Source organism: Streptomyces avidinii, from assembly GCF_045161815.1.
Classification (GTDB): domain Bacteria; phylum Actinomycetota; class Actinomycetes; order Streptomycetales; family Streptomycetaceae; genus Streptomyces; species Streptomyces avidinii.
Genome location: NZ_CP108863.1, coordinates 7,789,727 through 8,240,238, shown reverse-complemented (window position 1 = coordinate 8,240,238; position 450,512 = coordinate 7,789,727). Strand labels below are relative to the sequence as shown.

The window sequence follows — 450,512 nt, the reverse complement described above, 5'->3', positions numbered from 1 at the left end:
CGGATGTTGTCGTAGACCCGTCGGCCCTCCTCGACGGCCGCGACCACGGTCGACAGGTCGTCGTCGGTCAGCACGAGGTCGGCAGCCTGGCGGGCGACCTCGGTGCCCCGCTGTCCCATGGCCACCCCGATGTCGGCGCGGCGCAGGGCGGGGCCGTCGTTGACGCCGTCGCCGGTCATGGCGGTGACGGCTCCCCGGGCTCGCCAGGCATCGACGATGTCCAGCTTCTGCTGCGGATCGGTCCGGGCGAAGACGCGTGCGGCGGTGAGGTCGGCAACCCGGCCTGCCGCCAGATCGGGGCCGTTGACCACGGTCTCGTCATCGGTGTCCGCTTCGGCCAGGCCCACGCGGACGGCGATCGCGCGTGCCGTGGCCGGGTGGTCTCCGGTGATCAGGACCGGGGTGATGCCGGCCGCGTGGCAGGCGGCGAGAGTGGCCGCCGCAGCGGGCTTGGGCGGATCGCTGACGGCGACCAGGCCCAACAGCCTCAGTCCTGCCTCGGCCGTCTCCGCGCTGTCCGGTTGCTCGGCGTGTTCGGCGGACGCCACGGCGAGCACCCGGTATCCGCGGGAGGCCAGGATCGCCGCCTGCTGCCGGGCGCCGGCCACCAGGTCGGTGCGGTCGGCGAGAACGGCTGCGTCCAGCACCACCTCCGGGGCACCCTTCAGACACACCAGGGCACGGCCGGACGGCAGGCGGTGGACTGTCGTCATGCGCTTGCGTCCGCTGTCGAACGGTATCTCCCACGTCCTGGGGTGGGTGCGCCTGAGAAGCTCCGGCTCGCCGCACCCGGCCTTGACCGCGGCCGACAGAAGGGCGGCTTCCATGGGGTCGCCGACCGCCGTCCACCGGTCCTCGTCCGGGGGCGCTCCCCGGGGCGGCCTCAGGGAGGCGTCGTTGCAGAGTGACCCGGCCGTCAGCAGCTCCTGTACGGGTCCGAGCTCGGCCGCCCTGGGCTGCCTGCCCTCGACCAGGATGTCTCCCTGCGGTTCGTACCCCACTCCGAAGAAGTCGACCGCGGCCCGTGGCGTCCACACGTGCTGGACGACCATGCGGCCTTCGGTGAGGGTGCCGGTCTTGTCGGTGGCGAGGACCGTGACGGAGCCGAGGGTCTCAACGGCGGGGAGTCGGCGGATGAGAGCGTGCCGGGCCGCCATGCGCCGGGCGCCAAGTGCGAGGGCCAGGGTCACGACGGCCGGCAGTGATTCCGGGACCGCGGCGACGGCCAGGCTGATCGCCGTCACCGCCATGATCCCGAGCGGCAGGCCTTGCACGAGCCCGAGGGCGAAGACCACCAGGCAGAGGGCCAGGGTGACGACGGCCAGGATGCGCCCCAGCGAGGCCAGACGGTGTTGCAGGGGTGTCGGCTCCCGCTTGGTGTCGAGGAGGGCGGCGATCCGGCCGAGCGCGCTGTCGGGTCCGGTGGCCCTCACCGTCGCCACACCCCGGCCTCGCACGACCACGGTTCCCGCGCCCACCGTCGAATCGTCCTCCTTGTCCACGGGGACGGATTCCCCGGTGAGCATGGATTCGTCGATCATGAGGGCGGACGCCTCGGTGACATCGGCGTCGGCCGCCACGATGTCGCCCTCGGCGAGGAGCAGGACATCGCCGGGCACCACGGCGGCGGCGGGGACCTCGCGCGGAGCACCGTCCCGCAGGACCCGTGCCTTCGGTGCCGACATCGCGGAGAGAGCGGCCACGGCATGGTCGGCACGGGTCTCCTGCACGACGCCCACGGCCGTGTTGACGACGATCACCACGGCGATGACCACCGCGTCGGCGTGGTCGCCGATCGCGATCGTCAGTACCACCGCGCCCAGGAGCACCATGATCAGCGGATCGCGCAGCTGGGCCAGCACCCTGGCGTACCAGGGTGTCGCCGGGGCGGGCGGGATCTCGTTGCGGCCGTGCTCGGCCAGTCGGCGTTCTGCCTCGGCGTCGGTGAGCCCGTCGCGCGTGCGGACGGGTACCTCCGCGGTGGCCGGGTTCATAGCCATGGCGGCCCTACTCGGCCGGAACCGTGATCACCGGACAGAACGCCCGGTGCAGCAGTCCGTGAACTACGGAACCCAGGCGCATGCCGGAGTAGCCTCCGCGTCCGCGGCGGCCCACCACCACGGCCAGGGCGTGCTCGGCGGCCTCCGCGAGCTCCTCCACCGGGTGCCCGATCGGGATCTCGTGGGAGAGCACCACGTCCGGGTACTTCTGCGACCAGCCGGCCGTGGCCTCGGACAGCATTCGCCGCTGGGCCTGCAGTGCGACCTCCTCGTCGTGGAGGAGGAAGACCGGGGGCTGCCATACCGCGATGGCGCGCAGTGCGGCGCCGCGCAGGTCGGCTTCCTCGAACGCGAGCGCGAGCGCCGCCTTCGAGGACTCGCTGCCGTCGATGCCCACGACCAGGTAGGGCCGCTGCTGGGTGATGTGCTCGGGGTTTCCGACCACGACGACCGGACAGTGAGCCTGGGCCATGATCGGGACCACCGTGGAGCCGGCGCTGAAGTACTCCGCGGTCCTGCTCAGGTGGCGGGATCCGAGCACGAGCATGCGGGCCCGGTCGGACAGGCGGCCGATGGCGGGGACGGGAAGTCCTTCGATCAGATCGGTGGCCACGTCGGCCCCCGGGTGCCGTTCCCGCGCCCACCCGGTACCGGCTGCCAGGGCTTCCGAGCCCGCCTGGTGCAGGGCCGTGGTGCGAGGGGTGCCATTGACCTGCCGCTTCTGGTGCGGCGGAGGCACTGTCACGACGAGTCGGAGCCCGAGCCCACGGCGGTGGGCCTCGTCCGACGCCCAGGCCAGGGGCAGATGCCAGTCCCTGGCCGGGTCGATGCCGACGACGATCTCGCGGCGTGCGGCGGCGGCCATCACGATTCGTCTCCGTGCTTGTCCGTGTGGCGCGGGATGAGCAGCACGGGGCAGTGGGAGTGGTGCACGAGGCTGTGGGTGTGCCGCCCGAGGGTGGGTCCCAGGTACGCCGACGCCCGCCGCCCGCCCATGACCAGCAGGTCGGCGTGTCGGGAGGCCTCGACCAGGACACCGGCGACGGACACGCTCTTCTCGGCGTCCGCCCGCACGGTGAGGTCCGGGAACTCCTGGCGGATCTGCTCCGTCACCGCGGTCAGGTGCCGGACGTACTCGTCGGCGATCTCCGTGACGTCGTCCATCATGGTCACCACGCTGCCGACGGACTCGAGCACGTTCCACACGTGGAGCAGCCGCAGCTCGGCCTTGCGGAGCTCGGCCTCGCGCGCCGCGCTGCGCACACAGGCCAGGTCGTGCTCGTCACGGACCCCGGCGAGCACCGTCCCGCTCTCGGCGCGATGGTCCGTTCCCCTGACGACGATGACGGGCGTCCTCGCGCCGGCCGCGACCTTCAGGCCCACGGATCCGAGCATGAGCGAGTTGAATCCGCCCAGACCCCGGTTGCCGACCACGATGGTGCCACGAAGGCCGGCCGCGCGGTGCAGGCTGGCCACGGGATCGCCACGGCTGAACTCTGTGGTGGCGACCAGGCCGGGGTGCTGTTCCTTGACCGCGGCGGCGGTTTCGTCGAGCAGTTCACGGCCGGCGCTGCGGACGCGCTCGATGGTCTCGACGGATACGTAGAGGGCCCGGCCGTCCGTGTCGGCGCCATACACGATGTGCAGCGGACGCCGGCGGCGTTCGGCTTCTCCCGCTGCCCAGAGCGCGGCCTGACGGGCGGGCTCGGAGCCGTCTACGCCGACGATGACGGAGCCGAGTTCCGAGCCGCTGTCGGTGTTGTTCATGATGTCTCCTCGCCCGGGGCCAGTGGGGGTCTGCTCTCACGCTGACACCGCGGCCCCCGTCAGGAAGAGGGCCGCTCAGGACCTTCATGGGGGCCAAAGGTCCCTGCCGAGGACAGTGTGCAAGATCCCCTGATCCCCTTTGAACGCACTGGTCGGACCGGCCGTGGTCCTTCCTGTTCATGCTTCGGTGTCCAGCCACCCGGTGTACGGCTTCAGGGACTCCTGGAGGGACGGAGCGCCGGCGGCCTGCATGTCGCCGTAGGCGGCTCGCTTCATCTGGAGGGCGAGATCCTCCATGGCGCGAGCCACCGCGAGTTCGTCGCCGATCTCCGGGACGTCGGTGTCCTGGGGTGCGCAGCGGGCGGCGCCGTGGCCCGTGAGCCTGTTCGTGCCCGTGTCGAGCTCCAGGCGGGCCTTCGTCGTGTGGTCCTCCTCGAAAAGGTAGAGACGGACCTTCCATTCAGCGGTGTGTGACATGGCGTGCCTCCGGTAAGGGTGTCAGGGCGTCGTGTGCCGGTGAGTGCGCCGGACCCAGCGCCGCAGTTCATCGGTGCCCCAGACGAGGACGGGGAAGGTCGCGATGAGGGCGACGACGTCCAGCGGCAGGGCGGCGGTACCGAACAGGCCTTGCAGGGGCGGCGCGTATACGAGGGCTGCCGTGAAGGCGAGCTCGAAGGCGATGCCCGCCAGGAGCAGGGGGTTGGTGAACAGACCGATGTCGCGCAGGGCAGCATGGTCGGTGCGGGCGGCGAAGGCGGTGCCGACCTGACAGGTGACGATGCCGGCGAACGTGGCCGTGGTCGCGGTGATGTACGCGTGGTGCAAAGGGCTGCCCGTGCCGGTGGGGTCGCCCGGGTGCCAGCCCGCGCGCCACAGTACGTAGAAGAACGCGCCCATGACCAGGACTGCGGAGACGGTACCGAGGTAGCCCCAGCTGCGGATGAGCATGTCTCGGGAGATGACTCCTTGCGAGCTCGGGCGGGGCGGGCGGCTCATGGTGCCCGGCTCGGCTCGTTCGCGGCCGAGGGCGAGGGCGGGGAGGGTCTCGGTGCCGAGGTCGATGGCGAGGATCTGCAGGACGGTCAGCGGAAGCGGGACCGTGCCGGCCGACAGCGCGAAAACCAGGAAGGGAACGACCTCTGGGGTGAGGTGGGCGAAGATGTAGACGATGAACTTGCGGACGTTGTCGTAGACGCGGCGGCCGGATTCGATCGCGGTGACGATGGTGGCGAAGTTGTCGTCGGTCAGCACCATCGTGGACGCCTCACGGGCCACGTCCGTGCCGGAGAGTCCCATCGCCACTCCGATGTGGGCCCGGTGCAGGGCGGGGGCGTCATTGACCCCGTCACCGGTCATGGCGACGATCTGCCCGTGTGCGCGCAGGGCGTCGGCCACCTTCAGCTTGGTCTCGGGTGAGGAGCGGGCGAAGACTACTTCGGCGTCCGACGGTGCGAGGAGCGCGTCGAGTTCGTGGTCGCCGATCGACTCGGACTGTGCCACCACCTGCAGACGAGGCAGGCCGATGCCGACTTCGCGGGCGACGGCCGCGGCGGTGGCGCCGTTGTCGCCGGTGACGATGTGCACGCGGAGTCCTGCCTCGTGGCAGCGCCGGACGGCGGCGGCGACTTCGGGACGCGGTGGGTCGTACAGGCCGACGAGCCCGAGCAGGCGGAGCCCGGTCTCCGCGTCCTGGCGACGGCTCGGCACCTCGGCACCGGACGGCAGGGTTCGGACGGCGACCGCCAGGACGCGCATGCCCTCGTGGGCGAGTTCCTCCGCCGCGGCGGCCGCGGACCCCGAACTGCCTTCCAGGGTTTGCAACACCGTCTCCGGCGCGCCCTTGACGATGACGCGCAGACCGTGCACGCCATCGGTATGGACGACGGACATCAGACGCAGCCTGGGGTCGAATCGGAAGAGTGCCCGGCGCCCGGTGTCACGGCCGTCGAGGTCGACGGGAGCAGCGTGGGCGGCGGCACCTTCCACCAGAGCCGCCTCCGTCGGGTCGCCGCGAAGTTCGCCTTCCTCGTCCCGGGTGACGGTCGTACACAGCGCGCTGGTCCTCATCAACTCTGCGTCCCAGGGGCCGGGCTCCCTTCCGTGCTCCGGCGTCCACACGGCCTGGAGTCGCATGCGGTTCTGGGTGAGGGTTCCGGTCTTGTCGGTGCAGATGACGTTGGTGGAACCGAGTGTTTCGACGGCGCTCAGGCGTTTGATCACCGCTCCTTGGCGGGCAAGGACGCGTACGCCGACGGCAAGGGCGAGGGTGATGGTCGGCAGCAGCCCCTCGGGGACGTTGGCGACGAGGAGGCCGATCGCGAACATCAGGGTGTCGGTCAGCGGCAGGCCCACCGCGACACCGGCGGCCAGGAACACGCCGCCCATGGCGACCGCTACGGCGGCGATGAGCCAGGCGACCTTCTTGACCTGCTGTTCCAGGGGGCTGGGGTCGCGTCGGGTGCGCTGACTCAGTGCGGCGATGCGGCCGAGTTCCGTGTGGTCTCCGGTGGCGAACACGATCGCCCGGGCCTGGCCCCCGGTGCAGACGGTGCCGCTGAACACGAGGTTGGGTTCCTGCAGCAGCGGTGCTCCGACGAGTCCGGGGCCGGCGATGCGTTCGGCGGGGGTGGACTCCCCCGTCAGCATCGAAAGGTCGACCTCGATGCCACCGTCGGTCAGCCGTGCGTCGGCGGGAACCTTGGCGCCCTCTTCGAGAACGGCCAGATCGCCCGGCACCAGTTCTCTTGCCTCCACCGCCGAGGGCCGGCCGTCCCGGATCACCAGGGCGTGCTCGGGCAGGTATTTCGCGAGAGTCTCCACCGCCTGTTCGGCCTGCCGTTCCTGGAGGAGCGCGAACCCCGCATTGACGAGAACCACGGCGATGATGGCCCACCCGAGCACGGGGATGCCTGCGACGAACGCCAGCGCGGCGGCCGCCCAGAGCAGCAGGGCCAGCGGGTGGACGAGCTGGCGGACCAGTTCGCGTCCCAGAGAGGTACGGGCCTTGCGGCGGACCTCGTTGGGGCCGTAGACGGCAAGGCGGCGGGCCGCCTCGCGTGCGGAGAGTCCACTCGGCCCGGTGCCGAGCTCGCGCCTCAGAAGCGGCAACGGTTCAAGAGGGTCGGGGCTCGGGGGCAGCCCGCCCGCCGGGGACGGGGGCCGGGTGGCTGCCTCAGTCATCGCCGGGTCCCTGTTCGCGCCCCAGCCGGCCGGACCAGCGCGGCTCCACGGCTTCCCACTCGTGGTCCCACTGGGCCAGGGTGCGGGTCTCGACGAGGAGCAGACGAAGGCGGACCACTGCCCCCGAGGCCAGGACGAGCAGGCCGAGGGCTCCGACTCCCGCCGCTGCGGCCGTGAACGCGCGTTGAGCTTCGGACGAAGGTGCCTGCGCTTCCGTGCCCGCGTCATCGACCCAGATCGTGACCGGCCGGCCTGCCGGTGTGCCGAGCGGGACGGAGACCGTGCCGGAGTGCTGGTGAGCGGCCGGGTACTCCCAGACGGCTGGAGCAGCCACCCGCGAGTTGCCGCTGGAGCGGCTGGAGAGCGCGCGCTCCGCGGAGCCGACCGTCGTTGCCCCGATCTGGTGCCGGTGGCGGGCCGTTTCCCCCGCAGTCCGGCTTTCGGAGTTCCAGACGGCCGTCGTGACGACGGCGCCGCAGAGCAAGGCGCTCAGGAAGGACAGTACGAAGACGACGTTCCAGCGGCGCCGGGTCCGGTCGACCGGCCGACGCAGCTCGTTCGGGCGCCCGTCGAACAGCCGACGCACCAGGCCGGCTCTCGCCGGGCGCGATCGCGTGGGCCCGTCTCCGGGCGTGCCGGCCTCGGACATCGTGCACCTCCGCGCTCTGATCCTGCCCGGCCGCTCAGCGGGGAGCGGCGAGTTCGGCGCTGATGTGGTGGGCCCACGTCCGGATCCGCTCGGGATTGCGGAAGTCCCCGCCCTTGCCCGCACGGACCATGGTCCGGGCGATGAGGCCGGGCGTACTGGAGGTGAGGCTGCCGCCGAACGTGACGTGCTCGCGTGCGCCGAGGCGCTCCATCTCCCGGGCCACCGCCGGCACCGGCGCGATGTCGTGCTGCTCGGCGGAACTGTCGACGGGGCCGCTGCTGAACAGGTAGACCGGGCGGTGCTTGAGGAGGTGCTCGTTGCGTTCGGCGCAGCGCTTGGCCTTGCCGCTCCAGTGCCCGGCGTACAGGGCGCCGCCGAGCACCACGGCGTCGTACCCGCGTACGTCGTCCACGTCGTCGGCGGGGACCACGACGGCGTCGAGGCCGTCCTCACGCAGGGTCCTGCCGATCTCGGAAGCGATTCCGGCGGTCGCACCGTGCTTGGTTCCGTAGGCGACCAGGACGCGCTTGGAAGTCATGGCGACTCTCCGTTGCTCTCTGTTTTGGTGCGCTTGAGCGCCTTCACGTGGTGTCTTCCTTCACTGTCGTGAGGGGGACGGCTGCTCCGCTTGGGGCCATCGGGTCCCGGATGGGGCCGTTCGGCCCTCCCCGTACCGGGCCGGTTCGGCCGTGGCCACGTGCTGCTTGACCGCGGCGAAGCTGTCCGGGGCGACGGAGATGGAGTCGATGCCGGTCCTGACCAGGAACTCGGTGAAGGCGGGGTCGTCGCTGGGACGCTGGCCGCACAGCCCTACCGGGCGGCCGGCGGACTGGGCGCGCGGGACGAGGCTCTGGATGCTCCGGGTAACGGCCGGGTCGGTCTCGTCGAAGACGTGGGCGAGGGCTTCGGAGTCGCGGTCGACGCCCAGGGTGAGCTGGGTGAGGTCGTTGCTGCCGATGGAGAAGCCGTCGAAGCGTTCGGCGAAGTCCTCGGCCAGGATGACGTTGGCGGGGATCTCCGCCATGACGTACACCTTCAGCCCGTTCTCCCCTCGCCCGAGGCCTTCCTCGGCCATGACCTCCAGGACCCGGTCGGCCTCTTCCAGGGTCCGGCAGAAGGGGATCATGACGATCACGTTCGTCAGGCCCATCTCGTCGCGGACCCGGCGCAGCGCCCGGCATTCGAGGGTGAATCCTTCCCGGTATCCGTCGCTGTAGTAGCGGCTCGCGCCCCGCCAGCCGATCATCGGGTTGGCCTCGACCGGCTCGAACGGCCGGCCTCCGAGGAGGCGTGCGTACTCGTTGGTCTTGAAGTCGCTGGTCCGTACGACGACGGGGGCGGGCCAGCGGGAGGCGGCGATCCGGGCGATGCCGTACGCCAGGCGGTCCGTGAAGTAGCGTGTGCGGTCGAGGTAGCCCTCGGTGAGTTGATCGACGGCGCAGCGGTCGGCGTGGTCCAGGCGTTCGGGGTGCAGCAGGGCCATGGGGTGGACCTTGACCTGGTGCGCCACGATGAACTCCAGCCGGGCCAGGCCGACGCCATCGGCCGGCAGGCGCCACCATCGGAAGGCGGCGGACGGGTCGGCGAGGTTGAGCATGACGTGCGTCCGGGTGACGGGAATGTCGGCGAGGTCCGTCTCGGTCTCCTCGTAGGCGAGCAGCCCGTCGTAGACCTTGCCGCGTCCGCCTTCGGCGCAGGAGACGGTCACCTTCTGTCCGTCGTGCAGGACGTGGGTCGCCCGACCGGTGCCGACGACGGCGGGGACGCCGAGTTCGCGGCTGACGATCGCCGCGTGCGAGGTGCGGCCGCCGTGGTCGGTGACGATGGCGGAGGCACGCTTCATGATCGGTTCCCAGTCCGGGTCGGTGATGCCGGTGACGAGCACCCCGCCGGACGGGAAGCGGTCCAGGTCGACGGGCGAGTCCAGAACGACGACCGGTCCGCTGCCGATGGCTTCGCCCACGGCGGTGCCGTCCACGAGAGCCGTACCGGGCGGGGCCGTCAGGCGGCAGCGGCGCAGGGTGGAGGCGGCGCGGCGGGACTGTACGGTCTCGGGCCGGGCCTGCACGATCCACAGGTCTCCGGTGAGGCCGTCCTTGGCCCATTCCAGGTCCATGGGGCAGCCGTAGTGCCCTTCGACGGTCAGTGCCCAGTCGGCGAGGAGGCGGACCTCGGTGTCGGTCAGGACCCGCTGCGAGCGCTCCTCGGGGGTGGTGTCGACCGTCCGGGTCAGTCCGTGCTCCGCGTAGACCGCCTTCCGTCGCTTCGCTCCGACGCGTACGTCGATCAGCGGGTCCAGCTCCGCGGCCTTCAGGCTGGGCTTGAAGACGGTGTACTCGTCGGGGTCGACCTGCCCGCTGACGACTGTCTCACCCAGCCCGAACGCCGCGCTGATGACGATGACCTCGGGGAATCCGCTCTCGGGGTCGAGGGTGAAAATCACGCCGGCGCCGGCCAGGTCCGAGCGGACCATGGTCTGGACGCCGACGGAGAGGGCGACCTGGAGGTGGTCGAAGCCCATCCGCTCCCGGTAGTCGATGGCGCGGTCGGTGTAGAGGGACGCGTAGCAGCGGTGCACCGACTCCAGCAGCCGGGCGGTCCCGCGCACGTTCAGGTACGTCTCCTGCTGGCCTGCGAAGCTCGCCTCCGGCAGGTCCTCGGCGGTGGCGCTGCTGCGTACGGCGACCTCCGGGTCCGCGTGTCCTTCGTCGCGCCCCAGCTGCTCGTACGCGGAGACGATCTCGGCCCGCAGCCCGGGGGGCAGCGGCTCGGCGAGGGTCATCGACCGGATCGCGGCCCCGACCTCGTCGAGCGCGGCGCCTTCGCGCAGGCGCGCGATCTGTTCCTCGATCCGCCCGCGCAGTCCGTGTCCGTCGAGCAGCTCTCCGTATGCGTCGGCCGTCGTGGCGAACCCCGGGGGGACGCGCACACCGGCACCGGCCAGGTGGACGGTCATCTCCCCCAGGGAGGCGTTCTTGCCCCCGACACCGCCGACGTCCTGTCGGCCGAGTTCCGCGAACGGAATGACGTGCCGTGTGCTTGCCATGACGACCTCCGGACTCAGTACGGGAGCGGGCGGCCGGACGGCGTGCGGAGGTCCAGCGGCGCGGGCTTGTGGGGCTGCTTCTGGTGGGGCTGGATACGGATGCGCTGCATCGCGGCCACCTCTTCGGGAAACGGAGCCCGGATCGGCATCCGGCTTCCACGATCACGCCGGGAGGTGACTGTGCCGCAGTGCCGAGTGGGACAGCGGCAAGGGGCCGACCGGTCCGCACCTCGGAGGGGCCGACCTGCCCATGGCGGGCCGGGCAGGGGACCACAGGGCTCATGCCCGACAGGCGCAGGACTGTACAGACGGCGGCATGTCCGAAACGACCACCGCCGACGTCTACGAGGCGACGATGGCGGTGTCGTGCCTGCGAGAGGGTGTGGCGCTCCTGAACGGTGTTCACTGGTCAGCCGGCTTCCATGCGGAACCACCTCTGCCGACCTGCGGGCAGGTCCGCGGTCACGCCGTCGGGCAGGCACAGGGGAAGGGGAGGCGCTGTTCGGGATGAGGGGACCTCGATGCCCAGCTTTCCTGGGACGAACCGGATATGAATGCCGCGGTGACCCAGGCAGTCGACGGTGAAGGTGCAGCGCGGCACCTCCCGGAGCGGGACGGGGTCGGTGCGCAGTCCGTCCGGGCCGACCTCGAGCCCCACGATGCCCCGTTCGATCAGGTCGAGGGTGCCGGCCATGGCTCCGAGGTGGATGCCTTCGCCGGTGGTGCCGCCCTGGATGTCCATCACGTCGCCGAGCAGGGCTTCCTCGCAGTACCGCCAGGCGTCGGGGCCCTTGTGGCGGGCCAGGACCCAGCCGTGGACGAGACTGCTGAGCGTCGAACCGTGGCTCGTGCGCTGCAAGTAGTACGCGACGGTAGCCCGCCAGAGGTCATCGTCGAGCCGGTGGCCGAGCCGGGCGAAGATGTCGTGCAGCTCGTCGGGGCGGAAGAGGTAGCCGAGCATGAGGGTGTCGGCCTGCTTCGACGCCTGGTAACGGTTGACCGTGTCGTCCTCGGACTCCAGGATCCGGTCGAGGCGGCGGATGTCCGTGTACCGGGCGCGATAGGCGTCCCAATCCAGCTCGGCCAGATCGCCGTAGCCCTCGAACTGGCTGATGACGTCGCCGTGCAAGGGGACGTGAAGACGGCGTGAGACGTCCTCCCAGCGGTTCAGCACCTCTGTGTCGAGGCCCAGTTGCTGCTCAAGTTGCCGCATGCGCGTCCTCGGCAGCTCTGCGGCCAGCTCGAGTCCGCGGGCCAGCACCCATGCGGCGGTCACGTTCGTGTAGGCGTTGTCGTCGATCCCGGGAGTTGCGGCCCCGGGGTAGGCGTCGTGGTATTCGTCCGGGCCCACGATCCCGCGGATCCGGTAGCGCTCCCGGTCGGTGTCGTAGTCGGCGACCGCTCCCCAGTAGCGGGCGACGCTCATGATCAGTTCGGCGCCGGGGCCGTGCAGGAAGCCGGTATCACCGGTGGTCTGCGCATATCGCCAGACGTTCCAGGCGATCGCGGAGCCCACATGGCGCTGGAGGCGGGAGTGGTCCGGCAGCCAGCGGCCGGAGCGCGGATTGAGGTGCAGCTTCTGCGTTTCCTCGTGCCCCGAACTTGCGCTCTGCCAGGGGAACATCGCGCCCGGTCGCCCGGCCCGCCGCGCTGCGGCACGGGCTGCGGGCAGGCGCCGGTGGCGGTACATGAGCACGGCGCGTGCCACCTCGGGGAGGTGCAGGGTGAGGTAGGGGGTGACGAACAGCTCGTCCCAGAAGACATGGCCCCGGTATGCCTCTCCGTGCAGCCCTCTGGCGGGTACGCCGACGTCGAGCTCCGCCGTGTGCGGGGAAAGGGTCTGCAGGACGTGGAAGGCGTGGAGGCGCAGGATCCGGCCGGCCTCGCCGGGCACCTTTACCTCGCCTCGGCACCACAGGTCTTCCCAGGCGGCCTTGTGGCCGGCGAGCGCGGTCGCGAAGTCCGGTGCGCGTGTGACGTGTTCGACCGCAGACGTGAGCGGATCGCCCACGGGTCGGTCCAGCGAGCTGTATAGGGCGGCCGACTTGAGGACGACGACGGGATGTCCGCGGGAGATCGGCAATCGGAAGGTCTGCGCGGTCGCCGCCTCCGTGCAGCTCAGGGTCACGGCGGCCAGGGGGCGGGAGGATGTGCGTACCGCGATGCCGATCCGGGTGCGGAGCGATGTGGTCTCGCAGGAGAGCCAGGCGATGCCGTCCGCGCCGACGCCGGCACGGTGGCCGGTGAGGTGGCGCCCGTTGAGGGCCCGGTACCGCGCGACGCCGGCATTGGTGACGTCACCGTCGAGTACGGACTGGATCTCGATGGTTCCGCGCCATCCGGACGCGCGGAAGGTGGTCTGCTGGGCGGCGAGGTAGGGGTCCGCCATGTGAACGAGTCGGGTGTGGGTGACGCCGAGTCGACGGCCGTCGCCGTCCTGGAACAGCATGCGGCGGGTCAGGGTCCCCGCGTGCAGGTCCAGAACGGCGCGGTGGTGGCGCAGGCTCGGGTCGTCGGGAGTGAGCCACTCCCCCGCCGGCCCGCCCTCCGGCAGGCACCGGTAACGCACCCGGGTCCAGTCGGGGAGGTTGACCATGTCCTCGTTGCCGACCTGCTTGCCGGCAACCTGCGAAGGGAGCCAGTTGTAGCAGCCGGCCGCGTAGGTGCCGGGATAGTGCACGGCGTCGGCGGGTGATTCGGGGGCTGCCCCGCGCGTGGCGAACCGGCCGTTTCCCAGCGTGCACAGGGCCTCGACCACCCGCTCCGTCTTCGGGTCGTAGCGGTCGAAAGTCCAGGTCCACGCGGTATTCACGGACACGCTCCGGCAACGGATTCGACGACGGCGGTGCGGTCAGGGAGCACGACATCTGCGCCGCGATCCCTCAGGTTCGCTGCGGCAGACGTGCCGCCGGACCGGTCGAGGCCGATCACCGGGCAGAGGAGGACCCCGTCGGTGTCCTGGACGACGGCGCGCACCCGGCTCACTGCCGGATCACCCGGCGCCCGGTGATCCGGATCGCAGTGACCTTCATCCAGTGGGTCCGCGGACCGCCGGCCCAGGGCAGCGAGTACGAGACGGCCTCGAGCCGGCCGAGTTCCTCCGCATCGGTGACGCCTTCTGCCTCGCCCACGGCCATGACGCTCCAACCCAGGCGCGTGACGTCGTCGATACGGTCGACCTCGAAGGCCACTTCCGTCCCGGCGGCTCGCGCGAGCACGGCGTCACCCGAGGTCCTGAAGGCGATGTCGCGGCCCGCCACTACGTAATTGACCGGGAAGATCGCCGGACCATCCGGGGTGAAGACGGCGATCCTGCCGACGCCGTGCGTGGAAAGCAGCCGCCGGCACTCACCGTCGGACAAGTCGACCAGCTCAGCGTCCCGCACGGCCGTTCCTCTGCCGGGCGGGTACTCCGTCGTCGCGCCGGAGAGTTCCGCGGCCGTCGTCCCCAGCGCGTCGGCAAGTCGCAGCAGGGAGCCGATCTCCGGCGCTGCCGCGTGTTCCTCCAGGTAGGTGATGTACCCGCCGTCAGCCCCGCAGCGCTCACCCAATTGGTCCCGGGTGAGGCCGAGTTCCTCACGGCGCATGGCGATCCGCCGTCCGAGGTCCGTGCGGCCGGCCGGCGCCTCCGCGGCGCCCGGCCTGTGTTGGGTTCTGCTCATCGTCTTCACGTCCTCTCGGTGTCACGGCCGGGTGGCCGGGACGGTGACGGCGTCGTGCCGGGCCCCAGCGAGCGCGACCTCGAGCGCGCCGGTGTCGCCGACACGGTCTGTGCCGGCGATCGTGTGGCCCAGCACCCGGCCGCCGCTCCCGCAGCACTGGCCCGTAGTGGCCCTCACGGCAGAAGCGGGAGCAGCCGCAGGCCGGTGTCACCGCCAGGCTGAACCGGACTCGACCGGCCGCGCATGGGCCGATCGGTCCCCTGCCGGGGCCTGTCGGCCCCCTGCCGGCACTTTCACGCGGTGCAATGGTGAGAACCGGATCCCCTTACCGAAGGGAGGGCGGGTCATGTCCGAGACAGCCCCACACCCCGCTGCCACCTCACCCAGACCCGCACTCCTGCGGTTGCTCGGTGCGGTACGCACGGTCACCGGCAGCAAGTTCCTCGTCGAGAGCGACCACGCCCGCATCCTGGTCGACTGCGGGCTCTTCCAGGGTTTCGCGGACCTGCGCCGTCGCAACTGGGAAAAGCCCGGATTCGATGCCTCCGACCTCCGCGCCGTGGTCGTCACCCATGCTCACCTGGACCACTGCGGCTATCTGCCGCGCCTGGTCCGGCACGGCTTCCGTGGTCCGATCCTGAGCACCGCCCCGACCGCCCGGCTCGCCGAGATCGTGCTCCGTGACAGCGCCCGCCTCCAGATGGAGGCCGCCGAGCACGCCAACAGCCACGGCTGGTCCAAGCACCGCCCCGCCAAGCCGCTCTACGATGACACGGACGTCGAGAACACGCTGAAGTTCTTCGACCCGGTCGAGATCGGCAGCGAGATCGAGATCATGGCCGGAACGAAGCTGAGGCTGCACCACGGTGGGCACATCCTCGGCTCCGCCTGGGCCCACCTGACGCTGGAGGACGGCCACACCCTGGCCGTCAGCGGCGACCTGGGCCGTCCCGGGCACCCCCTGCTGCTGCCCCCGGAGCCGTTCTCCGGCGCCGACGTGCTGCTGATGGAGTCCACCTACGGCGACCGCCGCCACGACCACGCGACGGCGCGGCGCGAGTTCGCTGCCGTGATCGCCAGAACGCTGTCGCGCGGCGGAACCGTCGTCATCCCGGCGTTCGCGATCGATCGGACCGAGGTCGTCCTGCACGAGCTGGCCGAGCTGCGCCGCGACGGCACCCTGCCCCGGGGCGTACCCGTCTACGTGGACAGCCCCATGGCCCTGGCCGCCCTGAACGTCTACCGGGACGCCCTGCGCTCCCACTCTCCCGAGCTGCGGCCCGACGTCCTGGCCCGGGGCGAGGCGGCGTTCAGCCCGGAGCCGTTCCTGGCCGCCCGTACCGTCCAGGAGTCGATCGACATCAACAACACCACCGGGCCGGCAGTCATCGTCTCCTCCGCCGGCATGGCCACCGGTGGTCGCGTCCTGCACCACCTCCACCGACTCCTGCCCGACCCCCGCAACGCCGTCGTCATCGTCGGCTTCGCCGCCGCAGGCACCCGGGCCCGCGACCTCGTCGACGGCGCCCGCACCCTCAAGATGTTCGGCGAGTACATCCCCGTACGCGCCAAGGTGGCCGACGTACCCCACTTCTCGGCGCACGCGGACGCCGACCAGATCATCGACTGGCTGCGCGCCGCTCCGCCCCCGCACACCACCTACCTCGTCCACGGCGAGGAGACCGCGGCCGGGACCCTCCGGGACCGCATCGACCGCGAGCTGGGCTGGACGGCCGTCGTACCCAAGCCCGGGGAGGCCGTCCTGGTCCGCTGACCCGGGCCGTACGGGCCCTGCGGTATGCACCGCGAGGCCCTTCCGCACCCCGAGGACCGGCGCGAGCCTGAAGGGGAAGGGCTGGAGGCACACCATGACCCACATGAACACTCTCCTGGACGAGATGGAACCCGAACCGCGTGAGGCCCTGCTCGCCCACGCGCACCGCGTGGACATCCCCGCCGGAACCCGCATCTTCAAGGAACGACAACGGGCCGACATCGAGAACGGCACCGTCGACCTCGACCTGCACGTTCCCGGGCACAAGGCCGCCGTCATCGACACCCTCGGTTCGGGAGATCTCCTCGGCTGGTCCTGGATGGTCCCGCCCTACGCCCGGCGCCTGGGAGCCGTCACCACCCATGCCGTCCGCGCACTGGAATTCGACGCAGAGGCCGTACGGAAGCTCTGCGACGAGAACCCCGCCATGGGCCGTTGCATATCCACCGCTGTTGCCGCGGTCATCCCCCGTCGGCTCGACTCGTCCCGCACCCGGATCCTCGACCTGTTCGCACCCCACCACAGCAACATGCCCCTCGCCTACGCCCGCTGAGGACCAGCCATGCCCTCCACCCCGTACACCGTCAACGACGTCATGACGAAGACCGTCGTCAGCGTCACGCCCGCCGCCGAATTCAAGGAGATCGCCACCGCGATGGAGCGCTGGAAGGTCACCGCGGTCCCGGTCATCGAAGGCGAAGGCCATGTCGTCGGCGTCGTCTCCGAGGCCGACCTCCTCACCAAGGAGGAGTTCCACGAACACGGACCGAGCCTCATCGAGCAGATGCGCCGCCTCGGCGACACCGCGAAGGCCGGATCGGTCCGTGCCGAGCAGCTGATGACGAGCCCGGCCGTCACCATCCGCCCCGACGCCACGCTCCCCCAGGCCGCCCGCCTGATGGCCGACCGCCGCATCAAGCGTCTCCCGGTCGTGGATGCCGACGGCACTCTCCTCGGCGTCGTCAGCCGCGCCGACCTCCTGAAGGTCTTCCTTCGCGCCGACGACGACCTGGCCGCCGAAGTCCGCCGCGAGGTCGTCGAGCGCCTCTTCCCGCTCTCTCGCCGTGACATCACGGTAGACGTGACGCACGGCGTCGTCACCCTGAGGGGAACGACCCGCGACCCCCACCTCATCCCCGTGGCCACTCGCCTCGCCCGGGCTGTCGAAGGCGTGGTCGGTGTGCACTCCCGCCTCGAAGGCCCCGCATCCCCCTGACCGCTGTCCCGGCCTACGGGGCCAGGTCCCGCCTCATCAGCAACGCGTGGCCCAGGATGAGCCCCACCACTCCGACCCCGACCAGAACGCCCAACTGCGGCCACAGCACGTGGCCCTGCGCCAGTGCGTCACCCGGTGTGTAGTAGTGGAAGGGGCTGATGAACCGCAGGGGCGCCGCCTTGGACCAGGCCAGCGCGATGAAGTTCAGCGCGAAGCCGACCGCCCCGATCGCGATCGTCGCACCGATCACCTGGGCGCGCCGGCTCCCCCATGCGGACACGGCCAGAGCCGGTCCGGCCAGGCACAGGGCGAAGCCGCACCCCATCAGCCCGGCGGCGAAGACACCGCTGAGCGGCACGGCCCGGTGGATGTCCGGCGACAGCCAGACGCCTGCCGCCACCGTGAGCGTCGCCGCGGCGTTGAGGGCGAGGGCGGCGATCACCACGGCAGCCGTCCGCTCGGCGAGCAGCCGGTTGCGGCTCACGGGGCGCACCATGATCAGCTCGATCGTCCCGGATTCCACGTCGGCCGCGACCGCAGCCGCGGCCAGGGCGCCGATCGCGGTCAGCTGCATGGCGATCCAGAACGGATGCACCAGTCCGGCCCCGAGCAGCCCCGGATAGCTCGCGATCGAGACGTCCCCGCCCGACCCGCTGAACGCCCGGTACGCCGACGGGGGTCCCTTCCCGCCCGCCGAGAACAGCTGCCCCGGCGCGATCGTGTTCGCCACCACCACGATCAGCGCCTCGAAGACGACCATCCCCACCACCAGGGCCATCAGCATCCGCCGGCGCCGGTGCAGTGCCAGCCACAGCAGGGGCCACCGCGTCTTCACGGCGCCGCCCCCTCCGCCTTGCCGTTGCGGTACAGGTCCAGGAACGCCTCGTCCAGACCCGCCTCCTCCACGATGACGTCGGCCACCCCCAGGGCCAGCAGCTCACGCAGTGCCCCCACCACCTCGCTCGGGGGTACGAGCAGCTCCACCCAATCGCCTTCCCAGCGGGGCGCCCACTGCTCCGCGCGCCCCAGAGGGCGCGCCCCCTTCCCGTCACCGAAGGTCAGGCGGATCCTTCGCGCACGCGCCTCCCGCAGGGCGGCCACGCTCTCCACCGTCACCAGGCGCCCGTCCCGGACGATCGCCACGCGTCCGCAGGCCCGCTGCACCTCCGGGAGCACATGGCTGGACAACAGCACGGTGCGGCCGTCGGCCGCGGCCTGCTCCATCAGCTCGAAGAACGTCTCCTGCACCAGAGGGTCCAGCCCCTCGGTCGGCTCGTCCAGCACCACCAGCCGGGGATCGTGCTGCAGCGCCTGCACCAGGCCCAGCTTCTGCTTCATGCCGCGCGAGTACCCGCCCACCGTGCGGCGCAGGACCGTCGGCGTCAGTCCCAGCCGCTCGCACAGCTCGGCCCGCCGTGTGCAGGGCCGACCCTGGAGGGAACACAGCAGGTCGAGGGTCTGCGCCCCGGTGAGTTCGGGGTACAGCCGCAGCTCACCCGGGAGATAGCCGAGTTCCCGAGCCACCCGGCGGTGATCGGCGAGCGGGTCCATCCCCAGCACCCGCACATGCCCGGCCGTCGGGCGCAGCAAGCCGGTCAGGCACCTGAGGGTGGTGGTCTTGCCCGCCCCGTTCGGCCCGAGGAAGCCGAACACCTCGCCCGGACCGATGCCGAGTGTGAGTTGCTCCACCCCGACCACTGCCCCGTACCGCTTGGTCAGTCCTATGAGCTCGATCGCGTCCATGGCGCCCACCCCACCAGTCTGTGCCCTGGCTCGGACCGACGCGCAGTGAGCCGAGAACGGGCCCCACGGCACCACCGAGAATACCCCCGGGGGTACTAGTGCTACGCTCGAGATATACCCCCGGGGGTAATTCTCACGAGAAGGAGCGACAGCGTGTTCTTCATCGACGCCCTTGAACTGGAAGGGCTCGGCAACCGCAGCTACCTGGCGGGCGGTGCCCACACGGCCGTGGCAGTGGATCCGCCGCGCGACGTCGACCAGGTGCTCGCCGTGGCGGCACGGCGCGGGGTGCGGATCTCCCACGTCGTGGAGACGCACGTCCACAACGACTACGTCTCCGGCGGCCTGGACCTGGCCCGCCTCACCGGCGCGGCCTACCTGGTGCCCGCCGCGGCCCGGGTGTCCTTCGACCGCACCCCTGTCCACGACGGGGACACCGTCACCGTGGACGTCGGAATCGCGCTGCGGGCCCTGGCCACCCCCGGCCACACCCCGCACCACACCTCCTACGTCCTGGAGGAGCGGGGTGCGGCCGTCGCCGTGTTCACCGGAGGTTCCCTGCTGATCGGAACGGTCGGACGGCCCGACCTGGTCGAGCCGCGACTGACCGAGGAGCTCGCCCGCGCCCAGCACGCCTCCGCGCACCGGCTGGCCGCCGAGCTTCCGGACGAGACCGAGGTCCTGCCCACCCACGGGTTCGGAAGCTTCTGCTCCTCCGCCCAGGCCGACGGGGACGCCACCACCATCGGCAAGGAGAAGGTGGGCAACGACGCCCTCGTCCAAGACGTCGACGCCTTCGTCGCCGGCCTGCTGGCCGGGCTCGACGACGTGCCCGCCTACTACGCCCACATGGGCCCGGCCAACGCCGCAGGTCCGGCTCCGGTCGACCTCACCGCACCTCCCGTGGCGGACGCCGCCGACATCGCCGCCCGCCTGGCCGCCGGGGAGTGGGTGGTCGATCTGCGCAACCGCATCGCGTTCGCCCGGGGACACGTAGCCGGATCGTTCAACTTCGAGGCCGACGGGAAGATCGCGACCTACCTCGCGTGGTTGATCCCCTGGGGCAAGCCCGTCACGCTCCTCGCGGAATCCCCCGAGCAGCTGGCGCAGGCGCAGCGGGAACTGGCCCGGGTCGGGATCGACCGCCCGGCCGCCGCTGCCACCGGAACGCCTGCCGAGTGGATCTCCGCGAACGAAGAGCTGCGGAGCTTCCCGCGGGCCACGTTCGCCGACCTCGCCGACCTCGCCGCCCTGGACCCCTACGAGCACCGGATCGTGCTGGACGTGCGGCGGGACTCCGAACGCGCGGACGGCTGGATCAAGGACTCGATACACATCCCGATCCACCAGCTCCACCGACGCCGGCGCGAGCTGCCGGCCGGAGTGGTGTGGGTCCATTGCGCGGGCGGAATGCGCGCGGGGATCGCCGCCTCCCTGCTCGACGCCGCCGGACGCGATGTCGTGGCCGTCGACGATTCCTTCGACGCCGCCCGAAGCGCAGGCCTCCCGATGGTCACCGGGCCCCGCTCCGACAGCTGACTGCTCACCCTCCCCGTTCCCCACAAGAGAAGGACCCGATGATGTTCCTCTTCCGGCGCGGCCCTGCCCGCGTGACTCCGGCCGATGCCCATCAGCGCACCCGCGGCGAGGGCGCCGTCCTGCTCGACGTACGCGAGTGGGCGGAATGGACGGCCGGGCACGCTCCCGGCGCCGTGCACGCCCCGCTCTCCGCCCTGCTGGCCGGCTCCGGTCTGCCTCCGGCTGCCCAGGGACGGCCGCTGGTGGTGATCTGCCGCTCCGGGCACCGGTCCCAGCGGGCCGCGAGAATCCTGACCGAACGCGGAGCCGAGGCCGTCGACGTCAAGGGCGGCATGAACGCCTGGTCCGCGGCGGGGCTGCCGGTCGTCGACGGCCATGGAAGCAGCGGCTCGATAACGTGAGCACGCTCGTCCTCGCCCTGGTCGCAGGAGCCGTCGTCGGCATGGCACTCGGCGCCCTGGGGGGCGGCGGCAGCGTGCTCGCGGTCCCCGCACTGATCTACCTGCTCGGCTTCACCCCGGCCGCCGCCACCACCGCGTCGCTGATCATCGTCACCGCCACTTCCGCCACCGCCCTCTACACCCACGCCACCTCCGGCAACGTCCGCTGGAGAACCGGCGCGCTCTTCGCGGCCGCCGGCATCCCTCCCGCCATGGCGGCAGCCGCCCTCGCCGCACAACTGCCCGGACAGCTGCTCACGGCCGCGTTCGCAGCCGTCGCCGGTCTCGCGGCCCTGCGCATGCTCAAGTCCCCCGTACCCGAGGACGAGGTCCGCCCGGTCCGCCCGGTCCGGGCCGCCGGAGCCGGCGCGGGCCTGGGGGCGGTCACCGGTTTCCTGGGCGTCGGTGGCGGATTCCTCGCCGTCCCCGCCCTGGTGGGAGTGCTGGGCCTGAGGATGCGGGCGGCCATCGGGACCAGCCTGCTCGTCATCACCGTCAACTCGTTCGCCGCGCTCACCGTCCGTACCGGCGGGGCCGGGCCTTTGGACTGGGCAGTCGTCGCGCCCTTCACCGGGGCGGCGATCCTCGCCGCCCGGGACGGAAAGCGCCTGTCCGCCGCGGTCAAGGGCCCGACCCTGCAACGGATCTTCGCTGTCGTGCTGCTGTCCGTCGCGGCCTTCATGCTCACCGACGCGATCCGCTGACAGCGGGCCCGCCCCCACGGCCACCCCCGCAGCTCGCCCGGTGTCCGCACCCGGACACCGCCCACACCCAGCAGGAGAGACAGTCCGCCATGAGCACCCCCCACGCCCTCAGCTCCGAACAGGCCCTCACCCGCCTGCACGAGCTCACCGTCCTCGACGTCCGCACTCCGGGCGAATACGCCACAGGTCACCTGCCCGGCGCCCTGAACATCCCCCTCGATCAGATCTCACGCGCCCTTCCCGCCATCCGCCACGCCGCCGACCGCGGCAACATCCTGGTGGTCTGCGCCTCCGGAGCCCGCTCCGACAGCGCATGCAAGACGCTCGCCGAGCACGGCATCGGCACCGCCACCCTCGCCGGGGGCACCGGCGCCTGGGCCTCCGCGGGCCATGACCTCCACCGCCCCGAGCAAGGCTCGCGCACCCCATGGGGCATGGAACGCCAGGTCCGCCTGGCGGCCGGCGCTCTCGTCCTGGCAGGCCTCGGGCTCGGCCTGCTCCACCCCGCCTTCCAGCTCATCTCCGCCGCCATCGCCGGCGGACTGGCCTTCTCCGCGCTCACCAACAGCTGCGGCATGGCTGCCGTCCTCGCCGGACTCCCCCACAACCGGCCGCGGCGTGGCGACCTCGATGCCACACTGGCAGCCCTCCTCGATCACTGACCCCGGAGCCCAAATACCCCCTGGGGTACCATGGGCATGGACAGCCCTAGCAATCAGGAGGTACCCGGTGAAGGTCGACGACGAGGCAGTCAGCTCAGTCCTCAACCGACTGCGCCGCGCCCAGGGGCAGCTCGCCGGTGTCATCGCCATGATCGAAGCAGGGCGAGACTGCAAGGACGTCGTCACCCAGCTCGCCGCAGTCTCCAAGGCACTCGACCGCGCCGGATTCAAAATCGTCGCCAGCGGCATGCGCCAGTGCATGAACAACGCCGATGAGAGCCAGGCGCCCATGACCGAGGCAGAACTCGAAAAGCTCTTCCTCACCCTGGCCTGACAACCATCCGCAAGCCGCGCGAGGCCGATACTCCGCCATGGCCCCCGGCCTCGCGCCGTCCATGGGCGCCGCACCGGAAGGTGGCATCCGTGCCCGCCCCATGGACACGGAAGCGGAGGTCGCGCTGGGTCGTACTCCGCGAGCCCACGCAACGGTTCGGCCACGCGCCTCCATCCGATGGTCGCTAACCGGATGGTTGGTCGCGTACCAGCGGGCACATCATCCGGCCATCCGCGGGCAGCGCGGTGAACGGATCTACAACCGATCCGACGCGGCAGGTACGCAAGCACACCGCAATCGTCCCTGGCTTCCCTCTCGGCGGCATCCCCATGAGGAACCCGCCTCACCCGGACCGCAGCCGGTGAATCCGTGTGCCGAACACGCGCCAGCGCCGCTCGTTGTCGCGCACGAGTGTTGCCGATTCCGCGAGGAGGTCCGCCGCTCGGTCGAGCAGCTCGGACGCCGAGTAGAGGTAGGCGGGGGCGTTCCGCTCGGACCGGAGGTCGGACCGCAGCGCCGCAGGAGAGAACGCGACCCGGTCCAACAGGTCAAGGGAGCGGCGCAGCAGCCTGGCCACTAGCGCCAGCAACCCCGCCGACTGCCAGTCGTTGGCGATGATGCGATGGCGCTCCCCGAGCAGATCGGCAAGCGCCGGATAGGCTGCCAGCAGGCCTACGGCCTCCCACGCCTGCTCCATGGCGTGCGCGAGCCAGATTCCGGTCTGGTTGCTGTCCTCCGCAAGCTCCCTGACATCCCGCTTCAGCCGCTGGAGCTCGACGGGCTCGTCCTCCCCTTCCATGAAGAGGATCCCCGACTCCGCGACGAGCCCGGGGGCATTCAGATCCTCCGCACCGGCGAACGGATTCCCTGCCGACTCACCGACGTCGGTCACGCTCCACCGGCCTGCCAGCGACTTCAGTGCCCGGGACCTCGACTGAAGCTCGTCCGCCTGCCGCAACGGAGCCTGCGAGTAGAACTGCTCGTGTTCTCGATGGAACCGCGCGAGGTTGGCGATCACTTGCAACAGCGGTTCGGGAGGGATGGTCAGCGCCTCGTCCTCGGGCATGCGAGAAGTGTGCGCCCAGGACCCCGCCCACCCGAATGACAACACGCCGCCCGGTCAGGAGCAGGACCAGCGTCTCCCCGCTGCTGGTGCAGAGCAGGTCACGGCAGCGCCACCGGCTCCTGGCGCGGCAGCAGCCGTTGCGGCGCTCTCACCAGGAGCGCAGGCTTCTGTACAGGCGGAGCCGAACCCAGCCGGGAGGCGAACGAGAGTATGGCGCACCCCGCAGACCACCGCACTACGGGCAAGGAGCGCAGCACGGCGGTGCTGGATGTGCGGGGCATGGTGCGCGCGAGCCAGCAGAGCACCGTCGCGGCCGTACTGGGCCGTCGGCCCGGCGTGCTCGACGTCGAGGTCAACCCGGTGGCGCAGTCGGCCACGGTCGTCTTCGACCCTCGGCGGACCTCGCTCGCCGAGCTGCGCGCATGGGTGACCGAATGCGGATACCACTGCGCCGGCCAGTCGGTGCCCTCCCACATCTGCGATCCGATGCAGGAACCGGACCCGCCCGGCTTCACGGCTGCGCCGCAGCGCCCGCAGACGACGCCCGTGACGGCAACAGGCACGCGCTCGCCCGACGAGGTGAAGGGGCACGGCGGCCACGGCGGCCACGGCGAGATGTCGATGGCCGCGATGGTCGCCGACATGCGCCACCGCTTCCTGGTCGCGGTGGCGTTCTCCGTCCCGATCGTTGTCTGGTCGCCGATCGGCCAGGAGGTCTTCGGCTGGCACGCGCCCGTTCCGTTCGGCTTGCGCCAGGACGTGTGGGCACTGTTGCTGAGCCTGCCGGTGATCTTCTACTCGTGCTCGATCTTCTTCGTCGGCGCGGTCCGGGCCCTGCGTGCCCGTACGTTGGACATGATGGTGCTCGTGGCGGTCGCCGTCGGTGCCGGCTGGCTGTACTCGCTGATCGTCACCCTGGCCGGGGGCGGGGACGTCTTCTACGAGGCAGCCACCGTGCTTGCCTCCTTCGTCCTGCTGGGCCACTGGTTCGAGATGCGTGCCCGCGGCGGTGCCAACGATGCGATTCGCACCCTCTTGGACCTTGCCCCGTCGAAGGCCGTGGTTCTGCGGGACGGCGTGCCCGTGGAGGTCGCCACCGCCGAGGTGGTCGTCGGGGATCTGCTGCTCGTACGCCCCGGGACGAAAGTCGCCGCGGACGGGATCGTGGAGGAGGGTGAGAGCGAGGTCGACGAGTCGACCGTGACCGGGGAGAGCATGCCCGTGCACAAGGGCCCCGGCTCCCCGGTGGTCGGCGCCACCCTCAACGCCAACGGCACACTGCGGGTGCGGGCGACCAAGGTCGGTGCGGACACGGCGCTGGCCCAGATCGTCAAGCTCGTCCAGGAGGCCCAGAACTCCAAGGCTCCCGGTCAGCGGCTCGCCGACCGGGCCGCCTTCTGGCTCGTGCTCGTCGCCCTTGTCGGCGGCGCGCTCACCCTGGCTGTGTGGCTGCTCGCCACCGACCGGCCCTTCAGCGAGGCCATGCTCTTCGCCATCACCGTGGTCGTCATCACCTGCCCGGACGCACTGGGCCTGGCCACCCCCACCGCGATCATGGTCGGGACCGGGCTGGGCGCCCAGCGGGGCGTGCTGTTCAAGAACGCCATGGCCCTGGAGGCGTCCGCAGTCATCCGCACCGTGGTCATGGACAAGACCGGCACACTCACCAAAGGCGAACCCGAAGTCACCGACGTGATCAGCGTTCGCGGCGGCGACGAGGACGAGGTGCTGCGGCTGGTCGCGGCCGTCGAGCAGGAATCGGAGCATCCACTGGCCGCTGCGGTCGTACGGTACGCCGCCACGCGCGGCGTCGCCGCCGCGAAGGCCCGCCGGTTCGAGAACGTACCGGGCCACGGCGCGACGGCCGTGGTCGACGGCCACCGGGTCGCGGTCGGAAACCGCCGCCTGATCGAACGTGAAGGCGTCGACCTCGGGCCCCTGAGCGGCCGGCGCGAGGAACTGGTCGCCACCGGCCGCACCGTCGTCATCGCCGCTGTCGACGGCCGGGCGGCGGCCCTCATCGGGATCGCCGACGCCCTGCGGGAGACTTCCCCGGCAGCGGTGGCCGACCTCCACAGCCTCGGCGTCGAGGTCGTCATGCTCACGGGCGACAACCGGGCGACCGCCGAACGGATCGCGCAGCGCCTGGGCATCAACACCGTCATCGCCGACGTCCTCCCCGGCGACAAGGCCGCCAAGATCGGCGAACTACAACAGGGCGGCCGCACGGTCGCCATGGTCGGTGACGGTGTCAACGACGCGCCTGCCCTCGCCCAGGCCGACCTGGGCATCGCGATCGGCGCCGGCACCGACGTGGCCATCGAGACCGCCGACCTCGTTCTGATGCGCTCCGACCCCCTGGACGTCCCTACCGCCCTGCGTATCGGCCGGGGCACCCTGCGCAAGATGCGCCAGAACCTCGGCTGGGCCATCGGCTACAACGCCATCGCCCTGCCCATCGCCGCCGGGGTCTTCGAACCCGCTACGGGCCTGATCCTCCGCCCCGAGATCGCCGCCCTGTCCATGTCCGGGTCCAGCATCATCGTCGCCGTCAACGCCCTCGCACTCAAGCGCCTCCACCTGCCCCGCCCTCAGCGAACGGATCCGGCAGGCGGAGGCGGCGAGCGGGGCTGACGGCTGTCCCGGGGCGCCCTTCGCGGGCGCGCCCTACGCTGGGAGATATGACCGGCCGCGAGCCCCGCACTGCACCACGGGTGCTGATGCGGCTCACCATGATGCTCGTCCTGGCCCTCACCGTCGGGCTGCTCGGTATGCACGCCCTGGGCCCTGCGGCCGCTCTGCCGTCGCCGGTCACCGTCGAGCACACGTCCCACCACGTGGCGACTGCACATGCCGGTCCGCACTACCCGTGCCCCGACGACGCCCACAACACGGGCCGCCACATCAGCCACGCGGACACGATGTGCGCCTCCGCGTCCCTGCCCAGTGCCCCCGACATCACCACACCGGACAACGTACCCATCACCGGCACAGAGCACGCCGACGCCGATGCCGTTGCCCCCGTGCCGAACCTGCTCTCAGCGGCCTACGAAGCCGCCGGAAAGCGGGCGCCACCCTCGCTCGCCGAACTCCAGCTCCTGCGGATATAGGGACTACTCCTGCGGCACGCCTTCCGCGTCCGCGCAGTCCCCGTTCCCTCCGTACTCGATCACTGGAGTCAGCGAAATGAACACGAACCGATCCGTACCGCGTCGTGCGGCCCTGGCAGCCACCGCGGCCGCCGTCGGCCTGGTCCTCACGGCCTGCGGCACCGACGACAGTACGAACAGTGCCGGCACCGCTGCCGGTACTTCCACGACCGCCCCGGCTCCGTCCGAGGCCGAACAGCACAACAAGGCGGACGTCGCCTTCGCACAAGGGATGATCCCCCACCACCGCCAAGCCATCGTCATGTCCGACATGGCCCAATCCCACGGCGCCTCCAATGCGGTCAAGGCCCTCGCCGAGAGGATCAAGAAGGCGCAGCAGCCGGAAATCGACGCCATGGCCGGCTGGCTGAGGGCATGGGGCGAGAGAGTGCCCGCCGGCATCGGAGGCATGGACGGCATGGAACACGGAGATGACGACTCCGCCCTCCCCGGCATGATGGATGAAGAGGACCTCGACCGCATCGGGAACGCCCAGGGCAACGCCTTCGACACCATGTTCCTGATCCATATGATCGAGCACCACGAAGGCGCGATCGACATGGCGGAAACCGAGAAGCGGCAAGGCCTCTACGGCCCGGCCAAGACCCTTGCCGACGACATCACCACCTCCCAGACCGCCGAGATCACCCAGATGCGCGAGATGCTCAAGAACGGCTGACCATGCGGTGTGGATGGCCTGAGTGCGCCTTGCCGGCCGACACCGTCACGGGCAATACGCACGGCGTGTGAGTGACCCGGGCACCGGCCCGAAGGTCCCCCGTCTCTTCTGGTGGTGCGGAGACACCAGACCGCCTTCGGCGTCCGGTGTCTCCGCACGGTCCGGTTAGAGCTTTGCGATGTCCTTGTGGATCACTTCGATCCCTCCGTCGTGGTAGGCAACCAGGCGGATCTTGAGCTGATATCCCTTGGGCGCCTTGATGATCTGGTTGATCGTCTCCCCGAGGCTGCCGCCGTGACATGGAGGCTCTGAATTGAGGGCGGTCCAGCCGTCCCCCACGTCCTTCGGGTCGTTCCACTCCACCCAGACACAGTCGGGCTCGCCGGAGAAGGCCTGCAGCGAGATGATCTTGACCGAGTTCACCGCGCCGTCGACGCGCTCATAGGTCACAGTCGCGGAATTGCGGTGGAGGCCGGCACCGGCCTCCAGGTTGACCGTGCTGACCAACGTGTCAGCAGCGGCCGGGACTGCTCCTCCCGCTATCGTCGCGGCCATTGCCGCAGCGGTGACAGACAGGGCTGGTATGCGCATGTTCCCTCTCCAAGAAGCTAGTTGAGGGAAATTCACCCTAGCCGTGCATGCGGGCTCACGGTCCGACAACATCCGCCAATCGGCCGGAATCGAACCTCACCTCGCGTACACGGCGGGTCCGGTCCCCGACATCGCAAGGCGGAGGTGCTCCTGCGCACTGTACGGACTCGGGAACCTCCGACAAGGCAATCAGGTGCGGTGCCGGGCGGCCATGGACCACGAATTCCGGCTGCTCGACGACGTGACGTCAGGAAGTGACTGCGACCGCCACCTCTGACCGGCGGGCACCGCGTGACCACAAGCGGCACGGACAGCCCACAGTACGAAGCTGGCCCCCTGCCGAGCGTCAGCTCTCACTTCGCCGGCGTCAGCCGGTCCCTGGTGGTCACGCTTGCAGCAGCGAGACTTGAGCGAAGGCGAAGAGCGAGTCGACGGCAATGCCCTCGCCGTCCTTCAGCAGGATGCCGAAGACCACGCGGAGCGTGCCGAAGTCTTGGATGAGACGGTGGTTTGGGATTTGGGCAGCCACCTGCTTGAGGAGCTTGGCCCGTACCTCCGAATCGCTCAGCAAGGTCTCCACTGCGACCACGCCTTGGGCGAAGAGGTGGTTGAGGGGGCGGTACTGGAGGTGGCCTTCTTGACGCAGATCAGCTGACCGTCAGGGCCCAAGACATCGCAGATCTCCAGCCCTCCACCCTTGAATCTGCTGGTGTGGCCGACGGCCGGGGCCGGTCGCGGCGGAAGCTGGCTCAGGTGTGGACGCGGCTGTTGGGGCCGTCCTGGTCCCGGGCGCTCTCGTCGTTGAACCAGTAGTCCCCGGCGGCCAGGTACCGGAAGGAATGGGTGCCCTCGCTGGGCAGCTCGACCGTGACGGCGCGCTTGCCGTCCTTGCGGGCCTTGAGCGTGTGCACGCCGGGCTGCCAGCCGTTGAAGTCGCCCACCACGCTGACCGGCCCCGACGGGTTGTCGGCGGGAAGGATGAAGGTGACCTCGGTGCGGGCCTTGCGCAGCGTGCGCTCCAGCATGGGTGTCCTGACGGGCGGTAGCGGATGGGTGCGTCGCCCATCGTGGGTGGTGCGCGCACGGCCCGCACGCCGACCCGGCCACCCGCGTCCCGGTGTCACTCGCCCACCACGCCAGGTGACACCAATGGCGCGAAACATCACGCAAAGTGTCATCCTGGCGGGTAGGAGTCCTGTTCCACGGTAGCGCCAGGAGCCGATAATCGATGCCCAGCAGGCTGTGCCGGGAGGGGTGCGTTGTCGCGCAACGACGCAGGCTCTGATTCAGGAGTCGCGGATTGTGCTGGAGTGCGCGGACAAGCACTCGATCATGGAGGTGCCGCGTCGGCGCATGGCCGGCAAGACCGTCATCGACTGCGCCCACGGCGGAATGCGGCAACTGGTCACAACCGGTTGCTCGTGCGGTAGCAGCTCGCGCACTTGTGGCCAGAAACGCCCAGGGCTCTGAGAATGTCGACGTGCGCTGGCCAAGACCGCGACCGCGTACCGCGTACCGCCTTCGTTGACCGGGAGAGAAGATGACCATCAAGGACATCGGGCCGGAACCTCAAAGCTTCGACCTTGAGAAGGCGACGCTTGAAAACACGGACTATCGCGCCGTCGCCTGGTCTGGGAAGTATCTTCAGTTGACCCTCATGTCGATCCCGGTGGGTGAGGACATCGGCTTGGAAGCACACCCGGAGACTGACCAATTCCTACGACTCGACGCAGGCCGGGGCCGCGTCCAGATGGGCCGCGCGAAGGATCGACTCGACTTCGACCAGGAGGTCGAGGATGGTTGGGCAATCTTCGTACCCGCCGGAACTTGGCACAACGTCACCAACATCGGTGACGAGACCCTGCGGCTCTACGCCGTATACGCACCGGTCCACCACGCGTCGGGCAAGATCCACGCGACAGCCGCCGACGCGGAGCGCGACGAGGACTCAGGCGACGACGAGCCGGCAAGCTGGTCGGCCCAGCCTGACCAACAGCCATCGGACGAGCACGCCTGACCACCGAGGGCTTATCGCGACAGTAGTTCCTCGCCCAGAGGCGAGCCGGGAGAATCACGCTCCTCCCCTCCGCCCGTACACCCATCTGGCCCCACGGCACGCGACGTCCCGCTCGACCTCTGAAGGCATGGACGTACCTCTGCGGCAGTCAGCGACCGGCTCGGTGCTCGATCTGTCCGCAAAGTGCGGAGCCCGCGTTCCTCCGCAACGGGCGTCGGCCTGCTTACAGCCTCGACCGTTCGTTCCCCAGTGCAAAAGCGTTCCAAGAAGGCCGATGCAACGCTGTCCCCGTCCGAGCTGGACGACGAGATGGCCAAGGCCGCACGTTCTTGCCCCGGGTGCCGCAGCTGTCACCGCCTACCCGATGCTCCTGTAGATCCAGATGCCGAGGAACAGCCCCAGCCGTGGGCCGGCATGCAGGTGACGTCAGGCTGTTTCAGTATGGAAGTCGGGTCGGACGTGTCGCTGTCCACGGAGGTGAGTGCGATGACGCTTCCCGCGTGGCGCCGGACCGGTGGCCCGGTGGAGCCGGACCCGTTCTTCGGCCGCACGCACCAGTTCTTCGGCGCGCCACGGGCGCGGCACACGCCGCTCCAGCCGATGCGGGTACCAGGCCACGCTCCCCTCGGCGGTGAAGAGCGAGGACGTCGGTACGGCTCCGGCCGACGATGCGCTCACGGTCACCGCTCCCAAGGCGCAAGCAGCCACGGCACGGGGCGGGAAACGGCCTCTGTGCATCTGTCCGATAGGACAGCGGGCATTGCCAGGCCCCACGCGTCCAACGGTCGGCACCGTGGTCAGGAGCCGAAACTGTTCCTGGCAGCGGCCGGGATCGGGATCGACCGCAGCGCGTGGGAACAGGCCCCGATTTCCTCAGTCTGCAGTGAGCGGGGCCGTGCCCAGCGGACGGTGCGCCGGGAAAGGGTCAGCGCGGCCACCTGGGTACCGCGATGAGGACGGCCGCGACGCCGGAACCCACCACAGCCAGGAGTACCGACGGCGCAGGGGGATCGGAGAGGGCGGCCAAGCCGTCGATCCTCACCTTGACGATGAATCCTGCGGTCGATCTCTGCTGGGAGGTCGGGCACCTGGAGGACATCGGCAAGAACCGCGCCCGGGTCAGGTCGGTGGCCGCCGGGGGCGGAGGCATCAACGTCGCCCGTCATGTCGTGCGGCTCGGAGGACGAGCCACCGCCGTCCACACCGCCGGAGGCGAGGTCGGCCTGCGCCTGAACCGGCTGCTGGACGAAGAGGGCGTCGACCACGTCGCCGTCGACATCGACGACGACACCCGCGAAGCACTCGTGCTGTTCGAGGCCGAATCGAGCCGCGGCTACCACATCGTGCCACCCGGGCCGCACCTGCACGACCACGAGGGGCGGCGATCCCTGGATGCGCTGGTGCAGGCCGTCGGCAACTGCCCGTACGTCGTGGCCAGCGGCAGCCTGCCCGGCAGCTTGCCCGACGACTTCTACGCGGTCGCCGCCCGCCGCATCAGGGAAGCCGGATCCCGACTGGTCCTGGACACCTCCGGGCCGGCGCTGCGCAGCGCACTCGCGGAGGGCGTGTTCCTGCTCAGGTGCAACCGGACCGAGGCCGAGAGCCTGACCGGCCGGCCGGTCCGCGGCTTCGACGACGCCCGGGCCCTCAACGAGCACCTGCTCACGACAGGGGCCGCCGAGATCGCCGTCACCACCCTCGGAGAGCTGGGCGCACTGTGCTCGACCGGCCACGGCCACACCGAGCTCTACGCGCCGCCGCTGCCCGGCGAGCCCCTGAGCGACGCCGGGGCGGGAGACAGCATGGTCGCCGCCCTCATCACACAGCTGGCCGCCGGTGAGGATCCCGTCAGCGCCTGCGCGCTGGGGGTGGCCGCAGCCGCCGCAGCGATGCTCACCCCCAGCACCGAGCCCTTCGACCTGGACGTGGCCCGATCCCTCCGCTCCCAGGTGAGGACCAGGTCCCAGACCGATGCTCGGCGCCGGGGCGTTTGACCCTGCCCACCCCCTGCCGTTCGGTCGGCCCCCCACCACATTGCGTACCCCGTGCCCACAAGCCGACCCTGCCCCGTCACCGCGTCGGGGCGGGGCGCTGCCGGTGGTGCTGAGCCACGCCAGTGCCGACCTCGTGATGCGAGCGGGCCCGCGGTTGGGAAGACTGGAAGCATGGCGACCAAGGCAGTGCTTGAGGGCGGCCCGGACGATCTGCCCGAGCGGATCGTTCCGATCTCCGACCCCGGACAAGACCTGAAGATTCCACACCGCGGCGGGTACGAGCATTTCAAGAACACGTCGCGGCACCAGGACAGCCCGGAGGGACAACTGGCGGTCTACGAGTGGTGGGAACGGACAGAGATCGCCGAATGAAACGGACGGTCGAAGACGCTCGGCCTGTACCTCACCACGGCGGCCGGGATGCGCGGGCCGATACCGCTTGGTGGACTGGATCGCCGGCCTCGATCCAGTCCACCCGTTCCCCAACGGCTTCCGTCCTCCTGGTACTTCGCGACCGGCTTCCAGCCGCTACCGCTCAAACGAATGGCGCGAAGGCAACGCCGCCGCTCTTGCTCTTGCGGAGCGAAGAGCGCAGGCGAGGGCGGGTACGGTTGCCGGGAGGGCGCCGTCCCGCTGGAGATCACGGGCAGCGGACGCCAGTAGGGTCAGCCGGTATAACCGTCGCTCGTTCCGTTGCCCTGTTCGCCGTGGCCGCCCTCTTCGAGATCGGCGGAGCCTGGCTGCTGTGGCAGGGCATCCGCGAGCACAAGGGCTGGGTCTGGATCGGTGCCGGCGTCATCGCACTGGGCCTGTACGGGGTGGTGGCCACCTTCCAGTCCGACGACAACTTCGGCCGGATCCTCGCCGCCTACGGCGGGATCTTCGTCGCCGGGTCCATCGCCTGGGGCGTAGTCGCCGACGGGTATCGCCCCGATCGCTACGACGTCATCGGCGCCCTGGTCTGCCTCGCCGGCATGGCTGTGATCATGTACGCACCCCGCGGGAACTGATCTGCCGGAACCACGTTGCAGTTGCGTCGGTGCGCCGCGTCGAGCTCGTTCTGCAGGGGCGAGGGCGGCACGACGAGTACGGGGCAGGCCGTGCGCGCCAGGCAGTAGCGGGCCACCGACGGCCGCAGGGGGCGGCGCAACGGGGTACGTGAGCCGGTGCCTACGACCAAGAGGTCGTCCACGCCACGGGCGGTGTCCACCAAGACGGCGCCGGGAGTGCCCCGTACGGTGAGGCCCGCGAGGGCGACTCCGGGATTCGCCGCACGGAACGCCGTGTCGAGTACCTCGCGGAGTCTTTCGACGGCAGCGGTACGGCATTCCGCCAGGGCGGAGGGGCTGAGGCCGTTCCGGCTGCCGAGTTCACCGCCCGGTGATTGCCACGCCAGGACGACCCGCAGCTCCGCATCCCGTACACGGGCCTCTGCGGCTGCCCTGTGCAGGGCGGCCGGACTCCCCAGGGTGCCGGTCACGCCGACCACGACTCTTCGCACGACCTGTTCCCTCTCCTCGCCGTCCAGTCACCGGTCCCGAGGGAAAGGCCATGAGGCACGGCGGAGCCATGTCCTTCACGGACTTCTGGCGGAGAGGTCCACAACCCTGACGCCCTGCTGATGGACTCCAGGTCCTGCCGTCAGTGATGCGTATGGAGTGGGCCGGTGGCCGTATGGGTCCCGTTACGGGGTGGCCGCCGGGGCGCTGGGGCGGGGATAGCTTCGGTTGCACGTCCCGGACCGCCTCCCCACGCCGGGGCGTGACCTGTCACTCGTGGTTCCCCGAGGAGGGCCCCATGTGCTTGTTCCAGTACGACGAATCCGACTCCGAGCCCGAGGAACAGAGCCCGGCCGGGCCTCTGTACGTGCCCGCCCGGCCGGGAGGAGCGCACGTCGTCGTGCGGCTGTTCCGCCCCCCACTGGGAGCCCGTACCGCCGTCGGTTTCACCAGCCCGGAACGGCTGGCCGCCACGCTCGGTACGGCCCAGCCCTGGATCCGGCTCTCCGAGGCCGCACTCCGTGCGATGGCCCGGCCGCTCGGCGCGTCCCTGCTGACCGTGGACCCGGCCCTCACCGCGCCCCCGGTCACTGCGGCGGGCGCCGGACCCGCCGGAGCCCCGCTCACGCGGGCATCCGAGACGACGGCCCGCACAACCTGAAGGGGAGCAGATCATGACCGTCGCCGTTCTCCCTGAGATGCCCGCCGCTGCCGGTGAGCTGTCCGTATGGCCCGCGTCCACGAGGCCGCTCCCGCACGGTGGCCTGGCCGTCGGCGGAGTTCCCCTCACCGAGATCGCCGAGCGGTTCGCCACCCCCGTCTACGTGCTGGACGAGGGCGAGGTGCGCGGGCGCTGCCGGACGTATCGCGACGCCTTCCCCGACGCGGACGTGCTGTACGCGGCCAAGGCGTTCCTGTCCCGCGCAATGGTCCGATGGGTCCAGGAGGAGGGGCTGGGCCTGGGCATGTGCTCGGCCGGGGAGTTGGAGCTCGCTGTCACCACCGGTTTCCCGCCCGAGCGCATCGTGCTGCACGGAAACGCCAAGTCCCCGCACGACCTGGAGGCCGCCCTGCGCCTCGGTGTGGGACGGATCGTCATCGAGCCCGTCCGAGATCGCCAGGATCGCAGCTGCCGTCGGCCCAGGCGGCCGCCAGAAGGTGATGGTGCGGGTGGTCCCGGGCGTCTCGGCCGGCGGCCACGACAAGATCCGAACCGGAAGGGAGGACCAGAAGATCGGGCTCTCCCTCACCGACGGCGGCGCACAGCACGCCGTCACCCGGATCCTGGGCCAGCCGCGGCTCGAACTGACCGGCTTGCACTGCCACATCGGATCCCAGATATCCGAGGTGAAGCCCTACCTGGTCGCCCTGCGCCGCATGATCGGGCTCATGGCCCGCATCCGTGACACCCACGGCCTGGTCCTGCCCGAGCTGGACATGGGCGGCGGCCACGGCATCGCCTACCGGCCCGGCGAACCCGCCCTCGACCTCACCGCGCTCGCCCGGCGGATGCGTACCGAACTCGTCGACGGCTGCGCCGCCGCCGGACTGCCCGTGCCCCGGCTCGCCGTCGAACCCGGACGGGACGTCGTGGGCCCCGCCGGAGTCGCCCTCTACCGGGTGCTCACCGTCAAGCACACCGGCGAGAACGTGTTCGTCGCCGTCGACGGCGGATGAGCGACAACCCGCGCCCCGCCCTGTACGGGGTTCGGTACGCACCCCGGCTCGTCGGCCGCCACTCGACGGCCGGGCCCCGTACGGCCACCGTCGTCGGGCGGCACTGCGAGGCGGGCGACATCCTCGCCTCCGACGTCCAACTGCCGGGCGACATCCACCCCGGCGACCTGCTCGCCGTACCAGTGGCCGGTGCCTACCAGCTGTCCATGGCCTCCGGCTACAACCTGGTCGGCCGCCCCGCCGTCGTAGCCGTCCACGAGGACACGGCCCGGCTCCTCGTACGGCGCGAAACCCTGGAGGACCACCGGCGCCGGGACATCGGCGCCTAAGGCCACGTCAGGGCACGTTCGCCGCCGCTTGGGATTCTCCATATCGTCACGGTGAGATACAGGATGGCGGCAGGTACGGCAGCCGGGCGGATCGTCAGTCCTGACGACCGCCCGGTGCCCGCAGCAGCCTCTCCAGCTCCGTTCCGGCCTCTTCATATCCGGCGTCGGATATCCGTTGCAGCTCGCGCAGGTCACCGGCCGCGGCCGCGCGTCGCGTGAGCAGCATTCCGGCGTGCCGGGATCCCTCGTCCAACAGGTCGCTCAGCTCCGCGACGTCGCCTGCCGCGTCCGCGAGATCGGCCAGCCGGTCCAGCGCGGTCTCGTTGCCCTCGTCGGCCAGGTCGCGAAGGGTCTCCCGATCGGGGTTCGTGTTCTCCATGACGCCATGCTGCAACCCTGCCCCTGGGGCAAGGTCAAGTGGGACGATGACGAGGTGATCACCATCGGACAGCTGGCCGGCTACATCGGAGTGTCGATCAAGACCGTCCGCGTCTACCACGACAAGGGGTTGCTCCCCGAGCCCGACCGCGACGCGTCCGGCTACCGGCGGTACGGCGCGAACGACGCTGTCGACCTGATCAAGATCCGGACACTGGCAGAAGCCGGTGTCCCCCTCGCTCGTATCCGGTATCTGAGAGCGGCGGGCGAGGAGGAATTCCGGCAGGCGCTGGGCGAGATCGACGTCGAACTCGACGCCCGCATCCGCAGCCTGCAGGACACTCAGGAGCGCCTGCGCCGGCTCGCCGCCGGGCGTCTGGTGCCACTGCCCGGCGAGGCCTTCGCCCATCTGGAGGATCTGGCCCGATGGGGATTCACGCCTCGATGGGTGGACCTGCAACGCGACTTGTGGATCCTCGTGTTCGCCACCCACCCGGACCGTGCGACCACCCTGTTTCACGAGCAGGCCGAGATCTTGGCCGACCCGACTCTACGGCGGCTCTTCCTGGGCTACGACCACGCACACGACCTCGACGCCGACGACCCGCGGCTCGTGGACCTCGCCCGCAGGATCGCCGAGGCGAATCGGGAGCGCTACGGGCCCGACGAACGGCCCGGGCTGGATACGGGCTCTGAGATCCCCGCCCTCATCCAGAGCCGGGTCAACGCTTCGTCCCCGGCATGGGAGCGGCTCGACTCCCTCATTCGCGCCCGACTGGACGCATGACGTGAGCGCCCCCGGAGCGGCCTGCGAGGTGTGTCCCTCCTCGGACCCGTCGCGATTCCCGACGCGCACGTGAGCCCCTGCCAGATCGAGCGCGGCCAAGGACCCTGCTCACTGTCCAGCCGGCGCCGCGGACGCGATCCGCGCAGGCCGGCAACCACAGCTCGGCCGCGGCGGCCGTACGCGACCTCTCCCGTCACCGGCCGGTGGTCACACCTCCCAGGTGACCGGGAGGCTCTTCACCCCGTAGATGTCCGCGGTCTCCGGGCGCAGGGCGACGTCTTCGGCCGGTACGGCCAGGCGCAGCGTGGGAAAGCGCTTGAGCAGCGCGGAGAACGCGACCCGCATCTCGACACGGGCCAGCTGCGCGCCCAGGCACAGGTGGATGCCGTGGCCGAAGGCCAGGTGCCCGCCGGCGTCCCTCCCGAGGTCGAGCGTGTGGGGATCCGGGTACCGCTCGGGGTCGCGGTTGGCGGTGTTGTACGACAGGATGACCGTCGTGCCGGCCTCGATGGTCTGGCCGCCCACCTCGACGTCCTCCAGCGCCGTCCGCATGAACGACTTGGCGACGCTCAGATACCGGAGCAGCTCCTCGACGGCCTGGTCGATGAGCGCGGGATCGGCGCGCAGCGCCGCCAGTTGCTCCGGGTTCTGCAGCAGCGCGAAGGTCCCGAGGGACAGCATGTTGGCAGTGGTGTCGAATCCGGCCGCCAGCAGGATCAGGCTGATCCCCTGCAGCTCCTCATCGGTCAGGTCGCCGTCGGTGAGTTCGCTGAGCACGTCGTCGGTGGGGTTCGCGCGCTTGGCGGCCACCAGGTCCGCGAGGTAGTTCTGGGTCGCGGTGTAGGCCGCCATCAGCTCCTCGTCGCCCGTCTCCCCGTTCATGAATTTGTCGATCTGTTCCTGGAAGGAGGCCCGGTCCTCGTACGGCACCCCCAGCAGCTCACAGATGATGATGGTGGGGATGGGCTTGGCGAACACGGTCACCAGGTCCGCCGACGGCCCCGCCTTCTCCATGGCGTCCAGGCAGTCGGTGGTGATCTGCTCGATGCGCTCGGTGAGCAGTCGCATCCGCCGCGCGGTGAACTTGCCCACCAGCGGCTTCCGGTAGCGGCTGTGCTGGGGGTCATCCATGAGGAGGAACTCGCCGGGCGGCGCCGGAGGGATCTCGAAGTCGACCACGTTCAGGAGGTCCTTGCGCGAGCTGAACCGCGGGTCGGCCAGGACCGACCGGACCAGGTCGTATCCGGTGATCATCCAGCCGGGCTTCCCGCCGGGGTGGGTGTAGCGGCTGATGGGACCGTGCCGGCGGGCGTCGATCAGCTCTGCCGGCGGGTCGAAGGGACAGCCGGACTGACGCTCCGTCGGCAGCGCCGTAACCGTGTGGACCGATTCATCCATGACCATTCCTCACCTCGCGATAGTGCGTGTTTGATACAACTCGAAAGCTACGTTGCATTCAGGATTGCTGCAATCCACTGGAACGCATAAGTGCAGGTGAAGAGTGCCAAATTGATGCAATGACGCTGCGCTCGAATGCAATGGTGCGTTGCACTGAGTGGCGGCGAAGGCAATACTGGCGGCATGCCTGGAGGACGGTTGACCCAACAGGAACGCCAGCGCATCGCGGCCGGACTCACCGGCAAGCTCTCCTACGCCGAGATCGCCAGGCGACTCGACCGGCCGACCTCGACGATCAGCCGGGAGATCGCACGCAACGGCGGTCCCGGCGGCTACCGGCCCCAGCAAGCGCAGCTGGCTACGGTCCAGCGGGCGCAGCGCGGCACACCAGCACCCCCACGCGCGGCCGAAGCGCCCGGCGGAACGATGGAAGAGGAGATCATCGAGCTGGCGGTCAGATCGGGACTGCCGAGGATGACAGCACGCGTGCACGTCGACCTGTTGCTGTCCGAGGACGGCAGGCGCACAGCAGCCGAGCTGACCCGCAGACTGAAGGTCAGCCCGGCCTCCGTCTCCGTAGCCGTGAACTTCCTGGTCGAGCATGGGTATGTCCGGCGCGAGCGCGATCCGCAGAGGCGTCGCGACATCTACGTGGTCGACGACGACGCCTGGTACCACTCGATCGTGATCAGCTCGCGGCAGACGCTCGAGGCAGCGCAGGCCTCGACGGCCGCGGCGCAGACGTACGGGCCCGAGAGCCCCGTGGGTCAGCGGCTGGCCAAGGTGGGCGCGTTCCTGGAACAGGTCAGCCTGGACATGCTGGAGTCGGCCGACCGATGCCGCCGCCTCCTGGCGTGACGGGTCCCAGCGGGACCGTCTGGTCCGCCGGCGGACCAGTTCCTGCCGAACGTCACCGAACCATGCCATCTGGCCGGCCGGCACCGCAGCGGCACGGCGGGTACCTCTGGTTCCCCGCTGGCGTCGACAACATGACCCCTGAGACGCTCGTCCGCCCTCCCGCGGTTGGCAACGGTCCACTAGGCACTGTTTCTCGGATCTCCTGACCTGAGAGGGGTGTTGGGGTCAGGCTGTCCGTATGGGGCGTGGGGATCTGACGAACGCAGAGTGGGACCGGCTGGAGTCGTTCCTGCCTCCTGGCGGTGCCCGTGGGGGCCGGTGGAGTGATCACCACCGGGTGATCAACGGGGTGCTCTACCGGGTTCGGACGGGCGTGCAGTGGAGGGATCTGCCGGAGCGGTTCGGGCCGTGGGAGACCGTCTACAAACGTCATCGCCGCTGGTCAGCCGATGGAACGTGGACGATGTTGTTGTCTCGGATCCAGGCGGCCGAGGACGCCGCGGGCCGGATCGACTGGGACGTGTCGGTGGACTCGACAGCAGTGCGGGCCCACCAGCACGCCGCCGGCGCGAGGAGGACACCGGCGGCCGCCGTTCCTCAAAAGGGGCACGTTCGGGGGACGAACCAGGTCGATCCGGTGTTGCGGAAACTGGTGATCCGACTCGAGGAAGTGGTCAGATCGGCGAGTGTCTGGGACGCTCCCGCGGCGGCCTCCGTGCCGCAGCGACCCTGCCGACAAGATCAGGCCCTGGCCCCTGACACGTGCGGTGAACTGGGAAGACGCCGGACAAGTTCGAGCCCGTTCGATGCCCGGACGTTAAACGGCAAGCTTACGGGTAGGGGCCGAGCCGGGCGCAGGCCTGCTCGATCAACGCACGGTCCACGCGTACGTACCGGCCTCGCCCGGCCAGGGCGTAGACGTGGGAGGTGATCTTCGCCCAGATACGGAAGTTGCCCCGCGCCACCGTGGCATCCGCCCACGCCACATCCGCCGGATCGGCGCCTTCCCACACGTCATGGAACATCGCCAGCGTCTCCTGGAGCCGCTCCTGATCGAGCCCGGGGACCTGGTGCCAGGTCAGCACCCGCGACCGCAGCGCGGGCGCCCTGGCGATGACCCGCTCCGCGCCCGCCCCGCACAGCAGCAACGCCGCTGCCGTACCCGGCTCGTCCCACAGCAGCCGCAGATAGTCCAGCAGCGGCGGAGACAAGCGTTGCGCGTCATCGAGGAACAGCACCCCAGGCGGGCGCAGTGCCTCCCCCAGCGCGCGGTCCGCCGGCTGCGCGCGGTCCGCCGGCTGCGCGCGGTGCAACAAAGACCCTGTCGCAAGCCCCAACGCGTCCAGCAGGGAAGCGCGCATCTGCGGCAGGCCCCGGCTTCACCCCCACCACCGCCCGCCACACCGGCACCCGGGCGGGCAGCAGATGTAACGCCTGCTGCACCGCCACCGTCTTCCCCACCCCCGGCTCCCCGAACACACACCCAATCCCCCGCGCCGCCACCGTGTGCACGACCACCTCCACCACACCAGACACGGCGACCGTCGACACCACACGCGCACCCGGCACGAACAAACGCACCCCACCCCGCGAGGACGCCACGTCCTCCTCGCCGTCCTTGTCTGCCCCGGGCCCTGGCGGGGCCGCCGGGTCCGCATCGACCACCGGCCGGGCCGCGCCAGCGTCCAGTGCAGCTGTGGCTCCCCTCCGACCCCAAGGAAGCAGCCGACCGTGTCATCCGAGGAGTGATCATGCAGAACCACGGCCACCTGGCGTCCGACAGACCGGGCGTACTCCTCGCTGTGTCGCTCCCGGTAGTAGCTGGCTCCGGAGTACTCGAACGGGGCGCTCGCCTGGGGGATGAGGAACGCTCCCGCGCGGGCCACAGTCGACGCCACGTCGATGGCGTGGAACTCCAACCGGCTGCCTCGATAACGGGGGCCCGATCCCGCGCGCTGCACCTGGGGGCTCCGCGCCTGGGGCGGGGCTGCCACTAACGTCTAGACTGCCTGGTCCCGGCACTGAGCTGACGCCGCCCGAAACCCCCGTCCTCGGGCGGCGTCAGCTCAGTGCCGGGAACGCGAGAGGCCCCCAGTCGTCGGCGGGGGCTCCGCTTTCCCGTCCCCTGACCGACCCTCCGGCGCCCACTCTGCCAAGCCCCGGAACACCGCGCATTGGCCCGGCGTGCACAGTGTCTTGACGGAGAGTCGCCCCGCCGCCCGCGCCCCGGGCCCCGGCTCTTGTTGCGCGAGCCGCCACGGCCGGTGTAAACCCGTGATCATGCTGCCCGAGAGAACGTTCCGCAGCGCGGAACTAGCGCCCGCCGACCGTTTCGAGAGCTGGCGGGCCCTGATGTCGGAGACGCATGCGCCCATGGAGATGCGCAGTGAGCACGCCGCAGACTTCTGGGTGAACCAGCGCGTCATCTCGCTCGGCGGGATCACGGTCTATCCGATGGAATGCCGTCCCCTGACCTTCCAGCGCACACCGAAGCTGATAGCGAGGTCGGACCCCGAGGCATTCCACCTCTCGCTGATCAAACGCGGGGCGGGAGCGGTAACTCTGGGCAAGGACACCGTGGTGCACGGTGCGTTCGACATCCACACCAGTGACACGTCACGGCCGTTCGAGATCAGTTCCGGCCCGCATTCCGTCGAGATCATCGGGGTCGAGGTACCCAAGGCGCTGCTGCCGCTGCCCCCGCACACCGCTGGCCGGGTCATCGGCAAGCGCATCTCGGCCCGGGAGGGAATGGGGGCCCTGGTGGCCACCTTCCTCGACCAGGTGACCAAGGACAGCCGGTCCTACCGGCCGGCCGAGGGCCCGCGCCTGAGCGGCGTACTGGCCGATCTCGTCGCCTCGCTCTTCGCCGGCGTCCTCGAAGCGGACCGGTCCTTGACCCCGGAGACGCACCGGCGCGCCCTGGCGCTCCGCGTGATGGCCTTCATCCGGGACAACGCCGACGATCCGCTGCTGGACGTCCCCGCGATCGCCGCCGCCCACCACATCTCCGTCAGCTATCTCCACCGGGTGTTCCAGCAGGAGGGGGACGGGGCGACGGCCGCGGCCTTCCTTCAGGGCCAGCGGCTCTCGCGGGCACGCCACGACCTGGCGGACCCGCTGCACCAGGAGGTGCCCGTGCACGTCATCGGCGCCCGGCGGGGCTTCCGGCACGCGTCCGCGTTCAGCCGGGCGTTCCGCGAGGCCTACGGCCTGCCGCCCGCGGCCTTTCGCGGGCAGGCCCGGGCGGAAGACCTGGCCGGGACGCACGCCTCCTAGTGGGGCGGGGGTGCCCCGGCCCGCTCCCAGCCGCTGGGCTGGCCGCCACCGTGTGCAGGGCGGTCTCTCATCGTCCGTCGACGTGGCAGTTCTGCCTGACCGCGGTGTAAGGCCACCGTAGAAGCTGCTCGCCTCGAGCTGCAAAAGGTCGAAGGAGATGAAGTAGGTCGGCCACCGGGCGGCCAGGGCCGGGGCGCTGCGGGCGCGGGCAGCTGCGCTGCAACGCCTGGAAAGACAGCCGGCCGACCGCGGGGTCCCAGACGACGAGCTCGCCGTCGAGGGCCAGGCCGCCGGGGCGCTGCCCGGCGGCCGCCACCAGGTCCGACCACCGCGGTCCTGGACCAGCGCCCCTCGCGGGCCTTCTGTCGTTGACCATTCCCGCCGACCACACCACGTCCTAGACTGCGACCGCTCCAAAACCTGGCGATCATCAGGAGGGCGCGCAAGATGAACCGAGCACTGATCAGCACATTTGCGGCCGTGACGTTAGTTGTGTCCGGGGGAAATGCCGCCACCGCTTCCGACGGCGCTCCGCCACGCACCACGCACGGCCCTTGCCAGTACACACAGACCCCGGACGAGCCGCCCGCGCGTCATGTTCCGCTGCCGCCTGACCCGCGGCGCACCCCTAGCCGTGGCACGGTTGACATGGCTGTTCCGACCAGCCAGGGTCCGCTCCCGCTGCGTTTGGACCAGGCCAAGGCGCCGTGCACGGTCCAGAGTTTCCTGCACCTGGCACGGCATGGGTTCTACGACCGGACGGTATGCCACCGTCTGACGGCGTATCCGACGCTGAAGGTCCTGCAGTGCGGCGACCCGACCGGTACAGGTGAGGGAGGGCCCGGGTACAAGTACAAGGACGAGCTGCCGGTGGATTTGCCACCCGCACCGACCGATCCGACCGGCGGGCGCCGCCTGTACGGGCGCGGCCTGCTGGCGATGGCCAACGCCGGTCCGGACACGAACGGCTCACAGTTCTTCGTCGTCTACGGCGACTCCGCACTACGTCCGAACTACACGGTGTTCGGCACGGTCGGCCCCGACGGCCTGGCAACACTCGACAAAACCGCCGTCGGAGGAATCCAGCCGACCGCGGAGGACCCGGCACCGGTCGACGGCACACCCGTGCTGCGGACCGAGCTGCTCCGCGTCCGGCCGGCCTGCTGGCATTGACTCCCCGCGGCCCGCGCCGAAGCCGCGGCCGCTGCGGTGGCGTCTGTCCGGGGGCAGGTGGGGGTGGAGCGGGAGCGGGCCGCCATCGGGGAGACCCACGGCGGGGACGCGGGCGCGGGCTACGCGGTCAGCGGCGTGGTCAGGGCGTGGAGGGTCGCGTCCACGAGGCGGCCCACCAGGGCCGTGCCCGTGGCCTGCTTCCAAGAGGTGTCGGCCGTCAGGCGGTTCAGGTGCTGGGCGACGGTGTGTGTGCTGTCGCTCTCGCGGATGTTCTGCATGCGGGCGGCCGGCAGGGGCCACTGGCGTGAGCCGACCAGGAGGCCCGCTTCCTGCTCCGGCAGGATGTCCTGGACCAGCGACACCATCTGGGAGTTCGTGGCCGGGTGCACCTTCAGCTGGTGCAGGGCGCGAGCCCGGTCGCCGAGGTCGAGGTCGCGGGGGACGTCCAGCCCTTCGGTCAGGGGGCCCCAGGAGCGCTTCACGTCCGTGCTCGCGGGCGCAGCCCACGGATCGGCGGCCTCCCCGCACCCGCGGCGCAGCAGGAGCGGCGGGTGCGGGCGTGGCGGCCGGAACGGGCGCGGGAGCGGGGACCCGGCGGGCAGGCGCGGCCCACGGGGGCCCGAAACGGCTCCGGCAGCAGCGCTCTTCGCCCGCGTGCCCTGGCATCGTGGTTCGGTGCGGCCGGTCCGGACGGCCGCCGCGGCGGATGAGCCGGTGGCGCTCCTACGCGGGCATGTCAGGGGCGTGTGCTCTTGGCCGCAGGGCGGCGGCGGCCGCGGCGGGTCTTGCCCCAGGGTTTGTGGATCGACAGTGCCGTCGCCGTGACCAGCAGCCCCAGGGAGATGCTCATGGTGATCACCAGCTGCAGGCTGAGGGATTCAGGGGCCGTGCCAACCTCTGCCTGTTCGCGCAGCCAGTGCTGGAGAAAGAAGTGGCCGTTCAGCATCAGGGCAATGGTGATGACGAGCTTGGCCACGATCCAGTAGTGCTTCAGCAGGCTCCACTGCGTCGCCATCGCGAGGAGCAGGCCGGTCAGCAGAGTCATCCAGGCATGCCGACGATCAGTTCGATCCCGAGGATCTCCATGACGACACGGGTCGCGCGGATGAGCCCGGCGTCGTCGGTGGCGAGGCCGACCACGCCGAGGAGGAGCTGGGCGATCTCGACTCCCACCCAGCCGACTGCCGCCGTCACGTGGAGGGTGAGGATCGCCTTGCGCCATCGCTGGGGCAGGCGGCGAACCCTTCCCGCGGCGGGTGCCGGGCGGGCTGCCGGATCGGGGGCTGCGCCCTGTGCCGCCGCACTGCCCGCGTTCGCGACGGTCCCGGGGTGCTTCCTGCTCGCGGTCTGCGTCATGTGTCATGCCTCCGGTCGTCGTCCGGGCCGCCGGCGAGGACGACGCGGTGCGAGCCATGGGTGGGTAATTGGTTGCCGGGCCCGGTGAAACTGCGGTTCTCACGTACGGCTGGCGATACGCCGAGCGCCAGGAACGCCAGTGCGGGGGCTGTCGTGAGGCCCGCGCTCACCGCGGCCGCGGTGGCCGGGGTGGCGAAGGTGAGGCCGGCCGCGGCCGCGGCGGTGACCAGCGCGGTGACGGCGCCGTACGCGGCAACGGTGACGCGGATCAGGCGTAGCCGCTCCGCCTCCGGCCGTCGGGTACGGCTCAGAACCCAGGCCAGGGAGGGCAGCAGCAGGACGGCGTGCATGGTGACGGCATGGGCGGGGCGCAGGAAGCCCGCCGACCGGTAGGCCTCGGCCGCGCGGCCCGCGCCCTCCAGCGTGAGCCCGTAGGCGATCATCACCGCTCCGGCCGCCATGGAGCCGGTGAGCGCCACCAGTCCGGCGCGCAGCGCGAGCCGCATGCTGGGGGAGAGGGCGGGGCTGGGGCGCAGCGCGGCGACGGTGAGTGCGACGACGACCGCGATGAGGGTGACGCCGCCGGCCGCGAGGGCGCGAGTGACCAAGGTGTCGAACGTGGTCTCGGTATTGAAGTGCGAGGGGACACCGCGCCACGCCTGCAGGGTGATCAGACCGGTCTCCAGCAGGGACGCCGAGATGAACGCGCCCAGGAGGAGGGTGCGGGTACGCGCGGCCAGCGGGAGCAGCCGGCAGATCCAGGTGACGGTCAGCACGCTGATGCCGAAGGACAGCCCGAAGGTGATCGGCTTCCGCCAGGAGACGGGACCGTCCCATGGGCCGCCGGAGAGTACGAGGACGACCGTGTGGAAGGCGGCGGACGCGAGCAGCAGAAGCCCCGCGCCGACAGGAATCTGCCAGGCCGAGCGCGATCGTCCGGGCCAGGTGGCGGTGTGGCGTTCGTCCGCGGTCATGCGTTCGTCCGCGGTGCGGTGGGGCGCGAGCGGAACAGTGCGAACGCGGCCCACACCAGCCATGCCGTGCCGCCGAAGCGGACGACGGGCAGCAGGTAGCCGAAGTCGAGGGCGAGGAGCGTGAGGGTGGCGGCCAGTCCGGCGGCGGCGATGACCAGACCGGTGGTGGCGCAGGCCCGCGGCAGGAGCCCGCTCTCGCGGGCTGCCAGGCAGGTGCCCGCCGCCAGGAGAGCGAAGGACACGGCGTATCCGACACCGCCGGCGAGGAAGGACAGGTCTGCCACGGCGCGGGCCAGGGCTGCAGGTGCGTCTTCCGGAAGTCGGCCGAGGGTCCAGGTGAGCGCGGCGCTGGAGGCCAGCGCGCCACTGGCCAGCAGCCCGCCGGCGAGGGCGGTCGCCGCCGCGGCGCCCTGGTCCCCTCCCCGCTGCACCAGCCGGGCCAGGGTGGCGGCGACGGACACCAGCAGCACGGCGGTGACGAGCAGCAGAGAGGCGCCCAGGTCGATCGCCATGCCGTGGTCGCGTACGTGGCGCAGGATGTCGTGGCCGGAGGCGTCGGGCTGCGGGGTGGCGCGGTTGATGACGACGTACGCGGCGGTGAGTGCGGCGTAGGAGAGCGAAACGGTGAGCAGCGCAACGGTGCCGCGCGGGCGCAGGGCCGAGCCCCGGAGCGAGGCCGCGTGGGACCCATGTGCTGTTGCGAGCATGGCATCTCCTGGATCATCGGTGAAGGGATTCGGTGTGGGACCCGGCGGGCGGTGCTGGGTGTGCGGCCCCGGTGCGTGACAGTCAGAATGCGGCTGCGGTCGCGCCACGGTCGTCCCGCAGCGGGAGGCGGTTCGGCTACTCCCTGGGGAGTAGCCGAACCGCGGTGTCTCACAACGGGGCGGGTACGGTGCCGGGGGGCGCGGGTCAGGCAGGATCCGGATGAGACTGCCTGGCGGCCGACGCACCGGCGGGCCGCCGATCCCGGGACGCCCGCTCGTCGGCATCCGCCAGCCAGAACCAGACCGGCGGGAAGACCAGCTCGATCACGGTCAGTGCCGCCTGGAACCAGTGCGGCCACCCGTGCACCGCCAGGGACAGCAGCCGCCCCACGCCGCCCAGCAGGAACACCGCCGCGAGCCACCGCACCGCCTTCGCCGGGACGGGGTCCTGCCGGGCCGCCCACAGCCAGGCCAGCCCGTACCCGACGAAGATCGCGCCGAAGAACCGGCCCAGGCTGTCCAGAGTGGGGCCGGCGTCAGCCTCGCCCGGAACCGCGGCATTGCCGCCGATCACGTGGAACAGCCCGATCGCCGTGCAGGCGAGGCCCATCACCCATGCGAATACCCGGAGTGCCTTGGCCATGACTCAACCCCCCTTAGTTGACGCATGTCTACTTAGCTCCAGGGTAGCCCTCTTTAATAGACGCGTGTCAAGTAGTAGTCTGAATGCGTGCCGCCCCGCCGACGCCTGACCCCCGCCGACCGCCGTGCCCAGCTGCTCGCCGTCGGCACCCGGCTCTTCTCCGCCGCGCCGTACGACGACGTGCTGATGGAGGACGTCGCCCGGGAGGCCGGCGTGTCCCGCGCCCTGCTGTACCAGCACTTCCCGAGCAAGCACGCCCTCTTCGCGGCGGTCTACCAGCAGGCGAGCGACCGGCTGCTGGAGGCGACCAAGTTCGACCCCGGCGCCACGCTCGTCGAGCAGCTCACCCAGGGCCTGGACGCCCACCTCGACTACTTCATCCCCAACCGCCACGCCGTCCTGGCCGCGAACCGGGTACTGGCGGGCGACCCTGTCATCCAGACGATCATGACGGACGAACTCGACGCCCTGCGCTCACGCCTGCTCGGTGTGCTTCCGCTCGCCGACGCACGCACGCACGCCGCGGTCTCCGCGGTACTGAAGGCCTGGCTCGTGTTCGTCCAGGTGCTGTGCGTGGACTGGCTCACGCTCGAGACCTGCACCCGCACCGAGCTGCGGGACACCTGCATCGGCGCGGCGGTCGGCGCCCTGCGCCCCCTGCTCTCCGAGGACCCCGCCCCGGACTGGCCATCCGCCCTGCCCGCCTGAACCGGCCCGAGCGGGCCTGGTGCCCACAGAAAGCGCCTTCCACTTGGACCGACTGAGCCCCTCGGCAAGGTTCATCGTCCCAGCCCAGGAGGCACTTTCGCGTTCCCGGCCAGCAACCCCCAGCCGCACCTCGACGTCTTTCCCGTCGTAGGGCACCTCCAGCAGTACAAGGCGCGGGAAGGGACAGCGGCGAGGATATCGCGGCGAGCGCCGCTTCCCGCTCGGGGTGGCGGGGTACGTTCGTGGAGTGGCGAGGCGCCGGCCCCGAATCATGGGATTCCTCCCGCTGACCCCACACCCCTCCCCGGCCGGACAGCCATCGGGAGGCCCGCATCCTGGTGAGTGAGTGAGTGAGCATCGGTGCCCGGCCCGGTGAGTGAGGAATCCCGTAGTCACCGCTAACCTCGCCGTTTCACTGGGCGTGACATCGGACGCTGGCCCGCCACCCAACGCCGGAACTGGGACCGGCTCAACGACGAACAGCAGCGCCGACTCGACGAACTCAGCGTGAAGAAAGCCCCACGCACCCGCAAGACGACCGCGAAGCCGGCCACGGCGCATGGGCCGCGCGCGAGCGGCGAAGCTGGGGTGGACGGTGGCTGGCAGCCGCACTAGGCCTACCTCACCCAGCTCCTCGCCGAAGGCGCACGCCTGACGGCCGTCGTGCCGGGGGTGACCCGGCACGACGAGGAACATGCGCAGCCGGCAAGCGGCACTCCCGCTCGAGCAGCGGAAACAGCTGACAGACCTCGGCCTCCTCGACTGAGACTCGATCGTCCAGGAGATCGAGCCATCCCCGCGGACGCGGAGTCGACTTCCACAGGTCCTGGTGCCGGGTGAACAGGTTCGAGCCATCCCCGCGGGCACGGGGTCGACGCGAAGAAGACCGGGGAGACGGTCGCCTGGTCGCCCTCGACGGGGGCGGCCGGGTCCTGGGGTGGGCCGCCGTCGCGCCGGTGATGTCCAGGAAATCGGAGGCGCCACTACCCGCGCGTCTCATACCCTCGGCCCGCACCGACCCGTCGAATATCACCAAGGACTTTGTGAATCACTCCGATCTCCTCGCCAAGGCCCCTTCGCTCGCGGCCGGCATGGCCGCCGCCGATCACAGCCCGGACATCCAGCTGTCCCAGACTCGTCACCGCGCCGCGCTCGTGGCGAGCTGGCACATTGAGCCAGGCTCAACCGTCCTCGAGCTGGGCTGCGGCCAGGGTGACATGACCGCCGTCCTTGCAGAGGCGGTTGGGCCCCAAGGGTGCGTGGTGGCCGTTGACGTGGCCGCACCCTCCTACGGGGCGCCGGTCACGCTCGGAGAATCGGCAGCCCGGCTAGCGGCGGGCCCTCTCGGGCCACGCATCGACTTCCGCTTCGGCACCGACGTCCTCGACCCATCAGTCGACTTCCCCGAAAGCACCTTCGACCATGTGGTGCTCGCACATTGCTCCTGGTACTTCACATCACTCGGACAACTGCGAGACACGCTGGCCCGGGTACGGCCGTGGGCGCGGCGACTGTGGTTCACCGAGTGGGACTTGACGCCTGCCTCCGACGACCAGTTGGCGCACCTGCTCGCCGTGCTGATCCAGGGGCAGACCGAGGCCGCAGGATCGCATGGCCAGGGCAACGTCCGCACACCTTTCTCCCGTGAGGGCCTGCTGCGGCTCCTGCCTGAGGCCGGCTGGACGGCCGACGGCAGCAATCCGGTCAATACCGAAGAACTTCAGGACGGCGACTGGGAAATCGCTGCTTGCCTCGACCTGGTGGGAAGGGATGAGCGTCTGGCCGCGCTGCCCGAGCCGGTGCGACAGCTCGTCCTGAGCCAGGCCGACGTTCTCCGGGCCATTGCCCAGCCGCACGGCAACCGCGCGCTCGCCGCGTATTCAGTCACCGCGCGCTGACATACGACCCCAGCGGCTGGCCCGGTCAGAGTTCCCTACGTTGTTCTGCGGGACCGGGCGAGCCCTTCGTATGGTTGGCCCACCCAGGGGCGTCGGGTGTGGCTTTCAAAGTTCTGCCGTCTGTGGCTCTCACTGATTGGCCGCCCGACGCCCCACGACGACTCGACTGCCAATTAGGAATTGCGAATGATCGCTCCGTAGGGAATCGACAGCGAGGTCGTCCGTCGGGAAGCACCAGCACACCCCCACCGCACGGAGGCACCATGGCCGCGATCTGGGCCGGCATCGACGAAGGCAAGACCCATCACCACTGCGTCGCGATCGACGAGAGCGGCCACCGGCTGCTGTCACGACGCGTCGCCAACGACGAGCCCGAACTCCTCGAACTCCTCACCGACGTCCTGGCCCTGGGCGACAAGGTGACCTGGGGCATCGACCTGGCCGACGGCGGAGCCGCCCTGGTCATCACGATCCTCCTCAACCACGACCAGCCGGTGAACTACATCTCCGGCCGGACCATCCACCGCGCCTCCGAGAGCTACCGCGGCGAGGGCAAGACCGATGCCAAGGACGCCGCAGTCATCGCCGACCAGGTCCGCATCCGGCGTGACCTGAACCCCTTACGCGCCGGCGACGACACCGCCATCGACCTCAAGATCCTCGCCGGTCGCCGTATGGACCTGGTCACCGACCGCACCCGCACCGTCAACCGGCTCCGGGCCCAGTTCTCCGGAATCTTCCCCGGCCTGGAACGGGCCTTGGATCTCCCTAACACGGGCCCGCTGACGCTGCTGACCGGCTACCAGACCCCGGCTGGCATCCGCCGGCTCGGCACCAAGCGCCTGGAGACCTGGCTCCGGAACCGCAAGGTTCTCCGCGCCGACCAGCTCGCCGAAACGGCAGTCCAGGCCGCCGAACGCCAGCACACCAGCCTGCCCGGCGAGCCCTCGGGCGCGATACCGGCGCTCATCTCCCCATGGTCGCCACCACCGACACCCCACTTCGGTGCCGCAGCTCGCCCAGCAGTGCGGGCCGTCGCCCGGAGGGGGCGACGGCCCGTGCAGTCCCGTCACGCAGGACCCCGGCATCGCGCGGAGCCTGCGGGTAGTGGGTGTTAGCGGCGGCGGACCCAGGTTTCGGTGTCGACGGTGCGGCCGCGGTCGTCGCGCAGGGCGGCGGTGTCGGCACGGTTGTCCCAGACGTAGTCGCGGCGGTCCTGGAAGAGGTCGGTGCGGGTGTCGCGGCCGTTGCCGGTGTCTCAGGGAGCTCGGCGAGCGTCTTCGCGGCCTGCGGGGACAGACGCACCGCCCACGGCTGACCGGTCACCGGCGGCGACCGAGGACGTCGCCCAGATCCACGAAGCCGGACTCGTCACGGCCGGAGTCCATGAAGGCGTCGACGGCCGGGGCCGCGCCCACGCGCAACTGCCAGGTGCGCACCACCTCGTGCAAAGAGCTGAGGCTGAACGCGTGGCGGGCGTCCTCCAGGGCCTTGGCCCGGTCCCGCTCGAAGGCCGACACCCACGTGTCCGCACGGCGGTCGGCGCGCAGCAGGGCACGGAGTTCGGCCGGTGCACCGGGCGCAGGAGCGTACGGCGGGACGGGTACGTGGTCGGCGGTTGAGCGCTCACGGGCTCCTCCAGGCAGGTTGTACCGCCACGGTAGCCGCCGCAACGGTGGTGGGAGGAGGGGTTCAGCCCTCACGGCCGGTGGAGACGCCGCCCTTACCTGTCCTGCGAGGTGAGTAGGGCCTGGGAGCCGAGGGCGTCGGAGCCGACCACTGGAAGCCGCCAGCGGTGGCGCGTAGGCAGAGTGTGCGAGAACGGCTGACCACCCAAGGGCAGAGAACAGTTGCCCGTCGCTACACCACACCGGAGGACATGGCCGGGGATGGTCCACGACCTGGATCTCGTGCTCAGCTCCCCCGCCCGCCGCGGGGATACGCGAAGCCCCTCATCGAGGGGACTTCTCTTGCCGAGGACCCTGCCGCCGGACAGGACCGGCGCATCCGGGCAAATTCAGGCGAGGGACTCGTCGTCCCGAGGGACGAGGAGCACTCTCACCCCTCCCACCTCGGCCAACCAGCGCTCTCCCTGCTCAACGGCCGCCCGCCCCTCACCGAGCATCCGCGTGCGAATGTCGCGCGCCGACGCACGCAGCGCCGTCGCCGGCCTGCCCGCGAGCGGTCTCACGCATCCTGGGACCGATTCACCGTTCGGCCACGATGGTCGCGGGAGTGCCAGCCCACACCGCGGTGCCACCGGTTGTCATGGTGAGGCCGTACCTGTCGACGCTCGGCCGGCCGAACGCCTCCCACCGGCGGTATGCGGCGGTGATCTCGTCCCACAGCTGTCGGGACCCGGCCTGCGTGACGGCGAAGTCGGATGCGCTGCGGCCGTCGTAGTCGACGGCCGCCCACGAGCCGGTGGTCGGGGAGTCGACCCGAAGGCGGGTGTGGGCGTGTTCGCCACTGGTGTGCGAGCCGAACGACGCGTCGGGGACGGTGAGGCCGATGTGGAACTCGGCGTCGAGGTCGCCGCCCGCGACCGCCCACGGAGACAACCCCGTCAACGAGTAGGCGGCCGCGCTCACGGCGCCCTCCGACGCGGTCGGTGGCGGGTCGGGCTCGGCGTCGGGGCGTGCCATCTGCATGAAGGAGGCGAAAGCATGGAAGCGTCCCTGGGCCCGGCCGTCTCCGGTGGCGGTGAGTGCGAGGGTGCCGTAGCTGCACCAGGCCGAGGTCCAGGGGGCCACGATGCGGCCGCCCGGCCGAAGCTGGGTCAGCCACGCGGACGGAAGATGGTCGACGGAGAAGGTGGCCAGGACCACGTCGTAGGGGGCGTTCGGCGGCCAGCCGGCGGCGCCGTCCGCGGCCACGACCGTCGGCGCGCAGTCGGCCGACTTCAGGTTCTCCTGGGCGCCGGTGGCGAGGGTGGGGTCGAGGTCGACGGTGGTGACCTGCTCGTCCCCGACCAGCGCGCACAGCAGGCCCGCGTTGAAGCCGGTCCCCGCGCCCAGCACCCGCACTCGGGCTCGGGCGTCGTCCCGGGCGTGGGGTTCGACGAGGCCGGCCAGGAGGAGCATGCGGCCGACCATGGAGGGCATGGAGGCTGACGAGGACGGCAGGCCGTCGGTGAACCGGGTGACCAACGGCTGGTCCGAGTACGCCGCAGCCCACCAGCCGTCGGGCTCCGTCGCCCGGTCCACGGGCCGGTAGCCGCCGGAGCCGTCGCGCAGCCAGATCCGATCGGGCAAGAACCGGTGCCGCAGTACGCGGTGGAAGGCCTCCTGCAGGCGGGCGGGCAGCGGCCCGCCGAGCTGCTCGGCGACCGCCGCGAGGAGACCGTCGACGAGCGCGCCTTCGGCGGGGGCGTCCGGTGCGGTGGGCACGGCTACTGCTCCGAACCGGGGTTGGTGGGCGGGGGCGGGCGGAGGCGGAGGAGGTGGGACGGGCCGGTTCGGCTGATGCCCGTCATCACCGATAGGTGACCGATGCTTGCCCTCCACAAATCCCTGCCACAGCAGCCCTCCCACAGCTCGAGAACCCCTAACGGTAGAACCGGAAGAGCAGACACGGCAGGCGCATGCCAGACACGAGGAGAACCGCGTGGCCGCTTCCGGTCGCCTCTGACAGCCCGAAGGCATCCTGCCGGGGTTCAACCGGGTTGTGGTCGTGGGTGGCGGGCAGAGGCGGAGCCGGCCTTGTCGGCGGCCAGTTGGAAATCCCCAGTGGCGGCCACTTGGTGGGGAGGTATCTGGCCGCCGAAGGTCACTCTGCGTTGCCGGATGTTTCGTCGCTCTTGATCGGATCCAGCGGCAGCCAGGGCCTGGCTCTGCTGGAACCTGGATGGTGTTGTTGCACCTGCCGTAGCGGCATGTGGTGTGGTCGAGGCACCACCGCACGAAAGGCTCCGTCTTATGTACCCCTCCATCACGCCTCCCCGCCAGGTCAAGATCGGTGATGCGGCCGCGTTCGCCGGGACCACCCCACGCGCCATCCGCCACTACCACGAAATCGGCCTGCTGCCGGAGCCGGAGCGAGGTGGAGACGGTCGCCGCCGCTACGGCTACGACGACATGATCCGCCTGCTGTGGATCCGCAAAACGGCAGCGGTCGGCATCAGCCTGGACGATATGCGGGCCGCCTTCGACGAAGCCCGGGACATCGAGGAGATCCTGAGCAGGCTGGAGGAAACCTTGGCGGCACGGGAGGCCGAAATCGAACGTCAGCGCACGGCTGTCCGCCATCTGCAGGCGGTGGGCAACCCGCTGGGGCTGCTCTCCGAACTGGTCACGGACCGGCTCAGTCACCTGCCCCCGGGCGCACTGCGCCCCTCCGACCTCGACGCCCTGCTGGTCACGGAACGGGTCTTCGGCCCGCTGGGCGCCGCCATCCAGGCCAGCGTGTTCATCGTGCTGGCCACCCACCCCGATCTGAGGGCCGAGAACGACCGTCTCGATGCCGCCGAGGCCGCCCTCGACGACGGCGTCGATACCCGCGACCCACGCGTCGAAGAAGTCGCCGTACAGCGATGCGTCCAACAAAGGGCCCTGGAGCAGGCCATCGAGGCAGCTGGGCTGGATGCGGCAGAGGAGAGGCTCTTCGAGATCTACGACGCCGACCTGAAAGGGGAGGAGGACACACAGATGAGCGCCTTCGAAGCGATCACCAAAATGCCCTACGACTTCTCTCCCGCCCGGATGCGCTGTATGGAACTCACGGCACAACTCCTCGCCGACGCCCACTCCGCAGACCACTGATCGCCTGTGCCCGGCACCGATGCGGCCCGACAGCCGGTCGCGTCCATCCGCATACGGCTGGTCGCATCAGACATCGAGCCCGGGCCGTAGCAAAGAGTGACATCACAACTGGTCGTACGTGGGGATTCCGCACTGGCCGCTGACACGGCCTGGATGCTGTCGACCGGGGCGGTGACCGGCGACGTGTGACGGCTGCCGGACCTGCCCGCGGTCGACAGCGCCACGGGGGCTGGGAGCAGCCCGTCCGAAGGGGGCTCCCCGCAGTGGCTATTGCACCCCTCTGCCGGGTGGGGTGGGCCGTTGACGCGCTCGAGCAAGAAGGGTTCCACCCGGACAGCGTGCTCGCGCCCGGGTTGTACGGCTGCCCGGTGCGTCCCGGCGCCGGGGTTCAGAAGGAGAGGTCGAAGTAGTCGATGTCGGTGAACTCGACCCGGAGCTGGTCGGCTCGGGTTCCGCCGTCCTTGAAGTAGATCTCCTGCAGTCCCTCGGCGACGATCGCGCGCAGGTCGCGGTCGTCGGCGCCTTGGGCGCGGGCGTCAAAGAGGCGCTGGGCGTAGACGGCGGGGAGGTGGACGGTGAGGAGGCGGACGCGGCCGTCGTCGGTGGTGCCGACGGGTGCGGTGTAGCCGAACCGGGCCCGCGTCTCGAGGTCCCCTAGGTCGTCTCTTTCGGATCTTGTCGGTCAGGTCCGCGTCGTCCGGTGCCGTGCCTCGGCGTGCTGCCGGGGCTGCCGTGTACTGGACGTACTCGGTTGCCCCGGCAGTGCGGCGAGGTGCGGTGCCGGGCGTCGCGGGCCCGGCAAGATCCGGAAGAGACGGCCTACCACTCTGGCCTGGGTGTCGGAGAGCAGGTGCGCGAAGTCCTGGACGCGGTCACTCGCCTCCGTGCGCACCGCTTGCGCCCGGCACGTTCACGAAGTCGCTCAGACCGTTTGTTGCCAGCCGCCACCCTCCACGGCCCAGCCTGTGATCTGAGGCTTGACCGGAGGGAGCGCCCACGGCTCCAGGGCTCCGGCGCAGAGCTCCGCCAGGAACTGGACCATTCCGCCCTCGTAGTGCCACCAGGGGCCGTTGCGGGAGCAGATCGAGACCAGCCAGTGCTCCGGATCGTCCCCGAGCACGCTCCAGAAGAACTGGTCGCCCTCCGCCGAGTCCCCCCAGGGCATCAGGGTCGTCGAGATGAGCTCTGCAGGACGCAGATCGGCGGGGTAGTCGGAGTCCCACCTCTTCGATCGCGTGCCCTCCGCCTCGACCCTGACGGCTTCCTCCCCGGGCCACGGAAGCGCGAGGCCCAGGAAGTCGTCCAGGCCGAAGGCCGGATACCACTCGGCAAGCGACTTGAAGTCGGAGGGCAGAGTCCTTCCGGCTTCCTCCTCGACCGCCCGCCAGTCGATAACGGCCGGCTTCTCCCGGCGCAGTGCCACCAGCCCGGGTACAACGCGTTCCAGCACGGCTATTGCCTCGTCCGGGTCGAGGATCCGGTGCGCTGGCTTCTGCGTTCCTATGAGCTCTTCCACGGGCGCAGCCTCACACACAGCTCCGACAAACCACATCCCTGCCGACAGACCGGCCGGACCCGTCTGCGACCCTGCCCCGCCCCCGCACGCGCCCACACCCGGAAGGTGCCCGGTCGTCGACCGGTACCCAGCCGAACAGCAGGCGCATGTCCACGATGCTGCGCGTGGATGGGACCTGTCCCGCGCCTCGGCGGCGCCGGAACTTTTCCGGTTCCTGGCCCTCTCGCCGCCGACCTCCACCGGTGGCACCATGAGCCCAGACGGTGCCGACGCTCGGTACCGATTTCCTGGGGTCAACATGAACATTCGGCTCCCACTCGCCCGACTCACCCACTTCTTCGTGACAGCCGCGTTGGGTGCGCTGACCGCCTGCGGCGGCTCCGGCGGGCAATCGCCCCCGCAGGAATCCCCGTCCGTCGTACCGGGCACGTCCTCGGCGCTCTCCCCGGCTCCGACCGCACCCAGCACGCCCGGTGCCACCCCCGGTACGCCCGCACCGACTACCCCCGGGCCCGACGGCGGCACGCCGCCCCTCGGCTCGGCGCTCCTGCAGCCCGTGTGGCCGTTCCCCACGCTCGCCCAAGCCCAGGCGTGGCAACGGGAGTTCCGCTCCGGGGGCCACCAGCCCTGGCATCTCGACCCGGAGCAGACCGCGCTCTCCTTCACCCAGGGCTACCTCGGCTTCAAGGATGTCGGCCGAGTCTCCTCGCGCACCGTCACTGGCCGCGATGCCCGGATCGGCGTGGGCCTGAGCCTGCCCCCGGGCGCCGAGGGCTACAGGAGCACGGTCGCGGTCATCCACCTCGTACGGTACGGGGCCGGCGCGGACGCCCCGTGGGAGGTCGTGGGCACCGACGACACGACGTTCTCGCTGACCACGCCCGCTTACGGATCGGTCGTGCGCTCCCCTGTGCGGACCGGCGGCCGGATCAGCGGTGTGGACGAGAGCATCCGCGTGGACGTGCGCCAGCCCTCGTCCACGGCCCCGATCGGCACTTCCTGCTGCATTCCGGCCGGCGGAAGCGCGCAACCCTGGAATGCGACCGTGTCGTTCACCGGCGCCCGTGACCCGGTGCTGACCATCGTCGCGTCCACCGGCGGGCACATCTCCGATGTAGAGCGCTTCACGGTCACGGCGGTACGAACCGGCTGACGCGGGACGCGAAAGAGACCCGGGCCGGCTTCCCAGTTGGGGGCCGGGCCGGGCCGCTCGCAGAGCGGATGGTCGCCAAGGGCCGGAGAGCGTGAAGGCAGGCGTGGGGCCGGCGAACCGAGTCGCCTGGCTCGGACTCCTTGGAGCGATCACCGTTGAGCGGTGGTGCTGGCTCCGTCGAGCGATTCCCGGATGATGTCCACGTGCCCTGCATGCCGGGCGGTCTCCCTGATCAGGTGGAGCAGGATCCGGCGGGCCGACCGGTAGACCGTCTCCGACGGAGACCACGGAGTGCTCGGTAGGGGCTCCCACCGACAACCTGCCGGCGGAGCATCTTCCACAACCTCGACGCCCAAGACGAAAGCGACAAGCACTCCTGAAGTCGGACGGGGCCGCGGGCGCGGTAACGCCGCTCGCCCTCTGGGCAAGCGCGTGATCAGCATCTGAGATGGAGGCCGAGGATTCCCAGCACATGAAGGTCGTCCACCTGCTGTGGCCCGGCGGCCTGGCAACGACCATTCTGATCGGCGGTCCGGGTCAGGAGCCGACAGGGGCAGGCGGCTTCAGGAGCGAGGTCGGAAGGTAGGCGGACCTGGTCTGCAGGTCCCAGCCATGAACCTGTACGGCGAGAGCGGCCAAGGCGATCGCGCCCAGGGGGAGCAGAGTTCCGGGCGCGGGATTCTCACCGACACCGGCACGGTGCTGCGCCAGTCGTTCGTCCAAGGCCCGCTCGAAGGCGCACTGATCGTCGGCGAGCAGGACGCGCAGCAGGCGCTGGTCGGGACTCACCGCGTGGGCGGCGTCCAGGGCGAGGGCAGCGTCCAGTCGCTCATCCGTCGATGGCTTGGTCAGCGTCACCTGTGGCCAGTCTCGGGGCAGGTGGCCGCGGGCCGGGGTCAGGTAGGCGCACAGGGCGTCCATGTGTGCGAGGTCGTCCGGTTCGGAGACGGAGTCCCGGCCGGCGTGGGGCAGGTTGTTGTGGAGTGCGGGTGCGAAGTTTCTGCGCAGGAGCAGACCGATCACCCGCTCCCAGTCCTGCACCAGACCGCTGACGACGCAGATGTCGAAGGCGTCGATCCATGTGCGGGCGGTAACCGTGTCGGTCGCATCGTGCGTCTCGTCGTAGTCCAGCTCTTCACTGGTCAGACGCGTCCCGGTCAGAGGCAGGGGGATCTCCCAGTCGCCTCCGGGAAAGCAGCCCAGGTCCAGCACGCCCAGGCAGCATTCAGCAGCGGTGACCAGGGCAAGGCGAGTGCGCTCGTCGTCGAGGTCGGGGTCCTGGATAGTGCGCGCTGCGACGTGGTCGAGCAGCTCGTGGCCGAGTTCCTCAAGCATCACGCGCATCGGGTAGCCCCGCTGGTAGACGTCCTCGAAACGCTCCTGGACACGGTCCGCCTTGTCACCGAGGGCCTGGTCCAGGCGCTGCTGGTTCACGGGATGGCGTAGCGCGTGGTTGATCTCCATCCGTGCATCCTGTCAGGCGCCACCGACAGCGCCGCTCCACGCTTTCCGTCCGGTATCCGCATCCGGCAACGCGGGCCCCGAAGGCATTGTGGGGGTGGGGGTGATCACCCCGTGGCGCTCCAGGGCTGCTCGTCGTCGGACCGGATTACGCGCTGATGTTCTGATCGGGCCCGCTTCAAGCAGGCGGCGCCAAGAGCCGACCAGCGGCCGGCGCCGCCGGAGAGACCGCCGTTCACGCTCGGTCATACCGCCCCAGACGCCGACGAGGACGAGGACGGCGTACCTGCCTGTGACAACTACCGTGCTTCGGCTCATTTTCACGGTCGATGGGCTGAGCTGGGCGTCGCGCGGCTCGTCAGTGACGTAGCCGGGCGGCTGCGGCCAGAATCGGGGTGCTCACGACGGTGGCTGCGGCGCCGAGTGTGGTGTCGGTGGCCAGGATCGGCGTCCCCACAGCGCTGGGCGCGATCGCGGGGGCGGCGCCCGACGCCATTCCCTGCGCAGCGCGCGCGGACCTGCGCAACGCGGACCTGCGCAACGCGAACCCGTTGGGGGTGACATGGTCGGAACAGACACGTTGGCCTGATGACGTTGCAGCGGTGATGCGGGGCAGGTCCGTGCCGATCGGAGGTGGCCGGTATCGCGTACAGGGTTTCGGGAACAGCGGGGCAGATCTGTCAGTGCCCCCGGTACCGGTGTCCTGACTAAGCGTCGCAGTCTTCCGCGTTTCCTCCAGATCCCGCGGGGTCGGCGCCTTCGACCCATCCCGTACCGGGCCAGCCCCGACATCCGCGCCTCCGGCACCACCGAGATGGCCACCAGGCGCGCACCCAGCCCGCGTACGTCCTTCGCCCGCTCCAAAGCGGCCGTACGCCCGGCAGGATCGTCACCAGCCGCAAACGAGGGGTTTCACGTCTGGCGGGGTCGCGGGCGGCGATGTATCGGGCGACCGGGCATCGTGCCGACCGGGCCTCCACGGAGCGTGGCCCGCGGTTGTCGGAGCTCCGTGGAGGCCCGGTCGGCGTGTGATGGAGGCTGCCCTCGGCCTCAGGACCGTCCTCGCGGGCTCAGACGGCTGCCCCCGTCCCCCTTTCCTTCTTCCTCCGCGCCTCCAACGGGCTGCACCCGTCAGGGACTTCCTTCGCGGAGCGAGGGTCCCGTGCCGGTGGGGGTGTCGGGTTGAGGTGTTCCAGGGCGATCGCGATCGGGACCGCGGTGAAGATGGTCGAGGCGATGCCGACCAGGACGCCTGCGATCAGCGCAACGGAGAAGTCCGCCAGCGAGTCGCCGCCCAGTACCGCCAGTGAGGCCAGGATGAACAGGGCTCCCATACCGGTGTTCACCGTGCGCGGGAGTGTCTGGACCACCGCGTGGTTGGCCGTTTTCTCCAGGTCGCCTCGGGGGTCTCGGCGGCGCGCTTCGCGGACGCGGTCGAAGACGACCACCGTGTCGTTCACGGAGTAGCCGATCACCGTGAGCAGCGCCGCCAGGAAGACGCTGTCCACCGGCCTGCCCAGCCAGGCGAACAGGCCCACCACGAGGAGGACGTCGTGGACCATCGCAGAGACTGCCGCTGCCGCCAGGGTCCAGCGGAACCGCACGCTGAGGTAGATCAGCTGGGCGGCCACCGCGATGCCCAGGGCCAGGAGCGCCTTGTGGCGCAGTTCGCTGCCGAGGCTCGGGCCGATCTGTTCGTCACGCTCCACCGTGACGGTTCCGCCGGGCTCCTCCAAGGCCGCCTTGACGCGCTGCTGTTCGTCGTCGGTGAGCTTCTCCGTGCGTACGGTGATGTCGCCGTCGCCGGACTCCTGCACCACCGCGCGCGGGAACCCCGCGTCGGACACGGCGTTCCGGGCCGTGTCCGCGTCGACGGACCTGCTGGTGCTGTACTCGACGAGGCGGCCGCCGGTGAACTCCACGCCGAAGTCCAGGCCGCGGATGAGGATTCCTGCGACGGCCACCGCCACCAGGAGTGCGCTCGCGCCGAGCCGGCGGCGACGGTGGCGGACCAGGTTCGGGTTGCGGTGGGACAGCCATGTGCGGACCCGGCCCGTCGAGGCGATGCCCGTCAGACCGGGGCGCTTGCGTACGAAGCTGCGGGCGACGGCGAAGTCCGCGAGCGCGCGGGTGATCACGAGCGCCGTGAGCATCGATGCCAGGACGCCGATGCACAGGGTGACCCCGAAGCCCTTGACCGGGCCCGTGGCGAAGAAGAACAGCAATCCCGCGGCGAGCAGCGTCGTCACGTTCGAGTCGATCACCGCGCTCCACGCCTTCGCGAAGCCGGTCTTCACCGGCTTCGCCAAGTCCTTGGAACGGACGCCCAGGTACTCCTCCCTGGCCCGTTCGAAGACCAGGACGTTCGCGTCCACCGCCATGCCGATCGCCAGGACGAACCCGGCGAGCCCCGGCAGCGTGAGCGTCGCGCCGAGCGCCACCAGAGCGGCGTACGAGATGAGGCCGTACAGCGCGAGGGCCAAGGCGGCGAGCGCGCCAAGGAGCCGGTAGACGACGGTGATGAACAGTGCGGTCAGGGCGATGCCGATGAGCGCGGCCTTGGTGCTCGCCTCGATTGCGTCGGCGCCGAGCGTCGGGCCGACCGTGCGCTGCTCCACGACGTCGAGGGGCACCGGCAGCGCGCCGCCCTTCACGAGCGCCGCCAGCTCGCGCGCCTCGGCCCGGCCGAAGCCGCCGCTGATCTGCGTGGAGCCGCCGGTGATACCGGTCCCGCACACCACGTCCGCGGTGACGCCGGGCGCCGAGATGATCTTGTTGTCGAGGGTGATGACGACGCGGCGTTCCGGAGCGCCCTGAGGCGCGCAGGCCGCGTCCGAGGTGATCTTCGCCCAGGTGTCGCCCGCGCTTTTGCGGAAGTCGAGGGAGACCATCCAGCCGCTGAGCGACTGCTGGTCCAGGACCGCCTCGGCGTCCTCGACCCCCTCGCCGGTGAGGGCGGTGGGGCCCAGCTTCAGGTGGTTGCCCGGCCGGTCCGGGTCGGGCAGGGTGCGCAATCCGTCGGCCTCGGGCTTCGCGGAGCCCTTGTCGGCCGTCGCCCCCGTCACCGGGTGGACCGTGAGCTGTGCGGTGCGGCCGATGACCTCGGCGGCCTTGCGTGGGTCCTGCACTCCGGGCAGTTCGACGATGATCCGTTTCTCGCCGGAGCGGGCGATGCCGGGTTCGGAGACGCCGAGGGCGTCGACGCGCTGCCTGAGGACCTCCAGAGCGCGGTCGGTGGATGCGGCGTCGGCCTTGACGGTGGGTGAGTCCCGGGTCTCCAGGACGATCTGGGTGCCGCCGCGCAGATCGAGGCCGAGGCGGGCGGATTGGGTGAGGGCGATGTAGAGGGACAGCGCGACGGCTGCCAGCGCGACGATCGCCCTCCACAAGGGTGGGCGGGACAAGGGTGCGCGAGACATGCGTACTCCACGATGAGGGCAGGACGGAGGGACGCGTGACCGGCCCCGCGCGGTGTGCGCCGGGTCAGAAGGGTCAGGCGTCGATGACGGTCTGCGTGCTCATCGGTGGGGCGGGCCGCGCGGGGCGGCGGACTCGGCCGGCCTGCGCGGCGGCGCGAGTGCGGTGGCGGGGCCCGTGTCGGGCCCGCCCAGGGCGCGGCGCGGGGCCGTGTCGACGGCCGTACGCGCGGGGCCCGCAGGCTGCGGGCCCGGGATGTGGGCGTCAGGTCGGTGCGTGACCGCGACATGCCGCGCCGGGACGTCGTCCGGTCCTGCCCCTTGTCCGGCGTGCCCCGCCACCGTGTGGTGGGCGAGCGGCCTGTCGGCGGGCATGGGCATGCCCTGCGTCCCGGCCACCGGGACGAACAGCGCGAGGACGGTGACGACGAGGGTCAGCGCGGACGCGGCCAGGCGCGCGGAGCGGCTCTGTTGCGGCACGCGTCCCCCAACCCTTCGGTGCTCGTCGGGTGCGCACTGCGTGGCCCCGCCCTGCTCAACGTATGGGGCACCCCGGTCCGTTCCGTGTTCCTCGGCAGTTCTTCGGAAGCCGAAGAACTTCAGCAACAGCGCGAAACCCAGCCGGTTCGCCGCCCCCGACTTGCTCCGAAGTCGCTCCTGGTCCTCCTCCAAACAGCGTCCAGACCTCGATCAAGTCCTCCGGCTCCCACTCCTGCCGCACTTCGCACTCCCGCCGGTCTTCGTGACCGGACCAACGTCGCCGAGCGGCTCCTCAAGAATCCGGAAAGATCGAAGACCCGGACAAGCCCACCCCGGATTTGCTACAGAGAGCTACTTGTCACTTCGTGGCAGCTTCGGGAGGACAGGGCCCTGGAGCACGTCTTCTCCGTCGTCGCGCTCAACCTCATTCGCCTCGATGCCTGGTGGAACGGCCACCCACTCGACCGCACCGCGTCACCCACCTTGCCCGCCTCGACCTCTCCCTCGCCGCGTAACCGAATAAGCCAGCAGGATCGGTGACAGCATTCCTACTGGCACCCCATGTCCCGCTGTGTGCCCCAGGTTGTTCCTCCGTCACGGGGTACGGGAACGCTTGGTGGCATCATCGCGGGACGGCTACTCGGCCCCGAAGTCCCAGCCGAGACACCAGACTCAAGTAGCGGGTGATCATCTACACCGTTGTTGGGTGCCAGGCCGAGGTCAACGTCCCTGGTAGAGCAGCTCCAAGCGGGGCGCAGCAGCTTGTCGGTACCAGCTGCCACGCTCACCCGGTGACCGAGACCCCCACAGCCGTGTACCGGCTCTACGACGCGGCCGGCTACCTGCTCTATGTCGGCTCGTCCGGTGATCCCACGCGCCGTTGGCGCGAGCACCGCAAAGAGATGTTCTGGTGGCGAGAGGTCGCCCGTCACGAGCGCCAGTGGTACGCCTCGGACCGGCTGGCCCGCGCGGCTGAGGGCGAGGCGATCTTCTGGGAGCAGCCCCGCTACAACAAGGGCGAGTCCGGCCCCGTGCTGCCGTCCGGAGTGCCCCGGCAGCCGCACGGTACGCGGATCGCCTACCAGTGTCGGGAGCTCCGGCCGGCCTTCCGCCGAGAGTGGTTCTTGTGGAGACTCCACCTGCAGGACGGCACCGAGACGGAACGCGAGACGCTCCACCGGATCGTCCTACTCCTGCTGAGGGCTCGCCTGGCGAACCTACGCCGCGGGGAGCCGCTTCCCGATCAGGGCCCGTAGCTCCAGCCCCGCGCGCTGCACCCGCTCGTCCGCTCCGTCGAGCCGGCCCTGGAGGAGGGCCAGGGTCTCGACCTCGCCGCGGGTGAGGAGCAGCCGTGTGCCGGGCGCGTCCATGGCCCTTGGGGAGGATCGGAACGAGCGGTAGCGACTCGGTTGTGAGAAGCCCGGCTCCTGCTTGCTGCACGGCCCGGCTTCGCCAGATGCCCGCATGCGTGGGCAGGGACGAGCCAGGTCGGTGCGGACGTACCGGTGGGTGGCCGACAGCGACCGTACGCCCGGCCGACAGGCCAGGTGGGCCCCGAGCTGCCGGGCGTGCGCGAGGAGGGAAGCGGGGTTCGGCGCGCCCCGAAGATCTTTTAAGAATTTTCCGACTGGCTTTTTCACTCAACGGCATTAACGCAATGTTGGACATTGAAGCCCTTACAGGGGCATTTGGATGCTCCAAGCGCCCTCTGTGCACACGGCGTTCGGAGATTCATTCCTGCGGGGCCTCGTAAGCTGAACGTGTTCCACCCCCTCCGACGGACAGGTCGAGCAGGTGCTCGGAAAGCACGCCTACGAGCCCCTGCCAGGTCTGTCCGGCGTGCCGCAAGACCCCTGAGGGGTGCAGATGGAACCGCAGCCGATCGAGCAGGCCGGCAGCGGCCCTGACCCGGGTTATTCCGGAGAGGGCGCAGGTAGTACCGGAGGTGGAGGCGGCGGGATCTGGAAGAAGATCCGCGACAAGTTCGCCACCGGGGCCGCCGAAGGTGGCGGCCAGACCCTCGGCGAGAAGGCGGCCGAGTGGATCGTGGGGCTCCTGTTCCACACAGCAGAACGGCCCACCCCTGAACCGGGGCGGACCGTTGGTGTCACTGCGTAGGTGACTGAAAGGACCGTCCGGATACGGGGCTGCAACCCCCCGGGCGGTTCTTTCGCGTTCGGCACCGTTCAGCTGAACATGCACGAACGCTGGCTAGGGTACCAAGGCGGTTCTGTCATGCTCGGACCGCAACAGCCCCGTAGCGCCCCAGCGGCCTTATCTCCAGGGCGCTGACGTCGGTGCGCGGACCGGTCACACGGTGGCGGCCGCCTTCGAGGGGCGACCCCAGACCTGGCCCCGGTCGATCGCGTCGAGCAGCACCGGCTCCCAGCCGGCGGCCGCGAGCGAGGCGGTGTCGGGCAGACCCGCGTCGGCGAGAACCTGCAGCTGCACCGCTCGCCCCGAAGGGGGCCGACGTTCAGCGTCAGCCCCCTGCGCGCATCCCACGCACAAGGCCCCCGCTGGCGTCAGGCGGGTTCAGCGCCCGAGCGAGGGGCCTGAGCGGGCCTGGGGCGGCGGCTGGTACCGGTACTCGCTCTGCGCCGCGCCGGGCGTTCTCGCAGGCCCGTTCGGCGGCCTGCTGCCGAGCCTGCTTGATGTACGCGGCGCGCTGCTGCGCCTCGGTGGCGTGCTGGGTGGGGGCCTCGGTCGCCATGCGCGAGCGCAGCGTCTTCTCCTCCTGCAGCTTGCCCGCCGTAGTGGTGTGCTACCGCGCGAGGCCACGTTGCTCCGAGGCCTGGCGCTCGGCGAGGTCGGCTCTCCGGGCGACGACACTGTTGGCGATCCCTTCGATCTCCGGGAGCTGTTCGCGCATCGCGGCGAGGCGGGTCTGCAGCTCGTCGACGTCGCGCGGGCCCTCCCGGCGGGAGCCCTGTTCCTCGAAGAGGTGGATCGTCTCGGGGCTGCGGATCGCGGACCATGCCTCGCGCCCGGCGTCCTCGGCGGCCCGCCCGGCCCGCAGGATCTCCCGGTAGGCCTCGCTCTCCTTCTTGTCGTACTCGGCGGCGATCTGCAGCGTCTCCTTGCGGCTGGTGCCGGCCAGCCGCAGCGCCAGACGCGACTTGGTCTTCGCCTCGGCCACCCGCCGGAGGACTTCCTGCGCGTGGCGCACGGCCACGCCCGCCTGCTGTTCGTTGCGCCGCTCCGTCGCGGCGACAGCGCCAAGCTCGTCGGCGCGGTCCAGCACCATCGTGACCTCGCGGACCCGCTCCTGGCCGGGGATGACGGGCGCGGCGAGCTGCGCCGCTATGTGACGCCAGTACCGGCTGTGCACCCGTGCGGCAGGATGCTCGCACTGGGGGCATCCACCAGGCGGCCCGCACCCCGCCGCGTCGACCATCAAGCTGTCATCGGCGACTACGACCTGCCGCACCACGAGGTTCAGACCCGGGAAGAGAACATCTTCGAGCGTCTCCACCTTCACAACATTGTTTGATCTGCGCGCGCAGCTTGGCCCTGTCGAAGATCGTCGGGTCGTCCACGGGGCAGAAGCTGGCCCCGTCCCAGCGCGCCTCGGCGTACGCGTACACGGTGCCCCCGGACCACCGTCGGCTGGGCGGAGCTACGGCCCCGGGGACGCACCCGGCCTGTGGGCATCCATCGCCGCGCCGACCCTCGTTCCGCCTCCCACGACAAGTCATCTGTTGCCCGACGGCTGGCGTCTTGTCAGGTGCGTGCGGGCGCTGCTTCCTCTCTGGCAGCGCCGGCATTGAAGTAAGCCGCAATCCGCAACAGGGCGCAGACGTCGTCGTCCGGAGTACGGAGCGACTCGCGCGTGCGGGCATCGGCGTATTCGGCCGGGACGAGTGCGGGATCCCCTCGGACATAGACGGCCACTGCTGCGCGGAGCTGGTCGGCCGTCACGGCCGCAGCCAGCTCGGCCGCCACGAGTCCGGCGGCGTGATGGCGGTCCTCGGCCGTACGGCGCACCGACTTCTCCAGGTAGTGCCGCAGGGCCCACTGGCCGTCCCGGATCTCCACGGCACGGCGATACAGACGCCACGCCGTGCCCCAGCCCGGCGCACGGGTCGCCGTGACCGACCCGTGCGGTTCGAGCACGATGCCTGGTACGACGTCGTGCATGACGCTCCACAGGGGCGCCAGGGCGCGGTAGTCGCGGTGCGTGCGCAACCAGGTCTTCGTGCGCAGGACGGTGTGAACGGCCAGCGTCGGGATGAAGAATCCGGTGAGGACGAGCAGGTTGCCGACGTCGGCGAAGACCCACGCCAGGCTCTCGGTGGCCGCCGACGGTCCGCCGGATCCGCTTGCTGCGGCTGCGACTGCGACGAGTCGGATGGCGCTGTAGCCGAGCGTGATCAGGGCCCCGGCGCCGACGACACGTAGTCCGCGGGCGATCCACACCTCTTCCGTGCGGCCAGCGGCACGCCAGCAGCCGACGCCGAGGACGCCCTGCCCGATGCCGTACGCGACCACGTAGAGGACCAGGTACGTCTGGTAGACGCCGTAGTGGATGTACGTGGCTGTGAATCCTTGAGGCGTCGTCGGACCGCTGGCGGGAAGCAAGAAGAAGAGGGTGGCCAGTGCCAGGACGACCGCTCCGCCGGCCGTGAGGAACAGGCGGGCCCGTGCCCGCGCCCGGTCCGGGGATAGCGCCCAGTAGGCGAAGACCACGGGTTGCAACGCCACCTGCGCCGTCACGAAGCCGAACGCCATGAGGATGCCGATCGAGGGGCGGCCCGTGACGCCGCCCACGAACCGCCATACCGGTTCCAGGGAAACCAGGAAGGAGCATGCGCAAAAGCCGTAGACGCCTGCGAGGGCGGCACGCGCCCGATCCTGCGTCAGACGTTGCGGGGAGGCGAGGAGCAGGAGGAATCCGGCTGCGGCCAGCGCCAGGCACACCGGATGGAGCAGCTGCTGCACAATCCTTGTTCACTTCCTCATATCGTGGCCGCCCAACAACGTCTCCGCGACTCGGTCGTGCTCTTTGACGCGGACTCGGGGTCGGTGGACGTGGCGCTGCAGGTACGTGCCGACCAGCTCCGCCTCCGTCTCGTCGCCGTGGGCGTAGTCCGTGCGGCCCAGCATCATCCTCACCACCGACGGGTCGAGCGTGGGGACGGGGCGCTCGGAGTCCGGGCCCGCCTGCGGCAAGGCCGCGAAGCCCTGGTGGTTGCAGAGTATGTGCGCCAATTCGTGGGCGATGATGTGGTCTTGATGGGCACGACTGGTCTTCTCGTCGACGAAGACGTAGTCGACGCCGTCCGCCATCCGGATCCACAGGCCGCACACGCCCCCTACGTTGTCCGCGGGCGATGGAACGATCCGTATGGGATGCCCGGAGCGTTCCTCCACAGCGGGCAGCAGGTCCCGCACGTTGTCGACCGGCGGCAGCCGGAGACTGCGGACGAAGCGGCGGCTTTGGCGCCGCACGGCATCCGAGTACTTCACGAACCCTCCCCCTCGTCCTCGTCGGCCGCGCCGCCCCCGCTCTTCTCCTCCCCGGCTGGATCGGATGCAAGGCCCTCCTGCATCCGAAGGTGCTCGATGGCCGCGAGGATCTGCTCCATGCTCGCCGGCGACAGCCCGGCAGCCCGTGTCGCAACCCTCTGCACTCCGCTGTCGCGCAGCCGCCGTACGAGGTCCAGTTCGGCGTCGACCCTGCCTGCGGTGTCATCGTCGAAGAAGTACGCCACGGGCACGCCGAAGAACTCCGCGAGCGCCTCGAGGTGCCGCCGGGTCGGGTTGTCCCGCCGTCCGGTGCGCAGTTGCCACAGGTAGACGTGGGAGAGCCCCGGGCCCCCGCGTTCCTGCAGCAGCTGCGCGACCTCCTTGTTCGAGTAGGGGCCCCGACCCGGCGGGTGAACCGTCCCGAAGAGCCTGTCCAGTCTCTCTCTAAACGCTTCCTCTGACAGAACAGCCCCCTGAGCAGCAGGATTAATGTTGGTTGACGACCTGAAAAGATCATGCCAGACTCAAGGTCGTTAGCTGAGATTAATCGAACTGGCCAATCATCATCCGGGGAAAACCAGCCACACCCATCACTATGGGACACCGGGGCGACCGGGGCGGGGTTCCCTCCGACTGCAACAGCGGGGATCGTGTGTCCCCCGTTGTTCGTGGAGGTGCGGGGCCCTCACGGGACCGTTGCCGCATGCGCACGTCCGCGCGGACCTGCGCGCGAACCCTCCCTCAAAACTTGACCGATTACCGTCCCCCACCTGCCCGGCCGTCTGGGGCGCCCAGCGGGCTGCCAGGAACCGGAGGGGTTGTCAGGCGCGCCGAGTGCGTCCGGCGCGCCTTTTCGTCCGGACGGAAACCGCCAGACAGGAGTCAACGTGTTACAGGCCGAGCTATTACGCCACAAGAGGATTGCCGTGGTGTATGGCCCCGTTTCCGAAGAGGACAGCCTCTACATTCGCAACGTACCGCGCGAGAAGTGGTCACTCGCAGGCATTCTGGGCACCCTTGAGCGCCTCGGCCTGCACGCCGAACATGTGGATCCCACAGACACGGACTTCATCGAGCGCATCCGGCGCTTCGACGTGGCCTTCCTGAACGTGCACGGCCCGTACGGCGAGGACGGCAGGCTCCAGGGGCTGCTCGACTACCTCTCGATCCCCTACACCTCTTCCGGTGTGCTGGCCGGCAGCATCGGCATGGACAAGCTCGCCAGCAAGGCCGTGTTCAGCTACCTCGGGATACCCGTCCCGCGGGCTGTCCCCGTCCCCCGGGCCGCCGAGTTGCCGACCGACTTCTCGTTCCCCGCCATGCTCAAGGCCGTGGACGGCGGCAGCAGCGTCGGCATGGCACTGGTCGGCGCCTCGGCCGACCTGCCCCGCGAGGTCGAAGTCCTGAACAGCCGAGGGTTCAACCGGCTCTTCCTCGAGGAATACATCCACGGCCGGGCCGTCACCGTGAGCGTCATCGCAACGGAGTCGGGCCCGACGGCACTGCCGCCGCTCGAGTTCGTCACCGAGTCCGAGTACTACGACGAGTCGACGAAACTCGGGGGCTCCGGGGCGCCGCGCGTCGAATACCGCGTACCGGACCTGCCGCCCCACGAGCTCAAGGACCTGACCGAGAAGTCGAAGGCAGTCTACGAGTTCCTCGCCTGCCGCGGAGCCGTCCGGATCGACTACATGATCGACAATCAGGGCGTCGCCTACGCCCTAGAGGTGAACACCATTCCGGGCCTGCAGGACCAGAGCAACCTGCCCGTTTCCTGCCGCCTCGAGGGCATCACCTACCCCGAACTCATCACTTCCCTCCTGGTGAACGCCGTCGAGAGTGCCGCACCCGCTCCGTGGACAGTCGAGTGATCGCCAAGCTGCAACTGCTCCCACCTCCCGGCGGATTGCGCCGGTTCGCCGTTGCCAACCTCATCAACACGGTCGGCAGCGGGCTGTACATCACCGGCGGCACCCTGTTCTTCACCAGGACCGTCGGGCTGAGCGTCGAGCAGACGGCATTCGGGCTGACCGTGGGCACCGGAGTGGGGCTCGCCCTGATGATGGTGTTCGGCCGGCTGGCCGACCGGTTCGGGCCCAAGCTCGTCTACGTGTCGCTGCTGGTGGTCCAGGCCATGATGATGGCCGTGTTCACCCAGGTGCGCAGCTTCTCCTGGTTTCTCGTGGTTGCCACCATCAGCGGCATCGCGGATCGCGGGATCTCCGGCACCGTCGGCTCCCTGATCCACGCGATGAGCGACGGCGGCAACCGGATCACCGCCAGGGCGCAACTCAGGACCGCCACCAACGTCGGGCTGGGGCTGGGCACGCTGATCGCCGGCGCCGCACTGCTGGTGGACACGCCGCAGGCCTACACGTTCGTGGTGGCGGGCAACGCCGTCCTCTTCGCTGCCGCCGCATCCATGCTGGCCGGAGTGCACGTCGCGCACCACCGGGTGTCCCGCGCCGCAGCGGTCGGCGCGGTCCGTGCACCGGGCCCGCTGCGCGACACCCGCTATCTCGCCGTGACCGCGGCCAACGGACTGCTGGCGCTGCACGCCAGCGTGCTGAGCTTCGCCCTGCCGCTCTGGGTCGCCGACCACACCGGCGCACCCAAGTGGTCCATCGCCATGGTGATGATCGTCAACACGGTCATCGTGGTCCTCCTCCAGGTACGGGTCAGCCAGCGAGCGAGTGCCGTACCCCAGGCGGCCCGGATGGCGCGGCTGACCGGTATCGCGCTCGCTGCGGCCTGCCTGACGCTGGCGGCCACGGAGTCTCTGGGGCCCGTCCTCTGCATCGCCGTTCTCCTCCTGTGGACCGTGATCTACACGGCCGGCGAGTTGTGGCAGACGTCCGCGGAGTTCTGCTTCGGGTTCGAGCTGGCCTCCGACGACGCACAGGGCGCCTACCAAAGCGTCTTCGCACTGGGGCCGGGCGTGATGCGCGCCCTCGCCCCGACCCTGCTGGCCACGTTGGTCTTGGGGAACGGAACCAGGGGATGGATCGTGCTCGCGGGGTTCTTCGTCGTGTCCGGCTTCCTGGCATCGACGGCGGCACTGGCCGCGAACCGCAACCGGCCCGCGTTCCGACGTCCGGCGGCGACCACCCCCTCGACGCTGCCCGCGGATCGGAGCGTCGCGTCCTCGTGAAGTCCCCAGCACGGAGCACCAAGGTGACCACACCCCTCCCCGTCCAGCGCTATCCCCAGCACTTCACCGCGGCGGAGCAGTCCGACGCCGCCTTCCCCTGGCCCTCCGGCGGTCCGGAGGTCTGGGGGGAGAAGTGCTGCGGACTGGCCTGTCTGCGCATGATCCTCGACCACCACGGCCTGCCGGTCCCGTCCCAGCGGCACCTGTTGAGGGAGGGACTGGAACAGGGCGCCTACACGCCCAAGGGGTGGATCCACCGGGGCCTGGTCGATATCGCCGGCCTGCACGGGCTGTCCGGTGCGGCAGCACCCTTCAGCTCCCCCGCACAGCTGCAGAGCATCGCCGAGGCGGGACTGCCGAGCATCGTGTCGGCCAGCTTCCGGTTTCCCGAGGACGGCCGCAAGGGCGGACATCTCGTGGTGTTCCGCGGCGAGGCCGTCAAGGACGGCGAACGGTACACGGCGTTCGCCGACCCGTCCCGCTGGGGTGCCCACCATACGGAGCTGCCCGCCGAACGGTTCTGGGCGAGCTGGACGGGCCGGGCCGTGGTCCTGTGGCCACAGGGCCGGCCGGCCGCGCGGATCGCCGACGCCGTCGGTCCGGACGTGGCGGACCTGCTCGGGATCTCTCCCGGGTCCGAGGCGCTGGTCGGGGAGGCCCGGTGACCATCGATGTGGTGAAGAGTCTCGACGGTGTCGACAGCGACGCCTGGGATGCCCTGTCCGGCGGCTCGTTCTATGCGGGGCATGCCTGGACGAGATACCAGGAGGCGGATCCCGGATCGTCCGTGCGCTACGTGCTGGTCCGTGAGGGCGAGGGTCAGCTCGTCGCGGGAGTCCCGGTGTACCTTGTGGACTCCGAAGCGAGCGCCATGTACGACCCCGCACGGCTGTTTCCCGACCTGCCGCAGCAGAGTCGGACCATGGGACGCACCGTGCTGGCGGGAAACCGGCGCGGTTACGCCAACCGCATCCTCACGGATGCCGGAGCGGACGCGGACCCGGAGCGGAAGCGGCACCTCACCGGTCAGCTCGTCGACGCCGTCAATCGGATCGCGGCGGAAGAGGCCGACGGGCACGCGTGGTGGCTGTACCTGGGCGAGGCCGATGCCGAGGCCCTGCTGCCGTTCGGTGCGGGATCTCCGCCCAGACTGCTCGCCGCGGACTGCGCCATCGCGCTACCCGGGACGTCCTTCGAGGACTACCTGCAGTCCGGATCGAGCAACATGAGACGGCAGATCCGCAAGGACCGCGACGCGTTCCGTGCGGCTGGCTACACCTGCTCGGAGATTCCGTTCTCCGCCTGCTGGGACGAGATCAGCCCCCTCATCGCCTCCCACCAGCAGCACCACGGCGAGCGGTCCGGCACCGACTTCATCCGTGCCCTGATGCGCGGCCAGGCGGAGGCCGCCGCGGACGCCGGTGTCGTGCACGCCTGCCACAAGGACGGCGGGATGGTCGGCTGCACCCTCACCTATGTGACGCCCCACGAAGTCTCTTCCAGGGCCTACGGGTTCGACTACCGGCACCCCGCGGTCGCGGCCGAGTACTTCGAACTCCTCTACTACCGGCCGATGGAAGCGGCCTACCGGGTCGGCGCATCCCGCCTGCACCTGGGAATCGGCACCCTGCAGCCGAAGATCCGCCGCGGCGCGGAGGTCTCCCTTCTGTGGGGTGTACGGACCGGTGTGACCGACGGCGGCGACTCCGGAACGGCACGCACCCGCAACGCCGTCCGGTGGCAGCAGCTCGTCGGCGACATGGGCGGCGCCGCCGAGCGGACCGCATCCGCATCCCGTTTCCTCGCCAATGCGCTGTGACGTCTGATCCACATTCCAGAGAAAGGCAGATCATGCCCGCGCACAACGCCTGGGTCGTGTTCGTGGAGTTGCACACGCTGCCCGGCAGCGGCAGCGGTCGACTGTCGGCCGGCGGGTCCATCACGGCTCCCGCACGGGCCCAACTCGAGGCAGCCCGGCGACTCGGTTTCCGCACGGCGGTCGCTGCATCCGACACGACCAGCTACGGACACCAGTTCGATGATGTGGTCGACGCATGGCTGGTGACGAACACCTCGGACGCCGCCACCGTCGTACACGTGCTCAAGGTACTGACCGGCGAAATCGCAGCCGTGTTCAGTTCCGTGGACAGCTTCGTCCGGACGGCGGCCGCGGTCGCCGCGAAGCTCGGCCTCACCGGACCCCAGCCGCTGGGCGCCGGCATCGCCCGGGACAAGGCGGTGGCCCGGGCAGCCCTGGCCACGGCCGGGCTCCCGGACATCCGGTGGGGGGTCAAGTCCGCGTACGACGAGGACCTGGAATCGCCGATCGGCTACCCGTGCATCGTCAAGCCTGTGGACGGTGCCTCGAGTTGGGACGTCATCCTGGCCGAGGACGTGCACGCGGTGCGCGACGTGGCGGCCCGGCACCTGGAGCGGGCGTACGGCAGGCGCGTGCGCCCGCAGCGCAGGCTGCTGTTCGAGGAGGTCCTCGTCGGGCCGCTGTTCAGCGCCGAGGGATTCGTCGACTCGGGCGACCTACGCATCATCGGGTACTCGGACCGCGTGATGTCCCCTCCGCCCCGGTTCGTGGAACTCGCAGTCCGCTTCTCCGCCGAGCGCCCCTTCCCCGGTGCGGACGACTACGTGGCGCAGACGTTGGCAGCGCTGGAGTACGACTTCGGCGCCTTCCACCTCGAGTTCATCCTGACGGAGGACGGGCCGAGGCTGGTCGAACTCAATCCGCGCTTCGTCGGCGCCGGCGTTCAGCACGCCATCGGCGAGCTGACGGGTGTCCTGCCCGCCGAGCTGCTGCTGGCGAAGCTGACGGGCAGCCCGGTACCCGAGTTCGCCTTCGAGGGAGCGGTGACGGAGCTGTACCTGACGGCGCCGTCCTCCGGCCGGTTGGCGGACGTGCAAGGGCTGGACGAAGCGGTGGCCGTGGAGGGCTGCCGGGCAGCCGGCCTCTACGTCGCCCTCGGCGACGAGGTCAGCAGTGAGATCGAGTCCAACAGCCAGTACATCGGCTACGTGCACGCCGTCGGACGCTCCCGCGAGGAGTCGTACGCGATCGCCGTGGAGTCGGCGTCGCGCATCTTCTACGGGATCCGAGAGCGATGAACGCCCGAACGCCGACACACCGGGAGCGCTGACATGGCGGAACGTCGCCCCGAGACCCCCACGCGCCTGCTCCACTCCATCACGTTGTCCGACTTCCTCACGGACGCGCTGCAGTCCACGGCACGTCGGCTGGAGGTCGGCTGGTCCCCGCTGACCCTGGCGGCAGCGGCCCTCTACACCCATCACCTGACGGGAGCGGACGAGGTCACCCTGGGGCTGCCGCTGCGCCTGACGGTACGACCCGGTGAGAGCCTGACCGCGTTGGTCCGGCAGACCGACAGCGCCGTGCGCGAGGCGCTGCGGCGGGAACCGGACTTGCTCGGTGGCGCCCTCCGGCTGACCGGAGCGGACCTGACCGTCGTCGTCCGCGAGGGACGGGGCGGACGGCCTGCGCTCCTGCGCGTCGACGCCGACCCGGCACTGCACGACGCCGGGCAGGTCGCCGCGCACGCGGACCGCATCCTCCGGGTGCTGACGGCTCTGGCGGAGGATCCGGACCGGCAGGTCGGGCGGGTGGAGATCCTGCACGGCGCGGAACGCCGTCGGATGCTCGCCGAGTGGAACGACACCGCGGTGGGCTTCCCCGCGAATGCCGCCGTCCACGCTCTGTTCGAGGCCCAGGCGGCACGTACGCCCGACGCCGTCGCCGTCTCCGGGCGGACCGAACTGTCCTACCGCGAACTCGACGCTCGGGCCAACCGGCTGGCCCATCGGCTGCTGAAGCTGGGCGTGCGCAGCGACGACCGGGTCGCGGTCCTCCTGGAGCGCTCGTCCGAGGTCGTGGTCTCCTCACTCGCCGTACTCAAGGCGGGTGCGGCGTACGTGCCGATCGACCCGGACCAGCCCGCCTCGCGCTCGGAGTTCATTCTCCGCGACACTGCGGCGGTGGCCCTGGTGACCGACCGTGACTCGGACCGGATCGGCTTCAGGGTCGGGGCGCCGGTGCTGCGCGTGGGCGGCGGGCACGACACGGCGGACGGCCCCGAGGCCGCTCCGGGCAGGATCGTGCACCCGCAGCAGGTCGCCTACGTGATGTTCACCTCAGGCTCGACCGGCACGCCCAAGGGTGTGGCCAACACGCATCGCAACGTCGTGCACCTCGCGGCCGACCGGTACTGGCGGGGCGGCAACCACGAGCGGGTCCTGATGCACTCGGCCTACGCCTTCGACGCCTCGACCTTCGAGATATGGACCCCGCTGCTGACGGGGGGCCGGGTCGTCGTCGCCCCGCCCGGCCGGCTGGACGCCGCCGCGTTCGCCGCCGCTGTCGCCGAACAGGCGGTGACCGGCCTCTTCGTCAGCGCCGGCCTGTTCCGCGTGCTGGCCGAGGAGCACCCTGAATGCTTCGCCGGCGTACGGGAGATCTGGGCGGGCGGCGACGTGGTCTCCCCCACGGCGGTGCGTCGGGTGCTCGATGCCTGCCCCGGCACCGTCGTAGCAAACGAGTACGGTCCCACGGAGACCACGGTGTTCTCCACCGTGAACCCCCTGCGCGCCGGGGACCCCGTACCGCAGTCGCTCGTCCCGATCGGCCGTCCGCTCTGGAACACCGAGGTCTACGTGCTGGATCCGGCGCTGCGGCCGGTTCCCGCGGGCGTCGCCGGGGAGCTCTACATCGGCGGGGCCGGCCTGGCCCGCGGCTACCTCGGACGGCCCGGCCTCACCGCCGGGCGCTTCGTCGCCAACCCCTTCGCCGCCGCGGGCGAGCGGATGTACCGCACGGGGGACGTGGTGCGCTGGCGCACCGACGGCCGGCTGGAGTACCTCGGCCGGGTCGACGAGCAGGTCAAGATCCGCGGCTTCCGCATCGAACCCGGTGAAGTCGAGGCGGTGCTGGCCACGCACCCGTCGGTGGCCCAGGCGGCCGTGGTCGCCCGCGAGGACCGCCCCGGGGACAAGCGCCTCGTCGCGTACGTCGTCCCGGTCGCGCGGGCCGGGTCTGCGGCCGGTGCCACGACCGGTGCCGGCGGGCAGCCGGACGCCGCTGTCCTGCGCGCCCACGTCGCGGCCGCGCTGCCCACGTACATGGTCCCGGCGGCCTTCGTGCTTCTGGACGGTCTGCCGCTGACCGGGAACGGCAAGCTCGACCGACGGGCCCTGCCCGCCCCGGCGGTCGCTTCCGCGGGCTCAGGACGCGAACCCTCCACCGAGCAGGAGAAGGTGCTCTGCGGCCTGTTCGCCGACGTCCTGGGCCTGAAGGGCGTCGGGGTCGACGACGGCTTCTTCGACCTCGGCGGTCACTCGCTGCTGGCGACCCGGCTGGTCTCGCGAATCCGCGCCACCCTGGGCCTGGAGGTGGGCATCCGCGCCCTCTTCGAGAACCCGAGCGTCGCCGGACTGGCCTCCCGGCTCGGTCAGGCGGACGCGGCGCGGCCAGCGTTGACGCCCCGGGAGTCCCCGGACGTGCTGCCCATGTCGTTCGCACAGCACCGCCAGTGGTTCCTGCAGGAGCTGGAGGGGCCGAACGCGACCTACAACCTGCCCGTGGCGGTGCATCTGACGGGCTGCCTCGACGAGGAGGCGCTGCGGTCCGCCCTGGTGGACGTGCTCGCGCGGCACGAGAGCTTGCGCACCGTCTTCCCCGCCGTGAACGGGCGGCCGTACCAGAAGGTCCTAGCCGTGGACGAGCTGGACCCGATGGCGGTCCTCGCCCCCGTCGGCCCGGGTGAGGGTGCTGCCGGTCTCCAGGAGCTGATGGAGGCCGCGGCCACTGCGCCCTTCGACCTGTCCCGCGACATCCCCTTCCGGGCCACGCTGTTCACCTCGGCCCCGGACGATCACGTGCTGGTGCTGGTCGTCCACCACATCGCGGCGGACGGGTGGTCCATGGGCCCCTTGAACCGGGACCTGTCCACTGCGTACGCGGCCCGCTGCCTGGGGAAGGCCCCTCAGTGGACGCCCCTGCCGGTGCAGTACGCGGACTACACGCAGTGGCAGCGGGAACTCCTCGGTGACGAGAGCGATGCGAACAGCCTCCTCTCCCGGCAGTCGGCCTATTGGCGTACGGCCTTGGCCGGCCTGCCGGAGGAGCTCCGGCTGCCGGCCGACCGGCCCCGTCCGGCGATCACCAGCCACCGGGGCGGGGAGGTTCCCTTCCGCATCCCGGCCGCCGCGCACCGCGGGCTGGTGGCTCTGGCCCGGTCTCGGGGGGTGACGCCGTTCATGGTGCTGGCGTCGGCGCTGGCCGTCCTGCTCCACCGGCTCGGCGCCGGCTCCGACATCCCCATCGGCACCCCCGTCGCAGGCCGTACGGACGAGGCGCTGGACGATCTCGTCGGATTCTTCGTCAACACCCTGATCCTGCGCACCGATCTGACCGGGAACCCCACCTTCGCCCAGTTGCTGGAGCGGGTGAGGGAAGAGAGCCTGACGACGTTCGCCCATCAGGACGTGCCCTTCGAGCGGCTCGTGGAGGATCTGGCACCGGTCCGCTCCATGGCCCGCCATCCGCTGTTCCAGGTCATGCTCGTACTGCAGAACCATGCCGAGGACCACCTGGAGCTGCGGGGCCTGCGGTGCGACCCGCTGCAGCCCGTCACGCTGCCGGCGAAGTTCGACCTGGACTTCGCCCTGGTCGAGTGCTTCGACGGCACCGGGGACCCCGATGGCATCGCGGGCACCGTCAACTTCTCCGCCGACCTGTTCGACCGGGAGACCGCCGAGTCCGTAGCCGCCCGCTTCGTACGTGTCCTGACGGCCGCGATCGCCGATCCCGAGCAGCGGGTCGGCGAGGTGGACGTTCTGGAGGAGTCTGAACGGCACCGGCTGCTGGTGGAGTGGAACGGGACGGCGGCGGAGTTCCCGGCCGTGACGCTCACCCGGCTGTTCGAGGCACAGGCGGCCCGGACCCCCAACGCCCTCGCGGTGGTGAGCGGCCGCCAGCGCCTGACCTACGCGGAGCTCAACGCCCGCGCCAACCGCCTCGCCCACCGCCTCGCCGCCCAGGGCGTCGGCCCGGAGCAGCGCGTGGCCGTCAAGCTGCACCGCTCAGCCGACCTAGTGACTGCCGTTCTGGCCGTGCTCAAGGCAGGCGGCGCGTACGTGCCGCTCGACCCGGCCCACCCCGCCGACCGCATCGCCTACGTCCTCGCCGACGCGCGGCCCGCCCTGACCGTCGACGAGGCCTGGCTGGCGGCCGCGGACCTCGTACAAGGCCTAGGCCCTGCCGACGACCTGCCGCCGGTCGATCCCGCCCACCCCGCCTACGTGATCTACACCTCGGGCTCCACCGGACGGCCCAAGGGGACCGTTGTCGCGCACCGCGGCGTCGTCAACTGGCTGACGTGGATGCAGTCCGCGTACCACCTCCGGCCGGACGACCGGGTCCTGCTCAAGACGCCCGTCGGGTTCGACGTCTCCGTCAGAGAGCTCTTCTGGCCCCTCAGCACGGGCGCCGCCATCGTCGTGGCCGCCCCCGACGCGCACAAGGACCCCGTCCAGCTCGCGGAGACGATCCGCACCCAGCAGGTCACCACCGTGCATTTCGTCCCGTCGATGCTGCACGCCTTCCTGGCCGAGCCCACCGCCGCCGGCTGCACCACCCTGCGCCGCGTTCTCGCCTCGGGCGAAGCCCTGCCCTCGACCCTCGCCGCCCGGTTTCACGACCGCTTCGGCATCCCCCTGCACAACCTCTACGGCCCCACCGAGGCCTCGGTGGAGGTCACCCACTGGACCTACATCCCCCACACTGCCACCATCCCCATCGGCCGGCCCATCAGCAACACCCGTACCTACGTCCTCGACGCCGCTCTGCAGCCCGTCCCCCCGGGCGTGCCCGGCGAGCTGTATCTCGCCGGACCCGGACTGGCCCGCGGCTATCTCGGGCGGCCCGGCCTCACCGCCGAGCGCTTCGTGGCCAACCCCTTCGCCGCCGCGGGCGAGCGGATGTATCGCACCGGCGACCTTGTCCGCCAGGACACCGGTGGCAACCTCGAGTACCTCGGCCGCACCGACAACCAGATCAAGATCCGCGGCTTCCGCGTCGAACCCGCCGAGATCGAAGCCGCACTCGCCAGACACCCCTCGACGGCGCAGGCCGCTGTCATCGCCCGCGAAGATCGCCCGGGCCACAAGACCCTCGTCGCCTACCTCGTCCCCACCCCGCCGGCCGGCACCGGAACCGGTTCGCCAGGTGCACCGGACACCGCCGCCCTGCGTGCGCACCTCTCGGCCACGCTGCCGGACCACATGGTCCCCACCGCCTTCGTCCTCCTGGACCATCTGCCCCTGACACCCAACGGAAAGCTCGACCGGCAGGCCCTCCCCGCCCCCCGCCCAATCCCCGCCTCGACGAACCACCACCCCGCGACCCCGCACCAGCAGCTCCTGTGCACCCTCTTCGCCGAAGCCCTCGGCCTCCCCGAGGTCGGGATCCACGACAACTTCTTCGAACTCGGCGGACACTCGCTCCTCGCCGCCTCACTGGTCGGACGGCTGCGCGAGCACGGTCTGTCCATCACCGTACGGACGCTGTTCGCTTCCCCGACCGTGGCCGGGATCGCCGCGCAGGCGGTCCGGGAGGAGAGCGCGACGCCCGTGGCCGGGGTTCCGGAGGGCGTCGAGGCCTTCACCGCCAACATGGTGCCCCTGTCGGGACTGACCGCCGGGGAGATCGCGCGGATCAGCGACCGGATTCCGGGCGGTCCCGCCAATGTCGCCGACATCCACCCCCTGACTCCACTCCAGGAGGGCATCCTCTTCCACCACCTGATGGAGGAGGGCCACGGCAGCGATGTGTACGTCCTGCCGACAGCGATGCGCTTCGACTCCCGCGGGCGCCTCGACGCCTTTCTGTCCGCCCTCGGCGAGGTGGTCGCCCGTCACGACGCCCTGCGCACGGCGGTGCTCTGGGAGGGGTTGCGCGAGCCCGTCCAGGTGGTGCTCCGCCGGGCGGAACTCCCTTTGCAAACCGTCACGTTGGGCGGCGACTCACCTGACATCGTGGCCGCGCTGCTGGACCTCGCCGACCGTCCGGTGGACCCCCGGCGCGCGCCCGTCCTGGGAGCGTACGTCGCGGCCGAACCGGGGACCACGCGCTGGCTCCTGGTCCTGCAGTTCCATCAGCTGATCCTGGACCACACCAGCCTGGAGCTGATCATGGACGAGATCGGCTCCTTCCTGAAGGGCACGGGTGACCGGCTGCCTGCCCCTCTGTCGCCCCGCGAGGCCATGGCCGGGGCACGCCAGCAGGTCTCCGCCGGGGAGCACGAGCGGTACTTCGCCGGGCTGCTGGGCGACATCACGGAGCCGACGACCCCGTTCGGGCTGACGGACGTCCACGGCGACGGCCGGGACACTGCCGAGGCCATCGCGACGCTCGACCCGGGCCTCTCACGGCGCCTGCGGGAACAGGCACGCCAGCTGGGTGCGAGCCCCGCCATGGTGTTCCACGTCATCTGGGCGCGGGTCGTCGCGGAGGCGTCTGCGCGTGACGACGTCACCTTCGGCACGGTGCTCTTCGGCCGGATGAACGCCGGTCCGGGTGCGGACCGCGTCCCGGGCCTGTTCATGAACACCCTGCCGGTCCGGGTGCGGACCACCTCAGCAGGCCTCTCGGACACGGTCCGCGCCATGCAGGTGCAGATGGCGGAACTGCTCTCTCACGAGCACGCCCCGCTCGTTCTGGCCCAGCGGTCCGCCGGCCTTGCCGCCCGGACCCCGCTGTTCTCGGCCCTCCTCAACTACCGCTACACCAAGGATCCCGGCGTGGAAGCACCTTCCGGCGTCTACGGGATCGACGGGATCGAAACGCTGTACACCGGTGAGCGCACCAACTACCCGCTCACCCTGTCCGTCGACGACCTCGGCACAGGCTTCCGCCTCACGGCCCAGGTGACGGCGCCGGTCTCCCCGGATACGGTGTGCGAGCTGGTACGCGACGCCGCCGAAGCCGTTGTCGACGCCCTCGAAACGGCACCCGACTCCCCCGTCCGGCCCGTCCCCCCGGGCCTCCGTACCCACGACGACCTGCCACCCGCCACCCCCGGTGGACCACCCGGCCGACAGTCCCTCCCCGCCTCCACGACCCACCACGACCCTACGACCCCACGACAGCGGATCCTCTGCGCCCTCTTCGCCGAAGTCCTCGGCCTGCCCCGCATCGGAGTCCACGACAACTTCTTCGATCTCGGCGGGCACTCCCTGCTGGCGATCCGTCTGGCCTCCCTGATCCGCACCGAACTGGATCCGGACTTCAGCCTGCGGAGCCTGTTCGAGAAGCCCACCGTCGCGGAGCTGACGGCGTGAGCCGGAACGACGGGCGGACAGGCCGCGCCTCCGCCCCCGTACATCACGGGGAGATACTCCAGGGTGTCTTCTCGCACAAGGGGATCCTGCACAGGGGCCTGGTCACGCTCCCGTGTGCCCTGTATTCCGTCCGGGCGTCCTTCACGCCGGGCAACGACTCCAGCCTGACCGTGTTCCCCCGGTGGAAGAGTAAGGCGAAACGGGCCGCGGAACTCGCACTCGCAGAACTCGGGCTGCCGGCACACGGGCATTTGGGGGTCTCCGACGACGTGCCGCTGCGCCGTGGCTTCGGCTCGTCCACGGGGGACGTCCTGGCCTCGATCGGCGCGGTCCAGGAAGCGTTCTCCTCGCCGCTACCCACGGAGACGGTCGCGCGGCTGGCCGTGAAGGCGGAGAGAGCCTCGGACTCGGTGATGTTCACGTCCACCACGGTGCTCTTCGCGCACCGTGACGGTGAGGTCATCGAGGACTTCGGCTACCCCCTGCCGCCCCTGCGTGTCCTGGGGTTCGGCTCCGCTCCGGGCGCCGCGGGGGACGGGGTGGACACGCTGGCACTGCCGTCCGCCCGGTACAGCCCCGAGGAGATCCGGCGCTTCGCCGAACTCCGGACGGTGCTCCGCCGGGCCGTCCTCACCAAGGACGTCGGACTCCTCGGGGAGGTGGCGACCGCCAGCGCCCGAATCAATCAGCGCCGTCTCCCGATCCCCTGGTTCGAACGCATCCTGTCCATCGCCGAGGAAGCCGGAGCGGTCGGTGTGCAGGCGGCCCACAGCGGCGACATCGCTGGCCTCCTCTTCGACCGGGACGACCTCGCCGTCGACAGCAGAACGACGCATGCGCAGGCACTCCTGCGCGACGCCGGCATGACCGAGCACTGGGAGTTCTCCACCGATGGCTGAGACGACGTCACCTCATGCCCCGAAGGCATACGCATCGATCATCGAGGCCACCGAGCTGCCTCGCATCATCCACGTCACCGGCAACCTCTACGCGGCCGCCTTCAGCCTGATGAAACTGCTGCCGGCCCGCTTCATCGTCGACCGGGCCGAGGGCGCCGGACTCCTCACCCCGGGAACGCCGGTCATCGAGACGTCGTCCGGCACCTTCGCCCTGGGACTGGCGATGGTCTGCAGACAGCGCGGCTATCCGCTCACCATCGTCGGCGACCCTGCGATCGACCGTGACCTGCGGAACCGGCTGGAGATGCTCGGCACGAAGGTCGTGATCGTCCACGACGAGGGGCAGGCCGGCGGCATCCAGGGCGCGCGCCTGACCCGCGTGTCGGAGCTGCGGCGGGAGCACCCCGACAGCTTCGTGCCGGGCCAGTACGACAACCCCGACAACCCGGCGGCGTACGCGGCCGTGGGCGACCTGGTCGCCCAGTCCCTCGGTACCGTCGACTGCCTGGTCGGCCCGGTGGGCTCGGGCGGCTCGACGTCCGGGATCGCCGCCGCCCTGCGCCGCGGCAACCACGATCCGCGCCTTATAGGCGTGGACACCCACGGTTCCGTCATCTTCGGCGCCCCCGAGGGGCACCGGGTCCTGCGGGGCCTCGGCAGCAGCATCGTCCCCGGCAACGTCGAGCACGCGGCGTACGACGAGGTCCACTGGGTCGCGCCCGGCGAGGCGTTCCACGCCACCCGCGAGCTGTACCGCCGGCACGGTCTGTTCATGGGTCCGACCAGCGGTGCCTCCTTCCAGGTCGCATCGTGGTGGGCGCGGCACCACCCGGCCGCGAGGGTGCTGATGGTGCTGCCCGACGAGGGGTACCGCTACCAGTCGACCGTCTACGACGACGCCTGGCTCCGCGCACAGGGCATCATCGCCGCTCCCGGCGACCGGGGTCCGCGTCTGGTCGACGAGCCCGCGGACGCCGGCCGGACGTGGTCGAGGCTGTTGTGGGACCGGCGCGGCCGCGCCGCCGTCGTCGCACCGGCGGTGGCCTCGTGACCCGGCCCGTCCTGCTCCTCGTCGAGAGCAACACGACAGGCAGCGGCAGGCAGTTCGCGCGCTGCGCGGCGGACCTGGGGCTCCGGCCGGTCCTCCTCGGCGCGGACCCGGGCCGCTACCCGTACGCCGCCGAGGACGGTTTGCGCGTCGAGGTCGCGGACACCTCGGACGAGCGCGAGGTGCTCGCCGTCGCCCGCTCTCTCGACCGGGAGGCGGGGCTCGCGGGCGTCACGTCGAGCTCCGAGTACTTCGTGGCAACCGCCGCGGCCGTCGCGCGGGCCTTCGGGCTGCCGGGTCCGGACTCGGCAGCCGTGCGCGCCTGCCGCGACAAGGCGCACCAACGGGCCCTTCTGCAGGCGGGCGGCGTGCCGGTGCCGCGGTTCGCCCTCGTACGCAACCAGCGCGAGGCGGTCCTCGCTGCCGAGGAGATCGGTTACCCGGTGGTACTCAAGCCGGTGCTGGGCTCGGGAAGCCTCGGCGTACGGCTCTGCGCGGACACGGACGCGGCTGCGGCACACGCAGCGGCGCTGGCTTCGGCGGCCGTCGACGGGCGCGTGGCGGCGGGTGCCCGCGATGTGCTCGTCGAGGAGTACCTGCGGGGCGCCGAGTACTCGGTGGAGGTGTTCGGCCGTACGGCCCTGGTCGTGGTCGCCAAGCAGCTGGGACCGCTGCCGGACTTCGTCGAGTACGGGCACGTACTGCCGGCCGCACTGCCGGCCGGGGACTCACGCCGCCTGGGAGAGGTGGCGGTGCGGGCCGTGCAAGCGCTCGGCCTGGGCTGGGGCGCGGCGCACGTGGAACTGCGCCAGGACGGTGACGACGTCCGCGTGATCGAGGTCAATCCCCGGCTTGCTGGCGGCATGATCCCCGATCTGGCCAGCCGGGCCCTCGGGGTCGACCTGGTGGCCTGCCAGGTGCGCTCGGCGGTCGGGCTCGCCCCTGCGCTCCGGCCGACAGGTACGCCCCGCGCCGCCGCCATCCGCTTCCTCACCGCCGACGCTCCGGGGACGCTCGCGAGGGCGGACGCGCGGGCCGCCGCCCTGGACGCGGCCCTCGCCACCGCGGGCGTCGAAGCGGCCGCCCTCTACCGCGGGTCCGGGGAAGCCGTCGCCCCCGCACACGACTTCCGCGGCCGCATCGGCCACGTCATCGCGGTCGCGGGTGACACCTCCGCCGCCGCCCGTGCCGCCGCCCAGGGCCTCGGCGAACTGTCCGCGGCCTTGGACCACTCGAACCGAGGCGGGACGGACGCCGTCCGAACGAAGGGGAAGACACGTCCATGACATCGGACCTGACACGCTCGGGCGTCGACACCGGGCGCCTCGGCACCGTACTGCATCCCGAGGCACACGCCATCGTCTACGACCAGTACCTGCCGGCCGGCGACTCCGTGGACGCCGCGGGCGAGGAACTCCGGCTGATCAGCGAGGTCGACCAGGCTCATCTGGTCATGCTCGTCGAGTGCGGCATCGTGGACGCCCCGCGCGCCGCCGCGCTGCTCGATGCCGTCGACGGGCTGCGCCGGGACGACTTCGCACCGGTACGCTCCAGGCCCATGCCTCGCGGGGTCTACCTCGCCTACGAGTCCTGGCTGTCGGAGCGGCTGGGCGACGACGTCGGCGGGGTGCTGCACACTGGCCGCTCGCGCAACGACCTCAACGCCACGACGGCCCGGCTGCGCGGCCGCGATGTCTACCGGCGGCTGCTCGAGTCCGTCGAGGGCCTCGCCGCGGTCCTGCTGGCGAAGGCCGAGGAGTTCGGCGAGGTCACCATGCCCGCGTACACCCACGGCCAGCCGGCCGTGCCCATCACCTACGGCCACTACCTGGCCGGGCTCGGCTGCGCAGTCCTGCGCGCGTTCGCCGACCTCCTGCAGGCGGGCGTGGAGCTGGACACCAACCCGTTGGGGGCAGGCGCGGTCGGCGGCACCTCCGTCGCCATCGACACCGGGCGTACCAGCGAGCTGCTGGGGTTCACCGCTCCCGCCGCCAACTCCGTGGACGCGGTCGCCTCGCGCGACTTCGGGCTGCGGCTGCTGTCGGCCTCCGGTGTGCTGGGGGTCGCCGTCTCCCGCGCGGCGCGCGATCTCGCGGCCTGGACCTCCGAGGAGGTCGCGCTGCTACGGCTCGCCGACGACCTGGTCGGATCGAGCTCGATGATGCCGCAGAAGCGCAACCCGTTCCTGCTCGAACACATTCAGGGCCGGGCGACCGCGAGCCTCGGCGCGTTCACGGCGGCCGCCTCGGCCATGGCCATGGCGCCCTACACCAACTCCATCGCCGTCACCAACGAGGCGCTGCGACAGGTCTGGCCCGGGCTGCGGAACACGACCGATGCGGTCACCCTGCTGCGGCTGGTGCTGGCCGGCGCCGAACCCGACGCCGGGCTGATGCTGCGGCGCGCCGTCGACGGCCACACCTCGGCGACGTATCTGGCCGAGCAGCTCGTCGCATCCGGGATGCCGTTCCGGAGCTCCCACCATCTGGTGGGCCGTGTCGTTCTGCGTGCCCTCGATGCCTCCCGGCCCCTCGCCGACGCCGTACGGGACACCCCCGAGATCGCCCGGGTCGCGCCGCACGACGACATCGAGCACTGGCTGGATCCGGCAACGGTCGCGCGGGCCGGTGCGTACGGAGGAGGTCCGGGCCCGGATTCCCGCGCCGGGGCGCTTGCCGGGCTGACCGCCGAATTCCTTGAATTGCGCCAGGAGTTCACTGCCAGGCGGGACCGTTGGGCGCACGGTGCGGTGCTGCTCGACGAGGCGGTCGGGCGGGTGACGTCCCGATGACCCGCGGTACGTGGCTGCGGAGGCTGAGCGGCGGCGCCAGCCCCCGCGCGCGACTCGTCTGCTTCCCCCATGCCGGCGGCACGGCGAGCTTCTTCCGGTCGTGGGCCCCATCCGTGCCGAGCGACGTGGAACTCCGCGCCGTTCGCTATCCGGGGCGGGAGGACAAGCTCTTGGAGGAGCCCGCGACGACCATGCGGGAGCTCGTCGAGCCGATCGCACGGGACTGTCTCCCCCTCCTGGACCGGCCCCTGGTCCTCTTCGGCCACAGCATGGGCGCCTCGGTCGCCCACGAGGTCGCCGTGCGCCTGGAGACGCGGTACGGCGTCCCGCCGGCATCGCTCGTCGTCTCCAGTCAGCCCGGTCCCGGGCACGTGCCCACGGGGGGCACGCGCGCGCAGCAGGGCGATGCCGAGCTGATCGAGAGCATCGGCCTGCTGGGCGGCACGGAGGCCGCGGCCATGCAGGACCCAGAGCTGCGGGAGCTCGTGCTGCCGGCGATACGCGCCGACTACAGGCTGATCGAGCAGTACTGGGCGTCGCCGCCCACGCTCACCGGCGTGAGCGCACCTGTCGTCGTCTACCACGGCAGCGCGGATCCGGGCGTGGGCCGCGATGCCGTCGAGGCCTGGTCCACGGTGGCGCGCTCCACGTTCGACACCCGTTGCTTCAAGGGAGGCCACTTCTACCTCGTGGATCACACGCAGGAGGTGCTCGACGACCTCTTCGCCCGTCTGGACATCACCCCGCGCATCGTCCAACCCGCTCCGACCGAGGACAGGCCATGACTACCAACCCGTTCGAAGACGACAACGCCGTCTACGTGACCCTCGCCTGAGCGCGATGTCAGTTGCCGGACGGGCCGTGCGCGAGACGTTCTCCGGACTTCCCGCCGCCTACTGGTGGTTGTGGACGAGCACGCTGGTCAACCGGCTGGGCGGCTTCGTCGTCACCTTCCTCGCCATGTACCTGACGGTCGAGCGGAGCTTCTCCGCCTCGTACGCCGGTCTGGTCGCGGCGCTCTACGGTCTGGGCGGGTCGGTGGCCGCGGTGATCGGCGGTGTGCTGAGCGACCGGATCGGCCGACGCGCGACCCTGCTGGCCGCGTCGCTGGCCACGGCGGCGAGCACGGCGGTGCTGGGTCTGGTCACCCAGCCGACCGCGATCGCCGTGACGGCGTGCGGGGTGGGTCTGGCCAGCAACGCGTCCCGTCCTGCGGTCTCCGCGATGATGGCCGACCTGGTCGCCCCGGAGGACCAGATACGGGCCCACTCGTTGAACTACTGGGCCGTCAACGTGGGTTTCGGCGTCTCGGCGGCCGCAGCCGGTCTGATCTCCGCCCACGGGTGGGTGTGGCTGTTCCTCGGCGATGCGCTGACGACCCTGCTGTGCGCGATGGTCGTCTTCGTACGCGTACCCGAGACACGCCCGTCCGAGGCGGGGACCGGCGGCACAGCGCCAGTGATCGGGCTGTCACAGGTGTGCCGGGACAGGCCCTTCATGGCCCTGGTCGCACTGACCTTCCTGCTGGGAACGATCATCCAGCAGGCGTTCACCACGCTGCCGGTGGACATGGGCAGATCCGGTTTCGGCGCCTCCGACTACGGGCGCGTGGTGGCCCTGAACGGCCTGTTGATCGTATTGCTCCAAATACCTCTGGCCCGCTGGGCGGGCAAGCGGGGAACGGACGCGGTGCTGCCGTTGGGCGCCCTGCTGCTCGGGTGGGGGTTCGGCCTGACGGCCTTCGCCGGGACCTCGGGTCCGGCCGGGCCGTCCGGGTCCGTTTGGCTCTACGCCCTCAGCGTCACCGTGTGGACGCTGGGTGAGATCGTCTACACGCCGGCGTCCGCGGCGGCCGTGGCCGGCCTGTCGCCGCTGCCGGCGCGCGGCCGCTACCAGGGCGTCCACGCACTGGCGTGGGCGGCGGCGTCGTTGGTGGGCCCGGCGGCCGGCGGGGCGGCGATGGACCGCTTCGGGGCGGGGGTGGTGTGGGGTGCCTGCGCGGTGGTGGGCACGGCGGCGGCCGGCGGCTTCTGGGCGCTCACGCGACGTCCCGTGTGACGCCCCTCGCGCCGAAAGGTGGGTTTGCGGGCGTCGACGCGGGCAGTGATGCGTCCATGAACGAGATCATCTTGATGTCGGACCCGAGGGTCGCAGCCCTACCGGTCCTGGAGTGCGGGGAGGCCCTCACCGATGTCCGCTCCGAGCGCCGCCTGCTGCTCGACCTCCGCAAGGCGGACGACGTAGGAGCGTTCTGTCACGTCCGCACAGGTGTCCTGGAGCGGCTGCTCCACGCTCAGACCCTGCTGCCCGACGGGCTGCGGCTGCTATTCGTCGAGGGCTACCGGCCCCCGGCGCTGCAGAAGCGGTACTTCGAGGAGTACGCGGACGCCTTGCGTGCTGCCCACACCGACTGGCTTCCCGGCGAAGTGCATGGGGCGGCGAGCCGCTACGTCTCGCCTCCTGACATCGCGCCGCACAGTGCCGGAGCGGCCGTGGACGTGACCCTGGCAGACGCCGACGGCCGCGAGCTCGACCTCGGTACGCGCATGAACGCCTCCCCGGAGGAGAGCGACGGCGGCTGCTACACCCACGCTCGCAACATCACCGGGTCCGCGCGCGCCCACCGGACGGTCCTGTCCGCGGCACTGATCGAGGCAGGTCTCGTCAACTACCCGACGGAATGGTGGCACTGGTCCTACGGCGACCGCTACTGGGCCCTCGCCACAGGCGCGGCACACGCGATGTACGGTCCGCACGAACTGGTGTGAAGCGGAGGGGCCGCCGGGACGGCCCGCCTGGCGGTCGGCGCTCAGCCACTGCGGTCCGGCAGGCGCGGTGCCAGCAACTCGACCGCATCCTCACAGTGGATCAGCCTGGCCGATGGCCAGGGCAATCCAGCGATCGGAAGCAGGAGTCCGCCACACCTGCATACTGCCGGCCAGACCACACAGGAAGCCCATCGGCTCGGGCGCCTGAAAGTCCGGATCCGTCTCGCAGACGCCGCCCCAGTAGCCGGACTCGGCGTGCCAGTCGCCGCCGAGGAGCTTCACCGCCCGGCGTGCAATGTCCGAGATGGAGAACGGGTCTCGCTGCCTGAACCGGCCGTTTAACCTGGGCAGCCGGCCTCGGTCCAGGTCGCGACCAGGTCACGGCAGACGATGGAGAGTGAGCCGGTCCAGAACGCGATCTCGTGGCTGCAGCCGTTCTGGTGGGGCAGGACCTCGTCGAGGATTACGGTCCCTAGGCTTGCCCAGTCGTTGTCCTTGATGCCTTCGGCATTAAAGCTGGAGACGCCTGCGTAGCGGATGACCAGGTCTTCGTCGTGCTTCCAGCAGTTGTGCCGGAACTGGATCTCCATCTGCTGGTCGTCAGATCCGACGCCCTGGACGTGCTGGAGCTCCAGGTCCTTCACACACCGCTTGCTGGAGAAGTCGTAGTGCTCTGGGGCAGTCGCGAAACCCCGGGCCCCGAGCGGCAGATCGTGAGCCAGCGAAGGCAGAACCTCCAGGTATCGAGCAGGAGAAAGGATGCCTGACAGGTTGCCGACCTGCGCGTCCAGGTTGATGTACTCCATCGTCCTTCATCCCGGCTCGTGACTCTGTTGGCCAACGAATCGTCGCACGACCTCCACGCTGTCGGCCCGGAGATTCACGCTGCCGTACTCGGCTCTGAGCTGCGTCTGGGTTTGGGTTTGGTGCCGACTTGTGGTGTGCGGGTCGGGTGTAGGACTCGCCGGTGGCGAGGACTCGTCCGACGTCGTAGCGGGTGGCAGGCTGTCGGTTCTTCGAGCCGAGCGGGCGGGGCGGCCGGGGCCGGGCCTGGTCGTTTTCGGTGCACCGGCTGGCGTGCCCGTCTTCGCTCGCAGGTTCCTGAACCCCCGCCGGACCCGAGCCGGGGTGAGTCTGTTCGATTCCGCCGGCCGCTTCCATGGCCGCCGCAGATCCTGAGCGAGTGGGCGGGCGAGACGGCGCTGAGCGTGTGCGGCCAGGACGAGCCAGGCCAAGCGGTCTGCCGCCGCCGAGTCCCGCAGCTTGGGCCTGGTCCAGCCGAGAGTCTGCTTGAGCAGCCTGAACGTGTGCTCCACCTCGAACCTTCGCAGGAATGCCTGCCAGCACCGGTCGACGTCCCGAGTGGCAGCGCTGTTGCCCGACCACCACAGCCAGACGGGCTTGTTCACCCCTCCGCTGGGCAGTCTCTCGACCGTCAGGCGGATCACGCTGCCTTCGGTGATCGACAGTGGGCCCTGAGAGCCGGAGGCCGTAGATCGCAATCAGTCAAGCTGTGTGAAGGTCCCGTGAATCCCACTGGGCTACTGCCAAGTACAGATCAGAGTCCTCACCGTGATCAAGACACGGAAGCACGCCATACGTGCACTCGGAGTCACTGCCGCAGCAGTCAGCATCCTCACCCTGGCTTCGTCACCCGCCAGCGCCGCTACCAGGACCGCCTACTACGGCAGCGACTATGTCACCGGCCGGCCCAACGGATACAACAACGCAATCTTCGTCAAGGACAACACCGCTGACGGGCATGGGGTTTACGCCAACGTCCATTTCAACAACGGCGAAAAGGCGTTCGGCTACCAGTCCTCGAAGTACGCACCGAACGGGCTTTGGGCTGGAGGGAGCAGCTCGGGTGGAGCGACCTATGTATGGGACCCCAGCACCTACGGCGTGAAGGTGGACTGGGTTCAGGTCTGCCGTGACACCGTCGGGTGCAGCTCCTGGGTGCCCGTCTACGACGGATCGTAATTCTCTACCCGACCAACGCACCCAGTCCCCCGCGCCGCCGGCGCGGGGGACTTTGCAGTTCAGCCTTCAGAGGCAGGTTGCAAAAATTCTTCTGGCAGGGTGTTCGGTGGTGTTACAGGAGCCGTACCCGAGTGCTCTGTCCGCTGGCCGGTGGGAGTTGATCGATCCCATCCTGTCGGCCTGGCGGGCCGACCAGAGAGGGAAAGGCCTGGACACGGGTCGGCCGTGGTGCCTGTCGCGGCCGGCGAGGCCGGAGGCGACTACATGCAGACCGGCGGGTCCGGGTAGGAGCACCCGGCATAGGTGTCGCCTTCGTACGTGATGCCGCCTTCCATCGGCTGGTCGCAGGTGGCGCAGTTGACGGCGAAGTACGGGTTGACGCGGAGGAAGGCCGCGTGCTTCATCTCGAAGATCGCCTTCACCCCATCCAGCCCATGCTCCCGGATTCCGTGCTGCAGGAAGTCGAACGCGCCGAACTCGTGGCCCTCCTTGCACGCAAAGCGGCCGAAGCGGAAGGCGCCGATGTCCGCGATCCCCAGCTCGGACTCGATCCGCGCCTTCTCCTCGGCCGACACCGGTTCCAGCCGGGAACTCTTGACGAGCTCGGATGTCCAGTGCAGGTCCCGGAGGATGCGGGCCTGCTCACGGGACAGGTAGAAGGAAGCGGTTCTGCCACTCTTGACGGTTTCCAGCACGAGAGCCACGACTGCGTCATCGTCTGCCGAGACGACAACCTTCCCCCTGCCGACGGCTGCTTCGATCTGGGCCAGCAAAGATTTGTCCACGACGCATCCTTCCGGGTCTGCACCCTGAATCCGGTCCTGCGTTCGCGGAGAACTCTTCTGTTCGGCTGCCCTGTTCGGCGTCTGCCACACCGGCGGCCTCACCCACACGGCAGCCCCGGCCCCCTGCACGGCCCCACCGGCCGGCCCAAACGTCCGAGCTGCCACATCTCCCGGGACGACGACGTACTGGGCGGAGCCGATGCAAGGAGCGTCGGGTGCGGCTGTCGGCGGCGACGAGCACCACCTGGTGGTCGGTGCGGTCGCACACTGCCGGGAGGCGTTCGCGATACCCAGGAAGCGAGGTCGCGGGCGCCTCACAGATAAGGAAGAGGAGCGCAGGACGCACTGGAGGGTGTCCGGGTGCCGGCGTGCGGAGACCGCAGGCGCCGTTCACGCTCCGCCGCGCAGCCGGTGCAGGTGAGTCCGTCGGCCGGCGGGACGGTCTACCAGCCGCGCTCGTGACCGGCCAGGGCGGCCCGGCCGGCGCGGCGAAGGCATGATGTGCGGTTGCTGGCGGCACGGTCGTGCCAGTGCAGAGGCTAGTGGGACTGCACCGGTCTTGGTCATTTTTGGCGTGATTGTCGAAGTCTCCGGGTTGACCTGGCCGAGGAGGCAGGAGCGCCCGGCGTTCTTCATTGGCCAGCTGGGGCGGGACCAAGCAGTCGGTGCAGCGCCACCTGTGGGCCTCGCGCCTGCACTCATTCGCTGACGGACGACTCCCACCCGCCCCTTAGGCTCACCCCATGCCGACCGACAACGACCCGCAGAGCACCGTCAAGCACTGGCAGGAATGCACGGACGCGTACGACTTCCTCGAGCAGATTCGTCTCCGCCCCGGCATGTGGCTGCCCGACGGATCACTCCTGCACCTGCAATCCATCCTGAACGGCTACCAAGCCGCGCTCGGCGTGCATTCCATTGGCGAACCCTTCGACTTCTGGCCCGACGGGCACTTCAGCCAGTGGCTGCGTCAGCATCACGGCATTTCCAGCTCCCTCGGTTGGGCCGCGGAGATTGAACGCAACACCCCGGACGGCTCCACTCCGGTCGAGGAGTTCTTCCGACTGCTGGGCGAATACCGTCGTCACGCCGCCTTGAAGCCGGCGCCGAACACCCCAATGAGCCGCTTCCCTGGCATCGAGTACATGGGCAACACGTTCGTCACCCTCTTCTGGCGCCAGCGGCTCCTCAACCAGGCTGTGCAGCATCTCGAAGACCGTGACTTCCGGGTCGTTCGGCTGGCAGCGGGCCAATGGAGCACGGAACAGAACAGGACATGCACCGTGCCATCGCTGCCGCCCTGCAGTTCCCCGACTACTACGGCCACAACCTTGACGCACTCAACGACTGCCTCGGCGATGTGGCCTGCTACGGCGGTTACGGCGATTCAGCGGAAGGCGCGGGACTGGTCCTCACCTTCACCGACTACGACCGATTCGCAGCTGCCTGCCCCAGGGCGGCGCAAGTCGTACTCGACATCATCGCCGATCGAGCCCGTCGCGCGGCCGTACTTCAGCGCCGGCTGATCTGCCTGCTCCACAGCAATGACCCCGACATTCGATTCGACCCGGTCGGCGCCATGCCCGTCATGTGGAACAGCGACGAATGGCTGGACGCCAACCGCCGAGGCTAAGCAGGCGATCTTCATCACTCTGCTGCAGCGTCCCAGGCGGCCATGACACGCCCCTCCTCCCAGTGCCACCATCTCATTGCCTCACCGTCTTCCAAGAGCTTGCGGATCCGCGGCAGGTCCGCCTCAGGCCGGACATCCAAGGCCACCATCCGATACCGCTGCAGAGTGATGTCGCCGAGTCTCGCAAACGCCCGGGTGCCTGCTTCGGGAGCTCGGACGTGCTTCGCCCTCGAGGGGCATCGGTGCCGCGGGTATCAGTGAGATCGATCTTGGTCGCCTAGGCCGTCTCTTTCGGATCTTGTCGGCCGAGCCCGCGGCGTCCGGTGCCGTGCCCGGCAAGGCGGAGGTGCGCCCGAGTACTGGACGTACTCGGGCGCACCGACAACGCAGCCGGGTGCGGTGCCGGGCGTCGCGGGCCCGGCAAGATCCGAAAGAGACGGCCTAGCGGAGTGATCAGGCGTTGTGCCGGAATGAAGGCTCGCCCGATGTGATGATCTGCCCCATGCGCCCCGGCCTGTCGTGCGATCTTGTCGACCGTGCGGGCGCACACTCCCGACGTCTCCTGGTCCCACGCCCTCGGGAGTGACCTCAGAAGCCGTATCTCAACCGACCGTGATCCGTTGATTTCTGCTGGTCAGGCATGGTGTATCTCGGAATGAGAGAGACATCCGGCGTCTTGTTTCCGCTCCGTGAGCGAGGGTGCGCGATGGCGTCGGTGCTGGGAATGCTGGAGGAGCGGGAGACAGCGGCCCGTTTGCGGGTGGAAGGGCTACGGGAGGAAGTCGCCCGGTTGGCTGAGCTGTTGGAGGCCGCCGAGATCGAGCTGGACCGGCGGGTGATCGCGCGGTAAGAGCTGGTCGAGGCCCTGGCAGCCTCGGCTGCCGAGACCACCGCCGGGACCGAGGCCGAGGAGAAAGCGGTGCTGTCGCTCGCGCCGGTGCCGGGCTCGACGGTGCCGCCCTGGCGGGAAGGGCTGCCGGTGACGGCTTTGGCGCCGGACCATCAGCGCATTCTGGGCGTGCTGGAACAGCAGCGATCCACGGGTCACGGACCGCTTCGGGCCAAGGAGATCGCGGTGGAGCTGGGCCTTGACGCGACGCCGGCGAAGGTCGAGGGGCTGCGGTCGAAAGCCCGGCGCCTGGCGGAGCGCGGGTGGCTCCTCCTGAAGGCGTCGGGGGCGTTCAGCGCCGGCCGGCGGACCGTGGCCGTCCCAGACGCCGGCTCATCCGCGTGACCATCGACCACCGGATCATCGCCTCGCTGGTGGCGGGCAGGGTCTCGTAGTCCCGGGCCAGACGGCGGGAGTTCATCAACCATGCGAACGTGCGCTCTGCCACCCACCGCCTCGGCAGCACTACGAACCCTGCCATGTCGTCGGTGCGTTTGACGATCTCCAAGGTCAGGGCGAGTTTGTCCCGGCACCAGCCGACGAGGGAGCCGGTGTAGCCGCCGTCGGCCCACACGAGGGTGATGTCGCGGTGCCGACGGCGCAGCCGCATCAGCAGGCCCGCCGCAGCGTCCCGGTCGCCGATGTTCGCAGCCGTGACCGCGACGGCCAGGAGCAGGCCGAGGGTGTCGGTCACGATGTGCCGCTTGCGGCCCGGCACCTTCTCCCCGCCGTCGTAGCCGCGTGAGGCGGCCGGCACCGTCGCGGCGGCCCGCACCGACTGCGCGTCGATGATCCCCGCAGTGGGCTCGGCCTCGCGGCCCTCGTGCTAACGGACCGTCCCGCGCAGCCGGTCGTGGAACTCGGCGATCAGCCCGTGCTCGCGCCAGCGGCGGAAGAAGGCGTAGACCCGGGCCCATGCGGGGAAGTCCGCGGGCATCACGCCACGAGGTCCCGCCCGCGACCAGGTAGCGGATCGCGTCCAACAGCTGCCGGTGGCAGTAGCCCTCGGGCCGTCCACCCCGCCCCTGGAACCAGGCCGGCACCGGCAGCAACGGCCGGACGGCCGCCCACCCGCGTCCGTCATGTCCGACGGATACCGACGCACCCGGTCCGGATGGTCGGCCGCGTTGCCGTACACGTGCGCGAGGCAATCGCACGACACGGCGGGCGGGTTGAAGTCAACATGCTCGGGCACGTTCAACAAAGACAACAGGGCCTCCGGGAACCACTCGGAATGGGATCGCACCCCCGAGCTACCAGGAGGCCCTGCTTTCACGCGCGGAAACCGCCGCAGTCACCCGACCAAGACTCCCGTTCGATCGACAGCCTTCGAGATCGGTACGGGCAACAACCACTTACGTGCCCGGATGCTCCGGCAGGGCGAGCCAGTCCGACCAGGAGATCTCGCGGCCGAGGAAGCGCGGCTGCTCGAACGGCCAGTCGGCGGCGATCCACTGCGGCACCAGCGCGTCGAGGGCCTGCTCGACCTTGCCGCCCACCAGCTCGTCCACCACCCACCAGGAGATCTCGCCGTCCGCGCCGGCCCTCTCCGGTGGGTCGATGTAGACACAGCCGAGCAGAGCTGTCTCCGCCGCGTCGAACAGCGCGTAGTTGAAGGACTGGTGTGCGGCGATCTCCTTCTCGTGCCGCAACAGGTCGGCCTGGTCGGCCTCGTAGGTCATCGTGGCCGCGGGCCAGCCCCAGGCCGGGCCGAAGATGGTCCACAGCCGCTCGCGCGAACCCATCACAGCCGGATAGTCGAGCGGGGTGTCCGCCTCCCGGATCGGCCGCAGGTGATGGCCACCGCCCGGCAGCGGTACCAGGACGGGGTGGACGAAGTCATCGGGAAGCCAGCTCATGGCGCCCGACCGTAGCAGCGCGCGGCCGTCCGCTCCCCTGGATTTTCCCCGTATACCGCCAGGCCCTGCTCTCATGCCGGGCAGGGCCCGCGATCACCCGATCGAGACTCCCGTTCGATCGACAGACTCGATGATCGGTATGGCAACGGCTTCTGAGCCCGCGGCACGGGCATGTTCCTGCAGGTCGATCTGGCCTGGCTGCTCGACATCGCGCACCAGGAGATCCCCGGCGACCCTGAGGTCGTGGACTGGGGAGCCCTCGAAGCCGCCCGGGCACGGCACGGCTTCCGTGTGATGGAGCCGGCGCTGGCGCAAGCGCCCGGTCCGCCTGGTGCGCGGTGCCGGCCACCGCCACGTAATTCCCCAGGCGGAGGCCCCTGTGGCGGAGCCTCCGCTTGGGGGGCGTTGGAGGTGCCCCCTCCCGAAGGTCCTACTGCTGCGTGGGTGTCACTCAACGCAGCCGGAGCACACCGCTGATACCGGCGTGGTCGGAGGGCCACAATCCTGACGGAGTTCGGTCGGCCTGCGCCTCGCCCACCCGGTTGGTCGAAAGTGCGGTGACCTTGCCGCGGAAGAGCACGTAGTCGATGCGCTGAGTGAGGTTGGAGGTGGGATTGCGCAGGTCGGGGGCCTGGCAGCAGGTGAAGCCGGGGTTGCGGTGTCGGGTGGCGATCCAGGCGTCGGTGAATCCGGCGGCCAGGAGGCGGCTGTAGCTCTGGGTGTTCGTCCCCGGTGTCGCGCCGACTCCGTCGGCCGCCGAGTTGAGGTCGCCGAGCAGCACGGTGGGGAGCGTGGTGTTCAGCGGGCCCGCGAGCAGCTCATCGGTCTGTGCTTCCTGGACGGCGGGGGCGGCGGGCTCGAGATGCGTGGTCACCACCCGGATGGTGCGGCCTCGTAGCGTGGCGTCGGCCGCGACCCAGCCGCGCTCGATCCGCAGGGGCGGGTTGGGCGGGCAGCCCAGCACGGGACGGCAGATGGGCACGTGGTTCTGGAACCGGGCGGCCTGCGCGTTCGCCACGGAGAATTTGTGTGCGGGCAGGTCGGTGCGGGCCAGTAGTACGTCGCGGTCGGTAAGGCGGATGTCCTGCAGGCCGCTGGGCGTGGAGCGCGGGGCCTCGAAGTCGCTGCCGACGGTGACGCTGGCCACGGCCTTGTAGTGCTTGCCCCGGGCGGAGAGTTCGTCGAGAAGGATCTGCAGGAAGTCGTACTCCACGTGGGTGGCGCTGCCCGGCCCGGCGGGCGTCTGGCTTCGCCACAGAACGGCTTCCTGGACACCCACGAGGTGAGGGTCGGCTTCGGCGATCTCGTCGGCCAGCGCTTCGGCGCGCTCGGGGAAGTTCGTCGCCTGGACATTCGCCCACACCGCGGTTACCGCCGCGACGAGCCCCTGTGGGCTGGTCGCGGCGAGGACGGGCGCAAGGTCGGCGCCCAGGTAGAGGTTGCGGGTCATGACCCGCAAAGGGGTGGTCCCCCCGCCCTCGGCGGCCGAAGCCGCGCCGAGTGACCCTGGTGCCAGGAGTGCGAGCGCGCACAGGGTGGATGTGAACCAGCGACGAGTCATACGGGCAGCCCTTTCGGTTCAAATCGGACAACTGCCCGCATTCTCGCCGGAACCTATGGCGTTCTGGGGGAGGCGGCGATCCAGCTGTAGGCCGGACAGCCGAAGCGCGTCACAAGGCGCCTCCCTCGTCCTGGACACGGTCGACAAGCTTCACCCCGGCGTCCAAGCCCTGGCCGAGGCGCTGGAGAGGCACTTCCGCACCGACGTCCAGGCCAACATGTACGCGGCCTGGCACCCCACCCAAGCCTTCGGCGTCCACTGGGACGACTATGACGGCGTGGTCGTGCAGCTTGAAGAAACAAAGCGGTGGAACCTGGACGGGGCGACGTGCACGGACCCTCTCCGCCTGAACGTCGAAGCCCCCGCCAAGCCCGAAGGGCCGCCGCTCGCCGAAGTGGTCCTGCAGGCCGGGGCCACGCTGTACCTGCCGCGGGGCCAGGCCGTGTCTTTCGGATCAGACCGGGCCCGCGACACCTGGCACCGCTCCCTGACACTGCCTGATCCGAAAGACACGGCCTGAGCGGCTCCGGCACCTGCGAACCGGTCCCGGACACCGGGCTGTCAGTGCACTTTGGCAGCATGAACCCATGAGCAAGGTAGTGAACTGCAGCATGGCGAACCACGGCGAGATCGTGCGCTTCGTGCCCGCCCTGGACCTGAGCGCCGACGAATCACGACGCCTGGACAACATGCGCGTCAGGGCGAAGGCACGGCTGTGTCAGCGGGCAATGAGCCCCTGTGGAGCTCAGGAACGACAACCTCGGTTCCCGTAGTCCGCAGTCGTTCCGCCGGCACGGCGAAGTGCTCGGGACGGTGATACAGACCATGAACGAGCACCACAGCGGCCAACTGGCCCGCCTCCTCGGATCGACACCAGGCAGGTGAACCTGGCTCCACACCATGGCTGGCCCCATCCTCCACCGCATTGATCCATGTTCGCTACATGGCCTGGTCGTTCAGGTGGGCCAGGACGAGGTTGGGGTCCTTCGCCGTGACGTACGCGGCGCTCAGGACGTAAGCGGTATCGCCGCGCAGGGCGATGGAGGTGGGGTTCTGCAGGCCGTCGGCAGCGGTCAGGACGGTGGAGTGGGTGCCGTCGGGCTGGACGAGGGCGACCTCGCCGGGGCCGTTGAGGGCGGCCAGGATCTGGTCGCCGTGGCCGGTGAAGGCGAAGTCGTCGATCCCGGCCAGGCCTGTGGCCCGGGTCTGGACCGGGCCGGCGCGACCGTCCCGCAGCACGGGTATGCGCAGGACGGTGCCCCGGTCGAGGTTGGTGACCCACAGCGCCCCCTCGCGGATCTTCAGCCCGTTGGCTCCGAGGAATCCGGTGGAGGCCAGTTCGGGGTCGGTGGACCAGGTGTGGGGGGTGCCTCCTGTGGTGGGCACGCTCGAGATGGTGCCGAGGACGGAGTCGGTGACGTAGAGGGTCCGGGTGCGCGGGTCCAGGGCCAGGCCGTTGGGCAGGCCGGCCGCGGGCAGCGCGGCGATGCGCTGCGCCACGCCGCCGGGGCGCAGGCGCCACAGGCCGGTCAGGTCGGCGGTGCCGGTGGCGTACAGGAAGTACAGGGTGCCGTCGTGAGCGCGGACGATGCCGGTGGTCAGGGCGAAGCCCAGGACCGGGGTGTGGATGCCGCCGTCGGCGGGTGCGGGGAGGGTGGCCAGGATCCGGGTGGATCCCCCGGGGGTGATGCGGGCGACCTGGCGGGCGGCGGCGAAGGTGACGTACGCGCTGCCGTCGGGAGCCAGCGCGATGTTCTCGGGTGTCTGCTGCCGGGCCAGGTCGAAGTGCGCGGCGATGCGCACGCAGCTCAGCGGGGCGGTGACGGCCGACGCGATGCCGGGGGTGGCCGCGACGACCGCGGCGGTCAGTACGGCGGCTGCCGCGGCGGTCTTGGACAACGTGTTCCTGAACATGGTTCCTTCACTGTTTTCGGACATGCGGCAGCGGTACAGGTGGCGGAGGCCGGTGGCGGAGGCCGGTGGCGGAGGCCGCCCGTACCCGGGTGAGTGGAGTGGCGGACGGGCGCTCGCGGATGTCTGCCCGGCGTCGGGTGGTGTGTGCCGGAAGATCAGCCGGAGAAGCCGGCCCGGACTCCCGGTCGTTGCGGGTCGTGCTGCGGGCCGAGTTGGGCGAGCAGGGCCAGAGTGGTCCGCGCGGGCGAGTCGGCCTCGGTGGTGGCGACCACGATGTTCTGCGCCTGGTCCGGGCCCTGGCTCAGGGTCTGCTGGGTGACGGTCAGCGGGCCGACCAGCGGATGCCGCATCTCGTAGGTCGCGACGGCGCACGCCGTGACGCGGTGGTCGGCCCACATCGAGGCGAAGTCGGAGCTCTTCGAGCTCAGTTCACCCACCAGGGCGTGGAGCGCGGTGTCGTCCGGGTGTCGGCCCGCCACCAGGCGCAGATTCCCCACCACGGCCCTGGCCTTGGCCGACCAGTCGGCGTACAGGTCACGGGTGTGCGCGTCGAGGAACACCAGCCGGGCCATGTTGGGCCGCTCCGCCGGCCGGTCCGGGGCGCCCGGGTCCAGGTGTCCGGCGAACAGTGCATGGCCCAGCCGGTTCCATGCCAGGACGTCACTGCGGCGGCCGCTCACGATCGCCGGGACGTGGACCAGCGCCTCCAGCAGCTGGCCGGTCGCCGCCGTCACCCGCTCCGGAGGGGGCCGACGGCCCCGGCCTGAGCCCGTGGCCGACGACCGGGCCAGGTCGTGCAAGTGCAGGCGCTCGGCCTCCTCCAGCCGCAGGGCGCGGGCGATCGCGTCCAGTACCTGTGGTGAGGCGTTCAGGGACTGCCCCTGTTCCAGCCGGGTGTAGTAGGAGACGCTGACACCCGCAAGCGAGGCCAGCTCCTCGCGTCGAAGACCCGGCACGCGGCGCCGCTCCCCGTAGCCGGGTATCCCGAGATCCTCCGGTTGCAGCTGGGAGCGCCGTGTCTGCAGGAACTCCCCGAGCCGCACTTTTCCGTTCATGGATCCGAGTATGGGCCGACCCCGACGGCACAGCCTGACCCTGGCGTGGATAGGCACCGGCGGGTCTGGCTCCCCGGCAGAACCGGTGATGACGTGGGCATCACCGACATGGCACCACCCACCCACCCACCCGTCCAGGAGGACGCCTTGAACACCGCCGCCAGCGAACACGACCTCTTCGAGGTCCTGGACCCATCGGATTTCGCCTTCACCCGGCGCGCCTGGGTCGATGCCGCACCCGCCCGCGTCTACGACCTGGTCAGTGACGTGTCCGCGATCGGGCGCTGGAGCCCCAACGCGAGCGACGTCACGTTCGACCAGGGGGCCGGGCCCCGGGTCGGAGCTTGGTTCAGCGGCCGCAACCACAAGGACGGCAGACAGTGGACCACCCGCTCCCAGGTCGTACGGGCCGAACCCGGCGCCGCCTTCGCTTTCGTCGTCGGCGGCGCCGAGGACGGCATCGTGCAGTGGAGCTGGACCTGCCACCCCCGGGGACGTGGAACCGTCGTCGAGCAGTCCTGGCACCTCCTGCGCCTCGACCGCGTGCTGGGCGCCACCCGCGGCGACCTCGACGCCCTGCGCGACTACATGACGAACAGCGTCGAAACCACCTTGCTCTCCCTCGCCCGATGGATCGCCGAAACCCCGGCCGGGGGAACGACCCCGCGGATCGGTACATCCGAACCGTCGTAGCGGCGGCCGCAGCCGACGGGCTCCCCTGTCGGGTCTTGACGCACGCCCCGCGCCGCCAGCAGACTCGGCATCCTTGTTGATCTTAGCCAGGGGGAGCTATGAGCGGCTTGATCGTCTTTTATGCATGTCTGGGACTGCCTGTCGCCGCACTGGTCACGTATCTCCTCTGGAGCGACAGGGCCACACGGACGAGGAACCTCGACGGGCTGCAGATGGAGGAGCGGGCCCGGCGGGAGGCCCGCTTCGACAAGCTGTCCCCCGCGCGACGGCTGTACACACCGCCCGGCGAAATCAAACGCCGCCGCTGACCGCGACCCGTTCCGGTTCCGGCTCCGGAACCGGAACCGGCGGTAGGGCACCGACACTGTCCCCATGGGTGTGATCAAGCCATTCATTCGTCACCTGATCGGCTCAACAGGACCTAGAGTGTGCGCGTGACCGAGCAGAACCCCGAACTCATCGCCGGCCGGTACCAGCTGGTCGAACGCATCGGCCAGGGCGGTATGGGCCGGGTTTGGCGTGGCCTCGACCAGCACCTCTTCGGACGCGAAGTCGCCGTCAAGGAGATCCTCTTTCCGCCAGGCATGGAGGACGGCGACCGCGCCGCGCTGCTCCAGCGCTTCATCGGCGAGGCCCGCGCGGCGGTCACGCTCAGCCACCCCGGGATCATCACCATCCATGACGTCGTGGAGCACGACGGCGTCCCCGTCATCGTGATGGAGTTGATCCGCGGGCAGTCCTTGGCAGCCACCATCCGCAGCGGGGGCCGGCTGCCGCTGCAGCGGGTGGCCGAGATCGGCGCCGCCGTGCTCGATGCACTGGCCGAGGCGCACAGAGCGAGGATCGTCCACCGTGACATCAAGCCGGACAACGTGCTCCTCACCAAGGACCGCGTCGTCCTCACGGACTTCGGCATCGCCCACCTCGCGGACGCGACGACCAAGCTGAGCCACAGCGGGATGGTCATCGGCACACCGCAGTACATGCCGCCGGAGCAGCTGGAGGGCAAGCGCCCGACCCCTGCCAACGACCTGTGGGCGCTCGGCGCAACCCTGTACCACGCCGTCGAGGGGCACCCGCCGTTCGATGCGGAGGGGATCCACGCCCTCGCCGTGGCCGTCTTCACGCGCCCGTACCGGCCGGCGGTCCACGCCGGCCCGCTGGCGCCCGTGCTGGACGCGCTCCTCACCAAGGACCCGGCGCAGCGCGTGGGGGCCGAAGCAGCGGCCGAGATGCTGGCAGCGGTGCTGCGCTCCATCACGTCCGGGCCCGACTCATCCGCCGGCCAGGGGCACGAACCCGGGCCCGGTTCCTCCCCGGTGCCCGATCCGAGGGCGAGCCCCGTACCGGCACCCGTACCGGCGCCCGTACCGGCACCCGACGCGGTGACGAGCGCTGCCGCTCCCGATGCGCCGGAGCAGGCACCGTCGACGACGCCGTCGCCGCAGACCCCGACGGTCCTGGACTCCGGTTCCGGCGGTACGGACACCCCGCGGCGCCCCGTGCCGCCGGAACCCCCGGCCGAGGATGCGGTCGAGGTCGCGGGCGGGCCGGTGTCGACCCGGCGGCGGCCCCTCACCCGGCGCGCCGTGGTACTGAGCGCGGTGCTGGCCACGCTCGCCACGGGATCCGTCCTGACCTGGACCCTCACCGGTGACGACGACGCACCCCGCGGTGGCGGGACGGCCGGCAGTGGCTCGGCAGGATCGTCCTCCGTGACCGTGGTGATCGGGGTGGACGCACCGCTCAGCGGCGGCGGCGCGCTGTCCTCGATGGGCGTCGGTATCAAGAACTCCGCCGACCTCGCGGTCAGGGCCGCCAACGAATCCGGGCATGTCCCCGGCGTTCACTTCGAGATCAAGGCCCTGGACGACGGGGCCGACCCCGCCCAGGGCGAACCGAACGCCGCCCGGTTCGTGTCCGACGAGAAGGTGCTGGGCGTCGTCGGCCCCCTCAACTCCGGAGTCGCCAAGACCCTGGTGGCACCGCTCGCGCAGGCGAACATGGCCGTCGTGTCCCCGGGCAACACCGACCCCGTGCTGACGCTGGGCCCCGACTGGGCCGCGGGTACCAGGTCCCGCCCCTACCCCACCTACTTCCGCACCGTCGCCACCGACGTCGACCAGGGGCCGTTCGCCGCCCGCTACCTGCACGACAAGGCCAAGAAGACCAAGCTCTACGTGGTGGACGACGCGAGCGCCCACGGCACCGCCCTCACCGCCGGTTTCACGGCCGAGTTCACGAAGCTCGGCGGGACCGTCGTGGGCACCGAGCAGGTCGATCCCGCGGAACGCGCCTTCGCGGGCCTCGCCACGAGGGTGCGGTCCTCCGGCGCCGACGCCGTCTACTTCGGGGGCTACTACGACACCGCGGCACCGCTCTCCCAACAGCTCGAACAAGCCGGGGTGAACGTCCCCCTGATGGGCGGCGACGGCATCTTCGACCAGCAGTACCTCACCACGAACCCGAAGCCCGACGGCGACCTCGCCACCAACATCGGCGTGGCCGCCGAGGAGTCGGCGGCGGGACAGGACTTCCTCTCCCGTTACGGGAAGGCGGGGTACCCGGAGGCGGCCGGCTGGTACGGCCCCTACGCGTACGACGCGACCTGGACCCTCATCGAAGCGGTGAAGGCCGTCGTGACGGCCAACAACGGCACCCTCCCCGGCGATGCCCGCGCGAAGCTGCCACAGGCCGTGGCGGGGCTGGCCTTCGACGGCGTCACGGGCCGCGTCGCCTTCGACGGAGCCGGTGACACGCTCAACCGCCGGCTGACGGTGTACGCGGTCAACGGCGGCAGGTGGGCGAGCGTGACGAGCGGACCGGTCGTGCGCTGACGCCCGCCGGGGGCGTAGCAGCCCCTATGAGTCGGCCCGGCGGCGGCCGCGGGCGTGCTCCACGGCGGCCGCGGCGAATCCGGCGATCAGCGGGTGGGCACAGGTCCCGTCGCCGTCGAGTTCGGGCTGGAAGAGGGTGGCCAGGAAGAAGGGGTGGCCGGCCAGTTCGGCGATGCGGATGTCGCCGGAGTCGTCGGCGCCCGTGAAGGTCATGCCATGGGCACGCAGGAGGTCCAGGTGGTGCGGATTGGGCCCGTAACTGCAGTGGTACCGCGCCTCCGTACGGTCGGCCCCGAGCAGTCGGGCGGCACGCGATCCGGGAGTGACCCGGACAGTGCCCTCGTGGCCGACCAATGAGCAGGCCAGCGGGACGACCACGGCATCCGCCTCCGCGGTGGCCGGGTCGTTCTCGGCGTGTGCGGCGCGGTCCAGGCCGCAGACGTTGCGGGCGAACTCCAGCAGGGCGTGCTGGAAACCGCCGCAGGTGCCCAGGAAGGGGATGCCGCCCTCGCGCGCGGCCCGGATCGCCGACAGGACTGCGGCCTCGCTGCGGTAGGGGCTGCCGGGCAGCACCCAGACGGCATCGAAGCCGTCCATGCCCTGACCGGCGTCCTCGGTGGGGATCCAATAGGCGTCGAGGTCCAGCCCCTCGCGCAGCCGGAGCGCCTGGAGCAGTGCGGGGATCCGGGCGTGGGCGCGGACGGCCTCGGAGCGGTCGCCGACAAGGGCGATGCGGGCGATGGGGGCGATGCGGTCGGTGGGGGCGGTGGGGGCGGCGGATCGCGCGGGCCCGTCAACAGTCCGGTACGTCGGGGTGCTGTTCATGGAATCCATCCTGCGGACCACAGGACATCAGGTCCAACGATGATTCCCGGTCCACGCATTAGCGATACTGATGTGCATGGACCCGCATCTCCTCCGCACGTTCGTCGCGGTCCTCGACCACCGCTCCTTCTCCATCGCGGCCTCGGCCCTCGGCTACACCCAGTCCGCGGTCTCGCAGCACATCGCCGCGCTCGAGGCGGATCTGGGCACCCGGCTGGTCGAGCGACGTCCCGTGGCCGCCACACCGGCCGGCGCCCGGCTGATGGAACACGCTCCCGCGGCTCTGCTCCGCCTGGACGCCGCCCGTGCCGACCTCGCCCGGCTGCACCGTGCCCCCTCCGACCGGCTGACCCTGGTCTGCTCCCCCGCCGCGCTCGGCGCACCCGTGGCCCGGGCCCTCGCCCGGCTGCGGGACTCCACCCGCGTGGACGTCGAAGTACGGGTGGTGGGCCGGAAAGCGGTGATCGAGGAAGTGCTCACGGCCCGCGCCGACCTCGGCCTCGTCGACGGAGTGGCCGCGCCCAGCGACCCGCTGCCACTGCCGGACCTCGGTCCGACCGTCACCCTCGCCGCATCCGAGGCGCCCCTGGCGGTGGTCTTCCCGGACGGCCATCCCCTGGCGGGGCGGGACGCGGTGCGGCTGACCGACCTGGCGCAGGCCCAGTGGATCGACTCCCCGGACACGGCCGTCCCCCTCGACCGACTGCGCGCCGTCTGCGGCGCGGACGGATTCCGTCCCCGGTTCCGCCATCTCGGCACCGATATCCACGGCTTGGCCGCACTCGCCGCGGCGGATCACGGCCTCGCCGCGCTCCCCCTGCCGCTGGCCGCCACCCTCCCCGGCGTGACGGCGGTCCCGGTCCGGCACCCCCGTCTGGTCCACCGCACCGAACTGCTCCACCCGGCCGACCCCTGTGCCCCGGCCCGCCGCCTGGCACACCTCCTCACGGACCGCAGCGGCAGCCCCGGCCACGAGGACCCGCGCTGAACCCCGCCCCGCCCGCCGGGACTTGTGCGGGTGGGGGGATGGACGATCCGCTGCCGCCGACGGTCGGGGTCCTGGATCAGGACCGGCGGCCGGCCGCATTATGCTCACCGCATGAACCCCGACGGCCGCACGGCCTGAGCGGCCCGTGGTGTCCGGCGCCCGGCTCGCCCGGCTGAGAGAAGAACGCGAAGGGCTGCTCAAGGACCGCGACGAGAAGTTACAGGCCGTCAAACGTGCCAGCATGGCCGTCGGCCGGGCACTCGACTCGACGGGCCTGTCCTCGGCGCAGCTCGGAGTGCGGATCGGCTACAACGGCACCCAGATCAGGCAGCTCGTCTCCGACGGGGACGCACGCGGTTGGAAGCCCCGCTCCCTGAAGTGCTGCGAGGCGATCGACGAGTACGTGCGCAAGCACGGTCTGGGCGCACCGGAACTGGCTCCGCTCCGCGTCGCGTACGACCGCGCGAACACGGCGCTCAAAGCCGCGGAGATGTCGTTGCGGGCCGCCGGCACGGACGAGGACGGGGCCGAAGCGCGCAGGGCGAGCCACACCGCAGAACTGACGGCCTACCTCCGGACGCTCAAGGAGGTGCTGGGCGAGACCCAGGCGTGGATCCCGCACAACGACCTGGACGCGGCGTTCCAGAAGCGCGCGGTCAAGATTTCCGTCAGCCCCCCGCGCAGCCCGGAGGACGAAGCGCTCTACGTGTCGAGGGCGGCGCTGCCACGCGGTGACGTCTCCTGGACCGGCGCGATGCGCGGCGTCCCGGTCGCCGTCGTGGTGGCCGACGCAGGTTACGGCAAGACCTGGCTGCTCCGGCGGCACGGTCGTGAGTTGTGCGACGGCGCGCTCGCGGCCCTCGCCGCGGGCGAGGACCCCTCCGACGTCGAGATCCCGCTCTGGATGCACGCGGGCGACCTCGCCCGGGGCTGGTCGTCCGACGATCCCCCCGCCGAGGCCGTCGTACGGACGGGCATGCGGACCGCGCGCGACCGTGGCTTCGTCGCCTCCGCCCGGCTCACGGAGCTCCTGGCCCAGCGGCTGTCGGCGGACGCCGCCCCCGTCCATGTGCTCGTCGACGCCTACGACGAGGTCTTCGACGACGCGTCCCGGGCGTCCGTCCGTCGGGCACTCGTATGGCTGCGGGCGCTCAGCCGCAGAGGCAGCGGGCCCCGCCTGGTGTTCACCTCCCGCGGGGCCGGCTACGCCGACCCGTTCACGGACGGGGACCAGGAAGCGCAGGCCCCCCACTACCTCGAACCGGGTGTCCTGGACGAGGAACAGGTCCGCGCCCTGTGGGAGCAATGGTTCGGTGCCCGGGGCGAACAGGTCCCGGCGGACAGGCTCGAACCCGTACTGGCGCCGACCTCGCCGCTGCGCGGCTTCGCGCGCATCCCGCTGATCGCCGCCTTCTGTGCCTGGGTCGCCGAGGTCGACACGGTGGCCACCAGCCGCAGCGGTCTGTACGAGCAGGTGCTGCGCAGGTTCCTCGCCCAGTCGTGGAAGGAACACGGCGCGACCCGCCAGGACGGAGGGCTGCGCGCCACCCTGGACAAGGCGCTCACCGAGCTGGCCTGGACGATGGCCACGGCCGGGCCGGTCTGGCGGGACGCGATCGCCGTGGCCGGGTGCGAGGCCGAGCTCGAACGGGCCGGCCTCCAGCCGTCCCGCGACCACAGCCGCACCTGGCTGGCCGTTCGGGAGGTCGGCATCCTGGTCCAGGCAGCGGCGCACGGGCCCGACCCGCTCGGGGACGGCCCCGTCCTGTGGATCCATCGCAGCGTCCAGGAGTTCCTGGTCGCCCGCAAGCTGGTCACGCTGTCCGAGGACAGCCTCTCCGACGTACTCGGCGGGCGTGCCTGGATGCAGCCGGAATGGGGCGAGGTCATCCACTTCGCCATCGGGCTGGAGACGGTCGCCGGGGGCGCCCGCCCCGTCACCGAGGGGCTGAGGTCGCTCGCGCTCGACGGCCGGGACGGTCTCGGCTGGTTCGCCACCACGTTCGCCGGCGCCGGTGCGGGAATGCCTCCCGACCCGAGTGCCCGGCGGGCCATCGTGGAACGGGTCTGGGCCCTGCAGGGCGCCGGCTTCATCACGCCCGTCCGGCTGGCGAACGTGCTCGCGCTCGTGCCCGAGGCCCGGCCCGAGGAGATCGCCGCGATCTTCCTCGACAAGGAACCCGGCCGCGAGACCTGGGAGGCGCTCGCCTGGTGCGGCGAACCGGGCAGGAGGGCCCTCACCGAGGTCATCGTCTCGGCCCCCCGGATGAGCGGTGCCGCGGCCGCGCTCTACCGGGTGGATCCCCGGGCCGGTATCTCGGCGTTGCGACGGCGCCTGGACGCGCCGCTGCCGGTGCGTTCGGACGACTCGGTCGTCCTGCGCGCTCTGGAGACCCCGGATGTCGTCCGGCTCGCGAAGCTGTACGCGGACCACCGGAACTCGGCGGAATGGGCCGAGAACCTGGGCTGGACAAGGCATGTGGTGGCCCGTCGGACACTCCTGGAGCCACAACTCCTCCATGACCCCGATCCGGCCGTCCGGCGGGCTGCCCTGGCCGGGATCTCGGCCTACGCGGGCACCGACCTGGACGACGACGTCTACGCAACCCTCTCCGCGGTCGCCCGCACGCACGAGGACGGGATGCTGCGGCTCACGGCGCGTGAACACCTGCGCGTGATCGCTCTGAGCGTGCCCTGGGTGGAACAGGCGATGGGAGACGAGTTCGCGGTCCTCCACGAGGAGCCGGCCGGACCGGCCGTCACCCTGGATGCCCTCGCCGCCCGCCTGCGGACGGTCGGGCCCGCCACCCTGAAGACCGTCGTCATGCTCGCCGAGGAACCCCGGCTGATCCGGGGCCCCGTGCCCGAGGCGCTGGCGGGACTGTCCGCCAGGGCCCTCCGTGGCGAGCTGGACGTGGAGACCAGCCAGTTCCTGGCCGTCATCGGCGGGGACGAGTTCATCGAGACGGGCTGCGCGCGTCTGCGCGACCCGTCTCCCGGCAGTGAGGTCGAGCTGTCACGGCTCGCGCTCGGGCTGCTCTTCGCCCGCCAGGGCGATCCCGGCGTCTACGCGGCGGTGGTCGACTACGCGGGCCGCCGTCCACAGCTTCTGCTCGAAGCCGGACTGCGGATGCGCTGGCGGAATCCGCTGCCCCAGGCCGAGACGCTCCTCAGGGCGCTGACCGGGCTGGAGCGGGCGAACCAGCCCGCGGTGCAGATCTGGAGCGACGTGCTGCGCGGGTTGCTGCTCGAAATTCCGGCGGCGGCCCGGAGCGAGCTGCAGGCGCGCTGCGCCGCGATGACGGAGCACGTACTGGCGCTCTCCTGAAAGCCGTTCCGCGCCCGCGGAACGGCCCGGAACACCCGATGAGCTGGGATCTCCCGACGACGAGGCCTTCGGGCCCCTTTCCGATCACGGAGTTCCCATGCCCGCCCTGCCCGCTCCGCCGCTCCGCGTCCTCGCGGTGTGCGACGAATGGCTGCCCGCCCGCGGCGGCCTCAGCACCCTCAACCGTTCCCTCTGCGTCGCGTTGGCCGCCGCCGGCTGCGAGGTGTTCTGCGTGGTGCCCGGCGCGTCACCGCAGGAGCGGGATGATGCCGCCGCGGTCGGTGTCTCGCTCGTCGTCTCGGCGGCACTGCCCGGGATGTCGGAGCGTCAGGCGCTGATGCGCAGGCCACCGCTCGCGGGCGGGATCGTGCCCGACGTGGTGATCGGGCACGGCCGCATCACCGGACAGATCGCCAAGTCCCTGGCCGACGACCACTTTCCGGGCGCGCGGCGGATCCACTGCGTGCACATGGTCCCCGACGAGATCGAGTGGCACAGACTCGGACAGCAGGACGACGCGGGCATGCGTGCGGACGAACGCAGCCGGACCGAACTCGACCTGGCCTCCGACGCGGCGCTGGCCGTCCCGGTCGGGCCGAGGATCGACGCCTGGCTACGACGCGACCTGCGCGGCCTGGACGTCACGCCGCCGCTGGTGCGCCTGGACCCCGGCTTCGACGGTGTCGATGCGGTGACCCGCCGAGTCCCCGAAGGGCGTGAGCAGATCATGCTCATGGGCCGGGTCAACGACGCCCGGATCAAGGGCGTCGACCTGGCCGCGCGGGCCGTCGGCCACGCTCTGGGGCTGAACCACCCCTTCACCGAGTGGGACCTCCTCGTACGCGGCGCGGCCGCCGGTACCAGCGAGGAGCTCCATGCGCGGCTGCTGCGCTGGATCGGGCACCGCGCGGCCAACGTCATCGTGCGCCCCTACACGACCGATCGCGCGGCGCTCCGCCGCGACCTGCTCAGCACGAGCCTGCTGCTCATGCCGTGCAGGGTGGAGGGCTACGGGCTGGTCGGCCAGGAGGCGATCATGGCCGGCACTCCCGTGCTGATCAGCGACCGCAGCGGGCTGGGCGCCCTGTTGCGCGAGGTCCTGCCCGCGGAACTCGCGCACCGGGTCGTCGTGCCGGTGGACCGGGACGACAAGGTCGACGTGCCGGTCTGGGGGCACCGGATCGCGGCCGTTCTGCTCGACCGGGAGGCCGCCTTCGCCACGGCCGCGGCCGTGCGCGACATCATGGCGTCCGAGCGCACCTGGGCGAGGGCCACCGGCCGGCTGCTCGACGGGCTCGGCCCGTTCAGCGGGTGAGCCGCAGTTGCCAGAGGTCGAGGTAGCCGGATCGGAAGCCTGCCTCCGAATACGCCAGGTAGAACTCCCACAGGCGCGGGAATTCGGGGGCGAACCCGAAGGCGGCGACTTCGTCGCACGAGAGGAAGCGCGAGCGCCACAGCGCGAGCGTCCGCGCGTAGTGGTCGCCCATCCGGTGGCGGTCGCCGACGCGCAGCGAGGTCGTTCCGAGCGCTTCCTCCACGGCGCGCAGCGAGGGTATCTGCCCTCCGGGGAAGACGTACTTCTGGATCCAGGTGCGGACGTCCTTCGTCGCGAGCATCCGGTCGTGGGGCATGGTGATCGTCTGGAGGGCGACGCGGCCGCCGGGCGCCAGGAGGCGGTCGAGGACGGCGAAGTAGGCCGGCCAGTACTCATCTCCCACCGCCTCCAGCATCTCGACGGAGACGATCGCGTCGTACTCGCCCTCGGCCTCCCGGTAGTCACGGAGGAGAACGGTCGCGCGGTCGGCCACGCCCGCCTCGGCGATCCGTGCGCGGGCGAGGTCGCGCTGGCGTGGGGAGATCGTCAGCGTGGTCACCTCGGCGCCCCGCAGTCCCGCCCGGACTGCCAGCGCGCCCCAACCGGTCCCGATCTCCAGCATCCGTGTCCCCGGACCCACCCCGGCCAGGTCGAGGATGCGATCGATCTTGCGGATCTGCGCGGCGTGCAGGTCGTCGCCGGGACCGAACAGTGCGCACGAATAGGTCATGGACGGGTCGAGGAAGAGCGCGAAGAACTCGTTGGACAGGTCGTAATGGCGCCGGATGTTGGAGCGGGCGCCCTCCAGGGTGTTGCGCTCCTCCTCCGGACGGCTCTGGTCGGCCCACCGCCGGAACGCCGACGCGGGTCGGCGGGCCGGACGCGTCAGCCGGGCCGCGACCGGCGTCAGCAGGCCCGCCGGATCGGTACTCGTCCAGTCACCCGCCATGTAGGCCTCCCCGAACCCGACCGGGCCGACGACGGCCAGCCGGGAGAAGAACGCCGCCGGGCGGACGATCCTCATCACCGGCGAGTCCGGGCCACCGCGCCCGATGCGCTCTCCGCCGGGAAAGGCCACCCTCACGGGCAGGGAACTCATCGCCCGGCGGAACAGTCGCTCCACCATCCACGCCCGCACGGGCGCATTCGGGGCGTCGGTGAGCAGGGACGGGGGCTCTGTCACGGTCGTGGTCATCAGGATGTCCTTCGGGCGGGTCGGCGAGGGAAGACCGGCAGGCGGCGCAGCCGGAGCACGATTCCGTGGAGGCGGATCGCGAGGCTGATCCTCTGCGGCAGCAACGGGTGGGTGAGGACGGCTCGCAGGACGTCCATCGGCCCGGCCTCGCGGCGGCGGCCGGTGAGGGAGGCGGAGAAGACCGTACGGTCGTCCTGGACGAGTGCGACGGTCAGCGCGAGCCGTTCCCGGGGGACGGGCAGGCGCATCCGGTACTCCCCGGCCACCTCCAGGAAGGGCGAGACGTAGAAGCGCTTGGGCGTGCGGACGTGGCCGGACGGTGAGGCGCGCAGAAGGTAGCGGTGGCGCTCCCCGTAGGTGTTGTGGACCTCGGCGATCACGCAGGCGGGGTCGCCCGCCGCGGTGAAGCACCAGTAGACGGTCAGCGGATTGAAGACATGCCCGAACACCCGCGCCGAGGTCAGCATGAGGACGCGTCCCCCGGTGAGGTCGATCCCCTGCTCGCGCAGCCAGCCGTCGACATGGGCGCGCAGCGGACGGTCCGGCTCTGCGAGGTGATCGGACGGCAGGATCCGGGTGAACGGCCCCAGCCACCACGGGTAGGCGGGCAGCTCGTCGAGGTCGACCAGCCACAGGTAGAGGCGGCGCCGGAAGACGCGCCGCAGCGGGGTGCGGCGCGTGTGGGTGAGCCGACCGACATACAGGGCGGCGCTCACCGTCGTGCCCCCAGCGCCGCCGCCGCGCGTACGCCCGCCAGGCAGCCGTCCTCGTGGAAGCCCCAGCCGTGGTAGGCGCCCGCGTACACCACGACCGGGCTGTTCAGCCGGGAGAGCCTGCGCTGGGCGGCGAGGGTGTCGAGCGTGAGGATCGGGTGATCGTAGACCCGCCGGACGAGGACCGCGGCCTCGTCGACCTCGGTGGAGCCGTTGAGCGTCACGAGGTAGTCCAGCGGTTCGCTGAGCCGCATCAGCCGATTGAGGTGGTAGCTCACCAGAACGGGGCCGCCCCCACGGCAGCCCTGTTTGAGGAGGTTCCAGGAGGCGTCGGTCCTCGGCCTCGACGGCAGGACGGAGGCGTCCGTGTGCAGCCAGGTCTCGTTGCGCGAATAGCCGAACGCGCCGAGGACCTGCTTCTCGAGGGCCGTGGCGTCGGTGAGCAGCGCCAGCGCCTGGTCGGCGTGGGTGGCGACGACGATCCGGCCGAACTCATGTGTCGTTCCGGCGGCGTCGATGACTTCCGCGCCGTCGGAATGCCGGGTGATCCCCCGGACCGGTGCGCCGGTCCGCACCTCGGGCAGTCGCGCCGCGATCCGCTCGACGTAGGTGCGGGATCCTCCGGTGACGGTGCGCCACCGGGGCATGGCCCGCACGCTGAGCAGGCCGTGGTGATGCAGGAAGGTGAAGAGCGGCACGGCCGGAAAGGCGGTGCTGGTCCCCGCCGACGCGGACCAGACCGCCGAGACCAGCGGCAGGGCGAAGTGGTCGGCGAAGTAGCGGGTGAACCGGTGCCGCTCCAGGAATCGGCCCAGGGTCAGATCGGTTTCCCCGGACGTCAGCAGACGGCGCGCCTCGCGGTGGAACCTGGGTATCTCGGACAGCAGGTGGAGGTAGGCACGGCCGGCGGTACCCGGCCCGGGGACCAGGCCCAGCCCGCGTCTGCCGCCCGCGTACTCCAGACCGCAGCCACGGCAGCGGATGCTCATCGACATCTCGCTGTCCTGCGTCGGTACCTCCAGCTCGGCGAACAGTCTCAGCAGCTGCGGATAGTTGCGGAGGTTGTGCACCAGGAAGCCGGTGTCGAGCGACACCACCGCGCCGTCCGGTGCGGTCACATCGTGCGTGTCGGCGTGCCCCCCGAGCCGGGGCGCGGCCTCGAACAGCACCACGTCGTAGCGGTGGCGCAGCAGGTACGCGGCGGTCAGACCGGCGATGCCACCGCCGATCACTGCGATCCTCTCAGGCCCCATCGCTGGTCCTCCCGTGTCCGGTCCGCAGGCCGAGGTCCCGGCGGATCAGCGCCGCGGCCGTCAGGGCCGTCCGGGCCGCCCCTTCCGCCGAGTCGATCGGATAGCTGTTGTGGATCGCCGATCCCGCGAAGTACACGCCCGGGGCCGGCCGGCGCAGGATCCGGTCGTGCCGCAGGTAGTCGCCCGCGAGGATGGCCTCGCCGGGGCGCTGGTTCGGCCGCGTGCGGATGCGCCGGACGGGATGCCGCAGGTCCAGGTGCCGGCGGAGCCTGTCCATCACGTACTCCTCGTCGGTGCGGGGGCTGAGCGTGCACAGCACGACGCATCGGCCGGCCTCGGGCTGTACCAGGATGTTGAGCCCGTCGCGCGAGTAGAGGGCGGGGCCGGGCTCCCGCAGGACCGCCTCGCGGGTGTCGAGGTCGACGGTGAAGGCGACGCAGTGGGTGTGGTCGGCCTCTCTGACGACATGGTCGATCCGGGACGCGTCGAGGAGCGCCACCATGTCGGGGACGAAGGCCGTGACAACGACCGCGTCGAACTCCTCGGCTCCCGCACCGGTGTGGACCCGGACCGTCCCGGCGGACGGCTCGATGCGGGACACCCGGCGGTCCGCGGTCAGCGTGACCCCCCGTTCCCGCAGATGGGCCACCCAGGGGTCGACAAGATACTCGTCGGTGGCGCCGGGGAGCACGAAGGCGGTCTTCGCGCGGAACAGGTTCGCCGCCATGCGGGTCAGCGGAATCACCGAGTAGTTGCGCGCCGATCCGTACCGGTTGTCCCCGCGGCCGGTGAAGTGCTTCTCCGCGAGCAGGGGAGACGGACGCCACGCCCACAGGATCCGCAGCTTCTCGCGGAGCGGTACTTCCTTCGCCAGCATGCGGTACAGGTGGGAGATCTCCACCCAGCCGGTGGTCTCGGTGTGCGCGAACCGGCGGACGCGGCGGAGGGACTCGTGGACGGTTCTGCCGTCGGGTCCCTTGATCATGCCGAGGATGCGGAGGAGGTGACGGTAGTCGTCCATGAAGAAGCGGGGGCAGTGCTCGCCGCCGGGGCCCACGTCGGCACGGCCACCGAAGTGGACGTCCTGCTCGTAGACGGTGAGTTCGGTGCCGGGGTGGTCGCAGAGGGCGAACGCCGTGGTCAGGCCCGCGATGCCGGAGCCGATGATGCAGATTCTCAACGCTCCGCCTCCGGTCCGAGTGCTCCGGACGGTGCCCAGTTCACCCCGGACCGGTCCGCGACGGACGGGAATCCGCTGCCGCCGTCCGGCCGGGTCCGTACCGCGAGGATCTGGTGGACGCTCATCCGGTTGCCCTCGAATGCGAGGGACGCACCGGCGAGGTACAGCCGCCAGATCCTCGCCCGGCGGGCGCCGAACCGGTAGACGACCTCCTCCCAGGAGGTCTCCAGCCGCTCCGACCAGGCGTCGATCGTCCTGACGTAGTGCTCGCGCAGCGACTGGACGTCCCGGATCTCGAACCCTGCCTTCTCCAGGTGCGCGAGGGTCGCGGGCAGTGGACGCATGGTCATGTCGGGCGCGATGTAGGACTCGACGAACGCGCCGCCGCCCGGCTTCGCGCCGCCGCGCGACATCTGCTGGAGCAGCAGCCGGCCGCCCGGCCGCAGCGAGCGGTGGAGCATCGCGCAGTAGGCGGGGTAGTTGTCCTCACCGACGTGCTCGCCCATCTCGACGGACGACACCGCGTCGTAGGAATCTCCCGTGCTCTGCCGATAGTCCTGCAGTCGGACCTCGACCTCGTTCGCAAGGCCCCGTTCGGCGAGCCGGGCGGTGATGTACTCGTACTGGCGGGCCGAGTTGGTGATTCCGGTCGTGCGGGCCGCGTGCCGTTCGGCGGCGTGGACGACCAGCGAGCCCCAGCCGCAGCCGATGTCCAGCAGGCGTGATCCCGGACGCAGGTCGAGCTTGCGGCAGATGAGGTCGAGCTTGTCGCGCTGGGCGTCCGCGGGTCGGTACTCGGGGGCGTCGGAGGTCCACAGGCCGCAGGAGTACGCCATGGTCTCGTCGAGGATGGTCCGGTAGAACTCGTTGCCCAGGTCGTAGTGGTGGGCGATGGCTGCCCGGTCGCGCATCCGGGTGTGGGCGCGTCCGGTGAGCCCGGCCTCCTCGGCCGGTGGCTTCGGCGGGAGGCCGAGGGCGCCCAGCCGCACACCGAGCGACAGCAGCGAGGAGAGCGCCGGCAGGGCGCCGGGGCGGCGGGCGCCCGTCCGCCGGACCGTCCGGACGTAGTCGAGACACTCTCGCAGCGCCTGCCGGAAGTCGCCCTCGACGTCGATCTCGCCGGTGACATAGGCACGGGACAGTCCCCTCTCGCCCGGACTGCGCAGCAGATGGCGGACGGCCCCGGGGCTGCGCAGCACCAGTACGGGGCCGTCCTGCGGACCCGCGCTGCTGCCGTCCCATACGCGCAGGCCCACCGGCAGGTCGGCACCGAACAGGGTGCGGGACAGCGCGGCGACACGCCCCGCTATGCCTTTGGTCATGGTCTCCCGCAGGGCGGGGGTGGATGCTGCTTCCGTCATGGTTCTCCTCGGACGACGGACCGGACACCGCTCCGTACAGGGGGTGTTGGGGATCTGTCCGTAACGGGACCACGAGTTGTGTCGTTGCTCCCCCGGGGCTGGAGAACGCTGGACTACTCTGGACGCCGCGCCCGCCCGAACGAACCGCGCGCATGGAGACGACCGGTGTCCGAAGAACCGCCTCGAGCGAACGGCTCACGGGGCTCCCCCTCACGCCAGGACCTGGCGGTCGCCCTGTGGAGCGCGATCCGCCGTTCCGAACAACGACAGGGCCGCGACCTCGACCGCGTGGTGCTGGCGCGGCGGGTCAACATCTCGCCGAGCAGCCTCTACGCCTACCTCCAGGGCCGGACCCTGCTGCGCAGCACCACGCTCGACAGGCTGCTGGACGAGCTGAAGGCCACTCCCGCCGAGAAACGTGAACTCGGCTCGCTGCGGGAGGCCGTCGAGCTGGGCGATCAGCGCAGCCGCACGGTCGAGAGCCGCGCGGTCGAGAGCCGCCCGTCCGGGCTCCCCAGGCCCCGTCAACTCCCACCCGTGACACGTGACTTCGTGGGACGGGCCGCCGAACTCCGCACGCTTGACGCATTGCTCACGGATGGGGAATGCGGCACGCCGTTCATCGTCGTGATCCACGGAACGCCCGGCGTCGGGAAGACCACACTGGCGCTGCACTGGGCCCATCGGCTCAAGGACCGCTGTCCGGACGGTCAGCTCCATGTGAATCTGCGGGGGTTCGACGACGACCGGCCGCCCGATCCGGGCCAGGCCCTCGACGGCCTCCTTCAGGCGCTGGGCGCGGCACCCAAGTCCGTCCCGTGCGACGTGGACGCCAAGACGGCGCTGTTCCGCAGTTTCATGGTCGACCGGCGGATGCTCCTCATCCTCGACAACGCCCGGTCGGCGGAGTCCGTCCGGCCGCTGCTGCCCTCGACCGACGGCGCCCTGGTGATCGTCACCAGCAGGAACCAGCTGGACGGGCTGGTGGTACGGGAGGGCGCCCACCGGCTCGGACTCGACGTTCTCCCCTACCGGGACGCGCTGGCCCTGCTGGAACGGCGGCTCGGTGCGCCCCGGCTGGCCGCGGAGGCTTCGGCGGCCGACGAACTGGTGGAGCTGTGTGCCCGGCTGCCGCTCGCGCTGAGCGTCTCGGCGGCCAAGGTGGGGGCGTCGCTGGAGACGTTCGTCCGCCGCACACGCGATTTCCATGACCGGCTGGAGGCTCTCGGCTCGCACGAGAGTGATCTGGACCTGCGCACTGTGTTCCGGACGTCCTACGCCCTGCTGCCCCGGCCCGCGGCCCGGCTGTTCCGTCTGCTCGGTCTGCACGCGGGTCCCGACATCGACGAGTACGCCTGCGCCGCCCTGCTGGACGAGGACGCCCCGGCCGCACGCGCGGCGTTGAGCGTGCTGGCCTCGGGGAACCTCGTGGGCGAACAGCCCGACGGCCGGTTCGGCTCGCACGATCTGCTCCGGGCCTTCGCGCGGAGCCTCGCCGACGACAGCCCGCCGGACGACCGGGGGGCGGCGGTCTCACGCGTACTGGACCACTACCTCAGCACGGTCGTCCACGCGGGCCGGCACATCCAGGAGTGCCGCACCGATGATCTGCCCTGGGCGCCGCCGCCACGGCAGCTGCCCCCCGTCACGGACTACGGCGAGGCGATGACCTGGTTCACGGCCGCTCTGCCCACGCTGAGGGCGATGATCGCCCAAGCGGTGGCCGAGGGGTTCGACTCGCACGCCTGGCGCCTGGCCTGCGCCTCTTCCGTGTTCCTCCGCCGGACCGGACGGCGCGCGGATCGCGTTCTCATCCAGCACGCCGGTCTGACCGCGGCCCTCCGGTCGGGCTCCCCCGCGGTCGTGGCCACCTCGCAGCGTCTCCTGGCCGACGCCCTGACCCGCATGGGGCAGTTCCCCCAGGCCCTCTCCCTGCTGAGCTCCTCCCTCACGACGTACACGGAACTCAGTGACACGCGTGGAGTGTTCCAGGCTCGTCTCTCGCTGGTCCGCACCCATGAGGCGGCGGGGAACCCGGCCGCGGCGCTGCGGCACGCCGAAGCGGCCTACGGTCTGACGACCGCCCTGGGCGACCGGCTCGCCCGCGCGGACGCCCTGACCCACCTGGCGAAGCAGAAGCAGCACCTGAACAGGTACGACGAAAGCCTCCCGCACGCGCTGCGCGCCCTGCGCCTGTACGTCCGGATCGGCTACGCCGAGGGCGAGGCCGACATCCTGCGGACCATCGGCCGGGCGGAGCAGCATCTGGGCCGTCCCGTGGAAGCGGTGGCCCACTACGAACGCTCGCTGGAACTCGACCGCCTCCTCGGCGACCGGTTCTGGGAGGCCCACAAACTCCAGGACCTCGCAGGGGGTCTCGAAGCCGCGGGTGACCCCGGCGCCGCCCGGCGGCGCCGCGAGGAGGCGTGGGCGGCTTTCGTCGCCCTCCGCCACCCCACCGCCGACCTCATCCGGGCCGAACTCGACGGCGCCGCCCCGGGCGTGCCGGGGACCGCCGGTCAGGACCCGCCCTGATGCAGCAGGCCCAGGATCCGTTCGGCCACGGTCGCCCAGGTCCGCTCGGCCTCCGCGGTACGGCGCATCCGGTCCGCCGTGGCGAACGCCGCGGCCGGGTCGCGCAGCACCGCCGCGATCTGGTGGCCCCACCGCATCACATCGTCGGTGTCGTGCAGGGTCACGGGGACCACGGCGCGTGCGGCCTCGGCCGGGGGAAGGATCTCCCTCAGCAGCGTGCCGAGCCCGCTCCTGCCGCTGACCAGGACCGGAGTACCGGCCACGACCGCTTCCAGGCCCACCAGCCCGAAGCCCTCCGCACGGGACGGCATGAGCGCGAGCGTGGCCCGCGCCAGGTCCTGGTCCAGCCGTTCGGACTCGGCGGAGAAGGGCCGTACGGTGACGCCGAGCGCGGGATCGGCCACCCAGCCGACGACGGCCTCGCGCAGCGCGTCGCAGCCCTCGGGCGAGGCACCGCGCACGAGCAGTTCGACCTCGGGTTCGGCATCGCCCCGAAGGCGCAGCGCATGTGCCAGAGCGCGCGCACCGAGGTCGACGCCCTTGATCTGCCAGGCCTCCATCCTGCCCATGAGCAGCACCTGGAGCGGGCCGCCCGGGGTGGGCCGCCGCCCGGGACGACCGGCGCGGTCGAACCCGGGATCGAGACGCAGCGGCTCTGCGCTCCCGGGAAACACCGACAGGTCCCGCTGGAGCCTCTGGTGCAGTCGGGGCCCGACGGCGGCGGTCCAGGTGGCGCCCCGCGCCAGGTCCAGTTCCAGCCGGGTGCGCGTGTCGGCACGAAGCCCCGCGTCGTCCTCCCGGCCGGGACGCCAGTGCTCCAGCTCGTCCGGTGCCACGTGCACCACCTGAAGGAGCCTGGCGGACGGGTAGTGGTCCTCGACGCAGCAGCGCGCCGCGGGCCCGGTGATCCGGCCGTGGCCGATCACCAGATCCGGCACGGTGCCGTGCGGCAGCGGGGGCCTGCGGAACAGCCCGGCCTCCGGGGCGTGGCCCGGGACTACGGCAGCGATGACCAGCCGCACCCCCGCGGCGGCGGCCTCCCGCATCTCGGCGTCGGTCGCCGCGGTGACGACGCAGCACACATCGGCCCCGGCGCGGGCGAGGGCGAGGCACAGATCGCGGCTGAGGGTGCTCAGTCCTCCCGCGCCGGAGTGCCATTCGGTGGCGAGGACGAGGACTGTCGGTGACTTCTTCTCGGTCGGCATGGGGGTATCCGAGCAAGCCGCCGGCCGTCCGGCATCCGTCGTCCGGGGGTGCTGCCACCCGGATGACCAAGCGCACAACGCGCCACCTGCGGACGTGCTTTGCTTGCCTTCCGGAAAAGCTTCCGGGCCGGAAGCCCGAAGACGCCGTGAGGAGGTGGCCGACCGGATGGCGGACCACAAGCAGCAGCTCTTCCGGCGGAAGATCGCCGAAGCTGTCGCAGAGTTCGGCAGTTATCCGCTGATCGCGAGCAAGGGCGATGTCTCCAAGAGCACCTGGCACGACGTGGCCCACGGCAAGTCCCTGCCGAACGCCGAAACCACCTGGCAGAACATGCTCGTCGTCCTCAGGACACTGCCCGCGGACCGGTTCCACGAGGTCGACTGGAACAGGCTCTACCGGGAGGCCTGCCGGGAGGCGGGCAAGGAGCTCCCGGACGAGAAGCCGCCGCAGGTCCCGGCCGGCCCGGCGGTCACGTCCGGCCCGGCGGTGCCTGGAACGACGCCCGCACGGCTGTACCTCGACCGGGGGCTTGCCTCCGTCCAGGTGTTCGCACTCCCCCCGGTCTCACGGCTGGAGATCGTCTCCCGGGAGCTGGAGGAGAGCGACGGCCGTCCCCTGCTGCTGATCGGGGAGGGCGGACTCGGCAAGAGTGTCCTCCTCGCGGAGCTGGCCAGGCACCTGAGCGGCGACGTCTCCGGTGCCGTCGTCCTCGTCCCCTGCGTCCGGATCCCGTCCCATGCCGACCTGACGACGGCCCAGGCCGCCGACACCGCGCTGGCGGCGGCCGCCGGACTGCCCGAGACGGGCCTGGGCACCTTGGCGAGACAACTGCGTGAGACCTACGGCCAGGTCCACGTTCTCGTCGACACCCTCGACTCGGTACTGACCGAGGACACGGCCGCCGCGCTCACGGACGCGCTCGAAGAGGTCGCCGAGCACGCCCGTCTGGTCGTCACCTGCCGGACCCGCGAGTACGACGACCTGATCGACGACCCGCTGCGTGGCGCCCGGTTCGGCGACCGGCGGTGCGAGGCGGTCCGGCTGCCCGTCCTGAAACGGGAGGAGATCCTCCAGTGGGCCGGCCACTACGTGCGGAGCCTGGACCGCAGCGACCATGAGCGGGAGCGCTTTATCGACCGTCTCTCCGATGTCGTGTCGGCGGCGACCGTCCAGCAGGTCTGCGCGGTACCCCTGCGCCTGGCCCTGGCGTGCGACCTCTACAGCGCGGAGGGCATCGTCCCCTCCGACCTCACCATCACCGGCCTGTACTTCGCCTACTGGGAACGGCGCATCGCCCGCGACCGGGACGGCCGCCGCACCACCGTCGCGGCATCGCGCGAGGCCGCCGCGCTCGCCCTGGCACGCGCCCTGCTCAGGGAGAGCGCCGACCGGCTGGCGCTCGAAGAGCCCGCCGCCCGCCTGCCGTCCGGAGTGGACGCCCTCCTCAGCGAAGGCGTCCTGCAGATCCAGGGCGGACGGGTCGGGTTCTTCCACCAGACCTACGCCGAGTTCGCGATCGCCCTCCTGCTCGCCCGGGAGAGCGTCACCGCGGAACTGGAAGATCTCGGCGGCCGTCTGGCCGACCACCACTCACCGTTCTGGCCCGTCGCGCGGCACCTGCTCCAGATGCCGCGTACGACCGACGAGCGCTTCGCCGAGCTGCGTGCCGTCGTGCCGCTGCTCACCTCGGAAGGCGCTCATGTCCAGGTCCTCGCGTCGCTGGCCCGCGAGGACCCCTGCACACTCCTCGATCTCGCCGCCCGGATCGGCGCACACGACCTGACCCTGCGGAAATCCCTGCTGCCGCTGCTGGGCGACGCCCGGGAGACCTGCGCGGAGGCCGCGCTCCAGATCAGTGTTCCCCTGCTCGAGGAGATCGAGGGCAAGCTGGTCAAACTCGCGGCGCAGACTGTGGGTTCGCTCCTCGCCCGGACGAACTCGCCCCTGCGGCGCAGTCTGTTGATGACGGCGCTCGAGACCGTTCTGCGGCGTCGTGACGACGGCGAACACCACTTGCCGCACATCACCTGGGTACCCCTGCCGCAGGTCCTCATCAGCGGCACTCTGTCCAAAGGACCCGACCCGCTCGTCGAGCAGGGACTGCTGGACCGCTACGCCAGACTCGGTGTCCTCGGCCAGGAGGAGATCCTGCGGACGTTCCTGCGCCGCGCCCGGACCGGGACCTGCGTACCGCCGGAGCAGTGGCGCGCACTCGCGACCGTGGCCCTGGCGACGGAGCTGCCGCCAGGACTGTCCGAGGAGGAAGAGACCGAGCTGATGGGCCGGTTCTGGGAGTCGGCGGAGGTCCGGCACGACCGGGCGTGGGCGCGATGGCAGGACGTGCTGGGTGCCGAGCTGCCCGAACGGTGGCCGCGCGCCCAGGTCCGATTCGTGGTCGAACTGGCCGGCGACCCACTCGTACGGACCGAACTGCTGGACGACCTGCTCCACGACGTCTCGACGGTCCGGCGCGAACGGCTGCTCGCCGTCGCCCGTTTCGTCGCCGACCGCGATCCCGTGGCACTCGTGGCGAGCCTGCCCGCACTGCCCCGCGAACCGTCGCGCGCGATGGTCGGTTTCATCGCCAAGCTCGCCACACAGTGCGCGAAGGAGCTCGGGAGGTCGGCACGCGAAGGACTCATCACGACCCTCGTCGCCGCCGAGCCGGTGGAGCCGCGCAAGGTCTGGCCCGCCATCATCCAGCTCGCCGCCGCGGACCTCGACACCCATGAGGCTCTCCTCGATCGTTTCACCCGGCTCGACCGGGTCCGCGCCGACACGTGGGAGCCCGCCAGGAACAGCGCGCTCAAGACCTGGTTCGACACGGCGCCGTTGCAGTTCCTCCAGCAGCACGCCGCGACCCTGCACACGCTGCTGCCGGCCACGCAGAAGAACGCACGGGTCCGCGCCACGCTGGACGGAAGACTCGCACTGTTCGACGACGAGGCCCGCGAGTCGCTCGGCCGGACCGTGGTGCGCGGTTCCGCCCCGCTGACGGCCAGCGAGGCGATGCGGTCGCTGTGCCGGTCCGCGGCGGAGCTGGACGTCGTCCTGGACGAATCCGGGACCCGCTGGTTCCTCGACCTGCTCGGCACCCCCCATGCCGGGGCCGCCACGGAGATCGCTCGGGCTCTCTCCGACGAGACCCGCCTGCCCGATTCCACGCTCGCGCTCGTGACGCCCTCGGGCGGCGCCCTCCTCGTGCGGCAACGGCTCGAACAGGCCGTCTCCTCGGGCCGCAGCACGGATCTGCCGACCACCCTGGTCGAACTGCTGGCGCGGATGAACCGGGTGGCGCCGCTCCCGCAGGACGAAAGCCGCCGCGTCCTCGACGTGGTCATGGGCCCTGCCCTGCGGATCTCCGAGAGTTCCGCCGTGCCGCTGGGAACGACCGCTCAGAACGAACTCGCCACGGACTTCAGCTGCTGGGTCACCGCGGCCACCCGGCTCGCCCTGTACAGCCTTCCGGCCTCCGAGGTGGCGGCCTCGGCCCGGCTCGTCCTGTCCGGCTGGGATCCCCGCCAGATCGGCAACCGGGTGGAACGCGACGTGGTCATCCTCCTGATCGCCGTGCTCCACCACCACCCGCAGTTCGCCGACTGGCTGGTCACCGATCTGTGGCCCGCCACGGGACCCGGCACGAAGAGGGCGATCGCCGAGGCCTTCGCAGTCCGTGAACGCCGCAGCCCCGGCCACCGCGCCCTCACCCTGGCCCAGTCCCCCGACTGCCCACCCGACCTGGCGCACCGCATCCGCACGTGGCTGCGCCACTGACCCTCCGCGCGGATCGCCGCCGCCGCATCTCGATCTGCCAACTCACCCTTCGTCGGCTCACCGTTGTATGTAGCTTGATCGCCGTTCTAAGCGTTCTCGCGACTCAGGAGCCCCTCCATGGCGATGCAGCGGACCAGCAGCACCGAAAACGTCAGGCAGAGATTCGGGGGCGTGCTCGCCGCCGTATCCGCCGTCCTCCTGCTCGCCGCATGCGACCCGAGCGCCACCGGCACCGTCACCGGCACTCCCGGCGCGAGCGTCACGGCCGGCGCCACCCCTTCGGCGACGGCCGCCTCCCCGACCCCCAGCCTCAGCAGCACCCCGAGCACCGTCCCCACCTCGGCCACGCCGACTCCCGCGGCCACGGCCGGGGCTCCCGCCGTCAAGGCCACCGTGCCGGCCCCGGCCGCCACCAAGCCCGCACCCGCACCTCCCGCTCCGACGCGTACGCGCACCCGGGCCCCCGCTCCCGAGCCCACCGGGGCGAGCACCGACTGCTACCCGCGCTCCAACGCCGGGAACTGCTACAAGGCAGGCCAGATATGCAGGAACTCCGATGTCGGAACCTCCGGCCGGGACGCCAACGGCCGCACGATCCACTGCCGCCAGGACAGCAGCGTCGGACAGCGCTGGGGCTACTGATCCGTTCCCGCGCGATGACCCCCGGCCCCGTGACGGTCAGGTGAAGTTGAAGGTCCGTTCGACGAACGAGAACGTCAAACGGGCCACCGGCGGCTCCTCCTGGACCTCCGGCCGCACGACGACCTGCCCCTGCGCCTGCGTCGGCACGTAGGCGAACAGGCTCTCCGCGCCGACCGGCTCGTGGAGCAGCACGTCCTTCAACGCCTGCTCGACCGGGGCCTGCTGCCCGCCCTGGTGCCGCTCGCAGGGGCCGCCCCCGGAGGCAATGACACAGGGGCGGCCCTTGGCGTTGATCACCCGGCACCGGACTTCCGGATCATGGGTGTGACACAGCCCCGAAGGCCGGGCCTCGATCTGACACCGACTGCCCTTCTTCGTCGCCGCGCGGCACTGAAGCAAGCTCATGCCACCCGAGGCTACCGCCTGTCTCGCGCCGGCCCGCAGGGTGGTGGCATGCGGTGTGTCGTTCAACTGGCGAGCCGATCAGGCCTGTTGGTGGTGGTTCCGGGCACCCGGGCATGCCCGGGTGCCCGGAACCACCGGAGTTCACTCGTCCTGGACATCGCAGTCGGTGTAGACGGTCGGCCTCGTCATCAGGGCCGACAGCTGCTCGGCCAGCGCGCTGGTTTCGGGCGCGCTGCTGTTGGCCATGGCCGCCTCGTGCGACTCGAACTCGACGACGGCGAGATAGCGGCCGGGGTTCGCCCGGTCCCGGAGCAGGGTGCGGGCGGTCGGGGCACCTGTGCGGCCCTGCGAGCGGGCCTGCTCCTCGTAGGTGCGCATCAGGTCGCGCACCTCGTCGATACGCTGCGTCTCGAAGTCGATGATCTGGGCGAACTTCATTCTTCGGTTCCTCCTGGCGTACGGCGGTCCCCGCGGACGCGGATCTTCCCTCCCCCCAGCAAACACCGTGGGAGCACTCCGGCCCTGCTCACACGCCCGTCGCCCGTCGCTCTCCGGTCGGCGGCGGAGCCGGCCGGCCACATACGCGGACGGGTGAGGCCGGCGCCCCCGACGGCCCCGACGGCCGTACCGGCCGGGCCACCCGGGTGACCTTCCGCACCGGTTGGCCCATGCCGGACCGGCGTGGCGACGGCACCGTGGTGCGCGCCGGTCGAGTGTGGACGGATCGTCCGCGACCCGCTGCAGGACGCCTCGCCGGGAGTATCAGTCATGCGTCGTTTCATCCCCGCACTGCCAGTCGCCGTCGCCCTGACCGGGGCCCTCGCCGTCCCCGCGACCGCCGCCGCGGCGGCCGACCCGAGGCCGATCACCTCCCCCTACGTCCAGGCCGCCGCGGATGTGACCGCCTCCGGCGCGCTGAGGCGGGCGAAGAACATCGACTGGGTGCGTCACGTCAACACCGGTCGGTACTGCGTGAATGTCAGCGAGGAGGTCAACCTGGCGTTCAGCGTCGTCTCCGTCGAGCTGCCCAATTCCAACCGCCGCAGCTTCAGCACCGCCCCCAACGGCGTCTGCGGTCCGGACGCCGTCACGGTCTACACCTACGACCTCAGGGGCAACTACGCGGACAACCCGTTCACGGTCGTCGTGTTCTGACCCCGGGTCGGACGCTCCTGAGCGCCGGCGGGGGCGGACCGGTCGGCCGGTCCGCCCCCGCGCCGCGATCGTCCGATCAGATGACGCCCTGCGCCAGCATCGCGTCCGCGACCCGCTCGAAACCGGCGATGTTCGCGCCGGTGACGTAGTCCACGCAGTCCCCCGGGGCGCCGTACCGCTTCGCGGTCTCGTACGCGACGTCGTGGATCGAGCGCATGATGCCGGCGAGCTCGTCCTCCACCCGCTGTGCGCTCCAGGCCACCCGCCCGGCGTTCTGGCTCATCTCCAGGGCACTGACCGCGACACCGCCCGCGTTGGCGGCCTTTCCGGGCCCGAACGCGACCCCGGCCTCCTGCAGGATCCGTACGGCCTCGGGAGTGGTCGGCATGTTGGCGCCCTCGGAGACCGCCTTGACCCCGCCGGCGACGAGCGTACGGGCGTCCTGTGCGTCCAGTTCGTTCTGCGTGGCGGAAGGGAAGGCGATGTCCGCCGGCACCTCCCAGACCCGGCCGCCGGGTACGAACCGCGCCGAGGAGCCGCGCCGGGCGGCGTACTCGCTCACGCGCCCGCGCTCGACCTCCTTGATCTGCTGGAGCAGTGCGAGGTCGATGCCCTTGTCGTCGACGACGTAGCCCTGGGAGTCCGAGCAGGTCAGCGGGTTCGCACCGAGCTGCTGGAGCTTCTCGATCGTGTACTGCGCGACGTTCCCGGAGCCGGAGACCACCGCGGTCAGCCCGTCCAGCGCCTGGCCCCGGACCTTCAGCATCTCGGCGGCGAACAGCACGCTGCCGTAGCCGGTCGCCTGCGGCCGGATCGCGGAACCGCCCCAGCCCTGGCCCTTGCCGGTCAGGACGCCTGCCTCCCAGCGGTTGGTGATGCGCCGGTACTGGCCGAAGAGGTAGCCGATCTCGCGGCCGCCGACGCCGATGTCCCCGGCGGGCACGTCGGTGTGTTCACCGATGTGCCGGTGCAGCTCGGTCATGAAGGACTGGCAGAACCGCATGACCTCGGCGTCCGACCGGCCGTGCGGGTCGAAGTCGCCGCCGCCTTTGCCGCCGCCGATCCCGAGGCCGGTCAGGGCGTTCTTGAAGATCTGCTCGAAGCCGAGGAACTTCACCACGCCGATGTCCACCGACGGGTGGAAACGCAGACCGCCCTTGTACGGGCCGAGCGCGCTGTTGAACTCGACGCGGTAGCCGCGGTTGACGTGCACCCGGCCCCGGTCGTCCTGCCACGGGACACGGAAGAGGATCTGCCGCTCGGGCTCGGTGAGCCGCTCCACCAGGGCCACGGCCGGGTCGGCGTACTCGGGCCGGGCGGCGAAGACGGGGGCCAGGGTCTCGAGGACCTCCCGTACCGCCTGGTGGAACTCGGGCTGCGCGGGATTGCGGCGCTCGATCTCGGCCCGCAGTGCTTCCAGCCTGTCCTTCGAGTCCTTCACGTGTGTCCCTCCAGGGAGTGCGCGGTGCGCAGACGACGGCAGGTCCATGGTGTCCGCGGGGCCGCGAGTACCGGTCGATTCCGAGTGCAGCGCGCTCCAAACGCACGTTTTCGGAAAAGTTTTTCCGGAGTCCGGCCCCTTTCTGGAGGCTACCCCGCACGTCACCGCTCTGGGCAAGGCTTCTGCCCTGCGGACAAAAACGCCTGCCGGCCATGCCCGCCCCACCCCTTGCCGTAGCTATCGATATTCGATAGATTCCGACCGTAAATCGATGGATGGAGGGGTGGGTGGCCATGGGAAAAATGACAGTGTTTGCACTGCGCGCCGTGCTCGTGGTGGTGCTCGCCGGCACGGTGTGTGTACAGGCCTTGATGGTGTGGGCGCTGGTCACCGGCGAGAAGGAGGGGTCGCTCCCACTGACCCCGCTGCGCCTGCTCACGATCCTGGGCATGGTGTCGGCCGAGGTCGCCCTGGTCTGCGTGTGGCGCCTGGTGACGATGGTGCGACGCGGAACCGTGTTCTCCCACACGGCCTTCCGGTACGTGGACGGCGTGATCGGGGCGATCGCGGCGGCTGCCCTCGTGTGGTTCGCGGTCACGGCCGTCAATGCGCCGGGCCAGCGGGAGGACCCCGGCGTCACCGTCATCATGGGCGGGGTCGGCGTGGCCATCCTGGGGGTCGCGCTCATCGTGCTCGTGCTGCGGATGCTGCTCGCCCAGGCTGTCGCGCGCGACGTCGAGGCCGCGCAGATGCAGGCCGAGCTGGACGAGGTCATCTGATGCCGATCGCCGTCGACATCGATGTGATGCTGGCCCGGCGGAAGATGTCCGTGGGCGAGCTCGCGGACCGCGTGGGGATCACGCCCGCCAACCTGGCGGTGCTCAAGAACGGCCGCGCCAAGGCGGTGCGCTTCGCGACGCTGGCCGCGCTCTGCGAGGTACTCGAGTGCCAGCCGGGCGACCTGCTGCGCTGGGAGGCCGAGGATCCGGGTCGACCCGCACCGCACGATCCCGGACCGGCTGACGGCTGACGGCCGACGACAGGCATGCCGCCGCGGGGAACAGCCGGCCGGAAGCACCCCGTAGGCAGGAGGTCGCAGCACAGGCCCAGGGCATTGCCCGCGGCCGAAGCAGAGAGGACCCCGACCGGCCCAGGGGGGAAGGGCCTGGTCGGGGCCGCGCCCCGACCGGCGGGGGGAGCCGGGCAGGGCGGTCCAGGTGCGGGGCGGGAAGGGTGGTCGCCTCGCGGCGGAGGGCTCCGAGGGGCTTCAGCCGAACGATCTTCCCCTCGGGCTTGGGTCGGGCCCGGGGACACAGTCCCTTCCCGCGCCCCGCACATGGATGAACGGTCAACCAATCCGGAATGTTCCCGGCCGTCCCGGAGCCCGGTCCGACCTACTCGTCCTTGGTGGTGAACCGCTGGTGAACCTGCGGTGGTGTCATGGCACCGACCCCGCCACGGCCGGCTCACCCTCACCCTCACCCTCACCCGAGCAGGTCACCCCCTGGCCGGCGGACTCACCGGGAACGACCGGAGGAAGCCCGGGCAGGGGCGTGCTCGGGTCCGACGTACGCAGTCGCGTGACTGCTCAGGGATGCTGTGGGGCGTGGGGGCTCAGCGAAAGACGCAGACGCGTCGGGTCCTCTGCCTGTACGTGCACCCGCTGCCCCCAGTGGGCGGTGAGGCGGTCCGCGACGGCGACCAGCCGGCGGCGGTCCTGCGGCGTGTACGCCGGGTAGCGCGCCCAGCCGCGGTCGGCGATCGCGTTGCCGAGTTCGGTGAACAGCAGGGCCCTGAAACGCTGCTCCTCCTCGTCGGTGAGCGGCGCGGGACCGTCGTCCGCCGGGCGCAGCCGGACGTTGTGGAGGTCACGTAGGGGTCGGGGGTCCATGCGCGCGAGCCTATCGGGCCGACCCCGCCGCCCGGCACAGCACAGCACCGACCGGTCCGCGCCCGTGCGCTGCACACTCATGGTGGGGTTCAAGGGATCACAGGTGTTCTCTCCGCAGGGCTTTCGGCCCGTCGAGATGGCGACGGAGGAATGCGACGGCCTGGTCCGCCTCGCCTTGCCGCACGAGGTGCTCGGCGCGTGTGACGGCACCCGTCAGGGTCCCGTCAGGGGCTTCGTCTCCGGCAGAGTCGGAGACCCCGTTCCCGTAGTCGTAGTCGTAGTCGTAGGTCGAGAAGAGCTCCGACAGTCGCTGCACGATGTATCGGGAGACGGGTCCGGCCGTGCGGATTTCGGCGACTGCCTGGTCGGGGCACCCGCGGTAGGCGTGGACCTCGGCGCGCTCCAGGAGCCGCTCGTCGGGCGTGCCGCCGTGGCGGGCGTAGAAGTCGTCGATGTACGCGAAGGCTTGGTCGGACCGCCCTTCATCCACGAGCAGGCGGCACAGCGGGCGGATGATCCACTCCGGATCACCCCCCATGGTGTGCGGGATCGGGCGCAGAGCCTCGATGGCCTCGCTGCGTCGGCCGTGACGGGCCAGGAGCTCGGAGAGGTGCAGCGCCACGTGGGGATTGCCCTGGGCGTCAGCCGCGCGAAGGGTGTCGACCGCCTCGTCGATCCTCTGCCGCTCCTCCAGGTGGTCGGCCAGGGCCGCCAGGGCGTACTCCTCGCCTCCGTCTGCGGCGAACCTCCGCAGTTCGGCCTCGCGGCTGTGGCGGGCGAGGAGCCGGGCGAGCTGCTGTGCGTGGTCGGCGTACATCACGCCGTCGACGTAGACGTGGCGGTGGAGGAGGCTGACGGCCTCGTCGACGCGGCCCTGGCGTTCCAGCAGAGTGGCGTGCAGGGGGACGGTGTCCCAGTCGTCCGCCCGCCACGGCTCGAAGGGATCCGTCGGCCCGACGCTCACGGCCGGGAGCAGGGCAGCGATCTCCTCGTCGCGGCCGTGGCCGGCGGTCAGCTCCACCAGGGTCTCGGCCAGCGACTGGTCGGCGGCGCGCGGTCCGAGGAGGGCGATGACCTCGTCGATACCGCCTTGTCGGGCGAGCAGTGGCGCCATCTGGCGGAGAGCCTTGCGGTCTCCGGAGTCGGCGGCCCGGCGGAGCAGGGTGATGGCTTCGTCGAGGCGGTCCCAGTCGGCGAGCATCCCGGCGACCGTACTGACCGCCTTCATCCAGCCCGTGGCAACGAACGGTTCGAGCAGCGCCAGCGCCGTTTCCCGGCCTGTGGGCCCAGGGTCGTCCACGAGCGCGGCCTGAGCAAGGCCATGCGCGCAGAACCAGTCCCCAGCCGCGGCCTGCCTGCGCAGGATCCCGAAGTGGCCCTGCTCCCTGAGCAACGAGGCCACGGTCGGCGGTATCCAGCCGTCGTAGGTCCGGTAGCGGCGGTCAAGGTCGACGGCTTCCATGACCGCGAACCCTATCGGAACGCAACGGGCGTCCTGGGGCGGCGACGGGCTCGGACCCGGTCCGTCTACGGGTGGCCGAAGAAGTGGACGGACGCATCCGGCTCCGCCGTGAACACGTCCCGTCCGCCCTTCTCCCGGTGCTCGGCCATCCGCTCCCGGCGCACCGCCGACGGACGCGGTCGCCGGGGGCAACGGCGCTGCTCATAGGCCGACTTCGGGTCGGTGCGCTTGACGGGCGGGCTGCTGAGCGACAGCCTTGGCCGGAGTTACCGGCAGGTAAGCGGTGAGGGTGAGGGGACACGTGGTGGCCATCGACAGGAACGACGCGGCGGGCAGGGCGCAGGACCGGGACGACACCGAGTTGATGTTCCTCGGGGTCGAGCGGCAGGCCGAACAGGTGCGCGCCGGCAAGATCACCTCCCGCGCCCTCGTCGAAGCCTCGCTGCGCCGCATCGCCCGTACCGACCCGGATCTCGGGGCCTTCCGTAGCGTCATGGCCGAACAGGCCCTCGCCGAGGCCGACGCCCGCGACGCGCAGGAGTCCACCGGCCCGCTCCACGGCGTGCCCGTCGCCGTCAAGGACGAGCTGGACGTCGCCGGGCAGGTCACCACCTTCGGCGGGGCCGCCAACCGCACCCCCGTCGCCGCCGATTCCGAGGCCGTACGCCGCCTGCGCGCCGCCGGAGCCGTCGTCATCGGCAAGACGGCGATGCCCGAGTTCGGCCAGTGGCCCTTCACCGAATCCGCCGCGTACGGCCGCACGCTCAACCCGTGGGACACCACCCGTACGCCCGGCGGATCCAGCGGCGGCAGCGCCGCCGCCGTCGCGGCCGGTCTGGTCCCGGCGGCGCTCGGCGGGGACGGCGGTGGTTCCATCCGCATCCCGGCCGCCTGCTGCGGTCTGTTCGGCCTCAAACCCCAGCGCGGCCGCGTCTCCACCGCTCCCAACCCCCACCTCTGGTACGCCCTCGGCACCGTCGGCCCGCTGACCCGGACCGTGCGCGACTCGGCCCTCCTGTACGACGTCCTCGCCGGCACCACCCCCACCGACCGCTGGAGCGCCGGCCCCGGCGCCGCGGGCACCGGCTGGGTACGGGCCCTGGAGACCCCGCCCGGCAGGCTGCGCATCGGCTACTCGGCCAAGCCGGCCGTGCCCGGGGTGCGCCCGCATCCGGCGCACGTCGAGGCCCTGCTGGAGACCGTACGGGCGCTGCGCGAACTGGGCCACGACGTACGGGAGGTCGACCCCCGCTACCCCGACGCGACGGCCCCGTTCGTCGCCCAGTTCTGCGGCGGCGTCCGGGCGGAGGCCGCCGCGGTGCAGCGCCCCGACCTGCTGGAGCGGCGGACCCGCACGGCCCTCGCGCTGGCCCGACTGGTCCCCGAATCCGCAGTGGAACGCGGGATCAGGGCGGGCGAACGGCTGGCGGAGCGCGCCGACCGGATGTTCACCACCATGGACCTGCTGCTGACCCCGGTCATCGCCGAGCGGCCCCGCCCGGCGGGCGCGCTGGACGGTGCCGGACTGCTGACGGCGATGGTGCGCTCGCGCCCGATGGTCGCCTACACCGCCCTGTGGAACGTCACCGGGCACCCGGCCGCGTCCGTCCCGGCAGGTGTCGGCGCGGACGGGCTGCCGCTGGCCGTGCAGCTGGTCGGCCGCCGCGACGACGAGGTGGGCGTCCTGCGGGTGGCGGCGCAGCTGGAGGCCGTCCGGCCGTGGGCGCAGCACCGGCCGCCCCTCCCGACCGCGTGAGCTGCCGCCGCCCCGGACGCGACTGACGCCACCGGCCCGGCAGGATCACCGTGCGTCGTGCGGCCGGACCGTACCGGGTCCGCCGCCGACGGTGAGCCGGACCGGCGCCGTCGCCGGCGGTCGCGGCAGGCGCAGGCCCGGACCGCCGGGCGTGATCGAGCCGAGGACGCTCGCGTGCCGGGCGCCGGTGCACGAGGGGACGGTGCCCGGCAGACCGTGCGCGGTGAGCCAGCCCAGCACGGCGAAGGCGTACGCCTCCTTCGCCCCCGCGGGCAGCCCGAGTTCGTCCGAGGACCGCACCACGCATCCGCCGGCCCCGCCCAGTTCCTCCCGCAGCCAGTCCATCAGCACCGGGTTGCGCGTCCCGCCGCCCGACGCGATCACCTCGGTCGCCGCGAAGGGCCGGATCGCGTCGGCGACCGTCCGGGCCGTGAGCCGCGTCAGTGTGGCGACGACGTCCTCGGCGGGCAGCGGCCCGCACGAGTCCAGCGCCGAGCGCAGGTAGGGCAGGTGGAAGAGTTCCTTTCCCGTCGTCTTCGGCGCGGGACGGGCGTAGTAGGGGTCGTCCAGCAGCCTTCGCAGCAGGGGCGGGTGGACCGCGCCCCGCGCGGCGAGAGCTCCGCCCGCGTCCATCGCGTACGGCTCGCCCGAGGCGTCGCGCCCCGCCAGCGCGCGCACCGCCGCGTCGATCAGCGCGTTGGCGGGGCCGGTGTCGAAAGCCAGCGGTTCACCTCCGGTCCCCTCCGCCCTGCCTGCCCCGCCCACCCGGCCTGCCCCGCCCGGCACGACGGTCACGTTCCCGATCCCGCCCAGGTTGAGTGCGACCGGTACTCCGGGCCGTCCCCGCAGCCACATCACGTCGACGATGCTGACGAGCGGCGCCCCCTGTCCCCCGGCTGCCACGTCGCGGGTACGGAAGCCGGAGACGACGGGCCGGCCGGTCGCCTCGGCGATCCAGGCCGCCTCGCCGATCTGGAGCGTGCCGTGCACCCGGCCGTCCTCGGCCCAGTGGAAGACCGTCTGTCCGTGCGACGCCACCATGTCGGCCCGCCCGCCGCACAGCTCCTCGTCCGCCCGCACCGCCGCCGCGGCGAAGGCCCGTCCGATACGGGTGTCGAGCCGGCACACCGTGGCCAGGTCCGCCCCGGCGGGCGGCAGGGCCCCGGCCAGGTCCGCCCGCAGATCGTCGTCGTAGGCCGCGCTGATCATCCCCAGGGGCGTGAGCACCAGCGTGTCGCCGTCGAGGCAGAGGTCGGCCGCGGCCGCGTCGATCGCGTCGTACGACGTGCCGGACATCAGCCCGACCACGCGCAGGCCGCTCACCGCAGCGCCCGCCGGTGGTCGTCGCCGCGCAGCGTCAGCAGCGCGGCGACGCTCACCGCGCAGGTCGCCGCTGCGTAGTACCCGGGGACGTCGACGTTCCCGGTCCGCTCGACCACCTCGGTGATGATCAGTCCGGCACAGCCCGCGAACACGGCGTTGGACAGCGCGTACGCAAGCCCGAGCCCGGTACAGCGCACCCTGGCCGGGAACATCTCGGCCAGCATCGCCGGCCCCGGACCCGCCATCAGCCCGACGCAGGCCCCCGCGGCGAACAGCGCCGCCCCCTTCACGTACGCCGGCCCGTCGGAGTCCTGCACCAGGTGCAGCAGCGGGAGGGCGAGTACGGCCACCAGCAGGGCGCCGGCGACCATCACCGTCCGCCGCCCGATCCGGTCGCTCAGCCTCCCGGCGGGCAGGATCGACGCGGCGAAGCCGAGGTTCGCCAGGACGGTGCCGAGCAGTGCCCGCTGGAAGGTGGTACCGAGGGTGCTCTGCAAGTACGAGGGCAGAACCACCAGGAAGGTGTAGCCGGCCGCCGACCAGCCCATCATCCGCCCGACGCCCAGCACCACGGCCCGGACCGTCTCCCCGGAACGCGGGCGGGGGCGGGGCCGGCCTTCGGGCGCGAGGGCGGGCGGCGCGTCCGGGGGCAGCCGGAGCCGCAGCCGCAGCGCGACGAGCCCCAGCGGCAGGGTCAGCAGGAACGGCACCCGCCAGCCCCACCCGTGCAGCTGCGACGGGGTCAGTACGCTCGCCAGGACCACGGCCACGGCGGCTCCCGCAAGCAGGCCGAGCGCGACGGTGAACGATTGCCAGGCCCCGTACAGGCCCCGGCGGCCCGGTGGCGCGGATTCCGTCATGACCGAAACGGCGCCGCCGAATTCCCCGCCCGCCGACAGCCCTTGCAGGATCCGCAGCAGGGTCAGGAGCCAGGGCGCGGCCGCGCCGATCGAGGCGTACGTCGGCAGCAGGCCGATCATTGCCGTGGCACCGGTCATGAGGCAGACGACCAGGACGAGCGCGGGACGCCGGCCCACCCGGTCACCGAACCGCCCGAACACCGCGGCCCCGACCGGCCGGAAGAAGAACGCCAGGGCGAACGACGCGTAGGCCCTGACGAGCCCCTCGACCTCGCTGCCGCCCTCCGGAGTGAAGAACTGCGCCGCGATGACGGTGGCGAAGTAGCCGTAGATCCCGAACTCGTACCACTCGATGAAGTTGCCGACGGATCCCGCCACCAGCGACCGGCGCGCGTCCTGCGGCCGGGCCGTCGCAGCAGGCCGCACCGGACCGGGGACGGGTGTGGTCATGGATCAAGCGTGCTGACCCCCGGGCGGCTCCACAAGTGCCGTCCGCCATCTGCCGTACACCGGTGCGCCGGGGACTCAGGCGCGCCGGGCGCCCACCAGCCGGAAGGCGGCGAACAGGGCGACACCGGCCAGGACCAGGACCAGCGAGCTCTCGAGGAGCTGCGTCGGCCAGAAGTGCGCGACCGGGTGGAACTCCGCGTACCGGCCGATGACGTCCATGTCCGCCGGGCAGACGCTCAGGTCCTGGCTCCGCTCCAGGCAGGCGTACCCGGGCAGGCGCTCACCCGTGGAGGTGACCAGCCCCGTGTCCATCAGCAGGGCGGAGGCCGACATCAGGTCCAAGAGGCTCCCCTCCAGCGGTATCGTGCCGGTCTGCACGGGAAGCAACGACCATCGCAGCGCCCCGAGGCCCAGCAGCACCAAGCCGGTGAGCATGCCGGTGAGCGCCATGGCGACCAGCGTCCGCCGGACCAGCTGGCCCACGAGCACGCCGAGGGCCACGCCGAGCAGGCAGTAGGCGGCGAGCACCGGGCCGGAGACCTCGTACGTCGCGCGATCCGCCCAGTGGAGCTGGTACGTGCCGGGCACCTGCACCCAGCCGAGGCGGTAGACCCCGGCGAGTGCGGCCGAGCCGAGCACCGACACCGCTGCCGCCACCAGGACCTTCGAGCCGAGCCAGGCCCTCGGGGTGGTCGACTGGGTGAGGGCGAGCCGCCAGGTGCCGCTCTCCAGCTCGCGGGCCGTCATCGGGCCGGCCACGAACGCCCCCATCAGCAACGGCAGGACCAGCAGGCCTGTACCGGCGTACTCCATGAACCAATACAAAAGCTCGTAACCGTGGTTCGGCGGCGGTGCGTCCGGCCGGCCCGAGTGCGGGCCAACGGCCCAGGAGCGCAGGGCGATCACGACGACGAGACCGACGGCCACGACGGCGGGCACCACCCACAGCGCGCGCCGGTGCTGGCGGGCGGCGACCCAGTACGGGCCCTTCAGTGTCAGGCTGCTCATACCCGCACCCCCGTCGCGGTGAGGGAGTCCTCGGTGAGGGAGTCCTCGACGGTGAGGGACGGGGTATCGGGAGAACGCAGATGGGCGAGCAGGAGTTCCTCCAGGGTCGGGTGCGCCGTCTGCCAGACCCGGCCGTCGACGGGTCCCCGCAGTCGCACGAGGGCCGTGAGCTGTCTGCCGGTCGTACGGGACTCGACGACGGTGTGGTCGGCCAGTCCGGCGGAGGCGGCGGCGGGGCCGGTGAGCAGCCGGTGGGCCGCGACGACCTCGTCGATGGGGCCGCACAGGCGGATCCGGCCGCGGTCGGCGAGCAGGAGGTGGTCGCAGGCACCCTCCAGCTCGGTGAGGATGTGCGAGGACATCACCACGGACGTGCCGTTGTCGGCGGCATCGGCCATCAGGGTGCCCATGAGCTCGCGCCGGGCGAGCGGGTCGAGGTCGGCCATCGGCTCGTCGAGGAGCAGCAGGCCGGGGCGCTTGCCGAGGGCCAGGGCCAGGGCGACGCGGGTGCGCTGCCCGCCGGAGAGCGTACGGACCCTGGTGTGCGGGTCGAGTTCCCCGGCCCGGACGATCCGCGCCGCCGTTGTCGCGTCCCAGCGCCCCGGGTTGAGCTCACGGCCCATCCGCAGGGTCTCGTCGACGGTGAGCTGCGGGTAGAGGGGCTTGTCCTGCCCGACGTACGCGAGGGTCTCGCGCGGCGACGTGCGCAGGGTGCCTTCCGTGGGGAGGACGAGACCGGCTGCGAGGCTCAACAGGGATGACTTGCCGGCGCCGTTGGGTCCGACGAGCGCGCACACCCTGCCTTCGGGGAGGCGGAAGGAGCAGTCGCGCAGCGCCCAGCCTCCCCGTCGTCCGTAGCGCAGCCCGAGGCCCTCCGCCTCGATCACGGTTTCCGTCATGCTTCGCCGTCCCCCTCGAAGTGTCTTTCCAGTACGGATGTGAAGAGCGCGGCCACGTCGTCGCGTTCCAGTCCGGCGTCCCGGGCCCGCCGGGCCCAGTCGGCGAGTTCGTCGTGCAGCGGAGAATCGGCCGGGGCGCTGCCGCTGCCCAGGGACTTGCGGATGAAGGTGCCCAGTCCGCGCTTCGCCTCGACGAGGCCTTCGCGTTCCAGTTCGCGGTAGGCCTTGAGGACGGTGTTCGGGTTGATGGCGGTGGCTTCCACGACTTCCCGCGCCGTCGGCAGTTTGTCGCCCGGCACCAGCAGGCCCAGGCGCAGGGCCTGTTTGGTCTGCTGGACGATCTGCACGTACGTGGCGATGCCGCTGCGCCGGTCGATGCGGTACTCCAGCACGCCAACACCACCCTTTCACTAAGCAAGTAGTGGAAGGGTGCGTCACGACGGACCTTCTGTCAACTCGCCTCGAAGGCGCAGGAGATGAGGGGCACATATCTGCGGCGCCCGCTCACAGGTGCTACCGGGGTGCGCCGCTCGGCAGGCGACCTACCGGGCCGGGCGGGTATCGGGCAGGATGACCCGGCGCGCCGGAGGGCGCCCGCGGCGGTGGCCCCCCGCCCGGTCCCGACCGTGATCCGGAGGTCCCCGTGACATGGCACGACGCCCGGGCGCGGCGTGACGAGCTGTACCGCGACCCCTATCCGCTCTACGACCGGGCCCGCCGGGCCGAGGGGCTCACGTACGTACCCGAGTTCGACGCGTGGCTGGTGGCGCGCGACCAGGACGTACGGGAGGTACTGCTGCGCGCGGAGGACTTCTCCTCGGCCAACTCCCTGCTGCCGGACATCCCCCTCTCGGAAGCGGCGCTCGGCGTCCTGCCGCGGGGGTTCGGGCCCCGGCCCACCGTCGTGTCCTCGGACGGCGCCGCCCACCGCCGGCACCGGGCCCCGCTGAACCGGGGGCTGTCCGCCGCCCGGGTGGCAGCGCTGCTGCCGTACGCCCGCGCGTGCGCGGAGGAGTTGGTGGACGGGTTCGCGGCGGACGGGTCCGCCGAGTTGGTGGAGGCGTACGCCCGGCAGTTGCCCGGGATGGTGGTCGGACGGCTGATAGGGCTGGACCCCGCCGACGTGCCCGCGGCCGTGCACGGCGGCTACCGGGCCGAGGAACTGCTGTTCCGGCCGCTGTCGCCGGAGGGGCAGGCGGCTGCCGCCGAGGACGTGGTCGCGCTCCAGCACCTGCTGGACGGGTACGTCCGCGACCGGCGCGCCCGGCCCCGGGACGACATGTGCTCGACCATGGTGGCGGCCCTGGCCCCCGGTGACGCCGAGCTCACCCTCGAACAGCGCCACGAACTGGTGACGAGCCTGCAGAACCTGCTGATCGCGGGATTCCTCACCACGAGCGCCCTCATCGCCACCATGCTGCTGCACCTGCTCGGCGACGACGACGGGCGGCAGTGGCGGATGCTCCGCGCCGATCCGTCCCTGGTCCCGGCGGCGGTGGAGGAGGCCGTCCGGCACGACACCGCCATCCAGGCCTTCCGACGGATCACCACCCGGCCGGTGACGCTCGCCGGAACCGAACTGCCCTCGGGGGCCGCCGTGCTGGTGGCGTACGGCTCGGCCAACCGCGACGAGGAACGGTACGAGCGAGCAGCGGATTTCGACATCACCCGGCCCGGCAACCGGCAGCACCTCGCCTTCGGGCACGGGCCGCACGGCTGCCCCGGTTCCCAACTGGCCCGTGAACAACTCCGTCTGACTCTCGAGTTGTTCATCCGCCGGATGCCGGATCTGCGACTGGACCGGGACCGTCCACCGCCGCGGATGCGGCCCACACTGATCCACCGCTCACCGCAGGCCCTGCACGCCACCTGGTGATGCGTACCCGGGTGACCCGGCGCCGCCCCGTCCCGTCGAATCCGGGGACGCGGCGGGGCAACCCGACACGGCCCCACGGCGTCCTCCCGTACAGGACGCGCCGCCCGGGAGGCGGTGCGTGTACCGCTGAGAGGAACACGTGATGAGCGAGAAGGCCCGGCGCCTGTTCGACGCCCTCGACCTCGATCAGGACGGCACGCTGACCCGCGCCGAGGTCATCGGCGCCCTGCGCTCCAAGGGTCCGACCCTCGCGGCCCAGGGGGCGATCCCCTTCTGGGGCGTCGGGGACATCCACGACTCCTCGGCGCTCTTCGACGCGGCCGACCAGAACGGCGACCGCGTACTGACCTTCGAGGAGTTCGCGGCGGTGGTCAACCGCCGCTTCGGCTGGTAGCGGCCGATCCGCCCGAGACCGGTCCGCCCGGACGCCGGTCCGCCACGACCCGGTGCTGCCCGCGACGCAGCGGACCGGTGCACCAACTACCGGAACCGGTCCGGCGGTCCGGGGCGGGGGCGGTCCGGGCATTGGGTACGCTCTCGGTTGACTTCGGGGCGCCGGCAGGTGCTGAACCGCCGCAATCAGAGATGGATCCCATGGGCAGCGCATCTTCCGCCGACTTCTTCGAGCCGCTCAAGGCGGACGACCCGGCCGTCGTGGGCGGCTACCGCCTGGCGGCCGTGCTGGGCGCGGGCGGCATGGGCAAGGTCTATCTCTCCTACACGCCGGGCGGCCGGCCCATCGCCATCAAGGTGATCCGGCCCGAGTTCAGCGAGGACCCCGAGTTCCGGCGGCGCTTCCAGCAGGAGGTGCGGGCCGCGGAGCGGGTCCAGGGGCTCTACACCGCACCGGTCATCGACTCCGACACCGAGGGCCCCCGGCCCTGGCTGGCCACGGCCTACGTACCCGGCCCCTCGCTCGCCCACGCCGTGGCCCGGCACGGCGCGCTGCCGGTGCGCAGCGTGCTGCTGCTGACCGTCGGGGTCGCCGAGGCGCTGCACGTCATCCACGGCGCGGGCATCGTCCACCGGGACCTGAAGCCCGCCAATGTGCTGCTCGCCTCCGACGGCCCGCGCGTCATCGACTTCGGCATCGCCCGGGCCGCCGACACCACCGCCCTGACCAGTACCGGCGTCAGCGTCGGCACCCCGGCGTTCATGGCGCCCGAACAGGCCTCGGCCGGCACGGTCACCCCGGCCACCGACGTCTTCGCCCTCGGGCAGATCGCGGCCTTCACGGCGATCGGGGCCTCCGTCTTCGGCGACGGGCCCTCGCACGCGGTGCTCTACCGGATCGTGCACGAGGACCCCGACCTCAGCGCCCTGCCCGAGGAGTTGCGGCCGGTGGTGACCCGCTGCCTCAGCCGCGACCCGGCCGACCGCCCGACCCTGAGCGAGGTCATCGACCTGTGCAACGCGGCCTCGGAGGCCCCGCTGCGCCAGGGCGAGGACTGGCTGCCGCAGGCCGTCGCCGGTTCCATCACCGAGCGGCTGCAGCTGCCCGCGCCGGCGCCCACCCCGCCGCCGACGGCCGCGCCCACTTCGGCTCCGACTCCGACCGAGGTCTCGCCGCAGCCCCCGGCCCCGGGTGCGCCTCCGGTACCCGTCGCCGCGCCCGGGTACACGCCGACCGGGGTGGCCGCCGCGCCGACACAGGCAGCCCCGGCGCCGCGGGCTCCGGGGGCCGTGCCGCCGGGTCACCCGACGCCGCCCCCGTATGCGCAGCCCTCGTACCCGCAGCCCTCGTACCCGCAGCCCCAGTATCCGCAACCCCCCTATCCGCAGCCGCAGTACAACCAGCCCCCGTACACGCAGCCCACGTACGCCCCGGGTCACAACACGCCGCCGCCGTTCCACACCCAGGGCTTCGTTCCCGGTCCGCCCACTCCGCCGCGCCCCAAGCGGACCGGGCTGATCGTCGTCGGCGCGATCGCGGCGGCGGTCATCGGGCTCGCGGTCATCGGGTCCCTGCTGCCGGACGGCTCCAAGAAGGGCGGGGACGACAGTGCGTCGAGCGGCGGCAGCGCCTCGCAGAAGCGGCCCGACCCGCAGCCGGTCTCGTACCAGGGCATCGAAGTGCCCCAGAACCACCAGCTGATGTTCGCCGACAACCCGCCGCGCCCGGCCGAGGAGCCGACCGGCGCCGGTGTGCTCTACGGGCACGCCGACCTCTTCTACTACCGGGACACTCTGTTCGGGGACGAGAAGTTCGGTACCACGAACGGCAAGCTCGTCCTGCTGAACAACTCCGAGAAGGGCTCCCTGGAGACCTGCCGCGCAGTGACCCGCTTCACCGAGAAGGTCGGCCTCGACCAGCTCACGGACGGATCGCAGGTCTGCGTGCTGAGCAAGGCCGGCCACATCACGCTGGCGACCTTCCGCGGCAAGTCGGGTGCGAAGAAGGAGACCAACTTCATCACCGTCGACCTGACGGTCTGGCGCAACGCCGAGGCCGCGGCGAAGGACTAGGCCGTCTCTTTCCCATCTTGTCGGTCAAGCCCCTGCGTGTGTCATGACGGCAATGGGCTTCCCTGCGGCTGGCGGGCGTACGTCGCCGACCCGGGCCGCCGCCCCCGACAGCCGGAGCCCCCCTCCACCCGCGCCCAGCCCTGCCCGACGCACCGGGGACGGTGAGCCGACCCCGCTCCCACTCCACGAGTGAAGGGCAAGGCGCCTGCACCCGTACGTGCCCCTCCGGACGTGCCGTCGAGGAAGGCAGAGCAGTGACACTGGACGTCCCCAGTCCATGTCGCAGAGGGAGACGCCGCATGCGGGCGCAGCAGACCGGTGACGAGCAGCGGAAAGGACCGCAGCGCCCGGGAGCCGCGCAGGCCGCGCGACAGTCCCGGTCCGGCGGGGCAACGACCGCGGAGTCGATGCTGCAACTCCAGCGTCTCGCCGGGAACGCGGTGGTGTCCCGCATCATCGAGGCGCAGCGGCACGCGCACGCCGCGGAGCCGCCGTCGGGTCCCGTTCCCGTGGTCCAGCGCATGGAGCAGGACGAACTGCACCAGCACCCGCCGGGCCCGGCGATGCGCCTACGGGGTCCCCGCAACTCCCGCGCGAGGGACCGCACACCGAACGCGCTGACGGCGGACGAATGGCAGAGTCTGCCGCAGGCCGTCCGGGATGCCGCCAACAAGCAGCGCGTAGCCATCGACGCGGACCCGCAGACACTCCAGGAGACCGACCAGCTGCTCCACTACAACCTGGGCAACATCCGCAGGCTCGCGCCGGACGTCCCCCCGACGGCCGGACGCAATGACGTACTGGAGGGCATCGGCCGCGCCGACCCGCGCACCGTCGGCCACTGGAACAGTCAGGACGCACGCGACACACAACTCGGCCACGACGCCCGAGCCACGCGCAACACGTACACGGAGACTCCCGAGGACCGGCAACAGCGCCACCAGACGGTGGAGGACACCCTGGCCGGCTCCGGCTCCCAGGACGCGATGGGCGACCTGCGCGCGCTGCTGGAGCGGTTCGACGGCGTGGCCATCGGCGGCACCCACTCCGGGGCACGCATCTGGCAGTTCCTGTGCACGCACATGGAAGAGATCCAGGCCGCCGGCGTGAGCACCCTGTACCTGGAGAGCATCCGCGACGACGGGTACCAGTCACTCGTCGACGCGTACCTCGCCGACGGGACGATGAGCCCCGAGCTGCAGACGTTCGTCGCCCGTTACGACAGCAACATGAACCTGGGCGCGACCGGACTGAGAGCGGTGCTGGAGGCCGCCCGGACGCACCACATCCGGGTCAAGGGCCTCGACGGCCGACCGGCCCGCCGCCCCCAGATGTCGGCGACCGCCCTCTACGAGCGCGTCGCCGCCATGAACACCTACGCCGCCCAGGCCGTCGACACCGACCGGCGCCGCCCGGCGGCGGCGGGCGGCTACCTCATGGAACTGGGCAGCGCCCACACCGGCATGTACGCGGGCCCGCCGCAGAACGCGTCGGTGCACGGGGCGGAGTTCCAGGCGGGCGAGGGCTTCCCCGGCGTGGACGACCTGCTGGGCATACCGGCGGTCGGCTACGAGGACGACGACCGCTTCCGCCGCCTGCCCAACTCCTGACGGCAGCCCCGGGCCGCGGCCACAGCCGCCCCGGTACTAGTACTGGTACTGGTACCAACCGAGCCTCATCCGGGCCCGGTTCACGCACTCGCGGCCGGCCGGCTGCGGGGCACCGCCGAACCCGCGCCAGACGACGACGGCCTCGGGGAACATCGGTACAGCCGTTGGCGCTGAGATTGATCATGAGGTCTAGCTGCGGATCTCCGTGTTCGGGTGAGGCTGGGCCTGGAGGCATTCGCGGAGGTCGATCTCCTCGGGAGTGAGCGGGTCCCCGGGCCGACGGATGCGGACGGGCTTGGGTCGCACCAGCAGGCTGTCGTCCACGGCGACTTCCTCAGCTTCGGCGAACGCTCGGTAGAGCGAGGCGACCGAGGGGTTCTTGCCCGCGTTCTTCCCGGTCTTGATGACCAGCTTCTTGGCGATCTCCGGGACGGGGACGCCCTTGTCCTTGAGTGCGACGGCGAAGGTAAGCATGTCGTCGTCGATGACCTTCGGCCTTCCGCCGTGGTTGCCCTTGGCCGCAGCGGTGACCTGACCTTCGAGGGTCTTCTCCCGGATGTAGTTGCGCTCGATCTGCCCGGCCACGGCGAGCACGGCGAAGAACATGGCGCCCATGCCGTTGGGGTCGTAGATGCCGGTGAGCGGGCCGGTGAGGAGTTCGAGCTGGATGCCGCCGGCTTGAAGCTCGGCGGACAGCGTCATCAGCTCGGCGGCGTTGCGCGCGAGGCGCTTGAGTTCGTGGACGGTGAAGATGACCGGCGTCTCGGGTGCGGCCTCTTTGAACTGGCGGGCCAGGGCAAGCGCCTTCTCCAGCTCGGGCCGCACCTTGATGCGGGTGCTGATCTGCTCCTTGAAGACTTTGTGGCACTCCGCCCGGTGGAGAGCTTCGAGCTGGCTCGCCAGCTCCTGCCGGGCGGTCGATGTCCTTGCGTACCCGATCCGGACCGGCCGCTCGGTACGGGGCGCGGGCACGATGGCGAGCGCGGGGCCCTGCTTCCACGCGCGGCCCGGGTGCCGGTCGGCGGGGACGGGGATCTCCAGTTCTTCGCGGAGCGCGGGGACGAGGACGAAGCGCGGGGTGTGGTACTTCGCGGCGGTCTTCCCGCCCCGGGTGCGGCAGGGGCTACCGGCAGGCGCGTCACAGTTCGGGCAGTCGTGACGTTCCACCGCCAATGCGGCCTGATCGGGCGTGAGATCCATGGCGGCAGTCTCTCAGAAGTACCTCGCACAACATGCGGGTTTCGAGAGGACTTTTGCGAGTGGCGACCTGCGGAAACGTGATCACTTCCGGCGCTCTCGCAGAGCTCTCACAGATGTTCGTTTATGAGAACGGCCGCGCGCGACAGCCGCAGCCCGAAGCTGCCCGGTGCGACTGAGCTCATGCAGAGTCGGCGCCGCGGCGCAGCGTGAACCAGAAAGTCGGGACCGGGTTCGTGCCGGGCGTCACGTCGTCCAGCTGCCACCCAGCGAACCTGGCGCTGAGTTCGTCCGCAGTGACGCCGGACCACGAGTCGTCAAACGCCCCGGGCCCGTACCCGAACATCAGCAATCGCGCACCGGGGGCGGCACGCTTGGTGAGGCCGGCTGCGTAGGCGTCGCGGCGGTGGGGTGGAATCCCGCAGTAGCAGCTCAGGTCGAAGAACAGGTCGTACGGACCGGGCACGCCCACCTCGTCGAGACGGGTGGCGTCCCCGCACAGCACCGTGACGTCCGCTCCTGCAGCGTCGGCCTTCTCCCGAGCCTGCCGTACCGCGCGGTCGACGAGGTCGACGGCCGCCACTCGCCAGCCGTGCCGGGCCAGGTACACCGCGTTGGTCCCGGTGCCGCAGCCGAGTTCGAGGACCTGGCCCGGCATCAGCGCACCGGGCCCCTCTATCAGCGCCACCAGCTCGGGCGGCGTGATGCCGCTGTCCCACGGCGGCTTGCCGTCCCGGTAGAAGTCCTCCAACACGCGGCGCACAAAACCCTCTTGCTCGAGCTCCGCAGCCGTCCGAGTCTCACTCATCGCTACCCCTCCAAGAAATTAGAGTTCATCTCTAGTGACTGACTCTAGAGATAGACTCCCGGCATGGATGCGGTCAAGGGATCCGACGGACAGAACGTCAAGCGCCCCGACAAGAGGGCCGAGCGCTCGCGGCGTACCCGCGAGAAGATCGTTGCGGCGGCGCGGGAGCTGTTCGTCGCGCAGGGGTACGGTGCGACAAGCCTTCAGGAGGTTGCGGATCGCGCGGGTGTGGCCGTCCAGACCGTGTACTTCGTGTTCCGAAACAAGCGCGCGCTGTTCAAGGACGTCGTCGACACGTCCATCGCGGGCGACGTCGAACCGGTCGCCACGATGGACCGCGACTGGTTCCGCGCCGCGTGCGCCGAGCCCACCGCGGCCGGGCAACTGCGCGCCCACGTACGGGGTGTACGCGACATCCTCGGCCGGGTCGCCCCGATCATGCCGTTGATCGCGGCTGCCGCAGCCACGGACCCGGAGATCGCCGCGCAGTGGCCCGCCGGCCCCGACCCGCGCTATACCGTCCAGCACGCCGCAGCGAAGGCACTGACCTCCAAGCCCGACGCCCGCCCCGACGTCGATACCGCCCGCGCCGCCGACCTGCTGTACGGGCTTCTCAGTCCGGAGCTATACCTGATCTTCGTCCGCGACCGGGGCTGGTCCCCCGACGCCTGGGAGGAGTGGGCATGTGTGGCCCTGACTACCCACCTCTGCACAGACCACGAGTAGGCCACCGACTCTTCGGCGACAGCCGCCGAAGCAGAGTCCGCGACCGGCTACGGCTGCGGAAGCTGACCGGGACGCTCACGCCGCTGCACCGTCGTCATCATCGTCAAGCCCGGCAGCGTCCGGGTCGCGCAGCGGCCGCAAGGCCCCGCCGGCCGGGGCGGAGGCGGTGAAGCTGTAGCGGCCCAAGACGTTGAGGTTGCGGTGCTTCAGCGGGGAGAGTCGGGCGATGTCCTCGTCCCGGACCTCGTGGCCCTCGGCGCGGAGCTGGGCGACAGCGGCGTCGATGTACCGGGTGGTCCAGAGCACCACGGCGTTGAGGACCAGACCGAGCGATCCGAGCTGGTCCTCCATGCCGTCCCGGTACACCTGGTGGATGGTGCCGCGCTTGCCGTGGCACACGTCGCGGGCCAGCTTGTGGCGGGACTCCTGCACGGTGAGCTGGCGGTTCATCTGGCGGCGGTAGGTGTCGTCGACCGGGTCGACGACGCGGAGCAGGTGCTCGGTCTTGGCGATCCGCCCGTACTCGGCGAACGCCTGTCCCAGCAGGGTCGGGTGGCCCTCGCGTCCGAACACCCGCAGCAGGTCGTAGGCGCGGACCTGGTTGGTGACCAGGGAACCGGCGACCCGGAGCATGTCCGGCCAGTGAGTGATCACCTTGTTCAGGTTGACCCGGTTGCGGGCCAGCGGCTCCAGCGGCCCGTACGTGCCGGTCTCTACGCCGGTAAGGGACGCGCGCCAGAATCGTTGGTCGTCCAGGTCCTTGAACCGGGGGCTGAAGTTGTAGCCCAGGATGCGGAAGATGCCGAACACGATGTCGCTGTACGAGGCGTTGTCGGTGGCGACCATCTCCGGCTTCACCCCGCCGTCGAGGTTCAGCAGTGCGTCCAGGATGTGCAGGGAGTCGCGAGGGGTGCCCGGCACCACCATCTGCCCGATCCCGGCGACCTGGTCGTTGACGGCGTTGAGCCAGGTGATGCCGCGCTTGAACCCGAAGTACTTCGGTGACGGGGCGGCGTTGATGGTGCGGACGGGGACGACGAACCGCAGTCCGTCGACCGAGGCCAGCAGGCCGTCTCCCCAGTACCGCACGATCGGCACCTGGCCCTGGGCCTCGATCAGTGCGGCGTTCGCCGCGGCGATGGTGTCGGCCCGCAGGTAGAACTGGTCGACGTGCACCAGCCGGGAACGGTGAAGCGCCTCATGTGCGGGGTTGATGACCGGGGTCATGCCGATGTTGCACGCCTCCGAGACCAGGAGGGCCACCAGTGAGGTGGTCCAGGTCCTTCATGCGGGTTGTGCCATCGCCCAGGTGTACGAAGGCGTCCAGGAACCCGGTCCAGCCGTGCACCTCGAACAGCAGCTCCGGCAGGTCGATCTTCGGGAGCATCTTCTCCACCCGCCCCCGCAGCCACGTCAGGGACTTCGGTTCACCCAGCGCGCCGAGTTTGGACACGTTCAGCTTCGCCCGGCCGCCCGGCGGGACCTCGATGGTGACCTTCGTGTCCTGCCCGGCTGTCTCCAGCCGCTCCGCCATCTGCTTCCACGCCGCATCCAGCGCCGTCACCAGCGCGGCCAGGTGCTCCTCGACCGGCATATCCAGGCTCAGGCCCGCCAGGACGTCCTCCCGCACGGCCTCCCACTCGGTGCCGTCCAGTAGCCGGGCGCGCGGGTCGGACCAGCGGTGCGAGGGAGAGGCGAACACGTCCCGGCGCTGAAGCGCGCGGTGCAGCTGCTCCAGCACGCACACCACGTACGCGTCCCGGTCAACAGCGCCCGGCGGCAGGTCGGCGTTGGCGTACACCGCCTTGCGCCACGCGGCCGGCACCAGCTTGTCATCGACCTCGCGCGGCAGCAGCGGCTTGTCCTTCACCCGCCGCCGCGCAAGAGCGGGCAGCCGCTTCACCCCGGCCAGCACCCGCTGCCCACCGGTCGCCGCGTCCAGCGCCTTCGACTCGCCCAGCAGCGACAGGAACGGCCGCACCGTGTTGTACCGGGTTGCCAACGCCGCCCGCATCGCGACGGCCGCCGAGTCCTCGTCCTCCGGCACGAGCGAAACCACCAGCGCGGCCGCACTCATCACCACGGCCCGGGGCGCGACCTCCTCCACCGCCCGCCACAGTGCCGCCGCGTCCAGATCCGTGCCGTGTGCCTCGACCCGCTCCAGTTCCTCGACCAGCACCTTCGCCGCCCGCGCCAGGGTCCGCGACGCCTTCTCCAGCTGCGGCAGCGTCGAGAGCCGTTCTTTGTCGGTGGCCCTCTTCGCCCTGCTGATCAGCCTCGTCGCGATCAGCACCGAGAACAGGTCCAGCGCCTCATCAATCGCCTTGGCCTCAAGGTGGCGCATCACCGCAGTGAGCATCGCCGTGCGCTTGGGCTCCGCGGCCCGCTCCAGGCTCGCGGCCTTTGACGCCAGCCCGTACCGGGCCAGCGACGCAAGCCGGTTCGGCGGGATCTGCGACAGCTTCAACCACCCCAGCTGGAACGCACCGATCTCATCGACCCGCTCCAGCGACCGCGCGAACGCCGTGCCCGTCGTCCGCGTCGGAGGCCGGCGCAACCGCTCCAGCTCCGAGTACCGGCCGCCCTCCGGCGTCACCAGCGTGGCCACCAGGTCCACCGGCAGCGCCGGGTCCGCGCGCTGAGCCGCCCTGGCCACGGTGGCATGCAGCCGCTTCTCCGCGATCGTGCGGACCTCTGACACCTGCCGGGCCAGCACCGAGACACCCGGCAGCAGCACCCGGTTCCGCCGCAGCCAGCCCACCGCCTGGTTGAACAACGCGACAGGCCCCTCCGCGTGCGTCCACGCCCGACCGTGCAGGAACGTACGGAACTTCCGACCCCACTCCGGATCGTCGTACGGGTGGTAGCCGTAGGCGTCCCGGATCTCCCACGCGTGCTCGTACGCCGTCTTCAGCCTCTCGGTGTACCGCTTCACGCACGACGGGTCCTCGACACCGAGTTGCGCGGCCAGGTGCACGACCACCGGCCACGGCACCGCCAGGGGGTCCTCCAGGAACAGCCCCACGTAGCGGACCGTGCACATCTGGAGGGCGAAGCCCAACTGGTGATACTTCGTACGCCGCAGCGCGATCAGATCCCGGTCGACATCGTCCAGGAAGAAGAACCGCTCCAGCTCAGGTCTCGTCGGCTCCTCGGCGAACTTCCCGTACGCCTCGGCCTGATCATCAGTTAAGAACTCCACAGGCATGAAGCGGACCGTAGCCAGGCCCCACCCGTGATCGACGATCTTTCGGCGAACCTCCGTTCTGGGGATGATCGCTGTGCTAGCCGACCATGATCGTTCTCAGCGCCAACGGCTGTACCGATGTTCCCCAAGGCCGGACGACGACCGCTTCGCGTACTCCGGCCGGGAGTACACCGAGCCCGCCCGCCGAGCGGACGTCGTCGCCCACTACCGGGCGGCCGCCGCCCGCAACGGCTGGCTGCCGGCACCGCCCGAGCCGGACGAGCCCGCCTGGCACCACGACCCGGCCGGCGAACGGATCGGCTTCTGCTTCACCAAGCAGATCGACGGCGTCACCTCCCATCTCGGCGTGTCCTGGGCATTCGACGGGGAGCAGGGCTACACGGTGGAGGCCCGGGCGAGCCGGAGCGGCAGCTCCTGGTGTCCGTGAGGGCGGGCCCTGCGGCCGATGGCGGATGGCGTGTTCCCGACCGCCACTCGCAGGCCCGGCGCCACCGCACCCGCTCCGAGCGCCAGGACCGGGCCCGCAGTGCCGTGGCCCGGCTGGGGCGAGACCGATGGAGCCGCCGTCCACGGCAAGGGGCCCCTCGCGCGGCTGAGTTGTGTCGTCGGCCAGGCACCGCTCGCGGACTCGACGACGTTGCGCAGTCCATGTCCTTGCCCGGGCGGTCGAACTCGTCGACGATGCTTTCAAGCCTCGGCCTTCCGGATCCCACCGGGCCCGGCCGGGGCAGGGGAGAACAGGGGAGACAGTGACAACGAACAGCAATCCGAAGAAGCGCCCGATGGTGGCGGCGGCAATCGTCCCGTTCTTCGTGCTCGCCGGGCTGCTTCTGGGGTCTGCGGCAACCGCCTCGGCGGCCGCTCCGGCCGTCCGGCAGGCTCCGGCCGCCGCGGCGCTCCCGCAGAGCGGGCTCCACGCCGGCGCCGGCGTGGCCGCCGGACTCCACGCACCGACGTCGTCCCAGGTCCAGGCCACCACCGGGGTCAAGAAGGGCAAGAAGAAGAGCAAGAAGAAGGGCGGCCTGTTCAAGACGCTCTTGATCGTCGTGGTCGTCGTCATCGTGCTGCTCGTCGTCCTGTACGGGGTCCGCCGGGCTCTGCGCCGCAGGTCCTCCTAGGTTCCGGCTCCGGCTCCGGCCCCCGACGGCCCTGGCCGGCCCGGAGCTCTACGGAAGTGCGAGTGCCCTGTCGATCCGTGCGCGGATCTCCTCGTCCTGGAGGAACGCCGGGTAGCCGCCGTGCTCCGAGAGCCGGCGGTCCGCGGCCGCGAGTGCCGTGAGCGCCTCCCGGGCGGCCGGGGTGAGGGGTCCGTGGCGGGCGAGCGTGTCGAGGGCGGTGGTCAGCATCCAGTGCCACTGCCCGTCGGCGGCGTACGCCACCACCCTCGCCTCCGCCTGCGCCGGTTCCATCTGCGGTGGTTCCCACGGCTGCGGGTACGGCCCCGGCTCACCGGGCAGCAGTGGGTTCTCGCCCCACGCGTGGAGGACCTCTCTGAGGTCCCCGACCAGCCACCCCGCGCGGGAGACCTCGTCGCGAAGGGCTTCTCGTACCGCGGGCAGGAGCTCTGCGGCGTGTGCGCGCAGGGGCCGGAGCACGTCGGCGACGTCCGGCCGGCGCGGGTCGCCCAGGCCGTAGCCGCGGCCCTGCATGTCCCGATAGGGCGCGACGAGTTGTTCGATGAGGTCGGGCAGAGCGCGAGGGTCGCCGATCCGGGTCAGGGCCCACCGCGCATGATCACCGACGGTGCCGTCGAAGAACTCCGATTCGCCGCGGTCGTCGAGGAGGGCGGCGAGCCGGTCGGCGTACCGGGCCGCCCCGGGACCGAGCACCGCCATCAGATGCGCGGCCTTGTACCGCACGTCGTCGTCCGGGTCCGCCAGCAGCCCGGCCGCCAGTGGCAGTACGGCCGCTGCCGCGGAAGGCCGGGCCGACAGCAGGTGCCATGCCTCGTCCACCGCGCACCGGCGCAGCTCCGCATCGCCGATCCGGCTCCCCATCTCGGCCAGCGCGGTCACGAACGCCGTCGCCACCGCCGGTTCGCACTCCAGCAGTTCCACGACCCGGGCCACGATATCGCTGCGCAGGCAAGGGATTTCGCAGTGGACGGTGTACCAGACCTGCTCGAACTCCGGGGCGAGTACGGGATCGGTGAGGAGCTCCAACAGCATGGGGCGGGCACGGAGCACTGACCGCGGGTCCAGAGATGCAGCTGCGATCACGGCCGCCACCCGCAGCACCGGATTCTCGCCGTGGAGGGCAGCGTCGAGCACAGCCCGTACCTCGGCGGCCGTGGACCGCCCGGGGTGCTCGGCAGCCGCGGCCGGGCCCAACGCCAGCAACAGGGCCACCCGAGCCGAGAGGTCCGTCTCCACGTGCCATCGCTCGAGCAGGGGGCCGGTGCGGTCGGCGATCAGCTGGAGCGCGGTCCGCCGCACCACGGGATCCCCGTCGTCGAACAGCCGCCGTATACGGGGCCACTGCCGCCGCCAGGCCGCCTCCCGTGCGGAGTCGGCCTCCCCGGAATCCCCGGAATTCCCGGCCTCGCCGGTCCCCCCGGCCTCCCCGCCCACCTCGTCGCAGGCCAGGCACACCAGCACGTCGACCAGGTCCGGCCGTGCGACCGTGCGCGGGTCGAGGGCCAGATCCACCAGGAACGGCAGCGCGACCGCGCCGACGTCGGTGCCCTGCCCCTGCGCCCGCCACGAGGCCATGAGCAGGTCGTGCAGGTCCGCGTACGCCCGCGCCACCGCCTCCGGACGGGTGGTGGCATCCGCCCGGGCGATCCGGCGCAGCACCTTCGGCACGTCGGTGGCCGAATGGTCCGACCCCACCGCCTCCAGCGCACGCCAGTCGACCGCGTCCAGCGCTTCCCACATGTCCCCCGCCTCGCTCCCCCGTGGCCGACCCCCGTCCGGGGCATCCTGTCACCGCGGGGAAAGGGGCGGCGCGGCAATAACTCAGCCCGACGGCTCGTCGACCCGGTCGGGCAGTCGGCGGAGTTCGAGCAGGGCCACCGCGATCTTCACTCCGGTGGAGATCGTCAGGGCCTGGAGGAACGGCATTCCCATCAGCCACAGGGCCACCGTCATCCCCGTGAGCACCAAGAACGCCGGCAGCAGATTCGTCCGCCTGAGCACAGTCCCCAGGTGTCCAGCTCGACTCCGTCGCTGATCGACCGTACCGATCGGGCGTGCGGCGACGCCCTCCTCATTGGCCTGCGGCATTGCCTGCTGCCCTTTCCTCGTGCTCGTCCCCCGAACCGAGCCTCGGGGGCGCCGCGGCCCCCTGCCACTGCTGCCGGCCGCCCCGCCGCCGTCCGACGTACAGGTTCACCTCACCGGCCCAGAAGTGCGAAGCCTCGCCCGCCCGAGATCTTTCGGGTTCTTCTCCCCCGACTCCGTCCAAAGACGGTTGCGTTTGCCTCACCTGTTGCGACCGGCCCAGTGGGGGCTGTCGTGAGGAGCAGTGAGATGACGGATTTCTCGACCCTGTCCACCCCGTGCCTCGGTTGTGCGACTCCTGTCGATCTCCTCGACGGGGTGGCGCCCACGGACGAGAGCCCGGCGGCGTATCGGGATGCCTCCCGGTGGTGTGGTCGGTGCATGCGGTACATGGACGACCGCGAGCGCTTCGTACTGCTCTACCTGCCGCGGGTGCGCCGTTTCTGCCTGGAGCGGCTGCGGGGAGTCATGCCCGACAACGAGGACCACCGGCAGTTGGCCGAGGACCTCGCTCAGGAGACGCTGATGACGGCGCTGCGGCGGTTCGACGTCTGGGAGGCGCCCGAGCGGGCCCTCTGGACGACGGCTCGCCGCAAGATCTACAAGAGGTGCGACGCCTACCGCATCGTCACGAGGGACGGATTCCCCGTGACGGTGCGGTACGTCGCGGCCGTCTGGCCGGACTCCGTGGGGGACGAGGTCGTGGCCGATCCCGCCGAGGCGGTCGTCGCCAAGGTCATGCTGCACTCGGGGCTGTCCCGGCTTCCCCTGGCGAACCGGCAGGCCGTGGTCGCCCACACCGCACTCGGCATTCCGGCCTCGGAGGCGGGTCGGATGCTGGGCCGTCCGGCCTCCACTGTCAAGACGCAGAACCGGCGCGGACTTGTCCTGCTGAAGCGGGCGGCCGTGGAGGGGACCGTCGCGCTCGTCATGCTCGGGGTCCTCCTGGTGCTCGCCCGCATCCTGGAGCACCTGCCTCCGTACCTGGTCGCACCCCTGCCGGCCGGCCTGGTCCTGCAGGACGGTGTGAGTCGCCTCCGGGACCTCCTCCTGCGCCTGTGGGGCGTCGACCGGGCAGCCGCCGACGAGGTCCGCCCGAGCAGCGATCACCGTCACAAGGACCGCTGAGAGCCGTACCGCGCCCGTAGGTGGTCGAGGTAGTCGTCCGGGTGCGGGTGGAGCCGGTCCTGGGCAGCCTCTCTCGCGACCCGGCGGCCGGCTTCGAACTCCTCCCCTCACACCGCGGAGAAGCCTGCGGCGAACACCACGTGCCGGGCGCCGTCCAGGCCGAAGATCCGGCCCGTCGCGCGCGCGAGCTCCACCCGGAACCCGGGCGTCATCAGCGTCTTCGCCTGCGCGCCGTCGCGGGCCGATTCCTCCCACAGCACCACGCGCCCCGCGGCGGCCGACTCCCGCACCACGTCCACGTACACCACACCCCTCTCCGCACCCGGGCGCCGGCCCGCCGGTACCGGCCGTACGCCATCAACAGGCGAACGAGCCGTCACCGCCATGCGCACGCTCGAACAGTTGCGGCTCCGCCGCCCACCCCTGTCTCGGGCATTGCGCCGCCGACCCCGGGGCCGCCGGTTGCGTACGCTGGCGGCATGCGTATGCGCCCGACTCTGAGCTGGACGCCTCCCGGGGACCTCCGGCCCGGTACCGTCGATCCGGAGCCGGTCGCCGATGCGCTGCGCGGTGGCGGTGTGCTGGTGCTCAGCGGGGCGGGCCTGTCCACGGAGTCGGGCATCCCCGACTACCGGGGCAAGGGCGGGAGCCTGAGCCGGCACACGCCGATGACCTACCAGGAATTCACCGCCGCCGACGGGGCCCGGCGCCGGTACTGGGCGCGCAGTCACCTCGGCTGGCGTACGTTCGGCCGGGCGCGGCCCAATGCCGGGCACCGGGCCGTGGCGGCGTTCGGGCGGCACGGGATGCTCGCGGGTGTGATCACCCAGAACGTCGACGGCCTGCACCAGGCCGCCGGGAGCGAGGGCGTGGTGGAACTCCACGGCAGCCTGGACCGGGTCGTCTGCCTCTCCTGCGGCGCCGTCGGCCCGCGCCGGGAGCTCGCCCGGCGGCTGGAGGAGGCCAACGCCGGATTCGAGCCGGTCGCCGCCCGGCTGAACCCGGACGGTGATGCCGACCTCACCGACGGGCAGGTCGGGGACTTCCGTGTGGTGCCCTGCGCGCAGTGCGGCGGCGTCCTCAAACCGGACGTGGTGTTCTTCGGCGAATCCGTCCCGGCGCGGCGGGTCGAGCACTGCCGTGCCCTGGTCGACGGAGCGTCCTCGCTCCTGGTCCTGGGTTCCTCACTGACGGTGATGTCCGGGCTTCGGTTCGTCCGGCAGGCGGCCCGGGCGGGAAAACCCGTACTGATCGTCAACCACGATCCGACCCGCGGCGACCAGCACGCCCTCGCCCGGGTCGCGCTCCCCCTGGGGCCGACCCTCACCGAGGTGGCCGGCCGGCTCGACATCCCGGTCGACGGACCGGTCGACGGACCGGCGGACAGCTGATCCGGCCGGAGCCCGCCCGCGGCTCAGGCTGCCGTCGGGTCCCCGGGGATCGGGTGCACTTCGACCGGGTCGCTGCCGGGCTTCCCGCCCGGTCCGGGGCAGGCGGACGCCCGTGCGGCGATCTCCAGGGCCCGGTCCTCGCTCTTGACGTCGACGACCCAGTACCCGGCCAGAATGTCTCCCGCCCGGGCCGGCCCGTCGGTCACCTCGGGTCGTCCGTCGCTCCCGGCCCGCACCGTCTTGACCAGCGCGGGGCCGCCGAGGCCCTGCCCGTCCACCCACTCCCCGGCGGAGGTGAGTTCGTCGTTGAGGGCGTTCATGTGGGCGAACATGGCCTGCATGTCCTCCTCGGAGTGCGACGACATGATGGCGTCCCACTCGGCTGCCGGTACGTTCATCTGGATCATGTACTTCATGTTCCTCACCCTTCCGGGGGGGGCTGCTCCGCTCTGCGTGCTGTCGAAGGGGTAGACCGCGGGCGGCCGCGAAACTCATCGGTGGCGGCCGATCCGGTCCGGGAATCTCAGGTCAGGCTCCACGACCAGGTCCCGTCGGCAGTGACGAGGCAGACGAGGAGCACCACGTCGGCCAGGCCCAGGCACACGACCAGGCCCGGCCGGGCCTGGTCGTGTGCCGCCGCAGCGCGAGGGCGCCGAGGACGACGGCGGTCGGGCCGAGGATCACGTTCATCACGAGGAGCCCCACCAGGCCGAGGACGAAGCCGGTGACGGCCATCGCGTCGGCGTCACGGGTGCGGGCCGCCGGGGTCGCGGCTTCGGTACGGGAATCCGCCCGCGGGCTCATCGGACACCTCCGCGTTCGTGGTCGAGCCGTCCGGCGCGGCGGTGGCCGAAGAGGCGCTCGCGTGCGGCGAAGAGGGCCAGCCAGAGAGCGATGGCGAGACCGGCGACCAGGCTGACGGGCGCGGGGACATGGGCCACGACGCCGAGGACGACGCCGAGCACCAGCAACGCGCCTACGAGGAAGAGCATGAGACGTCCTCCGTTCAGGTAACAGTTGTTCACTGACTACCCAGTTCAGTTCGCCTCATGCTGGCGGCGGACAACTGTGACGCGGTTGACTTCACGTCATGAGTGCAGAGACCGGCCTTCGTGAGACCCAGCGGCGCCGCACCCGACGAGCCCTCCTCGACGCGGCCCTGTCGGAGTTGGCGGAGCGCAGCCTCGGGAGCCTCGGCCTCCGGGAGGTCACCCGGGCCGCCGGCGTCGCCCCCACCGCCTTCTACCGGCACTTCCGGGGCATGGACGAGCTGGGGACCGTACTGGTCGAGGAGGCACTGGCCAGCCTGCACAAGACCGTGCGGGAGATCCTCGCCGCGACCGGCGACGCCGAGCGCCGCGGCGACGCCGCGGTGCGGCTCATCGCCGAACTGGTGCGCGGCCGGCCCGCGCACGTCCGCTTCCTGGTCCGTGAGCGGCACGGCGGGGTACCGGCGGTGCGCGAGGCCATCGCCGCGCAACTCGACGTCTTCGCCGACGAGATCGGTGTCGCGCTCGGGTCCGATCCCGTGAGCGCGGGCTGGGCCGGCAAGGATGTGACGATGCTGTCCCGGCTGCTGGTGGATCACATGTTCATGACCGCCTCGGCGTTCCTGACCGCATCGCTCCGGGACCAGGACTGGTCGGCCGCCACCGGCACGGCCCTCGCCCAGCTGCGCCTGATCCATCTCGGGCGCATGCACTGGGCGGGTTGACCGGGCGGACACCGGGCGGGTTGACCGGGCGGGCAGGACGAGCGGGCGCGGTGACCCGGCGGGGCGCGGCTACGCGGCGTTTCGCGTCGCGTCCGCGTCGGGGGCCACGACGAGGAAGGCGTCCCTGTCCAGGTCCATCACGACGGTCGCCCGCTGGCCCCGCTCCCGGCACCGGGCCGCGTACTCCTCGGCGGGCCAACTCCCGTACGGATCACCGGCGGGAAAGGAGTCCAGCACCTTCGTACCGCGCACCGCCACCACCTCCTGAGCGACGAACTCCGTCCCTAGGCCGTGTGCCCCCGGTTCCGGGTCCCATGCCCCCCGGCACCGAGCGCGGCGACGGCGGCGACCATCCGGTCCCAGAACGGGCCGGTCTCCAGGACCGTCGCCACGCGTGCGTTGACCGGGCGGCCGGTGGAGCGGTGCAGGTCCACCACGGTGGCGCCGCGTGTGTACCGGCCGTGCAGTTCCACGGCGACGTGGGCGTCCACGCAGTGCACCAGGCCGGGATCGATGACCCGGGCCACCGCGACGGGGTCGTGCAACGGCGGGCTGGCGAACCCCCACAGCGCGCGGTACGTGGACCCGAAAAAGGTCAGCAGTTCCGCGCAGGTCTGCCCCAGCGGCGTGCCCAGGGCCACAAAGCGGGCCACCACCTCGGGTGTGGCCAGTGCCTGGTGCGTGACGTTGAGCCCGCACATGGTGAGCTGCACCCCCGAGCGGAAGACGATGTCGGCGGCCTCCGGATCGGTGAGGACGTTGAACTCGGCGGCCGGGGTCCGGTTGCCCCGTTCCGTCGAGCCGCCCATCAGGACGATCTCGCGGATGCGGGAGGCGTCCTGCGGGTACCGGGTCAGCAGCAGGGCGATGTTGGTCAGCGGCGCGGTCGGGACGAGGGTGACCGGCTCGGGGTGCTCGGCCAGCAGCCGGTGGATGAGGTCCACGGCGTGCTCCGGGACCACGTCCACCGTGGGAGCGGGGAACATCGGCCCGTCCAGTCCGCTCACCCCGTGGACGTCGGCCGCCACGTCGAGCGGCTGGACGAGCGGCCGGTCGCAACCGGCCGCGACGGGGACGTCCGTGATCCCGGCGACCGTGCAGACCCGGCGGGCGTTGAGCGTGGTCTTGTCGAGGGTCTGGTTGCCCGCGACCGTGGTGATGGCCAGCAGGTCCACCGCCGGGTCGCCGGCGGCCAGCATGATCGCGAGGGCGTCGTCGTGGCCGGGGTCGCAGTCGATGATGATCGGGACGGGCACGTCACTCCTGGCGCTGCGGGGCGTGGAGCTCCAGTGTGCCGCCACGGCGATGCCCGGACCAGAACGCCTGGCCCGGCCGGCCGGACTCTCAGCTCGGGCGGCGGCTCAGCCGGCCCGGCCACCAGGCCGCGGGTCCGATGTCCAGGACCAGGGCGGGGACCAGCAGCGAGCGCACGACCAGGGTGTCCAGGAGGACGCCGAAGGCCACGATGAAGGCGATCTGCACGAGGAACGCCAGCGGGATGACACCCAGCGCGGCGAACGTGGCGGCGAGGACCACCCCCGCGGAGGTGATCACCCCACCGGTGGCGGTCAGCCCCCGGATCACCCCCTCGTGGACGCCGCGGCGCAGCGACTCCTCGCGCACCCGCGACATGAGGAAGATGTTGTAGTCCACGCCCAGCGCGACGAGGAAGACGAAGCCGTACAGGGGGACGGACGCATCGGTGCCGCTGAACCCGAACACGTGGCGGAACACGAGGGCGGACACGCCCAGGGTGGCGAAGAAGTTGAGGGCCACCGTCACCACCAGCAGCAGTGGCATCACCAGCGAGCGCAGCAGGACCACCAGGATGACCAGGATGATGGCCAGCACCACCGGGACGATGACTTCGCGGTCCCGCTCGGCCGTCTTCTGTGTGTCGTAGGCCTGTGCGGTGTACCCGCCGACGAGGGCCTGCGCGCCCGGTACCGGATGGACCGCCTCGCGGAGCCTGACCACGGTCTCCTTCGCCGCCGCGCTGTCCGCCGGGTCCTTCAGGACCACGTCGATCCGGACCAGGCCGTCCTTCTCGCCCCGCACGGCGGCCGAGTCCACGCCCTGCGTGCCTTCGGCGCGTTCGCGTACCTGCGTCTGCCGGTCGGCGGCGGCGATCACCACGGCGGGATTGCCCGCCCCTCCCGGGAAATGCCGGCCGAGTTCCTTCTGCCCGGTCACCGAAGGGGCCTCGTTCACGAAGATCTCGTCCAGCGGAACTCCGCCCGAGTGCAGCGCGGGCGCGAAGGCGGCGCACGCGAGCAGGCCCGCCAGGGCCATGGCCCATACCCGCCGGGGAGCGCCGCTGACCAGGGCGGCGATCCGGCTCCAGACCCCGGCCGCGCCGCTCCCGGCGGTCACGTGCGCCGGCCAGTAGGCCCTGCGTCCCAGCAGCACCAGCGCCGCCGGCAGGAAGGTGAGGGCGCTCGCCACCGCGCAGACGATCCCGATCGCCCCGACGGGCCCCAGCGCCCGGTTGTTGGTCAGGTCGCTGAGGAACAGGGCGAGCAGGCCCAGGGCCACGGTGCCGGCGCTGGCCACGACCGGGCCCCAGGACTGCCGCAGGGCCGCGCGCATGGCCGCGTACCGGTCCTCGGTGTGCCCCAGTTCCTCGCGGAAGCGGGCGGTCAGCAGCAGGGCGTAGTCGGTGGCCGCTCCGATGACGAGGATCGAGAGGATCCCCTGGACCTGCCCGTCGACCCGGACCAGCCCCGCGCTCGCCAGGGCGTAGACGATCGCGCAGGCCAGGGAGAGGGCGAACACCGCCGCGATGATGATCAGCAGCGGCAGGAGGACGCTGCGGTAGACGAGCAGCAGGATCACGAGGACGGCCGCCAGTGCCACGCCCAGCAGCAGCCCGTCGATTCCGGCGAAGGCCTCCGACAGGTCGGCCCGGGTGGCCGCCGGTCCCGTCACGTGGAAGGTGGTGGCCGCGACCCGGGTGCCGGCTTCGCGGATCTCGGCGACCGCCGCGGGCAGTTCGTCACCCAGTGCGGGGTCCAGGGGCACCACCGCCTGCATGGCCCTGCCGTCGCGCGACGCGACGACCGGGGAGGGCGGGCCCGCGATCCAGGGGCGGTCCTTCAGTGCGGCCAGTGCGGCCTGCGCGGAGGCGGTCGCTGCCGGTGTCACTCCCGCGGCGCCGTCCGCCGTCCAGACCACCACGGCCGGCAGGGACTCCTCCTGCCGGAAGGCGCCCTGGGCCCGGGCGACCCGGGTGGATTCGGCGCTGCGGGGGAGGAAGGCGGCCTGGTCGTTGGTGGAGACCTCGCCGAGCTTTCCCGCGTAGGGGCCGAGGCTCCCTCCCACGCCCAGCCAGACCACGAGGAGGAGGACGGGCGGCAGCCACCGGGCCGCTCGGGGCGAGGTGCTCATGATGCTCCTGGAACGGGTGCGGGTGGACCGGGAAGGCACCGGGAAGGCAGTCGGACACTCCCCCGGCCGGGGGCCCACCTTCCGGGTGCGGGCGCCCCAGGGGCAACATGCAGCGTTTCTGCATCACTTCCCGGCCGGACACGCCCCGGTGCGCCCGAAATCCGCTCGGACCCGCTTCGAACGCGTCGGGCCGCACCCGCCTGATCCGCGGAATCCGGGGCAGACGGCGAGGTGAGGGAGGTTCCGGATGCCTGGGATTCATGAGTGGCTCGGTCGCGTGAAGGACGGCGCCGCCGCGCTCGGTGAACGTCGTACGCAGGTGCAGGCACGGCACGAGGCCGAGCTGCTGGCCGAGCGGCAGCGCGTCGTGGAAGCCCGCCGGGGCCGTCCGCGCAACCCGGACCCGGCCCGGGCGGTGCCCTGGGGGGTACGGGTCGCGGCCGAGGCCGGCTGGCGGTTCCTGGTGCTCGCGGCCACCCTGTGGGTCATCATGCGGGTGATCGGTTCGGTCCGGCTCGTCGTGCTCGCCTTCGCGGCCGCGCTGCTGATCACCGCCCTGCTGGAACCGACGGTCGCCCGGCTGCACCGCGCGGGGCTCTCCCGGGGGCTGTCCACCGCCCTCACCGCGCTCTTCGGATTCGTCGTCCTGGGCCTGATCGGCTGGTTCGTCGTCTGGCAGGTGCTCGACAACCTCGACAACCTGTCCGGGCGGCTCCAGGAGGGCATCGAGGAGCTGAAACGATGGCTCCTCGACAGCCCCTTCCACGTGACCGAGCAGCAGATCAACGACGTCGCCGGCAGCCTCAGCGATGCCATCGGCACCAGCACCAGCGAGATCACCTCGACCGGGCTCCGGGGCGTGACCGTCCTGGTGGAGATCATCACCGGCATGCTGCTGGCGATGTTCTCGACGCTGTTCCTGCTGTACGACGGCAGGCGCATCTGGCAGTGGACGCTCAAGCTGGTCCCCGCCGCCGCCCGGCCGGACGTCGCCGACGCGGGCCCGGCCGCCTGGGGCACCCTGACCGCCTACGTCCGCGGAACCCTGATCGTCGCCTTCATCGACGCACTCTTCATCGGCCTCGGCATCTACTTCCTGGGCGTGCCGCTCGCCGTCCCCATCGCCGTGGTGATCTTCCTGGCCTCGTTCGTGCCCCTCGTGGGCGCCGTCGCGTCCGGGGCCCTCGCGGTGGTCGTCGCACTGGTCACCCAGGGGGTGTTCACCGCGCTGATGACCCTGCTGGTGGTGCTCGTCGTCCAGCAGATCGAGGGCCACGTGCTGCAGCCGTTCATCCTCGGGAAGGCCGTACGGGTCCACCCGCTGGCCGTGGTCCTGGCCGTCGCCACCGGCGGAGTGGTCGCCGGCATCGGCGGAGCGGTCGTCGCCGTCCCGCTGGTCGCCGTGGCCAACACGGTCATCGGGCACCTGCGCGCCCACGGCGGGGACGACGGTCCGGCGGACCGGTCCCCCGTGGCGGTCGAGGAGGAGCGGTCCGATCCGCCGGCGGCGCCGGACGGGGAACCCGCCTGACACCGGCTGCCCGGTGGCCGGCCGGACCGATGAGGCCCTGTCAGTTCGCGCTCTCCGTGGTGGAGGGTGCGGGGGTGTGCCGGTGCGAGCGGACCACGGCGAGGTAGTCCGCCGCCAGGCGGTGGCAGTCCCCCGGCCAGCGGGCGGAGACGTAGTTGCCGTCCCGCACGGTGAAACCGCGGCCGGGGTGCGCCGCGGTGTCCCGGACCGGCAGCGGCGGGCCGGCCAGGAAGTGGCCCGGATCGGCGAGGGCCGCGGTGACCTCCGCCTGGACCGTCGCCGGGTAGGTCCGGTAGTAGCGGCCCAGCCACAGCCGGGTCAGGTTCCAGGCGGTCAGTTCCAGCAGCGAGGTCAGGGCCGTGGTCCGCCGCCCGTGGAGCACCGACCGCCCGGTCGTGGGGTCCTTCGCCCGCGCGGCCAGCAGCACACCGTGACACACCGCCCCCACCGGCAGCCCCAGCAGGAAGACCCTCGCGAACAACCGCTGCGCGGCCGGGTCCTCCAGCAACGTACGCATCCCCTGAGCGTGCCCGCCGGGTACGAACAGCCCCGTCAGGACGGCCGGATCGACCTCGGCGTAGGACAGCGGGGCACGGAACCGGGGGTCCTCGGTCAGCTCCCGGTAGGCCGCCAGCTCGGCGCGCCGGGTCATCAGCCACGGGGAGAGCCACGAGAAGCCGGTGTCCGTCAGCCGGCGGTCGGCCAGTGCGACCCGCCCGTCGGGCGTCGCGAACCGCACGTCGTACCCGGCGTCGCGCAACGCGGCCCAGGGCACGGCCGCCTCGGTCGGGTCGTAGCCGGACGAGGGCAGCAGAAAGACGATCACAGGGTGCTCCTTCGGGGTGCGCATGCGGCGAACCGGCCGCGGACCGGCGTGTCTGCGGGCGGGCCTGCCGCAACGGGCAGCCCGACCCTAGGGGCCCCGCCGGGCCCGGTCATTGACCCTGGCGGCCACCTCGTTGACTCCCCGGCCCCGCGGCCGGTTGACGACGGGTCGCGCCCGGCATTGACTGGCCGCCATGCCCAGCACCGAGCCGTCCACCGTCGCCGCGTCGTACGCGCGCGCCGTCCTGAGCGCCACGCCGGACGGCACGGCCGGCACGGCCGGGCCCGATGCCTGGGCCTCGCCCGCGGACCGGCTCCCGTTCAGCGAGGTGCGCGCCCTCTGGGACACGGTGATCGGCACCCGAGGTGGCGACCCGCACGCCGGTCTCCGCGTCGGGGACGGGATCAGGCCGGGCAGCCTGCACGTCCTCGGCCATGTGGTGCTCACCTGCGCGAGCCTCGCGGAAGCCGCCGAGGCGGCGGTCCGCTACCACCCCCTGGTCAGCCAGGCCGGCACGGTCTCCCTGGAACGCGGCGGCGAGGCCACCCGTATCCGGTACCGGCCGACCGTCGACCCCGCCAGCATGCACCCCCAGCAGGTGGAGGCGATCGTCGCCGGCATGGTGCGGGCCGCCCGCTGGATCGCCGGGGACGGCTGGGCGCCGCGGTCGGTGTCGTTCACCCACGCCCGGACCGGCTCCGCCGAACCGTACGCCCGGGTCCTCGGCTGCCCCGTCGCCTTCGACGCCGCCGAGAACGCGCTCACCGTCGCCAACGGCGACCTCGACCGGCCCCGCGCCCCGCGCCCCGCACGATCCCGCACTCGGCGCGCTGCACCGCGCCTACGCCGACCGGCTGCTGCGGGAGCTGTCGGCCTCCGTGACCCGCGCGGAGCAGGTCCGGCAGTGGCTGGAGCAGGCCCCGCTCGACGGCACCGGCCTCGCCGACGCGGGCCGGGGCGTCCACCTCAGCCCCCGCACCCTGCGCCGGTCCCTCCAGGAGGAGGGCACCTCCTGGAGGGCCCTCCTCGACGCCGCCCGGCACCGCCGGGCCCGTCGGCTGCTGGAGACCACGGACCTGCCGCTCGACCGGGTCGCCCCGCTCGTCGGCCTGAGCGGAGCCACGGCCCTGGTCCGCGCGTTCACCCGGTGGGAGGGCATCACGCCCGGCGCGTACCGGGCCCGGGGCGCAGGCTCCGGGTGAACACGGTCACGGTCGCGCTCATGCCGTCCCGGAGGCGCAGGAAGGACACAGTCCGCGGTAGGTGACCTCGACCGCGGACACGATGAAGCCGAACCGCTCCTGCGGCGGCAGTTCGGCCGGCGTACCGGTCGCACGGACGTCTCGGATGGTGCCGCAGCCCGTGCACACCAAGTGCTGGTGCGGGTGGTGCGCGTTGGGGTCGAAGCGCTTCACCCGGCCCTGTACGGAGACCTCCACCACCTCACCGATCGAGACCAGCTCGCCCAGGGTGTTGTAGACGGTCGCCCGGGCGATCTCGGGCAGCCGCTGCGCCGCGCGGGCGTGCACCTCGTCGGCCGTGAGGTGCACATGATCGCCGTCGAGGACCTCCACGACGACACGCCGCTGGGACGTCATCCGCCAGCCGCGCCCCCGAAGTCGCTCCAGCAGGTCACTCATATCGGCTCACCTTTTCGAATCGGCGGGACAACAGAACGTTAGCGGCGAATTCCGAGTGTTTTCTACGCGCCCACGCTCTGCGTGTTCTCGCGGCGGCGGGCCCTTCGGTGCGCGACCATACGGACGCGCCGACGCAAGCAGCCAGCAGATGGAAACATCGACACAGGAAGAAGGACGGACGTGTCCGGCAGCGACAGCGAGAACCCAGTAATCCCTGCCCCGACCCCCGCGCCGACTCGCCCCAGGTCGAATCGGGACTGGTGGCCGAACCAGCTGGATCTTCAGGTTCTGCACCAGAATTCGCCCTTGTCCAATCCGATGGGCGACGGTTTCGACTACGCGCAAGAGCTCGCGACCCTGGACCTCGACGCCCTGAAGCGGGACGTCTTCGAGGTGATGACGGCGTCGCAGGACTGGTGGCCCGCGGACTACGGCCACTACGGGCCGCTCTTCATCCGGATGAGTTGGCATGCCGCGGGAACGTACCGCATCGCCGACGGACGGGGCGGCGGCGGAGCCGGCGCCCAGCGGTTCGCCCCTCTCAACAGCTGGCCGGACAATGCGAGCCTCGACAAGGCGCGCCGTCTGCTCTGGCCGGTCAAGCAGAAATACGGTCGGAAGATCTCATGGGCCGACCTTTTGGTGTTCGCCGGCAACTGCGCCATGGAATCGATGGGTTTCAAGACGTTCGGTTTCGCTTTCGGGCGGGAGGACGTCTGGGAACCCGAGGAGATTTTCTGGGGGCCCGAGGACGCGTGGCTCGGGGATGAGCGCTACAGCGGCGACAGGGAACTCTCCGGCCCTCTCGGCGCCGTTCAGATGGGGCTGATCTACGTCAATCCGGAAGGGCCCAACGGCAACCCGGACCCGGTCGCCGCCGCCCGGGACATTCGCGAAACGTTCGCGCGCATGGCCATGAACGACGAGGAGACGGCCGCGCTCATCATCGGCGGCCACACCTTCGGCAAGTGCCACGGTGCGGTCGGTGCCGATTACATCGGGCCCGAGCCCGAGGCCTGCCCGATCGAACAGCAGGCCCTCGGCTGGAGGAACACCTACGGCAGCGGCAGCGGCTCCGACGCGGTCACCAGCGGGCTGGAGGGCGCGTGGACCACCGATCCGACGAAGTGGGACAACGGGTACCTGGACAACCTGTTCCGGTACGAGTGGGAGCTGACCACGAGCCCGGCCGGTGCCCAGCAGTGGACTCCCAAGGATCCCTCGGCCCGGGGCACGGTGCCGGACGCCCATGATCCGTCGAAGCGGCACGCGCCGATGATGCTGACGACGGACCTCGCGCTGCGGATGGACCCGGTCTACGCACCGATCGCGAAGAGCTTCCACGAGAACCCGGACAAGCTCGCCGAGGCGTTCGCCAAGGCCTGGTACAAGCTGCTGCACCGCGACATGGGTCCGATCTCGCGCTACCTCGGCCCGTGGGTCCCCGAACCGCAGCTGTGGCAGGACCCCGTACCCGAGGTCGATCACGAGCTGGTCGCGGACGAGGACGTCGCCGCCCTCAAGCGCACGATCCTCGCCGCGGGGCCGGCGCTCCCCCAGCTGGTCGCCGCCGCCTGGGCAGCGGCGTCGAGCTTCCGCGGCACCGACAAGCGGGGCGGGGCCAACGGGGCCCGGATCCGGCTCGCGCCGCAGAAGGACTGGGAGGTCAACGACCTGCCCGAGGTGGCCGAGGTGGTGCGGACCCTGGAGGGGGTCCAGCGGGACTTCAACCAGGCGCAGTCCGGCGGGAAGAAGGTTTCACTCGCCGACCTGATCGTGCTGGGCGGCTGCGCGGCCGTCGAACAGGCCGCGAAGAACGCCGGGTACGACATCGTGGTGCCGTTCGCACCGGGGCGCACGGATGCCTCGCAGGAGCAGACCGACGTGGATTCCTTCGCCGTCCTCGAACCCAAGGCGGACGGTTTCCGCAACTACCTGCGGGCGGGCGAGAAGCTGTCGCCGGAGGCGCTTCTGCTGGACCGCGCCAACATGCTGAACCTGACCGCCCCCGAGATGACGGTGCTCGTCGGCGGCATGCGGGCCATGAACACCGGGTTCCGGCAGGCCCCGCACGGCGTGTTCACGGACCGCCCGGGGTCGTTGACCAACGACTTCTTCGTCAACCTGCTCGACATGGGGACGCAGTGGAAGGCGTCGGAGTCGGCGGAGAACGTGTTCGAGGGCCGGGACCACGCCACGGGCAAGGTCCGGTGGACGGCGACCGCGGTGGACCTCGTCTTCGGTTCGCACGCCCAGCTCCGGGCGCTCGCGGAGGTTTACGCGTCGAAGGACGCGGGAGAGAAGTTCGTCCGTGACTTCGTCTCCGCCTGGGACAAGGTGATGAACCTCGACCGGTTCGACCTCGCCTAACCGGGCCCGACGGGCGGGCGGGCCGGCCGACGGCCGGGCCCGCCCGTGCGGTTCCGTCGGGCGCGGTTCGTCCACAGGGGCCGGTGGAAGGGTAGGGACCCGGCGTACGGTCTGCCGACCGGCCGGGCCCCGTCCGAGGGGCCCGTACCTCCTCGACGTCCTGACTCGAACGGGAGCCCGCCGATGCGCCTCTACGCACAGACCCCCGCACGTCGCAACCGCCAGGTACTCGCGGACCTGATCGCCGTGGGCCTGATCGCCGCCGCGGTGTGGTTCGCGCTGGCCGTCCACGACGCGATCATGATGCTGGCCGAGCCGGGGCGGAGGGTCGAGAGCTCGGGCGACAGCCTCGCAGGCGGACTCGCCGACGCCGGTGACGCGGCTTCGAACGTGCCGTTCGTCGGCGACCTCCTGAAGAAGCCGCTCCAGTCCGCGGCCGATGCCAGTACCGGGATCGCCGATGCCGGACAGTCGATGCAGGACGCCGTCGGCCAGCTGGCCACGCTGACCACACTGGCTCTGATCGTCCTCCCGGTGGCCGTCGTCCTGCTGCTGTGGCTTCCCGCGCGCCTGCGCTGGATCCGGCGCGGCGCCACCCTGCGGCGCCTGTTCGACGCGCCCGGCGGCGCCGACCTGCTCGCCCTGCGCGCCCTGACCGGACCGCTGGGCGACCTCGCCGCGCTCCCCACCCCTGCGGGCGGTCTCGCCGACGCCTGGCGGCGCGGGGACGAGCACGTCATCGGCGAGCTGGCCGAGGTCGCCCTCCGGCGGGCCGGCCTGCGGCCCTGACGGCTGTCAGCGGGCGCGGAGGCGGCGGTGTTCGAGGGCCGCGGCGAGGGCGTAGGCGCCGCCGCCCCCGATGGCGAGGACCCAGTAGAACGCGGGGGCGGCGAGCGCGAGTGCCGCGGTGGAGGTGATGGCGAGCCAGACGCCGAGGCTGTAGTGCAGCACGTTGCGGCGTACGGCGCCTTCGGCGAGGTAGAGCAGGCCGACGACGAGTCCGGAGCCGGCGGGCCACAGGACCGACTGGAGTTCCGGGTGGTCGAGCACGGACGTCAGGCCGGTGATGGCGAGGAACAGCGCGGTGAAGGCGGTGATCCAGGCGGCGCCGAGCAGCTTGCCGGAGAGGACCTCCGGTGCGGTGGCCCCGTGCTGGGCCCGCAGGGCGGCGAGGGTGGCCAGGGCGATGCCGGTCACGAGCCCGAGGCCGAGGAGGGCCAGGGGAAACCAGCCGGGCAGTTCGAGCAGGGGTGCGGCGCCGTGGGTGGCCGCGGCCGCGCCGTGGCCGAGTAGGTAGGCCAGCCCGAAGCTGACGTAGGCCGCGCGGTTGTCGACCTCGCGCGGGCGGCGGGCGGGGTGGTCCGAGGCGACGGGCGGCGAGAGGGTGGTGTGGCTGGACACGGTGGAAACCTCCATCGGGGGCGGCGTGGTGGGGGGCGGGGCGGGGCTTGCGGTCAGGCGGTCTGTTCGGCGCGTGCCTTCAGGCTGTCGAGCCAGCTCTGCAGGGAGGTCCGCAGGGCCGTGGTGAGTTCGTCGACCGCGGCGTCGACGGGGTCACCGCTCCACGACTCCTCGGTGTGGACGGTGACACCGGCACCGGCACCGGACGCTTCGAAGGTCCACACGTGGATGCCGACGATGCCGTCGACGGTCCCGCCCCAGACGATCCGCTGTCCGGGGACGAGTTCGAGGAGGGTGGAGGTGATCCTCAGCCCGTGGGTGAGCCAGGTGAAACGGCTGCCGACCTCCAGCGGGCCGTCCAGCCGGGCTTGGTCGACGCCGCCGTTCCAGGCCGCCCAGTTGTCGATGTCGGTGTGCAGCTCCCAGACGGTGGCGGGAGGGGCGTCGATCGCCGTCGAGAGGCGGACGACGACGGGGGCCGTGGTGTCGATGGTGGTGTGCATGGATGTGTCCTTGTCGGTCGTCGGGTGGTCGGATCGGGTACGGGATCAGGTGGCGGGCGCGTGTTCGGCCGGCCGGTCCTGCGGGGAGGGCGTGGCGGGCGCGGGGACGCGGCGGGAGCAGCGGAGCGGGCGGGTGAGCGGCACCGCGAGGAGTGCGGTGGCGGCCAGGACCGCGGCGGAGACCCCGAAGGCGGCCCGGTAGCCCGCGGTGAGGGCTTCCAGGTGGGGCTGGTGCGTGGCGGCGTGGGCGGTGACGGAGCCGGCCAGGGTGGCGAGGGCGGCGAGACCGATCGCGCCGCCGACCTGGCGGGTGGTGTTCACCAGTCCGCCGGCCAGGCCGGTGTCCTGCCGCGGTACGCCGTCCACGGCGAGCGCGGTGAGCTGGACGAAGGCGAGGCTCAGGCCGAGGCCGACCAGGACGCTCGGGCCGAGGGCGTCGACGAGATAGCTCCCGTCCGCTCTCATTCGTGACAGCCACAGCAGCCCGGCGGCCTCGGCGAGCAGGCCCGTGGTCAGGGTCGCCGTGGTGCCGATGCGGGCGGCGATGCGGGGCGCGAGGATCGCGCCGAGCATGTTGGCGACGGCGAGCGGGAGTTGGCCGGCGCCGGTGGCCAGCGGGCTCATGCCGAGGACCTGTTGCTGGTAGAGCGGGAGGAAGAAGAACAGGGCGATCCATACGGACCCCAGCAGCGCCATCAGCAGATTGCCCGCGGCGACGCGGCCGGCCGTGAACAGCCTGGCCGGGATCAGGGCGTCCGGTCGGCGGCGTTCGACGAGGACGAAGACCGTGAGCAGCACGGCGGCGCCCAGGAGGGCGGCCAGCACCCCGGCGTCGGTCCAGCCCTGGGCGCGGGCGCTGGTCAGTGCCCACACCAGGCAGGTCAGGGCGAGGGTGACGGTCGCGGTACCCAGCAGGTCGAAGCGCCCGGAGCCACGGGTGTCGGCGCGGGGTACGAGCGCCGCGACGGCGACGAGGACCAGCGCCGTACCGAGCGCGACGGCGTGGAAGAGCCAGGTCCAGCCCCATGCCTGGGTGAGTACGCCGCCCAGCAGGACGCCGCCCGCTCCGCCCGCGCCGGAGACGGCGCCCCACACCCCGAGGACCCGGCCCCGACCGGGGCCGGGCGGGAACAGGTCCATCGCCAGGGCGAGTGCGGCGGGTGCGATGGCGGCGGCGCCGATGCCCTGCACGGCGCGGGCGGCGATCAGCAGGCCCGGCGAGTCGGCCAGTCCCGCCGCCAGCGAGGCTCCCGCGAACACCGCGAGGCCGGCGATCAGTACCCGGCGGCGGCCGAGCAGGTCGCCCGCCCGGCCCCCGGCCAGGAGCAGCGCGCCGAAGGCCAGACCGTAGGCGTTGACCACCCAGGTGGTGCCGCCGTCCGACAGGCCCACTCCGGAGCGGATCTGCGGCAGCGCCACGTTCACGATGGAGGTGGCGAGCATCACGGTGAACTGCGCTGCGGCCAGTGCCGCGAGGGCGGCTCCCTGGCGGGGTGGGGCTCCGGGTTCGTTCTTCGTGCGTCCGAGGTTCATGGCGCACAGCCTCGGGGCGGGCGGCGTCCATATTCCATGCCCGACAGGGGCGGTCACTGTCCAGTCGTGTCCGCCCCTGTCCACTCGGCCTTGCCGCGCGCGTCCGTCAGCGCAGCGGGGTGAACTCCCGCGAGGCGATGAAGGACGGGCGCCGGACCGGGGCCGCGAAGGGCTCCGCGGGCAGGTTCTCCACGCTGTTGAACACCAGGAAGACGTTGCTGCGGGGGTAGGGCGTGATGTTGTCCCCGGAACCGTGCATCGCGTTGCAGTCGAACCAGGTGGCCGATCCGGCGGCCCCGGTGAACTGCCGGATGCCGCAGGCGGAGGCGAACCGCGTCAGGGCCTCGGGGGTGGGCGTTCCGGCGTCCTGCATCTGCAGCGACTTCTTGTAGTTGTCCTTCGGCGTCGCGCCCGCACAGCCGAGGAACGTCCGGTGCGAACCCGGCATGATCATCAGGCTGCCGTTGGTCGTGTGGTTCGGCGTGAGGGCGATGGACACCGAGACGGTGCGCATGCGGGGCAGGCCGTCCTCGGCGTGCCAGGTCTCGAAGTCGGAGTGCCAGTAGAAGCCGCTCGCGCCGAAGCCGGGCTTGGCGTTGATGCGGGACTGGTGGACGTACACGTCGGAACCGAGGACCTGCCGGGCCCGGTCGGCGAGCCGCGGGTCGGCGGCGAGCCGTGCGAAGACCTCGCTGATGCGGTGGACCTCGAAGACCGAGCGGACCTCGCCCGATCCGGGCTCCACGATGGCCCGTTCGTCGGCCCGGACGGCGGGGTCGCTCACCAGCCGGTCCATCTCGGCCCGGTACTCCTCGACCTCATCCGGGCCGATCAGCTGCTCGGCGGTGAGGAAGCCGTCGCGTTCGAAGTCCTCGAGCTCGCGCGCCCAGAAGGGTCCCGGGGTGCCGGGTTCGGACCACACGACGGGGTCCTTGCGGCCGATGAGGACTTCTTCGGAGCCCCGGGTGGGGTACAGGTCGGCGAGGGTGCGTTCGGAGACAGTGGTCATGGTGGTGCTTGCCTCTCCTCTCGGTGTCGGTGGGTTCCTGCGGGGTCGGTCAGACCGGGTCCGGTTCGGTGAGCAGCGGGTACACGCCGTTCGCGTCGTGGTCCTCGCGGCCGGTGACCGGCGGGTTGAAGACGCACAGGCAGCGGAACTCGCGGACGACGCGCAAGGTGTGGCGCTCGTGGCCGTCGAGCACGTAGACGGTGCCGGGCGTGATGGTGTGCTTCTCGCCGGTCTCCTCGTCGGTGAGTTCGGCCTCGCCCTCGACGCACACGACCGCCTCGACGTGGTTCGCGTACCACATGGACGTCTCGGTGCCGGCGTACAGGACGGTCTCGTGGAGGGAGAAGCCGACGCGTTCCTTCGCCAGGACGACGCGCTTGCTCTCCCAGGTGCCCGACGCCGACCTGACGTGGCGGTCGGTGCCCTCGATGTCCTGGAAGGATCGGACGATCACGGTGGTGCTGCCTTTCGTGGTGCCGGGTCGTTACGGTCGGGGCCCGGTGGTAGCAGGTGGGGTGGGACGGCGGGTCAGCCCGTCTCGCGGACGGAGCGCGCGAGGATGTCGAGGCCCTCGTCGAGCTCGTCCGCCGACACGGTGAGCGGCGGCAGCAGCTTGACCACCTCGCTCTCGGGCCCGGAGGTCTCGACGAGCAGACCGTGCTCGAAGGCTCGGTGGCACACCTCGGCGGCGCGCTCCTTGCGGGTGAACTCGATGCCCCACACCATGCCGCGGCCGCGGTACGAGGCGCCGTCCCGCTCGTGGTCGGCGCACAGGTCCACGAGCGCCCGCTCGATGCGGTTGCCCTGGACACGGGTGCGTTCGCGCAGGACACCGTCGCGCCAGTACGTCCGGAGTGCGGCCGTCGCCGTGACGAAGGCGGGGTTGTTACCGCGGAACGTGCCGTTGTGCTCGCCCGGCTCCCAGATGTCGAGCTCCGGCTTGAACAGGCAGAGCGACATGGGCAGTCCGTAGCCGCTGATGGACTTCGAGACGGTGACGATGTCCGGTGTGATGCCCGCCTCCTCGAAGGAGAAGAAGTCACCCGTGCGGCCGCAGCCCATCTGCACGTCGTCGACGATCAGCAGCATGTCCCGGCGGCGGCACAGGTCGGCGAGGGCGCGCAGCCACTCCGCGCGCGCCACGTTGACCCCGCCCTCGCCCTGTACGGTCTCGACGATCACGGCGGCCGGGTCGTTCAGGCCGGATCCGCTGTCCTCCAGGAGCCGCTCGAACCAGAGGAAGTCCGGGACCCGGCCACCGAGGTAGTTGTCGAAGGGCATGGGCGTGCTGTGGACCAGCGGTATGCCGGCACCCGCGCGCTTGAAGGCGTTGCCGGTGACGGCGAGCGAGCCCAGCGACATCCCGTGGAAGGCGTTGGTGAAGGAGACGACCGCCTCGCGCCCCTTGACCTTGCGCGCCAGCTTCAGCGCCGCCTCGACGGCGTTGGTGCCGGTGGGGCCCGGGAACATCACCTTGTACGGCAGTCCGCGGGGGGCGAGGACGGTGGAGTGGAAGGTCTCCAGGAAGGCCCGCTTGGCGGTCGTCGACATGTCCAGGGCGTGCGTGATGCCGTCGCGCGCGATGTAGTCGAGCAGCGCCTGTTTGAGCACGGGGTTGTTGTGCCCGTAGTTGAGGGAGCCGGCGCCTGCGAAGAAGTCCAGGTAGGAGCGGCCGTTCTCGTCGTAGAGGCGGCTTCCTTCGGCGCGGTCGAAGACGACGGGCCAGGCTCGGCAGTAGCTGCGCACCTCCGATTCGACGGTGTCGAAGACGGTCGGCACGGGTGCTGTCGTGGTCAAGGGGGGATGCCTCTCCTGCGGTGTCCGGAGACGGACGGTGGTGGACGTGGTGGTCGGTGTTCGGTGGCGCTCGCGGTGGTCAGCGGGCCAGGGGCGCGATGCGGTGGAGCACCTCGGCGTCGTGGTGTCCGGCGCCGCCGGGGAAGTGCTCCTCACCGAAGAGGACTTCCCGGGCGAGGTGGGCGCCGTGGCGTTCGGCGTAGGACGCGAACAGCCGCTCCGAGGCGGTGTTCCCGGGGCTGATGGTGGTCTCCAGCGCGTCGAGCACGTGCTCGGCGGCGACCCGTGCGGTGAGGTGGTCGAGGAGGTACCCGGCGATGCCCTGCCCGCGGGCGTCGGCGTCGACGGCGACCTGCCAGATCAGCAGGGTGGCCGGGGTGTCGGGCCGCAGGTACCCGGTGACGAAGGCGACGGGCCGGCCGTCGCCGTCGCGGGCGACGGCGGAGGTGGCGGCGAAGTCGCGGCACCAGAGCAGGTAGCTGTAGGGGGAGTTGACGTCCAGCGTCTTCGCATCGCGGGCGATGCGCCAGAGGTCGGGGCCGTCGCACAGGTCGGGGCGGTCGGCCCGGATTCCGGGTGGGTTCGTCGCGGGGGCGGAGGTTCGGGGGCGGGTGGCCAGGTCTGCATGAGCACCGGTCATGCGGGCCGAAGCTACCGAGCATCGGCCGAAAAGACATGCGCGAACGGGGTTCCGTCCGCAGTGCCTTCGTGTTATCCGACAGTGGCCCCGAGGTGGGCCGGACCCACCCTCCACCACGGAGAAAACCAGCATTTATCAGGGCAAGCTATCCCAAATTTTGAGAAAGTAACGGAACTATAACGTCTTCGCCCTGTGCCATATGCGCGGTGTGAAAGCCACGACATTCGGCTGTTCCCCCGTTTCGGCTCGGGAGAACGGGAAAGGCGAGTCGCCCGTCCCGGCCCGGCGCCGGGCCGGGACGGGCGCCGCCCTCGGCCGCGGCCCGCCTCCGTTGCGCCTGCGGCTGTGACCGGGGCTACGGCCGGCTGTCGAGCCAGCTCAGGTCGTGGGCGTAGAGCACCCGCTGACAGAAGTCCGCGCCGTCCGGATCGCCGGGGCCCGGGTTCGCCCGGCAGTCGTCCGCCGAGCCCGGACGGTGTTCGGAGAGGGACCACAGGCGTCCCGTGCCGCGCTCGACGTACAGGTCCTCGGCGCCCCGGGCGGTCTTGACGGCCTGCCCGTTCTGGACGAGCCGCCCGTCACTCCATTGATAGCGCCACAGATTGCCCGGCTCGTCCGTGCCCTTGGACTCGTTCACGTACAGCGTGCCCTTGTACGCCGCCGCGCCCTGGGCACCGCCGTTGGCCAGGGGCAGGTAGTTGGCCCAGCCCTGGGCGGTCACATCCGCGGAGCGTCCCTCCAGAGCCGCGACCGGGTACGAGGCGATGCGGCCCGTGGAGGGGTAGCCGCTCTCCGGACGGCAGTACTCACCCATGATGAGCCGGTCCGGGACCGTACTGCGGTCCAGGGAGATGTAGGACGCCTTCGGTGCGCCGGTGGAGACACAGGCGTAGGAGCCCTTGGGGTTGCTCTGCGCCGCCTTGAACTTCCACGCCGCCACCTGCGGCATGACGTAGCGGTAGCCGAAGCTGTACCAGACGTTGTCGTGCCGGCCGACCTTCGTCTTGTCCTCGACGTCGGCGGTGGTCCTCACCCCGTCGGAGTCGGTGCCCATCGGGTCGTGCGTGGCGGGATCGTTGTCCGGGTCCAGGTCCATGATGAGGCGCATGTCGAAGACGCGCAGGCCGCCCCGCGTGTCGGCGACGTAGAGGTAGTTGCCGTACCAGACGATCCCGCCGGCGTGGACGCCCTTCTGGATCGGGTACTCGCCGGCGTGCAGGCCGTCGAAGGAGACGTGGTCGGCGGAGTTCACGTAGGTCCAGCCCAGCAGGACGTGCCGGTACTTGATCTCGGGACTGCCGGTGGCCGGGTTGTTCCGGCTCTGCACGAAGGTGATCCGGACGCCCTTCTGGTTGCAGGCGTCGTTGTCCTCCAGCTCGGCCGCGGTGCAGTCGCCGGCCGCCGGGTTCGGGTCGCTCTCCCGGCCCGGGTCCCAGCCGTCGTAGGAGGCGAACAGCTGGATCTTCCCGGCCGCGCCCCAGAGTTCGTTGACCTTGGCGTCGGAGACGCCGGTGAAGCCCTGAGGGATCCACTCCCGCGAGACGGAGTCGTCGTCCTTCAGGCAGTACTTGACGGCGGGGTCCGGGGCGGCGGCGAACGGGTCGCGGGAACACCCCGGCTCGATGGGGCGGTTCGCCGCGGCCAGCAGGTCCTGCACGCCCGACTCGGGCAGGACCGAGGCCAGGCGGGAGACCCGCTCGGCCGTCTCGGCGTTCATCTCGCCGGGCGACAGCGTGAAGTCGCCCGGCGAGGCGGCGCCACCGGGTACGGCAGCGGCGCGGGTACCGAGGGCCGAGAGGGCGCCCTCGGTGGCGCGGGGCTCCTGGATCCAGGAGCCCGGCTCATCGGGCGGCAGGTCCTTCGCCGTCGCCGGTCCTGCGAGACCGGTGAACGCGAGCGCCGCCGCGGCGGCGGCCGAGAGCCACGCGCGACGTATTCGACTTGAGGGCATGCGGGGGTTGCTCCGTTGCTCGTGCGACAGGTGAGTCAAGCGGAGGTTTCCAGAACACTTGCGCGGAACGCAAGGGCGATCGATTCATCAATGAACCTGCTGAGCAGGCCAGTTGACGAGAACCCTCAACCGCGGGGGTCGCGCCACATGGGCCAGAGGGTCGGTCCGCCCCCGGGGATCCGGATCTCGCCGGTGACGCGGAAGCCCAGCCCTTCGTAGAAGGGGACGTTGGTGTCCTTGCTGGACTCCAGGTAGACGGGTTGTCCGAACCGGTCGCAGTCGGCCAGTTGCTGACGCAACAGCGCCGAACCGACACCCATGCCCTGGAGTCCCCGGTCCGTCCCCACGGAGGGCAGGTACCAGTGCGGTGTCCGCGGATGGACCTCGTGCATCGCGTTCTGGATCTCCCCGGCCCGCGGCATCCTGCGGAGGCCGAAGACACCCGCGTACCGAGGGAGCGCCGCCAGGTCCTGGAGCGGGGAGGGCTTCCAGCGCTCCGGTCCCGACCACAGCGCGGCCGCCAGCAGCCGTCCCTCGCCCGTCGCGGCGACCCGGACGGCCCCGGCGCGCGGCCGCTGCCGGCGCTGGGCCAGCCGGAAGTACCGGGCGATCCTGCGTTCCCGGTCTGCGGCGGGGACCATCCAGGCCATGACCGGGTCGTCGGCGAAGGCGCGGGCCAGGAGCGCGGCGACCGGCCCGGCCTCGGCGGGCCGGGCGAGGCGGATCCCGTATCCGGCCAACGACGGTGCTGGACGTGAGCTCATGGGGCCACGGTAGGCAGCGGGGCCGGGCTGCCCCGGCCCCGCTGGACGGACACGCCGTACGGGCCCACCCGCCTGGACGCCGCCGTACGGGCGCTGCGTGTCCTGCGCGACGGTGCCGCCCCGCTGCGCCCGGCCGTGGGGACGGCGAGGAGCGGCAAGGGGGATCGGCAGAGGGAGCAGGTCAGGAAGTGCGCTGCAGGGTCCAGGTGTTGGGGTTGAAGCTGGGGACGGCGGAGTAGCGACAGCCACTGGAGTAGTAGGTGTTGGTGATGGTCCATCCCGCGGGCGGCCAGGTGGACGCGCAGGCGGCGACCTGGGTGCCGACCGGGTAGCCTCTGAGGTCCTTGATCTGCTTGGTGTTGGGCGTGAAGCCGGAGCCGCAGCCGCCGCTGTTCCACCACTGGGCATCCACCCAGCCGTCCGGGGTGAGCGTGCTGGAGCACATGGTGAGGGTGTCACCGGGTGCGGCCGATGCGGGGCTCGCGGAGATGGCGAGGGCGGTGACGGCCATGGTGGCCAGAGCGGCGGCGTATCGGGTGCGGATCACGGGGCGTTCCTCCTGGGCGCGCCGGTGTCGCCGCCGACCGTCGGCGGGCCGTGCGGCGCCGTGTCCATTGCTATCCGACCGGACAAGACTCCGGAAAGTCACCTTCTGGGCAGAACTCTGCGACGGTTTAACGCCGCCGCGGCCCTCACCGGTCAGTAAGATCGAGGAATGTCTGACACGACCGAAACTACGCCCGGCTGGCTTACCAGGGACGAGCTGGACATGGCCCGGGCCCAGATGCCGATCCTGTACGTCGAGGCCGTCCCCGTACGCGTGGACGAGACCGGCGAAGTCACCTCCATCGGACTGCTGCTGCGGATCGGCACGGACGGGACGATCAGCCGGGCGCTGGTGTCCGGCCGTGTCATGCACCACGAGCGGATCCGTGACGCGCTGCTCCGCCACCTGGAGAAGGACCTGGGCCCCGTGGCCCTGCCCCACATTCCCGCATCCCTCCAGCCCTTCACCGTTGCCGAGTACTTCCCCACGGCGGGCATCACCCCCTACCACGACCCCCGCCAGCACGCGGTGTCACTCGCCTACATCGTGCCGGTGACCGGTGACTGCCGTCCTCGGCAGGACGCCCTGGACCTGGTCTGGTTCAGCCCGGAGGAAGCGCTTTCGGCCGCTGTGCAGGGCGAGATGCCGGGCGGCCACGCGGCACTGCTGAAGCAGGCCCTCGCGCACGTCGGGCGGACGTACTGAGCTCCCGGCGCTCCGCATGACACGCCCCGTGCCCGGCGAGCCCACGCCGGGCACGGGGCCTTCCGCGTCCAACGGACCCGACGCGCCCACGGGGCCTACGGGGTCTGGGTGGGGGTGAACCTCGTGAGGATCAGCAGGGTGTCGACGAGGTCCTCGGCGGGCGCGCCCGTCGCCAGGCGGCGCAGCTGCTGCCCGAAGACCAGGGCGACGGCCACGCCCGCCAGGCGTTCGGGGTCCGCCACACCGAGGTGGGTCAGGATCCGGGTGGCCAGCAGGTCGTAGGCCGCGAAGCACTCGGCCGCGGCGGCGCGCAGCCGTTCGTCGCGCCCGGCCTGGACGTACAGCTCGAACGGCGCGATGTGGCGGCTGTCGAAGGCGTTGCCGCCCGCGACCTGCGCCACCACCTCCGCCGCCTGCCCGATGTCGAACTGCTCGTCGGAGCACTCGTCGGCGAGCGTCGTGAAGTGCCGGGTCTCCTCGGCCACGAAGTGCAGCAGGCTCTCGCGCAGCAGCTCGTGCTGGGTCGCGAAGTGGTAGGTGACGGAACCGAGGGAGACGCCGGCCTCCTTGGCGATCCGCCGGTTGGTGACGGCGGCGATGCCGTCCTGCCCGATGATCCGCAGTACGGCGTCGATGATGCTCTGGCGGGTGTCGGAAGCATGGGGCATGGCGTAATTCTGCCCCATCGCCCGACTCCGCCGCCCTGGCGGGACCGGGGAGCCGGTGCCGGCCGGGGTGTGGACAACGCACCATGCCATCCCTACTGTTCGTTCGAACGAACAACTGACGTACGCCGCACGGGAGTAGTCGTGGACATATCCGGATCGAACGTTCTGCTCACCGGTGCCACCGGAGGCATCGGCGCGGCCCTGGCCGCACGCCTGACCGCGCAGGGCGCCCGGCTCACCGTCACCGGGCGGCGGGAGGAAGCCCTCAAGGCCACCGCCGACGCGTGCGGAGCCCGCACCGTGGTCGCCGATCTGGCCGTCCGGTCCGACGTCGTACAGCTCGCCGAGAGCTGTACGGACGCGGACATCCTCGTCGCCAACGCCGCCCTGCCCGCCAGCGGCGACCTGCTGGACTACACCGAGGACCAGCTCGACCGCGCCCTCGACGTCAACCTCCGCTCGCCCCTGCTGCTGTCCCGGCTGCTCGCCGAGCCCATGGTGGCCCGCGGCCGCGGGCACATCGTGCTGGTCGGTTCCATTTCCGGCAAGGCGGCGACCAAGTCGACCTCCCTGTACAACGCGACGAAGTTCGGGCTGCGCGGCTTCGCGCTCGCGCTGCGCCAGGAGCTCAGGGGTACGGGGGTCGGCGTGTCCCTGGTCCAGCCCGGCTTCGTCCGCGACGCCGGGATGTTCGCCGCCACCGGTGCCAGCACACCGAACGGCATCCGGACCGTCACGCCCGGGCAGGTGGCCGACGGCGTCGTACGAGCGGTGCGCCGCGACCTGTGCGAGGTCAACGTCGCGCCGCTGGAGCTGCGCCTGCTGAGCGCTGTCGCCGGGCAGTTCCCCGGGTTCGCCGAGCGCGTCCAGGCCCGGTCCGACGCCGACGGGACGGTGCGCCAGATCGTCGATGCCCAGCGCTCACGCCGCTGAGGGCCGTCTCTTCCGGATCCTGCCGGGCCCGCATACCCCCCGCACCGCAGTTCCGCACGCCTTCCCTTCCACTCCACGTGAACGGAGAGCACGGCTGTGCCGAGTGAACACCTCCCGAGTGATGCGCCCGACCCCGGCCCGCAGTTCGAGCGCAGGTCCCTGCTCCGATTAGGGGCCCTGCTGGCCGCGGGCGGAGCCGCCGCGCTCGTTCCCGCGCCGGTCGCGCACGCCACGACGCGCGGCCAGGGGACCGACACGGTGACCACCAGCTACCAGGGCCACTCCCCCCAGGGCAGCGACCAGTGGGCGTACGTCGCCTTCGACGTCCCCGCCGGGGTCCAGCGGATCTCCGTCGCCACCACCCACGACGCCGCCGCCGGGATCCTGGACCTCGGCATCTTCGGCCCGTCCGGCTTCCGCGGCTGGTCGGGCGGCGCACGGTCCGGCTTCACCCTGTCCGCGGCGGACGCCACCCCCGGGTACGCGCCCGGTCCCGTCGAGCCCGGCAGCTGGTCCGTCATCCTGGGGCCCATGGTCGGCGCCGCAGGCGGGATGGCCTGGCAGGTCGACGTCACCCTGCACCACGGGGACCCGCTGCCCCGGGCTCCGTACGACATCCTGCCGACGGCGGTGGCCGGGCGGGGGCCCGGCTGGTACCGGGGCGACCTGCACCTGCACAGCGTGCACTCCGACGGGCAGCGCACGGTGGACGAGATCGTCGCGGCCGCCCGCCAGGAGGGCATGCACTTCATCGCCACGTCCGACCACAACACCAGCTCCACCGGCGTGACCTGGCGCGGCAACATCCCGGCCGACCTGCTGGTCATCAACGCCGAGGAGGTCACCACCCGCCACGGCCACTGGCTGGCGGTCGGTCTGCCGCAGGGCGAATGGGTGGACTGGCGCTACGGCCCCGCGAACCCGGGGGTGTTCGAGAGCCATGCCCGGCGCGTGCACAGCCTGGGCGGACTGACCATTGCCGCCCATCCCCTCACCCCCGCGGCCGGATCCTTCTGGGAGTTCGGCCTCGACCGCGTGGACGCGCTGGAGGTGTGGAACGGGCCCTGGACCCTGGACGACGCGGCCAACATCGCCGCCTGGCACGTCATGCTCTGCCTCGGCAAGCGGGTCGCCGCCGTCGGCAACAGCGACGCGCACAGCCCCGCGGACGCCGTCGGCCGCCCCCACAACGTGGTGCACGCCGCCGGTCTGTCGACGGCCGCCGTACTGGACGCACTGCGCCTGGGCCGGTCCTACGCCGTCGAATCCGCGGCGGTGACCCTGGACTTCACCGCCCGGGCCGGCGGGGCGGTAGCGGGACCCGGCGAGGAGCTGCCCCTGTCGTTCTTCGACGCCGTCGACGTGACCCTGAACGTGACGGGCGCCCCGGACAGCATCGCCACGCTGTACACCGAGTGGGGGATCATGGCCGCCACCTGGATCGACGGCAGCGGCCGGGGGCAACTGCGCTGGCGCGGCTGGGGCAAGGCCTCCATGTTCGTCCGCGCCGAGGTGCGCCGGCCCAAGCCCGCGTCCACCACGTTGGACCAACTGGTGGCCATCACGAACCCGGTGTGGTTCTACTCGGCGCAACTGCCCCCGTACGACGTCGAACAGCGGGTGCTCTTCCACGCCGAGCGCCGCCCCGACGGCGCGTGGAGCAGCATGCGTCCGCTGCCGGGCGCCGAGGGCGCCGGATCGTTCGCGGGGGTGCAGAGCGCCGCGGCCGGCCTGGCGGACGGCTCGGTCGTGGTGCTGGGCATCGCGCCCGACAACGGTCTGTGGCTGACCACCGTACGGGGTTCGGCCACACTCCAGCCCTGGCGGCGCGTCGCGGGTCCGGACGGCTCGACCGGATTCACCGTGCGCGAGGCCGACATCGCGGCCTTCCCCGACGGGACCTGCCAGATCGTGGTGACGGCCATGGACGGCACCACCTACCACCAGCTCCGGCGCGCCGACGGCGGGTTGCCCGGGTTCCGGCCCCTGCCCGGACTCACCGCGAAGAGCCGCTGGGGCGCGACGAAGGTGTCGATCACGGCCATGCCCGACGGGTCCGCCCAGCTGCTGAGTTACGGCACGGACGGTGCCATGTACCACTGCGTGCGCGGGCGGGACGGTACGTGGACCCCCTGGGGCCGGCCGGCCGGCTACAACGGGGCCCCGACGTTCGCCGGACCGGCCCTGGCGATCACCGGGATGCCCGACGGGTCCGCGCAGGTCCTCGCGATCGGGCTCGACGGGATCGTGTACCACCAGCTGCGGCGGGCGGACGGCTCCTGGACCGGGTTCCGGCCCCCGCGGGGCGTCACCACGCCCACCATGGGGGCGAGCGCCGTCGGCATCGCGGGGACGCCCGACGGCTCCGCCCAGGTGGTGGCGGTGGGGCTCGACGGACGGATCTGGCACAACGTCAGGAGGGCGGACGGCTCCTGGACTCCCTTCGCGCAGATACCCGGCCCGAACGGCAGGGACGCCTTCCCGGCAGGGCAGGTCCGCATCACCGCCCTGCGGGACGGCTCCACGCACGTGACGGCCGTCAGCGCGGGCTGATGCCCCGCACCGGTCCCCGCACCTGTCCCCGGCCGTCCGGTGCGGGGTTCCGGGGCGGGGGCCGGGACCGGGGCGCGCCCGGGTCGGCGCGGGCGCCGCATCCTCACTCCTGCCGCAGGTTCGTGACCAGCTCGCGCGGCAGCCCGTGGGTGTCGTGGAGGTAGTGGAAGTCCTCCCGGGTCAGCGGGCCCCGGAACCGGGGGCGGGCGAGCACCTGCCGTCCGCGTTCCAGGAGCCGGCGGAACCGGTGCTCCTCCTCCAGCAGGAGCCGGACCACATCGTCCGGCTCCATGTCCTGCCGGAAGCGGTCCAGGGTGTGCCGCACCAGCTCGTCCGGCAGATCCCCGATGCCGCGCGAGGGGTCGTCCCGCCACAGCAGGGTGAGCACCCGTCGCACCAGGCGCCGCAGGACGTACCCCCGGCCGGTGTTGGCCGGGCGCACGCCGTCCCCGAGAACCACGACGGCCGAGCGCAGGTGGTCGCAGACCACGCGCAACGACGTCTCGTCCAGGGGCCACACGGACGGCACGAGGCTGCGCCAGGGGTCGAAGACGTCGCAGCCGAACACGGACGGCTTGCCCTGGAGCAGTGAGGCGAGCCGCTCCAGGCCGAGGCCGGTGTCCACGTTGCGCCGGGGAAGGGGCACGAGGGAACCGTCGCCGAGCCGGCGGTGACTCATCGTCACGTGGTTCCACACCTCGACCCAGCGGTCGTCGCGGGTGGGTGTCGACCGGGGCGGGCCGTCACCGCTCCACAGGAAGATCTCCGAGTCGGGGCCGCACGGTCCGACGGGGCCGTTGGACCACCAGTTGTCCTCCACGGTGAGCTCGACGGGCACGCCGCGGTCCTGCCACAGCCGCAGGGAAGCGGTGTCGGGCCCGGTTCCGGTCCGTTCGTCGCCGGCGTGGACGGTGGCGTACAGCCTGCCGGGATCGATGCCCAGTCCCTCGGTGAGGAGCCCGTACCCCCAGTCGAGACTGACCGGGCCGTCGTAGTCGCCCAGCGACCAGGTGCCGAGCATCTCGAAGACCGTGAGGTGGGTGGGGTCGCCGACCTCCTCCAGGTCCGTGGTGCGCAGACAGCGCTGGAGGTTGACGAGCCGCCTGCCCAGCGGGTGGGGCCGGCCCTCCAGGTACGGAGTGAGCGGGTGCATGCCGGAGGTGGTGAAGAGGACGGGGTCGCCGGGCGGTGGCAGCAGCGTCGAGCCGACGATGCGGCGGTGGCCGCGTTCCTCGAAGTACTCGACGAACGTCTCGGCCAGCCGGTCGGTATCCATGGGGTGACTCCTTCGCATGAGAGCGGGAGAGGCACCGGAGAACGGGACCGTCCGGTCTCCGGCCGGGGCGGCGGGGCCACGGCACGACCGACGGACCGTTGTCCGGTCGCCGGGGAGAGGGGAGGGGTGCGTCAGGCGGCGGCAACCGGCGAGCTGGTCGCTCGCGCGGTCGCGGTGTTGCGGGGGCCGTTGACGTTCATGCGGGTCACCATAACGCGGGACCGCCACCGGGGCGCAGGCATTTCCCACCGGCGCCCGGGGCGTCCCGGCTACCGGGTCCCGGTCTCCTTCACCACCCACGCCAGATATTCCTCCGAGGCCGCGGTGGTCGGCAGCACGATCCACTGCGGCACCTCGTTCGGATGGCGCTCGTGCACCCACGTCTGCAGCTCGGCGACCTTCTCCGCGGTCGTCTGGAAGGAGATCCGGTACCCCCGCTCGTGCTGCACGGCGTCCTTCCACCAGGAGAAGGTGGTCATCCGCGCGTCGACGTGCGCACCGGCCGCCAGCCGGGCCTCCACCGCGGCCCGTCCGATCTCGTACGCCTTGTCCTCGTCGCCCACGGTCGTCTGCACGATCACGATGCTCGCCATGCCGGTCCTCCTCGATAGGTTCCGGCCACCCTACGGCCGGTGTCCCCGCCGCCCGGGCGGAGGTCTCCTGGTGAGGATCGGCTCGCGTCGTCAGGTGCGTTCGAGCATCCGGCGGCGCAGGGTGTCGTAGATGGGTTCGCTCCCCAGCCGGTTCGCGGTCACCGTCGCGGCGAAGCACGCGATCAGCAAGGGCAGCAGGAGCACGCCGGCACCCGTCATCTCCACGACCAGGACGGCGCCGGTGAGGGGGGCCGTACGACGCCCGTGAACACGGCGGCCATCCCCACCACCGCGAACGCGGCCGGACCGGCCGAGCAGGCGGGCAGCAGCGGGGAGACCAACGCGTGGGTGAGCATGCCCCACAGGACCCCGAGGGCCAGCAGCGGAGCGAACAGTCCGCCGGGAGTCGCGGCCGCATAGCTCAGCGGGCCCGCCACGAAACGGACGGCGAGGCAGACCACCAGCGCCGCCACCGTCATGGTCCCGCCCGTCAGCAGGTGCTCGCTCAGCTGGTCACCGCCGCCCGTGAGCAGGGGGTCGAGGGCCATCAGCGCGCCGACCCCGGCGCCGATGGCCGCCGCGCGGGCGACGAGCGGCACCCGGGTGAGCCGGTCGCACACTTCCAGGGTCCTTACGACCAGGGCGCTGTACGCGGCGCCCAGCGCCCCGGCCGTCACCCCCGACAGCATGAAGACCGGCAGCATCCACAGCGGTGGGGCGGGGACGGCCGAGAGCGGGAAGACGAGCCCGTCACCGACGACGAGCTGCGAGACGGCCACCGCCGTGACGGTGCCGACGAGCGTCAGGAGCACCAGACGGGGGCGGACGGTGCCGGTCACCTCCTCGCAGACGAACACCAGTCCGCCGAGCGGTGCGGTGAACGCCACCGCCAGGCCCGCCCCGCCGAGCGCGGCGTGCAGCATGCGGGCGTCCTCGGGCTCCAGCCGGCCGCGCCGGCCCGCCGCGGTCCCGATCGCGGCGCCCATGTGGACGATCGGCCCCTCCCGGCCCAGGACCAGTCCCGAGCCGATCGCGATGAGGCCGCCGAGGAACTTCGCCGGCACCAGCCGGGCCGTACTGGCCTCGGCCTCCTGCCGCCACTCGGCTTCCACGTGCTGGATCCCGCTGCCCGCGGCGTGCGGGACCCGCTGCGCGATCAGGCAGGCCAGCGCGGCGCCCGCGGCCGTGAGGATTACGGGAATCAGCCACCCGGCCGCTCCCGGGCCGGCCGCCACGTCCAGCACCGCAATGCGCAGTCTGTCGGCGCGCTCCAGGCACCACCGGAATCCGCCGCCTACCAGCCCCACCAGAGCGCCCGCCAGGCCCGCGGTCACGAAGGCGGGGCGGCCTCCTGCCCGACCGGGCCGAACACCGGGCATGCGGTGCACCCGTCAGTGCTGGGGCAGGTGGGTCTTGGCTTCCTCGTACGTGCCCTCGCCGGGTGCGGCGGCCACGGCGTAGAAGAGGTTCAGCACACCGGTCCGGAAGGTCTCGGCGGACACCAGCTCCAGCGGGACGGGCGGCGCACCCTCATCGAACAGGCGCTGGCCGCTCCGCACGGCGATGGGGTGCAGCAGGAGGTTCAGCTCGTCCAGGAGCCCGGCGGCCAGCAACCGGCGTACGACGGAGACCGAGCCGCTGATCCAGACGGGTGTTCCCGTGTCCGGCTCGTTCTTCAGCGCGGTGACGGCCTCGGTGAGCCCGCCGGCGGGCTGTTCGGAGTTCCGCCAGGTGAGGTCGAGCCGGCTGTTCGACACCACGATCTTGCGGGCGTCACCCAGCACTTCGGCGAAGGGCGCGTCCTCCCCGCCCGCCGCTTCCCGGTCCGGCCAGGCACCCGCGAAGCTGTCGTAGGTCCTGCGCCCGAGCAGCAGGGTGTCGGCCCTGCCGAGGGTCGCGTCGACGGCCGCCCCCATCTCCTCGTCGAAGTAGGGGAAGTGCCACTGGTCGGGCGCCTCGACGACCCCGTCGAGCGAGATGAACAGCTGCGCCTTGATCTTCCTCATACCGGTCTCCGGGAGCTGCTGGTCGGTCCGTTCGCGTACGGCCCCCCGGAGCAAATACGGTGTCGTCCGGCGGAGCTGCCGGCCCCGGGGACCACGGCCTCGCGCTCGGCCGGTACACGGCACGTGCCCGCAGGCGCGGGCCCGCCACACCCTCGGTGTGGCGGGCCCGCGTCCCGTTCACCCACGAGTCCGGTGGACTCGCCGGAGCGGGATCAGATCCGGTCGTCCTTGTCGCGCAGGGAATCCTGGACGCCGCGGGCTCGCTTCTCGGCTTCGGTCATGGCTTCCTTCGCCTTGCCCTTCGCCTGGTCCGTCTTGCCCTCGGCCTTCATCCGGTCATTGCCGGTGACCTTGCCGACGGCCTCCTTGGCCTTGCCCTTGGCCTGGTCCATCTTTCCCTTGTCAGCCATGTGAACTCCTTGTTGAGAAAACCCTGACGACGACAAATTAGGCGAAGTCGGACAATCTCGCACGGCGAGGCCGGCGTCCGCCGCGCGGAAGCATGAGCCCGCGAGGCCCGGGAGCCCGCGAGCCCCGGAGCCCTGCGAGCCGCGCGTCCGGCCGGATCCAAGAGGCGCGCCTCAGGCCGTATCGCCCCTGCTGACCGAGGCGTACACGGACCTGGCCTCCCTGCCCAGGCGTGGCCCGGCGAGCCAGGTGGACCCGAGTGGGCCGATGGAGGTGTTGCTGACCAGGGCGGAGCTGCCGTCAGGACGCCGGGCGAACCAGCCGCCGCCCGAGGAGCCGCCCGTCATCGTGCACCCGATGCGGTACAGCGAGGGCCGGTCGGGGCGCAGGGACAGCCGTCCGGGGCGGTCCTGGCAGGTGAACATCCGCTCCCCGTCGAAGGGGTCGGCAGCCGGGTAGCCCCAGGCCTTCATCGCCGGGATCGCGGCCGTGGGCGGGGCGTCGAACCAGACCGGCACGGCCACCCCGGCCGTCTCCTGGAGGGAGGCCCGGGTGTCCTTCCGGGCCACGCGCAGCACCGCGAAGTCGCCGGACGAACCGCCGCCGCCGGTGGTGGTGCCCTCGGCGATCCACTCCTCGGAGGTCGCGGCGCGGTCCGCCCACCAGGTGCCCAGCGGCGCGACCTCGGTCGTGCGGCGCGCCGCGCCGGCCAGGCCCCGGTCGTTGTAGGAGGGCACGAAGACGATATTGCGGTGCCAGGTGCCCCCCTTGCCGCCGTGGACACAGTGGGCCGCCGTCCACACGAGACTGGAGCGGCCCGGCCGGGCCGGGTCCTCGACGGCGGTCCCGGAGCAGACGCTCGGACCGTCGGGCCCGTCGAAGAAGACCTTGCCCACCGCGGGAGCACTCGCCCGGTACGGGGCGCGCTCGGGCCGGGCCGGCAAGGGCGCCGGCTCGGGATCGGTCTCCCCCAGGTCGGCGCCCAGCCCGTCCGCGACGGAACGGCCGGACGCGTCGGCGTCGGCCATGCGCTCCGGGGTCCAGAGGCCGGGGATGACCGGGTTGGTGAAGGCCGGTACGGCCCGGCCGAGCGGGGAACCGGCCTGCACGGAGCAGGCGGTGGCGCCACCGAGGACGGCCAGGACGGTGAGCAGGACGGTCAGGACGTCGGTGCGTACGGCGCCCCAGGGGCGCCCGGAGTCCGCGCTCATGACGGCGATCAGCCGCCGCAGCGGGCGGACTTCGGGACCGGGAACCCGACGGCGGTTCTCGGGAGCACGCCGGCGGTCGCGCGAGCGGCGAGGGACGCGGCTCGGGTACGGGTACGGGTACGCGTACGGAACATCGGAATCCCCTTGGTGCTTCGATACGTTCGGCCGCCCGCAGAGCTGCGGAACGAGGACACCCCCGGACACGTCTCCCGGCCCGGCCGGGTTCGGTCGCACGGCCGTTTTGGCACTTCGGTGATGAATCCGGGGTGTGGCAGGGCCACAACGGCTGGACGCCGACGGGCGACGGCAGGGGTGCGGTGCCAGGGTGAGGCCGTACCGGACCCCAGAAAGGCAGCGCCATGATCACCACGAATTTCGCCCCCGGCTCCCCCTGCTGGCTCGACCTCGGCACGCCCGACGTCCACGCCGCCGCGGCCTTCTACGGCACCGTGCTCGGTTGGGAGTACAAGGCCATGGAGGGGGCGGAGGACATGGAAGGAGGCATGTTCCGCAAGGACGGCAAGGTCGTCGCCGGGCTCGGCAAGCTCACCGAGGAAGGCGCGCGCCCGGCCTGGATGATCTACTACAGCGTCGCCGACGCGGACGCCACGACCCGGGCGGTGGAGCGCGCGGGGGGCACGGTTCGGGTGGCTCCCAGGGACCTCGGCGAGTGGGGCCGGATGGCGCAGTACACCGACTCGCTGGGGGGACAGTTCGCCGCCTGGCAGCCGGGCAAGGACACGGGCGTCGAGCTGGTGGACGAGCCCGGCTCACTGTCGTGGACCGAGCTGTACACGACCGACGCGGCGGCCGCCAAGGAGTTCTACGGCGGCGTGTTCGGCTGGCAGTACAGCGACATGGGAATGCCCGGCGGCGAGGGCACGTACACCCTCATCACTCCTGCCGGGCTCCCCGAGGAGCGCATGCACGGGGGCCTCATGGAGCTGCCCGCGGAGCACCTGACCCTCACGAACGGACGGCCGTACTGGCACCCCGTCTTCGCCGTCACCGACTGCGACGCCGCGGTCGCCAGGGTCACCGCGAACGGCGGCAGCGTGCAGATGGGCCCGGTGGACGCGGAGGGCGTGGGCCGGCTCGCCGTCTGCCTCGACCCGGCCGACGCCGACTTCGTGCTCCTCGCACCGGCCCGGGGCTGAGCGGACGGGACGAACGGGTCACGACCCGGGCCGGGGCCGTGACCCGCTCGCGCGGGAGCGTTCGCGGCGCGAAGGGGCCGCCGACCGCGTGGACTCAGGAGTTGCGGCTCTCGGCCTCGGCGTTGGCCATGGCCTCGGCCTCGCTTTCGAGCATGGCTATGGCGACGCCGAACGCCTGGGCGATGTGCCCCGCGGCCGACATGACGCGCGCCGTGCCCACGACGGGCGCGATCGCGACGAGTACGTCCTGGAGCTGCTCGACGGTGAAGTCGGCCTTGACCGCGGGGCTGATGTGGGCCAGGTAGGAAATGGCCGGGGCGTCCATGGCGACGAGCGCGGCGATGCGGGTGGTGATGAGTGTCTTCTCGTCCATGTTGCAGTGCTCGACGGAGTCGATGGTCATCGCGGCGAGCGTGTCGAGAACGGGAGCGTCGGACCTGGTGGCCATGGCTGAACCGCCTTTCGGTGCTGAACTGGGCCGGGACTCGCCCCCGGCCGCGGGACCAGGGGCGCGTGGGTGGGTGGGTTTGCCGTTTCAGCGTAGGCGTCACCCCGAGGCCGCGCCCGTTGGGCTGCCCGGGTGCGGGGCGGCGGTCGGAGCAGCGCCGACGGCCGGCGCCGCCCGGCCGGAAAGCTCGCGTTCTGCGACCGCCCGGAAGCCTTGCGGCGGGCGGCCGGTGAGGCGCCGGACCGTGTCGGTGGTGCGGTCCTCGGCCCCTTCGGCGATGGCCCGGCCCATCCCGGCCAGCATCGTCGCGAACTCCGGCGGGACGACCGCGGCCAGGCGCTCGCGCATGGCCTCGTAGGTCAGCCGGTGGTGGACCACCGGGCGGCCGGTGAGGTCCGTGAGGACCGCGGCGATGTCGTCGTGGCTGAGCGCTTCCGGCCCGGTGAGGACCAGGTCGGCGTCGGGGGCCCGGTCGTCGGTCAGAGCCCGTACGGCGACGGCGGCGATGTCGTCGGCGTCGACGAATCCGACCCGGCCCGCCCCGGCCGCGGTCAGGATGGCGCCGTCGGTGCGGATGCTGTCGGCGTGGGCGTGCGCACCGGTGAAGTTCTGCATGAACCAGGAGGGGCGCCGACTGGCGGACTTCACCGCCGCGGTCCTCGGCGCGCGCGCCCGGCGAGGGGCGGCCGACCGGGGCTGACCGCCTGCGTCAGATCGCCCGGGGCGCCGGTGGGGTGGGATCGGCGGCGGCGGCATCGGCGCAGCGGCGGGCGAGGTGCGCGAAGGCCTCCCTGAGCTCGGCGGGCCGGACGCCGTGGACATCGGCGTCGAAGCGGCCGATGGCCGAGGCCAGGCCGATCCACGACCAGGAGCCGAGAACCACCCGGCAGCGCCCGGGTCCCAGCTCCTCGACGAGTCCGTCGCGGGCGTAGGGAGCGACGGAGGCCGCGGGCAGGTCGAGGATCGCCTCGCCGCGGCAGGGCCAGTCGGCCGGTCCGCCGGATCCCCGGAACCGGCCGGTGACGAAGGTGGCCACGTCGCCCCCGGGCAGTTCCCGAGGGGTGAAGCGGGGGCCGGTGGGACGGCAGGGCGAGATGCGGTCCACGCGGAAGGTGCGCCAGTCGTGGCGGTCGAGGTCCCAGGCGAGGAGGTACCAGCGGCCTCCCCGGGTGATCAGGTGATGGGGCTGCACCCGGCGCCGGTTGACGCAGCCGTCGTCCTGGGCCGGGGCGGACGGTACGGACGCGGCGGCGGGGATGTGGTCGAAACGCAGTTCCTCGCGGGCGTGGATGGCGGTGCTGATCGCCATCAGGACCTGGCTGTCGACCTGTGCCGGACGGGCCTCTGGCGGGGCGACGACCGTCACCCGGAGCAGGTCGATCCGATGGCGCAGCCGGGCGGGCAGCACCTGGCGCAGGGTGACGAGTGCGCGCGCTGCCGCGTCGCCGATGCCGGCGCCGGTCGCGGCGGCCGTCTGCAGGGCCACCGCGAGGGCGACGGCCTGGTCGTCGTCGAACAGGAGCGGGGGCAGCTGCGAACCGGCGTCGAGCCGGTAGCCGCCGTCGGGTCCCTTGAAGGCCGTGACGGGGTAGCCGAGCTCGCGCAGACGGTCCACGTCGCGGCGGACGGTACGCGCACTGATGTCCAGCCGCGTCGCGAGCTCCTGCCCCGACCAGTCGCGCCGGGTCTGCAGGAGCGACAGGAGCGCGAGCAGCCGCGCGGAGGTTTTCGGCACGCTGCACATTCTGCGCGAGGTAGCGGACAGATCCTGTCCGCTACCCGTGGGAGCGTGATCACACGGCGGCCGACCGCTCAATGAATCCAGGACCAGGAGACCAACATGTCCATCACGACGACGACCCATCTGAACTTCCGGGGCGACGCCCGCGCGGCACTCGACTTCTACGGATCGGTCTTCGGCGGGAATCCCGTCGTGGTGACCTACCGGGACATCGGCAACATCCAGGACCCGGCCGAGGCGGACTGGGTGACCTGGGGCCAGGTGACCGCGGACAACGGCTTCGGCGTCATGGCCTACGACGTGCCGTCCCGGATGCCGTGGAACCCGGGCGAGAACGCCGTCTTCGTCTCCGTGCGCGGCGACAGCGCCGACGAGATCACCGCCCTGTGGAAGAAGCTGTCCGTCGGCTCGGCCGTCGTGCAGCCCCTGGAGCCCGCTCCGTGGGCACCGCTGTACGGCATGCTCAAGGACCCCTTCGGCATCGTCTGGGTCCTGGACGTCGCCGCGGCACCGTACAACGGCTGAGGTCCGGCACACGATGACCGTCCTCGACACCCGCGCCCTCAACCGTGCGACGCTCGCCCGGCAGTTCCTGCTCGACCGCACCGGTGCCACGGCGGTCGACGTCGTCACGCACCTGTGCGGCATGCAGGCACAGGAGCCGCAGGAGCCGTTCACCGGTCTGTGGGCGCGGGTGCGCGGCTTCCGACCGGCGGACCTGAACGACCTGCTCGCCGGCCGGGACGTCGTACGCACGCACATGATGCGCCGCACCGTCCACCTCCTCGGCGCCGACGACGCGCTGGCCTGGCGGGCCCGGCACGACACGATGCTGCGCGGGCGGGTACTGACCACCTACCGCCGCGAGCTCGCCGGAATCGACCCCGACGAGCTTGCGGCGGCCGGGCGGGCGGTCATGGCCGACGGCCGGCCCCGCACGATGGCCGAGCTCGTCCAGGCCCTCGCCGACCGCTGGCCCGCCCCGCCGCGCCGGGTACTCGGTGAACTGCTGGTCGCGGCGCTCCTTCCGATGGTCCAGTTGCCCCCGCGCGGCCTGTGGCGCACCGGAGGCGGAGTACGCAACGCCCTCCTGACGACCTGGCTGGGACGCGACATCGCACCCCTCGATCCGGACGGCGCCGACCCGGTGGGCCAGGCCCTGGTCCGCCGCTACCTGGCCGCCTACGGGCCCGCCGCCTCCGCCGACCTGCGCGCCTGGTGCGGCCTCGCCGGGCTGCCCGCCGCGGTCAAGGCCGTCCGCGGGGAGCTCGTGGCCTTCCGTGACGAGCGGGGCCGCGAACTCCTCGACCTGCCCGACGCCCCGCGCCCGGACCCCGGCACACCGGCACCCGTCAGGTTCCTGCCGGCCTTCGACAACGCGATCCTCGGCTACCGGGACCGCACCCGGATCATCGACGACGCCCACCGGGGCCTGTCGGTCGCCGGAGAGCGCGTCGTCCTGGTCGACGGGCGCGTGTCCGCCACGTGGACCAGGTCCGACGACGCACTCGTCGTCACCCCGCTGCGCAGCCTCTCACCCATGGACCGCGACGCCGTCGAGGAGGAGGGCCGGGCCCTGGCGTCCTTCCTGACCGACCACGCCCACGAGCGCGTACGCATCGGCAGCCCTCCCGCGTGAGTGTCCCGTCAGACGTTCCCGGGACCCGAAGCCGAGGCCGAAGCCGGAACCCGAACGGGGGCCGGGGCCGGGGCCGGGGCCGGGGCCGGGGCCGGGGTGCGGAGCATCGTCGCGCAGCGGTGGAGTTCCGCCGCGAGGGCGTCGCAGCGGCGCAGCAGGGATGCGTCCGGCCCTGGGGCGCCGTGCGGCCCCGGCGCGAAGTCGGCGGGGCAGGCCGCGATCTGGGTCGGGGCCACCCAGCCTCCGAGCGCCCTGGCCACCGTACGCAGGTGTTCGCACACCACGCCGCCGGTGCGCGGCCCGGAGCCGTGGGCGAGGAGTCCGACCGCCGTGTCGGCGAGCCAGTCGCCCGGTACCTCGTCCAGCGCGAGCTTGAGCAGGCCCGAGTAGCCGGCGTGGTGAACGGGGCTGGCCAGGACGACGGCGTCGTAGTTCCGCGGCGTGTCCCGAAGCCGCGGTGCCGAGGGCTCCGCCAGTTCCAGCAGGGTCACGGTGGCGCCCCGGGCGAGCAGGGCATCGCCCACCAGCGCGGCCAGCGCGCTGGTTCCGGAACCCGCCCGGGGGCTTCCGCCGATCAGCAGGGCGTGCACGGTCGGCCCTCCTCTCCGTTGTCCGTTCCTTCGCTCATGCGGCGTCGATCAACGTCCACGGCACGGTGCGGCCGAGCGCCTGCCGGGGCTTGCTGCGCGCCCAGTGCAGCACCGAGGCCGCCATCACCCCGCCGGGATCGGCGACCTTGCGGGTGGGTTCGAAGGGCTCGCTCATGCTGGTGTAGCTCTGGAACATCGCGAGCAGCTTCACCGCCTCCTGCTGGACGGGAGAGAGCCATTGCGCGGCGAGCGGCAGGAAGAAGCGGTTCCAGCTGTCGGTGGACACGGTCGGCGGCTGCGCGATCGGGTCGACGCCGTGCTCGGCCCGGAAGGCGTTGAGCGTGTCGCACGTGATGCGGACCAGGTCGGCGAGGCGCATGCTGTCCTGCCCCGCCGCGATCACCTCGGTGAGCGGCGACGCGGGCGGGGCGCCGAGGGCGGCGCCCGCGATCACCTCGGCGACCTCGTCGACGGGGCTGATCTCGGCGTAGCCGTCCGGGTCCCCCACGACGACCGCCGCGAGGCCGGAGACGAGGGCCGGGAAGAGGCTGTAGGGGCCGGAGAAGCGGCCGATGCGGCCGTCGCCGCGCCGGCCCAGGACCAGCGGCGGGCGGACGACGGTCGCAGGTCCCCGGTGGTCGGTGGCCACGATCTCCTCGCACACGGACTTCGACCACTCGTAGCCGTTGCGGTAGCCCTCGAACTCCTCTCCCCTGAGGTCCTCGGGAGCGCGTACTCCGCCCACGTAGGCGGTGGAGACGTGGACGACGTGGGTGTCCGGGCCGGCGAGCTCGAGCACCGCGCGCAGGGTCCGGATGTTGGCGTCGGTGGCCTCCTGGCGGCTCATGGTCCACCGGGTGGAGGCCGCGGTGTGCACGATGACGTCCCAGGGCCGCCCGGTGAGGGGGTCCGGGGCGGGCTCGGCGCCGATGTTCCAGGGCACGGGCCCGGTGCCAGGGGTGCCGACGGTACCGGTGGTGCCGGTCGTACCGGCACGGCGCGCGGTACGGACGATGTCGGGACCGGTGCGGCCGGCGGCCTCCACCGCGAGACGCTCGGCCACTTCGGTGCCGACGACGCCGCAGGCGCCGGTGACGAGGATGCGCATGGCAGGAACTCCCGGGGTTCAGGTGGCGGGTTGCAGGACCAGGCAGACGTTCTGTCCGCCGAAGCCGAAGGAGTTGGAGAGCACCGGGGCGCTCTCCACGACGCGCGGGGCTCCGGCGACCACGTCGATCCGGTCGGACTCCGAGGCGGTGGTGAGGTTGGCGACGGGCGGCACGATCCGCCGCTGCGCACAGGCCAGGGCGATCGCGGCCTCCAGGGCCCCGGAGCCTCCGATGAGGTGCCCGGTGACGCCCTTGACGGCGGTCACCGGCGGGGCCTGCCCGTTGAAGCACCGGTGGATCGCGGCTGCCTCGGCCCTGTCGTTGGCCTGGGTGGACGTGCCGTGCGCGCTGATCTGGCCGATGTCGGACGGCAGCAGTCCGGCGTCCGAGACGGCCCCCGCCATGCAGGCCGCCGCGACGGCCCCGTCCGTGTGCGGGGCCACGATGTGGTGGGCGTCCGCGTTCGTGGCGTAGCCCGCGATCTCCCCGAGGATGGTGGCTCCGCGCAGCAGCGCGGACTCGCGCAGCTCCAGTACGAGCACGGCCGCACCCTCGCCCATGACGAAGCCGTCGCGCGCGGCGTCGAAGGGGCGGCTCGCGCTGCGGGGATCGTCGTTGCGGGTGGACAGGGCCTGCATCCGTGAGAAGCCGCTGAGCATGAAGGCGGTCACCGCGGAGTCGAACCCGCCGGCGACGGCGATGTCGAGCTCCCCGTGCTGGATGCGGCGGGTGGCCTCGCCGATGGCCGTGGCGCCGCTGGCGCAGGCCGTGGAGTAGGTGACGCAGGAACCCTGGAAGCCGTAGTGCATCGCCACGCGGGCGGCGGCGGAGTTGGCCATGGTCCGGGGTACGGAGTGCACGGGCATCGCCGTCGGGTTCGCGTCGTTGTCCCGGACGAGCGCCTCCATGGTGGGGAGTCCGCCGATGCCGGTGCCGAGGTGGACGCCCACCCGGGAGGGCGTCAGGGCGGGCAGCGCGGCCTGGCGTACGGCGTCGGCCGCCGCGCACAGGGCCAGTTCGGTGGGCCGGTCGATCTGGCGGCGCTCGCGGCGGGTGAGGTAGGAGTCGATGTCGAAGTCGGGTACCCGGCAGGCGATGTGGACGGGTGAGCCGGTCTCGATCAGGTCCTTGTGGACCTCGGCGGTGGGGCGCGCCGCGAGGACGGTGTCCATGACCTCGTCGAGGGTGAGGCCGGCCGGGGACTTCACGCCGATCCCGGTGACGACGACGCGCGGGCGCGCGTCGGCCCGGCCGGGGGCGGCGGTGGACCGGTGCCAGATCATGAGCGGCCTGCCCGGCGCTCGGCGAGGAGGGTGACGGCCTCGCCGACGGTGTCGGCCCGCATCAGGTCCTCGACCGAGATCTGCATGCCCAGAGCGCGTTCGAGCTGTGCGCCGATCGACATCATCTCCAGGCTGTCGATGCCGTATTCGGCCCGCAGGTCGGTGCTCTCCACGATGACGTCGGGCGTGGTCCCGAGGACGTCGGCGATGGTTTCACGGACGAGGCCGAAGAGGTCGACGGGCGGTGCGGGGACGGGTTCGGTGGGGTTCATCTGCTTCCTCCGGTGAGCTGAAGGGCGTGGTCGTCGTGTTGCGGGGCGGCGGCGGCCGTCACTCGGGAAGGCCGGCCGGGGCGGCCGCGGCCAGGGCGGTGTCGAGGATGTCCAGTGCCTCGTCGAGCTCCGCCCCGGTGGTGACGAGCGGGGGCAGCAGTCGCACCGTGGTCGGACGGCCCAGGCAGGGCGAGACCAGCAGGCCGTTGCTTGCGAGCGACACCACGGCCTCACCGGCAGCCCCGGGGGTGGTGAACTCGATGCCCCACAGCAGCCCCCTGCCGTGATGGGCCCCCATCACCCGGGGGTGACGCTCTGCCAGGGCGCGCAGGCCGTCGGCGAGCCGGGCCGACAGCATCCGTCCGTGCTCGGCGAGTTCTTCGATCGCCTCCAGGGCGGCGGGGAGCGCGGCGCAGCTCAGCGGGTGGCCGCCGAAGGTCGCCGAGTGCAGGAACGGGTCCTGCGCCAGCGGGGCGTAGAGCTCCGTGCTGCACACCGCGGCGGAGAGCGGCATCACGCCGCCGCCGAGCGGCTTGCCGACGAGCACGGCGTCGACCGGCAGGCCGTCCGCGAGGGCGACCGAGGGCTCCCCGCAGCGGCGCAGCCCGCACTGGATCTCGTCCGCTATGGCGAAGGCGCCGTGGGAGTGCGCGTCCTCGCACCACTGGTGCAGGACCTCGGTCCGCAGCGGTACGGCGCCGTTCTCGCCCTGGACGGGTTCGAAGACCACGGCGGCGACCGGGGCCGACTTCAGCTGCGTGCGTACGGCGTACGGGTCCTCGGGGTCGATGTGGACCACGTCGACGACGGCGCCCCGCAGCCCGGCCCGGAACAGCGGGCTGTGCGTGAGGGAGAGGGCGCCCAGTGTCTTGCCGTGGTAGCCGCCGGTCACCGCGAGCACCCGGTCCCGGCCGGTGGCGAGCCGGGCCAGTTTCACCGACACCTCGACGGCGTCGGCGCCGTTGAGGCCGAAGTAGACCTTCGGGAGGCGGCCGCCGAGGTACTCGGAGAGCCGGGCCGCCGCCCGGGCGGCCACCGGGTTGGCCAGGCTGCGCGTCGACGTCGGCATCACGTCGAGCTGCCGGGCCACGGCCGCCACCACGCCGGGGTGGCGGTGGCCGAGGAGGGCGACCGCGTACGAGCCGAAGTCGAGCGCCGTGCGGCCGTCGGAGAGAGTGACGCGGGAGCCGAGGGCGCCGGCCTCCACCGCTCCCCGGCCGGCGAACTTGCCGGTCAGCGCCAGCTTCGGGGACTGGTGGCGGCGGAGTTGTTCGAAGACCTCGCCCGCGGTGGGCGGGGCCGTCGTGGTCGGGGCTGCCACAGGGGACCTCCTGGAGAAGGGTCGGGGTGGGGGACGGGGCGGACGGTGCGCGCCGGGTGCCTCAGTGGGCGGCGTCGCCGGTGAGGCGGCGCTCCAGGGCGTGCAGCATCTGCTCGGCGTTCTCCCGCAGGGCGGTGGCGGCGACGGGGTTGAGCATGTCGGCGAGCAACGGGATCCCGATCTCGAACTCGACGGTCAGGCTGACGTGGCTGCCACCGTCGTCGGACGGGCGGACCGCCCAGTGGCCCACGAAGTGGGCGAGGTCGCCGCTGACCTGGTGGAAGTCGAAGCGCCGGGCGGCGTGGTCGAGGCGCTCGGCCTCCACCCACTCCAGGACCGAGCCCTTGAGGTGGACGGACCAGGCCGTCGTGCGCTCGTCCGGGCCGGTGCGGTCGGCGATCGTGACGGACTGGACGCTGTCCATGCAGGAGGCGTAGCTCTCGACGTCGATGACGGCGTTCCAGCTGTCCTCGGGGCGGGCGGCGATGGGGATCTCTACCTGGACGAGGGGCATGGGTGGGTCTCTTTCGGGTGGTGAGCCGTACGGGGCTCGCGGGGAACGTTCGGGAAGCGGGGCCGTCAGGACCTGGGCGCGAGGGCCTGGGCGCGGGCCGCTTCCAGGGCCGGCGGCAGCAGCAGGCGCAGGATCGTGCGGGGCAGTCGGCCGGTGTGGTTGAGCGCGTAGGTCTGCTCGACCAGTTCGCAGCCGAACTCGCGCTTGGGCTCGTAGGCGGTCTGCGCGAACCTGATGTGCCGGCAGCCGCGGGTGATGGCCAGCTCGATCGCCGCGTAGTGGAGGTTGTGGTAGAGCCGCGCCCGCTGGGCCAGCCCGTAGTCCATGCCGATCCGGGCGCCGACGGCGCCGCGGCCGCGGAACAGGCAGTGCAGGTAGCCCACGAGGCGGTCGCCCTGGAAGCAGGCGACCAACCGCTGCTCGGTTCCGGCGCCCTCGCCCTCGCCGCCTTCGCCGGCGCCCTCACCGGCGGACAGGGCCTGTACGAACTCCTCGTCGAGCACGTCGAGGGTCTGGTCGGCGCGGTCCATGACCTGCCGGTACAGCCCCATCATTTCGGGGACGAGGTGCCCGAACCCGTCGAGCACCTCCAACCTCAGGTCGTCCTGCCGGCGGAACTTCCGAATCTTGTTGCGCGCGTTGCGCCGCGGCTTGGCCGGCAGGGACGCCAGGTAGGACTCGAAGTCCGGCTGCTCCAGAAGGAGTTGCGTGTCCGGCAGCGAGGCGACGGTGAAGAAGCCCTCCCGGTCGAGGCCCGGTCGCAGCGCGTCGAGGTCGTCCGGGGCGAAGTCCTTGAAGACGACGGTGCCCAGCCGGTGGCCGCGGGCGAAGTCCATGACCTCCCGCACCAGCAGCCGGGCCGCCGCAGCGGGGAGCCGGCCCCGGCCCATGACGTGGCCCTGCCCGAGGAAGTTGCCGCAGAACAGCATCGGCACCCGCACGAGCCGGGGAAGGATCCGGGCCACCGGCGCCATCAGGCGGCGTTCGCGCGGCCCCACGACCCGGTCGAGCCGCAGCCCGTGCACGGCACTGAGCGGCAGGACCGCGAAGGGCAGCCCGTCCTCGCGCACGAGCAGGTAGGCGTAGGCGTCCGGGCCGATCTCCGCCCCCTGCATGGCGGTGAACACGTCCCGGCCCCACATGGGGTCGTCGGCCGGGGCCAGTTCGTCCCACACCCGGCGGGGCAGGTCCTGGGCGCGGTCCAGCCGCTCCACCGTGTACGCCGGTTCCCGCTGCGCCCCGCCGGCCGCGGCGACCGTGAGGGGTGCGGCCGGTACGGCGGAGCGGCGGTCAGCCGACACGGAGCGGCTCGCCGTCGAGCACCGCGCACAGCGGCTCGGCCATGCGCCCCCGCGACGGCGGGTGGAAGTTCAGGCCGGCGGCCGCGGAGGCCAGGTAGGCGCCCTCGTCGGAGCCGATGAACGACATGCCGCCGAGTGCCTCCAGGGCGGCCGCGGTGGTCCGCGCGATGGCGTCCTGGGCCGCGTAGCGCGCGGTGAGTGCGGCGACCAGCAGCGGCTCGCCCCAGTCCGGGGACTCCCCCATGGTCCGGGCCACGGCCTCGACGGCGAGCATCGCCGCGTCGAGTTCGGTCACGAGCCTCGCGCGCACCGCGGCGGGGGCGCGCCCCTGCCGCAGGACGCGTTCCACCAGGGCGCTCGCCGTGCCCAGGTAGCCGGCGGTCATCAGCAGTTCGAACCAGAGGAAGCCCGCCACGTTGAGGGAGTCCAGCACCGAATCGGCGGTGACCTCGGTGAGCACGACCATCTGCGGGTCCAGCACGACGTTCTCGAGGACGACCTCCTCGCTCTCCGCGCCGGCCAGTACCGTGCTGCGCCAGAAGGGCCGTACGGAGACCCCCGGGGCGTCGGCGGGAACGATGGCGACGCCGAGCCGTTCGACGCCGGCCTCGTCCGTCATCACCACCGACGCCGTCAGCAGGTCCATCGAACGGGCCAGGCTGCACGGCTTCTTGCTGCCGTTCAGCACCACCTCGCCCTCTCGGCGCACGGCCCGGATGCCGGGCCGCAGGATGGACTGACCGGTGTGGCCCTCCGAGAAGCCGGAGGCGAGCAGCATCCGCTTGCCCACGATGGCCTCCAGGAGCATCCACTCGAAGCCTGCGCCGTTCTTGGCGGCCTCGACCAGGCTCGCCACGGAGAAGTGGTGCATGGTCGTGGCGACGGCCAGCGACGGGCAGCGTGCGCCCACCGCGCGTTGCAGGCGCACGGCCTGCAGGGGGTCGGCGCCGATGCCGGTGTTCTGCCGCGGCACCAGCAGGGCCGCGCCGCCCGCCTCCCGGAAGGCCGCGACGGCCGGACTGCCCGTCCGTTCCAGGTCGGCCAGCCGGTGACGGGCCAGTTCGGCGTCGAGGCCGGGGAGCAGCGTGTCGAGCACCGCGCGTTCGGTGTCCAGGAAGCCCATGGTCAGTCCTTCGCCGTCGTCGTGGCGCCGGCCGCGGCCCGGGTACGGGGCGCCCGTGGTCCGGCGGTCGTGGTCAGGGGGAGGTCCTCGTACATGCGCAGGCTGAAGGACTCGCGCCGCACGGGCGGGCCCGCCAGGGCGAGGTCGGGGAAGCGTGCGAAGAGGCGGCGGACGGCGATGGCGCCCTCCAGCCGGGCCAGGGCCGCGCCGAGGCAGTAGTGCGGGCCGGCGCTGAAGCTCAGCACCCTGCTCGCCGAGCGGTGCACGTCGAACCGGTGCGGGTCGGGGAACTGCGCCGGGTCGCGGTTGGCGGCGGCGAGCACGGTGGTGACGTTGGCCCCGGCCGGTACCGTGACGCCGCGGATCTCGGTCGCTGCCGAGGCGATGCGCTCGGTCATCTGGACGGGCGTGTCCCAGCGGAGGGCCTCGTCGACCACCTGCGCCGCGAGTCCGGGATCGGCGCTCAGGGCGGCCCGCTGGTGGGGGTGGGTCAGCAGTGCGTGGGTGGCGATCCCCAGCATGGCGGCGGTGGTCTCGAAGCCGGCGACGAAGGTGAGCAGCAGGGTGTCGACGACCTCCTTGCGGGTGAGCCGCTCCTGCCCCTCCCCGGTCTCCAGCAGCACGGTGGCGAGGTCCTCGCGGGGCTCGACCAGCCGGAGCAGCAGCAAGTCCTCGAAGTAGGCGCGCAGTTCGGTCACGGCGGAGTCGGCGCGGGCCCAGTCCTCCTCGGTGCGCACCGGTTCCAGCAGCCGGCTCGCGTCGCCGCCCAGCCGCTGGAAGCGGAGGCGGTCCTCGGCCGGGACGCCGATCAGCTCGCCGACGACCGCCACGGGCAGTGGATAGCCGACCAGTTCCTGGAAGTTGGCGGCGGCGCCGTCCGCGGTGGCCTCGGCGAAGGTGTCGAGCAGGGAGTCGGTGAGCTGCTCGACCGCCTCACTGAGGGCGGCGACCCGGCGCGGGGTGAAGCCCGCACCGACGAGACGGCGCAGCCGGGTGTGGTCGGGCTGGTTCGCGCGGAGCATCGAGGCGTAGAAGAAGTCGGCGGCGGGGTGTTCGCGCCAGTCCGGCAGGTTCTCCTCGCACCAACTCAGGTCGGGGGTGCGGAAGGAGGTGTCGGTCAGCACCGCCTGGCAGTCGGCGTAGGTCGTCAGGAAGTAGGTGTCGAGGTCTTTGTCGTAGTAGACCGGTACGTTCTCGCGGAGCGCCTCCAGCGCCGGGAAGGGGTTTTCCCGGCCCTCCGGCGTGAACAGCGAGAAGAGCAGAGCCTGGGGGTCCAAAGGGAGTCCTCAGCAGTTCGGCGTGCGGTCCCGGGGTACCGCTGGGTGCCCGGGCCGCCCCCGGCAGGAGGTCGATGGGGGAAAGGACGTCCGTGCCGGGGGCGGTGGCAGGAGCCTGTCACCGCCCTGCTCGCGTGGCCTCAACAGCGCATCAACGGCACGTCAACCGGAGCCGAGGCGTGCCTCGGCGTCCGCCGCCTCCGGCATGCGCAGCTCGCGGAACATCTGCAGCGCCTGCCGGTGGTAGTACGCCGCCTGGCCCGGCCGGCCCAGTGCGCCGACCGCGTCTCCCAGCTGGATGAGCGCCCGACCGAGCAGGTACGTGTCGCCGTGCAGGGTGGCCACGTCCCGGGCCTCGGTGGCGTGGGCCACCGCTTCCTCGTGCCGGCCCAGCAGGTTGAAGGCCTCGGCGAGTCCGCCGAGCACCAGCGCTTCGCGGAAGGCCGAGCCCGTCGTGCGCCACAGCCGCAGGCTGGTGCGCAGACAGGCCAGGGCTTCCTGGCGCGCTCCCGTGTACAGCAGGATCTGCCCGAGGGCGCGCAGCGCGTTGGCCTCGCCGGGGCCGTCGCCGCAGGACCGGGCCAGGGCGACGGCGGCGCGGCCCGACCGTACGGCCTCCTCGGCACGTCCGCAGGCCAGTTGGGCCAGGCCAAGGAAGCCGAGGGTGACGGCCTCGCAGGCCGGGCTGTGCGGCTCCCGGCTGAGCGGCAGGGCCTCGGTGAGGTGGCGCAGGGCGGTGGGAAAGTCGCGGTGGGCGAGGGCGCAGCCGCCGAGGGCGTTGAGGGCGTGCGCGAGCAGCGGCCCCCGCTCCTCGCGGCGGAAGACGTCGGCCGCCGTGCGCAGGTGGGGCAGGGCCCGGGCCATGTCGAAGCGGATGGCGAAGGAGCCGCCGAGCAGCAGGTGGGCGATGCCGCCGGCCACCGCGTCGTCCGTGCGCCTCGCCGCGGTCCGTACGGCGCGGGCGGCCCGTTCCAGGTTCCGGGTGCCGGTGCTGTCGCGCCCCAGCGGGTCGCTGGCCAGCAGCAGACGCGCGCAGACGGACGCCGGGACCTCGGGGAAGCCGGCCGCCTGCTCGACCAGCGCGAGCAGGTGCAGCCGTTCGTCGTAGAGCCAGGTGGTGGCCTCCGCCGGGGAGGCGAACCGGCGGCCGGGGTTCGGGACGGGGGCGGGACGGACCACCGACGCATGCACGTCCGTCCCCGTACCCGTACCCGCCCGCGGGGTCGGCAGGTCGTCGGCGGGGAAGGGGTCCCCCGCGGTCGAGGCCCGGTAGGCCTCGCGGGCGACGTCGGTGAAGGTCGTCAGCAATCGCAGCAGGGCGGCTCCGCATTCGGCCGCGGGCAGCTCCTCGGCCCCGGACGACCGGGCGAACAGCCGCAGCAGGTCGTGGTAGCGGTAGCGGCCCGGCGCCGGGGACCGGAGCAGGCCGGCGTCGACGAGCTCCTCGCACAGGGCCTGTGCCCGGGCCCGGGGCCGGTCCAGCAGAGCGGCCGCGCTCAGCCCGCCCAGCTCCGGTACGTCGGGCAGGGCGAGCAGCCGGAACGCGCGCAGCTGTTCCGGGGCGAGCTGCGCGGTGCCCAGCCGGAAGGTGGCGTCCACGGCGGCGCTGTCCCCGCTGAGTTCCGCCAGCCGGCGCCGCTCGTCCGCGAGCCGTCGGGCGGTCTCCGCGACCGGCAGCGTCGGGCAGGCGGCCATCCGGGCGGCGATGACCCGGATGGCGAGCGGGAGCCGGCCGCAGTCGGCGACCAGCGCCCGGGAGGCCGCCTCCTCCGCGCGCACGCGTTGCTCTCCGACGAGCCGGACCAGCAGGTCCAGCGCCACCGCGTCCGGGAGTTCCTCCAGGTGCACGAGGGTCGCGCCGCCCAGGCCGCCGAGTCCGGTGAGCCAGGTCCGGCTGGTGACGAGGAGGCCGCAGCCGGGCGCCGTCGGCAGCAGGTCGCGTACCTGGCGCAGGTCGCGGGCGTTGTCGAGGACGAGGAGCACGCGCCGGTCGGCGAGGAGCGAGCGGTGCAGCGCAACGCGCTCGGCGGTCTCGGCGGGCAGCTGCGCGGGCGTCACCCCCAGGGCGCGCAGGAGGTCCCCCAGGACCTGGTGGGGATCGGCCGGTCGGGCGTCCATCCCGCGCAGGTCGGCGAAGAACACCCCGTCGGGGAAGCTCGCGGCGACCTCGTGCGCGACGCGCACGGCCACGGCCGTCTTGCCGACGCCGCCCATCCCGCTGATCGCGCCCAGCGCCGCGACCGGACCGTTCTCCAGGGCCTGCCGCAGTCGCGCGACCTCCGCGTCGCGACCGACGAGGTCCGGCGTGTCGGGCGGCAGGCTCAGCGTGGGCGACACCAGGGCGGTGGGCGCGGGTAAGGACACCGGTGCGGCTGCCGCCGCCTTCGGCGGGGCGGGTACGCGCGCGGGAGGGCGGCCGCCGCCCGAACGGGACTGCGGGGGGCGGGTGTTGTCGGAGGCCGGCGGGGACCCGGCGCTCGCCGGGCCGCTCGCCGGGCCGCTGCTCGCCGGGCCGGGACCGCCGTCCGCGCCCGCACCCGTACCCGCATCCGTACCTGTACCAGGACCGGCCAGGATGAGCCGGCGTATCCGGTCGAGTTCGGCGCCGGGTCCCGGACCGCCCGGGCCACCGGGGCCACCCGGACCGCGCAGGGCCGCACGGGCCCGCGCGTGGACCTCCAGGGCCTCGGTCTGACGTCCCGTCTCGTACAGGGCGGACATCAGGAGCTCCTGGAGCCGTACGCGCTGCGGGTGGGACCGGGCCAGCACCCGCAGCTCCTCCACGGCCCGCGCGTGGCCCCCGAGCAGCAGCGCGACCTCCCATCTGGCCTCCAGCACCGCCAGCCGCCGCTCGACCAGGGCGCCCCGCTGGGCGGCGGCGAACGGCCCCGGCACCCCGGCCAGGGGTGCTCCGTCCCAGAGCGCCAGCGCGGAGTCGTACAGCGCGAGCGCGTCGCCGGGCCGCGCGGCGAGCACGGAACGCGCGGCACTGCCCGCCCGGCGGTCGAAGACGGTCAGGTCCAGGGCGTCCGGCAGCAGGTGCAGGGCGTAGCCGTTCGGACGGGAGACCAGCACCCGTGCCGGGGTGCGCGGCGCCCGTTCGGGTTCGATCACACGGCGCAGCCCGGCCACGTGGCCGCGCAGGGCCCCGGCTGCCGCCGCGGGCGCGGCGTCGCCCCAGACGGCGTCGATGAGGGTCTGGGTGCTGCCCCTTCGGCCGTGGCGCAGCAGCAGGGTGGTGAGCAGGGCGGCAGCCAGGGGCGGGCGGATGTCCGTCTCCCCCGCTTCGGAACGCACGCGTACGGGTCCGAGCACCCGGAAGGAGAGGGCGGGCGGCGGTGCGGCGGGGGCGCGATGGGCGGGTGACACGGGGATTCTCCAACTGGGGTACGGGAGGGAACGCCGACGGCACGACCGTCGCGGGGGTGCGGGCCCCGCAGGCGCGGTCGTGAGGTCGGGTACGGGTACGGGTACGGCCTGTCGTCAGAAGTCGGGGAAGGGGCGTCGGCCGCTCAGGAGGCCAGGCCCTCCCGCGTGCCGCGCGGTGGCCGCAACGACCGGCTGCCCAGGCTGGGATCCGCCCCGTCGGGGGCGAAGAGCACCGCCGCGGGCCGTTCCCCGTCCGCCTGCGCCCCCGGTCCGTCGTGTCCGTCCTGTCCGTCCTGTCCGTCCTGCTGGACCGCTACGGCGAACTCACGCAGCAGGCCGTGCACGTGGTAGCGGCCGGGTCGGGCGGATTCCAGCCAGCTGCGGTCCACGAGTTCCTCGCACAGGGCGCGGGCCTCGCCCGACGGCACTCCGAGGGCCAGTGCCACGGCTGTCGTGCCGAACTGTCCGTCCGGCTCCCGCAGCAGCGCCACCCGGGCGAACACCGGCCGCAGCGCCGCGGGCAGCCGCCCGTACTCCCGCCGGAACGCCTCGCGCACGGAGAGGTCCGCGATGCCGAGCGCGGTCAGCCGCTGCCGACCGCGCAGGGCCGCCACCACGGAGGCGACCGCCCAGGACGGCCGGGTGGCGAGCCGCATCGCCACGATCCGCAGCGCCAGGGGCAGTCCGCCGCAGCGCTCGGTCAGCTCGACGCAGGCCTCGGGTTCCGCCGCGACGCGCTCCGTGCCGATGGCCGTCTCCAGCCAGGTCAGCGCCTCGTCCCGGGAGAGCACGCCCAGGTGGGTGTGCCGGGCTCCGGCGAGACCGGAGAGTCGTGCCGTGCTGGTGATGAGTGCGGCGCAGCCCGGCCCGCCCGGCAGCAGCGCATCGACGGCGGCCGGGTCGCCGACGTTGTCGAGGACCACCAGGACGCGGGCCTCCGCCAGCTCCGACCGGTAGAGCGCGGCCCGGTCGGTCTGCTGCTCGGGAACGGGCCGGTCGGGTCCCCTGAGCGCCCGGAGGAAGGACTCCAGGACCACCGCCGGATGCACCGCGGTACCGTCCGGGGCGCGCAGGTCGGCGTAGAGCTGACCGTCGGGGAAATGGCCGCGCACCCGGTGGGCGGCATGCACGGCGAGCGCGCTCTTGCCCACGCCGGTCGAGCCGGACACGACGACGACCGGTGCCGGACGGGCCGCGGCCGGTCCACCGGTCAGTTCGCCCGTCAGCTGCGCGAGCGCCTCGTCCCGGCCGGTGAAGTCGGCCAGATCGCGGGGTATCTGGGCCGGGCGCCGGAAACCGTCCGGTACGGGTTCCGGCCCGGTCGGCCCGCCGCCCCCGGGCAGGGCGGGCCGACCTGCCCCGGCGGCCTGCGCCTCGCGCGGGACCTCGTGCGCCGGCTCCACCGCCGCGAGGTCGCTCCCCGTGGCGCCCACGCCGCCACCGCTCGTGATGCCCTCGGCGATCGCGGCCATCTCGCGGCCCGGGTCGATCCCGAACTCCGCCGCCAGCAGCCGCCTGGTCCGCTCGTGCACGGCCAGCGCCTCCCCGTCCTGGCCGCTCAGCACGTACGCCCGCATGAGGAGGGCGCTCAGCCGCTCGCGCAGTGGGTGGCGCTCCGTCAGTTCACGTAACTCCCCCAGCACCCGCACGTGTTCGCCGAGTTCCACGTCGAGCGCGAGGCGCGTCTCCAGAGCGGCGAGCCGCTGCCCCTCCAGCCTGCTCCGCTCCTCCTCGACGCCGGGGCCGCCCAGCCCCGCCAGCGGTTCGTCCCCCCACAGCCCGAGGGCGGAGCGCAACAGGGTCCGCGCCTCCTCGGGGCGGCGCGCCGCACGGGCCAGGTCGGCGGCGGCCACGTCCCGGCCGAACAGCCCGATGTCCACCGCCTCCGCCGGCACCCGCAGGGCGTAGGCACCGTGCTCGGAGACCAGCACCCGCGGGCCGTCGCCGACGCCGTCCGGTATCTCGAGCTCCTTGCGCAGCCGTGAGACGTAGGTGCGCAGCGACCCCACGGCGCGGGCCGGCGGCCGGTCGCCCCAGATGTCGGCCACCAGCGCGTCGACGGGCGCGGGCCGGCCCTGTCGCACCAGAAGCAGCGCCAGCAGGGTCCGCTGCTGGCGCGAACCCAGTTCCAGCTCCTGTGGACCGCGCCAGGCCCGCAGTGGGCCGAGCAGGTCGAATCTCAGCGTTGTCGCCCCGGTGGTCATGTCGCGCCCCCATGCCTCGTTCGTTCCGGCGAACACTCGGGGGGCTGTGCCGTTGCCGGCCGACGCGCCTGCCCCCACCGCGCGAAAGCCCCCTGAACAGCAAGTTTCTCCCATGGCAGGGATACGGACGCGTGAGTTCGGCCATCGGCGCGTCGCGTACGGGTACCGGTGCGCGCGGACAGCCGTGCCTTCCGCCCCTGATGCACGGCCGGGTGGACCGTACCCCTGTCGGGTCCGCCGGCCCGCCCCGCCGCGCCGCCGGGGCGCGGAGGCTGGCCGGATCCTTGCCCCACCCGACTCCGTTACCGTGGGTAGGTCCTCCCGGGGGTGCGGTGGGTCCGCCGGGCAGCAGCGGGCCCGCGCCGGTCAGGCCGGCTTCGCGTCCTGCTGTCGGCGCACCATCTCCGAGATCCAGACGGGCGCGAACGGGGACGTGCAGCCCGGAGAGGTCGGATAGTTCTTGAGCACCTCCAGGCGCTCACCGATGCCGATCGCCCGTGCGCGGTACTCGGCGTGCTCGATCCCGATCTGGGCCAGACAGTGGTTCATCGCCCACTGCAGACGGTCCGGCGCGTCCTTCATCTCCGCCTCGATGACGTCGAGCAGTCCCGCGAGGTCGAGATCCTCAGGCTTTTTCGCGACGCGTTCGGTGGTCAGCGCCCAGCCGGCGCTCGCGACCACCGGGTCCGGATCGGTCGTCCAGGCCGGCCGCAGCTCCTCGGAGTGCGGGTTCTTCTTCACCACGTAGTTCACGAGCCAGTCGTGCACCTTGGGGGTGCGCGAGTCGCGCAGCATGGCGTCCAGCTCGTCGCGCCCGAAGGCCTTCGGGCGGCAGATCAGGAGCGCCAGCAGCCGCGCCGCGCTGTCGCCCGTCTCCCAGAGCCCGCGCGCGAGGTCCTGCTGCGTTTTGAGGCGCTTCGCGATCGCGCGCAGCTTGCCGAGGTTCACACCGTGATCGTCACCGTGCTTCTCGTTCACCGCGCGCGCCTTCGGGTCCTCCAGCGCGGCCAGCTCGGCCATCACCTCGGCCACCATCGTTTCGACCACGTCGGCCTCCCGTCCGTCACCTGCGGGATTCAGCCTATGACGGGAGGCGGCCTGCGCCCTATCCCAGCAGTCGGCGCTTCTGCTCGGCGAACTCCGCCTCGGTCAGCACGCCCTGTTCCTTGAGGGTGCTGAGCTGCTTCAGCTGCTCGATCTTGGCGGTCATGTCGTCCGCCGGGGGCGCGGCGGCCGGCGCCGGGGGCGGGGCGGCCGCCGCCTGCTGTTGCTGCTGTCCCTGCTGCTGGGCCTCCTGCTGTGCCCACCGGCCGCCCTGGCGGCGTGACACGCGGTTGGACACCGCGGTGGCGGTGCCCGCGATGACGGCGGTGCGGGCGACCCCGCGAAGAAGTCCGGGCATGATGCTCATCTCCAGGCTCTGAGGGCTTCACTCTCCGGCGGGCGGGTCCTCCAGGGCGTCCAGCGACGCCAGCAGGGCCTGCACGGGAATCCGTCCGGCGGCCACGAGCTGCGCTCCGCCGCGGCGCAGGGCACGCGCGAAGGGCGCCGCCCAGGTGTTCTCGTAGACGATGATCCCGGCGGCGTTCCCCGGTTCCAGGGCGCCGGCGGCGTCCTGGATGTCGCTGTGGTCGAGCAGACCGGACGCAGCGCCCTCGAAGACGGAGAGGTCGACCTCGCTGCCGAGGTCCTGGAGCTCCACCGCCGTGACCGTGCCGTCCTCGTCCTTGCGGATGAAGGCGAAGTCGAAGATGCGGATGATTCCCCGGTCGACGAGATCGACGAGGATCGGGAGGCCTTCGCCGGTCATCCGGTTGCCCGGGAACTCGACCACGATGTAGTCGACGGGCCCCAGTTCGTCGATGTCGCCCAGATCGGCTCGCGGCTCGGTCTCGCTGCTCATGGCAGCTCCTGTCGGAGAGGGGAAAGTCATTTCATTCCAGCACGCCGCACGCACCCGCGCACGTCTTGCCGCGGACCGCTGACCACGAGGCACGAGGCACGAGGCACGAGGCACGAGGCACCACGACACCTCACCCGGTCAGCTCGTAGATGCTCTGCGCGGTCAGCCAGATGCCGAGCAGCAGGCAGACGAACACGATGGCCTCGTCCTTGTGCGCCTCCATCCACATCCGCATCCGCAGCAGCCGGTCCTGAGCGGCCTCGGGCGCGAACACCATGTACAGCTCCGCCGCCAGCAGGCCGGAACTGGCCAGCAGGCAGAAGCCGAGCAGCGCGAGGTAGGTGGTGGCGTGCGAGGTGTCCGCCTGGACCACCGTCGTCGCACCCGCCGCGACCATGCCCCACGGCTGGAGCAGCACGGCCAGGCCCGCCGCGGCCCACGGCGAGCCGACGTCCATGCGGGAGGGCTTCGACGTGGTGTCCCGGACGGCCTTCACCTTCAGGCGGCGATAGCGGCGCACTCCGTAGGCCACCAGCCACACCCCGATGGCCAGCTTGGCCGCGAGCGCCGCCACGCCGGGCGGGGAACGCGGCGACGGGGGTTCGCCACCGGTCAGCGCCAGCACGATCGCGATCACCACGACGAGGTTGGCCAGCCAGGCCAGGATGAAGGCCAGCCCCTTCCACACGCCCCTCGGCGAGGACACGACGAGGATGAACGCCATCATGGGCAGCGGGTAGAGGGCGATCGCCAGTGCGATGAGCATGAGGTCGAGGACCATGGCGCCCCAATCGTGCGACGACATTCGACACTACGCACCCCGCCGGGCACCGACACCTTTTGCCCATCGAGATGCCGCCTCCGGCCGCGTCCACCAACCTGGACGCACACGAAGGAGACCGCCATGACGACGACCCGGCATCCGCTGCCCGCGCCGCATGCCGCCCCGGGCCGCTGATGGCGTCGGAGCGACGGGCGAGGTGGCGCAGGCGTTCCCGGGAAATGGCCGCGTCCGCCAAGCGACTCCAGGAGCGGGCCGAGACCCGGTTCCCGGTGATCACCAACGTCACCGAGCGCATGGTCGTGGTGAACATCTTCGACTCCGCCACCCGGCTGGCCGCCCAGTGCTTCCTGACCGCCGTGCCCCTGCTCTTCGTCGTCGCCTCGTTCGCCCCGGCGGCCGTACGGGACCAGCTGGTTTCGTCCGTCCGCACGACGTTCGGACTCACCGGTCAGGCGGACGACCAGCTGAAGGACGTGCTCGACGGCTCCGGCGAGGATGACATCCGCAACGCGGTGGGCCTGGCCGGCGCCGTCATCGTGCTCCTCTCGGCGACGGCCGTGAGCCGGGCCATGCAGCGGCTGTGCCGGCGGGCCTGGCAGATCCCGCGGTCCGGGACCCGGATCGCGATCTGGCGCTGGTTCGCCTGGATCGCCGCCTGGATGGTCCTGCTGATCGTCCAGGGACCGGTGCGCGACGGGTTCGGACTCGGCCTGTGGCTCGGGATCCCTCTCACGCTCCTGCTCCAGACCGGGGCGTGGTGGTGGAGCCAGCACCTGCTGCTGGGCGGGATGATCCGATGGCCCCCGCTGCTGCCGGGGGCCCTGCTCACGGCCGTCGCGATCACCGCGTTGTCGCTGGGCGCGCGCGTCTACATGCCGATCGCCCTCAACCGGTCGCTCGCCGCGTACGGGTCCACCGGCTCGGTGTTCGTCATCCTCTCGTGGCTGATCGTGCTGTGTGTGGCGATCGCCATCGGCATCACCATGGGCGCCGCCCTGGCGCAGGAGCCGTACCTGGTGCGGCGGCTGGGCAGCCCCGCGCCGAGCGGGCGGGGCGAGGAGCGCCCGTAGGGGGCGAGTGCCATCCTGGGGGACGGGGCCCCGGTCGCCTGGAGGCTGACAGCGATGACGAAGCGCGACACGACCACGACGACCACGACCACGACCACCACCACGAAGGACGCGGGGCCTGTCCCGTCGGTCGCGGAGCGGGCCGCGAACGGCCGGGCCGCCCGGGCGCGGACGCCGAGGTCCGCCCACGGGGAATTCGAGCCGTCCTCCCACCGGGCGGATCCGGTGGAGGTCATCGAACGGCAGTCCGCCACCCGGGTGCAGGAGCTGGTGCCGATCCGCTACGGCCGGATGGCGGAAGCACCGTTCCGCTTCTACCGGGGTGCCGCCGCGATCATGGCGGGCGACCTGGCCGACACCCCCGACTCGGGCATCAGGGTCCAGCTCTGCGGGGATGCGCACATGCTGAACTTCCGGCTGCTCGGATCGCCGGAGCGCAACCTTCTCTTCGACATCAACGACTTCGACGAGACGCTGCCAGGGCCGTGGGAATGGGACGTCAAGCGGCTCGCGACGAGCCTGGTCATCGCCGGCCGGGAGAACGGCTACTCCGACCGCGAGCGCGCGGACATCGTACGGTCGGGGGTGAGCTCCTACCGACTGCAGATGCGTCGCTTCGCCAAGATGCGCAACCTCGACGTCTGGTACGCGAGGGTGGACGAGGGCCACCTCCAGGCTCTGGCGGAGGGGGCACTGCACACCCGTGGCCGCCGGAACGTGTCGGAGGCGCTGAGCAAGGCGCGCGAGCGCGACAGCCTGCAGGCGTTCGAGAAGCTCACCGAGGTGGTCGACGGCCGGCGTCGCTTCGCCGCCGTGCCACAGCTGATCACGCCGGTGTCCGAACTGATGCCGGGCCAGCGGCCCGACGCGATCGAGGCCCAGCTCCGGGACCTGGTCGGGCGGTACGGAGACAGTCTCCCGACGGACCGCCGTTACCTGCTGGAGCAGTTCACCATCGTCGACATGGCACGCAAGGTGGTGGGCGTCGGCAGTGTCGGCACGCGCTGCTGGATCGTGCTGCTGCTGGGGCGCGACGGCGAGGACCCGCTGATCCTCCAGGCCAAGGAGGCCGGTGAATCGGTACTCGCCGCGTACGCCGGCGCCAGCGAGTACGCAACCGGGGGCGAGCGGGTCGTGGCCGGTCAGCGGCTGATGCAGGCCGCGAGCGACATCTTCCTCGGCTGGCAGCAGACACACGGGCTGGACGGCCGCGAACGTGATTTCTACGTACGCCAGCTCCGCGACTGGAAGGGCATCGCCGAACCCTCCCGGATGGTGCCGCGCGGCATGCGGGTCTTCGCGAGCCTGTGCGGCGTCACCCTGGCGCGGGCGCACGCCCGCTCCGGCGACCGGATCGCGATCGCGTCGTACCTGGGCAGCAGCGACGTATTCGACCGGGCGCTCGTGCGGTTCGCCGAGAGCTACGCGGACCTGAACGAGCGGGACCACCAGCAGCTGGTGGACGCCATCGCATCCGGCCGGGTGACGGCCGCCCCGGCCTGAGCAGGTCCCGGCGGGCACACGCCTTACGGGCACCCGGGGTGCGACGCTCCCGCGACCTGCAGTGCGGCGCCGGCGCCTCATTTGGTCCAGATGTCCAGCAGTCGGTTTGCCGCACGGAAATGATCCGGTGAATCCACGTTGCACACGACGGTGACGGCGGTGTTGCGCCATCCGATGCACGGACACCACCTTCTCACCCTGTTTGGAAGGAGGTCGCCTCAGAGCGGGATCTCGGTGACGGAAAGGCTGGGGCAGGCGAGCAGCCGGCGCACCACTATGGAAGCTGTGCTCTGTCTTGTGATCCCGTTCCTCTGCCGATCGACGGCGGCCCCGCCGGGCCATGCCGTGGCGGTGAGGAGGAACGCACATGATCAACGCTACCGGGTGGTCCGAAGACGCGCACAAGGAGAGGGACGCGCACCAGGAGAGGGAGGCGGCCACCGGTGTCGCGGCCGCTCGGCCGGGTGTCGCCGGCCGTCGCCGACGGCTTGCGTCTGCCGGGTCTGGGTCCGACCAGTGTCCGACGGGGCGCTGGGGGCAGGTGCGGCGCCCGAAGAGGTGGACGCCGATACCGCAGGTATCCGGGAGCGCGGGATTGAACGCCTCTGATTCCCACAGCCGGCGGGGCTCGCGCCCACTCCGGGTGCAGTCGAAGCAGCCACCCGGTAGCGTCGAGAAGGTGCGTTCCGCCTGAACCGCCGCGGCCCGGCGGGGCCGCCGCCGATGTCGGTAGAGGTAACGAGATCACATGCCACAGCACAGCATCCACGCGGTGGCTGCCGTAGCCGCTATGGCCTGCATGGCGGCACTCGGCCCCACGCGCAGCAGTGCCGCTCCAGCACCCGTCCGGCCCGCCGGGCAGCCCAGCCCGGTGGCCCCGTCGTCCCCGTCCCGGTTCGTGCCCGGGCCCTGCCCGAAGCCGCCCGAGCCGATCGAAGCGCTGAGCAACGCACGGTGCGGCTTCCTCGAGGTCCCCGAGAACCGCTCCCATCCCGGCAGCCGCACCATCAAGCTGGCCGTTGCGCGCATTCCGGCAGTATCCGCGAAGCCCGCCGCGGACCCGGTGGTGTTCATGGCGGGCGGCCCCGGCGGAGACACGTTCGACGACATTCCCTTCCTCGTCGACTCCGGCCTGAACAAGGACCGCGAACTGATCGTCATGGCCCAGCGCGGCAACCTCTACGACCGGCCGAACCTCGCCTGCCCGGAGATCGACCGGTTCAACGAGCAGGCCGTCGGTCTGGGCTACGACGCGAAGCAGGCAGAACAGCTCTTCCTCACAGCGGTGAAGGACTGCCGTGGCCGCCTGACGGCCGACGGCACCGACTTGAGCGCATACAACACCACCGCAAACGCAGCGGACTTCGCCGACCTGCGGAAGGCGCTGGGCATCGCCCAGTGGAACGTCTACGGGTACTCCTACGGCAGCAACCTGGCCCTCACCTACCTGCGCCTGCACCCCGAGGGCATCCGCGCGATGGCGATCGACTCGATCCCACCTCCCCAGGTCGTGACGCTGCCATGGACATGGGGCAGCACCGCCGAGGGGATCGACAACATCTTCGACGCGTGCGCCGCGCAGCCCGCCTGCAAGGACCGGTATCCGGACCTCCCCCAGCTGTTGACGGAGCAGGTGCGCAAGCTGGAGGCTCATCCTCTGACGCTGAACGTCCCGCCGTCGGGCGGCGGGAAGCCGGTGAAGACCGTCCTCGACGGGGGCGCCCTGCTGAACCTGATCGTCGCCTTCACCCCCCGGCCCAAGGACCTCCCGGCGGCGCTCGACGAACTCAGCCGCGGAAACCCGGAGCGCTTCGCGAAGGCCCGCGCGGCCGGCTCGGTCCAGAAGGTCGGCGAGTTCGCGCACGGCCTGACGGAATCGGTGGCCTGCAGCGAGTGGGCGCCGGGGTATTCGGAGGCCGATGTGCTGAAGGCAGGCCGGAAGGTCTTCCCCGGGTGGCCGGACACGGTCCTGGCCCAAGTGCCGCAACTGCCCTTCCAGTACCCGGCGTGCCGGATCTGGAACGTCCCGGACCGCGCGGCCGTCCAGCGGGTGGCCACCGTCAGCTCGGTACCGGCGCTCGTCATCTCCGGCACGTTCGACGTGAAGACCGGGGCGAGCTGGGCGGAGGGCGTGGCCCGTAACCTGTCCCACTCGACTGCCATTCGGGTTCCCGGGATCGGCCACTGGGTGGTCCCGCAGTCGCCGTGCGCGCAAAGCGTGCTGGCCTCGTTCCTCGCCCGCCCGACCGCACCCGACACCGCATGCGTGGACGACCTCGAACCCGGACCGTTCACCATCATCCCGAAGTGACCGGAAGGTCAGACGACACGTCATCACTGAGGCCCCTTCCCCGATGCCGGACGACGACCGCGCGCGCTGACCTTCCGGCCAGTCCCGGCCCACCGCCGGCGACCCTGCAGCTGGTCGGGCCGGGCGGCTTTAGGTTGACCTGCGAAAACTCAAAGGGTGCTACCGACGACACGGGACCCGTCGTCCTGGGCCGCGACCTCCGCCGCCGACGAAACGACGAGATGCCACAGCTCGGCCAGCGGCACCCACCGCAGGACCGAGCCGCCCTCCACCTGCCGTGCATCCTCCGGGGGCGGGCGCGCCAGCGCTTGGTACCAAGGCCATCCTTCACACCGGTTCGGCCTGATGCGTGTGGAGTCGAGGGCGGCCACCCCCACCGTCCCGGCCCGGGTGCACAACTCATGCGGGCAGTGTGCTCGCAGGCTTTTTTCCCCCCGAGTCCGGGAGCGGCCGGCCCTGTCCCGATACCGGCCGCGCCGGTGCCGGTGCGGAGGTGCCGTTGCGTGGCCTTTAGCCTGTGTCTTCGCCGGAACACACCGTTCCGGCATGTCGCACGCGTACCGGGGGGACACATGGGCAGGCCTGTGGGCGGCCGCCGCAGAGCGAAGTGGGCGGGGGTCGCGGCACTCGCGATCGCTGCCGTCGCCGGCGGGGTCGCTCTGATCGCGGCGGCCCCGGCCGAGGAGTACCCCGCCACCGACGGCTGGGTCCGGGAGCCGGCGGCGTCCAAAGCTCCGCCTCGCCCTGGGGGCGACCCCTCGCGCGCTGCGGTCTCGGCGGAACTCGCCTCCGCCGCAGCGGCGGCCGGGCTCACCGCAGGCCCGGTCTACCCCGCAGAGGAGGGCGGGACGGCCGAGTGCATCGCGGACTGGACCGGCGACGGCCCCGCCGCCGAGGCGCGGCTGGCCGCCCTGGAGACCGCGTTGGAAGAACGCGGCTGGCAGGTCATGGCACGCCGGGGAGATCCCGTCCCGGAAGTGGCCCTGCGCAGCGGCTCCTGGCGGCTGGAGCTGCACAACGGCGGCCTCCTGAACACCGCCACCCTGGTCGCCAGGCGCTCCACGGCGCCCTGCGACGAGGCCTTCCGTCACGAGGAGGAGACTCGGGGGCCGCGAGGCTGACCCATGCGGCAGCGTCCAGGGCCCACCGGTGCTGCCGGTCGGGGCTGAGCAGCGCGTGGTGCCGGGCGGCTTACGGCCCGGTGCCGGGTTCTACAGCCAGCCGTTGCGGCGGAAGCGCGGTAGAGCGCGCCTGCCGCGAGTGCCATGAGGCCCACGGCCGGCGGGTAGCCGTAGCTCCAGCCGAGTTCCGGCATGTGCACGAAGTTCATCCCGTACACGCCGGCGACCATGGTGGGGATCGCGAAGATCGCCGCCCGTGCCGAGATGCGCCGCATGTCGTCGTTCTGCAACGTGCCCACCCGGGCCTGCTCGCGCCGAGGACCGAGTCCAGCAGCTCGTCCAGGGTCCTCACCCAGGCCTTCAACCGGGCCGCTGCCTGCCCTTCACCACCGTCGGCCGTCTCATGGCGGCGATCCTGGCTTCGGCCTGGTAGGCGTGCCGGCCTTCGGACGGCAACGAGTCGACGCTGCAGGGCTGTCCTCCGTCGGTGCGGCAGCAGCGGCACACTCCCGTGTGGCCGCCAATATGGCGTCGACGGAGGCCTCGGGTCCGGGCCCCTCAGGCCAGGTTGGCCAGGAGGGCGTAGGTGAACACGGCCGTCACCCAGGTCCACAGGACGGCGAGGGCGGCGTGTCCGGCGGTGCGGAAGCGGTCTCCGCGCCACAGGGCGGGTGAGAAGTAGAGGAACTGAAATGCCCAGCGGGCGTCCCAGAACAGGGTCTGGCCCGCCAGTAGAGCCGTACCGAGTGAGGTACGGGCGAGGAGTTCGGGGGCGAAGCACAGGGGCAGCAGACCGAGCAGGACGCAGGTCAGGCCGATGAAGAAGAGTCATCACGAACATCGGCAGAGCGGGCCCGTGGCCCCTACCGGCCACCTCGCGCAGCAGCCACTCGGTATCATCCGGAAGCCACCGCCGGCGGACCCGCCTTTACGACACCCGAGGAGATCCTGATGAGACCCGGCTGGCAGGCCACACTCGGTGTCCTCGTCGTCGTCATGGCGGTGTTCGGGTCGTACCTGGTACTCCCCCTCCTGCCAAGACCCGCCTGGCCGGCCATCACCTGGTCGGTCGTGCTCCTCCCCGCTGTCGCCTTCATCGCCCTGATCCGCGCCGTGCTGCGGATCCGCTACCTGAACCGGCGAACCAACGGCGACATCTCCGAAACCTGATCCGGTCCTGCCGGCGTTCGGTTCACGGGCCCGGGTGGCCGGGGAGAACCGGGACCGGTTCGCCTTCAAGGTGTTGCGGGACACGATCGCCGACCACTTCCGGCGCCGCAGCCGCGGGCCTGATGCGCCTATCCGAGTGCCTTTCGGATGTCCCGCGAGCGAGCGACGCACGCTGGGGGTATGTCGTTTCGCACGAGGTGGCCCCGGGATCCATGAGGAGATCAGCCGTGTACGCAGTGGTTCGGCGGTATGAAGGGGTGACTGATCCTGCCGAGGCGGGACGCCGAGTGGACGAGGGATTCGTACCTCTCCTCCGCCAAGTCCCCGGATTCGTGGCCTACTACTGGATTGACGCAGGGGGCGGAGTGATGCTCTCCACCAGCGTCTACGAAGACCAGGACGGGGCCGAAGAGTCGGTCAAGAGGGCGGCCGACTTCGTACGGGACAACCTCGCGTCGCTGCTGCCCCAACCTCCCCAGGTCACGGCCGGCCAGGTTGTGGCTGCTGGGTAACGCCTCCGGCGTGGGTCGGGATCCACGTACCCTCCATGCCGGTGACCGGGCATCTCAAGGGACTCCGGCCAGAGCCGTTCAGTTCGATCAAGAGGGGCCGGGGGTCGAGTGGGCGAGCCGGTGAGCGAAGAGTGGCGGCCCCGGCCTCCTGATCGCGCTGTCGTACCCGCATGCGAGAGTTGCTCGGGCATGGTCACTGTGGCGCCTTCGACGGATTCCTCTGGATGGACCGGCCCGTGGACGGCACGCCGGACGAGCTGCAACGGCTCTGGCCCCGGTCAGGGGGCAAGTGCGACCTGCACCTCACCGATCCCGGCCGCTGCCCGTTCCCCTTCCACCCCCGGCCGGGCGGCCTGATCGAGTGGGGCGGAGAAGAAGACGGCACCGTCTACTACTTCCTCCCCGAGGAACCGGATCCGGCCGACTGGCGACTGGCGACTGGTGGTCGAGACGGAGGACGGCGTATGGCACGAGGTTCCCGGCCCCGTCACCGAATTCCTGCTCGCCCTCGTCGAAGGACCGCACCGCCCCTCCTTCCTGAGCCGCTACCGTCCCGGCCCCAGCATCCGCTACCACCAGACCCCCACCCCCTGAGCGAAGCCGAACACCCACGGGTCCCGCCGGGGCCAGACCCTCTACCACCCCACAACCCCAGTCCGACAGTGTCGGCTCTCGTACCTGGCCTGCGATGATGATGGAGTGCCAGAGCCCGGGACCACTGCCGTCGTCATTGTTCTGCCCGATGCCGCCCCGCTGCTCGATGCTGCGTGGCGGATCGACCCGGTCCTGGTGCGTCCTGGGATTCCGGCGCACGTCTCGCTCCTCTACCCGTTCGTGCCGGAGTCGGCGCTGACAGGTCAGGACGAGAAGGGTGCGCGTTCCCTTGCAGCGAGCTTTCCGGCAGCTGATCTCCTCTTGGAGGAGCTCGTGACGGCGTCCGGCTTTGTCGGCGTCGCCGTTCCGCAACTCCAGCCGATCGTCGATGCGTTCCACGCCCAGTGGCCGGGATTGCGCCCGTACAGAGGCCGCTACGGGGCGCGGCCCGCCGCCCATGTCACGGTGGCCATGGGTGCGGACGACCCGACAACCGCCGCCCGAGTCCGCGCCGCGGTCGGCGGTCTGCTGCCACTGCGCACCCGCGCGGCGGCGCTCCAGCTGGTGGTGCTGACGGAGGAAGGCTGGCGGCCGCGGTTCACCGCGCCGCTCGGCGGGCCGCACGGACGGTGAACACCGTCCGCCAGTCCATCCCGCCAATTCCGGTACAGCCAGCCCCTGTACGGGCGGGCGTCAGTCGCGGGCGCGGGTCCCGGCGGCGAGCACACCCACCGCCGCGACGATCCCCAGCGCCCACGCCACGGCCGTACCCACACCCCCCAGGGCCACGGGCATCCCCAGCATCCGGCCGTACAGCACGGGCGCGTACAGCAGCAGGACGGCAGCGGGCAGCGGCACCACCACGGCGAACACCTCGGTGAAACCGAACGACTGGCTGCGCCCCCCGGGAAGGAACAGGGCCCGCCTCAACAACCGGTACATGCGGACCGACGCCACCACCGCCACCACCCCGACCCCCACCGGGTACCACCGGGCCTCGGCCAACAACACCACCAGATAGTCCATCCACCGCATTCTGCCGGGCCGCTCCCGGAGACCGGCGAAGTCGGGCCTCTCGAGGAGCAGTTAGCCCACCGGGTAGGTCAGGTCGGGGGCATCGGGTGCGGTTCCTGCCAGGGCGCGCAGCCGGGCGACGCAGCCGGTGATCCGGCGGTCCCAGTCGGGAAAGAAGGTGCGTGCGGTGGGGTGGAGGAAGAGGTAGCGGGCGAGGTTGCGGTGCTTGGCCGGCCAGTCCTCCAGCCCCGCGTAGAGGGCGAGGCCGCCGGGGTTCCAGGCCAGCATGTCCGTGCTGCGGCTGATCACGTACGCCGGGTTGGGGCGCAGCGACTCCGGCGGGTCTCCTTGCCGCGTTCCAGGCGTACGTAGTAGTCGATGCCGATCCCGGCGAGGGTGGCCAGATCCTCGCGGCGCGGCCCCGGCGTGCGGCGCAGTCCGGAGCCGACGGTGAGGCCGGCCTGCTGGACACCGCTCCGACCCGGGCGGTCGTGCGGTGGGGGCCCTGTCATTACCCCCGAACAGCCCGCCCTGCCTGCGGACGCGAAAGAGCGCGAGGGCGGGTGAACGACGACCTGTGGGCGCCCGACCGGCAGCCGACGGTGAATCGCCGTCCGTGTCCGCGCGTCGCGGTGAGCGGGTACGGGTTGGCGTCCAGGGTGGGTACGGCCGGAGAAGACGACGGAGCGGAGAGAGCTGATGCGATACATCAAGCTGCGTGATCTGGAGGTTTCCCGGATCGGTCTGGGTGCGATGGGGATGACCCACGGCTACACCGGGTCCGGCACCGATGAGGCGGAGTCGATCCGGGCGGTGCACCGGGCGCTGGAGCTGGGTGTGACGCTGATCGACACCGCCGAGATCTACGGCCCGTACACCAACGAGGAGCTCCTCGGCCGGGCACTGAAGGGCCGACGCGAGCGGGTGGTGCTGGCGACGAAGTTCGGCCTGGTCTCGCACGCGGGCGAGGGTCCGTGGAACCTCGACAGCGGTCCTGCCAACATCCGCACCGCGGTCGAGGGATCTCTCCAGCGGCTGGGCACGGACCACATCGACCTGTACTACCAACACCGGGTCGACCGGGCACGCCGATCGAGGAGACGGCCGGCGCGGTCGGCGAGCTGGTCGCCGAGGGCAAGGTCCGCTTCTTCGGCTTGTCCGAGGCCGGTCCCGACACCATCCGCCGCGCCCACGCGGTGCACCCGGTGACCGCGGTGCAGTCGGAGTACTCCCTGTGGACCAGGGGCGTGGAGGAACGGGTGCTCCCGGTGCTGCGTGAGCTGAACATCGGCCTGGTGCCGTTCTCGCCGCTGGGGCGCGGCTTCCTGACGGGCACGATCCGTTCCACCGATCAGTTCGACAAGGACGATTTCCGGCGCGACAACCCTCGTTTCACCGGTGAGAACTTCCGGCGCAACCTGGCGATCGCCGACGCGGTCCAGGCCGTCGCCGCCGAGGTCGGTGCCAGTGCGGCGCAGGTCGCGCTGGCCTGGCTGCTCGCGCAGGGCGACGACATCGCCCCGATCCCCGGTACCAAGCGCGTCGGCCGGGTCGAGGAGAACACCGCCGCCGACACGGTCACGCTGACTGCCGAGCAGATCGGCAAGCTCAGCAGCCTGCCGCCCGCCGCCGGCGAGACCCACACCGAGGCGCAGGCGCAGATGCTCGAACGCTGACCACGCCCGCCACTCTCCGTCCGACGACTCGGACCCAGCGAACGACAAGGAAGATCCCGTGCAGACCGTCACCCTGAACAACGGCATCGAGATGCCGATCCTCGGCTTCGGCGTCTACCAGATCCCGCCGGAGCAGACCGAGCAGGCCGTCGCCGACGCCCTCGCGGCCGGCTACCGGCTCCTCGACACCGCGGCCGCCTACGGCAACGAGGAAGCCGTCGGCCACGCCATCAAGAACAGCAAGATCCCGCGCGAGGAGCTGTTCGTCACCACCAAGCTGTGGATCCAGGACGCACCCGCCCAGGACAACGCCCGCCGTGCTCTGGAGACGTCCCTGACCAAGCTGGGCCTGGGCCACGTCGACCTGTACCTGATGCACCAGCCGTACGGCGACGTGTACGGCCAGTGGCGCGCGATGGAGGCCGCCCACCGGGAAGGCCTGGTCAAGGCGATCGGTGTCGCCAACTTCTACCCCGACCGGCTCCTGGACCTCATCCTCAACAACGAGGTCACCCCGGCGGTGAACCAGATCGAAACCCACCCCTTCTTCCAGCGCACCACCGACCAGGAGCTGATGCGTGAGCACGGGGTCCAGCACCAGTCCTGGGGCGGCTTCGCCGAAGGCAGGAACGACCTGTTCACCCACCCCGTCCTCACCGAGATCGGCGCACCGCACGACAAGTCCGCCGCCCAGGTCGTACTCCGCTGGCTGATCCAGCGGGACATCGTCACCATCCCCAAGTCGGTCAGCCCCGACCGGATGGCACAGAATTTCGACGTCTTCGACTTCGAACTCACCGACGACCGGATGGCGCAGATCGCCGAACTCGACACCGGCAGGACGCTGTTCTTCGACCACCGCGACCCCGAGATGGTCGCCTGGCTCAGCAAGCGCCGTCTGGAGAACTGAGCGGGCCGAACGCCCGCCCCACAACACCCCGTCGGCCGCGGGCGACCCGAGCGAACGCCCGCGGCCCCCGCCCCGCCCCGCCCTCACGGTTCACCGGGAGGAGCCCACCGTGACCACCCAGCCGTCCTCACCGCAGCACGGCGCCTCCCCCTACCCCCACGACTACGACTACGACTACGACTACGACGCGACCGTCCGGCGCACCGTCCGGAACAGGACACCGACACGCGGGACGGTGCGGGAGCTTCCAGACGCAAGGGCGCGCGTCCGCCCGTGCGTGGGTGGCGGGCCGGACCCCGGCGCGGCCTGAGCCGGACCGGGCCACCGCTACCGCCAGTCGGCTGACGCGGCGGGCGAGGTGCCCGGCCGCCTCCCGCGGTCGTGGCACGCTGCGCCCATGACAGCGTCGAAGGCGGGCCCGGCCGGGACGGCGGGGAATGCGGGGAACACGAGACTGATCCTGCTGACGCTCGCGGCCGGGCAGTTCCTGATGGCCCTGGACAGCTCGGTGATGAACGTTTCGATCGCCACGGTGGCCGAGGACATCGGCACCACCGTGAGCGGGATGCAGGGCGCGATCACGGCCTACACGCTGGTGATGGCGATGCTCATGATCAGCGGTGGCAAGGTCGGCGCGCTCATCGGCCGCAAACGGGCGTTCATGATCGGCTGCGTCATCTACGGACTCGGGTCCTTCACCACCGCGATCGCCCCGAACCTGCCGGTCCTGATGCTGGGCTGGTCGTTCCTGGAGGGTGTGGGAGCGGCGCTGATCCTGCCGGCCATCGTGGCGCTCGTCGCATCCAACTTCGACAAGGAGCAACGGCCCGCCGCGTACGGTCTCGTCGCGGCGGCGGCAGCGGTGGCGATCGCGGTCGGACCGCTCATCGGCGGTGCGGCGACCACCTTCTTCTCCTGGCGCTGGGTGTTCGCGGGCGAGGTCGTGGTCGTATTCGTCATCCTGCTGCTGGCCCGCCGGATCGCCGACGCGCCCCCGGACCACCGGCCGCGGATCGACGTACCGGGCGCGCTCCTGTCCGCGGCGGGCATCGGGCTGTTCGTGTTCGGCGTGCTGCGGACGAGCGAATGGGGGTGGTTCCAGCCCAAGCCGGGGGGCCCCTCCTGGTTCCACCTCTCGCCCGTCGTCTGGCTGGTGCTGGCCGGGCTGTCGCTGGTCTGGCTGTTCTTCCGCTGGGAGACCCGCCTGGTGGCGCGAGGTGTCGAACCGCTCGTCGACCCGGAACTGTTGCGGAACAAGCAGCTCTCCGGCGGGCTGACGATGTTTTTCTTCCAGTACCTCGTGCAGATGGGCGTGTTCTTCGTCGTCCCGCTCTACCTGTCCGTGGCGCTCGGCCTGTCGGCCCTCCACACGGGCGCGCTGATCCTGCCGCTCTCCATCACCCTGCTCGCCGCCGCGATCGGAATCCCCAAGTTCCGCCCGAACGCCTCGCCCCGGCGGGTCGTACGGTTCGGCATCCTGGTGATGTTCGCCGGCGCCGTCATCCTGATGGCCGCCCTGACCCCGGATTCCGGCCCGGAGGTCGTCACCGTGCCGATGCTCCTCATCGGGCTGGGGATCGGGGCGCTCGCCTCGCAGCTCGGGGCCGTCACCGTGTCGGCCGTACCGGACGAGCAGACGGCCGAGGTCGGGGGCATCCAGAACACGGTCACCAACCTCGGGGCCTCGATCGGCACCGCCGTCGCCGGGTCGATCATGATCGCGGTGCTGACGGGGTCGTTCCTCGCCACCATCGACCAGAACCCGGCGATCCCGGCCGAGGTCAAGAGCCAGGCGCACACCGCACTCGCCGGGACCGCCCCGTTCCTGTCGGACGAACAGCTCACCACGGCTCTCGAAGAGGCGGGAACGGACCCGGCGGTGGCGCAGGCGGCGCTGGACGCGAACGAGGAGGCGCGGATCGACGGACTGCGGGCCGCGCTCGGCATCCTCGCTCTCGCCGCGCTGGTCGCGCTCTTCTTCACCCAGCGCATTCCGGCGACCCAGCCGGGCGCTGCACGCGACCCGGCCGGCGCCACGTCATGACGGATGCGGGCTCGGGGTCTTCTTGTCCGTCCCGTCGACGGGGGCGGAGGTGTCCTCGGCGAGGAAGTCCGTGACGGCGAGGGCGAAGAGCAGGGCGAGGGCCAGGCCCAGGACCACCCAGCCGGTCGGGTAGGACCACAGGACGTAGACGATGACGGCGATCGCGACCAGGCCCCAGGTGAACCAGGCGCGGTGGCGCCGGATGAACGGGCCGACCGGGCCGGTGCGCAGACCCATCCGGTCGGCGGTGGCGCGGGTGGCGACGATGCCGGAGTGCCAGATCTGGCGGGCCGCCGTGGCGTACTTGCCCGGCCCGGAGAGCCAGGCGGCGAGGGCGATCACGATGCCGAGGACCACGACCATGCGGATCGTCGTGCGCAGCAGACGGATCATCGCGTCGTAGACGGAGCCGGCCGCGGCCTGGGAGACGGTGTCCGGGAGGGCGTTGAGGTAGACGGTTCGGAAGACGGTCAGCCCGAGGCCGAGGACGGCGACGGAGAACGCCACCGCGAGGGCGGCGGTGACCAGGATGCGGCGCCTGTGGGCGGAGAGCAGGACGCCCGCGGCGACGAGCAGCACGGCGATGATCGGCAGCCACAGGCCGAGGATCTCGAGGAGCCGGAAGCCCGTCTTGACCCTGCCGATGTCGTTGGACTGCACGACCGTGAAGTCGGTGTGGATCTCGGGGATCCGGGCCGCGACGCCCATCCCGGCGTCCACGAGCCGCTGTTTGACCTGCTCGATGACCGGCGCGAGGTCGACGGTGACCGCATCGTTCTTGATCTCCACCGCGCCGTCACCGCTGCCGGTCAGAGCTTTGACGAGCGAGGCGTGGATCGTGCGGTTGGCGTTGGTCCAGATCGTCTCGAACTGCTCCGAGGCGATGACGTCCTGCGCCTTCTCCTTCACGAAGCTGCTGACCGCGCCCTCCAGCGAGCTGCCGAGCTTGCCCAGCGCCTTCTGGAGCAGCGGCCGTTGCTCGGGAGCCACGTCCTCCAGCAGTGTGGCGAGGTCGAGATGCTCCATGAGGGCGGCCGTGACGCGGTTCGCGGCGGCCGCCTGCACATCGGGGTCGGAGGCCAGCGGGGCGACCGTGGAGACGTAGCGGTCCGTGTTCCCCACAATGCTGGACGTCCAGGACGCCACGATGCCCAGTGGGGCCAGCACACAGCCGATGATGATCAGCAGTGCGGACAGCAGCGACTTCATCCGGTGCTTGGGCGGGGTCCGTCTCGATGCCTCGGATTCCAGGGCGGCGACCCTGGCTCGCAGTGCCGCGATTTCGCCGGCGCTCTCGTCACCCTGCATGGCTGACCTCCTACGGGGTCGGGAGCCGTGGATCCCGGAGGATCGATGGATGACGCTGAAGGTGCGCCGGGACAGGCGGTGGTGGCGGCTCTCCTTGCCCCCACAGCCTGCCCCGGCCCGAGCCGGGCGGCATCCGGTGCTCGGCCGGACGGATGAACGCGGCCGGGTGCGGGGTGCACCGAAGGGGAAAGCCGGGGTGGTCGGCGCGCGCAGCACGCTGCCACCCGGCGAAAAATTCGGTACGGAGGATGTCCGAACGGAGCGGACCGTCAAGGGGAAAGGGGAGAACCCACCTCTTTCCACTCTCAACTTATAGCGCACAGGGGGGCTTGCGGCAAGGCCCCGGTCGTCCCGCAGAATCACTCCTCGAAGCCAGGACCTGCGAAAACGGGAGATCCACCGAGTGCGTGCCGCTGATATGAACCCTCTGACCACCAGTGCGTTCGACCTTCCCGACCGCCTCTCCGCCAAGGCCGACCCGGCACTGGTCGGCGGCGACGAGGCGCACTTCGCGGCCCTCGCGGAGAGCCTTGAGCAGGCGATCGCCGAGCTGTCCGACCGTCTCGGCGAGCTGCGCCGGGCGCCCGGCGGCCTGGGCCGGGAGGCGATGGACCGGGATGTGGAGATCCACCGGCTGACGGGCCGTCTGCGGGCCCTGCGCCGCTTCGGACTGGACCTGTGCCTCGGACGCATCGTCCGTGCGGACGATGCGGAGCCCGTGTACATCGGGCGGCTCGGCCTCACCGACGGCTCGGGGGGCCGGTTGCTGATCGACTGGCGGTCGCCCGCGGCCGAGCCGTTCTTCGCCGCGACCCACGCCAACCCGATGGGTCTGGCGAGCCGCCGCAGGTACCGCTGGACCCGCGGCCGGATCGGCGACTACTGGGACGAGGTGTTCACCGCCGACGGGTTCGAGGGGCACGCGGCGCTGGACGACCAGTCCGCCTTCATCGCGAGTCTGGGCAGCAGCCGGTCGCCGCGGATGCGTGACGTGCTCGGCACCATCCAGTCCGACCAGGACGCCATCATCCGTGCGGGTTCCCGGGGCGCGCTGGTCGTCGACGGCGGTCCGGGTACGGGCAAGACCGTGGTGGCGCTGCACCGCTCCGCCCACCTGCTCTACTCCGACCCGCGCCTCGGTCACCGTCGGGGCGGTGTGCTGTTCGTCGGCCCGCACCAGCCCTACCTGGCCTATGTCGCCGACGTCCTTCCGAGCCTCGGTGAGGAGGGCGTACAGACCTGCACGGTGCGGGATCTCGTCGCCGAGGGAGCGGGGGCTGCGGCGGAGCCCGATCCGCGGGTGGCGCTGCTGAAGTCGTCCGCGGACATGGTGAAGGCGATCGAGAAGGCCGTCGGCATCTACGAGGAGCCGCCCACCGAGGAGATGACGGTCACGACCCCCTGGTCCGACGTCCGGCTGGGCCCGGAGGACTGGGCCGAGGCCTTCCGGGCGGCAGCCGGTACCCCGCACAACGAGGCGCGCGAGCAGATCCGGGAGGAGCTGCTGACGATCCTGTTCGACAAGCTGGACGACGAGGACCTGTCGGTCGACGCGTTGCGCAGGTCGCTGCGGCACGACGAGGAGCTGATCGGGACGCTCGACCGCGCCTGGCCGACGATCGATGCGGCCGACCTCGTCGGCGACCTGTGGTCGGTACCGTCCTACCTGCGGATGTGCGCTCCCTGGCTCGGCCGCGAGGACGTCTCGGCCTTGCAGCGCGAGGACGCCCGGGCCTGGACGGTGTCCGACCTGCCGCTCCTGGACTCGGCCCGGCAGCGGCTCGGCGATCCGGAGGCGGCGCGACGGCTGCGGCGGCACAACGCCGCGGTGGCCGCCGAACGCGAGCGCATGGCCGGCGTCATCGACGACATCCTCGCGGCCGACGACGACGGCGAGGGTGCGGTGACGATGCTGCGCGGCAAGGACCTCCAGGACAGCCTGATCGACGAGAGCTCGCTGCCGAGCGTCGACCCGGACCGGCTCGCGGGACCGTTCGCGCACATCGTCGTGGACGAGGCGCAGGAACTGACCGACGCGGAGTGGCAGATGCTGCTGCTCCGCTGTCCGTCCCGGAGCTTCACCATCGTCGGGGACCGTGCCCAGGCCAGGCACGGGTTCACCCAGTCGTGGCAGGAACGGCTGGAGCGGATCGGTTTCGACCGGATCAGCGTCGCCTCCCTGAGCATCAACTACCGCACTCCCGAAGAGGTCATGGCGGAGGCCGAGCCGGCCATCCGGGAAGCGCTCCCGGACGCCAACGTGCCGACCTCCGTCCGCAGCAGTGGTGTTCCCGTCGTCCACGGATCCGTCGCCGATCTGGACTCGATCCTCGACGGCTGGCTCGAGGCGCACGCCGACGGGGTGGCCTGCGTCATCGGCGCTCGCGCCGGCGAGGCGGGCAGCTTCCGGGCGAGGCCGCGGGTCCGGTCGCTGACCCCTGGACTGTCGAAGGGCCTGGAGTTCGACCTGGTCGTCCTCATCGACCCGGAGACCTTCGGCACCGGCATCGAGGGAGCGGTCGACCGCTACGTCGCGATGACCCGCGCGACGCAGCAACTCGTCGTCCTCACGAGTTCCTGACGCAGAGCCGGGACGCTGTGATCGGGGCGCCGGGGTCGGGGCGCTGCGCGCAGGACGGTGCGGGCAGGACGGTGCGCTCAGTCCTGCCGGACCCGGTCGTAGACGAAGGCGCTCTCGCCCAGTTCCCCGGTCTCCTGGCGGGTCACCCGCCACTGGGAGCCGGGCAGGCCGTCCTCGAACAGCCGCTGCCCGCCCCCGGCTATCTCGGGGCAGATCAGGAGGTACAGCCGGTCGATCAGGTCCGCGGCGAGCAGCGGCTTGATGACGCTCGGGCAGCTGTTGACGAGGATGTCGCCCTCGCCGGTGGCCTTGAGGTCGGCGACGACATCGGCGGCCGGGGCGTTCACCACGCGGGTGCGGTCCCACGGCGCCTCGGACAAGGTGGTCGACAGGACCACCTTGTCCGTGTCGACCAGCCACTTCGCGTATCCCCGATCGCGCGGATCGGCGTTCTCGTCCTCGGCGACCGTCGGCCAGTAGCCCAGGAACCCCTCGGCGTTGAGCCGGCCGAGGAGGGCCGTGGTCGCGCCCTCCCGGATGCGGGTGAGGTGGTCCCGTGCGACCTCGGTGGTCGCGTAGCGGACGATGGCGCCCAGATCGCCGGGCCCGCCGGGCCCGTTGTAGCGCCCGTCGAGGGTGAGTGCGATGTTCGCGGTCACCTTGCGTCCGGTGGGGTCGGTCATGACTGCGCTTCCTTCCGTGCGGCGTGCCGAGAGGCGCCGAGGGCGTCGGCGAGGTGGTCGAGGCTCTGGCCGAAGCCGATCTCGATGCCCGCGATGAAGTCGGCGGAGTCGATCGTGCTGTCGGTGATCCGGTAACGGATGTCGAGGTCCGTGCCGGTACCGGTACCGGTGGGCCGGAGGTCGAAGTCGACGTGTGCGGTGAAGGCGATGCTGCCGTCGGGCAGCCGGGGGGAGAGCCGGTACGCGAGGCGCTCGCCCGGGCGTACGTCGTCGACGACGCCCTCCCCGTGCCCGGCGACCGGGTCCGAGCCGTCGGCGTCCTCGGCGTCCCGGTACTCCAGGACGATCCGTCCGCCGGGCCACGCCTCGAAGACGAGCTCGCCGACGCGCAGGTCGTCGGGGGTCCACCAGCGGGCGAGCAGGTCGGACTCGGTCAGGTGGCGCCAGACCAGGTCGGGGCCCCCGGTGAGCGACCGGTGGAAGGCGAAGGAGCGGCCGTCGGCCCACCCCGGCTCCAGCGCGGCCAGCCGCTCGGTGTCGACGCCGATCCCGTAACGGTCGAAGGTCTCGCGCGGTCCACCGGCCCGCTCGGCGGTGTCGGCGAGTCGGCCGAGCGCGGCCGCCAGGTCCCGCAGGGGCTCGGGTTGCAGTGCGTAGATGCGGCGCTGACCGGTGCGCCGGGAGGTGACGACGCCGGCGCGTTCGAGGGTCTGGAGGTGTTTGGTCGTCTGCGGCTGGCGGGCCTCGGCGAGCTGGGCGAGGACCCCGACCGGGCGGGGCCGCTCGGCCAGCAGACCGACGAGCCGCCAGCGGGCCGGGTCGGCCAGTGCTGCGAGGAGTGCGTCCATGCGACCAAGTATTCTCCACGACGCATATTCTCGTCAAGGAATATCTCCGGATCGTGTGCGGCGCGTGCGGTGCCGCCGCCGGACCGCGGAGGCGATCAGGACCAGGAGCACCGCGGCCCCGTACACGGTCGCGCTCAGCGCCGACCGGTGACCGAAGACGGGTGCGAGGAGGTAGACGGCGGCGCCCGCCAGGGCGATGCCCAGCCATTCCCAGCGCCCGTCCAGGCCCACGAGGGCGATCAGGAGCAGGGCGTACCACGAGTATCCGGGGGTGAGGAGCACGAAGGCCCAGCCGGTGACCAGGAGCGCACCGCTCCACGGACGGAGCGGGTCGCCGCGCCGCATCACGTGGAGGGACACCCCCGCCATCGCAACGAGCAGCACCGGCAGCGCCCAGTCGTCCGGGAGGACGAGACGCAGCAGGGCGTAGCGGGAGCCGGCCGAGGGGTCGTCGTAGCCCTCCTCGTCCACGTAACCGCCCAGGTAGCCGAGGACGGAGTCGTGCGAGAGGAGCACGTAGGGCAGGTAGGCGAGCAGGACGAAGGCGGCGGCGGGGACCAGGACGGCGGCCGCGTCGCGGACCCGCCGCACCCCGGACAGCGCCCCGGGCATCACGACGGCGGGCATCAGTTTGGTCGCGACGGCGGCACCCAGGACCAGGCCCCCGGCCGCCCGGCGGCCGGTGCCCCGCGCCGCGACGAGTCCGAGGCCGATCACGGCGAGCAGCACGCCCAGTACGTCCACGTGCGCGTTGTTGACGGCCTCGACCGGTACCGCCGGACACCAGGCCCAGTAGGCGGCCCGGCGCAGGTCCCGGCCCCGGCGGCGCAGGATCATCAGCAGCGCACCGGTCACGCCGAGGGAGAGCAGACCGGCTCCGATCTGGAGCGGCTTGTGCCGGGCGCCCTCCGGGGAGAGCCGGTCGACCGCGAGGAAGTACGCCTCGGCGACGGGCGGGTAGATGGTGTGCACGGCGGGCCGGTTGATCCGGGTGCAGTGCCGGACGGGGCCACCGGGGATGGGGGCCCGGTCCGGTCCGGCGCAGGCGGCTCCGGTCGGGAAGAGCCAGGGGTCGCGCAGCCGGGCCACCGCCCGGTCCTGCGGGGCGTGGTCGTAGGGGGAGACGCCGGCCGACTGGACCCGGCCGTCCCAGGCGTAGCGGTAGGAATCGGTGCTGGTCCGGGGCGGTGCCACCAGCCCGGTCACGGTGACGGCAACGGCCCCGGCGAGGAGCAGGGGCAGGACGTGGGCGACCGGAACCCTGCGCAGGGCGAGGAGGGCGAGGGCGAACAGCACCCAGCAGACCGCGTACCGGCCGAACAGCCCGGCGGGGTCGGTGAAGTAGCCGTCGTGGCCGACGGTGAGGACGAGGACGGCCGTGAGGACGGCGAGCACCACGGCAGTGACGGCCGTGGCGGCGGAGCCTGCCGTGGTGACTCGGCCGGCGGCGGACGCGGGGGCGGGGGCGGTACGCGGTTTCACGTCCGCAGCGTTCCAGCAACCGCTCCGGAAGTGGGGCCCGCAGCCCCGCATGTCCGCATTCCGTAAGGTGTTCCAACGGCCCATCGGGGCGCGGCCGGGGGTGTCATGGGCTCATGCGCTTCACTCCACCCCACGGCCCGCCGATCACCTTCAGGGCGCGGCTGCACGACGCCCGTACGGCGACGGTCATCGGCCGCCTGCTGGGCCTCGCCATCCTCGTCTGTTTCGCCACCGGCGTGCTCAGCCACTACTTCCAGCACCCGCCGCCCTGGCTCGCCGACCGGCTCCCGAGCCGCCCGTCCTGGGGCTACCGGCTCACGCAGGGCCTGCACGTGGCCTCCGGTACCGCCGCGGTCCCGCTGCTCCTGGCCAAGCTGTGGGCCGTCTACCCGCGGCTTTTCGCCTGGCCGCCGGTGCGGTCCGTACGGCACGCCCTGGAGCGCCTTTCGGTGGCCGTCCTCGTCGCCGCCGCGATCCTCGAGCTGTTCACCGGGCTGCTGAACACCTTCCAGTGGTACCCCTGGCCGTTCTCCTTCGTACCGGTGCACTACGCCGTCGCCTGGCTCCTGCTGGGGGCGATGCTGCTGCACGTCGCCGTGCAATGGCCGCGGATCCGCGAGCACTTCACCCGCCGCTCCCCCGGCACCCTGGCCCTGCCCGAGGCCGACGGGCCGGACCGGCGCCGGCTGCTGGCGGCCGTCGCGGCCGGCGTCGGCGCGGTCACCCTGACCACCGTCGGACAGTCCGTCACCGCGCTCGGTCCGCTGGACCTGTTCGCCCCCCGCAGCCCCGCCCACGGGCCCCAGGGGCTGCCGGTGAACCGTACGGCGGCCGCCGCGCGCGTCACCGAGGCCTCGCTGGCCGACTGGCGGCTGACCGTGGCCGGGCCGCGTCCGTACACCCTCACGCTGGCCGAACTGCGCGCGCTCCCACAGCACGAGGTGACCCTGCCCATCGCGTGTGTGGAGGGCTGGAGCAAGTCCGCCCGGTGGACGGGCGTGCGGGTACGGGACCTGCTGGAGCGCGCCGGAGCGGGCCCGGGTGCGCGCTGCCGGGTGGTATCGCTGGAAGCGGCGGGCGCGTACCGGGTGATGGAGATGGGCCGCCTGTACGCGCAGGATCCGCTCACGCTGCTGGCGCTGCGCCTGGGCGGAGAGGTGCTGTCGCTGGACCACGGATACCCGGCGCGGATCATCGCTCCGAACCGGCCGGGCGTGCTCCAGACCAAATGGGTCGGCCGGCTGGAGGTCGTGTGATGGTGTTCCGGTACGCGGTCGGCGGCTTCGGTCTCGTCGTGATGGCCTTCGGCGGGTTCCTGCTGGTGCGGGAACCCGAACCCTGGCGGATCGCCGGGTGGCTCGCGGGCGGCGTCCTCGTGCACGACGGACTGGTCGCGCCGCTGGTGATCGCGGTCGCGGCGGTTGCCGCCGCCGCGGGTCTGCGACTGCGCGGGACGGCGCGCGCCGCGCTGATCGTCGCCGGTTCGCTGACGGTGATCGCCCTGCCGCCGCTCCTGCGGCCCGGCGGCGTGGCCAACGCGACGGTGCTGCCGCTGGATTATCCGCGCAACTGGTTGCTGGCGATGGCGACACTCGCCGTGCTCACGGCCGGGTACGTCGCAGCTCGCGCCGGCGTACGACGGGTGGCGCGGCGGCGCGCCGCGAAACCACAAGGCTGACGCCGGCCCGCAGCACCGACCGGTGGATGCGGAAGGGGGGTGACGTGCTCGCCACGTCACCCCCCTTCTCGTAGGTCGGTCAGCGCCGCAGGGCCACGAAGGCGCGCCCGGCGGCCTGCCAGGGCACGGACCGGGTCCAGCCGGCGTCCGGAGCCGCGGCGCACAGGGCGCGGGCACCGAGCCGGGCCCACCGGAAGGGGGCTCCCTGGCCGCCGCGGCCGTCGTCGACGTGCACCTCGACGCGTTCGTCCACGTCGGCGGTGGCCACCTCGACCAGCAGGGAGCCGCCCGGCGCGGCAAGTCGGGCGGCGCGGCGGAGCAGGGCGGCCGGGTCGCCGCCGATGCCGATGTTTCCGTCGATGAGCAGGACCGTGCCCCAGCGGCCCTCACCGGGCAGCGGATCGAAGACCGACCGGCACAGAGCGCTGCCGCCCGCCCGTGTCGTACGGGCCACCGCCTCCGGGGTGACGTCCACACCCAGCGCCCGGTGGCCGCGTGCGGCAAGGGAGGCGACGAGGCGCCCGGGGCCGCAGCCGATGTCCAGGACCGGTCCGCGGCAGCGGGCGAGGACGCCCTCGTCCGCCTCGTCGGGCTCGGCGCACCAGCGCTCCACGTCCAGCGGGAGCAGCCAGCCGTCCGCGCGCCGCAGGTAGAGGGGGCCCCGGCCGGAGCGCAGCGCGTCGGCGTAGGGGTCGGCCTGCCAGGTGAGGACGGATTCGGTGGCGGCGGGTTCGGTACGGCCGGATGCGGTGCGGCCGGATGCGGTGCGGCCCGATGCTGTGCGGCCGGATGCGGTGCGGGCCGGTTCGGTGAGCTGGGCGGTCATCGGGTCACCGCGCGGAGGCCGGAGTGCAGGGCGGCGAAGCGGGTTCCGGGTACGGCGGCGGCGACCCGCGCCGCGTCGGCCGGCGTGTCCACGTCGCACAGCTCGGGCAGGTCCCGTACCGCGCGCCCGGAGGCGGTCAGCCGGCCGCGCTGCACCTCGCCCGTGGTCGGCAGGGACATGGGGACCCCGAGGAGCAGGGCCGGGTCGGGCTCGGCCAGGCCGAGCGCCCAGAACCCGCCGTCGTCGGCGGGGCCGAACCAGGCGTCCGCCTCGCTGAAGTCGAGTCCCCGCGCGAGGAGTTCCGGGGTGACCTGCGGGGTGTCCATACCGACAAGCAGGGTCGGCCCGTCGGCCCCGCCGAAGGCCGCGGCCAGCCGCGCGTCGAGCCCGCCCGCGCACTGCGGGACGACCTCGATGCCGTGGGGCAGCCAGGGCCCGGGCGCTCCGTCGAGGACCAGGACGCGCCGCCGGGCCGGGGTGGCGAGTACGGCGTCCAGCGTGTCCTGGAGCGCGGCCCGGGCCAGGTCGGCGGCCTGTTCGGGAGTGAAGTGCGGGGTGAGGCGGGTCTTGACCCGGCCTGCGACGGGGGCCTTGGCGATGACGAGGAGGGTGCTCATGCGGAAACCCCTTCGGTGGGTGCGGAGCGGGTGCCCGGCGGCTCGGCGAGCACCTTGCGCATGTCGCGCACGGTCTGCCAGGTGCCCCGCCAGGTGCCGGTGACCTTGGACTTCCCGGAGCGGGGCAGGTAGGGCACGTCGGTCTCGGCGACGCGCCAGCCGGCGTCCGCGGCCCGTACGACCATCTGGAGCGGGTAGCCGCTGCGCCGGTCGGTCAGGTGCAGGCCGAGCAGCGCCTCGCGGCGCGCGACCCGCATCGGTCCGAGGTCGTGCAGTCGCAGCCCGGTGCGGCGGCGCAGCATCCGCGCCAGCGCCAGGTTCCCGGCGCGCGCGTGCACGGGCCATGCGCCGCGCCCCTGCGGGCGGCGGCGGCCGAGCAGCAGGTCGGCCTCACCGGCGGCGACCCGCGCCGCCATGGCGGCGAGCAGCCCGGGGTCCATGGAGGCGTCGCAGTCGCAGAAGCAGACCAGGTCGGCGCGGGCCGCGAGGAGCCCCGCGTGGCAGGCGGCGCCGAATCCGCGCCGGCTCTCGTGCACGACGGTGGCACCCAGGCTGCGGGCGATCTCCGCCGAGCCGTCGGTCGATCCGTTGTCGACGACGATGGGCCGCCACCCGGCCGGCACGCGCGCCAGCACCCAGGGGAGCGCCTGCGCCTCGTCGAGACACGGCAGTACGAGGTCCGCGCGGGGCGGAGAACTGGCTGATGAAGTCACCCTCCACACCGTAGGAATCGGGACGTCGGAAAAGGGGCCCGCAGACCTTACGAAACGCGGACGCCGTGCCGCCCGAGGGGGTCCGCGCCACACGCGGGGCCGGGCGGATGACAGCCTGGGGTCATGGCAGTGAGCAATGTGGACCGCGCGAACGAGCAGCCCCGCGCCGACGTGACCGACACCGAGCGGGGCGGCGCCCTGGGCAGCGTTCTGGTCGTGGACGACGATCCGACCGTCTCGGAGGTCGTGGCCGGGTACCTGGAGCGGGCCGGTTTCACGGTGCGCCTGGCCGCGGACGGCCCGGCCGGCCTGCGCGCCGCCGAGGAGCACCGCCCCGATCTGATAGTCCTCGACCTGATGCTCCCCGGGATGGACGGGCTGGAGGTCTGCCGGCGGCTGCGCGCCCGCGAGAGCGGCGGCGGGGAGAACGGCGGCCGGCCCGTCCCGGTCATCATGCTCACCGCGCGCGGTGACGAGGACGACCGGATCCTGGGCCTGGAGGTGGGCGCGGACGACTACGTGACCAAGCCGTTCAGCCCGCGGGAGCTCGTCCTGCGGGTGCGGTCGGTCCTGCGCCGGGCACAGGCCGGCCTCCCGTCCGGTGCTCCGGAGGGCGGTCCGCGCCTCGCGGTGGCGGGCCTGACGCTGGACCCGGCGGCCCGCCGGGTCCACAAGGAGGGCAGGGAACTCGCTCTCACCCTGCGGGAGTTCGATCTCCTCGCCTATTTCCTGCGGCACCCCGGTCAGGTCTGCGACCGGGAGCGGCTGATGCGCGAGGTCTGGGGCTGGGACTTCGGCGACCTGTCGACGGTGACCGTGCACGTGCGGCGGCTGCGCGGAAAGATCGAGGACGATCCGGGCAGCCCGCAGCTGATCCAGACCGTCTGGGGCGCCGGTTACCGCTTCGAGGCGGCTCCGGAGGCCGGGACCGCGGGGGCGGAGGACGGCCATGCGTGATCTGCTGCTGATCGCCCTGTACGCCCTCCTCGGCGCGGGCGCCGCCGGACTGCTCGGGGCCGCGGCCCTGCGGATGCTGCGCCGACGCAGCGTCGCCGTCTCCCTCGCGATCGTCGCCGCGGTCGCCGTGACCGCGATGCTCGCCGGGACGCTGACGGTGGCCTGGGCGATGTTCCTGTCCTCCCACGACCTGGCCGTGGTGACCATGGTCGTCGCGACGGCCGCCGCCGTCTCGATGGCCACCGCGCTGCTCCTGGGCCGCCAGGTGGTCCGGCGCTGCCGGGAACTCGTCGCCGCGGCCCGGGGCTTCGGTGAGGAGGGCACCTTCGCGGCGCCGGTGATACCCGCTCCCGCAGAGCTCACGGCACTGAGCCGCGAGCTGGCTCTCACCAGCGAACGGCTGGCCGCCTCCCGGGAACGCGAGCGGGCCCTGGAGGCCTCGCGGCGCGAGCTGGTGGCCTGGATCTCGCACGATCTGCGCACCCCGCTGGCCGGGCTGCGCGCCATGTCGGAAGCGCTGGAGGACGGCATGGCCGCCGACCCCGCCCGCTACCACCGGCAGATCCGCACCGAGGTCGACCGCCTCAACTCCATGGTCGGCGACCTGTTCGAGCTCTCCCGCATCCATGCGGGCGCCCTGTCCCTCACCCTCACCCGGATGTCCCTGCACGACCTGGTGGGCGACGCCCTGGCCGGCACGGACGCGCTCGCCCGCGAGCACGGCGTACGGCTGGTCGGCGACGGGGTCGCCTCGCTGCCGGTGGAGGTGGACGGCAAGGAGATGACCCGGGTCCTGTCGAACCTCCTGGTCAACGCCATCCGGCACACCCCGGCCGACGGTACGGTCGCGATCGCCGCCGAACGGCGCGCGGACTCCGTGGTGCTCTCGGTCACCGACGCCTGCGGAGGCATCCCCGAGGATGATCTCCCGCGCGTCTTCGACACCGGCTGGCGCGGCACTCCGGCCCGCACCCCGCCCTCGGGCGCGGGCCTGGGCCTCGCGATCGTCCGGGGCATCGTCGAGGCCCACGCGGGCCATGCGCACGTCCGCAACGTCTCGGGCGGCTGCCGCTTCGAACTGACCCTGCCCGCGGCCGCCGGCTAGGCCGTCCCTTCCGGATCCTGTCGGCCGAGCCCGCGGCGTCCGGTGCCGTGCCCGGCAGGGCGGCGGGGCGGCGGGGCGCCCTTGTCCTGGACGTACTCGGGCGCCGACAACGCGGCCGGGTGCGGTGCCGGACGCCGCGGGCCCGGCAGGATCCGGAAGAGCCGGCCTAGTGATCTGGTTTTGAGGTCGGGGCTCGCCTCGTGAGTCGTGTTCTGTTTCAGATCTTGGGGTTCGCCTGACGTGGCTGGCTTTGTGCCGCTCTGCTGAATGGATGGGTGACACCAGGTTGCCGCCGGTCGTGCTGTCGGATACCGAGCGGTCGACGTTGGAGGACTGGGCCAGGCGGCGTTCGACCGCGCAGGGTCTGGCTCAGCGTGCGCAGATCGTGCTGGCGTGCGCGCGGGGATGGAACAACACGATGGTGGCCGCGCGGCTGGGCATCGAGCGCAAGACGGCGGCCAGATGGAGGACTCGGTTCCTGCGGGACCGCCTCGACGGGCTGGCCGACGAGCCGCGGCCCGGGGTGCCACGGACCATCACCGATGCCCAGGTGGAAGAGGTGGTGGTCCGCACTCTCGAGGAGGTGCCCGCGGGCGGGACGCACTGGTCGAAGCGGGAGCTGGCCAAGGTGGTGGGGATCTCGCCGGCGAGCGTGCTGAGGATCTGGCACGCCTTCGGCCTGCAGCCGTGGCGGACGGAGACCTTCAAGATCTCTCCGGACCCGTTCCTGATCGACAAGATCCGTGACGTCGTCGGTCTCTACCTCGCCCCGCCTGCCAACGCGGCTGTGTTCGCGGTGGACGAGAAACCGCAGATCCAAGCTCTGGAACGAACCGCGCCGGTGTTGCCGATGCTGCCCGGGGTGCCCGAGCGGCGGAGTTTTGACTACGTCCGGCACGGGACCGTCAATCTGTTCGCAGCATTTAACACGGCGACGGGCAAGGTGATCACGAAGCTGTCCGCGCAGCACCGGGCCGTGGACTTCCGTGACTTCCTCGACGAGATCGACCGCCAGACCGATCCCGGTCTGGCGGTCCACGTGATCTGCGACAACCTCTCCGCCCACAAAGCGCCTGTGGTGCACAAGTGGCTGCTGGCGCATCCCCGCTTCCACCTGCACTTCACGCCTACGTACTCGTCATGGATCAACCAGGTCGAGCGGTGGTTCGCCGAGCTGGAACGGCGCTGCCTCGCACGCGGAGTGTTCTGTTCCCTCGACGACCTCAAGGCCGGTCTTGAGAGCTGGATCAAGGTCTGGAACGACGAGGCCCGGCCCTTCAAGTGGACCAAGACCGCCGACCAAATCCTCGACCGCATCTGCCGCTACTGCGACAGGATCTCAAAACCAGTTCACTAGGCCGGGCTCGGGGCGTCCGCGGACGCCGCGAGTTCGGCCATGCCCGTCGTGAACGGGACCTCCGGGCGCCAGCCCAGGTCGCGGCGCAGACGCGCCGAGTCGGCGGTGATGTGGCGGACGTCGCCGAGGCGGTACTCGCCGGTGACGACCGGGGCCGGGCCGCCGCAGGCGGCCGCCAGCGCCTCGGCCATGTCGCCGACGGTCCTCGGGTCGCCGCTGCCGACGTTGTAGGCGGCGAATCCCGCGGACCCGGCGGCCGCGTCCGGCCCGGACAGGGCCTCCAGCGCCACCGCATTGGCCCCTGCCACGTCCCGCACGTGGACGAAGTCCCGCCGCTGACCGCCGTCCTCGAAGACCCGCGGCGCCTCGCCCCGCGCGAGCGCGGACCGGAAGAGCGCGGCCACCCCCGCGTACGGGGTGTCGCGGGGCATCCCCGGCCCGTAGACGTTGTGATAACGCAGCGAGAGGACGCGTCCGCCGGTCGCCCTGGCCCAGGAGGACGCAAGGTGTTCCTGGGCGAGCTTGGTCGTGGCGTAGACGTTCCGCGGGTCCATCGGGGCGTCCTCCGCGACCAGCCCGGGCGCCAGGTCGGCGCCACAGACCGGGCAGCGCGGCTCGAACCGTCCCGCCCTCAGGTCGGCCTCGTCACGCGGTCCGGGCCGGACCGTGCCGTGGGTGGGGCACTCGTAGCGTCCCTCTCCGTAGACGACCATCGATCCGGCGAGCAGCAGCCTCGGCACTCGTGCCCGCGCCATCTCGGCCAGCAGCACCGCCGTCCCCAGGTCGTTGGCCGACACATAGCCGGGCGCGTCCCCGAAGTCCTTCCCCAGTCCCACCCTGGCCGCCTGGTGACAGACCGCCTGTACGCCCGCCAGCGCCCTGGCCACCGCGTCCGGGTCCCGTACGTCCCGCCCGTCCTCCGCCAGGTCGAAGACCAACGGCTCGTGCCCGCGGGCGATCAGTTCGGCGACGATGTGCGAGCCGATGAAGCCCGCGCCTCCAGTCACAAGTACACGCATGCCCCGACGCTATGCCGGGTACGGCCCCGCGACGCGCTCGCCGGACCGCACGTCACGGATCCGTAAGAACAGCGCCGTCCGTCCGGCCGCGCGCTCCCCCGGGGCAGGCGGCCGGACGGCGGCGCTCCTGACGGCCCGGTCAGCGAACGGGACCCGACAGCGGTCCGGGGAGCGCCGGCATGGTCGGGGGCAGTACGCGGGGAGCCGCCGGGGCGCTCTCGCCGGACGGGGCCTGGGCCGGCGGGGTGTCGGCGGAGCGGTCCTTGCCGGCCGGGTCCGGGGTCTGCGGCGCGGTGGTGCCGCAGAGCGACCGGTCGCGGTAGTCCCGCAGGGCGGCGTCGGCCGGGTGCGGGTCGAAGGCGGTGCCGCTCTCGTTGATGCGCTGGTACTTCATCAGGTTGTAGCCGATGGCGAACTGGCGGCGGCCGTCCGGGCTGGACAGGGCCCAGGTGCCGGCGCCGAAGACTCCCCCGTCGTGGCCCCAGGCCGGGCCGCACGGCGTGTCCATGGTGTAGATGCCGAGGCCGTAGCGCATGCCCACGGCCCCCGTCTCGTCCTTGACGTCGACGGTGGTGCGCATCTGGTCCAGCTGGCGGCGGGGCAGGAGGTCGCCGCCCAGCAGGGCTCGGTAGAAGGTGTTGAGGTCCTGCGTGGTGGAGACGAGGGCGCCGGCGGTACCGGCCCAGGTCATGTTGTAGTCGCTGTAGTCGCGCGGCGGGTCGATGATCCCGTAGAAGCTCTCGTACATGCGGGCGTGGGCGCCGCGGATGCGCGGGTCGGTACCCGGGAAGTAGGTGTCGCGCAGGCCCGCACGCCGGATCACGTCCTGGGTGATCAGCCGCTCCGGGTCCTGGCCGGTCACCTTGCGGAGCACCTCGCCCAGCAGCACGTAGTTGGTGTTGGAGTAGGACCAGTCGGTACCGGGTTCGAACAGCTGCGGCCGGGCCACCCCGTACCCGATCAGCTCGGCGGGCCCGATCGTGCGGTACCGGTGGTCGTCCAGGCTCTCCGTGGTCCCCTTCAGGAGGGAGGGGAAGGCGTCGGCGACGTAGTCGTGGATGCCGCTGGTGTGGTTGAGCAGCATGCGTACGGTCACCTTGCGGCCGCGCTCGCCGGGCAGCAGCTCGGGCACGTAGTCGCCGACCGCCCGGTCGAGGTCCACCCGGCCCTTGGCGGACTGCTGGAGGACGGCGACGGCGGTGAACGTCTTGGTGACGCTGCCGACCCGGTGCCGGAGGTCCGGGCGGACCTTGCGCCCGGTGGACACGTCGGCGAGGCCCGCGGCGCCGTCGAAGCGCTCGCGGCCGTCGCGGACGGCGGAGTAGACGCCGTACACGCCCGCCTCCTGGATCGCGTTCAGCCCCGTCTGCAGCCCGGTCCGGTCGAGGTGCCGGCCGGCGGCCGGACCGTAGCCGCTCGGCGCCTCCTGACTCGCGGCGCTCGCGACCGGGGCGAGGCCCGCGAGCAGGGCTATGGCGACGGCGGTGGCCGAGGCGGCGCGACGCAGTCGCGGTGCGGATCGGTCGGCAGGACGGGTGTGGGGCACGGCGGCTCCTCGTCGATGGCCCGGTGGGGCCCGGCGATCTTGGTCACTCCCATTCTTCGGGCCGCCGCGTGCTCCGGCCTCGTCCGTCAGGACGAACCGGGCATCAACCTCCAGACCGACGAGCACCTTGACAGGCCATTACATTTGTCACGTCGCCGCGCTCGGCAGCGCCCTCGCGCGAAGGCGCCGCCCGCGGGCTGTGACTCCGCCCACCCTCCCTTGACCAGGGAAGGAAGGGTTGCCTAACTTCGATGGCATGGCCCCCCACGATCGCACCCCTTCCTCCGACGCCTCCGGTGACCCCGCCGCGTCCGAGCCGGTCGATTTCAGCGTCGACCTCACCTCGCAGGAGGTGCTCCGGCGCGCCCAGGTGATGGCGGCCCTCGGCCCGGACTGGGATCCGCTGGAGGTCCTCCTCGGTGAGGAGGCCGCCTACGACCTGCTGTACTCCGGGCTCGACGCCGATCAGCAGCGCGTCTACGACGAGCTGGTCGCGGCCGGTGTGCTGCCCGCTCGGGGAGACGGCCGTGCTGCCGCTTGACCCGCAGGCCGATCCCGGGCGCCGCGCCTGGGTGGCCTGCCCGAAGTGCGCGGACGCCCGCGGCTGCGAACCCTGCGAGCAGCGGCGCACCTGCTCCACCCACTGGCGCTACCTGCTCACCAACACCGGCAGCCTGCTCCACCTGCAGTGCCCCGGGTGCACCCACGTCTGGGTGCACGAGAGCGGTTTCGGGGCCACCCGCTCCCTGTGGAACCGCGTCACGGGCTCCCGGCCCGGCTTCTGAGCGCCGCGCTCTGCTCAGGCAGCGGTCCAGCCGCCGTCCAGGGGGATCGAGGCGCCCGTGACGTATCCGGTGTGCGGGCCGCACAGCCACAGCACGGTGGCGGCCACCTCCTCCGGTTCGATCAGCCGTTTGACCGCGGAGCGGCTCAGCAGGACCTCGGACACCACCCGACCTGCGTCGATGCCGTGTGCGGCGGCCTGGGCCTCGATCTGCCGCTCCACGAGCGGGGTGCGGACGTAGCCGGGGTTCACGCAGTTGCTGGTGACTCCGTGCGGGGCGCCCTCGACGGCGGTCACCTTGCTCAGTCCTTCGAGGCCGTGCTTCGCGGTCACGTAGCCGGCCTTGAACGCGCTGGCGCGCAGCCCGTGCACGCTGGAGATGTTGACGACGCGGCCCCAGCCCCGTGCGCACATAGAGGGCATGGTCCGGCGGATCAGCAGGAACGGCGCCTGGACCATCACGCGCTGCATCAGTGCGAAGCGCTCCGGTGGGAACTCGGTCAGCGGGGCGACGTGCTGGAACCCGGCATTGTTGACCAGGATGTCGATGTCGGTGGGGAGCTCCCCGACGGCCTCGGCCCGGGCCAGGTCCACCACGTGCGCCCGCCCGCCGATCGCCGCCGCGACGGACTTCGCCGCGGCGGCGTCCATGTCCACCACGTGTACGAGGGCTCCGGCCGCGGCGAGCGCCGAGGCGCAGGCCCGCCCGATGCCGCTGCCGGCGCCGGTCACCAGGGCGGTACGGCCCGCCAGGTCGGGGCCCGCGGCGGCTGCTGCCCCGTGGGGCACGGGAGGGAATCCGCTAGTCATGCCCGGAATCATCCGGCACGGCCGTGGGCCGCTCCCATGTGTGCGGCCACCACAGTCGGGCCGGGGGGCGTGTCGGCCGCCACCAGGCCGGACGGTCGCCCCCTCAGGGCGCGTCCGGCGCCACCGCGCGCAGGGAGAACAGGACGGGCAGGTGGGAGTCCCCGAACGGCAGCCGGTACCGGCCGTCCTCGCCCGGGACCAGGATGCCGCGGGGGTCGAACTCGGCGGCGACGTGCTCGCCGAGGTGCTTGATCGTGAGGCCCGCGGCCGCGGCCGCGGTGACGATCTCGCCGATCGAGTGCGGGTACTGCACGGATTCCTGGGCCGGCAGGCGCAGGCCCGGATCGGCGTAGGTGCCGGTGACCGTTTCGCGGTGGGGCTCACCCCCGCCGTAGGGCCAGTCGACGACCAGCGGATCCAGGGTGGCGACCGCCTGGCAGGCCGGATGCAGATCCACCAGGACCAGGCTTCCGCCGGGCCGCAGGGCTCTCGCCGCGCCGCGCATCCAGGCGCCGGGGTCGGCGATCCAGCACAGGACCCCGTACGTGGCGACGACCACGTCGAAGCCGCCGGCGAGGCTCGTGGGCAGGCGCTGGGTGTCGGCCTCGACGAAGGTCGCGGGCAGGCCCGTCCGCGCGGCCAGCAGGCGGGCCCGTTCGAGTGCGGTCGGCGAGAAGTCGACGCCGGTGACCCGAGCTCCCAGCCGGGCCCAGTTCAGCGTGTCCATGCCGAAGTGGCACTGGAGGTGCAGCAGGTCCAGGCCCCTCACGTCCCCCGCGAGCTCGCGTTCGAGCGCGTACAGGGTCTGGTGTCCGGCGACGAACGTCTCGACGTCGTAGAACAGATCGGTGGACGTCGAGCCGTGGACGCGGGCGCGCACGTCCCACAGGGCGCGGTTGAGCGCGACTCCGTCCGTGCCGGGCCGGGTTTCGGTCATGGGCCCGAGGATGGCACACCGTACGGCCACCGATCGATGTTTCCGGCGGGCCGCCGCAGCAGGCTCAGGAACCTTCGTCCGGCGGCAGCTCGGGCACGGCGGCACGGTTGATCAGGAACTCCTGCCCGACCCCCACGCCCTCGTGCGGCTCGAAGCCGTGGCCGACCAGCGCGAAGTACTGCTCGTACCGCCGCGCACCCGGCGGGTCTCGGACAGCCGGACCGGTCCCGCCCCGCGGGTACGCGCGCTACGCCGGGCCGAGCAGGTCCAGGAGCGGGGACAGGCCGGCGGGCCGCCGGTCGACGGGGAGGTGGTCGACGAAGTGCACCGGGCAGCCGAGCGCCCGGGCGCCGCCGTCCGCGCGCCGGTCGTCTCCGACCATCAGCACCTCGGCGGGGGTGAGGCCGAGCCGGTCGCAAGCGGCCCGGAAGATCACCGGATCGGGCTTCTGGGCGCCCAGCTCGAAGGAGAGCACGTAGGCGTCGACCAGCTCGTCGAGGTCGTGCGTGCGGAAAACGGGTCGCAGGTCCCAGCCGATGTTGCTGACCACCGCCACCGGGAGCCCCCGCCGGCGCAGTGCGCGCAGGGTCGGTGCGGTGTCCGGGTACGGGCGCCAGGCGGCGGGGGCCATGTGACGGTCGTAGAGCGCCTCCGCCAGCTCCGGCTGCGTGATGCCCGCCGCCCGGATCAGCCCGCCGTAGGCCGCCCGGTGCTGCTCGGCGCTGATGTCCCGCTGGTCCCACAGGGCTTCGAGGTGCGCGGGGATGTGCCGGGGCGACGGCCCGCCGGGCAGTGCGCCGTACTCGGTGAGCCGCCGCACCGTCTCGCCGTACTCCTCCTCCGGCGCGATGCCGGTCTCGGCGAGGGCGGCGCCGAGCCACTCCTCGGTGGGCTCGACGCGCAGCAGCGTGCCGGAGAAGTCGAACATCACTCCTTTGATCATGTGGTGATCGTAGGGCAGGCCCGGCGCCGGGCGGAGCGGGCGGCCACCCGTGGGCTCAGGTGGTCGGCTCAGGTGGTCGGGTGCAGCCTGGACGGGATACTCGGTGAACTCTCCGGGTTCCCGTCGAAATTGGCCAGCGCGCTGCCGGCCAGCCAGGTCCGCCAGTCCACGTTCCAGTCGCCGAAACCGTTGTCGAAGGGGGCCATTTTCTCCCCGCCGCTGTTGACCACCTCCACGATGTCGCCCTCGCGGACCGTCTCGAAGAACCAGGCGGCGTCCTCGGTGCTCATGCCCGTACAGCCGTGGCTGACGTTCTCCTGACCCTGCGCCTCGACCGACCAGGGTGCGGCGTGGATGTACTCGCCGCTCCAGGTCACGCGGGTCGCGTAGGAGACGGGCAGGTCGTAGAACTCGCTGGTGCCGCGCTTGATGCCGACGGTGTCGCCGCGCATCCGCACCTTGGGTTCCTTGCGCAGCACGACCTTGATGCCGCTGCGCGTCCTGAAGCCCTCCTTGCCGGTGGTGACCGGGATCGTCCTGATGACCCGTCCGTTGCGGCGTACGGTCATCCGGTGGGTGGCGGAGTCGGTGACGGCCTCGATCCGGTCCGCGATCGTGAACTGCACCTCGTCGGAGGGGCCGCCGTAGTCGTGATCCCCGACCTCGACCCCGTCGAGACCGCTGCGGACGCGGACGACGGTGTGGGCGGGCCAGTACGTACGCGGACGGAAGTGCAGGGTCGATTCGTCGACCCAGTGCCAGGCGCCCTCGACATGGGGCTCCGAGGTCACCTGCAGAGCCTGCTCCAGCCGGGCCCGGGCCGGGAGGTCACCGGCGGGCACCGGGCGGCTGAGGCCGGCCGTCACGATCTCGCCCGCACCGTACGTACCCGGCCGCGGCCCGAACTCGACCGTCAGCCTGCCCCCGTCGGCGGGCGGCGCGGTCCGGAAGGCCATGGTCACGCCGACCGGGGCGCCCTCCGCGTCCTGGGCGCCGACCCGCACGGTGTAGGTCTCCCCCGCCCGCAGCGGCTCGCTGTTGAGCCAGCGCGCGTTGTCCGGGGCGAGGGCTCCGGCCAGGTGGCGGCCGCGCCCGTCGCGTACGGTCACGTCCGTGAGGCGGCCCGCGTCGGCGACGGCGATCTGGAGCGGCCCGCCGGAGTCCGTGGGGAGCACCTCCACCCGCGCTGCCTGCACCGTGCCACCGAGGGAGGGTTCCTTCAGTACGGCTCCCATCCCGCGCGCGGTGGCCCGTACCCGCTGCTCCTGCCAGCCGCTGCACAGTCCGGGTCGGAACATGCGCACCGCGCAGGGCCCGCCGCCGGACTCGCGGCCCTCGTCCAGCACCCTCCCGACCAGCAGCGTGACCGCGGCCTCGCGGGGCGCACCCGCGAGGGTGCCCTCCGAGGTGTCCGCATCGGGCGCCCGGCCCGGCGCTGCGGCGACGACGACCAGCATGGCCCCCGTCACCGCAGCCACGGCGCCCCACGCCTTGGTCGGTTGTCTCCGTCGCATTCGTGGCATAGCCGTATCAAACCGACGTGGCACCTAAATGATGATCATGCCTGCGGCGCTGCGGCCGAACGGGCACCGAAGAGAACTCGGACGGAGCACAGAACCCGCCCCGGACGAGCGCGGACCGGACGCGTGCCCGATACTCGGGTGCCCTCGGGCGGGGCTCCCGCGACAATGCGGTCATGGCTATCCGCACCGTACGGCTGGACGAACTGCCCCTCCTCCAGGACATCGAGAGGGCCGCCGGTCGCTGCTTCCGGGACATCGGCATGCCGGAGATCGCCGACGACGAACCACTGACACTCGACGAGCTCGCCGCCTACCAACGGGCCGGGCTGGCCTGGGTGTCGGCCGACGGGGCCGACACCCCCGGCGCCTACCTGATCGCCGAGCCGGTGGACGGCAACCTGCACGTCGAGCAGGTGTCCGTGCATCCGGACCGGGCGCGCCGCGGGCTCGGCCGGGGCCTGCTGGAGCACCTGGCGGAATTCGCGGAGCGCGGGGGCGTACCGGCCCTGACCCTCACCACCTTCACCGAGGTCCCCTGGAACGCCCCGTACTACGTGCGCTGCGGCTTCCGGCTCCTGGACGACGCCGGGCTCACCCCCGCCCTGCGGGAGATCCGCGACCGCGAGGCGGCGCACGGTCTGGACCGCTGGCCCCGTGCCTGCATGCGCCGCGACCTGTGACGGCCGATGCCCTTTCGATGATCGACCGCGCGTCGCCCTGCGCCGCTCCGCCGAGCGCGAACGGGCATCGCGGGCGTGCCCGCGGTGTGCTGAGGTGGCCGCATGGACCTTCTTGTACTGGGCGGGACCGCTTGGTTGGGGCGTGAGATCACGCGGCAGGCGCTGGACCGGGGCCACGCGGTGACCTGCCTGGCGCGCGGCGAGAGCGGCGAGGTCGCCCGCGGAGCGCGGCTGGTGGCGGCGGACCGGAATGACGACTCCGCCTACGCGGAGCTCCTCGGCCGCGACTGGGACGCCGTGCTGGAGGTGTCCTGGCAGCCGGCCTTCGTCCGCGGCGCGCTCGCGGCCCTCGCGGGGCGGGCCCGGCACTGGACCTACGTCTCCTCCGTCAGCGCCTACGCCGACCACGGCGTGGTCGGCGCCGACGAGTCGGCCGCGCTGCTGACGCCCGCGCAGGGGCAGTACGTGGGGCGGGAGGAGTACGGGGAGGCCAAGGCCGCCTGCGAGGCGGCCACGCGCGCCGCGGCGCCCGACCGGCTCGTCGTCGCCCGGGCGGGCCTGATCGGCGGGCCGGGCGACGGCAGCGGGCGGTCGGGATACTGGGTGGCGCGGTCCGCCCGGGAGGTGGACCAGCCTCTCCTCGTTCCCCGTTCTCCCGGCCTGCCGACCCAGGTTGTGGACGTACGTGATCTCGCGGGCTGGCTGCTGGACCTCGCGCAGGACGGCGCAAGGGGGACCTTCGACGCCGTCGGACCCGTCGTCCCCTTCGACGACTGGGTCGGCCTGTCCCGGCAGGTGGCCGGGCACACCGGTCCGGTGGCGGTGGCGGACCCCCGGTGGCTCTTCGACCAGGGAGTCGGGCCGTTCATGGGCCCCGAGTCGATGGCCATGTGGATGCCGGATCCCGAGTGGGCCGGCTTCTGCGCCCGCAGCGGTGCCGCGGCGCGCGCGGCCGGGCTGCGCCACCGTCCGCGCGCGGAGATGCTGGAGGACCTCCTGCGATGGGAACGCGCCGAGGGACTGGAACGCCCCCGCCGGGCCGGCCTGAGCAGCGCCCGCGAGCGCGAGCTCCTCACCGCCCTCCGCGAGGCACCGGTGTCCTGACGGGCGATCGAATGGCTTGATTTCCCTATTCCGCATGGCTGGATCCTGCCGGTGGGCTTAACTGGGCGCCCGCTCCTCTTCCATGTCCATGGCAGGAGAACCGTGTACTCGCAACCGCACCCTCCGCAGCCTCCGCAGCCCTTCCTCCCGGCCGCGCCCCCGAATCCGCGCTGGGCCCCGGCGTTGGCCGTCCCGGCGGTCGTCGTCGCCACGCTCATCGTGCCCCCGGTGGGCGCCGCGCTGGCCTTCCTCGCCCGCTGGGGCAGGACCGGCAGGATCGTGACGGTCGCGCTCGCCTCGATCTGGTTCTTCGTCCTGGTCGCCGCCTCCTCGGACCCGAAGCCCCGGCCGGCGGCCGCCGAGCCACGGCCCGCGCCGACGGTCACGGTCACCGTGACGGCCGCCGCCCCGGCCGCGGTAGCCGCCGCGCCGAGCCCCAGCCCCTCCCCGACCGCCCCCGCCACCAGTCCCGCTCCCGCACCTCCCCCCACGCCCGCCGAACAGCCGGAAGCCGGGCCGGCACCGGCGAGCAGCCCCCGGAGCGAGGATCCCGACGACTCCTCGTCGTCCGGCGGGGGCGGCGGCAGCGCCTATTACAAGAACTGCACGGCGGCGAGGGCGGCCGGAGCGGCACCGGTACGGCGCGGAGATCCCGGTTACGGCCGCCACCTGGACCGCGACGGCGACGGCGTCGCCTGCGAGTAGCACCTCGAAACCCGGCCGCGGCTCACTCCAGTCCGTACCGCCGGGCCGATTCCTCCTCCTGGGCCAGCCGGTGCAGCGCGTTCAGCACCGGCCGGAACAGGATGGTCGCCGCCACCGCGGTCTCGACCTGCTCCGCCTCCGAGGGGTGGGTCTCCACGAAGTCCAGGTCCCGCACGGCCGCTTGGTGCATCAGCTGCGCGTAGGGGGCCATGAGTGTGGCGTCCCACGGATAGCCGAGCCGCATCAGTGTGGCCACGGCCGCCACCAACGAACGGTGCACCGGGGAGAGTTCGCCCACCTCCCGGGCGGTGGACCAGCCCAGGGCCTGGAGCAAGCGGTCCACCTCCGCGCGCGCGGCGGCCGTGGCCTCGTCCTCGTCCTCGCCCCTGCCGTCGGCCGGTTCGGGCTCCCGGGGCAGCGCCCACAGGGCCGCGCCCAGGCGGATCGTGCGACCCAGGGACTCGTCGTCGACGTGCCCGAGCACCTTCCGGACGTTCGCCACCGGCACCTGGCCGACCTGGATCATCGCGCGCACCAGCCGCAGCCTGCGCAGATGACCCTCGTCGTAGTCGGCGGTCGTCGCGCTGACGCGGCGGCCGGGCGGCAACAGCCCTTCACGCAGGTAGTACTTGATCGTGGCGATGGCCACACCGCTCCGCTCACTCAGTTCTGCGAGCCGCACTCTCTTGAACCTTCCCTTGGCGAGTGCCACTATCCAATCATGTGACGGTTGGACAGCGGAGCTATCCAACAAGGCGATCGGGAGGCCGGCGTGTTCGCGAAACCCTTACCGGGCCGTACCACCGCAGCCGCCGAGGGGGACGTCGTCGTCCTCCTCATCGGCATGCGCATCAACCACTTCTGGGCCGTCCACCACTGGGTGCCGGTGGTCCTGGCGATGCCCCGCATGCTCCGGGAGCTCGCCAAGGACCCCACCCGGGGGCTGCTCGGCCACGTCCTGCTGACCGCGTCACCCCGTACCTACTACGTGGTCCAGTACTGGGAGTCCAAGGAGAAGCTCTACGCGTACGCCGCGGCTCCGGACATGCTCCACCACAGGGCATGGTCGATCATCAACCGCAAGGACCGCGCGGGGAAGCTGCGCCGCCACGTGGGCCTGTGGCACGAGTCGTACATCGTCCCCGAAGGTTCGTACGAGGCGATCTACTTCGACATGCCGCCCTTCGGGCTGGCGGCGGCCACCGGGGTGCTGCCCCTGGAGAGCCGCGGCCGGCGCGCGGCCGACCGCTTCGCGCACCGTTCGTCCGCGCCCGCGCCCGCGCCCGCGGCCGAGGCCTCGGCCGGGACCGGGACCGGGACCGGGACCGGGGCCTCTGCCGACCGGTGAACCCGGGTCCGGGTCAGCGTCGCGGCCTGGTCGCGACGGCGGCCGTGACGGTGACGCTCCGGACGTAGGTACCGCCCGGGTCGTGGGCCAGCAGGGCGCCGCGCAGCTCGGACTCGAAGGCGTCCTTCCGGTCGCCGAACCGGGCCGGGGCGGAGCCGGCGCGGGAGAACTGCAGGCCGACCACCTGGTCCAGGGTGCAGCGCGTGGACTGCTCCCATGTGGTGATCTCGACACGGGAGAACACCGACTTCGCGAGACGGTCCGCCAAGTCCTGCACCTCATCGCCCGGTTCGTCCGCCGGGCGCGCGGGCCGGTGGTCCGGTCCGAGGAAACGCGCGCACACCTCGTCGACGACGGCCGGCCAGGAAGGGCCCGGGCCGGACCGCCCGGACGCCGCCGGCGAGGTGGTGACCACGGCGATCCCGCCGCGCGGGGCGAGCATGCCGTCCAGGTCGGCCGGGACCCGTACGCGGTCCATCAGGTGGAAGGCGCCGCCGATCACGCACAGGTCGAGCCGGGGCAGGCACAGCCGGCCGATGCCGGCGGCGTCGCCGCGCAACCAGGAGACGTTCGTGCGACCGTGCTCCTCGGCGAGCCTGGACCCTTCGGCGAGCATGGCCGGTTCCGGATCGACGGCGTAGACGTGCTCGGCGAGCGGCGCCAGCGGCAGGGAGAGCGTGCCCGGTCCGGCGCCGAGGTCCAGTACGGTCTGGGACCCGTCGAGCGCGAACCGGTCCGCGAGGAGCGCGTAGCACTCCGCCGGATACGGGGGCCGGTAGCGGGCGTAGTACGGGGCGGCGGACGCGATCGGGGTGCTCATGGGGTCCTCCCGGGCCGGGGTTGCATCCGCCGATGGTGGGGCACAACCCGCCGTTCGGCAGCGGCTGGGGCCCGCAAATCCCCCGTACGGATGCTCCCGTCCCCCGAGACCGACCCCGCGGAGGCCGACCGCATGGTCGCCCCGGGGGTCGGTCCTTTCCCGGCGCAATACGCCGTGCGAGTGGTGAGGTGGCCGCGGATCACGTCTGCGGGGTCAGCCGCTCCCACAGGAAGGTGTGCACCAGGGCCTCGTTGAAGGCGGTCTGCCGGTGGTCGGTGGCACCCGCGTGGCCGCCCCCGAGGTGCTCGTGGAACAGGACGGGATGCCCGTGCTCGCGCAGCCGGGCGGCCATCTTGCGGGCATGACCGGGGTGCACCCGGTCGTCGCGGGTCGAGGTCAGCAGGAGCAGCGGCGGGTACGCGGGTCCGTCCGCGCGGACCTGGTGGTACGGGGAGATCCGCTCCAGGTGGGGCCGGTCGTCCGGGCTGTCGGGATCCCCGTACTCGGCGATCCAGCTGGCCCCGGCCAGCAGCTTGTGGAAACGCAGCATGTCCAGCAGCGGCACGTGCGCGACGACCGCGCCGAACAGTTCCGGGTCGCGGGTGAGCATGGCGCCCATGAGCAGCCCGCCGTTGCTGCCGCCCTCGATGCCCAGCTGGGCGGGGGTGGTGATGTCCCGGGCGGTGAGGTCCCGGGCGACCGCGGCGAAGTCCTCGTACGCCCGGACCCGGTTCGCGCCGAGGGCGGCCTTGTGCCAGCGGGGCCCGTACTCGTGGCCGCCTCGGATGCCCGCGACGACGTACGTGCCGCCGCGCGCGAGCCAGGCGCGTCCGGTGACCGCGCTGTACTGCGGGACCATGGAGATCTCGAAGCCGCCGTACCCGTAGAGCAGGGCGGGGCCGGGGCCCGGGCGGTCCTCAGGGCCGACGACGAAGTACGGCACCCCCGTACCGTCCGCGGAGGTCGCGAAGTACTGGCGCACGGCGAGGCCGGCGGTGTCGAAGAGCACCGGGCTCTGCTTGAGACTCTCGCTGTCGCTGTCGCTGTCGCCGGTGCCGCCGGCCGTTCCCCGGTAGAGCGTGGCGGGCTGGAGGAAGCCGGAGACCTGGTGGAAGTACTCGTCGCTCACGTCCGGGTCCGTGCCGGTGACCGAGGCGGTGGACAGCGGCGGCAGGCCCGGCAGCGGTGCCCGCTGCCAGCCGCCGGAGCCCGGACCCTCTCCCGGGGTGAGCAGCTCCATCCGGGAGGAGACGTCGGCGCGCGTGCTGAGGATGAGGTGGTTGCGGGTCCAGCTGTACCCGGCGAGCGCGGTGCGCTCGTCCGGGGTGAACAGCACCTCGGCCTCGCGCTCCCCCGCCCGGAAGGCGTCGAAGTCGAAGGCGAGCAGGCTGCCCGCGGGGTGGCCGAGCCACGGCGACTTGGGAGTGACGATCAGCCACCGGCGGTGGACGGAGGCGCCCGCGTCGTCCGGGACCTCGACCTTCTGCGGCGGGGCGGCGGCGTCCTGCGGGAGCAGGAAGAGCTCCTGGTTCCAGAAGTCGATCTGCCGGTGGACGAAGTCCCGCTCGAAGCCGGGGGTGTCGTCGTGCCATCCGGAGGCGGACAGGTCCTCCGGCCGGCCCTCGTAGACCAGCTGCGCGTCCGCGAGGGGCGTGCCGCGGTGCCAGCGGCGTACCTGGAGCGGGTAGCCGGAGGGGGACATCGAGCCGGCGCCGAAGTCCGTGCCGATCCAGACGCGGTCGTGGTCGATCCAGCCGATCCGGGTCTTGGCCTCGGCGACCGTGAACCCGTCCTCGACGAATTCCAGGGTCTCCAGGTCGAACTCGCGCACCACACAGGCGTCCGCGCCGTCCCGCGACAGCAGGACGAGGGCGTGCCGGTGCTCGGGGGCCAGGACCCGGCTCCCCGCCCAGGCCCACTTCTCCTCCTCGGCCTCGGCGAGTGCGTCGAGGTCCAGGAGCACCTCCCAGGCCGGCCGGTCCGTCCGGTACTCCTCCAGCGTGGTGCGCCGCCACACGCCGCGTACGTGGTCGGCGTCCTGCCAGAAGTTGTAGAGGTGGCGGCCGCGGCGGACGACGTAGGGGATCCGGCCGTCGTCGTCCAGGACCTCGCGCATCTCCTGTTCGAGCACCTTGAACCGGGGCGAACCGGTCAGCGCGTCCACGGTCTCGGCATTGCGCTCCCGGACCCAGGCGAGGGCCTCGTCGCCGGACACGTCTTCCAGCCACAGGTAGGGGTCTTCATCACTCATCAGGCGATTGTGCAGGAAGTGACCGGCGGGCGTCGCGCAGCGCCGTGTGCACCGACCAGGTCACCGAGACCAGCGGCACCGCGACCACCGCGCCGACCACCCCGGCGGCGATGGCCCCCGCGACCACCGAGATCGCCACCACCAGCGGGTGCAGCCGGACCGCCCGGCTCATCACCAGCGGATGCAGCAGATGGCCCTCGATCTGGCCGATGATCACGATCAGCGCGACCACCACGCCCGCGACGAGCGGTCCCTTCGCGGCCAGCGCGACCACCGCGGCGACCGCCAGCGCGACCGGCGACCCGATGAGCGGGATGAAGGCCGCGAAGAACTCCAGCAGGGCGAGCGGCACGGCCAGCGGGACCCCGAGGAGGTAGAGCGCCACCCCCACCAGGACCGCGTTCGTCGCCGCGACGAGGACGATCCCGCGGGTGTAGCCGGTGAACGTACGCCAGGCCGCACCGCCGGCGATGCCCACGCGGGCGCGCACCGGCGGGGGCAGCTGGGCACAGAACCACGCCCACTGCCGGTCGCCGCCGTGCAGGAAGAAGAACGAGCAGAAGGCCCCGAGGGCGAGCACGGTCAGGACGTGCACCAGCCGCCCGGCTCCGCTCACCGCCTGGCTGAGCACGGTGGACCGGTGGCTCGACAGGTAGTCGCCGAGGCGGGACTGGAGGTCGGACAGCGAGTGCGGGTTCAGCCGGAAGGGCGGTCGCTCCAGGTACTCCTCGATGCTGTCGATTCCCTGGCGGAACTCCCGGGCCAAGGTGGTGCTCTCCCCGGCCACCGCCGTGCCGACCAGGGTCAGCACGCCGAGCAGGAGCAGCACGCTGCCGAGGAGGGTGACCGCGACGGCGACCGAGCGGGGCAGGGTGCGCGCGAGGCGCCGGGTGGGCCACCACAGCAGGGCGGCGACGACGAGGCCGAGGAAGACGGCCACGGCGATCTCGTGGAACCGGCCGAGCACGGCGAAGACGGCGTAGACGGCGGCGCCGACCACCAGCAGGCGCCAGGCGTACGACGCTGCCGTACGCAGGAACGCTGACACCGGCGGCATGACCCATGAGTGCCACCGCGGAGGCCCCATGCCACGCGCGGGGCGCCGGATTCGCCCGTCCGTGATCAGTACGGGCGCCGGTGCGCAGAAAATGCGTTGCCCCGCGTGGTACGTCCACGGACGATGGCATCTCGTGAGCACTTCCCGCTGGACCGGCGTACTGCCCGATTTCTCCCCGTTCCGTGCGAGCCGGGACTTCCGGCTGCTGTTCTACCAGGGGACGGTGACGTACTTCGGCTCGTTCATGGCGATGATCGCGCTGCCGCTGCAGATCAAGCACCTGACGGACTCTCCCCTGGCGGTCGGCGCGATGGGTGCGGTGGAGCTCGTGCCCCTGGTGGTCTTCGGCCTGTACGGGGGCGCGCTGGCGGACGCGGTGGACCGGCGTCGGATGATCCTGCTGACCGAGGCCGGCCTCGGGGTGCTCGCTCTGGTGCTGCTGGTGAACGCGCTGCTGCCGGATCCGCTGCTGTGGCCGCTGTACGTGGTCGCGGCGGGTGTGTCGGCGCTGGCCGGGCTCCAGCGGCCGGCCCTGGACTCGCTGATGGCCCGGATCGTGCCGCACGAGCAGCTGACGGCCGCCGCCGCGCTGAACGGGCTGCGCTATCAGGTCGGCGCGATCGCCGGTCCCGCGGTGGCCGGTCTGGTCGTCGCGTACGCCGGTCACGCCGCCGCCTACTCCGTCACCGTCCTCGGGTTCCTCACCTCGGTGCTGCTGTGCCTGCGGCTCACTCCGGCGCCGCCGGCGAAGGGCGCCGACCGTCCGTCGCTGCGCGGGATCGCCGAGGGCGCGCGCTACGCGTGGAGCCGGCCCGTGCTGCTGGGAACGTACGCCGTCGACCTGGCGGCGATGTTCTTCGCCTTCCCGAACGCGCTCTACCCCTTCCTCGCGGACGAGCTCGACGCCGTGTGGGCGCTGGGTCTGATGTACGGGGCGGGGGCGGTGGGCTCGCTGCTGCTCGGCATGACCAGTGGCTGGATGTCCGGGATACGCCGGCACGGGCTGTTGGTGGTGTTCGGGGCCACGGTCTGGGGTCTGGCGATCGTGGGGGCCGGCGCGTCGGCGAACATCTGGCTCGTGCTGCTGTGCCTCGCGGTGGCGGGCGCGGGCGACATGGTGAGCGGACTGGGCCGGGCGACGATCTGGAACCAGACGATCCCCGAGGAGCTGCGCGGCCGGCTGGCGGGCATCGAGGTGCTCTCGTACAGCGTCGGGCCTCAGCTCGGCCAGGTCCGTGCGGGCACCATGGCCGGCTGGACCGGTACCCGTTCGGCGTTCTGGGGCGGCGGCCTGGCCTGCGTGGCGTCGGTGGCGGTACTGTCCGCGCTGCTGCCGAAGCTGATCTCCTACGATGCCGACACCGACGAGGACGCGCTGCGGCGCCGGGCCGCCCGGGAGGCGCAGGCGAGCGGCGTGCCCGCCTGAGGCCGGGTGGGACGGGACGCCGCCGGTGGTCAGACGCCGCCGGTGGCGGTGAGCCTCCCGTCGGCGACGGCGGCGGTCAGCAGGGCGTGATCGGCGCGGGTCCGGTCCGCGTAGCGGAGCGCGAAGCCCGCGACGGCGCGGTCGAAGGTGTCGCCGCCCCCGAGGTACCCCGCGATGGCGATGCGGTCGCCGGAGCGGGCATGGGCGCGGGCGAGGGCCCGGCCGCAGAGCGCGGCGTACTGGCCGAGCACGCCCGGGCTCATGGTGTCGACCTCGGCCGACCCCTTCATGTCGCGCAGTTGACGGGCGTAGAAGTGCCGCCCGGCGGGTCCGCTCGTCCAGCCGAGGAAGATGTCGCCGGCGGCCTGCATGAGCCGCTGGCCGGAGACCACCCGGTGCCCTTGGTGATCGTGCCCGTCGGACGGCAGGTGGGCCTGCAGGACGGACGGGACGGCTTCCTTGATCTGCAGGAAGAGCGGGTCGTCGGCGTCGCGGCCGAGCAGCAGCACGACGAAGCAGCGGGTCCCCACACTCCCCACGCCGACCACCTTGCGTGCCGCGTCGGCGAACCGGAAGCGGTCGAGGAGGAGGCGGCGCTCCTCGGGGAGGGTGCTGCGGTACTTGCCGAAGATCTCGCCCACGTCCCGTGAGTCCGTCCGTGCCAGCGGCTCCAGCAGCGGCGGATCGTGGATGATCCGCCGACGCCCGTCGCGGACCTCGGTGAGCCTGCCGAGCGCGCGCAGGCTGGTGCGGCGGCGCGCGCGGGCCAGATTGGCCTCCACCCGGTCCCGCAGTTCGGGTCTGCGGATGAGGTGCAGCAGTTCGGTGGTGTCGGTCCGGTGGTACCAGACGTCCAGCTCGGGCATGCCGGCGAGCTCCCGGATAGTCCGCCGGTAGGCGCGGGCCGCCGCGAGGGCCGCCCTCCCGGCTCGGTCGTCGCCGTGCCCGTTGTCGCGGGCGGCGACCGCGACGCTCGCGGCGAGACGTTTGACGTCCCATTCGAAGGGGCCGGGGTAGGTCTCGTCGAAGTCGTTGAGGTCGAAGAGCAGGGCGCGTTCGGGCGAGGCGAACACGCCGAAGTTCATCAGGTGCGCGTCGCCGCACAGCTGGACGGTCAGGCCTGTCTGGGGCTGGGTGGCCAGGTCGGCGGCCATGACCGCGGCCGCTCCGCGCAGGAAGGCGAGCGGCGATGCCGCCATCCGGCCGTAGCGGATGGGCAGCAGTTCGGGGACCCGGTCGGTGGCCTGTCGCTGCAGCACCCCGATCGGGTCGGGACGGTCCGGCGAAGCGGTCCACCGCCCGTGCGAGGCACGGCCGGTGATCTTGCGCACGGCCCGTCCGCGCCGGACCCGTTCGGCTGGGCTGGTCATGGGCCGCTCCTCGTCGCCGGTCCTCCTCATCCTGGCCGCACGGCACCTGTCGCGCATGTCGCCGTCCCCCGGTCCGGTCCCGTCAGGTCCGCTCGGCCCGGTCCGTCCGTTCAGGTCCGCTCGGCCCGGTCCGGGAGTGGTCCGGGCCGGGCGGTGCCGATCAGCTCTCGTTCTCGGCGAGGATCCGGTCGGCGGCGTAGTGCGGGCAGTTGAGCACGTGCCAGGTCACCGACAGTGACCCCGCCCCCGTCCGCAGGGTCCGTACCACGCCGTTGGCGGCGGTGGCCTTGCAGAAGGGACACACGACGGTCTCCGGGCGCAGTAGATCGAACATGCCGTGTCCTTCCCGCAGCTTTCTCACACCGGACCAGTCCAGAACTATCAAATCCGGCGCCATTCGGCCGCAGTACCCACAAGTACGGATGACTATTGGGGCCTTTGGTCGGGCCGGACGGCCCGTGGGACCGGGAGCGGCGGGCGCCATCGGGCGGCGGCCGGGCCGGCGAGGACCCTTGCGGCGGCCCGGAGTTCGGTCTCGGGCCGGTGGGGAGCGGCGGGGCCGGCCGTCACCACGGCGAGGCGCGTGACGTCGTACGGGTTGCGCGGTACCGGAGCGATGACGGGGGCTCCGGCGGGAGCCCCGGCCGGCAGGTTACTCGCGAGGAAACACGACCTTTGGCTATGGTGAGCGCCCTCCGGTCGGATCTCTTCGGATTCCAAGATCAAATGCGGATTCGTCATGCCGATCGAAGGAAGTCCTGCCAATCCGGGACATGAGTACGCAGTGCAGAGCGACGCGATGTCGGCAACACCGCCCGGCGTCGGCTCGGTACGAGCCGATCTGCCCTCGCCCTGTCACCCGGGGCTGGAGGGCGGCGGTCCTCTCATTCACCTACCTCGCGAAGGCAAGGCAGAGATGGCAAGAATGCCCCGTCAGTCCTCCCCTCAGTCGTCCCCTGAGCCCTCCCCCCAGTGGTCCCGTCAGCCCTCCGGCCGGTCCTCCGGCCGGTCCCGTCCGCAGACGCACCCGGTCGACGAGCTGCTCCCCCTCCCCCGGCTCGCCCCGATGACGGCCGCCGCGTAGAACGCGAGGACGTGCTGGAAGCCGGGCGGCGGGGCCGGATCAGTTCGCGCACTCCGTGTCCCTGGGCGGACGCCGGCCGCTCGTGAGGAACTCGGTGACGACGCGGTTGCCGCACGCGTTGCCGTTGCCGAGGTACAGCCCGTGGCCGCCCTGTTCCACGGTGACCAGGCGGGCCCGGTCGCCCAGGGCCTCGCGCATCCTCAGGCCGCCGAACAGCGGGGTGGCCGGGTCCCGGCGGCTCTGGAGCATGAGGATGTTGGACGGTCCGTCGTCGGTGATGCGGGTCGGCTTCTGCGTGGGGGTCCGCCAGAAGGAGCAGGGCAGTACGTTCACCGGCATGCCGGCGGTGAGCGGGTGCCGGATGCGGTCCTCGTCGACCGCGCGCCGGTAGGCGGCCACGGACGTGTCCGGCCACGCCACGTCGTTGCAGATGACGCCGACCATGAGCGCGGCGTCCTCGTTCCGGATGGGCCCGGCGAGCTCTCTCGGGAGTACCGGGGTACCCGCCGGGTCCTGGGCCGCCTTGACCAGAGCGGCGAAGGAGGCGAAGGCGGAGTCGCTGTAGAGGGCGTTCTGCAGGGCCTGGCGCAGGCCGTTGCCGGTCAGCGGCACACCGGGGGTCGTGGATTCCCGCGGCTCGCGGTCCAGGCGGGCGGCGAGCGCGACGACGAGCGGCTCGACCTCCTGCGGATCCGCGGCCAGGCGCAGGCCGTCCGCGTCCCGGTCGGGGTGGGCCGCCCAGGCGGCGAAGTCGGGGAAGCGGTCCGTCGCGCCCTGCGACATGTTCGCCAGCCAGCCGCGGGCGACCCGCTTCGGGTCGGGGTCACCGCTGCTGTCGAGGACCCAGCGGTCGGTGTGCCGCGGGTACTTCTGCGCGTACACGGCCCCCACGTACGTTCCGTACGAGCTGCCCCAGGCGGACAGCTTGCGCTCGCCGAGCGCCTCGCGGAAGCGGTCCATGTCGCGGACCTGGTTGGCGGTGGTGAAACTGCGCAGCTCGGGCCCGCTGTTACGGGCGCATGCCTCGGCGATGCGCCGGGAGCGCTCGACGTTCTCGGTGATCTCGCCGTTCGGGCCCGGCCAGGAGCGCAGGCTGGTCAGGTAGCGGTCCTCGGGGGCGAGGTCGCAGCTCGCGGTGGTGCTGGCGCCCACGCCGCGCGGATCGAAGGCGACGAGATCGTAGGCCCCGGCCAGCTCGCGCCGCAGGGCGTCGCCCTTCTGCGTCAGTCGCTGCACACCCGATCCGCCCGGGCCGCCGGGGATCACGACGAGCGTGCCGCGCCGGGCCTCGGGACGGTCGCTGCGGATACGGGAGACGGCGATGGTGATCTGCCGCCCGTCGGGGTCGTCGTAGTCGAGCGGGACCGGCAGCTCGGCGCACTCCTGGTCGGCAGGGGCGCCCTGATGGGTACAGCGGTGCCAGTCGAGCCGAGGGGCGGCGGATGCGGGCCCGGCCGCGGCCGGTGCGGCGGTCGCGGCCAGACCGGCCGCCAGGGTGGCCGTGGCGAGGAGCAGCGCCCTTTTCCTGTAAGTCGTCATGGGGCAAGCCTTGTTGACCGCGTCCCACACTCCCATCCAGCAGGCCGGTCGGCCGCGGGTGGGGCTAACCCCCCTCCCTCCGCATCCGGTTGGCTCAGGGCAGCGGCACGCCGCGGGCCGTGATCCAGAGCTCGTACCACTCCTCGTGCGTGAGCTCGGGCTCCCGCAGCGCCGCGTCGCGGCAGGCGCGGATCCGCTCGGGGCGGGCGCTGCCGATGACCGGGGCGATGGCGGCCGGGTGCCGCATCAGCCACCACAGCAGGACCGACTCGGGCGTGGTGTCCTTCTGCCGGGCCAGCTCGGCGAGCAGCGCCGCGGTGGCCCGTTCGGCCGGCGTCTGCTCGCGGCCGGTGAAGCGGCCCTGTGCCAGCGCGCCCCAGGCCTGGAGGCGGATGCCGTGGTCGCGGCAGTGCTCCAGGGTCCCGAAGGGGAACCCGTTGTCCGCGGATTCGGGTGTGTTGAGCAGGACTCCGGCCTCGACCCAGTCGCGGCTGTGCAGGCTCATCTCCAGCTGGTTCGCCACCAGCGGTACGTCGAGACGGGCCTGGAGGTGGGCGATCTGCGCGGCGCCCATGTTGGACACGCCGAAGCCCCGTACGAGGCCCTGGCGGTGCAGGGAGGTCAGCGCCGAGGCGACCGACTCGACGTCCGCGAGCGGGTCGGGGCGGTGCAGCAGGAGCACGTCGATGGCATCGGTCCGCAGCCGGGTCAGGCTCTCCTCGACGCGCCGGACGATGGTCTCGCCGCGCAGGTCGTAGATCCCCGGACGGTCCTTGTCGCCGAGCCGGATCCCGCACTTGGTCTGGAGGGTGATGCGCTCGCGCAGCCCGGGCGTGCGCGCGAGCACCTCGCCGAAGACGGCCTCGGCCTTCCCGTGCCGGTAGATGTCGGCGTGGTCGAAAGTGGTGATCCCGCTGTCGAGGGCCGCGACGACGGCCGCTTCGGCGGCATCGATGTCGGCGGGCCCGTACGGGCCGGGCTCCCAGCTCCCGCCGAGGCCCATGCACCCGTACAGCACCCGGTCACCGCTCATGCTCGTACTCGCGTTCGTCACCGGGCCAGCCTAGGGGGTGCCGGACGTGCGTCGCACGGCGCCCGAGCGGGATCCGGAACCGTTTGTACCGGGCCCGATGCACGGTCTGACCGGCTCATACTCAATGATGTCCGAATGCACAGACACATGGAGACCGAGCGGTGGCCGCTCCGCCGCCGCTTCGGCCGCACGGCGACGATCCTGAGCCTGTTGAGCGCGGTGGCGTGCACGTCCGCGCAGACACCGGCCTCGGTCGCCGGCGTGGGGTCGGGCGCCGGAAAGGCCGACGAGGTCTCCGTCGCCACCTGGAACATGTGCGGGGTGCGGCAGTGGAGCTGTGAGAAGACCGGGAGCCCGAAGGAGAAGTTCCAGCAACTGCTCAAGCTGATCGACGATTCCGACGTCCACGTCCTGCTGCTGCAGGAGGTGTGCTCGGAGGACCTGGTCTCCTCCGCCCGCAGCCTCGGCCCCCAGTGGCACTCCGCCTTCGAACCGTACGCCGACGTGGACGCGGCCGGACGCAGGTCCCCGGTCAACTGCACCGGGCAGGGGCGCGGGCAGGCCGGCTTCGGCCTGCTGGCGGGGTCCGCGCTCACCGATGTGGAGCTGATCCCGAGCGAGCAGCCGACAGTGGGGCTGCACCGCGGCATCCTGTGCGCCCGGGTCCCGGCCCAGGGGCTGCGGGTGTGCAACGCGCACCTCTCGCTGCGGGAGAGCGACGCCGAGCATCCGGAGTGGGACTTCCGCGACGACCAGCTGAGCTCGCTGGTCGCCGCCGCGTCCACGGACGCCGGTACCGTCTTCGGCGGCGACTTCAACTCCCCGCCGCCGGTCGGCGACCGCAACACGTCCGCCTGGATATGGCCGTCGGAGACCTACACCACGTACCGCGAGTGCGACCAGAAGGGCGGCTCCCGCTCGGGGCGCGCCACCCTCAAGGACGGCACGAAGATCGACTACCTGTTCACCCAGCTCCCCCGCACCGCCTGCAAGGTGGTGGACACCAAGGCATCCGACCACCGGCCGCTGGTGATGCGGGTGAGCCGCCCCGAGGACACTGCCGGGGTCAGTACTGCGCGTTGAAGTAGGCCCCCTGCGCCGGAACGGTGTACGCGTTCATGACGGTGAAGGCGGCCGTGGTCCAGGCAGCCGCGTTGCCCATGGCATCCACGGCCACGGCCTCGACGAAGTGCGCGCCCTGGGGCCAGGCCCAGCCGGCGTCCCAGCTCCAGCTTCCGTCGGCCATCACCGCGGCCGCCCCGAGGCCGGTACCGTCCTTCCGGAACTCCACGCGCACTGCGCCCGGCGCATAGCCCATGAAGCCGACCGAGGGACCCGGCACCTGTTGCTGCGCGGACGGTGCGGTCACCGTCAGCACCACCGGTTGGACCGACACGGGCGTCTGGGCAGGTGCCGACGCCGTCGTCTGCGGCCGGGCCGTTGCGCGGGCCGGTGCCGCTTCCTGCGCGGCGCTCGCCTCCAGGGCCGTGAAGATCACTTCGGTGCGCTTGGAGTGGTAGTTGTGCGCGTCCGCCGCGAAGATCCTGACCACGTGTCGCCCCCGGGCCCAGGGCTTCTCCCGCTGCCAGGTCCAGCTCCCGTCGGCGGCAACGGGCGCCGCGCCCTGGTACTTGCCGTCCTCCCAGACGCTGACCCGCACCGCGCCCGTCGCAGCGGTCCCCACGAAGCGGATGGCGTTCCGGGGTGCCTGGGTGTTCGCCGCCGGGGCGAGGACCACCGGCCGGGGGAACGAATCCCCCTTCACCTGCGAGGTGTCGGCAAGGTAGGCGTCGATGGCGGAGGTGTTGCGACCGGGCTGTTCGTGGCCGTTGCGGACCATGCCGATCCGGGGCGCGATGCCGTCGACGAGAAGGTCGAGCAGCCCCGTGACGGCCGGGAGGTTCCGCAGCGGCACCCTCCCGTGAGAGGCGATGAGGGGAGATTCGTTGTAGACGAAATTGAAGTTTTCGTACCCCTGGAACAGTCCGAGCAGGGGTTCCACCTGGCGCGCGTAGTGCTCGTCCCTGGGCGAGGAGACGAGATAGACGTTGGCAGGGCGGCGTACACCGGCGCGCACCACGTCCGGGAGGACCGAGTCGAGCGTGGGGAGGTTCGACGCCGCCGGCTCCCCCGGCGCCACCCGGGCGGTGCCCGGCATGTCCTGCCCGACGTACGTGCCGGTCAGGAAGCGGGGCATGCTGGCGACGATGTTCTTGAACCCGTACTTCAGCCCGAAGTACAGAGCCGCGCCGGCCCCCTTGGAAGTGCCGAACAGGGTGCAGTCGTCCGGAGTCAGGGACAGCGCGTTCATGACCCGTGAGATGAGCCCGGCGACGGACTCGTCGAGCGCGAAGTCCATGCCGTTGCAGAGGTAGTGGCTGTTCTCCCCGTCGAACAGGTCGCGGACCCACAGGACGTTGGCCCGGAGGTCGTGAAGGGGTCCGTTGGATCCGCCGTACTCACCGGGGACCGCGTGGTTGGCGAAGGCCACGACCAGATGGCGGTTGCCGTTCGTCGCGTGCGAGAAGCGGTACTCGATGGGCACCGGCCCGGAGGACTCCACGCCGGTGAAGACGCGGCGCGCTTTCTGGGCTGCCTCAGACATGCTCGGAATCCATTCTTCTCACCGGCTGGCCCGGCACCCGCCCGAGGGTGTTCGCGTGCCAGGGAACGGACTGGCCCATGGTCTGGCCGCCGCCGGCGCTGCCCGCCATGCCGACCGCCGGTGCCTGCGCCCGCGCGGGGTCGAGGTCGCCGCCGGCGATCAGGATGCGGTCGGTCAGCCTGGCCGAGGCGTAACCGTCGTCGAGGTCGCAGAACTCCTGCTGGAACCAGCGGTAGCGGGCGGCGTAGCCGTGCTGGATCCGGTCGATGTTGCGGATCGCCCCGATCAGCTCCGGGGAGGTGTACACGAGCGGGCCGGGGGCGGACTGCTCGAAGTCGAAGTAGAAGCCGCGCAGGGTGTCCCGGTAGTGGTCCAGGTCGTACGTGAAGAAGAGGATCGGCCGCCCGGTGTTGACGAAGTCGAACATCAGGGAGGAGTAGTCCGTGATCATCACGTCCGCGATGAGCGAGAGGTCCGCCATGTCCGGGTAGTCGGACACGTCGAAGACGAAGCCGTCGCCGGCGCCCGGTACGGGGTCCACCACGTTGGGGTGGCGCCGCACGAGCAGGACGTGGTCGTGGCCGAGCTGCGCCTTGGCCTGATCGAGGTCGATGCGGAAGTCGAGCTTGTACTTCCCGGGTGCGTAGAACTGGTCGTCGCGCCAGGTGGGCGCGTACATGATGGCCCTCTTGCCCGGCGGCAGGCCGATACGGCGGCGCACCTCCGCGGCCCGCTGACCGGAGTCGGCGCGGCGCAGGATGTCGTTGCGCGGGTAGCCGCTCTCGATCATCTCGCCGGGGAACTGGAAGGCCCGCTTGAGGATCGGGGTGCTGAAACTGTTCGGGGACACCAGCATGTCCCAGTTCTGCACCTCCTTCTCCACGCGCTCCAGGTACCGCTTGTCCGCGAAGTGCACGGCTTCGATGTCGTGCCCGATGCGCTTGAGCGGGGTGCCGTGCCAGGTCTGCACGACGACCTGCCCCTCACGCTTCTCGAACCAGTCCGGCAGGTGATTGTTGGCCACCACGTACTTGGAGCGGGCCATGGCCTCGTACCAGTCGGGGGACCACATGCGGACGGCTCGTGCGGTGGGCGGGACCTGCACCTGGTCGTCGCGCACGACCCACAGGTGCTCCACGTCCAGGCCCCGGCGGACCATCTCCTCGTGCAGGGCGCGCGGGCTGTCGGAGTACTGCGTTCCCTTGAAGGCGTCGAACAGCACCGCCCGGTTCAGGGGCTTGCGGCGGGCGGCCGGGTACTCCTTGGTGCGCATCAGCTTCTGCCGGTACGGGCCGCGGGCCTCGTCCGGCATCGCCGAGTGGACCAGGAGCGAGAGGCGGTCGTAGGCCTCCGCCTGGAGTTCGTAGCGCCGGTCGTTGCTCGTGATCTCGCTGGGGAAGGTGGGGATCAGTGCCTGGGTCATCTTGACCATGAGGTCGTTGGACCGGTTCTCCCGGGTGACCGCGGAGGGGTCCTGGCGGCGCAGGAAGAAGTCCCAGCGGCCGGCGGCCAGCGGGATGTCCCCGGCAAGGGTCCGCATCGCCGCCGGCGAAACGACGAAACGGAACTCCCGGCCGTGCCAGGCGATGGGCACGACGCGCTCGGCCCCGTGGGCACGGGAGCGTACGACGATGTGCGCGGCGGCGAACTCGGCAGCGGTCAGCCGGTCTTCGGCCGCGTAGCTGACGGCGACTTCGAGGGAACCGTCCTGGAGCCAGGTGGTCGACGTGGCCATCGGCAGGGTGTCCCGCTCGAACAGGACCACGTATCCGGAGCCGTTGCGGTGGACGAAGACCTCACGGTCCGCGTTGTCGGTCTGCAGGACGGCCGGGAGCCGGTAGTGGCCGTCCTCGGCCTCCTCCGCCATGACCGGGTAGATGGCCGCCTTGCGGCCCTCGACGTGGAAGGTGGTCTTCCAGCCGTTGCTGCCGGTGTTCCAGGTCTGCGGAACGCCGCCGTCGGCCGCGCCGCGGTGTCCGGGGACCAGCGCCTTCAGCGGAATCCTGGTGACGAAGGTGGACCAGCCCTCGCCGCCGTACTTGAATTGGACCCAGGAGTCGTGGCGGCCGGCGCCGCCCATGCTGGTGACCCGGAACTTGCCCCACTCGGGGATCTTGTCGCCGAGGTAGACGCCGCCGAGCTCGAGGTGGTCGCCGACGACCCGGTGCCGGGTGATGCGGCAACGGACCCGCTCCACACGGAGCTTGAGCTTGCCCTGCATGAAGAGCGGCACCACGCGGGTGTTCTTCTCCACGTAGCGGTAGGGCGGGTTGGCCGCACTGCCGGCGCCGCCCCTGGCTATGCCCTTGTAGCGGAACAGACCGCGGCTCAGGACACCGGCGGCGACGTCCCAAGTGCCCTCGACCCACTCGCCCTTGTGCTTGAGCCGGGACGTGTCGAAGCTGACCTGGAATCCGGACCAGTCGTAGCAATAGCGGTTCTGCTGGGAGTGCTCGGTGGCCTGCGGGTAATAGGTGGTCTTCGCCTTGGCGACGACCACCCGGCTCTGCTTCTTGTTGCGGAGCGCGATCGCCTTCATCGACATGTGCCGCTTGTGCACGTTGATGAAGCGGACGTACGCGGACCCCTCCAGCATCAGGTGATCGGAGTCGTCCCACTGCGCCCGCATCAGCGAGCCGTGCAGCGAGAGTTCCTTGTCGAGCCGGTAGGCACTCTTGTCGAGCCCGATCGAACGGTCGCCGAGATAGGGGTAGTTGAGGTAGCGACGGAAGCGGCGCTGTACGGGCATGGGCCCGCCCTTGCGCTCGAACTCGACGACGTCGAGCAGCTCCTTCAGGCGCCCCTCGCGCACCAGGAGCCACTTGACCCGGGCGTCGGCGGGAAGTTCCTGGATGATGTCGTCGTCGGCCTCGTCCAGGAACTCGTTCGCCCACTGCATGAAGGCGTCCTGGTACTCCTCGTCGGCGTCCGGCAGCACCTTCAGATGCAGCATCAGGTCCGACTTGAGGCAGGCAAGGTCGTACTTGCGCTTGTGGTCCGAGTAGGACCGCGCGCGGTGTCCGGCGAGGAAGCGGCTGACCGACTGGACCGCGGAGACACGGTCCTGGAGGTTGCTGAACTCGGTGTGCCGCTGGGTGATGGAGGGGGCGGCGCCACCCTCGCGCCGGCGCCAGAAGTAGACGATGTCCGTGAGGATGTCGACCTTGGCGGCCCGGAAGTGGGCGAACATGTTGACCCAGGAGTCCTCGTACATGACGCCCTCGGGGAACGCGATGTAGTGGTAGTCCCAGAAGGAGCGACGGAACAGCTTGTTCCACACCGTGCGGTCGTAGATGAGGTCCGGCAGCTTCGTGATGTGCGTGCCGCGCCTGCTCTTCTGCATGGGCGCCTTGTGCAGGGGTGACTGCCACCTCTTGGTGGAGTTCATCATCTGCACGTTGCCCGATACGAAGTCGGATCCGGAACCTTCGAGGGTCTGCACGAGCAGCTCGTAGGCGTACTCGGGTATGACGTCGTCGCCGTCGACGAAAGCAAGGAACTCGGCCTGCGGGTGCGCGGCACGGATGCCGACATTACGGGCATGTCCCGGACCCATCGACTCCTGCCGCAGAAGCCTGAACCGGCGGTCGCGGCGAGCGAATTCCGCTGCGATCGCCGTCGAGGAGTCGGTCGAGCCGTCGTCGACCATGATCACTTCAAGGTCGGGGAACGTCTGCCTGGCTATCGATTCCAGACATTCCTGGAGGTATATCTCAACGTCCTGGAAGGGCACGACAACGCTCAGGCGGGGCATACCTGCCACTCAGAAAGCTCCTCGATAGTCACACGTCTCACGGCGCATCCGGAGTCGTCGAGGCGCGCCGCCAGACCCGCCCCTGAATCTGGTCACACCCACCGCTCCCCGAACATTCGACCCACCCGCCGCCCCCGGCCGCACACTTATACGACCTTGACAGCGCCTGCGCAGCGTAGGGCAATCACTTAATGACGAGCAAGTATTCACGAACGCTTCACCCGCCCAATGCTTCACGTTTGCGAATGAGCGAGGCTCCCCCGGAACGGCCCGACCTGCCAACTCCCCGCCGGCTCAAGGCGCCGCAAGCGGAAGCACCGTTCCGCTCGTTGGGAGTCCCGCACCCTGGTGAGGTGGGTCACCCCACCCGCTGCCACGGGCCGAACGCCAGGCCGGGGTCCGTCGGATCCTGCCGCGCGATCAGCAGCCCGCCGTCCATGTCGATCATCGCGATCGTGACCGAGCCGCGGGCATCGAGCGAGATGGCCGGCAGCCCCGCACACCGGTTCCCCACCGGCGCCCACCAAGTGCCGTACTGCTCACCCTCGGTCGGGTACGCGGCGATTTCCGGATAGCCCTCCGCCCCCCGCTGCAGCAGGACGGTGCAGTCGTATCCGTCGATGCGCGTGCGGGCAACACCCACCGGACCGGCCCCTCCCGCACCCCCCAGCGGCATGAGGGCGGGTGATGTGCCGGCGGGAGCCTGCGGGCGGTAGGCCACGACACCGCCGTCGGCCGGGTGGCGCCAGAAGTAGGTACCGGTGCCTCGACCTGTCTCAAAAGAGCTGTACGTTCCCTCGACCGCATCGGCCTCGATGCGCCCCAGCCACCTGAAGTCGCCCCCCGGCGCATCCTGGCCCCAGTACGACGCTCCGCCCCGGAAGGGGGCAAGGAACTCGGCGCGGCCCTGGGCCGTCACGAGCGGCACGACGGCCCCGCGTACCCATTTCCCCTGAAAGTCTGCCCAATTGCCCCATATGCCATCGGCGCGCCGCGTTCGGCCGCGGACACCCGCACCGAACCGGGTGGTGACGATGTGGAGCGCCCCGGTGCCGTCGGGGAGCACCATCAGGTCTCCGGGCGGGGGTTGGGGCTCCCCGCCCTCCTGCCTGCCCTCCGGGAACGCGTTGCCCACCGCGCGCCAGTCGCCGAGCGGGCGGCCGGTCTGGTACTGGGTGGCGATGACCATCTCGCGGCCGCCCGGCGCCCCGTCCCGGTAGCGGGTGCCGGCGAACCAGACGAAGCCGTTGGAGTCCTGGGCCAGGGTGAACCGGCCCGTCCAGCCCTCCACGGGGAACAGCTCGGGCCCCTGCCAGAGGTCGGAGCCGGGCGCGGACTCGGTCCAGCGCACCAGGCCCTCGGCGCAGCTCGCGTAGGCGGTGAGGCGGCCGTCCCGTCCCAGCCGGAGCCAGCCCCGGGCCGCGCTCCCGCCGTCGGCCGCCGCGGCTATCTCGGAGCCCAGGACCGTGGGTGCGGCGGAGGTGGCACCTCGGTCCGCTTCCGCACGTCCGCGTCGCACCATGACCTGCCCACTCCTACCCCAACTCGTCCCTTTTGCCCGCCTTACCGGGCGGGCCGTGGGACAATTTACGGCAGTGCGGCGGTCGGTCGGCGCCGGGGGCGGATCTCCTTGCGCCCTCCGGTTCCGTGCAACCTAGCCTGATCGGTCCGCCTCCACCACCAGGTGCCGGCCGGACCTGGCCACCGGTGGGGCTCTGGTCCGACGGGACGAAAAGTCGGGTTCGGGTACTACGTGGGGAGTACGCCTGAAACGCTACGCCGGGGTGACGCGGGTGACGGGGGACGCGGTCTAGCGTGGCCGTATGGAAGAGCTGCGCGAGCGCCCGGGTCCCCCCTGGCGGCGATGGGTGGAGCGGACCGGGCGGGGCCCGGCCTGGCGCTCGGCCCTGCTCGTCGCCGTCTTCGCGCAGATCGGCGCGGGGTGGGCGGCGCACGCCCAGAGCGGTCGGATGCCGCTGGACGGCTTCGCCCGGCTCCTGCTGCTGCTCGGGCCCGCTCTGCTGGTGGTGCGGCACCGGTATCCGGTGGCCGTGGCGTACGGGGTCAGCGTCGTCACCCTGGTCTATGTGGGTGCCGGTTATCCGTACGGCCCGGTGTTCCTCAGCCTGGCCCTGGCCTGCTTCGCCGCCGTCGTCGCCGGACACCGCCGGGCCGCCTGGGGCGCCGTCGGCCTGCTCTGGGCCGGGCACCTGCTCATCGGACACTGGCTCTACCGGTGGCTCCCGCCCGCCGGGGACGGCCCGACGCCCTGGGCACAGGAGCTGGGCATCACCGCATGGGTGCTCGCGGTGCTCGCCGTCGCGGAGCTGGTCCGCGTACGCCGGGAGCAGTGGGCCCGGGAGCGGGCCGGGCGGGCGGCGGCCGAGAGACGCCGGGTGGACGAGGAGCGGCTGCGGATCGCGCGTGAACTGCACGACGTCCTCGCCCACAGCATCTCGGTGATCAATGTCCAGGCGGGGGTCGGGCTGGCCCTGCTCGACTCCGATCCCGAGCAGGCCCGTACGGCGCTCGCCACCATCAAGGCGGCGAGCAAGGAGGCGCTGGGCGAGGTCCGGCAGGTGCTCGACACCCTGCGCTCCCCCGGCGAGGCACCGCGCTCTCCCGCGCCCGGTCTCGACCGCCTCCCCGAGCTGGTGGAACAGGCGGCGGCGGCCGGGCTGGCCGTGGACGTCTCGGCCGGGGGCGAGGCCGGATCGCTGGCACCCGGCATGGACCTCGCCGCCTTCCGCATCCTGCAGGAGGCGCTGACCAATGTGATGCGCCACTCCGGCTCGCGCACCGCCCGGATCCGCCTCACCTGGCAGCCGCACGCCCTGGAGCTGCGGGTGGACGACGACGGTCCCGCCACGGGCGGCGCGTCGGGCGGCAGCGGCAACGGTCTCGTCGGGATGCGTGAGCGGGCGGCGGCCCTGGGCGGCGCCGTCGAAGCGGGCCCGCGACCGGACGGCGGCTTCCGGGTGGTCGCCCGGCTCCCGCTGAGGACCGACGGCCTCGACGGCCCTGACGGCCACGACGGCTTCAAGGAGACCCTGTGATCCGCGTACTGCTCGCCGACGACCAACTGCTCGTCCGGGCCGGGTTCCGGGCACTGCTCGACGCCCAGCCCGACATCGGGGTGGTGGGCGAGGCCGGCGACGGGGACGAGGCCGTACGGCTGGTGCGGGAGCTGCGCCCCGACGTCGTCCTCATGGACATCCGGATGCCGGTCCTGGACGGGCTGGCCGCGACCCGCCGGATCGGCGAGGACGATGCGCTGGCCGACGTACGGGTGGTCATGCTCACCACCTTCGAGCTCGACGAGTACGTCTTCGAGGCGATCCGTTCGGGCGCCTCCGGGTTCCTGGTCAAGGACACCGAGCCGGAGGAACTGCTGCGCGCGGTCCGGGCGGTGGTCGCGGGTGACGCCCTGCTCTCCCCGGGGGTCACCCGCCGCCTGATCGCCGAGTTCGCGGCCCGCTCGAAGCAGCCCGCGGCGGCGGCCGGACTGCGTCGGCTCACGGACCGGGAGCGGGAGGTAATGGCGCTGGTGGGCATGGGCCTGTCCAACAAGGAGATCGCCCGCCGCCTGGACGTCAGCCCCCTCACCGCCAAGACGCACGTCAGCCGCACCATGGTCAAACTCGGCGCCCGCGACCGCGCCCAGCTGGTCGTCCTGGCCTACGAGTCCGGCCTGGTCCGCCCCGGCTGGCTGAGCTGAGGTTCTGCCTCGCCCGAGGGCCGTCACCGGTGAATCTCCCACGTCGTACGGCTCCAGTTCTGCCCGCACCATGTCCCTGTCCGGCGGCACCGGCGCCTCACCGCTGTCGACGAACGTGTAGATCACCGGACTCCAGCCCACGACACCCCCTGTCTGACGCCCCGGTCCCCCGCTACTCCCGCCGGCGTACTCCGGGAGCCGCCGGCCGTACGACGACGTGCGGGGGACTGCGGAGGAGGCTCGGGGCGAGACGAAAAGTCCGCGCTCCAAGGAGATGAACCGCGATGGACACCTTCACCACCCTCGCTTTCGACGGGCCCGGCCCGTGGATCCTGTTCCTTCCGCTGATCTGGGCGGCGGTCGTCATCGGTGTCGTCACCGTGCTGCGCCGTACCGTCTGGCGCGGTCGCCGCGGGGCGGTCACCCACGGCGAGCGGTCGCCGATCGCGATCCTCGGGCGGCGTTTCGCCGCAGGGGAGATCGACGAGGACGAGTACTGGCGGCGGCTGTCCGTCCTGGACGAGCAGTTCGGCCGGGCCCTCAAGGACGGGGCGCCGTGACCGCGCCGAAGCCGGCCGCCAGCCTGGCCAGGGTCGTGCGCATCCCGGCGCGGTTGACCGCGATGCGCCGGTCCGGGCCGGTTCCGGCGAACACCGCGCCGAGCAGCACGGTCAGGCGGGAACCGCGCCCGGTGCGCAGGTCCTGCCAGGTCTCCGTGACGCGCGTGCGCTCGCCCTCCGGCTCGAACCGGTAGCCCCAGCGCGCGATCGGCAGACCGAGGATGCCGATGTCGAAGATGAACTCGCCGGACCCGTCCGGCGACTGCGCCGGTGCCCGCAGGGCCTTGATCCGGCCCGTCGTGAACCAGACGAACGGACCTCTCCGGTTGAGCCCGACGAACCGGCTGCCGGGGCGGGCCGGCGGCCGGGGCACCCACACGCGGCGGCATTCCGGGCTCCAACGGCCCATGTTCCGCAGGTCGGACACCATCCGGTGGACGTCCGCGGGAGCGGCGTCCACCACGATGTGCTCCTCCAGGCTCCACGCTCGCTCGCTCATGGTTCCCCTCCCTGTGATCGTCCCCGCTCCACGCCCGGAGTGTAGGCAACGAGGAGGGACTCGGCGACGGAGGTGCGGGCGTAGAGCACGGAGCGGCCGGCGCGGTGGGCGGTGACCAGGCCGGCCTCGCGCAGGGCGGTGAGGTACTGGGACACACCGGGGGCGGAGAGCCCCGTACGGCGGGCCAGTTCGGTGGTGGAGGCCGGGGTTTCCAGCTCGGTGAGCAGCCGGGTCCGGGAGCGGCCGAGTACGGCGGCCAGGGCCTCGGCCCCGGCACTGGGCCGCGGCTCCCACAGCGAGCCGGTGCCGCGCGCGGGATAGGCGAGCTGCGGCGGCTCCGAGGGCGTCACGCGGGTGAACGGGACGGGCCAGGCGAAGACCGAGGGGATCAGCAGCAGCCCGGAGCCCGCCGTCCCCCGGGACAGGGGACGGTGCCGGTGGGCGAGCCGGAGCGCGCTGTCGTCCCAGCTGACCGAAGGGTGGAGGTCGTTGAAGAGACGGCCCGCGCCGTGCTCGGCGGCCTGCCGGGCCCGGTGGAAGACATCGGCGTCGAGTACGGCGCGGATCCGTGCCCAGTAGGGGGCCAGAGCCAGCTCCCAGTAGGTCTCGATCTCTTCCGTGAGCCGGACCAGGCGTGCCTGCGGATCGGCGTACAGGGTCCGTGCGCGCGGACCCAGCCCTCCCTGCTCCTGCCCCAGGCGGTCGAGGTCCTGGCGGATCCGGGCGGCGGGCGTGGCCCGGATGCCGGCCAGTTCCTCCGCCAGGGAGGGAGCCGGCCCGGTGGGCGACGGATTGAGGAAGTCGGGTACGTACCCCGAGGGCGGGATCAGCTCGGCGAGCCAGCCCCGGTCGAGGCCGGCCGCCGTCAGTCGTGGCCGTACCTGCTCGACCCAGGGGCGGTGCACGAGGGGCGTGGATCCGGCGGCCAGCAGCCGGTAGCTGGGCCCGACTTCCCACATCGGCGCGACGGCGAAGCGCATCTGCGCCAGGTCACTCACGGAAAACGCCAGCTCCGCCAGCACGGCCACCCCGAGGATTCGGTCATGTCTTAATCAATGGCCTGGCAGCCTACCCGGTGGGGATCATCCGGGCATGACCTCACAGACGATGTCCGCGGCAGCGGCGGGCACTTGGAACCTCGGCGACCTGAAGATCAACCGGATCGGCTTCGGCACGATGCGCCTGCCCCAGACCGGTGCGGCGTTCGCGGACGACGCCGCACCGAGGGACCGCGACCAGGCGATCGGCGTACTGCGCCGGGCGATCGAGCTCGGGGTGAACCACATCGACACCGCAGCCTTCTACTTCTCGCCGCTGCGCTCCGCCAACGAACTGGTCAACGCGGCGCTCCGCCCCTACCCGGAGGACCTCGTGATCACCACGAAGGTCGGACCGGGCCGCGACCCGTCCGGGGTGTGGAGCCACGCCGCCCCCGGACAGCTGCGCGGCCAGGTCGAGGAGAACCTGCGCCAGCTCGGCCGGGACCACCTCGACGTGGTGAACCTGCGCATCGTCGGAGCCGATTCCATCGCCGAGCGGTTCGGCGCTCTGGCCGAGCTCCGCGAAGCCGGACTCATCCGCCACCTGGGCATCTCCAACGTCACCCCCGAGCACCTCGCCGAGGCCCGCGCCATCGCGCCGGTGGTCTGCGTGCAGAACATGTACGGGATCGGAGTGCGGCCCGAGCAGGACGCCTTCGTGCGCACCTGCGGTGAGCTGGGAGTCGCGTTCGTGCCGTTCTACTCCATCGCCGGCGCCCGGCGGGAGGGCGGCGCGGACGGCACCGAGAGCGAGGTGGTGCGTGCCGTCGCCCGGGCGCACGGGGCGAGCCCCGCGCAGGTACGGCTGGCGTGGACGCTCCAGCGGGGGCCGCACGTGCTGGCCATTCCCGGCACGGGCGATCCGGAGCACCTGGAGGCGAACGTGGCCGCCGGCGCTCTGCGCCTGTCCGAGGAGGAGCTGGCCGTCCTGGAGGCCCTGCACCACGGCTGACCGGTCCGGGCGGCACCGAGGCGCTGAGGGCGCTCGGGGCGCTCGGGGCGCTCGGGCTCGCAGGCGCCGAGGCACTCAGGCGCTCAGGCGCTCAGGCGCTCAGGGAAGGTCGTCGGTCGGCAGGTCGGCCTCGTACGCGTGGGGGGTGTCCCCTTCCCAGTCCAGCAGCTCGGTGCCACCGAGGACCACGTCGTCGGGGTCCGGCATGCCGGCCCGGCGCAGGAACTCGATGACGTCCTCGTCGGAACGGGCGAGTCCCAGGGATTCCTCTCCGTTCGAGGTCCGCAGGGTCACCTGCCGGCCTCCCGACGGGAAGATCCGGTGCACGACGACGGGCGCATGATGCATACCCCCAGCCTCGCCCCGTCGGACCGGCCCGGCACCCCGGGCGGCGCGAGCCCGGCCCGATCGGCACGACCCCCGCCCGGGCCTCAGGGGGTACGGGCGGCCTTCGCGGGGCGGTCGGCCCTCTTGGGGATGCGGAACGTGGCGGGGTCGGGGTAGGTCGCCTTCTCCGCCCGCACGACATCCTCGATCGCGGCCTTGAAGGCGGGCTCGAAGTAGTCGACGGCCAGCAGCAGCCGCAGTCCCTCCAGGGTCGGGTCGAGCAGCGGGCGGGCCATCCGGGCGCCGCCGCCCGCGATGCCCGGGAAACCGGCCCGGGCGGTCGCGGGTCTCTCTCCCGCGCGCTCCTGGAGGCCGGCGGCCGCGTAGCCGGCGACGGTCGCGAGTTCGGCGAGGTACTTGCGGGCTCCGAGAGCCATCTCCTCGGCTCCCTGCAGGGTCTGGACCGAGCCGCCCGCCACCTTGAAGTCGTCGCTGATCCTCTTGAGGCCGCGCGCCTCGTACACGGCGCGCGCCTCCTCGAAGAGCCGCCCCGCCTCGTCGACCGCCTTCATCGCCGTCACCAGCTGGTCGATGTCGATGCCGATCTCGCGCTTCACGTTGCCTCCTGGTCCGGAACTGTGCTGCACAGACCGTAGGAGGCAAAGCCACCGGGGCGGAACACCTTTGCGGGGGTCGGATCCGGGGGCCCTGTGCCCGGTCCGGGACCCCTAGTCCGGGCCGGGCGCCAACTGCCCACGCGCCCTTGCGACTTGACGCCGGGCTCCCAACAATGCGCATGACAACCGGAGGACCTCCGGTCGCATGGTCATCAGAGGGGAACCCCCACATGAAGAAACCTCTCGTCGGCGCGTTACTCTCCCTGCTCCTGCTGGGAGCGGCGGCCACCCCCGCCGTGGCCGCGCCCATCGCACCCGTCGCGCCCCCCGCACCCACGGCGCCCACCGCCCCCGGGGCCGCCGCCGTCGCGGTCACCTACGCGGGCACCGTGGCGCTCAGCAACTGTTCCGGCTCCGTCGTCCGCGCACCCTCCTCCCAGCCCGGCGACCTCGCGCTCGTCCTGTCGAACGGGCACTGCCTGGAGTCGGGCTTCCCGGCAGCCGGCGAGGTCATCACCGACCGCCCGTCCACCCGCTCGTTCTCCCTGCTCAACGCGGCGGGATCGAAGGTCGGGACGCTCCGCGCGAGCAGGATCGCGTACGCGACCATGACCGACACCGACATCTCGATCTACCGGCTGACGCGGACCTACGCGCAGATCCAGAGCCAGTACGGCATCACCGCGCTGACCCTCGACGACGTACGCCCGACCCAGGGCTCGGCGATCAAGGTGGTCTCCGGCTACTGGAAGCGCACCTACAGCTGCTCCGTGGACGGCTTGGCCTACCGCCTGAAGGAGGGCGACTGGACCTGGAAGGACTCGGTCCGCTACACCTCCGCCTGCAACACCATCGGCGGCACCTCCGGTTCGCCGGTGATCGACACGACGACCGGCAAGGTGGTCGCCGTCAACAACACGGGCAACGAGGACGGCGCCCGGTGCACGGTGAACAACCCGTGCGAGGTCGACCAGAACGGCAACGTGACGGTCCGCCAGGGCATCAACTACGCGCAGCAGACGTACATCGCCGTCCCCTGCATAGCCCCCGGCAACAGGATCGATCTGAACCGCCCCGGCTGCACGCTGCCCAAGCCGTAACCCCGTAGGCGTCCCCGCCCGACCCGAAACGCCCCACGGCCGGGCCTCGGGCGGGGATACTCGGACGCGTGGAACTGCACATCGATCACCGCTGGCTGCTGGAGCGGCAGGAGGCACTGTTCAAGGACGTGGCGGTGGCCGACCACTCCGCCCTGGTCGCCGCCGTGGCCCGGCACCGGGTGAACACGCCGAGCCTGGAAGTGGACGATCCCGACGCCTACTGGCGCGCGGCCGCGCTGCTCGACGCGATCGTGCTGCTCCGGCCACTGCCCGACTCGAACGAGTACTTCGCCTACGGGGTGGCCGTCGCGTACATCGAGGCATCGGGCGAGGCCGTGGACGCCACCTACGAGCAGTGGCGCGACCTGATCACCGACATCCGCATGCTGCGTGCCAGCGTCTTCGAGGTGGCGGCCCGGCTGCGCTCCTGGCAGCCCACGCAGAGCGCCCGCTAGCGGGCCTCGGCCCCGCGCCCGGAGTCCCCCGTCCCGGGGATTCCCGGCCGGGGGCCGGGACGCGGCTGCGGTCAGCGCCTGCGCTGGGCGGGGGTGCCGACGAGCAGCGCGTCGGACACGAGGCGCGCGCCGCGGGCCAGCCGGCCCAGCTGCTCCAGCTCGACCGCGTACATCCGGATGGAGTTCTCGATGACCGACTCGGCGATGCCCATCATGGGCAGCTCGGCGCGGCTGGTCTGAAGGGCCGCCCGCACCGCGCGCATCTCGTGCTGCAGCTGGAGCTGGACGTGCCGGGCCAGAAGTGCGTGGTGGCGGGTGAGCGTCAGGTAGCCGCCGTAGCGGGCCGGGAGCAGGTCCCGCAGCCAGCGGGTGGCCGTGCGCTCCCAGTCGTGCGTCCCTGGCGCCTTGACCTGCATGGGCCAGTCGGGGCTGAGGGTAAACGTGGCCGTCTGAGGCATTCTCGTCACTTCCGAGTGGGTGTCGAACTCTGATCGAGACGTTCTGAGGGGCGGCCTCGGCCCAGGGGTTGACCGAGGCCGCCATGGGCGCTCTGCGGGATCCAAAGCCTGGACCCGACGCGCGGTCGCGACGTGAGGAGGTTCGTCGTGCCGCGCGTGTGTTCGGGAGGACTGGGGGTCCTCCTTGGCATCTGGTGGATCCGGAGCGCCGTCGCCAGTAAACATATATACCGTCGAGTAGGCAAGCGTATGAAAAATTTCATGCACTTCGGGGGCTGAATATCGCCTGGTGAAGCAGACCGGATGGGGCTAAAGGAAGAAGCCGTGCTGATCGGCCACGTGCTCGTAGCTCTCCAGACGTGCCTGGGTCCGCTCCGGATCCGCATCGGCCATGGCCTGCAACAGGGCCGCGGACAGCATCCCGGGCGCCGCGTACGAATCGAAAACCAGCCGGGACCCGGTCCCCGCCGTCAGCGCCACGTCCGCCTCGTCCACCAGCGGCCCCAGGGTGGGGTCCGTGATCAGCACCACACGCAGCCCCGTACTGCGGGCGGCACGGATGGCGGCCAGGGTCTCCTTCGCGTGCCGCGGCATGGCGAAGGCCAGCACCCAGGTCCCGCCGGCCGCCCGGGACTGGAGCAGCGCGTCGAAGGCGACGCTGCCGCCGCGCGTCACCAGGCGTACGTCGGGGTGGATGCGCCGGGCCGCGTACGCGAAGTACTCCGCGAGCGAGACCGAGATGCGCAGGCCCAGGACGGTCAGCGGGACCGAGGCCGCCAGCTCGCGGCCGATGTCCAGCACCTGGTCGGTGTCGGCGAGCAGCCTGCGGACGTTCTCCAGGTTCTGGATCTCGGCGTCGACGGCTTCCTGCAGCTCGTTGCGGCGGATCTGCTCCCGGGTGTCCGCGGCGCCGGCGACCGCGCTGAGCGCGATCGGCTGCAGTACGTCGCGCAGGGCGGGGTAGCCGCTGAAGCCGAGGGAGGCGGCGAAGCGCGTCACGGAGGGCTGGCTCACGCCCACCCGCTCGGCGAGCTCGGTGATCGAGAGGAACGCCGCCTCGGTGAGGTGGTCGATCAGGTACTGGGCGATGCGTCGCTGGCCGGGAGACAGCCGACGGCCGTCGAAGAGCGCGAGGAGCCGGTCGGCCGGGGGGCGAACCTCCTCGGACGACTGACCCCCTGGTGTGATCGCAGCCGCTTGTGCGCGTGCCTGCTGCCCCGATGACACTCGAGGGCCTCCCTAACTGATGTCACTCGCGCTCAAACATAGCTCACCCCCTGTGGCCGATGATGATCAGTCCTGGGCGCGGGAGGTGACCGGGGCGTCGGTGCGGTCGCCCAGGAACTCGTACCAGCGGCGCTGGAGGCACAGGTAGCGGGTGTCGGCCTCGACGAGGTCGAGGAAGGAGCCGATCGTCGTGGTCAGCCGCTCGCCGAGGTCCGGATCGCCGAGGGCGCCGTCGTCGGTGAACGCCTGGTGCGCGCCGGCCAGGCTGAACATGTCGGGGTAGACCCGCGCGCCGAGGTGCTCCAGCGGGACGCGCAGTGCCCACAGTCCGCGGTTGCCGCCGACCATCGAGGGCGAGGCCGAGACCAGCAGGGTCTGCTTGTCCTTGAAGGGCTGCGGGCGGTAGCGGGAGACCCAGTCGATGGCGTTCTTCAGGACACCCGGGACGGAGGCGTTGTACTCGGGCGAGGCGATGATCAGCGCCTGCGCGGCCCCGATCCGCTCGCACAGGGCGAGCGCCCCGGGCGGCAGCCCCTCGTCGGCCTCCGCGTCGCCGTCGTACGCCGGCATCGGGAAGTCGCCGAGCGTGGCGGCCTGCGCGGTGGCGCCGGCCCGGGTCACCAGCTCCGTGACCAGGGAGCCGAGGCGGGTGTTGACGGACCCGGCGCGCAAGGACCCGGACAGGACGAGGACGTGCAGGGAGTCGCGGGCCGCACCGCCGTCGTGCGGACGGCCCGGATCCGTCGGGAAGTGGTCACTGTCGGTCGGGTTCATTGCGTCTCCTCCTGCTCTCTGCTCCACTCGGCAAGGCTCGGCCCGTCCGGACCGGCCACGCGCGGCGGGACCCGCACACTTCGGTGTACGGGTCCCGTCCGGGCCGCGGGTCACTTCGCGTCGGGGTTCTCCCAGCGGTAGAACTCGTGGGCCATGGCGTCCTTCGGGCTGCGCCAGGTGTCCGGGTTGTGCGGGCTGATGTAGGCGGTCAGCCGGTCGCTGAGGTCCCGGAACTCGGGGTGCTCGGTGACCTTCGCGATGGCCGGCCCGGGGGGCCGGTCCGACTCGATCAGGTGCAGGTAGACGTCGCCGAACTGGAACAGGCTGCGGCGCGTGACCCCTACCAGGTGCGGGAGTTCACCCGCGTCGGAGCCCGCGAAGAGGTCGGCGATGTCCGGTGCCGATCCCGGTGCCATCCGGGCGACGATGAGAGCGCGGTGCGGCTGGTTCATGCGAGTGCCTACCCTTCGTCTCAGACTCGGCTGACGGCGGGGGCGCGGCCCTCGCGCTGGCGCTTCTCGATCTTGTCCCGGATGAGCGCCATCTGGATCGGCGAGTTGCGGTTGATGTTGTCGGTCATCCACGCGTCGTCCACCGGGGCATCGGGCTTCATCGCGAAGTCCTGGGTCCACTTCATCCGGGTGCCGCCGGGCACCTTGAAGTACTGCCAGTGGATGTCCATGTGCGCGAACGGGCCGGTCTCCACCCGCCGGGCACGGACGGTGAGGCCCTTGCGGTCGACGGTCCGCTCCGAGACCCAGCTCCACACCTTGCCGTTCTCGTCGGGGTGCATGGTCAGGCGGAAGCGGGTGGTGTCGCCCTTCTCCTCGAGGATCTCGAGGGAGGCGTACTCGCTGAACAGGTGCGGCCAGCTCGGGAGGTCGTTGGTCATCTCCCATACGACGTCCACGGGCGCGTTGACGGTGATCTCGTTCTCGGTGTGTCCAGGCATCTCAGGCTCCGGTCATCAGACTGTGGTTGACGAGGTCGAGGAATTCCCCGGGGGTCTTGCAGCGGTCGGCGTGGGTGGGCAGGGCCCGTCCGCGCCGGTTCTCCAGTTCGCCGACGATCCCGAGCAGGCCCAGCGAATCGAGGCCGTACTCGTCGAAGGCGGAGTGCGGACGGCTCGCCAGCTCGGTGGGATCGACGGTGATACCGGCCTTCTTCATCAGGGCGGCCAGTTCTTCCAGGGTCAGCCGTTCGGACATCCCTGTTCTCCCTTCTTCCTACGCGCCCTTGCGGACGACGAGCGCGGAGTTCGACCCCATTCGGCCGCGGCTCAGCACCAGCGCGGTGCGCAGCTCGGCGCCGCGGGCGCTGCCCGTCACCACGTCGAGGTCGTGGCACACGTCGTAGACGTTCGGGGTCGGCGGGACGACGCCGTGCTCCAGGGCCAGGACCGCGGCCGCCGTGTCGAGCGCGGGAGCCGCGCAGTAGGCCCTGCCCGTACCGGACTTGGGCGCCGTGACCGGCACCTTCCGCCCGTACGCGCCGAGGGCGTCGGCGATGGCCGCCGCTTCGGCGGCGTCGGCCTCCGGGGTCCCGATGGCGTCGGCGAAGACGACGTCGATCTCCTCGGGGGCGCAGTCGGCCTCCCGGAGGGCGCCGCGGATGGCGTGGGCCAGTCCCTCGCCGGACACGTCCCGTCGCCGGGTGCCGGTGAAGGTCGCGGCGTGGCCGGCCAGGACGGCCCGTACGGTGGCGCCGCGGCGGCGGGCCTCGTCCTCGTCCTCGACGACGAACATCGCGCCGCCCTCGGCGGGGACGAACCCGCAGGCCTTGTCGGTGAACGGCCGGTAGGCCCGCTCGGGGTCCTCCCCGGTGCTCAGTCCCTCGTACTCCAGCTGGCAGACGATGGAGTACGGCGCCAGCGGTGCCTCCGTCGCCCCGACGAGCATGGCCCGGCTGCCCTGGCGGATCGCCCGGGCGGCGTGCGCGAAGGCGTCCAGCCCGCCCGCCTCGTCGCTGGCCACGACCCCGCAGGGGCCCTTGAGCCCGCGCCGGATGGAGATCTGGCCGGTGCTGGCGGCGTAGAACCAGGCGATCGACTGGTACGGGCCCACGAAGCGCGGCCCCTGTTCCCAGAGGTGCTGCAGCTCGCGCTGCCCGAACTCGCCGCCGCCGGATCCGGCGGCGGTGACGACGCCCACGGAGAAGGGGTCGCCCTCGTAGTCGGCCCGGCCGAGCCGGGCGTCCTCCAGGGCGAGGTCCGCCGCGGCGAGGGCGTGGTGGGTGAAGCGGTCGGTCTGGACGAGGAAGCGGTCCTCGACCATGGCGCCGGGGTCGAAGCCCCGGACCTCACCCGCGACGCGCAGCGGCAGGTGCTCGCAGCCCGCCCTGGTGACCCGGTCCAGCACGCTGAGACCGGACTGGGTCGCCTTCCAGAAGGCGTCGGCGCCCACGCCGTTGGGCGCGACGACCCCGATGCCCGTGATGACCGTACGGCTGGTCACGAGACCTCCTCCTTCGGCCGGGTCATGACCACGGCGGACTGGAAGCCACCGAATCCGCTGCCCACCGACAGGACGCTGCTCAGCTTTCGGGCGCGGGCGACGCGGGGTACGTAGTCCAGGTCGCACTCGGGGTCGGGCGTCTCGTAGTTCGCCGTCGGCGGTACCACCTGATGGGTCATGGCGAGTACGCAGGCCGCGAGTTCGATCGCGCCGATGGCGCCGAGGGAGTGCCCCACCATGGATTTGATGGAGGTCATCGGCGTCTTGTAGGCGTGGTCGCCCAGGACCCGCTTGACCGCCGCGGTCTCGTGGCGGTCGTTCTGCTTGGTGCCGGAGCCGTGCGCGTTGACGTAGTCGATCTCGTCGGCGGCGACGCCGGCCTGGGCGAGGGCGGTTTCGATGGCCCGGGCCATCTCCAGGCCCTCGGCGGTCAGCCCGGTCATGTGGTGGGCGTTGCCGAAGGTGGCGTAGCCGCCGATCTCGCAGTAGACGGTCGCACCGCGGGCGCGGGCGTGTTCCAGCTCTTCGAGTACGAGGACGGCGCCGCCCTCGCCGAGGACGAACCCGTCCCGGTCGGCGTCGAACGGCCGGGAGGCGTGGGCCGGGTCGTCGTTGTTCGGCGAGGTCGCCTTGATGGCGTCGAAGCAGGCCACCGTGATCGGCGATATGGGTGAGTCGGACGCGCCGGCGAGGCATACGTCCATCCGGCCCTCCGCGATGGAGTGGACGGCGTACCCGATGGCGTCGAGTCCCGAGGTGCAGCCGGTGGAGACCGTCTGCACCGGGCCCCGCGCACCCGTCTGCTCCGCGACGGCGGAGGCGAGGGTGGCGGGGGTGAACGCCCGGTGCAGGAACGGGCCGGCCCGCTTGTGGTCCACGTCCCACCAGGAACCGGACTGGCTCACGGCGACGTAGTCGTGCTCCAGACGGGTGGTGCCGCCGACGGCCGTGCCGAGGGAGACCCCGGTCCGCCAGGCCTCGTCCGTGGTGAGGTCGAGTCCCGCGTCCTTCACCGCCTCCCGGGCGGCGACCAGGGCGAACTGGATGTACCGGTCCGCACGGTCCGCCTCGCCCGGTTCGAGGCCGTTCGCCGCGGGGTCGAAGTCGACCTCGGCGGCTATCCGGGAGCGGAACCCGGTCGGGTCGAAGAGGCTGATGCCACGCGTCGCCGTACGGCCGTTGGAGAGCAGGTCCCAGAAGTCGCGGACCCCGATCCCGCCGGGTGCGACGACACCGACTCCGGTGACGGCCACCCGCCGGGGGGTCACGAGACCACTCCAGTGCGGTCCGGGGGCTGCTCCCACGCGGTGCCCTCCGGGTGCGGTGCCTGTTCGGTGTCCACGTGCCCGAGCTCGGGCCGCGGGGCCAGCGGCCCGAGGTGGAAGACCATGCGGGCCTCGGTGTCTCCGACGTTGCGGAACCGGTGGCGCACGTTCAGCGGGACCAGCAGGCCCTGGTCGGTGCGCAGCGGGTGGGCCTCGCCGTCGAGATCGACCTCCAGGCGACCGCTGACCACGTACACGAACTCCTCGGAGTACGGGTGGTAGTGCTCGGCGATCGACTCCCCGGGGGCCATGATCGCCAGGCCCATGAACCCGCTGGTGGAACCCACGGAGGTCGGGGTGAGCACCGCCCGCAGGTCACCGCCGCGACGGCGGTTCGGGGGCGTCTCGCTGAGGTCCACGATGCGTGGGGGCTGTTTGGTCATGGCGGGTTCCTCCTGCGTGTGGGGAGAGCCTGGCTGCGGATGAGGTGGATGGGGGCGGAGTGGTGCGGGTGGCACCGGGGCGGGGCGGCCGGACCGGGGAGGTTCAGGACTCCGCGGCTGCCCGCCGGTCGGTGATCAGCTTCATCGTGTGGTCCGCCGGGCGGGCCCGCTTGCCGGCCCGGACCGTCAGCCGTTCGAGCACCGCCGCCTTGCGCGGTCCCGAGATGCCGAAGGTGGTCTCGGGCTCGGCATCGAGCGGGCCGCGGACGTCGATGAGGCGGACGACGATGTCGTCGCGCTGAAAGATGCTGCTGCTCCGAACGGGGCTGGCCGGGCGGTGTGCGGCCGCCTCGTCCTGCCGGGCCAGGAACTTGGCCAGTGCCACGCCGCAGCCGGGCTTGGCCGGGTAGAAGAGCGCGTGCCGCTGCACCTCGGCGGTCTCGGGCTCGGGTGCGGCGATGTGGTGGACCGCCGGGAGCGCGGCCCGCATGAAGAACATGCGGGCGGACTCCGGGTCGTTCAGGTTCCGGTCCTTTTCCAGGTAGGGGTTGATGGCCTCCTCCACAGCACGCACCTCGGGCTGCTCGGAGACGTGCCGCAGGGCGGCCATCAGGTCGCCCTGGACCTCCACCGTGCGCACGACCCGGTTGCCGTGCATGAACAGCGAGGTACGGCAGAGCCGGGTGTGGTCGTCGACCCGGGCGGCCGGGGAGGCGTAGCTGGACAGGATGGCCGCGACGTCCTTCTCGCTGCCCGGCTTGACCGTGAAGGTGAGGGCGTGGCGCACGATGCCCGCACCCAGCCGGGGGGTGTTCTGCAGCCGGGCCGCGGCCGGGCGGGCCGCCTGGTCGTAGCCGCGGCCGGTCTCCCGCAGGACGGTGAACTTGAGCGGCCGCATGGCGCGGGCGCACGCGCCGAGCGGCTTCACCTGTTCGGCGTGGTGCTCGCTGTTGACCCATGCGAGGTACTGCGGGGCACTCTCCCACTCACTGGTGATGAGCCATTGGGAGGGATTCTCGAAGGACTGGCACAGCTGATCGCTGATGTGGCCCGGAACCGACGCGATGTCGTGGCGGAGCTGTTCGTACGCCTCGAAGAACTGCTGCTGGGTCCCCTCGTGGAGATCCATCAGCAGGACGACCCGGAGCATGGAGCCGTCGAAGGCTGACTGCGACACCCGTTCGGACAGGGTGGTTGTCATCTACTCACTCCTTCATGAGGGGGTGGAGATCCATCGCGTACGGACCCCTCGTCCGTCACCGGTGGCGTCCGCCCGGGCCGGCGGCCGCCTGAATGGGGAACGGCAGGCCGGCGCGTCTCAGGGGGAGCCGCTGTCGCTCATCGTCGTCCGGGTGGGGACGTACCGCTACATCTCAGGATCAAGCGGGTGACAACCGACGAATCAACTGGGCCTTATCCCGGATCGGGGGCATAAAGACTCCACTCCCCCACACAGAAAACAGGAGCCCGCAGCTGATGGAAGACAACGCCGATGTTCGCGTACCGGTTCTCGTCGTGGGCGGCTCCCTCGTGGGCCTGTCCACCTCGCTTTTCCTGAGCCGCCACGGAGTGAGGCACCTGCTGGTCGAGAAGCACTCCGGCACCTCCGCGCACCCGCGGGGCCGTGGCATCAACGCCCGGACGATGGAGCTGTTCCGCACGGCAGGGGCGGAGCGCGCGATCCGCCGGGCGGCGTCCGTACTCGAGGGAACCCAGGGCATTCTGCAGGCGCGGTCGCTGACCGACGGCGACCACAACTGGCTGATCAAGTCGATCGATCCGGCCGGGGCGCTGGCCCGCTTCAGTCCGACCGGCTGGTGCCTGTGCAGCCAGAACAACATCGAACCGGTGCTGGCCGAACAGAGCCGCGAACTGGGTGCCGACGTCAGGTTCGCCACCGAACTGATGAGCTTCGACCAGGACGCCACGGGGGTGAACGCCGTGGTCAAGGACCGGGAGACGGGCGAGCACATCACCGTGCGCGCCGACTTCCTGATCGCGGCCGACGGCCCGCGCAGCCCCGTCAGGGAGCAGCTCCGGATCCCCCAGACGGGTAACGGCGAGCTGTTCCACAACGTGAGCGTCACCTTCCACTCGGAGAAGCTCGTCCAGGTACTGGGTGACCTGCGCTTCATCGTCTGCTACCTGATGCGCCCGGGTGCGGACGGGGCGCTGCTGCCGGTGGACAACAAGACCCACTGGGTCTTCCACGCCCCGTGGCACCCGGAGCAGGGCGAGACCCTGGAGGACTTCACCGACGAGCGGTGCGTGGACCAGATCCGCGACGCGATCGGCGTGCCCGACCTGGACGTGGAGATCGGCGGCAAAGCGCCGTGGCACGCGGCCGAACGGGTGGCGGAGCGGTATTCGTCCGGACGGGTGTTCCTGGCCGGGGACGCGGCCCACGAGATGTCACCCACCGGGGCGTTCGGCTCCAACACGGGCATCCAGGACGCGCACAACCTGGCGTGGAAGATCGCCGCGGTACTGGACGGCTCGGCCGGCATCGAACTGCTCGACACCTACGAGGCCGAGCGGCTGCCGGTGGCCAGGGCCACCAGTGAGCGGGCGTCCGCCCGTTCGGCGGAGCACAGCCACCCGGGGTACGCGCCGCCGCCCACCATGGGCGGCGGGCCGGGCAGCGGGGTCCTCACCACGGCCATGGGCTACTGCTACCCGTCGGGCGCGCTCGTCGGCGGCGAACCCGGACGGCCCGTCATCCCGGAGAACCTGCGGCTGGTCGGCGACACCGGGACCCGGGCCCCGCACATGTGGGTGATCCGGGCGGGTGAGCGGATCTCCACCCTGGACCTCTACGAGCGCTCGTTCGTGCTGCTGAGCGGTGCGGGTACGCCGTGGAAGGCGGCCGCGAAGCAGGTGGCCGAGCAGCTGCCGGTGCGGCTGGAGGCCTACACGATCGGCGCCGGGCCGGATGTGGACCTCGTCCAGGACGGACGCTCCGACTGGACGGAGGCCCACGCGATGAGCGCCCAGGGCGCCGTGCTCGTACGCCCGGACGGGTTCGTGGCCTGGCGTTCCGAGGGCGCGGTGGCCGACGCTCCGGCGACGCTCGCCGAGGTCCTCTCTACGGTGCTGCGCCGGGCGTGACCACCTCGTCCCCGCTTCCGCCGGCCGTGCGTGCGGCCGGCGGAAGGGGTTCAGCGGCAGGCCCAGCAGCCCGCCCAGCAGCCGGTGGCGGCCGGTGGCGTACGCAGGCGGCCGCGCCCGGTCCCGCCGGCCGCTTCCCGGGCGGCGGAAGTCCGCCCGGTGTAACACGCGACGACGACCGCGATCGCGGCCAGTTCCTCGGGGGCGGCGACGCCCCGCTCCACACGCAGCAGGCTCGCTATCGGGACATCCTTCGACATCGGCACGGCCTCTCTCACGGGGGCTGCGCGTGCGCCCGGTCGCATCGCGAGGGGCGGACCGGCTCGGCTCCGACGCGGGCGGCACACGGGTGGCTCGGCGCGCTGACGGGACGTGTTCCGCGGACGCGAACCGGCCGGTGGACTCCGGTCGGGTCACCGGGAGTCCTGTCGCGACCGACGCTACAAGAGCGTGCCGCGGGCGGCACTCCGGACCGGCCGTGATGACCGGTCACCGGCCGCTGCTGTGCCGGGGCTGCGCCGGGAACCTGTACGCCGTCTGCACCATGGACCACGCGGGCGGGAACAAGGTCGGGCAGTGGGAGGTCGACCACGAGATGCCCGTACCGTGCCCGCTGGCCGGTCTGCTGCCGCTCACCGGGACGGCGGCCTCGGTGCACGAGCTGCCCGGGGCGGAAGAGGTGATCGGTCCGCCGCAGTGAGGTACGGCGGGTTGGTCCGGACGGGTGAACGCCGTGCCGCAGCGGCCGTCGGCCGGCGGGCGCGGGGCCGACGAGGGGCGCGGGCCGGCGGGCGGGGGCCGGCGGGCGGGCGGCGCGGTACGGGCTCTGGTCGGCGGCATCACCGTCGACCAGGGCTCCCCGCGTTCACTGGTTGAACTCCCCTGTCCTGTAACTGCTTTCCCGGTTCAATCTCTTGACGGCCCGTGAGGGCGCGGAGGACAGTGTCCAGCGGCGCCGTTCTGAGAGCGCTCTCAAGACGGCCGACCCGCTGACCCTTCCCCCCGCACCGCGCCTCGGCGCGCTTCAGAGAGGGCACGCATGCACGAGATATCCGGCAGGAAGCGACCGACGGTCCGGCGGGCCGTCGCGGCCGCGCTCAGCACGATCGCCGTGGTCGCGACAGCGGTCGCGGCCGTTGCCGTCGCCCTGCCCGCGAGCGCCGCGGCTCCCGCCCCGCCCGCCGGCTGGTCCCGGGTGTTCCTGGACGACTTCGACGGGCCCGCGGGCTCCGGGGTGAACACCGCCGACTGGCAGTACACCACCGGTACTTCCTACCCCGGCGGACCCGCCAACTTCGGTACGGGCGAGATCGAGACGATGACCGCCGACCCCTCCAACGTCTCCCTCGACGGCGCGGGCAACCTGCGCATCACCCCCCGCCGGGACGCCGCCGGCAACTGGACGTCGGGCCGCGTCGAGACCCGGCGGGCCGACTTCGAGCCCCCGGCGGGCGGCAAGCTCCGTACGGAGGCCCGCGTCCAGATGCCGAACGTGACGGGCCCGGCGGCCAAGGGCTACTGGCCGGCGTTCTGGATGCTCGGCGCCCCCTACCGGGGCAACTGGTGGAACTGGCCGGGCATCGGCGAGATCGACATCATGGAGAACGTCCAGGGCCTCAACAACGTCTGGGCGACCCTGCATTGCGGCACGACCCCGGGCGGCCCCTGCAACGAGACCTCCGGCATCGGCGGGCAGCGCGTCTGCCCCGGGGCCAGTTGCCAGGCGGGCTTCCACACGTACGCCGTCGAGTGGGACCGGTCGACGGCGGTCGAGGAAATGCGCTTCTACGTCGACGAGTTCAACTTCCATACGGTGCGCGCCAACCAGGTGGACGCGACGACCTGGACCAACGCCACGAACCACGGCTACTTCATCATCCTGAACGTCGCCATGGGCGGCGGCTTCCCGGACGCCTTCGGCGGCGGCCCCGACGCGGGCACCCAGCCCGGGCACGCCATGGTCGTCGACTACGTGTCCGTCCTGCGCTCCACCGGCGGCAGCACGCCGCCCACCACCCCGCCCACCACTCCCCCGACGACGCCGCCGACGACTCCGCCCGGGCACCGCGACGCCTACACGGCGATCCAGGCCGAGTCGTACGACGGCCAGTCGGGCGTGTCCAAGGAGACCACCACGGACAGCGGCGGCGGCCAGAACCTCGCGGCGATCGGCAACGGCGACTGGGCGCTGTTCCGGGGTGTCGACTTCGGTTCCACCCCGGCCGGGCAGTTCCACGGACGCGTGGCCAGCGGCGCGGCCGGCGGGGTCAGCGGCCTGGTCGAGGTACGGCTCGACAGCCCGGCCTCGGCTCCGATCGGCAGCTTCTCGATCGCGTCCACCGGCGGCTGGCAGAGCTGGCGCACGGTGCCCGCGAACATCACCGCGGTCACGGGCACGCACGACGTCTACCTCACCTTCACGAGCGGCCAGCCCGCCGACTTCGTGAACGTCAACTGGTTCGACTTCGGTCACTGACCACCTCCTCGCAGGCCCGGCGTCGTCCACGCGGCAGTCCGCGTGGACGACGCCGCGCGTCCGGTGGACGGCCCGGGCGGGGCGGGACAGGCTGGGGACCGACCGCAGCGGGAGGCCGCAGCAGGAAGCCGCAGCAGGAGGACACGCCATGCCCGACGAAGAACCCCGCGCCGAGCTGGACGCGCGTTACAGCGACGAGCAGGCGACGGCGGTGCCGTGGCGGGACGCCGTCAGCCGGCTGGCCACGGCGGAGCTGTACTGGCTGACGACCGTACGCCCCGACGCGCGGCCGCACGTCACCCCGCTGATCGGGGTCTGGGCGGACGGCGCGCTGCACTTCTGCACCGGGCCCGAGGAGCGCAAGGCCAAGAACCTCCGCGGCAACGCGCACGTCGTCCTCACCACCGGCACCAACACCCTGCACGAGGGGTTCGACCTGGTCGTCGAGGGTCGGGCGGCCCGGGTCAGGGATCCCGAGCGGCTGCGCCGGCTCGCCGCCGCCTGGGAGGCGAAGTACGGCTCCGAGTGGCATTTCGACGTCGGCGACGGTGTGTTCGTGAATCCCGACGCGGGCGAGGCGGTGGTCTTCGCGGTGCGCCCGAGCACGGCCTTCGGTTTCGGCAAGGGCGGGTACAGCCAGACGCGCTGGCTCTTCTCCTGATCGCCGCCGCCGCGCCCGCGCACACGATCATGGCCGTCCCGGCCGCCACCGGCAGCCCGTCCCGCGGGAACCGCGACGTCGGTGGGGTTAGGCTCGGAGCAGGTCGCGAAGGGGATGGTGCGGATGTGTCGGTGGCTCGCCTACTCGGGTTCGCCCATGCTCCTCGACACCGTGCTGTACCGCCCGGAGCATTCGCTGATCAACCAGAGCCTGCGCTCCCGGATGGGCGCGGAACCGACCAATGGCGACGGTTTCGGCATCGGCTGGTACAGCGCGGACGGAGACGGCACACCGGCGGTCTTCCGGGACGTCGGCCCGGCCTGGAACAGCCGTAACCTGCAGGAACTCGCCTCGCACGTCCGCTCGCCGCTGTTCTTCGCGCACGTCCGCGCCTCGACGGGTTCGGCGATCCAGCAGTCCAACTGCCACCCGTTCCGCCACGGCCGCTGGCTGTGGATGCACAACGGGGCGATCGCGGAGTTCCACCGGCTGCAGCGCGACCTCTGCATGGCCGTCGATCCGGCGCTCTTCCCGTGCATCGAGGGGTCCACGGACTCCGAGGTGATGTTCTACCTGGCGGTCACGTTCGGTCTCGACCAGGACGTCCCGGGCGCGGTGGCCAGGATGGCGGGCCTGGTGGAGCGCCTCGGCAAGGAGCACGGCGTGCCGGAACCGCTCCAGATGACGGTGGCGGTGAGTGACGGCGAGCGCGTCTGGGCCTTCCGCTACTCCAGCCAGGGAAAGTCCCGGACGCTGTACTACAGCAGCAGGGCCGAGACCGTCCGCCACCTCCATCCCGAGCTGCCCTACCTCAGGGAGGTCTCGGACGAGACCCGTCTCGTGGTCTCCGAGCCGCTCGGGGACCTGCACGGCGTGTGGAACGAGCTCCCCGAGAGCAGCTACGCCGTGATCCCCTCCGGCCCCGATGCCGACTATCTGCCGTTCCTCCCCGAGCTCTGACCCGTCCGGCCGGGGGGCGGGGCGGGGCCACGCCGGACTCCGGCTCGGCGGGCGAAGGGACGGGTATCCGCCTTTCGGAGACATGCCGTCGGTCACCGTCCGTATCCACCCCGGCGCGGTCGGGCGGAACCGCACCCGTAGCGGCACAGGGAAGAGGGAAGGCAGGGCCTGGCGTGAGTTATGTGCAGCGTGGCGCCGCCTACGCACGCGACAGCCGGTACATCACCACTCGGATCACCGCGGACGGGCGTGAGGGCTTCGCCGTCGAACCGGGCCGCTACCGGCTGGTGGTCAGCCGTGCGTGCCCCTGGGCCAGTCGTGCGGTGATCGTGCGACGGCTCCTCGGACTGGAGAAGGCGCTGCCGATGGCCGTGGCGGGCCCGACACACGACGAGCGGAGCTGGCGGTTCGACCTCGATCCCGGCGGTCGCGACCCCGTGCTCGGCATCGAGCGGCTCCAGGAGGCCTACCTGGCCCGCGATCCCGGCTACGACCGGGGCATCACGGTTCCGGCGATCGTCGATGTACCGACGGGCCGGGTGGTGACCAACGACTTCGCGCAGATCACGATCGACATGTCGCTGGAGTGGACGGCGTACCACCGCGAGGGCGCCCCGGCGCTCTACCCGCCCCCGCTGCGGGCAGAGATCGACGCCGTGAACGAGGCCGTCTACAAAGAGGTGAACAACGGCGTCTACCGTGCCGGTTTCGCCGGTACCCAGGAGGCCTACTCCGCGGCGTACGAGCGGCTGTTCGCCCATCTCGACCGGCTCACCGGGCGGCTCGCGGCCTCCCGCTACCTGGTCGGCGACACCGTCACCGAGGCGGACGTACGGCTGTTCACCACCCTCGTACGCTTCGACGCCGTGTACCACGGCCACTTCAAGTGCAACCGGCAGAAGCTGTCGGAGATGCCGGTGCTGTGGGCCTACGCGCGCGACCTGTTCCAGACCCCCGGGTTCGGCGACACCGTGGACTTCGATCACATCAAGCGGCACTACTACCTGGTCCACGAGGACATCAACCCGAGCGGCATCGTGCCCGCCGGACCGGATCTGTCGGGCTGGCTCGATCCGCACGGCCGGGACGTGCTGGGCGGACATCCCTTCGGCGACGGCACACCACCGGGACCGGTGGCTCCCGAGGAGGCCGTCCCGTCGGGTTCGAGCCCGCTCTCGCCCTGACCCCACACCCAGGGGCGATCACCGGTTACGCTGCTGTCCGGCGAGGGGCGGCACCGTGCGACCGCCCGTCCGTGGACCCGTGGAGGAGCATCCGTGACCGAGCCGCGTCCCGACAGCCGGCCCACCCTGGAGGCCGTCGCGGCGCACGCCGGGGTCTCCCGGGCCACCGCGTCCCGCGTGGTCAACGGCGGCGACGGGGTCCGCGCGCACCTGGCGGACCGGGTACGTACGGCGATCCGCGAGCTGGGCTACATCCCCAACCACGCGGCGCGCACCCTGGTCACCCGGCGCACCGGGGCCGTCGCGGTGATCATTCCCGAGCCGGAGATCCGGATCTTCTCGGACCCGTTCTTCTCGCGCCAGGTCCGCGGCATCGCCAAAGAGCTGACCGCGCACGACACCCAGCTGGTCCTGCTGCTGGTGGAGGACCGCGGGGACTACGACCGGATCGAGCGATACCTGGCGGGCGGCCATGTCGACGGAGCCCTCGCCTTCTCCCTGCACGCCGACGATCCGCTGCCCGCCATCATCCGCCGCATCGGCATGTCCACGGTCTTCGGCGGCCGCCCCGGCTGGACCACCGGGCCCGCCGAGCACGACGGCGTGACCTACGTGGACGCCGACAACCGCGGGGGCGCGCGGGAGGCCGTGCGCCATCTGCTGGCACAGGGCCGGAGGCGGATCGCGCACATCGCCGGGCCGCTCGACCAGACCTCGGCGGCCGACCGGCTGAGCGGCTACCGGGACGCGCTCGCGGCGGCCGGCCCCGAGCTGTTCGCCGAAGGGGACTTCACCCCGGCGGGCGGGGCCCGCGCGATGGCGGAACTGCTGGACCGGGACGCCGGGATCGACGCCGTCTTCGCCGGGAACGACCTGATGGCAACCGGCGCGCTGCGCGTGCTGCGGGAGAGCGGCCGCACGGTGCCGGGGGACGTGGCGCTGGTGGGATTCGACGACGCCGAAGCGGTGGCCGAGAGCACCGACCCGCCGCTGACGACCGTACGCCAGGACATCGAGGGCATGGGCCGGCTGATGGCACGGCTGCTGATGGACACCCTGAACGGCGGTCCGGACGAGCGGACCGCGCCCCGTCCGGTGATCACCGCCACGGAACTGGTGCGGCGCGCGTCGGCCTGACGTGCCGCAGGGGCCCGCACGGCAGCGGGCCCCTGCGAGCAGGGCGGGGACCGCGGGCCGGGGCCCTTCCCGGATCAGCGCCGCACCGGGCACTGCTTCCAGGGGAGTAGCCGGCCTTCTGCGTGCCGACGGCGCCGGGCTGCAGGCTGCCGAAGCCGCGGTAGTCGACCTTGGCCACGGCGTACGTGTACCCCTGCGGGACGTGGACGTCGAGGGAGAGAGGCAGTTCTTGCGGCCTTCGACGGCAGGGGCGCCGCCGCCGGCCTGGGCCGGGTACTCGCTGTAGGTGACGGTGAAGGCCGAGTTGTCCGGCGACACGGCGACGGTGGCACTGCCTGGCCGGCAGCCCGATCCGTTCACGGTGGCGACGTCCACGCTCACCTGGTCTTCGGGGGCCGAGGGCGCCGAGGGCGAGGCCCCGGCGGCGGGGGTGAGCGCGAGAAGCGTTGCGGTCACGGCGGCTGCGGTGAATCCGGTACGGAGCGACTTGATCACAACGTCATGGACAGCCGTCCATGACGGACCCGTCCGGTCGACGGGCACGCGGTCTCACCTCGATGGCCGAAGGCCGTCACCGCAGAAACGATAAACCCACCCAATTCGCTTCACTGAATGGCCCCAGGCAGCCCGGTGTTTCGAGTCGCACCGATCACTCGTTCCTGTTTGTCCTAATATCGGCGAGGTCCTTCAGGCAACCATCGGGTTCCGGAGCCGGCCGGGGCCGCCGGGCCCTCCTGCGGTGAGGAGTCCCATGTCCCGCGCACCACGCTCCGCCCTCCTGTCGGCGCTGGCGCTCGCCGCCGCCCTGGTCGTCGCCCCCGCCGGACCCGCTCCGGCGTTCGCCGCGGCCCACCACACCGGCGACGAGGGCGCGGTGCTCGGCGAGGAGCACGCCCGCGCGCACGCGCGGCTGCGGGACGCGGCCAGGGGAACCCAGGGCTATCCGCAGTCCAGGCGCACGTCGAGCCTGGCCTCGCTGGAGGAGTCCCAGCGCACGGCCAACACGAAGTTCCCCGCGGCCCGGTTCGGCCGGTTCGCCCAGTACTTCCCCTCGCCCGACTTCGGCGTCCACGTGGCCCAGCTGCCGACGGGCAAGGTCCTGCTGTTCTCCTTCGAACGCGTGGAGGCCGACCCCACCAAGGAGACCGGTCCCACCAACACGGTGGGCCGGACGAACGCGGGCCGCGCCTACCTCTGGGACCCCGCCAAGGGGACCGGGGCCAAGGCCTTCAGGAACGTGGCGCCGCCGGTGGTGCTGATGCCCGACGGCAGGTACGCCCCGCGCCCGGCGCCGTTCTTCTGCGCCGGCCACTCCTACCTCCCCAACGGAATGGTGGGGGTGTTCGGCGGCAACGTCGGCGGGAAGGGCGGCAGCGGCGCCAGGTTGTCCTTCGTCTTCGACCCGTGGACCGAGAAGTGGTTCCGCAACCGCGACATGTCCGTGGGGCGCTGGTACCCCTCGGTCGTGACCGGGCCGGACGGCCGGCAGATCATCATGTCCGGCCAGTCCGAGCGCGGAACGGGCACACCCACTCCGGTGGTGGAACGCTTCCCCGCGCTCGGGCGTCCCGTGCCCTGGCGGTCGTACGACATCCCGGCGAACGTCCCCTCCGAGCGGCTCCGCTCGGACGCGCCCTTCCGGAACGACTATCCGCACCTCTTCTCGCTGCGGGACGGGAAGATCTACGGGCTGGGCCGCGACGCCGACCAGCAGTGGCTGTTCGACCCGGTCGAGGAGACCCGCACCGACCTGCCGCGGCGGCCCGCCGACTTCCGCGGCTACGGTTCGGCGGTGCCGCTGCCGGCCGGCTTCCGCGGCCCCGACTCCGTCCTGGTGCTCGGCGGCGACCCGCGCGACCCGCTCACCTACCGGCTGTCCGGGGGCCGCTGGAGCATCGAGGCGCCGAGAGCCTTCGGCCGCACCCAGGACGGGACCCTGATCCTGCCGGACGGGACGCTGCTCACCGTGAACGGCGCCCTGGACACCCGGAACTACGGCAACGGGCCCTTCAACCCGAAGGCGGACCTGAAGTACCGGCAGATCGAACTGCGCGACGCCCGCGGCCACTGGACGCTGGGTCCGGCCCAGCGGCTGCCCCGCGGCTACCACTCCAACGCCCTGGTCCTGCCGGACGGCCGGATGATGGTCACCGGCGACGAGCTCCAGCAGATCGCCAACGACCCCGACATCAAGGACGGGATGGACGGCAGCATCGAGCTCTACGAGCCCGCCTATCTGCACCGGGGGCCCCGCCCGGCGCTCGACCGGGCCCCGGCGGGCGACCTGGACCACGACGCGGCCTTCCAGGTCTCCAGCTCGACGGCGAAGGACGTGACGCGCGCGGTGCTGCTGGCTCCGACGACCGTCACCCACTCGGTGAACACCAGCCAGCGCCACCTGGACCTGCGGATCACCGGCGTGCACGGCTCCACCGTCGCACTCCGTACGCCGCCGAGCGCCGCCGATGCCCCGCCCGGGTACTACATGCTCTTCCTGCTCGACGCGAAGGGCGTGCCCAGCACCGCGAAGTGGGTGAAGCTCGGCACCCGCTAGCGGGTCGGGCCGAGGAGGACGACTGCCGCGCGCCCGTCCGTACGGACCGGGCAGTCGAGCGGTCCCGTCACCAGGGCCGCGTCGTACGGGAGGAGTTCCACGAGGTCGTCCGGCCGTTCGAGCGCGGCCGGCCCCTCCAGGGCGACCACCAGCAGCGTCTCGCCCGGCCCGACCGCCAGGGCCGACCGGCCCCGTACGACGGCGGTCCGCGCCTCCACCGCGCCCCGGCGGTACATCACGTTGAAGTTCACCACGGGGCCGGAGAGCAGCCGGCAGTCGGTCGGCTCGTCCCCGGGGAAGTCCTGCGGCGCGTACCGTTCGGCCACGAGCCGGCGTACGCCCCCCACCGTGAGGTCCATGCCAGCGCCCTCGGCGAGGGTGAGGGTCCGCCCGATGCCGGGGAAGGCCGAGAACGGCCCGTCGGCGGCGACCTCGGCGAGGCTCACGCGCCAGCCGAAGTCGTCCATGCCGGCGCCCTCGGGCCACGCCGCGATCTCCCGCGTGACTCCGCCGCCGTTCTTCCACACGGTGGCCGTGCGGTCGGCCGCCCGCAGGATGCGGATGCCGCCGCCGCTCGGTGCGCCCATGGCGATCAGGCCTTCTCCATCGAGGGGCGCAGGCGGCCCAGCAGGGCGTAGAGCGTCGCGCTCTCGGTCTCGTCGAGGGTGTCCAGCGCGCCGTGCATCGCCTGCATCTCCTCCCGTACGCGGCGGATCACCTCACGCCCCGCGTCGGTGGCGACGACGTTCTTGACACGCCGGTCGGCGGGGTCGGGCTCCCGGCGCACCAGCTCGCGGGCCTCCAGGCGGTCGACGATGCCGGTCACGTTCGAGGCGTCGCAGACCAGCAGGGTGGCAAGGCCGCGCATCGGCACGGGGCCGTCGAGCTGGGCGAGGACCCTGGCCTGGGTGGAGGTGAGGCCGTGCTGGGCCGCGGCGGCCGCGAACTCGCGCCACTGGGCGGTGCCGATCGCGGCGAGCAGCTCCAGCAGCTGGAGCTTGGTGGGGGTCTGCGTGGCGGTGTCGCTCATACCTGGAGCGTACTCAGGATGTTTCACATTATCAATTGTTTACTTGACCACCTTAACTATCGACGTCTACCGTCGTTCGAGTTACTTGATGAAGTCAAACATCTGCGTTCCGAAGCTCCTCAGCTCCGAAACACGAAGAAGGTCACCCCCAGCCATGAGCACCCCCTCCCCCGCCACCCCGGCCGCCGGGCACCGGAACGAGACGGTCATCGTCTTCGCCCTGAGCCTGGCCGCCATGGTCGTCTCGATGATGCAGACCCTGCCGGTCCCGATCCTGGGCCTGATCCGCCAGGACCTCGGCACCACGACGGCCAACGTGAGCTGGGTGACCACCGCCACCCTCCTGTCGGCCGCCGTCTTCACCCCGCTGTTGGGCCGCTTCGGCGACCAGCACGGCAAGAAGCCCACCCTGGTCGCCGTGCTCGGCGTCATGGTCGCCGGCTCCGTCATCGCCGCTCTCGCGTCCTCGCTGCCGCTGCTGATCCTGGGCCGGGTGCTCCAGGGCGCCGCCACCGCGATCTTCCCGCTGGCCCTCTCGGTCCTGCGCGAAGAGGTCCGGCCGCAGAAGCTGCCGGGTGCGATGGCCCTGGTCAGCGGCACGCTCGCGTTCGGCAGCGGGCTCGCGCTCGTCGCGACCGGGCTGCTCACCTCCGGCTCCGGCGCGGACTACCGCAACGCCTTCTGGATGGCGACCGGCTTCGCGCTCCTCGCCCTGCTCGCGGTCGTCCTCCTGGTCCCCGCGACCCGGCACAAGACCGGCGGGCGCACCGACTTCCTCGGCGCCCTGACGCTCGGCATCGCCCTGCTGCTGCTCCTGCTGCCGATCTCCCAGGGCCACGAGTGGGGCTGGGGTTCCGCCCGTACGCTGGGCAGCTTCGCCGGCGCCGCCGTCATGGCCGCCGTCTGGGTGCTCGTCGAGCGCAGGGTGAGCGAGCCCCTCGTCGACATGAAGATGTTCGTCCACCGCCCGGTGCTCATGGCCAACCTGGCCGGCATCCTCGTCGGCTTCGGCATGTTCGCGAACTTCCTGGGCGTCTCGTACCTCGTCCAGATGCCCGAGGCGCTCACCGGCTACGGCTTCGACGCGTCCATCCTGCGCGCCTCCGTGCAGTTCCTGCTGCCCGGCGCGATCGTCTCGCTGCTCGCCTCGCCCGTGGGCGGCCAGATCGTGCGGCACCGCGGTCCGCGCACCGCGCTGGGGCTGGCCGCCGCGCTCGGCACGGTCGGCTTCGCCTGGCTGGTCCTGGACCACGGGCACAGCCTGTCGGTCATCGGTGCCGGACTCGTCGTCGGCGCGGCCGTGAGCTTCGGCTACGCCGCCATGCCCGCCGTGATCATGTCCAGCGTCCCGCACCACCAGAGCGGCATCGCCAACGGCATCAACTCGATCTCCCGCTCCACGGGCAGCGCGATCGGCAGCGCCGTCGTCACCACGATCCTGGCCTCCAGGACCATCGATCACCTGCCGGCCGGGGTCCCGCCGCTGCCCGCCGAGTCCGGGTTCACCCTGACCTTCGGGATCGGCGCCGTGGCCTTCGCGCTGGTCGCGGTGATCGGATGGATCGGTCTGCGGGGCGGTCAGGGCATCCGGGCGGCGGCCTCCGGACCGTCGGCGGCGGCCGAGCCGGTCCCGGCGACCGGGCAGGCCGTGACGGCCCTGAAGGCGGAGAACGCGGAGAAGGCGGACGCCACCCGCTGACCCCGCGTGTCGCTCGCGGCGGCCGGGCCCTCCGGCCTTGCATGGTGGGTGCATGAAGGCTACGGAGGTCATCGCCGACGGGTTCGGACGCATCCGGGAGATCGTGCACGAGGTCGTGGAAGGGGTCCCGGCGGAGCTGCTCAACGCCCGCGTGGACCCGGCGGCGAACTCGATCACCTGGCTGGTCTGGCATCTGACCCGCGTCCAGGACGACCACCTCGCGGACGCTGCCGACACCGAGCAGGTGTGGGACTCCGAGGGGTGGTCGGACCGGTTCGCGCTGCCGGTGCCCGCCGGGGCGACCGGGTTCGGGCACTCACCGCAGGACGTCTACACCGTCCGGGTCGACTCGGGCGAGCTGCTGCTGGGGTACTTCGACGCGGTGCACGAGCGGACCGCGCGGTTCGTCCGGGGGCTCGCCGCCACCGACCTGGAACGGGTGGTCGACGAGCGCTGGGACCCGCCGGTCACCCTCGGGGTACGCCTGGTCAGCGTGCTGACGGACGACCTCCAGCATGCCGGGCAGGCGGCCTTCGTACGGGGCGTGCTGGAGCGGGACCGGGGCGTCTGAGGCGGCTCCCGTCCCGTTGCCCGGACAGCGCCGCCGCCGAGCGCATCACAGGACGCACAGAGGGCCGGGACCCCGTCGGGGTCCCGGCCCTCGCGCACTACGCTCCGCTGGCGTCGAGCATGCCCTCGCGCTCGACGATCTTCACGCGCTCGCGGCCCTGGGGCTCACCGAGGGCCTTCTCGGCCGCGTCCAGCTTGTACCAGCCCTCCCACGTCGTGTAGCGGACGCTGCGCTCGGCGAGGAAGGCCTCGACGGCCTCCGGCGCGGGGGTGGCCGGCTCGCCGAGGCGGCCCTCGGCGTGGTCGGCGAGCAGGTTCGCGACGGTCTCGTTCGCGTCGCCCTTGGTGTGGCCGATCAGGCCGATCGGACCGCGCCGGATCCATCCGGTGACGTACGTCGACTGCAGGTGGCTGCCGGCCTCGATCACGCGGCCGCCCTCGTCCGGGACCGTGCCGGACTCGACGTCCCAGGGAAGCTTGGGCAGCTCGTCGGAGAGGTAGCCCACGGCCCGGTAGACGGACTGGATGTCCCAGTCGGTGAAGTTGCCGGTGCCCTTGACGTTGCCGGTGCCGTCGAGCTCGGTGCGCTCGGTGCGCAGCCCGACGACCTTGCCGTCCTCGCCGAGGATCTCGGCGGGCGACTCGAAGAAGTGCAGGAACAGCTTGTGCGGGCGCTCGCCGATGTCGCGGATCGCCCAGTTCTCCAGGGTCTTGGCGACCATGTCGGCCTGCTTGTTCGCGCGGCGCGTGGCTATGGAGCCCTCGTCGTAATCGATGTCCTCGGGGTTGACGATGACCTCGATGGTCGGCGAGTGGTCCAGCTCGCGCAGCTCCATGGGGCTGAACTTGGCCTGGGCCGGTCCGCGACGGCCGAAGACGTGCACCTCGAGGGCCTTGTTCGCCTTGAGCCCGTCGTGGACGTTCGCGGGGATCTCGGTGGGCAGCAGCTCGTCGGCCGTCTTCGCGAGGATGCGCGCGACGTCCAGGGCCACGTTGCCGACGCCGAGCACGGCGACCTTCTCGGCCTCCAGCGGCCAGGTGCGCGGGACGTCCGGGTGACCGTCGTACCAGGAGACGAAGTCGGCGGCGCCGTAGGAGCCGTCGAGCTCGACGCCCGGGATGGCCAGGGCGCGGTCGGCCGTGGCACCGGTGGAGAAGATCACGGCGTCGTAGAAGGACCGCAGCTCGTCGAGGCTGATGTCGTTCGGGTAGTCGACATTGCCGAAGAGGCGGACCTGCGGCTTGTCGAGGACCTGGTGCAGGGCGGTGATGATGCCCTTGATCCGGGGGTGGTCGGGGGCGACGCCGTACCGGATCAGGCCGAAGGGGGCGGGCATCCGCTCGAAGAGGTCGATGGACACGCCGGGCTCGACGGCCGCCTCGGACTTCAGCAGCGCGTCGGCGGCGTAGATACCGGCGGGGCCGGCACCGACGATTGCTACCCGCAGAGGGCGAGGCATGGCAGAGGTTCCCTTCGACTGACGGCAAGGTGGATCAAGGGGAACCCTAAACGAAGGTAAGCCTAACTCAGCACCCGGCATCTCTTTATGACCCCATAATCAAAACTTATGACCTCCCCAAGCAACGCTTGGAGCTTAGGGGAACTCGCTGGTCAGCGGGGGCCTCACCTGACAGACTGAAACGGCTTGATCACCCCAGGAGGACAAAATGGCTGACGAAACCGACACCCCGCAGGACGAGTCCCCCGCCGACGCGGCCAAGCGCAAGTTCCGGGAGGCCCTGGACCGCAACGCCGCGAACGCCCAGTCCCAGCAGGCGCACCAGAGCCGGGCCAAGGTGCAGGGCGCCAGCAGCGGCCCCGGCGGGAAGAACAAGAAGGTCCGCCGCAAGACCGGCTGACCCTCGGATCCGAGGAGCTCGCCCCCGCCGTCGCGGCCGGGGGTGGCTCAACCCGGCATTGAGCCACCCGGGTGAGTGGGGATAACCCCGAGCGCTGTCGACAGTTGATCAGCACGTCCCGCCGAGGGCAGCTATCTCATGCGACAGTGCGACAGAAGGATCCCCACATGTTCAAGAAGTTCATGGCCACCGCAGCCGCCACCGCCGCCGTGCTCGGCGCGGGTGCCGCAGTCGCCTCCCCGGCGATGGCGATCGGCAACGACAACGGCATCAACACCGTGAACGGCAACGGCGCGGCCCAGCTGTACGGCAACCAGGAGACCCACGGCAGCATGAGCCCGCAGCTCGGCGCCATCCAGGGCTCGCTCAACAAGCTCTGCGTCGGCCTGCCGGCCAAGGTCAACGCCCAGTCCCTGGTCGCGATCCTCGCCAACATCGGTGTCCAGGACGTCAACGTCCTGTCGAACCCGCAGAACCAGCAGTGCGCCGAGAACTCCACCCAGGCCAAGGGCGACGAGGCCCTCTCGCACATCGCCAGCAACATCCCGGTCCTCTCCGGGAACCTCTCCTCGGGCAGCTGATCGGTTCGATTTCGCGCCGGTGTCACGCGTCACGCGTGATACCGGCGCGTTTCATTTGGTCTAGACCTTGACAGGTTCAGACCATTCTCGCTTCAGTGGGCACTGTCGTCCCCCACGGCAAGTCCCCCCACTGAAGGAGCAGTTACGTGACACGTGCGCTTCGTCGCCGCGCCCTCTCCCTGGCCGCCGCCGCGGCCGTCACCGTCGGCCTCGCCATCGCCCTCCCCTCCTCCCACGCCGCCGCGGCACCCCCCTGCGCCGGCGCCTGGGCCTCCTCCGCCGTCTACACGGGCGGCATGAACGCCTCGCACGGCGGCCACAACTGGCAGGCGAAGTGGTGGACCCAGGGCGAAACGCCGGGCACCACCGGCCAGTGGGGCGTCTGGTCGGACCAGGGCGTCTGCGGCGGCGGTGGCCAGGACCCGGACCCGGATCCGGGCAACCCCACCGGATTCGTGGTCTCCGAGGCCCAGTTCAACCAGATGTTCCCGAACCGGAACCCCTTCTACACCTACAACGGCCTGGTCGCGGCGCTCTCCGCCTACCCGGGCTTCGCCAACACCGGCGACGACACCGTGAAGCGGCGCGAGGCCGCGGCCTTCCTGGCCAACGTCTCCCACGAGACGGGCGGACTCGTGCACATCGTGGAGCAGAACACCGCCAACTACCCCCACTACTGCGACGCGACCCAGCCCTACGGCTGTCCCGCCGGGCAGGCCGCCTACTACGGCCGCGGGCCCATCCAGCTCAGCTGGAACTTCAACTACAAGGCGGCCGGTGACGCCCTCGGCATCAACCTCCTCGCCAACCCGTACCTCGTGGAGCAGGACCCGGCCGTCGCCATGAAGACGGCGCTCTGGTACTGGAACACCCAGAACGGCCCGGGCACGATGACCGCCCACGCCGCCATGGTGAACGGCGCGGGCTTCGGGGAGACCATCCGCTCGATCAACGGCGCCCTGGAGTGCAACGGCGGCAACCCCGCCCAGGTCCAGAGCCGGATCTCGAAGTACCAGAGCTTCACGCAGCTGCTCGGGGTGACACCCGGGAACAACCTCGGCTGCTGAGCGGCGGTACCGCCGGCGGTGCGTTCACCGCGTGCGCAGCGCGGTGACCAGCTGGGCCCGGGACCGTACGTCGAGCTTCTGGTAGATACGGGTCAGCCGCGCCTCCACCGTCTTGACGCTGAGGAACAGCTTCGCCGCGGCCTCCTGGTTGCTTGCGCCCTGGCTGACCAGCAGCGCGAGCCGGGTCTCGGCGTCGGTCAGGGTCGCGGCCGCCGGCAGCTGCGCGCCGGCGGCCTCGCCGGGGGCCGGTTCCCGGGCGAGCTCCGTCCAGGGGGCGGCCCCGGCCCGGTCGAACACCTCGGCCGCGGCCCGCAGCGCCGCGCGGGCCGGGGCCCGGCGGCGTCGGCGGCGCTCCACCCGGGCCAGGGCGAGCAGCGTGCGGCCGCGCTCCAGCGGTAGCCGGAGGGCGTCGAAGCGCTGGGCGGTGGTCTCCAGCAGGTGCACGGCCGCGTCGGCGTCGCCCTGCGCGGACAGGCACAGGCCCCGGGCCCGGTCGAGGGCCGCGACGACCCCGGTCCGGCCGAGGCCGACCGCGACCGTACGGACGGAGGCGAGCAGCCGGGCCGCTTCGTCCGGTGCGTCGGCGGCGATCAGGGCCTCGGCGAGCTCCCCGTGCCAGCGCAGGATCGAGGGGTCCACCACCTGTTGGGCGGCCTCCAGTTCGGCGACCCGGCGCAGGGTGGCGACGGCCTTCGCCGCCTCTCCCGTGGCGAGTTCGACGAGGCCGAGCGCGTGCAGGCTGCGGGAGAGGAAGACCTGGTCGTGCTCCTCCTGCGAGGCCTGGATGCCGCGCCGGGCGTAGCTCTCGGCCCGGGCGAAGCTGCCGCCCATGGTCTCGGCCATCGCGGCGACGTACCAGGCCGGGCCGGGTGAGAGGCCCGCGTCGATCGTGAGCTCCAGGGCCCGGCGGGCGTGGGCGGAGGCCGCCTCGCAGCGGCCGCTGCGCAGTTCCACCTCGGTGAGGCTGCGCAGCACCTCGAAGACGTCCTCGGCGGAGCCGGTGCGCTGGACGGCCGGCAACAGGACCATCAGCTGGCGGCGGGCGTCGTCGAGGCCGTCGTCGAAGAGCGCGTGCCGGACGGCGAGGTACTGGGGGGCGTTGCGCATGCCGAGCGGCACCTCGGGGGCGGGCAGGGCGAGGGCCTCGGCCAGGATCGCCTCGGCGCCCGGGTCGCCGAGGATGCGGCCCATGCGCGCCCGTACGGTCAGGGCCATGGCCTCGGCGACCTGGTCGCCGCCGAGCGCGGCGAGCGCCCCGGCGCGGGCGGCGGCGTCGCGGGAGCGGACGGGGTCCCCGTCGCTGAGGTTGTGCTTCCAGGCGATCCGCAGCTGGACGGCGGCCTGGAGCGAGGGATCCCCGGCGGCCTCGTCCATGGCGTGGGCGAAGGTCTCGTCGAGGGCGCCGAGGGCCTGCCCGGCGGCGTCGATCACGGCGAGCCGGGCGCGTACCCGGTCGGCGGGCGAGGCGTCGCGGGCCAGGACGGCCCGGGTGGCGCGGCGGGCGAGGTCGGCGCGGCCGGCCCAGCCGGCGTCCTCGGCGGCCGTGACCAGCCGGGCCAGTTCCTCGCCGGCCAGCCAGGACGGCGTGCGTTCGGCGGCGAGGAGGCCCAGTTCGGCGGCGAGGGCGCGCTGGCCGCGGCGGCGGCAGGCCGCGGCGGCCTCGGTGATCTCCGTGGCGAGCCACTGGTCGGGGGTGTCCACGGCCAGCGCGCGGTGGCGTACGGCCTGGACCGGGTCGTCGACGGCGGCGGCCAGGGCCGCGTGTCCGGCGGCGCGTTCGGGCCAGCCGGCGTCGGCGGCGAGGGCGGTGGGCAGAGCGCCGGCGGTGAACTCCACGGTGCCGTCCTCCCCCACCCTGACCAGCGCGGCCCGTTCCGCCTCGGCCAGCTCCGTCTCGGCGTCGGGGCGGCCGGCCCGGCGCAGCAGGGAGATGGTGGGGCGGGTGGCGAGGGCGGCGAGCAGCAGGGTGCGGCGGGCCGGTGCGGGGGCCGCGGCGAGCAGCCGGCGGGCCACCTCGCGGGCCTGCCCGGAGACGGGCAGGGTGTCGGCGTGGTGGGCGCTGCAGTCCCGGGCCTCGGCGGCTTCGGCGAGGGAGTGGCCGAGGGCGAGGGCGAGGCGCGGGTTGCCGCCGCTGGCCTGGTGGATGCGGCCGGCGAGGCGGGCCGGGAGGCCGTGCTGAAGGAGGAGTTCGGCGACCTCGTCGGCGCCCAGCGGGGGGACGCGGATGGCGGGGACGCCGGGGCCGCAGAGGGGTTCGCCCACCGGGACCCCGCCCTGGACGCATTCGGCGACCAGGACCCGTACGCGGGGCGGGGTGAGGCGCAGTGCGAAACGGAGCAGGTCGGTGCTCTCGGCGTCGAGCCACTGGGCGTTGTCGAGGACGAGCAGGACGGGGTGGCGGGCGGCGAGCGTACGCAGTACCTCGACGACGGCGAGGCGCAGGGCGATGTGGTCGCGGCCGGCCCGGGGGGCGTCGGCCTCGCGGCGCAGGAGGGCGATGGCGGTGCGCTGGGGGCCGGAGAGCTGTTCCAGGGCGCCGCAGGGCACGGAGGCGAGGAGGGCGGCGGCGGACGCCTCGGGTATCCATTGGTCGGCCGCCTCGGGGGCGAGACAGAGCACGGTCTCACGGCGTTTTTCGGCCGCGGCCGCGACGGCCCGCACCACCTCGGTCTTGCCCGCGCCGGCCGGTCCGGTCAGGAGCGCCCGGCCGTGCGCGATCAGCGCGCGGTCGACCGCCTTGATCAGTTCCCCGTGTCCGACACTTGTGTCAGCGTGCCCCGTCGCCGCCACCACGCACAGCCACCAGCCTCTCGATCCCCAGCTCCTGTGCCCTTCCTGTGAGAGGCGACAATACGAGGTCGAGTGGTGGGTGGACACGGATTGTGACGCAGAAATCAGTCACGTGCCGGGAAAACCCGTCGGACCTGCCGATACGAGGTGTATCGGCAGGTCCGCGGGTTTGCCTTGGTCCGTACTATCTGGCCGTCAGGCCGAGTTGGTGCCTGATCAGAAGGTCAGGTTCCAGGAGTCGATCTTGCCGGTGTCGCCACCGGCGTTGTCGTTGACCCGCAGCTTCCAGGTTCCGTTGGCGACCTCGGAGGAGGCGTTCACGGTGTACACCTGGTTGATGTTGTCGGTGCCGCTGCCGGAACGGTTGTGCAGGGTGTAGACGCTGCCGTCCGGGGCGATCAGGTCGACCTTGAGGTCACCGATGTAGGTGTGAACGATGTTCACGCCCACCTTGAGGGTGGCCGGGGCGTTGCCGGTGACACCGGTGACGGTGATCGGGCTCTCCACGGTGCTGTTGTCCGCGATGGTGTAGTCCGTGGTGTTCTCGCGGCCCGAGGTGGGCGGGGTCGAGGTCACGGCGGCGACGGTCGCGGCGGCGTCGGCGAGACCGGCGCCGCAGCCACCGGTGCAGGTGCCGGGCAGCGGGCGGGAGTTGGCCTTGATGGCCGTCTCGATCTGGGCCGGGGTCAGCGAGGTGTTCGCCGACTTCAGCAGGGCGGCGAGACCCGCGATGTGCGGGGCGGCCATGCTGGTGCCCTGGTAGGGCTTGTAGATCTCGGCGCCGGGGGTGGTGGTGCCCGCGTTCAGCGTGGAGAGGATCGCGTTCTCGGGGGTGGTGACGGTGCCGGGCGTGTCGGTGGCGCGGCGGGTCTCACCGCCCGGGGCGGCGATGTCGATGATCGTGCCGTAGTTGGAGTAGTACGAGCGCTCGCCGGCACGGTTGGTCGACGCCACGTTGATCACGTTGTTGCAGCTGGCGGGCGAGTAGCCGGACGCGTTGGCGTTGCTGTTGCCGGCGGCGACCACGACGGTCGTACCGCGGGCGACGGCGGAGTTGATGGCGTTCTGGTAGCTGGTGCCGCAGGCACCCGGGCCGCCGAGGCTCATGTTGATGACCTTGGCGGGGGTGGCGTTGGCCGGGATGCCCGCGACGGAGCCGCCGGAGGCCCAGGTGATGGCGTCGACGATGTCCGAGGTCGAGCCGCCGCACTTGCCGAGCACGCGGACGGGCTGGATCTTCGCGCCGTAGGCGATGCCCGCGACACCCTTGGAGTTGTTGGTGGCCGCGGCGATGGTGCCCGCGACGTGGGTGCCGTGCCAGGAGGAGGTGCTGGCCTTGGAGCCGACCCCGCACTCGCCGTCGGTGGCGTTCCAGTCGCCCTCGTCGGCCGGGTTGCTGTCGCGGCCGTTGCCGTCACGGGCCTCGGAGGCGGTGGAGATGAAGTCGTAGCCGGAGACGACGTTCGGGGCGACGTCCGAGTGGGCGACGTAGCCGGTGTCGATCACGGCCACGGTGACGCCGGAGCCCGTGGTCTTGTCCCAGGCACCGGGGACGTTCATGCCGGCGGTGGCCTCGAAGAGGTCCCACTGCTTGGCGTACTCGGTGTCGTTCGGGGTGACGGCCTGGGCGTAGGCGCGGGTGTCCGGCTCCACGTAGGCGACGTCCGGGTCGGCACGGAACTGGGCCATCACGTCGGCCGCGGCGGCCGGGGCCACGGTCCCCCCGAGGTTGACCAGCGCGGCTCCGGTGCCGAGGCGACGGTCGAACTTCGCCTTCTTGCCGGCCTTCTTGCCCTTGGCTGCGGCGTCGTCGGCCGCGGCGGTGTTGGAGCTTGCCTCGGTGGCCGAGGACTTGTATCCGACGATGAGGTTCTCGACCGGCGCGGTCGGGGCGACCGTGGCTGCGGGGGCCGCGGCGGGGTTCTCGGTGGCCAGGGCCACGGAGGCGGTCGCGGAGCCGGCGAGCAGGGTGACGGACATGGCCACCACGGATATGAGCCTACGTCTGGATGCGTGCACGAGTTCCCTTTCGCGGGCCGTTCCGGGCAGGCCGGAGCGGCCGGTCGGTGCAGTGTGGGAGGTTCCGGCGGCCGCGGGGCCGGGAGCGAGGTGGTCGAACTCGCCCCGGCCGCCGCGCGCCACGTTGCCGAGCCGCAACGGCGGGGCAGGGCAACGGCAGTCCCGGCTCTCCCCCCGACGGTGCGGCCTTCACGCCATGTGGGGTTGGCGTGTGTGCCGTAGAGCCGGGGGAAGATCGCCGGTGGGCAGACAGTAGGCAACACGGGGATGAACTCGATACGGGGAAAACCCTTGTCCACCCCCTGCCGCACCCCCCGGAGGTCCCTCGGCAGGGCGCTGACCAGGGGAAATTACTGCGGCGGGAAGAGCCTGCGGAAGTAGGTCCAGCTGGTCTCGTTCGGCTCGCTCCACTTCTCGGGAGCGTGGGCGAATTCGGGGTGCCGTTCGGCGATGTACGCCCGGGTGCGCTCCGGGACCTGCGCGTACGAGTCCAGCTTGCGGCCGCGGCAGTGGAAGGTGAGCCCGCCGGGGCGCTGCCCCTGTTCCATCCAGGGCAGCCACGGGGACATCCGCGTCCAGGACATCGTGGCGGGGACGCTCGCGGCGTCGGTGGTCAGTGCGGTCGCGGGCGCGAAGAACTGGAAGAGCTCCAGGGCGCGGTAGGTGTCGTCGGCCGAGTGGGCGGGGTACTCCGCGACCGGCAGGGGCGAGGGGTAGGCCAGCGGGATCTCCAGGCTGAAGCAGACCTGATCGCCGAGTTCCGTGACGGGGACCGGGAAGGGCCGCCACTTCTGGTTGGCCGGATCGTTCCAGACGTGGACCACCGGCTTGTCCTGCCAGGTCTCCAGGATCTCCCGGGTCCCGGCGTCCAGGTAGAACGCGGCCTCCCGGGACAGGAGCCGGTGGCCACCGGTCTCCTCGTCCGCCACGAGGCGCGCGACGTTGAGCCCTTCGAAGCCGAAGAGGCGCCGGTAGGGCTCGCCGGGCGCCCAGGAGTGCACGTCCCCGGTCCACCAGTAGGTGACCTCGGCGCCGTCGAGCGAGGCGCGGGTGCGGGCGAATGCGTGCAGGAGCTCGGCGGGTGTCAGCGCTGATGTCATACGGCTCACTGTGTCCGGCCGCCGCGCGACCGGACAAGCGGCCCCACGGACAACCTGGACCCCTCGGTACGGCGGCGGCCCGGAGGGCGTCGACCCGCCGGCAGCCGCAATCAGGCACCTCCGGTCCGCCGGGATCAGCCCGGCCTGTGGCCGGCGAAAACGGCTGGCGGCAGACCCGATGCCCGGGGTAGGAAGGACGCCATGAGCATCTCCGCGCCCCGGACCGGCCCCCGGCTCCCTGCCGACCGGCGGGCCTTCGTCCGCACCACGCTCGACCTGGGCGATGTGCTGTTGCGCCCGTGGGGTCGGGAGGCGGCCGAGTCGGACACGGTGCTGGACGGCCTGGTCGCCGCCGCGGCGGACCCGATGGTCGCCCTCTGGAACCCCTTCCCGGCAACCGACCGCAGCGAGGCGCTGGCTTGGCTGGACTCCCGGGACGCGGGCTGGGACCGCGGCGCCGGCGCCTCCTTCGCCGTGCTGACCGCTACCGACGGCACGCTGCTGGGCAGTGTGACCCTGCGCTGGGTCGACCGCGCGGACGGCCTCGCGATGATCGGCTACTGGATCCAACCGGCGGCCCGCGGGCGGGGCGTGGCGACCCGGGCGACGGCGGCGGTCACCGACTGGGCCTTCCGCACGGCGGACGCCCGTCGGATCGAGATCGCCCACGCGGTCGGCAATGAGGCCTCCTGCCGGGTGGCCCACCGCTGCGGCTACCTCCCCGAAGGCACCCTGCGCGACTCTCACCGCTTCGGCGACGGGGCGTACCACGACGAGCACCTGCACGCCCGGCTGGCCACCGACCCCCAACCGGCCGCCGACGTACGCGTGGACATGCCCGGGCCCTGACGCCCGCTCGGCGCTACCGGGAGCCGTACCGTTCGAACAGGGCCTGAAGGTATCCCTCCAGCCTCTCGGTCAGCACGTCGACCGTCAGGTCCACGCGGCCCAGTTCGCGCCAGGGGACGGCGACCTTCTCCGCGTCCGGGGCGAAGCCCAGCGCGTCCAGCAGCCGCCAGTAGAGATGGGCGGCGGGGTCCTCGGCCAGGGTTCCTCCCGCGGCGACGTAGCGGTCGGCGAAGCGCATGCCGGCGGGTACGCCGTGCAGAAGGGCCAGGGCCGTCGAGCAGTGCGCCACGTCCAGGTCGGCCGGCCCCCAGGAGGTCTCCACCCAGTCGACGACCCCACTGATCCGCAGGTCCCCCTCGGTGCCCGTGAAGAGGACGTTCCCGGGATGGAAGTCCCGGTGCAGGAAACACCCCTGATGGGGCGGGGCATCACGGCGGATGACGTCGACCGCCCGCCTCCAGAGCCCGGGCCGCCCGGTGGCCGCGGGCGGGGTCACCCGCTCGGGAGAGGCCCAGGCCTGGTAGGTGCGCGGGCGTCGATGCGCGGGTACCGGCAGCCGGTGGATACCCACCAGTTGCCGGGCCAGCAGTTCGGCGCGGTCGTCGGCGCCCCGGTCGTCCAGGCGCACGGTTCCCGGCAGCAGGGACATCAGCAGGGAGGGGTGGTCGCAGTACTGCGCCGTCGCATCCACCGCCACCAGCGCCGCGGCGGGCACGTCCGTGTCGCCGAGCAGGCGCAGGACGGTCGCCTCCCGGGTCAGCAGGCCCTCCGCGTGCCGGAGGTAGAAGGGCCTGACGAAGGACCGCAGGACGAGTGAGCGCCGACCGTCCGGACCACCGTCGAGGTCCAGACGCCGCATCTGCGAGGTCCAGCCACCGCGCAGCCGCACCGCCTTGTCGATGCGCTCCGCCTCGGGCAAACCCTTCTCCACCCAGGAGCGGCTGGCGTCCCAGCCCTCCTGGTCGAACCCTGCGCCCATGCCCGCGACCCCTTTCACCCGAACCTTTCCAGGCACACTAGCCGCCCTGCGGCGACCGCCATTCGGATGCCAGGTTGACGACGGGGGCGCCACCGGCAACCGTGACCGCCATGTGGAACGAACACCGGCTGCTCACGCTCGTCATCTGCCTGGTTCTGGGCAGCGGGCTGATCGCAGCGGTACTGGGAGTATCGCGGGCCGCCGGGCCGCACGCCGGGACGGCCGCCGGGCGGCCCGCAGCATCCGACTATGTCGATATACGTGACGTTCCGCGCGTCCCGGCCGCCGCACCCGCCCCGGGGCCCGAGGGGTCGGCCGGCTCCATGGTGGTGGAGTGCGGCCGCAACGAGCAGGGCCACTACAACGAAGACAATCTGGTGGTCTCGCCCGGCCTGCTGGGCGGCGCCCACCACACGCACGCCTACGTCGGCAACCTCTCCACGAACGCGATGTCGACCGCGGCGTCCCTGGACGCCGCCGCCACGAGCTGCACGGGCGGCGACCGGTCCACGTACTACTGGCCCGTCCTGCGGCGCCCCGACCGCCCGGGCGCGCGCCCGCACGAAGGTTCGGCGGGGCACGGCAACGTCGGCGAGATCCTGCCGGAGGCCTCGGTCGTGGTGGAGTACCGCGGCAATCCGGTGAGCAAGGTCGTGGCGATGCCGCGCTTCCTGCGCGGGATGACGGGCGACGCCGTCGCGTACACGGCGGCCGACGATGCCGACGTGCGGGCCCGCTGGGGGTGTTCGGGCTCCCCGGACCGGGCCACCACGCGCTACCCGCGCTGTCCCGCGGGTGACCGGGTGACCCGCACCCTGGTCTTCCCGAGCTGCTGGAACGGCCTCGACACCGTCGGCGCCACGCACCGTTCGCACCTGCGCTTCCCCGCCGCGAACGGGGTCTGCCCGAAGGACACCTTCCCGGTGCCCGAACTGCGCCTCTCCCTCGCCTACGACGTCCCCCCGGGGCTGAAGGTGGCGCTCGACTCCTTCCCGGAACAGCGGCACAGCCCGAAGACCGATCACGCGATGTTCGTGAACGCGATGACCGACCGGCAGATGGCCGTGGTCGTCGGCTGCCTCAACGAGGGCCGCGCCTGCCGGACCTGAGTGACGCAGGTCACGTGAACCGGATGCGTCCCTGTGGCGTGTTCCGACCGCACCACATATGCGAGGAAGACGGAGAGGGTGAGATGGCCGGACCACTGTGGCCCCGCACTCGGCGGGGCTCGACCGATGAGGCACTGATCAAGTCGGTGTACGAGGAGCACGGTCACGCCCTGCTCGCGTACGCCACCCGGCTCACCGGAGACCGGGCCGCCGCCGAGGATGTCGTCCAGGAGACGCTCATCCGGGCCTGGCGGCACTCCGAGGTGCTGGTGAACGGAAAGGGCTCGGTACGCGGCTGGCTGCTCACGGTGGCCCGCAACATCATCACCGACCGCTACCGGGCCAAGGCCGCCCGGCCCGCGGAGGTGTCCGGCGCCTCGTCCGCTCCCCCGGTGGAGGCGGACCACGCCGATTCGGTGGTGGACAGCATGACGGTCCTGGGGGCCCTCGACCAGCTGTCGCCGGAACACCGCGACGTACTGAAGGAGTTGTACTACCGGCAGCTCAGTGTCGCGGAGGCGGCCGACAGCCTCGGCATTCCGGCGGGCACGGTCAAATCGCGTTCGCACTACGCCCTCAAGGCGCTGCGCGACGTCTTCAAGAGCGACGGCTTCAGGGACATCGGTTCCAGAGAAGGAAAACGATCGGGCAGGCCGCCCCAGCAGCCCGCCGGACTGCGTGAGGTGGTGGCATGAACCGGCAGCGGCACGAGGAGGAACTGCTCGGCCCCTACGTACTCGGCGTCCTGGACGCCGAGGAGATCCGCCGGATCGAGGAACACACGAGCGGGTGCGTGCAGTGCCGGGAGGAGGTGGCCGCGTTGCGCGAGATGGAGGCGGCACTGGGCGAGGTGCCCGAAGAGGCGTTCCTCGACGGTCCGCCACAGGGCGGGGACCTGCTGCTCCAGCGCACCCTGCGGCAGATGCGCGGTGAACAGGCGGGTGACCGGCGCCGGCGCGCCGGGCTGACGGGGCTGGCCGTGGCGGCCTCGCTGGCCGCCGTGTTCTGGGCCGGCACCCAGCTGGGTACGGGTGATTCGGGTGCCGTCGCACTGCCTGTGCCGCCCTCCCCGACGGCCACGGCGGATCCTTCGCCGCCGCCCGCCGGGACCAAGGTGCTCTCCGGGACCGACAAGGTCACGGGTGCGCGGATGACCGTACAGATGACGCCCGCCACCAAGTGGGTGCGGGTGCATGCGGCGGTCACGGGCGTGCCGCCGGGCGAGCGGTGCCGGCTGGTCGTCGTCTCCAAGAACGGTACGCGCACCACCGCCGCCGGCTGGGTCACGGGCAGCCAGAACGGCGAGGCCAAGGGCGCGGCACTGGACGGATCGGCGGCCGTGGACCCTGCGGACGTCAGGGCGATCCTGGTCGAGAACGAGTCGGGCAGGACGTTCGTGTCCGTACCGGTGCCCGTCTGACCGGAACCGGTCCGGCCGGAACGTGACGGAGCCCGGGAGCATATCCAGCTCCCGGGCTCCTGCTTGCCACCCAATTGCGCACACCGGCACGTTTAAGAGTCGCGGATCATTCTTAGATCGACGTGTTCTGCCTTTGAACTACCGCGCCACGAGGAGAGGCGCAGAGGGGACTTGAACCCCCATCCATCGATGATCGTCCACGCTCGGTCGATCCGGTGTTCGGCGGCGAATACTGAGACTGGAGCGAGAATCTGAGATTAACGGGGCCGCCTCTACCGGCTTGGGCCACCCCGGCACGTAATGCCGGGGGAGGGATTCGAACCCCCAACTGACACCCCTGTTCAGCTTCAACATCAGTTTCAGCTTGCGCTCTCGCGCACCCCCTGCAGACATACAGAGGGAGTCTTCGGGGCTACCTGAACAGGTAGCCGAACACCGCGTCCCCGACCCGCTGGTCGGTGACCTCGGCGCTGTTGGCCTCCTCGCGGGCGAACTTGACGGCCTGCTGGAGCTTCTCCACGCGGTCGAGCAGCTCGTTGACCCGCCGGGCGGGGAGCGCACCGGAGAACTTCACGGTCGTCCAGTAGCCGACCGGAACGTCCTCGTAGTACACCTCGACCTGCGCCGGGTGCTTCTCGGTGGCTTCGGCCTTCACGTGGTTGCGCGGCACCTTCTTGGTGCGGATGGTGCGCACCGGGTCCGTCTTCCAGGAGTCCGTGGACGGGTCCAGGTTCCAGGACTCGGAGGCGTCCAGCACCGGCAGCTTCCGTACGAAGGTGTGCATGTCCGTGAGCTGCTTCTCCAGGAAGAGCAGATACGGCACGGGCACCTGCGCCAGCAGGACCGTCCCGTCCACGACGACATCGGCGGCCGCGGTGCGGTTGGCCCAGTCCTTGGTCGCCGTCACGTCGAACAGCCGCGTGAGCGTTCCGGCCGTCGCCCGCAGCACGTCCTCGGCCTTGATCTGCACCCGGGTGGACTCGGGCGGCAGTTGCTCGCCCTCCTCGTCCTTGGGCTGGTAGGCCCGGGAGATACCGGCCAGGAGGGCGGGCTTCTGGACGTCGTGGTGAGCCTGCGTGAGCTCCTGGAGGGACTTGGACTTGACGCCCTTTTCCACTGCGATGATCTGATTCAGCTTCGGCACGCGGTCAACCTAGCAGCCGATTGTCCGATGATTCACCGGATTTTCCGGCACCTGCGCCCGCCCGTACGGCGGACCCCGGGCCGCACCCGGTGGTCCGAAGCGCAGAGCCCGGAAACGAAGCCCGGAAACGAAGCCCACAAGGAAGCCCACACGCGGACCGATCATCACATTGCGGTCCATGACATCCTGTGACGTCACAACTCGCCGGACGGTATCGGCGGACGTCCGGGGAATATGGGGAAGGTCCATGAGGCTCTGCTTCCTGGTGGAGGAGCACTACCGCCACGACGGCATGCCGAACGAGGTGATCGGGCAGCTGACCGCGTGGGGGCACCAGGTGGACGTGGTGCGGCCCGGTGGCTCGCTGCTGCGCATGACCGAGGTGGTGGACGCGGGTGCGCACGACGCCTGGGTGCTCAAGACGGTGTCCGGCGGTCCGGGTCTGACGCTGCTGGAGGCGGCGGCCGCGGCCGGGATGACCACCGTCAACGACGCCCGGTCGATCCGGGGCGTACGGGACAAGGCGCTGGCCGCCGCCATCGGGCGCGGCCGGGGGCTCCCGCTGCCGCCGACGTACGCGGTGGCCCTCCCCGAGCTGCTCCGGGAGATCCCGGCGGCGGAGTACCCGCTCGTCGTCAAGCCCGCCGACGGCAGCTCCGGGCGGGCCGTGCACCTGGTGCCGTCGCCGGAGCGGCTGGAGTCCTTGCTGCCCGTGCTCGCGGGCGAGGGCCTGCTCATCGCCCAGCCCTACGTCCCCAATTCGGGTACGGACATCAAGGTGTACGGGGTCGGCGGGGAGCTGTTCGCGACCGAGCGGTGTTCCCCGTTGCACCCGGACCCCTCGGTGCGGGAGCGCCGCGTGCCGCTGTCGGCCGAAGTGGCGGCGATCGCCGCCCAGGTGGGGGCGGTCTACGGACTCGACCTGTACGGCGTGGACGTGCTGCTGGGCCCGGACGGTCCGGTGGTCGTCGACGTGAACGACTTCCCGAGCTTCCGTCAGGTGCCGGACGCGGCGGCGCGGGTGGCCCGTGCGGTCCTGGGGCTGGCGCGGGCGGGCGGTTCGGCGCAGCCGCCGGCGACCGCGACGGTGCCCTCGCCCGCGCCGCCACCGTACGCGGCACTTCCCCTGTCGGTCCCGGCGCAGGTCTCGGCCGTGGGGAGCGACGGCGCGTGAGGATCGGCCTGATCACCCCGGAGCCCGGGCACCCGCTGCTCGCGGACACCACCGCGCTGCTCGCCCCGGAGCACACGGTCGAAGCCGTCGACCCGGCCGCGCCCGGGGCGGCGGCGCCGCTCGCCGAGGTGTACCTGCTGAAGTCGCGGACCCCGCAGGCGCTGGAGCTCGCGCGGGACCTGGAGCGGCGCGGGGCGGCCGTGGTGAACTCCGCTGCGGCCACCGCGCTGTGCCAGGACCGTACGGAGATGGCGGAGCTCGCGCTGCGGGCCGGCCTGCCCTTCGCCGCCACCCGTACCCCCGGGGCCTTCTCGGCGTGGGCGGCCGGAGCCCGGCTCGACGGCCCCGTGGTCGTCAAGAGCCGGCGCAGCCGCCGGGGCGACCTGGTGGCCCGCGTCGACGACATGGCGCGCCTGCGGCAGTTGGCGCGGGAGTGGCCGCACGAGCCGGTGGTGGTGCAGGAGTACGCGCCCAACAGCGGCTGGGACCACAAACTGTGGGCGATAGGGGACGAGGTCTTCTCGGCCCTGCGCCGCTCCGAGCTCTCCCCCGGGGGCCGTGGCCCGACCCGGTCCCTGGCCGTGGCCGAGCTGCCCTCCGGATGGGCCGACCTGGTGCGCGAGGTGGGCGCGGTGTTCGCGCTGGACGTCTACGGCGTGGACATCATCGACACCGGGGGCGGGACACCGCTGATCGTGGACATCAACGCCTTCCCCGGAATCCGGGGCCAGGCGGGCGCCCCCGAGGCCCTCGCGGCGCTCGCCCTGCGCCGCGCAGGTCCGGACGGGGGAACGCGCGGGGTGTGAGGGCCCCGGCCCGGTGTCGCGGCGCGGACGGGCGGCGGGCCCCCCGAGGATCGGGCCATGGGCGTCGTCCTGCCGGTCCTCTTCGCGCTGTTCGCGGCGTTCAGCAACGCGCTCGCCACGGTGCTCCAGCGGCGGGCCGCGCTCACCGTGCCGCAGAGCGACGGCTTCCGCTTCGGGCTGGTGCTCGATCTGCTACGACGCCCGCTGTGGATCGGCGGCATCCTGGCCGTCATCGCGGCCGGAGCCGGGCAGGCCGTGGCCCTGGCCACGGGCGCGCTGGCCCTCGTACAGCCGCTGTTCGTGCTGGAGCTGCCGCTCGCGCTGCTGATCGCCTCGCTGGTGACGCGGCAGCGGCTGCCGGGGGCGCTGTGGCTGGCCGTGGCGGGGGTGGTGGCGGGGCTCGGGATCGCGCTGGTGGCCGCCTCGCCCGCGGGCAACCGTACGGACGTCCCGGCCGAGCGCTGGGTGGTGGCCCTGGCGGCGTGCGCGGTCGCCGTCGCGGCCCTGGCCGTCGCCGGGCTGCGCCGCCCGCCCGGCCGCGCGCGGGCCGGCTGTCTCGGCGCCGCCACGGCCGTCTGCTACGCGCTGACGGCCGCCCTGATGAAGTCGGCGGTGCACGTCCTCGACGACAGCGGCTTCGTCGCCTTCCTGACCACGTGGGAGACGTACGCCTTCGGAGCGAGCGGCATCTGCGCCCTGCTGCTGCTCGAACACGCGATGCAGGGCGGGCCGCTGGTCGCCTCGCAGCCCGCGCTGACCCTGGGCGACGCGAGCATCAGCGTCGCGCTGGGCGTGGTCCTGTACGAGGAACACCTGCGGTCGAACTGGTGGCTGCTCCCGCAGCTGCTGGGCATCGCCCTGATCTGCGCGGGGGTGCTGGCCCTGGCCCGGGCCGGGGAGGGCGCGCCGTGAACCGCCCCCGGGAGACGGACACGGCCCGGTAGCGTGCCGGTCGGTCGAGCGGAGGGTGGGAGCCGTGCGAGCGGTGGTCTTCGAACGGTACGGCGAGCGGGCCGAGGTCAGGGACGTGGCGGAGCCGGCTCCGCCCGCGGGCGGAGTGGTGGTGCGGGTGGAGGCCACCGGGCTGTGCCGCAGCGACTGGCACGGCTGGATGGGGCACGACCCGGACATCGTGCTGCCGCACGTGCCCGGGCACGAACTCGCGGGTGTGGTCGAGGCCGTGGGGTCCGGTGTCGCGAACTGGCGGGTCGGTGACCGGGTCACGGCGCCGTTCGTGTGCGCCTGCGGCAACTGCGCCGACTGCGCGGCCGGCGACCACCAGGTGTGCGCCCGGCAGACCCAGCCCGGGTTCACCCACTGGGGGTCCTTCGCCGAGTACGTGGCCCTGGACCACGCCGACGTGAACCTGGTGGCCGTCCCCGAGGAGCTCTCGTACGCGACGGCGGCCGGTCTCGGCTGCCGCTTCGCGACGGCGTTCCGGGCGGTGGTGGCGCAGGGCAGGGTGGCGGCGGGCGACTGGGTGTCCGTGTACGGCTGCGGTGGGGTGGGGCTGTCCGCCGTGATGATCGCGGCGGCGGCCGGGGCCCGGGTGGTCGCCGTGGACACGGCGCCCGAGGCGCTGGAACTGGCGCGGAGGTTCGGCGCCGTGCACGGCGTGGACGCCCGGGACGGCACCGACACCGTGCGGGCGGTGCGGGAGTTGACCGGCGGGGGCGCGCACCTCTCGCTCGACGCACTGGGGTCACCGGCGACGGCGGCGGCCTCGGTGGCCGGGCTGCGCCGGCGGGGGCGGCACGTGCAGGTGGGGCTGCTGCCGGCGGCGGCCGGCCCGGCAGCCCTGCCGATGGACCGGGTGATCGGCTGGGAGCTGGAGATCCTCGGGAGCCACGGGATGGCGGCGCACGCGTACCCGCCCATGATGGAGCTGGTGCGGGGCGGCGTGCTGCGGCCGGACCTGCTGGTCACCTCGACCATCCCGCTCGACGCCGCCCCGGCGGCGCTGGCCGCGATGGGTACGTCGCCTGGGCGCGGGGTCACGATCATCCTGCCGGGAGCGGCAGCGCGCGGCTGAGCTACGATCGCCCGACCCGAATGGACGGGCTGTGCGGGAAGGGCGGGCGGGGCCGTGGGCATGCGTTCCGGAAACCGAGTGGCGGGCGCCGTGACCGTGGCGCTGGCGGGCGCCCTGATGCTGGTCGGCTGCTCCGGCGGCGTGGACGGACCGGACGCCGGGAAGCCGGGCGCTCCGGCCCCGGGCTCCGGCCCGGCGACCGGGCCGCCGGCTCCCTCCCCCTCGGAGCCGGCGACCGCGCCACCGTCCGCCCCGGCCGCGGAGCCGAGTCCTTCGGCCACCGGCGGACCGGCGCCGGGGCCGACCCCTGCGGGCCCGTCGGAGATCCCGCAGAACCCCGACCGGGGCGCCGGCTCGCCGCCGGCGAGCTGGAAGCCGACGCCCTTCGACCCGGAGGACCCGTCGATCCCGAACTACACGGTGCCGCCGCCCATGCGGTAGCCGCCGCCGGCCTGGAGCTGCCCGGGCAGGGGTGTCCGTGCGTACGCGCCCGACAGCAGGTGGCCCGCGCCCGGGGCCACCGCGTCCAGGTCCAGGGCGCGGAGCATCTGGTGGGCGGTGCAGACCGCCGCCGACACCACCGGCTTGCCGAGGAGTTGCTCGGCCTCCTCGATGGCCCCCAGGGAGGGCATCTGCACGCAGGCCGAGAGTACGACCGCGTCCGCGTCGGCGTGGTCCAGGGCCCGCGCGAGGCCCGGCAGCCGGGCCGGGTCGTGGGCGGCGACGTCGAGGTTGTCAGGGATCTCGAGGGCCTGGTGGTCGAGGACCTCGATGCCCTCGTGCGTGAGGTAGTCGACGACGGTCCGGGTGAGCGGGCGCATGTAGGGGGCCAGCAGCACGATCTTCCGGGCGCCGATGGTGTGCAGCCCGTGGACGAGGGCGCCGGCGCTGGTGACGACGGGGGCGGGCGCGCCGTTCTCGGCGGTCCGGGTGTGCAGGCGCTGCTCCGAGGTGCGGTGGTAGCCGAGGCCCATGCTCATGATGGCGACCAGGCAGGCGTAGCCCAGGACGTCGACCCGGGCGTCGGAGAGCTCCACCGCGCAGCGGTCGGAGTCGGCGTCCATGGCCTTGAGCTGTTCCGGGGTCACATGGGTCATGCGCATCCGGCTGGAGTGGAAGGTGAAGCGCTCGTCGGGCACGACGGCCTCGCGGGCCCGGAGGACGGCCGGGACCTCGGTCTCCATGGTGACGTTGGAGCTCGGCACGATCTGGCCGATGCGGTAGGTGCGGGGTGACACGGGTACTCCTCTTTGCCGGTGCGGGGTCAGCGGGCGTCGACGACGGGGTTGCTCAGGGTGCCGATGCCTTCGACCGTGGCTTCGACGGTGTCACCGGGGCGCAGGAACTCGGGCGGGACCATGCCGGCGCCGACGCCCGAAGGCGAGCCGGTCGCGATCACGTCCCCGGGCTCCAGCGTCATGCCGGAGCTGATGTCGGCGATGAGGCGGGCGATGGGGAAGAGCATGTGCCGGGTGTTCGACTTCTGCTTGGTGACGCCGTTGACGCGCAGCGAGAGGTCGAGGGCCATGGGGTCGCCGATCGCGTCGCGGGTCACGACCACCGGGCCGAAGGGGGCGTAGGAGTCCTGGCCCTTGGAGAAGAACCACTGTCCGGAGCGGCGCTGGTCGCGGGCGCTGATGTCGTTGACGATGCTGAAGCCGAAGATGTGCCCGTACGCCTCCTCCTCGCCCACCCGGAAGGCGGTGCGGCCGATGACGACGGCGAGCTCGCACTCCCAGTCCAGCTGGGTGGTCAGGTCGGCGTTGTGCAGGATCGGTGCTCCGGGGCCGGTGACGGCGGTGGCGGGCTTGCCGAAGAGGACCGGGCGCGGCGGCAGGTCCTTGTCGGTGTCGAGGCTGCGGCTGGACTCCTCGACGTGCTCGATGTAGTTGAGGCCGACTCCGATGATCTTGCCGGGGCGCAGGGGTGCGCGCAGGTGCACGGCATCGGAGCGGTGCACGGCCTCGGCCGGGCGGCCGGCGGGGTCCGCGGCGAGCAGGCTCCGGGCCGCCTCCAGGGCGGCGGGGCCGGCCTGGACGAACGACAGCAGGTCGTGCGGGAGTCGCACGCCGGCGTGGTCGGCGAGGGCCGCGAGGTCGAGGACGAGGCCGTCGGTCTCGACGCCCAGGCGTTCGGTGGTGTCGGCGGGGCCGCGGGTGAAGGTCAGCAGGCGCATGCGGGGGCTCCTCGCGGGTCAGGCGGCGGTGACGGGCTGGTGGCCGCCGTGGTCGGGGTACGCCTCTTCCCGGTGGAATCCGAGCGAGCGCATGACGGGGAAGTCGTTGAAGGAGAAGAGGCAGGCGTCCTCGGCGGGGTCGAGGTTGTGGTGCTCGTGCCAGGCCCAGGAGGGGACGCAGAAGATGTCGCCCTGCTGCCACTCGAAGCGCCGGCCGGCGATCACCGATACGCCGCGCCCCTTGGCCGCCGTGTAGACCACCGAGCCGGTGTGGCGGTGGGCGAGGGTGGCCTGGCCGGGGCGCAGCAGCTGCATGTGGGCGCCCATGGTGGGCATGACGGAGCCGCCCGTCACCGGGTTGGTGTACTCCGCGATGATCCCGTCGTACGGGGAGCCCTCGGTCGCCTTCGCGAGGCCCCGCAGGGCCTCGTACGTGGGCTCCCAGGGGTAGGCGAGCAGCGGCGAGTACGGCCGGGTCCACTTCTCCACGCCGTACGGCAGGAGGTTCGCCGCGTAGGTCAGCACCGAGGAGTTGATGACCTTTCCGGGGGTCTGGTACAGCTCGGGGTGGACCTCGTAGAACCCGGCGTCCAGGGCGTTGACCAGGGGGATGTCGAGTCCGTCCTGCCAGATGACGGGGGCGTCGTCGGCGTCGTTGCCGTGCTCGTGCCAGGTCCCGTTGGGGGTGATCGCGAAGTCGCGGGGGCCGACCTTCAGCTTCTGGCCGTCGACGATCGTCCAGGCTCCGGTGCCCTCGTGGACGAAGCGCAGGGCCGCGGCCTGGTGGCGGTGGGCGGTCATGGCCTCGCCGGGGCCCATGATCTGGAGCCCGGTGTAGAGGAGTCCGGCGGCGGCGCTGACCTCCTTTCGGCCCGGGTTGACGAGCATGACGACCCGGCGGCCGGCGTCGTCGCCCGCGACGAGGCCGAGGGCCTTGTGGACCAGCGGGCGCAGGTCCGCGTAGCGCCACAGCACGGGTACGGACCGCGGCTGCGGGTACCAGGGCTCGATGTCGTTGGCGACGGTCCACAGGGCGCCCGCGTCGAGCGTGGCGAGCTCCTCGTAGTAGCGGGTGAGTTCCGGGGTGTCGGACACGCGGGCGCGGCCGAGCATGGTGTCGTCCTGCTCGATGGTCATACGTCCTCCTCGGAAGGGACGGGGGTGGCGGGCGCGGTCGGCGCGGCGGGCGCGGTGAAGGTGACCGGCGTTCGGGGCCGGTTGTCCACTTCGAGGCGGAAGACGTCGAAGCGGTTGTAGTGGCCGACGATGTCGTGCATCTGCTTGGGCTGGATGCACCGGGCGAGGTCGATCTCCCCGTAGACGATGCCCTCCTCGTCGACGAGGGGTTCGGTGACCGGGCGGCCGTCGGGGCCGAAGATCCCGGACAGGGCGCTGCGCGGCCGGGTGAACTGCTTCCGCAGCTCCTCGTCGTCCCCGGCGAGGGCGTCCACGATCTCCGGGGAGACGGTGGAGCAGGCCACGACGGAGAAGACCTTCCCCTCGAAGCTGTGGGCGGCGGTACGGACCGCGATCGCTTCGGCCATGTCGTAGTCGGCGGGGGCGACGGGCAGGGCGATGTAGCAGGAGGCGTGGACGAGTTCGCCCTGCGCGAGGAGGGCGAAGCGGGCCAGCGTGTTGGTGTTCTCGCCGCAGGCCAGCACGCCGAGCGGGCCGACGGGGGTGTGGTGGACGACGAGGGAGCTGCCGTCGCCGCCGGTCCAGGTGAGCTTCTCGGCCCAGGTCGGCACCAGCTTGCGGTGCACACCGAGGAGTTCGCCGTCGGGCCCGATGGTGAGCAGGGTGTTGTAGAGGACGCCGAGGCTGTGCGGGGCGCGCTCGTTGACCCCGATGACGAGGACGATGCCGTGCCGGCGGGCCGCCGCGCGCAGCCTGTCGACGTGCGGGCCGGGGATGTCGACGGAGGCGCGCTGGAGCCGCTCGAACCAGGGGGAGCCCTGGACCGGGTTCATCGTCCAGTTCCAGTAGGGGTAACCGGGGACGAACACCTCGGGAAAGACGACCAGTTCGGCGCCGCCCGCCGCGGCCTCCGCGATCAGGGCCACGGCCTTGTCGACGGTGGCGGCGGGGTCGAGGTAGACGGGCGCGGCCTGGACGGCCGCCGCCGTGAAGCGGGGCAGGTGGTCCCTGTCCATGTGCGTGGGCACCTCCGGCTTATCGGTGGGCTGGTACCGCTGCGCGGGGCAGCCAGCGGCGGTGGACGGATTCGGCGGGCTGCCGCAGGAGTTCGAGGCGCGGCGGGATCCGGTCGGTGCGGGCGGACGGGGGCCGCCCGCTGCCCGCCCGCCAGGCGCGCGCCCAGGGCGCGGCCGGGCCCTGGTAGCCCTGGGCGGCCGCGGCGTGCAGGGTCCACAGGGGGTCGTGCAGCTGGGCGCGGCCGACACCGCACAGGTCCGCCCGGCCGGCCAGGACGATCGAGTTCACGTCGTCGTACGTGGAGATCGCACCGACGGCGATGGTGGGGATGCCGGTGGCGTTGCGGATGAGGTCGGCGTACGGGGTCTGGTAGCTGCGGCCGTAGCGGGGCCTCTCGTGGGCGACGACCTCGCCGGTGGAGACGTCGATGGCGTCGGCGCCCGCCTCGGCGAGCGCGCCCGCGATCCTGACGGCGTCCGCCTCGGTGGTCCCGCCGTCGGCCCAGTCGGCGGCGGAGATCCGCACGAGCAGCGCCTTGCCGGCCGGCCACACCTCCCGTACGGCGCGCAGCACTTCGAGCGGAAGCCGGAGCCGGCCGTCCAGATCTCCGCCGTACTCGTCGGTGCGCAGGTTGGTCAGCGGGGACAGGAAGCCCGAGAGCAGGTGCCCGTGCCCGTACTGGAGTTCCAGCACGTCGAAGCCCGCCCGGTCGGCCCGCCGGGCCGCGCTCACGAAGTCCCGTACGAGCGCGTCCATGTCGGCCCGGTCGGCCTCGCGCGGCACCGGGCTCCGCTCGTCCCAGGGCAGCGCCGAGGCGGCGATCGGCTGCCCGTCGCGGGCGGCCGCGCGGCGACCGGCGTGCGTGAGCTGGATGCCGAGGCAGGTGTCGGACTGGCCGTGGACGAAGTCGGTGATGCGCCGCCAGGTCGCCTCCTGTTCGTCGTTCCACAGGCCGGGGCAGCCGGGGGTGGCCCGGCCGTCGGCGGTGACGGCCGTCATTCCGGCGAGGACCAGCCCGGCGCCGCCGATGGCCTGTGTGCTGAGGTGGACGAGGTCGAAGTCGCCGGGGATCCCTTCGCGCGCGGTGTGCAGGGCGGTGGGCGGTACGACGACCCGGTTGCGCAGCAGCAGTCCGCCCAGCGGGTAGGGGCGGAACATCGGCGGCACGGTCGAGGAGCGGTTGACCGCGGTGGTGAAGCCCTCGTCGCGCACGCGCAGGTTGTCGTAGGTGACGCGGCGGCTGCGCGTGAGGAGGTTGAAGGCGAACTGGTGCGGGTCCTGGCCGGTGTAGCGGTCGATGTGCTCGAACCACTCCAGGCTGGCCTGGGCGGCGCGCTGGGTGGACTCCACCACCGGCCTGCGCTCCTGCTCGTAGGCGGCGAGGGCGGTCGGCACGTCCGGATGCTCGTGCAGGCTGGCCGCGAGGACGAGGGCGTCCTCCATGGCGAGCTTGGTGCCGGAGCCGATGGAGAAGTGCGCGGTGTGGGCGGCGTCGCCGAGCAGGACGACGTTCTCGTGGCGCCAGGTGCGGTTGCGGACCGTGGTGAAGCGCAGCCACTTGGAGTTGTTGGGGATGAGCCGGTGCCCGTCGAGGTGGTCGGCGAGGAGTTCCTCGCAGCGCCGGATGCTGTCCTCGTCGCTGGTGCCGGGCGGATGGTCGCGGTCGGCGAACTCCTCGAAGCCGGCGCGCCGCCACGCGTCCTCCGCCATCTCCACGATGAAGGTGGAGCGGGTGGCGTCGTAGGGGTACGCGTGCACCTGGAGGGTGCCGAAGTCCTGTTCTTCGACGATGAAGGTGAAGGCCTCGAAGACCTTGTCGGTGCCGAGCCACATGTAGCGGCCGGAGCGCTCGTCGAGGTCGGTGCCGAAGGTGTCGGCGTAGGCGGCGCGGGTGGCCGACCGTACGCCGTCGCAGGCGACCACCAGGTCGTAGGTGGCGGCGAGTTCGGCCGCGGCCGGGGCCTGGGTACGGTAGCGGACGTCCACCTCCAGGGCGGCGCAGCGCTGCTGGAGGATCCGCAGGAGGTGCTGCCGGCCGAGGGCGGCGAAGCCGTGGCCGCCCGAGGTGAGGGTGCTGCCCCGGTGGCGGACGTCGATGTCGGCCCAGCGGGCGAACTCGGCCGACATGGCCCGGTGGATCTCGTGGTCGGCCTGGGCGATGCCGTCGAGCGTCTCGTCGGAGAAGACGACCCCGAAGCCGAAGGTGTCGTCGGGGGCGTTGCGTTCCCAGACGGTGACCTCCCAGTGCGGGGAGAGCTGCTTGGTGAGGGCCGCGAAGTACAGTCCGCCGGGCCCTCCTCCTATGACTGCGACGCGCACGGCGTGCCTCCTGGTGATGGCGCGGTGGTGAGTAGTTCCGGTTGCTGCGGTCCCGCCGTGCCCAGCAGGTCCCTTACCTCTGCGGGCCAGGGGGTCGACCCGGTCGCGTGGGCGGCCGAGTGGGCGATGACCATGCGGCCGGTGGCCGCCTCGCCGCCCTGCGCGCCGCGTACGGTGAAGGCGTAGTGCAGGGAGGCGGTTCCGACCTTGGTGACCTTCAGTTCGGTGCGTACGGTCTCCCCGAACCAGAGCCGGGCCCGGTAGTCGGCCTCGAAGTGCACCCGGGGTGTGCTGCCGAACAGGTGCGACAGGCCCAGGCGGTGGAGCAGGACGGCCTCGGCCGCCTCGACCCAGCGCACGACGGTGGAGTGGTGGTAGTGGCCGGCGGCGTCGGTGTCGGTCCACTCGACGCGGCGTTCGACGACGACACCGGTCGGCTCGGCGGGTGCTGAAACGGGCGCGGGTTCGGGGGCGGGCGCGGGTGCGGCGTCGGCCCGGGCCCGGTCGCGCAGTTCACCGCGCCGGAGCTTGCCGGTGCCGGTGCGCGGGAGGGCGCTGACGAACTCGACGGCGCGCGGGTACTTGTACGGGGCGATGGTCTGCTTGACGTGGGACTGGAGCTCGCGGACGGTCGAGCCGTCCGCCGGGACACCTCCGCCCAGAACGACGTACGCCTTGACGAGCATGCCGCGCCGGGCGTCCGGGGCCCCGACGACCGCGCACTCCGCGACGTACGGGTGGGTGGCGAGTGCCTTCTCGACCTCGGGGCCCGCGATGTTGTAGCCGGAGGAGACGATCATGTCGTCGCTGCGGGCGACGTACCAGAAGTACCCCTCCGCGTCACGGATGTAGGTGTCGCCGGTGACGTTCCAGCCGCTCCTCACGTACGAGGCCTGGCGCGGGTCGTCCAGGTAGCGGCACCCGGTGGGACCGGTGACCGCAAGCAGGCCGGGCTGCCCGTCGGGGACGGGGTCGCCGTGCTCGTCGACCACGGCGGCGCGGTAGCCGGGAACGGGACGGCCCGTGGCCCCGGGCCGGATGTCCTCGTCGGCCGCGGAGATGAAGACGTGCAGCATCTCGGTGGCACCGATGCCGTCGATGATGCGCAGGCCCGTGGCGGCGTGGAACTCGTGCCACACGGCGGCCGGCAGCGGTTCGCCGGCGGACACGCAGCGGCGCAGTCCGGCCAGCCGGTCCACCGCCCCGGCCTCCATGATCGCGCGATAGGCCGTGGGGGCGGTGAACAGCACGGTCACCCCGTGCTCCGCCACCAGGTCGGCCAGTTGCAGCGGGGCCGCCTGCTCGATCAGCAGGGTCGCGGCCCCGACGTGGAGCGGGAAGACCACCAGCCCGCCGAGCCCGAAGGTGAAGGCGAGCGGCGGTGTGCCGGTGAACACGTCGTCCGCGCTGGGCTTCAGGACGTGCCGGGAGAACGTGTCGGCGTTGGCGAGGACGTCGCGGTGGAAGTGCAGGGTCGCCTTCGGGCGTCCGGTGGTTCCGGAGGTGAAGGCGATCAGCGCCACGTCGTCCGCGGCCGTGACCACGGTGGCGAACCGGCCGTCCTTGGTCGCACAGCGCGCGGCCAGGTCAGCGGGTCCGGGACCCCCGTAGGTGAGGACCGGCAGGTCCGGCAGCCCGGGACGGTGGCTCGCGTCGAGTTCCTCGGCGTAGCGGTGGTCGCACAGGGCGAGGGACGGCCGGCTGATGTCGGTGAGCTCGGCGAGTTCTCCGGCGCGCAGCAGCGGCATGGTGGTGACGGCGACCCCGCCCGCCTTCAGGACGCCGAACCACGCGGCGACGAGCCAGGGGTTGTTGGGGCCGCGCAGCAGGACGCGGTTGCCCGACAGGAGGCCGAAGTCCTCGGTGAGGACCTGGGCGACCTGGTTGGCGCGCTGCTGGAGTTCGCCGTAGGTCCAGCGCTCGGTCGGGGTGAGCAGGCAGGGGCGGTCGGGGCCGTGCCGCTCGACGGCGTCGTCGAGCAGGCGCCGGGCGCAGTTGAGTCGGTCCGGGTAATCCAACTCCGGTAGATCGAAGTGGAGTTCGGGCCAGAGGGCGGAGGGCGGAAGCCGATCACGACAGAACGGGTCGGCGTACGCGGAAGGGGAGAGCTCCATGGGGCGGCACCTCAATCAGGGAGCAGCGGGGAGATGAATGCAAGGTATGTCGAATATTTGGCGTCCGTCAACATCTCGCGATATCGCGCTCCGCCGAAGGACCCCGCCGACCCCGTCCCGGGCGGATCGGGACACCTCCGGAGGGCCACTCAGGACGCGGGGACGCGCACCCGGACGCACTTGCCGAACTCGTGAGCGACGACGGAGAGTTCACCGCCGAGCTCGGCGATCAGGAGCTGCACCAGCAGGAGCCCGCGCCCGCACTCGGACTCCGGGTCGACCTCCGCACGGGGAGCGGGCAGCCGCGGCAGCCCGGCCCCCCGGTCGGCGACCTCCAGCCGCAGCCAGCCGTCGCCCGCCACGACGGCGACCCGCATCCGCCCGGCGCCGCCGCCGGCATGCCGGACGACATTGCCGACGAGCTCACTGACGGCCAGCAGCAGTGCGTCCGCCACCTCGGCCGGGACCCGCCAGCCGTCGAGGGTGGCACGCACACGGGACCTGACCTGCGGAACGCTCGCGGCGTCGGGGTCGGCGACCCAGTGGACCCAGCTTCGGAGCGCGGGAACCGCAGCGGTATCGGCGGTGACGGCGGGGGTGAGCATGAGGTGCTCCCGGAGGGGGAAAGGCGGCGCCGCTGGGGAAGCTCGTGCAACCGATCCGGAATCCGGACCGTTCCTGGGCTTGTGGGCAGCGGAAATGCGTCGCTAGAGTCCTTGATTACACGTGTAACAAGCTACGCCTCCCCCGATGACTCGCGCAAGCATTTCGGACAAACGACGCGAAGCCTGCGCCGGCCCCACCCGCCCCCGGCCGCAGGGACGCAACCCCTGAACCACCGCGCAACCGAGCCATCGGGCGCAGAGCCGCCACCGAACATTTCTGGAAGGGCCGCAATGACGCAATCTCCTCCCGCCGAGATCGACATCGCCGACATGACCTGGCCGCCCCCGCCGTACCGGTCCCCGGTACCACCCGTGACGGGCACCGACGGCGTTCGCCGTTTCGACGGGATCACCTACGCGACCACGCCCGGCTACCGCCCGCGGCTGCTCGACGTCCAGGTTCCCGCGGGCGAGGGCCCGTTCGCCGCGGTCGTCTGGATCCACGGCGGCGGCTGGCTGGACGGCGACCGCCGCTACCCGCCGCCGACCGTGCCCGCAGCCCTGCTCCACGGAGCCGTACTGGCGGCCGGGCTCGCGCTCGTCTCCATCGACTACCGGCACAGCCTGGAGGCGCCCTTCCCGGCCCAGCTGCACGACGTGAAGGCCGCGATCCGCTACGTCCGCACGTTCGCCGACACCCTCGGCATCGACCCGGACCGGATCGGCGTCTGGGGCGAGTCCGCGGGAGGCCACCTGGCCGCGCTCGCCGGTCTCGTCGGCCCCGACAGCCCGCAGGGCGCGGCGCTGGAGGGCGCGCAGGGCGTCGGCTCCGGCGAGACCGGGGTCCGCGCGGTCGTCGACTGGTACGGCGTCTCCGACCTCGTGACCCTGGCCGACCACCCCATGCCGGCCATGCCCACCGGTGGGGACTTCCCCGACCCCTACGAGGCCCTGCTCGGCGCCACCGTCGCCGAGCGGCCGGACCTGGCGCGGGCCGCGAGCCCGGTGACGTACGCGGGGGGCTCGACTCCGCCGCCGTTCCTGCTGGTCCACGGGACGCACGACGGCCTGGTCCCGTACAGCCAGAGCGAGGCCCTCGCCGCGGCTCTGACGAGCGCCGGGGGCGAGGTCACCCTGCAGCCCGTGGAGGGCGCCGATCACATCTTCCTCGGCTCCTCCGACATCCCCGCCATCGTCGAGGGGGGCGTGACCTTCCTGGCCCGTCACCTCGGCGCGCGGGTCTGACGGCGCAGTTCCCCGCACCCCTGTTCCACCACGGGGGCGCGGCCCCGGCGGCCGCGCCCCCGCCCTCACTTCACAGCACACCCGGTCACAGCGCACCCGGCCGCGGGTCCCCGCCGCGGCCACGAAAGGCAGCCATGTCCGCCAACCCGACCACCGCCCCCGACGACAGACGGCACAGACCCCGCAGGGCCGGCGGGACCGACCGTCGCGCCGGGTCCGGCGCGCCGCGCAGCCGCGGCGTCCTCATAGCGGGCCTCCTGCTCCTGGGGGCGGCCGTACTGCCGGCTCTCGTCGTCCGCTCCGACGTCGCGGATCCCCCGTTCCAGGGGCTGGACGACCGCTGGCTGATCTGGATGGGCGGTCCCCACGAGGGGATCTACCAGGCCGCGGCCACGGCCCTGGACCTGTTCGGCGGGCCGGTCGGCGCCCTGCTCCCGCTGTCCCTGCTGATCCTGCTGCTCGTCCGCAGGCGCTGGGTCTCGGCCGGCTTCCTGCTCGCCGCCGACCTGGGCGGCAACATGCTCGTCGTCCAGGGCCTCAAGCACCTCGTGGACCGGCCGCGCCCGGCCCACCCGCTGGTCCGCGTCGACCACGGCTCCTTCCCGTCCGGCCACGCGGCCACGGCGGCGCTCCTGGTCGTCCTCCTCGGGGTGTTCCTGGTCCCGGCCGCCCGGCGGCGGGCGTGGTGGATCGGGGGCACGGCCTTCACGCTGGCCATGATGTGGAGCCGTACCTGGCTGCACGCGCACTGGCTCAGCGACACGGTGGCCGGGGCCGCGGCGGGCGCGGGGGTGGGGCTGCTGGCGTGGTGGCTCTTCCACCCGGCACTCGCCCGCGAACGTGCCCGCGCCCACGACCGCCGGGGGGCGGCCGCGGGCGCGGGCACGGCCTGAGCCGGCGGGCACGATTGAATGCTCGGGTGACGGACTGGGAACCGATGTACGACAGCCGCGGGGACAGCGCCCGCGTCCCCGAGCTCCTCGACCGGGTCGAGGGCGACCTTGACCCGGAGGCGTGGCAGGAGCTGGAGCGCCGGCTGACCGTCGGAGCTCCCCTCACGTTCCCCGCGAGCTTTGCGGCGTTGCCCCGCCTGGTGCGCCTCGCGGGCGCGAACAGCCGGGCACGGAGGCTCGCGGGGAGGATCGTGCGGTACGCGGCGGCCACCGACGGCTGTGACGATCTGCTGGAGGAGTGCACGGCCTCCATCGTCGAACTCGGCAGGCTGCTGGACGAGGAGCTGCGGGCGCGACCGGACCACTACCTCGACACCTTCCGCGACCTGCTCGCCACCCGACAGCAGTACCACTGGGCCGCCGTCCTGCAGGACTCTGCGGATGCCGCCTACGGCGTCGGCTGCCCGCACTGCCCCGTCGAGGTGACGATGGTCATCGGCAGCCACGCGCAGTACTCGACGATCCGCACCGAGCAGCTGAACGACGTGGAGCGGCGCACCCTGCGGCCGGCGTCCCCCGAACAGCTCTCCGGCACGGGGCGATGGATGTACGGGACGGCCGTCCGCGACGGCCGGTACCCACTGGCCGAGGCGATCGTCCACCTCTTCGGTCGAGCGGAATGCCCCCGCTGCGCCGCCCTGTTCACCTTCGCCGACGAGTACACGGCAGCCAACCGCCCCCTCGTATGAGCGGCGTCGGTCCGGGAGGTCGACAGGGCCGGCAGGTCAGGACGTCCGGCGGTGGATCAGGACCGGGTTCACGGCCGGTACCGGCTTCGCCGTTCCGGTCTCGACGAGCTCGTGCACGGCGTCCGCGATCTGCGCGGCCGTCGGCATGTCCAGCCGGACCGTGCTGAGCGCGGGCTGCTGGAGCGTGGCGAGGACGAGGTCGTCGCAGCCGACGAGGGCGACCTCGTCGGGGACGACGATGCCCTCGGCCTGAAGCGCGTGCAGCAGCAGCGCGGCGTACTCGTCGTTGTAGGTGAAGGCGGCGTCCAGGCCGAGGCTGCGCCAGCGCCGGGCGAGGGCGGTGGCGGATTCCCGGGTGTAGGACAGCTCCACCGCAGTGACCGTGGCCATGTGCCGGGCCGCGACCGACTCGGCTCCCGCCAGGCGCGGTTCGGCGAGGGTGCCGAGGCCGCGTTCCTGGGGCATGACCACGCCGATCCGGCTCCGGCCCCGCGCGATGAGGTGTTCGGCCGCGGTGGCGCCGATCCGGGTGTGGTCGAAGCCGATGGTGTGCACCCCCTCCACCGGGTGGGAGGCGAAGGCCAGCAGGCCGCGTACCCCCGCACGGGTCAGCACCTCGGCCGCCCGGGGGGTGAAGCGGTCGCCGTCCAGGGCGACGACGGCCGCGGGGCGCAGTTCGGCCCAGGCCCGGGCGGCGTCGAGGGGTTCGGCGAAGCGGCCCGCGTGCAGCACGGCCGTGTAGCCGTAGCGGTCGAGCTCGCTGTGCAGGTCGTCGACCCAGTCGCTGACGAGCCGCCCGACCGCGGAGATCGACGAGGGCATCAGGACGAGGTTGCTGCGGCCGGCGCGCAGGGACCGGGCGGCGGCGTGCGGTACGTAGCCGAGCTGCTTGGCCGCGTCGAGCACCCGGGCGCGGGTGCTCGCGCTGACCCGGTGGCCCTGGGTGTCGTTGAGGACGAAGGAGACCGTGGCACGCGACACCCCGGCGAGGCGGGCCACGTCGGCACTGGTGATCGATGCCGGGACGTGTGTGTCTTTGGCCATGACGTCCCTCGACGCTCCTTCTGCACGGTTCCGCTCGGAGTCTTCCTTCCCTACTAGGTTACACGAGTCAAATCAAGGGAGCAGGGGCGTCGGGAGCGTCAGGGGTGGCAGGGGGGATCAGGGGGTCACGGGGTCACGGGGTCACGGGCTGGTGCAGAACCCTGGAGGCTCCCGCGAGATCGTCGAGGGCGGTCACGACCGAGTCGAAGCGCATCGTGGTGCGGGACCCCGTGTCGTACGGCTGCCAGCGCGGCAGGTCCGGGTGGTTCGGGTCGCCGGTGCGTACGAAGGCGATCCAGGCCCGGTGCATGGCGTAGGCGAGGCCGTCGCGGACGGACGGCGCGAGGCCCGCCAGGAAGGGGGCGTGCGACCACTGGTCGAAGTTGTCGAAGACGAAGGGGAGTTCGAGGCAGTGCGCGGCGCCGAGCCGGCCGTCGTACGCGGGGGTGGGAAGGTCGAACTGGTAGGCCCACACGGGGCGGCCCGATGCGGCGCGCGCCTCGGCCAGCCGCACCGCCGGCACCCGGAAGAGCTCGTCCGTGATGAGGTCCATGAGGACGTCGGCCGGACGTGCGCCGGGCCGGGCCCGCTCGTACGCCGCGTACACGCCCTCGGCGGCTTCGCCCCCGAAGGTGTCCGCGATCCGGTCGGTCACCTGCTCGCGGGTGGCGGCGGCGTACCCCTCGTCCAGGGCGAAGCCGAAGTTGGCCTCCTCCCGCGTCCAGCCGATCATCACGTCGATACCGGCGGCCGTCGCACCCAGCAGGGCCTGCGCGGGGTGGTCGGTGAGGGTGACTCCGTCGATCACGGGCAGGAAGGGCGTCGGCCAGTACCCCCACCGCATGGTCTGCGCGAACAGTCCGCCACCCGCTCCGATCAGCTCGGGCCAGGGCAGTGCGCGCAGCTCCGCCATGTCCTCGGCGCCGGCCAGCTCCAGGTAGGCGGCGGTGCGCTCCAGGTACGCGGCCGGGCCGGGGAGGTCCAGCCCGAAGGGCGGGCTCTGCAGGATCACCCGCCGGATCAGACCCTCGGTCCGCGGATGGCCGGCGAGTGCGGCGGTGGACACCGCGCCGCCGGACTGCCCCGCGACCGTGATGCAGTCCGGGTCGCCGCCGAAGGAGGCGATGTTCTCCTTCACCCACCGCAGGGCGGCGAGCTGGTCGGTGAGCCAGAAGTTGCCGCCCGCCCCGCCACTGCCTTCCCCGGCTCCGCCGTCACCTTCCCCTTCGCCCGGGTAGAGGTAACCCAGCGGCCCGATGCGGTAGTTGATGCTCACGACGACCAGGTCGCCGTCGCGCGCGAAGGTCTCGCCCGAGTAGCCGGGCAGCGATCCGGAGCCGGACACGAAACCGCCGCCGTGGATCCAGACCAGTACCGGCCGCCGGGCGTCGTCGACGGCGGGCGTCCAGAGGTTCAGGGTCAGGCAGTCCTCGTCGAAGGGGGGCGACCCGTGCCCGCCGAGCACCGGGTCGCCACCTTCCACGTACATCTGCGGCGCGCTCGGACCATCGGCGGTGGCGGCCCGCGTACCGATCCAGCCGGCATGCGGCTGAGCGGGCCTCCAGCGCAGGTCGCCGACCGGCGGGGCGGCGTACGGGACGGCACGGAAAACCGTGACCCCACCCTCGTTCGCGCCGCACAGGCGGCCTGCGGGCAGGTCCACCACCGTCCGGTCCTGGCCTGGGGAGTGAGGCATGAGCCGTTCCTTCCTCGCTGTCGCGCGCCGAGTACACGCCGCCGACCGAGACTATGGCGTAAATTTGCCGAACGTCAACGCTGCTCAATAATTCGAGCTCCGGAGGGCGGGTGCCTCACAGCCACAGGCTGTTCGAGGCCATCCGCTCCGACTCCGTCTCCAGCAGCGGAGCGAAGGCCCGCCACAGGACGAGGCAGGTACCGGCGCCGACCAGGACACCGGCGAAGGTGTCGCTGAGCCACTGGGCGTGGAGCCAGGTCCGGCTGCCCATCATGGCGAGGACGTACGAGGCCCCGAAGACCCACCACCAGCGTCGCGCACGCGGCGGGAACACCACCACCGCAACAGAGACCACCAGCGTCACCGCGCTGAACACCTGCCCGGACGGGTACGAGCCGTCGCTGACCAGGACCCACGGGTGCGGCGGACGCGGCCGGTCGGCCAGCTGCTTGAGGGGCAGCAGCACGACGAGGTTGGCGACGACCGTGACGGTGAAGACGAACAGCCCCGAGCGCCAGCGCCCGTACACGCACAGGCAACCGATCACCAGCAGCGGCACGACCATGCCGAGCGGGCCGCCCAGCCGGTCCAGGACGGTGGCGAAGCCGCCGAGGCCGTCACCGCCGGCGGCTCCCGCGGTGGCCGGGTCGTTCACCGCGGCCGCCCAGCGGTCGTCGAGGTCCTGGAAGAACGGCCGCCGGTCCAGCCGGAGCAGCAGCCCGGCCAGCAGCGCGAGGGCCAGGAGGGCGATCCCGAGGCCGAGCGCACGACGCGGCGGGGCCGCCGGAAGGTGGTGGCGCGGCGGGCGGACCGGCCGGTGCGGCCGCGGCGGCCGGGACGGCGGCACGAAGGAGGGCGAGGGGAACATGGCGGGCCTTTCACGGTCGTCTCCCCAAGCGGTGGGGGCACGCGGAGAGCAGGCACGGGAGGGTCGGGCGCAGGAAGGCGCACAGGAGCGGAAGGGGGCGGGAGGGAGCGGAGCCGGGCGGCGTGGCGCGGCATGCGGCGGGGCCGGGGCGGCCGGAAGTCGCAGGAACGCGACGGGAGGCACAGGACACACGGCACGCGGCGCCGGACGACGCCGGGGCGAGCGGGCGAGCGGGCGAGGGGCCAGCCGGCGACAGGGTCGCGCGGTGCGGCACGGAGTATTGCCCACGCGTCACGACCGGCACAAGAGCAAGAGGGTTTCTCGACACATCCGCCGTGCGCGATGGCCGCCGGAGGGCGGTTACACGTCATGGCATGCCGACTCCCCCGTCGGTCACGATCTGCACAACGACCCACCGCGGACTCTGGCGGACCCCGGAAATGGGTGCTACACAGTGTCCACCGCACCTGGTGACACGTGTAACAACATCACGTTACGAAACGACGTCCGCCGCCGCATCCTCCCGGCGACGACGCCGTCCGGCGCCCGCCCGCGGGCCGCCCCTTCTCTTCCCCGCACGCCACCTCCCCGCTCCGTCCCCCGAGGAGTCGTCATGGCCACGCCCGAAGTCGTCGAACCGTCCGTCCCCCCGACCGGGGAGCCCGCCCCACGGCGTGCTCTCCTGCCCCTCCTGCTGGTCGCCAACTCCGCGATGATGGCGCTCTACATGGGCGTCGGCTCCGTCCTGCTGCCCACCCAGATCGCCGCGATCGCCCCCGACGACAAGGTCGCCGTACTCGGCCTCATCGGCGGCATCAGCGCGGTCTTCGCCACCGCCTTCAACCCCATAGCCGGGGCTCTCTCCGACCGCAGCGGACGCCGCAACCCGTGGATCGTGGGCGGCGGTCTGGCCTCCCTCGCCCTCCTCGCCGCCCTCGGCAGCGCCACCACGGCGCTGCTCGTCGGCATCGGCTGGTGTCTGATCCAGGCGACCATGAACGTCTTCCAGGCGGCGGTCACCGCGATCGTGCCCGACCGGATTCCCGCCGCCCGCCGGGGCACCGCGTCCGCACTGGTCGGGCTCGGACTGCCCATCGGCGGTACGGTCGGCGTGCTCGTCGCCTCCCAGACCGCGGATCAGTTGCGCACCGGCTACCTCGTCCTCGGCGCGATCGTCGCCGGGTCCGCCCTGCTGCTCAGCACCTTCTGCCGGGACGTCGCGCGCACCGAGCCCGCCGTCCCCGCACCCGCCAAGGCCCGGGGCGCCCAACTGGCCGCCTTCCTCTCGGCCCTGGCCAACCACGACTTCCGGTGGGCCTTCATCGGCCGGGCCCTGATGGTCCTCGGATACTTCTCCGTCGTCGGCTACCAGCTGTACATCCTCGACGACCACATCACCCTGCCCGGCGGGCTCACCCCGCCCGCCGCGATGGCCGTACTGACCCCCGTGTCGATGGTCGCGATGGCCGTCTCCACCGTGGTGGGCGGTCTGCTGTCGGACCGCTGGAACCGCCGCAAGGTGTTCGTCGGCGTGTCGGCCGCCCTCGCCGGGCTCGTCATGGTGGTCCCCGTGATCAGCCCGACCTGGACCGGCATGCTCGTCTTCAGTGCGCTCAACGGACTCGCCTTCGGCTGCTTCATGGCGGTCGACACCGCGCTCGTCACCCTGGTGCTGCCGCGGGCCGAGGACGCCGCCCGCGACATGGGCGTGCTGAACATCGCGAACGCGGGGCCGCAGATCATCGCCCCCTTCGTCGCCTCGGCCGTCGTCACCGGTCTGGGCGGCTACACCCCGCTCTTCCTCGTCGGCGGGGCCCTCTCGCTGGTCGGCGCGCTCGCCATCCTCCCGATCCGCAGCGTGCGCTGACCCCTGTCCGGGCCCGTCCTCAGCTCCGGCGGGCGCATGCCGAGGGTCGTGCGCCCGCCGGTACCCACCCTGCTCACCCTCATCTCCCTCCCTCCCAAGGAGCACCCTGTGAGACGCAAGCGAGTTCTGCCGCTGGCCGCACTGCTGCTGTGCACGCCGGCCCTGGCCGGCACGGCACCGGCGGCCGCCGCGCCGCAGACCGCACCGCAGACCGGGCCCGCCGGGCCGTTGCGGATCCTGCTCACCAACGACGACGGCTACAACGCGCCGGGCATCCGCAAGGCCTACGAGCGGCTGACCGCCGCCGGACACGACGTCACGATCGTCGCCCCGCTCACCAACCAGAGCGGCGCCGGCACGAGGGTGTCGAGCGCCCCGACGATCACGGTGAAGCACCCCGAGCCGAAGGTCTGGGCCGTCGACGGCACCCCGGGCGACTCCGTCTCCTTCGGGCTGGCCGAGGTCTTCGCCGAAGATGCCCCCGACCTGGTCGTATCGGGCACCAACTTCGGCCCGAACGTGGCCGGTCTCGCCACCCACTCCGGTACGGTCGGCGGCGCCGTCGCCGCGCTGGAGCACGGCGTACCGGCCATCGCGCTGAGCACCGGCGGCGTCACCGTCCCGGACCCGGTCACCACCGTCAACGCGATGGGCCCGACGCTCGACTTCGCGGTCAAGCTGATCGACCGGCTGCGGACGCGCGCCCGTTCCGGGCCGCTGCTGCCCCAGGGCGTCGGCCTGAACGTCAACCACCCGGTGGTCGGCGCGGACGGCAAGGGAACGGCCGCCGGTGTGGCCTCGACCTTCCAGGATCCGCAGACCCTGCTCGAACCGGACTTCACCGACGCGGGCGACGGCACCTGGAAGGTGACCGTGAAGGTGGACCTGCGGCCCGCCGCCCGGGGCGGTGACCTGGAGGCCGTCACGGCCAACCGGATCGCCGTGAGTCCCATGAGCCCCAACTGGAACACCGGGCCGGCCGACCAGGCCGTGACCTCCGCACTGATCGCCGGGCTCCGCCCCTGACGAGCCCCGGCCGGGGCGGAGCCCGCACCCCGTTCCGCCCCGGCCGGCCGGCCGACACCCGGCGCCCACCCCGATCCCCGGCCCCGGCCCCGGCCCCGGCCCCGGCCCCGGCAAGAACCTGCACGTACCCGGCACGACGTCGTCACGCACCGGCACACTCCAGGAGGAGACGGATGAAGAGGCCCGGAAAACGGCTGCCCTCGGCAAGGTCCCTGCTCGGTACCGCACTCGCTCTGGTCGCCCTGCTCGCCTCGGCGCCCCCCGCGGCGGCATCCCTGTCGTCCTCCCCGTCCGGCGGGTCACCGCGCCCGGTGGTCACCGTCGCGCAGGGCGGCCTGCACGGCCAGTCCCGCGACGGCGCGCAGGAGTTCCTCGGAGTCCCCTACGCCGCTCCCCCGGTCGGGGATGCCCGGCTCCGGGCACCCGCGCCTGCGCCCCGGTGGCCCGGGGTGCGGGAGGCCGCCCGGCAGGCTCCCGCGTGCCTGCAGTTCTCGCCCTTCGGCCTGAGCGATCCGGCGGCCGCCAGCGAGGACTGCCTGTACCTGGACGTGTACCGGCCCCGGACCGCCCGCCCCGGAGCCCGGCTCCCGGTGATCGTCTGGATGCACGGGGGTGCGTACAGCCAGGGCACGGGCACCCAGTTCGGCGGACGGACCATGGCGGAGCTCACCCAGAGCATGGTGGTCAGCATCAACTACCGGCTGGGACAGCTCGGATATCTCGCGCTGCCCGAGCTCGGCCGCCAGAACGCCCTGCGCTCCGGGTCCTTCGGGCTGATGGACCAGCTCGCGGCGCTGCGCTGGACCCGGGAGAACATCGGCGCGTTCGGCGGGAACCCGGGGAACGTCACGATCTCCGGGCAGTCCGCGGGCAGCGGCTCCGTCTGTGCGCTGCTGGCCGCCCCGTCGGCCGCCGGCCTGTTCCACCGGGCCGTGCTGCAGAGCGGTCCGTGCACCCTGCTGGGTACGCCGGACAGCGCCGAGGCCGAGGGGCAGGCCCGGGCCTTCGCCGCCCGGGCGGGGTGCCCGGCGGCCACCGAGCCGGCCGCCTGTCTGCGTGCCGCCTCCGGAGCTGCGCTGGTGGAGGCGGCCCGTACGCTGCCGACCCGGGGACCCGCCTCCGGCGACGGTCTGTTGCCCGTCGCTCCCGCGCAGGCCATCGGGAGCGGCGCGTGGAACAAGGTGCCGGTGCTGATCGGGAGCACCCGTTCCGAGGCCCGCTTCTTCGTGGCCCTCACCCAGCCGCAGCTGACCGCCGAGCAGTACACGGCCCGGGTCCTGGCGGATCACGGGGCCGCGGGACCCGAGGTGCTCACGCGCTATCCGGTCGCGGCGTACGGCTCGCCGTACCTGGCGCTGTCGGCCGTGATGACGGACTCGACCTTCGCGTGCCACACGCAGTGGTCGGCGCAGCTCTTCGCGACGCAGGTGCCGACGTACGTCTACGAGTTCGACGACCCGCGGTCGCCGACCCTCGCGGGTGCGCAGGTGCCGGGTCTGGACCAGTCGAACGCGCACAGTGCGGAGCTGGCCTATCTGCACGACTTCACGATGGGCGAGCGTCCGCTGACTCCGGTCCAGGTGGCGCTGGGGAACCGGATGAAGCGGTACTGGGCGGCGTTCGCCCGCTTCGGCGCGCCGGTGGTACCGGGGCAGACCGTATGGCCGCCGACCGGCCCCGGAGCCGCCGGGGTGCTCACCCTCGATCCGTCGGTGACGCGGACGAGCACCTCGTTCGGGGCGGACCATCAGTGCGCCTTCTGGCGGACCCGGCCTCCCCGGCCGCTGTGAGGCCCGCGAGGGTTCGAGCGACTCCCCTCGCCCCCGGCGGCCACCTCAGCGCTCGAAGAAGCCCGCGTCCCCCGGCTCGGTCTCCATCGCCCGGCGGTTGAATCTCAGGAGGCCGAGGAAGGCGAGCCCGCCGGCGAGGAGCAGTCCGGCCACGATCACCACGGAGACGAGCGCCTCCTCGGGTGCCACCAGCACGCACAGCGCGACGAGCGTCCACACCAGCGCGCAGATCGCGACCGGCAGTTCGAAGCGCCCGAGGTCGAAGGCGCCCTTGCGGCGACCGAGTCGTTTCCGAACCGCCAGGTAGAGCACGATCGTGGAGCCGTAGGTGATCGCCGGGAGGATCGTCGACGCCGTGATCAGCTCCAGCAGTGCGGCCCCGGGCAGCGCGACCATGAGGACGACTCCGAGGGCGAAGATCAGGATCGTCGCCGGGATCGGCGTCCTCGTGCGCGGGTCGACCTTCCGCATCAGCCGGTGCGCGGGGAAGCGTCCGTCGCGCGCCATCGCGAAGATGAGCCGCGAGCAGGCGACCATGGCCACGATCCCGGCGCCGAAGAACGCGAACGAGATCGCGACCAGCAGGATCCTCTCCGCCGTCGGACCGAGTTGGTCGCGCATGATCGCCGCGACGGGCGAGCCCTCGGCGGTGATCCGGGGGATGTCCTCGATCGCGACGGTGAGCGTGATCAGGAACAGCAGGCCCAGCAGGCCGGCTGCCACGACCGACCCCACGATCGCGCGCGGGACGGTGCGGTAGGGGTCCTTGGCCTCCTCGGCCAGGTTCGCGGCCGAGTCGAATCCTACGAGCGTGGCCAGGCCCATGATCATCGCGATCATCAGTCCGCCGCCGACGGCGAAGTAGTCGGGGGCGTTCTCGGTGACTCCGCGCGAGGTGAGGTTGCCGGCCGACCCGTCGCCCGTGATCGCCACGGCGATGACGAGCGCGACCGCCACGACGATGACGAGGGTGAGTTCGAGCCCCACGGCGACCGAGTTGATCCAGCTGACCAGGCGCGTCGACGCGATGGCGAGGACAACTTGGACGAACAGCACCACGACCGTGATCAGGCGCGCCGTACCCTCGTCCGGCCGAAGGCCGGCGAGCGGCATGAACGCCTGACTCGCGAGCGCGTTGTCGACCGCCACCACGCTGATCGCCAGGTAACAGAAGGTCAGCCAGCCGAAGCCCCAGCCGACCTTCGGACTGGCCAGCCGGGAGGCCCACTGATAGGACGATCCGCTGAGCGGGATGCGGGCCGCGAACTGCGCGACCACCAGCGCCACCAGCGTCTGTCCCACCCCGGCGATCGTCCAGAGCCAGATCCCGACCGGCCCGGCGCTCAGCAGCACGTCGTCGTACGTCGCGAAGATGCCGACGGCCACCGAGATGAACGCGAACGAGATCGCGAACACCTGGAAGGAGCCGAGCGTCCGTTTCAGTTCCTGCTGATAGCCACCGAGCTCGACGGGATCCCCGCCGTCCGGGCCGTGCGGGGCCTGCGCCGACGGGTCCGCCATACCGGCCACCTCGACTTCCCCGGTTCCTGGCCCGACGTCGGGGTGCGGACCGGTGTCCCATTCTCGCCGTATTCGATGGGTTCGCGGCGCTCGACGCACCGGGGGCCGGGCCCGGCGGGTGACCCCGTCCGGTCAGGCCGCCCCGGCAGGGCGCAGCCGACGGCCCCGTATCCGGAGCACCGCGACGGCTGACACCGTCAGAGCCACCGCGGCGGCCCCCACCGTCAGCAGCCAGGCCGGAACGCCGCCCACCGTGAGCAGCTTGTCGTGGTACACCACCCGGCGGTACGGGGTGTCCGCGGCGGTGGCGCGCAGCTCGTGGTCGGCGTCGATGCGCTCCGGAAGCGGGAACCGCTGGTCGATCGCCGTGAGGAACACCGGCTCGGCACCCGTCAGTTCGGAGAGCGGGCCGGCCTCGGGACGGATGGTCCCCGCGAAGGTCACCTCGGGTGCGGAGCCGCCGATCGGGGAGGCGGGCTCCATGCGGTGGTCGGCCAGCACGTACAGGCCGAGGGATTGCGGTGTCCTCGCCATCCGGGAGAGCCGCATCGGGTAGACCAGCCGGTCGCTCTCGAAGCGGATCCGCAGCGGGTCCAGGTCGCCGCGCAGTGGCTTGTCCCGGTCGCGGGGGGCGAGCCGGACCGCCACGTACTCCCACTTCTGGTCGACGTACGGCTTGACCTCGGTGGCGAGGCGGTCGGGGAGCTTGAAGCCGTTGCTCTCCAGCCAGTTCCGCAGGGCGTCCGGGTCGGTGGCGGTCAGCCGGGCGACGTCGAAGTCGCCGAGCTGTTCACGGCCGACGACGCCGACGGGCGGCGCCGCGCTGCCGGGCGCCGGAGCTCCGGCCGTGTCCCCCGTGGCGGGGTCGAAGGGCCAGTCGCGCTCACGCGGCCAGAAGTAGCCGCGGCTCCTGTGTTCGGGCCGGGTCAGTCGGCCCAGCTCGTCGAACATCCGGCTGTCGCCCAGCTCCACCGTGGCCCGGCCCGGTACGGGCATGATCCAGGCGGCCCGGTGGGCGTCCCCGCCGACGGAGAAGCGCATGACGATCTGCTCCGTGCGGCCGTCCCAGCGCACGACGGAGGTCTCCCGGTCGACCCCGATCCGGGACTGTCCGTCGGGAATCATGGCCCCGCACCCGCACGCGTAGGCGGGGTTGACCAGTGCGCCCAGCTGGGTCGCGAGCAGGGCGAACAGCAGTGCCAGAATTCTTCGTTTCATCCACACGGGGTCTCAGACGACGGCCCCCGGAATCCGGTTCCGACCCCCCTCGCCGAGCGCTCCGACCTGGCCTCATACTGTGCCCCATGACGGGGAGCGAGAAGCGGCAGCAGGCTCTGCTGCGCCGGTCCGCGGGCTTGCACAGCCCGCTGGTTCCGGATTCTGTGGTGGCGGAGATCGCGCGGCACGACTGGGAGGCCATCGTGTGCGGCTGCGGCCGCTCCGCGGGCCATCTCGTGGACGCCGTGCGGGATGCCGCCGAGGGGCATCCCGCCGCGTTCCACGCGCTGGAGGGGCACGTGTTCTTCGCCGAGCACCTGAAGCCGCCCGCGCCGGCGGTGTGCGCCGTGCTGATGGCCGTATGGTCCGCCCGGCCGCCCCGGCGGGCGACCCGCGAGGCCCTGCTGTGGACCCTGCTCGCCCTGTTGTGCACGGTGGACGACGGCGGGACCCACGAGGCCGGGCTGCACGGGCAGTGCGCCGCCTTCATCCGTACGGGTGTCGACGGCTTCCGCCGGGAGGTCGCCACCGCCCCGGGCTCCGGGGCGGCCGCCTACGCGGAGGGCATCCTGGACATCCTCGGCCTGCCGGCCTGATCCCGGGGCAGGTCCGGAAGTCGGTGCGGAAGCAGTCGGTACGGAAGTCGGTCCGGGGCCGGTCCGGGAGTCAGCCCACCGCCGTCAGGCAGCGCCGCAGCCGCGCCACGGTGACGTCCTCCAGGGACTCGGCGAAGGTCCGCGGCGGTGACGCCGGGACCGCCAGCAGGGACGGGACCACCAGGACCGCGCAGCCGGCGGTCTCGGCGGAGGCGGCGCCGTCCGGCGAGTCCTCCACCGCGACACAGGCCCCCGGCGCGAGGCCGAGGCGTTCGGCGGCGGCCCGGTAGGGGTCCGGGTGCGGCTTGGTGCGGGGGGTGTCGTCGGCGGACAGGGTGAAGGCGAAGGGCACATGGGCCAGTGAGCCCCCGACCACCGAGTCGACGACGACCCGCGGTGACGCGCTGACCAGGGCGAAGGGCACTGCCTGCGCCTCCAGTTCGGTGAGCAGCCGCTGGGCGCCGGGCCGCATGGGCGCCCCGGCCTCCACTCCGCGGAAGAAGCTCTCGGTGAGCGCCGCGGCCACCTCGTACGGGTCTCCCCCTCCCGAGACCCGTACGAGATGGGCGGCGGTGTCCTGCACCGCCCGGCCGACGACCTCCGGCGCGTCCGCGTCGGTGAGCCGGTGGCCGAGGCCGTCGGCTATCTCCTCGGTGGTCCGCCACCACAGCACCTCGGTGTCGACGAGGGTGCCGTCCATGTCGAACAGGACCGCGGCGAGGGCGCTCACGCGGACCCGGCCACGACGAGCACGGGCCGCTCGGCCAGCCCGACGGTGGCGCGGGCGCCCGGTACGAGGGCTCCCGCTTCCCGCGAGGGCAGGTCCGCCTTGACGGTCACCCCGTCGGGCAGGTCCAGGTGGAGCCGGGTCACGGAGCCGAAGAAGGAGGCGGAGACCACGGTGGCGGCGCCCTCGCCGTCGGCGGCGACGGTCACGTTCTCGGGGCGTACGAGGACCTGCACCTGCGGCGTCGTGGGGACCGGGCCGTCGACGGGCAGGCGGGCTCCCGCCACCTCGACCAGGCCGGAGCCGGCGAGCCGGCCGGGCAGCCGGTTCATCGTGCCGACGAACTCGGCGACGAAGGGGGTGGCCGGGCGGTCGTACAGCTCGGCCGGGGCGGCGCACTGCTCCAGCTTCCCGGCGTTCAGGACGGCGACCCGGTCGGCCATCGACAGCGCCTCCTCCTGGTCGTGGGTGACGAAGACGGTGGTGATGCCGAGGGAGAGCTGCAGGCGGCGGATCTCCTCGCGCAGGTTCGCCCGTACCTTGGCGTCCAGCGCGGAGAGCGGCTCGTCGAGCAGGAGCACGCGCGGGCGCAGGGCGAGGGCGCGGGCGAGTGCGACGCGCTGCTGCTGGCCGCCGGACATCTGGTGCGGGTAGCGGTCGCCGTGGTCCGGGAGGCCCACCAGGTCCAGGAGCTCGGCGGCGCGCTCGCGGCGCTCGGCCGCGCCGACCTTGCGTACGCGCAGGCCGAAGGCCACGTTGTCGCGGGCGCTGAGGTTCGGGAAGAGGCTGTACGACTGGAAGACCATGCCGGCGTCGCGGCGGTTGGCCGGGACCCGGGTGATGTCCTGTCCGTCGACGAGGACCTCGCCGGAGTCGGGCTGCTCGAATCCGGCGACGACGCGCAGGGCGGTGGTCTTGCCGCAGCCGGACGGGCCGAGCAGGGCGAGGAGTTCACCGGGTTCGACGGTGAGGTCGAGCCCGTCGAGGGCGACGGTGGATCCGAACGCCCGGCGCAGGCCGCGGAATTCGACGCGCGCGCCCGCGGGCCGGTCGGGATCGGCCGGCTTCCTGGCCGCGGGAAGGGTGGTGGGCGTGGTGGACATGGACTCAGGACTCCTTGCGGGAGGTGGTGGCGGGCGCGGCCGCGGCGGTGGAGGGGGTGGTCCCGGCCCGGGAGAGGGCGATCAGCAGCAGCCAGGTGATCAGGAGGCTGAGGATGGAGACGGCCACCGACATTCGGGCCTGCGCTCCGGAGATCGAGACGATCCACACGGCGAAGGGCTGGAACCCGAGGAGTGAGGCGATGGTGAACTCGCCGAGCACCAGGGCCAGCGTGAGGAAGGCTGCGCCGGCGAGCGAGGCCCGCAGGTTCGGCAGCAGCACGCGCAGGACGACGTACGGCCAGCTCGCGCCGCAGCTGCGGGCGGCCTCGACCAGGGTCGGTACGTCGACGGCGCGCAGGCCCGCGTCGAGCGAGCGGTAGACGAAGGGGAGCGCCAGGACCGTGTACGCGAGGACCAGGACGACGGGGAACTTCTCGTTCTGGACGGCGATGAAGGTCTGGTACAGCGGGGTCCGCGACAGGTGTTCCGGTCCCCAGCGCAGCACGGTGGTGATGCCGGTGACCAGGGCGATCGGCGGCACCACCAGCGGCAGCATGCACATCACCTCGACGACCGGGCGCAGCCGTGGGGAACCGATGCGTACGGCCACCAGGGCGGGCACGGCGAGCAGCAGCGACAGTGCGATGGTCGCGGCGGCGAGGCCGAGGGAGAGGAGCAGGCTCTCGGTGAAGCCGTCGGCGGAGAGCAGCTGGGTGTAGGCCTCGAAGGTGACGCCCTGGCCGGGCACGTGCACGGTGAAGACGAACGAGGCGACGAGCGGGACGATGAAGTAGGCGCCGGCCAGGACCAGGACGGCTCCGCGCCGGATACCGGGCCGGGGCCGCCGGGCCGCGGTCCGCGCCGGAACCCCGGCGCCCGCGCCCTTGGTGCCCCGGGCGTCCTTGAGGTCCTTGGCGTCCTTGGGGCTCTCGGCGCCGTCGGTGCAGCGGGAGGTCGGGGTCATCGCAGCCATCGGGCGCTCCGTCGCTGGAGGGGCAGGTAGACCGCCATGACCAGGCCGGCGATCAGGATCATGTCGAGGCCGAGGGCGAGCGCCACGTTCTCCTGGCCGGTGAGTACGTTCCCGGACAGCGCGTCCGCGATCTTGAGCGTGACGAGGGGGACGGAGCCGCCGACGAGGGCCGCGGCCGTGGCGTGGGCGGCGAAGGCGGTGCCGAAGAGCAGGACGAACCCGCCGAGCAGAGAGGGCGCGAGCACGGGCAGGCCGACATGGCGCCAGAACTGCCATCCGGTGGCTCCGCTGCTCTGGGCGGCCTCGCGCCACTGCGGGCGCAGTCCGTCCAGCGCCGGGGCGATCACCAGCACCATCAGCGGGATCAGGAAGTACAGGTAGACCACGGTGAGGCCGGTGAAGGAGTACAGGCTCCAGCCGAGGGCGGTGAGGTCGGCCAGCTGGGTGACGACGCCGGAGATCCCCACGGTGGCGATGAAGGCGAACGCGAGGGGTACGCCGCCGAAGTTGGCGAGTACGCCGGAGGCCGTCAGCGCGGCGCTGCGCAGGCCCGCCGAGCGGGAGGTGACCACGGCCTGCGCGATCACCACGCCCAGGACGCCGCCGACGAGTGCGGTGAGGGCGGAGAGCTGGACGCTGCCGATGAGGGAGCCCAGGTAGGGGCCCTGGAGGGATCGGGCGAGGTGCTCACCGGTCACCCGGGTGGCGCCGCTCGCCGGGTCGGTGCGGGTGACCGCGCCGTAGGCCATGGCTCCGAGCGGGATGCCGAAGCAGAGGCCGGTGAAGGCGAGCAGCGGGAGGGTCGCGAGCCAGGTGCGCGGGCCGCGCCGCCGGCGGCGGGTGCCGCCGGCGACGCGGGAGTCGGTGGTGGAGGACATCAGGAGAGTGCCTTGTCCCACTTCTCGGCGAGGGTGGCCTTGGCCTTGTCGAGCTCCTCGGAGGCGGGGAACGCCGGGGTGCCCTGGACCTGCGGGAGCTTGGCGACGGCGGCCTTGTCGGCGGTGCCGTCCTGGGTCATGCCGGGGAGCAGGACCGGGCGGGCGTATCCCTTCAGCCAGAGGTTCTGGCCCTCGGCGCTGTAGAGGAACTCCAGCCACAGGCGGGCGGCCGCCGGGTTCGGGGCCTCCTTGTTGATGGCCTGCGAGTAGTACTGGGCGTAGACGCCGTCGGTGGGGACGGCGACCTTCCAGTCGACGCCCTTGCCCTTGAACTGGTCGGCGTAGCCGGCGTTCAGGTAGTCCCAGTCGATGGAGATGGGCGTCTCGCCCTTCTCCACGGTGGCCGGGGTGGACTCGACCGGGATGAAGTTCCCGCTCTTCTTCAGCTGACCGAAGAAGTCGATGCCGGGCTGGATGTCCGCGAAGGAGCCCTTGTTGGCGAGGGCGGCCGCGTAGACGCCGCCGAAGGCCGAGCCGGACTTGGTGGGGTTGCCGTTGAGGGCGACCTTGCCCTTGTACTCGGGCTTGAGGAGATCGGCGAAGGTCTGCGGGCAGGTGGGGATGCGGGCGGCGTCGCAGCCGATGGAGACGTAGCCGCCGTAGTCGTTGGTCCAGCGGCCGTCGGCGTCCTTCTGGGCGGCGGGGATCTTGTCCCAGGCGGTGACCTTGTACGGGGCGAAGAGGTTCTCCGCGGCGCCGCTGCGGGCGAAGGCGATACCGAGGTCGAGGACGTCGGGGGCGCGCTTCTGGCCCTTGCGGGACTTGACGGCGGCGATCTCGTCGGCGCTGGAGGCGTCCGGGTTCTCGCTGTTCACCTTGATCTTGTACTTGGCCTCGAAGGCCTTGATGATCTCGCCGTAGTTCGCCCAGTCCGGCGGCAGTGCGATCACATTGAGCTCGCCCTCCTTCTGTGCGGCGGCGGCGAGGGCCTCCAAGGAACCGAAGTCGGCGACCGAGGTCGCGGCGCCCGGCTGCACGCCGTTCTTGGCGCCGTCGGCGCCGGCGGACTTCTGGTCGGGTGCGGCACCACACGCGCTGAGCGTGGTGAGTACGGCGGCGCTGAGCAGTACGGCCGCACCGCGACGGGCGGAGGAACTGAGCACGGTCTCTCCCGGAGACGAGGGTGGGTTCACTTGTCTGAACAAGTTGGCTCCAGTTCGCCCGGGCCCGCTGTACGGACGGTGAACGGCGCCTGTCCCGTGGAGCACGACTCGACGAAGAGACGAGAATGACCGGAAGAAGCCGTGACAGAACCTGTTGGAATGATCATGTGAGGCCGGTGCACAGCGATTCCGGCACGGCACCGCCGGCACACGGCAATCAGGGGGCGAACGGCATGAGCACGAACGCGGGCACGGTCAGGTACCTGGAGATCGCCGAGGCGCTGCGCCGGGAGATCCTCTCGGGCGAGCTCCCGGTGGGGGCGCACCTGCCCTCGGAGAGCGATCTGGCGGCACGCTGGTCGGCATCGCGCGGGACGGTCCGCCAGGCGGTGGCCACCCTCGCCGCGGAGGGGCTGATCGGTTCCCGCCAGGGCGCGCGCCGCATCGTCCTGCGCCGGGAACGCCGGCACAGCTTCGGCGAGCTCAACAGCTTCGCCCAGTGGGCCGAGCGCCTCGGGCACCGGGCCGCCAGCCGCTTCCTGTCCCGCACCCGCAGGCCCGCGACGGCCGAGGAGGCGGACCGGCTCGCGCTGGCCCCGGGTACGGAGATCCTGGCCGTGCTTCGGCTGCGCCTGCTCGACGGGGAGCCCACGATGGTGGAGCGGACCGCCTACGCCGACTGGGTCGCGGCAGCCGTCGAGGCGATGCCGGTGGAGTGCCGCTCCGTCATGGACAGCCTGGCCGAGGGCTCGGGGGTCGTCGCCCACTACGGCGAGCACCTCATCGACGCCCTTCCGGCCGGCAGCGAGGACGCCCGGCTGCTGGAAATCCGCCGCGGCAGCCCGCTGCTGCGCCAGCGGCATGTCTCCGTGACGGCCACCGGCCGCCCGATCGAGTGGTCCGACGACCGCTACCGGGCCGGAAGCGTCACCTTCAGTGTGAGCAACTCGTCGGTGGCAACTCCCTTGGAACGGCGCGTCGGAGACCAGTGATCCGTCAGAGCGCGGCGCGCGGGGTGGCGGCGGTCTCGGCGATCGCCCCCGGCAGCCAGTCGGTGACCCGGCCGAAGCGGAACCCCAGGGCCGAGGCACGGCCGTTGTCCATGGCGTAGGCGCGGTCGAAGGAGAAGGGCGAGGCGGCGGCGCCCGGCCCGACCACCCGGTACCGCGGGCTGCGCCCGACCTGCTCCGCGACCGCCTCGCAGAGCGCGATGACGTCGAGCGCGCCGTGCGAGGCCGCGTTGACGGTCCCGGTGAAGGTCTGCTGCGCCGTCCGGAGCAGGAATTCGGCCATCTCCTGGTGATGGATGAACGAGGTGGCGTACGGGGCCTCGTGGACGGCGACCGGGATGCCGGCCCCGATCCGGTCCGCGTAGTGCGCGAGCCGACCGGTGAACTCCGCGGGGCCGCCGCCGAGGACGTGCGCCGCGCGCACGCCGACGTACGGGAAGGCCGGCTCGCGCAGGAAGACGGCCTCGGCCCGCCGCTTCCCCTCTGCATAGGCGTACGCGGGCCCGGGCGCGCGGCCCGGCGCCGCCGGTACGAGCGGCAGGCGCGCGGGGTCGAGCGACGCCTCGGTGACGGGGGCGGGGGCGCGGGCCGGGGCGGTGGCTGAGCCGGCGGCGGCGGTGGCGGGGAAGTGCGGACCGGCGGGGAGCGTGGCCGGGTCGTACACCTCCATCGTCGAGGTCATGACGTAGCGCCCGGTCCGCCCGGCGAACACCCTGCGGGCCACGGCGGCCTGGAGCGGCGTGTAGCAGACCTGGTCCACGACCACGTCGAAGCCGCGGGAGCCCAGCGCCGCCCGCAGCCCTTCCTCGTCCTCGCGGTCGGCGACGAGGCGGCCGACGCCGGGGGGCGGTGCGGCGGAGCCGCGGTTGAGGACGGTGACCCGGTGGCCCGCGTCGCGCGCCCGGGTGACCAGGGTCTTTCCGAAGTACCGGCTGCCACCGATGACGAGAATCCGCTTCATGCGTTCGACTCTGCCGTTGTATCGTCCCGGGCGGAACCGACGAGCCGCTGAACAGGTCGTAAGGAAAACTGATGATCGATGTGCAGCGGCTGCGTGTCCTGCGGGCGGTGGCCGAGCACGGCAGCTTCAACCGGGCCGCCTCAGCCCTGCTGTTGACCCCGTCGGCCGTATCCCAGCAGATCGCCGCGCTGGAGCGCTCGGTCGGCCACCCGGTGGCGGTGCGCAGCACGCGCGGGATCACTCTCACCGAGCCCGGCCGGCTGCTGGTCGAAGCGGCCGAGTCGATATCCGACGAGCTGGACCGGGTCCGGCACGCGATCGACCGGCTCACGGCGCAGCGGCCCCGCCTCACCGTGGCCACCTTCACCAGCGGGGGCCGGCACCTGCTGCCCGCGGCACTGTCCCGGTTCGTGGACGCGCATCCGGAGGTGGAGCTGACGGTGCTGGAGAGCGAGCCGGAGGACGCCGTGCCGATGGTGCGCGGCGGCGCCGCCGACCTCGCCCTGGCGTACCACTTCGACGGGCCGCCGCCGGTGCGTCCGGACGAGCGCCCGGGGCTGGACTGGGTGCCGCTGATGGAGGATCCGCTGTGGCTGGTGCTGCCGCGCGGCCACCGCCTCGCGCAGCGGCCGTCGGTGGGCCTGGCCGAACTGCACGCCGATCGCTGGGTGCTGGGCTGTCTGAAGACGGAGGCCTATCTGCGCCGGTACGCGGAGCTCGCCGGTTTCGACCTCCGAGTGGCGGCCTCCACCACCGACTACTTCTTCGCGCAGACCCTGGTCACGGCGGGCGTCGGGGTCTCCCTGGTCCCGCACGTCTCGCTCGCGCCGGCCCCGGAGTCGGCCGTGGTCCGCGTCGAACCACCGCGCCCCGCCCGGCACATCGGGGTGGTCCTGCCTCGGCGGCGGCGCCCGCAGCCGTACGCCGAGGCCCTGACCGCCGCGCTCGTCACCGCCGCCGCCGGCGCCGGGGCGCCGGCCGGGGCACCCACCGGGGAGCGTCCGTGAACCATCTGCTGTGCGGGCTCGCCGCCAATCCGGCGCTGCCGCCCGAGCTGGTCGATCGCCTGATGGCCCGCGCGATGAAGGAGGCCGGGGACGAGCCCGAGTTCGCCGATGACCTGGCCCACTCCCTGGCCGACCGCGCCGACCTGCGCCGCGAACAGGCGCTGGCGCTCGCCGGAAAGGCGCATCACACTGCCATGTTCCTCGCCTACAGCGGGAAGCTCGACGCGGCCGACGTGGATCCCGCGGCCGCGCCCTACGTGGCCGTCGCCCTGCTCGACGAGGGCCGCGGCCGCCCCGAGTGGGCCCCTCTCCTCGCGGCGCACCCGGACTCCGGGGTCCGCTGGAAGCTGGCGTCCTGCCCCGGCCTGCCGCCCGATGTCACGGACCGGCTCGCGGCCGACCCCGACTCCGAGGTGGTGGCGGAGCTCGCCCTCTGGACGGGCAGTCGCGTGACCGCCCGTCTCGCGCTCCACCCCGATCCCCGGGTCCGCCTCGCGGTCGCGGCCAACCCGGCCACGCCGGTCGAGTCGGTGCTCGCCCTGGCCGAGGACCCCGTACTCAGCCTGAATTGGGCCCTCTCCGAGCGCACCGATCTGCCGCAGTCGCTCTACGCCCGGCTGGCCGCCGATCCGCTGCCCGGGGTCCGTGCCGCGTACGCGCGCAACCCCGGGGTCGGGCCGGAGCTGATCGGTGTCCTGGCCGCCGACCCGGACGAGGACGTACGGTGCGCCCTCGCCGGGCATCCGCACGTACCGCTCGACCTGCTGGCCGAGCTGGTCGTCGAACACCGCACCGGGTCGGACCTGCTGCCGCGGATCGCCGCCGCCACGCAGGCCGAACTCGCGGAGCTGGCCGCGTCCCCGCTCGCCCCCGTACGGATGCTCGTGGCGCGGCGGCACGATCTGCCCGCGCAGGTGCGGGACGCGCTGGCGGGCGATCCCGACGCGGCCGTGGTGCAGGCCGTCGCACCGCACCCCGGCCTGTCCGAGGCCGCGCTGCGTGCGATGGTCGGACGGTTCGGCGTACAGGTCCTCGCCCGGGTCGCCGCCAACCCGGACGCCACCGGATCCCTGCTGGAGGACCTGACGCGGCATCGACCGGGCGTGCGGCGGGCGTTGAAGGAGGTCGCCCGGCACCCGAACGCGACGGGCCCGGCACTGCTCGCCTGCCTGGCGGACCGGACGGCCCGGCCCCTCGCCGCCGCCCACCCGGCGCTCCCGCCCGAAGCCGTCACCGAGCTGCTCGCCGACGAGAACCACAGCGTGGCGGAGGCCGCGGCGGGCAACCCCTCACTGCCGCACGCCGCGATGGCCCGGCTCCTCTAGGCCGTCTCTTTCGGATCCTGCCGGGCCCGCGACGCCCGGCACCGCACCTCGCCGCGTTGTCGGGCCCGCCCCGGTACGTCCAGTACCAGGACGACCCTCCGCCTTGCGATGCACGCCGCCGGACGCCGCGGGCTCGGCCGACAAGATTCGAAAGAGACGGCCCAGCCGGCCGGGGTCGCGATCGGCGTTCTCGGCGCGCTGGTTCCGGCGCGGTCGGCGGCCCGGATGACGATCGCGGCGGCGCTGCACACCGAATAGGACACCGCCCGGAGGGATTTCGTCACCTCACCGGGCCGGGGGTCGTTAGGGCCTGGGGGTTGACTCGGGGGCGAAGGGATGACGGTATGCGGCAGTTTCCTCTGGAGATGCACCACATGGCACCGGGCCGGGTGGTGGAGTGGCGGCTCACGTCCGCGGCGGCGGAGGCCGCCGGCCCGGGCGACCCGGCGGGCAGGAAGGCGTCCTTCAACCAGGACAAGCACTTCACCGTCGCCGAGGAGAGCCGGGCTGCCGACGACCCGGTCGCGTCCTGGGTGGCGGTGACCTTCGAAGTGACCGGCCCGCTGGACGAGCAGGCCCTGGCGCAGTCCCTGCTGTCCTTCGTGCAGCGCCACGAGGTCCTGCGGTGTGCGTTCCGCCGTCTCGCGGGCGAGGTGGCCTGCGAGCCGTTCGATCCCGCCGGCCTGACCCTCGAGGCCCGGCAGGTGGGCGAGTTCGGGACCTCCGAAGGGCTGGGCGAGTTCCTCGTCGAGCGGTTCAAGCGGAGCATCGACACCCTCTCCTGGCCTCTGTTCATCATGGGTGCGGTGGTGCGCGAGGACTCCTCGACGGTCTACCTCGCCTTCGACCACATCGTCTGCGACGGCATGTCGATGCCGATCGTGGCCCGCGAGGTGTCGACCGGCTACGAGGCCCTGTGCCGCGGCGAGGCCGTCGAGCTGCCGCCGGCGCCCAGCTACCTCGACTTCGCCGAGGAGCAGCGCCGCCGCTATCTGTCCATCGACGCCCGCGACGAACGCCTCGACTACTGGAAGGCCTTCATGGGGCCGGCCGGGGAGTTCTTCCCCCGCTTCCCCCTCGACCTCGGTGTCGAGCCGGGCCGGATGTACCCGATCGTCAACGAGGCCTCCACCCTCCTGGACGCCGCCGAGGCCGAGGTGTTCGAGAAGACGTGTCTGGCGGTGGACGGCAAGCCGTTCATGGGGGTGCTCGCCTCGGTCGCCGTCTGCCTGCGCGAGGCCGGCGGCCCGGGCGTGTACCGCGGCCTCATGCCGGTCAGTGAGCGCGGCCGGGACACCTGGGCGCACTCGGTGGGGTGGTTCGTCAACACCCTGCCCATCGAGTTCGACGCCTCGCCCGGCCGGGACTTCGCCCAGGTGATGGCCTCCGTCCGGGCGGGCTTCGGCGAGATGATGAGCCATCTCGACGTGCCGTTCGTACGGGCGTGGGAGTTGCTGGCGCCCGAGGAGTTCGCCGCCCGCTCCTGGCCGCACCCGGTGAACTTCTTCTCGTACATCGACATGCGCAAGTGCCCCGGGGCCGAGCGCCACGACGAGTGGCGGCCCACCACCCATGTGTGGTCGGCGCGTGCCAACGGGGCCTGTTCGTGGTTCCAGCGGGACGCCGACGGGATGCACATGAACTCCCTCTACGTCGACACCCCGGCGGCCCGCCGGACCATGGGCGACTTCCAGACGGCGCTGCGCCTCACCGTCCAGGAGATCGTCCGGTCCGGCGGCTTCCGCCGCCCCATCGCGCTGACCGCGCCGCGCCGCCCCGTCCGGACCCCGCTGGACGTGGCCGCTTTCGCCCGCCGCGGCTGAGCGCGGTGGCACGGGCGGTGTACCCGGTCCGGCACGGCAGGACCCCGGCGCGCAGGATCGCGTACCCGGCGGCGGTGCGGAGGACCGCTGTCGGCAGCCGGGCGGCCGAGCCGTGCAGCAGCATGTCGGCGTGGGCGAGCGGGCTGTCGACGGTCGGGACGGGACTCCCGCCGGACCCGCCTCTCCACCGGGTCCGAGCCGGTTCAGAGCCGGGACGCACGCCCCAGCAGCAGGGTGCGTTCCCGGGCGTTGTGCGTGAGTGACGCCGCCCGCTCGAACTCCGCCCGGGCCTCCTCCGTCCGGCCCAGCCGCTCCAGCAGGTCTCCTCGTACGCTCGGCAGCAAGTGGTAGGCGCTCATCGCCGGTTCGGCCGCCAGGGCGTCGACCAGCGGCAGGGCCGCCGCCGGGCCCTCGGCCATGGAGACGGCGACGGCCCGGTTGAGCTCCACCACCGGGGACGGGATCAGCTGGACGAGCCGCCCGTACAGCGCGGCGATCCTCGGCCAGTCGGTGTCCTCGTAGCGGACCGCCGCCGCGTGGCAGCCCGCGATGGCGGCCTGGACCGCGTACGGGCCGTTCCCGGCATGGCCGAGCGCCCGGGCGCCCCGGTGGATGAGCATGCGGTTCCACCGGGCCCGGTTCTGGTCGGCGAGCAGCACCGGTTCCCCGTCGGGGCCGGTGCGGGCGGCGATCCGGGATGCCTGGAACTCCAGCAGTGCGGCCAGGCCGTGCACCTCGGGCTCCTTCGGCATCAGGGCGGCCAGTACGCGGGCCAGGCGCAGGGCGTCCTCGCACAGGGCGGGGCGGACGAGGTCGTCCCCGGCGGTCGCCGAGTACCCCTCGTTGAAGACGAGGTAGATGACCTCCAGGACCGAGGAGAGCCGCGCCTCGCGATCGGCACCGTACGGAACCTCGAACGGCACCCCGGCCTTGGCCAGGGCCCGCTTCGCCCGGACGATGCGCTGGGCGACGGTGGCCTCGGAGGTGAGAAAGGCGCGGGCGATCTCCTGGGTGGTCAGCCCTCCCATCAGGCGCAGGGTGAGCGCGATCCGGGCGTCGGTGGCGAGGACGGGGTGGCAGGAGGTGAAGATCAGGCGGAGCAGGTCGTCGTCGATGTCCTCGGGGTCGGCCGGTTCGGCGGGCGGCGGTACGTCCTCCAGGCTCCGGCCGACCTCCGCGAGCTTGCGCGCGTACGTCTCCTTGCGGCGGACCAGATCGATCGCGCGGTGCTTGGCCGTGGCCATGAGCCAGGCGCCCGGCCGGTCCGGGATGCCCGCCTGCGGCCACTGCTCCAGCGCCGCGACGAGGGCGTCCTGGGCGATCTCCTCGGCGATGCCGACGTCACGCACGATCCGGGCGACACCCGCGATGATCCGCGCGGACTCGATCCTGAACACCGCTTCGACCGCTTGGGCCGCACTCACTGCCGTCACGGCCACCCATCAGAGCAGCCGTGACGAGGCAGGGCAAACGCGGCGCGGGAACGCGGGGATCACATCTCCTGGATCTCCCGGACCTCCGCGCTGACCTTCCATTCCACCGGGTGGATCTCGAGGAAGCGCCGGGTCCACTCGATGGCCTCGGCCTTGTCCTTGCACTGGCTGAGGGAGTAGCCGCCGACGACCTCCTTGGTCTCGGTGAAGGGGCCGTCGGTGTAGCTGATCTTCCCGCCGGACCAGCTGAGCCGGGTCGCCTCGGAGGTGGGGAGCAGCCCGGCGGTGTCGAGCATGACGCCGGCCTTGGTGATCTCCTCCAGGAGGGCGCCCATCCGCTGCTCGAACTCGGGCGGGAAGACGGTGTCGGTGGGCAGGTCCTGCTCGTTGATGCGGATCATCGTCAGGAAGCGCGGCATGGTGACTCCTCGGTCGGGAGGGCGGGGACGTTCCCCGCCTCTCACCCCTGCGTCGAACGGGAGACGCCCGGATCGACAGCTCCGGGAAAATTCTTCGAGGAATTTTCCGCGGCGGCCACCGGGTCCCCCCATCCGGCCCCAATCCGACCCCCTCGGGCCCTCTGGACAGCGGCCCCGTTCGGCGGTGTGCTGGACCTGGGCGGGGCACGACAACGGAACGGGGGCGGATCCGTTGGCGGCTGAACACGAGATCGACGCGGCCGGGGGGCAGCGGCCGGTGGCGTCCGACGAGGACGGTCCGGGCGGTGGGGAGCGGGGCGACGGCCGTTCGTACATGGGGCTGGCCGGGGACGCCTTCGCCGACTTCGACCGGGTGGTGTGTTCGCAGTGCGACTACGCGTATCCCGTGCTCGACGTCCAGGACCCCACCCCCTTGCCCGAACGCTGTCCGAACGACGACTCGACGCTCATCCACCGGTCGGCGGGGTGGCAGCCAGGTGCTGAATGACTTCTGGAAGGGACTGGGCGGGAAACTGTCCGAGCGCTGGCTGGCCGCGCTGTTCTCACCGGCCTGTCTGTTCTGGCTGGCCGGGGCCGCCGCCTGGCTGCGCGGCGTGGGGTGGCCCACGGTGCAGAAGCTGGGCTGGGCGGGGGCGGCGAAGCAGTGGACGGCGGGGCTGACCGAGCTGCCCGTCCTCGTGCAAGGGGCCGCGGTGGTGGGGCTGTTGCTGTTGCTCACCCTGTCCGGGCTGCTCCTGCAGTTCTTCTCCCAGCCGCTCATCCGCGGCCTGGAGGGGTACTGGGTGCTCCTTCCGGGGCCGCGGCGCCGGCTGCGCGAACGGCTCGGCCGGCGCGCCGACGCCGACATCGCGGCGCTGCGTCCGCTCGCCGCCCGCCCCGCCGATTCCCTCGACGCCGAGTCGCTCGCGCGGCGCGGCCGCCTGGCCCGTCGCGTGCGGTCGGTGCCGTTCGATCCCCGGCGCAGGATGCCGACGCGGTTCGGCAACGTACTTCGGGCCTCGGAGGACCGGGTGCGCGCCCACTACGGGCTGGACCCGGTCGTCTGCTGGCCCAGGCTGTGGCTGCTCCTGCCGGACACGGCCAGGACCGAGGTCCTCGCCTCCCGCCGGTCGGTGCACCTGACCGCGCACGTGTGGGCCTGCGCCGTCCTGAGCTGCGTGTGGTCGGTGTGGTCCGTCTGGGCGGTCCCGCTGTCCCTGGCCGTCGCCGCCACGGCGTACCGCGGCTTCCTGCTGTCCGCCGCGCGGCTGCACGCGGACGTCGTCGAATCCTGCTTCGACCTGTACCGGCAGCAGTTGTACGGGTCCCTGCGCCATCCCCTCCCGGAGAACCCGCTCGCGGAGTACCGGGCCGGGCGGCGGCTCACCACCTACCTCTCCGCCGGGTCCCGCCGGCCCGAGCCGCTCTTCACCGATCCGTCCTCGTCCGGTGCCTCCGGAGGTCCCCCACCGTGCTGAGCGAGCTCTTCGACCATGCCATCGGCCTGCCGCCCGACACCGATCCGGACACGTTCGGCGCGGCCTGGGAAGCGGTCATCACCCATCCCGGCTTTCCCTCGCTGTCGGTGCCGGCGCGCTGGTCCGCCCTGATCGCCGTCGGCACGATCCGGCTGCAGCGGCACCTGGAGAACGGCCGCATCGACGACCTGGCAGGGGCGCTGACCTGCCTGGAGAGCGGCCTGCGGCTGCCCTCCATCCCGGCCGCGAAACGGGCCTCGGCCTCCTTCAACCTCTTCCGGGCGCAGGAATGCCGGTACGCCCTCTCCGGCGAACCCGATGACCTGCTCACGGCGGTGCAGACCCTGTGGTCCCTCGTGGACCAGGACCTGCCCGGCACGTCCGCACGGGCGATGTCCCGCACGGTGTGCGGGCTCGTCGACGCGCACCCCGGCGAGCCGACCGCCCCTCTGCTCGCCCTTCGCCGGGCCGCACTGGAGCGGCTGCTGACCGATGCGGCCGACCCCGACCTGCCCCGGTACCAGCTGTCCCTGGCCCTGCAGCTCGCCACCACCTTCGACGGGAGTCCCGCGGCCCACCGGGCCGGCCTGGCGCGCGCGGTACAGCTGGCCGCGGACGCCGAGGGCCGGCTGCCCGAGGGCGAGGAGCGACGCACCGCCGCCGGGCTGCTGGCGCAGTTACGGGAGCTGCTGGACTGGGCCGAGGAGAACGCCCCCGCGGAGCGTCCGCCGGAGGACCCGCGGATGATGGACGTCTTCGAGTTCGCCGAGAGCCTCGAGGACATCCCCGACCGCGACGAACGCCTGCGCCGGATCCGCGACGCGCTCGCCACCAACCCGTACGAGGTCTCGGGGACCGGCTGGGTGATGCTGTGCATGTTGCTGGCGGAGGAGGTCCTCTCGCCGCGCACGAACGGAAAGATCGACACGGACGAGGCCATCACGGCCCTGCGGGCGATCCTGGACCTGCCCGAGACCGCGGAGCTCGGTGTCACCCTGGAGCTCAGGGTCAATCTGGGCATCGCCTACGACCGGCGCCGCGAGGGCGACCCCGTGGCCAACGCGGCGGAGGCCCGGGCCCTCTTCGAGCAGTGCGCGGCCGAGGTGCCTGCGGATCATCCCCGCCGTCCGGTCGTCGCGTGCGCCCTCGCCCAGGCCCTGCTCGACGAGGCCGGGCTGAGCGCCCGGAGCGAGGACATCGAGCGGGGCATCGTCCTGTGCCGCGACGTACTCGACTCCATGCCCGGGGACGCCGATCCCGTGATGCGGGCGAAACTGCTCAACACGGTCGTCAGGCTGCTGCCCCTGCGGACCACGGGGGATCCGGAGCGGAACTCCGAGGAGGCCATCAGCGCGGCCCACGAGGCCCTCGACCTGCTCGACCCCGTCACGGAGGCCGTACAGCGCGGGGACGTCCACCACAACCTCGCGCGGCTGTACCGGGACCGGATCCGTGAGGGCCGGGAGGCGAACCTGTGGCGTGCCATCGAGCACTACCGCGCGTCCCTCGCGGCCCAGCCCAAGGACGAGATGCCGCTGGACTGGGCCATGTCCCAGGTCTCGCTCGGCGTGGCCTACAGCATGATGCGTGGCCGCGACGTCGAGGCCACGCAGCGGCTGGCCGTCCAGGCGTTCATGGCCGCGCAGTCCGTCTTCACCCTGGAGGAGCACCCGCGGGACTGGGCCAACGCCGAGTTCAACCTCGGGGTCGCCTTCGGCGACGGCGAGGTGCGAGCCGAACCTGATCTCGACCGCGCGATCGCCCATCTGACCTCCTGCCTCCAGGTGTTCACGCAGGAGGCGACCCCGCGGCAGTGGGCGCTGACGCAGTCCTTCCTCGGGGTGATGCGCGGGCAGACCGGAGAACCGGAGCAACTCCGCGCCGCGGCAGAACACTTCCGGGCCGCCCTGCGGGTGCTGACGCTCGAGCACAGCCCCCGGGACTGGGCGAGCGTCCAGCTCAACCTGACGCAGCTGGAGCCCACGGAGGACCGCACCGTCCACGAGGAGACGATCAGGACCCTCTCCGAACGCGGCCAGGGCGGCGACGCGTTCAAGGCCGCCATGGTCTATCTGCGGTTCCTCGCCGAGCGGGAGGACTGGCGGGCCGCGGCGGACGCGGGGGCGCGGGCCGCGGAGCTGCACGAGAGCCTCTATCAGGACGCCCTGCTCAGGCAGAGCCGGCACATGGAGCAGCGGGCGGCGGCGCGCGACGTGCTGGGGATCGTCACCGTGATGGTCAGGGCGGGCCGCACCCTGGACGCCGTCCTCCTCCTGGAACGGACCCTGGCCCGGGAGCTGGGCGAGAGCCTGCAGCAGGAACAGGACGTGCTGCGCAGCGCACGCGACGGCGACCCCGAAGCCTTCGACGCCTACCGGGCGGCCTGCGACCGGCTGGCGGCGCTCGCGGGCGTCGAACGGTCGGTGCCCGCCGCCTACGGCACGTCCGACGTCGAGCGGCTCCAGTTGTCATTGGTGCGGGCGATCGCCAAGGCGCGCCGGGAACGGGACGACGCCCTCGCCCGCCTGACCGCGGCGGCCGAGCTCCTGCGCCCGCCGGGTCTCGGCGAGCTGTCCGCCGCCGTGCTCCCGCACCGTCCCCTGGTCTACGTGTTCGGGTCCGCGGAGGTCGTACGTCTGCTGCTCGTCCGGCGCGACGAGGGGGGCGGCCTGGACATCGACAGCCGGATCGTGGACCAGCGGGACGTCCCGGCCGCCGGCGATCCGGGCCCGCTGCTCCACGGCCGGCTCACCGACGCCCTGGCGGTGTGGCTGCGCGGCATGGGCGTCGCGGAGGTCACCCTGGTCGCGTGCGGTCCGCTGGCGGGGCTGCCGCTGCACTCCTACCTCCACGACGGCCGGTGCCTGCTGGACGAGTTCGCGGTGTCCTACGCGCCCTCGGCGGCCGTGCTCGCCCGCAGGCCGGCGGCCCGGCCGGGGCCCCCGGTGCTGGCGGCCGTCGGCGACCCGACGAACGATCTGCCCTACGCGTCGGCCGAGGCCGCGGCCGTCGGCGCGCTGCTCCCCTGGTCCCGGCGGACGGTGCGGCACGGCGCGGCGGCCGTCGCTCCTGTGTTCCTCGAGGAGGACGTCCCCGGGGCCACGCACGTCCACCTGGCGTGTCACGGTTCCTTCGAGCAGGAGAGCCCGCTGGAATCGGCCTTCGTGCTGGCCGGGGGCACCCGGATGACGCTCCGCGGGATCATGGCCGGCCGTGCCTTCCGGGGCGTGCGGCTGGTGTTCGCGTCGGCCTGCCGCACGGCGTCCACCGACGCGTTCCTGCCGGACGAGGCCATCGGGCTGGCCTCGGGGCTGCTCCAGGCCGGTGCGCGCGAGGTGATCGCCGCGCTGTGGAACGTGAACGACCTGGCGACCATGCTCATCGCGACCCGCTTCTACCACGAGCTGGAATGCGGCATGTCCGAAGGCGCCCCCGTGGGCGCCGGGCGGGCCCTGCGCACGGCCCAGTTGTGGCTGCGGGACTCCACGGCGGAGCAGTTGTCCCGGTGGTGCGCCGACCTGCTCGACGCCGTGCCGGACGAACCGGCCCGCGCGCGCCTGCGCGAGGCCGTGGCCTTCCTGGACAGCCGGCCGCCGCGGATCCCCTGCTACGCGGAGAGCCGCTTCTGGGCCGCCTTCGTCCACGTGGGCCGGCAGGAATCCCCCGGGGCCCGACCGGACCCGGCTACTCGCGAGTAGGATCGCGGGCCCAGGCATCTCCGAGAGGATTCCCGATGGCGCGCATCTCCTCCCCCATGCTGCTCGCCGGTCTGCTGGCCGGAGCCGCGGTCGCCCACGCGGCGGCGCCGAGGCAGTTCGACGCGACCGTGCCCCGTTCGCTGCCGGGCAGCCCGCGCGGGTGGACGTACGCCAGCGGGGTGGCCGAGCTGGCCCTCGCCGCGGGCGTCGCCCATCCGCGCACCCGCAGGGTGGCCGCGCTGGCCACGGCGGCGTTCTTCGTCGGCGTGTTCCCGGCCAACGTGAAGATGGCCGCCGACGCGCGCCACCGCTCCCCCGCGGTCCGGGCCGTGACTCTCGCCCGGCTGCCGCTCCAGGTACCGCTCGTGCTCTGGGCCCGCCGGGTGAGCCGGGGTGCCGCGAGCCGCTGAGCCGGCCTCCGGATCCGCCCGGCCCGCCCTTCCCGCGCCACCCCGCCCCGCGCCGCCGTCAGCGGCTGTCGCCCGTCCAGTCCCAGCGGCCGGGATCCCCCGCGCGGCGGCGGTAGTGGGCGCGCCCGCCCGCTCCGTAGCGCCCTATCTCCGTGGGGAGCCCGGCCTCTTCGGCGAGCCGGTGCGCACTCCAGCCGGTGATGTCCAGGAGGAGGCCGTCGAGCGGCCCGCCGACCAGCTCGCCGTAGCTGCGGCCGGGGCGCGGCCCGGGGTCGGGGTCCTCGTGGTCGGCGCCGTAGACCCGGCGCCGGAGCATCCTGTCGTCCATACCGATCAGCTTCACAGCCGCCACTGACAACGGCCCCGGCGGTCGCGGGCCGGTGCGGCGGCGATGATGGGGGCCGCCCTCCCGATCCGGGGAGGCGCACGAGCGAGGAGCGACACGCATGGCACGTCGGGTGCACCAGCCACTGGAGGACCAGGAGTTCGACTTCATCCTCTCGATGACGACCGGGCCCGTGCTCGCGTACTTCTGCGGCACCTGGCCCAAAGCCGTCGAGGCCTGCCGCGCGATGGACGCCGTCGTCGGCGAACTGACCGAGGAGTACGGGACGCGCTTCACCGCCGTCCGCACCGACATGACCCGCTGCCCCGGGCCGACCCGGCGGTACGGCGTGACGGGCGCGCCGACGGCCGTGCTCATCAAGGACGGCGAGGCGGTCGCGAGCCAGGCCGGGCCGATGACGCTCCAGGAGTTCCGGGCGTTCCTGGACGCCCACCTCTGACCCCGGTTCAGAGCAGGGCGACGGCCCGGCGTTCGAGGGCGAGTGCGCCCTCCACCAGAGCTGCGAACGCGTCGAAGAGGGCGCGCCGCCCCGGGGCGTCCGCGTCGGGGTCGGCGCCGCGCGCCAGTTCCGCGAGCCGGGACCAGTGGCCCGCCGATTCACGCAGCAGAACCGCCGCTTCCGACCGTCCCGCGAGGTCGAGGAAGTCCGCGTAGAGCGGGCGGGTGGCGCCGGGGGCGGTCCACTCCACCTCCAGGCACGCGTACAGCCGCCGGGTCCCCGCGAGGAAGGCCTCCGGGCTGCCGAAGCGGTGCTCCCAGCCGGTCCTGGTACGGCCGTCGAGCAGCTGGGCGGCGAACTTCTCCATCCCCGAGAAGCCGAAGTTGACGTCGAACCTGTTGCCCAGGACCGGTCCGGTGAGGCGGGCGGCGGTGGCGGCCACGGCCCCGTCCACATCGGGCGCGCCGTCGGCGGGGCCGGTGGGCACGAGCATCCGGTGGCGCCCCTTGCGGTGCCCGGACCAGGCGGCGCCGAAGTCCTGCTCGGTGATCCGGTACGGGGCGGGGGCCCCGTCCTCGACGTACAGCCTGTCGCCCTCGTACCCGGCGAGGACCACGGTGTACGGGTCGGCGCCGGCCATCTCGTCCGGGGCACCCCCGTGCCAGGGGAGCCGGGACCGGTCGACGCTGCAGAACACCGGCCGCCCCGCGTCGAGGGCGGTGCGCACCCGGTCCCAGCGGGGCCGGGAGCTGTGGGTGACCTCGTAGGGGACGCGGAGCCGGTCGAGGGCGGCCTCCACCCAGGGGTCGGGGTGGGCCTGGGCGACGATCGTCAGCAGGGGCGGGTGCCCGGCGTACTCGAAGACGAAGTACATGAAGCCGATCCCGCCCGCGAGACCCGCGACCAGTTCCTCCTGGTGCACGCTGCCGAGCGCGTGCCGGACGAGGGAGCTCTCGCGGTGGCGTCCGGTGCCGAAGTCCTCGTAGAGGAGTCCGGTGGGCTTCGGCCGGGGTGACTGCTCGGTCATCGGGCCAGCGTAGCCCTGGGGTCCGACAGCCCGACTTCCTGTACAGTTGTCCAGGAAGTGTCCGCCCGGACGCCGACTACCGACCTGAGAAGTGGAGGCGACCATGCACACGGTCGCGTCGATCCTGATCGGCCTCGTGGCCGCGCTGCACGCGTACTTCATGGTTCTGGAGATGTTCCTGTGGCAGCGGCCCCCCGGCCGCGCGCTCTCCGGCTTCGACGCGGACACCGCCCGTCTCACCGCACCGCTCGCCGCCAATCAGGGCCTCTACAACGGCTTCCTCGCCGCCGGCCTGGTCTGGTCGCTCGTCATCGACTCGCTCGCCACGCAGATCTTCTTCCTCGTCTGCGTGATCGTCGCCGGGGTGTACGGCGCCGCGACCGCCAACCGCCGGATCCTCGTCGCCCAGGCCCTGCCCGGCGCCCTCGCCCTCGGCGCGGCGCTGCTGGCCGCGTGAGTCCGCAGGACCCGCGGACGGAGGACCCGCGGGCGGAGGACCCGCGGGCGGAGGACCCCCGCCCGGAGGACCCGCGGACGGCCCGGACCAAGGGGCGGCTGCGCGAGAGCCTGCTCGCCGAATGCGCCGACCGGCCGCTCGCCGAGGTCAGCGTCTCGGCGGTGGTCCGCCGGGCCGGCGTCGGCCGCGCCACCTTCTACCTGCACTACGAGGACCTCACCGCGCTAGCCGTGGACGCCTGCGCGGGCGTGGTGCACGCGGCGGTCGACGCCCTGCACGCCTGGCAGACCGGCCCGTCGCCGCGCCCCCCGACCCGGCCCCCCGCCGCACTGGCCGAGTTCCTGGCGGAGGCTGCCGAGCGGGCGCCGCTCTACCGGACCCTGCTCCACGCGGGCGGCAGCGGCCCGCTCGGCGACCGCCTCCACCGGGAACTGCGCGCCAGGGCCCGCGCCGAGCGCGCGGCGGTGGGCGCCCCCCATCCGGAGCTCGTCGCATCGGCGGTCGCGGCCGCGTTCACCGGGGTCCTCGCGGACTGGCTGCACGGGGAGGTCCCGGCGGATCCGCAGACCCTGGCGAACCACCTGTGGCGGCTGCTCATGACCCTCCACGCGGCGATCGGACCCGGTCGGACCTAGGAACGGCCCTCGCACACCCGGGCCACCCCCTGCCCGGGCCCGACAGCGGCAGGGGCGCGGCCGGGCGGCGAGCGGGCCGATCACCCCCGGGCCGGCCACCCCCGGGCCCGCCCCACCCCGGAACGCACGAAGCCCCGCCGGACGAACCGGCGGGGCAGCGGGTCACGGGCTCGGCCCGTGAAGTGGACTAGCCGAGGGGAATCACCCGCTCAGCCTGCGGACCCTTGGGGCCCTGGGAGACGGAGTACTCGACGCGCGCGTTCTCCTCCAGCGACTTGAACCCGGTGGTCTCGATCGCGGAGAAGTGCACGAACACGTCGGGGCCGCCATCGTCCTGCTGGATGAAGCCGAACCCCTTCTCCGAGTTGAACCACTTCACGATGCCTGTTGCCATCTGGCTGATCCTTCACAACGTTCCACTGCGGGCCGCACACGCGGCCGTCTCGATCCTGCCCAAGGGTCTCCCGGAGCACACGCCGAACGCGGCCAACCGGGGCGCGGCGCGCATTCGAACTTCTGACCGCCTTGTCCATGAAAAGAGGGAGCGGCGCCCTCCGAGAGCACTCCCGGGAGCACTCCGGGGGCTCGCCCGCAGGGTCACGCGCCGCTGTCGGCAACGGGCAGCGAGGCGGCGGACCGGGGCCGGGAGGCCGCCTCGACAGCTCGCCGGGGTCCGCCGGCGCGACAGCCGAAGCAGTCCGCGTGCCCCGTACGGGCCGCCGCGTCCCGCTTGCGCCAGTCCCAGTCGGCCTCCGGCCGGGGTCCGCTCGGCTTGCCCCACCCGGCGAGGTGGAGCAGCCAGGTCACGACCCCGGCCACGGCGACCACGCCGAGGCCGATCCAGATCCCGGGGGTCCAGGCCGTACACACGGCGGTGCCCGCCCCCGCGAAGCCCAGTAGGGCCAGGGTGGTACCGGTCCAGCCGGCCACCGTGTGGCCGAGGTCTACGTGGCCGTGCGCGCTCATGGTTCTCCCTGGTCGGACCTACGGCAGTAGGCTCGGAAGCAGGATGCTTATTACACGAGGTAAGCATCTCACTGACTAAGTAACTTAGACCCTAAGGAGTATCTGGGTGCAGGGCAAGACCCGCCCCCCGGCGACGGCCGGCGAGGCCATTTCCCGCATGGACCAGTACGTCGCCCTGGGCATCGTCGGCCAGCAGGAGGTGGCGCAGCTGCTCGGGCTCAACGTCACCGACCTGACCTGCCTGGGCCACATCCTGGGCGCCGGGGAGACCCCGCTCGCCGCCGGCGACCTCGCCGGACTGCTGGACCTCACCACCGGAGCCGTCACCGGCGTCCTCAACCGCCTCGAGCGCGCCGGGTACGCGCGCCGCGTCCCCGACCCCGCCGACCGGCGCCGGGTCCGGGTGGTCGCCGACCCCACTGCCGCGGCGCGCGTGGTCGCCGTGTACCAGCCGATGTACGACCGGCTGGCCACCCTCTTCGCCGACTACACCCCCGACGAGATCGCCGTGATCGCCGACTGGTTCGGCCGCGCGGCGGTCGAGATCCGCGCCCACTGCGCGCTGGTGCGGTCCGGGGAACTGACCGCCGGGGAGGGTTAGCCCCCGCTGGTACCATGGGCGGTTGACCATCTTCTTTTCTTCCTGCTTCGAAAGGTTCTGCATGAGGAACCCGTCAGCTCATGGGCGCTTCGGTGTGAAGGGCGGTGCCAAGGGCGGTACGCGGACCCCCGCCAAGGCTCCCCGGACCCTCGGCCCGCAGGGTGAGTTCACGATGCACGCGCCGAAGGAGCCGGCGCTGGCGCCGGTGGCGTCCTTCGCCGAGCTCGACCTCCCCCTTGAGCTGGCGGAGACCATGGCCTCGCTGGGCGTCACGGAGCCGTTCCCGATCCAGGCCGCGACGCTCCCGAACGCGCTGGCCGGCCGGGACGTCCTCGGCCGCGGGCGGACCGGCTCCGGCAAGACCCTCGCCTTCGGTCTGGCACTGCTGGCCCGCACGGCCGGGCAGCAGGCGGACCCGAAGCGCCCGCTCGCGCTGGTCCTCGTACCGACGCGCGAGCTGGCACAGCAGGTGACCGAGGCGCTGGAACCGTACGCCGCGGCGCTGAAGCTGCGGATGGCCACCGTGGTGGGCGGGCTGTCCATCGGCCGCCAGGTGAGCTCCCTGCGCACCGGCGCCGAGGTCGTGGTGGCCACCCCCGGGCGGCTCAGCGACCTGGTCGGGCGCCGGGACGTACACCTGGAGCGCGTGCGGATCACCGTGCTCGACGAGGCCGACCAGATGTGCGACATGGGCTTCATGCCACAGGTCACCGAGATCCTGGACCAGGTGCACCACGCGGGGCAGCGGATGCTGTTCTCGGCAACCCTGGACCGCAACGTGGACCAGCTCGTCCGGAAGTATTTGAAGGACCCGGTCTCGCACTCCGTCGACCCGCAGGCGGGCGCGGTGGCCACGATGGACCACCACGTGCTGCACATCCACGCGGCCGACAAGATCTCGGCGGCGACCGAGATCGCGGCCCGCGACAACCGGGTGCTGATGTTCCTCGACACCAAGCACGGGGTCGACCAGTTCGTGAAGCACCTGCGGGCGATGGGCGTACGGGCGGAGGGGCTGCACAGTGGAAAGTCGCAGCCGCAGCGGACCCGGACCCTGGCGCAGTTCAAGAGCGGGGCGGTGACCGTCCTGGTCGCGACGAACGTCGCGGCGCGCGGCATCCACATCGACGACCTCGACCTCGTGGTCAACGTGGACCCGCCCGCCGACCACAAGGACTACCTGCACCGCGGCGGCCGCACGGCCCGGGCCGGCGAGTCCGGCCGGGTCGTCACCCTCGTCACCCCGAACCAGCGCCGGGACATGGTCCGTCTGCTCTCCGACGCCCGGATCCGGCCGACGATCACACAGGTGCGGTCCGGCGAGGCGGCGCTCAGCCGCATCACCGGCGCGAAGGCCCCCACCGGGGTGCCGCTGGCGGGCTCCGCGCCGACCGACGCCAAGGGGAAGCCCTCGGGGTCCGACCTCGCGTTCCGCGGCATGGGCACCCGCCCGGGCAGGGGCAAGGAGTCCCGCAAGACGATCGAGGCGCGCCAGCAGGCCGAGGCCCGGCGCGCGGCCCGGGTCCGCCGGGGCGTCTAGGTCGTCCCTGGCCCGACGACGCGGCGACGTGCGGTGCCGGGGCGGGGCGGGGGCCCGGCAGGTTCCGGAAGGGGCGGCCTAGGGGCCGTCCGGGTCGTCCTCGTGGTCGGCGGCCCGGTAGTGGTAGGCGTCCACCCACCCCCACCATTCGTCCTCGTCGTCCTCGTCGTCGTCCTGGTCATCCTCGTCGGGGACGAACCGGTCGACGCCGCGCCACCGGTCGTGGTCACCGGCGCTCGTCAGGACGTGCAGCCGCTGTCGCTCGTCCAGCGCCGGATGCGTCTCGGCCCGGAGCCGGTCCCCCAGCGCGTCCCCGCACTCCGTACGCGCGCGGACCGCCCGGCCGCCCGCCGGGGCGAACCACAGCGCCGCCAGGCCGGCCGCGGCCACTGCGGCGGCGGCCCATTCCCGGAGGCCGTGCGGGGGCGCGATCACGAGCATCTCGGCAACGATGAGCCAGAAACACACCAGCAGGACGAAACCGACACAGCCGCAGCAGGCCCACGGCTGGCGTCCGTCCCAGTCCGGCATGCGCGGTATCGCCGGCAGCCGGGCGTCCCGTTCACTGCGGTACGCGAAGCACCGCGCCTGGTAGTCCTCGTCGTACCAGTCGATCCACCCGAGCGACACCGGCTCCGGATCGTGCCGGCGCACAGCCTCCAACAGGGCGGCGGGCACCGCTTCGACGGGGGGCCGGCCGGCTTCACGACCGGCCTCGGTCAGCCGCGCGGCCCCTTCCCCGTCGATGTCGAGGTACCCGCCGAGCATCAGCCCGGCGGCCGCGGCCTCGGTCTTCTCCTGCTTCAACGCTGCGGCGTGGTACGGCTCCAGGTCCAGCGCGGCGACCCGCGCGAGGATTCCGCGCCGCAGCCGCGCCCGCCACCACCACCGGAGGCCGAGGCCCCCGTACACGGCGACGGCCACGACGACCACGGATACGGCAAGGACGAGTTGGAGCACGCCCCGAGGCTACGTCCGCGAACACCTGTGCCGACACGCAATTTCCGTCACACCGCCCCTGGTTCACCGTGCTCCGGCGCGGGCGGCACGAGGGCTGCGCGGTGACGGACGCGGAGTGGACGACCATCCGACGTCTGCGCCTTCGAGATCCGGTGGGCGCACCGCCGGAAGCAGGTCCGGCTGAAGCCGTGCGATCCCCGCTGTCCGCGCGCGGACTTCGCGGAGCTCGTCGCATCCGTCCGCCCCGGCCGGCCGTCCGACACCGGCCCCCCGTCCGGGACCCGGGGCCGCCGACGCGCGATGAACGGCCGAAGGATTCGCCGTTCGGTCCGACCGGGTGAGGAAGTAGAACCCACGACGCCATTCGCCTCCGGCCTTCCGGACGGGAAGCGCGGAAATCACGGGCCGTGCCACAACTGGCCTTCCGTTGCGGGGCGTTGTGACCGGTCGTAGGTGACGGCTCCTCGCCGTGACGGTCAGACCGCGGTGCGGCGGCGCAGGCGGTCCGCGGCCGCGTTGCGGACGCGGCGGGTACGGGCGGCCGTGGCGAGCAGGCTCAGCGCCTCGTACGAGGTCAGCAGCCGGACGGCGGTGCGCTGGCACCAGTCGGAGGCGGCGGTGAGCTCCTCGGCGGACCAGGGGTCGTCGCGGGTGACGGCCATGAGCAGGCTCCACTCCCGCAGTCGGCGCTCGGGGAAGGGCCGCCCGGCGAGGGCGGCGGCCATGTCCCCGGCCCAGGCGGGGAACTCCTCGTCGGCGAGCAGCTGTACGGCGCGCCGGTCGAGGTGCGTGACCACCGCACTTTCGGCCATCACCCGGTCGGGATCGCGCAGCACGGCGGCGACCACCTCCACCTCGGCCTCGGCGCCGCGGTCCGGCGCCACGGCGAGCGCCTCCAGGTGGCGGGCGTAGCGCCAGTGCTCGGGGGGCGTGTCGTCGTCGGGGCCGTTCATCGGGCCGCTCCGTCGCGCACGGCGCCCTCGCGGGCAGGCCCGACCGGTACCCGCGCCGGTATGCCCGTGGCGGGTCGCTGCTGGTTGGTTCCTCTCGCCATGGCACCCATTCCACACGACGGCCGTCGGCGGCCGGTGGTCAGGGTGCCGTCAGACGTGCTCAGCGGGCCGGAGCCAGCATCAGGGCCTCCGCTCCGACCGGCCGGTAGCCCGCGGCCTGGAAGGCGCGGATGCTGCGCGCGTTGCCGGTGGCCTGCTGGGACCAGACCGGCTGCCCGCCCGGGACGAGGTGGCGGGCCGCGCGGGCCAGTTCCCGGCCGAGCCCGCGGTGGCGGACGTCCTCGTCCACCTCGATCGCCGCCTCCCAGCGGCCCGCGACGCCGCGGCCGAGGACGAGGACCCCGCCGTCCGCCGACCAGACCCGTATGTCGTCACGGCGGCGCAGGGCCCGGCGTACGCGGGGATGGTCGGGGTCGGTCGTCTCCACGAGCTTCAGCGCGGGGTCGCCGGGCAGCGGGCCGGCGACGGTGAGCAGGTCGATCGTGTCGGTGCCGCGTGCCGTGCGGTCGAGCAGCGCGGCCAGGAACCGGGGGTTCATGGTGGCGGCGAGCGCGTCGCAGTCGAGGGCGGCGAGGGTGGCGTGCACCCAGTCCGGGTCCTCGTCGGTGAACACCACGGAGTGCGCGGTGAAGGCGATGACACCCGCGTCCCGCCGCTGTTCCTGGGGGACCACGGTGGTGCCCCCGTCGGGCGGCGGGAACCGACCGGCGGCCGCGGCGTCGAGGATCTCCGTCAGCGTCTGCCCCACGACTGTCAGACCTGCTCGAAGTGGAAGGACTTGATGAAGCAGTCGCGGGGCTGCCCGATCGCGAAGAAGATGCAGTCCACCAGCGACTGGGCGGTGAGCGGGTCCTTCGCGGTGCGCGGGGCGCCCTCCCAGGACTCCGACAGCGGGTCGTGGTTGTCGAAGTCCGGCGGGTAGAGGGAGATGACGCGGACGCCCTGGTCACGGAGCCTGCGGGAGAGGATCTCGGTGAATCCGGCCTGGGCGCTCTTGGCGGCGTAGAAAGCCGCGTGCGCGTCGGACCGGTGGTGGCCGGTCTCCCCGCAGCCGGAGACCATGGTGACGATGTCCGGGCCGGCCGACTTCAGGAGCAGGGGGAGGAAGGCCTTGGTGGCCAGGACGGTGCCGGTGGCGCCGGAGGCGAGGGTGTCGGCCACGTCCTCGTCGGAGGCGGACAGCAGGTCGGTGCCGTGCTGGTAGCGGGAGCCGTTGTTGACGAGTACGTCGATGCGGTCGGTACGGGCGGCGACCGCCGCGGCGAACTCCCGTACGGAGGCGGGATCGGTGAGGTCGCAGGCATAGGCGTGGACGCGGTCGGCGTCGTGTCCCTGGGCGAGGATCTCCTCGCGGACGCGTTCGGCGGCCTCGAGGGTGCGGGCGGAGAGGTGGACCTCGGCGCCCCTGCTCGCGAAGCGCAGGGCGAGGGTACGCCCGAAGTCGCGGCCGGCGGCGGTGATGACGACGCGGTGGTGCTCGAGTGTCATGTCTGCGCTCCCGATTCGTGGTGTATACACATGATCTCAGGTGCGGTGCGGGGCGCGGCGGTTGGGGCACGGCGGCCCAGCCGGGGAAGCACGGAGAGCCGGGCCGTCAGGGGGCGCCGGGGGTTGCGTACCGGCTCTCCGCGCCACGGGTCAGGCCTCGCCCGGCCCGGGCTCCGCCTCGGGCAGCGGAGCCCCGGTCTCCAGCAGGGTCTTGAGGCTCGACGCGAGCATCGGCCAGGCCCGCCCGCACATGCCGATCAGGGTGCCGCCGGGCTCGAAGCCCTCGTGCAGGATGGTCAGCCGGGCGAGGGTTTCACCGACGGGCTCGATCTCGTACGTGACCTTCGTGCGGCGCTCCTTGGCCAGTTCGGCCCGCAGCTCCTCGCCGATCCCGACCGAGGCCGCCCACTGCGGGGTGAAGGTGTGCCAGGTGTAGGAGAGCAGGCGGTCGGGGATGCAGTCGAGGACCAGCTGCTCGGGGTCGCTGGTACGGGCTCCCCGCTCGACCCAGTCCATCCGCGAGCCCACGGCCCAGTCGGTCTCGAAGCTCAGGCCCCAGTACCGGCGGGTGAAGGCGGGCTCGGTGAGGGCCTGCCAGACCCGGTCGGGGTCGGCCTGGATGTACAGGGTGTAGGTGATCGCACTGTCGCTCATGGGCCCATGCTGCGGGACCGCGGACCGCGGACGCCGGATTTCCCGATCATGGCGGTGGCCGGGGACGTCCGGCACCTCACCAGCGGGCGCCCTCCTCGGGGAGCTCCGTGGGTGGGGTGCGGGTGGCGGTGGGGAGGCCGAGGCGGGTGCGGGCCGTGTGGACCGCATCGAGTTCGCCGTGGCCCGCCGGGCCCCAGTCGCTGAGCTCGCGGACCTGTTCGGGGGTGGCCAGCAGGCGGGCGTACTCCGGGTCGGCGGCCGGGGGCAGGGCGGTGAGGCGGGCGGCGGAGCGGGCGTGGGCGCCCCGCTCGACGTGCCGGTAGCCGAGCGGGCCGGCGGCGTCGGTGGAGGCGGCCGTCGGGGGCGGCAGGTGGGCGGCTCCGGTGGCCCGGGAGACCAGGAGCAGGACCCGGCCGTCGGGGGCGAACAGCCAGGACCTCAGGTCCCGTACGGGCAGCCGCTCCGGGACCGGTCCCGGGTGCCAGGCCTCGTGCTGCGGGATCCGCCGCGTGCGCAGGACACCGAGCCGGTCGAGGGCGGTGGGGGCGATGGGGTGGCCGTCCTCCAGCAGGGCGGTGCCGCAGCCGTTGATGCGGGCGCGCAGGGCGGCCAGTGCGCGGCGGGCGTCGCCCGGGTCCATGAGGGCGGGCAGGTCGGCCGGTTCGGCGAACTGGATGCCGGTGATCTCCTGGGCCGGGAGGCGGACGGCCGCGATCCGGTCGGGGGTCCAGGTACCGCCGTCGTAGACGTGCAGGATCTCGCCGGGGAAGCGCATCTCGGGCGGGAAGCCGGGGGTGTCGGCGGGGATCCAGTCCACGACGAGGCCGCGCGGGTAGCGGCCGTCGACGCCGAGTTCCTCGCGCAGCTCGCGCGCGGCCGCCGCGGACGGCGCCTCGCCGGCGTCCACGGCCCCGCCGGGGAGCAGCCGGTCGGCGCGGTAGTCGACGCTCTGGACGAGGATCCGGCCGCGGGCGTCGGTGACGAGGACGACGGCCGCGGTCCACACGGCGGCCCGCGAGGCCCCGTACTCCGCCGGGGTCATCCAGGTCCCCGGCCGGTCCCGCTCGTGCTCGTCGATCGCGCCCTGGTCGGTCAGCTGCGGCATCGGACTCCGTTCACCGTGGGTGGACCCGCCGGTCTGTGCAACAGCGGGCGCGGCCCCAGGGTTACGGCGCCGTGCCCGCCCGGACCGACACCCCACCGCTTTGCCACCCCTATACCTCCTTATTACTTGGTTATGTACTCCCTGGTACGTTCCGGATGCGGACTGGCGGCATGAAAACCGCCGGTCCGACCACTTTCACACCAGTCCCACACGTCCCCGCAGCTCACGTACGCCCCCACCCGCCACGCACGCACAGCACGCCACCGCACGCCACCGCACGCACCGCACCGCACGCGACCGCACCTAGGAGAGACCCACACATGCGACGCGCCTCCCCCACGGGCACCGGTACCCCGGCGGACCCCGGAAGGAGGTGGACCGCGAAGGGGATCGCCGGCGCGGCCGCGGGCGCCGCGGCGGTCGGCTTCGGCGGGCTGTACGCCGCCGGGCTGCTCCTGGCCGGCGAGGACGTCCCCGAGGGCACGAAGGTGCGCGGCGTCTCCATAGGCGGGATGAGCCGGGACGAGGCCCGGCGGACCCTGGACCGGGAACTCGGCCCGGCCGCCGCGGCCCCGGTCGCGCTGCGGATCGGCGAGCGCACCGAGCAGGTCGATCCGGGGGCGCTCGGCCTGTCCGTGGACAGTGCCGCCACCGCCGACCGGGCCGCGCGCACCGGCTCCGGCCCGCTCACCGTGATCGGCCGGCTCTTCGCCTCCGGCGATCCCGGGCTCGCCCCGGTGGTCCGCCACGACGAGAAGACCGCCCGGGGCACGCTGGAAGGCCTGGGGAAGAAGACCGGGGTCGAGGCCGAGGAGGGTTCCGTCGCCTTCGAGAAGGGCAGGGCCAGGGCGGTCGCGCCGGTCACGGGGATCGCCCTCGACGTGGACGGCTCGCTGGTCACCCTGCGCGACGGATACCCGCGCACCGGAACGGACCCCCTCCCCCTGCCCGTTCGGCGGACCGAGCCGAAGGTGGGGCAGCAGGAGACCGACCGGGCCCTGAAGGAGTTCGCCGAACCGGCCATGTCCGCCCCCGTCACCCTCGCGGTCGCCGGGCGGAACATATCCCTCACCCCCACCCTCCTCTCCAAGCACCTCAGCCTGGGGGACGACGGCGCGGGCCGCCTCACCCCGCGCCTCGACGCCAAAGCCCTGCTCACCGACCCGGCCCTCTCCGGCCCGCTGCGCCAGGCCATCCCGGGCCCCACCGAGGCACGGCTGCGCCTCGACGCCGCGGGCCGGGTCACGGTCGCCGAGGAGGGCAGGGCGGGCCGGCAGGTCACCGAACAGACCCTGGGCGCAGCGGTGCTGCCGCTGCTGGGCAAGGAAGTCAAACGGGAGACGATGAAGACCCGTTACACGCCGCGCGATCATGTGACGTGCGGCGCGTGACGGGCGGCGCCACGGCGGCCCCGGCCGGCGGGTACGGCCGGCTCGCCGGGGTCGATGCCGTACGCGGCCTGGCCGTTCTCGGCATGTTCGCCGTGCACGTAGGCCCCGGCCCGGAGCCCGAGGGCGCCGGTTACCTCCTCGTCGCGGCCGACGGGCGCGCCCCGGCCCTCTTCACCCTGCTCGCCGGCTTCTCGCTGGTCCTGGCCCAGCGGGGGAAGGACCCGTCGCAACAGCCCGAGGGCTGGGCGGACCGCTGGCGTCCGCTGCTGATCCGCTGCACGCTGCTGGCCGTACTCGGCCTGTGGCTGGCCTCGTTGTGGCCCGGGATCCTGGTCATCCTGGCCTTCTTCGCCGTGTACTTCCTGGCGGCCGAGCCCTTCACCCGGCTGTCGACCCCGGTGCTCACCGCCGTGGCGGGTGTCTCGGTGGTGGCGGGCCCGCTGCTGTCGTTCCTGCTGGGCCCGGTGTTCGGGTACGAGGCCTCCGGGCGCGGCCTGGTCCCCGAGGCCGCCGATCTGACGAGCCGGCCGGGGCTGGGCGCGGTGGTGCTGGAACTGCTGCTCACCGGGGCGTACCCGCTGGCCACCTACTTCCCGTACGTGCTGGCCGGGATGGCCCTCGCCCGGCTGTGCGACGTGCGGGAACGGGCGGTGGCCCTGCGGATGGCGGTGTGGGGCACGGCGGCCGCCCTCGCCGGGTACGGCTCCGCCTGGCTGGCTAGCCATGTGTTCGGCGCCCGGCAGCGGCTGCTGGAGGCGATCGCCGTCCACCACCCGGAGGCCATGGCCGCGGCCGATCCCGTACGCGAGGTGCTGCAAGGTCAGTACGGCGCCGTGCCCAGCACCTCCTGGGACTGGCTGCTGGTGGCCGACCCCTACAGCCAGACCCCGCTGGAGACCCTGGGCAACGCGGGTGTGGGCTGCGCCCTCATCGGCCTGTGCGCGCTCGCCGCGCGGTACGGGACGGGCGCCCGCCTGCTGCGGCCGCTCACGGTGCTCGGGGCGATGGCGCTGAGCGCGTACGTCGTCCACGCGCTGGTGCTGGCCGGTCCGGCGCACGGCGCCGCGTCCTGGTCCGCCTGGATCGGCTTCAGCTGCACGGCACTTGCGCTGACCTGGGCCTGGCAGCGGATCTGGGCCGACAGCCCGCTGCGCCGCGGGCCGGTGGAACACGTGCTCAGGCTGGCTTCGCAGGGGCGGATCCGCGCCTGAGGGCGCCTAGTACTCCAGCCGTAGTTCGTGATCTCGATCGTGAGGGGCGCCGAGGAGGCAGCTGGCAGCGTCGATCATCTGGACGAGACCGACCACGCCGTCGCGGGCGTCCGTTTCCTTCTCCGCCTACCCGAGTCCACCGAGACGGAGCGCGTTCCTTATCTCGCTGAGCCTCGCGGTCGTCGCCGGGGTCCACTCCTTCGCCTGCTCACCGAGACGGAGGGCGTTCTCAATCGCGCTGAGTTTCGCGGAGGACAGGGCGCCCGCCCGCTCGATCAGGTCGTCCCGGGACACGGTGGTCAGCCACGTGCAAGGGGTAAAGCCCGGACGCGGGAACGCGAACCGAAGCACGCCTTCAAAGGGCAGTCCTTCCACGGCGCCTACTGCCACTTCGACGCCCAGACCGGTGATGTCGACACCCGCCCGAGCGACGACCTGCATCACCCGGATCCCGGACGCGTCGTCTCCCGACAGCAGCACGACCGGCCGCCGCTCGTCGAACTCCACCCACCAGACTTCGCCACGTTGCACATGTCCTCCTGACACAGGACGGCGGGCGGACGCTGTGCGACCCCGACGCGCTGTGGAGACCGGTGCGGCCACCCGTTGATCATCGGTGTGTGAAGACAAACGATCACGCGGTGGCCGCAGGTCACAGCGTAGACCCTGCCCGCTGGCAGGAGGCGTTCGAGGGCTTGATGAGCCGGATAGCGGGACGGTTCACACGGGTCGAACCCCGTTTCCGGGTGCGGAAGTTGGTGCTCGGACTGCTCGCCGTCGTCCGCGCAGACGAGCACACCCGCCCCGCACCCGATGCCCTCATTCCACTCACCTGCAACGAGATCCAGCGCCTGTTCATCACACTCGTTGTCCGACCCGTCCACGATGCCGCCCACCGGCTCGGTCGGTCCGACTGGCGGCGCCGCCACCAGGCCCGATCCCAGGCCGGCCACTACCGTCAACAAGCCACTCAGGCATGAAGATCACGATCTACGGCTGGAGTACTGGTGCTGTGACCGGAAAAGGTTTGCCGGGTCGCGGCGTCCGGTGCATGGGGTCTCCCCAGGCCCGCAGGGCCTAAGGGAAAGCATCGCAAGGCGGAGGGCCGCGGGCCGTACTGGACGTACTTCCGTGGTCCGAGACCGCGGCGAGGTGCCGTGCCGGGCGTCGCGACCCGGCGGACCTTTCCGGTCACAGCACTGGTCACCCATCTGTGTGACCGGTTCGGCTCGCGCGGCGCCGGTGCGGCAGGGTGGGCGGATGCAGCTGTGCCGGGCCCTGCCCCTGACCCTTGCCTCACTCGTGATGGCCACCGGGTGTGTGACGGTGCGTCCGGCCTCTCCGCCGGACGCACCGCGGCCGGCGCCCGTGGCGGACCGTACGCAGGCGCGGCAACCGACGCCCCTGGCACTGCCGTTGGGTCTGCTGCCGGAGTCGGCCGCGCCGGCGGCGCCGACGGCTGCGCCCGTGCCCGTGCCCGTACCCGTACCCGCGTCGGTACCGGCCGCGGCCGAGCGGCCGGAGCGGCCGCGCCGGGTCGAGGCGAAGCCTCCGCGACCCCGCCGGCCCGCGAAACGGGTGAAGCCCGCGGCCCCGGCCAAGCCCCGCAAGCGACCACCGGCCGCGGTCGCGCCGAGGCCCGCGCCGCAGCGTTCGTTCGACATGGCCGCCCTGTGCGAGGCGGCCGAGGGCACCGTGTCCCCGGCGATCGTCGCCCTCTGCCGCTGAACGGGTCACCCCGGGGATACCCTCGGAGCCGCAGAGCGGACGAGACGGGGAGCCACGTACATGTACGACGCGGGGCCGCAGGCGGCGCAAGCCGTGCGGGCGCTGAGGGAGCTGGCGCAGGAGCGGCCGGACGAGCTGGAGCTCTTCGAGGGCTTCACGGACGCGGAGTTGGACGGCTGGGCCGTCGCGGTGCCGGAGGAGGTCCGGGTCGTCCTGCGGGAGATCGGCGGGCTGGAGACCGAGGACCACGAGTACCGCTTCGGGCCGCGCGGCCGGGAGAGGTTCATGGACGGCTGCTGGACCCTGGGGGAAACGGACTTCGGCGAGGGCTCACTGATCGTCGGGGTCGGCGGCGCCCGGTGGGGGCCCGTCGTGGCCGTCAACCCGTGGGGAGCGGACCCGGACGTCACCGTCGAGGCCCCGGACTTCACCGCCTGGCTGACCGGGTTCGCCGAGCGGCTCGCCGACGGGGTGCCGGACCGGCCGCGGGGACGGTTCTCCGTGCCGGCCACCGCCACCGTCGAACTGGCCGAACGGGCGGCGCTCGCCCCGGGTGGCGACGACGAACTCTCCGCGCTCGTCGGCCGCGGCGACTCGCTGACCGATCTCGTCGACCTCCACGGCCTGCCGGGCTATCCGTGCGCCGTGGACTGGGAGCCGTACTTCTCCACCTTCCACAACACGGCCGACACCGGGAGCAGCGAGGTCCAGTTCCAGATCGTCGGGGACGGGCGGGCCCTGCTGCTGCGCAGCGTGGTCAGCGGGGACTTCCTCGGCCGGGCGGTGCGCCGCCACCGGGTGCCGGCCGACGCCGCCCGCCGCGCGGTGGCCGAACTGCGTGCACTGGCGGCCGAGTTCCCCGGCCTCGTCGTCCTCGAGGCGGGTTGCGCCGACTCCGTCATGGACGGCTGGGCCGTGCCGGTACCGGAGGAGGCGCGGGCCGTGCTCCGGGAGATCGGCGGGGTGGCCATCGCGGGACTGCCGGCGCTCCGGCTGCTGCCCGGGGCGCCCGAGCACGCGGTGGACCCGGAACTGCACCGCATGCTGGGCGGGGACGGCGCGTACTGGCCGCTGGCCCGGATCGGGTACGGCCGCAGCCACGCCCTCGCGCAGATCCGTATCGACCCGGCGACGGGGCAGTGGGGGTACGTCGTCTCCGTGCCCGCCGACGGCGAGAAGCTGCGGGAGTACCCGGAGTTGGCCCTGCTCGCCGAATCGCTGGCGGACCTGCTGCTGACCCTGGCCCGGCTGGCCCGGCGGGCCGCGGCGGGCCCGGACTTCGCCGCGCGGATGGCGCGGGACACTCGGTGGCTGTTCCCCAACACCGGGGAGCCCTGGCCGCGGCCCGCCCCGGTCGGTGAGTGGGCCGGCTCGGCGGACCCGCTGCTCGCGGCGGCCACCGAACTGCCGGACGGGACGCACGCCGCCGACCTGCGGGCGGTGCCGATCCCGAGCGACCTGTGCTTCTACCGGGCGGCCGGCTGGCCGTACGCGGCCCGGCTGGAGCGGCTGCACTTCGCGGCGGCCGGTCAGCTGGCGGCCGCGGTCCCCGTCCGGGGCTGAGGACGCCGGGGGCGCGTACGGCCGCCGACACGGGCCCGGATCATCCGACCGGCCCCGGGCCCGGCCCGGCTTCCCGGGGAGCGGCGGGCAGGTTCGCTTGGATGGTTCGGGCGGGGCCCGACCGGAGCCCCGTACATCCCTCCACCTCCAGGGAGTCGCCATGACGAAGATCGCCCTCTTCGGCGCGACCGGCACCATCGGAACCCGGGTGCTGCACGAAGCGCTCCGGCGCGGCCACGAGGTGACGGCGGTCGTCCGCGATCCGGCGAGGTTCCCGGACCCGGACTCTGCGGGCGGGACCGCGGCGGTGGTGCGCGGTGATGTCCTCGACCCGGCGTCGGTGGCCGAGGCGGCCGCCGGGCACGAGGTGGTGGTCAGCGCCTTCGGTCCCGGCTCCGGGGACCCCGCCGCCCTGGTGACGGCCGCGAGATCGCTGATCGGCGGGGTGCGGTCGCTCGGCACGGACGCTCCCGCCCCGCGGGTGGTCGTCGTCGGCGGGGCGGGCTCACTGCGTACCCCCGGCGGCCCCCTGGTCTGGGACGAGGCGGGTGTTCCGGCCCCCGTCCTGGCGCTGATGCACGCCCACGGGGACGCCCTGGACTTCCTGCGGACCGTGCCGGTGGAGGAGGTGCGCTGGACGTGCCTGAGTCCGGCCGCGCAGATCGCGCCGGGCGAGCGCACGGGCACGTACCGGCTGGGGCTCGACGGCCTGGTCGTCGACGAGGAGGGCCGCAGCCGGATCTCGACGGAGGACTTCGCGGTCGCCCTGGTCGACGAGATCGAGCGGGACGCGCACGCGGGCCGGCGGTTCACCGTCGCCCACTGAGCGGCGGGGAGGGCGTTCGGGAGGCGTGCCGGAAGCCGGTCCGGAAGCCGTTCGCAATCGTCGTGACGTCGTTCGGGGCGTTATTGGGTGGATGCGTCCGGTCGGGTTACCTAAAGTGACGAGGCACCCGACGTCGAGCAGGAGCGGATCATGCGCATCCACTACCCCCGTACACCGCACCTGCCCTGGTCGCCCGGGGCGGCGGCGGACGACGTCCGGGCCGTCGGACTGGCGGGGCTGGCCGGGCGCGAGGTCGTGGTGACCGAAAAGCTCGACGGGGAGAACACCACCCTGTACGCGGACGGCCTGCACGCGCGGTCGCTCGACTCCGCGCACCACCCCTCACGGGCGTGGGTCAAGGGCCTCCAGGGCCGGATCGGCGCCGGGATCCCGGCCGGTTGGCGGGTGTGCGGCGAGAACATGTACGCCCGGCACTCGATCCCGTACGAGGAGCTGGACAGCTGGTTCTACGGGTTCTCGGTGTGGGACGGGGAGCACTGCCTGGACTGGGACCGGACCGTACGGTTCCTGCGGGGCCTCGGGGTGCCCACCCCGCGCGTACTGTGGCGCGGCACCTTCGACGAGCGCGCGCTGCGCAGGCTGAGGCTCGACACGGCGCGGCAGGAGGGGTACGTCGTACGGACGGCGGACGGCTTCACGCGCGAGGAGTTCGCGCGGTCCGTGGCCAAGTGGGTGCGGGGCGGCCACGTACAGACGGGTACGCACTGGATGTTCGCGCAGGTCGTGCCGAACGGGCTGGGTCCCGCGGCCCCGTTGTGGGCGGTGCGCTCGGGGGCGGAGGCCGATGCGGCGGGGCTGTCCGCCGCCGTCGGGGCGGATGACACCGAGGACCCCGGGGCCGCCGCGCCGCTTTCGGCCGCGGAGGAGGTCGCCGAGCAGGTCGCCGAGCAGGTCTCCGAGGTCGCGGCCCGGATCGATGCGTCCGGCCGGACCGGGGAGGACCGGCTGGCCGGTGTCCTGGCCGCCCTGCTGCACCGCCGGCCGCGGCCGCGGACCGCGGCGCGGCTCGCGGCGGGCCCGGTCGGGATGGGGCTCGCGCGGCGGGTCGCCGACCTGGTGGGCCTGTATCCGTACCTGCAGCGGCCGTTCCCCGACGCCGACCGGCGGGCCGGGCTGGTCCGGATGGCCGCGGCGGCCGATCTCGGGGTGCTGCACGCGCTCGCCGGGTCACTGGCGGACGGGCCGGAGGCCCGGGAGTGCGTGGAATGGTCCGCGCTGTGCGCCGAGGAGGCGGGGCTGCTGGGCCCCGATCCCCTGGAGCCCCTGCGGGCCGAACTGCGCGGGGCTCTCGCCGGGCTGGAGACGGACGCGGCCGACCGCTGCTGGGCGGAGGCCCGGCGCGCGCTCGGGCAGGGCAGGATCTCCGGACCCGCGGTGGAGGAGGCGGTGGCGGCGACGTGGCAGTGGCGTGAGGGAACGTTTCCCCGGCTGGTGCAGATGTGCGGGCCCTCGGGCAGCGGCAAGAGCACCTTTGGCCGCGGACTGCCCGGCGTGGACACGTACATCAGTCTTGACGAGCTGCGCGAGGCCCGGGGTTCCCGTGCCGACCAGCGGTCCAACGCCGAGGTGCTGAGCGAGGGACTGGACCGCCTCGACGCGGCGCTCGCCCGCGGCGGAACGGTGGTGTGGGACGCCACCTCGCTCACCGACCAGCAGCGCGGCCTGGCCGGCTCGGTCGCGCGGCGCCGCGACGCGCTGGTCACCCATGCCGTGGTGCTGGTGGAGGAGGCGGAGCTGGTCCGGCGCAACGGCGTGCGCCCGCATCCGGTGCCGGCGCCGGTGCTGGCCTCGCAACTGCACCGGTTCAGCCCGCCGCACGCCGGTCAGGCGCACCGTACCTGGTACATCGGTGCGGCCGGGCACGTCGAGGACACGGCGGGGGGCCTCGCGGCCGGACCCACGGCCCGAGCCGCGGGCGGACCCACTGACGGATTCACGGACAAGGGACGGGGGCGGAACTGATGCGTACCAGCGAGGAGCTCTACCACCAGGTCCGCTGGGACGCCCGGTTCGATCCGGCGCGGTTCGTGCTCGGACTGCTCCAGCGCGGCGCCGCGCCGAAGCGGGTCCCGCTGCCCTCCTTCGTGCCCGGCGGCGACATCCCCTGGCACCGGGTGCTGTTCGTCGAGGCCGACGGAGAGCTGGTGTGGGACCGGGCCACGGGCGTGGACCGCATCGATGCCTCCGCGGCGGGCCGGGTCCGTGATCCGCGGCTGCTGCGGGCCCCGTTCTTCACCGCGCGGACCCCGTACGCGTGGGACCCCGCGGACGGCGGTGCCTGGCGGCCCGCCGAGCCGGTGCCCGCGGGCGCGGCGGCGGCCGCCGCGACCACGGTGCGGCTGCTGACCTGGAACACGCTCTGGGACCGGTACGACGCCCCGCGCATCGCCACCGCCCGGCGCAGGCCGCTGCTGCTGGCCGATCTCGCCGCCGCCGACGCCGACGTCATCGCACTGCAGGAGACCGAACCGGCGCTGCTCCGCATGCTCCTGGCGGAGCCGTGGGTACGGGCCGGGTACACCCTCGGTACGGATCCGGACGGCCGGGACGTCGACGAGTGCGGGCTGCTGCTGCTGAGCCGGCTGCCGGTGCGGGAGGCGGGCATGCACCTGCTCCGCCCGCACAAGGGGGTCACCGCGGTGACCGTGGACACCGCGGCCGGGCCGCTGGTCGTCGCCGCGACCCATCTTTCCAGCGACCACAGCCGGGACGGGGCCGGCCGGCGGGAGGCCGAACTGGCCCGGCTCGCGGAGGGCCTGGGCGGGGTCGAAGCCGCCGTGGCACTGCTCGGCGACTTCAACGACTGGCGCCAGGGGGCCGAGGGCCCCGCGACCGCACTCGGTATGCGGGACGCCTGGAGCGATGTGCACGGGCCGGCGGACGATACGCCGACCTTCGACCCGGTGGCCAATCCGCTGGCCGCGGTGGCCTCGCTGTCGGGGCGGGCGGCCCGGCTGGACCGGATCCTGCTGCGGTCGGCGACGGCGCGGGTGACCGGGGCCGCGCTGCGCGGTGACGCGCCGGCAGCGGCGTCCGACGGGCTGTTCGTCTCCGACCACTTCGGGGTGGAGGCGACGGTGGAGTTCGGCGGGCGGGACGACGGGCCCGCGCGGCTCGACGTACCGGCGACGGCCCGGACGGCCGTGGCATGGCTGCCGCCGCGCCTGCCGGAGGCCGTGGAGGAGCTGCGCCGCGAGCACGACCCGCAGGCCGGGCGCTGGCCCGCCCACGTGAACCTGCTCTTCGGCTTCGTGCCGGAGTCCTCCTTCGCCGAGGCCCTGCCGCTGGTGGCGCAGGCGGCCACCGGGACCGGGCCGTTCGCCGCCCGGCTGGAGGGGGTGCACAGCTTCGGGCACCGCGAGGACGCCACCGTGTGGCTGGACCCGGCGGCGGCCGGTGAGGCGCCGTGGCAGGAGCTCCGGGGCGCTCTGGCGGAACGCTTCCCGGGCTGCCGGGGGCGTACGGGTGAACGCGACGGCTACACCCCGCATCTGACGCTGGGGCGCAGCCGGGACCCGCAGCGGGTGGTCGCCGCCTGCGCGGCGCGGCTCGGCGGCCCGGTGACCGCGCGGTTCGGGGAGCTGGCCGTGCTCTCGCGGCGCGGGGACGGGCCGATGCGGGTCCGGGCGACGGTGGCGCTGGGGACGGGCGAGATCCACTGGGAGCCGCAGACACCGGACCGGGACGCACCCGCACCCGCACCCGCGGCTACACCCCCGCCTGCGATCCGGGAGGAGGCCGCCGCGTCGGTCACCGCTCGTATCGGGGCCGCCCTCGGCGACGCTCAGGTGCACCTGGCCGGGTCCCGCCGCATGGGCTGCGCGCTCCCGGAGTCCGACCTGGACCTGGTGGCGGCCCTGCCGGGCCCGGCCGATGTCTCCCTCGTACGGGACCGCGTGGCGGCGGCGCTGCCCGAGGCGGTGCGGCTGCGCGAGGTGAAGGGGGCGCGGGTGCCGGGACTGCGGTTCCGCGTCGGCGCCCTGTCGGTGGATCTGGTGGCGGTGGCCACCGGCGGGCTGGATCCGGCGCAGGCGGTGGCACGGCGGGCGGAGCTGGGTGAGGCGGCCGCGCTGGCGCTGAGCGCGGTCGGCGACGCCGATGCCGTACGGGACATGGTGGGCCGGGAGCGGGAGGCCGCGTTCGCCGGGCTGGCGCGGCGGGTGAAGGCGTGGGCGCGGGCCCGGGGCCTGGACTCGGCGCCGTTCGGCGGGCTGCCCGGGCTGGCCTGGGCGGTCCTCGCGGCGCGTACGGTGCAGGAGGCCGGGGCGCTGTCGCCCGATGCCCTGCTGCGCGAGTTCTTCGGCAGGTGGGCGGCCTGGGACTGGCGGGAGCCGGTGTCCCTGGCACCGGTGGCGCCCGTGGCGGCGCCTGCCCCGGGCACGGCGGGCGACGGACCGGCCGCGATCACGGTCCTCACCCCCTCGGACCCGGTGCGCAGTTGCACCGCCCAGGTGGGGCCGGGCCTGCGCGACCTGCTGGTCCAGGAGTTGTACGCGGCCTGGGAGCTGCTGGAGTCGGGCCCGGCGGACGGCCGCCCGGCCCCGGAGCCTCCGCCGCTGCACCGGCGGCACGCCGCCTGGGCGGTGGTGACCGTAAGGACGGCCACCGAGGGGGAGTTCGAGGAGACGCTGGGCCGGATGCGCGGTCGGCTGCGGGCGCTGCTCGGTGCGCTGGAGGAGGCCGGGGTGACGGACGTGCACGCCTGGCCCCGCCCGTTCGCGTCCGGCCCGGCCCTGGCCCGCTACGCGATCGGGCTCGGCGCCGCCCCGCCGGACGCGGCGCGTCTGGCCGCCCTGGCCGGCCCCTGGCGGTCGGGCCTGCCGGGGGTCGAGGTGTCCTGGGCGGCCGGCGGTGAGGTTCCGGATTTGGTGTGACGCGTCAGGGCGCGTGCGTCACGCGGGCCCGACCTCGATGATGATCTTTCCTGCGGTGTGCCCGCCCTGGCTCAGTTCGAAGGCGGCCGCCAGCTCGCTCAGCGGGAAGGTCCGGGCGACCGGGACCTTCAGCTGTCCGCTGTCGGCGAGCCGGCCCAGTTCGGCCAGATCGCTGCCGACCGGGCGGACCCACATCCACTCGCCGCCCGCCCCGAGGACGCTGGGGTCGGCGATGGAGGCGTGCCGGCCGTCGTCGTGGAGCACCTGCCGGGTGATGGCGCCGACGCCACCGACGAAGTCCGCGACGACCGTGGGGCCGTCGGGCACGAGGGCGCGGACGCGCTCGGCCAGTCCCTCCCCGTACTCGATGGGTTCGGCGCCGAGTTCGCGCACCCGGTCGTGGTTGCGCGGGGATGCGGTGCCGATGACCCGGGCTCCGAGGGCGCGGGCGATCTGCACGCCGAAGGAGCCGACGCCGCCCGCCGCACCGTGGATGAGGACGGTGTCGTCCTTGCCGGTGCCGAGGCGGGTGAGCAGCTGGTAGGCGGTGAGTCCGGCGAGCGGGAGCCCGGCGGCCTCGGCCCAGTCGAGGGAGGCCGGCTTGTGCGCGAGGGCGCGAACGGGCACGGTGACGAACTCGGCGAAGGTCCCGCCGTGCACGTAGTCCTTGCGGGCGTACGCGATGACCTCGTCGCCCTCGGCGTATTCGGGGGTGTCGATGCCGACCCGCTCGACGGTGCCGGACACGTCCCAGCCGGGCACCACCGGGTAGAGGACGTCCATGAGGGGGTCGAGCCCGCCCGCCATGATCTTCCAGTCGACGGGGTTGACGGCGGCGCACCTGACCCTGACGAGGACCTCGCCGGGTCCGACCTTGGGCATCGGCAGCCGGGTCTCGGAGAGCACCTCCGTCCCGCCGTACGTCTCGTACGCCATCGCCCGCATGGTTTCCTGGCTGCTGCCGCCCGACTGGGACATGTGCCCGACCTCTCCGAGTGCTGGTGGAACCCGCCCCCGGCCCATCCCACCATGCACGAAGCGCCCGCCCCACGAGGCGGGGCGGGCGTGGCGCGGCGTGGCGTGGCACCACGTGACAGCGCACGAGAGCGCGCGAGACCGTGCGGTGCGGCGGTCACTCGTACTCGGTGCCGCCCTTGCGGGTCAGGTACGCCGGGCTGACCGCCTTGGCGATGGCGCGGCCGCCTGTGACCGGGCTGTACCGCTCGGCCGACAGCCGGATGACCACGCCCTCGCGCAGGTGCACGGCCTTCCCGGAGACCGTCTCGCGGCCGCTCGCCAGCTCCAGGACCGTGTCGAGGTCGTACGGGCCCTCGTACAGCCGTGGTACCAGCGGGAGCTCACCGTCCGTCAGGACGGCGGCCGGGTCCAGCCAGCGCACCTGACCGTCGATCTCGGCGGAGACGTCGAAGACGGCGTATCCGGGCGGCGCGTCGGCGGTGCGCACGTCGGTCCCGTACGAGAGGTCCTGGACGCCCTTGCCGTACACCTCGCCGAAGATCCCGACCCGGCTCGCGCCGAGGCGCTCGGCCAGGGCCGCGGCGACGGCCGGTACGGCGTGGCCCCTCACGGCCCGCCAGTAGACGTTGCGCTCGTCCTCCTTGAGCGCCAGCCCCTTCGAGCCGAATCCCTTGGAGGAGACGAAGGAGCGCTCGCCCTCGGCGACGTACGTGAACAGGCAGGCGGTGCCGTGCAGTTTCTCGGTCAGGACGACGGGCTCACCGGGCTCGAAGATGTGCGGGTAGCGCTGGAGGTTCTCGATGTCGACCCACGGCAGCAGGTCGGCGGCGGCTTCGACGTCGCCGTTCATGGTCGTGGGGATGGGCGGCGCCCACTTGGTGATGCCGAGCAGCTCCGCGAAGTCCGTTTCCTCCTTGGCGGCCCGGGCCAGGTCGACGTCGGCGAGCGCGCGCGGCCTGCACACGAGTCCTTGCGAGAGTTCGCCCCGCAGCCGGACCGCCTTGACCCGGTCGGCGGAGCTGCCGGCGAGGCGCCCGGTGAGGCCGAGCTCCTCGATCAGATCGGCCGGCAGGACGGCTTGTTCGGGTATGTAGACCGCGAACTCGCCCGTGCGGTAGGCACCCTTGGCGATCACCGCGCGGTACAGGCCCACCTGGGCCAGTTCCAGCGCGTCGGCGTTCGGGTGCTCGTGGACGGTCAGCTCTTCGGCGGTGACTCGCAGGGTCGACATGGTGCGGCTCCAGCATCGGTCAGGGACGTGACGACGACGCGCAGTGGTGCGGCGCGTCGCTGACGACCACTCTCCTTCCCGCCATTTCCGCTGGTCCAGCGAATATCACGGTGTTAGCCTGCCCGCCCCACCCCTCGCCGCCCGCCCCACCCCGCTCCCGCGTCACCCAGGAGGCTCCCATGTCACCTCGTCCCGTCACCGTCGTCACCGGCGGCAGCAGGGGTATCGGTGCGGCGGCCTGTCTGCGGCTGGCCGCCGACGGACATGACCTGGCGCTGGGTTACACCCGCGACGCGACGGCGGCCGAGGCGGTGGCCGCGCAGGTGCGGGCCACCGGGGCCCGCTGTGTGACCGTACGGGGTGACGTCTCTCAGGAGTGCGCCGTCGAGCGGCTCTTCGACATCGCCGGCGCCGAACTCGGCCGGGTGACCGGGCTGGTCAACAACGCCGGGGTGACCGGCCCGCTGGGCCGGCTCGCCGATGCCCGGACCGAGGATCTGCGGCGGGTCCTGGAGGTCAACCTCCTCGGATACCTGCTGTGCTGCCGCCGGGCCGCCCGGGACATGGCGGAGGGCGGGGGCGGCGCGATCGTGAACGTCTCCTCCGCGGCCGCCACCCTCGGCAGCCCCGGGGAGTACGTGCACTACGCGGCGACCAAGGCCGCCACCGACGCGCTGACCGTGGGTCTCGCCAAGGAACTCGGCCCGGACGGGATCCGGGTCAACGCCGTGGCCCCGGGCACCATCGAGACGGACATGCACGCGGCGATGGGCGACCCCGACCGGCCGGCCCGCCTCGCCGCCTCGATCCCCCTCGGGCGGCCCGGCCGGCCGCAGGAGATCGCCGGGGCGATCGCCTGGCTCCTCTCCCCGGACGCCTCGTACACGACGGGCACCGTGCTACGGATCTCCGGCGGCCGCTGATCCCAGGAGGGCGACCGGGGCCGCTCCCGAACGGCCGTCGGGTCCCCCTCCGGGATGCGGCACACCGGCGGCCGTGCCGGATCGACGAGACGATAGCCTCCGTGTGTGACGTACCGCAGCAGCCGGGCCATGGACCCGTACTCCGCCGAGCTGCCTCACCATCAGACGCTCCTGCAGGGCACGGACTGGGCATCGCTCGCCACCCCGTGCGGCACGGGCGAATCCCTGCCGACGGCTCTGGCACGTCTCATCGACCCCGACCCGCTCGTCAGGGAGGCCGCGGTCAAGGACGCGCTGGGCAAAGTGACCCATCAGAACAGCATCTACGAGGCCACGATGCCCGTGGCGCTGTACGCGGCGGCGATCCTCGAGCATCCGGCCCTCGCCGTGGACGGCTCCCGCCACGACGACGCCCCGTCGATGGGCCGCCCCACCCTCGTGGCGGTGCTCGACTGGCTCGGCAGGACGGCCCGTGACGCCGACGACGCGTGCGTCGCCGCCGACGAGGACTCGTGCGGCGACGGCTCTCCCGACGGGGGGATGCGCGCGTTCCGGGAACTGCGCCCGGCGATCTTCACCGCTGTCCGTGCCTTCCTCGGTCACGACGACCCGGAGGTACGGAACGCAGCGCTCGTCGCCGCCATCCCCCTGGTCGAACACCCCGCTCTCGTCACGCACCGGAGCGACCTGGCCGGTCACGCCCACCGGCTGCTGGCCACCAGCACCGACCGCTACCACCGGGACCGCGTCCTGGACGCTCTGAAGGCATGGGGTCACGACACCACCGACCTGGAGAGCGAGGCCGACATCGCGGCCCACGAGCGGTACGCCGTCCTCAGAGCCGCACGCGCTTCTCGGCAGAACGACCGGGCGACCGGCGGCGGCTACAGCGAGGACCCGCCCTTCTGACGCACGGCCCTCGGCACCGGCGCGGGTGATGGCCGACAGCGCCGGGCCGTGGTCACTGCACGGCCGCCCGGGTGGCCGGGCCGTAGACGCCGTTCGGGTCGCCCTTGATGGAGCGGTCCCGCTGCAGCTGGCTGACGCCGCGCTTGGTCTGGTTGTCGAAGACCCCGGTGACGGAGACGTACGTGAACCCCTGGCCGTGCAGCAGCTCCTGCAGGGCACGCACCTCGGGGCCGCTGTCCCCCATCCGCAGCGTTCCGGACGGGCCCGCGGCCGAGGCGCTGGGCGCGGACGACGGTTCCGGGGCGCGGCCGGTGGTCGTGGGCGAGGGGGAGGACGAGGGCGCGGCGGACCGTACGGACGCGGTCGGCGCGGGTGTCCCGGTATCGGCGCCGGAGTCCGGGCTGCGCGCCGGGAGCACCGGAACGGACAGCTCGGCGGGCGCCCCGGCCCGGGGCGGACGCGGGTCGGGTCCGCTCAGCAGGAGCACCAGGGTCCCTACGGCGCCGAGTGCCAGCAGGGTGATCACGGCGAACGGGAGACGGCTCCGGGCGGCAGCACGCACGGGAGCGGGAGGGGGAACGGAGGCGCGAACGGGAACCGGGGCGGCGGCTCCGGGGGCCGGGACGCGCGCAGGGCCGGGGAAGGCGAGGGGTCCGGTCTGCGGCCAGGCGGGGGCGGACGCGGGGTCCGTCGGCCGGGGCGGCCGACCGGAGGGGGCGACGTACGGGCGTACGAGCAGGTGGTCGTCGGGGACGAGCCGGCTCTCATCAGGGTCCTGGGGCATGGTGGTCTCCCGGCGGGGACGGGGGCCGGCGCGGCGGTGCGGTGCCGGCCCCCACCCGGTCGGTCAGGCTCCGCGCCGCCGGGCGGCGGGAGCCGGGGCCGCGCCGGCGGCGAGGGCGCCGGGCGTGGATATGGACATCTGGTGCATCTCCGAAGTGCGGCTCAGCAGCGATCCTTGATCGGCGCACTCTTGCCCTCCGGCAGGGTCCAGGTCAAGCCGGATGTCCGATCCGCTCCCGTCCATCCGATCTGTCGGTCAGGTGAGCGTGGTGGGCCTGCGGCGGATCGCCGTGGCCCAGACGGTGCCGGCGGCCACGAGCATCAGGGCGGCCCCGCCGAGCGGGGCGGCGGGAGCCGAGATGCCGTCGACGGCGAGGCCGCCGCACAGCGCGCCCGCCGCTATGGCCAGGTTGAACATGGCCACCATCAGCGAGGAAGCGGCCTCGGGCGCGTCCGGGGCCGCCTTGATCATCCACCCCTGCACGCTCACCGAGACCCCGCCGTACACGAGCCCCCAGGCCAGCAGCAGAGCGGTCCCGGCGGCCGGTCCCGGAAGCACGGCGATCAGCGCGAGGATCACGGTGAGGGAGGTACTGACCACGAGCAGGGTCCGGTACGGATCGCGCGCGCCGGCCAGGAAGTTCCCCGCGACCCCCGCGACGCCGTAACCGAGCAGCAGGGTGCTGACGTGTTCGGCGTCGATGCCGGAGACGTCCTGCAGGATCGGCCGCACGAAGGTGTAGGCGGCGAACTGCCCGGTCACCACCAGGAAGGTGACGACGACCCCGGCCCGCACGGCGCGGTTCCCGCGGAGCAGGGCGGGGAGTTCGGGGAAGGTGACGTGGCGGGTCGGCGGCAGTGCGGGCAGCAGCAGGAGCAGGGCGGTCAGCGTGACCAGGCCGAGGGCGCCGACCGCCGCGAAGGCGGTGCGCCAGCCGACGCCCTCGCCGAGCAGGGTTGTGGCGGGTACGCCGAGCACGGAGGCGGTGGGGACACCGCCGAAGACGAGCGCCGTGGCCCGGCCGACGTGGCGCTCGGGCACCAGGCGCACGGCGAGTCCGCCGGCGATGGCCCAGAACCCGCCGACGCTGATTCCGACGAGCAGGCGGGCCGCCAGGACGACGGCGAAGTCCGGGGCGACGGCGGCGACGAGGTTGGCGGCCACCATCAGGGCGATGAGCACGCACAGCACGCGTCGCCGGTCGAGCCGGCCGGCGCCCACGGTGACCAGCGGCGCGCAGAGCCCGGCGACCACCCCGGGCGCGCTGACCATCAGACCGGCGGTCCCGTCGGACACACCGAGGTCGGCCCCGACGGGGGTGAGCAGCCCGACGGGCAGCAGTTCGGAGGTGATCAGGCAGAAGATGCCGAGCGAGACGGCGCACACGGCCGCCCAGCCCTTCCACGGAGCGCCGCCGCTCCCGGGTGCCGGTCCGGCAACCGGACGGACCATGGACTGCGGATCCCCGGACATCCCGGGCGGACCGGACTCGGGGGACGGCGCGGGGTTGCTGCCGGACGCGGCGGCTGAGGTCATGGATCGGTTCTCCGTACGGGCGATCGGCGGGCAGGACACCACGGCACGGGGAGCCGGGGGTCGCGCCTCCCCCTTCGCCCGTACTGCTGTTCCAATTTCCCATACGCCGCCGGACATTCCCGCCCGGCCGGTGTCACCCGCAGGCATGAGAGCGGGACCGGGCCGGCTCCGCCGTACGGCAAGGTGGTCGGATGCAGTTACGTCGGGCCGTGCCCCTCTCCCTCGTCGTGCTCCTCGCCAGCACCGGCTGTATCTCCGTAGGACCGCAGGACACGGCCTCGTCGCCCGTACGGGGGTCCGGACCGCCCGTCGGGGCGCCCGATGCCCCGACGCCGCCCGCCCTGCCGCTGGGGCCGCTGCCCCCGGCCGCCACGCCCGGTCCGGACGCGGCCCCGGACCCGAAGTCGGCCACCGGGCCGGATCCGGAGCCGGAGCGCTCGCGCGGGCGTGCCCCCGCGAAGGCGGCGCCGTCTCCCCGGCGGGGGCGGGTGCCGGGTCCGGCGACGGCCCACCCGCGGCGGCGGCCGGCCCCGCCGCCCCGCATGGACCAGATGTGCGCGGCCGCGGAGGGCACGGTGCCGCCGTCCATCGTCGACCTGTGTCTGCGGCAGTACGGCCGCTGACCTCCGGGTCCGGACCGGGTGCGACGCTTGACCCTCTCCCTGTGTCAGACCTTGTAGTGGAGCGCGTCATGTTCACCATCGGAGACTTCGCCAAGCACGGCCGGGTGTCGGTCCGCATGCTGCGTCACTACGACGCCCTCGGACTGCTGCGCCCGGCGCGCGTCGACCCGTTCACCGGCTACCGCTACTACGAGGCCGGGCAGCTCGCCCGCCTCAACCGTGTCATCGCGCTCAAGGAACTCGGCTTCAGCCTCGACGAGGTGGGGACGATTCTCGGCGAGCGGGTGGGCGCGGAGGAACTGCGCGGCATGCTGCGGCTGCGGCAGGCCGAGCTGGAGGCGGCCATGGCCGCCGCGGCGGCCCGGCTGGTCCAGGTCGAGGCGAGGCTCCGGACCATCGAGAACGAGGGAACCATGCCTGCCGACGACATCGTCGTGAAGAGCCTTCCGCCCGTCCGGCTCGCCGAGCTGACCGGGACGGCCGCGAGTTACGAACCGAAGGACATCGGGCCGGTCATCGGGCCGCTCTACGACGAGCTGTGCCGCCGCGTAGAGGAGGCCGGCATCGTCCCGACCGGCCCCGGCACCGCCTACTACGAGGACGCGGTCGCCACCGGGCCCGCGGGAGCCGTCCTCGTCCACGCCGGGCTGCCGGTGGCCGCCTCGGTGCGGGCCGAGGACCTCGGGGGTGCGGTACGGATCGTCACACTGCCCGCGGTGGAGCGGGCCGCGACCGTCGTGCACCGCGGGTCGATGGACGCGATCCTGCCGACGGCGCAGGCCCTGGCTCGCTGGATCGACGCGCACGGGCACCGCTCGGCCGGGTACGCGCGCGAGCTGACCCTGGCCTGCCCGCAGGACCGGGAGCAGTGGGTCACCGAGCTCCAGGAGCCGCTGGCCTCCACCTCCTGACTCCGGAGCCCTCAGGGGCGGCGTCCGCAGGCGCGGGCGCACCGCCGGGCCGTGTCCCGCCGGGCGGTGCGCAGCCTGCGCACGGTGTTGTGACTGCGCCGCTTCCACTCGCCCCGCGGCAGCGCCGCCCGCTGGCCGCCGCTCGCGATCAGGGCGTTGACCGGGGTCATCGGGTCGGCGGCCAGCGCCTTGGCGAACAGGACCCCGACCACGAGCGGGACCAGGGCCACGGCCAGGGCGGAGCCCGCGGTGGTCACCTGCTGCATGCGCGGTCGGGCGGTCGTCGCGCTGCCCGGGGCCTGTGAAGTCATGTCCCCATTCCAGCAGCGCAGCGGCGTCGGGGAATCGGGGTGGATACTCAGCCCGTTGGGTGTGAGGTACTCAGACGGACGGGGCGGGTGGTGGGTGATGGCGGTACCCGGGCAGGGTTTCGAGCCCGCGACCGGCGACGGCCCTCTCGCACCGCCCGGCGGGCGGCGCGAGGCGGAGCTGCGCACCGCGTACGAGGGGCTGCTGCAGATCCGCCGCGTGGTGGGCGGCCCGGCGGGCGCGGAGGTTCCCGCACCCTGGGAGGTACGGCAACTCCCGCGCGCGGTGGCCCTCGCACTGGAGGCGGCCGGCATCGTGCCGTCGGCGCTGGACGCGCAGGGGCGGCGTACCCGCAACGGCTACCGCGTGGCGGCCGGCGCGGAGCCCGGGCGGGCCGAGGTGACCTGGCCGGGCCCGCCGGGCGGCGGCGCGGCCGGTGAGGAGCAGGAGCGGCTGGCGGCCTGCGCGGCCGTGCTGGAACGGCTGGGCTGGGTGTGCCTGCTGTACCGGGGCCCCCGGGGGCGCCGCTTCCTGGAGGTGGAGCCGCCGGGCGGGCCGGGCGGGCGCGTGCCCGGCCGGGCGTGAGCGGGGCCCCGCCTCAGGCGTAGCGTGCGGCCAGCGCGGTCACCGTCTCGGCGAGGGCGCGGCGCAGTTCGGGCGGGCCGAGCACCTCGGCCTCCGCGCCCAGCCGGAGCAGGTCGCCGACGGCGACGGACCGGGACTCGACGCTCAGGCGCAGCCGGACCCAGCCGTCCGCGTCGGCCGGGCCGGCGTCGGCGAGCGCCCGGGTGCCCGCCGCCCCGAACTGCATCGGCAGCAGCCGCTGGCCGTACGGGGACAGGCGCAGTTCGGCGGTCTGCTGGTGGAGTACGGCGTCCAGGCGGCTGGTGGACTCCTGCCAGTAGGCGGCGAGTTCGAATCCGGCGGGCCGTTCGAAGCGCTCCTGCGCCGTGTCCACCGCGAGGAACCGGGAGACGCGGTAGGTCCGTACGGCGCCCTCGACTGCGGCGACGAGGTACCAGGTGCCGCCCTTCAGGACGAGGCCGAGCGGGTGCAGATCGCGCCGCACCTCGCCGCGCCAGCGGCGGTAGTGGGTGCGCAGGACGTACTGGTCCCAGACCGCCTGGGCGATCTGCGCGAGGTGGGGGACGGGGTCGGCCTCCCGGAACCAGGCCGGCGCGTCGAGGTGGAAGCGGCCCTGGATCCTGCGGGCCCGTTCGGCGAGTGCGGCCGGGAGCGCGGCCTGGAGTTTGAGCTGGGCGGCGGCCAGATCGGCGCCGAGGCCGAGTTCCCTCGCGGCTCCCGGGGCACCGGCCAGGAAGAGGGAGTCGGCCTGGGTGTCGGTGAGGCCGGTGAGGCGCGTGCGGTAGCCCTCGGCCAGCCGGTAGCCGCCGGCCGGGCCGCGGTCGGCGAGGACGGGGACGCCGGACGCGCCGAGAGCCTCGATGTCGCGATGGATCGTACGCACGGACACCTCGAGCTCGGCGGCGAGTCGGGGTGCGGTCATCCGGCCGCGGTTCTGCAGCAGCAGGAGCAGGGAGAGAAGCCGGTCGGCACGCATGGCGCCATTGTCACCCGTACCTGACAGAAGGTGTCAGGTACGGCTGTCAGCCTGAAGGCACGACGCAGCGCAACCCAGCACCGCGCTGCACGACCTGATCAACCGCCGGACGCGCAGGCCCGTCCGGCCGGCCGAGAGGACCGTCATGCCCACGCCCGTAGAGACCGGTGGCCGCTTCACCTTCGCCGACTGGAAGGAGAGCCCCGTCGGCGCCGCGGACGCCGTCCCGCGGCTCGCCCACGCCCATGTCACCAATGCCTTCACCGGGGGGATCGAGGCTTCCGGGACCGCCTGCGACTACACGATCGCCTACATCGGGGAGAACCTCGGCTCCTACAGCGGCATGGAGCTGGTCACCGGCAGCCTCGACGGCCGCAAGGGCAGCTTCGTCCTGGAGGAGCGCGGCACCTTCGACGCCGACGGCACCGTCTGCCGCTTCGAGGTGGTCCCCGGTTCCGGCACCGGGGACCTCGCCGGGCTGACGGGCTCCGGAGGCTTCACCTACCGGCACGGCGACACCTCCGTCGAGTACCGCTTCACCTACGGTCCGGGTCGGGGCTCGGAAGGGTAACGGGAGTTCCCTCGGCCGGAAAACTTGTTGAATGTGATCGCATTGGCCAGGAATATTTGGCCAATTTGGTGATTAGTGGACTGATGTTTCATCATCGTGACTGCACGTCAGTTCTCGGCGTGCGTCAGAGGGAGGCGGGGGCTCCGGGGGGTCCCCCGTTCACACCGGCCCGATCCCGCAGGCGAGTTCCAACTCCAGCCGCGCCCCGCCGTGACTCCCGTCCCCGTTCCCGTCACCCAGGCAAAGGCTCATGTCCGCCCAGCAGCTCTCGGACCTCATACGTTTCGCCCGCCACAACTCGCCCTACTACCGGGACCTCTACGCGTCCCTGCCACCGCACGTCGACCGCCTCACCGACCTGCCGGTGGTCGACCAGCAGGAGTTCTGGGCGGCCAACGCCCTGCACGACAACCGCGTACTGACCGGCCCGCTCAGTGAGGCCACGGTCTACAAGACCGGCGGCACCACCGGGTCCCCCAAGTTCTCCGTCTACACCCGCGACGAGTGGCGCACCTTCGTCACCGCCTTCGGTCAGGGGCTCGTGGACACCGGTCTGCGCCCGGGGCACCGCGTCGCCGACCTCTTCTACGCCGGGGAGCTGTACGCCAGCTTCCTCTTCGTCCTCGACTCGCTGGCCCACGCGCCCGTGGACAACGTCCGGCTGCCCGTCGGCGGCGCCGCGCCGCCGGAGTCGACGATCCCCACGCTGCGCGATCTCGCCGCCCAGGTACTGACCGGCACGCCCACCACCCTGTGCCGGCTCGCCGAGCAGGTCGTCTCGTCCGGTGTCCGGCTCGATGCGGTGGAGTTGCTCCTCTTCGGCGGCGAGGCCCTCTTCGACGACCAACGGCGGCTGCTGGCCGCCGCGTTCCCCCGCGCAGAGGTCCGTTCCGTCGGATACGCCAGCGTCGACGCGGGCCTGCTCGGCCGCCCGGTGTCCGGCTCGGACGCCCGGGTGCACCGGGCCTTCACCCCGTACGCCCTCGTCGAGATCCTCGACGACTCCACCGACGAACCCATCACGGAACCGGGGCGACCCGGCCGGGTCGTCGTCACCAGCCTCTTCCGCCGGCTCATGCCGATCATCCGCTACCCCGCCGGCGACCGGGCCGAATGGACCGGCACCGGGCCCGGCCACTTCAGGATCCTCGGGCGCGCCGAGGAGGGCGTGCGCGTGGGCCCCGTCTCCCTCTACACACAGGACGCCCAGGACGCCGTGGCCGCGGCGGACACCGAGGGCCACGTGGTCGGCATGCAGCTCGTGGTACGCCGCTGGGAGGGCCGCGACGGGCTCGTCCTGCGGCTGGCGACGGCCCCCGGTGACGACGCCGACGGCCGGATCGCGGGCGGCCGTGAGGCGCTGGCCGAGGCCGTCGTGACGCAGCTGGAGACCGTACGGCCGCTGTATCCGGACAGTGTGCGTGCCGGATTCGTGCACCCGCTGTCCGTGGAGTGGGCGCGCCACCGCGACCTCGCCGTCAACCCGCGCTCGGGCAAGCTCGTCCGCGTCCTCGACGAGAGGCCGACCGCATGAGCGCCTCACCCGTGGATTCGCCCGTGGATTCGCCCGTGGATTCGCCCGTGGATTCGCCCGTCGCCGCACCCGCAACGAGCACCGGGACCGGGACGGCTGCCGGGGCCGGCGCCGGAGCCGGCGCCCGGCGCCGTCCGCTGGTCCTGCGCAACCGCGCCTTCGGCGCGGTGTGGCTCGGCCAGATCCTCACCCAGGCCGCCGTGCGCATGTTCCAGGTCGGAGTGGCCTGGTGGATCGTCGCGCACGCCGTGCCCGAGGCTCCCGGGCTGGCCTCCGGGCTGTTCCTCGCGGCCTGCACGCTGCCCGCCGTGGCGCTGGCACCCGCGGTGGCCGCGACCATCTCCCGGTTCGCCCACCGTTCCGTGCTGCGGACCGCCGCCGCCCTGGCGGGGGCCGCCTCGGGTGCCCTCGCGCTCTGGGCCCACGGTGGCGGACTGCCGCTCACCGGCGTGTACGGCGCCGCCCTCGCCCTGGCGACCTGCCAGGCGTTCTTCGATCCCTGCCTGACCACCTCCGTTCCCGAGCTCGTCGACGACGCCGACATCGAGACGGCCACCGGCTTCGAACTGTCCACCCAGTCCCTGGCCGGCCTCGCGGGGGCCCTGCTCGGCGCCCTGACCGTCGACCGGACGGGCGTGGCCGGGCTCGCCGCCGGCTGCGCCGCCGCATACCTCGGCGCCGCCGTGCTGGTCACGAGCGCCCGTTTCCGCACCGCCGCCCCGAGCGACGCGGACGGGGCGGACGGCGCGGACGGCCCGGCGGGTCCGCCCCCTCGGCGCCCGCTCCGCCGCATCCTGGCCGGACTGCCCTCCGTACGGCGGATCCTGATCTGCTTCACCGCGGCGAACCTCTTCACCGCCGCCGTGTTCGTCGTCATCCCCCTCTACACCCGCTCGGTCCTCTTCGGCGGAGGCGGGACCGTGGCCCTGCTGGAGGCCGCCCTGGGCACCGGTGCGCTCGTCGGCGCCTTCACCGGCACCCGCGTGCCCGGTCGGCCCACGGTCGCCGGCGCCTGGTGCCTGGGTCTGATGTCCCTCGCACTGGCGCTGCCCGGGCTGTTCGCGCAGCGCCCGGTCGTCGCCGGCTGCCTGGCCGTGGCCGGCTGGTGTGCCGGGGCCGTCAGCGTGCGCTTCGTCGCCCTGTTCCAGCGGATGGTGCCGACGGCGGACAAGCCCGGCTTCTTCGCCGTGATGCAGGCCGTCCTGGGTGCCTCCCTGCCGGTGGCGTCCCTGCTGTTCGGCTCCGCCGGCGACTTCCTCTCCCCGCAGACGCTCTGCCTCGTGCAGGGGATCGGACTTCTCCCCGCGGCCTGTGCGCTGGCCCTGCTGGGGTCCCGTACGCCCGACCCCGCCGTGGCGGAACCCGCCGGAGGCGAGCGATGAGCCTCGTGATCGCCCCGGCCGTCCGCGCGGACATCGCCGAACTGCGCCAGCTCTACTACGCCGTCTACGGTCCGCACTACCCCGTGGCCCTCGGCACCGACCCGGCCGAGATGGCCCGGCTCATCACGGACCCGCACTCCCTGTGGCTCGTCACCCGCTGCGCCGACACCGGGTCACTGACCGCCTCCGCGGCCATCCGCGGCGAGGCGGGCAGCCGCACCGGTCGCCTGGAGGGCATCGCCGTGCACCCCGAGCACCGCTCGGCGGGCCTGGCCGCCGCTCTCACCGAGGCCCTGTGCGCCGGGATGCTGGACACGGGCCGCCTGGACTCGGTGTACGCGACCGTGCGCACCGTCAGCGCCGGTCCGCAGCGCGTCGTCGCCCGCAACGGCTTCCGCCCGCTGGGCATCCTGCCCAACGCCGTGGATCTCAGCAGCCGCGAGAGCCTCGCGCTCTACGCGCGTCACGCCGCCGGGGTCCTCGACCGCCGGATCCCCGTCACCGAAGTACCGGCCGCTCTCCTGCCGTTGCTGCGCACCGCCGAAGCCGCGCTCGGCATCGAGTACCTCGGGGTCGGCGCCACCGCCCGCCCGCTCCCGGCGCCCGCCCCGCACGCGGCCGTCGAACGGCTGGAGGTGATCGAGGCACCGGCCTTTGTCCGACGCCGCTTCCGCGAGCAGTTCCCGGGCGCCGAGGGCTGGTTCTACCCGCTGCACACCCCGAACGTGCTGCTCACCCCCGAGGACGGCCGGTTCGAGGTCTACGCCTACCTCAACCGCGCCGGCGGCTACGGCTCCCTGCTGACGGCCCACCCCGACCCGGCCGCCGCGGCGGCCCACCTCGAACCCGTCACCCGGGCCCTGGCCCGCGCGGGCGCCGGATACGTCGAGGCCCTGGTACCGCTCGCGCACCACGAGGCCCTCTCGGCCTTCCTCGCCCAGGGGTTCGTCGCCGGGGCCGTCTATCCGGCCATGCGCGCGGACGGCGACGGCTTCCACGACTACGCCGTCCTGTCCCGTTCCAGCGAACGGATCGACTTCCGCGGCGTCGCCGTCGAACCGCCCCTCCAGCCCTACCTGGACTGCTACGTGTCGGCCTGGGCGTCGACACACCTGCCCACATCTTCCGAGGTTGCCTCATGAGCCCCATGAACCCCCATCTCGCGCCGGTCGCCGTACCCGACCCGGCCCTGCTGCCGCACGTACAAGAGCTGTGCGACCTGACCGACCCGTACGCCTTCGGGGCCGCGGCGGACGAACTGTTCGCCGCGGCCATGGCGGAGACCAACGCCTGGCACACCGAACGCTCCCCGTTCTTCCGCTCCCTGTACGAGGCCACTCCCCCGGCCGAGCCGTACCGCACGCCGCTCGTCCACGCGAACTTCTTCAAGCGGCACGAGGTGCTCTCCGTCCCCCGGGAGGACGTCGAGCTGCACCTGACCTCCTCCGGCACCACCGGCCAGAAGTCGCAGATGTTCTTCGACCGCTGGACCATCCGCTCCGCCCAGCGCATGGTCGCCCGGATCTTCGAACGCAACGGCTGGATCACCCCCGACCAGGAGGTCAACTACCTCCTGTACAGCTACGAGCCGGCCCCCTCGCTGAACCTCGGGACCGCCTTCACCGACAACTACCTGTGCGACTTCGCCCCCGCGCGCAGCGTCGCGTACGCGCTGCGCAACACCGGCGGCGAGCACGAGTTCGACCCCTTCGGCTGTATCGCCGCCCTGCGGCGTTTCGAGCGGGAGGACGCCCCGGTCCGCATCCTCGGATTCCCGGCCTTCCTCTTCTTCACCCTGGAGCGGATGCGGGCCATGGGCCTGCCTCCGCTGCGCCTTCCCGAGGGCTCCCTCGTCGTCCTCGGCGGCGGCTGGAAGGGGCACGCCGACCGGCGCATCGGCAAGGAGGAGCTGTACTCCCGGGTCACCGAGCAGCTCGGCGTTCCGGGTGAGCGGATCCGGGACACCTTCGGGTCGGTCGAGCACTGCATCCCGTACATCGAGTGCGACCACCACCGGCTGCACGCCCCCGTCTGGTCGCGGGTGACGATCCGCTCCACCCGGACGCTCGAACCCCTTCCCTACGGGGAGCGGGGATACCTGCACCTCGTGTCGCCGTACATCACCTCGGTGCCGGCGCAGAGCGTGGTGATGGGCGACCTCGCCTCCCTGCAGCCGGGCGACGCCTGCGGGTGCGAGCTGGAAACCCCCTGGTTCACCGTCCACGGCCGTGCCGGGGTGAGCCGCAACCGCAGCTGCGCGGTGGCCGCAGCGGAACTGATGAAGGGAATGGCGTGACCTTGAGCGTGCACCACCACTACTGGCAGGGCGAGTTCATCGGCGACGAGGAGGCCGGCCGCCGGCTCACCGGCCTGCTGGCCGCCGTCGAGGCCGCGCTCGCGGACAGCCTGGAGACCGAGACCGTCCTGGCCGCGTGCGACGCCCTCGGGGCCGCACTGTGCGACCCCGGCCACCCCGTGCACGCCCGGCTCGCCGCGCACCTGCCCGAGGGCGAGGACCCGGCCGTCCTGACCGAGCTGGGCGGCCTCATCGGCCGGCGGGAGCTGACCCGCAAACTGCGCCGGGAACTCGGCAGCGCCACTCCCGGCCGGCTGAACCGCGCGGATCCGCGCGAGACGGTCTTCGAGGCCTGGGCGCCCGTCGGCCTGGTCGCCCACATCGCGCCGGGCAATGCCGCGACGGTCGCGCCGCTGAGCATCGTCGAGGGGCTGCTCGCGGGGAACGTCAACATTCTGAGGACCAGCAGCGCCGACACGCTCCTGACCCAGCACCTGATGGCAGAGCTCGCGGCCCTGGACCCGAGCGGCGCGCTGGCCGCGCGGATCGTCGTCCTGCGCTTCCCCTCCTCCCGGCAGGAGTGGCTGCGCCTGATGTGCGCGCCCGCGGACGCCGTCGCCGTATGGGGCGGGGAAGCCGCCGTCGAGGGGGTGGCGGCCCATGTGCCGGCCGGCTGCCGGCTGGTGGAGTGGGGGCACCGGATCTCCTTCGCGTACCTGACGGCCGACGCCTGGTCGGACGCCGGCACGCTCGATGCCCTGGCGGACGACGTCTGCCTGCACGAGCAGGAGGCGTGCTCCAGCCCGCAGGTGGTCTACCTCGACACCGAGGACGAGGACGAGGTCTTCGGCTTCGCCGAGCGTTTCGCCGCGGTCCTCGCCGCCCGGCCGCCGGCCGCGGCCGATGCTGCGGCGGGCGATCCGGACCCGGCGGAGGCGGCCGAGCTGACCACGACCGAGCTGGTGGCCCGGCTGGAGGAACACCTCGGCCTGACGCGGGTGTTCGCCGCCGCCGACGGCTCGTGGCGGGTCATGGCCGACACCCGGTCCCCGCTGACCGCCTCGCCGCTGCACCGCAGCGTGTGGGTCAAGCCGCTGCCCCGCAAGCGGCTGATCGCCACCCTGCGGCCGATGCGCCGCTACCTGCAGACGGCGGGCCTGGCGGGCAGCCCGACGGACATCGCCGAGCTGTCGCGCACCGCCCTGGCGGCGGGCGTCACCCGCGTCACGCCGGTCGGCGCCATGCTGGAGAGCTACGCGGGTGAGCCGCACGACGGCGTCTACGCCCTGCAGCGCTACAGCCGCCGCGTCGCGGTCCAGGCCGATCCGGTCCGGTTCGCCACCACCGCCTGCCTGGACGACCTGGTCCGGCCCGTGATGCTGCCGCGTCCGGCGGGCCCGCTGCAGGGCAAGGAGGACGTACAGGAGCCGGCCCGCCGGCTCACGCGGGCCGATGCCGAGCTGTACTTCCGCAGCGGCGGCAGTACCGGCGCACCGGCGCTGTCGGTCTTCAGCTACGACGACTACGACACGCAGATGCACGCCGCCGCCCGTGGCCTGCTGGCCGCCGGATACGACCCGGCATCGGACCGGACCGCCAACCTGTTCTACTGCGGTTCCATGTACGGCAGCTTCATCAGCTTCTTCTCCGTGCTGGAACGGCTCGGCGGGGTGCAGTTGCCGCTGTCCGCGGGCCCGGACCACGCGGCGACGGTCCGGGCCATCGTCGACCACGGGGCCGACACCCTCTTCGGCATGCCCTCCTACCTGTGGCAGCTGCTGCACGCGGAGGCGGACGCGCTGCGCGCGTACGGGGGCCTGCGCAAGGTGTTCTACGGCGGCGAGCACTTCACCGAGGAGCAGCAGCGCACGCTGAAGGACACCTTCGGGATCGAGGTCGTCCGCTCGATCACCTACGGCAGCACCGACCTCGGCCCGCTGGGCTACCAGTGCACCGAGAGTTCCGGCGGCGTGCACCACCTGCACGCCGACCTCCACACCATGGAGATCCTGGACCTGGCCGAGGACCGCCCGGTGGTCCCGGGCGACACGGGCCGGCTGGTCTTCACCACGCACGCCCGGCGCGGCCAGCACCTGGGCCGGTACCTGATAGGCGACCTCGGCCGGGAGGTCCCGGGCCGCTGCCCGTGCGGACGGCACGCGCCCCGCTTCGAACTGCGGGGGCGCACCGGCGACGTGATGCGGGTGGCGACGTATTTCCTGGGCCACCGGCGCTTCCTGGACCTGGCCGAGGAGAACGGCGGCCACCGCGGCGAGTTGCAGATCCGGCTCGACTCCGCCGAGGCGCGCGAGCGACTGACGGTACGGGTGGAGCGGACCGCGACGACGGATCCGGAGCGGCTGCGGGAGGTCTTCCTGGCCGGCTACCCGGAGCTGCGCTCGGCGGTGACGGAGCGGCTGCTGGAGCTGTCGGTCGAGGCCGTGGACGGTGCGTCGCTGGACCGCAGCCCGACCAGCGGCAAACTCCTCGCCGTGGTGGACGCGCGCGGCTGAGACGAACGGGGGCGGGGGACGGCCCGATGGCTGTCCCCCGCCCCCTTGTTCCTGGGGCTGTCAGGTCACGGCGCGCCGAAGGTGAGCGTCAGCTGCGGTGTCCCCTCATTGGCCTGTGCCTCGGAGGACCACAGCCACAGGGCGTCCGTCCCGGTGCTGCTCAGCGCCACGTCATAGCCGGTGCCGAGCGCCGCCGCGAGGCTCGCGGTGGTCAGGGCGGTGGTGTGCACCGCCGAACCGTCCGGGATCCCGGCGAAGGAGCCGAGCGCCGGACCGCCCAGCGCGGGGCGGTTGCTGTACGTGGTCCCGCCCTCGCTCCACGAGCCGGTGACCGGGAGGACCGAGACGGTGTCCGTGGTGCCGGCGCCGCTCTGCGTGCTCGTCTTCACGCTGAGCGCGGCCGATTTCAGTACGGTGCCCGCGGGCGCGGCGGGCAGGTCGAACCGCAGGTAGCTCGCGTAGAACGAGGTGCCGCGCACCGCGAGCGATCCCGAGGTGCCGTAGTTGGTGGCGGGCGCCCCCGCGTTGGCGTAGGTGTCCTCCGCGGCGGCCACCTGGACCACCGAGTCGGCCGGGGCGGTGGCGAGGGCGTAGTGGTTCTGGACCTGCGCGGCGCTCAGGACGGTCGGGTAGACGGCGGTCTCGTCGAGCTGGCCCGCCCAGTACTCGCTCGTCGGGCGGTCGGGCCAGCCGCCGAGGCTGTCGCCGCCGGCGTGCCAGTAGCCCGAGAAGTTCTCGTGGGTGGTGACGTTCAGGGTGCCCTTCTGGGCGCCGTCCACATAGAGGGTCATGCCGCCGGGACCCTGGCTCGCGACGACGTGGTGCCACTGGTTGTCGTTGTAGGCGGCGCCGGTGGTGACGGTGCGGGTGGCTCCGGTGTAGACGCCGTAGACCAGCCGGCCGTCGTTGGTCATGTAGATGTGCTTGTCGTACTGATTGCTGCCGCGTGCCTGGTTGTTGCCGAAGCCGAGGAGCTTGCCGCCCCGGGTGGTGTTCGTCCTGAACCAGGTCTCGATGGTGTAGGTGCTGCCGACCGTCTGCCGCGTGTCCCCGTACACCTGGGTGTCGGTGCCGTTGAAGCCGATCGCCGTACTCGCACCCGAGACGGCGCCGGGGCTCTGGCGCAGGGCGGGGGCGTTCAGGTGCACGCCGCTCTGGTTGCCGCCGGCGGAGGAGTCGGCGGCGAAGGGCAGGGCCGCTTCGTCGTAGCGCCAGTACTGCTGGGCTCCGTCGGCACGGACCTGGTTCGGGTAGCCGTCCACCTGGGTCGGGACGGTCACGCTCGCGGTCGCGGACAGGGCGCTGGTGTTGCCGGCCCCGTCGGTGGCCGTCACCCGGTAGGTGTACGACTGGCCCGCTGCCACGGTGGTGTCGGTCCAGGAGGCCTGCGGGCGCTTGAAGAACAGCGAGTCGGCGGTGACCGTGGCGATCGGCGTGGCCGCGCCGTTGCGGTAGATCCGGTAGGTCAGTGCGCTGTCGTCCAGGTCCAGGCCGGTGCGCCAGCGGACCTGGACCTCACCGGGCCTGAAGCTGACCGCGCTCGCGACGGGCACGGTGGGCGCGCCGGTGTCCCCGGTGGAGGCGAAGCGCGTCAGGCTCTGCTGCGCGGCCCCGTTGACGGTGGTGAACTCCCCGCCGACCCACAGGTACTGGACGCCGCCCTTGGACCCGACCGTCATCACGCGCGGCCCGATGCCCTCGCCGATTCCGTCGTTGGTGTCGGGGGCCCAGCCGAGCTTGCCTGTGCCGCTGGTGGGCTGGGCCAGCAGGTGGTGGCGCTGGCCGTCGGGGAACTCGCCGACGCTGGAGCAGTCGTGGGCGTGCGAGGCGCTGTAGAGCACGTTCTGGTAGGGCAGTACGGCCTGGGTGGCGCCGAGGCAGGTGTCGCGCCAGCGCTGGCCGAAGTCGCTCAGGTTGAGCGCGATCCGGCCGTCGAAGACGCCGCCGCCGGTGCCCTCGTTGGCGGTGTAGAAGCCGGTCGCGTCGGTCGCGATGTCCTTGACGACGGAGTTGGTCTCGATGAAGCCGGCATACGACTTGGTGAGTGCGCCGCTCGTCGCGTCGACGACGGCCAGTGCGTGCGTGTTCGTACCGTTGACGGTGAAGAAGTCACCGCCGAGGACGACATTCTGGCCGTCCGGGGTGACCTCGACGGCGCGGCCGGGCTCGTCGGCGTCGGCGGTGAAGGGCTTCAGGGCGCCGTCGGCCGCGCCGACGGCGGCGAAGCGCTCGCGCGGCTGGCCGGCGACGCTGAGGAAGTCGCCGCCGGCGTAGACGGTGTCGCCGGTGACGGCGAGGGCGCGGACGGTGGCGGCGAAGGCGGGGCGGAATCCCTGTTTCACCGTGCAGCTCGCCACGTCGACGGCGGCGAGGCTGGAGACGGCGGTGCCGTTGACGGCGCCGAAGTACCCTCCGACGTAGAGGGTCGCCTTGTCCGGCGAGAGGGCGAGCGCGCGGACCGTGGCGGTGCCGGAGCCGACGGTGAACGACAGCTTGCAGGAGGTCGGGGCGCCGGTCGCGGCGTCGAGCGCCACGAAGTTCACGGCCGACTGCTCGCTTCCGGAGCCTCCGGCCGGCGGGCGCACGGTGGAGAAGGTACCGCCGGCGAAGACCTGGCCTCCCGCCTCGGCGAGCGCCCAGACAACGCCGTTGGGCTGCCAGGTGGCCAGCGCGTCGGCGGTGAACGCGACGGGCGGGGTGAGCGCCGCCGCCTGCGGGACGAGGCCGAGGCCCACTCCCGCGCCGGTTCCGGCCAGGGACAGGGCGAGAGCGGCCGCCAGCCCTCGGGATCTACGCATGAATCCCCCAGTTCGGTATGCGGTACGGCCGTAGGGTGCGGCCGTGCGAGACATGGCCGAAAATCGCCGAACAGCAGTCCGTAAACCATGCCTACGGGCGCACCCTAGAGCGATTCGAGGCCTGATTCATCCCACTTGACACATCGGATGCAAATTCGCGCCGGGCTCCGCACACGCCCCGCCGTCAAGCGCGCGGCTTCGCACGGACGTGCATGCGCTCCCCCTGCCTCCCGAAGAGACTGAGGATCTCCACCGGCCGCCCGTCCGCGCTGGAGAACCAGTGGGGCACCCGGGTGTCGAACTCGGCCGCCTCGCCCGGGCCGAGGATCAGATCGTGCTCGGCGAGGACGAGGCGCAGCCGTCCCTCCAGCACGTACAGCCACTCGTAGCCCTCGTGGGTCCGCAGATCCGGCTCGCCGCCACGGTCGGCGATGAGCATCTTGTACGCCTGGAGGGGGCCCGGGCCCCGGGTCAGCGGGACGGCCGTACCGCCGTTCGGCAGGGCGCGGGGGGTCAGCCGTACCCGGGGGTCCCCCACTTCGGGAGCGCCCACCAGGTCGTCCAGGGGAACCTGGTAGGCGGCCGCGAGCGGCAGCAGCAGTTCCAGGCTGGGGCGGCGCTGCCCGGACTCCAGCCGGGACAGGGTGCTCTTCGAGATGCCGGTCGTCTCGGAGAGCGCGGCCAGCGTGAGGCCGCGCCGGGCGCGCAGCCGTCTGAGCCGGGGGGCCACCTCGTCGAGGACCGCCCGATGGGGAGATGGCTGCGGAGACGGCTCGTCGTTCATACGGCCATTCCACTCGGCCGTCCCGGAAACGGCAACAAGGTTTGCCGGTCGAGCTCGGGTGACCGCACCCTCGCGGCATGAACCCACTGAGCCCACAGAGGCCACCCGGTGATCGCGTACACGCAACCGCACACGGACGGCGCCGCACCGGCGGCGACGGGAGCACCGAAGCCCAGCCGCCCGCCGTCCCGTGGGCGCTCGCCGGTCTCTCCCTCTCCGTGCTGCTGTCCTCGCTCGGTACCGGGATCGCCCACGTCGGCCTGCCGACCCTGACGCAGGTCTTCTCCGCCTCCTTCCAGCAGGTGCAGTGGGTCGTCCTCGCCTATCTCCTCGCCGTCACCACCCTGGTCGTCGGCGTCGGACGGCTCGGTGACCTCGTCGGCCGGCGGCGGCTGCTCCTGGCCGGGATCTCCCTGTTCACCGCGGCCTCGGTGCTCTGCGCCGCCGCGCCGGCGCTCTGGCTGCTGATCGGCGCCCGGGCGGCCCAGGGACTGGGGGCGGCCGTCATGATGGCCCTCACCATGGCGTTCGTCGGCGAGACGGTCCCGAAGGAGCGGACGGGCAGCGCCATGGGGCTGCTCGGCACCATGTCCGCGGTGGGCACCGCCCTCGGTCCGTCGCTCGGCGGCACCCTCCTCGCCGGGTTCGGCTGGCGGGCGCTCTTCCTCGTCAACGTTCCGCTGGGGATCCTCGCGTTCCTGCTCGCCCACCGCCATCTGCCCGCCGACCGGCAGGGGTCCGGGTCCGGCCGGGCCCGCTTCGACCACGTGGGTACGCTGCTGCTCGCACTGACGCTCGCGGCCTACGCACTCGCCATGACCCTCGGCCACGACCGCTTCGGGGCGCTCAACACGGCCCTGCTGCTGGCCGCCGCCTGCGGAGCCGCCCTCTTCGTGCGGGCCGAGGCGAGGGCGGCGGAACCCCTGCTCCAACGGGCGCTGCTGCGCGATCCGGTGATCGGCGCCGGCCTGGTCTCGGGCGCGCTCGTGTCGACGGTGATGATGGCGACGCTGGTGGTCGGGCCCTTCTACCTCTCCCGCACGCTCGGGCTGGACGAGGCCCCGGTCGGACTCGTCCTGTCGGTCGGACCGCTGGTCGCCGCGGTGACCGGCGTGCCGGCGGGCCGTCTCGCCGACCGGTTCGGCGCGCAGCGCATGACCCTCCTCGGGCTCCTCGCGATGGCGGCCGGGGCCCTCACCCTGTCCATGGCGCCGGCGTCCCTCGACGTCGTCGGGTACGTCGTCCCGCTCGCGGTCGTGACCGCCGGCTACGCGGTGTTCCAGACGGCCAACAACACCGCGGTCATGGCGGACGTCGGCGCGGACCGGCGGGGCGTGGTCTCCGGAATGCTCAACCTCTCACGCAACCTCGGGCTCGTCACCGGCGCGTCCGTCATGGGCGCCGTGTTCGCGCACGCGTCGGCGACGGCCGACATCGCCTCGGCGCCGGCCGCGGCCGTGGCCACCGGGACGCGGTTCACCTTCCTGGTGGCGGCGGCGTTGACCCTGGCCGCGCTCGCCGTCTGCGCCGCCGTCACCCTCGGACGCCCTGCTGACGGGCGTCCGGCCCCGGCAGCGGACGGCACAGCAGGGCGGCCGGGGAGGGGCGGGTGGCGGCGCGGGTGGTGAAGGCGATGCCCGCCGCGTACTCGGTGGGCAGGCACTGGCCCTTGCGGTTCCCGTAGCCGAAGTCGCCGCCGGGGCCGCCCGGCGGGCGGTTGTCGCCGCGGTCGAACCAGAGCGTCCGGCCGCCCCCGGGCAGGGCCGTACGGGCCGGGGCGCAGAGCGCCGCCGAGACCCGCTCGCCGCGCAGGCTGTAGCCGATGAGGAACTGGCCGCCCGGGCACTGGAACTTCGTGTACCCGGTGGCCCAGTCGCCGCCCCCGGGGACATACCTCTCGTCGCGGACCACGGTGTGGCCGCCCGTCGGGGCCCGCAGGTCGGAGGTGGTGCACAGGCCGCGGCCGCCGGTGTGGGCGAGCCCGGCGAGGCGGGCGCCGTCGGGGCAGACCGCCTTGCGGGCCCCGCTGTCCCAGTCTCCGGCGGCGCGGGTGCGCAGCGAGGCGTTGTGATCGCGGTGGTCCGTGGTCAGCTGGTACCAGGCGGGGGCGGCGGGGACCGGACCGGTGCGGCCGGGGGTGGTGGCGAGCGGGGACCAGCGGGCGGTGCGCCAGTCCCCCGGGTCCAGGACGCCGGAGCGGCGGCCGGCGGCGTCGTAGCGCAGCAGCGCCCAGCTGTCGCCGCCCGGGTTTCCCTGGGCGTCGGCGCTCCAGCCGACGAGGGGCCAGTACGCGAAGTCGGCGTCGGAGCGCGTCAGGTACCCGGTGAGGCGGTCGAACCAGGTGCGCGGGGCGGCCCCGGTCTCGTCGGCCCCGATGCCGAACTCGCTGATCCAGACGGGGGCGGTGAAGTGCGTGCCGGTCTCGGCGGAGACGAAGAAGGCCTGGTCGTAAAGGGTCTGTTCGAGCTCGGCCGCGGTCATGTCCTGGTAGCGGAGGTCGCTGGTCTCGCCGATTCCGGTCGCACCGCTGTGCCGGGGACCGGTGTACCCGTAGAAGTGGGCCGAGTAGACCAGCTTGTTCGAGGTGACCAGGGTGTGGGAGAGCGTGCGCACGGGAGTGAGGGTGGGGCGGCCGTGCGGGAATCCGTCCACGGGCAGGCCGAACCAGTTGATGCCCTCGACCACGATCAGCAGGTTCGGGTTGGCCTCGGTGAGGATGCGGTCGGCGGCCTCCTGGGCGGCGGCGTGCCAGTCGTGGTTGTCGCCGAGACCCCAGTTGGGGTCGTCGAAGAAGTCGCGGCGGACCTCGTTGTAGAGGTCGGCGCCGACCACGCGCGGGTTGTCCCGGTAGCGGCGGGCCAGGAAGACCCAGTCGTCTGCCCACTGAGCGGTGGAACGGCCGCTGTTCCAGCGTTCGTTGCCGTCGAGGCCGCAGCACCAGCGGGTGGTGACGGTGTGGTTGTTCGGGATGACGGCGAAGCCCGCGTCGGTGAGGGCCGCGACCACCGCGTCGTACACCTGGAGGGGGGTGCGGCCGCGCAGGGCCGGATTGGCGGCGACGGCCGCGTCCGGGACGGGGACGCTGTCGCGCAGCATCTCGTTGGAGAAGGGCAGCCGGATGCTGTTGAGCCCCAGGGCCCGGAAGTCGGCGAGCAGCGTGGGCAGGGGGACCCGGTCCAGGCCGATCGGGATGCCGTGGGCGTTCTGCCCGCTGTGGTGCGTGGCGGGATCATTGCGGTCCCCGGAGCCGTTCCAGGAGCCCTGGGCTCCGTCCCAGTTCCCGGAGCGCAGGCGGAAGCGGTTGCCCTGCGCGTCGACGATGTACCGGCCGCGGGTGGACAGGGGCGGGGTCCAGGTCTCGGCGCCGCCCGCACCGGCCGCGGGGGCGGGCACCTGGGCGGCGACGGCGGGCCCTGCGTACGGCGCCGACACCGCGCCGGCCATCAGCAGAAGGGCGCAGAGTACCGCGCGTAAGAGGCTCTTCATCTTGCTCCTGCCAGGATCCGGCCGTCCCTGCGGGCGGCTGCCGCCGGGCAGGTTACCGGCGGGTCGCCTCCGGGGGAAGTCGAACGCACGCACACTTTCGGGCGCCTCCGAGCAGCCACGGATCCGCCCGGGCGGCGCCCGGTCACGCACGGTCACCCTGTGGAAACCGCCCCGCGCCGGGCCGCGCCCCTCTACCGTGCCCTGAGGTGATTCGGGCACGGCACCGGAGGGCGGGGCGGATGGACGAGCAAGAAGACATGCGGCTGGCGGGAATGACGCCGGAGATCTCCCGCCGCACCCTCACCCTGCTGCGCGGACTCGCGGGCCTGGAGCCACCCGAGCAGGTCCCCGAGGAGGCCATGCTCGTCGCCGACGCGGTACTGGCCGAGCACGGCACCGACGGGTTGCGGGTGCTGGTGATGACGCTGGCGGCCTGGGCGACGGCCCAGGTCGAGAACGTCGCCGAGCTGAGCGGACGCAGCCACGAAGCGGTCCTGGACGCGATGGAGCTGGCCTGCATGGAGGCGAACGCCGAGGACACTCCCTAGGCCGTCTCTTTCGGATCTTGCCGGGCGGCGCAAGGGCTCGGAGCCCGCTACCCGCATCGGACCCGGAAGAAACCGTCTCCGATCGGGCCGCGATCCGCCGGGTGTCGGCGACACTGGGAGAGCAGGAGCGTCGTGGGGGGTCGTGATCGGAGGCCGTCGTGAGCACACCTTCCCCCATCCGGATCGCCGCCGTCCTGTCCACCGAGCACCGTGGACGGCTGATGTCCCAGGCCCGTGAGGTGAATTTCCCCGAGGGCGCGGGCATCTTCGACGAGGGCACGAGGGCGGATTCCTTCTGGATCGTGCGTTCCGGCACGGTGACCCTGGAGATCCCCGTGGCCGGCCGACGGCCCGCGCCGGTGGAGAGCCTCGGCCCGGGCGAGCTGGTGGGCTGGTCGTGGCTGTTCCCGCCGTACGTGTGGCAGCTGAGCGCGGAGGCGATGACACCGGTGCGGGCGTACGAGTTCGACGCCGCCACCGTCCGGATGCTGATGGACGCCGATCCCACCTTCGGGTCCGCCGTCGGGCACTGGGTCGGCCGCGTCCTCGCGATGCGCCTCCAGCAGACCCGCACCCGTCTGCTGGACCTCTACGCGCCCCGCCTGAGCGCCACGGGCTAGGCCGGCCTAGTCCCGTATGCCGGCCGACTCGACCGCCCGGCGCCGCAGGCACACCGCGGCCGGGGCGACCGCGGACAGCGCCGCCAGGGCCGCGCAGGCGGCGGACGTCGCCCCGAGCACGTCCCAGGGGATCTCCAGGGCGCTCCTGACGTCCAGGAGCGCCAGCGCCGCCCGGACACCGGCCAGGTTCAGGGCGGCGACGAGGGTTCCGGCGACCGCGCCGACGAGGACGACCAGCAGGGACTCCCCCGCCACCAGCCGCAGGACCTGCCACCGGGTGGCGCCCGCGAGGCGCAGCATCGCGAGTTCGCGGGTCCGGTCGGAGGTGGCCATGACGAGGGTGTTGGCGAGCGCGATACCGGTGTAGAGCAGGGCGATGCCGAGAACCAGCAGGAAGCCCGTCCGGGTGGTGCGTCTGGTCCCGGAGTGGTTGTCGGCCAGCCAGCGGCCCGTGGTGAGGATCCGGCCCCCGGCCTGCCGGGTGGCTTCGGCCAGCGCGGTGCGGACCGCCGCGGCGTCCGCGCCCGGGGCCAGGCGTACGTCGATCCGGTCCACGGTCGCTCCGGGGGCGTTGGCCGGGGTGACGTACGCACCGTTGTTGCCCGTGCCGACGCTCATCACGGCGGCGATCCGCAGGGTCCTGCGGGTACCGTCGCCGAGCCACACCTCGACGGCGGATCCGACGGTGTGCCGCTCCCATTCCTCGGTGACGATGACGGAGTCGTCGTCGAGGTCGGTGACCCGGCCCGCCGTGATGGGCAGTTCGGTGGTCAGGGCCAGCGCCCGGGGGTCGGCGGCGCGGGCCTCGGAGCGGATCAGCGCCACGCCTTCCTCCCGGCGGTGGACGGCGGTCGCGGCGGTGGCGGAGACGACCGTCCCGGGTACGGCCCGTACCCGTTCGACGGCGGCCCCGTCGAACCCGCCCGCACCCCCGGTGATCACGTAGTCGGCGGTGGTCCGCTGTCTGGTCTCGGCGGCCCCGGCCCCGTTCAGCGTGGCGGTGGTGCCCAGCAGGGATCCGGCCAGGGCCACGGTGACCAGGACGGGGGCCGCAACGGCCGCCGTACGGCGCACGCCCACCGCCGCGTTCTCCCGGATCAGCATGCCGCCGGCGCCCGGCAGCCGGGCCGGGAGCCACGCGATCAGCCGCACCAACGGCCCCACCAGCACCGGCGCCAGCAGCGCGAAGGCGACGATGAAGAGCATCGGGCGGCTGATGTACGTCTTGCGGTGGAGCAGGTCCGACGGGTCGGTGAGCAGGGCGTGGGCGAGGGTGCCGAGGCCGGCCAGCAGCAGCCCGGCACCGAGGATCCAGCGGCCCGGGGTCATCACGCGGGTGGGGACGGCGGCTTCGCGCAGCGCCTCGGCGGGGCCGACCCGGCCCGCCCGCCAGGAGGCGGCGACGACTCCCGCGAGGGCGACCAGGAGGCCGGTCCAGAAGGCCGCGTGGTACGGCCAGGTGGCGTCGCCGATGGCGAACCAACGAGGTGCGAGGCTCTCGTTCACCAGATGGGAGGCCAACACGGGTGCCCCGTACGCCCCGAGCAGGCAGCCCGCGGCGGAGGCCACCACGCCGAGCAGCAACGCCTCGGCGAACACCGTGCGGCGCACCTGCCCCGGAGTGGCACCGGCCGTGCGCAGCAGGGCGAACTCCTTGCGGCGCCGTTCGACGGCGAAGGCGAAGGTGGAGGCGACGACGAACACCGAGACGAAGCCGGTGATGCCGCCCGCGGTGCCGAGCAGGGCGTTGGCGGCGAGCAGGGCTTCGTCGTCCCGTTCGGGATCGGGGTCCGCGTGGCGGCGGTCCCGGCCGGTGAGGACCGTACGTCCGCCTCCCGGCCCGGGTCCGCCCGTACGGCTTCCCGTACCGCGGCCGGGTCGGCGGCGACCACGAGTTGCTGGACGGCGGGCGAGAGCCGGGCCGCGCGGGCGTCGGTCCAGAAGACGGCGTCCTCGAAGCCCAGGTCGGTGACGGTGCCGACCACGGTGACCGGCCCGCGGTCGGTGTCGATCCGGGCGCCGGGCCCGGCCCAGCCGGTGGTGACGACCTCGTCGTCGGACTGCGGGGCGCGGCCCGCTGCGAGAACGTAGGGGGCGAAGGCTGCCACCGACCACGGGTGGCCGACCAGTTGCTCCGGTCCGGCCCCGGTGCGGACGGGGAAGGAGCGGTCCTCGGTGACCGGGCCGAGGCCGGCCAGCCGCCGGACGATCTCGGGGCCGACGGGCCTCGGGTGGGCGAGCTTGCGGGTGCGCTCCCCGGCCGAACCGGGGACGCGCAGGACGTCGTTGCCCTTGACCACGACCGGGGCCCGGGCGAATCGCTCGGGGAGACGCTCCGGGCCGTCCAGGGTGGCGGCGAGCCCGAGGCACATGGCGGCGATCAGGCCGACGCCGAGGGCCAGGGCGACGAAGCTGCCGACGAAGGCCGCCCAGCGGGTGCGCACGGTGCACAGGGCGATGCTCAGCACGGCGCGCCCTCCAGCGTCGTCATGCGGGCGGCGATCTCCTGGGCGTGCGCGCCCCGGAGTTCGCCGTGCGGGCGGCCGTCGGCGAGGAAGACGACGCGGTCCGCGTAGGCGGCGGCCACCGGGTCGTGGGTGACCATGACCACCGTCCGGCCTTCGGCGTCGACCATGGAGCGGAGCAGGGTGAGCACCTCGCGGCCGGTCTGCGAGTCCAGTGCGCCGGTGGGTTCGTCGCCGAAGAGCACCTCGGGGCGGGTGATCAGGGCGCGGGCCAGGGCCACGCGCTGCTGCTGGCCGCCGGACAGCTGCGCGGGCCGGTGCCGGGCGCGGTCGCCGAGACCCACCCGGGCCAGGGCCTCGCGGACCTCGGCCCCGGCGGGGCGGCGGCCGGCCAGCCGCAGCGGCAGGGCGACGTTCTGCTCGGCGGTCAGGGCGGGCAGCAGGTTGAAGGCCTGGAAGACGAAACCGATGCGCTCCCGGCGCAGCAGGGTCAGCCGGGTCTCGCCGAGGCCGCCGAGTTCGGTGCCGCCCACGCTCACGCTGCCGGACGTCGGCCGGTCGAGCCCTGCCGCGCACTGCAGCAGGGTGGACTTGCCGGAGCCGGAAGGTCCCATGACCGCGCTGAAGGTGCCCTGCGGGAAGGCGAGGGAGACCCGGTCGAGGGCGGTGACCGCCCGGTCTCCCGAGCCGAAGACGCGGGTGACGTCCCTGAGTTGGATCGCGTCGTTTTCCATGGCCCCAGCCAACCGGTGCGGGCGGCGCGGCGCAGCGGGCCCAGACCGTGTCCCGGGGGTAGGGCCTGCCCTACCCCCGGAGAAGTTCCGGAGCCCGATCCGGAGCCCGATCCGGCAGATCACGGCAGGACGCGGCAGGTTTCGGGGAGGTCTCCCGGGCGGTGTTCGGCCGATTCGGCGGTCCGCTCCCCCACAGGTCAGCTCGCTCGTACGGCTGCGGTCTGCACTCATTCGTACACGATCCGTGACGAAAAATGGGGGTGCGAACGGGCGTTCGCCGCTCGGGTCGGCAAGACTCTGTCCGCTATCCGAAACACCGACTCAAGGGAGTGTTCGAAATGCGGTCCATCGCAAAGGGTCTCGGGCTCGGTTCCGCCGCCATGGCGCTCACCGCGCTCACCGCACTGGCCTGGCCGGGTACGGCCGGAGCCGCGCCGACCGGTACGGCGAGCCTGTACGCGCCGTCCGCGCTGGTGCTCAGTGTGACGGCCGGACCCGATGCCGACACGGGCGCGGTGCTGCGCGCGGTGACGCTCGTCTGCTCGCCGACGCCCGGCGGGACGCACCCCAGCCCGGCCGCCGCGTGCGGCGAGTTACGCGCGAACGGCTCGCAGCTCGACCCGCTCGCCGCACCGGCCGCCGACGCCGTGTGTACCAGGGAATGGAACCCGATGACGGTGACGGCCGTCGGCGTGTGGCAGGGTCGCCGGCTCCACTACACCTACACCTTCGCCAACCCGTGCGGCCTGCGGAACACCACCGGCGCGCTGTTCGGCTTCTGACCCCGCGTGATGCGGTGGGCCGGGCGGCGCCGTGCGACCGCCGTCCGGCCCACCGGGCCGTCAGCCCAGTTCGAGGCTGGTCACCCCGAACAGCTCGGTCAGGGCGAGGTCCGGGGTCGGGCCGGTGTACATCCGGGCGGTCTCGAAGGCCGGCGCCAGGCCGAGGCCCTCGAACAGCGACGCGGCCGCCGGGTTGGCGTCCGGTACGTCCACGGACACCGTCCCGTCGGGTGCGTGCCGGGCGAGCCGCCGCAACAGGGCCGTCGCCACCGCCGGGGTGGCCGCGTACAGGGGACCGATCCGATGGGCGGCGCTGGACGGGCGGATCACGCCGAGGCCCTCGATACGTCCGTCCCGGACGGCGGCCAGGGCCGTCCGGCCGGGCAGCCCGGTCCAGGCGGACAGGAACGCGTCCCTCGGGGCGGGAAAGAAGCGCCGGTCGTAGGCTGCGAGCAGGCCGAAGGGGAGCGTGCCCGCGTCGACGATCTCGACCCCCGCGTCCCCGTCCTCCGCTTCCCCGCCCTGCGGCGCACCCTCGTAGCGGAAGTTGTTCCAGGCGGAACGGAAGCCGGACTTACGGTAGTTGTCCTGCTGGTCGACGACTCCGTCCAGGCCCACCAGCCGCCCGTCGAGCCGTTCCATCCCGGCGTGCCACAGGCGGATTCCGTAGCCCCGGCCACGGAAGGCCGGCCGTGCGATGTAGAAGCCGATGAAGCCGAAGCCGGCGCCGTACCGCACGGCGGAGATGCAGGCCACCGGTTCGCCGTCCAGCCGTCCGAACAGGAACCCCGCCGGGTCGGCGACCGCGAAGGCGTACCGGTCGGAGTCCCCCGGGTTCCAGCCCTCCTCGTCCGCCCAGTCACGCATCAGCACCATGTCGGCGGCGCTCGCCCCGGTGATCTCGAATCCCGTCATGCCGGTGTTGTACCAGACGGGGACGGTGTGCGCAGGAGTGCCTGATCAGCCGTCAGGATGCTGACGAACGCGGCATGCTCCGCCTCCCGATGAAGGTCGCTGACCTGCCCGTCCCCCACTTCGACGACGCGCCAGACCCCGTCCGTGCGCAGGGCGAGGTCGGTGGTCACGAAGGGGCAGCCCAGCGCCTCGACGGCCGCCCGGACCGGTTCGAGGTCCGGCGCGGGGACCTCGGCGATCGGGCTGTCGGGGTGGGCGGTGACCATCCGGGGCGTTCCGTCCCGCCACCACACCCGCACCTCGGCGGCTGCATCCTGCGGCGCGACGAAGTGCTCGAAGGCCCGCAGCACCACCCCGCCCGTCAGGAACTCGCCCTGCAGTTCCACGAAGCGGGCGACGACGCGGTGCAGCGCGGCCGGGTCGGCGAGGTCGGGCACGTAACAGGCCTCGTCCCACTCGTGCTTGCGGGACTTCACGTAGTCCTTGACGACGGCCGCCCCCGGCGGCAGGCCCGCCGCGAGGGCCTCCAGACCCTCCCGGTCCGGTGCCACCCCGTGCCCCGTCGGCAGCCAGCCGCTGACCGGGGTGAGGCCCGCGAAGGTCTCGTACCAGCCGGGGAGTTCGTGCGCCCGGCGGTAGGCCTCCGGGGTGACGGCGAGCTCGCCGCCGCGGCCGCGCAGGGCCGCGTCCAGTTCGGCGTACCGTCCTGCGGGGATCATCCACCCCCGGTACCAGACGGCTCCGGCGCCCTCGGGCACGCGCGCCACCGCCCGCTCGGCCTCCCCGGCGAGCAGCGCGTCGTGGTCGATGAGCAGGGCTGTGCCCCCGGAGGCGCGCAACTGCCGGGCCTCCGCCGCGAAATGGGCGTCGGCCCGGCGCTCGTGCAACGGGTCGGAGCAGTAGAGGACGGTGGTGGTCGCGGTTGTCGTAGCCATGCGCCCACCCTATGAACGGCCCCGTGGATCACCGTACGGATTTCAGCCCGCGCAGATCACGTCGTCGAGCCGGATGGGGGTGGAGTCGAGACGGACGTACGCGGTGAAGGTGTCCGTGTCCCCCGAACCCCAGTGGGTGGTCACGGTGGCCCACCCCACCGAGGCGGTCTTCGCGACGGTGACGGGACCGATACTGATGTCCCGTGGCTCGTCGTGGGCGCAGAGCAGGACGTCGACCTCCTCATTGACCAGCTGTCTCTCCTTGAGGATCTGCGATACGCGGGTCTCCCGGTCCTGCGCGGACGGACCGTGCTCACCGTAGAAACCGACCAGGAAATCGCCGATCTGGGCGGCGGTGTGTCCCCTCCCGGCGACCGCGGCGGGCGCGGCGGATGCCATGAGGGCGAAGGCGGGGACGGACGGCATGACCGGCAGCGCAAGCAGGGTCAGCAGCAGGGCACCGAGACGGTACGGCTTGAGCATCATGTCCGGTCTTGTACCCGCCGGGCCGGTGGATCGGGAGTGCGTGGCCCGGATCTCACTCCTGCGGGGGGCGGGATTCACCGCAGAAACGACCCTCCGGCCGGTGCGCGGAAATGGGCTCGCGGGCGGCCCGCACCCGTACGTAGGGTCGCCGCATGGGGAAGCCACTTGTCGCAGTGTTCAGCGGGGCCGGGATGTCCACCGACTCCGGGATTCCGGACTACCGGGGGCCCCAGGGCCTGTGGCGGCGGGATCCCGACGCCGAGAAGCTCGTGACGTACTCGTACTACATGGCCGATCCGGAGATCCGGCGCCGCTCCTGGCTGATGCGTGCGGAGATCGGCGCGCTCGGAGCACGGCCGAACGCCGCGCACCTGGCCGTGGCGGAGCTGGAGCGGGGCGGCACCCCGGTGCGGGTGATCACCCAGAACGTGGACGGCCTCCACCAGCTCGCCGGAATGCCCGACCGCAAGGTGTTCGAGCTGCACGGCAGTGCCCGCTCGGTGGTGTGCACGGCCTGCCATGCCCGGTCGGGCATGGACGAGGCGCTGTCCCGGGTGGCCGCCGGTGAGCCGGATCCCGCCTGCCTGACCTGCGGCGGGATCCTCAAGTCGGCAACGGTGATGTTCGGCCAGCGGCTCGACCCCGAGGTGATGGGGCAGGCGATCGCGGTGGCCAAGGGGTGTCAGGTCTTCATCGCCGTCGGGTCGACCCTGCAGGTGCAGCCCGCCGCGTCGCTCGCCGGGATGGCCGCGGATGCCGGGGCCCGGCTGATCATCGTGAACGCGGAGGAGACCCCGTACGACCCGCTGGCCGACGAGGTCGTCCGCGAGCCGATCGGTACCGCCCTGCCGGCCCTGCTGGCCAGGATCGCCGCGCCCTGACCCACGTCGGTCCCGCGCCCGCGACAGCCCCTACCCCGCGTCGGCCGCCCGGCGCATCTCCGCCACGTCCAGCTTCTTCATCTGCATCATGGCGGCGGTGGCCCGGGAGGCCCGCCCCGGGTCCGGGTCGGCGATCAGGTCGATGGCGCCGGCCGGGATGACCTGCCAGGAGACGCCGAACTTGTCCTTGACCCAGCCGCAGACGCCCTCCTCGCCGCCGTCCGCGGTCAGCGCGGACCAGTAGTAGTCCGCCTCGGCCTCGTCGGCGCAGTGGATCTGGAAGGAGATCGCCTCGCTGAAGGTGAACTGCGGACCGCCGTTGAGGCCGATGAACTTCTGGCCGTTGATCTCGAACTCCACGACCATGACCGAGTCGGCCTCGCCGGGTCCGGCCTCGGTGTAGCGGCCGATCCGGCCGAGCCTGCCGTCCTTGAAGACGGACAGGTAGTAGTCGGCGGCCGCTTCCGCATTGCCGTCGAACCACAGACACGTGGTGAATCCGTTGCCGTTGCCGCTCATATCTGCCTCCGGGCCGGGGTGGTGGACGGTGGACACCGTCCCTCACATACAGACCGGCCCCGGACCCGAAATTCATCGGTGGTCCGGGGCCGGTCCGTCATTGCGCCCGAAATTCGCCCGTACGGCTTACTTCGCGGGCTCCGCACCCATCGCGAGCATCCGCTCGACGACACGCTCGGCGGCGTTGCCCTTGTCCAGGTCGCAGAACTCGGCGCGGAACGCCGCCCGGGCCTCGGCGTACTCCGCCCCGACCGCGTCCGCGTTGCGCACGGCCTCGATCAGGCTCGCCGAGTCCGCCAGCAGCGGTCCGGGGGCCTTCGCCTCCAGGTCGAAGTTGAAGCCGCGCAGCGTGCCGCGGTAGTGCTCCAGGTCGTACGTGAAGAGCAGGATCGGCCGGTCGGTGTGCGCGAAGTCGAACATCGCGGAGGAGTAGTCCGAGATCAGCACGTCGGCGACCAGCAGCAGGTCGGCCGTGTCGGGCCAGCGGGACACGTCGACGACGAATCCGTCGCGGACGGCGTCGCGGACCTGCTCCGTCACGTGGCGGTGGCTGCGGATGAGCAGGACGTGGTCCTCGCCCAGCTCACGGCGGGCCTCCTCCAGGTCGATCCGCAGGTCGAGCTTGTAGCCGCCCGTGAAGGCCTCGTTGTTCTCGCGCCACGTGGGCATGTAGAGGACGACCTTCTTGCCCTCGGGCAGGCCGAGCCGGCGCCGGACCTCCGCGATCCGCTGCGCGTCGGGCCGCACCAGCGCGTCCGTGCGCGGGCTGCCCGCCTCGATGACCTCGCCGTCGTAGCCGAGGGCGCGCTTGAGGACGGGGGTGGCGTAGGAGCTCGGGGAGGCGAGCAGGGTCCACTGGGCGCTGTCGTGCTCCAGCCCCTCCAGGATGTCCGGGCTCGTGTAGTAGTCGTGCATGAAGTCGTGGCCGATCTGCTTGATCGGCGTGCCGTGCCACGTCTGTACGACGACCTGGCCGGAGCGGCGCTCGAAACGCCGCGGCACGTTGTCGTTGGTCACGAAGTAACGGGCGCGGGCCATCACCTCCCACGACTCCACGCTGTTGTACTGGACCGCGCGGGCGGTCTTCGGGACCTCGGTCTGGCCGTCGCGGACCAGCCAGATGTGCTCCAGCTTCTCGCCGCGGCGCACCAGTTCCTCGTGGATGGCGCGCGGCGAGTCGCCGGAGCTCTGCCCGTGGAAGGTGTCGTAGACGACGATGTCCTTGACCGGCAGCGCGCGCTGCGCCGGGTAGGTCTCGAACCGGGCGACGCGCTGCGCGTAGTTGGCGCGGTCGTGCGGGCTGATCAGCGGGTCGGCGACCAGCACCGTGCGGTCGTGGAAGCGGGTCTCGACCCGCATCCGGCGGCCCTGGACGGTGAAGGGGTGCGGACCGGTGAAGAGGAGCCCGGGGCTCATCTGCACGGGGGCGCCGCGGTCGACGCCGAGCAGTCCGGCGGTGGTTCCGCCCTCGGCGACGGGACGCATCGTGGGCCACCAGCGACCCTCGGGGAGGGTGGTGCGGCCGGCGTACGCCTCGGGGAGCACGGGCCGGAAGGCGGCTTCGAAGGTGTCCCCGGAGCGGGTCACCGGGTAGCTGTACTCCACGCCCTGGGCGTTGTGCACGACGAGCTCGTACGGCTCGTCGGTCGGCGCGACGAAGCGGCCGCGCAGGGTGAGGGTGCCGTCCTCGGCCGAGACCTCGTCGACCAGCGGCGGGGAGGGCTGCACGGAGAGGGTGAGGTGTCCGGTGTTGCCGCGCTTGGCGAACAGGGAGCGGCCCGCGACCTCGCCGGGCAGGGGCAGGACCAGACCGTCGAACCCGCCGCGCTCGTCGTGGACCAGGCGGTGCTCGGTGCCGTCGGGGCCGACGACGGAGAGGCTCCAGGGCTCGGGGGTCCACGCGCCGGGCTCGCACGGGGCGTCCGCCACGGCGGCCAGCTCGGCCAGCGGTACCCGGGCGGTGAAGGCGGTGCGGCCGGCGCCGGACGCGGCGCTGTCCAGCGGGAAGGTGAGGACGGTGCCGGTGGTGACGTGGGCGGCCCGCAGGGTGGTGGCGCCGACGGCCTCGGCGGAGAGTTCACCGATGATCTCGACGGCGTCGTCACCGGCGGCCTTGACGTCCAGGGCGCGGGCGCGGGTGATCTCGACCTGGATGGTGAGAGCGCCGGCGACGGACGGGACGATCCGGACGTCGGGGGCCACCCAGTGCGGCGGCGGGCTCTGACCGGTGTCGTGCTCCCCGCCCCGGAGGCGGGCGCGGTGCAGACCGCCGGCCCCGGTGACGGCGACGGACGTGGTCCATATGCCCTGGTTCCACTTACCGCCCGACTGGAAGATCGAGGGGTCGACCGTGGCGGTGAAGCCGGCCCAGTCCGCGTGGCGCAGAGCGAGGTGCGGGGCGTTCACCGTGGCCATCGGGGAGGCGACGGTGCGGGCGCTGACGACGGAGCGGCGGCGCTTGCCCCCCTCGCGGAAGACCAGCATCTTGCGGGAGCCGAGACGGCTCTCCGCGCCGAGGTGGCCGGGGAGGGCGTAGCCGCGCAGCAGCAGCTTGCCGTCGACCCAGCTCGCCTGCTCCAGGCGGCTGACGACGCGGCGCTCGCGCGGGCCGAGGGTGAGGATCTTGGCCGGCACCGGCGGGCGGCCGTGCAGGAAGGGGTAGTCGGCCTGCGGGCGGGCGAGGCCCTTGACCGGCACGCTGTAGTGGTAGTCGCGCTGGTGGTCCTGGAGCGCGATGAAGTCCTCGACGCGGCCTTCGCCGGCCAGGTACGCCTTGAGCCGGTCGGCGACGGTCAGGTCGGACCAGGGGCCGGTGCCGATCTCGCGGACGAGACCGCCGACCTCCTTGACGAACGCGGCACGGAAGTCGGGGCCGCCCTCGCCGACGTACTTGTAGATGAGCGGGAGTTCCTCGCTCAGCACGTTGTAGTCGTAGTCCCGCAGGTAACGGACGTACTTGGCGCCCTGCTTGGCCTTGAGGGACTCACGGACCAGGCGCACGGACTTCACGCGGTCGATGAGGGAGATCGGGTCGGTGGAGCGCTGGGTGATGGAGCGCTCGCCGGTCTCGCGGACGCGCCAGTGGTAGACGCAGTCGCTGATGATGTCGACGCTGGAGGCGAAGTAGTGCGCGGGGATGCTGACCGGGGCGTCCTCGTAGAGGATGCCCTCCGGGTACTGGAAGCCGTGCTTGTCCCAGAAGCTGCGCCGGTAGACCTTGTTCCACGCGGTGCGGTCGGTGACCAGCGCCGGGAACTTGGAGATGTGGGTCTTCAGCTGGGTCCGGGCGAAGGCGGCCCGGTGGCCCCAGGACTGCTGCATGCCGACGGAGCGGAACCGCTTGACGTTGCCGCCCGCGAAGTCCGAGCCCGTCTCGTCGAGCGCCTCGATGAGACGCTGGTAGGCGTAGTCGGGCATCGTGTCGTCACTGTCGACGAAGGCCAGGTACTCGGCGTCCTTGTCGGCGTGACGCGCACCCACGTTACGGGCGGCACCGAGGCCCGCGTTGTCCTGCATCACGACGCGGAAGCGCTTGTCCCGGGCGGCGAATGCCTTGGCTATGACGGCACTGGTGTCCGTGGACCCGTCGTCCACGAGGATGACCTCGAAGTCGTCGAAGGTCTGGGATGCGATCGATTCCAGGCACTCGTCGAGGTAGAGCTCGACGTTGTAGACGGGGACGACGATACTCAGGCGCGGGGGCATGGGTGGCGGTTTCTCCAGCGTTTTATGCTTTGTCGATGATCAGCTGCTCACAGCATCTTACTCTGTAACAGAGTCATAAACTCCACCCATATGGGGCATACGCAGCCGATCGCCAGGGCGGACGGCAAAGAATTCAGCCGTCCGCCACTCAGACGACGCGGGTTCGACGCGGCCCGACCGTGCCCGGCGGGCCGGTCAGACCTCCAGTTCGGCCTCGATCTTCTTCAGCTGATGGCGGGCCATCGCGAGGTTGGCCCGCCCCTTGTCGAGCGCCAGGTAGAGGAAGAAGCCCGAGGAACCACGGCCCTTCATCAGCCGGATCAGGTGGTACTGGCCGCCGAGAGTGATGAGGATGTCCTCGATCTCGTCCTTGATGCCGAGCATCTCCATCGTGCGGACCTTGGCGCGCACCACGTCCGTGTTGCCCGCCGCCGCGACCGCGAGGTCGAGGTCCTTGCCGCCGCCGATCGTACCGAGGGCCATGCCGCTGCCGTAGTCCACGAGGGCGGCACCGATCGCGCCTTCGATGGTGGTGGTGGCTTCCTTGAGTGCGGTCTCCACATTGACCATGAGAGGTTCCTCTTTCTTGTTTCACTTGACTGGGATGTGACTGAGGTGTGACTGGAATGTGACTGGCTGTAGCAGTGGCGGCGCGCGTCGGACCCGGGGTCCTGCGGCCCCGGGGGCCCATCACCCCGGCGGGCCTCCGGGCCCTCGTCGCCCGAGGGTGCGGTCGATCAGTTCGGCTATCCGCTGACTCGAACGCCGGGCCTCCAGATGGAGGCGCCCGACGTTGACACGCGGCTCGGCGGTCAGGGTGAGCACGGCCGCCAGGCCCGCCGCGTAGGTCGCGACGTATCCGTCCTCACCGCGCACGAGCAGTTCGCGGAAGGCACCCTGGCCGGTGCAGTCGCTGAGCCGCTGAGCCACCCCGAGGGCGGCGGCGGTGAGCGCGGCGACGGTCTCGGCCTCCGCGGCGGCACTGTCCTGGGCGAGGACGAAGCCGTCGGCGCTCGCGGCGAGGGCGCCGGTGAGCTGGGGTACCCGGGCCCGCAGCCTGCGGAGCTCGGCGAGTATCTCGGCCTCCGTCTCGGGGGGCACCGTACTCATGTCGGCCTTTCTCCTTTCGGGCTGCCTACGCTCGGAGCGGTCGGCGCGGAGGGCCGGTCGCAGCGGGAGCCTCACAGGCTTGCCTCCAGTGCGTCGCGTAACCGGCGGAGCAGCGCCACGTCCGGGGATTGGGCCTCGGTCATCCAGTCGGGCAGGGGCGCCACGGCCGGCGGCGGGGCCGGGGTGTGGGGGGTCTCGACCAGTCCGGCCGCCGCGAGGCGCCGGACGTCGAGCAGGGTGTGGAAGGCCGGCCGGCCCAGGACCCATGCCAGGTCGGCCGGGGTGCGCAGGCCGTCGGCCTGGCGGAGCAGGGTCCGCTGCCGGGCGGTGATCGTCTGACCGGGCGCGGCCGCCCGGGGTACCACCGGCGAGGTGTCGAGCAGGGGGTACGGCCAGACCGCGTCGAGCAGGTCACGACGGCGGCGGGTCTCCCGCTCGACGGCGGCGGCGGGAACGGAGCGGACGGATCCGATCCAGTGGGTGGCCCCGCGGCGGAACCGGGAGGGGCCGCTGCCCGGGGAGAGTGCGAAGAAGGCGGCGTCGAATATGGCGGCGAGGTGGCATATCTCCAGCTCCCCGCCGGCGAGCCCGCCGCTGTCGACGAGGAAGCGGGCGACCTGGCGCCGGGCGCCGGCCCGGTCCACCGCCTCCCGCCACCGCTCGGGGGCGAGGCCGCCGCCGGTGGTGAGCAGTACGTCGAGGCCGGGGGTGGCCGGGCTCTCCGCGTGCACGATGCGGCCGTCCTCCAGAAAGAGGGTGCCGCGGTCGCGGAGCAGGGCTCCGGTGGCTCGCTCCTCGGCGAGTCGGGTGAGTAGGGGGGAGACAGCGGCGGAGGCGTTCGCGCTCGCGGCCGCGACCTGGGTGGTCATCTGAGCACCAGTCCCTCGGCCAGGGCGCGGAGCCTGTGGCGCGCGAGGGCGAGGTTGCCGTCCGCGCGGTCGAGCCACAGGTGCAGGAATACGCTGCTGTCGAAGCTCGTCTCGACGAAGCGCAGTACGTGGTATCCAGTGCGGGTGGTGACGATCAGATCCTCGACGGGCGGGCCGGCCGGTAAGCCGGCGGACGAACCGGCGGAGGGTACGGCTCCGCCTCCGTGTGCCGGGTCGGTCTCCGCGGGGGCGAAGGACTCGTACTCGGCGGCCGCCCGGGCCAGTTCGGCGGTCTCGGCGGCGGTGGTCTCGTGGTCACCCACGGGTGATTCCCCGGCGGTGCCGAGGGCCAGTCCGCTGCTCCAGTCGACCAGCGCGGCCCCCCGCGCACCAGGCAGGGCCATGGCTTCGAGCAGGCATTCGTCGATCCCGGGCACGCGGGCTCCCCTCCCGGCCGGACGTGCTGTGTGCACGGTAGTGCGGCGCGACAGGAGGGAACTTACTCAAGTTCCACAGTACGAAAGGGCGTTCTGGCATTTTCCGCTGGAACATGCCAGGAAGCGTGTGAGAGCTTGGCCGGAACGCGTCAGAATCTGATCACGAAGCGAGCGGAAGATCGTCCGCGAGGCGGAACGACCCTCCCTCGCGCAGCACATAGCCCTCGTGGCTGAGGGTGCGCAGCAGGTGGTAGACCGTGGGCAGCGGGATCCCGGTGAGCCGGGCCAGCCGTTTGGCCGTGGCACCGCCCTCCGCGGACATCGCTTCCAGGAGGCGCAGCGCGCGCTGCACGGAACCGATCAGGGTGGGTGTGCTGTCCTTCTGACCGTGGTCGGCGCCCATGGCTGGTCCCCCTGCTCCGGTACGAGGCCTGGCGAACCCATCAAAGTCGCTCACCGGGCGCAAAACCAGCGGGACTCGCGTAAACCTGAGCATAAGATCACCGCATCCTGGAGTCCGGGCGGGCTGCGAACGGGCTGCGCGCGCCCCCTCACCTCGTGCAGGTCACGTACGCCGGGAGCGGGGTGTCCGCGATCAGGTACCGCGGCAGGGACAGCCCGAAGCGGCGTTCCAGGACGGCGAGGATGCGCCGGTCCCGGTCCCCGTCCGCCTCGTCGGCCGGCCGGGCGCACGCGCCCTCCGGGGTGAGGATCCCGGCCGCGATCAGCTCCGGGAGCAGGAAGTCCGGCCGGTGGCCGCCGCGCCAGACCTCCTCGCCCAGTGCGAAGCAGCACACCAGCTCCCCGTCCCGGGCGTACGCGAACTGCTTGGGCGGATGGTCGGGCTGCGGGTCGAGGTGGACGGCCTCGACACCGCCCCGGGAGACCTCGGCGAGCCGCTCCGCGCCGGCCGGCAGGCCGTGTTCGACGGCGAAGGACCAGCCGCCCCACCTGCCGACCCGGGCCACGCCGTCACCGTCCACGGTCTCGCCGACCATGCTCCAGGCGGCCGGCGCGCCCAGCGGCGCCGGCCGCACCCCCGGCAGCGCACCGAGCCGCGCGGCGAGTTCGTCGGGGTCTATGCCCCGGGCGAAGGTCAGACCGGCGAACCACTGGTCCCAGTCGGCCAGCCACCGGATCCCGGCCGCCGCACCCTCCACGACATCCGGAATATCCCTTATGCCTGCGATGTCCGCCATATCCGCACGCTCCACGGTTTCCCCACCCCGCCGGTGCTTGTTCACCGGCACGATAGTCAGTCCGCGGGCTTCTCCGGGAGGAGGCGCTCGACCATCGTCCGAATGAGCCCCTGCACCGAGTGCGCCTCGAGCATCGCGGGGGCGGTCAGGTCGTCCACGATCAGTCCGAGCATCGCCAGGTACATCAGGACCACGCCCTGCCGGTCCCCGGGCAGGCCCGCGTCCAGGTGCCAGGTGATGTTGGCCTCCAGCTCCAGGCCCTGGAAGGCGGCGAGCTCCGCCTGGAGTTCGGGGCGCCGGGTGCCCTCCAGCCGCAGCTCCAGCATCGCGATATGGACGCTGCGCTCGCGCCGCATCCGTTCCAGGAGCCGGGCGAGCAGGACCGCGGTGTCCGGCGGGCCGGCGAGGTCCGCCGGGTCCGGCACCAGCCGCTCCCGGGTCCGGTGCAGGATCTGGACGAGCAGCTGGGACCGGTTGGCGAAGTAGTTCGACGCGGTGCCCGTGGGCACCCCCGCCTCCGCGTCCACGGCGCGCAGGGTCAACCCCCGCGAGCCCTCGCGCGCCAGGACTTCGATGGCGGCGTCGAGCAGCGCGGCGCGGCGCTGCGGGTTCTGGCGCATGAGCGGGTCCCTGGGGGTGGAGGGGGAAGTTCCGGTGAGCACTGCAAGTGCAGTGATTCGCTCACGGTAGCGGACGCGGCCGGTCCGGGCCCTCCCCACCGCCCCCTCCCCCGTGTCAGGCTGCGCGTCATGGAGCGGATCATCGAGGAGATACGCGAGGACCTGTCCCGCCGGATCGCCGTGGCGGCGGACCGGCTCGCCGACCGGACGCTGACCGAAGACCCCGCCTACGCCGCCCTGCTGGGCCGGGCCGAGCTGCGCGAGCGGATCCACCACCACCTCCGCGAGGCCGTCGAGGGTCTGATGCGCAGCTCGCGCGGCCTGCCGGTGGAGCTCGCCGAGGCCCGGGCCATCGGCGCGCTCCGTGCCGAACAGGGCCTGCCGCTCGCCTCCCTGCTGCGCACCTACCGTCGTGGCGGCCGGCTGCTCTGGCAGAGCCTGACCGAGGCGGTCGCCGCCCACGACCGGGCGGCTCTGCCCCGGCTGCTGCCCGGAGCGGCGGCGCTGTGGGACGTACTGGACCAGATGACGGACGCCGTGACCGAGTCGTACCACCGCGCCGGGGCCGCGCAGGGCGACCGCGAGCGGGAACGCCGGGCCGCCCTGCTGGACGTCCTGCTCGACGGCGCCGACGGCCCCTCGGCCGCTGCCGACGCGGAAGCCGCCGCCGCGCAGCTGGGGTTGCCGGAGCGGGGCCGCTTCGCCGTGGTCGTACTGGCCTCCGACGGCTCCGGGGGCCACACCGCCCCCACCGGGAGCGCCTCCGCGCCGCGCGTCCTGTGGCGGGTCCGCGCCGACGGGGAGATCGGCCTGGTGGAGCTGGGCCACCATCCGCTGGAGTCCGTACGCGACCTCCTCGCGCCCCTCGGGGTGCGCGCAGGGGTCGGCCCGGTCGTCGGGGCGCCGGCCGAGCTCGTCCGGGCGCACCGGCTGGCCGCCCTCGCCCTGCGCACCGCTTCCGAGTCCGAGGGCCCGCGCACCGCACTGCTGGACGAACGGCTGCCGGCGGCACTGGTCGCGGGCCAGGCCGAACTCGCGGGGCGGCTGTGCCATGTGGTGCTGGGTCCGGTGCTCGCGCTGCCCGCGGAGGACCGGCGGACGCTGCTGACCACCCTGGGCACCTGGCTGGCCTGCCGGGGTTCGACCACGTACGCCGCGCAGCGGCTGTACTGCCACCGCAACACGGTCTCCAACCGGCTGCGCCGGCTGGAGCAGCTGACCGGCCGTTCGCTGTCCGACCCGCGGCACGTGGTGGAGTTGGCGCTGGCGCACTCGGCGGTGCTGCAGCGCGCCGCCGCGGAGCCGGCTACCCGTCCCGCCGTACCGGAGCAGCGGGTTTCGCCGACTCCAGGAGGTACGGCACGTCGATCACCGCGACGCCCGGGGTGAACAGCAGCCGCGCCTTCAGCCGCAGGGCGTTCTGGTTGTGCAGGGGCTGCTCCCACCAATGGCCCACCACGTACTCGGGGATCACCACGGACAGCATGTCCGTGGCGCTGTCGGCGGCCAGTTGCTGGACGTGGGCCAGGATCGGGCCCACCACCTCCCGGTACGGCGAGTGCAGGATCTTCAGCGGAAGCCCGGTGTCGTGCTCGGCCCACGCCTCGCGCAGCCGGGCCGCCTCCCCCTCGTCCGCCGCGACGGTGACAGCCGTCAGGGTGTCGGGGCGCAGCCCCTGCGCGTAGCCGATGGCCTTGAGCGTCGGGGCGTGCACGGCGGCGACCAGGACCAGGACGTGGTGGCGGGCGGGCCTGCGCACGGTGGCGTCGGGGGCGACGGCGACCTGCCGGGCGACCTGGTCGTAGTGGCGGCGGACGCCCTTCATACCGAGGAAGAGCAGCGGCATGGCGATCACGACCAGCCAGGCGCCGTGCGTGAACTTGGTGAGCAGGACGATGACCAGGACCAGGGCGGTCAGGGCGGCGCCGACCGCGTTGATGGCGCGACTGCGGTGGATGTGGATGCGCTCCTCGCGCGGGGTGGCGGGTGAGGCGAGCACCTTGCGCCAGTGCCGGACCATGCCCGCCTGGGAGAGCGTGAAGGAGACGAAGACGCCGATGATGTAGAGCTGGATGAGGCGGGTCAGTTCGGCGTCGAAGGCCACGATGAGGGTGATGGCGGCCAGGGCGAGCAGGACGACGCCGTTCGAGTAGACGAGCCGGTCGCCGCGGTTGTGGAGCTGGCGGGGCGCGAACCGGTCCCTGGCCAGGATCGAGGCGAGCATCGGGAAGCCGTTGAAGGCGGTGTTCGCGGCGAGGATCAGCACGCCCGCGGTGACGGCCTGGAGCAGGTAGAAGAGGAAGTGCCAGCTGCCGAAGGTGGCGCGGCCGATCTGGGCGAGAGCGGTGGAGGTGGCGGTACCCGGGGGCAGGCCCAGTTCGGTGGGGTCGGCCGCAACGTGCACCTGGTAGGACATGGCGAGGGCGGTGATGCCGACGAACATCGTCACGGAGAGCACGCCCATCGCGGCGAGCGTGGTCGCCGCGTTCCTGGCCTTGGGCTTGCGGAAGGCGGGTACACCGTTGCTGATCGCCTCGATGCCCGTGAGGGCGGTGCACCCGGAAGCGAAGGCGCGCATCGCGAGGAACACCAGGGCGAGCCCCGTGTAGGTCTCGACCGCGGTGATCGGGAGGTCGGCCGACTCGGCGCGGATGGTGTCGCCGGTGCCGAGGCGGACGGCGGCGACGGCGAACATGAGGTAGATGACGAGGACGAAGCCGTAGGTGGGGATGGCGAAGACGCGGCCCGACTCCCGTACGCCGCGCAGGTTCATCAGGACCAGCAGCACCACGAAGCCCACGGACAGGGCCACTTCGTGGTCGTTCAGTGCGGGGATGGCCGAGGTGATGGCGGAGACCCCGGAGACGACCGAGACGGCGACGGTCATCACGTAGTCGACGAGCAGGGCGCTGGCGGCGGTGAGCGCGGCGGTCTGTCCGAGGTTCTCGTAGCTGACGACGTAGGCGCCGCCCCCGCCGGGATAGGCGTGGCAGGTCTGCCGGTAGGAGGCGACGACGACGACGAGCAGGAAGACGATGGCGGCGGCCGCGTACCAGGTGAGGTGCAGCAGTGCGACGCCGCCGAGGGCGAGGACCAGCAGGATCTCCTCGGTGGCGTAGGCCACGGAGGAGAGCGGATCGCTGCAGAAGATCGGCAGGGCGAGCCGCTTGGGCAGCAGGGTCTCCCCCAGCCGGGCGGTGTCGAGAGGTTCGCCGACCAGCATGCGTTTCGCATTGATACGCCTCATTCGGGCATGATCGTGCATCTGTGTCGCCTGTCAGCCCTTCTGGGGCTTGTGTCACCCGGCGAGCTCCTCCGCCCGGTGCGCGAGCCACAGGTCGTACCGGGCACTGGGGGACTGCAGCAGGGAACGTTCCAACAGCGCCTCGATCCGGGCCAGCCGCTTGCGGGCACCGGGAACCGAGACGCCCAGCGCGGCGGCCGCCGGGACGAGTTGGGCGTCGTGCGCCAGCCAGGCGCGGACGGTGACACGGGCTCCCGGCGGGGCGTCCGGTCCGCTCAGCCCGCTCAGATGGGTACGGGCCCAGTCGGTCAGGCGCGGATCGCGCAGCACGTCGTCGAGATCGGGGGCGGCGGCCTCGAAGTCACCACCGCTCCCCGCCCATGCTCCCGCTCCCGCTCCCGAGGTCAGCCGCAGTGCCAGGGAGAGCGCCGCCTGGTCCGCCAGGCGTGCGAGGTCGAGGCCGAGCAGCGCCTCGATCAGGCGGAGCCGGGCCGCCAGGGTGTTGCGGTGGATCTTCAGCAGCCTGGTGGCGTGCGAGGTGAAGTTCAGCCAGGCGTGGGCGGTGGCGCGCAGCTCCTGCCCGCCGGGGTCCTGGGGGCGCCGGGGCGCGTACGTGTGCAGGGGCGCGAGCAGGGCCTCGGCCCAGCCGGCCCCCGCCCCGTGGGCGGCGAGCGCCAGTTCGGGGCCGGGCCCGAACCGGGCGTGCCGATCGACGCGCCCCCGGGCGACGGCCAGTGCGTGGAAGGCCTGGGTGTAGGCGGTCGGGGCCTCGCTCAGGCCCATCTCCCCGCTGACACCGACCGCGCAGTCCGGCGCGCCCTCCACCAGCGCTTCGGCCAGGGGGTCGCCGGCGGCCGAGCCCATGGCGGAGGCGGGCGGGGCGAGCACGATGAGGTGGCGTACGTAGACCGGGCAGCGCACGATCCAGGCCCGGCCGCCCGTCAGTTCCCGGCAGAGCCGGGTGACTTCGGCGCGCCGTCCGGTCGGGCACTCGACGACGTACATCCGCATCGGGTCGGGCAGTGCGGGGCCCAGCGTGCCGGAGATCTGGTGGGCGGTGGACAGCCAACCGTTCATCAGCAGGTGGAGGACGGCCTCGCGGACCTGCGCCTCGGCGTGCCGGACCCGTTCCTCCCGCCGGCCGGCCTCCTCGGCGCGCAGCACGAGGTCCAGCGGTACGGCGGCGTCCGCGAGGAGTGCGGGCGCGTCGGGGTGGTGCGGCCGCTCCAGTACGGCGGCCAGCGCGCGCCGGCCGTCGAGTGCGAACACCAGGGTCGCGGAGTCGGCGCCGTGCAGGACCGCCGACCGTACGCCGCGGGCACCCAGCTCGGCGGCGCCGCGCACGGCGGCCTCGGGAGCCGGGCCGTGCTCCGTTCGGGCGTCCACCACCCCGACCCATCCACCGAGGTGGGAGGCGAGCCACTCCAGCAGTGCGGCCGATCCCCCGGCGTGGGCGAGCCGGTGAACCTTGAGGATCTCGTCGGACCGGGACACGGCCGCATTCAACCACCCGCCGCACACTGTGCGCTGTGATACCGGTCTCGCCATGTCACTGGGCAGGACGAACCCTGCGCGCGCCCCGGCCGGCATCTAGGCTGGACGACGAGCGGCAGGATCCCGGCGGCTTCGATTGGATCGGACACGGGGGAAGCCACGGGATCCCGCCGCCACTCACATCCGGCGCGCCGCGCTGCGGATGGCCTCCCGGATGCGGAAGTAGGTACCGCAGCGGCAGATGTTGGCGATGGCGTCGATGTCCTCGTCCGTGGGATCGGCGGTCCGCTTCAGCAGGGCGACGGCGGCCATGATCTGGCCGGGCTGGCAGAAGCCGCACTGGGCGACGTCCTGTTCGAGCCAGGCCTCCTGCACGGGGTGCAGGTCGTCCCCGTCCGCCAGGCCCTCGATGGTGGTGACCGACCTGCCGGCGCAGGCGGAGACGGGCACCACGCAGGGGCGGATGTCGGCGCCGTCCAGGTGGCTGGTGCAGGCCTTGCAGACGTCCACCCCGCAGCCGTACTTGGGACCGCGGACGCCCAGCATGTCGCGGAGCACCCACAGCAGGGGCAGGTCGTCGGGCGCGTCCACGGTGACGCTCCGCCCGTTGACGGTGAAGGTGTGCGAGGGCACGGCGGTACTCCTGGCTCGGGCTATCGGGGGTAGGGGGTGAAGTCGACGTCGAAGTCGAGGGGGAAGCTGCGCGGCCTGGAACCGGTCGCCCTGGCCCAGGCGTTGGCGATCGCGCCGACCGCGGCGGGCACCCCGAGTTCGCCCGCGCCGCCCGGCTCGTCGCCGGTGGCCGGCAGGACGAAGACCCGTACGTCGTGCGGGGTGTCGCGCTGCCTGGCCCAGTGGAACTGGCTGTAGCTGCCCTCCAGCGGAAGCCCCTTGTCCAGGTGCAGCCCGGCACGCAGGGTGGTGGAGATCGCGTCGGTGAGACCCCCGATCATCTGGGCCTCCAGTCCGCGCGGATTGACCGGCAGGCCCACGTCCACGGCGATGACCGCCCTGGTGACGCGGACGTGGTCCGGGTCGCGGGTGTCGATCTCGACGAGGCACGCGGTGCGGGACTTGTACTCCTCGTGGAAGGCGATGCCCTGCGCGCACCCGGCCTCCATCGGCCGTCCCCAGTTCCCTTCCTTCGCGACCTTGTCGAGTACGGCGCGCTGGGCGTCGTTCTTCAGGAAGGTGCGCCGGAAGGCGTACGGGTCCCGGCCCGTCCGGGCGGCGAGCTCGTCGACCACGATCTCCTCGGCTCCGCGCGTGTTGGCGGAGTACACCGACCGCCACGAGGCGGTGGGGATACCGGTGGGCACCTCGGTGAGCGCCTGGGTGGTGAGCCCGAAGTGGTAGGGGGACTTCACCGTGGTCAGGAAGAGGGTCTGGGCGAGGGTGGCGTTGCCGATGCCGAGCGGCAGGTGCGCCGCGGTGGCGGTGATGATCTCGCCGAGGCCGTGCCGGAAGTCGGTCTCGGCGGCGGCGACCCGGTGTTCGAAGCTGAGCACCTCGCCCAGGAGGTGAGTGGCGCGGATCCGGTGGTGGGTCGCCGGGCGCATCCGGCCGTGCCGGGTGTCGTCCACGCGGGTCCACATCAGCCGGACCGGGCGGCGGCAGGCCTTGGAGATGCGGGCGGCCTCCAGGGCCGCGTCGAAGAAGAGCCGGCGCCCGAAGGATCCGCCGGCCTGGACCACGTGCACCTGCACCTTGGACAGGGGCAGGCCGAGCTCGGCGGCGATCGTCTCGCGGGCCACGATCGGGGACTTGAGGCCGGACCAGATCTCGGCCCGGTCCTCGCGCACGTCGGCGATGGCGGAGTTGGTCTCCATCGGGGCGTGGCTGACGAAGGCGAAGTCGAACTCGGCGTCCACGTATGGAGTCAGCAGGGGCGGCACCAGCAACGGCGGGGTGGCGGCGCGCAGCTTGGCACGGACCTCGGTGTCGGACAGCCCGTCGGCGGGGCCGGGGCCCCAGGTGACCTGCAGGGCGGACTTGGCGTCGATGGCCTGCCCGAAGGTCTCGGCGACGACGGCGACCCCGGTCGGGACGGTCACCACGTGCAGCACACCGGGCATGGCCCGGACAGTCGCCAGGTTGGTGACGGTGCGGACCGTACCGCCGAGGGTGGGCGGGCGGCGCACCACGCAGGGCTTGGCGCCGGGCACGTCCAGGTCGAGGGTGTACCGCAGGGTCCCGGTGACCATGGCGCGGGCGTCGACGCGGCCGGTCGGCCGCCCCACCAGGGTGTGCCCCGCCCGCTTCTTGGGGGTGGCGCCGAGGACGACGAGGCCCGGGTCGGCGGCGGCCGCGGCGAGGTCGCCGTAGTCGGCGGTGCGGCCGTCGGCGGCACGGACGGCGCCGTTCGCGGTGGTCAGTGACGTCGGGGAGACGCCCCAGCGGTGGGCGACGGCCGCGACGAGGCGGGCCCGGGCGGTGGCGGCGCACTGGCGCACCGGTCCGTAGAGGGAGCGCACGGAGTTGGAGGATCCGGTGAGCTGGTTGAAGAGCAGCTCGGGCCGGGCGTCGTCCAACTCCACGCGTACGTCGGCCAGTGGCGCGTCGAGTTCCTCCGCGACGAGCATGGCCACCGCGGTGGTCAGGCCCTGGCCGACCTCCTCGCGCGGCAGCCGGAAGCGGATGGTGCCGTCCGTCTCGACGGCGAGCGCCAGCAGGGCGGAGGTGGGGGCGCCGGCCAGGATGAACAGGTCGCCGAGGTCGATCACGTCGGCGATGGCCGGCAGAGACGGCACGACGGCGTGGGCGGGCGACGGGGCCAGCGCGTCGGCGCCGACGCGGGTGACGAGGGCAAGGGTCGGCGCGGCCACGAGGTGGGTGAGGAAGGAACGGCGGCTCGGTCCCGTGCCGCGGTGCGTGCCGTCGTTCGCGGCACGGTCCGTGGCCTCGTTCGCGGCGCGGTCCGTACTGTCGTTCGCGGAGTGGTTGCGGCCGGCCATGTCGTCGTGTGTCCCCAACGCTGCGTGGGCCCGCCCGCGCAGACCTCCCCCGTTATTACCGGCACGTAGGGTAGCGGCCGGACGGTGTGCTGAGAAGCCCCGATTCCGCCGTGTCACTCTGGGCGACATCACTCGTTCGGGGGCATCTCCCCGGGTCGCCTTGATCCGTTCCTTACGCGTTTTCCGCGAACGGCGCGGCTCGTACACCTCGGCCGTACGATCGAGCGACCGTCGCCGGATGGCCTGATTCCGGCCACCGTTGCCCCTCGCCGCCCCCACCACCGGCGGGTGCCGCCCCGTCACCCCGGAGAGCGCCTGACCGGATTCGTTCGTACGCGGCGGACGGCACGGAAGGCCTGCGGCATATACCAGAAGCAAGAACGTAGCGGATGTTGCCAAACGCCTTACACACCGTCGCGCCCTGTGCAACAGTCGTTACCGGTCCTTCCTTCAGACTTGGCCGTGCCGCGCCTGTATCGGAGTTCTCATGCCGTCCCACCTGTTCGCGGACCGTCCCGCGCAGCCGCCCGAGCCAGGGTCGGTGGACGCGCTGATCTCGCAGACCCGGCGGCTGCGGGGAGAAGTGGACGCGGTCCGCCGCGACACCGTCGTGGACGACGACGACGCCCAGGGCCGCTGGCAGCGCGCGCTGTGCGATCTCGCCGTCCACCACCTCGACGACCTCCGCGAGCACCTCGGCCAGCTCAAGGAGGGCCTGCCGCCCGCGCCCGAGACCGTCGAGTACCCGCAGCCGGCACCCGAGGCCGGGCCCGAGGTACAGACCCGCGTCGGCAGTGCCGAGTGGAACCTGCTGACCGACGAGGTCAGTTGGTCCGACGAGCTGTTCCAGATCTTCGGCCGATCGCCCGAGTCCGGCGCGCTCCCCCTCGACGAACTGGGCTCGACCCTCTTCTCCGAGGACCAGCCATTACTTACCGCATGGGTCACCGCCTGTCTCGTGGACGGCAAACCGATCGACGGCGAGTTCCGCATCGTCCGGGCCGACGGCCGGGTCCGGACCTTGCACATGAGGGGCGAGCCGGTACTCGACCCGGACGGCTGTACGGCCTCGATGTGGGCCGTCCTGCGGGACGTGAGTGAACTGCGCCGGAGCCAGCGCGCGGTGCGCGAGTCCCGTGACTCGCTGCAGCGCCAGCGGGAGATCGCGCAGACCGAGCACCGGCTGGCGGTCGAGCTGCAGGAAGCGGTGCTCCCCCCGTGGCGCGGCTCCCTGCGGTTCCCGTACGGCAGCGCCAGCACCCTGGACGTGGCCGCGCACTACCTGCCCTCCGCGACCAGCGCGCTGATCGGCGGCGACTGGTACGACGCACTCGAACTCCCCGACGGCCGCTCGATGCTGACGGTCGGCGATCTGACCGGACACGGGGTGACCGCCACCTCCGGAATGGCGATGATGCTCGGCGCGCTGCGCGGCATGGCCATGGCGGGCATCGAGCCGGGCCCGCTGATGGGCTGGCTCAACCAGCTCCTGGAGACCTCCGTACAGCCCGCGCTCGGCTCGGCCGTTTGCTGCCGCTACGATCCCGCGCGCCAGGTACTGTCCTGGGCGCAGGCGGGCCACTCGGCCCCCCTGCTGTTCCGCCGGGGCTCGGGCCGCTCCCTGCTGCCGCCGGAGGGCGTCCTGCTGGGCGCCACCTCCGGAGCCACGTACGGGCAGGCCGAGGAACGACTCGAGGTGGGCGACCTGCTGATCCTGCACACGGACGGACTCACGCCGCGCAGCATCGAGTTCAGCCGGGCGGACGGGACCGAGCGGCTGCTGGCACTCGCGCCCCGGTTCGCGGCGGCGCGCTCGGCGCAGGACTGCGTGCGGATCGTGATCGAGGAGTTCGGCGAGAGCGAGCGGGAGGACGACGCCTGCGTGCTCGTCGCCCGGGTCGGCGGGTAACGGGGCGCCGGACGTACGTGCTTCGGGGCCGCGCCGGAAGGCGCGGCCTTTCTCGTCTCCGTACAAGGCGTACCAGGCCTGCAAGGCTTCGGGCCGGGGCCGCTCGGGCCCCGTGCGGGAGCCGTGGGACTACACCCCCGTGGCGCGCGGCGCCGGGTTGTCGGGGAGGGCCAGCTTGATCTCCTGGCGCAGGTCCTCGATGCGCGCGTACCCGGAGTACTGGGCGGTGAGCCGGTACATCTCGCGCAGCCGGTCCCAGGTCCGGTGCGAGGAGGTCTCGTTCATCGACACCAGGGCGAGCCGCGCGTACCGGTCGGCCTGCTCCGGCTCGTCGGCGATGAAGCACGCCGAGGCCATGGAGATGTAGTCGAAGATCTGCGAGCGCTGGTAGCCCTCGCCGCGCAGCCGCAGGGCTTCCTTGGCGTGGCTCGCGGCGACGGGCGCCGCCGCGGCGTCGTGGTCCGCCAGGGTGCGGTAGGCGAGGGCCTGCATGCCGTGCAGGTCCGCCTCGTCGAAGTGCTGCATCCAACTCGGCGGCGGCACGTCGCCCTTGTCGGAGACGAACAGCTCCTCCGCCTCGCCCAGGGTGCGGCGCATGGCCTGGCCCTTGCCCATGGCGGCCTGCGCCCAGGCCTCGATGGTGTGCAGCATGGCGCGCGTGCGCGGCAGGGTCTGCTCGCCCGAGCCGGACTGGGCGAGCTTCATCAGGTCCAGGGCCTCGTTCGGCTTGCCGAGGTGGACCATCTGCCGGGCCGCACGGGACAGTGCCTCGCCGGCGCGTGGCCGGTCGCCCCCCTCGCGGGCCGCGTGCGCGGCGATGACGAAGTACTTCTGCGCCGTGGGTTCGAGGCCCACGTCGTGGGACATCCAGCCCGCGAGGACCGCCAGGTTGGCCGCCACCCCCCAGAGCCGCCGCTGGAGGTGGTCGGGGTGGTGGTAGGCGAGCATGCCGCCCACCTCGTTGAGCTGGCCGACGACGGCCTTGCGCTGGAGTCCACCGCCTCTGGAGGCGTCCCAGGCGCGGAACACCTCGACGGAGCGCTCCAGCGCCTCGATCTCCTGGGAGCCGATCGGGGCGGCCTCGTAGCGATCGTAGCCCGCTGGGTCGGCCTGGAAGGATTCCCCGAAGTTCCGGGTCTCCTTGGCCTGGGCGGGGTCGGTGTGCAGCCAGTCGTACATGGCGTTGCTGAGGGCGGAGCCGGCGGTGAGCACCGCTCCCGCGCCCATCAGACCGCGACGGTTGAGCATGAGGTCCATTCCCGTGAATTCGGTGAGGACCGCGGCTGTGCGTTCGGGCGCCCACGGCATCCCGTCGGGGTTCTCACGAGCCCCGTCCGGCTGCCGTCTGGAGGTGCGCCGCTGCCGTACGAACCCGAGGTCCTCGATGGTCACGACACGACCGAGCCGCTCGGTGAACAGTGCTGCCAGTACCGTGGGCACCGGTTCGCGGGGGGCCTCCCCCATGTCGATCCAGCGCCGCACCCGCGAGGTGTCGGTGGCCAGCTGGGGGTGGCCCATGGCCGCCGCCTGCCGGTTCACCATCCTCGCCAGTTCGCCCTTCGACCAGCCGGCCAGGCCGAACAGGTCGTTCAAGCGGGTGTTTGGACCTTTGCTCACGTCAAGCCCCCAGGTTCTCGGCTGAGTTGACAGTAGCCCGCCGTCAGATGCCCAGCGACTATTCGCCAGGCTTCGCCAGGGCACGCCCGATGGTTCGCCACCTTGCGCCGGGTGTCAGGTAGGAATGCGCCTCCCCGACCCGGTTCACCGGCGGAACTCCCCAGGGTGAAGTACGGGATCCGGCGGGGCGGCGTACGCAACTCGTCGGCGCACGAAGGGATCCGTATCACCATGTACGCAGCAACGTCCTCCGTGTCCGCACCGGTCCGGCCGCACCGCACGCTTCCGGCGGGCGGCGGCCCCTACCTCGAACCCGGCCGCCCGTCGGCTCCGGCGCAGGGCGTCGTCCGGGCGCGGCGAATGCCGGGTACCGGATCACAGCCCGTCAGCGGCAGAATCGATCTCTCGGGGCCGCAGGGGGCGCAGCTGCGCACCGCACTCGCCTCGGTGCAGCGGATCTGTCCGGAGTTCGCCCCGGTGCAGGTACTGCGGCGCAGCGGCCGCTCGGTCCTCCTGGTGGGCACCACCGGACGGATGACCGCCGTCGCCAAGGTTTTACTGGACCACTCGCCGGAATGGCGTGAGCGCTACCGGCACGAAATAGCGGCATACCGGGCCTTCGTCCGGCACCGCCCGCCGGTCCGGGTGCCGCGGCTGATCGCCGCCGACCCCGAGAACTGCACGCTGGTGGTGGAGCGGATGGCGGGCCGGGTCGCGGCGCTGCAGCGGCACCCGGTGGAGCCGCCGCCGCGGGTGGACCTCCGGGCGGCCCTGGGCGCGGTGTGCCGGGTCAACCAGTGGCGGCCGCCGGCGGAGCTGTTCGGTACCCCGATGAACTACGCGCGGCGGATCGCCCGCGACTACGAGTTGGGGCTGCTGACCGACCGGGACCTCGGTGACCTTCAGAAGCTGCTGCACGGTGTGAAGCTGTCGGGCACGGCCCTGCAGTTCAACCACGGGGACGCCCTGCTGTCGAACCTGCTGCTGTCGCCGGCCGGTCCGGTGCTGCTCGACTGGGAGCACGCCGGCTGGTACCTGCCGGGATACGACCTGGCCACGCTGTGGACGGTGCTGGGCGACGCCCCGGCCGCCCGCGCCCAGATCAGCCGGCTCGCGCAGTCGGCGGGTCCCGCCGCACGGGACGCCTTCCTGGTCAACCTGATGCTGGTGCTGACCCGGGAGATCCGGATGTCCGAGACGGCCGTGCAGCGCTCGATGCTGGCGACCGCCCCGGCGCAGCCGCTGCCGGTGGGCTCCCTGTCCTCCGGCGAGGAGCAGCGGCTGCTGCTCCGCCGCCTGCACGACGATGCAGGGATGGCGCGCCGTGCGGTGCGCGCGGCGGTCGGCACGCGCTGACCGTCCCCCGTTACGCGAAGTCCCGTGGCCCCCACCGCCGCGGGGCTTCGCCCGTTCACGGGTGCGCGGGTACGGGAATGCCCCGGCGGGCTCCGTTAGCGTGGGGGGACGATCGACGGGAGGCGCTATGAAGTCCGGAGTGCGCAAGTGGGAGGCGGTCCGGCAGTTCGCCCTCGGCCTTCCGGAGGCCGTGGAGGACCATCCCTGGGGTCCCGAGGACTGTGTGGTGAAGGTGAACAAGAAGATCTTCGTATTCCTGGGGAACACCGACGGGCCCCAGCAGCCCGGCCTGTCCGTCAAGCTCAAGGACGAGGCGCTGCACGGGCATGCGATGACCGCGCCGGGAGCGGAGCCCACCGGTTACGGCCTGGGCCGTTCCGGCTGGGTGTCCCTGCCGCTGGCCGGGCAGGGGGCGCCCTCCGTGCAGGTGTTGTGCGAGTGGGTGGAGGAGAGCTACCGGACCGTGGCCCTCAAGCGGCACGTGAAGGAACTGGACGCCCGGATCCGGGCGGAGGGCTGAACGCTCGGCGCTGTCCCGGGGTGCCGGATGCCTTGACATCACATGATCCCCCGAACACCTTCTCTGACTGAGCATCAGAAATGCTGGAGGCACATCCCCTCCTCCCCGACTCCGCTGGAGCCTGCCCATGTCCGCAAGCGCTTCACGCACCTCCCCCGCCGCCCTCCCGTCCAGACGTACGGTCCTCGCCGGTACCGGGGCCGGGGTGCTCGCCGCCACCGTGCTGCCGTCCGCCGCCGCCCGGGCCGACAGCGCCCAGGACGGTCCCCCGCTCGGCGAGTACGACGTCGTCGTGGTCGGATCCGGCGCCGCCGGGATGACCGCCGCCCTCACCGCCGCCCGGCGGGGGCTGAGCGTGCTCGTGGTCGAGAAGGCCCCGACCTTCGGAGGATCGGCCGCACGCTCGGGAGCAGGCATCTGGCTGCCCAACAACTCGGTGATCCTGGGCGCGGGGGTACCGGACACCCCGCAGAAGGCGGCGACGTACCTCGCGGCCGTCGTCGGGCCCGAGGTGCCGGCCGACCGGCAGGCCGCGTTCCTCGCCAACGGGCCCCGGATGCTGGACTTCGTGATGGCCAACAGCCCGCTGCGGTTCCGCTTCATGGAGGGATACAGCGACTACTACCCCAACTTGCCGGGCGGTCTGCCGAACGGCCGCTCCATCGAGCCGGACCAGATCGACGGGAACATCCTGGGCGCCGAACTGGCTTGCCTGAACCCCGCGTACATGCCGGTCCCTTCCGGGATGGTGGTCTTCAGCCAGGACTACAAGTGGCTGAACCTGGCGGCGGTGAGTGCCAAGGGGCTCGCCGTCTCCACCGAGTGCCTGGCGCGCGGTACGAAGGCGGCGCTGCGCGGCGAGAAGCCGCTGACGATGGGCCAGGCCCTGGCGGCCGGGCTGCGCGCCGGACTCCAGCGGGCCGGGGTTCCGGTGTGGCTGAACAGCCCGCTGGTGGACCTGGTTCAGGAGGGCGGCGCGGTCACCGGCGTGGTGGTGGAGCAGCAGGGCGTACGGGGCACCGTACGGGCCCGGCGCGGGGTGGTCATCGGCTCGGGCGGTTTCGAGCACGATGCGCAGATGCGGGCGCAGTACCAGCAGCAGCCGATCGGCACCCAGTGGTCGGTGGGTGCGAAGGAGAACACCGGCGACGGGATCCGGGCGGGTCAGCGGGCCGGGGCCTCGCTGGCGCTGATGGACGACGCCTGGTGGGGGCCGTCGATCCCGCTGCCCGGGGAGCCGTACTTCTGCCTCGCCGAACGGACCCTGCCGGGCGGGCTGATCGTGAACGCGAACGGCGCGCGGTTCGTCAACGAGGCGGCGCCGTACAGCGATGTGGTGCACGTGATGTACGAGAAGGACCGGGGTGCGGTCGGCTCGCACATCCCGGCATGGCTGATCGTCGATCAGAACTACCGCAACAAGTACCTGTTCAAGGACATCCTGCCGACGCTGCCCTTCCCGGACTCGTGGTACCAGGCGGGCGCGGCGAAGAAGGCGTGGACCTGGGACGCGCTCGCCGGCCAGATCGGGGTGCCGGCGGGTGCGCTGCGGGCGACATTGAGCCGGTTCAACGCCCAGGCCTGGAGCGGCGACGACGCCGACTTCCACCGCGGCGACACGGCGTACGACCACTACTACACGGACCCGAACGTGCACCCGAACTCATGTCTGGCACCCGTCTGGGTCCCACCGTTCTACGCGTTCAAGATCGTGCCGGGGGACCTCGGTACGAAGGGCGGCATCGTGACGGACGCCCGGGCGCGGGCCCTGCGGCCGGACGGTTCGGCGATCCCGGGCCTGTACGCGGCCGGCAACGCGAGCGCGGCGGTGATGGGCCACAGCTACGCGGGGGCCGGATCGACGATCGGCCCCGCGATGACGTTCGGCTACGTGGCGGCGAACGCCATCGCGGACGCGTGACGTCCGCGGTCGCTCCCGGAGGCGGGGCGGTCAGCCCTGCTGGAAGAGCTCGGCGGGGAGCGGCTTCAGGAGGGCGTAGAGGTCATCGGTGATCGGGCGGTCCCAGCTGGCGATGGTGACCAGCACGTTGTCGCTGCGGTCGAACTGGACGCAGGAGATGCGGGACTCCGACAGCTTGATCTTCCGGACGATGAGGAGGTTGTCGCCCTGCATGACGGGGCAGTCCTCGACGCCGGTGACCTCGACGTCCTCGTCGTTCTCCAGTGCGTCGAGGAGCTGGGCCACCTCGAAGGGGATCTGGCTGTCGGTGAGGTCCCGGGCCGGGGAACCCTCGGGGAGGTTTCCGATGATCATCGCGGGGCCGCGTCCGCCGAACAGGTCGTAGCGGAGGAAAACACCCTGGCAGCTGCCGTCGGGCGCGGGCAGCAGCCCGGCCCCGAGATTGCCCGGCCAGTCCCCCGGGTCCATGGCCAGGACGTCGAAGTCCGGGCCGGCGGGTGTGGCGGCGCGGTGGCGGCGGAGGAAGGACATGCCGCCATGGTACGTGGCCGCGCGAGTTTTCCGGTCCGGGGGCCCGCATCCGGGGACCTGCCCGGCCCGGCCCGCCGGCCCGGGCCGTCAGACCGGGGGGACCAGGGTGAACCAGTGCGGGAGCAGGGCGGCGTCGCCCGTGACGCGCAGCGCGGTGGCCGGCAGACGGCCCCAGAGGAACAGGGCGAGGTCGCAGGCGCTGCCCGCGGCCTCGACGTCGGCCGGGCCGGTGGGAGCGGACTCCAGCAGGACCCGGTCACCCGAGAGGGCGACCGTCCACGCTTCCGGACCGTCGGTACGCCGGAAGCGGTACCTCTCCCCCGCGCCCGGCGGTGCCTGCCGCCAGCCGCGGCGGGCCGGGGCCATCACCTCGATCGTCTGGGTCACGGCGTCCGCGGCGACGTCCGGGGCGAGGCGGCCCGGGGTGCCGGTCGCGGATTCGGCGTCCCAGCGGTGCACGGCCAACTCGATCAACTGCATCCGCAGCCAGAATCCTGAGGTCTGCTCCACCGACCAGGTCCAGAGCGCAGCGTCCGGCCCCAGCTCGTGGAAGAGCTCCGCCAGCTCGCGGGCGCCCTGCGCGAACCACTCGGTCAGTGCGTCCGGGTCGTCCGGGACCTCGGGGAGGGCGAGGCCGGCGGGGTCGGGCGGGGCCGTGAGCCGCTCGCGCAGGACGTGCGCGAGGTAGCGGTGCACTCCGCCCAGGTGCGTGACGAGGTCCGTGACCGTCCAGCCGGGACACGACGGGACCGCCGGCACCGGCTCGCCGAGGTCGAACGCCCGGCGCACCGCCTTCTCGAACGCCGTCGCCTCGGTCCGGAAGGCGGCGAGTCTCTCGACGTGATCCATGGGGTTCACCCTGCCCGGCGGGCGGCGGGTCCGATCACATTGAGCTGCGGGCGAACGCCTCCAGTGCGTCCCTGAGCCCGGGCCGGTCGGTGCCCAGCTTGCGGCAGGCCGCCGACAGTGCCCAGTCCGGAGCGGGCAGCACCACCGCCTCCGTGACGGGCTCCTTCTCGGCCCGTACGGCGAGGTCCGCGGCCCGGATCTCCTCCTCCGTGAGCCCGTCCTCCCAGGCCAGCCCGCACGGGAGCGTGCCGCCGAGCCCCAGCAGGGTCTCGGCCGTCCGGGCGGCCAGCCCGTCCGCACCGCATTCCCGCGCCGTCACGAGGGCCTGCATCAGCAGGTCCGGATCGCGCAGCTCGGTGCCGAGCGCGTTCAGGGCGCAGGCCAGTTCGTAGCCCGCCGGTGAGGCCGAGAGCAGGGTGACCGCCTCCTTGAGGAGCGCGGCCCGGTACCCGGGTTCCGCGACCTGCGCCGCCACCCGCAGGGCCTGGCCGATGGCCGAGGCGGCGCCGAAGGCGCGGGCCCGCCGGACGGCGTCGTCGGCCAGGGCGCGGGCCCGCTGCGGATCGTCCGCGGCCACCGCCCGGGCCAGGTGCAGCTGCCACGGGCACCAGGCCGGGTTCTGGATGCCGCGCGGGGTCAGCCGCCGTTCGACCGCCTCCAGTTCGACGATCGCGGCCTGCACCTCGCCCCGGGACAGGAGCAGTTCGGCGTACACGGTCTGGGAGTCGGGGAAGACCACGGCCGCCGGGAAGGGGGCGCCGTACTCGTGCTCCCGGGCCAGTTCCCAGGCCTCCTCGGGCCGGCCCCGTGCGAGCAGGGTCGTGAGGAGGATGGCTATGGCGTACCAGTGCACCGGCGTGCGGCGGCCCACGCGCTCGGCGAGCCGCAGCCCGGCCCGCGCCAGTTCCTCGGCCTCCACGAGCCGCCCGCGCCGGTAGCGGACGTAGGCCCGCAGGCTGTAGGCGAAGGAGAGGTGCGCCCCGCGCCAGCCGTGCCGCTCGAACTCGGCAGTGCCCGCTTCGAACAGCTCCTCGGCGCGTCCGGGCCGGTCGGCGTACATGTGGACCATCGCGGCCAGGACCGGGACCTCGAAGCCGCGGTCCTCGTGGGCCCAGCTGAAGGGCTGCTCCAGGACCCGTCCGGCGTGGTGCAGCACCACGTCCACGGGCTCTCCGCGCAGGCAGGCGTCCCAGGCGCGCAGCCCGATGATGTACCGCTCGGTGAGGTCGCGCCCGGTCAGCCGGTCGGCGAGCCGGGTGAGCCGCCGGGAGCGGGCCGGGGAGTCGGTCTCCGCGGCGTTGAAGGCGTCCCACATGAACTGCTCGGACTGCAGGCGCAGCCGGGCGCGCACGTCCTGGGTGTACGGGATCTCCCGCGCGAGCGATTCCGAGGCCTCGGCGAGCCGGTCGCTGTGCGCGAGGACCTGGGCGAGCCGGATGACGATGCCCTGGCGCAGGGCCGGGTCGTCGGAGGGCTCGGCGAGCGCGGCCCGCAGATGGTTGACGGTGTTGGCGGGCTCGGTGAGCAGGGAGGCGCAGCCCAGTTCGTAGAGGACGGCGGCGCGTTCGTCGAAGTCCGGGGGTTCGAGCAGGGCGCGGGCGAGCTGGCGGCGGGCGGCCTCGGGGGCGCCGGCCCGGAGGTTCTCGCCGGCGGCCTCGCGCAGGGTGCGTACCACCCAGGGGTCGTTCTCGGGGTGGGTCTCGAGCAGGTGGCGCGCCGCCGCGGAGGAACCGAGTCCGGCGTCGACGACGGCGGCCGCCGCCTTGCCGTGCAGGGCGACGCGGAGCGCGTCGGGGATGGCACGGTAGATGGCGGTGGCGATGAGGGGGTGGACGAACTCCAGCCCGGCTTCGGCGTCTGCTTCCTCGGTGGTGGCGGCCGAGAGGATGCGGGCGTCGCGCAGCCGCCGGGTGGCGTCCACGGCCTCCTCGGCGCCGAGGGCGGCGACCCGGGCGGCGAGGCCCCGCGGGATGGCGGTGCCGAGGACGGCGCAGGCCCAGGCGAAGCGGACGGTGGAGGGGCCGAGGCGTTCCAGGCGGGCCACGAGGCCGCTGCCGCGCTGGGCGGCGACGAGGTCGCGCAGTTGCGGGGCGTTCACCTCGACCGGGGTCAGGCCCTTGCCCCGGACCTTGGCGGTGAGTTCGACGGCCTCGAAGGGGTTGCCGGTGGTGACGGCCCAGGCCTCCTGGCAGAAGGCGTCGTCGGCGTGTGCGCCGACGGCCTCGCGGACCAGGGTGGCGACGGCGGCCGGGGTGAGCGGTGCCAGGGGCAGCGGGCGCTGTCCCGCCCGGCCGGGCAGCGTGCGGAAGGCCTCGGCGTGCTCGGGCAGTTCGTCGGGGCGGTAGGCGACGACGAGGAGCAGCGGGAGGTGTTCGGCGCGCGGGGCGAAGGCGGCGAGCCAGCCGAGGGACTCCGGGTCGGCCCAGTGGGCGTCGTCGAGGACGAGGGCGACGGGGGCGCGCTTGACGACGAGGTGGGTGAGGACCCAGTCGAGTCCGTCGCGCAGACCCTGGGGATCGGGCGGGACGCCCTGTTCGGGGGCGCAGAGTCCGAGGGCCGGGCCGACGATGGGGTACCAGCCCCCGAGGGCGGCGCGCAGCTCCTGCTCGGAGGTGCCGGCGAGCTGCGGCTGGATCAGCTGGCGGGCGACGTGGAAGGGCTGGCTCTGCTCCTGCTCGCCGCCCCGGGCGGCGAGGACGGTGCAGTTGCGGGCGTGGGCGCGGCGGCGCAGTTCGGCGAGCAGCGTGGTCTTGCCGAGTCCCGCGGGGCCGGAGAAGGCGAGCAGGGCGCCGCCGGCGTCCGGCCCGGGACCGGTGAGCTCGTCCAGGGCCTCTTCGACGATGGCGAGTTCGGCATCGCGTTCGACCATTGTGCGCCGTGTGCGGGTCCGGCGGTCCGTCATGGCTGGTACCCCCCAGGCCTGTTCGGGGGTTCAGCGTACGCCCGGCGCATGGCGCAAGGGATGCCACTGCGGAAAAGAATCCGATCTTCTTTTCCGGGGAGGATCAGTGCTGTGCGGAGCGGGCGGCGAGGCCTTCCAGGACGGCCACGGCCTCGGTGGCCCGGTCGGCGTCCACGAAGAGGTGATCGTGGTGGTAGCCGGCGATGACGTTGCAGCTCAGACCGTGTGCGCCGAGCTCGGTGGCGAAGGCGGCGGTGAGTCCGACGGCGTCGAGCGCGGAGTGGATCCGCAGGGTGATCCAGCCGGCGGTGCAGTCGTAGGCGAGCCCGGCCGCGTCCGCGTCCTCCTGGCGCAGTACCAGGGTGAGGCCCTCGGTCTCCAGCACCGTGGCGACGGGTGCGGTCCCGGCGGGAACGGTGGCCCCGGCGACGGTACAGAAGACGTATCGCCCCTCGTGCAATTCCGGCCGCATCCCGCTCAGGAGTTTCCGCAGGTCCTGCTCTCCACTCATACGGCCACCCTACCGATCGCCCCGGCAGTTCCCGGTCCGCGGCCGTGCGGGGTGGGGGCTCCGGTTCACGGGTAATCCTCGGAGTAGTGCGCGGAGCGGCCCCATACCTCGGCGAGCTCCTGCCGGTCACCGGACGCCAGGTGCGCCGCGAGGCGGTCCGCCTGCGCCGCCGGGTCCCCGTCGCCGACGTCCGGGGTCACCCCGAGCTGCGGCCACGGCCGGCCCTCCCGATCCGCTGCCGCATCAGGGTGGATGAGCACCGGCTGCGGGCCGGACCTGCACCCATCCCGCCGCCGGCGCCACGATCCGCAGCTCCACTTCCTGGAGCCGTTCCGCTTCCATCGTTCTCCTGTCACTCGTACGCATAGAGCCGCCGGTGCCACCACGGGCGCGGGCTCCCCGACCGGTCCGTGGTGGCGGCGTCCCGGTCGAACACGGTCCGCCTGCGGAACTCCGCGTCGAGGAGCCGCAGTAGGCGGCCCAGTGCGCGCCGGGCCCCGGGCGGCAGGGCCCGGTACGCGTCGGCGAGCTCGTCCCGGACCACGGCGACGTCGTCGAGCGCGCACAGCGGGGCCGGGCAGACGGCGCGGGTCGGGCGCAGGCGGGAGCCGGGGCTCCGCAGGAAGGCGCGGTAGCGCCGCAACAGATCCCCGAGCGGGTGGGAGCGGCCGGGGGCCGTCCACTGGACCTCGGCGCTCGCGACGGGCGGCAGCCGGTCCACGGGCGGGAGTTCGCGCGCCCAGGCGGGTGGCCGCCGACCGGCGTGGGTTCCTCGTGCGGCGCGCAGCGCGCCGGGCCGTCTACGCGGCATCGCCCTTTCGGCGGATGATCGTCACGGACCCATCCTGCCGGGGCGCCCCCTGGGGCGCAACGGGATTCGGCGGCCCACCGGGGCGGCGGCTCCGCGCCCGGTGGTGCGCCCAGTGCGGGATATCCGTGGATCCCTAGGTCAGGTCGAATTCACCGCCCCGCGCGTTCAGTACGAACTTGTGCCACTCGTCCGGCGAGAAGATCAGCGAAGGGCTCTCGGGGCGCTCGCTGTTGCGCATCGCGATGAAGCCCTCGACGAAGGCGATCTGGACGTCGCCCGCTCCCCGGCTGCTCGACCGCCACTCGGCCTCGGTGAGATCGAGGTGCGGCTTTCCCCAGCCAGCGAGGGGCTGTGAAGTCATGCTCTCGGCCACGTGCGTGCTCCTCCCGGTACGTCGTCCGGGGGCAAGGTTAACCACCGCAGCGGGTGCCGGACAGGCCACGGTGCGTCACCCGTGGCCGGTCCGGCACCCCGGCCGGCCCCTCCGTCGTCGGCCGGGCCCGTGTTCAGGAGGTCGGCTCCTGTGCCCCCACCAGCCACATCGCGAAGAACTGCGAGCCGCCGCCGTACGCGTGGCCCATCGCCCGGCGGGCGCCCGGAACCTGATGTTCGCCGGCCTGGCCGCGGACCTGGAGGGCCGCCTCCGCGAAGCGGATCATGCCGGAGGCGCCGATCGGGTTGGTGGACAGCACGCCGCCCGAGGGGTTGACCGGAAGGTCCCCGTCGAGTTCGGTGACCCCGGCCTCGGTGAGCTTCCAGCCCTCGCCCTCCTCCGCGAAGCCGAGGTTCTCCAGCCACATCGGCTCGTACCAGGAGAACGGCACGTACATCTCCACCGCGTCGATCTCCCGGCGCGGGTCGGTGATGCCGGCCTGGCGGTACACGTCGGCCGCGCAGTCCTTGCCGGCCTGCGGGGAGACGAAGTCCTTGCCCGCGAAGAGGGTGGGCTCGCTGCGCATGGCCCCGCCGTGCACCCAGGCCGCCGGCTTCGGCGAACGGGCCGCGCCCGCCCGGTCGGTGAGGATCATCGCGCACGCGCCGTCCGAGGAGGGGCAGGTCTCCGAGTAGCGGATCGGGTCCCACAGCATCGGCGACGCCTGGACCTTCTCCAGGGTGAGGTCGTGTTCGTGCAGGTGCGCGTACGGGTTCTTCAGGGCGTTGCGCCGGTCCTTGTACGCCACCAGCGAGCCCACCGTGTCCGGCGCGCCGGTACGCCGCATGTAGGCGCGCACGTGCGGGGCGAAGAATCCGCCGGCGCCCGCGAGCAGCGGCTGCTGGAAGGGAACGGGGAGCGACAGGCCCCACATGGCGTTGGATTCGGACTGCTTCTCGAAGGCGAGGGTGAGGACGGTGCGGTGGACGCGGGCGGCCACCAGGTTGGAGGCGACCAGGGCGGTCGACCCGCCGACCGAACCGGCCGTGTGCACGCGCAGCATCGGCTTGCCGACGGCGCCGAGGGCGTCCGCCAGGTACAGCTCGGGCATCATCACCCCCTCGAAGAAGTCGGGGGCCTTGCCGATGACGACCGCGTCGATGTCCGACCAGGTCAGCTCGGCGTCCGCGAGGGCGCGTGCGGCCGCCTCGCGGACGAGTCCGGCGATGGACACGTCGTGGCGGGCCGCCACGTGCTTGGTCTGGCCGATTCCGACCACGGCCACGGGCTCTTTACTCACCTTGGGTCCCCTTCCAGGACGGCGACCAGGTTCTGCTGGAGGCAGGGGCCGGAGGTGGCGTGGGCGACGGCCCGGTTCGCGGCGCCGCGGTGGATCCGGGCGGCCGCCTCCCCGATGCGGATCAGGCCGGCGGCCATCATCGGGTTGGCGGCGAGCGCTCCCCCGGAGGGGTTGACGGCCACGCCCTCGGTGAGCCCGAGCGCCTTGCGGAGCACGACCTCCTGGGAGGAGAAGGGCGCGTGCAGTTCGGCCGTGTCCACCGGGGCTTCGAAGACCCCCGCGTGTTCGGCGGCGAGCCGGGTGGACGGGGAGTCGGTGAGGTCGCGCAGGCCCAGGCTGTGGGCCTCGATGCGGTGGTCGATGCCGGTGATCCAGGCGGGGCGTTCGCACAGCTGCCGCGCGAGGTCGCCCGCGGCCAGGACGACGGCGGCCGCGCCGTCGCCCACGGGCGGGCAGTCCCCGGTGCGCAGCGGCCGAACCTGGTAGTCCCCCTGCGGGACGGGGCCGCGGAGCTGGGCGTGCGGGTTGGCCTCGGCATCGGCCCGGCTGCGCGCGCCGACGGCGGCCAGGGCGCTCTCGTCGGTCTCGCCCGCGTCGATCAGGGCCTGCGCCTGGAGGGCGGCCAGGGCCACCGAGTCGGGCCAGAGCGGAGCGACGTAGTACGGGTCGAGCTGGCGGGTGAGGACGTCGCGTACGGATCCGGGCGAGGACTTCCCGTACGAGTAGACGAGCGCGGTGTCCGCCTCGCCGGTCTGGATCTTGACCCAGGCCTCGTAGAGGGCCCAGGCGCCGTCCATCTCGACGTGCGACTCGGAGATCGGCGGCCAGGCCCCGACCCCGTCGAGGGTCATGGTGAAGGAGAAGGCCCGGCCGGCGAGGTAGTCGCTGGAGCCGGAACAGGTGAAACCGATCTCGCCGGCCTTCAGGCCGGTCGCGGCCAGCACCCGGTGGAGGACGGGCATGACCATCTCCACCTCGCTGAGCTCGTCGGTGCGGCGCAGGTGGTCGCTCTGCGCGAAGGCGACCACCGCGACCTCGCGGGCGTATCCGGCCATCAGATGAGCTCCTTGTACGCGTCGTAGTCCGCGTCCGGTTCGCCGGTGGGGCGGTAGTGGTCGGGATGGCGGCCGCCCTCGGTCCATACCGGCTCGACGCGCAGGCCCATGCGCACCTGGTCGTAGGGGATGCCGCCGATCCGGCCGTGGAGGGCGAGGCCGGCGCCGTCGAGGGCGATGTGGGCGTAGACGTAGGGCACTTCGATGTCGAGGTTCTTCGCCTTGATGTTGACGATGCAGTAGGTGGTGACCGTGCCGGCCGGGCCGACCTCGACCTGGTCGGTGGTGGCGACCCCGCAGGTGGGGCAGGCGCCGCGTGGCGGGACGTACACCTTGTGGCAGGAGGGGCAGCGCTCGCCGACGGTCCGCCGCTCGGAGAGGGCGTTGATGTACGCGGTCTGGGCACGGCCGGGGCTGTAGACGTAGTCGAGGCGGGCCTCGGCGACGATGCCGGTGACGGCGTCGGTGAAGTCCCCGTCGTGCGGGACGGGCCCCCCGCCCCCGGGTCCCTCGTACGGTTCGAAGCAGGCGATGTCGGTGATGGCGCCGGTGCGTTCGGCGGCCCAGCGGACGCGTACGCGCATGCCGGTGCGGACGGCGTCGGGGCCGGGCGCGTCGAGGGCGTGCAGGAGGGCGGTGTCCGCTCCGTCGAGCTTGACCAGCACCCAGGCGAAGGGGGTGTCCAGGGGCTGCTGGGGGCGGGGGCGGTCGTTCCACGCCCAGGTGGTGACGGTACCGGTGGCGCCGACCTCGACGAGCTCGCGGATCTCCTCGGCGGTGACGGGGTCGTATTCGACGGGCGGGACCATCACCTTGCCGTCGGAGGTCTTCACCCCGAGGACGACGCCCTCGCGCAGCCCGGTGAGGAAGGCGCTCTGGACGGGCCCGAGGGACCGGGTGAAGGGGAACTCGACGACGAGGGGCGCGCGGAGCACCTCCGGTGGGGAGGCAGCTGTCATGGCGATTCTCCGATGCGATCGATTCCGGTGATTTCAGCCCGCCCGGCGCTCGTTCAGCCTCGCCGGTGTTCTCTCGGCCCCGCCCCGGCGCTCTTTCGGCCCCGGCCGCGCTCTTTCGACCCGGGCCGCGCTCTTTCAGCCCTGCCCGGCACTCGTTCCAGCCTCGCCGGCGTTTGAGGCGCTCTTTCAGCCTCGCCGGCGTTTGAGGCGCTCTTTCAGCCTCGCCGGCGTTTGAGGCGCGGGGGTCGGGGGGCAGCGCCCCCGGCAACGGCGCCGCACCCGGCCACAGGCGCGGCCCCGGGCACAGGCACAGGCACAGGCGGCCACGGCCGCGGCCCGAACTACTCGCGCCGGTACACCGCGGGCCGCCTCTCCGCGAAGGCCCGCGCCCCCTCCTTCGCATCGGCCGTGTCGAAGATCGGCCACCCCCGCAGGAGTTCCGACGCCAGTCCCTCCCGCTCCGTCAGCTCCGCGGTCTCGTAGACCGACGCCTTGACCGCCTCCACCGCCAGCGGCCCGCACGCGTTGATCCGTTCCGCGATCTCCAGGGCGGCCGCCAGCGCCGTACCGTCCGGCACCACCCGCCCGACCAGCCCGATGCGTTCGGCCTCCGCCGCGGAGTAGGGGCGTCCGCTCAGCAGCATCTCCAGGGCGTGCGTCCGCGGGATCTGCCGCGGCAGCCGCACCGTGGAGCCGCCGATCGGGAAGAGCCCGCGCTTGACCTCGAACAGCCCGAAGGTGGCGCCCTCGGCGGCGACCCGGATGTCCGTGCCCTGGAGGATCTCCGTACCGCCCGCCACGCAGTACCCCTCCACCGCCGCGATGACCGGCTTGCGCGGGCGGTGGTGGCGCAGCATCGCCTTCCAGTGCAGGTCGGGGTCGGCCTTCAGGCGGTCCCGGTACTGGTCGCCCGCCATTCCCTTGCCGGCCAGGGCCTTGAGGTCCATTCCGGCGCAGAAGTCCCCGCCCGCGCCGGTCAGGACGATGGAGCGGATCCCGTCGTCGGCGTCCGCCTCCAGCCAGCCGTCGTACAGCCCCACCAGCAGCGGCAGCGAGAGCGCGTTCTTCGCCTCGGGCCTGTTCATGGTGAGCACCAGCGTGGCGCCGTGCCGATCCACGGTCAGGTGTTCTGTCCCACCCATTGCCGTCCTCCCGTCTCAAGACCTAGAACAGGTTGCAGTAGGGGCGGGTGCAGTTCAATAGTTTTCTGACACTCAGTCAGATTTCTTGGGCGGTGCCCTTCCCAGTTGCCGTCTCCGACGCTCTAATGACCGCCGGAGCAGACCAGTCACGGGGTCAGGAGGAACGGTGGAGTACAACCTTGCCGACCTGTTCGAGTCGGTCGTGGACGTGGTCCCGGACCGCGAGGCCCTGGTGTACGTGGACCACCCCGGGACCGGCGCCGAGCGCCGCCTGACGTACGCGGAGCTCGACACGGCGGCGAACCGGATCGCGCACCACCTGCTGGACAGCGGGCTGAAGGCCGGTGAGCACCTGGGCCTCCACCTCTACAACGGGATCGAGTACCTGCAGACCGTACTGGCCTGCCTGAAGGCCCGGCTGGTCCCTGTGAACGTCAACTACCGGTACGTGGAGGAGGAGCTGGTCTACCTCTACAACGACGCCGATCTCGCCGCCCTGGTCTTCGAGGGCGAGTTCACCGAACGGGTCGCGGCCGCGCTGCCGCAGACGACGGGGCTCCGGCACCTGATCCGGGTCGGCCGGGCCCCCGAGGGCGCCCCGGAGCCGTCGATCGCGCCGGTCCCGTACGCGGAGGCAGAGGCGGCCGGCTCGCCCGGCCGGGGCTTCCCTCCGCGCAGCCCCGACGACCTGTTCATCATCTACACCGGTGGCACGACGGGCATGCCCAAGGGTGTGATGTGGCGGGCCGAGGACCTCTTCTTCGCCGGGCTCTTCGGCGGCGAACCGTCGGGCGAGCCGGTGAAACGGCCGGAGGAACTGGCCGAGCGGGTCCGGGCACGCGGCGCCGGGCTCACCTTCTTCCCGGCGCCGCCGCTGATGCACGGCACGTCGACACTGACCTCATTCATCGCCTTCAACTACGGCCAGCGGGTGGTCATCCACCGCAAGTACGCGCCCGAGGAAGTACTCCGGACCATCGAGAAGGAGAAGGTCTCCAGCGTGTCGCTGGTGGGCGACGCGATGCTGAGACCGCTGATCGACGCCCTGAACGGGCCGCTCAAGGGCACGGACCTGTCCTCGCTGTTCAGCGTCTCCTCGTCCGGGGCGATCATGTCGGAGACGGTGCGCGCCGAGTTCCAGCGGCTGGTGCCGAACGTCCTGCTCCTGAACAACTTCGGGTCGTCCGAGTCCGGGTCCAACGGGCGGGCCACGGACGACTCCGGCCCGGAGAAGGGCTTCCGGCTGGAGGTCAACGACCTTACGCAGGTGGTGGATCCGGCGACGCACGAGCCGGTGGCGGTGGGCGTACCGGGACGCCTCGCCCAGCGCGGGCACGTGCCGCTCGGCTACTACAACGACGCGGCGAAGACCGCCGAGACCTTCTTCCAGAAGGGCACGGAGCGCTGGGTGCTCCTCGGCGACATGGCGACCGTGGACGAGCAGGGCATCGTCACGGTGCTCGGACGCGGCTCGCAGTGCATCAACACGGGCGGCGAGAAGGTGTACCCGGAAGAGGTGGAGCAGGCGCTGAAGTCCCACCCCGACGTGTACGACGCCCTGGTCGCCGGGGTGGCGGACCCGACCTGGGGCAGCCACGTGGCCGCGGTGGTGCAGGTCCGGGAGGGGGCCCGGGCGCCGTCCCTGGACCAGATCCAGAGCCACTGCCGCACCAGGCTCGCGGGGTACAAGATCCCGCGCCAGCTGGTGATCGCACCCGAGATCCAGCGCTCCCCGAGCGGCAAGGCGGACTACCGCTGGGCGAAGGCGGTGGCGACGGAGGCGGACACGGCGTAGCCGGGCCCCGCCCGGCGGGTCGTACGGGTCGCACCCCCGGGCGTTCGCTCAGGTCGATGCGGGCGCGGGTGCGGGTGCGAGGGACGGGGCAGAGGGCTCCGTGGGGGCGGTGGTGGTGTCGCCGCCGTCCACGCACGTCAGCGACACGATGACCGGCGCCTGCCCACCCGCCGGCACCTCAGCCGCGAAGCCGGCCATGACCGTCCAGTTGCCCTTCGTCAGGGTCAGCCTCTCCCCAGCCGTATCGGGGCCGGTCTGCCAGCCGTGCTCGGAACGGGCCCGCGCGACGGCCGCCTTCAGGGCCGCCTCCACCGTCTCCGGCGCGTGGCGTCCCGAGAGGCGTTCCCAGCACCTGCCCAGAACCCCGGAGGGCTCCCTCTCCACCGTGATGCCCTCTGCAGCCAGAACCGACGTCATCTCCGACACCACCGTGTCGGCGGGCAGCGGCGGACCCGAGTATCGCGGAGGCAGCGGGCCGAGGTCCTGCAGGGGGAACGCGCAGGCAGTCGCCGTCGCCGCCGTCAATGCGGCCAGGGCCAGGGACGCCAGGGCTGTGCGCGCCTGCCTCCGTCGCATGATGATGATGTCGTCCTCCCGGTGCGCGGTACGG

The 450,512-nt window shown here is 72.3% G+C and carries 408 protein-coding genes and 21 pseudogenes (1 of these 429 cut by a window edge); 186 read left to right on the top strand and 243 right to left on the bottom strand.

Features of this window, described 5'->3' with window-relative positions:
• The 11 genes from OG373_RS37325 to OG373_RS37275 all read right to left on the bottom strand — a co-directional run.
• Positions 1-2,000, bottom strand: partial view of a cation-translocating P-type ATPase gene (locus OG373_RS37325; RefSeq protein ID WP_405443190.1) — the 5' portion only. The gene continues 583 nt to the left of window position 1, outside the view; 2,000 of the gene's 2,583 nt are visible here — the first part of the coding sequence; it begins with the start codon at positions 1,998-2,000; its stop codon lies beyond the left edge, outside the window.
• A gap of 7 nt (positions 2,001-2,007) precedes the next feature.
• The gene (locus tag OG373_RS37320; RefSeq protein WP_405443189.1) at positions 2,008-2,865 is read right to left on the bottom strand and encodes a universal stress protein; all 858 of its coding nucleotides are present in this window, start codon (positions 2,863-2,865) and stop codon (positions 2,008-2,010) included.
• Entirely contained in the window at positions 2,865-3,767 is a 903-nt protein-coding gene (locus OG373_RS37315) for a universal stress protein (RefSeq protein WP_405443187.1), read from the bottom strand. Before OG373_RS37315 ends, OG373_RS37320 begins: the two co-directional genes overlap by 1 nt.
• Before the next feature lie 177 nt (positions 3,768-3,944).
• The gene (locus OG373_RS37310; protein ID WP_405443185.1) at positions 3,945-4,244 is read right to left on the bottom strand and encodes a DUF1876 domain-containing protein; all 300 of its coding nucleotides are present in this window, start codon (positions 4,242-4,244) and stop codon (positions 3,945-3,947) included.
• 21 nt (positions 4,245-4,265) lie between these two features.
• Positions 4,266-6,947 carry a cation-translocating P-type ATPase gene (locus tag OG373_RS37305; protein WP_405443184.1) on the bottom strand — a complete coding sequence of 894 codons (2,682 nt, stop codon included), beginning with the start codon at positions 6,945-6,947 and terminating at the stop codon, positions 4,266-4,268.
• Positions 6,940-7,533 carry a hypothetical protein gene (locus OG373_RS37300; RefSeq protein ID WP_405443182.1) on the bottom strand — a complete coding sequence of 198 codons (594 nt, stop codon included), beginning with the start codon at positions 7,531-7,533 and terminating at the stop codon, positions 6,940-6,942. The genes OG373_RS37305 and OG373_RS37300 overlap by 8 nt, the downstream gene beginning before the upstream one ends.
• Positions 7,534-7,630: 97 nt before the next feature.
• Positions 7,631-8,134 carry a flavodoxin domain-containing protein gene (locus OG373_RS37295; RefSeq protein ID WP_405443181.1) on the bottom strand — a complete coding sequence of 168 codons (504 nt, stop codon included), beginning with the start codon at positions 8,132-8,134 and terminating at the stop codon, positions 7,631-7,633.
• A gap of 60 nt (positions 8,135-8,194) precedes the next feature.
• On the bottom strand, positions 8,195-10,642 hold the full coding sequence (gene ppsA / locus OG373_RS37290; protein ID WP_405443180.1) for a phosphoenolpyruvate synthase: 2,448 nt from the start codon (positions 10,640-10,642) through the stop codon (positions 8,195-8,197).
• Between the two features lie 409 nt (positions 10,643-11,051).
• On the bottom strand, positions 11,052-13,454 hold the full coding sequence (locus OG373_RS37285; protein ID WP_405443179.1) for a glycoside hydrolase family 65 protein: 2,403 nt from the start codon (positions 13,452-13,454) through the stop codon (positions 11,052-11,054).
• A gap of 169 nt (positions 13,455-13,623) precedes the next feature.
• Positions 13,624-14,304, bottom strand: coding sequence for a helix-turn-helix domain-containing protein (locus OG373_RS37280; RefSeq protein ID WP_405443177.1), 681 nt, complete (start codon positions 14,302-14,304; stop codon positions 13,624-13,626).
• Positions 14,305-14,325: 21 nt separating this feature from the next.
• Positions 14,326-14,481, bottom strand: a complete 156-nt coding sequence (locus tag OG373_RS37275) for a hypothetical protein (protein ID WP_405443176.1) — start codon at positions 14,479-14,481, stop codon at positions 14,326-14,328.
• A gap of 169 nt (positions 14,482-14,650) precedes the next feature.
• On the opposite strand from OG373_RS37275, the gene OG373_RS37270 reads away from it, so the two are divergent.
• The 3 genes from OG373_RS37270 to OG373_RS37260 all read left to right on the top strand — a co-directional run bounded on the left by OG373_RS37270 (position 14,651) and on the right by OG373_RS37260 (position 17,294).
• On the top strand, positions 14,651-16,078 hold the full coding sequence (locus OG373_RS37270) for an MBL fold metallo-hydrolase RNA specificity domain-containing protein (RefSeq protein ID WP_405443174.1): 1,428 nt from the start codon (positions 14,651-14,653) through the stop codon (positions 16,076-16,078).
• Between the two features lie 103 nt (positions 16,079-16,181).
• Entirely contained in the window at positions 16,182-16,631 is a 450-nt protein-coding gene (locus tag OG373_RS37265; protein ID WP_405443173.1) for a cyclic nucleotide-binding domain-containing protein, read from the top strand.
• Positions 16,632-16,640: 9 nt separating this feature from the next.
• Entirely contained in the window at positions 16,641-17,294 is a 654-nt protein-coding gene (locus OG373_RS37260) for a CBS domain-containing protein (RefSeq protein ID WP_405443172.1), read from the top strand.
• A gap of 13 nt (positions 17,295-17,307) precedes the next feature.
• On the opposite strand, the gene OG373_RS37255 is transcribed toward OG373_RS37260, so the two are convergent.
• Entirely contained in the window at positions 17,308-18,129 is an 822-nt protein-coding gene (locus OG373_RS37255; protein WP_405443171.1) for an ABC transporter permease subunit, read from the bottom strand.
• On the bottom strand, positions 18,126-19,037 hold the full coding sequence (locus tag OG373_RS37250) for an ABC transporter ATP-binding protein (protein ID WP_405443170.1): 912 nt from the start codon (positions 19,035-19,037) through the stop codon (positions 18,126-18,128). The genes OG373_RS37255 and OG373_RS37250 overlap by 4 nt, the downstream gene beginning before the upstream one ends.
• 153 nt (positions 19,038-19,190) lie before the next feature.
• Here OG373_RS37250 and OG373_RS37245 point away from each other — a divergent pair, with 153 nt between their 5' ends.
• The 5 genes from OG373_RS37245 (at position 19,191) to OG373_RS37225 (ending at position 22,716) form a co-directional block, all read left to right on the top strand.
• A complete protein-coding gene (locus tag OG373_RS37245; RefSeq protein ID WP_405443169.1) occupies positions 19,191-20,576 on the top strand; it encodes a rhodanese-like domain-containing protein in 1,386 nt (461 codons plus the stop codon).
• Positions 20,577-20,617: 41 nt separating this feature from the next.
• Positions 20,618-20,977: a rhodanese-like domain-containing protein gene (locus OG373_RS37240; RefSeq protein WP_405444338.1), complete on the top strand. Its 360-nt coding sequence runs from the start codon at positions 20,618-20,620 to the stop codon at positions 20,975-20,977.
• Positions 20,974-21,720, top strand: coding sequence for a sulfite exporter TauE/SafE family protein (locus OG373_RS37235; protein WP_405443168.1), 747 nt, complete (start codon positions 20,974-20,976; stop codon positions 21,718-21,720). The genes OG373_RS37240 and OG373_RS37235 overlap by 4 nt, the downstream gene beginning before the upstream one ends.
• An 89-nt stretch (positions 21,721-21,809) precedes the next feature.
• Positions 21,810-22,382: a rhodanese-like domain-containing protein gene (locus OG373_RS37230; protein WP_405443167.1), complete on the top strand. Its 573-nt coding sequence runs from the start codon at positions 21,810-21,812 to the stop codon at positions 22,380-22,382.
• A gap of 67 nt (positions 22,383-22,449) precedes the next feature.
• A complete protein-coding gene (locus OG373_RS37225) occupies positions 22,450-22,716 on the top strand; it encodes a metal-sensitive transcriptional regulator (RefSeq protein WP_405443166.1) in 267 nt (88 codons plus the stop codon).
• 343 nt (positions 22,717-23,059) lie between these two features.
• Here OG373_RS37225 and OG373_RS37220 read toward each other — a convergent pair whose 3' ends face one another.
• On the bottom strand, positions 23,060-23,782 hold the full coding sequence (locus OG373_RS37220) for a hypothetical protein (RefSeq protein ID WP_405443165.1): 723 nt from the start codon (positions 23,780-23,782) through the stop codon (positions 23,060-23,062).
• A 210-nt stretch (positions 23,783-23,992) separates the two neighbouring features.
• Here OG373_RS37220 and OG373_RS37215 point away from each other — a divergent pair, with 210 nt between their 5' ends.
• The 3 genes from OG373_RS37215 (at position 23,993) to OG373_RS37205 (ending at position 27,610) form a co-directional block, all read left to right on the top strand.
• Positions 23,993-26,416, top strand: coding sequence for a heavy metal translocating P-type ATPase (locus tag OG373_RS37215; protein WP_405443164.1), 2,424 nt, complete (start codon positions 23,993-23,995; stop codon positions 26,414-26,416).
• 47 nt (positions 26,417-26,463) lie between these two features.
• The gene (locus OG373_RS37210; RefSeq protein WP_405443162.1) at positions 26,464-26,892 is read left to right on the top strand and encodes a DUF6153 family protein; all 429 of its coding nucleotides are present in this window, start codon (positions 26,464-26,466) and stop codon (positions 26,890-26,892) included.
• 76 nt (positions 26,893-26,968) lie between these two features.
• On the top strand, positions 26,969-27,610 hold the full coding sequence (locus tag OG373_RS37205; protein WP_405443160.1) for a DUF305 domain-containing protein: 642 nt from the start codon (positions 26,969-26,971) through the stop codon (positions 27,608-27,610).
• Between the two features lie 165 nt (positions 27,611-27,775).
• On the opposite strand, the gene OG373_RS37200 is transcribed toward OG373_RS37205, so the two are convergent.
• The 3 genes from OG373_RS37200 to OG373_RS37190 all read right to left on the bottom strand — a co-directional run bounded on the left by OG373_RS37200 (position 27,776) and on the right by OG373_RS37190 (position 29,226).
• A complete protein-coding gene (locus OG373_RS37200; protein WP_405443159.1) occupies positions 27,776-28,201 on the bottom strand; it encodes a hypothetical protein in 426 nt (141 codons plus the stop codon).
• A gap of 385 nt (positions 28,202-28,586) precedes the next feature.
• Positions 28,587-28,847, bottom strand: coding sequence for a DUF6119 family protein (locus tag OG373_RS37195; RefSeq protein WP_326593446.1), 261 nt, complete (start codon positions 28,845-28,847; stop codon positions 28,587-28,589).
• Positions 28,848-28,950: 103 nt separating this feature from the next.
• Positions 28,951-29,226, bottom strand: coding sequence for an isoamylase early set domain-containing protein (locus tag OG373_RS37190; protein ID WP_405443157.1), 276 nt, complete (start codon positions 29,224-29,226; stop codon positions 28,951-28,953).
• Positions 29,227-29,741: 515 nt separating this feature from the next.
• Between OG373_RS37190 and OG373_RS37185 the strand changes: the two genes are divergently transcribed.
• From OG373_RS37185 to OG373_RS37170, 4 genes are all read left to right on the top strand, one after another.
• Complete coding sequence (locus OG373_RS37185) at positions 29,742-30,218, top strand: cupin domain-containing protein (RefSeq protein ID WP_405443155.1); 477 nt, start codon at positions 29,742-29,744, stop codon at positions 30,216-30,218.
• Positions 30,219-31,261: 1,043 nt separating this feature from the next.
• Positions 31,262-32,212, top strand: coding sequence for a 1-phosphofructokinase family hexose kinase (locus tag OG373_RS37180; protein WP_405443153.1), 951 nt, complete (start codon positions 31,262-31,264; stop codon positions 32,210-32,212).
• A 171-nt stretch (positions 32,213-32,383) separates the two neighbouring features.
• On the top strand, positions 32,384-32,584 hold the full coding sequence (locus OG373_RS37175; RefSeq protein ID WP_326586582.1) for a DUF5988 family protein: 201 nt from the start codon (positions 32,384-32,386) through the stop codon (positions 32,582-32,584).
• A 302-nt stretch (positions 32,585-32,886) separates the two neighbouring features.
• Positions 32,887-33,222 (top strand): YnfA family protein, encoded by a 336-nt coding sequence (locus tag OG373_RS37170; protein ID WP_405444336.1) that lies wholly within the window; start codon positions 32,887-32,889, stop codon positions 33,220-33,222.
• On the opposite strand, the gene OG373_RS37165 is transcribed toward OG373_RS37170, so the two are convergent.
• Positions 33,150-33,713 carry a universal stress protein gene (locus OG373_RS37165; protein ID WP_389122637.1) on the bottom strand — a complete coding sequence of 188 codons (564 nt, stop codon included), beginning with the start codon at positions 33,711-33,713 and terminating at the stop codon, positions 33,150-33,152. The two genes, OG373_RS37170 and OG373_RS37165, sit on opposite strands and share 73 nt — an antisense overlap.
• A gap of 296 nt (positions 33,714-34,009) precedes the next feature.
• Here OG373_RS37165 and OG373_RS37160 point away from each other — a divergent pair, with 296 nt between their 5' ends.
• The gene (locus OG373_RS37160) at positions 34,010-34,372 is read left to right on the top strand and encodes an SAV_915 family protein (RefSeq protein WP_405443151.1); all 363 of its coding nucleotides are present in this window, start codon (positions 34,010-34,012) and stop codon (positions 34,370-34,372) included.
• A gap of 13 nt (positions 34,373-34,385) precedes the next feature.
• Positions 34,386-35,717 (top strand): annotated as a pseudogene (gene lysA, locus OG373_RS37155) (diaminopimelate decarboxylase).
• Between the two features lie 94 nt (positions 35,718-35,811).
• Here lysA and OG373_RS37150 read toward each other — a convergent pair.
• Positions 35,812-36,096 carry a hypothetical protein gene (locus OG373_RS37150; RefSeq protein ID WP_389122631.1) on the bottom strand — a complete coding sequence of 95 codons (285 nt, stop codon included), beginning with the start codon at positions 36,094-36,096 and terminating at the stop codon, positions 35,812-35,814.
• A 6-nt stretch (positions 36,097-36,102) separates the two neighbouring features.
• Between OG373_RS37150 and OG373_RS37145 the strand changes: the two genes are divergently transcribed.
• Positions 36,103-36,882 (top strand): MerR family transcriptional regulator, encoded by a 780-nt coding sequence (locus tag OG373_RS37145; RefSeq protein ID WP_405443148.1) that lies wholly within the window; start codon positions 36,103-36,105, stop codon positions 36,880-36,882.
• Positions 36,883-37,089: 207 nt separating this feature from the next.
• Here the strand turns inward: OG373_RS37145 and OG373_RS37140 are convergent, their stop codons facing one another.
• Positions 37,090-38,280 (bottom strand): cytochrome P450, encoded by a 1,191-nt coding sequence (locus OG373_RS37140; protein WP_405443147.1) that lies wholly within the window; start codon positions 38,278-38,280, stop codon positions 37,090-37,092.
• A gap of 183 nt (positions 38,281-38,463) precedes the next feature.
• Between OG373_RS37140 and OG373_RS37135 the strand changes: the two genes are divergently transcribed.
• Positions 38,464-39,138, top strand: a complete 675-nt coding sequence (locus tag OG373_RS37135; protein ID WP_405443145.1) for a helix-turn-helix domain-containing protein — start codon at positions 38,464-38,466, stop codon at positions 39,136-39,138.
• A 238-nt stretch (positions 39,139-39,376) separates the two neighbouring features.
• A pseudogene (locus tag OG373_RS37130) lies at positions 39,377-39,742 on the top strand (IS5 family transposase); the annotation flags it as partial.
• Positions 39,743-39,968: 226 nt separating this feature from the next.
• Here OG373_RS37130 and OG373_RS37125 read toward each other — a convergent pair.
• Entirely contained in the window at positions 39,969-40,451 is a 483-nt protein-coding gene (locus OG373_RS37125; RefSeq protein ID WP_405443144.1) for a hypothetical protein, read from the bottom strand.
• A gap of 967 nt (positions 40,452-41,418) precedes the next feature.
• Between OG373_RS37125 and OG373_RS37120 the strand changes: the two genes are divergently transcribed.
• Together OG373_RS37120 and OG373_RS37115 are read left to right on the top strand one after the other, a co-directional pair.
• A complete protein-coding gene (locus OG373_RS37120; RefSeq protein ID WP_405443141.1) occupies positions 41,419-42,417 on the top strand; it encodes an AraC family transcriptional regulator in 999 nt (332 codons plus the stop codon).
• A gap of 447 nt (positions 42,418-42,864) precedes the next feature.
• A complete protein-coding gene (locus OG373_RS37115) occupies positions 42,865-43,590 on the top strand; it encodes a peptidylprolyl isomerase (RefSeq protein ID WP_405443139.1) in 726 nt (241 codons plus the stop codon).
• Between the two features lie 119 nt (positions 43,591-43,709).
• Here the strand turns inward: OG373_RS37115 and OG373_RS37110 are convergent, their stop codons facing one another.
• The 6 genes from OG373_RS37110 to OG373_RS37085 form a co-directional block, all read right to left on the bottom strand.
• On the bottom strand, positions 43,710-44,072 hold the full coding sequence (locus tag OG373_RS37110) for a hypothetical protein (protein WP_405443138.1): 363 nt from the start codon (positions 44,070-44,072) through the stop codon (positions 43,710-43,712).
• Positions 44,073-44,326: 254 nt separating this feature from the next.
• Positions 44,327-44,635: a hypothetical protein gene (locus OG373_RS37105; RefSeq protein ID WP_405443137.1), complete on the bottom strand. Its 309-nt coding sequence runs from the start codon at positions 44,633-44,635 to the stop codon at positions 44,327-44,329.
• The gene (locus tag OG373_RS37100; protein WP_405443135.1) at positions 44,632-44,946 is read right to left on the bottom strand and encodes a hypothetical protein; all 315 of its coding nucleotides are present in this window, start codon (positions 44,944-44,946) and stop codon (positions 44,632-44,634) included. Before OG373_RS37100 ends, OG373_RS37105 begins: the two co-directional genes overlap by 4 nt.
• A complete protein-coding gene (locus OG373_RS37095) occupies positions 44,943-45,920 on the bottom strand; it encodes a hypothetical protein (protein WP_405443134.1) in 978 nt (325 codons plus the stop codon). The genes OG373_RS37100 and OG373_RS37095 overlap by 4 nt, the downstream gene beginning before the upstream one ends.
• Positions 45,917-46,627 (bottom strand): DUF4386 domain-containing protein, encoded by a 711-nt coding sequence (locus tag OG373_RS37090; RefSeq protein WP_405443132.1) that lies wholly within the window; start codon positions 46,625-46,627, stop codon positions 45,917-45,919. Before OG373_RS37090 ends, OG373_RS37095 begins: the two co-directional genes overlap by 4 nt.
• A 205-nt stretch (positions 46,628-46,832) precedes the next feature.
• Positions 46,833-47,270, bottom strand: coding sequence for a DUF4345 domain-containing protein (locus OG373_RS37085; protein ID WP_405443130.1), 438 nt, complete (start codon positions 47,268-47,270; stop codon positions 46,833-46,835).
• An 87-nt stretch (positions 47,271-47,357) separates the two neighbouring features.
• On the opposite strand from OG373_RS37085, the gene OG373_RS37080 reads away from it, so the two are divergent.
• The 3 genes and pseudogenes from OG373_RS37080 to OG373_RS37070 form a co-directional block, all read left to right on the top strand.
• A complete protein-coding gene (locus tag OG373_RS37080) occupies positions 47,358-47,978 on the top strand; it encodes a TetR/AcrR family transcriptional regulator (RefSeq protein ID WP_405443128.1) in 621 nt (206 codons plus the stop codon).
• A 1,043-nt stretch (positions 47,979-49,021) separates the two neighbouring features.
• Positions 49,022-49,876 (top strand): class I SAM-dependent methyltransferase, encoded by an 855-nt coding sequence (locus OG373_RS37075; protein ID WP_405443126.1) that lies wholly within the window; start codon positions 49,022-49,024, stop codon positions 49,874-49,876.
• 263 nt (positions 49,877-50,139) lie between these two features.
• A pseudogene (locus OG373_RS37070) lies at positions 50,140-50,820 on the top strand (IS110 family transposase); the annotation flags it as partial.
• 170 nt (positions 50,821-50,990) lie between these two features.
• On the opposite strand, the pseudogene OG373_RS37065 reads toward OG373_RS37070, so the two are convergent.
• The 3 genes and pseudogenes from OG373_RS37065 to OG373_RS37055 form a co-directional block, all read right to left on the bottom strand.
• Positions 50,991-51,131 (bottom strand): annotated as a pseudogene (locus OG373_RS37065) (lamin tail domain-containing protein); the annotation flags it as partial.
• A gap of 67 nt (positions 51,132-51,198) precedes the next feature.
• The gene (locus tag OG373_RS37060) at positions 51,199-51,579 is read right to left on the bottom strand and encodes a DUF6247 family protein (RefSeq protein WP_405443124.1); all 381 of its coding nucleotides are present in this window, start codon (positions 51,577-51,579) and stop codon (positions 51,199-51,201) included.
• 504 nt (positions 51,580-52,083) lie between these two features.
• Positions 52,084-53,265 carry a methyltransferase domain-containing protein gene (locus tag OG373_RS37055; protein ID WP_405443123.1) on the bottom strand — a complete coding sequence of 394 codons (1,182 nt, stop codon included), beginning with the start codon at positions 53,263-53,265 and terminating at the stop codon, positions 52,084-52,086.
• A 528-nt stretch (positions 53,266-53,793) separates the two neighbouring features.
• Here OG373_RS37055 and OG373_RS37050 point away from each other — a divergent pair.
• The gene (locus OG373_RS37050) at positions 53,794-54,636 is read left to right on the top strand and encodes a MerR family transcriptional regulator (RefSeq protein ID WP_405443122.1); all 843 of its coding nucleotides are present in this window, start codon (positions 53,794-53,796) and stop codon (positions 54,634-54,636) included.
• Between the two features lie 388 nt (positions 54,637-55,024).
• On the opposite strand, the pseudogene tpg reads toward OG373_RS37050, so the two are convergent.
• Positions 55,025-55,285 (bottom strand): annotated as a pseudogene (tpg, locus tag OG373_RS37045) (telomere-protecting terminal protein Tpg); the annotation flags it as partial.
• 273 nt (positions 55,286-55,558) lie between these two features.
• Complete coding sequence (locus OG373_RS37040; RefSeq protein ID WP_405443121.1) at positions 55,559-56,152, bottom strand: hypothetical protein; 594 nt, start codon at positions 56,150-56,152, stop codon at positions 55,559-55,561.
• A 298-nt stretch (positions 56,153-56,450) separates the two neighbouring features.
• On the opposite strand from OG373_RS37040, the gene OG373_RS37035 reads away from it, so the two are divergent.
• Positions 56,451-57,305 carry a hypothetical protein gene (locus OG373_RS37035; protein ID WP_405443119.1) on the top strand — a complete coding sequence of 285 codons (855 nt, stop codon included), beginning with the start codon at positions 56,451-56,453 and terminating at the stop codon, positions 57,303-57,305.
• Between the two features lie 149 nt (positions 57,306-57,454).
• On the opposite strand, the gene OG373_RS37030 is transcribed toward OG373_RS37035, so the two are convergent.
• The 4 genes from OG373_RS37030 to OG373_RS37015 form a co-directional block, all read right to left on the bottom strand.
• The gene (locus OG373_RS37030; protein WP_405443117.1) at positions 57,455-57,748 is read right to left on the bottom strand and encodes a DUF664 domain-containing protein; all 294 of its coding nucleotides are present in this window, start codon (positions 57,746-57,748) and stop codon (positions 57,455-57,457) included.
• Between the two features lie 94 nt (positions 57,749-57,842).
• On the bottom strand, positions 57,843-58,769 hold the full coding sequence (locus tag OG373_RS37025; RefSeq protein WP_405443116.1) for an immunity 49 family protein: 927 nt from the start codon (positions 58,767-58,769) through the stop codon (positions 57,843-57,845).
• 1,067 nt (positions 58,770-59,836) lie between these two features.
• Positions 59,837-62,185 (bottom strand): protein translocase subunit SecD, encoded by a 2,349-nt coding sequence (gene secD, locus OG373_RS37020; protein WP_405443114.1) that lies wholly within the window; start codon positions 62,183-62,185, stop codon positions 59,837-59,839.
• Positions 62,186-62,284: 99 nt separating this feature from the next.
• Positions 62,285-62,662, bottom strand: a complete 378-nt coding sequence (locus tag OG373_RS37015; RefSeq protein ID WP_405443113.1) for a hypothetical protein — start codon at positions 62,660-62,662, stop codon at positions 62,285-62,287.
• A 791-nt stretch (positions 62,663-63,453) separates the two neighbouring features.
• On the opposite strand from OG373_RS37015, the gene OG373_RS37010 reads away from it, so the two are divergent.
• The gene (locus tag OG373_RS37010) at positions 63,454-63,918 is read left to right on the top strand and encodes a GIY-YIG nuclease family protein (protein WP_405443111.1); all 465 of its coding nucleotides are present in this window, start codon (positions 63,454-63,456) and stop codon (positions 63,916-63,918) included.
• On the opposite strand, the gene OG373_RS37005 is transcribed toward OG373_RS37010, so the two are convergent.
• Positions 63,880-64,032, bottom strand: a complete 153-nt coding sequence (locus OG373_RS37005) for a hypothetical protein (RefSeq protein WP_405443110.1) — start codon at positions 64,030-64,032, stop codon at positions 63,880-63,882. The two genes, OG373_RS37010 and OG373_RS37005, sit on opposite strands and share 39 nt — an antisense overlap.
• A gap of 496 nt (positions 64,033-64,528) precedes the next feature.
• On the opposite strand from OG373_RS37005, the gene OG373_RS37000 reads away from it, so the two are divergent.
• Positions 64,529-64,780: a hypothetical protein gene (locus OG373_RS37000; RefSeq protein ID WP_405443109.1), complete on the top strand. Its 252-nt coding sequence runs from the start codon at positions 64,529-64,531 to the stop codon at positions 64,778-64,780.
• 192 nt (positions 64,781-64,972) lie between these two features.
• On the opposite strand, the gene OG373_RS36995 is transcribed toward OG373_RS37000, so the two are convergent.
• From OG373_RS36995 to OG373_RS36975, 5 genes are all read right to left on the bottom strand, one after another.
• A complete protein-coding gene (locus tag OG373_RS36995; protein ID WP_405443108.1) occupies positions 64,973-65,113 on the bottom strand; it encodes a hypothetical protein in 141 nt (46 codons plus the stop codon).
• A 313-nt stretch (positions 65,114-65,426) separates the two neighbouring features.
• A complete protein-coding gene (locus tag OG373_RS36990; protein WP_405443106.1) occupies positions 65,427-66,137 on the bottom strand; it encodes a hypothetical protein in 711 nt (236 codons plus the stop codon).
• Between the two features lie 248 nt (positions 66,138-66,385).
• Complete coding sequence (locus OG373_RS36985) at positions 66,386-67,603, bottom strand: MAB_1171c family putative transporter (protein ID WP_405443105.1); 1,218 nt, start codon at positions 67,601-67,603, stop codon at positions 66,386-66,388.
• Between the two features lie 9 nt (positions 67,604-67,612).
• Positions 67,613-68,131: a hypothetical protein gene (locus OG373_RS36980; protein ID WP_405443103.1), complete on the bottom strand. Its 519-nt coding sequence runs from the start codon at positions 68,129-68,131 to the stop codon at positions 67,613-67,615.
• Positions 68,128-68,382, bottom strand: a complete 255-nt coding sequence (locus OG373_RS36975) for a hypothetical protein (RefSeq protein ID WP_405443101.1) — start codon at positions 68,380-68,382, stop codon at positions 68,128-68,130. The genes OG373_RS36980 and OG373_RS36975 overlap by 4 nt, the downstream gene beginning before the upstream one ends.
• A gap of 795 nt (positions 68,383-69,177) precedes the next feature.
• Here OG373_RS36975 and OG373_RS36970 point away from each other — a divergent pair.
• From OG373_RS36970 to OG373_RS36910, 13 genes are read left to right on the top strand one after another with little or no spacing between them, the layout of a single operon-like run.
• Positions 69,178-70,002 (top strand): hypothetical protein, encoded by an 825-nt coding sequence (locus OG373_RS36970; RefSeq protein WP_405443099.1) that lies wholly within the window; start codon positions 69,178-69,180, stop codon positions 70,000-70,002.
• The gene (locus OG373_RS36965) at positions 69,987-71,282 is read left to right on the top strand and encodes an MFS transporter (protein ID WP_405443097.1); all 1,296 of its coding nucleotides are present in this window, start codon (positions 69,987-69,989) and stop codon (positions 71,280-71,282) included. The genes OG373_RS36970 and OG373_RS36965 overlap by 16 nt, the downstream gene beginning before the upstream one ends.
• A gap of 23 nt (positions 71,283-71,305) precedes the next feature.
• Positions 71,306-71,947 carry a cysteine peptidase family C39 domain-containing protein gene (locus OG373_RS36960; protein ID WP_405443096.1) on the top strand — a complete coding sequence of 214 codons (642 nt, stop codon included), beginning with the start codon at positions 71,306-71,308 and terminating at the stop codon, positions 71,945-71,947.
• Positions 71,944-73,101 carry a GNAT family N-acetyltransferase gene (locus OG373_RS36955; protein WP_405443094.1) on the top strand — a complete coding sequence of 386 codons (1,158 nt, stop codon included), beginning with the start codon at positions 71,944-71,946 and terminating at the stop codon, positions 73,099-73,101. Before OG373_RS36960 ends, OG373_RS36955 begins: the two co-directional genes overlap by 4 nt.
• 32 nt (positions 73,102-73,133) lie before the next feature.
• A complete protein-coding gene (locus OG373_RS36950; RefSeq protein WP_405443092.1) occupies positions 73,134-74,399 on the top strand; it encodes an ATP-grasp domain-containing protein in 1,266 nt (421 codons plus the stop codon).
• 33 nt (positions 74,400-74,432) lie between these two features.
• Entirely contained in the window at positions 74,433-81,644 is a 7,212-nt protein-coding gene (locus tag OG373_RS36945) for an amino acid adenylation domain-containing protein (protein WP_405443091.1), read from the top strand.
• Entirely contained in the window at positions 81,641-82,543 is a 903-nt protein-coding gene (locus tag OG373_RS36940) for a kinase (protein ID WP_405443089.1), read from the top strand. The genes OG373_RS36945 and OG373_RS36940 overlap by 4 nt, the downstream gene beginning before the upstream one ends.
• Positions 82,536-83,594, top strand: a complete 1,059-nt coding sequence (locus OG373_RS36935) for a PLP-dependent cysteine synthase family protein (protein WP_405443088.1) — start codon at positions 82,536-82,538, stop codon at positions 83,592-83,594. Before OG373_RS36940 ends, OG373_RS36935 begins: the two co-directional genes overlap by 8 nt.
• Positions 83,591-84,877: an ATP-grasp domain-containing protein gene (locus tag OG373_RS36930; RefSeq protein WP_405443087.1), complete on the top strand. Its 1,287-nt coding sequence runs from the start codon at positions 83,591-83,593 to the stop codon at positions 84,875-84,877. The genes OG373_RS36935 and OG373_RS36930 overlap by 4 nt, the downstream gene beginning before the upstream one ends.
• Entirely contained in the window at positions 84,874-86,382 is a 1,509-nt protein-coding gene (locus OG373_RS36925) for an argininosuccinate lyase (protein ID WP_405443086.1), read from the top strand. The genes OG373_RS36930 and OG373_RS36925 overlap by 4 nt, the downstream gene beginning before the upstream one ends.
• A complete protein-coding gene (locus tag OG373_RS36920) occupies positions 86,379-87,167 on the top strand; it encodes a thioesterase II family protein (RefSeq protein ID WP_405443085.1) in 789 nt (262 codons plus the stop codon). The genes OG373_RS36925 and OG373_RS36920 overlap by 4 nt, the downstream gene beginning before the upstream one ends.
• A 55-nt stretch (positions 87,168-87,222) precedes the next feature.
• Complete coding sequence (locus OG373_RS36915; protein WP_405443083.1) at positions 87,223-88,440, top strand: MDR family MFS transporter; 1,218 nt, start codon at positions 87,223-87,225, stop codon at positions 88,438-88,440.
• Positions 88,441-88,496: 56 nt separating this feature from the next.
• Positions 88,497-89,150 carry a M15 family metallopeptidase gene (locus OG373_RS36910; RefSeq protein WP_405443082.1) on the top strand — a complete coding sequence of 218 codons (654 nt, stop codon included), beginning with the start codon at positions 88,497-88,499 and terminating at the stop codon, positions 89,148-89,150.
• A 90-nt stretch (positions 89,151-89,240) separates the two neighbouring features.
• Here the strand turns inward: OG373_RS36910 and OG373_RS36905 are convergent, their stop codons facing one another.
• The 3 genes and pseudogenes from OG373_RS36905 to OG373_RS36895 all read right to left on the bottom strand — a co-directional run.
• Positions 89,241-89,432 carry a hypothetical protein gene (locus OG373_RS36905; protein ID WP_405443081.1) on the bottom strand — a complete coding sequence of 64 codons (192 nt, stop codon included), beginning with the start codon at positions 89,430-89,432 and terminating at the stop codon, positions 89,241-89,243.
• 56 nt (positions 89,433-89,488) lie between these two features.
• Entirely contained in the window at positions 89,489-89,956 is a 468-nt protein-coding gene (locus tag OG373_RS36900; protein WP_405443080.1) for a hypothetical protein, read from the bottom strand.
• Positions 89,957-90,068: 112 nt separating this feature from the next.
• Positions 90,069-90,634 (bottom strand): annotated as a pseudogene (locus OG373_RS36895) (transposase); the annotation flags it as partial.
• A gap of 88 nt (positions 90,635-90,722) precedes the next feature.
• Here OG373_RS36895 and OG373_RS36890 point away from each other — a divergent pair.
• Entirely contained in the window at positions 90,723-91,133 is a 411-nt protein-coding gene (locus tag OG373_RS36890) for a hypothetical protein (protein ID WP_405443079.1), read from the top strand.
• A gap of 106 nt (positions 91,134-91,239) precedes the next feature.
• A pseudogene (locus tag OG373_RS36885) lies at positions 91,240-91,359 on the top strand (IS5/IS1182 family transposase); the annotation flags it as partial.
• A 34-nt stretch (positions 91,360-91,393) separates the two neighbouring features.
• On the opposite strand, the gene OG373_RS36880 reads toward OG373_RS36885, so the two are convergent.
• Together OG373_RS36880 and OG373_RS36875 are read right to left on the bottom strand one after the other, a co-directional pair.
• A complete protein-coding gene (locus tag OG373_RS36880) occupies positions 91,394-91,906 on the bottom strand; it encodes a hypothetical protein (RefSeq protein ID WP_405443077.1) in 513 nt (170 codons plus the stop codon).
• A gap of 869 nt (positions 91,907-92,775) precedes the next feature.
• Entirely contained in the window at positions 92,776-93,126 is a 351-nt protein-coding gene (locus tag OG373_RS36875) for a hypothetical protein (RefSeq protein ID WP_405443076.1), read from the bottom strand.
• A gap of 44 nt (positions 93,127-93,170) precedes the next feature.
• Here OG373_RS36875 and OG373_RS36870 point away from each other — a divergent pair, with 44 nt between their 5' ends.
• The 3 genes from OG373_RS36870 (at position 93,171) to OG373_RS36860 (ending at position 94,785) form a co-directional block, all read left to right on the top strand.
• On the top strand, positions 93,171-93,551 hold the full coding sequence (locus OG373_RS36870; protein WP_405443075.1) for a barstar family protein: 381 nt from the start codon (positions 93,171-93,173) through the stop codon (positions 93,549-93,551).
• 706 nt (positions 93,552-94,257) lie between these two features.
• Positions 94,258-94,401: a hypothetical protein gene (locus OG373_RS36865; RefSeq protein WP_405443073.1), complete on the top strand. Its 144-nt coding sequence runs from the start codon at positions 94,258-94,260 to the stop codon at positions 94,399-94,401.
• 69 nt (positions 94,402-94,470) lie between these two features.
• Positions 94,471-94,785 carry a hypothetical protein gene (locus tag OG373_RS36860; RefSeq protein WP_405443071.1) on the top strand — a complete coding sequence of 105 codons (315 nt, stop codon included), beginning with the start codon at positions 94,471-94,473 and terminating at the stop codon, positions 94,783-94,785.
• On the opposite strand, the pseudogene OG373_RS36855 reads toward OG373_RS36860, so the two are convergent.
• From OG373_RS36855 to OG373_RS36845, 3 genes and pseudogenes are all read right to left on the bottom strand, one after another.
• Positions 94,733-95,524: pseudogene (locus OG373_RS36855) on the bottom strand (IS5 family transposase). The gene OG373_RS36860 and the pseudogene OG373_RS36855 sit on opposite strands and share 53 nt — an antisense overlap.
• Positions 95,525-95,795: 271 nt before the next feature.
• A complete protein-coding gene (locus tag OG373_RS36850; RefSeq protein WP_405443070.1) occupies positions 95,796-96,299 on the bottom strand; it encodes a GNAT family N-acetyltransferase in 504 nt (167 codons plus the stop codon).
• Positions 96,300-96,750: 451 nt separating this feature from the next.
• Positions 96,751-97,749, bottom strand: a complete 999-nt coding sequence (locus OG373_RS36845; RefSeq protein WP_405443068.1) for an endonuclease/exonuclease/phosphatase family protein — start codon at positions 97,747-97,749, stop codon at positions 96,751-96,753.
• 85 nt (positions 97,750-97,834) lie between these two features.
• On the opposite strand from OG373_RS36845, the gene OG373_RS36840 reads away from it, so the two are divergent.
• Positions 97,835-98,380, top strand: coding sequence for a JmjC domain-containing protein (locus tag OG373_RS36840; RefSeq protein WP_405443066.1), 546 nt, complete (start codon positions 97,835-97,837; stop codon positions 98,378-98,380).
• A gap of 188 nt (positions 98,381-98,568) precedes the next feature.
• Here OG373_RS36840 and OG373_RS36835 read toward each other — a convergent pair.
• From OG373_RS36835 to OG373_RS36825, 3 genes and pseudogenes are all read right to left on the bottom strand, one after another.
• Positions 98,569-98,709, bottom strand: a pseudogene (locus OG373_RS36835) (alpha/beta hydrolase); the annotation flags it as partial.
• Between the two features lie 90 nt (positions 98,710-98,799).
• Complete coding sequence (locus tag OG373_RS36830) at positions 98,800-99,774, bottom strand: hypothetical protein (protein WP_405443064.1); 975 nt, start codon at positions 99,772-99,774, stop codon at positions 98,800-98,802.
• A gap of 155 nt (positions 99,775-99,929) precedes the next feature.
• Positions 99,930-100,829, bottom strand: a complete 900-nt coding sequence (locus tag OG373_RS36825; protein WP_405443062.1) for a helix-turn-helix domain-containing protein — start codon at positions 100,827-100,829, stop codon at positions 99,930-99,932.
• Positions 100,830-100,976: 147 nt separating this feature from the next.
• On the opposite strand from OG373_RS36825, the gene OG373_RS36820 reads away from it, so the two are divergent.
• The 3 genes from OG373_RS36820 (at position 100,977) to OG373_RS36810 (ending at position 104,359) form a co-directional block, all read left to right on the top strand.
• Positions 100,977-101,522: an SRPBCC family protein gene (locus OG373_RS36820; RefSeq protein WP_405443060.1), complete on the top strand. Its 546-nt coding sequence runs from the start codon at positions 100,977-100,979 to the stop codon at positions 101,520-101,522.
• Between the two features lie 98 nt (positions 101,523-101,620).
• Positions 101,621-101,830, top strand: a complete 210-nt coding sequence (locus OG373_RS36815) for a hypothetical protein (RefSeq protein WP_405443059.1) — start codon at positions 101,621-101,623, stop codon at positions 101,828-101,830.
• Positions 101,831-101,956: 126 nt separating this feature from the next.
• On the top strand, positions 101,957-104,359 hold the full coding sequence (locus tag OG373_RS36810; protein ID WP_405443058.1) for a bifunctional serine/threonine-protein kinase/ABC transporter substrate-binding protein: 2,403 nt from the start codon (positions 101,957-101,959) through the stop codon (positions 104,357-104,359).
• A gap of 24 nt (positions 104,360-104,383) precedes the next feature.
• On the opposite strand, the gene OG373_RS36805 is transcribed toward OG373_RS36810, so the two are convergent.
• On the bottom strand, positions 104,384-105,184 hold the full coding sequence (locus OG373_RS36805; RefSeq protein WP_405443056.1) for a glutamine amidotransferase-related protein: 801 nt from the start codon (positions 105,182-105,184) through the stop codon (positions 104,384-104,386).
• A gap of 76 nt (positions 105,185-105,260) precedes the next feature.
• Here OG373_RS36805 and OG373_RS36800 point away from each other — a divergent pair, with 76 nt between their 5' ends.
• From OG373_RS36800 to OG373_RS36790, 3 genes are all read left to right on the top strand, one after another.
• Complete coding sequence (locus OG373_RS36800) at positions 105,261-106,172, top strand: LysR family transcriptional regulator (protein ID WP_405443054.1); 912 nt, start codon at positions 105,261-105,263, stop codon at positions 106,170-106,172.
• Positions 106,173-106,317: 145 nt separating this feature from the next.
• The gene (locus OG373_RS36795; RefSeq protein ID WP_405443052.1) at positions 106,318-109,500 is read left to right on the top strand and encodes an NACHT domain-containing protein; all 3,183 of its coding nucleotides are present in this window, start codon (positions 106,318-106,320) and stop codon (positions 109,498-109,500) included.
• A 97-nt stretch (positions 109,501-109,597) separates the two neighbouring features.
• Positions 109,598-110,815: a glycosyltransferase family 4 protein gene (locus OG373_RS36790; protein WP_405443051.1), complete on the top strand. Its 1,218-nt coding sequence runs from the start codon at positions 109,598-109,600 to the stop codon at positions 110,813-110,815.
• Here OG373_RS36790 and OG373_RS36785 read toward each other — a convergent pair.
• From OG373_RS36785 to OG373_RS36765, 5 genes are read right to left on the bottom strand one after another with little or no spacing between them, the layout of a single operon-like run.
• Complete coding sequence (locus tag OG373_RS36785) at positions 110,805-112,010, bottom strand: class I SAM-dependent methyltransferase (RefSeq protein WP_405443049.1); 1,206 nt, start codon at positions 112,008-112,010, stop codon at positions 110,805-110,807. The genes OG373_RS36790 and OG373_RS36785 overlap by 11 nt on opposite strands.
• Positions 112,010-112,726 (bottom strand): DUF1365 domain-containing protein, encoded by a 717-nt coding sequence (locus OG373_RS36780; protein WP_405443047.1) that lies wholly within the window; start codon positions 112,724-112,726, stop codon positions 112,010-112,012. The genes OG373_RS36785 and OG373_RS36780 overlap by 1 nt, the downstream gene beginning before the upstream one ends.
• Positions 112,723-113,976 carry an NAD(P)/FAD-dependent oxidoreductase gene (locus OG373_RS36775; RefSeq protein ID WP_405443046.1) on the bottom strand — a complete coding sequence of 418 codons (1,254 nt, stop codon included), beginning with the start codon at positions 113,974-113,976 and terminating at the stop codon, positions 112,723-112,725. The genes OG373_RS36780 and OG373_RS36775 overlap by 4 nt, the downstream gene beginning before the upstream one ends.
• Positions 113,966-115,156 (bottom strand): FAD-dependent oxidoreductase, encoded by a 1,191-nt coding sequence (locus tag OG373_RS36770; RefSeq protein ID WP_405443045.1) that lies wholly within the window; start codon positions 115,154-115,156, stop codon positions 113,966-113,968. The genes OG373_RS36775 and OG373_RS36770 overlap by 11 nt, the downstream gene beginning before the upstream one ends.
• Positions 115,153-116,517, bottom strand: coding sequence for a class I SAM-dependent methyltransferase (locus OG373_RS36765; RefSeq protein ID WP_405443044.1), 1,365 nt, complete (start codon positions 116,515-116,517; stop codon positions 115,153-115,155). The genes OG373_RS36770 and OG373_RS36765 overlap by 4 nt, the downstream gene beginning before the upstream one ends.
• Before the next feature lie 165 nt (positions 116,518-116,682).
• Between OG373_RS36765 and OG373_RS36760 the strand changes: the two genes are divergently transcribed.
• Positions 116,683-119,052, top strand: coding sequence for an ATP-binding protein (locus tag OG373_RS36760; RefSeq protein WP_405443043.1), 2,370 nt, complete (start codon positions 116,683-116,685; stop codon positions 119,050-119,052).
• On the opposite strand, the gene OG373_RS36755 is transcribed toward OG373_RS36760, so the two are convergent.
• On the bottom strand, positions 119,037-120,257 hold the full coding sequence (locus tag OG373_RS36755) for a glycosyltransferase family 4 protein (protein WP_405443042.1): 1,221 nt from the start codon (positions 120,255-120,257) through the stop codon (positions 119,037-119,039). The genes OG373_RS36760 and OG373_RS36755 overlap by 16 nt on opposite strands.
• Before the next feature lie 166 nt (positions 120,258-120,423).
• Between OG373_RS36755 and OG373_RS36750 the strand changes: the two genes are divergently transcribed.
• Positions 120,424-124,032 (top strand): hypothetical protein, encoded by a 3,609-nt coding sequence (locus OG373_RS36750; RefSeq protein ID WP_405443040.1) that lies wholly within the window; start codon positions 120,424-120,426, stop codon positions 124,030-124,032.
• Positions 124,033-124,203: 171 nt separating this feature from the next.
• Complete coding sequence (locus tag OG373_RS36745) at positions 124,204-124,674, top strand: hypothetical protein (RefSeq protein ID WP_405443038.1); 471 nt, start codon at positions 124,204-124,206, stop codon at positions 124,672-124,674.
• Between the two features lie 36 nt (positions 124,675-124,710).
• On the opposite strand, the gene OG373_RS36740 is transcribed toward OG373_RS36745, so the two are convergent.
• Both OG373_RS36740 and OG373_RS36735 read right to left on the bottom strand, forming a co-directional pair.
• A complete protein-coding gene (locus OG373_RS36740) occupies positions 124,711-125,145 on the bottom strand; it encodes a hypothetical protein (protein ID WP_405443037.1) in 435 nt (144 codons plus the stop codon).
• 75 nt (positions 125,146-125,220) lie between these two features.
• Entirely contained in the window at positions 125,221-125,517 is a 297-nt protein-coding gene (locus OG373_RS36735) for a hypothetical protein (protein WP_405443035.1), read from the bottom strand.
• 330 nt (positions 125,518-125,847) lie between these two features.
• Between OG373_RS36735 and OG373_RS36730 the strand changes: the two genes are divergently transcribed.
• A complete protein-coding gene (locus OG373_RS36730; RefSeq protein WP_405443033.1) occupies positions 125,848-126,234 on the top strand; it encodes a hypothetical protein in 387 nt (128 codons plus the stop codon).
• 76 nt (positions 126,235-126,310) lie between these two features.
• Here OG373_RS36730 and gdhA read toward each other — a convergent pair whose 3' ends face one another.
• Positions 126,311-127,723 (bottom strand): NADP-specific glutamate dehydrogenase, encoded by a 1,413-nt coding sequence (gdhA, locus tag OG373_RS36725; RefSeq protein ID WP_405443032.1) that lies wholly within the window; start codon positions 127,721-127,723, stop codon positions 126,311-126,313.
• 245 nt (positions 127,724-127,968) lie between these two features.
• Between gdhA and OG373_RS36720 the strand changes: the two genes are divergently transcribed.
• Both OG373_RS36720 and OG373_RS36715 read left to right on the top strand, forming a co-directional pair.
• A complete protein-coding gene (locus tag OG373_RS36720) occupies positions 127,969-128,454 on the top strand; it encodes a DUF2975 domain-containing protein (protein ID WP_405443031.1) in 486 nt (161 codons plus the stop codon).
• The gene (locus OG373_RS36715; protein WP_405443030.1) at positions 128,454-128,705 is read left to right on the top strand and encodes a helix-turn-helix domain-containing protein; all 252 of its coding nucleotides are present in this window, start codon (positions 128,454-128,456) and stop codon (positions 128,703-128,705) included. Before OG373_RS36720 ends, OG373_RS36715 begins: the two co-directional genes overlap by 1 nt.
• Positions 128,706-129,263: 558 nt before the next feature.
• Here the strand turns inward: OG373_RS36715 and OG373_RS36710 are convergent.
• Both OG373_RS36710 and OG373_RS36705 read right to left on the bottom strand, forming a co-directional pair.
• Positions 129,264-129,566, bottom strand: a complete 303-nt coding sequence (locus OG373_RS36710) for a hypothetical protein (RefSeq protein WP_405443029.1) — start codon at positions 129,564-129,566, stop codon at positions 129,264-129,266.
• A 97-nt stretch (positions 129,567-129,663) separates the two neighbouring features.
• Positions 129,664-131,028, bottom strand: coding sequence for a tetratricopeptide repeat protein (locus OG373_RS36705; RefSeq protein ID WP_405443027.1), 1,365 nt, complete (start codon positions 131,026-131,028; stop codon positions 129,664-129,666).
• 304 nt (positions 131,029-131,332) lie between these two features.
• Between OG373_RS36705 and OG373_RS36700 the strand changes: the two genes are divergently transcribed.
• On the top strand, positions 131,333-132,784 hold the full coding sequence (locus tag OG373_RS36700; protein WP_405443026.1) for an amidase: 1,452 nt from the start codon (positions 131,333-131,335) through the stop codon (positions 132,782-132,784).
• Positions 132,785-132,829: 45 nt separating this feature from the next.
• On the opposite strand, the gene OG373_RS36695 is transcribed toward OG373_RS36700, so the two are convergent.
• The 5 genes from OG373_RS36695 to OG373_RS36675 form a co-directional block, all read right to left on the bottom strand.
• Entirely contained in the window at positions 132,830-134,098 is a 1,269-nt protein-coding gene (locus tag OG373_RS36695; RefSeq protein WP_405444334.1) for an anhydro-N-acetylmuramic acid kinase, read from the bottom strand.
• A gap of 5 nt (positions 134,099-134,103) precedes the next feature.
• Complete coding sequence (locus OG373_RS36690; protein ID WP_405443025.1) at positions 134,104-135,417, bottom strand: MFS transporter; 1,314 nt, start codon at positions 135,415-135,417, stop codon at positions 134,104-134,106.
• A 75-nt stretch (positions 135,418-135,492) separates the two neighbouring features.
• Positions 135,493-136,425 carry an ABC transporter permease subunit gene (locus OG373_RS36685; protein ID WP_405443023.1) on the bottom strand — a complete coding sequence of 311 codons (933 nt, stop codon included), beginning with the start codon at positions 136,423-136,425 and terminating at the stop codon, positions 135,493-135,495.
• Positions 136,422-137,324, bottom strand: a complete 903-nt coding sequence (locus tag OG373_RS36680) for an ABC transporter ATP-binding protein (protein ID WP_405443021.1) — start codon at positions 137,322-137,324, stop codon at positions 136,422-136,424. The genes OG373_RS36685 and OG373_RS36680 overlap by 4 nt, the downstream gene beginning before the upstream one ends.
• A complete protein-coding gene (locus OG373_RS36675) occupies positions 137,321-137,716 on the bottom strand; it encodes a GntR family transcriptional regulator (protein WP_405443019.1) in 396 nt (131 codons plus the stop codon). Before OG373_RS36675 ends, OG373_RS36680 begins: the two co-directional genes overlap by 4 nt.
• Positions 137,717-137,967: 251 nt before the next feature.
• On the opposite strand from OG373_RS36675, the gene OG373_RS36670 reads away from it, so the two are divergent.
• From OG373_RS36670 to OG373_RS36655, 4 genes are all read left to right on the top strand, one after another.
• On the top strand, positions 137,968-139,200 hold the full coding sequence (locus OG373_RS36670) for a cytochrome P450 (protein ID WP_405443018.1): 1,233 nt from the start codon (positions 137,968-137,970) through the stop codon (positions 139,198-139,200).
• 142 nt (positions 139,201-139,342) lie between these two features.
• On the top strand, positions 139,343-139,594 hold the full coding sequence (locus OG373_RS36665) for an EF-hand domain-containing protein (protein ID WP_405443016.1): 252 nt from the start codon (positions 139,343-139,345) through the stop codon (positions 139,592-139,594).
• A 200-nt stretch (positions 139,595-139,794) separates the two neighbouring features.
• Positions 139,795-141,666: a serine/threonine-protein kinase gene (locus tag OG373_RS36660; RefSeq protein WP_405443014.1), complete on the top strand. Its 1,872-nt coding sequence runs from the start codon at positions 139,795-139,797 to the stop codon at positions 141,664-141,666.
• 299 nt (positions 141,667-141,965) lie between these two features.
• On the top strand, positions 141,966-143,276 hold the full coding sequence (locus tag OG373_RS36655) for a hypothetical protein (protein ID WP_405443012.1): 1,311 nt from the start codon (positions 141,966-141,968) through the stop codon (positions 143,274-143,276).
• Positions 143,277-143,465: 189 nt separating this feature from the next.
• Here OG373_RS36655 and OG373_RS36650 read toward each other — a convergent pair whose 3' ends face one another.
• Together OG373_RS36650 and OG373_RS36645 are read right to left on the bottom strand one after the other, a co-directional pair.
• Complete coding sequence (locus OG373_RS36650) at positions 143,466-144,476, bottom strand: recombinase family protein (RefSeq protein ID WP_405443011.1); 1,011 nt, start codon at positions 144,474-144,476, stop codon at positions 143,466-143,468.
• Positions 144,477-144,654: 178 nt separating this feature from the next.
• The gene (locus OG373_RS36645) at positions 144,655-145,236 is read right to left on the bottom strand and encodes a class I SAM-dependent methyltransferase (RefSeq protein ID WP_405443010.1); all 582 of its coding nucleotides are present in this window, start codon (positions 145,234-145,236) and stop codon (positions 144,655-144,657) included.
• A 108-nt stretch (positions 145,237-145,344) separates the two neighbouring features.
• Between OG373_RS36645 and OG373_RS36640 the strand changes: the two genes are divergently transcribed.
• Complete coding sequence (locus tag OG373_RS36640) at positions 145,345-146,007, top strand: TetR/AcrR family transcriptional regulator (RefSeq protein WP_405443009.1); 663 nt, start codon at positions 145,345-145,347, stop codon at positions 146,005-146,007.
• Between the two features lie 75 nt (positions 146,008-146,082).
• Here OG373_RS36640 and OG373_RS36635 read toward each other — a convergent pair.
• Positions 146,083-149,215 (bottom strand): annotated as a pseudogene (locus tag OG373_RS36635) (Tn3 family transposase).
• 64 nt (positions 149,216-149,279) lie between these two features.
• Here OG373_RS36635 and OG373_RS36630 point away from each other — a divergent pair.
• Complete coding sequence (locus OG373_RS36630) at positions 149,280-149,642, top strand: hypothetical protein (protein ID WP_405443008.1); 363 nt, start codon at positions 149,280-149,282, stop codon at positions 149,640-149,642.
• A gap of 355 nt (positions 149,643-149,997) precedes the next feature.
• Entirely contained in the window at positions 149,998-150,333 is a 336-nt protein-coding gene (locus OG373_RS36625) for a hypothetical protein (protein ID WP_405443007.1), read from the top strand.
• A gap of 48 nt (positions 150,334-150,381) precedes the next feature.
• Here OG373_RS36625 and OG373_RS36620 read toward each other — a convergent pair whose 3' ends face one another.
• Positions 150,382-152,091 (bottom strand): hypothetical protein, encoded by a 1,710-nt coding sequence (locus OG373_RS36620; RefSeq protein ID WP_405443006.1) that lies wholly within the window; start codon positions 152,089-152,091, stop codon positions 150,382-150,384.
• 81 nt (positions 152,092-152,172) lie between these two features.
• Positions 152,173-152,304 (bottom strand): hypothetical protein, encoded by a 132-nt coding sequence (locus OG373_RS36615; protein ID WP_397734679.1) that lies wholly within the window; start codon positions 152,302-152,304, stop codon positions 152,173-152,175.
• Positions 152,305-152,817: 513 nt separating this feature from the next.
• Between OG373_RS36615 and OG373_RS36610 the strand changes: the two genes are divergently transcribed.
• Positions 152,818-153,564, top strand: a complete 747-nt coding sequence (locus OG373_RS36610; protein WP_405443005.1) for an RNA polymerase sigma factor — start codon at positions 152,818-152,820, stop codon at positions 153,562-153,564.
• A 107-nt stretch (positions 153,565-153,671) separates the two neighbouring features.
• Here OG373_RS36610 and OG373_RS36605 read toward each other — a convergent pair whose 3' ends face one another.
• Positions 153,672-153,872, bottom strand: coding sequence for a hypothetical protein (locus tag OG373_RS36605; RefSeq protein WP_405443004.1), 201 nt, complete (start codon positions 153,870-153,872; stop codon positions 153,672-153,674).
• A gap of 171 nt (positions 153,873-154,043) precedes the next feature.
• Here OG373_RS36605 and OG373_RS36600 point away from each other — a divergent pair, with 171 nt between their 5' ends.
• Positions 154,044-154,955, top strand: a complete 912-nt coding sequence (locus OG373_RS36600; protein ID WP_405443003.1) for an NAD-dependent protein deacetylase — start codon at positions 154,044-154,046, stop codon at positions 154,953-154,955.
• Positions 154,956-154,978: 23 nt separating this feature from the next.
• Here OG373_RS36600 and OG373_RS36595 read toward each other — a convergent pair whose 3' ends face one another.
• The 3 genes from OG373_RS36595 to OG373_RS36585 form a co-directional block, all read right to left on the bottom strand.
• Positions 154,979-155,371 carry a YciI family protein gene (locus OG373_RS36595; RefSeq protein WP_405443002.1) on the bottom strand — a complete coding sequence of 131 codons (393 nt, stop codon included), beginning with the start codon at positions 155,369-155,371 and terminating at the stop codon, positions 154,979-154,981.
• Between the two features lie 112 nt (positions 155,372-155,483).
• On the bottom strand, positions 155,484-155,759 hold the full coding sequence (locus OG373_RS36590) for a hypothetical protein (protein WP_405443000.1): 276 nt from the start codon (positions 155,757-155,759) through the stop codon (positions 155,484-155,486).
• On the bottom strand, positions 155,756-155,947 hold the full coding sequence (locus tag OG373_RS36585; RefSeq protein WP_397734665.1) for a hypothetical protein: 192 nt from the start codon (positions 155,945-155,947) through the stop codon (positions 155,756-155,758). The genes OG373_RS36590 and OG373_RS36585 overlap by 4 nt, the downstream gene beginning before the upstream one ends.
• 98 nt (positions 155,948-156,045) lie before the next feature.
• Between OG373_RS36585 and OG373_RS36580 the strand changes: the two genes are divergently transcribed.
• Positions 156,046-156,669, top strand: coding sequence for a TetR family transcriptional regulator (locus OG373_RS36580; RefSeq protein WP_405442998.1), 624 nt, complete (start codon positions 156,046-156,048; stop codon positions 156,667-156,669).
• A gap of 69 nt (positions 156,670-156,738) precedes the next feature.
• Here the strand turns inward: OG373_RS36580 and OG373_RS36575 are convergent, their stop codons facing one another.
• The 3 genes from OG373_RS36575 to OG373_RS36565 form a co-directional block, all read right to left on the bottom strand.
• The gene (locus OG373_RS36575; RefSeq protein WP_405442996.1) at positions 156,739-156,921 is read right to left on the bottom strand and encodes a hypothetical protein; all 183 of its coding nucleotides are present in this window, start codon (positions 156,919-156,921) and stop codon (positions 156,739-156,741) included.
• A 32-nt stretch (positions 156,922-156,953) separates the two neighbouring features.
• Positions 156,954-157,925 (bottom strand): nucleoside hydrolase, encoded by a 972-nt coding sequence (locus OG373_RS36570; RefSeq protein WP_405442994.1) that lies wholly within the window; start codon positions 157,923-157,925, stop codon positions 156,954-156,956.
• A gap of 88 nt (positions 157,926-158,013) precedes the next feature.
• Positions 158,014-160,056: an MMPL family transporter gene (locus OG373_RS36565; protein WP_405442992.1), complete on the bottom strand. Its 2,043-nt coding sequence runs from the start codon at positions 160,054-160,056 to the stop codon at positions 158,014-158,016.
• A gap of 247 nt (positions 160,057-160,303) precedes the next feature.
• On the opposite strand from OG373_RS36565, the gene OG373_RS36560 reads away from it, so the two are divergent.
• Positions 160,304-161,587 carry an AI-2E family transporter gene (locus OG373_RS36560; RefSeq protein ID WP_405442990.1) on the top strand — a complete coding sequence of 428 codons (1,284 nt, stop codon included), beginning with the start codon at positions 160,304-160,306 and terminating at the stop codon, positions 161,585-161,587.
• A 40-nt stretch (positions 161,588-161,627) separates the two neighbouring features.
• Here the strand turns inward: OG373_RS36560 and OG373_RS36555 are convergent, their stop codons facing one another.
• Together OG373_RS36555 and OG373_RS36550 are read right to left on the bottom strand one after the other, a co-directional pair.
• Entirely contained in the window at positions 161,628-162,413 is a 786-nt protein-coding gene (locus tag OG373_RS36555) for a type 1 glutamine amidotransferase domain-containing protein (protein WP_405442989.1), read from the bottom strand.
• Between the two features lie 87 nt (positions 162,414-162,500).
• Positions 162,501-162,761 (bottom strand): hypothetical protein, encoded by a 261-nt coding sequence (locus OG373_RS36550; protein WP_405442987.1) that lies wholly within the window; start codon positions 162,759-162,761, stop codon positions 162,501-162,503.
• On the opposite strand from OG373_RS36550, the pseudogene OG373_RS36545 reads away from it, so the two are divergent.
• A pseudogene (locus OG373_RS36545) lies at positions 162,742-163,146 on the top strand (AraC family transcriptional regulator ligand-binding domain-containing protein); the annotation flags it as partial. The gene OG373_RS36550 and the pseudogene OG373_RS36545 sit on opposite strands and share 20 nt — an antisense overlap.
• Positions 163,147-163,291: 145 nt before the next feature.
• Complete coding sequence (locus OG373_RS36540) at positions 163,292-163,615, top strand: helix-turn-helix domain-containing protein (protein WP_405442985.1); 324 nt, start codon at positions 163,292-163,294, stop codon at positions 163,613-163,615.
• A gap of 18 nt (positions 163,616-163,633) precedes the next feature.
• Here OG373_RS36540 and OG373_RS36535 read toward each other — a convergent pair whose 3' ends face one another.
• Complete coding sequence (locus OG373_RS36535) at positions 163,634-164,053, bottom strand: Fur family transcriptional regulator (protein ID WP_405442984.1); 420 nt, start codon at positions 164,051-164,053, stop codon at positions 163,634-163,636.
• Between the two features lie 180 nt (positions 164,054-164,233).
• Between OG373_RS36535 and katG the strand changes: the two genes are divergently transcribed.
• Positions 164,234-166,423 (top strand): catalase/peroxidase HPI, encoded by a 2,190-nt coding sequence (katG, locus tag OG373_RS36530; protein WP_405442982.1) that lies wholly within the window; start codon positions 164,234-164,236, stop codon positions 166,421-166,423.
• A 183-nt stretch (positions 166,424-166,606) separates the two neighbouring features.
• Positions 166,607-167,212 carry a hypothetical protein gene (locus tag OG373_RS36525; protein ID WP_397734643.1) on the top strand — a complete coding sequence of 202 codons (606 nt, stop codon included), beginning with the start codon at positions 166,607-166,609 and terminating at the stop codon, positions 167,210-167,212.
• A 6-nt stretch (positions 167,213-167,218) separates the two neighbouring features.
• On the opposite strand, the gene OG373_RS36520 is transcribed toward OG373_RS36525, so the two are convergent.
• From OG373_RS36520 to OG373_RS36475, 10 genes are all read right to left on the bottom strand, one after another.
• Entirely contained in the window at positions 167,219-167,824 is a 606-nt protein-coding gene (locus OG373_RS36520; RefSeq protein ID WP_405442981.1) for an ABC transporter permease, read from the bottom strand.
• 53 nt (positions 167,825-167,877) lie between these two features.
• Positions 167,878-168,327 (bottom strand): SRPBCC family protein, encoded by a 450-nt coding sequence (locus OG373_RS36515; RefSeq protein ID WP_405442979.1) that lies wholly within the window; start codon positions 168,325-168,327, stop codon positions 167,878-167,880.
• A gap of 45 nt (positions 168,328-168,372) precedes the next feature.
• Positions 168,373-169,860, bottom strand: coding sequence for an MFS transporter (locus OG373_RS36510; protein ID WP_405442977.1), 1,488 nt, complete (start codon positions 169,858-169,860; stop codon positions 168,373-168,375).
• 106 nt (positions 169,861-169,966) lie between these two features.
• On the bottom strand, positions 169,967-170,869 hold the full coding sequence (gene thpD / locus OG373_RS36505) for an ectoine hydroxylase (RefSeq protein ID WP_405442976.1): 903 nt from the start codon (positions 170,867-170,869) through the stop codon (positions 169,967-169,969).
• Between the two features lie 49 nt (positions 170,870-170,918).
• Positions 170,919-171,323: an ectoine synthase gene (locus tag OG373_RS36500; RefSeq protein ID WP_405442974.1), complete on the bottom strand. Its 405-nt coding sequence runs from the start codon at positions 171,321-171,323 to the stop codon at positions 170,919-170,921.
• 74 nt (positions 171,324-171,397) lie between these two features.
• Positions 171,398-172,666: a diaminobutyrate--2-oxoglutarate transaminase gene (gene ectB / locus OG373_RS36495; RefSeq protein ID WP_405442973.1), complete on the bottom strand. Its 1,269-nt coding sequence runs from the start codon at positions 172,664-172,666 to the stop codon at positions 171,398-171,400.
• A 79-nt stretch (positions 172,667-172,745) separates the two neighbouring features.
• A complete protein-coding gene (gene ectA / locus OG373_RS36490) occupies positions 172,746-173,306 on the bottom strand; it encodes a diaminobutyrate acetyltransferase (RefSeq protein ID WP_405442972.1) in 561 nt (186 codons plus the stop codon).
• Positions 173,307-173,661: 355 nt separating this feature from the next.
• Entirely contained in the window at positions 173,662-175,257 is a 1,596-nt protein-coding gene (locus tag OG373_RS36485) for a hypothetical protein (protein WP_405442971.1), read from the bottom strand.
• Between the two features lie 125 nt (positions 175,258-175,382).
• Entirely contained in the window at positions 175,383-176,021 is a 639-nt protein-coding gene (locus OG373_RS36480) for a GNAT family N-acetyltransferase (RefSeq protein ID WP_405442969.1), read from the bottom strand.
• Positions 176,022-176,202: 181 nt separating this feature from the next.
• Positions 176,203-176,568: a hypothetical protein gene (locus tag OG373_RS36475; protein WP_405442967.1), complete on the bottom strand. Its 366-nt coding sequence runs from the start codon at positions 176,566-176,568 to the stop codon at positions 176,203-176,205.
• Between the two features lie 168 nt (positions 176,569-176,736).
• On the opposite strand from OG373_RS36475, the gene OG373_RS36470 reads away from it, so the two are divergent.
• A complete protein-coding gene (locus OG373_RS36470; RefSeq protein ID WP_189967211.1) occupies positions 176,737-177,273 on the top strand; it encodes an NUDIX hydrolase family protein in 537 nt (178 codons plus the stop codon).
• Between the two features lie 95 nt (positions 177,274-177,368).
• Here OG373_RS36470 and OG373_RS36465 read toward each other — a convergent pair whose 3' ends face one another.
• Complete coding sequence (locus OG373_RS36465) at positions 177,369-177,941, bottom strand: TetR/AcrR family transcriptional regulator (protein ID WP_398679559.1); 573 nt, start codon at positions 177,939-177,941, stop codon at positions 177,369-177,371.
• A 141-nt stretch (positions 177,942-178,082) separates the two neighbouring features.
• On the opposite strand from OG373_RS36465, the gene OG373_RS36460 reads away from it, so the two are divergent.
• Positions 178,083-178,874 carry an SDR family NAD(P)-dependent oxidoreductase gene (locus OG373_RS36460; protein ID WP_405442965.1) on the top strand — a complete coding sequence of 264 codons (792 nt, stop codon included), beginning with the start codon at positions 178,083-178,085 and terminating at the stop codon, positions 178,872-178,874.
• A gap of 96 nt (positions 178,875-178,970) precedes the next feature.
• Complete coding sequence (locus tag OG373_RS36455; RefSeq protein ID WP_405442963.1) at positions 178,971-181,427, top strand: CehA/McbA family metallohydrolase; 2,457 nt, start codon at positions 178,971-178,973, stop codon at positions 181,425-181,427.
• Positions 181,428-181,530: 103 nt separating this feature from the next.
• Here the strand turns inward: OG373_RS36455 and OG373_RS36450 are convergent, their stop codons facing one another.
• The 6 genes and pseudogenes from OG373_RS36450 to OG373_RS36425 all read right to left on the bottom strand — a co-directional run bounded on the left by OG373_RS36450 (position 181,531) and on the right by OG373_RS36425 (position 186,921).
• Positions 181,531-182,703 carry an alanine--tRNA ligase-related protein gene (locus OG373_RS36450; RefSeq protein ID WP_405442961.1) on the bottom strand — a complete coding sequence of 391 codons (1,173 nt, stop codon included), beginning with the start codon at positions 182,701-182,703 and terminating at the stop codon, positions 181,531-181,533.
• Between the two features lie 269 nt (positions 182,704-182,972).
• On the bottom strand, positions 182,973-183,296 hold the full coding sequence (gene cutA / locus OG373_RS36445) for a divalent-cation tolerance protein CutA (RefSeq protein WP_405442960.1): 324 nt from the start codon (positions 183,294-183,296) through the stop codon (positions 182,973-182,975).
• A gap of 90 nt (positions 183,297-183,386) precedes the next feature.
• Positions 183,387-184,675, bottom strand: a pseudogene (locus OG373_RS36440) (ClC family H(+)/Cl(-) exchange transporter).
• A gap of 12 nt (positions 184,676-184,687) precedes the next feature.
• Positions 184,688-185,302 carry a dihydrofolate reductase family protein gene (locus OG373_RS36435; RefSeq protein ID WP_405442958.1) on the bottom strand — a complete coding sequence of 205 codons (615 nt, stop codon included), beginning with the start codon at positions 185,300-185,302 and terminating at the stop codon, positions 184,688-184,690.
• A gap of 212 nt (positions 185,303-185,514) precedes the next feature.
• The gene (locus OG373_RS36430) at positions 185,515-185,712 is read right to left on the bottom strand and encodes a CsbD family protein (protein WP_030387853.1); all 198 of its coding nucleotides are present in this window, start codon (positions 185,710-185,712) and stop codon (positions 185,515-185,517) included.
• Positions 185,713-185,883: 171 nt separating this feature from the next.
• The gene (locus OG373_RS36425; RefSeq protein WP_397734601.1) at positions 185,884-186,921 is read right to left on the bottom strand and encodes a trypsin-like serine peptidase; all 1,038 of its coding nucleotides are present in this window, start codon (positions 186,919-186,921) and stop codon (positions 185,884-185,886) included.
• A gap of 359 nt (positions 186,922-187,280) precedes the next feature.
• On the opposite strand from OG373_RS36425, the gene OG373_RS36420 reads away from it, so the two are divergent.
• Positions 187,281-188,078, top strand: a complete 798-nt coding sequence (locus OG373_RS36420; RefSeq protein ID WP_405442955.1) for a VOC family protein — start codon at positions 187,281-187,283, stop codon at positions 188,076-188,078.
• Positions 188,079-188,172: 94 nt separating this feature from the next.
• Here the strand turns inward: OG373_RS36420 and OG373_RS36415 are convergent, their stop codons facing one another.
• The 3 genes and pseudogenes from OG373_RS36415 to OG373_RS36405 form a co-directional block, all read right to left on the bottom strand.
• Positions 188,173-188,526 (bottom strand): hypothetical protein, encoded by a 354-nt coding sequence (locus tag OG373_RS36415; protein ID WP_052873500.1) that lies wholly within the window; start codon positions 188,524-188,526, stop codon positions 188,173-188,175.
• 186 nt (positions 188,527-188,712) lie between these two features.
• Positions 188,713-189,156: pseudogene (locus OG373_RS36410) on the bottom strand (ergot alkaloid biosynthesis protein); the annotation flags it as partial.
• Positions 189,157-189,235: 79 nt separating this feature from the next.
• Complete coding sequence (locus OG373_RS36405) at positions 189,236-190,261, bottom strand: helix-turn-helix transcriptional regulator (protein WP_405442954.1); 1,026 nt, start codon at positions 190,259-190,261, stop codon at positions 189,236-189,238.
• Positions 190,262-190,366: 105 nt separating this feature from the next.
• Here OG373_RS36405 and OG373_RS36400 point away from each other — a divergent pair, with 105 nt between their 5' ends.
• Both OG373_RS36400 and OG373_RS36395 read left to right on the top strand, forming a co-directional pair.
• Positions 190,367-190,792: a VOC family protein gene (locus OG373_RS36400; protein ID WP_405442953.1), complete on the top strand. Its 426-nt coding sequence runs from the start codon at positions 190,367-190,369 to the stop codon at positions 190,790-190,792.
• Between the two features lie 13 nt (positions 190,793-190,805).
• Positions 190,806-191,906 carry a winged helix DNA-binding domain-containing protein gene (locus OG373_RS36395; RefSeq protein WP_405442952.1) on the top strand — a complete coding sequence of 367 codons (1,101 nt, stop codon included), beginning with the start codon at positions 190,806-190,808 and terminating at the stop codon, positions 191,904-191,906.
• Between the two features lie 8 nt (positions 191,907-191,914).
• Here the strand turns inward: OG373_RS36395 and OG373_RS36390 are convergent, their stop codons facing one another.
• The 15 genes from OG373_RS36390 to OG373_RS36320 form a co-directional block, all read right to left on the bottom strand.
• Complete coding sequence (locus OG373_RS36390) at positions 191,915-192,496, bottom strand: NADPH-dependent FMN reductase (RefSeq protein WP_405442951.1); 582 nt, start codon at positions 192,494-192,496, stop codon at positions 191,915-191,917.
• Positions 192,497-192,530: 34 nt separating this feature from the next.
• A complete protein-coding gene (locus OG373_RS36385) occupies positions 192,531-193,604 on the bottom strand; it encodes an SDR family oxidoreductase (RefSeq protein WP_405442949.1) in 1,074 nt (357 codons plus the stop codon).
• 18 nt (positions 193,605-193,622) lie between these two features.
• The gene (locus OG373_RS36380; protein WP_405442948.1) at positions 193,623-194,888 is read right to left on the bottom strand and encodes a beta-ketoacyl-[acyl-carrier-protein] synthase family protein; all 1,266 of its coding nucleotides are present in this window, start codon (positions 194,886-194,888) and stop codon (positions 193,623-193,625) included.
• A complete protein-coding gene (locus OG373_RS36375) occupies positions 194,885-195,160 on the bottom strand; it encodes an acyl carrier protein (protein ID WP_405442946.1) in 276 nt (91 codons plus the stop codon). Before OG373_RS36375 ends, OG373_RS36380 begins: the two co-directional genes overlap by 4 nt.
• 58 nt (positions 195,161-195,218) lie before the next feature.
• Positions 195,219-196,481, bottom strand: coding sequence for an aspartate aminotransferase family protein (locus tag OG373_RS36370; RefSeq protein ID WP_405442944.1), 1,263 nt, complete (start codon positions 196,479-196,481; stop codon positions 195,219-195,221).
• 61 nt (positions 196,482-196,542) lie between these two features.
• Entirely contained in the window at positions 196,543-196,995 is a 453-nt protein-coding gene (locus tag OG373_RS36365) for a type II toxin-antitoxin system RatA family toxin (RefSeq protein WP_405442942.1), read from the bottom strand.
• A 65-nt stretch (positions 196,996-197,060) separates the two neighbouring features.
• Complete coding sequence (locus OG373_RS36360; RefSeq protein ID WP_405442941.1) at positions 197,061-198,296, bottom strand: GNAT family N-acetyltransferase; 1,236 nt, start codon at positions 198,294-198,296, stop codon at positions 197,061-197,063.
• A complete protein-coding gene (locus OG373_RS36355; RefSeq protein ID WP_405442940.1) occupies positions 198,286-199,419 on the bottom strand; it encodes an acyl-CoA dehydrogenase family protein in 1,134 nt (377 codons plus the stop codon). The genes OG373_RS36360 and OG373_RS36355 overlap by 11 nt, the downstream gene beginning before the upstream one ends.
• A gap of 2 nt (positions 199,420-199,421) precedes the next feature.
• Complete coding sequence (locus tag OG373_RS36350) at positions 199,422-200,696, bottom strand: cytochrome P450 (RefSeq protein WP_405442939.1); 1,275 nt, start codon at positions 200,694-200,696, stop codon at positions 199,422-199,424.
• Positions 200,697-200,858: 162 nt separating this feature from the next.
• Complete coding sequence (locus OG373_RS36345) at positions 200,859-204,065, bottom strand: AfsR/SARP family transcriptional regulator (protein ID WP_405442938.1); 3,207 nt, start codon at positions 204,063-204,065, stop codon at positions 200,859-200,861.
• 143 nt (positions 204,066-204,208) lie between these two features.
• A complete protein-coding gene (locus tag OG373_RS36340) occupies positions 204,209-206,269 on the bottom strand; it encodes a BTAD domain-containing putative transcriptional regulator (protein WP_405442936.1) in 2,061 nt (686 codons plus the stop codon).
• A 366-nt stretch (positions 206,270-206,635) separates the two neighbouring features.
• Positions 206,636-207,304 (bottom strand): DNA alkylation repair protein, encoded by a 669-nt coding sequence (locus tag OG373_RS36335; RefSeq protein WP_405444333.1) that lies wholly within the window; start codon positions 207,302-207,304, stop codon positions 206,636-206,638.
• A gap of 70 nt (positions 207,305-207,374) precedes the next feature.
• Positions 207,375-207,671, bottom strand: a complete 297-nt coding sequence (locus OG373_RS36330) for an SHOCT domain-containing protein (RefSeq protein ID WP_405442934.1) — start codon at positions 207,669-207,671, stop codon at positions 207,375-207,377.
• A gap of 27 nt (positions 207,672-207,698) precedes the next feature.
• Positions 207,699-208,172, bottom strand: coding sequence for a DUF6325 family protein (locus OG373_RS36325; RefSeq protein ID WP_405442932.1), 474 nt, complete (start codon positions 208,170-208,172; stop codon positions 207,699-207,701).
• Between the two features lie 130 nt (positions 208,173-208,302).
• Positions 208,303-208,953: a GAP family protein gene (locus tag OG373_RS36320; protein ID WP_397734765.1), complete on the bottom strand. Its 651-nt coding sequence runs from the start codon at positions 208,951-208,953 to the stop codon at positions 208,303-208,305.
• A 221-nt stretch (positions 208,954-209,174) separates the two neighbouring features.
• Here OG373_RS36320 and OG373_RS36315 point away from each other — a divergent pair, with 221 nt between their 5' ends.
• The 4 genes from OG373_RS36315 (at position 209,175) to OG373_RS36300 (ending at position 214,961) form a co-directional block, all read left to right on the top strand.
• Positions 209,175-210,026: a YhjD/YihY/BrkB family envelope integrity protein gene (locus OG373_RS36315; protein ID WP_405442931.1), complete on the top strand. Its 852-nt coding sequence runs from the start codon at positions 209,175-209,177 to the stop codon at positions 210,024-210,026.
• Between the two features lie 54 nt (positions 210,027-210,080).
• Positions 210,081-211,529 (top strand): DUF2252 domain-containing protein, encoded by a 1,449-nt coding sequence (locus OG373_RS36310; protein ID WP_405442929.1) that lies wholly within the window; start codon positions 210,081-210,083, stop codon positions 211,527-211,529.
• A 748-nt stretch (positions 211,530-212,277) separates the two neighbouring features.
• The gene (locus OG373_RS36305) at positions 212,278-213,840 is read left to right on the top strand and encodes an alpha/beta fold hydrolase (protein WP_405442927.1); all 1,563 of its coding nucleotides are present in this window, start codon (positions 212,278-212,280) and stop codon (positions 213,838-213,840) included.
• 572 nt (positions 213,841-214,412) lie between these two features.
• Positions 214,413-214,961 (top strand): hypothetical protein, encoded by a 549-nt coding sequence (locus OG373_RS36300; protein ID WP_405442925.1) that lies wholly within the window; start codon positions 214,413-214,415, stop codon positions 214,959-214,961.
• On the opposite strand, the gene OG373_RS36295 is transcribed toward OG373_RS36300, so the two are convergent.
• Positions 214,928-215,236, bottom strand: a complete 309-nt coding sequence (locus tag OG373_RS36295) for a CorA family divalent cation transporter (RefSeq protein WP_405444331.1) — start codon at positions 215,234-215,236, stop codon at positions 214,928-214,930. The genes OG373_RS36300 and OG373_RS36295 overlap by 34 nt on opposite strands.
• A gap of 676 nt (positions 215,237-215,912) precedes the next feature.
• On the opposite strand from OG373_RS36295, the gene OG373_RS36290 reads away from it, so the two are divergent.
• The 4 genes from OG373_RS36290 to OG373_RS36275 all read left to right on the top strand — a co-directional run bounded on the left by OG373_RS36290 (position 215,913) and on the right by OG373_RS36275 (position 217,870).
• Positions 215,913-216,131: a hypothetical protein gene (locus tag OG373_RS36290; RefSeq protein WP_405442923.1), complete on the top strand. Its 219-nt coding sequence runs from the start codon at positions 215,913-215,915 to the stop codon at positions 216,129-216,131.
• Positions 216,132-216,499: 368 nt separating this feature from the next.
• Entirely contained in the window at positions 216,500-216,643 is a 144-nt protein-coding gene (locus OG373_RS36285) for a hypothetical protein (protein WP_405442921.1), read from the top strand.
• A gap of 441 nt (positions 216,644-217,084) precedes the next feature.
• Positions 217,085-217,237 carry a hypothetical protein gene (locus OG373_RS36280; RefSeq protein WP_405442920.1) on the top strand — a complete coding sequence of 51 codons (153 nt, stop codon included), beginning with the start codon at positions 217,085-217,087 and terminating at the stop codon, positions 217,235-217,237.
• A 105-nt stretch (positions 217,238-217,342) separates the two neighbouring features.
• Positions 217,343-217,870, top strand: a complete 528-nt coding sequence (locus OG373_RS36275; RefSeq protein WP_405442919.1) for a 2'-5' RNA ligase family protein — start codon at positions 217,343-217,345, stop codon at positions 217,868-217,870.
• A gap of 60 nt (positions 217,871-217,930) precedes the next feature.
• On the opposite strand, the gene OG373_RS36270 is transcribed toward OG373_RS36275, so the two are convergent.
• Positions 217,931-218,263, bottom strand: coding sequence for a hypothetical protein (locus OG373_RS36270; protein WP_405442917.1), 333 nt, complete (start codon positions 218,261-218,263; stop codon positions 217,931-217,933).
• Between the two features lie 63 nt (positions 218,264-218,326).
• Positions 218,327-218,763: pseudogene (locus OG373_RS36265) on the bottom strand (transcriptional regulator); the annotation flags it as partial.
• A gap of 187 nt (positions 218,764-218,950) precedes the next feature.
• On the opposite strand from OG373_RS36265, the pseudogene OG373_RS36260 reads away from it, so the two are divergent.
• From OG373_RS36260 to OG373_RS36245, 4 genes and pseudogenes are all read left to right on the top strand, one after another.
• Positions 218,951-219,927: pseudogene (locus OG373_RS36260) on the top strand (aldo/keto reductase).
• A gap of 58 nt (positions 219,928-219,985) precedes the next feature.
• Positions 219,986-220,837, top strand: coding sequence for an aldo/keto reductase (locus OG373_RS36255; RefSeq protein ID WP_405442916.1), 852 nt, complete (start codon positions 219,986-219,988; stop codon positions 220,835-220,837).
• A 109-nt stretch (positions 220,838-220,946) separates the two neighbouring features.
• A complete protein-coding gene (locus OG373_RS36250; protein WP_405442915.1) occupies positions 220,947-221,147 on the top strand; it encodes a hypothetical protein in 201 nt (66 codons plus the stop codon).
• Between the two features lie 87 nt (positions 221,148-221,234).
• The gene (locus OG373_RS36245) at positions 221,235-222,881 is read left to right on the top strand and encodes an MFS transporter (protein WP_405442913.1); all 1,647 of its coding nucleotides are present in this window, start codon (positions 221,235-221,237) and stop codon (positions 222,879-222,881) included.
• On the opposite strand, the gene OG373_RS36240 is transcribed toward OG373_RS36245, so the two are convergent.
• Positions 222,876-224,189: a hypothetical protein gene (locus OG373_RS36240; RefSeq protein WP_405442911.1), complete on the bottom strand. Its 1,314-nt coding sequence runs from the start codon at positions 224,187-224,189 to the stop codon at positions 222,876-222,878. The two genes, OG373_RS36245 and OG373_RS36240, sit on opposite strands and share 6 nt — an antisense overlap.
• A 418-nt stretch (positions 224,190-224,607) precedes the next feature.
• Between OG373_RS36240 and helR the strand changes: the two genes are divergently transcribed.
• Positions 224,608-226,770 carry an RNA polymerase recycling motor ATPase HelR gene (gene helR / locus OG373_RS36235; protein ID WP_405442909.1) on the top strand — a complete coding sequence of 721 codons (2,163 nt, stop codon included), beginning with the start codon at positions 224,608-224,610 and terminating at the stop codon, positions 226,768-226,770.
• A 77-nt stretch (positions 226,771-226,847) separates the two neighbouring features.
• On the opposite strand, the gene OG373_RS36230 is transcribed toward helR, so the two are convergent.
• The 3 genes from OG373_RS36230 to OG373_RS36220 are packed head-to-tail and all read right to left on the bottom strand — an operon-like array spanning position 226,848 to position 229,783.
• Positions 226,848-227,453 carry a dihydrofolate reductase family protein gene (locus tag OG373_RS36230; protein ID WP_405442908.1) on the bottom strand — a complete coding sequence of 202 codons (606 nt, stop codon included), beginning with the start codon at positions 227,451-227,453 and terminating at the stop codon, positions 226,848-226,850.
• Positions 227,450-228,301, bottom strand: a complete 852-nt coding sequence (locus OG373_RS36225; RefSeq protein WP_405442906.1) for a metalloregulator ArsR/SmtB family transcription factor — start codon at positions 228,299-228,301, stop codon at positions 227,450-227,452. Before OG373_RS36225 ends, OG373_RS36230 begins: the two co-directional genes overlap by 4 nt.
• A 33-nt stretch (positions 228,302-228,334) precedes the next feature.
• Positions 228,335-229,783, bottom strand: a complete 1,449-nt coding sequence (locus tag OG373_RS36220) for a glycosyltransferase 87 family protein (RefSeq protein WP_405442904.1) — start codon at positions 229,781-229,783, stop codon at positions 228,335-228,337.
• 113 nt (positions 229,784-229,896) lie between these two features.
• Here OG373_RS36220 and OG373_RS36215 point away from each other — a divergent pair, with 113 nt between their 5' ends.
• Together OG373_RS36215 and OG373_RS36210 are read left to right on the top strand one after the other, a co-directional pair.
• Entirely contained in the window at positions 229,897-231,039 is a 1,143-nt protein-coding gene (locus OG373_RS36215) for a molybdopterin-dependent oxidoreductase (protein WP_405442902.1), read from the top strand.
• Positions 231,039-231,461 (top strand): hypothetical protein, encoded by a 423-nt coding sequence (locus OG373_RS36210; RefSeq protein ID WP_405442900.1) that lies wholly within the window; start codon positions 231,039-231,041, stop codon positions 231,459-231,461. Before OG373_RS36215 ends, OG373_RS36210 begins: the two co-directional genes overlap by 1 nt.
• Before the next feature lie 79 nt (positions 231,462-231,540).
• On the opposite strand, the gene OG373_RS36205 is transcribed toward OG373_RS36210, so the two are convergent.
• The 3 genes from OG373_RS36205 to OG373_RS36195 are packed head-to-tail and all read right to left on the bottom strand — an operon-like array spanning position 231,541 to position 233,617.
• Positions 231,541-232,287, bottom strand: a complete 747-nt coding sequence (locus OG373_RS36205; RefSeq protein ID WP_405442899.1) for a class I SAM-dependent methyltransferase — start codon at positions 232,285-232,287, stop codon at positions 231,541-231,543.
• Positions 232,284-232,904, bottom strand: coding sequence for a DUF2064 domain-containing protein (locus OG373_RS36200; protein ID WP_405442897.1), 621 nt, complete (start codon positions 232,902-232,904; stop codon positions 232,284-232,286). The genes OG373_RS36205 and OG373_RS36200 overlap by 4 nt, the downstream gene beginning before the upstream one ends.
• The gene (locus OG373_RS36195) at positions 232,901-233,617 is read right to left on the bottom strand and encodes a glycosyltransferase family 2 protein (RefSeq protein ID WP_405442895.1); all 717 of its coding nucleotides are present in this window, start codon (positions 233,615-233,617) and stop codon (positions 232,901-232,903) included. Before OG373_RS36195 ends, OG373_RS36200 begins: the two co-directional genes overlap by 4 nt.
• Before the next feature lie 123 nt (positions 233,618-233,740).
• Here OG373_RS36195 and OG373_RS36190 point away from each other — a divergent pair, with 123 nt between their 5' ends.
• The 3 genes from OG373_RS36190 (at position 233,741) to OG373_RS36180 (ending at position 237,036) form a co-directional block, all read left to right on the top strand.
• Positions 233,741-234,574: a response regulator transcription factor gene (locus OG373_RS36190; protein ID WP_405442893.1), complete on the top strand. Its 834-nt coding sequence runs from the start codon at positions 233,741-233,743 to the stop codon at positions 234,572-234,574.
• Positions 234,567-235,679 carry a sensor histidine kinase gene (locus tag OG373_RS36185; protein ID WP_405442891.1) on the top strand — a complete coding sequence of 371 codons (1,113 nt, stop codon included), beginning with the start codon at positions 234,567-234,569 and terminating at the stop codon, positions 235,677-235,679. Before OG373_RS36190 ends, OG373_RS36185 begins: the two co-directional genes overlap by 8 nt.
• Before the next feature lie 271 nt (positions 235,680-235,950).
• Entirely contained in the window at positions 235,951-237,036 is a 1,086-nt protein-coding gene (locus OG373_RS36180) for an IS630 family transposase (RefSeq protein WP_405442889.1), read from the top strand.
• On the opposite strand, the gene OG373_RS36175 is transcribed toward OG373_RS36180, so the two are convergent.
• Both OG373_RS36175 and OG373_RS36170 read right to left on the bottom strand, forming a co-directional pair.
• A complete protein-coding gene (locus OG373_RS36175) occupies positions 237,033-238,055 on the bottom strand; it encodes an NAD-dependent epimerase/dehydratase family protein (protein WP_405442888.1) in 1,023 nt (340 codons plus the stop codon). The genes OG373_RS36180 and OG373_RS36175 overlap by 4 nt on opposite strands.
• A 139-nt stretch (positions 238,056-238,194) precedes the next feature.
• Positions 238,195-239,529 carry a serine hydrolase domain-containing protein gene (locus tag OG373_RS36170; RefSeq protein ID WP_405444329.1) on the bottom strand — a complete coding sequence of 445 codons (1,335 nt, stop codon included), beginning with the start codon at positions 239,527-239,529 and terminating at the stop codon, positions 238,195-238,197.
• A 328-nt stretch (positions 239,530-239,857) separates the two neighbouring features.
• Between OG373_RS36170 and OG373_RS36165 the strand changes: the two genes are divergently transcribed.
• Positions 239,858-240,142 (top strand): DUF6400 family protein, encoded by a 285-nt coding sequence (locus tag OG373_RS36165; protein WP_405442886.1) that lies wholly within the window; start codon positions 239,858-239,860, stop codon positions 240,140-240,142.
• Positions 240,129-240,386 (top strand): hypothetical protein, encoded by a 258-nt coding sequence (locus OG373_RS36160; RefSeq protein ID WP_397734506.1) that lies wholly within the window; start codon positions 240,129-240,131, stop codon positions 240,384-240,386. Before OG373_RS36165 ends, OG373_RS36160 begins: the two co-directional genes overlap by 14 nt.
• A gap of 14 nt (positions 240,387-240,400) precedes the next feature.
• On the opposite strand, the gene OG373_RS36155 is transcribed toward OG373_RS36160, so the two are convergent.
• The 4 genes from OG373_RS36155 to OG373_RS36140 all read right to left on the bottom strand — a co-directional run bounded on the left by OG373_RS36155 (position 240,401) and on the right by OG373_RS36140 (position 244,553).
• On the bottom strand, positions 240,401-241,195 hold the full coding sequence (locus OG373_RS36155; RefSeq protein ID WP_405442884.1) for a 3-hydroxybutyrate dehydrogenase: 795 nt from the start codon (positions 241,193-241,195) through the stop codon (positions 240,401-240,403).
• Between the two features lie 103 nt (positions 241,196-241,298).
• The gene (locus tag OG373_RS36150; RefSeq protein WP_405442882.1) at positions 241,299-242,132 is read right to left on the bottom strand and encodes a class I SAM-dependent methyltransferase; all 834 of its coding nucleotides are present in this window, start codon (positions 242,130-242,132) and stop codon (positions 241,299-241,301) included.
• Positions 242,133-242,379: 247 nt separating this feature from the next.
• Complete coding sequence (locus OG373_RS36145; RefSeq protein ID WP_405442881.1) at positions 242,380-243,075, bottom strand: HAD family hydrolase; 696 nt, start codon at positions 243,073-243,075, stop codon at positions 242,380-242,382.
• Positions 243,076-243,143: 68 nt separating this feature from the next.
• The gene (locus OG373_RS36140) at positions 243,144-244,553 is read right to left on the bottom strand and encodes an Ig-like domain-containing protein (protein ID WP_405442879.1); all 1,410 of its coding nucleotides are present in this window, start codon (positions 244,551-244,553) and stop codon (positions 243,144-243,146) included.
• A gap of 218 nt (positions 244,554-244,771) precedes the next feature.
• On the opposite strand from OG373_RS36140, the gene OG373_RS36135 reads away from it, so the two are divergent.
• The 3 genes from OG373_RS36135 (at position 244,772) to OG373_RS36125 (ending at position 247,087) form a co-directional block, all read left to right on the top strand.
• The gene (locus OG373_RS36135) at positions 244,772-245,278 is read left to right on the top strand and encodes a GNAT family N-acetyltransferase (protein ID WP_405442878.1); all 507 of its coding nucleotides are present in this window, start codon (positions 244,772-244,774) and stop codon (positions 245,276-245,278) included.
• Positions 245,279-245,380: 102 nt separating this feature from the next.
• Positions 245,381-246,382 carry an NAD-dependent epimerase/dehydratase family protein gene (locus OG373_RS36130; protein ID WP_405442876.1) on the top strand — a complete coding sequence of 334 codons (1,002 nt, stop codon included), beginning with the start codon at positions 245,381-245,383 and terminating at the stop codon, positions 246,380-246,382.
• 102 nt (positions 246,383-246,484) lie between these two features.
• A complete protein-coding gene (locus tag OG373_RS36125; RefSeq protein WP_405442875.1) occupies positions 246,485-247,087 on the top strand; it encodes an excalibur calcium-binding domain-containing protein in 603 nt (200 codons plus the stop codon).
• Between the two features lie 22 nt (positions 247,088-247,109).
• On the opposite strand, the gene OG373_RS36120 is transcribed toward OG373_RS36125, so the two are convergent.
• Positions 247,110-247,769 carry a MerR family transcriptional regulator gene (locus OG373_RS36120; RefSeq protein ID WP_405442873.1) on the bottom strand — a complete coding sequence of 220 codons (660 nt, stop codon included), beginning with the start codon at positions 247,767-247,769 and terminating at the stop codon, positions 247,110-247,112.
• 90 nt (positions 247,770-247,859) lie between these two features.
• Between OG373_RS36120 and OG373_RS36115 the strand changes: the two genes are divergently transcribed.
• Positions 247,860-248,435, top strand: a complete 576-nt coding sequence (locus OG373_RS36115; RefSeq protein WP_405442872.1) for a DUF4188 domain-containing protein — start codon at positions 247,860-247,862, stop codon at positions 248,433-248,435.
• 13 nt (positions 248,436-248,448) lie between these two features.
• Here OG373_RS36115 and OG373_RS36110 read toward each other — a convergent pair whose 3' ends face one another.
• The 3 genes from OG373_RS36110 to OG373_RS36100 all read right to left on the bottom strand — a co-directional run bounded on the left by OG373_RS36110 (position 248,449) and on the right by OG373_RS36100 (position 252,563).
• On the bottom strand, positions 248,449-249,255 hold the full coding sequence (locus OG373_RS36110) for a class I SAM-dependent methyltransferase (RefSeq protein WP_405442870.1): 807 nt from the start codon (positions 249,253-249,255) through the stop codon (positions 248,449-248,451).
• Positions 249,256-249,454: 199 nt separating this feature from the next.
• Positions 249,455-251,506 (bottom strand): prolyl oligopeptidase family protein, encoded by a 2,052-nt coding sequence (locus OG373_RS36105; RefSeq protein WP_405442868.1) that lies wholly within the window; start codon positions 251,504-251,506, stop codon positions 249,455-249,457.
• On the bottom strand, positions 251,499-252,563 hold the full coding sequence (locus tag OG373_RS36100) for an AI-2E family transporter (RefSeq protein WP_405442867.1): 1,065 nt from the start codon (positions 252,561-252,563) through the stop codon (positions 251,499-251,501). Before OG373_RS36100 ends, OG373_RS36105 begins: the two co-directional genes overlap by 8 nt.
• A gap of 91 nt (positions 252,564-252,654) precedes the next feature.
• On the opposite strand from OG373_RS36100, the gene OG373_RS36095 reads away from it, so the two are divergent.
• Positions 252,655-253,989, top strand: coding sequence for an MFS transporter (locus tag OG373_RS36095; RefSeq protein ID WP_405442866.1), 1,335 nt, complete (start codon positions 252,655-252,657; stop codon positions 253,987-253,989).
• A gap of 29 nt (positions 253,990-254,018) precedes the next feature.
• Here OG373_RS36095 and OG373_RS36090 read toward each other — a convergent pair whose 3' ends face one another.
• The 4 genes from OG373_RS36090 to OG373_RS36075 all read right to left on the bottom strand — a co-directional run bounded on the left by OG373_RS36090 (position 254,019) and on the right by OG373_RS36075 (position 259,036).
• Complete coding sequence (locus tag OG373_RS36090; RefSeq protein WP_405442865.1) at positions 254,019-255,359, bottom strand: DUF2252 domain-containing protein; 1,341 nt, start codon at positions 255,357-255,359, stop codon at positions 254,019-254,021.
• Between the two features lie 160 nt (positions 255,360-255,519).
• Positions 255,520-255,693, bottom strand: a complete 174-nt coding sequence (locus OG373_RS36085; RefSeq protein ID WP_159040436.1) for a hypothetical protein — start codon at positions 255,691-255,693, stop codon at positions 255,520-255,522.
• A 789-nt stretch (positions 255,694-256,482) separates the two neighbouring features.
• Entirely contained in the window at positions 256,483-257,982 is a 1,500-nt protein-coding gene (locus tag OG373_RS36080) for an alpha/beta hydrolase (protein WP_405442863.1), read from the bottom strand.
• A gap of 94 nt (positions 257,983-258,076) precedes the next feature.
• On the bottom strand, positions 258,077-259,036 hold the full coding sequence (locus OG373_RS36075; RefSeq protein WP_405442861.1) for an aldo/keto reductase family oxidoreductase: 960 nt from the start codon (positions 259,034-259,036) through the stop codon (positions 258,077-258,079).
• Between the two features lie 114 nt (positions 259,037-259,150).
• On the opposite strand from OG373_RS36075, the gene OG373_RS36070 reads away from it, so the two are divergent.
• Positions 259,151-260,098 (top strand): endonuclease/exonuclease/phosphatase family protein, encoded by a 948-nt coding sequence (locus OG373_RS36070; RefSeq protein ID WP_405442860.1) that lies wholly within the window; start codon positions 259,151-259,153, stop codon positions 260,096-260,098.
• Here the strand turns inward: OG373_RS36070 and OG373_RS36065 are convergent.
• The 3 genes from OG373_RS36065 to OG373_RS36055 all read right to left on the bottom strand — a co-directional run bounded on the left by OG373_RS36065 (position 260,082) and on the right by OG373_RS36055 (position 266,896).
• Positions 260,082-261,620, bottom strand: a complete 1,539-nt coding sequence (locus OG373_RS36065) for a hypothetical protein (RefSeq protein WP_405442859.1) — start codon at positions 261,618-261,620, stop codon at positions 260,082-260,084. The two genes, OG373_RS36070 and OG373_RS36065, sit on opposite strands and share 17 nt — an antisense overlap.
• Positions 261,613-265,374, bottom strand: coding sequence for a CDP-glycerol glycerophosphotransferase family protein (locus tag OG373_RS36060; RefSeq protein WP_405444328.1), 3,762 nt, complete (start codon positions 265,372-265,374; stop codon positions 261,613-261,615). Before OG373_RS36060 ends, OG373_RS36065 begins: the two co-directional genes overlap by 8 nt.
• Before the next feature lie 358 nt (positions 265,375-265,732).
• Positions 265,733-266,896 (bottom strand): hypothetical protein, encoded by a 1,164-nt coding sequence (locus OG373_RS36055; RefSeq protein WP_405442857.1) that lies wholly within the window; start codon positions 266,894-266,896, stop codon positions 265,733-265,735.
• Positions 266,897-267,197: 301 nt separating this feature from the next.
• On the opposite strand from OG373_RS36055, the gene OG373_RS36050 reads away from it, so the two are divergent.
• From OG373_RS36050 to OG373_RS36040, 3 genes are all read left to right on the top strand, one after another.
• A complete protein-coding gene (locus OG373_RS36050) occupies positions 267,198-268,430 on the top strand; it encodes a sensor histidine kinase (protein WP_405442856.1) in 1,233 nt (410 codons plus the stop codon).
• Entirely contained in the window at positions 268,427-269,092 is a 666-nt protein-coding gene (locus OG373_RS36045; protein WP_405442855.1) for a response regulator, read from the top strand. Before OG373_RS36050 ends, OG373_RS36045 begins: the two co-directional genes overlap by 4 nt.
• Positions 269,093-269,376: 284 nt before the next feature.
• Complete coding sequence (locus OG373_RS36040; protein ID WP_405442853.1) at positions 269,377-269,652, top strand: SHOCT domain-containing protein; 276 nt, start codon at positions 269,377-269,379, stop codon at positions 269,650-269,652.
• Here OG373_RS36040 and OG373_RS36035 read toward each other — a convergent pair.
• Positions 269,633-270,151 (bottom strand): SRPBCC family protein, encoded by a 519-nt coding sequence (locus OG373_RS36035; protein ID WP_405442852.1) that lies wholly within the window; start codon positions 270,149-270,151, stop codon positions 269,633-269,635. The genes OG373_RS36040 and OG373_RS36035 overlap by 20 nt on opposite strands.
• Positions 270,148-271,131: a DUF5937 family protein gene (locus tag OG373_RS36030; protein ID WP_405444326.1), complete on the bottom strand. Its 984-nt coding sequence runs from the start codon at positions 271,129-271,131 to the stop codon at positions 270,148-270,150. The genes OG373_RS36035 and OG373_RS36030 overlap by 4 nt, the downstream gene beginning before the upstream one ends.
• A gap of 112 nt (positions 271,132-271,243) precedes the next feature.
• On the opposite strand from OG373_RS36030, the gene OG373_RS36025 reads away from it, so the two are divergent.
• Entirely contained in the window at positions 271,244-272,143 is a 900-nt protein-coding gene (locus tag OG373_RS36025; RefSeq protein ID WP_405442850.1) for an oxidoreductase, read from the top strand.
• 99 nt (positions 272,144-272,242) lie between these two features.
• Here the strand turns inward: OG373_RS36025 and OG373_RS36020 are convergent, their stop codons facing one another.
• Entirely contained in the window at positions 272,243-272,491 is a 249-nt protein-coding gene (locus tag OG373_RS36020) for a hypothetical protein (protein WP_405442849.1), read from the bottom strand.
• An 83-nt stretch (positions 272,492-272,574) separates the two neighbouring features.
• A complete protein-coding gene (locus tag OG373_RS36015; RefSeq protein ID WP_405442848.1) occupies positions 272,575-273,087 on the bottom strand; it encodes a hypothetical protein in 513 nt (170 codons plus the stop codon).
• A 230-nt stretch (positions 273,088-273,317) separates the two neighbouring features.
• Between OG373_RS36015 and OG373_RS36010 the strand changes: the two genes are divergently transcribed.
• Both OG373_RS36010 and OG373_RS36005 read left to right on the top strand, forming a co-directional pair.
• A complete protein-coding gene (locus OG373_RS36010; protein WP_405442846.1) occupies positions 273,318-274,187 on the top strand; it encodes a serine protease in 870 nt (289 codons plus the stop codon).
• 68 nt (positions 274,188-274,255) lie between these two features.
• Positions 274,256-274,642, top strand: coding sequence for a toxin Doc (locus tag OG373_RS36005; protein WP_405442844.1), 387 nt, complete (start codon positions 274,256-274,258; stop codon positions 274,640-274,642).
• A 71-nt stretch (positions 274,643-274,713) separates the two neighbouring features.
• Here the strand turns inward: OG373_RS36005 and OG373_RS36000 are convergent, their stop codons facing one another.
• The 10 genes from OG373_RS36000 to OG373_RS35955 all read right to left on the bottom strand — a co-directional run bounded on the left by OG373_RS36000 (position 274,714) and on the right by OG373_RS35955 (position 282,463).
• Positions 274,714-275,100, bottom strand: a complete 387-nt coding sequence (locus tag OG373_RS36000; protein ID WP_030384556.1) for a hypothetical protein — start codon at positions 275,098-275,100, stop codon at positions 274,714-274,716.
• A gap of 309 nt (positions 275,101-275,409) precedes the next feature.
• Complete coding sequence (locus tag OG373_RS35995; RefSeq protein WP_397734446.1) at positions 275,410-276,327, bottom strand: MurR/RpiR family transcriptional regulator; 918 nt, start codon at positions 276,325-276,327, stop codon at positions 275,410-275,412.
• A 66-nt stretch (positions 276,328-276,393) separates the two neighbouring features.
• A complete protein-coding gene (locus OG373_RS35990; RefSeq protein ID WP_405444325.1) occupies positions 276,394-277,026 on the bottom strand; it encodes an NADPH-dependent FMN reductase in 633 nt (210 codons plus the stop codon).
• A gap of 185 nt (positions 277,027-277,211) precedes the next feature.
• Positions 277,212-277,553 (bottom strand): TcmI family type II polyketide cyclase, encoded by a 342-nt coding sequence (locus OG373_RS35985; RefSeq protein ID WP_189967062.1) that lies wholly within the window; start codon positions 277,551-277,553, stop codon positions 277,212-277,214.
• Positions 277,554-277,573: 20 nt separating this feature from the next.
• Positions 277,574-278,053: an SRPBCC family protein gene (locus OG373_RS35980; protein ID WP_405442841.1), complete on the bottom strand. Its 480-nt coding sequence runs from the start codon at positions 278,051-278,053 to the stop codon at positions 277,574-277,576.
• Between the two features lies 1 nt (position 278,054).
• Positions 278,055-278,309 carry an acyl carrier protein gene (locus tag OG373_RS35975; RefSeq protein WP_397734443.1) on the bottom strand — a complete coding sequence of 85 codons (255 nt, stop codon included), beginning with the start codon at positions 278,307-278,309 and terminating at the stop codon, positions 278,055-278,057.
• Between the two features lie 18 nt (positions 278,310-278,327).
• Positions 278,328-279,554: a beta-ketoacyl synthase N-terminal-like domain-containing protein gene (locus OG373_RS35970; protein ID WP_397734441.1), complete on the bottom strand. Its 1,227-nt coding sequence runs from the start codon at positions 279,552-279,554 to the stop codon at positions 278,328-278,330.
• Positions 279,551-280,822 carry a beta-ketoacyl-[acyl-carrier-protein] synthase family protein gene (locus OG373_RS35965; RefSeq protein ID WP_405442839.1) on the bottom strand — a complete coding sequence of 424 codons (1,272 nt, stop codon included), beginning with the start codon at positions 280,820-280,822 and terminating at the stop codon, positions 279,551-279,553. The genes OG373_RS35970 and OG373_RS35965 overlap by 4 nt, the downstream gene beginning before the upstream one ends.
• Entirely contained in the window at positions 280,819-281,262 is a 444-nt protein-coding gene (locus OG373_RS35960; protein WP_405442837.1) for a cupin domain-containing protein, read from the bottom strand. Before OG373_RS35960 ends, OG373_RS35965 begins: the two co-directional genes overlap by 4 nt.
• A gap of 103 nt (positions 281,263-281,365) precedes the next feature.
• Positions 281,366-282,463, bottom strand: a complete 1,098-nt coding sequence (locus OG373_RS35955; RefSeq protein WP_405442836.1) for a SchA/CurD-like domain-containing protein — start codon at positions 282,461-282,463, stop codon at positions 281,366-281,368.
• A 275-nt stretch (positions 282,464-282,738) separates the two neighbouring features.
• Here OG373_RS35955 and OG373_RS35950 point away from each other — a divergent pair, with 275 nt between their 5' ends.
• Positions 282,739-284,370 carry an FAD-dependent oxidoreductase gene (locus OG373_RS35950; protein ID WP_405442835.1) on the top strand — a complete coding sequence of 544 codons (1,632 nt, stop codon included), beginning with the start codon at positions 282,739-282,741 and terminating at the stop codon, positions 284,368-284,370.
• 50 nt (positions 284,371-284,420) lie between these two features.
• On the opposite strand, the gene OG373_RS35945 is transcribed toward OG373_RS35950, so the two are convergent.
• Entirely contained in the window at positions 284,421-284,630 is a 210-nt protein-coding gene (locus tag OG373_RS35945) for an acyl-CoA carboxylase epsilon subunit (protein ID WP_405442834.1), read from the bottom strand.
• A gap of 221 nt (positions 284,631-284,851) precedes the next feature.
• Here OG373_RS35945 and OG373_RS35940 point away from each other — a divergent pair, with 221 nt between their 5' ends.
• From OG373_RS35940 to OG373_RS35915, 6 genes are all read left to right on the top strand, one after another.
• Positions 284,852-285,070 (top strand): hypothetical protein, encoded by a 219-nt coding sequence (locus tag OG373_RS35940; protein WP_405442833.1) that lies wholly within the window; start codon positions 284,852-284,854, stop codon positions 285,068-285,070.
• A 339-nt stretch (positions 285,071-285,409) separates the two neighbouring features.
• A complete protein-coding gene (locus OG373_RS35935) occupies positions 285,410-286,846 on the top strand; it encodes a glycoside hydrolase family 16 protein (RefSeq protein WP_405442832.1) in 1,437 nt (478 codons plus the stop codon).
• A 148-nt stretch (positions 286,847-286,994) separates the two neighbouring features.
• Positions 286,995-287,507, top strand: a complete 513-nt coding sequence (locus tag OG373_RS35930; protein ID WP_397735603.1) for a pyridoxamine 5'-phosphate oxidase family protein — start codon at positions 286,995-286,997, stop codon at positions 287,505-287,507.
• Between the two features lie 123 nt (positions 287,508-287,630).
• The gene (locus tag OG373_RS35925; RefSeq protein WP_397735601.1) at positions 287,631-288,467 is read left to right on the top strand and encodes a class II glutamine amidotransferase; all 837 of its coding nucleotides are present in this window, start codon (positions 287,631-287,633) and stop codon (positions 288,465-288,467) included.
• A 173-nt stretch (positions 288,468-288,640) separates the two neighbouring features.
• Positions 288,641-289,651 (top strand): glutathione S-transferase family protein, encoded by a 1,011-nt coding sequence (locus OG373_RS35920; RefSeq protein WP_405442829.1) that lies wholly within the window; start codon positions 288,641-288,643, stop codon positions 289,649-289,651.
• A 93-nt stretch (positions 289,652-289,744) separates the two neighbouring features.
• Positions 289,745-290,788, top strand: a complete 1,044-nt coding sequence (locus tag OG373_RS35915; protein WP_397735597.1) for a LacI family DNA-binding transcriptional regulator — start codon at positions 289,745-289,747, stop codon at positions 290,786-290,788.
• A gap of 106 nt (positions 290,789-290,894) precedes the next feature.
• On the opposite strand, the pseudogene OG373_RS35910 reads toward OG373_RS35915, so the two are convergent.
• Positions 290,895-291,280: pseudogene (locus OG373_RS35910) on the bottom strand (DUF4360 domain-containing protein); the annotation flags it as partial.
• 259 nt (positions 291,281-291,539) lie between these two features.
• On the opposite strand from OG373_RS35910, the gene OG373_RS35905 reads away from it, so the two are divergent.
• Positions 291,540-293,342, top strand: a complete 1,803-nt coding sequence (locus OG373_RS35905; protein ID WP_405442828.1) for a galactose oxidase-like domain-containing protein — start codon at positions 291,540-291,542, stop codon at positions 293,340-293,342.
• Here OG373_RS35905 and OG373_RS35900 read toward each other — a convergent pair.
• Both OG373_RS35900 and OG373_RS35895 read right to left on the bottom strand, forming a co-directional pair.
• On the bottom strand, positions 293,339-293,929 hold the full coding sequence (locus OG373_RS35900) for a HutD family protein (RefSeq protein ID WP_405442827.1): 591 nt from the start codon (positions 293,927-293,929) through the stop codon (positions 293,339-293,341). The genes OG373_RS35905 and OG373_RS35900 overlap by 4 nt on opposite strands.
• A gap of 5 nt (positions 293,930-293,934) precedes the next feature.
• A complete protein-coding gene (locus OG373_RS35895) occupies positions 293,935-294,372 on the bottom strand; it encodes a MarR family winged helix-turn-helix transcriptional regulator (RefSeq protein WP_397735589.1) in 438 nt (145 codons plus the stop codon).
• Positions 294,373-294,526: 154 nt separating this feature from the next.
• Here OG373_RS35895 and OG373_RS35890 point away from each other — a divergent pair, with 154 nt between their 5' ends.
• A complete protein-coding gene (locus OG373_RS35890; RefSeq protein WP_405442824.1) occupies positions 294,527-296,071 on the top strand; it encodes an MFS transporter in 1,545 nt (514 codons plus the stop codon).
• Between the two features lie 52 nt (positions 296,072-296,123).
• Positions 296,124-296,642, top strand: a complete 519-nt coding sequence (locus tag OG373_RS35885) for a DUF664 domain-containing protein (RefSeq protein WP_405442822.1) — start codon at positions 296,124-296,126, stop codon at positions 296,640-296,642.
• Between the two features lie 97 nt (positions 296,643-296,739).
• Here OG373_RS35885 and OG373_RS35880 read toward each other — a convergent pair whose 3' ends face one another.
• Positions 296,740-298,101 carry an FAD-dependent oxidoreductase gene (locus OG373_RS35880; protein WP_405442821.1) on the bottom strand — a complete coding sequence of 454 codons (1,362 nt, stop codon included), beginning with the start codon at positions 298,099-298,101 and terminating at the stop codon, positions 296,740-296,742.
• 208 nt (positions 298,102-298,309) lie between these two features.
• On the opposite strand from OG373_RS35880, the gene OG373_RS35875 reads away from it, so the two are divergent.
• The 3 genes from OG373_RS35875 (at position 298,310) to OG373_RS35865 (ending at position 300,149) form a co-directional block, all read left to right on the top strand.
• Positions 298,310-298,501 carry a DUF5302 domain-containing protein gene (locus OG373_RS35875; RefSeq protein ID WP_030384532.1) on the top strand — a complete coding sequence of 64 codons (192 nt, stop codon included), beginning with the start codon at positions 298,310-298,312 and terminating at the stop codon, positions 298,499-298,501.
• A 167-nt stretch (positions 298,502-298,668) separates the two neighbouring features.
• Entirely contained in the window at positions 298,669-299,082 is a 414-nt protein-coding gene (locus OG373_RS35870; protein WP_405442820.1) for a rodlin, read from the top strand.
• 146 nt (positions 299,083-299,228) lie between these two features.
• Positions 299,229-300,149, top strand: coding sequence for a glycoside hydrolase family 19 protein (locus OG373_RS35865; protein WP_405442818.1), 921 nt, complete (start codon positions 299,229-299,231; stop codon positions 300,147-300,149).
• Between the two features lie 24 nt (positions 300,150-300,173).
• Here OG373_RS35865 and OG373_RS35860 read toward each other — a convergent pair whose 3' ends face one another.
• The 3 genes from OG373_RS35860 to OG373_RS35850 all read right to left on the bottom strand — a co-directional run bounded on the left by OG373_RS35860 (position 300,174) and on the right by OG373_RS35850 (position 306,058).
• Complete coding sequence (locus tag OG373_RS35860) at positions 300,174-302,942, bottom strand: AAA family ATPase (protein WP_405442817.1); 2,769 nt, start codon at positions 302,940-302,942, stop codon at positions 300,174-300,176.
• A gap of 213 nt (positions 302,943-303,155) precedes the next feature.
• Complete coding sequence (locus OG373_RS35855) at positions 303,156-304,919, bottom strand: S8 family peptidase (protein WP_405444324.1); 1,764 nt, start codon at positions 304,917-304,919, stop codon at positions 303,156-303,158.
• 389 nt (positions 304,920-305,308) lie between these two features.
• Positions 305,309-306,058, bottom strand: coding sequence for a DUF1838 family protein (locus OG373_RS35850; protein ID WP_405442816.1), 750 nt, complete (start codon positions 306,056-306,058; stop codon positions 305,309-305,311).
• A gap of 201 nt (positions 306,059-306,259) precedes the next feature.
• Between OG373_RS35850 and OG373_RS35845 the strand changes: the two genes are divergently transcribed.
• Positions 306,260-306,907: a GNAT family N-acetyltransferase gene (locus tag OG373_RS35845; RefSeq protein WP_405442815.1), complete on the top strand. Its 648-nt coding sequence runs from the start codon at positions 306,260-306,262 to the stop codon at positions 306,905-306,907.
• A gap of 13 nt (positions 306,908-306,920) precedes the next feature.
• Here OG373_RS35845 and OG373_RS35840 read toward each other — a convergent pair whose 3' ends face one another.
• The gene (locus tag OG373_RS35840; protein WP_405442814.1) at positions 306,921-307,886 is read right to left on the bottom strand and encodes a phosphotransferase family protein; all 966 of its coding nucleotides are present in this window, start codon (positions 307,884-307,886) and stop codon (positions 306,921-306,923) included.
• 110 nt (positions 307,887-307,996) lie between these two features.
• On the opposite strand from OG373_RS35840, the gene OG373_RS35835 reads away from it, so the two are divergent.
• The 3 genes from OG373_RS35835 (at position 307,997) to OG373_RS35825 (ending at position 310,415) form a co-directional block, all read left to right on the top strand.
• Positions 307,997-308,995: a DUF1996 domain-containing protein gene (locus OG373_RS35835; protein WP_405442813.1), complete on the top strand. Its 999-nt coding sequence runs from the start codon at positions 307,997-307,999 to the stop codon at positions 308,993-308,995.
• Positions 308,996-309,078: 83 nt separating this feature from the next.
• Positions 309,079-309,690 (top strand): sigma-70 family RNA polymerase sigma factor, encoded by a 612-nt coding sequence (locus OG373_RS35830; protein ID WP_030384524.1) that lies wholly within the window; start codon positions 309,079-309,081, stop codon positions 309,688-309,690.
• A complete protein-coding gene (locus OG373_RS35825; RefSeq protein ID WP_405442812.1) occupies positions 309,687-310,415 on the top strand; it encodes an anti-sigma factor family protein in 729 nt (242 codons plus the stop codon). Before OG373_RS35830 ends, OG373_RS35825 begins: the two co-directional genes overlap by 4 nt.
• A 412-nt stretch (positions 310,416-310,827) precedes the next feature.
• Here the strand turns inward: OG373_RS35825 and OG373_RS35820 are convergent, their stop codons facing one another.
• Positions 310,828-311,559, bottom strand: coding sequence for a hypothetical protein (locus tag OG373_RS35820; protein WP_405442811.1), 732 nt, complete (start codon positions 311,557-311,559; stop codon positions 310,828-310,830).
• Positions 311,560-311,806: 247 nt separating this feature from the next.
• Between OG373_RS35820 and OG373_RS35815 the strand changes: the two genes are divergently transcribed.
• The 5 genes from OG373_RS35815 to OG373_RS35795 all read left to right on the top strand — a co-directional run bounded on the left by OG373_RS35815 (position 311,807) and on the right by OG373_RS35795 (position 316,012).
• Positions 311,807-312,733 (top strand): RimK family alpha-L-glutamate ligase, encoded by a 927-nt coding sequence (locus tag OG373_RS35815; protein WP_405442809.1) that lies wholly within the window; start codon positions 311,807-311,809, stop codon positions 312,731-312,733.
• On the top strand, positions 312,730-313,539 hold the full coding sequence (locus OG373_RS35810) for a RimK family alpha-L-glutamate ligase (protein ID WP_405442808.1): 810 nt from the start codon (positions 312,730-312,732) through the stop codon (positions 313,537-313,539). Before OG373_RS35815 ends, OG373_RS35810 begins: the two co-directional genes overlap by 4 nt.
• A 57-nt stretch (positions 313,540-313,596) precedes the next feature.
• Positions 313,597-314,451, top strand: coding sequence for a DMT family transporter (locus OG373_RS35805; RefSeq protein WP_405442806.1), 855 nt, complete (start codon positions 313,597-313,599; stop codon positions 314,449-314,451).
• 64 nt (positions 314,452-314,515) lie between these two features.
• Entirely contained in the window at positions 314,516-315,571 is a 1,056-nt protein-coding gene (locus OG373_RS35800) for a zinc-dependent alcohol dehydrogenase family protein (RefSeq protein WP_405442804.1), read from the top strand.
• A gap of 60 nt (positions 315,572-315,631) precedes the next feature.
• Positions 315,632-316,012, top strand: a complete 381-nt coding sequence (locus tag OG373_RS35795; RefSeq protein ID WP_405442803.1) for a hypothetical protein — start codon at positions 315,632-315,634, stop codon at positions 316,010-316,012.
• Here the strand turns inward: OG373_RS35795 and OG373_RS35790 are convergent.
• From OG373_RS35790 to OG373_RS35755, 8 genes and pseudogenes are all read right to left on the bottom strand, one after another.
• A complete protein-coding gene (locus tag OG373_RS35790; RefSeq protein WP_405444322.1) occupies positions 315,985-316,755 on the bottom strand; it encodes an Asp/Glu racemase in 771 nt (256 codons plus the stop codon). The two genes, OG373_RS35795 and OG373_RS35790, sit on opposite strands and share 28 nt — an antisense overlap.
• An 80-nt stretch (positions 316,756-316,835) precedes the next feature.
• Positions 316,836-317,747: a fumarylacetoacetate hydrolase family protein gene (locus OG373_RS35785; RefSeq protein ID WP_405442801.1), complete on the bottom strand. Its 912-nt coding sequence runs from the start codon at positions 317,745-317,747 to the stop codon at positions 316,836-316,838.
• Positions 317,748-317,765: 18 nt separating this feature from the next.
• Positions 317,766-318,884 carry a cupin domain-containing protein gene (locus OG373_RS35780; protein WP_405442799.1) on the bottom strand — a complete coding sequence of 373 codons (1,119 nt, stop codon included), beginning with the start codon at positions 318,882-318,884 and terminating at the stop codon, positions 317,766-317,768.
• Positions 318,881-319,900: a carbon-nitrogen hydrolase family protein gene (locus OG373_RS35775; protein ID WP_405442797.1), complete on the bottom strand. Its 1,020-nt coding sequence runs from the start codon at positions 319,898-319,900 to the stop codon at positions 318,881-318,883. The genes OG373_RS35780 and OG373_RS35775 overlap by 4 nt, the downstream gene beginning before the upstream one ends.
• 19 nt (positions 319,901-319,919) lie before the next feature.
• The gene (locus OG373_RS35770; protein WP_405442796.1) at positions 319,920-322,220 is read right to left on the bottom strand and encodes an FAD-dependent monooxygenase; all 2,301 of its coding nucleotides are present in this window, start codon (positions 322,218-322,220) and stop codon (positions 319,920-319,922) included.
• Positions 322,202-322,570: pseudogene (locus OG373_RS35765) on the bottom strand (acyl-CoA thioesterase); the annotation flags it as partial. The gene OG373_RS35770 and the pseudogene OG373_RS35765, both read right to left, overlap by 19 nt.
• 129 nt (positions 322,571-322,699) lie before the next feature.
• A pseudogene (locus OG373_RS35760) lies at positions 322,700-324,334 on the bottom strand (AMP-binding protein); the annotation flags it as partial.
• A gap of 149 nt (positions 324,335-324,483) precedes the next feature.
• Positions 324,484-324,939 carry an ATP-binding protein gene (locus tag OG373_RS35755; protein WP_405442794.1) on the bottom strand — a complete coding sequence of 152 codons (456 nt, stop codon included), beginning with the start codon at positions 324,937-324,939 and terminating at the stop codon, positions 324,484-324,486.
• A 291-nt stretch (positions 324,940-325,230) separates the two neighbouring features.
• Here OG373_RS35755 and OG373_RS35750 point away from each other — a divergent pair, with 291 nt between their 5' ends.
• The 3 genes from OG373_RS35750 to OG373_RS35740 all read left to right on the top strand — a co-directional run bounded on the left by OG373_RS35750 (position 325,231) and on the right by OG373_RS35740 (position 327,826).
• Positions 325,231-326,184 carry an alpha/beta hydrolase fold domain-containing protein gene (locus OG373_RS35750; RefSeq protein ID WP_405442793.1) on the top strand — a complete coding sequence of 318 codons (954 nt, stop codon included), beginning with the start codon at positions 325,231-325,233 and terminating at the stop codon, positions 326,182-326,184.
• A gap of 134 nt (positions 326,185-326,318) precedes the next feature.
• Positions 326,319-327,077, top strand: a complete 759-nt coding sequence (locus OG373_RS35745; RefSeq protein ID WP_405442791.1) for a phosphatase PAP2 family protein — start codon at positions 326,319-326,321, stop codon at positions 327,075-327,077.
• A 26-nt stretch (positions 327,078-327,103) separates the two neighbouring features.
• The gene (locus tag OG373_RS35740; protein ID WP_405442789.1) at positions 327,104-327,826 is read left to right on the top strand and encodes a hypothetical protein; all 723 of its coding nucleotides are present in this window, start codon (positions 327,104-327,106) and stop codon (positions 327,824-327,826) included.
• A gap of 36 nt (positions 327,827-327,862) precedes the next feature.
• On the opposite strand, the gene OG373_RS35735 is transcribed toward OG373_RS35740, so the two are convergent.
• The 3 genes from OG373_RS35735 to OG373_RS35725 all read right to left on the bottom strand — a co-directional run bounded on the left by OG373_RS35735 (position 327,863) and on the right by OG373_RS35725 (position 331,434).
• Positions 327,863-328,870, bottom strand: coding sequence for a LacI family DNA-binding transcriptional regulator (locus OG373_RS35735; protein ID WP_405442787.1), 1,008 nt, complete (start codon positions 328,868-328,870; stop codon positions 327,863-327,865).
• Between the two features lie 133 nt (positions 328,871-329,003).
• Entirely contained in the window at positions 329,004-330,566 is a 1,563-nt protein-coding gene (locus OG373_RS35730) for a carboxylesterase/lipase family protein (RefSeq protein WP_405442785.1), read from the bottom strand.
• Positions 330,567-330,681: 115 nt separating this feature from the next.
• Positions 330,682-331,434 carry a phosphatase PAP2 family protein gene (locus OG373_RS35725; RefSeq protein ID WP_405442783.1) on the bottom strand — a complete coding sequence of 251 codons (753 nt, stop codon included), beginning with the start codon at positions 331,432-331,434 and terminating at the stop codon, positions 330,682-330,684.
• A gap of 613 nt (positions 331,435-332,047) precedes the next feature.
• Here OG373_RS35725 and OG373_RS35720 point away from each other — a divergent pair.
• The 3 genes from OG373_RS35720 (at position 332,048) to OG373_RS35710 (ending at position 336,117) form a co-directional block, all read left to right on the top strand.
• The gene (locus tag OG373_RS35720; protein WP_405442781.1) at positions 332,048-333,301 is read left to right on the top strand and encodes an MFS transporter; all 1,254 of its coding nucleotides are present in this window, start codon (positions 332,048-332,050) and stop codon (positions 333,299-333,301) included.
• A 108-nt stretch (positions 333,302-333,409) separates the two neighbouring features.
• Positions 333,410-334,327: a 5'/3'-nucleotidase SurE gene (gene surE / locus OG373_RS35715; RefSeq protein WP_405442779.1), complete on the top strand. Its 918-nt coding sequence runs from the start codon at positions 333,410-333,412 to the stop codon at positions 334,325-334,327.
• A 173-nt stretch (positions 334,328-334,500) separates the two neighbouring features.
• Positions 334,501-336,117 (top strand): carboxylesterase/lipase family protein, encoded by a 1,617-nt coding sequence (locus OG373_RS35710; RefSeq protein ID WP_405442777.1) that lies wholly within the window; start codon positions 334,501-334,503, stop codon positions 336,115-336,117.
• A gap of 45 nt (positions 336,118-336,162) precedes the next feature.
• Here OG373_RS35710 and OG373_RS35705 read toward each other — a convergent pair whose 3' ends face one another.
• Together OG373_RS35705 and OG373_RS35700 are read right to left on the bottom strand one after the other, a co-directional pair.
• Positions 336,163-337,638, bottom strand: coding sequence for an APC family permease (locus OG373_RS35705; protein ID WP_405442775.1), 1,476 nt, complete (start codon positions 337,636-337,638; stop codon positions 336,163-336,165).
• Positions 337,639-337,770: 132 nt separating this feature from the next.
• Positions 337,771-338,856: a DUF2330 domain-containing protein gene (locus tag OG373_RS35700; protein ID WP_405442773.1), complete on the bottom strand. Its 1,086-nt coding sequence runs from the start codon at positions 338,854-338,856 to the stop codon at positions 337,771-337,773.
• 86 nt (positions 338,857-338,942) lie between these two features.
• Here OG373_RS35700 and OG373_RS35695 point away from each other — a divergent pair, with 86 nt between their 5' ends.
• Positions 338,943-339,452, top strand: a complete 510-nt coding sequence (locus OG373_RS35695; RefSeq protein ID WP_405442771.1) for a hypothetical protein — start codon at positions 338,943-338,945, stop codon at positions 339,450-339,452.
• Between the two features lie 70 nt (positions 339,453-339,522).
• Here OG373_RS35695 and OG373_RS35690 read toward each other — a convergent pair whose 3' ends face one another.
• From OG373_RS35690 to OG373_RS35670, 5 genes are read right to left on the bottom strand one after another with little or no spacing between them, the layout of a single operon-like run.
• Positions 339,523-340,182: an HAD family hydrolase gene (locus OG373_RS35690; protein WP_405442769.1), complete on the bottom strand. Its 660-nt coding sequence runs from the start codon at positions 340,180-340,182 to the stop codon at positions 339,523-339,525.
• A complete protein-coding gene (locus OG373_RS35685; protein ID WP_405442767.1) occupies positions 340,179-341,282 on the bottom strand; it encodes an ABC transporter ATP-binding protein in 1,104 nt (367 codons plus the stop codon). Before OG373_RS35685 ends, OG373_RS35690 begins: the two co-directional genes overlap by 4 nt.
• A gap of 4 nt (positions 341,283-341,286) precedes the next feature.
• Positions 341,287-342,255: an ABC transporter permease gene (locus tag OG373_RS35680; RefSeq protein ID WP_405442766.1), complete on the bottom strand. Its 969-nt coding sequence runs from the start codon at positions 342,253-342,255 to the stop codon at positions 341,287-341,289.
• The gene (locus OG373_RS35675; RefSeq protein WP_405442765.1) at positions 342,243-343,133 is read right to left on the bottom strand and encodes an ABC transporter permease; all 891 of its coding nucleotides are present in this window, start codon (positions 343,131-343,133) and stop codon (positions 342,243-342,245) included. The genes OG373_RS35680 and OG373_RS35675 overlap by 13 nt, the downstream gene beginning before the upstream one ends.
• The gene (locus OG373_RS35670; RefSeq protein WP_405442763.1) at positions 343,133-344,296 is read right to left on the bottom strand and encodes an ABC transporter substrate-binding protein; all 1,164 of its coding nucleotides are present in this window, start codon (positions 344,294-344,296) and stop codon (positions 343,133-343,135) included. The genes OG373_RS35675 and OG373_RS35670 overlap by 1 nt, the downstream gene beginning before the upstream one ends.
• 233 nt (positions 344,297-344,529) lie before the next feature.
• On the opposite strand from OG373_RS35670, the gene OG373_RS35665 reads away from it, so the two are divergent.
• Positions 344,530-345,288, top strand: coding sequence for a GntR family transcriptional regulator (locus OG373_RS35665; RefSeq protein WP_405442761.1), 759 nt, complete (start codon positions 344,530-344,532; stop codon positions 345,286-345,288).
• 4 nt (positions 345,289-345,292) lie between these two features.
• Here OG373_RS35665 and OG373_RS35660 read toward each other — a convergent pair whose 3' ends face one another.
• Positions 345,293-346,267, bottom strand: a complete 975-nt coding sequence (locus tag OG373_RS35660) for an NAD-dependent epimerase/dehydratase family protein (RefSeq protein WP_405442759.1) — start codon at positions 346,265-346,267, stop codon at positions 345,293-345,295.
• Between the two features lie 71 nt (positions 346,268-346,338).
• Here OG373_RS35660 and OG373_RS35655 point away from each other — a divergent pair, with 71 nt between their 5' ends.
• The 3 genes from OG373_RS35655 to OG373_RS35645 all read left to right on the top strand — a co-directional run bounded on the left by OG373_RS35655 (position 346,339) and on the right by OG373_RS35645 (position 350,422).
• Positions 346,339-347,274 (top strand): LysR family transcriptional regulator, encoded by a 936-nt coding sequence (locus OG373_RS35655; protein WP_405442758.1) that lies wholly within the window; start codon positions 346,339-346,341, stop codon positions 347,272-347,274.
• Positions 347,271-348,599 (top strand): hypothetical protein, encoded by a 1,329-nt coding sequence (locus tag OG373_RS35650; RefSeq protein WP_405442756.1) that lies wholly within the window; start codon positions 347,271-347,273, stop codon positions 348,597-348,599. Before OG373_RS35655 ends, OG373_RS35650 begins: the two co-directional genes overlap by 4 nt.
• Positions 348,600-348,943: 344 nt before the next feature.
• Positions 348,944-350,422 carry a condensation domain-containing protein gene (locus OG373_RS35645; protein ID WP_405442754.1) on the top strand — a complete coding sequence of 493 codons (1,479 nt, stop codon included), beginning with the start codon at positions 348,944-348,946 and terminating at the stop codon, positions 350,420-350,422.
• A 203-nt stretch (positions 350,423-350,625) separates the two neighbouring features.
• On the opposite strand, the gene OG373_RS35640 is transcribed toward OG373_RS35645, so the two are convergent.
• Both OG373_RS35640 and OG373_RS35635 read right to left on the bottom strand, forming a co-directional pair.
• The gene (locus tag OG373_RS35640) at positions 350,626-351,846 is read right to left on the bottom strand and encodes an RNA polymerase sigma factor (protein WP_405444321.1); all 1,221 of its coding nucleotides are present in this window, start codon (positions 351,844-351,846) and stop codon (positions 350,626-350,628) included.
• A gap of 68 nt (positions 351,847-351,914) precedes the next feature.
• Positions 351,915-352,274, bottom strand: a complete 360-nt coding sequence (locus tag OG373_RS35635; RefSeq protein WP_397735494.1) for a YciI family protein — start codon at positions 352,272-352,274, stop codon at positions 351,915-351,917.
• Between the two features lie 232 nt (positions 352,275-352,506).
• Here OG373_RS35635 and OG373_RS35630 point away from each other — a divergent pair, with 232 nt between their 5' ends.
• The 4 genes from OG373_RS35630 to OG373_RS35615 are packed head-to-tail and all read left to right on the top strand — an operon-like array spanning position 352,507 to position 357,860.
• The gene (locus OG373_RS35630; RefSeq protein WP_405442753.1) at positions 352,507-352,782 is read left to right on the top strand and encodes a hypothetical protein; all 276 of its coding nucleotides are present in this window, start codon (positions 352,507-352,509) and stop codon (positions 352,780-352,782) included.
• Complete coding sequence (locus tag OG373_RS35625) at positions 352,772-353,752, top strand: hypothetical protein (protein WP_405442751.1); 981 nt, start codon at positions 352,772-352,774, stop codon at positions 353,750-353,752. The genes OG373_RS35630 and OG373_RS35625 overlap by 11 nt, the downstream gene beginning before the upstream one ends.
• Positions 353,746-357,450 (top strand): CHAT domain-containing protein, encoded by a 3,705-nt coding sequence (locus OG373_RS35620; protein ID WP_405442750.1) that lies wholly within the window; start codon positions 353,746-353,748, stop codon positions 357,448-357,450. Before OG373_RS35625 ends, OG373_RS35620 begins: the two co-directional genes overlap by 7 nt.
• A 35-nt stretch (positions 357,451-357,485) precedes the next feature.
• On the top strand, positions 357,486-357,860 hold the full coding sequence (locus OG373_RS35615; RefSeq protein ID WP_405442749.1) for a hypothetical protein: 375 nt from the start codon (positions 357,486-357,488) through the stop codon (positions 357,858-357,860).
• A gap of 58 nt (positions 357,861-357,918) precedes the next feature.
• On the opposite strand, the gene OG373_RS35610 is transcribed toward OG373_RS35615, so the two are convergent.
• Positions 357,919-358,188, bottom strand: coding sequence for a hypothetical protein (locus tag OG373_RS35610; RefSeq protein ID WP_397735490.1), 270 nt, complete (start codon positions 358,186-358,188; stop codon positions 357,919-357,921).
• 118 nt (positions 358,189-358,306) lie between these two features.
• On the opposite strand from OG373_RS35610, the gene OG373_RS35605 reads away from it, so the two are divergent.
• Positions 358,307-358,645 carry a thioredoxin family protein gene (locus OG373_RS35605; protein ID WP_397735488.1) on the top strand — a complete coding sequence of 113 codons (339 nt, stop codon included), beginning with the start codon at positions 358,307-358,309 and terminating at the stop codon, positions 358,643-358,645.
• Positions 358,646-358,652: 7 nt separating this feature from the next.
• Here OG373_RS35605 and OG373_RS35600 read toward each other — a convergent pair whose 3' ends face one another.
• On the bottom strand, positions 358,653-359,672 hold the full coding sequence (locus OG373_RS35600; protein WP_405442747.1) for a BtrH N-terminal domain-containing protein: 1,020 nt from the start codon (positions 359,670-359,672) through the stop codon (positions 358,653-358,655).
• A gap of 103 nt (positions 359,673-359,775) precedes the next feature.
• Between OG373_RS35600 and OG373_RS35595 the strand changes: the two genes are divergently transcribed.
• Entirely contained in the window at positions 359,776-360,129 is a 354-nt protein-coding gene (locus OG373_RS35595; protein ID WP_189966938.1) for a DUF1304 domain-containing protein, read from the top strand.
• Positions 360,130-360,227: 98 nt separating this feature from the next.
• A complete protein-coding gene (locus OG373_RS35590; RefSeq protein WP_405444319.1) occupies positions 360,228-360,764 on the top strand; it encodes a TetR family transcriptional regulator in 537 nt (178 codons plus the stop codon).
• A gap of 187 nt (positions 360,765-360,951) precedes the next feature.
• Here the strand turns inward: OG373_RS35590 and OG373_RS35585 are convergent, their stop codons facing one another.
• Together OG373_RS35585 and OG373_RS35580 are read right to left on the bottom strand one after the other, a co-directional pair.
• On the bottom strand, positions 360,952-361,158 hold the full coding sequence (locus OG373_RS35585) for a cold-shock protein (protein ID WP_397735484.1): 207 nt from the start codon (positions 361,156-361,158) through the stop codon (positions 360,952-360,954).
• 203 nt (positions 361,159-361,361) lie between these two features.
• Positions 361,362-361,730 (bottom strand): HGxxPAAW family protein, encoded by a 369-nt coding sequence (locus tag OG373_RS35580; protein ID WP_405442746.1) that lies wholly within the window; start codon positions 361,728-361,730, stop codon positions 361,362-361,364.
• A gap of 106 nt (positions 361,731-361,836) precedes the next feature.
• Between OG373_RS35580 and OG373_RS35575 the strand changes: the two genes are divergently transcribed.
• Both OG373_RS35575 and OG373_RS35570 read left to right on the top strand, forming a co-directional pair.
• The gene (locus OG373_RS35575; RefSeq protein WP_405442745.1) at positions 361,837-362,331 is read left to right on the top strand and encodes a MarR family winged helix-turn-helix transcriptional regulator; all 495 of its coding nucleotides are present in this window, start codon (positions 361,837-361,839) and stop codon (positions 362,329-362,331) included.
• Between the two features lie 61 nt (positions 362,332-362,392).
• Positions 362,393-363,871: a DEAD/DEAH box helicase gene (locus tag OG373_RS35570; protein WP_405442744.1), complete on the top strand. Its 1,479-nt coding sequence runs from the start codon at positions 362,393-362,395 to the stop codon at positions 363,869-363,871.
• Positions 363,872-363,949: 78 nt separating this feature from the next.
• Here the strand turns inward: OG373_RS35570 and OG373_RS35565 are convergent, their stop codons facing one another.
• The 6 genes from OG373_RS35565 to OG373_RS35540 form a co-directional block, all read right to left on the bottom strand.
• Complete coding sequence (locus OG373_RS35565; RefSeq protein WP_405442742.1) at positions 363,950-364,831, bottom strand: hypothetical protein; 882 nt, start codon at positions 364,829-364,831, stop codon at positions 363,950-363,952.
• A gap of 476 nt (positions 364,832-365,307) precedes the next feature.
• Positions 365,308-365,784, bottom strand: coding sequence for a hypothetical protein (locus OG373_RS35560; RefSeq protein ID WP_405442740.1), 477 nt, complete (start codon positions 365,782-365,784; stop codon positions 365,308-365,310).
• Positions 365,785-365,944: 160 nt separating this feature from the next.
• Entirely contained in the window at positions 365,945-366,592 is a 648-nt protein-coding gene (locus OG373_RS35555) for a GNAT family N-acetyltransferase (protein ID WP_405442738.1), read from the bottom strand.
• A 5-nt stretch (positions 366,593-366,597) separates the two neighbouring features.
• Entirely contained in the window at positions 366,598-367,332 is a 735-nt protein-coding gene (locus OG373_RS35550) for an SDR family oxidoreductase (RefSeq protein ID WP_405442737.1), read from the bottom strand.
• A 150-nt stretch (positions 367,333-367,482) separates the two neighbouring features.
• Positions 367,483-367,986, bottom strand: coding sequence for an SRPBCC domain-containing protein (locus OG373_RS35545; protein WP_405442735.1), 504 nt, complete (start codon positions 367,984-367,986; stop codon positions 367,483-367,485).
• Between the two features lie 76 nt (positions 367,987-368,062).
• Positions 368,063-369,091: an NUDIX domain-containing protein gene (locus OG373_RS35540; RefSeq protein ID WP_405442733.1), complete on the bottom strand. Its 1,029-nt coding sequence runs from the start codon at positions 369,089-369,091 to the stop codon at positions 368,063-368,065.
• A 320-nt stretch (positions 369,092-369,411) separates the two neighbouring features.
• Between OG373_RS35540 and OG373_RS35535 the strand changes: the two genes are divergently transcribed.
• Both OG373_RS35535 and OG373_RS35530 read left to right on the top strand, forming a co-directional pair.
• Entirely contained in the window at positions 369,412-370,482 is a 1,071-nt protein-coding gene (locus OG373_RS35535) for a hypothetical protein (protein ID WP_405442732.1), read from the top strand.
• The gene (locus OG373_RS35530; protein WP_405442730.1) at positions 370,479-371,693 is read left to right on the top strand and encodes a DUF418 domain-containing protein; all 1,215 of its coding nucleotides are present in this window, start codon (positions 370,479-370,481) and stop codon (positions 371,691-371,693) included. Before OG373_RS35535 ends, OG373_RS35530 begins: the two co-directional genes overlap by 4 nt.
• A 126-nt stretch (positions 371,694-371,819) precedes the next feature.
• On the opposite strand, the gene OG373_RS35525 is transcribed toward OG373_RS35530, so the two are convergent.
• On the bottom strand, positions 371,820-372,224 hold the full coding sequence (locus OG373_RS35525; protein WP_405442729.1) for a type II toxin-antitoxin system PemK/MazF family toxin: 405 nt from the start codon (positions 372,222-372,224) through the stop codon (positions 371,820-371,822).
• Between the two features lie 224 nt (positions 372,225-372,448).
• Between OG373_RS35525 and OG373_RS35520 the strand changes: the two are divergent.
• From OG373_RS35520 to OG373_RS35495, 6 genes and pseudogenes are all read left to right on the top strand, one after another.
• Positions 372,449-372,673, top strand: a pseudogene (locus tag OG373_RS35520) (IS701 family transposase); the annotation flags it as partial.
• Between the two features lie 280 nt (positions 372,674-372,953).
• Positions 372,954-373,421, top strand: a complete 468-nt coding sequence (locus tag OG373_RS35515) for a hypothetical protein (protein ID WP_405442727.1) — start codon at positions 372,954-372,956, stop codon at positions 373,419-373,421.
• A 60-nt stretch (positions 373,422-373,481) separates the two neighbouring features.
• On the top strand, positions 373,482-374,984 hold the full coding sequence (locus OG373_RS35510) for a hypothetical protein (protein ID WP_405442725.1): 1,503 nt from the start codon (positions 373,482-373,484) through the stop codon (positions 374,982-374,984).
• A gap of 160 nt (positions 374,985-375,144) precedes the next feature.
• Positions 375,145-375,810: an NAD(P)-dependent oxidoreductase gene (locus tag OG373_RS35505; protein WP_405442723.1), complete on the top strand. Its 666-nt coding sequence runs from the start codon at positions 375,145-375,147 to the stop codon at positions 375,808-375,810.
• 150 nt (positions 375,811-375,960) lie between these two features.
• Positions 375,961-377,793, top strand: a complete 1,833-nt coding sequence (locus OG373_RS35500) for an RNA ligase family protein (protein ID WP_405442722.1) — start codon at positions 375,961-375,963, stop codon at positions 377,791-377,793.
• Complete coding sequence (locus OG373_RS35495; protein WP_405442720.1) at positions 377,793-380,705, top strand: poly(A) polymerase; 2,913 nt, start codon at positions 377,793-377,795, stop codon at positions 380,703-380,705. Before OG373_RS35500 ends, OG373_RS35495 begins: the two co-directional genes overlap by 1 nt.
• Positions 380,706-380,723: 18 nt before the next feature.
• On the opposite strand, the gene OG373_RS35490 is transcribed toward OG373_RS35495, so the two are convergent.
• Positions 380,724-381,650, bottom strand: a complete 927-nt coding sequence (locus OG373_RS35490) for an NADP-dependent oxidoreductase (protein ID WP_405444317.1) — start codon at positions 381,648-381,650, stop codon at positions 380,724-380,726.
• Positions 381,651-381,837: 187 nt separating this feature from the next.
• Positions 381,838-382,914, bottom strand: a complete 1,077-nt coding sequence (locus OG373_RS35485; RefSeq protein WP_405442718.1) for an RNA ligase (ATP) — start codon at positions 382,912-382,914, stop codon at positions 381,838-381,840.
• A gap of 179 nt (positions 382,915-383,093) precedes the next feature.
• Here OG373_RS35485 and OG373_RS35480 point away from each other — a divergent pair, with 179 nt between their 5' ends.
• Together OG373_RS35480 and OG373_RS35475 are read left to right on the top strand one after the other, a co-directional pair.
• Positions 383,094-383,837 carry an SDR family oxidoreductase gene (locus OG373_RS35480; RefSeq protein WP_405442717.1) on the top strand — a complete coding sequence of 248 codons (744 nt, stop codon included), beginning with the start codon at positions 383,094-383,096 and terminating at the stop codon, positions 383,835-383,837.
• A gap of 105 nt (positions 383,838-383,942) precedes the next feature.
• The gene (locus OG373_RS35475) at positions 383,943-384,746 is read left to right on the top strand and encodes a hypothetical protein (protein ID WP_405442716.1); all 804 of its coding nucleotides are present in this window, start codon (positions 383,943-383,945) and stop codon (positions 384,744-384,746) included.
• Between the two features lie 52 nt (positions 384,747-384,798).
• Here OG373_RS35475 and OG373_RS35470 read toward each other — a convergent pair whose 3' ends face one another.
• Both OG373_RS35470 and OG373_RS35465 read right to left on the bottom strand, forming a co-directional pair.
• Entirely contained in the window at positions 384,799-385,530 is a 732-nt protein-coding gene (locus OG373_RS35470; RefSeq protein ID WP_405442714.1) for a peptidoglycan-binding protein, read from the bottom strand.
• Positions 385,531-385,785: 255 nt separating this feature from the next.
• The gene (locus OG373_RS35465) at positions 385,786-387,066 is read right to left on the bottom strand and encodes an MFS transporter (RefSeq protein ID WP_405442713.1); all 1,281 of its coding nucleotides are present in this window, start codon (positions 387,064-387,066) and stop codon (positions 385,786-385,788) included.
• A 191-nt stretch (positions 387,067-387,257) separates the two neighbouring features.
• On the opposite strand from OG373_RS35465, the gene OG373_RS35460 reads away from it, so the two are divergent.
• Together OG373_RS35460 and OG373_RS35455 are read left to right on the top strand one after the other, a co-directional pair.
• On the top strand, positions 387,258-387,689 hold the full coding sequence (locus OG373_RS35460; RefSeq protein ID WP_405442712.1) for a hypothetical protein: 432 nt from the start codon (positions 387,258-387,260) through the stop codon (positions 387,687-387,689).
• A 68-nt stretch (positions 387,690-387,757) separates the two neighbouring features.
• Positions 387,758-388,600 (top strand): MerR family transcriptional regulator, encoded by an 843-nt coding sequence (locus tag OG373_RS35455; protein WP_405444316.1) that lies wholly within the window; start codon positions 387,758-387,760, stop codon positions 388,598-388,600.
• A gap of 11 nt (positions 388,601-388,611) precedes the next feature.
• Here the strand turns inward: OG373_RS35455 and OG373_RS35450 are convergent, their stop codons facing one another.
• Positions 388,612-388,911 carry a hypothetical protein gene (locus tag OG373_RS35450; protein WP_405442710.1) on the bottom strand — a complete coding sequence of 100 codons (300 nt, stop codon included), beginning with the start codon at positions 388,909-388,911 and terminating at the stop codon, positions 388,612-388,614.
• Positions 388,912-389,008: 97 nt separating this feature from the next.
• Here OG373_RS35450 and OG373_RS35445 point away from each other — a divergent pair, with 97 nt between their 5' ends.
• On the top strand, positions 389,009-389,494 hold the full coding sequence (locus OG373_RS35445) for a hypothetical protein (protein WP_405442709.1): 486 nt from the start codon (positions 389,009-389,011) through the stop codon (positions 389,492-389,494).
• A gap of 13 nt (positions 389,495-389,507) precedes the next feature.
• On the opposite strand, the gene OG373_RS35440 is transcribed toward OG373_RS35445, so the two are convergent.
• Positions 389,508-390,470: a helix-turn-helix transcriptional regulator gene (locus OG373_RS35440; protein ID WP_405442707.1), complete on the bottom strand. Its 963-nt coding sequence runs from the start codon at positions 390,468-390,470 to the stop codon at positions 389,508-389,510.
• Positions 390,471-390,615: 145 nt separating this feature from the next.
• Between OG373_RS35440 and OG373_RS35435 the strand changes: the two genes are divergently transcribed.
• From OG373_RS35435 to OG373_RS35410, 6 genes are all read left to right on the top strand, one after another.
• A complete protein-coding gene (locus OG373_RS35435) occupies positions 390,616-391,041 on the top strand; it encodes a DUF3224 domain-containing protein (protein WP_405442706.1) in 426 nt (141 codons plus the stop codon).
• A 250-nt stretch (positions 391,042-391,291) separates the two neighbouring features.
• Positions 391,292-392,575, top strand: coding sequence for a phenylacetate--CoA ligase family protein (locus OG373_RS35430; protein ID WP_405442705.1), 1,284 nt, complete (start codon positions 391,292-391,294; stop codon positions 392,573-392,575).
• Between the two features lie 47 nt (positions 392,576-392,622).
• Positions 392,623-393,957, top strand: a complete 1,335-nt coding sequence (locus OG373_RS35425) for an MFS transporter (RefSeq protein WP_405442703.1) — start codon at positions 392,623-392,625, stop codon at positions 393,955-393,957.
• Complete coding sequence (locus tag OG373_RS35420; protein WP_405442701.1) at positions 393,954-395,099, top strand: GNAT family N-acetyltransferase; 1,146 nt, start codon at positions 393,954-393,956, stop codon at positions 395,097-395,099. The genes OG373_RS35425 and OG373_RS35420 overlap by 4 nt, the downstream gene beginning before the upstream one ends.
• Positions 395,100-395,104: 5 nt before the next feature.
• Positions 395,105-396,253 carry an acyl-protein synthase gene (locus tag OG373_RS35415; protein ID WP_405444315.1) on the top strand — a complete coding sequence of 383 codons (1,149 nt, stop codon included), beginning with the start codon at positions 395,105-395,107 and terminating at the stop codon, positions 396,251-396,253.
• Entirely contained in the window at positions 396,250-398,766 is a 2,517-nt protein-coding gene (locus OG373_RS35410; protein WP_405442700.1) for an acyl-CoA reductase, read from the top strand. The genes OG373_RS35415 and OG373_RS35410 overlap by 4 nt, the downstream gene beginning before the upstream one ends.
• A gap of 65 nt (positions 398,767-398,831) precedes the next feature.
• On the opposite strand, the gene OG373_RS35405 is transcribed toward OG373_RS35410, so the two are convergent.
• Together OG373_RS35405 and OG373_RS35400 are read right to left on the bottom strand one after the other, a co-directional pair.
• Complete coding sequence (locus OG373_RS35405; protein ID WP_405442699.1) at positions 398,832-401,564, bottom strand: DNRLRE domain-containing protein; 2,733 nt, start codon at positions 401,562-401,564, stop codon at positions 398,832-398,834.
• Between the two features lie 184 nt (positions 401,565-401,748).
• Positions 401,749-402,348 carry a helix-turn-helix domain-containing protein gene (locus OG373_RS35400; RefSeq protein ID WP_405442697.1) on the bottom strand — a complete coding sequence of 200 codons (600 nt, stop codon included), beginning with the start codon at positions 402,346-402,348 and terminating at the stop codon, positions 401,749-401,751.
• A gap of 77 nt (positions 402,349-402,425) precedes the next feature.
• Here OG373_RS35400 and OG373_RS35395 point away from each other — a divergent pair, with 77 nt between their 5' ends.
• The gene (locus tag OG373_RS35395; protein ID WP_405442695.1) at positions 402,426-403,976 is read left to right on the top strand and encodes an MFS transporter; all 1,551 of its coding nucleotides are present in this window, start codon (positions 402,426-402,428) and stop codon (positions 403,974-403,976) included.
• Here OG373_RS35395 and OG373_RS35390 read toward each other — a convergent pair.
• Positions 403,882-405,834, bottom strand: a complete 1,953-nt coding sequence (locus tag OG373_RS35390) for a glycoside hydrolase family 5 protein (protein ID WP_405442694.1) — start codon at positions 405,832-405,834, stop codon at positions 403,882-403,884. The two genes, OG373_RS35395 and OG373_RS35390, sit on opposite strands and share 95 nt — an antisense overlap.
• 239 nt (positions 405,835-406,073) lie before the next feature.
• Between OG373_RS35390 and OG373_RS35385 the strand changes: the two genes are divergently transcribed.
• Together OG373_RS35385 and OG373_RS35380 are read left to right on the top strand one after the other, a co-directional pair.
• On the top strand, positions 406,074-406,382 hold the full coding sequence (locus OG373_RS35385) for a hypothetical protein (protein ID WP_405442693.1): 309 nt from the start codon (positions 406,074-406,076) through the stop codon (positions 406,380-406,382).
• Between the two features lie 158 nt (positions 406,383-406,540).
• Positions 406,541-407,002 (top strand): Crp/Fnr family transcriptional regulator, encoded by a 462-nt coding sequence (locus OG373_RS35380; RefSeq protein ID WP_405442691.1) that lies wholly within the window; start codon positions 406,541-406,543, stop codon positions 407,000-407,002.
• A 6-nt stretch (positions 407,003-407,008) separates the two neighbouring features.
• On the opposite strand, the pseudogene OG373_RS35375 reads toward OG373_RS35380, so the two are convergent.
• Positions 407,009-409,470: pseudogene (locus OG373_RS35375) on the bottom strand (FtsX-like permease family protein).
• Entirely contained in the window at positions 409,464-410,201 is a 738-nt protein-coding gene (locus OG373_RS35370; RefSeq protein ID WP_405442690.1) for an ABC transporter ATP-binding protein, read from the bottom strand. The pseudogene OG373_RS35375 and the gene OG373_RS35370 overlap by 7 nt, the downstream one beginning before the upstream one ends.
• A 338-nt stretch (positions 410,202-410,539) precedes the next feature.
• Here OG373_RS35370 and OG373_RS35365 point away from each other — a divergent pair, with 338 nt between their 5' ends.
• Entirely contained in the window at positions 410,540-410,983 is a 444-nt protein-coding gene (locus OG373_RS35365; protein ID WP_397735405.1) for an SSI family serine proteinase inhibitor, read from the top strand.
• Between the two features lie 60 nt (positions 410,984-411,043).
• Here OG373_RS35365 and OG373_RS35360 read toward each other — a convergent pair whose 3' ends face one another.
• Genes OG373_RS35360 through OG373_RS35350 form a run of 3 tightly spaced genes read right to left on the bottom strand, consistent with a single transcriptional unit; the run spans position 411,044 to position 413,319 of the window.
• Positions 411,044-411,898 carry a GNAT family N-acetyltransferase gene (locus OG373_RS35360; protein ID WP_405442688.1) on the bottom strand — a complete coding sequence of 285 codons (855 nt, stop codon included), beginning with the start codon at positions 411,896-411,898 and terminating at the stop codon, positions 411,044-411,046.
• Positions 411,895-412,833 carry an ATP-grasp domain-containing protein gene (locus OG373_RS35355; RefSeq protein WP_405442687.1) on the bottom strand — a complete coding sequence of 313 codons (939 nt, stop codon included), beginning with the start codon at positions 412,831-412,833 and terminating at the stop codon, positions 411,895-411,897. The genes OG373_RS35360 and OG373_RS35355 overlap by 4 nt, the downstream gene beginning before the upstream one ends.
• A 42-nt stretch (positions 412,834-412,875) precedes the next feature.
• A complete protein-coding gene (locus OG373_RS35350) occupies positions 412,876-413,319 on the bottom strand; it encodes a hypothetical protein (RefSeq protein ID WP_405442685.1) in 444 nt (147 codons plus the stop codon).
• 152 nt (positions 413,320-413,471) lie between these two features.
• Here OG373_RS35350 and OG373_RS35345 point away from each other — a divergent pair, with 152 nt between their 5' ends.
• Positions 413,472-414,200: an SIR2 family NAD-dependent protein deacylase gene (locus tag OG373_RS35345; protein ID WP_405442683.1), complete on the top strand. Its 729-nt coding sequence runs from the start codon at positions 413,472-413,474 to the stop codon at positions 414,198-414,200.
• Positions 414,201-414,230: 30 nt separating this feature from the next.
• Here OG373_RS35345 and OG373_RS35340 read toward each other — a convergent pair whose 3' ends face one another.
• The 9 genes and pseudogenes from OG373_RS35340 to OG373_RS35300 form a co-directional block, all read right to left on the bottom strand.
• Entirely contained in the window at positions 414,231-414,719 is a 489-nt protein-coding gene (locus OG373_RS35340) for a VOC family protein (protein ID WP_405442682.1), read from the bottom strand.
• A gap of 126 nt (positions 414,720-414,845) precedes the next feature.
• On the bottom strand, positions 414,846-418,424 hold the full coding sequence (locus OG373_RS35335) for a CDP-glycerol glycerophosphotransferase family protein (RefSeq protein WP_405442680.1): 3,579 nt from the start codon (positions 418,422-418,424) through the stop codon (positions 414,846-414,848).
• Between the two features lie 195 nt (positions 418,425-418,619).
• A complete protein-coding gene (locus OG373_RS35330) occupies positions 418,620-418,994 on the bottom strand; it encodes a hypothetical protein (protein WP_052873354.1) in 375 nt (124 codons plus the stop codon).
• A gap of 120 nt (positions 418,995-419,114) precedes the next feature.
• A complete protein-coding gene (locus OG373_RS35325) occupies positions 419,115-419,534 on the bottom strand; it encodes a roadblock/LC7 domain-containing protein (protein WP_405442678.1) in 420 nt (139 codons plus the stop codon).
• A gap of 71 nt (positions 419,535-419,605) precedes the next feature.
• Positions 419,606-420,403 carry a transcriptional regulator gene (locus OG373_RS35320; RefSeq protein ID WP_405442677.1) on the bottom strand — a complete coding sequence of 266 codons (798 nt, stop codon included), beginning with the start codon at positions 420,401-420,403 and terminating at the stop codon, positions 419,606-419,608.
• Positions 420,400-420,840 (bottom strand): hypothetical protein, encoded by a 441-nt coding sequence (locus tag OG373_RS35315; protein WP_189966848.1) that lies wholly within the window; start codon positions 420,838-420,840, stop codon positions 420,400-420,402. Before OG373_RS35315 ends, OG373_RS35320 begins: the two co-directional genes overlap by 4 nt.
• Before the next feature lie 181 nt (positions 420,841-421,021).
• Positions 421,022-421,243 (bottom strand): annotated as a pseudogene (locus tag OG373_RS35310) (helix-turn-helix domain-containing protein); the annotation flags it as partial.
• A 148-nt stretch (positions 421,244-421,391) separates the two neighbouring features.
• Positions 421,392-422,039, bottom strand: coding sequence for a DUF6461 domain-containing protein (locus OG373_RS35305; protein WP_405442675.1), 648 nt, complete (start codon positions 422,037-422,039; stop codon positions 421,392-421,394).
• 56 nt (positions 422,040-422,095) lie between these two features.
• Positions 422,096-422,659 carry a TetR/AcrR family transcriptional regulator gene (locus OG373_RS35300; protein ID WP_405442673.1) on the bottom strand — a complete coding sequence of 188 codons (564 nt, stop codon included), beginning with the start codon at positions 422,657-422,659 and terminating at the stop codon, positions 422,096-422,098.
• Between the two features lie 129 nt (positions 422,660-422,788).
• Here OG373_RS35300 and OG373_RS35295 point away from each other — a divergent pair, with 129 nt between their 5' ends.
• Positions 422,789-424,048, top strand: a complete 1,260-nt coding sequence (locus tag OG373_RS35295; RefSeq protein WP_405442671.1) for a helix-turn-helix domain-containing protein — start codon at positions 422,789-422,791, stop codon at positions 424,046-424,048.
• On the opposite strand, the gene OG373_RS35290 is transcribed toward OG373_RS35295, so the two are convergent.
• The 4 genes from OG373_RS35290 to OG373_RS35275 form a co-directional block, all read right to left on the bottom strand.
• Entirely contained in the window at positions 423,966-425,906 is a 1,941-nt protein-coding gene (locus OG373_RS35290) for an APC family permease (protein ID WP_405442670.1), read from the bottom strand. The genes OG373_RS35295 and OG373_RS35290 overlap by 83 nt on opposite strands.
• Before the next feature lie 51 nt (positions 425,907-425,957).
• Positions 425,958-427,397, bottom strand: coding sequence for a helix-turn-helix domain-containing protein (locus OG373_RS35285; protein ID WP_405442669.1), 1,440 nt, complete (start codon positions 427,395-427,397; stop codon positions 425,958-425,960).
• A 177-nt stretch (positions 427,398-427,574) separates the two neighbouring features.
• Entirely contained in the window at positions 427,575-428,030 is a 456-nt protein-coding gene (locus tag OG373_RS35280) for a (2Fe-2S)-binding protein (protein ID WP_030384422.1), read from the bottom strand.
• A gap of 20 nt (positions 428,031-428,050) precedes the next feature.
• Entirely contained in the window at positions 428,051-430,351 is a 2,301-nt protein-coding gene (locus OG373_RS35275) for a molybdopterin cofactor-binding domain-containing protein (RefSeq protein ID WP_405442667.1), read from the bottom strand.
• A 487-nt stretch (positions 430,352-430,838) separates the two neighbouring features.
• On the opposite strand from OG373_RS35275, the gene OG373_RS35270 reads away from it, so the two are divergent.
• Positions 430,839-432,260 (top strand): PP2C family protein-serine/threonine phosphatase, encoded by a 1,422-nt coding sequence (locus OG373_RS35270; protein ID WP_405442666.1) that lies wholly within the window; start codon positions 430,839-430,841, stop codon positions 432,258-432,260.
• Between the two features lie 129 nt (positions 432,261-432,389).
• On the opposite strand, the gene OG373_RS35265 is transcribed toward OG373_RS35270, so the two are convergent.
• Positions 432,390-433,877 (bottom strand): hypothetical protein, encoded by a 1,488-nt coding sequence (locus OG373_RS35265; RefSeq protein WP_405442664.1) that lies wholly within the window; start codon positions 433,875-433,877, stop codon positions 432,390-432,392.
• Positions 433,878-434,108: 231 nt separating this feature from the next.
• Here OG373_RS35265 and OG373_RS35260 point away from each other — a divergent pair, with 231 nt between their 5' ends.
• The 3 genes from OG373_RS35260 to kstD all read left to right on the top strand — a co-directional run bounded on the left by OG373_RS35260 (position 434,109) and on the right by kstD (position 437,674).
• Entirely contained in the window at positions 434,109-435,233 is a 1,125-nt protein-coding gene (locus OG373_RS35260; protein ID WP_405442663.1) for an aminoglycoside phosphotransferase family protein, read from the top strand.
• A 127-nt stretch (positions 435,234-435,360) separates the two neighbouring features.
• Positions 435,361-435,753 (top strand): MmcQ/YjbR family DNA-binding protein, encoded by a 393-nt coding sequence (locus OG373_RS35255; RefSeq protein ID WP_405442661.1) that lies wholly within the window; start codon positions 435,361-435,363, stop codon positions 435,751-435,753.
• A 127-nt stretch (positions 435,754-435,880) separates the two neighbouring features.
• Positions 435,881-437,674, top strand: coding sequence for a 3-oxosteroid 1-dehydrogenase (kstD, locus tag OG373_RS35250; protein ID WP_405442660.1), 1,794 nt, complete (start codon positions 435,881-435,883; stop codon positions 437,672-437,674).
• A gap of 30 nt (positions 437,675-437,704) precedes the next feature.
• Here the strand turns inward: kstD and OG373_RS35245 are convergent, their stop codons facing one another.
• The 11 genes from OG373_RS35245 to OG373_RS35195 all read right to left on the bottom strand — a co-directional run bounded on the left by OG373_RS35245 (position 437,705) and on the right by OG373_RS35195 (position 448,107).
• Complete coding sequence (locus OG373_RS35245; RefSeq protein ID WP_030384415.1) at positions 437,705-438,205, bottom strand: hypothetical protein; 501 nt, start codon at positions 438,203-438,205, stop codon at positions 437,705-437,707.
• Positions 438,206-438,292: 87 nt separating this feature from the next.
• Positions 438,293-439,054, bottom strand: a complete 762-nt coding sequence (locus OG373_RS35240) for a maleylpyruvate isomerase family mycothiol-dependent enzyme (RefSeq protein ID WP_405442659.1) — start codon at positions 439,052-439,054, stop codon at positions 438,293-438,295.
• A gap of 34 nt (positions 439,055-439,088) precedes the next feature.
• Positions 439,089-441,923 carry an ATP-binding protein gene (locus OG373_RS35235; protein WP_405442658.1) on the bottom strand — a complete coding sequence of 945 codons (2,835 nt, stop codon included), beginning with the start codon at positions 441,921-441,923 and terminating at the stop codon, positions 439,089-439,091.
• A gap of 136 nt (positions 441,924-442,059) precedes the next feature.
• Positions 442,060-442,467, bottom strand: coding sequence for an ACT domain-containing protein (locus OG373_RS35230; RefSeq protein ID WP_405442657.1), 408 nt, complete (start codon positions 442,465-442,467; stop codon positions 442,060-442,062).
• 65 nt (positions 442,468-442,532) lie between these two features.
• Positions 442,533-442,667 (bottom strand): hypothetical protein, encoded by a 135-nt coding sequence (locus tag OG373_RS35225; protein WP_405442655.1) that lies wholly within the window; start codon positions 442,665-442,667, stop codon positions 442,533-442,535.
• Positions 442,668-442,819: 152 nt separating this feature from the next.
• Positions 442,820-443,278, bottom strand: coding sequence for a hypothetical protein (locus tag OG373_RS35220; protein WP_405442654.1), 459 nt, complete (start codon positions 443,276-443,278; stop codon positions 442,820-442,822).
• A gap of 133 nt (positions 443,279-443,411) precedes the next feature.
• Complete coding sequence (locus OG373_RS35215; protein WP_405444313.1) at positions 443,412-443,639, bottom strand: DUF397 domain-containing protein; 228 nt, start codon at positions 443,637-443,639, stop codon at positions 443,412-443,414.
• Between the two features lie 145 nt (positions 443,640-443,784).
• Positions 443,785-444,951: a thiolase domain-containing protein gene (locus OG373_RS35210; protein WP_405442653.1), complete on the bottom strand. Its 1,167-nt coding sequence runs from the start codon at positions 444,949-444,951 to the stop codon at positions 443,785-443,787.
• Entirely contained in the window at positions 444,948-446,006 is a 1,059-nt protein-coding gene (locus tag OG373_RS35205; protein WP_405442651.1) for a thiolase domain-containing protein, read from the bottom strand. Before OG373_RS35205 ends, OG373_RS35210 begins: the two co-directional genes overlap by 4 nt.
• Positions 446,006-446,965, bottom strand: a complete 960-nt coding sequence (locus OG373_RS35200; protein WP_405442649.1) for a Zn-ribbon domain-containing OB-fold protein — start codon at positions 446,963-446,965, stop codon at positions 446,006-446,008. Before OG373_RS35200 ends, OG373_RS35205 begins: the two co-directional genes overlap by 1 nt.
• A 341-nt stretch (positions 446,966-447,306) precedes the next feature.
• A complete protein-coding gene (locus tag OG373_RS35195) occupies positions 447,307-448,107 on the bottom strand; it encodes a crotonase/enoyl-CoA hydratase family protein (protein ID WP_405442648.1) in 801 nt (266 codons plus the stop codon).
• Between the two features lie 166 nt (positions 448,108-448,273).
• Between OG373_RS35195 and OG373_RS35190 the strand changes: the two genes are divergently transcribed.
• Complete coding sequence (locus tag OG373_RS35190; protein ID WP_405442646.1) at positions 448,274-449,902, top strand: acyl-CoA synthetase; 1,629 nt, start codon at positions 448,274-448,276, stop codon at positions 449,900-449,902.
• A 48-nt stretch (positions 449,903-449,950) separates the two neighbouring features.
• Here OG373_RS35190 and OG373_RS35185 read toward each other — a convergent pair whose 3' ends face one another.
• Entirely contained in the window at positions 449,951-450,478 is a 528-nt protein-coding gene (locus OG373_RS35185; protein WP_405442645.1) for a hypothetical protein, read from the bottom strand.
• Between the last annotated feature and the right edge of the window lie 34 nt (positions 450,479-450,512).

What these genes read in the sequence shown, in the direction of transcription:
- OG373_RS37320 (WP_405443189.1), bottom strand. Translation starts at nt 2,865, where the DNA reads ATGGCCGCCGCCGCACGCCGCGAGATCGTCGTCGGCATCGACCCGGCC.
- OG373_RS37315 (WP_405443187.1), bottom strand. Translation starts at nt 3,767, where the DNA reads ATGAACAACACCGACAGCGGCTCGGAACTCGGCTCCGTCATCGTCGGC.
- OG373_RS37310 (WP_405443185.1), bottom strand. Translation starts at nt 4,244, where the DNA reads ATGTCACACACCGCTGAATGGAAGGTCCGTCTCTACCTTTTCGAGGAG.
- OG373_RS37305 (WP_405443184.1), bottom strand. Translation starts at nt 6,947, where the DNA reads ATGACTGAGGCAGCCACCCGGCCCCCGTCCCCGGCGGGCGGGCTGCCC.
- OG373_RS37295 (WP_405443181.1), bottom strand. Translation starts at nt 8,134, where the DNA reads ATGACTTCCAAGCGCGTCCTGGTCGCCTACGGAACCAAGCACGGTGCG.
- ppsA (WP_405443180.1), bottom strand. Translation starts at nt 10,642, where the DNA reads ATGGCAAGCACACGGCACGTCATTCCGTTCGCGGAACTCGGCCGACAG.
- OG373_RS37280 (WP_405443177.1), bottom strand. Translation starts at nt 14,304, where the DNA reads ATGAGCAGAACCCAACACAGGCCGGGCGCCGCGGAGGCGCCGGCCGGC.
- OG373_RS37270 (WP_405443174.1), top strand. Translation starts at nt 14,651, where the DNA reads ATGTCCGAGACAGCCCCACACCCCGCTGCCACCTCACCCAGACCCGCA.
- OG373_RS37265 (WP_405443173.1), top strand. Translation starts at nt 16,182, where the DNA reads ATGAACACTCTCCTGGACGAGATGGAACCCGAACCGCGTGAGGCCCTG.
- OG373_RS37260 (WP_405443172.1), top strand. Translation starts at nt 16,641, where the DNA reads ATGCCCTCCACCCCGTACACCGTCAACGACGTCATGACGAAGACCGTC.
- OG373_RS37250 (WP_405443170.1), bottom strand. Translation starts at nt 19,037, where the DNA reads ATGGACGCGATCGAGCTCATAGGACTGACCAAGCGGTACGGGGCAGTG.
- OG373_RS37240 (WP_405444338.1), top strand. Translation starts at nt 20,618, where the DNA reads ATGTTCCTCTTCCGGCGCGGCCCTGCCCGCGTGACTCCGGCCGATGCC.
- OG373_RS37230 (WP_405443167.1), top strand. Translation starts at nt 21,810, where the DNA reads ATGAGCACCCCCCACGCCCTCAGCTCCGAACAGGCCCTCACCCGCCTG.
- OG373_RS37220 (WP_405443165.1), bottom strand. Translation starts at nt 23,782, where the DNA reads ATGCCCGAGGACGAGGCGCTGACCATCCCTCCCGAACCGCTGTTGCAA.
- OG373_RS37215 (WP_405443164.1), top strand. Translation starts at nt 23,993, where the DNA reads ATGGCGCACCCCGCAGACCACCGCACTACGGGCAAGGAGCGCAGCACG.
- OG373_RS37210 (WP_405443162.1), top strand. Translation starts at nt 26,464, where the DNA reads ATGACCGGCCGCGAGCCCCGCACTGCACCACGGGTGCTGATGCGGCTC.
- OG373_RS37205 (WP_405443160.1), top strand. Translation starts at nt 26,969, where the DNA reads ATGAACACGAACCGATCCGTACCGCGTCGTGCGGCCCTGGCAGCCACC.
- OG373_RS37200 (WP_405443159.1), bottom strand. Translation starts at nt 28,201, where the DNA reads ATGCGCATACCAGCCCTGTCTGTCACCGCTGCGGCAATGGCCGCGACG.
- OG373_RS37190 (WP_405443157.1), bottom strand. Translation starts at nt 29,226, where the DNA reads ATGCTGGAGCGCACGCTGCGCAAGGCCCGCACCGAGGTCACCTTCATC.
- OG373_RS37185 (WP_405443155.1), top strand. Translation starts at nt 29,742, where the DNA reads ATGACCATCAAGGACATCGGGCCGGAACCTCAAAGCTTCGACCTTGAG.
- OG373_RS37175 (WP_326586582.1), top strand. Translation starts at nt 32,384, where the DNA reads ATGGCGACCAAGGCAGTGCTTGAGGGCGGCCCGGACGATCTGCCCGAG.
- OG373_RS37160 (WP_405443151.1), top strand. Translation starts at nt 34,010, where the DNA reads ATGTGCTTGTTCCAGTACGACGAATCCGACTCCGAGCCCGAGGAACAG.
- OG373_RS37150 (WP_389122631.1), bottom strand. Translation starts at nt 36,096, where the DNA reads ATGGAGAACACGAACCCCGATCGGGAGACCCTTCGCGACCTGGCCGAC.
- OG373_RS37145 (WP_405443148.1), top strand. Translation starts at nt 36,103, where the DNA reads ATGCTGCAACCCTGCCCCTGGGGCAAGGTCAAGTGGGACGATGACGAG.
- OG373_RS37140 (WP_405443147.1), bottom strand. Translation starts at nt 38,280, where the DNA reads ATGGATGAATCGGTCCACACGGTTACGGCGCTGCCGACGGAGCGTCAG.
- OG373_RS37135 (WP_405443145.1), top strand. Translation starts at nt 38,464, where the DNA reads ATGCCTGGAGGACGGTTGACCCAACAGGAACGCCAGCGCATCGCGGCC.
- OG373_RS37120 (WP_405443141.1), top strand. Translation starts at nt 41,419, where the DNA reads ATGCTGCCCGAGAGAACGTTCCGCAGCGCGGAACTAGCGCCCGCCGAC.
- OG373_RS37115 (WP_405443139.1), top strand. Translation starts at nt 42,865, where the DNA reads ATGAACCGAGCACTGATCAGCACATTTGCGGCCGTGACGTTAGTTGTG.
- OG373_RS37105 (WP_405443137.1), bottom strand. Translation starts at nt 44,635, where the DNA reads ATGACTCTGCTGACCGGCCTGCTCCTCGCGATGGCGACGCAGTGGAGC.
- OG373_RS37100 (WP_405443135.1), bottom strand. Translation starts at nt 44,946, where the DNA reads ATGACGCAGACCGCGAGCAGGAAGCACCCCGGGACCGTCGCGAACGCG.
- OG373_RS37095 (WP_405443134.1), bottom strand. Translation starts at nt 45,920, where the DNA reads ATGACCGCGGACGAACGCCACACCGCCACCTGGCCCGGACGATCGCGC.
- OG373_RS37090 (WP_405443132.1), bottom strand. Translation starts at nt 46,627, where the DNA reads ATGCTCGCAACAGCACATGGGTCCCACGCGGCCTCGCTCCGGGGCTCG.
- OG373_RS37085 (WP_405443130.1), bottom strand. Translation starts at nt 47,270, where the DNA reads ATGGCCAAGGCACTCCGGGTATTCGCATGGGTGATGGGCCTCGCCTGC.
- OG373_RS37050 (WP_405443122.1), top strand. Translation starts at nt 53,794, where the DNA reads ATGTACCCCTCCATCACGCCTCCCCGCCAGGTCAAGATCGGTGATGCG.
- OG373_RS37035 (WP_405443119.1), top strand. Translation starts at nt 56,451, where the DNA reads ATGAACATTCGGCTCCCACTCGCCCGACTCACCCACTTCTTCGTGACA.
- OG373_RS37030 (WP_405443117.1), bottom strand. Translation starts at nt 57,748, where the DNA reads ATGCTGATCACGCGCTTGCCCAGAGGGCGAGCGGCGTTACCGCGCCCG.
- OG373_RS37025 (WP_405443116.1), bottom strand. Translation starts at nt 58,769, where the DNA reads ATGGAGATCAACCACGCGCTACGCCATCCCGTGAACCAGCAGCGCCTG.
- secD (WP_405443114.1), bottom strand. Translation starts at nt 62,185, where the DNA reads ATGTCTCGCGCACCCTTGTCCCGCCCACCCTTGTGGAGGGCGATCGTC.
- OG373_RS37005 (WP_405443110.1), bottom strand. Translation starts at nt 64,032, where the DNA reads ATGGACGCGCCCGGCACACGGCTGCTCCTCACCCGCGGCGAGGTCGAG.
- OG373_RS37000 (WP_405443109.1), top strand. Translation starts at nt 64,529, where the DNA reads ATGGAACCGCAGCCGATCGAGCAGGCCGGCAGCGGCCCTGACCCGGGT.
- OG373_RS36950 (WP_405443092.1), top strand. Translation starts at nt 73,134, where the DNA reads ATGCCCGCGCACAACGCCTGGGTCGTGTTCGTGGAGTTGCACACGCTG.
- OG373_RS36945 (WP_405443091.1), top strand. Translation starts at nt 74,433, where the DNA reads ATGGCGGAACGTCGCCCCGAGACCCCCACGCGCCTGCTCCACTCCATC.
- OG373_RS36935 (WP_405443088.1), top strand. Translation starts at nt 82,536, where the DNA reads ATGGCTGAGACGACGTCACCTCATGCCCCGAAGGCATACGCATCGATC.
- OG373_RS36925 (WP_405443086.1), top strand. Translation starts at nt 84,874, where the DNA reads ATGACATCGGACCTGACACGCTCGGGCGTCGACACCGGGCGCCTCGGC.
- OG373_RS36920 (WP_405443085.1), top strand. Translation starts at nt 86,379, where the DNA reads ATGACCCGCGGTACGTGGCTGCGGAGGCTGAGCGGCGGCGCCAGCCCC.
- OG373_RS36915 (WP_405443083.1), top strand. Translation starts at nt 87,223, where the DNA reads ATGTCAGTTGCCGGACGGGCCGTGCGCGAGACGTTCTCCGGACTTCCC.
- OG373_RS36910 (WP_405443082.1), top strand. Translation starts at nt 88,497, where the DNA reads ATGAACGAGATCATCTTGATGTCGGACCCGAGGGTCGCAGCCCTACCG.
- OG373_RS36900 (WP_405443080.1), bottom strand. Translation starts at nt 89,956, where the DNA reads ATGGAGTACATCAACCTGGACGCGCAGGTCGGCAACCTGTCAGGCATC.
- OG373_RS36875 (WP_405443076.1), bottom strand. Translation starts at nt 93,126, where the DNA reads ATGCTGCACAGCCTGGTTGAGGAGCCGCTGGCGCCAGAAGAGGGTGAC.
- OG373_RS36870 (WP_405443075.1), top strand. Translation starts at nt 93,171, where the DNA reads ATGGAGCACGGAACAGAACAGGACATGCACCGTGCCATCGCTGCCGCC.
- OG373_RS36865 (WP_405443073.1), top strand. Translation starts at nt 94,258, where the DNA reads ATGGCGTCGGTGCTGGGAATGCTGGAGGAGCGGGAGACAGCGGCCCGT.
- OG373_RS36850 (WP_405443070.1), bottom strand. Translation starts at nt 96,299, where the DNA reads ATGAGCTGGCTTCCCGATGACTTCGTCCACCCCGTCCTGGTACCGCTG.
- OG373_RS36845 (WP_405443068.1), bottom strand. Translation starts at nt 97,749, where the DNA reads ATGACCCGCAACCTCTACCTGGGCGCCGACCTTGCGCCCGTCCTCGCC.
- OG373_RS36830 (WP_405443064.1), bottom strand. Translation starts at nt 99,774, where the DNA reads ATGTTCAGGAACACGTTGTCCAAGACCGCCGCGGCAGCCGCCGTACTG.
- OG373_RS36825 (WP_405443062.1), bottom strand. Translation starts at nt 100,829, where the DNA reads ATGAACGGAAAAGTGCGGCTCGGGGAGTTCCTGCAGACACGGCGCTCC.
- OG373_RS36815 (WP_405443059.1), top strand. Translation starts at nt 101,621, where the DNA reads ATGAGCGGCTTGATCGTCTTTTATGCATGTCTGGGACTGCCTGTCGCC.
- OG373_RS36805 (WP_405443056.1), bottom strand. Translation starts at nt 105,184, where the DNA reads ATGAACAGCACCCCGACGTACCGGACTGTTGACGGGCCCGCGCGATCC.
- OG373_RS36800 (WP_405443054.1), top strand. Translation starts at nt 105,261, where the DNA reads ATGGACCCGCATCTCCTCCGCACGTTCGTCGCGGTCCTCGACCACCGC.
- OG373_RS36790 (WP_405443051.1), top strand. Translation starts at nt 109,598, where the DNA reads ATGCCCGCCCTGCCCGCTCCGCCGCTCCGCGTCCTCGCGGTGTGCGAC.
- OG373_RS36785 (WP_405443049.1), bottom strand. Translation starts at nt 112,010, where the DNA reads ATGACCACGACCGTGACAGAGCCCCCGTCCCTGCTCACCGACGCCCCG.
- OG373_RS36775 (WP_405443046.1), bottom strand. Translation starts at nt 113,976, where the DNA reads ATGGGGCCTGAGAGGATCGCAGTGATCGGCGGTGGCATCGCCGGTCTG.
- OG373_RS36765 (WP_405443044.1), bottom strand. Translation starts at nt 116,517, where the DNA reads ATGACGGAAGCAGCATCCACCCCCGCCCTGCGGGAGACCATGACCAAA.
- OG373_RS36755 (WP_405443042.1), bottom strand. Translation starts at nt 120,257, where the DNA reads ATGCCGACCGAGAAGAAGTCACCGACAGTCCTCGTCCTCGCCACCGAA.
- OG373_RS36750 (WP_405443040.1), top strand. Translation starts at nt 120,424, where the DNA reads ATGGCGGACCACAAGCAGCAGCTCTTCCGGCGGAAGATCGCCGAAGCT.
- OG373_RS36735 (WP_405443035.1), bottom strand. Translation starts at nt 125,517, where the DNA reads ATGAAGTTCGCCCAGATCATCGACTTCGAGACGCAGCGTATCGACGAG.
- OG373_RS36730 (WP_405443033.1), top strand. Translation starts at nt 125,848, where the DNA reads ATGCGTCGTTTCATCCCCGCACTGCCAGTCGCCGTCGCCCTGACCGGG.
- gdhA (WP_405443032.1), bottom strand. Translation starts at nt 127,723, where the DNA reads ATGGACCTGCCGTCGTCTGCGCACCGCGCACTCCCTGGAGGGACACAC.
- OG373_RS36720 (WP_405443031.1), top strand. Translation starts at nt 127,969, where the DNA reads ATGGGAAAAATGACAGTGTTTGCACTGCGCGCCGTGCTCGTGGTGGTG.
- OG373_RS36715 (WP_405443030.1), top strand. Translation starts at nt 128,454, where the DNA reads ATGCCGATCGCCGTCGACATCGATGTGATGCTGGCCCGGCGGAAGATG.
- OG373_RS36710 (WP_405443029.1), bottom strand. Translation starts at nt 129,566, where the DNA reads ATGGACCCCCGACCCCTACGTGACCTCCACAACGTCCGGCTGCGCCCG.
- OG373_RS36705 (WP_405443027.1), bottom strand. Translation starts at nt 131,028, where the DNA reads ATGGAAGCCGTCGACCTTGACCGCCGCTACCGGACCTACGACGGCTGG.
- OG373_RS36690 (WP_405443025.1), bottom strand. Translation starts at nt 135,417, where the DNA reads ATGACCACACCCGTCCCCGGTCCGGTGCGGCCTGCTGCGACGGCCCGG.
- OG373_RS36685 (WP_405443023.1), bottom strand. Translation starts at nt 136,425, where the DNA reads ATGAGCAGCCTGACACTGAAGGGCCCGTACTGGGTCGCCGCCCGCCAG.
- OG373_RS36680 (WP_405443021.1), bottom strand. Translation starts at nt 137,324, where the DNA reads ATGACGGAAACCGTGATCGAGGCGGAGGGCCTCGGGCTGCGCTACGGA.
- OG373_RS36665 (WP_405443016.1), top strand. Translation starts at nt 139,343, where the DNA reads ATGAGCGAGAAGGCCCGGCGCCTGTTCGACGCCCTCGACCTCGATCAG.
- OG373_RS36660 (WP_405443014.1), top strand. Translation starts at nt 139,795, where the DNA reads ATGGGCAGCGCATCTTCCGCCGACTTCTTCGAGCCGCTCAAGGCGGAC.
- OG373_RS36655 (WP_405443012.1), top strand. Translation starts at nt 141,966, where the DNA reads ATGCGGGCGCAGCAGACCGGTGACGAGCAGCGGAAAGGACCGCAGCGC.
- OG373_RS36650 (WP_405443011.1), bottom strand. Translation starts at nt 144,476, where the DNA reads ATGGATCTCACGCCCGATCAGGCCGCATTGGCGGTGGAACGTCACGAC.
- OG373_RS36640 (WP_405443009.1), top strand. Translation starts at nt 145,345, where the DNA reads ATGGATGCGGTCAAGGGATCCGACGGACAGAACGTCAAGCGCCCCGAC.
- OG373_RS36630 (WP_405443008.1), top strand. Translation starts at nt 149,280, where the DNA reads ATGATCGCTGTGCTAGCCGACCATGATCGTTCTCAGCGCCAACGGCTG.
- OG373_RS36625 (WP_405443007.1), top strand. Translation starts at nt 149,998, where the DNA reads ATGGTGGCGGCGGCAATCGTCCCGTTCTTCGTGCTCGCCGGGCTGCTT.
- OG373_RS36620 (WP_405443006.1), bottom strand. Translation starts at nt 152,091, where the DNA reads ATGTGGGAAGCGCTGGACGCGGTCGACTGGCGTGCGCTGGAGGCGGTG.
- OG373_RS36615 (WP_397734679.1), bottom strand. Translation starts at nt 152,304, where the DNA reads ATGACGGTGGCCCTGTGGCTGATGGGAATGCCGTTCCTCCAGGCCCTG.
- OG373_RS36610 (WP_405443005.1), top strand. Translation starts at nt 152,818, where the DNA reads ATGCGGTACATGGACGACCGCGAGCGCTTCGTACTGCTCTACCTGCCG.
- OG373_RS36600 (WP_405443003.1), top strand. Translation starts at nt 154,044, where the DNA reads ATGCGTATGCGCCCGACTCTGAGCTGGACGCCTCCCGGGGACCTCCGG.
- OG373_RS36595 (WP_405443002.1), bottom strand. Translation starts at nt 155,371, where the DNA reads ATGAAGTACATGATCCAGATGAACGTACCGGCAGCCGAGTGGGACGCC.
- OG373_RS36590 (WP_405443000.1), bottom strand. Translation starts at nt 155,759, where the DNA reads ATGAGCCCGCGGGCGGATTCCCGTACCGAAGCCGCGACCCCGGCGGCC.
- OG373_RS36585 (WP_397734665.1), bottom strand. Translation starts at nt 155,947, where the DNA reads ATGCTCTTCCTCGTAGGCGCGTTGCTGGTGCTCGGCGTCGTCCTCGGC.
- OG373_RS36580 (WP_405442998.1), top strand. Translation starts at nt 156,046, where the DNA reads ATGAGTGCAGAGACCGGCCTTCGTGAGACCCAGCGGCGCCGCACCCGA.
- OG373_RS36565 (WP_405442992.1), bottom strand. Translation starts at nt 160,056, where the DNA reads ATGAGCACCTCGCCCCGAGCGGCCCGGTGGCTGCCGCCCGTCCTCCTC.
- OG373_RS36560 (WP_405442990.1), top strand. Translation starts at nt 160,304, where the DNA reads ATGCCTGGGATTCATGAGTGGCTCGGTCGCGTGAAGGACGGCGCCGCC.
- OG373_RS36535 (WP_405442984.1), bottom strand. Translation starts at nt 164,053, where the DNA reads ATGAGTGACCTGCTGGAGCGACTTCGGGGGCGCGGCTGGCGGATGACG.
- OG373_RS36525 (WP_397734643.1), top strand. Translation starts at nt 166,607, where the DNA reads ATGCGCCTCTACGCACAGACCCCCGCACGTCGCAACCGCCAGGTACTC.
- OG373_RS36515 (WP_405442979.1), bottom strand. Translation starts at nt 168,327, where the DNA reads ATGCACACCACCATCGACACCACGGCCCCCGTCGTCGTCCGCCTCTCG.
- OG373_RS36510 (WP_405442977.1), bottom strand. Translation starts at nt 169,860, where the DNA reads ATGAACCTCGGACGCACGAAGAACGAACCCGGAGCCCCACCCCGCCAG.
- thpD (WP_405442976.1), bottom strand. Translation starts at nt 170,869, where the DNA reads ATGACCACTGTCTCCGAACGCACCCTCGCCGACCTGTACCCCACCCGG.
- ectA (WP_405442972.1), bottom strand. Translation starts at nt 173,306, where the DNA reads ATGACCGGTGCTCATGCAGACCTGGCCACCCGCCCCCGAACCTCCGCC.
- OG373_RS36485 (WP_405442971.1), bottom strand. Translation starts at nt 175,257, where the DNA reads ATGCCCTCAAGTCGAATACGTCGCGCGTGGCTCTCGGCCGCCGCCGCG.
- OG373_RS36480 (WP_405442969.1), bottom strand. Translation starts at nt 176,021, where the DNA reads ATGAGCTCACGTCCAGCACCGTCGTTGGCCGGATACGGGATCCGCCTC.
- OG373_RS36470 (WP_189967211.1), top strand. Translation starts at nt 176,737, where the DNA reads ATGTCTGACACGACCGAAACTACGCCCGGCTGGCTTACCAGGGACGAG.
- OG373_RS36465 (WP_398679559.1), bottom strand. Translation starts at nt 177,941, where the DNA reads ATGCCCCATGCTTCCGACACCCGCCAGAGCATCATCGACGCCGTACTG.
- OG373_RS36450 (WP_405442961.1), bottom strand. Translation starts at nt 182,703, where the DNA reads ATGGATACCGACCGGCTGGCCGAGACGTTCGTCGAGTACTTCGAGGAA.
- cutA (WP_405442960.1), bottom strand. Translation starts at nt 183,296, where the DNA reads ATGGCGAGCATCGTGATCGTGCAGACGACCGTGGGCGACGAGGACAAG.
- OG373_RS36435 (WP_405442958.1), bottom strand. Translation starts at nt 185,302, where the DNA reads ATGAGGAAGATCAAGGCGCAGCTGTTCATCTCGCTCGACGGGGTCGTC.
- OG373_RS36430 (WP_030387853.1), bottom strand. Translation starts at nt 185,712, where the DNA reads ATGGCTGACAAGGGAAAGATGGACCAGGCCAAGGGCAAGGCCAAGGAG.
- OG373_RS36425 (WP_397734601.1), bottom strand. Translation starts at nt 186,921, where the DNA reads ATGAGCGCGGACTCCGGGCGCCCCTGGGGCGCCGTACGCACCGACGTC.
- OG373_RS36420 (WP_405442955.1), top strand. Translation starts at nt 187,281, where the DNA reads ATGATCACCACGAATTTCGCCCCCGGCTCCCCCTGCTGGCTCGACCTC.
- OG373_RS36415 (WP_052873500.1), bottom strand. Translation starts at nt 188,526, where the DNA reads ATGGCCACCAGGTCCGACGCTCCCGTTCTCGACACGCTCGCCGCGATG.
- OG373_RS36400 (WP_405442953.1), top strand. Translation starts at nt 190,367, where the DNA reads ATGTCCATCACGACGACGACCCATCTGAACTTCCGGGGCGACGCCCGC.
- OG373_RS36395 (WP_405442952.1), top strand. Translation starts at nt 190,806, where the DNA reads ATGACCGTCCTCGACACCCGCGCCCTCAACCGTGCGACGCTCGCCCGG.
- OG373_RS36385 (WP_405442949.1), bottom strand. Translation starts at nt 193,604, where the DNA reads ATGCGCATCCTCGTCACCGGCGCCTGCGGCGTCGTCGGCACCGAAGTG.
- OG373_RS36380 (WP_405442948.1), bottom strand. Translation starts at nt 194,888, where the DNA reads ATGATCTGGCACCGGTCCACCGCCGCCCCCGGCCGGGCCGACGCGCGC.
- OG373_RS36375 (WP_405442946.1), bottom strand. Translation starts at nt 195,160, where the DNA reads ATGAACCCCACCGAACCCGTCCCCGCACCGCCCGTCGACCTCTTCGGC.
- OG373_RS36365 (WP_405442942.1), bottom strand. Translation starts at nt 196,995, where the DNA reads ATGCCCCTCGTCCAGGTAGAGATCCCCATCGCCGCCCGCCCCGAGGAC.
- OG373_RS36355 (WP_405442940.1), bottom strand. Translation starts at nt 199,419, where the DNA reads ATGGGCTTCCTGGACACCGAACGCGCGGTGCTCGACACGCTGCTCCCC.
- OG373_RS36340 (WP_405442936.1), bottom strand. Translation starts at nt 206,269, where the DNA reads ATGACCACCGGGGCGACAACGCTGAGATTCGACCTGCTCGGCCCACTG.
- OG373_RS36335 (WP_405444333.1), bottom strand. Translation starts at nt 207,304, where the DNA reads ATGGTGGCCGAGGTGATGGCCGAGCTGGCCGCGCTGGAGGACCCGAAG.
- OG373_RS36330 (WP_405442934.1), bottom strand. Translation starts at nt 207,671, where the DNA reads ATGCCCGGACTTCTTCGCGGGGTCGCCCGCACCGCCGTCATCGCGGGC.
- OG373_RS36325 (WP_405442932.1), bottom strand. Translation starts at nt 208,172, where the DNA reads ATGAGCAGCGAGACCGAGCCGCGAGCCGATCTGGGCGACATCGACGAA.
- OG373_RS36320 (WP_397734765.1), bottom strand. Translation starts at nt 208,953, where the DNA reads ATGGTCCTCGACCTCATGCTCATCGCACTGGCGATCGCCCTCTACCCG.
- OG373_RS36315 (WP_405442931.1), top strand. Translation starts at nt 209,175, where the DNA reads ATGGCCGCGTCCGCCAAGCGACTCCAGGAGCGGGCCGAGACCCGGTTC.
- OG373_RS36310 (WP_405442929.1), top strand. Translation starts at nt 210,081, where the DNA reads ATGACGAAGCGCGACACGACCACGACGACCACGACCACGACCACCACC.
- OG373_RS36305 (WP_405442927.1), top strand. Translation starts at nt 212,278, where the DNA reads ATGCCACAGCACAGCATCCACGCGGTGGCTGCCGTAGCCGCTATGGCC.
- OG373_RS36300 (WP_405442925.1), top strand. Translation starts at nt 214,413, where the DNA reads ATGGGCAGGCCTGTGGGCGGCCGCCGCAGAGCGAAGTGGGCGGGGGTC.
- OG373_RS36295 (WP_405444331.1), bottom strand. Translation starts at nt 215,236, where the DNA reads ATGCGGCGCATCTCGGCACGGGCGGCGATCTTCGCGATCCCCACCATG.
- OG373_RS36290 (WP_405442923.1), top strand. Translation starts at nt 215,913, where the DNA reads ATGAGACCCGGCTGGCAGGCCACACTCGGTGTCCTCGTCGTCGTCATG.
- OG373_RS36285 (WP_405442921.1), top strand. Translation starts at nt 216,500, where the DNA reads ATGCTCTCCACCAGCGTCTACGAAGACCAGGACGGGGCCGAAGAGTCG.
- OG373_RS36270 (WP_405442917.1), bottom strand. Translation starts at nt 218,263, where the DNA reads ATGGACTATCTGGTGGTGTTGTTGGCCGAGGCCCGGTGGTACCCGGTG.
- OG373_RS36245 (WP_405442913.1), top strand. Translation starts at nt 221,235, where the DNA reads ATGACAGCGTCGAAGGCGGGCCCGGCCGGGACGGCGGGGAATGCGGGG.
- OG373_RS36240 (WP_405442911.1), bottom strand. Translation starts at nt 224,189, where the DNA reads ATGCAGGGTGACGAGAGCGCCGGCGAAATCGCGGCACTGCGAGCCAGG.
- helR (WP_405442909.1), top strand. Translation starts at nt 224,608, where the DNA reads ATGAACCCTCTGACCACCAGTGCGTTCGACCTTCCCGACCGCCTCTCC.
- OG373_RS36230 (WP_405442908.1), bottom strand. Translation starts at nt 227,453, where the DNA reads ATGACCGACCCCACCGGACGCAAGGTGACCGCGAACATCGCACTCACC.
- OG373_RS36225 (WP_405442906.1), bottom strand. Translation starts at nt 228,301, where the DNA reads ATGGACGCACTCCTCGCAGCACTGGCCGACCCGGCCCGCTGGCGGCTC.
- OG373_RS36215 (WP_405442902.1), top strand. Translation starts at nt 229,897, where the DNA reads ATGCGCTTCACTCCACCCCACGGCCCGCCGATCACCTTCAGGGCGCGG.
- OG373_RS36210 (WP_405442900.1), top strand. Translation starts at nt 231,039, where the DNA reads ATGGTGTTCCGGTACGCGGTCGGCGGCTTCGGTCTCGTCGTGATGGCC.
- OG373_RS36205 (WP_405442899.1), bottom strand. Translation starts at nt 232,287, where the DNA reads ATGACCGCCCAGCTCACCGAACCGGCCCGCACCGCATCCGGCCGCACA.
- OG373_RS36200 (WP_405442897.1), bottom strand. Translation starts at nt 232,904, where the DNA reads ATGAGCACCCTCCTCGTCATCGCCAAGGCCCCCGTCGCAGGCCGGGTC.
- OG373_RS36190 (WP_405442893.1), top strand. Translation starts at nt 233,741, where the DNA reads ATGGCAGTGAGCAATGTGGACCGCGCGAACGAGCAGCCCCGCGCCGAC.
- OG373_RS36185 (WP_405442891.1), top strand. Translation starts at nt 234,567, where the DNA reads ATGCGTGATCTGCTGCTGATCGCCCTGTACGCCCTCCTCGGCGCGGGC.
- OG373_RS36180 (WP_405442889.1), top strand. Translation starts at nt 235,951, where the DNA reads ATGGGTGACACCAGGTTGCCGCCGGTCGTGCTGTCGGATACCGAGCGG.
- OG373_RS36175 (WP_405442888.1), bottom strand. Translation starts at nt 238,055, where the DNA reads ATGCGTGTACTTGTGACTGGAGGCGCGGGCTTCATCGGCTCGCACATC.
- OG373_RS36165 (WP_405442886.1), top strand. Translation starts at nt 239,858, where the DNA reads ATGGCCCCCCACGATCGCACCCCTTCCTCCGACGCCTCCGGTGACCCC.
- OG373_RS36155 (WP_405442884.1), bottom strand. Translation starts at nt 241,195, where the DNA reads ATGACTAGCGGATTCCCTCCCGTGCCCCACGGGGCAGCAGCCGCCGCG.
- OG373_RS36150 (WP_405442882.1), bottom strand. Translation starts at nt 242,132, where the DNA reads ATGACCGAAACCCGGCCCGGCACGGACGGAGTCGCGCTCAACCGCGCC.
- OG373_RS36145 (WP_405442881.1), bottom strand. Translation starts at nt 243,075, where the DNA reads ATGATCAAAGGAGTGATGTTCGACTTCTCCGGCACGCTGCTGCGCGTC.
- OG373_RS36135 (WP_405442878.1), top strand. Translation starts at nt 244,772, where the DNA reads ATGGCTATCCGCACCGTACGGCTGGACGAACTGCCCCTCCTCCAGGAC.
- OG373_RS36130 (WP_405442876.1), top strand. Translation starts at nt 245,381, where the DNA reads ATGGACCTTCTTGTACTGGGCGGGACCGCTTGGTTGGGGCGTGAGATC.
- OG373_RS36110 (WP_405442870.1), bottom strand. Translation starts at nt 249,255, where the DNA reads ATGAGCACCCCGATCGCGTCCGCCGCCCCGTACTACGCCCGCTACCGG.
- OG373_RS36105 (WP_405442868.1), bottom strand. Translation starts at nt 251,506, where the DNA reads ATGAGTGATGAAGACCCCTACCTGTGGCTGGAAGACGTGTCCGGCGAC.
- OG373_RS36100 (WP_405442867.1), bottom strand. Translation starts at nt 252,563, where the DNA reads ATGCCGCCGGTGTCAGCGTTCCTGCGTACGGCAGCGTCGTACGCCTGG.
- OG373_RS36095 (WP_405442866.1), top strand. Translation starts at nt 252,655, where the DNA reads ATGCGTTGCCCCGCGTGGTACGTCCACGGACGATGGCATCTCGTGAGC.
- OG373_RS36090 (WP_405442865.1), bottom strand. Translation starts at nt 255,359, where the DNA reads ATGACCAGCCCAGCCGAACGGGTCCGGCGCGGACGGGCCGTGCGCAAG.
- OG373_RS36085 (WP_159040436.1), bottom strand. Translation starts at nt 255,693, where the DNA reads ATGTTCGATCTACTGCGCCCGGAGACCGTCGTGTGTCCCTTCTGCAAG.
- OG373_RS36080 (WP_405442863.1), bottom strand. Translation starts at nt 257,982, where the DNA reads ATGACGACTTACAGGAAAAGGGCGCTGCTCCTCGCCACGGCCACCCTG.
- OG373_RS36070 (WP_405442860.1), top strand. Translation starts at nt 259,151, where the DNA reads ATGCACAGACACATGGAGACCGAGCGGTGGCCGCTCCGCCGCCGCTTC.
- OG373_RS36065 (WP_405442859.1), bottom strand. Translation starts at nt 261,620, where the DNA reads ATGTCTGAGGCAGCCCAGAAAGCGCGCCGCGTCTTCACCGGCGTGGAG.
- OG373_RS36060 (WP_405444328.1), bottom strand. Translation starts at nt 265,374, where the DNA reads ATGCCCCGCCTGAGCGTTGTCGTGCCCTTCCAGGACGTTGAGATATAC.
- OG373_RS36055 (WP_405442857.1), bottom strand. Translation starts at nt 266,896, where the DNA reads ATGGTGCGACGCGGACGTGCGGAAGCGGACCGAGGTGCCACCTCCGCC.
- OG373_RS36050 (WP_405442856.1), top strand. Translation starts at nt 267,198, where the DNA reads ATGGAAGAGCTGCGCGAGCGCCCGGGTCCCCCCTGGCGGCGATGGGTG.
- OG373_RS36040 (WP_405442853.1), top strand. Translation starts at nt 269,377, where the DNA reads ATGGACACCTTCACCACCCTCGCTTTCGACGGGCCCGGCCCGTGGATC.
- OG373_RS36035 (WP_405442852.1), bottom strand. Translation starts at nt 270,151, where the DNA reads ATGAGCGAGCGAGCGTGGAGCCTGGAGGAGCACATCGTGGTGGACGCC.
- OG373_RS36030 (WP_405444326.1), bottom strand. Translation starts at nt 271,131, where the DNA reads ATGCGCTTCGCCGTCGCGCCGATGTGGGAAGTCGGGCCCAGCTACCGG.
- OG373_RS36025 (WP_405442850.1), top strand. Translation starts at nt 271,244, where the DNA reads ATGACCTCACAGACGATGTCCGCGGCAGCGGCGGGCACTTGGAACCTC.
- OG373_RS36020 (WP_405442849.1), bottom strand. Translation starts at nt 272,491, where the DNA reads ATGCATCATGCGCCCGTCGTCGTGCACCGGATCTTCCCGTCGGGAGGC.
- OG373_RS36010 (WP_405442846.1), top strand. Translation starts at nt 273,318, where the DNA reads ATGAAGAAACCTCTCGTCGGCGCGTTACTCTCCCTGCTCCTGCTGGGA.
- OG373_RS36000 (WP_030384556.1), bottom strand. Translation starts at nt 275,100, where the DNA reads ATGCCTCAGACGGCCACGTTTACCCTCAGCCCCGACTGGCCCATGCAG.
- OG373_RS35985 (WP_189967062.1), bottom strand. Translation starts at nt 277,553, where the DNA reads ATGAACCAGCCGCACCGCGCTCTCATCGTCGCCCGGATGGCACCGGGA.
- OG373_RS35980 (WP_405442841.1), bottom strand. Translation starts at nt 278,053, where the DNA reads ATGCCTGGACACACCGAGAACGAGATCACCGTCAACGCGCCCGTGGAC.
- OG373_RS35975 (WP_397734443.1), bottom strand. Translation starts at nt 278,309, where the DNA reads ATGTCCGAACGGCTGACCCTGGAAGAACTGGCCGCCCTGATGAAGAAG.
- OG373_RS35960 (WP_405442837.1), bottom strand. Translation starts at nt 281,262, where the DNA reads ATGACCAAACAGCCCCCACGCATCGTGGACCTCAGCGAGACGCCCCCG.
- OG373_RS35955 (WP_405442836.1), bottom strand. Translation starts at nt 282,463, where the DNA reads ATGACAACCACCCTGTCCGAACGGGTGTCGCAGTCAGCCTTCGACGGC.
- OG373_RS35950 (WP_405442835.1), top strand. Translation starts at nt 282,739, where the DNA reads ATGGAAGACAACGCCGATGTTCGCGTACCGGTTCTCGTCGTGGGCGGC.
- OG373_RS35945 (WP_405442834.1), bottom strand. Translation starts at nt 284,630, where the DNA reads ATGTCGAAGGATGTCCCGATAGCGAGCCTGCTGCGTGTGGAGCGGGGC.
- OG373_RS35940 (WP_405442833.1), top strand. Translation starts at nt 284,852, where the DNA reads ATGACCGGTCACCGGCCGCTGCTGTGCCGGGGCTGCGCCGGGAACCTG.
- OG373_RS35935 (WP_405442832.1), top strand. Translation starts at nt 285,410, where the DNA reads ATGCACGAGATATCCGGCAGGAAGCGACCGACGGTCCGGCGGGCCGTC.
- OG373_RS35930 (WP_397735603.1), top strand. Translation starts at nt 286,995, where the DNA reads ATGCCCGACGAAGAACCCCGCGCCGAGCTGGACGCGCGTTACAGCGAC.
- OG373_RS35925 (WP_397735601.1), top strand. Translation starts at nt 287,631, where the DNA reads ATGTGTCGGTGGCTCGCCTACTCGGGTTCGCCCATGCTCCTCGACACC.
- OG373_RS35905 (WP_405442828.1), top strand. Translation starts at nt 291,540, where the DNA reads ATGTCCCGCGCACCACGCTCCGCCCTCCTGTCGGCGCTGGCGCTCGCC.
- OG373_RS35900 (WP_405442827.1), bottom strand. Translation starts at nt 293,929, where the DNA reads ATGGGCGCACCGAGCGGCGGCGGCATCCGCATCCTGCGGGCGGCCGAC.
- OG373_RS35895 (WP_397735589.1), bottom strand. Translation starts at nt 294,372, where the DNA reads ATGAGCGACACCGCCACGCAGACCCCCACCAAGCTCCAGCTGCTGGAG.
- OG373_RS35890 (WP_405442824.1), top strand. Translation starts at nt 294,527, where the DNA reads ATGAGCACCCCCTCCCCCGCCACCCCGGCCGCCGGGCACCGGAACGAG.
- OG373_RS35885 (WP_405442822.1), top strand. Translation starts at nt 296,124, where the DNA reads ATGAAGGCTACGGAGGTCATCGCCGACGGGTTCGGACGCATCCGGGAG.
- OG373_RS35880 (WP_405442821.1), bottom strand. Translation starts at nt 298,101, where the DNA reads ATGCCTCGCCCTCTGCGGGTAGCAATCGTCGGTGCCGGCCCCGCCGGT.
- OG373_RS35875 (WP_030384532.1), top strand. Translation starts at nt 298,310, where the DNA reads ATGGCTGACGAAACCGACACCCCGCAGGACGAGTCCCCCGCCGACGCG.
- OG373_RS35870 (WP_405442820.1), top strand. Translation starts at nt 298,669, where the DNA reads ATGTTCAAGAAGTTCATGGCCACCGCAGCCGCCACCGCCGCCGTGCTC.
- OG373_RS35855 (WP_405444324.1), bottom strand. Translation starts at nt 304,919, where the DNA reads ATGTCCGTCACCCTGCTCGCCGGCTCCGCGACCGCCTCCGTGGCCCTG.
- OG373_RS35850 (WP_405442816.1), bottom strand. Translation starts at nt 306,058, where the DNA reads ATGACATCAGCGCTGACACCCGCCGAGCTCCTGCACGCATTCGCCCGC.
- OG373_RS35845 (WP_405442815.1), top strand. Translation starts at nt 306,260, where the DNA reads ATGAGCATCTCCGCGCCCCGGACCGGCCCCCGGCTCCCTGCCGACCGG.
- OG373_RS35840 (WP_405442814.1), bottom strand. Translation starts at nt 307,886, where the DNA reads ATGGGCGCAGGGTTCGACCAGGAGGGCTGGGACGCCAGCCGCTCCTGG.
- OG373_RS35835 (WP_405442813.1), top strand. Translation starts at nt 307,997, where the DNA reads ATGTGGAACGAACACCGGCTGCTCACGCTCGTCATCTGCCTGGTTCTG.
- OG373_RS35830 (WP_030384524.1), top strand. Translation starts at nt 309,079, where the DNA reads ATGGCCGGACCACTGTGGCCCCGCACTCGGCGGGGCTCGACCGATGAG.
- OG373_RS35825 (WP_405442812.1), top strand. Translation starts at nt 309,687, where the DNA reads ATGAACCGGCAGCGGCACGAGGAGGAACTGCTCGGCCCCTACGTACTC.
- OG373_RS35815 (WP_405442809.1), top strand. Translation starts at nt 311,807, where the DNA reads ATGAGGCTCTGCTTCCTGGTGGAGGAGCACTACCGCCACGACGGCATG.
- OG373_RS35805 (WP_405442806.1), top strand. Translation starts at nt 313,597, where the DNA reads ATGGGCGTCGTCCTGCCGGTCCTCTTCGCGCTGTTCGCGGCGTTCAGC.
- OG373_RS35795 (WP_405442803.1), top strand. Translation starts at nt 315,632, where the DNA reads ATGCGTTCCGGAAACCGAGTGGCGGGCGCCGTGACCGTGGCGCTGGCG.
- OG373_RS35790 (WP_405444322.1), bottom strand. Translation starts at nt 316,755, where the DNA reads ATGGAGACCGAGGTCCCGGCCGTCCTCCGGGCCCGCGAGGCCGTCGTG.
- OG373_RS35785 (WP_405442801.1), bottom strand. Translation starts at nt 317,747, where the DNA reads ATGCGCCTGCTGACCTTCACCCGCGGCCCCGCCGACACCACCGAACGC.
- OG373_RS35780 (WP_405442799.1), bottom strand. Translation starts at nt 318,884, where the DNA reads ATGACCATCGAGCAGGACGACACCATGCTCGGCCGCGCCCGCGTGTCC.
- OG373_RS35775 (WP_405442797.1), bottom strand. Translation starts at nt 319,900, where the DNA reads ATGGACAGGGACCACCTGCCCCGCTTCACGGCGGCGGCCGTCCAGGCC.
- OG373_RS35755 (WP_405442794.1), bottom strand. Translation starts at nt 324,939, where the DNA reads ATGCTCACCCCCGCCGTCACCGCCGATACCGCTGCGGTTCCCGCGCTC.
- OG373_RS35750 (WP_405442793.1), top strand. Translation starts at nt 325,231, where the DNA reads ATGACGCAATCTCCTCCCGCCGAGATCGACATCGCCGACATGACCTGG.
- OG373_RS35745 (WP_405442791.1), top strand. Translation starts at nt 326,319, where the DNA reads ATGTCCGCCAACCCGACCACCGCCCCCGACGACAGACGGCACAGACCC.
- OG373_RS35735 (WP_405442787.1), bottom strand. Translation starts at nt 328,870, where the DNA reads ATGGCCAAAGACACACACGTCCCGGCATCGATCACCAGTGCCGACGTG.
- OG373_RS35730 (WP_405442785.1), bottom strand. Translation starts at nt 330,566, where the DNA reads ATGCCTCACTCCCCAGGCCAGGACCGGACGGTGGTGGACCTGCCCGCA.
- OG373_RS35725 (WP_405442783.1), bottom strand. Translation starts at nt 331,434, where the DNA reads ATGTTCCCCTCGCCCTCCTTCGTGCCGCCGTCCCGGCCGCCGCGGCCG.
- OG373_RS35720 (WP_405442781.1), top strand. Translation starts at nt 332,048, where the DNA reads ATGGCCACGCCCGAAGTCGTCGAACCGTCCGTCCCCCCGACCGGGGAG.
- OG373_RS35710 (WP_405442777.1), top strand. Translation starts at nt 334,501, where the DNA reads ATGAAGAGGCCCGGAAAACGGCTGCCCTCGGCAAGGTCCCTGCTCGGT.
- OG373_RS35705 (WP_405442775.1), bottom strand. Translation starts at nt 337,638, where the DNA reads ATGGCGGACCCGTCGGCGCAGGCCCCGCACGGCCCGGACGGCGGGGAT.
- OG373_RS35700 (WP_405442773.1), bottom strand. Translation starts at nt 338,856, where the DNA reads ATGAAACGAAGAATTCTGGCACTGCTGTTCGCCCTGCTCGCGACCCAG.
- OG373_RS35695 (WP_405442771.1), top strand. Translation starts at nt 338,943, where the DNA reads ATGACGGGGAGCGAGAAGCGGCAGCAGGCTCTGCTGCGCCGGTCCGCG.
- OG373_RS35685 (WP_405442767.1), bottom strand. Translation starts at nt 341,282, where the DNA reads ATGTCCACCACGCCCACCACCCTTCCCGCGGCCAGGAAGCCGGCCGAT.
- OG373_RS35680 (WP_405442766.1), bottom strand. Translation starts at nt 342,255, where the DNA reads ATGGCTGCGATGACCCCGACCTCCCGCTGCACCGACGGCGCCGAGAGC.
- OG373_RS35675 (WP_405442765.1), bottom strand. Translation starts at nt 343,133, where the DNA reads ATGTCCTCCACCACCGACTCCCGCGTCGCCGGCGGCACCCGCCGCCGG.
- OG373_RS35665 (WP_405442761.1), top strand. Translation starts at nt 344,530, where the DNA reads ATGAGCACGAACGCGGGCACGGTCAGGTACCTGGAGATCGCCGAGGCG.
- OG373_RS35660 (WP_405442759.1), bottom strand. Translation starts at nt 346,267, where the DNA reads ATGAAGCGGATTCTCGTCATCGGTGGCAGCCGGTACTTCGGAAAGACC.
- OG373_RS35655 (WP_405442758.1), top strand. Translation starts at nt 346,339, where the DNA reads ATGATCGATGTGCAGCGGCTGCGTGTCCTGCGGGCGGTGGCCGAGCAC.
- OG373_RS35645 (WP_405442754.1), top strand. Translation starts at nt 348,944, where the DNA reads ATGCGGCAGTTTCCTCTGGAGATGCACCACATGGCACCGGGCCGGGTG.
- OG373_RS35635 (WP_397735494.1), bottom strand. Translation starts at nt 352,274, where the DNA reads ATGCCGCGCTTCCTGACGATGATCCGCATCAACGAGCAGGACCTGCCC.
- OG373_RS35615 (WP_405442749.1), top strand. Translation starts at nt 357,486, where the DNA reads ATGGCGCGCATCTCCTCCCCCATGCTGCTCGCCGGTCTGCTGGCCGGA.
- OG373_RS35610 (WP_397735490.1), bottom strand. Translation starts at nt 358,188, where the DNA reads ATGGACGACAGGATGCTCCGGCGCCGGGTCTACGGCGCCGACCACGAG.
- OG373_RS35605 (WP_397735488.1), top strand. Translation starts at nt 358,307, where the DNA reads ATGGCACGTCGGGTGCACCAGCCACTGGAGGACCAGGAGTTCGACTTC.
- OG373_RS35600 (WP_405442747.1), bottom strand. Translation starts at nt 359,672, where the DNA reads ATGACCGAGCAGTCACCCCGGCCGAAGCCCACCGGACTCCTCTACGAG.
- OG373_RS35595 (WP_189966938.1), top strand. Translation starts at nt 359,776, where the DNA reads ATGCACACGGTCGCGTCGATCCTGATCGGCCTCGTGGCCGCGCTGCAC.
- OG373_RS35585 (WP_397735484.1), bottom strand. Translation starts at nt 361,158, where the DNA reads ATGGCAACAGGCATCGTGAAGTGGTTCAACTCGGAGAAGGGGTTCGGC.
- OG373_RS35580 (WP_405442746.1), bottom strand. Translation starts at nt 361,730, where the DNA reads ATGAGCGCGCACGGCCACGTAGACCTCGGCCACACGGTGGCCGGCTGG.
- OG373_RS35570 (WP_405442744.1), top strand. Translation starts at nt 362,393, where the DNA reads ATGAGGAACCCGTCAGCTCATGGGCGCTTCGGTGTGAAGGGCGGTGCC.
- OG373_RS35560 (WP_405442740.1), bottom strand. Translation starts at nt 365,784, where the DNA reads ATGAACGGCCCCGACGACGACACGCCCCCCGAGCACTGGCGCTACGCC.
- OG373_RS35550 (WP_405442737.1), bottom strand. Translation starts at nt 367,332, where the DNA reads ATGACACTCGAGCACCACCGCGTCGTCATCACCGCCGCCGGCCGCGAC.
- OG373_RS35545 (WP_405442735.1), bottom strand. Translation starts at nt 367,986, where the DNA reads ATGAGCGACAGTGCGATCACCTACACCCTGTACATCCAGGCCGACCCC.
- OG373_RS35540 (WP_405442733.1), bottom strand. Translation starts at nt 369,091, where the DNA reads ATGCCGCAGCTGACCGACCAGGGCGCGATCGACGAGCACGAGCGGGAC.
- OG373_RS35535 (WP_405442732.1), top strand. Translation starts at nt 369,412, where the DNA reads ATGCGACGCGCCTCCCCCACGGGCACCGGTACCCCGGCGGACCCCGGA.
- OG373_RS35515 (WP_405442727.1), top strand. Translation starts at nt 372,954, where the DNA reads ATGCAGCTGTGCCGGGCCCTGCCCCTGACCCTTGCCTCACTCGTGATG.
- OG373_RS35510 (WP_405442725.1), top strand. Translation starts at nt 373,482, where the DNA reads ATGTACGACGCGGGGCCGCAGGCGGCGCAAGCCGTGCGGGCGCTGAGG.
- OG373_RS35505 (WP_405442723.1), top strand. Translation starts at nt 375,145, where the DNA reads ATGACGAAGATCGCCCTCTTCGGCGCGACCGGCACCATCGGAACCCGG.
- OG373_RS35500 (WP_405442722.1), top strand. Translation starts at nt 375,961, where the DNA reads ATGCGCATCCACTACCCCCGTACACCGCACCTGCCCTGGTCGCCCGGG.
- OG373_RS35495 (WP_405442720.1), top strand. Translation starts at nt 377,793, where the DNA reads ATGCGTACCAGCGAGGAGCTCTACCACCAGGTCCGCTGGGACGCCCGG.
- OG373_RS35490 (WP_405444317.1), bottom strand. Translation starts at nt 381,650, where the DNA reads ATGCGGGCGATGGCGTACGAGACGTACGGCGGGACGGAGGTGCTCTCC.
- OG373_RS35485 (WP_405442718.1), bottom strand. Translation starts at nt 382,914, where the DNA reads ATGTCGACCCTGCGAGTCACCGCCGAAGAGCTGACCGTCCACGAGCAC.
- OG373_RS35480 (WP_405442717.1), top strand. Translation starts at nt 383,094, where the DNA reads ATGTCACCTCGTCCCGTCACCGTCGTCACCGGCGGCAGCAGGGGTATC.
- OG373_RS35470 (WP_405442714.1), bottom strand. Translation starts at nt 385,530, where the DNA reads ATGCCCCAGGACCCTGATGAGAGCCGGCTCGTCCCCGACGACCACCTG.
- OG373_RS35465 (WP_405442713.1), bottom strand. Translation starts at nt 387,066, where the DNA reads ATGACCTCAGCCGCCGCGTCCGGCAGCAACCCCGCGCCGTCCCCCGAG.
- OG373_RS35460 (WP_405442712.1), top strand. Translation starts at nt 387,258, where the DNA reads ATGCAGTTACGTCGGGCCGTGCCCCTCTCCCTCGTCGTGCTCCTCGCC.
- OG373_RS35455 (WP_405444316.1), top strand. Translation starts at nt 387,758, where the DNA reads ATGTTCACCATCGGAGACTTCGCCAAGCACGGCCGGGTGTCGGTCCGC.
- OG373_RS35450 (WP_405442710.1), bottom strand. Translation starts at nt 388,911, where the DNA reads ATGACTTCACAGGCCCCGGGCAGCGCGACGACCGCCCGACCGCGCATG.
- OG373_RS35445 (WP_405442709.1), top strand. Translation starts at nt 389,009, where the DNA reads ATGGCGGTACCCGGGCAGGGTTTCGAGCCCGCGACCGGCGACGGCCCT.
- OG373_RS35440 (WP_405442707.1), bottom strand. Translation starts at nt 390,470, where the DNA reads ATGCGTGCCGACCGGCTTCTCTCCCTGCTCCTGCTGCTGCAGAACCGC.
- OG373_RS35435 (WP_405442706.1), top strand. Translation starts at nt 390,616, where the DNA reads ATGCCCACGCCCGTAGAGACCGGTGGCCGCTTCACCTTCGCCGACTGG.
- OG373_RS35430 (WP_405442705.1), top strand. Translation starts at nt 391,292, where the DNA reads ATGTCCGCCCAGCAGCTCTCGGACCTCATACGTTTCGCCCGCCACAAC.
- OG373_RS35420 (WP_405442701.1), top strand. Translation starts at nt 393,954, where the DNA reads ATGAGCCTCGTGATCGCCCCGGCCGTCCGCGCGGACATCGCCGAACTG.
- OG373_RS35415 (WP_405444315.1), top strand. Translation starts at nt 395,105, where the DNA reads ATGAACCCCCATCTCGCGCCGGTCGCCGTACCCGACCCGGCCCTGCTG.
- OG373_RS35405 (WP_405442699.1), bottom strand. Translation starts at nt 401,564, where the DNA reads ATGCGTAGATCCCGAGGGCTGGCGGCCGCTCTCGCCCTGTCCCTGGCC.
- OG373_RS35400 (WP_405442697.1), bottom strand. Translation starts at nt 402,348, where the DNA reads ATGAACGACGAGCCGTCTCCGCAGCCATCTCCCCATCGGGCGGTCCTC.
- OG373_RS35395 (WP_405442695.1), top strand. Translation starts at nt 402,426, where the DNA reads ATGAACCCACTGAGCCCACAGAGGCCACCCGGTGATCGCGTACACGCA.
- OG373_RS35390 (WP_405442694.1), bottom strand. Translation starts at nt 405,834, where the DNA reads ATGAAGAGCCTCTTACGCGCGGTACTCTGCGCCCTTCTGCTGATGGCC.
- OG373_RS35385 (WP_405442693.1), top strand. Translation starts at nt 406,074, where the DNA reads ATGGACGAGCAAGAAGACATGCGGCTGGCGGGAATGACGCCGGAGATC.
- OG373_RS35370 (WP_405442690.1), bottom strand. Translation starts at nt 410,201, where the DNA reads ATGGAAAACGACGCGATCCAACTCAGGGACGTCACCCGCGTCTTCGGC.
- OG373_RS35365 (WP_397735405.1), top strand. Translation starts at nt 410,540, where the DNA reads ATGCGGTCCATCGCAAAGGGTCTCGGGCTCGGTTCCGCCGCCATGGCG.
- OG373_RS35360 (WP_405442688.1), bottom strand. Translation starts at nt 411,898, where the DNA reads ATGACGGGATTCGAGATCACCGGGGCGAGCGCCGCCGACATGGTGCTG.
- OG373_RS35355 (WP_405442687.1), bottom strand. Translation starts at nt 412,833, where the DNA reads ATGGCTACGACAACCGCGACCACCACCGTCCTCTACTGCTCCGACCCG.
- OG373_RS35350 (WP_405442685.1), bottom strand. Translation starts at nt 413,319, where the DNA reads ATGATGCTCAAGCCGTACCGTCTCGGTGCCCTGCTGCTGACCCTGCTT.
- OG373_RS35345 (WP_405442683.1), top strand. Translation starts at nt 413,472, where the DNA reads ATGGGGAAGCCACTTGTCGCAGTGTTCAGCGGGGCCGGGATGTCCACC.
- OG373_RS35340 (WP_405442682.1), bottom strand. Translation starts at nt 414,719, where the DNA reads ATGAGCGGCAACGGCAACGGATTCACCACGTGTCTGTGGTTCGACGGC.
- OG373_RS35335 (WP_405442680.1), bottom strand. Translation starts at nt 418,424, where the DNA reads ATGCCCCCGCGCCTGAGTATCGTCGTCCCCGTCTACAACGTCGAGCTC.
- OG373_RS35330 (WP_052873354.1), bottom strand. Translation starts at nt 418,994, where the DNA reads ATGGTCAATGTGGAGACCGCACTCAAGGAAGCCACCACCACCATCGAA.
- OG373_RS35325 (WP_405442678.1), bottom strand. Translation starts at nt 419,534, where the DNA reads ATGAGTACGGTGCCCCCCGAGACGGAGGCCGAGATACTCGCCGAGCTC.
- OG373_RS35320 (WP_405442677.1), bottom strand. Translation starts at nt 420,403, where the DNA reads ATGACCACCCAGGTCGCGGCCGCGAGCGCGAACGCCTCCGCCGCTGTC.
- OG373_RS35305 (WP_405442675.1), bottom strand. Translation starts at nt 422,039, where the DNA reads ATGGCGGACATCGCAGGCATAAGGGATATTCCGGATGTCGTGGAGGGT.
- OG373_RS35300 (WP_405442673.1), bottom strand. Translation starts at nt 422,659, where the DNA reads ATGCGCCAGAACCCGCAGCGCCGCGCCGCGCTGCTCGACGCCGCCATC.
- OG373_RS35295 (WP_405442671.1), top strand. Translation starts at nt 422,789, where the DNA reads ATGGAGCGGATCATCGAGGAGATACGCGAGGACCTGTCCCGCCGGATC.
- OG373_RS35290 (WP_405442670.1), bottom strand. Translation starts at nt 425,906, where the DNA reads ATGAGGCGTATCAATGCGAAACGCATGCTGGTCGGCGAACCTCTCGAC.
- OG373_RS35275 (WP_405442667.1), bottom strand. Translation starts at nt 430,351, where the DNA reads ATGGCCGGCCGCAACCACTCCGCGAACGACAGTACGGACCGCGCCGCG.
- OG373_RS35270 (WP_405442666.1), top strand. Translation starts at nt 430,839, where the DNA reads ATGCCGTCCCACCTGTTCGCGGACCGTCCCGCGCAGCCGCCCGAGCCA.
- OG373_RS35260 (WP_405442663.1), top strand. Translation starts at nt 434,109, where the DNA reads ATGTACGCAGCAACGTCCTCCGTGTCCGCACCGGTCCGGCCGCACCGC.
- OG373_RS35255 (WP_405442661.1), top strand. Translation starts at nt 435,361, where the DNA reads ATGAAGTCCGGAGTGCGCAAGTGGGAGGCGGTCCGGCAGTTCGCCCTC.
- kstD (WP_405442660.1), top strand. Translation starts at nt 435,881, where the DNA reads ATGTCCGCAAGCGCTTCACGCACCTCCCCCGCCGCCCTCCCGTCCAGA.
- OG373_RS35245 (WP_030384415.1), bottom strand. Translation starts at nt 438,205, where the DNA reads ATGTCCTTCCTCCGCCGCCACCGCGCCGCCACACCCGCCGGCCCGGAC.
- OG373_RS35240 (WP_405442659.1), bottom strand. Translation starts at nt 439,054, where the DNA reads ATGGATCACGTCGAGAGACTCGCCGCCTTCCGGACCGAGGCGACGGCG.
- OG373_RS35235 (WP_405442658.1), bottom strand. Translation starts at nt 441,923, where the DNA reads ATGGTCGAACGCGATGCCGAACTCGCCATCGTCGAAGAGGCCCTGGAC.
- OG373_RS35230 (WP_405442657.1), bottom strand. Translation starts at nt 442,467, where the DNA reads ATGAGTGGAGAGCAGGACCTGCGGAAACTCCTGAGCGGGATGCGGCCG.
- OG373_RS35220 (WP_405442654.1), bottom strand. Translation starts at nt 443,278, where the DNA reads ATGCCGCGTAGACGGCCCGGCGCGCTGCGCGCCGCACGAGGAACCCAC.
- OG373_RS35215 (WP_405444313.1), bottom strand. Translation starts at nt 443,639, where the DNA reads ATGACTTCACAGCCCCTCGCTGGCTGGGGAAAGCCGCACCTCGATCTC.
- OG373_RS35205 (WP_405442651.1), bottom strand. Translation starts at nt 446,006, where the DNA reads ATGGCCGGATACGCCCGCGAGGTCGCGGTGGTCGCCTTCGCGCAGAGC.
- OG373_RS35200 (WP_405442649.1), bottom strand. Translation starts at nt 446,965, where the DNA reads ATGACAGCTGCCTCCCCACCGGAGGTGCTCCGCGCGCCCCTCGTCGTC.
- OG373_RS35195 (WP_405442648.1), bottom strand. Translation starts at nt 448,107, where the DNA reads ATGGGTGGGACAGAACACCTGACCGTGGATCGGCACGGCGCCACGCTG.
- OG373_RS35185 (WP_405442645.1), bottom strand. Translation starts at nt 450,478, where the DNA reads ATGCGACGGAGGCAGGCGCGCACAGCCCTGGCGTCCCTGGCCCTGGCC.